At 50.7% G+C, this 461,373-nt stretch carries 360 protein-coding genes, 5 tRNA genes, 4 pseudogenes and 2 riboswitches (2 of these 371 cut by a window edge); of the genes and pseudogenes, 179 read left to right on the top strand and 190 right to left on the bottom strand.

The window, feature by feature from the left end; translation table 11 throughout:
- From K7P01_RS08575 to K7P01_RS08555, 5 genes are all read left to right on the top strand, one after another.
- On the top strand, positions 1-73 hold the final stretch of the coding sequence (locus tag K7P01_RS08575; RefSeq protein ID WP_267291858.1) for an SGNH/GDSL hydrolase family protein. 599 nt of this gene lie to the left of the window's left edge; 73 of the gene's 672 nt are visible here — the last part of the coding sequence; the start codon falls outside the window, past its left edge; the stop codon is at positions 71-73.
- A gap of 233 nt (positions 74-306) precedes the next feature.
- The gene (locus K7P01_RS08570) at positions 307-750 is read left to right on the top strand and encodes an Hsp20/alpha crystallin family protein (RefSeq protein WP_267291856.1); all 444 of its coding nucleotides are present in this window, start codon (positions 307-309) and stop codon (positions 748-750) included.
- 181 nt (positions 751-931) lie between these two features.
- On the top strand, positions 932-2,365 hold the full coding sequence (locus K7P01_RS08565; RefSeq protein WP_267291854.1) for a trypsin-like peptidase domain-containing protein: 1,434 nt from the start codon (positions 932-934) through the stop codon (positions 2,363-2,365).
- A 77-nt stretch (positions 2,366-2,442) separates the two neighbouring features.
- Complete coding sequence (gene amaB, locus K7P01_RS08560) at positions 2,443-3,987, top strand: L-piperidine-6-carboxylate dehydrogenase (protein ID WP_267291852.1); 1,545 nt, start codon at positions 2,443-2,445, stop codon at positions 3,985-3,987.
- A gap of 56 nt (positions 3,988-4,043) precedes the next feature.
- On the top strand, positions 4,044-4,451 hold the full coding sequence (locus tag K7P01_RS08555; RefSeq protein ID WP_254085941.1) for a response regulator: 408 nt from the start codon (positions 4,044-4,046) through the stop codon (positions 4,449-4,451).
- Positions 4,452-4,554: 103 nt separating this feature from the next.
- Here the strand turns inward: K7P01_RS08555 and K7P01_RS08550 are convergent, their stop codons facing one another.
- Positions 4,555-6,000 carry a hypothetical protein gene (locus tag K7P01_RS08550; protein ID WP_254085942.1) on the bottom strand — a complete coding sequence of 482 codons (1,446 nt, stop codon included), beginning with the start codon at positions 5,998-6,000 and terminating at the stop codon, positions 4,555-4,557.
- Positions 6,001-6,138: 138 nt separating this feature from the next.
- Here K7P01_RS08550 and K7P01_RS08545 point away from each other — a divergent pair, with 138 nt between their 5' ends.
- From K7P01_RS08545 to K7P01_RS08535, 3 genes are all read left to right on the top strand, one after another.
- Positions 6,139-8,733, top strand: coding sequence for a tetratricopeptide repeat protein (locus K7P01_RS08545; protein ID WP_267291847.1), 2,595 nt, complete (start codon positions 6,139-6,141; stop codon positions 8,731-8,733).
- Between the two features lie 156 nt (positions 8,734-8,889).
- Positions 8,890-9,450 carry an SMI1/KNR4 family protein gene (locus K7P01_RS08540; RefSeq protein WP_267291845.1) on the top strand — a complete coding sequence of 187 codons (561 nt, stop codon included), beginning with the start codon at positions 8,890-8,892 and terminating at the stop codon, positions 9,448-9,450.
- A gap of 18 nt (positions 9,451-9,468) precedes the next feature.
- Positions 9,469-10,704: a cation:dicarboxylate symporter family transporter gene (locus K7P01_RS08535; protein ID WP_267291843.1), complete on the top strand. Its 1,236-nt coding sequence runs from the start codon at positions 9,469-9,471 to the stop codon at positions 10,702-10,704.
- On the opposite strand, the gene K7P01_RS08530 is transcribed toward K7P01_RS08535, so the two are convergent.
- On the bottom strand, positions 10,698-11,105 hold the full coding sequence (locus K7P01_RS08530) for a DinB family protein (RefSeq protein ID WP_267291841.1): 408 nt from the start codon (positions 11,103-11,105) through the stop codon (positions 10,698-10,700). The genes K7P01_RS08535 and K7P01_RS08530 overlap by 7 nt on opposite strands.
- Positions 11,106-11,172: 67 nt before the next feature.
- Positions 11,173-12,036, bottom strand: coding sequence for a helix-turn-helix domain-containing protein (locus tag K7P01_RS08525; RefSeq protein WP_267291839.1), 864 nt, complete (start codon positions 12,034-12,036; stop codon positions 11,173-11,175).
- Between the two features lie 250 nt (positions 12,037-12,286).
- Between K7P01_RS08525 and K7P01_RS08520 the strand changes: the two genes are divergently transcribed.
- Together K7P01_RS08520 and K7P01_RS08515 are read left to right on the top strand one after the other, a co-directional pair.
- Entirely contained in the window at positions 12,287-12,859 is a 573-nt protein-coding gene (locus tag K7P01_RS08520; RefSeq protein ID WP_267291837.1) for a hypothetical protein, read from the top strand.
- A gap of 19 nt (positions 12,860-12,878) precedes the next feature.
- On the top strand, positions 12,879-13,427 hold the full coding sequence (locus K7P01_RS08515; protein ID WP_267291835.1) for an RNA 2'-phosphotransferase: 549 nt from the start codon (positions 12,879-12,881) through the stop codon (positions 13,425-13,427).
- Positions 13,428-13,433: 6 nt separating this feature from the next.
- Here K7P01_RS08515 and K7P01_RS08510 read toward each other — a convergent pair whose 3' ends face one another.
- From K7P01_RS08510 to K7P01_RS08490, 5 genes are read right to left on the bottom strand one after another with little or no spacing between them, the layout of a single operon-like run.
- Positions 13,434-16,187, bottom strand: a complete 2,754-nt coding sequence (locus K7P01_RS08510) for a hypothetical protein (RefSeq protein WP_267291833.1) — start codon at positions 16,185-16,187, stop codon at positions 13,434-13,436.
- The gene (locus tag K7P01_RS08505; RefSeq protein ID WP_267291831.1) at positions 16,153-18,567 is read right to left on the bottom strand and encodes a hypothetical protein; all 2,415 of its coding nucleotides are present in this window, start codon (positions 18,565-18,567) and stop codon (positions 16,153-16,155) included. The genes K7P01_RS08510 and K7P01_RS08505 overlap by 35 nt, the downstream gene beginning before the upstream one ends.
- The gene (locus K7P01_RS08500; RefSeq protein ID WP_267291829.1) at positions 18,560-19,270 is read right to left on the bottom strand and encodes a hypothetical protein; all 711 of its coding nucleotides are present in this window, start codon (positions 19,268-19,270) and stop codon (positions 18,560-18,562) included. The genes K7P01_RS08505 and K7P01_RS08500 overlap by 8 nt, the downstream gene beginning before the upstream one ends.
- Complete coding sequence (locus K7P01_RS08495) at positions 19,267-20,418, bottom strand: AAA family ATPase (RefSeq protein ID WP_267291827.1); 1,152 nt, start codon at positions 20,416-20,418, stop codon at positions 19,267-19,269. The genes K7P01_RS08500 and K7P01_RS08495 overlap by 4 nt, the downstream gene beginning before the upstream one ends.
- On the bottom strand, positions 20,402-21,052 hold the full coding sequence (locus K7P01_RS08490; RefSeq protein WP_267291825.1) for a hypothetical protein: 651 nt from the start codon (positions 21,050-21,052) through the stop codon (positions 20,402-20,404). The genes K7P01_RS08495 and K7P01_RS08490 overlap by 17 nt, the downstream gene beginning before the upstream one ends.
- 292 nt (positions 21,053-21,344) lie before the next feature.
- Between K7P01_RS08490 and K7P01_RS08485 the strand changes: the two genes are divergently transcribed.
- The 3 genes from K7P01_RS08485 to K7P01_RS08475 all read left to right on the top strand — a co-directional run bounded on the left by K7P01_RS08485 (position 21,345) and on the right by K7P01_RS08475 (position 24,881).
- Positions 21,345-22,670: an Ig-like domain-containing protein gene (locus K7P01_RS08485; RefSeq protein ID WP_267291823.1), complete on the top strand. Its 1,326-nt coding sequence runs from the start codon at positions 21,345-21,347 to the stop codon at positions 22,668-22,670.
- A gap of 83 nt (positions 22,671-22,753) precedes the next feature.
- Positions 22,754-23,305 (top strand): RNA polymerase sigma factor, encoded by a 552-nt coding sequence (locus tag K7P01_RS08480; protein ID WP_267291821.1) that lies wholly within the window; start codon positions 22,754-22,756, stop codon positions 23,303-23,305.
- A 1-nt stretch (position 23,306) separates the two neighbouring features.
- Positions 23,307-24,881: a hypothetical protein gene (locus tag K7P01_RS08475; protein ID WP_267291819.1), complete on the top strand. Its 1,575-nt coding sequence runs from the start codon at positions 23,307-23,309 to the stop codon at positions 24,879-24,881.
- A 61-nt stretch (positions 24,882-24,942) separates the two neighbouring features.
- Here the strand turns inward: K7P01_RS08475 and K7P01_RS08470 are convergent, their stop codons facing one another.
- Entirely contained in the window at positions 24,943-26,040 is a 1,098-nt protein-coding gene (locus K7P01_RS08470) for a zinc finger domain-containing protein (RefSeq protein ID WP_267291817.1), read from the bottom strand.
- A gap of 47 nt (positions 26,041-26,087) precedes the next feature.
- On the bottom strand, positions 26,088-27,209 hold the full coding sequence (locus K7P01_RS08465; protein ID WP_267291815.1) for an SPFH domain-containing protein: 1,122 nt from the start codon (positions 27,207-27,209) through the stop codon (positions 26,088-26,090).
- 158 nt (positions 27,210-27,367) lie between these two features.
- Here K7P01_RS08465 and K7P01_RS08460 point away from each other — a divergent pair, with 158 nt between their 5' ends.
- Positions 27,368-27,976: a hypothetical protein gene (locus tag K7P01_RS08460; RefSeq protein ID WP_267291813.1), complete on the top strand. Its 609-nt coding sequence runs from the start codon at positions 27,368-27,370 to the stop codon at positions 27,974-27,976.
- Positions 27,977-27,980: 4 nt separating this feature from the next.
- Here K7P01_RS08460 and K7P01_RS08455 read toward each other — a convergent pair whose 3' ends face one another.
- Positions 27,981-28,259 carry a hypothetical protein gene (locus K7P01_RS08455; protein WP_267291811.1) on the bottom strand — a complete coding sequence of 93 codons (279 nt, stop codon included), beginning with the start codon at positions 28,257-28,259 and terminating at the stop codon, positions 27,981-27,983.
- Between the two features lie 110 nt (positions 28,260-28,369).
- Here K7P01_RS08455 and K7P01_RS08450 point away from each other — a divergent pair, with 110 nt between their 5' ends.
- A complete protein-coding gene (locus tag K7P01_RS08450; protein ID WP_267291809.1) occupies positions 28,370-28,720 on the top strand; it encodes a hypothetical protein in 351 nt (116 codons plus the stop codon).
- A gap of 208 nt (positions 28,721-28,928) precedes the next feature.
- Here K7P01_RS08450 and K7P01_RS08445 read toward each other — a convergent pair whose 3' ends face one another.
- Positions 28,929-32,915 (bottom strand): two-component regulator propeller domain-containing protein, encoded by a 3,987-nt coding sequence (locus K7P01_RS08445; RefSeq protein WP_267291807.1) that lies wholly within the window; start codon positions 32,913-32,915, stop codon positions 28,929-28,931.
- Positions 32,916-33,128: 213 nt separating this feature from the next.
- Here K7P01_RS08445 and K7P01_RS08440 point away from each other — a divergent pair, with 213 nt between their 5' ends.
- From K7P01_RS08440 to K7P01_RS08425, 4 genes are all read left to right on the top strand, one after another.
- On the top strand, positions 33,129-36,263 hold the full coding sequence (locus K7P01_RS08440) for a SusC/RagA family TonB-linked outer membrane protein (protein ID WP_267291805.1): 3,135 nt from the start codon (positions 33,129-33,131) through the stop codon (positions 36,261-36,263).
- A gap of 12 nt (positions 36,264-36,275) precedes the next feature.
- Positions 36,276-37,760, top strand: a complete 1,485-nt coding sequence (locus K7P01_RS08435) for a RagB/SusD family nutrient uptake outer membrane protein (protein ID WP_267291803.1) — start codon at positions 36,276-36,278, stop codon at positions 37,758-37,760.
- Positions 37,761-37,839: 79 nt separating this feature from the next.
- Entirely contained in the window at positions 37,840-38,910 is a 1,071-nt protein-coding gene (locus K7P01_RS08430) for a glycoside hydrolase family 5 protein (RefSeq protein ID WP_267291801.1), read from the top strand.
- A gap of 107 nt (positions 38,911-39,017) precedes the next feature.
- Positions 39,018-40,718, top strand: coding sequence for an arylsulfatase (locus K7P01_RS08425; RefSeq protein ID WP_267291799.1), 1,701 nt, complete (start codon positions 39,018-39,020; stop codon positions 40,716-40,718).
- A 58-nt stretch (positions 40,719-40,776) separates the two neighbouring features.
- Here the strand turns inward: K7P01_RS08425 and K7P01_RS08420 are convergent, their stop codons facing one another.
- Positions 40,777-42,003: a site-2 protease family protein gene (locus K7P01_RS08420; protein WP_267291797.1), complete on the bottom strand. Its 1,227-nt coding sequence runs from the start codon at positions 42,001-42,003 to the stop codon at positions 40,777-40,779.
- A 158-nt stretch (positions 42,004-42,161) separates the two neighbouring features.
- On the opposite strand from K7P01_RS08420, the gene K7P01_RS08415 reads away from it, so the two are divergent.
- The 6 genes from K7P01_RS08415 (at position 42,162) to K7P01_RS08390 (ending at position 53,728) form a co-directional block, all read left to right on the top strand.
- Entirely contained in the window at positions 42,162-43,172 is a 1,011-nt protein-coding gene (locus tag K7P01_RS08415) for a bestrophin family protein (RefSeq protein WP_267291795.1), read from the top strand.
- Between the two features lie 164 nt (positions 43,173-43,336).
- A complete protein-coding gene (locus K7P01_RS08410; protein WP_267291793.1) occupies positions 43,337-44,392 on the top strand; it encodes a FecR family protein in 1,056 nt (351 codons plus the stop codon).
- A gap of 165 nt (positions 44,393-44,557) precedes the next feature.
- Complete coding sequence (locus K7P01_RS08405; protein WP_267291791.1) at positions 44,558-48,139, top strand: TonB-dependent receptor; 3,582 nt, start codon at positions 44,558-44,560, stop codon at positions 48,137-48,139.
- A gap of 12 nt (positions 48,140-48,151) precedes the next feature.
- Positions 48,152-50,023: a RagB/SusD family nutrient uptake outer membrane protein gene (locus K7P01_RS08400; RefSeq protein WP_267291789.1), complete on the top strand. Its 1,872-nt coding sequence runs from the start codon at positions 48,152-48,154 to the stop codon at positions 50,021-50,023.
- Between the two features lie 5 nt (positions 50,024-50,028).
- Positions 50,029-50,730 carry a DUF3823 domain-containing protein gene (locus K7P01_RS08395; RefSeq protein WP_267291787.1) on the top strand — a complete coding sequence of 234 codons (702 nt, stop codon included), beginning with the start codon at positions 50,029-50,031 and terminating at the stop codon, positions 50,728-50,730.
- A 1-nt stretch (position 50,731) separates the two neighbouring features.
- Positions 50,732-53,728: a PA14 domain-containing protein gene (locus tag K7P01_RS08390; RefSeq protein ID WP_267291785.1), complete on the top strand. Its 2,997-nt coding sequence runs from the start codon at positions 50,732-50,734 to the stop codon at positions 53,726-53,728.
- An 84-nt stretch (positions 53,729-53,812) separates the two neighbouring features.
- On the opposite strand, the gene K7P01_RS08385 is transcribed toward K7P01_RS08390, so the two are convergent.
- Complete coding sequence (locus tag K7P01_RS08385; RefSeq protein WP_267291783.1) at positions 53,813-54,436, bottom strand: RNA polymerase sigma factor; 624 nt, start codon at positions 54,434-54,436, stop codon at positions 53,813-53,815.
- Positions 54,437-54,615: 179 nt separating this feature from the next.
- Between K7P01_RS08385 and K7P01_RS08380 the strand changes: the two genes are divergently transcribed.
- From K7P01_RS08380 to K7P01_RS08355, 6 genes are all read left to right on the top strand, one after another.
- Complete coding sequence (locus K7P01_RS08380; RefSeq protein WP_267291781.1) at positions 54,616-55,182, top strand: sigma-70 family RNA polymerase sigma factor; 567 nt, start codon at positions 54,616-54,618, stop codon at positions 55,180-55,182.
- A gap of 14 nt (positions 55,183-55,196) precedes the next feature.
- Entirely contained in the window at positions 55,197-56,351 is a 1,155-nt protein-coding gene (locus K7P01_RS08375) for a FecR family protein (RefSeq protein ID WP_267291779.1), read from the top strand.
- Between the two features lie 83 nt (positions 56,352-56,434).
- Positions 56,435-60,181 (top strand): SusC/RagA family TonB-linked outer membrane protein, encoded by a 3,747-nt coding sequence (locus K7P01_RS08370; RefSeq protein ID WP_267291777.1) that lies wholly within the window; start codon positions 56,435-56,437, stop codon positions 60,179-60,181.
- A 21-nt stretch (positions 60,182-60,202) separates the two neighbouring features.
- The gene (locus K7P01_RS08365) at positions 60,203-61,693 is read left to right on the top strand and encodes a RagB/SusD family nutrient uptake outer membrane protein (RefSeq protein WP_267291775.1); all 1,491 of its coding nucleotides are present in this window, start codon (positions 60,203-60,205) and stop codon (positions 61,691-61,693) included.
- An 18-nt stretch (positions 61,694-61,711) separates the two neighbouring features.
- Positions 61,712-62,578, top strand: a complete 867-nt coding sequence (locus tag K7P01_RS08360) for a zinc-binding metallopeptidase (RefSeq protein ID WP_267291773.1) — start codon at positions 61,712-61,714, stop codon at positions 62,576-62,578.
- Between the two features lie 23 nt (positions 62,579-62,601).
- Positions 62,602-64,008, top strand: coding sequence for a DUF4302 domain-containing protein (locus K7P01_RS08355; RefSeq protein WP_267291771.1), 1,407 nt, complete (start codon positions 62,602-62,604; stop codon positions 64,006-64,008).
- Positions 64,009-64,076: 68 nt separating this feature from the next.
- On the opposite strand, the gene K7P01_RS08350 is transcribed toward K7P01_RS08355, so the two are convergent.
- Positions 64,077-64,652: a Crp/Fnr family transcriptional regulator gene (locus K7P01_RS08350; RefSeq protein ID WP_267291769.1), complete on the bottom strand. Its 576-nt coding sequence runs from the start codon at positions 64,650-64,652 to the stop codon at positions 64,077-64,079.
- Positions 64,653-64,838: 186 nt separating this feature from the next.
- On the opposite strand from K7P01_RS08350, the gene K7P01_RS08345 reads away from it, so the two are divergent.
- Entirely contained in the window at positions 64,839-65,264 is a 426-nt protein-coding gene (locus K7P01_RS08345; RefSeq protein ID WP_267291767.1) for a DUF4267 domain-containing protein, read from the top strand.
- Positions 65,265-65,364: 100 nt separating this feature from the next.
- Here the strand turns inward: K7P01_RS08345 and K7P01_RS08340 are convergent, their stop codons facing one another.
- Complete coding sequence (locus K7P01_RS08340) at positions 65,365-66,387, bottom strand: LLM class flavin-dependent oxidoreductase (protein ID WP_267291765.1); 1,023 nt, start codon at positions 66,385-66,387, stop codon at positions 65,365-65,367.
- A gap of 215 nt (positions 66,388-66,602) precedes the next feature.
- Here K7P01_RS08340 and K7P01_RS32095 point away from each other — a divergent pair, with 215 nt between their 5' ends.
- Both K7P01_RS32095 and K7P01_RS08330 read left to right on the top strand, forming a co-directional pair.
- Positions 66,603-66,953: an OstA-like protein gene (locus K7P01_RS32095; RefSeq protein ID WP_397311017.1), complete on the top strand. Its 351-nt coding sequence runs from the start codon at positions 66,603-66,605 to the stop codon at positions 66,951-66,953.
- Between the two features lie 118 nt (positions 66,954-67,071).
- A complete protein-coding gene (locus K7P01_RS08330; RefSeq protein WP_267291762.1) occupies positions 67,072-67,590 on the top strand; it encodes a GNAT family N-acetyltransferase in 519 nt (172 codons plus the stop codon).
- A gap of 65 nt (positions 67,591-67,655) precedes the next feature.
- Here the strand turns inward: K7P01_RS08330 and K7P01_RS08325 are convergent, their stop codons facing one another.
- Together K7P01_RS08325 and K7P01_RS08320 are read right to left on the bottom strand one after the other, a co-directional pair.
- Positions 67,656-70,442 carry a pectate lyase family protein gene (locus K7P01_RS08325; RefSeq protein WP_267291760.1) on the bottom strand — a complete coding sequence of 929 codons (2,787 nt, stop codon included), beginning with the start codon at positions 70,440-70,442 and terminating at the stop codon, positions 67,656-67,658.
- A 350-nt stretch (positions 70,443-70,792) separates the two neighbouring features.
- Positions 70,793-70,954, bottom strand: a complete 162-nt coding sequence (locus K7P01_RS08320) for a hypothetical protein (RefSeq protein ID WP_267291758.1) — start codon at positions 70,952-70,954, stop codon at positions 70,793-70,795.
- Between the two features lie 143 nt (positions 70,955-71,097).
- Here K7P01_RS08320 and K7P01_RS08315 point away from each other — a divergent pair, with 143 nt between their 5' ends.
- From K7P01_RS08315 to K7P01_RS08305, 3 genes are all read left to right on the top strand, one after another.
- Positions 71,098-71,955, top strand: a complete 858-nt coding sequence (locus K7P01_RS08315) for an AraC family transcriptional regulator (protein WP_267291756.1) — start codon at positions 71,098-71,100, stop codon at positions 71,953-71,955.
- Between the two features lie 105 nt (positions 71,956-72,060).
- Entirely contained in the window at positions 72,061-72,855 is a 795-nt protein-coding gene (locus tag K7P01_RS08310) for an inositol monophosphatase family protein (protein ID WP_267291754.1), read from the top strand.
- Positions 72,852-73,484, top strand: coding sequence for an NAD(P)-dependent oxidoreductase (locus K7P01_RS08305; RefSeq protein ID WP_267291752.1), 633 nt, complete (start codon positions 72,852-72,854; stop codon positions 73,482-73,484). The genes K7P01_RS08310 and K7P01_RS08305 overlap by 4 nt, the downstream gene beginning before the upstream one ends.
- A gap of 76 nt (positions 73,485-73,560) precedes the next feature.
- Here the strand turns inward: K7P01_RS08305 and K7P01_RS08300 are convergent, their stop codons facing one another.
- Positions 73,561-74,085 (bottom strand): pyridoxamine 5'-phosphate oxidase family protein, encoded by a 525-nt coding sequence (locus K7P01_RS08300; protein WP_267291750.1) that lies wholly within the window; start codon positions 74,083-74,085, stop codon positions 73,561-73,563.
- A 403-nt stretch (positions 74,086-74,488) separates the two neighbouring features.
- On the opposite strand from K7P01_RS08300, the gene K7P01_RS08295 reads away from it, so the two are divergent.
- Entirely contained in the window at positions 74,489-74,752 is a 264-nt protein-coding gene (locus K7P01_RS08295) for a hypothetical protein (RefSeq protein ID WP_267291748.1), read from the top strand.
- A gap of 284 nt (positions 74,753-75,036) precedes the next feature.
- Entirely contained in the window at positions 75,037-78,204 is a 3,168-nt protein-coding gene (locus K7P01_RS08290) for a carboxypeptidase regulatory-like domain-containing protein (protein WP_267291746.1), read from the top strand.
- 156 nt (positions 78,205-78,360) lie between these two features.
- Here K7P01_RS08290 and K7P01_RS08285 read toward each other — a convergent pair whose 3' ends face one another.
- From K7P01_RS08285 to K7P01_RS08275, 3 genes are all read right to left on the bottom strand, one after another.
- On the bottom strand, positions 78,361-79,488 hold the full coding sequence (locus K7P01_RS08285; RefSeq protein ID WP_267291743.1) for a YCF48-related protein: 1,128 nt from the start codon (positions 79,486-79,488) through the stop codon (positions 78,361-78,363).
- A 150-nt stretch (positions 79,489-79,638) separates the two neighbouring features.
- Positions 79,639-81,240, bottom strand: coding sequence for a hypothetical protein (locus K7P01_RS08280; RefSeq protein ID WP_267291741.1), 1,602 nt, complete (start codon positions 81,238-81,240; stop codon positions 79,639-79,641).
- A 165-nt stretch (positions 81,241-81,405) separates the two neighbouring features.
- A complete protein-coding gene (locus tag K7P01_RS08275; RefSeq protein WP_267291739.1) occupies positions 81,406-82,158 on the bottom strand; it encodes an SDR family oxidoreductase in 753 nt (250 codons plus the stop codon).
- Between the two features lie 180 nt (positions 82,159-82,338).
- Here K7P01_RS08275 and K7P01_RS08270 point away from each other — a divergent pair, with 180 nt between their 5' ends.
- Positions 82,339-83,424, top strand: coding sequence for an MORN repeat-containing protein (locus tag K7P01_RS08270; RefSeq protein ID WP_267291737.1), 1,086 nt, complete (start codon positions 82,339-82,341; stop codon positions 83,422-83,424).
- Here the strand turns inward: K7P01_RS08270 and K7P01_RS08265 are convergent.
- Positions 83,421-83,885: a DUF1570 domain-containing protein gene (locus K7P01_RS08265; protein ID WP_267291735.1), complete on the bottom strand. Its 465-nt coding sequence runs from the start codon at positions 83,883-83,885 to the stop codon at positions 83,421-83,423. The two genes, K7P01_RS08270 and K7P01_RS08265, sit on opposite strands and share 4 nt — an antisense overlap.
- Here K7P01_RS08265 and K7P01_RS08260 point away from each other — a divergent pair.
- The 3 genes from K7P01_RS08260 (at position 83,874) to K7P01_RS08250 (ending at position 85,720) form a co-directional block, all read left to right on the top strand.
- Positions 83,874-84,380, top strand: coding sequence for a hypothetical protein (locus tag K7P01_RS08260; RefSeq protein WP_267291733.1), 507 nt, complete (start codon positions 83,874-83,876; stop codon positions 84,378-84,380). The two genes, K7P01_RS08265 and K7P01_RS08260, sit on opposite strands and share 12 nt — an antisense overlap.
- 217 nt (positions 84,381-84,597) lie before the next feature.
- Positions 84,598-85,200, top strand: coding sequence for a tetratricopeptide repeat protein (locus tag K7P01_RS08255; RefSeq protein ID WP_267291731.1), 603 nt, complete (start codon positions 84,598-84,600; stop codon positions 85,198-85,200).
- A 154-nt stretch (positions 85,201-85,354) separates the two neighbouring features.
- Entirely contained in the window at positions 85,355-85,720 is a 366-nt protein-coding gene (locus K7P01_RS08250) for a hypothetical protein (RefSeq protein WP_267291729.1), read from the top strand.
- 171 nt (positions 85,721-85,891) lie between these two features.
- Here the strand turns inward: K7P01_RS08250 and K7P01_RS08245 are convergent, their stop codons facing one another.
- From K7P01_RS08245 to K7P01_RS08230, 4 genes are all read right to left on the bottom strand, one after another.
- Positions 85,892-86,644 carry an SDR family NAD(P)-dependent oxidoreductase gene (locus K7P01_RS08245; RefSeq protein WP_267291727.1) on the bottom strand — a complete coding sequence of 251 codons (753 nt, stop codon included), beginning with the start codon at positions 86,642-86,644 and terminating at the stop codon, positions 85,892-85,894.
- Between the two features lie 53 nt (positions 86,645-86,697).
- Positions 86,698-87,645, bottom strand: a complete 948-nt coding sequence (locus K7P01_RS08240; RefSeq protein WP_267291725.1) for a helix-turn-helix domain-containing protein — start codon at positions 87,643-87,645, stop codon at positions 86,698-86,700.
- Between the two features lie 61 nt (positions 87,646-87,706).
- Positions 87,707-88,216 (bottom strand): Crp/Fnr family transcriptional regulator, encoded by a 510-nt coding sequence (locus tag K7P01_RS08235; RefSeq protein ID WP_267291723.1) that lies wholly within the window; start codon positions 88,214-88,216, stop codon positions 87,707-87,709.
- An 82-nt stretch (positions 88,217-88,298) separates the two neighbouring features.
- A complete protein-coding gene (locus K7P01_RS08230) occupies positions 88,299-88,706 on the bottom strand; it encodes a DUF1330 domain-containing protein (RefSeq protein ID WP_267291721.1) in 408 nt (135 codons plus the stop codon).
- A gap of 508 nt (positions 88,707-89,214) precedes the next feature.
- On the opposite strand from K7P01_RS08230, the gene K7P01_RS08225 reads away from it, so the two are divergent.
- The 6 genes from K7P01_RS08225 to K7P01_RS08200 are packed head-to-tail and all read left to right on the top strand — an operon-like array spanning position 89,215 to position 102,393.
- Positions 89,215-92,412, top strand: a complete 3,198-nt coding sequence (locus tag K7P01_RS08225; RefSeq protein ID WP_267291719.1) for a SusC/RagA family TonB-linked outer membrane protein — start codon at positions 89,215-89,217, stop codon at positions 92,410-92,412.
- 10 nt (positions 92,413-92,422) lie between these two features.
- Positions 92,423-94,369: a RagB/SusD family nutrient uptake outer membrane protein gene (locus tag K7P01_RS08220; RefSeq protein WP_267291717.1), complete on the top strand. Its 1,947-nt coding sequence runs from the start codon at positions 92,423-92,425 to the stop codon at positions 94,367-94,369.
- A 36-nt stretch (positions 94,370-94,405) separates the two neighbouring features.
- A complete protein-coding gene (locus tag K7P01_RS08215; protein ID WP_267291715.1) occupies positions 94,406-97,279 on the top strand; it encodes a SusC/RagA family TonB-linked outer membrane protein in 2,874 nt (957 codons plus the stop codon).
- Between the two features lie 26 nt (positions 97,280-97,305).
- Complete coding sequence (locus tag K7P01_RS08210; protein ID WP_267291713.1) at positions 97,306-99,084, top strand: RagB/SusD family nutrient uptake outer membrane protein; 1,779 nt, start codon at positions 97,306-97,308, stop codon at positions 99,082-99,084.
- 34 nt (positions 99,085-99,118) lie between these two features.
- Entirely contained in the window at positions 99,119-100,228 is a 1,110-nt protein-coding gene (locus K7P01_RS08205; protein ID WP_267291711.1) for a DUF5627 domain-containing protein, read from the top strand.
- A 20-nt stretch (positions 100,229-100,248) separates the two neighbouring features.
- On the top strand, positions 100,249-102,393 hold the full coding sequence (locus tag K7P01_RS08200; protein WP_267291709.1) for an endo-1,4-beta-xylanase: 2,145 nt from the start codon (positions 100,249-100,251) through the stop codon (positions 102,391-102,393).
- A 53-nt stretch (positions 102,394-102,446) separates the two neighbouring features.
- Here the strand turns inward: K7P01_RS08200 and K7P01_RS08195 are convergent, their stop codons facing one another.
- Positions 102,447-106,574: a hybrid sensor histidine kinase/response regulator transcription factor gene (locus tag K7P01_RS08195; protein ID WP_267291707.1), complete on the bottom strand. Its 4,128-nt coding sequence runs from the start codon at positions 106,572-106,574 to the stop codon at positions 102,447-102,449.
- Positions 106,575-106,868: 294 nt separating this feature from the next.
- Between K7P01_RS08195 and K7P01_RS08190 the strand changes: the two genes are divergently transcribed.
- Positions 106,869-108,539 (top strand): glycoside hydrolase family 43 protein, encoded by a 1,671-nt coding sequence (locus K7P01_RS08190; protein WP_267291705.1) that lies wholly within the window; start codon positions 106,869-106,871, stop codon positions 108,537-108,539.
- An 18-nt stretch (positions 108,540-108,557) separates the two neighbouring features.
- On the opposite strand, the gene K7P01_RS08185 is transcribed toward K7P01_RS08190, so the two are convergent.
- The gene (locus tag K7P01_RS08185) at positions 108,558-108,908 is read right to left on the bottom strand and encodes a hypothetical protein (protein ID WP_267291703.1); all 351 of its coding nucleotides are present in this window, start codon (positions 108,906-108,908) and stop codon (positions 108,558-108,560) included.
- 13 nt (positions 108,909-108,921) lie between these two features.
- Positions 108,922-110,454 carry a SulP family inorganic anion transporter gene (locus tag K7P01_RS08180; RefSeq protein ID WP_267291701.1) on the bottom strand — a complete coding sequence of 511 codons (1,533 nt, stop codon included), beginning with the start codon at positions 110,452-110,454 and terminating at the stop codon, positions 108,922-108,924.
- Between the two features lie 167 nt (positions 110,455-110,621).
- On the opposite strand from K7P01_RS08180, the gene K7P01_RS08175 reads away from it, so the two are divergent.
- Positions 110,622-110,768: a nuclear transport factor 2-like protein gene (locus K7P01_RS08175; protein WP_267291699.1), complete on the top strand. Its 147-nt coding sequence runs from the start codon at positions 110,622-110,624 to the stop codon at positions 110,766-110,768.
- A 229-nt stretch (positions 110,769-110,997) separates the two neighbouring features.
- Positions 110,998-112,890 carry an ATP-binding protein gene (locus tag K7P01_RS08170; protein WP_267291697.1) on the top strand — a complete coding sequence of 631 codons (1,893 nt, stop codon included), beginning with the start codon at positions 110,998-111,000 and terminating at the stop codon, positions 112,888-112,890.
- Positions 112,891-112,913: 23 nt separating this feature from the next.
- Here the strand turns inward: K7P01_RS08170 and K7P01_RS08165 are convergent, their stop codons facing one another.
- From K7P01_RS08165 to K7P01_RS08140, 6 genes are all read right to left on the bottom strand, one after another.
- Positions 112,914-113,744, bottom strand: coding sequence for a hypothetical protein (locus tag K7P01_RS08165; RefSeq protein ID WP_267291695.1), 831 nt, complete (start codon positions 113,742-113,744; stop codon positions 112,914-112,916).
- A 63-nt stretch (positions 113,745-113,807) separates the two neighbouring features.
- Positions 113,808-114,353 carry a Pycsar system effector family protein gene (locus tag K7P01_RS08160; RefSeq protein ID WP_267291693.1) on the bottom strand — a complete coding sequence of 182 codons (546 nt, stop codon included), beginning with the start codon at positions 114,351-114,353 and terminating at the stop codon, positions 113,808-113,810.
- Positions 114,353-115,354 (bottom strand): adenylate/guanylate cyclase domain-containing protein, encoded by a 1,002-nt coding sequence (locus K7P01_RS08155; RefSeq protein ID WP_267291691.1) that lies wholly within the window; start codon positions 115,352-115,354, stop codon positions 114,353-114,355. Before K7P01_RS08155 ends, K7P01_RS08160 begins: the two co-directional genes overlap by 1 nt.
- A gap of 13 nt (positions 115,355-115,367) precedes the next feature.
- Positions 115,368-116,162 carry an adenylate/guanylate cyclase domain-containing protein gene (locus K7P01_RS08150; RefSeq protein WP_267291689.1) on the bottom strand — a complete coding sequence of 265 codons (795 nt, stop codon included), beginning with the start codon at positions 116,160-116,162 and terminating at the stop codon, positions 115,368-115,370.
- Positions 116,163-116,513: 351 nt separating this feature from the next.
- The gene (locus K7P01_RS08145; protein ID WP_267291687.1) at positions 116,514-117,407 is read right to left on the bottom strand and encodes a serine protease; all 894 of its coding nucleotides are present in this window, start codon (positions 117,405-117,407) and stop codon (positions 116,514-116,516) included.
- A 609-nt stretch (positions 117,408-118,016) separates the two neighbouring features.
- Positions 118,017-118,355, bottom strand: coding sequence for a hypothetical protein (locus tag K7P01_RS08140; RefSeq protein WP_267291685.1), 339 nt, complete (start codon positions 118,353-118,355; stop codon positions 118,017-118,019).
- A 520-nt stretch (positions 118,356-118,875) separates the two neighbouring features.
- On the opposite strand from K7P01_RS08140, the gene K7P01_RS08135 reads away from it, so the two are divergent.
- The 10 genes from K7P01_RS08135 (at position 118,876) to K7P01_RS08090 (ending at position 141,171) form a co-directional block, all read left to right on the top strand.
- Positions 118,876-119,505 carry a hypothetical protein gene (locus K7P01_RS08135; protein WP_267291683.1) on the top strand — a complete coding sequence of 210 codons (630 nt, stop codon included), beginning with the start codon at positions 118,876-118,878 and terminating at the stop codon, positions 119,503-119,505.
- A 17-nt stretch (positions 119,506-119,522) separates the two neighbouring features.
- Positions 119,523-120,149 carry a hypothetical protein gene (locus K7P01_RS08130; RefSeq protein WP_267291681.1) on the top strand — a complete coding sequence of 209 codons (627 nt, stop codon included), beginning with the start codon at positions 119,523-119,525 and terminating at the stop codon, positions 120,147-120,149.
- A 487-nt stretch (positions 120,150-120,636) separates the two neighbouring features.
- The gene (locus K7P01_RS08125) at positions 120,637-121,182 is read left to right on the top strand and encodes an OmpH family outer membrane protein (protein WP_267291679.1); all 546 of its coding nucleotides are present in this window, start codon (positions 120,637-120,639) and stop codon (positions 121,180-121,182) included.
- Entirely contained in the window at positions 121,179-121,805 is a 627-nt protein-coding gene (locus K7P01_RS08120) for a hypothetical protein (protein ID WP_267291677.1), read from the top strand. Before K7P01_RS08125 ends, K7P01_RS08120 begins: the two co-directional genes overlap by 4 nt.
- Positions 121,806-121,906: 101 nt before the next feature.
- The gene (locus K7P01_RS08115; RefSeq protein ID WP_267291675.1) at positions 121,907-127,960 is read left to right on the top strand and encodes a hypothetical protein; all 6,054 of its coding nucleotides are present in this window, start codon (positions 121,907-121,909) and stop codon (positions 127,958-127,960) included.
- Between the two features lie 22 nt (positions 127,961-127,982).
- Positions 127,983-137,966, top strand: coding sequence for a GDSL-type esterase/lipase family protein (locus tag K7P01_RS08110; protein WP_267291673.1), 9,984 nt, complete (start codon positions 127,983-127,985; stop codon positions 137,964-137,966).
- A gap of 5 nt (positions 137,967-137,971) precedes the next feature.
- Complete coding sequence (locus K7P01_RS08105; RefSeq protein ID WP_267291671.1) at positions 137,972-138,667, top strand: hypothetical protein; 696 nt, start codon at positions 137,972-137,974, stop codon at positions 138,665-138,667.
- 71 nt (positions 138,668-138,738) lie between these two features.
- On the top strand, positions 138,739-139,440 hold the full coding sequence (locus tag K7P01_RS08100; RefSeq protein WP_267291669.1) for a hypothetical protein: 702 nt from the start codon (positions 138,739-138,741) through the stop codon (positions 139,438-139,440).
- A gap of 186 nt (positions 139,441-139,626) precedes the next feature.
- Positions 139,627-139,926 (top strand): hypothetical protein, encoded by a 300-nt coding sequence (locus K7P01_RS08095; protein WP_267291667.1) that lies wholly within the window; start codon positions 139,627-139,629, stop codon positions 139,924-139,926.
- 456 nt (positions 139,927-140,382) lie between these two features.
- Positions 140,383-141,171 carry a hypothetical protein gene (locus K7P01_RS08090; protein WP_267291665.1) on the top strand — a complete coding sequence of 263 codons (789 nt, stop codon included), beginning with the start codon at positions 140,383-140,385 and terminating at the stop codon, positions 141,169-141,171.
- A 4-nt stretch (positions 141,172-141,175) separates the two neighbouring features.
- Here the strand turns inward: K7P01_RS08090 and K7P01_RS32090 are convergent.
- The 3 genes and pseudogenes from K7P01_RS32090 to K7P01_RS08080 form a co-directional block, all read right to left on the bottom strand.
- Positions 141,176-141,259, bottom strand: a pseudogene (locus K7P01_RS32090) (hypothetical protein); the annotation flags it as partial.
- A complete protein-coding gene (locus tag K7P01_RS08085; RefSeq protein ID WP_267291663.1) occupies positions 141,256-141,720 on the bottom strand; it encodes an Arm DNA-binding domain-containing protein in 465 nt (154 codons plus the stop codon). The gene K7P01_RS08085 and the pseudogene K7P01_RS32090, both read right to left, overlap by 4 nt.
- Positions 141,721-141,969: 249 nt before the next feature.
- Positions 141,970-142,043, bottom strand: a tRNA-Asp gene (locus K7P01_RS08080).
- A gap of 78 nt (positions 142,044-142,121) precedes the next feature.
- Here K7P01_RS08080 and K7P01_RS08075 point away from each other — a divergent pair.
- Together K7P01_RS08075 and K7P01_RS08070 are read left to right on the top strand one after the other, a co-directional pair.
- Complete coding sequence (locus K7P01_RS08075) at positions 142,122-143,033, top strand: glutamate--tRNA ligase family protein (protein WP_267291661.1); 912 nt, start codon at positions 142,122-142,124, stop codon at positions 143,031-143,033.
- Between the two features lie 111 nt (positions 143,034-143,144).
- A complete protein-coding gene (locus tag K7P01_RS08070; RefSeq protein WP_267291659.1) occupies positions 143,145-143,522 on the top strand; it encodes a hypothetical protein in 378 nt (125 codons plus the stop codon).
- A gap of 402 nt (positions 143,523-143,924) precedes the next feature.
- Here K7P01_RS08070 and K7P01_RS08065 read toward each other — a convergent pair whose 3' ends face one another.
- A complete protein-coding gene (locus tag K7P01_RS08065) occupies positions 143,925-144,368 on the bottom strand; it encodes a hypothetical protein (RefSeq protein ID WP_267291657.1) in 444 nt (147 codons plus the stop codon).
- A 380-nt stretch (positions 144,369-144,748) separates the two neighbouring features.
- Between K7P01_RS08065 and K7P01_RS08060 the strand changes: the two genes are divergently transcribed.
- On the top strand, positions 144,749-144,949 hold the full coding sequence (locus K7P01_RS08060; protein ID WP_267291655.1) for a hypothetical protein: 201 nt from the start codon (positions 144,749-144,751) through the stop codon (positions 144,947-144,949).
- Positions 144,950-145,737: 788 nt separating this feature from the next.
- On the opposite strand, the gene K7P01_RS08055 is transcribed toward K7P01_RS08060, so the two are convergent.
- The 4 genes from K7P01_RS08055 to K7P01_RS08040 all read right to left on the bottom strand — a co-directional run bounded on the left by K7P01_RS08055 (position 145,738) and on the right by K7P01_RS08040 (position 152,290).
- Positions 145,738-148,140 carry an outer membrane beta-barrel family protein gene (locus K7P01_RS08055; RefSeq protein ID WP_267291653.1) on the bottom strand — a complete coding sequence of 801 codons (2,403 nt, stop codon included), beginning with the start codon at positions 148,138-148,140 and terminating at the stop codon, positions 145,738-145,740.
- A gap of 23 nt (positions 148,141-148,163) precedes the next feature.
- Positions 148,164-148,940, bottom strand: a complete 777-nt coding sequence (gene mddA, locus K7P01_RS08050; protein WP_267291651.1) for a methanethiol S-methyltransferase — start codon at positions 148,938-148,940, stop codon at positions 148,164-148,166.
- Between the two features lie 208 nt (positions 148,941-149,148).
- A complete protein-coding gene (locus K7P01_RS08045) occupies positions 149,149-151,038 on the bottom strand; it encodes a helix-turn-helix domain-containing protein (protein WP_267291649.1) in 1,890 nt (629 codons plus the stop codon).
- Positions 151,039-151,420: 382 nt separating this feature from the next.
- Positions 151,421-152,290, bottom strand: coding sequence for an NAD(P)H-binding protein (locus tag K7P01_RS08040; RefSeq protein ID WP_267291647.1), 870 nt, complete (start codon positions 152,288-152,290; stop codon positions 151,421-151,423).
- A 209-nt stretch (positions 152,291-152,499) separates the two neighbouring features.
- Here K7P01_RS08040 and K7P01_RS08035 point away from each other — a divergent pair, with 209 nt between their 5' ends.
- Positions 152,500-152,928: a winged helix-turn-helix transcriptional regulator gene (locus tag K7P01_RS08035; protein ID WP_267291645.1), complete on the top strand. Its 429-nt coding sequence runs from the start codon at positions 152,500-152,502 to the stop codon at positions 152,926-152,928.
- A gap of 8 nt (positions 152,929-152,936) precedes the next feature.
- Here the strand turns inward: K7P01_RS08035 and K7P01_RS08030 are convergent, their stop codons facing one another.
- The 5 genes from K7P01_RS08030 to K7P01_RS08010 all read right to left on the bottom strand — a co-directional run bounded on the left by K7P01_RS08030 (position 152,937) and on the right by K7P01_RS08010 (position 156,444).
- The gene (locus K7P01_RS08030) at positions 152,937-153,551 is read right to left on the bottom strand and encodes a hypothetical protein (RefSeq protein ID WP_267291643.1); all 615 of its coding nucleotides are present in this window, start codon (positions 153,549-153,551) and stop codon (positions 152,937-152,939) included.
- A gap of 1 nt (position 153,552) precedes the next feature.
- The gene (locus K7P01_RS08025; protein ID WP_267291641.1) at positions 153,553-154,059 is read right to left on the bottom strand and encodes an RNA polymerase sigma factor; all 507 of its coding nucleotides are present in this window, start codon (positions 154,057-154,059) and stop codon (positions 153,553-153,555) included.
- Between the two features lie 119 nt (positions 154,060-154,178).
- Positions 154,179-154,688: a response regulator gene (locus tag K7P01_RS08020; protein WP_267291639.1), complete on the bottom strand. Its 510-nt coding sequence runs from the start codon at positions 154,686-154,688 to the stop codon at positions 154,179-154,181.
- 154 nt (positions 154,689-154,842) lie between these two features.
- Positions 154,843-155,499, bottom strand: coding sequence for a hypothetical protein (locus K7P01_RS08015; RefSeq protein ID WP_267291637.1), 657 nt, complete (start codon positions 155,497-155,499; stop codon positions 154,843-154,845).
- A gap of 111 nt (positions 155,500-155,610) precedes the next feature.
- Positions 155,611-156,444, bottom strand: a complete 834-nt coding sequence (locus K7P01_RS08010; RefSeq protein WP_267291635.1) for a sterol desaturase family protein — start codon at positions 156,442-156,444, stop codon at positions 155,611-155,613.
- Between the two features lie 104 nt (positions 156,445-156,548).
- Between K7P01_RS08010 and K7P01_RS08005 the strand changes: the two genes are divergently transcribed.
- Positions 156,549-157,769 (top strand): cation:proton antiporter, encoded by a 1,221-nt coding sequence (locus K7P01_RS08005; protein WP_267291633.1) that lies wholly within the window; start codon positions 156,549-156,551, stop codon positions 157,767-157,769.
- A gap of 140 nt (positions 157,770-157,909) precedes the next feature.
- Here the strand turns inward: K7P01_RS08005 and K7P01_RS08000 are convergent, their stop codons facing one another.
- A complete protein-coding gene (locus K7P01_RS08000; protein WP_267291631.1) occupies positions 157,910-158,926 on the bottom strand; it encodes an endo alpha-1,4 polygalactosaminidase in 1,017 nt (338 codons plus the stop codon).
- Positions 158,927-159,080: 154 nt separating this feature from the next.
- Here K7P01_RS08000 and K7P01_RS07995 point away from each other — a divergent pair, with 154 nt between their 5' ends.
- Positions 159,081-159,668 (top strand): chemotaxis protein CheB, encoded by a 588-nt coding sequence (locus K7P01_RS07995; RefSeq protein ID WP_267291629.1) that lies wholly within the window; start codon positions 159,081-159,083, stop codon positions 159,666-159,668.
- A 47-nt stretch (positions 159,669-159,715) separates the two neighbouring features.
- Here the strand turns inward: K7P01_RS07995 and K7P01_RS07990 are convergent, their stop codons facing one another.
- Complete coding sequence (locus K7P01_RS07990) at positions 159,716-159,946, bottom strand: hypothetical protein (protein ID WP_267291627.1); 231 nt, start codon at positions 159,944-159,946, stop codon at positions 159,716-159,718.
- A gap of 191 nt (positions 159,947-160,137) precedes the next feature.
- On the opposite strand from K7P01_RS07990, the gene K7P01_RS07985 reads away from it, so the two are divergent.
- From K7P01_RS07985 to K7P01_RS07970, 4 genes are all read left to right on the top strand, one after another.
- Complete coding sequence (locus K7P01_RS07985) at positions 160,138-160,356, top strand: hypothetical protein (protein ID WP_267291625.1); 219 nt, start codon at positions 160,138-160,140, stop codon at positions 160,354-160,356.
- Positions 160,357-160,986: 630 nt separating this feature from the next.
- The gene (locus K7P01_RS07980) at positions 160,987-164,349 is read left to right on the top strand and encodes a SusC/RagA family TonB-linked outer membrane protein (RefSeq protein WP_267291623.1); all 3,363 of its coding nucleotides are present in this window, start codon (positions 160,987-160,989) and stop codon (positions 164,347-164,349) included.
- Positions 164,350-164,450: 101 nt separating this feature from the next.
- Entirely contained in the window at positions 164,451-165,797 is a 1,347-nt protein-coding gene (locus tag K7P01_RS07975; RefSeq protein WP_267291621.1) for a RagB/SusD family nutrient uptake outer membrane protein, read from the top strand.
- Between the two features lie 64 nt (positions 165,798-165,861).
- Positions 165,862-168,720, top strand: coding sequence for an insulinase family protein (locus K7P01_RS07970; protein WP_267291619.1), 2,859 nt, complete (start codon positions 165,862-165,864; stop codon positions 168,718-168,720).
- A gap of 32 nt (positions 168,721-168,752) precedes the next feature.
- Here K7P01_RS07970 and K7P01_RS32085 read toward each other — a convergent pair whose 3' ends face one another.
- The 6 genes from K7P01_RS32085 to K7P01_RS07945 all read right to left on the bottom strand — a co-directional run bounded on the left by K7P01_RS32085 (position 168,753) and on the right by K7P01_RS07945 (position 174,773).
- A complete protein-coding gene (locus K7P01_RS32085; protein ID WP_397310987.1) occupies positions 168,753-169,058 on the bottom strand; it encodes a DUF6520 family protein in 306 nt (101 codons plus the stop codon).
- A 124-nt stretch (positions 169,059-169,182) separates the two neighbouring features.
- Positions 169,183-169,491, bottom strand: coding sequence for a DUF6520 family protein (locus K7P01_RS07965; RefSeq protein ID WP_267291617.1), 309 nt, complete (start codon positions 169,489-169,491; stop codon positions 169,183-169,185).
- A 147-nt stretch (positions 169,492-169,638) separates the two neighbouring features.
- The gene (locus K7P01_RS07960) at positions 169,639-170,778 is read right to left on the bottom strand and encodes a hypothetical protein (RefSeq protein WP_267291615.1); all 1,140 of its coding nucleotides are present in this window, start codon (positions 170,776-170,778) and stop codon (positions 169,639-169,641) included.
- A 3-nt stretch (positions 170,779-170,781) separates the two neighbouring features.
- Entirely contained in the window at positions 170,782-171,237 is a 456-nt protein-coding gene (locus K7P01_RS07955; protein WP_267291612.1) for a MauE/DoxX family redox-associated membrane protein, read from the bottom strand.
- The gene (locus K7P01_RS07950) at positions 171,234-173,726 is read right to left on the bottom strand and encodes a lanthionine synthetase LanC family protein (RefSeq protein WP_267291610.1); all 2,493 of its coding nucleotides are present in this window, start codon (positions 173,724-173,726) and stop codon (positions 171,234-171,236) included. Before K7P01_RS07950 ends, K7P01_RS07955 begins: the two co-directional genes overlap by 4 nt.
- A 702-nt stretch (positions 173,727-174,428) precedes the next feature.
- Positions 174,429-174,773, bottom strand: coding sequence for a S8 family peptidase (locus K7P01_RS07945; RefSeq protein WP_267292374.1), 345 nt, complete (start codon positions 174,771-174,773; stop codon positions 174,429-174,431).
- 167 nt (positions 174,774-174,940) lie between these two features.
- On the opposite strand from K7P01_RS07945, the gene K7P01_RS07940 reads away from it, so the two are divergent.
- Positions 174,941-175,402: a DinB family protein gene (locus tag K7P01_RS07940; protein WP_267291608.1), complete on the top strand. Its 462-nt coding sequence runs from the start codon at positions 174,941-174,943 to the stop codon at positions 175,400-175,402.
- Positions 175,403-175,506: 104 nt separating this feature from the next.
- Here K7P01_RS07940 and K7P01_RS07935 read toward each other — a convergent pair.
- Both K7P01_RS07935 and K7P01_RS07930 read right to left on the bottom strand, forming a co-directional pair.
- A pseudogene (locus tag K7P01_RS07935) lies at positions 175,507-175,665 on the bottom strand (molybdopterin-dependent oxidoreductase); the annotation flags it as partial.
- Between the two features lie 70 nt (positions 175,666-175,735).
- Complete coding sequence (locus K7P01_RS07930; RefSeq protein WP_267291606.1) at positions 175,736-176,992, bottom strand: S8 family serine peptidase; 1,257 nt, start codon at positions 176,990-176,992, stop codon at positions 175,736-175,738.
- A gap of 505 nt (positions 176,993-177,497) precedes the next feature.
- Between K7P01_RS07930 and K7P01_RS07925 the strand changes: the two genes are divergently transcribed.
- Entirely contained in the window at positions 177,498-177,905 is a 408-nt protein-coding gene (locus K7P01_RS07925; RefSeq protein ID WP_267291604.1) for a hypothetical protein, read from the top strand.
- Between the two features lie 711 nt (positions 177,906-178,616).
- On the opposite strand, the gene K7P01_RS07920 is transcribed toward K7P01_RS07925, so the two are convergent.
- The 3 genes from K7P01_RS07920 to K7P01_RS07910 form a co-directional block, all read right to left on the bottom strand.
- Positions 178,617-179,309, bottom strand: a complete 693-nt coding sequence (locus tag K7P01_RS07920) for a sulfite oxidase-like oxidoreductase (RefSeq protein WP_267291602.1) — start codon at positions 179,307-179,309, stop codon at positions 178,617-178,619.
- A gap of 41 nt (positions 179,310-179,350) precedes the next feature.
- Positions 179,351-180,127: a FecR family protein gene (locus K7P01_RS07915; protein ID WP_267291600.1), complete on the bottom strand. Its 777-nt coding sequence runs from the start codon at positions 180,125-180,127 to the stop codon at positions 179,351-179,353.
- A gap of 187 nt (positions 180,128-180,314) precedes the next feature.
- Positions 180,315-181,103 carry a hypothetical protein gene (locus K7P01_RS07910; protein WP_267291598.1) on the bottom strand — a complete coding sequence of 263 codons (789 nt, stop codon included), beginning with the start codon at positions 181,101-181,103 and terminating at the stop codon, positions 180,315-180,317.
- Positions 181,104-181,651: 548 nt separating this feature from the next.
- Here K7P01_RS07910 and K7P01_RS07905 point away from each other — a divergent pair.
- The 15 genes from K7P01_RS07905 to K7P01_RS07835 all read left to right on the top strand — a co-directional run bounded on the left by K7P01_RS07905 (position 181,652) and on the right by K7P01_RS07835 (position 193,149).
- Entirely contained in the window at positions 181,652-183,532 is a 1,881-nt protein-coding gene (locus K7P01_RS07905) for a tetratricopeptide repeat-containing sensor histidine kinase (RefSeq protein ID WP_267291596.1), read from the top strand.
- Positions 183,533-183,536: 4 nt separating this feature from the next.
- On the top strand, positions 183,537-184,253 hold the full coding sequence (locus K7P01_RS07900; protein WP_267291594.1) for a response regulator: 717 nt from the start codon (positions 183,537-183,539) through the stop codon (positions 184,251-184,253).
- A gap of 87 nt (positions 184,254-184,340) precedes the next feature.
- A complete protein-coding gene (locus K7P01_RS07895; protein WP_267291592.1) occupies positions 184,341-185,465 on the top strand; it encodes a toll/interleukin-1 receptor domain-containing protein in 1,125 nt (374 codons plus the stop codon).
- 111 nt (positions 185,466-185,576) lie between these two features.
- Positions 185,577-185,837 carry a hypothetical protein gene (locus tag K7P01_RS07890; protein WP_267291590.1) on the top strand — a complete coding sequence of 87 codons (261 nt, stop codon included), beginning with the start codon at positions 185,577-185,579 and terminating at the stop codon, positions 185,835-185,837.
- A complete protein-coding gene (locus K7P01_RS07885) occupies positions 185,834-186,253 on the top strand; it encodes a DUF5763 domain-containing protein (protein ID WP_267291588.1) in 420 nt (139 codons plus the stop codon). The genes K7P01_RS07890 and K7P01_RS07885 overlap by 4 nt, the downstream gene beginning before the upstream one ends.
- Before the next feature lie 112 nt (positions 186,254-186,365).
- Positions 186,366-186,686: a hypothetical protein gene (locus tag K7P01_RS07880; RefSeq protein WP_267291586.1), complete on the top strand. Its 321-nt coding sequence runs from the start codon at positions 186,366-186,368 to the stop codon at positions 186,684-186,686.
- 32 nt (positions 186,687-186,718) lie between these two features.
- A complete protein-coding gene (locus K7P01_RS07875) occupies positions 186,719-187,057 on the top strand; it encodes a YegP family protein (RefSeq protein WP_267291584.1) in 339 nt (112 codons plus the stop codon).
- 15 nt (positions 187,058-187,072) lie between these two features.
- Positions 187,073-188,404 (top strand): DUF4236 domain-containing protein, encoded by a 1,332-nt coding sequence (locus K7P01_RS07870; protein ID WP_267291582.1) that lies wholly within the window; start codon positions 187,073-187,075, stop codon positions 188,402-188,404.
- A gap of 1 nt (position 188,405) precedes the next feature.
- Positions 188,406-188,789 (top strand): hypothetical protein, encoded by a 384-nt coding sequence (locus K7P01_RS07865; RefSeq protein ID WP_267291580.1) that lies wholly within the window; start codon positions 188,406-188,408, stop codon positions 188,787-188,789.
- Position 188,790: 1 nt separating this feature from the next.
- Positions 188,791-189,414 (top strand): hypothetical protein, encoded by a 624-nt coding sequence (locus K7P01_RS07860; RefSeq protein ID WP_267291578.1) that lies wholly within the window; start codon positions 188,791-188,793, stop codon positions 189,412-189,414.
- 4 nt (positions 189,415-189,418) lie between these two features.
- Entirely contained in the window at positions 189,419-190,363 is a 945-nt protein-coding gene (locus K7P01_RS07855; RefSeq protein WP_267291576.1) for a DUF4407 domain-containing protein, read from the top strand.
- A 167-nt stretch (positions 190,364-190,530) separates the two neighbouring features.
- Complete coding sequence (locus tag K7P01_RS07850; RefSeq protein ID WP_267291574.1) at positions 190,531-191,145, top strand: hypothetical protein; 615 nt, start codon at positions 190,531-190,533, stop codon at positions 191,143-191,145.
- Between the two features lie 176 nt (positions 191,146-191,321).
- Positions 191,322-191,708, top strand: a complete 387-nt coding sequence (locus tag K7P01_RS07845) for a hypothetical protein (RefSeq protein WP_267291572.1) — start codon at positions 191,322-191,324, stop codon at positions 191,706-191,708.
- Between the two features lie 101 nt (positions 191,709-191,809).
- The gene (locus tag K7P01_RS07840) at positions 191,810-192,400 is read left to right on the top strand and encodes a dihydrofolate reductase family protein (protein ID WP_267291570.1); all 591 of its coding nucleotides are present in this window, start codon (positions 191,810-191,812) and stop codon (positions 192,398-192,400) included.
- 149 nt (positions 192,401-192,549) lie between these two features.
- Positions 192,550-193,149 carry a dihydrofolate reductase family protein gene (locus K7P01_RS07835; RefSeq protein WP_267291568.1) on the top strand — a complete coding sequence of 200 codons (600 nt, stop codon included), beginning with the start codon at positions 192,550-192,552 and terminating at the stop codon, positions 193,147-193,149.
- Here the strand turns inward: K7P01_RS07835 and K7P01_RS07830 are convergent.
- From K7P01_RS07830 to K7P01_RS07815, 4 genes are all read right to left on the bottom strand, one after another.
- Complete coding sequence (locus tag K7P01_RS07830) at positions 193,146-193,952, bottom strand: PorT family protein (RefSeq protein WP_267291566.1); 807 nt, start codon at positions 193,950-193,952, stop codon at positions 193,146-193,148. The genes K7P01_RS07835 and K7P01_RS07830 overlap by 4 nt on opposite strands.
- A 298-nt stretch (positions 193,953-194,250) precedes the next feature.
- Positions 194,251-195,921 carry a carboxylesterase family protein gene (locus K7P01_RS07825; protein ID WP_267291564.1) on the bottom strand — a complete coding sequence of 557 codons (1,671 nt, stop codon included), beginning with the start codon at positions 195,919-195,921 and terminating at the stop codon, positions 194,251-194,253.
- A 56-nt stretch (positions 195,922-195,977) separates the two neighbouring features.
- Positions 195,978-199,445 (bottom strand): ThuA domain-containing protein, encoded by a 3,468-nt coding sequence (locus K7P01_RS07820; protein WP_267291562.1) that lies wholly within the window; start codon positions 199,443-199,445, stop codon positions 195,978-195,980.
- A gap of 24 nt (positions 199,446-199,469) precedes the next feature.
- Positions 199,470-201,368: a glycoside hydrolase family 3 protein gene (locus K7P01_RS07815; RefSeq protein ID WP_267291560.1), complete on the bottom strand. Its 1,899-nt coding sequence runs from the start codon at positions 201,366-201,368 to the stop codon at positions 199,470-199,472.
- Positions 201,369-201,454: 86 nt separating this feature from the next.
- Between K7P01_RS07815 and K7P01_RS07810 the strand changes: the two genes are divergently transcribed.
- Entirely contained in the window at positions 201,455-202,204 is a 750-nt protein-coding gene (locus tag K7P01_RS07810) for an NUDIX hydrolase (protein WP_267291558.1), read from the top strand.
- A gap of 26 nt (positions 202,205-202,230) precedes the next feature.
- Here the strand turns inward: K7P01_RS07810 and K7P01_RS07805 are convergent, their stop codons facing one another.
- On the bottom strand, positions 202,231-202,557 hold the full coding sequence (locus tag K7P01_RS07805; RefSeq protein ID WP_267291556.1) for a hypothetical protein: 327 nt from the start codon (positions 202,555-202,557) through the stop codon (positions 202,231-202,233).
- Between the two features lie 473 nt (positions 202,558-203,030).
- Here K7P01_RS07805 and K7P01_RS07800 point away from each other — a divergent pair, with 473 nt between their 5' ends.
- Positions 203,031-204,038: an alpha/beta hydrolase gene (locus K7P01_RS07800; protein WP_267291554.1), complete on the top strand. Its 1,008-nt coding sequence runs from the start codon at positions 203,031-203,033 to the stop codon at positions 204,036-204,038.
- A gap of 347 nt (positions 204,039-204,385) precedes the next feature.
- Here the strand turns inward: K7P01_RS07800 and K7P01_RS07795 are convergent, their stop codons facing one another.
- The 7 genes from K7P01_RS07795 to K7P01_RS07765 form a co-directional block, all read right to left on the bottom strand.
- Entirely contained in the window at positions 204,386-205,135 is a 750-nt protein-coding gene (locus K7P01_RS07795) for a DUF2807 domain-containing protein (protein ID WP_267291552.1), read from the bottom strand.
- 282 nt (positions 205,136-205,417) lie between these two features.
- Positions 205,418-206,941 (bottom strand): hypothetical protein, encoded by a 1,524-nt coding sequence (locus K7P01_RS07790; protein ID WP_267291550.1) that lies wholly within the window; start codon positions 206,939-206,941, stop codon positions 205,418-205,420.
- 99 nt (positions 206,942-207,040) lie between these two features.
- Positions 207,041-209,401, bottom strand: coding sequence for an ABC transporter permease (locus K7P01_RS07785; RefSeq protein ID WP_267291548.1), 2,361 nt, complete (start codon positions 209,399-209,401; stop codon positions 207,041-207,043).
- A 56-nt stretch (positions 209,402-209,457) separates the two neighbouring features.
- A complete protein-coding gene (locus tag K7P01_RS07780; RefSeq protein ID WP_267291546.1) occupies positions 209,458-211,869 on the bottom strand; it encodes an ABC transporter permease in 2,412 nt (803 codons plus the stop codon).
- Positions 211,870-212,104: 235 nt separating this feature from the next.
- Positions 212,105-212,767 carry a uracil-DNA glycosylase family protein gene (locus tag K7P01_RS07775; RefSeq protein ID WP_267291544.1) on the bottom strand — a complete coding sequence of 221 codons (663 nt, stop codon included), beginning with the start codon at positions 212,765-212,767 and terminating at the stop codon, positions 212,105-212,107.
- A gap of 2 nt (positions 212,768-212,769) precedes the next feature.
- The gene (locus K7P01_RS07770) at positions 212,770-214,692 is read right to left on the bottom strand and encodes an AAA domain-containing protein (RefSeq protein WP_267291542.1); all 1,923 of its coding nucleotides are present in this window, start codon (positions 214,690-214,692) and stop codon (positions 212,770-212,772) included.
- Positions 214,689-217,034, bottom strand: coding sequence for a patatin-like phospholipase family protein (locus K7P01_RS07765; protein ID WP_267291540.1), 2,346 nt, complete (start codon positions 217,032-217,034; stop codon positions 214,689-214,691). Before K7P01_RS07765 ends, K7P01_RS07770 begins: the two co-directional genes overlap by 4 nt.
- Before the next feature lie 197 nt (positions 217,035-217,231).
- Here K7P01_RS07765 and K7P01_RS07760 point away from each other — a divergent pair, with 197 nt between their 5' ends.
- From K7P01_RS07760 to K7P01_RS07745, 4 genes are all read left to right on the top strand, one after another.
- Complete coding sequence (locus K7P01_RS07760; RefSeq protein ID WP_267291538.1) at positions 217,232-220,441, top strand: UvrD-helicase domain-containing protein; 3,210 nt, start codon at positions 217,232-217,234, stop codon at positions 220,439-220,441.
- A gap of 3 nt (positions 220,442-220,444) precedes the next feature.
- Positions 220,445-223,261 (top strand): PD-(D/E)XK nuclease family protein, encoded by a 2,817-nt coding sequence (locus K7P01_RS07755; RefSeq protein ID WP_267291536.1) that lies wholly within the window; start codon positions 220,445-220,447, stop codon positions 223,259-223,261.
- 63 nt (positions 223,262-223,324) lie between these two features.
- Positions 223,325-223,756: a VOC family protein gene (locus K7P01_RS07750; RefSeq protein ID WP_267291534.1), complete on the top strand. Its 432-nt coding sequence runs from the start codon at positions 223,325-223,327 to the stop codon at positions 223,754-223,756.
- Between the two features lie 228 nt (positions 223,757-223,984).
- Complete coding sequence (locus tag K7P01_RS07745; protein WP_267291532.1) at positions 223,985-224,500, top strand: YybH family protein; 516 nt, start codon at positions 223,985-223,987, stop codon at positions 224,498-224,500.
- An 84-nt stretch (positions 224,501-224,584) separates the two neighbouring features.
- On the opposite strand, the gene K7P01_RS07740 is transcribed toward K7P01_RS07745, so the two are convergent.
- Positions 224,585-226,243: a DEAD/DEAH box helicase gene (locus tag K7P01_RS07740; protein ID WP_267291530.1), complete on the bottom strand. Its 1,659-nt coding sequence runs from the start codon at positions 226,241-226,243 to the stop codon at positions 224,585-224,587.
- Positions 226,244-226,472: 229 nt separating this feature from the next.
- Here K7P01_RS07740 and K7P01_RS07735 point away from each other — a divergent pair, with 229 nt between their 5' ends.
- From K7P01_RS07735 to hutI, 12 genes are all read left to right on the top strand, one after another.
- A complete protein-coding gene (locus tag K7P01_RS07735; RefSeq protein WP_254086222.1) occupies positions 226,473-226,670 on the top strand; it encodes a cold-shock protein in 198 nt (65 codons plus the stop codon).
- 209 nt (positions 226,671-226,879) lie between these two features.
- Positions 226,880-227,380 (top strand): glutathione peroxidase, encoded by a 501-nt coding sequence (locus K7P01_RS07730; RefSeq protein WP_267291527.1) that lies wholly within the window; start codon positions 226,880-226,882, stop codon positions 227,378-227,380.
- Positions 227,367-227,927 (top strand): glutathione peroxidase, encoded by a 561-nt coding sequence (locus K7P01_RS07725; protein WP_267291525.1) that lies wholly within the window; start codon positions 227,367-227,369, stop codon positions 227,925-227,927. The genes K7P01_RS07730 and K7P01_RS07725 overlap by 14 nt, the downstream gene beginning before the upstream one ends.
- Before the next feature lie 20 nt (positions 227,928-227,947).
- On the top strand, positions 227,948-228,844 hold the full coding sequence (locus K7P01_RS07720) for a 1,4-dihydroxy-2-naphthoate polyprenyltransferase (RefSeq protein WP_267291523.1): 897 nt from the start codon (positions 227,948-227,950) through the stop codon (positions 228,842-228,844).
- 148 nt (positions 228,845-228,992) lie between these two features.
- Positions 228,993-229,601, top strand: coding sequence for a DUF4136 domain-containing protein (locus tag K7P01_RS07715; protein ID WP_267291521.1), 609 nt, complete (start codon positions 228,993-228,995; stop codon positions 229,599-229,601).
- Between the two features lie 12 nt (positions 229,602-229,613).
- Positions 229,614-230,225: an outer membrane beta-barrel protein gene (locus K7P01_RS07710; protein ID WP_267291519.1), complete on the top strand. Its 612-nt coding sequence runs from the start codon at positions 229,614-229,616 to the stop codon at positions 230,223-230,225.
- 71 nt (positions 230,226-230,296) lie between these two features.
- Entirely contained in the window at positions 230,297-231,826 is a 1,530-nt protein-coding gene (gene guaA, locus K7P01_RS07705; RefSeq protein WP_267291517.1) for a glutamine-hydrolyzing GMP synthase, read from the top strand.
- Positions 231,827-231,852: 26 nt separating this feature from the next.
- Positions 231,853-233,574 (top strand): type 1 periplasmic-binding domain-containing protein, encoded by a 1,722-nt coding sequence (locus K7P01_RS07700; RefSeq protein WP_267291515.1) that lies wholly within the window; start codon positions 231,853-231,855, stop codon positions 233,572-233,574.
- A gap of 11 nt (positions 233,575-233,585) precedes the next feature.
- Positions 233,586-234,878, top strand: a complete 1,293-nt coding sequence (hemL, locus tag K7P01_RS07695; protein WP_267291513.1) for a glutamate-1-semialdehyde 2,1-aminomutase — start codon at positions 233,586-233,588, stop codon at positions 234,876-234,878.
- 70 nt (positions 234,879-234,948) lie between these two features.
- Positions 234,949-237,444, top strand: a complete 2,496-nt coding sequence (locus K7P01_RS07690) for a GAF domain-containing protein (RefSeq protein WP_267291511.1) — start codon at positions 234,949-234,951, stop codon at positions 237,442-237,444.
- A gap of 113 nt (positions 237,445-237,557) precedes the next feature.
- Positions 237,558-238,631: a hypothetical protein gene (locus K7P01_RS07685; RefSeq protein ID WP_267291509.1), complete on the top strand. Its 1,074-nt coding sequence runs from the start codon at positions 237,558-237,560 to the stop codon at positions 238,629-238,631.
- A gap of 13 nt (positions 238,632-238,644) precedes the next feature.
- Positions 238,645-239,883 carry an imidazolonepropionase gene (gene hutI / locus K7P01_RS07680; protein WP_267291507.1) on the top strand — a complete coding sequence of 413 codons (1,239 nt, stop codon included), beginning with the start codon at positions 238,645-238,647 and terminating at the stop codon, positions 239,881-239,883.
- Between the two features lie 130 nt (positions 239,884-240,013).
- On the opposite strand, the gene K7P01_RS07675 is transcribed toward hutI, so the two are convergent.
- Both K7P01_RS07675 and K7P01_RS07670 read right to left on the bottom strand, forming a co-directional pair.
- Positions 240,014-241,120 carry a hypothetical protein gene (locus tag K7P01_RS07675; RefSeq protein WP_267291505.1) on the bottom strand — a complete coding sequence of 369 codons (1,107 nt, stop codon included), beginning with the start codon at positions 241,118-241,120 and terminating at the stop codon, positions 240,014-240,016.
- Complete coding sequence (locus K7P01_RS07670; RefSeq protein ID WP_267291503.1) at positions 241,117-241,749, bottom strand: ABC transporter ATP-binding protein; 633 nt, start codon at positions 241,747-241,749, stop codon at positions 241,117-241,119. Before K7P01_RS07670 ends, K7P01_RS07675 begins: the two co-directional genes overlap by 4 nt.
- A 142-nt stretch (positions 241,750-241,891) precedes the next feature.
- On the opposite strand from K7P01_RS07670, the gene K7P01_RS07665 reads away from it, so the two are divergent.
- Complete coding sequence (locus K7P01_RS07665) at positions 241,892-242,248, top strand: T9SS type A sorting domain-containing protein (protein ID WP_267291501.1); 357 nt, start codon at positions 241,892-241,894, stop codon at positions 242,246-242,248.
- Here K7P01_RS07665 and K7P01_RS07660 read toward each other — a convergent pair.
- Both K7P01_RS07660 and K7P01_RS07655 read right to left on the bottom strand, forming a co-directional pair.
- Positions 242,229-243,275, bottom strand: coding sequence for a threonine aldolase family protein (locus tag K7P01_RS07660; protein ID WP_267291499.1), 1,047 nt, complete (start codon positions 243,273-243,275; stop codon positions 242,229-242,231). The two genes, K7P01_RS07665 and K7P01_RS07660, sit on opposite strands and share 20 nt — an antisense overlap.
- A 5-nt stretch (positions 243,276-243,280) precedes the next feature.
- The gene (locus K7P01_RS07655) at positions 243,281-243,997 is read right to left on the bottom strand and encodes a DUF1003 domain-containing protein (protein WP_267291497.1); all 717 of its coding nucleotides are present in this window, start codon (positions 243,995-243,997) and stop codon (positions 243,281-243,283) included.
- Between the two features lie 74 nt (positions 243,998-244,071).
- Here K7P01_RS07655 and K7P01_RS07650 point away from each other — a divergent pair, with 74 nt between their 5' ends.
- On the top strand, positions 244,072-244,899 hold the full coding sequence (locus K7P01_RS07650) for a universal stress protein (RefSeq protein WP_267291495.1): 828 nt from the start codon (positions 244,072-244,074) through the stop codon (positions 244,897-244,899).
- Positions 244,900-245,245: 346 nt separating this feature from the next.
- On the opposite strand, the gene asnS is transcribed toward K7P01_RS07650, so the two are convergent.
- On the bottom strand, positions 245,246-246,679 hold the full coding sequence (gene asnS / locus K7P01_RS07645; protein WP_267291493.1) for an asparagine--tRNA ligase: 1,434 nt from the start codon (positions 246,677-246,679) through the stop codon (positions 245,246-245,248).
- 254 nt (positions 246,680-246,933) lie between these two features.
- Between asnS and rpoN the strand changes: the two genes are divergently transcribed.
- Genes rpoN through K7P01_RS07630 form a run of 3 tightly spaced genes read left to right on the top strand, consistent with a single transcriptional unit; the run spans position 246,934 to position 249,891 of the window.
- Positions 246,934-248,400: an RNA polymerase factor sigma-54 gene (gene rpoN / locus K7P01_RS07640; protein WP_267291491.1), complete on the top strand. Its 1,467-nt coding sequence runs from the start codon at positions 246,934-246,936 to the stop codon at positions 248,398-248,400.
- Between the two features lie 52 nt (positions 248,401-248,452).
- The gene (locus K7P01_RS07635) at positions 248,453-249,076 is read left to right on the top strand and encodes a hypothetical protein (protein WP_267291489.1); all 624 of its coding nucleotides are present in this window, start codon (positions 248,453-248,455) and stop codon (positions 249,074-249,076) included.
- Between the two features lie 32 nt (positions 249,077-249,108).
- Positions 249,109-249,891 (top strand): enoyl-CoA hydratase-related protein, encoded by a 783-nt coding sequence (locus K7P01_RS07630; RefSeq protein ID WP_267291487.1) that lies wholly within the window; start codon positions 249,109-249,111, stop codon positions 249,889-249,891.
- 60 nt (positions 249,892-249,951) lie between these two features.
- Here the strand turns inward: K7P01_RS07630 and K7P01_RS07625 are convergent, their stop codons facing one another.
- Complete coding sequence (locus tag K7P01_RS07625) at positions 249,952-250,644, bottom strand: SIMPL domain-containing protein (RefSeq protein WP_267291485.1); 693 nt, start codon at positions 250,642-250,644, stop codon at positions 249,952-249,954.
- A 149-nt stretch (positions 250,645-250,793) separates the two neighbouring features.
- Here K7P01_RS07625 and K7P01_RS07620 point away from each other — a divergent pair, with 149 nt between their 5' ends.
- Positions 250,794-251,654: a transglutaminase-like domain-containing protein gene (locus K7P01_RS07620; RefSeq protein WP_267291483.1), complete on the top strand. Its 861-nt coding sequence runs from the start codon at positions 250,794-250,796 to the stop codon at positions 251,652-251,654.
- Between the two features lie 21 nt (positions 251,655-251,675).
- On the opposite strand, the gene K7P01_RS07615 is transcribed toward K7P01_RS07620, so the two are convergent.
- The 4 genes from K7P01_RS07615 to K7P01_RS07600 all read right to left on the bottom strand — a co-directional run bounded on the left by K7P01_RS07615 (position 251,676) and on the right by K7P01_RS07600 (position 253,942).
- The gene (locus K7P01_RS07615) at positions 251,676-252,197 is read right to left on the bottom strand and encodes a GNAT family N-acetyltransferase (protein WP_267291481.1); all 522 of its coding nucleotides are present in this window, start codon (positions 252,195-252,197) and stop codon (positions 251,676-251,678) included.
- Positions 252,198-252,365: 168 nt separating this feature from the next.
- The gene (locus K7P01_RS07610; RefSeq protein WP_267291479.1) at positions 252,366-252,518 is read right to left on the bottom strand and encodes a hypothetical protein; all 153 of its coding nucleotides are present in this window, start codon (positions 252,516-252,518) and stop codon (positions 252,366-252,368) included.
- A gap of 265 nt (positions 252,519-252,783) precedes the next feature.
- Positions 252,784-253,416 carry a peroxiredoxin gene (locus K7P01_RS07605; protein WP_267291477.1) on the bottom strand — a complete coding sequence of 211 codons (633 nt, stop codon included), beginning with the start codon at positions 253,414-253,416 and terminating at the stop codon, positions 252,784-252,786.
- Positions 253,417-253,495: 79 nt separating this feature from the next.
- Positions 253,496-253,942 (bottom strand): RrF2 family transcriptional regulator, encoded by a 447-nt coding sequence (locus K7P01_RS07600; RefSeq protein ID WP_254086195.1) that lies wholly within the window; start codon positions 253,940-253,942, stop codon positions 253,496-253,498.
- A 76-nt stretch (positions 253,943-254,018) separates the two neighbouring features.
- Between K7P01_RS07600 and K7P01_RS07595 the strand changes: the two genes are divergently transcribed.
- Positions 254,019-254,090 (top strand) — tRNA-Thr (locus K7P01_RS07595).
- Positions 254,091-254,234: 144 nt separating this feature from the next.
- Here K7P01_RS07595 and K7P01_RS32080 read toward each other — a convergent pair.
- On the bottom strand, positions 254,235-254,348 hold the full coding sequence (locus K7P01_RS32080; RefSeq protein WP_397311097.1) for a hypothetical protein: 114 nt from the start codon (positions 254,346-254,348) through the stop codon (positions 254,235-254,237).
- Between the two features lie 931 nt (positions 254,349-255,279).
- Here K7P01_RS32080 and K7P01_RS07590 point away from each other — a divergent pair.
- Both K7P01_RS07590 and K7P01_RS07585 read left to right on the top strand, forming a co-directional pair.
- Entirely contained in the window at positions 255,280-256,473 is a 1,194-nt protein-coding gene (locus K7P01_RS07590; protein WP_267291473.1) for a 30S ribosomal protein S16, read from the top strand.
- Between the two features lie 21 nt (positions 256,474-256,494).
- A complete protein-coding gene (locus tag K7P01_RS07585; RefSeq protein WP_267291471.1) occupies positions 256,495-257,532 on the top strand; it encodes an MBL fold metallo-hydrolase in 1,038 nt (345 codons plus the stop codon).
- A gap of 85 nt (positions 257,533-257,617) precedes the next feature.
- Here the strand turns inward: K7P01_RS07585 and K7P01_RS07580 are convergent, their stop codons facing one another.
- The 3 genes from K7P01_RS07580 to K7P01_RS07570 all read right to left on the bottom strand — a co-directional run bounded on the left by K7P01_RS07580 (position 257,618) and on the right by K7P01_RS07570 (position 259,804).
- Positions 257,618-258,154: a redoxin domain-containing protein gene (locus tag K7P01_RS07580; RefSeq protein WP_267291469.1), complete on the bottom strand. Its 537-nt coding sequence runs from the start codon at positions 258,152-258,154 to the stop codon at positions 257,618-257,620.
- 42 nt (positions 258,155-258,196) lie between these two features.
- A complete protein-coding gene (locus tag K7P01_RS07575) occupies positions 258,197-258,748 on the bottom strand; it encodes an RNA polymerase sigma factor (RefSeq protein ID WP_267291467.1) in 552 nt (183 codons plus the stop codon).
- Between the two features lie 174 nt (positions 258,749-258,922).
- The gene (locus K7P01_RS07570; RefSeq protein ID WP_267291465.1) at positions 258,923-259,804 is read right to left on the bottom strand and encodes an alpha/beta fold hydrolase; all 882 of its coding nucleotides are present in this window, start codon (positions 259,802-259,804) and stop codon (positions 258,923-258,925) included.
- 244 nt (positions 259,805-260,048) lie between these two features.
- On the opposite strand from K7P01_RS07570, the gene K7P01_RS07565 reads away from it, so the two are divergent.
- The 6 genes from K7P01_RS07565 (at position 260,049) to K7P01_RS07540 (ending at position 262,945) form a co-directional block, all read left to right on the top strand.
- A complete protein-coding gene (locus tag K7P01_RS07565; protein ID WP_267291463.1) occupies positions 260,049-261,074 on the top strand; it encodes a sensor histidine kinase in 1,026 nt (341 codons plus the stop codon).
- Positions 261,071-261,781, top strand: a complete 711-nt coding sequence (locus K7P01_RS07560; protein ID WP_267291461.1) for a LytR/AlgR family response regulator transcription factor — start codon at positions 261,071-261,073, stop codon at positions 261,779-261,781. The genes K7P01_RS07565 and K7P01_RS07560 overlap by 4 nt, the downstream gene beginning before the upstream one ends.
- Before the next feature lie 142 nt (positions 261,782-261,923).
- Entirely contained in the window at positions 261,924-262,196 is a 273-nt protein-coding gene (locus K7P01_RS07555) for an XRE family transcriptional regulator (RefSeq protein ID WP_267291459.1), read from the top strand.
- A 37-nt stretch (positions 262,197-262,233) separates the two neighbouring features.
- The gene (crcB, locus tag K7P01_RS07550) at positions 262,234-262,617 is read left to right on the top strand and encodes a fluoride efflux transporter CrcB (RefSeq protein ID WP_267291457.1); all 384 of its coding nucleotides are present in this window, start codon (positions 262,234-262,236) and stop codon (positions 262,615-262,617) included.
- A gap of 81 nt (positions 262,618-262,698) precedes the next feature.
- Positions 262,699-262,782: transfer RNA gene (locus tag K7P01_RS07545), tRNA-Leu, on the top strand.
- A 78-nt stretch (positions 262,783-262,860) separates the two neighbouring features.
- Positions 262,861-262,945, top strand: a tRNA-Leu gene (locus K7P01_RS07540).
- Between the two features lie 52 nt (positions 262,946-262,997).
- Here the strand turns inward: K7P01_RS07540 and K7P01_RS07535 are convergent.
- Positions 262,998-263,351 (bottom strand): winged helix-turn-helix transcriptional regulator, encoded by a 354-nt coding sequence (locus K7P01_RS07535; RefSeq protein ID WP_267291455.1) that lies wholly within the window; start codon positions 263,349-263,351, stop codon positions 262,998-263,000.
- A gap of 109 nt (positions 263,352-263,460) precedes the next feature.
- Here K7P01_RS07535 and K7P01_RS07530 point away from each other — a divergent pair, with 109 nt between their 5' ends.
- Positions 263,461-264,060, top strand: coding sequence for a short chain dehydrogenase (locus tag K7P01_RS07530; protein WP_267291453.1), 600 nt, complete (start codon positions 263,461-263,463; stop codon positions 264,058-264,060).
- Positions 264,061-264,279: 219 nt separating this feature from the next.
- Here the strand turns inward: K7P01_RS07530 and K7P01_RS07525 are convergent, their stop codons facing one another.
- On the bottom strand, positions 264,280-264,945 hold the full coding sequence (locus K7P01_RS07525) for a class I SAM-dependent methyltransferase (protein WP_267291451.1): 666 nt from the start codon (positions 264,943-264,945) through the stop codon (positions 264,280-264,282).
- Positions 264,946-265,161: 216 nt separating this feature from the next.
- Positions 265,162-266,154, bottom strand: a complete 993-nt coding sequence (locus K7P01_RS07520) for a hypothetical protein (RefSeq protein WP_267291449.1) — start codon at positions 266,152-266,154, stop codon at positions 265,162-265,164.
- A 303-nt stretch (positions 266,155-266,457) separates the two neighbouring features.
- On the opposite strand from K7P01_RS07520, the gene K7P01_RS07515 reads away from it, so the two are divergent.
- The gene (locus tag K7P01_RS07515; protein ID WP_267291447.1) at positions 266,458-267,054 is read left to right on the top strand and encodes a hypothetical protein; all 597 of its coding nucleotides are present in this window, start codon (positions 266,458-266,460) and stop codon (positions 267,052-267,054) included.
- Between the two features lie 87 nt (positions 267,055-267,141).
- Here the strand turns inward: K7P01_RS07515 and K7P01_RS07510 are convergent, their stop codons facing one another.
- The 6 genes from K7P01_RS07510 to K7P01_RS07485 all read right to left on the bottom strand — a co-directional run bounded on the left by K7P01_RS07510 (position 267,142) and on the right by K7P01_RS07485 (position 274,221).
- Positions 267,142-267,978: a hypothetical protein gene (locus K7P01_RS07510; RefSeq protein WP_267291445.1), complete on the bottom strand. Its 837-nt coding sequence runs from the start codon at positions 267,976-267,978 to the stop codon at positions 267,142-267,144.
- Positions 267,979-268,066: 88 nt separating this feature from the next.
- Complete coding sequence (locus K7P01_RS07505; protein WP_267291443.1) at positions 268,067-270,049, bottom strand: type IV secretory system conjugative DNA transfer family protein; 1,983 nt, start codon at positions 270,047-270,049, stop codon at positions 268,067-268,069.
- Positions 270,050-270,061: 12 nt separating this feature from the next.
- Positions 270,062-270,937: a hypothetical protein gene (locus K7P01_RS07500; RefSeq protein ID WP_267291441.1), complete on the bottom strand. Its 876-nt coding sequence runs from the start codon at positions 270,935-270,937 to the stop codon at positions 270,062-270,064.
- Between the two features lie 6 nt (positions 270,938-270,943).
- The gene (locus K7P01_RS07495; protein WP_267291439.1) at positions 270,944-271,978 is read right to left on the bottom strand and encodes a hypothetical protein; all 1,035 of its coding nucleotides are present in this window, start codon (positions 271,976-271,978) and stop codon (positions 270,944-270,946) included.
- A 17-nt stretch (positions 271,979-271,995) separates the two neighbouring features.
- Positions 271,996-272,208, bottom strand: a complete 213-nt coding sequence (locus K7P01_RS07490) for a hypothetical protein (RefSeq protein WP_267291437.1) — start codon at positions 272,206-272,208, stop codon at positions 271,996-271,998.
- 114 nt (positions 272,209-272,322) lie between these two features.
- On the bottom strand, positions 272,323-274,221 hold the full coding sequence (locus K7P01_RS07485) for a T9SS type A sorting domain-containing protein (protein WP_267291435.1): 1,899 nt from the start codon (positions 274,219-274,221) through the stop codon (positions 272,323-272,325).
- 137 nt (positions 274,222-274,358) lie between these two features.
- On the opposite strand from K7P01_RS07485, the gene K7P01_RS07480 reads away from it, so the two are divergent.
- Positions 274,359-277,262: a CHAT domain-containing protein gene (locus tag K7P01_RS07480; protein WP_267291433.1), complete on the top strand. Its 2,904-nt coding sequence runs from the start codon at positions 274,359-274,361 to the stop codon at positions 277,260-277,262.
- 32 nt (positions 277,263-277,294) lie between these two features.
- Positions 277,295-278,908, top strand: coding sequence for a M48 family metalloprotease (locus tag K7P01_RS07475; RefSeq protein ID WP_267291431.1), 1,614 nt, complete (start codon positions 277,295-277,297; stop codon positions 278,906-278,908).
- Here the strand turns inward: K7P01_RS07475 and K7P01_RS07470 are convergent.
- The 3 genes from K7P01_RS07470 to K7P01_RS07460 all read right to left on the bottom strand — a co-directional run bounded on the left by K7P01_RS07470 (position 278,900) and on the right by K7P01_RS07460 (position 281,843).
- Complete coding sequence (locus K7P01_RS07470; RefSeq protein WP_267291429.1) at positions 278,900-279,514, bottom strand: hypothetical protein; 615 nt, start codon at positions 279,512-279,514, stop codon at positions 278,900-278,902. The genes K7P01_RS07475 and K7P01_RS07470 overlap by 9 nt on opposite strands.
- Before the next feature lie 32 nt (positions 279,515-279,546).
- On the bottom strand, positions 279,547-280,107 hold the full coding sequence (locus tag K7P01_RS07465; RefSeq protein WP_267291427.1) for an RNA polymerase sigma factor: 561 nt from the start codon (positions 280,105-280,107) through the stop codon (positions 279,547-279,549).
- A 119-nt stretch (positions 280,108-280,226) separates the two neighbouring features.
- On the bottom strand, positions 280,227-281,843 hold the full coding sequence (locus tag K7P01_RS07460) for a Na+/H+ antiporter (RefSeq protein ID WP_267291425.1): 1,617 nt from the start codon (positions 281,841-281,843) through the stop codon (positions 280,227-280,229).
- A gap of 155 nt (positions 281,844-281,998) precedes the next feature.
- Here K7P01_RS07460 and K7P01_RS07455 point away from each other — a divergent pair, with 155 nt between their 5' ends.
- Complete coding sequence (locus K7P01_RS07455; protein ID WP_267291423.1) at positions 281,999-282,439, top strand: DinB family protein; 441 nt, start codon at positions 281,999-282,001, stop codon at positions 282,437-282,439.
- A gap of 18 nt (positions 282,440-282,457) precedes the next feature.
- On the opposite strand, the gene K7P01_RS07450 is transcribed toward K7P01_RS07455, so the two are convergent.
- Both K7P01_RS07450 and K7P01_RS07445 read right to left on the bottom strand, forming a co-directional pair.
- The gene (locus K7P01_RS07450; protein WP_267291421.1) at positions 282,458-282,796 is read right to left on the bottom strand and encodes a winged helix-turn-helix domain-containing protein; all 339 of its coding nucleotides are present in this window, start codon (positions 282,794-282,796) and stop codon (positions 282,458-282,460) included.
- Positions 282,797-282,800: 4 nt separating this feature from the next.
- On the bottom strand, positions 282,801-283,706 hold the full coding sequence (locus tag K7P01_RS07445) for an MBL fold metallo-hydrolase (RefSeq protein WP_267291419.1): 906 nt from the start codon (positions 283,704-283,706) through the stop codon (positions 282,801-282,803).
- Positions 283,707-283,902: 196 nt separating this feature from the next.
- Here K7P01_RS07445 and K7P01_RS07440 point away from each other — a divergent pair, with 196 nt between their 5' ends.
- Complete coding sequence (locus K7P01_RS07440) at positions 283,903-284,355, top strand: hypothetical protein (RefSeq protein ID WP_267291417.1); 453 nt, start codon at positions 283,903-283,905, stop codon at positions 284,353-284,355.
- 2 nt (positions 284,356-284,357) lie between these two features.
- Here K7P01_RS07440 and K7P01_RS07435 read toward each other — a convergent pair whose 3' ends face one another.
- The 6 genes from K7P01_RS07435 to K7P01_RS07410 form a co-directional block, all read right to left on the bottom strand.
- Positions 284,358-284,906: a cob(I)yrinic acid a,c-diamide adenosyltransferase gene (locus tag K7P01_RS07435; protein ID WP_267291415.1), complete on the bottom strand. Its 549-nt coding sequence runs from the start codon at positions 284,904-284,906 to the stop codon at positions 284,358-284,360.
- Entirely contained in the window at positions 284,903-285,619 is a 717-nt protein-coding gene (locus K7P01_RS07430; RefSeq protein ID WP_317987605.1) for an ABC transporter ATP-binding protein, read from the bottom strand. Before K7P01_RS07430 ends, K7P01_RS07435 begins: the two co-directional genes overlap by 4 nt.
- 47 nt (positions 285,620-285,666) lie before the next feature.
- On the bottom strand, positions 285,667-286,533 hold the full coding sequence (locus tag K7P01_RS07425; RefSeq protein WP_267291413.1) for an alpha/beta hydrolase: 867 nt from the start codon (positions 286,531-286,533) through the stop codon (positions 285,667-285,669).
- 78 nt (positions 286,534-286,611) lie between these two features.
- On the bottom strand, positions 286,612-287,385 hold the full coding sequence (locus tag K7P01_RS07420) for an NRDE family protein (RefSeq protein ID WP_267291411.1): 774 nt from the start codon (positions 287,383-287,385) through the stop codon (positions 286,612-286,614).
- Positions 287,386-287,399: 14 nt separating this feature from the next.
- Entirely contained in the window at positions 287,400-288,815 is a 1,416-nt protein-coding gene (locus K7P01_RS07415; RefSeq protein ID WP_267291409.1) for a serine hydrolase domain-containing protein, read from the bottom strand.
- Positions 288,816-288,949: 134 nt separating this feature from the next.
- Positions 288,950-289,546, bottom strand: a complete 597-nt coding sequence (locus K7P01_RS07410) for a ribonuclease HII (protein ID WP_267291407.1) — start codon at positions 289,544-289,546, stop codon at positions 288,950-288,952.
- A gap of 68 nt (positions 289,547-289,614) precedes the next feature.
- On the opposite strand from K7P01_RS07410, the gene K7P01_RS07405 reads away from it, so the two are divergent.
- The 11 genes from K7P01_RS07405 (at position 289,615) to K7P01_RS07355 (ending at position 302,239) form a co-directional block, all read left to right on the top strand.
- The gene (locus K7P01_RS07405) at positions 289,615-290,172 is read left to right on the top strand and encodes an NUDIX domain-containing protein (protein ID WP_267291405.1); all 558 of its coding nucleotides are present in this window, start codon (positions 289,615-289,617) and stop codon (positions 290,170-290,172) included.
- Positions 290,169-291,497 (top strand): MATE family efflux transporter, encoded by a 1,329-nt coding sequence (locus K7P01_RS07400; RefSeq protein WP_267291403.1) that lies wholly within the window; start codon positions 290,169-290,171, stop codon positions 291,495-291,497. The genes K7P01_RS07405 and K7P01_RS07400 overlap by 4 nt, the downstream gene beginning before the upstream one ends.
- A 45-nt stretch (positions 291,498-291,542) precedes the next feature.
- Complete coding sequence (locus K7P01_RS07395; protein ID WP_267291401.1) at positions 291,543-292,091, top strand: acyl-CoA thioesterase; 549 nt, start codon at positions 291,543-291,545, stop codon at positions 292,089-292,091.
- Positions 292,092-292,114: 23 nt separating this feature from the next.
- Positions 292,115-292,906 (top strand): lysophospholipid acyltransferase family protein, encoded by a 792-nt coding sequence (locus tag K7P01_RS07390; protein WP_267291399.1) that lies wholly within the window; start codon positions 292,115-292,117, stop codon positions 292,904-292,906.
- On the top strand, positions 292,878-293,165 hold the full coding sequence (gene gatC, locus K7P01_RS07385) for an Asp-tRNA(Asn)/Glu-tRNA(Gln) amidotransferase subunit GatC (RefSeq protein WP_254086164.1): 288 nt from the start codon (positions 292,878-292,880) through the stop codon (positions 293,163-293,165). Before K7P01_RS07390 ends, gatC begins: the two co-directional genes overlap by 29 nt.
- Before the next feature lie 9 nt (positions 293,166-293,174).
- The gene (locus K7P01_RS07380) at positions 293,175-296,114 is read left to right on the top strand and encodes a hypothetical protein (protein ID WP_267291396.1); all 2,940 of its coding nucleotides are present in this window, start codon (positions 293,175-293,177) and stop codon (positions 296,112-296,114) included.
- Positions 296,115-296,345: 231 nt separating this feature from the next.
- Positions 296,346-296,858 (top strand): sigma-70 family RNA polymerase sigma factor, encoded by a 513-nt coding sequence (locus K7P01_RS07375; protein WP_267291394.1) that lies wholly within the window; start codon positions 296,346-296,348, stop codon positions 296,856-296,858.
- Positions 296,859-296,863: 5 nt separating this feature from the next.
- Positions 296,864-297,712 (top strand): FecR family protein, encoded by an 849-nt coding sequence (locus K7P01_RS07370; protein WP_267291392.1) that lies wholly within the window; start codon positions 296,864-296,866, stop codon positions 297,710-297,712.
- Positions 297,696-300,245: a TonB-dependent receptor gene (locus K7P01_RS07365; RefSeq protein WP_267291390.1), complete on the top strand. Its 2,550-nt coding sequence runs from the start codon at positions 297,696-297,698 to the stop codon at positions 300,243-300,245. Before K7P01_RS07370 ends, K7P01_RS07365 begins: the two co-directional genes overlap by 17 nt.
- A gap of 15 nt (positions 300,246-300,260) precedes the next feature.
- Positions 300,261-301,154, top strand: coding sequence for a DUF4249 domain-containing protein (locus tag K7P01_RS07360; RefSeq protein ID WP_267291388.1), 894 nt, complete (start codon positions 300,261-300,263; stop codon positions 301,152-301,154).
- A gap of 20 nt (positions 301,155-301,174) precedes the next feature.
- A complete protein-coding gene (locus K7P01_RS07355; protein WP_267291386.1) occupies positions 301,175-302,239 on the top strand; it encodes a serine hydrolase domain-containing protein in 1,065 nt (354 codons plus the stop codon).
- A gap of 18 nt (positions 302,240-302,257) precedes the next feature.
- On the opposite strand, the gene K7P01_RS07350 is transcribed toward K7P01_RS07355, so the two are convergent.
- The 4 genes from K7P01_RS07350 to K7P01_RS07335 form a co-directional block, all read right to left on the bottom strand.
- The gene (locus K7P01_RS07350; protein WP_267291384.1) at positions 302,258-302,875 is read right to left on the bottom strand and encodes a hypothetical protein; all 618 of its coding nucleotides are present in this window, start codon (positions 302,873-302,875) and stop codon (positions 302,258-302,260) included.
- 1 nt (position 302,876) lies between these two features.
- On the bottom strand, positions 302,877-303,371 hold the full coding sequence (locus K7P01_RS07345) for an RNA polymerase sigma factor (protein ID WP_267291382.1): 495 nt from the start codon (positions 303,369-303,371) through the stop codon (positions 302,877-302,879).
- Positions 303,372-303,498: 127 nt separating this feature from the next.
- Complete coding sequence (locus K7P01_RS07340; RefSeq protein ID WP_267291380.1) at positions 303,499-304,050, bottom strand: cupin domain-containing protein; 552 nt, start codon at positions 304,048-304,050, stop codon at positions 303,499-303,501.
- 8 nt (positions 304,051-304,058) lie between these two features.
- Positions 304,059-304,934 carry a cytochrome c gene (locus K7P01_RS07335; RefSeq protein ID WP_267291378.1) on the bottom strand — a complete coding sequence of 292 codons (876 nt, stop codon included), beginning with the start codon at positions 304,932-304,934 and terminating at the stop codon, positions 304,059-304,061.
- A gap of 233 nt (positions 304,935-305,167) precedes the next feature.
- On the opposite strand from K7P01_RS07335, the gene K7P01_RS07330 reads away from it, so the two are divergent.
- Positions 305,168-306,145 carry a helix-turn-helix transcriptional regulator gene (locus K7P01_RS07330; RefSeq protein ID WP_267291376.1) on the top strand — a complete coding sequence of 326 codons (978 nt, stop codon included), beginning with the start codon at positions 305,168-305,170 and terminating at the stop codon, positions 306,143-306,145.
- A 3-nt stretch (positions 306,146-306,148) separates the two neighbouring features.
- Here the strand turns inward: K7P01_RS07330 and paaC are convergent, their stop codons facing one another.
- Together paaC and K7P01_RS07320 are read right to left on the bottom strand one after the other, a co-directional pair.
- Positions 306,149-306,898: a 1,2-phenylacetyl-CoA epoxidase subunit PaaC gene (gene paaC / locus K7P01_RS07325; RefSeq protein ID WP_267291374.1), complete on the bottom strand. Its 750-nt coding sequence runs from the start codon at positions 306,896-306,898 to the stop codon at positions 306,149-306,151.
- Between the two features lie 14 nt (positions 306,899-306,912).
- Positions 306,913-307,506 carry a phenylacetic acid degradation b gene (locus K7P01_RS07320; protein WP_267291372.1) on the bottom strand — a complete coding sequence of 198 codons (594 nt, stop codon included), beginning with the start codon at positions 307,504-307,506 and terminating at the stop codon, positions 306,913-306,915.
- Between the two features lie 53 nt (positions 307,507-307,559).
- On the opposite strand from K7P01_RS07320, the gene K7P01_RS07315 reads away from it, so the two are divergent.
- Complete coding sequence (locus K7P01_RS07315; protein WP_267291370.1) at positions 307,560-307,805, top strand: hypothetical protein; 246 nt, start codon at positions 307,560-307,562, stop codon at positions 307,803-307,805.
- On the opposite strand, the gene paaA is transcribed toward K7P01_RS07315, so the two are convergent.
- From paaA to K7P01_RS07280, 7 genes are all read right to left on the bottom strand, one after another.
- A complete protein-coding gene (gene paaA / locus K7P01_RS07310) occupies positions 307,802-308,788 on the bottom strand; it encodes a 1,2-phenylacetyl-CoA epoxidase subunit PaaA (protein ID WP_267291368.1) in 987 nt (328 codons plus the stop codon). The two genes, K7P01_RS07315 and paaA, sit on opposite strands and share 4 nt — an antisense overlap.
- Before the next feature lie 89 nt (positions 308,789-308,877).
- Entirely contained in the window at positions 308,878-309,468 is a 591-nt protein-coding gene (locus tag K7P01_RS07305) for a TetR/AcrR family transcriptional regulator (RefSeq protein ID WP_254086148.1), read from the bottom strand.
- A gap of 174 nt (positions 309,469-309,642) precedes the next feature.
- Positions 309,643-310,695, bottom strand: coding sequence for a hypothetical protein (locus tag K7P01_RS07300; RefSeq protein ID WP_267291363.1), 1,053 nt, complete (start codon positions 310,693-310,695; stop codon positions 309,643-309,645).
- Positions 310,696-310,702: 7 nt separating this feature from the next.
- A complete protein-coding gene (locus K7P01_RS07295) occupies positions 310,703-311,470 on the bottom strand; it encodes a hypothetical protein (RefSeq protein WP_267291361.1) in 768 nt (255 codons plus the stop codon).
- Positions 311,454-312,041 carry an RNA polymerase sigma factor gene (locus K7P01_RS07290; RefSeq protein WP_267291359.1) on the bottom strand — a complete coding sequence of 196 codons (588 nt, stop codon included), beginning with the start codon at positions 312,039-312,041 and terminating at the stop codon, positions 311,454-311,456. Before K7P01_RS07290 ends, K7P01_RS07295 begins: the two co-directional genes overlap by 17 nt.
- A 61-nt stretch (positions 312,042-312,102) precedes the next feature.
- A complete protein-coding gene (locus K7P01_RS07285; RefSeq protein ID WP_267291357.1) occupies positions 312,103-314,457 on the bottom strand; it encodes a PspC domain-containing protein in 2,355 nt (784 codons plus the stop codon).
- The gene (locus tag K7P01_RS07280; RefSeq protein WP_267291355.1) at positions 314,454-314,810 is read right to left on the bottom strand and encodes a PadR family transcriptional regulator; all 357 of its coding nucleotides are present in this window, start codon (positions 314,808-314,810) and stop codon (positions 314,454-314,456) included. Before K7P01_RS07280 ends, K7P01_RS07285 begins: the two co-directional genes overlap by 4 nt.
- Positions 314,811-315,168: 358 nt before the next feature.
- On the opposite strand from K7P01_RS07280, the gene porU2 reads away from it, so the two are divergent.
- A complete protein-coding gene (gene porU2, locus K7P01_RS07275) occupies positions 315,169-320,085 on the top strand; it encodes a putative type IX secretion system sortase PorU2 (RefSeq protein ID WP_267291352.1) in 4,917 nt (1,638 codons plus the stop codon).
- Positions 320,086-320,093: 8 nt separating this feature from the next.
- On the opposite strand, the gene K7P01_RS07270 is transcribed toward porU2, so the two are convergent.
- The 4 genes from K7P01_RS07270 to hemA form a co-directional block, all read right to left on the bottom strand.
- Complete coding sequence (locus tag K7P01_RS07270; RefSeq protein ID WP_267291350.1) at positions 320,094-320,705, bottom strand: LemA family protein; 612 nt, start codon at positions 320,703-320,705, stop codon at positions 320,094-320,096.
- A 121-nt stretch (positions 320,706-320,826) separates the two neighbouring features.
- Positions 320,827-321,303, bottom strand: coding sequence for a 1,2-phenylacetyl-CoA epoxidase subunit PaaD (paaD, locus tag K7P01_RS07265; protein WP_267291348.1), 477 nt, complete (start codon positions 321,301-321,303; stop codon positions 320,827-320,829).
- A gap of 12 nt (positions 321,304-321,315) precedes the next feature.
- A complete protein-coding gene (locus K7P01_RS07260; protein ID WP_267291346.1) occupies positions 321,316-321,771 on the bottom strand; it encodes a DinB family protein in 456 nt (151 codons plus the stop codon).
- A 2-nt stretch (positions 321,772-321,773) separates the two neighbouring features.
- Positions 321,774-323,033 (bottom strand): glutamyl-tRNA reductase, encoded by a 1,260-nt coding sequence (gene hemA / locus K7P01_RS07255; RefSeq protein WP_267291344.1) that lies wholly within the window; start codon positions 323,031-323,033, stop codon positions 321,774-321,776.
- Positions 323,034-323,304: 271 nt separating this feature from the next.
- Between hemA and K7P01_RS07250 the strand changes: the two genes are divergently transcribed.
- A complete protein-coding gene (locus tag K7P01_RS07250) occupies positions 323,305-324,243 on the top strand; it encodes a helix-hairpin-helix domain-containing protein (RefSeq protein WP_267291342.1) in 939 nt (312 codons plus the stop codon).
- A 60-nt stretch (positions 324,244-324,303) separates the two neighbouring features.
- The gene (locus K7P01_RS07245) at positions 324,304-328,311 is read left to right on the top strand and encodes an AAA domain-containing protein (RefSeq protein ID WP_267291340.1); all 4,008 of its coding nucleotides are present in this window, start codon (positions 324,304-324,306) and stop codon (positions 328,309-328,311) included.
- Here the strand turns inward: K7P01_RS07245 and K7P01_RS07240 are convergent.
- From K7P01_RS07240 to K7P01_RS07225, 4 genes are all read right to left on the bottom strand, one after another.
- Entirely contained in the window at positions 328,305-329,177 is an 873-nt protein-coding gene (locus K7P01_RS07240) for an aldose 1-epimerase family protein (protein ID WP_267291338.1), read from the bottom strand. The two genes, K7P01_RS07245 and K7P01_RS07240, sit on opposite strands and share 7 nt — an antisense overlap.
- Before the next feature lie 10 nt (positions 329,178-329,187).
- Complete coding sequence (uxuA, locus tag K7P01_RS07235) at positions 329,188-330,357, bottom strand: mannonate dehydratase (protein ID WP_267291336.1); 1,170 nt, start codon at positions 330,355-330,357, stop codon at positions 329,188-329,190.
- Between the two features lie 33 nt (positions 330,358-330,390).
- Positions 330,391-331,392: an endo-1,4-beta-xylanase gene (locus tag K7P01_RS07230; RefSeq protein WP_267291334.1), complete on the bottom strand. Its 1,002-nt coding sequence runs from the start codon at positions 331,390-331,392 to the stop codon at positions 330,391-330,393.
- A gap of 104 nt (positions 331,393-331,496) precedes the next feature.
- A complete protein-coding gene (locus K7P01_RS07225; protein WP_267291332.1) occupies positions 331,497-334,379 on the bottom strand; it encodes a glycosyl hydrolase 115 family protein in 2,883 nt (960 codons plus the stop codon).
- Positions 334,380-334,607: 228 nt separating this feature from the next.
- Here K7P01_RS07225 and K7P01_RS07220 point away from each other — a divergent pair, with 228 nt between their 5' ends.
- Positions 334,608-335,639, top strand: a complete 1,032-nt coding sequence (locus tag K7P01_RS07220) for a LacI family DNA-binding transcriptional regulator (protein WP_267291330.1) — start codon at positions 334,608-334,610, stop codon at positions 335,637-335,639.
- On the opposite strand, the gene tamL is transcribed toward K7P01_RS07220, so the two are convergent.
- The 3 genes from tamL to K7P01_RS07205 all read right to left on the bottom strand — a co-directional run bounded on the left by tamL (position 335,640) and on the right by K7P01_RS07205 (position 344,460).
- Positions 335,640-338,090, bottom strand: a complete 2,451-nt coding sequence (gene tamL / locus K7P01_RS07215; protein ID WP_267291328.1) for a translocation and assembly module lipoprotein TamL — start codon at positions 338,088-338,090, stop codon at positions 335,640-335,642.
- A complete protein-coding gene (locus K7P01_RS07210; RefSeq protein WP_267291325.1) occupies positions 338,083-343,089 on the bottom strand; it encodes a translocation/assembly module TamB domain-containing protein in 5,007 nt (1,668 codons plus the stop codon). The genes tamL and K7P01_RS07210 overlap by 8 nt, the downstream gene beginning before the upstream one ends.
- Positions 343,090-343,254: 165 nt before the next feature.
- On the bottom strand, positions 343,255-344,460 hold the full coding sequence (locus K7P01_RS07205; protein WP_267291323.1) for a glycosyltransferase: 1,206 nt from the start codon (positions 344,458-344,460) through the stop codon (positions 343,255-343,257).
- 443 nt (positions 344,461-344,903) lie between these two features.
- Here K7P01_RS07205 and K7P01_RS07200 point away from each other — a divergent pair, with 443 nt between their 5' ends.
- The 15 genes from K7P01_RS07200 to K7P01_RS07130 all read left to right on the top strand — a co-directional run bounded on the left by K7P01_RS07200 (position 344,904) and on the right by K7P01_RS07130 (position 374,170).
- Positions 344,904-346,529 (top strand): DUF6377 domain-containing protein, encoded by a 1,626-nt coding sequence (locus K7P01_RS07200; protein ID WP_267291321.1) that lies wholly within the window; start codon positions 344,904-344,906, stop codon positions 346,527-346,529.
- A 76-nt stretch (positions 346,530-346,605) separates the two neighbouring features.
- A complete protein-coding gene (locus K7P01_RS07195; RefSeq protein ID WP_267291318.1) occupies positions 346,606-347,196 on the top strand; it encodes an RNA polymerase sigma-70 factor in 591 nt (196 codons plus the stop codon).
- A gap of 115 nt (positions 347,197-347,311) precedes the next feature.
- On the top strand, positions 347,312-348,241 hold the full coding sequence (locus K7P01_RS07190) for a FecR family protein (protein WP_267291316.1): 930 nt from the start codon (positions 347,312-347,314) through the stop codon (positions 348,239-348,241).
- 201 nt (positions 348,242-348,442) lie between these two features.
- Positions 348,443-351,796 (top strand): TonB-dependent receptor, encoded by a 3,354-nt coding sequence (locus K7P01_RS07185; protein WP_267291314.1) that lies wholly within the window; start codon positions 348,443-348,445, stop codon positions 351,794-351,796.
- A gap of 5 nt (positions 351,797-351,801) precedes the next feature.
- Entirely contained in the window at positions 351,802-353,352 is a 1,551-nt protein-coding gene (locus K7P01_RS07180) for a RagB/SusD family nutrient uptake outer membrane protein (RefSeq protein ID WP_267291312.1), read from the top strand.
- Between the two features lie 600 nt (positions 353,353-353,952).
- Positions 353,953-355,953: a glycoside hydrolase family 97 protein gene (locus K7P01_RS07175; protein WP_267291310.1), complete on the top strand. Its 2,001-nt coding sequence runs from the start codon at positions 353,953-353,955 to the stop codon at positions 355,951-355,953.
- 40 nt (positions 355,954-355,993) lie between these two features.
- Entirely contained in the window at positions 355,994-359,092 is a 3,099-nt protein-coding gene (locus tag K7P01_RS07170; protein WP_267291308.1) for a SusC/RagA family TonB-linked outer membrane protein, read from the top strand.
- A 13-nt stretch (positions 359,093-359,105) separates the two neighbouring features.
- Positions 359,106-360,650 (top strand): RagB/SusD family nutrient uptake outer membrane protein, encoded by a 1,545-nt coding sequence (locus tag K7P01_RS07165; RefSeq protein WP_267291306.1) that lies wholly within the window; start codon positions 359,106-359,108, stop codon positions 360,648-360,650.
- A 136-nt stretch (positions 360,651-360,786) separates the two neighbouring features.
- Entirely contained in the window at positions 360,787-362,013 is a 1,227-nt protein-coding gene (locus K7P01_RS07160) for a glycoside hydrolase family 71/99-like protein (protein ID WP_267291304.1), read from the top strand.
- A gap of 54 nt (positions 362,014-362,067) precedes the next feature.
- Complete coding sequence (locus tag K7P01_RS07155; protein ID WP_267291302.1) at positions 362,068-363,318, top strand: hypothetical protein; 1,251 nt, start codon at positions 362,068-362,070, stop codon at positions 363,316-363,318.
- A gap of 127 nt (positions 363,319-363,445) precedes the next feature.
- A complete protein-coding gene (locus K7P01_RS07150) occupies positions 363,446-363,901 on the top strand; it encodes a hypothetical protein (protein WP_267291300.1) in 456 nt (151 codons plus the stop codon).
- A gap of 269 nt (positions 363,902-364,170) precedes the next feature.
- Positions 364,171-368,637, top strand: coding sequence for a sugar-binding protein (locus K7P01_RS07145; protein ID WP_267291298.1), 4,467 nt, complete (start codon positions 364,171-364,173; stop codon positions 368,635-368,637).
- Between the two features lie 326 nt (positions 368,638-368,963).
- Entirely contained in the window at positions 368,964-373,118 is a 4,155-nt protein-coding gene (locus tag K7P01_RS07140) for a PKD domain-containing protein (RefSeq protein WP_267291296.1), read from the top strand.
- An 86-nt stretch (positions 373,119-373,204) separates the two neighbouring features.
- Entirely contained in the window at positions 373,205-373,819 is a 615-nt protein-coding gene (locus tag K7P01_RS07135; RefSeq protein ID WP_267291294.1) for a trimeric intracellular cation channel family protein, read from the top strand.
- 6 nt (positions 373,820-373,825) lie between these two features.
- A complete protein-coding gene (locus K7P01_RS07130; RefSeq protein WP_267291292.1) occupies positions 373,826-374,170 on the top strand; it encodes a hypothetical protein in 345 nt (114 codons plus the stop codon).
- 21 nt (positions 374,171-374,191) lie between these two features.
- Here K7P01_RS07130 and K7P01_RS07125 read toward each other — a convergent pair whose 3' ends face one another.
- The 23 genes from K7P01_RS07125 to K7P01_RS07015 form a co-directional block, all read right to left on the bottom strand.
- Positions 374,192-374,782, bottom strand: a complete 591-nt coding sequence (locus K7P01_RS07125) for an SET domain-containing protein (protein WP_267291291.1) — start codon at positions 374,780-374,782, stop codon at positions 374,192-374,194.
- Between the two features lie 247 nt (positions 374,783-375,029).
- Positions 375,030-377,969: a TonB-dependent receptor gene (locus K7P01_RS07120; protein WP_267291289.1), complete on the bottom strand. Its 2,940-nt coding sequence runs from the start codon at positions 377,967-377,969 to the stop codon at positions 375,030-375,032.
- Between the two features lie 279 nt (positions 377,970-378,248).
- Entirely contained in the window at positions 378,249-379,475 is a 1,227-nt protein-coding gene (locus tag K7P01_RS07115) for a sterol desaturase family protein (protein WP_267291287.1), read from the bottom strand.
- A 17-nt stretch (positions 379,476-379,492) separates the two neighbouring features.
- Positions 379,493-380,341: a formylglycine-generating enzyme family protein gene (locus tag K7P01_RS07110; protein WP_267291285.1), complete on the bottom strand. Its 849-nt coding sequence runs from the start codon at positions 380,339-380,341 to the stop codon at positions 379,493-379,495.
- 28 nt (positions 380,342-380,369) lie between these two features.
- Positions 380,370-381,314, bottom strand: coding sequence for a substrate-binding domain-containing protein (locus K7P01_RS07105; RefSeq protein WP_267291283.1), 945 nt, complete (start codon positions 381,312-381,314; stop codon positions 380,370-380,372).
- A 326-nt stretch (positions 381,315-381,640) separates the two neighbouring features.
- Positions 381,641-384,748 carry an efflux RND transporter permease subunit gene (locus K7P01_RS07100; protein ID WP_267291281.1) on the bottom strand — a complete coding sequence of 1,036 codons (3,108 nt, stop codon included), beginning with the start codon at positions 384,746-384,748 and terminating at the stop codon, positions 381,641-381,643.
- A gap of 143 nt (positions 384,749-384,891) precedes the next feature.
- Complete coding sequence (locus tag K7P01_RS07095; protein WP_267291279.1) at positions 384,892-385,794, bottom strand: SAM hydrolase/SAM-dependent halogenase family protein; 903 nt, start codon at positions 385,792-385,794, stop codon at positions 384,892-384,894.
- Positions 385,795-385,986: 192 nt separating this feature from the next.
- Positions 385,987-387,438, bottom strand: coding sequence for a sulfatase (locus K7P01_RS07090; RefSeq protein WP_267291278.1), 1,452 nt, complete (start codon positions 387,436-387,438; stop codon positions 385,987-385,989).
- 11 nt (positions 387,439-387,449) lie between these two features.
- Positions 387,450-387,932, bottom strand: a complete 483-nt coding sequence (locus K7P01_RS07085; protein WP_267291276.1) for a hypothetical protein — start codon at positions 387,930-387,932, stop codon at positions 387,450-387,452.
- A gap of 5 nt (positions 387,933-387,937) precedes the next feature.
- Positions 387,938-389,821 carry an arylsulfatase gene (locus tag K7P01_RS07080; RefSeq protein ID WP_267291274.1) on the bottom strand — a complete coding sequence of 628 codons (1,884 nt, stop codon included), beginning with the start codon at positions 389,819-389,821 and terminating at the stop codon, positions 387,938-387,940.
- Positions 389,822-389,918: 97 nt separating this feature from the next.
- Positions 389,919-390,860: a sterol desaturase family protein gene (locus tag K7P01_RS07075; RefSeq protein ID WP_267291273.1), complete on the bottom strand. Its 942-nt coding sequence runs from the start codon at positions 390,858-390,860 to the stop codon at positions 389,919-389,921.
- A 21-nt stretch (positions 390,861-390,881) separates the two neighbouring features.
- On the bottom strand, positions 390,882-391,043 hold the full coding sequence (locus K7P01_RS07070) for a hypothetical protein (RefSeq protein WP_267291271.1): 162 nt from the start codon (positions 391,041-391,043) through the stop codon (positions 390,882-390,884).
- 193 nt (positions 391,044-391,236) lie between these two features.
- Positions 391,237-393,564 carry an arylsulfatase gene (locus tag K7P01_RS07065; protein WP_267291269.1) on the bottom strand — a complete coding sequence of 776 codons (2,328 nt, stop codon included), beginning with the start codon at positions 393,562-393,564 and terminating at the stop codon, positions 391,237-391,239.
- A gap of 29 nt (positions 393,565-393,593) precedes the next feature.
- Positions 393,594-395,216, bottom strand: coding sequence for a RagB/SusD family nutrient uptake outer membrane protein (locus tag K7P01_RS07060; protein WP_267291267.1), 1,623 nt, complete (start codon positions 395,214-395,216; stop codon positions 393,594-393,596).
- A 27-nt stretch (positions 395,217-395,243) separates the two neighbouring features.
- Positions 395,244-398,345 carry a SusC/RagA family TonB-linked outer membrane protein gene (locus K7P01_RS07055; RefSeq protein WP_267291266.1) on the bottom strand — a complete coding sequence of 1,034 codons (3,102 nt, stop codon included), beginning with the start codon at positions 398,343-398,345 and terminating at the stop codon, positions 395,244-395,246.
- A 77-nt stretch (positions 398,346-398,422) separates the two neighbouring features.
- Positions 398,423-399,349 (bottom strand): hypothetical protein, encoded by a 927-nt coding sequence (locus K7P01_RS07050; RefSeq protein WP_267291264.1) that lies wholly within the window; start codon positions 399,347-399,349, stop codon positions 398,423-398,425.
- Between the two features lie 269 nt (positions 399,350-399,618).
- Positions 399,619-399,727, bottom strand: a riboswitch (SAM riboswitch).
- 163 nt (positions 399,728-399,890) lie between these two features.
- Positions 399,891-400,820, bottom strand: coding sequence for an ATP-grasp domain-containing protein (locus K7P01_RS07045; protein WP_267291263.1), 930 nt, complete (start codon positions 400,818-400,820; stop codon positions 399,891-399,893).
- A 60-nt stretch (positions 400,821-400,880) separates the two neighbouring features.
- A complete protein-coding gene (locus tag K7P01_RS07040; protein ID WP_267291261.1) occupies positions 400,881-401,726 on the bottom strand; it encodes a phytanoyl-CoA dioxygenase family protein in 846 nt (281 codons plus the stop codon).
- 247 nt (positions 401,727-401,973) lie between these two features.
- A riboswitch (SAM riboswitch) is annotated at positions 401,974-402,076 on the bottom strand.
- 186 nt (positions 402,077-402,262) lie between these two features.
- Positions 402,263-403,003, bottom strand: coding sequence for a hypothetical protein (locus K7P01_RS07035; protein WP_267291259.1), 741 nt, complete (start codon positions 403,001-403,003; stop codon positions 402,263-402,265).
- A gap of 26 nt (positions 403,004-403,029) precedes the next feature.
- Entirely contained in the window at positions 403,030-403,806 is a 777-nt protein-coding gene (locus tag K7P01_RS07030) for a DUF4097 domain-containing protein (protein ID WP_267291258.1), read from the bottom strand.
- Between the two features lie 80 nt (positions 403,807-403,886).
- Positions 403,887-404,660, bottom strand: a complete 774-nt coding sequence (locus K7P01_RS07025; RefSeq protein WP_267291256.1) for a HEAT repeat domain-containing protein — start codon at positions 404,658-404,660, stop codon at positions 403,887-403,889.
- Positions 404,661-404,689: 29 nt separating this feature from the next.
- Positions 404,690-405,229 carry an RNA polymerase sigma factor gene (locus K7P01_RS07020; protein WP_267291254.1) on the bottom strand — a complete coding sequence of 180 codons (540 nt, stop codon included), beginning with the start codon at positions 405,227-405,229 and terminating at the stop codon, positions 404,690-404,692.
- 184 nt (positions 405,230-405,413) lie between these two features.
- Positions 405,414-406,334, bottom strand: coding sequence for a hydrogen peroxide-inducible genes activator (locus K7P01_RS07015; RefSeq protein WP_267291252.1), 921 nt, complete (start codon positions 406,332-406,334; stop codon positions 405,414-405,416).
- Between the two features lie 130 nt (positions 406,335-406,464).
- Here K7P01_RS07015 and K7P01_RS07010 point away from each other — a divergent pair, with 130 nt between their 5' ends.
- The 3 genes and pseudogenes from K7P01_RS07010 to K7P01_RS32075 form a co-directional block, all read left to right on the top strand.
- Positions 406,465-407,022 carry a peroxiredoxin gene (locus K7P01_RS07010; RefSeq protein WP_267291250.1) on the top strand — a complete coding sequence of 186 codons (558 nt, stop codon included), beginning with the start codon at positions 406,465-406,467 and terminating at the stop codon, positions 407,020-407,022.
- 22 nt (positions 407,023-407,044) lie between these two features.
- On the top strand, positions 407,045-407,638 hold the full coding sequence (locus K7P01_RS07005; RefSeq protein ID WP_267291248.1) for a carboxymuconolactone decarboxylase family protein: 594 nt from the start codon (positions 407,045-407,047) through the stop codon (positions 407,636-407,638).
- Positions 407,639-407,782: 144 nt separating this feature from the next.
- Positions 407,783-408,715, top strand: a pseudogene (locus K7P01_RS32075) (GAF domain-containing protein); the annotation flags it as partial.
- Positions 408,716-410,128: 1,413 nt separating this feature from the next.
- On the opposite strand, the gene K7P01_RS06995 reads toward K7P01_RS32075, so the two are convergent.
- Positions 410,129-410,659: a lipocalin family protein gene (locus K7P01_RS06995; RefSeq protein ID WP_267291244.1), complete on the bottom strand. Its 531-nt coding sequence runs from the start codon at positions 410,657-410,659 to the stop codon at positions 410,129-410,131.
- A gap of 310 nt (positions 410,660-410,969) precedes the next feature.
- Here K7P01_RS06995 and K7P01_RS06990 point away from each other — a divergent pair.
- Positions 410,970-411,046, top strand: a tRNA-Pro gene (locus tag K7P01_RS06990).
- Between the two features lie 526 nt (positions 411,047-411,572).
- Here the strand turns inward: K7P01_RS06990 and K7P01_RS06985 are convergent.
- From K7P01_RS06985 to K7P01_RS06975, 3 genes and pseudogenes are all read right to left on the bottom strand, one after another.
- Positions 411,573-412,574: pseudogene (locus K7P01_RS06985) on the bottom strand (recombinase family protein); the annotation flags it as partial.
- Positions 412,575-412,580: 6 nt separating this feature from the next.
- On the bottom strand, positions 412,581-412,736 hold the full coding sequence (locus tag K7P01_RS06980; protein ID WP_267291242.1) for a hypothetical protein: 156 nt from the start codon (positions 412,734-412,736) through the stop codon (positions 412,581-412,583).
- A 169-nt stretch (positions 412,737-412,905) separates the two neighbouring features.
- Positions 412,906-413,199 (bottom strand): helix-turn-helix domain-containing protein, encoded by a 294-nt coding sequence (locus K7P01_RS06975; protein ID WP_267291241.1) that lies wholly within the window; start codon positions 413,197-413,199, stop codon positions 412,906-412,908.
- A gap of 158 nt (positions 413,200-413,357) precedes the next feature.
- Here K7P01_RS06975 and K7P01_RS06970 point away from each other — a divergent pair, with 158 nt between their 5' ends.
- Both K7P01_RS06970 and K7P01_RS06965 read left to right on the top strand, forming a co-directional pair.
- Positions 413,358-413,819 (top strand): hypothetical protein, encoded by a 462-nt coding sequence (locus K7P01_RS06970; RefSeq protein WP_267291239.1) that lies wholly within the window; start codon positions 413,358-413,360, stop codon positions 413,817-413,819.
- Positions 413,820-414,344: 525 nt separating this feature from the next.
- On the top strand, positions 414,345-415,217 hold the full coding sequence (locus K7P01_RS06965; protein ID WP_267291237.1) for a HEPN domain-containing protein: 873 nt from the start codon (positions 414,345-414,347) through the stop codon (positions 415,215-415,217).
- On the opposite strand, the gene K7P01_RS06960 is transcribed toward K7P01_RS06965, so the two are convergent.
- Positions 415,218-415,706, bottom strand: coding sequence for a helix-turn-helix domain-containing protein (locus tag K7P01_RS06960; RefSeq protein WP_267291235.1), 489 nt, complete (start codon positions 415,704-415,706; stop codon positions 415,218-415,220).
- A 583-nt stretch (positions 415,707-416,289) separates the two neighbouring features.
- On the opposite strand from K7P01_RS06960, the gene K7P01_RS06955 reads away from it, so the two are divergent.
- Genes K7P01_RS06955 through K7P01_RS06935 form a run of 5 tightly spaced genes read left to right on the top strand, consistent with a single transcriptional unit; the run spans position 416,290 to position 419,572 of the window.
- Positions 416,290-416,778: a hypothetical protein gene (locus tag K7P01_RS06955; protein ID WP_267291233.1), complete on the top strand. Its 489-nt coding sequence runs from the start codon at positions 416,290-416,292 to the stop codon at positions 416,776-416,778.
- Positions 416,779-416,790: 12 nt separating this feature from the next.
- Positions 416,791-417,066, top strand: coding sequence for a hypothetical protein (locus K7P01_RS06950; RefSeq protein ID WP_267291231.1), 276 nt, complete (start codon positions 416,791-416,793; stop codon positions 417,064-417,066).
- A complete protein-coding gene (locus K7P01_RS06945) occupies positions 417,060-418,001 on the top strand; it encodes a hypothetical protein (RefSeq protein WP_267291230.1) in 942 nt (313 codons plus the stop codon). Before K7P01_RS06950 ends, K7P01_RS06945 begins: the two co-directional genes overlap by 7 nt.
- A gap of 24 nt (positions 418,002-418,025) precedes the next feature.
- Entirely contained in the window at positions 418,026-418,577 is a 552-nt protein-coding gene (locus K7P01_RS06940) for an RNA polymerase sigma factor (protein WP_267291228.1), read from the top strand.
- A gap of 11 nt (positions 418,578-418,588) precedes the next feature.
- A complete protein-coding gene (locus K7P01_RS06935; RefSeq protein WP_267291226.1) occupies positions 418,589-419,572 on the top strand; it encodes an AAA family ATPase in 984 nt (327 codons plus the stop codon).
- A gap of 600 nt (positions 419,573-420,172) precedes the next feature.
- Here the strand turns inward: K7P01_RS06935 and ligD are convergent.
- Positions 420,173-422,941, bottom strand: coding sequence for a DNA ligase D (gene ligD / locus K7P01_RS06930; RefSeq protein WP_267291224.1), 2,769 nt, complete (start codon positions 422,939-422,941; stop codon positions 420,173-420,175).
- Between the two features lie 90 nt (positions 422,942-423,031).
- Here ligD and K7P01_RS06925 point away from each other — a divergent pair, with 90 nt between their 5' ends.
- From K7P01_RS06925 to K7P01_RS06915, 3 genes are all read left to right on the top strand, one after another.
- Positions 423,032-423,685 carry a hypothetical protein gene (locus tag K7P01_RS06925; RefSeq protein ID WP_267291222.1) on the top strand — a complete coding sequence of 218 codons (654 nt, stop codon included), beginning with the start codon at positions 423,032-423,034 and terminating at the stop codon, positions 423,683-423,685.
- A 60-nt stretch (positions 423,686-423,745) separates the two neighbouring features.
- Positions 423,746-423,958: a hypothetical protein gene (locus tag K7P01_RS06920; protein ID WP_267291220.1), complete on the top strand. Its 213-nt coding sequence runs from the start codon at positions 423,746-423,748 to the stop codon at positions 423,956-423,958.
- Between the two features lie 589 nt (positions 423,959-424,547).
- Complete coding sequence (locus K7P01_RS06915; RefSeq protein ID WP_267291218.1) at positions 424,548-424,973, top strand: hypothetical protein; 426 nt, start codon at positions 424,548-424,550, stop codon at positions 424,971-424,973.
- Between the two features lie 515 nt (positions 424,974-425,488).
- Here the strand turns inward: K7P01_RS06915 and K7P01_RS06910 are convergent.
- From K7P01_RS06910 to K7P01_RS06800, 23 genes are all read right to left on the bottom strand, one after another.
- On the bottom strand, positions 425,489-425,935 hold the full coding sequence (locus K7P01_RS06910) for a DUF6943 family protein (RefSeq protein ID WP_267291216.1): 447 nt from the start codon (positions 425,933-425,935) through the stop codon (positions 425,489-425,491).
- A 275-nt stretch (positions 425,936-426,210) separates the two neighbouring features.
- Positions 426,211-427,056, bottom strand: a complete 846-nt coding sequence (locus K7P01_RS06905) for a hypothetical protein (RefSeq protein ID WP_267291214.1) — start codon at positions 427,054-427,056, stop codon at positions 426,211-426,213.
- A gap of 98 nt (positions 427,057-427,154) precedes the next feature.
- Positions 427,155-427,946, bottom strand: coding sequence for a hypothetical protein (locus tag K7P01_RS06900; protein ID WP_267291213.1), 792 nt, complete (start codon positions 427,944-427,946; stop codon positions 427,155-427,157).
- 11 nt (positions 427,947-427,957) lie between these two features.
- Positions 427,958-428,806, bottom strand: coding sequence for a conjugative transposon protein TraN (gene traN, locus K7P01_RS06895; protein ID WP_267291211.1), 849 nt, complete (start codon positions 428,804-428,806; stop codon positions 427,958-427,960).
- A 217-nt stretch (positions 428,807-429,023) separates the two neighbouring features.
- Positions 429,024-430,355: a conjugative transposon protein TraM gene (gene traM, locus K7P01_RS06890; RefSeq protein WP_267291209.1), complete on the bottom strand. Its 1,332-nt coding sequence runs from the start codon at positions 430,353-430,355 to the stop codon at positions 429,024-429,026.
- Positions 430,356-430,391: 36 nt separating this feature from the next.
- Positions 430,392-430,811 (bottom strand): hypothetical protein, encoded by a 420-nt coding sequence (locus K7P01_RS06885; protein WP_267291208.1) that lies wholly within the window; start codon positions 430,809-430,811, stop codon positions 430,392-430,394.
- 2 nt (positions 430,812-430,813) lie between these two features.
- Entirely contained in the window at positions 430,814-431,431 is a 618-nt protein-coding gene (gene traK, locus K7P01_RS06880) for a conjugative transposon protein TraK (protein WP_267291206.1), read from the bottom strand.
- Between the two features lie 60 nt (positions 431,432-431,491).
- Entirely contained in the window at positions 431,492-432,706 is a 1,215-nt protein-coding gene (gene traJ / locus K7P01_RS06875; protein ID WP_267291204.1) for a conjugative transposon protein TraJ, read from the bottom strand.
- 13 nt (positions 432,707-432,719) lie between these two features.
- Entirely contained in the window at positions 432,720-433,355 is a 636-nt protein-coding gene (locus K7P01_RS06870) for a TerB family tellurite resistance protein (RefSeq protein WP_267291203.1), read from the bottom strand.
- 39 nt (positions 433,356-433,394) lie between these two features.
- Complete coding sequence (locus tag K7P01_RS06865) at positions 433,395-434,042, bottom strand: hypothetical protein (protein WP_267291201.1); 648 nt, start codon at positions 434,040-434,042, stop codon at positions 433,395-433,397.
- The gene (locus K7P01_RS06860) at positions 434,039-434,725 is read right to left on the bottom strand and encodes a conjugal transfer protein TraI (RefSeq protein ID WP_267291199.1); all 687 of its coding nucleotides are present in this window, start codon (positions 434,723-434,725) and stop codon (positions 434,039-434,041) included. Before K7P01_RS06860 ends, K7P01_RS06865 begins: the two co-directional genes overlap by 4 nt.
- A gap of 12 nt (positions 434,726-434,737) precedes the next feature.
- Positions 434,738-437,209: a TraG family conjugative transposon ATPase gene (locus tag K7P01_RS06855; protein ID WP_267291197.1), complete on the bottom strand. Its 2,472-nt coding sequence runs from the start codon at positions 437,207-437,209 to the stop codon at positions 434,738-434,740.
- Positions 437,210-437,212: 3 nt separating this feature from the next.
- Complete coding sequence (locus K7P01_RS06850) at positions 437,213-437,533, bottom strand: DUF4133 domain-containing protein (RefSeq protein WP_267291195.1); 321 nt, start codon at positions 437,531-437,533, stop codon at positions 437,213-437,215.
- A gap of 17 nt (positions 437,534-437,550) precedes the next feature.
- A complete protein-coding gene (locus tag K7P01_RS06845; RefSeq protein WP_267291194.1) occupies positions 437,551-438,228 on the bottom strand; it encodes a hypothetical protein in 678 nt (225 codons plus the stop codon).
- Positions 438,229-438,238: 10 nt separating this feature from the next.
- Complete coding sequence (locus K7P01_RS06840; protein WP_267291192.1) at positions 438,239-438,571, bottom strand: DUF4134 domain-containing protein; 333 nt, start codon at positions 438,569-438,571, stop codon at positions 438,239-438,241.
- 58 nt (positions 438,572-438,629) lie between these two features.
- A complete protein-coding gene (locus tag K7P01_RS06835; protein WP_267291190.1) occupies positions 438,630-439,241 on the bottom strand; it encodes a hypothetical protein in 612 nt (203 codons plus the stop codon).
- A gap of 905 nt (positions 439,242-440,146) precedes the next feature.
- Positions 440,147-443,881, bottom strand: coding sequence for a YCF48-related protein (locus tag K7P01_RS06830; RefSeq protein WP_267291188.1), 3,735 nt, complete (start codon positions 443,879-443,881; stop codon positions 440,147-440,149).
- Between the two features lie 591 nt (positions 443,882-444,472).
- Positions 444,473-445,264 (bottom strand): RteC domain-containing protein, encoded by a 792-nt coding sequence (locus K7P01_RS06825; protein ID WP_267291186.1) that lies wholly within the window; start codon positions 445,262-445,264, stop codon positions 444,473-444,475.
- A gap of 10 nt (positions 445,265-445,274) precedes the next feature.
- Positions 445,275-446,552 (bottom strand): type IV secretory system conjugative DNA transfer family protein, encoded by a 1,278-nt coding sequence (locus tag K7P01_RS06820; protein WP_267291185.1) that lies wholly within the window; start codon positions 446,550-446,552, stop codon positions 445,275-445,277.
- Between the two features lie 48 nt (positions 446,553-446,600).
- A complete protein-coding gene (locus K7P01_RS32245; protein WP_267291183.1) occupies positions 446,601-447,233 on the bottom strand; it encodes a YWFCY domain-containing protein in 633 nt (210 codons plus the stop codon).
- An 11-nt stretch (positions 447,234-447,244) separates the two neighbouring features.
- Complete coding sequence (locus K7P01_RS06810; protein ID WP_267291182.1) at positions 447,245-448,195, bottom strand: relaxase/mobilization nuclease domain-containing protein; 951 nt, start codon at positions 448,193-448,195, stop codon at positions 447,245-447,247.
- Entirely contained in the window at positions 448,180-448,584 is a 405-nt protein-coding gene (locus K7P01_RS06805) for an autophagy-related protein 17 (protein WP_267291180.1), read from the bottom strand. The genes K7P01_RS06810 and K7P01_RS06805 overlap by 16 nt, the downstream gene beginning before the upstream one ends.
- A gap of 151 nt (positions 448,585-448,735) precedes the next feature.
- Entirely contained in the window at positions 448,736-449,071 is a 336-nt protein-coding gene (locus K7P01_RS06800) for a helix-turn-helix domain-containing protein (RefSeq protein ID WP_267291178.1), read from the bottom strand.
- 823 nt (positions 449,072-449,894) lie between these two features.
- Here K7P01_RS06800 and K7P01_RS06795 point away from each other — a divergent pair.
- Together K7P01_RS06795 and K7P01_RS06790 are read left to right on the top strand one after the other, a co-directional pair.
- Positions 449,895-450,281 carry a hypothetical protein gene (locus K7P01_RS06795; RefSeq protein ID WP_267291176.1) on the top strand — a complete coding sequence of 129 codons (387 nt, stop codon included), beginning with the start codon at positions 449,895-449,897 and terminating at the stop codon, positions 450,279-450,281.
- Between the two features lie 151 nt (positions 450,282-450,432).
- A complete protein-coding gene (locus K7P01_RS06790) occupies positions 450,433-451,674 on the top strand; it encodes a hypothetical protein (RefSeq protein ID WP_267291174.1) in 1,242 nt (413 codons plus the stop codon).
- Positions 451,675-451,722: 48 nt separating this feature from the next.
- On the opposite strand, the gene K7P01_RS06785 is transcribed toward K7P01_RS06790, so the two are convergent.
- From K7P01_RS06785 to K7P01_RS06775, 3 genes are all read right to left on the bottom strand, one after another.
- Positions 451,723-452,520, bottom strand: a complete 798-nt coding sequence (locus K7P01_RS06785) for a DUF3560 domain-containing protein (protein WP_267291172.1) — start codon at positions 452,518-452,520, stop codon at positions 451,723-451,725.
- Between the two features lie 271 nt (positions 452,521-452,791).
- Positions 452,792-453,220: a hypothetical protein gene (locus K7P01_RS06780; RefSeq protein WP_267291171.1), complete on the bottom strand. Its 429-nt coding sequence runs from the start codon at positions 453,218-453,220 to the stop codon at positions 452,792-452,794.
- Between the two features lie 619 nt (positions 453,221-453,839).
- Positions 453,840-455,576 (bottom strand): ParB/RepB/Spo0J family partition protein, encoded by a 1,737-nt coding sequence (locus K7P01_RS06775; protein WP_267291169.1) that lies wholly within the window; start codon positions 455,574-455,576, stop codon positions 453,840-453,842.
- A 291-nt stretch (positions 455,577-455,867) separates the two neighbouring features.
- On the opposite strand from K7P01_RS06775, the gene K7P01_RS06770 reads away from it, so the two are divergent.
- A complete protein-coding gene (locus K7P01_RS06770) occupies positions 455,868-457,508 on the top strand; it encodes a hypothetical protein (RefSeq protein ID WP_267291167.1) in 1,641 nt (546 codons plus the stop codon).
- Here the strand turns inward: K7P01_RS06770 and K7P01_RS06765 are convergent.
- Both K7P01_RS06765 and K7P01_RS06760 read right to left on the bottom strand, forming a co-directional pair.
- Positions 457,483-458,109 (bottom strand): hypothetical protein, encoded by a 627-nt coding sequence (locus K7P01_RS06765; protein ID WP_267291166.1) that lies wholly within the window; start codon positions 458,107-458,109, stop codon positions 457,483-457,485. The two genes, K7P01_RS06770 and K7P01_RS06765, sit on opposite strands and share 26 nt — an antisense overlap.
- 156 nt (positions 458,110-458,265) lie before the next feature.
- Complete coding sequence (locus tag K7P01_RS06760) at positions 458,266-458,532, bottom strand: hypothetical protein (protein WP_267291164.1); 267 nt, start codon at positions 458,530-458,532, stop codon at positions 458,266-458,268.
- A gap of 246 nt (positions 458,533-458,778) precedes the next feature.
- On the opposite strand from K7P01_RS06760, the gene K7P01_RS06755 reads away from it, so the two are divergent.
- On the top strand, positions 458,779-459,189 hold the full coding sequence (locus K7P01_RS06755) for a hypothetical protein (protein ID WP_267291162.1): 411 nt from the start codon (positions 458,779-458,781) through the stop codon (positions 459,187-459,189).
- A 74-nt stretch (positions 459,190-459,263) separates the two neighbouring features.
- Positions 459,264-461,373: the 5' portion of an error-prone DNA polymerase gene (locus K7P01_RS06750; RefSeq protein WP_267291160.1), read on the top strand. Its footprint extends 1,124 nt past the window's final position; the window shows 2,110 of its 3,234 coding nt (coding positions 1-2,110); it begins with the start codon at positions 459,264-459,266; the stop codon falls past the right edge of the window.

Raw genomic sequence — 461,373 nt, 5'->3', positions numbered from 1 at the left:
TCGGGTGCATCTTAACGATAAAGGGAATCAGTTGGTGGCGGATGAGATGTGGAAAGTCATTAAGGGACTGTAATACCCGAACCAGCATACAGTGAGGGCTCCGACTTGTCGGGGCTCTTATTATTTCCACTCATTTCGTCAGGAAGATTCTTTGCCAATAAGACAATATGTCTGTATTTTAATGCTAAAAGCCGCTGAAAGCGACATAATGTCATTAAAATAACCTGATTTCCGTGTTGGTATACTTTTCACTTATAGGTCTGTCAAAAGCAAATAAAATTGACAACCCATAAATTAAACAACACTATGAGCATCGTTCGTTATAACTCCTCGCTGCTGAATGATTATGCACCTGTTGCGTTCAGCCATTTGATCGACCGGTTTTTTAATGAGTCTGTTAGCCGTGCGGGTGGTTCCGCGTACTCGTTTGTTCCGAAAGTAGATATCGTTGAAAACGAGACGGCTTTCGAGATCAGCGTAGCTGCCCCTGGTATGAACAAAGAGGACTTCAAACTGGACGTGAATGAAAAAGTTCTGACGATCAGCGGTGAGCGTAAATTCACCAAAGAGAAGAAGGATAATAACTTCCGTTCGATCGAAACGCAGTACGGTACTTTTGGCCGCTCGTTCACACTGCCTGAAAATGTCAACACGGCAAACATCAGCGCGAAGTATGAAAACGGCATTCTTGAAATCACCCTGCCGAAGGATGAGAAGAAAGCTCTTAAAGCTACTATCAAGGTTAACTAAGCGAAGTTGAGGTTAGAAGGTGGAAGGTCTTCCCGCAAGGGGAGGCCTTTTTTTATAGCCTGCCTGTCGTACGTCGAAAATACTGTTGTTGTCAGACGAGTCCGCGAGCGAAATCCAGAAAAGAAGCTGTACCTTTCTGTACAGCATTTTTTCCGGAAGTAGCAGACTAAAACGGGCGGGTATGAAGCGATCTATTTTTGTCCTGGTAGTAATTTTGGCTGCCTGCGTGGGTGGCATGTTCGGGTCGATTCTGACGATCCGTTTATTCGATTTTGGTGTGGTGCCCTATCAGTCCATTGACGAGCACCAACAGCTTGTGCTGGCCAATAACCACGCGGCCGACACCGCCTATCGTGTGCCCGCCAGTCTAAACTTTCTGGCTACGGCAAAGAAAGTCACGTCGGGTGTAGTGCATATTCAAACTTCGTACGGTCCCGGCGAGTTTAGTGTCAATCCGCTGCAACATTACTTTGACGCGCCGGCGCGATCATCCGGTTCGGGTGTTGTCATTTCCGACGACGGTTATATTGTTACCAACTACCATGTTATTGAAGATGCGAGCAGCATGGAGATTGTCATGAATAACAACCAGCGGTTTTATGCCAAGCTGATCGGTGCGGATCCGACGACGGACCTGGCCTTGCTGAAGATCCGCAGCCGCAATCTGCCTTTCATTAAGTACGGCGACTCTGATCGCATCGTGCCCGGTGAGTGGGTGTTGGCGGTGGGTAATCCTTTTGATCTCAACTCCACCGTAACGGCGGGTATTGTTAGTGCCAAGGCACGCAACATCGGCATTCTGCGCGACCGCAGTAATCTGCAGGTGGAATCTTTTATACAGACAGATGCCGCGGTGAATCCCGGTAACAGTGGTGGTGCGCTGGTAAACTTGCGCGGCGAGCTGATTGGTGTCAATACAGCGATTGCTACTTCGTCGGGTAGTTACCAGGGGTATTCTTTTGCGATCCCCGTGAGCCTGGTGCGCAAGGTGGTGGACGATCTGTTGGAGTTTGGTCAGGTACAGCGCGGGCTATTGGGTATTCAGATCACGGATGTGAATGCGACCATTGCCGAGGAAATGGGGCTTGCGGTCAATCAGGGTGTATTGGTGAATCGTGTGAATGATGGCAGCGCGGCAGAAACGGCGGGGCTGGAGCAGGGCGATGTGATTATCGGTATCGACGGCCATGGAATCCAGGCGGTGTCGGAGCTGCAGGAATGGGTGGCCCGCAATCGTCCGGGTAAGACCATCCAGGTGGAGTACCTGCGCGATGGCGAACGTAAACAAGTAAAGGTGCGGTTGACCAATAACCAGGGCACGGAGGCGATAGAGAAACGTATGATCAATTATGATCTTGCCGGCGTGACGGTGGAGGATGTGCCCTATAAAGAGTTGGCCGGGTTGCAGCTCGAAGGTGGTGTGCGGGTGGCCAATGCTACGGGTAAATGGAAAGAAGCCGGCCTTCGCACGGGGTTTATCATTACCTATATTGATAAAATACCGGTTGATGATGTAAAAGACCTCAACGGCATTCTCGACTTCAAAAAAGGCGGCATTCTGATCGAAGGTATCTATCCTGGTGGTGAGGAGGGTGTTTACGGTGTCGACTGGTAAAAAATCCCCGCAGGGCGTGCTGCCGCGTAAATGCCGGAAATCGTTTAGCTTTGTGCAGCTCATCAAAAAGACCCTGCATGAAGAATTTTGGTATTAAAGAATCCCTCGCGTCTCTAGGCCTGAAGAAATCTAACGCGGGTACCTCTACGGGTACCCAGTGGCTCCGCAGCGCGGGCGTCGCGATAGAATCATTTTCGCCGGTAGACGGTAAACTTATTGGCAGCGTAACGACCACGGACGAACGTGCTTATGAACGGGCGCTGTCCACCGCGCACGAGGCGTTTAAAGCCTGGCGTAAATGGCCGGCCCCCAAGCGGGGCGATGTGGTCCGCCAGATCGGCGAGGCTCTGCGCGAATACAAAGAGCCCCTCGGTAAGCTTGTGTCGTATGAAATGGGCAAGTCTTTGCAAGAGGGGCTGGGCGAGGTACAGGAGATGATCGACATCTGCGACTTTGCTGTGGGACTCTCGCGTCAATTGCATGGTCTCACCATGCACTCGGAGCGTCCGAACCACCGCATGTATGAACAGTGGCATCCGATTGGTGTCGTGGGCATTATTTCAGCGTTTAACTTTCCGGTGGCGGTGTGGTCGTGGAACAGTATGCTGGCGTGGGTGTGTGGCGATGTGTGTGTATGGAAACCCTCGGAGAAGACGCCGTTGTGCGGCGTGGCGTGTCAGCAGATTGTAGCGGAAGTATTTGAAAAGAATGGCGTGCCGGAAGGTGTGTCGGTGCTTGTCAACGGTAACTATACTATTGGACAGTTGCTGGCGAAAGACGAGCGTGTACCGCTGGTATCGGCCACGGGTTCTACCCGCATGGGGCGCGCAGTAGCCCGTACGGTAAGCGAGCGCTTTGGCCGGGCGTTGCTCGAGCTGGGCGGCAACAACGCGATCATTGTCACGGAAAATGCTAATCTCGACCTGGCCATCCGCGGCGCACTCTTTGGTGCCGTGGGTACGGCAGGGCAGCGGTGCACGACCACGCGCCGGCTGATCATTCAAGACAGTGTATACGAGCAAGTGAAGGAGCGGCTGGTAAAGGCGTACGCGCAATTGAGCATCGGCAACCCGCTGGATCCGGCATTTCATGTGGGACCGCTGATCGACAAACAAGCCGTGAAGTCGTATCGCGATGCCTTGAAAAAGATCAAGGATGAGGGCGGTACGTTTGTGGTACCGGGCGGTGTGCTGAAAGGTAAAGATTACGACGAATCGGGCTGCTATGTAAAGCCGGCGATTGCCGAAGTGGAGGCTTCGTTTGAGATTGTACAGCAGGAGACTTTCGCGCCGATTTTGTACCTGATGCGGTATACTACGCTGGAGGAAGCAATTGATATTCAGAACGGTGTCAAGCAAGGGCTTTCCTCTGCCATCATGACAACCAGCCTGCACGATATGGAGCGGTTCCTTTCGCACGAAGGCTCGGACTGCGGCATTGCCAACGTAAACATTGGCACCTCCGGCGCGGAAATCGGGGGCGCTTTTGGTGGTGAGAAAGAGACGGGCGGCGGCCGCGAGTCGGGTTCTGATGCGTGGCGCGTGTACATGCGCCGTCAGACGAATACCATTAATTTTGGAAATACGCTGCCGCTTGCGCAGGGAATCAAATTTGATATTTAGACTTTTGTTTGCAAATCAGCATCAATACATTATTTTTATAAAGCATTAAAAGACTTATGGCAGGAAAGAAATATCGTACCGTCATGCTCATCGACGATAATGAGATCGACAATCTTATTAATCAGAAAATGATCGAGGCCGCCTCCGTGACGGAAAATATCTATACGCATACGGGAGCAAAAAGCGCGATCGAGTTTTTGAAGAATATGGAAAAGCTGGACGTCGCCGACTCGGTTTTGCCCGATGTGATCTTCCTGGATATCGATATGCCGCTCATGGACGGTTTTCAATTTCTGGATGAATTCGAGAAGCTCTCGAATACCGCCAAGAAAAAATGTAAGATCGTTATGTTGACCTCGTCGATCAACCCGCAGGATTTTAACCGGTCTAAGAAGTACGAAAATGTTAAGCTGTACCTGAACAAGCCACTCTCGCATGAGAGTATTGTTAAGCTGGAGATATAAGAAACAGTGTGCGTGTGGACCCGATAGCCATCGGGTGTGAAAGCGAAAAAACAAAAAGGCGCCCCGATTTTGTCGGGGCGCCTTTTTTATGTTATTCCATTTGCTAGAACTCCGTCAGTAGGTTTACGAAGCGCTCGTCGAGCTTGATTAGCTTGGTGGGGGCGAAGTAGCCTACGTTGATGGCGCTGAGGCGCGGGATGACAGCGTTGATCTTTTTGGCTTTTTCCTTTTTGGCTTCACTGGTGGTGATCTTGAGGATCTTCAGGAAGAGCTGGATGTTTTCGCAGCTGTCTTTGCCGAACAAACGGATCTGGCGCTGGATGCTGTTCGAGAGCTGGTTGAAGAGCTCCACGTCGTGCATGAGTGTGTACTGCAGGGCAAGCAGCGACTTGATCTCGAGTTGTGCGTATGGATATTTCTTCAGGCTCACGTCGTTGAGCAGGCCGTTGATAAGCTTGGCGGCTTCTTCGAATTTGCCTATGTAGTACGACGACAGCGCGCGGTACACGATGTATACGATATGCTTCGGCACGTCCATCGTGTCGACTTCATAGTCGAGGAAGATGCTTTCGTTTTCGGAATACAGCTCGGCTTCCGTGCCGGTGCGCAGGTGGCGCTCCAGCTTTGAGAGGAGGAACTGCGCGGGGAAGGTGAAGGTGGCGTAGTTCACCATGAGGTTGGCGCAGGCGTCGTTTACTTCTTCGTAGTACTTCTCGGCCTGGCGGTATACCTTGTAGTGGTTGTAGTACTCCAGCTTCAGGAATTCGAATACCAGGTTGATGTGGTAGTAGATGGAGTCGAGGTGGTAGCTTTCGAAAATGCGCTGCACTTTGTCGAAAATGTCTTCGATCGACTCGCCTTCCTGGTGCATGTTGTCGTCTACCTCTACAAACAGGCGGTGGAAGATGTACATGCAGCTCTGGTACACGTAGAGACGGTGCGATTCGTACAGTTTCGCGACGTTCTGCATTTCTTTCATGAGCAGCACCAGTCCCAGCTTTTCTACTTCACCGCCGTTGAGCATGTAGTCGCCATACTTTTTGAAGTAGTCGGCCAGCAGGTCTTCGGCTTTGTCCACGGCCAACATATAGGCTACGTGCCGGTTGTAGAGCTGTGAATACTGGAAGTAGTCGGGTGAGTTGATGTTGAGCTTTTTGAGCGACTTGTAAATAACGGTCAGCTCGTTGGCCAGGTCATAGTCCAACAGCTCTTTTTCCAACTTCTTAAGGGTCGCAACGGAAATGGCCTTCTTTTTGGTGAAGAGGACCTCATTGATGTTGGCCACTTTGCGCAGCACATCTGTACGGGGGCTTTCCAGCTGGCCCATGAGGTATTCTTCAATCTTCAGGTTCAGGCGTGAGCGGAGGGTGTAATACGCGTTGGCGTTTACATCCAGCTCTGTCATAATTTTGTTGTCGGAAAGCTGCCGCTCCCGGAGAGACCGGAGCAGGTATGCCGACTTTTCGGCATTGCTTTCAATGAGTGAATCGTAGATAGCTTTGAAGTCCTTTTCCGAAAGTTGCTTAATGATATTCTTTAGTTTCGCCATGAAAGACAGTTAACATTCCCTGAAAATTTACAAAATTTATTACATCCCGCAATATACGCATATCGCGTTACGAAGAATTCTTGCTTTGCACTGAACTTTGTAGTTTTGACCTCTTACGCATTATGAAGCGTTCGGAGATTGATCAAACCGCTGACTATAGTATGCCTGGCCCTGCTGGCTCCTGTGTGCCTTTGGGCACAATTCGCGCCCGAACGTGCGGCCTGGAGCAACCTGTCGCGGCATAAATGGGAGCGTGCCTATGAGCAGGGGCGCAAGGCCCTGCACCGCGACAGTGTCAATGCCACGGCCAACTATGTGATGGCCAGCTACTTCTTCGCCCCCGAAAACCCCGCATTCCAGGTCGATTCCGCCTATCGCTACACCCTGGCGGCCCAGGCCGACTACCGGCATACAAGCCCGCGGCAACGCGACCGCCTGAAGCGTTTTCCGCTCGACAGCCTCATTCTGCTACGCCTGCGTGGGCAGATCGACAGTGCGGCCTTCGGCCGTGCGCGTAAGCTTCACACTGAAAAGGCTTATGTCGATTTTCTGCTTTCGTTCCCGGCGGCGCAGCAGCAGCAGGAGGCCCGCGACCTGCGTGATGAGGTCGCCTTCGAGCAGGCCGTAACGGACAATACCTACCAGGCTTTTGGCCACTACCTCGCGCGGTACCCCGACGCCCGCCAGGCGGCCGAGGCCCGGAGCCGCTATGAGCAGCTGCTCTACGAGGCCTCGACCCGCGACCAGCACCTGCGCAGTTACGAGCAGTTTGTACACGACCACCCCCTCTCGCCCTACCGCGCCGAAGCCGAGCGTAATATCTTTGAGATTGCCACGGCGGCGGGCACGGCCGAGCCTTTTATAGCTTTTATTGAAAAATACCCGCATAGCCGCGAGCGCATCGGCGCCCGTAACCTGCTATATCACCTGCTGCCCGAAGATCTGACAGCAGAGCAACTTCCCCGGGTATTGCAGCAGGACTCGCTCCACCGCGTGCGGATAGCCGACCAGGGATACCTCGTTCCCTTCCTGCATAAAGGTCATTTTGGTTTTATGGATGAGGACGGGAAAGAAGTACTGGACGCTGCAATAGACGAGCTGGAAAGTGAATATCTCTGTGGAAACATACATGAAGACATCCTTATTCTGCCTAACGGTATTATGGCACGAAATGGGGTAATGATCTATCGTGGCGCCGTCTCGGGCGTGGAAGATCTTGGGGCCGGATTTCTGCTGGTACAAGGCGACGCATGTACCCGTGTCGTGCACAAAACGGGATTTATACCACTCGACTCGTGCGTTCAGGATGCCCGTATGCTGAGCGGTCGTTTGCTGGCGATACGCACCGGCGACTACTGGTCGGTGCGCACCCTGGCGGGACGGTTGTTACTCGGCGCATCGTGGGACGACGTACAGGCAGCCGGTAATGTGGTGATCTTAAAAAAGAATGACAAGTACTGGCTTACGACGTTAGAACAAGTGGCGTGTATTGCCGACCAGCAGCCACTCGGCCTGCGCGATGTCTTTAATGATGTCAAGCCGTGGCCCAATGGATTAATTTGGTTTCGCGCCGGCTCACACGAAGGTGTGCTTGGTCAGCATCTCGATATTCAGGTGCCGGCGCGGCAACAACGGTTGGCCCCGGCGTTCTTTGGGGCGCTGGCAACTACGGCGGATACCCGGCATATACTCTACGATACGCGTCACAATACCGCCGACCCCTACGACTCGGTTGCTGTGAACGAGCCCTGGGTCGCGGCCAGGGCGGGGTATACCTGGCATTTGCTGCTGCCGATGCGCCAGGCTGCGGCGATCGCCCGCTATGATTCACTTTATATGGCGGGGCCTTTTGCTGTCGGCGTCAGGAACGATAGCCTCTTTGTGCACATCACGTCGGGCGTGGTGTTGCCGTTCGAAGCAGCGGCACGGGTTGAGTTTGTGCCGGGGCAAGATTCATCTGCTTTTTTGGCGGTAGATTTTAATAAGGCGCGCACAGTCTATAACCGCGATGGCCGTAAGCTTTTTAGCGGTGCGTACGATCGCATTCAATATGCGGGGCAAGGGTTATTTATCGTGTCGCGCAAAGAAAAGAAAGGTCTGGTGACGGACGACGGCAAGCCGGTGCTGCCGATCGAGTACGATGCGATCGGCTCGGCCAGCAACGGTACAGTGTCGCTGCTGCGGGCGATGAAGTTCGGGATGTTCGACATCGTGCGGAAGAAGCTGATCAAACCGCTTTACGCCAAGAACCTGCAGCCGTATAACGACCAGGCGCTCGTCGCCTATAGAGAAGGACATTATGGCTTTATCGGGTGGGACAACAACCCCCTGGGCGACTTCGAGTTTAAGGAGATCAATGTGTGGAACGACTCTGTCGCATTGGTGAAAAAAGAATCCTATTGGATGTTGTACAACATCGCTACGCACACGGTTGTGCTGCACAATATCAAGGGGTACGAATTGATTCGCGATACGCCTGCCGAGAAGCTCGCTATTGTTCGCCAGGATAATCGCTATGGCGTGTTTCATAGTCAGCGGGGAACGGTTATTCCCATCACGTATAGTGACATTGTTAATGTAGGCTCGGCGGAGATTCCGATGTATTTTACGGAGAAGCATGTGGAGGAGGCGTCACTTTTTGTGGTGATATATTATAGCCATGATGGCCAGCTTATCCGAAAGGAAGTGTACGATCAAGAGGCGTATGAGAAGATTTATTGTTCGGAGTTGTAGGCCTGATTTTTCCGGTGTGTGAGGTTGGGGTATTATTTGCCAGATGCGTGTGGGATTGCGTTATATGCCGTATATGGGCGAACCCTGGAGGAAAGAATGGCACTTTTTCGCATTGCACCGAGGGATTCCTTATTTTAGTCGCCTAGTCGTTTTATTATGCTTGCAATTTGGCAAAAACTCGAACGCTGGCTGGAGGAGCATGCTGCGCATTTGCTCGACGAGCTTAATCCTGGCGCGCTGCCAGGCGATTTTGCTAACCTGGAGAAGGCTATGGGGGTCACGCTGCCTGCCGCTTTTCGCGATTTTTATAAGGTGCACAATGGACAGGAGCCCGGCGAGGGGTTGATTGAAACAGAGGAGCTGCTGTCGACTGAGCGGATTTTGGAGGAGTGGCGCGTATGGCGAGACCTGCTGGACAATGGCAATTTTCATGGCACATACTCAGAGCCGGAGGAAGGTGTAAAGAGCGACTGGTGGAATCCGATGTGGATCCCCATTACGTACGACGGCAGTGGCAATCATTATTGTATTGATCTTGATCCTGCGCCCGGTGGACGCAAAGGGCAGATCATTCGCATGTGGCACGATGCGCCCGAGCGGCCCATCATTGCCGATTCGTTCCAAGCGTGGATTGAAGATTATGTCGGCCAGCTTGTAAAAGGCGAGTATATATATTCCGCGGAGTGGGGCGGTATCATTCACCGCGAAGACCTCTAACCAGCCATCGTTTGCATTGTGAAGAAAACAGTTCAGCACATTCTGAAGAACCTCACGTTCTGGGTATTGCTCGCCATTGCCGCGGGTATTGTGCTGGGCGTCGTTAACCCGGCGACCGCCATCGAGATGGGGGTGCTTGGCGAGAAGTTTATCGCGCTTGTCAAGCTCTTTATTTATCCCATCATCTTCCTCACCATTACGCTGGGGATTGCTGCCATGGGCGATCTGAAGAAGGTGGGCAAGACGGGGGGTAAAGCGTTGTTATACTTTGAAATCGTTACCAGTTTTGCGTTGTTGATCGGCGTTGCCGTGGCCTGGTTGATTCAACCGGGGGAAGGAGTAGACACCACGCGTGCCCGTGGGGTGTCTATCGATAAATATGTGGCCGGCGCGCAAGACTTTAGCTGGAAACATTTCTTTTCTGAAAACGTCACGCTGCAGGTATTGGTGGTGGCGATCATCTTTGGTTCATTGCTCGGTTTATTTGCTGGCAAGGATAGGATCCTGCGCCCGTTGAGTCTTGTGTCGAAGTATGTTTTCAAGGCGTTGCACCTGGTGATGTATGTGGCGCCGATCGGGGCCTTTGGGGGGATGGCGTATACCGTGGGGAAGTTCGGACCTTCTACACTGGTGTCGCTGGCCAAGCTTATGGGCGCGATATACCTGACGATGGCAATCTTTATCTTTGGGGTGTTGGGCGCGATCTTATGGATGTACCGTATTCACATCTGGCATTTTCTAAAATATATACGGCACGAGATTCTTATTGTGCTGGGCACATCGTCGAGTGAGGCTGCGTTGCCCTCGCTGATGGAAAAGCTTGAGCGCATGGGCTGCGCCAAGCCGGTTGTGGGGCTTACGATTCCGGCGGGTTATTCGTTTAACCTGGACGGCACGACGATCTACTTGTCGATGGCATGCATCTTTTTAGCACAGGCTTACCATGTGCACCTGTCGCTCGACCAGGTGCTGGTGTTGATCGGCATCCTGATGGTGACGTCAAAGGGCGCTGCCGGCGTAACCGGCAGCGGCTTTATCGTGTTAGCCTCTACGTTGCAGGCAATCAAGACTATACCCGTAGACGGACTTGCCTTGCTTATTGGTGTAGACCGCTTTATGTCAGAGGCACGCGCCATTACGAATCTGATTGGCAATGGTGTGGCCACCGTTTGGATCTCTAATAATGAGCGGGCATTTGACCACATTGCCATGGAGCAGGCCTTTGCCGAAAAAACTCCCGCAGCAGATCAATAAGTATACTCCGGTGGCACCTGGCCGGCACATCGTAAGTACGTAATGGCTTGTCCGCGATGGTGGGTGATGTGGTCCAGTGTGGCATAGAATCCTGCCAGGGCATCGTCGTTGAATTTTGTCTTTTCTACCGTATTGGCCAGATCGCTATACATCATTTCTATATAAGTTTTGATGTCGGCTTTTGCCACTGTTGCTGCCGGCGGATTCCACTCAGTCTTGACTCCTTTTATATAATTGTCTTCCCACCAGGCGATGCTATAGGCGATGTGATGCAACAGCTCGCCAAAATTCCACACGGTGCTGACCGGCCTAAACGCATATTCTTTTGCCGGCATGGCTTCTGCCACGGCCAGGGTATAATCACGTGAGTGATCCAGGAGATTTAAAAGATGTTTTTTCATAGCAGTAAGTGATTTTGTGATGACACAAAACTACCGGGTGGTGAGGAGGAGCATTTGAGGAATCTTGCTATTTCTGGATCGATGCGGCCGCAGCCGTGGCGCGGAATTTAGCCGGAGGCATGCCGTACCGTTCCTTAAACGAAATGGTGAAGTGTTCGAGGCTGTTGAAGCCAGAGCCAAAGGCAGCGTCGGCTACCGGCAGCGTTGTATTGCGCAACATCATTTCGGCATGTTTTAGCCGGGTGTGCAGCAGGTACTGGTGGGGCGCGTATGAGGTGAAGGTCTTGAAGATGCGGCTGAAGTGAAAGGGGCTCACGCAGCAATGCCGTGCGAGGATAGTGAGGGATATGTCTTCGGTAAAATGTGTACTCAGGTAGGCTTTGGCAGATTCGATCGTTTCCAGGTGGTTCTTTTTAAGTCGCGCGTCGATGCGGGTGTCGGGCGTAGAGCCGGCCACTTTGGGTAATACTTCGCGGACAATGTCCAACACACATTGATCGATCTCGAGCTTGCTTCCGGCGCCGGTTAATATCCGGCGAATGATGTGGTGATGTAAAAACTCAAGCGAGACATCGGTTTTAACCAACAGCGAATGTATGTCGTCGTCGGTGAAGAAGCGCAGGTTGCCATGATACTCCAGCAGCTCGCGAAAGAAATCGCCGGTGAATTGAAAGATGGTGCACTCGTCGGGTATACTGTGCGTGTGTGTGATGGTTCGTTCTGTGCCGGGTTTGGTGACGATCACACAGCCGGTGTAGGAGTCCATGGAGCGGCGGAAGACATTATACAGGAAATTCCCCTTGCGTACAAAACTGACACAAAAGGAATCGGCGTACTCGGGTTTCGTTGTGATGCACGAGGTGCATCGGCACCGGAAATCGACTACCTGATAGAAGTCCGAACAATATAGTGTGTGCAGGTCGGCGTCCATGGTTTCGTGAAAATACGCAGTTTCCTGTTGATCAATTCAAAAACTTAATTACCTTTGTCTTATGAAAATGAAACAACTCCAATTTAATCCCGCGGTGATCCGTGTTCGTGCCGATAAGCACGACCCGTCCCGGAGTTGTATACATGAATGATTAATAACGAAATCTTCATATAGAAAGCCCGGGCAGCATTGTCCGGGCTTTTTTATTGTGTAAGTGATTTTAAAACATAGATAGAACCACCCTTAAACCATGAAAAATATTGAAACGATACTTAGGACCATTGAACGGGAGCTGATCCGCACATATGCTGTGCTGGACGCCTGGTTCGATGAGGAGCCGGGTGTGCTGCAATATCTTCCGGCGGGCGGTGGCCGTTGTTGTAGTGAGGTGCTTGAACAGCTTATGCACACCAACGGTAACCTGTTGTCTTCCATCGAGATGGCTTGCCGTGAAGCGCGCCAGCGCGCCGCCGATGCAGCTGTTGACCATACAACCGATTGGAGCCACTATACCCTGCTCGAAGCCCTTGCGCTGGAACGCTGCATGCATACCTTGTATACCGCAGCAGCGGCTACACAGACCTTGTCGCACGACGATGTACGAAGCCGTATGCGCGGACAACTCGGTATATGCCTGGATCACCTTGATACCCTGTGCCATGGCGAAGGCACACTTTATAAAACAACGTTGCCCCTGCAGGAGCCCGTCACCGTAGACGTATACCAGCACTTGTACTTCCTGGCCCACTTTGGCCGGAGCCACGTCAAGAGGCTGGAAGAAAATAAAGCCGAGTTCGCGTTGCTGGGGCGCAACCTGAACTAGTACATGCTAATTTGACTTTATGATGACGGAGAAAGAAAATACCCGCATCAGTAAATACCTGAGTCTTGTGCTGCGCCATGCGCCCGAGGCCGCAGGCATTACTCTTGATGAACACGGTTGGACCGATGTTGGAATCTTGTTAAAACAACTGAGCCGGAACGGGTATGCCGTATCTCCGGCGGAGCTCGATCACGTTGTGACGACCAACAGTAAGCAGCGGTTTATTTACGATGAGAACCGGGCACGTATTCGCGCCAGCCAGGGGCACTCGGTAGCCGTCGACCTGGCCTATGCTGTAAGCGAACCGCCGACTGTACTCTATCATGGTACCGCTGAAGCGTTTCTGTCTTCTATAGAGAAGACGGGCCTGGACAAGCGCAGCCGCCATCATGTGCACTTGAGCGCGGATGATGAAACGGCGCGTCGTGTAGGACAACGACATGGTAAGCCCGTTGTATTGGTGGTCGATGCTGCCCGTATGCGTGTGGATGGCTATACATTCTTTTGCTCGGACAATAATGTATGGCTCACGGAGCATGTGCCGACGGCCTATCTGCAGCGGCAGTAATGCCGGCTATTGGTTGGTCGCGGTGTGCGGGCTCATGCTGCCGTCCTGGTAAACGAGGGCGAAGCGGTCTTTTTTATGGGTGGTTAACAGTGCGATGATCGGTTTTTGGGGCTCGATTGTATAAACTTCTTTGGGCTTTCCGTCCAGTACGTAGTATACCGTTGCCTGGTGGCGGCTCGCGAGTACAAAGTGATCAACGGAAATGAAGCAAGCATCGACAAGTGTCGCGGCAAAATAATCTTCGGCCGTGAGCAACGCTGCGCCGAGCTGTTCCTTAAATAACATGCTGCCGCTGGGTGTTGAAATAATGATGTAGGGGTTGGCGTATGCCGGCGCCAGGGTGATGCGGGTGATGGTGTCTGTCAGCCGATGGACATAGATGTCGCCGTCTTCGAAGATTTCGATCAATTGATTGCCAATACCGATATAGAATTTTCGGTCGCGGTAGGGCGCGTGTAGGATTGGATGGGCCGGCTGGGTCATGATAAACTCGTTCAGCTTATATTCCTTCGGGTATTTTAGTTCAAACGCCGGTGTATAATACATCAGGCTCACGCTGTCGTTGTTGTTTTTAACAGCGACAATCTCACCGTTGGGTTTAAAGGTGTAGCCGATAGCATCGGTGGGCAGCCTGGTAGGCGAGGTGATGACGAGCTCATCGTCGAAATGTGTTGACTTCGGTAACGTCAGGTCGTTGAAGGCGACGCCGTGCGTATTGTGTAAGATGACCTGGTGGCTGTTATAGGGCTCGGTGATGAGTGTGATCTGGCTGTCCCGCCGTATATATTCCGGCCAGCTGTGGTATTCGATGTGGCCATGCCAATTACCGCGGGCCAGCTGGAGGTACGCGCCCTTTATGCCCAGAATCAGAAACTGGTTACGGTGGCATACCGCTTTGAACCACCGGATTTGGGGATCGAGCTTCCATAGGGCTGCTTGTTCTTCGCGCAGGCGTTTTTGTTGCACGTTGATGTACCGGCGGGTATCCTGGGATAACAACCTGTCGTCGGGGTGGAAGTGTTCCAGCAGGGTCAGGTTGTTGGACTTGCCTTGCTGTACCTGTTGTCCTATGATGGTGTAAGCCAGCCGGCGTGATGTATCGTGCGCTTCGTCGCGCAGTTGTTTTTTACGTGCCAGGTTGGTGAGCACCTGCAGGAAAGTGTCGCGTTTGGCCTCGGGGGTCTCGGTATAGATGGCCTGCAATTGTCGTGGTACGGCGGCCTCGTCGGTTTGTGCCAGTAAGCCGAAATAGGATTGTAAGCACTCTTCTGCCTGTAGTGACTCGGTCCATCCGCGTAACAGAATGTTTTCTGCCTGCCTGGGCTGCTCTAACTTTTGCTGATGGATGCGCGCGGCATCGAGATAGTCGCCGCTGTTCAGGGCTTGTTGGGCGCTGTGCGTATATTGGTTGGCCGCGTGTTCCAGCAATTGCGCCTGCCGGTATAGATCGCCTGCCTTTTCGTGTTTCTTTAGCTCTTTGTACAATTCGACGGCATCCAACAATAGCCCGCCACGTTCCAGACATTCCGCTGCTGCGGGTATATTTTTGAGGTGATCCCGATAAAGCGTGGCGGCGTCGCGATAAAATCCACCTTGTTCCAGTACGTTGGCCGCGGCAGAAAAGTCGTGTAGCAGGTGGGCGTATATATAGGCAGCCTTTTTAAAGTCGCCGCGTTCAGTGGCCTGGCGTGCGGCGTTCAGGTATTTTTGACGGAGGGTATAGTAGTGGTTGTCCGTATTCCAGACGTCACCGCCTCTGCCCCCGCCGACGCTGCTGGCATCGAAGCTCATATTGTCTCGTCGATGCAGGCTTGCCGAGGGCGGCACGGTGCCGCGATGTGCGTAGGGATTGTTCAACGGTATGGCGTAGCGTAGTGCCTCGTCCATGTTTTCATCAAAGAGCAGCACCAATCGGTTTAGCTCGTTCCGGCGCTTGCGTTCGAGGTCTTCCAGGCTTTCGTGCATCCGCCGAAGGAGACGACTTAGTAAACCCGGTTTGTAGTCGGGATTTGCCAACTTCTCGTTGGCTTTTTGCATTGCATTCTTTTTTTCCTCTTCGGAGAGAAATTTGGACGTGCTCCGCTCCACCTTGTCCAGCATTTTTTCGATCGTCGATAATGCTGTCTTTAGCAGCTTTCGTTTGATACGGTCAGTCCACGACTCCGATGACTTTTCGCTTTTGGGAGGAGGAATGTCCTGGAGCGGTTGGCGATCGATGGTATCGTGAAAGGACTGGAGCAGATCGGTAGCCTTTGCCGGTACGATGCGGATGTTCACCAGCGGCGGCGGCGTGGCGTTGCCTTCGTGGGCCTGCGCCCAGGAGACAGGCTGCGCGGGTATAAAATCCAGCAGCGAGGCCAGGTCCAGCAGGTCGGTTGGCTCGAATCCGACAAGTCCTGTGCGGGGATGAAACACCTGCACATCCCATAACAAGATGCGCTGCAGCTCGTCGTTGGCCAGCGCCGGTGTAAGGGTAGCGTGTATGGGTAAATAAAGATGTTCGTCGCTGAGGCCATACAGGTCGGTCCGGGGGCCGGTTGCGGGTACAGTATCCGGAGGGAAAATGACAAACAATCCGCCGGGCGCAACGGAGTGGATGGATTCGGGCATGACATAACACGCCAGCAGGGCGGGATCGATGTTCCACGCGCTGATCTCTTGCAGCCACGCCAGGGGCTCGTGGCCGCGGAGCAATGCCGCACGGGGTGTATGGCGCGGTTGCTCGTTATAACGAAGGCCGATGGTGCTGGATGATATCATCGATAAAACGTTTTAGATACTTCTCATAAAACTCCCCGGCCGGTAGTTGTGTCAGGTTTTCGTCGCGGATAAAATAGGAAGATCCACAGACGTGACCATCGCTCGACCAGCACGTCACGGTTTCCCCGAGGTTGAGTACCAGGGTAATGGCAGGTATGTCGGTGTTTTCACTTTCGAGGTGGAGTAGCCCACGCGTGTCACCATAGGCGCGGGCACCTTGTGCCCAGCGGAAAGGAAAGAACCTCACTGCTGGATTGTCTGTCATGGTGCGAGACTTCCCGGAGGTTGCAGGGAAATGAGATCCCAGCGCTTCGTCTCCCCGCATGTGGATCAGTTCCAACGTTCCCAGACGCAACATCTTTCCATTGATCAAAAGATATCCCCCCGAGGTCACTACTACGCTTCTCACACGTTGCAGAATAGTAAAACTTACGTTGGTCATGTGGCGCATTTTCGGGAGTGAGAATGTGTCGTTTTTATACCGGAGATGATTCAGACGCCGGAACATTGTTTCGCGACCGAGGGCGTGTTCGATGTTCAGTCCTATTTCCGGAATGTCCAGCAGCTCTTTGTCGGAAACCAGCCGGGCCTGTCGACAATCGATGCCGGTGAGGCCGTGATTCCCTAAAAAGAACATGTAGGATGCAGCGATGAATACAGGGCCTGTCTCGAAGTGCGCAGTTAAGTCTATATGCACATGCGTTGCGTGCTTCAGATCAAACTTATAGTAATGCAGTTGTTTGTCTGTGGTGTCCAGTACGAGTAGACTCAGGAAGACTTCGTCGTTTGCCAGGGTGTGGAAAAAGTACTTATTACCCTGGATATGGTGTAATAGCTCGATAGCGCCGTGTTGGCGGTGGTGCCAGTAGAGCAGCCGTTTTGTTGACGTGACGCAGAACACGGCTGTGTCGGTTTGATATACCAGGTCGGATGTTGCGGGAAGCTTCACCGGCGGAAAGTATAGCGGTACCGGGTGTGTTTGTATAAAGGTGGCGGGTTTTTCCGCGTCGCCTGAATCTGACGCTTTTTGGTGTGTTAACAACAACCCGGCGAGGTCATAGGTGGCGCTGTTGAGCAATTTTCGTCGTCCGTTCCGCAGGGCATAAAATTGTAATGTGCCATGCCGGCTTACGGTGATCAGGAACTGCAGCTGTTCACGGACGGTGCGATATATAGTGTCGAAATCAGGATCTTGTAACACTTCTTCATCGGTAATCAATAAGTAGTCGGCCTGGTCGTCAAAGCCACCGCGCCGGATGACATTTTCCAGGGCGGCGCCGCAGTGTAACGCGCCATCCAGTTGTTCCAGTGCATGTACAATGCCCTCGCGCGTCGAGAGCGTGAGCGGTGTATGTGTTTCGCCTCCCAATGCCACGACGTGGGCGGTGGTGTGTGTCGGCAGGTTGCGGGTGCTGGCGAGCGCGGCCGATACGGCGAAGACGCGTGGCAAGCCCCAGAGCAGCAACGTGGTGTCGAGCAGGATGACGCGTTGGCGGTGCACGCTGTCGGGTGGTTCTTCGCGGCGCAGGTAGAGCGCTTCGTTGTTCACCAGCCGGGCGGTGAGCATGGCGTCGTCGTATGCGAGCTCGCTTAACAACAAGCGGTCAAAATCGCCCCGGGTGCTGATGTCGGCATAGCCGCCCAGGGGTAGGTCACCGGCGGCTTCGGTATGCATGGTTATATGCAGGGCGGCCACCAGGCGTTGGGTGAGTCGCGCTACGCCTTCTGTTTGGGGATCGCTTAGGAGTTGCAGCAGCAGATCCTCGGGCGGCAGTTCGGGTATGATGCCGGGTGCCTCCCCGGGGAGTATGTCGAGGCCGGTGCGCAAGCGGAGCAGCAGTGATTCCGTTGTAGGAAACCGCTTTGACGCGTCGTGCAGAACGCGAAGATTGATATCTTGATACTGCGCCGACAGGGGCTGTTCCAGGACACGGGCATTCAAACGGCCGCTGCGGAATTCATCCAGTATGGCCCGTGCATGTTCGGGAGGGACGAACGGCCTCGCATCGCGGAAGATCTCTTGCAACAGCAGCCCCTTGCGTGCGCCGGTGCGATATTCTGCCGGCAGTCCCTGAATTACCTGCATGAGTTTTACAATGGGCGGGCCGGCTACCACGGTCCATCCCTTCAGTATCTTACCCGTCTCCGTTTTTTCAATGCCGTCAGGCCTATCCAGGCAAGCGTAAAGTATAAGCAATAAAGGCTGTAGTGACGGTAGTCCCTGGTCTGTGAAGTATTGCAGCAGGAGTACGAGCTCTTCGCGATAGGCAATGGTATCACCCGTTTGGAGCTCCACCACTTCGCCGTCGGCACTCCATTGCCACAACGACTTTCTGGACGATTGAAAATAACCGAGAGTATTTTCTATGATATCATACATCCGCCAGTCGTGTTTGTGTGTGCCGCACCGCGCTGCGCGAGGCGGGTACAAATTGTGTATGGAGTATACGTTGCCAGTGACCGGCCGTGTCTATGTACAGGATTGCGTCGCCCTGCGGGTTGAGCCGGCGCGTGACCAGCTCGCCCAGGAATGGTGCCTCGAAATCCCACCCTGTCGGCAATATGAGATCATTTTGCCGCCAGCATGCCAGCCCCGGTAGCGGTGGGAGGGGTGTGCCCAGGATCAATACTTCACGACGTTCGGACACGGCAAAGCGTAGCCGCGCCAGGCGTGCCGCAGGGGCGGCCAGTACATAGTGTTGCCATGCATCGAATGTTACGAATAATGCTGCGCTGTCGTGATCCTTTGTGGATGGCACTAATTTCACCGTATACAGTGCCTGGGCGATGCCTGGCATGGCCGATACCGGTGGTTTTAGCGGCATAAAATCAGTGAGCTTCTTCCATTTCAATTTTGGCAACTTGCCGATAGGCGTCACGTGGCCGACCGGAAAAAGGACGCCGTCCGCATTCGCCAGATAGCGTTGCTGTGCCGGCAGTTGCCACACGGCTTTGTCGGCGGGACCGTCTATGCGGAGCCACACACATGCGTCATCGGTGGCCGCCTGTAGCTGGGGCAGGTGACGCACCGTGGCGAGCGCGGGGGCATCGGTCAGGCGAAGGGTGAAGACATATTCGTTCATGGGTGTTGCAGCACTTTTTTCCACAGGGCTTCGATCGGCTCCTGCACGTAGGCCCGTTGCGTGTCGTTAGCGATCCAGGCGCTGCGGCCGTTGAGGTACCGCAGGCGGTCTTTGATGATCGACCGCTCGCTGGCGGGCAGCTCGGGTAGATCCCAACGGGTGGACAAAGCGGCCACCTCGCGGTATAGGGCATCGGCGTCGGGGCCTGTGCGCGTGGTCGCGCGCGGGTGTTGCTCAGGTTCGTCGGCGCCTGCTTCCAGCGCGGTATCGACCATACCGGCAATCAATTCGATTTGCTCTTCTGTATCCCAGATATACCGCAGTACCCACAGGTCGGTGACGATCGCCGTTGTGCGCTTGCACAGCAGGGCGCTGGCGGCAATCAGCCGTTGCAGTTTTACCGCGCGGCGGTCAGATACCGGTACGCCTGCCTGCCGCAGCTGGCGGATCAGGTCGAGGTATACCGGTATAATGGGTTGCAGGTCTACCTCGCTGGTCAGGTTTTGCAAGGCGGCCAGCTCGTCGTAGGCAATCATCGGCGTGACGGGGGTGGCAGCGCGTTCCATTTGCCAGCCGGCCTGCAAGACCTGGTTCAACAAAGCCGGGTCGACGTAATCACACCGAACGCGCAACAGGAAGCGGTCGAAGAGTGCCTGCAGGGCTTCGTCTTCGGGCAGGTGGTTGCTGGCGCCGACGATCATGAGGGCGGGCAGTGCCCGCGTTTCGCGACCACGACGGAAGATGCGTTCGTTAAGAATCAACAGCAAGCTGTTCAGGATCGCGCTGTTGGCGTTCAGCAGCTCGTCGAGGAAGATGAGGTTTGCCTCGGGCAGCATGCCCTCGGTGTTGGTCACCAGTTCGCCCTCGCGCAGCTTGCGAATGTCAAACGGACCAAACAGCTCGTTCGGTTCGGTAAAGCGTGTTAACAAATACTCAAAGGTCTTGCCGTGCAGCAGGTTTGCAAGTCCCCGCACCATGGCGCTCTTGGCGGTGCCGGGCGGGCCCAGGAGGAAAAGGTTTTCCCGGCCAGCCAGGCAGATACCCATCAGATCGATGATATCGTCTTTCCCCACAAAGGTCGTTTTCAGGTGTGCGAGCACCGCGGTTAGTTTGTCGACCAGGTGGTTTTTATCAAAGGTTGTCTCCATACAAAGAAGAAATAGAAGAATTCAGTTCAGCGTCTGGCCACAGCGTGGCCGCATAGTCCCCTAACGAGGCGTGTACCGCCTCGCGTACGCGTGCGTGACCCAATGCGGTCTTGTCGCGGGTGCGGACTACCCGGTCTATATACACCTGCCGCAGGGAGGGGTGCTCCCATAACGTGTCGAGGTCGGTCGTACTGTCGACGGCCATGCCCACCGTGGAGAGGGGCCAGCGTTGGGCGATGCGTTGCAGGTAGGTTAGCAAGATATCGTCGGGCGCCAGTCCTTTGGCCAGCCACGCCAGGTCGCGCAGGTAACGCAGGCACAGGTCGGCGGAATACAGGGCAGCGTGGGTGCGTGGTCCGGTATAGTCGGCCAGGAGGTTGGTTAACAGGGCATCGTCCAGGTCGCGCAGGACGGCGGCTTGCACGGAGCGATATAAATAGAGGGCACCCCACCGGGCGGCGGCGCTGTCAAACGCCGGTGCTGTGTGGGGCATGTCGAGTATGTCGCGGGCGTATGATTGTCGTAACAGGGCCTCGGCGGCCTGCTCGTCCTCGTCACTGAGGGGCTGTATGCGGGGTTCGATTGCCACATCGCCATGTGTAAACAAATCTTGCAAAAACGTAGATAACTGCATAGCGCGCTGGTAAAGTTAACCGATGCCGGGGAAAGTCAGTTCCATTCGCGGCAGGAATGGTACATATGTCGGTAAATGGGTAAAAAGCATCGCGCAGACAAGGGCAAGGGGTGAGCGCTTCCGATTCATACAAATGCCCCTACATGGCGATGGGGTTTATTCTTAAAGTTCTAAAAAAAAGTAAAGATTCTGCCTATACTTCCAACCATTTTGCCACGCTTCAGGACAATGGTATTGTACGTACACATTTTGATTTATCGTATTCACTATAAACACTATAATACATATAACCATGTTATTTCCTGTTAAAAGTATAATCCGACGTAGCCTCCTCCTGGTGGGGCTGGCCCTGGCGGCGCAAGCGTGTGACGAAATGAGCGGTGATGTTATCCCCTCGGACGAGGAGATCGACCAGGCCGTTGACCTGGATGCCGCGATGGTGGTAAACGGTCCGGTACTGGTTGACCTGGTACAAGCTTCGAAACTTACCGGTGCCTCGACGATCTCGATTGTTCAGGAGCCCACCAAGGGTACCGTATCCATTCTCAGCAGTGCGCTGCTGATGTATACTCCGAACGAGGATTTCACCAGCGGAACCGATCAAATAGTTTATTCAGTGTGTGCCGGCGGTAAATGTGATGAAGGAACCATCGAATTTACCTATGTGTCGGACGAGACCAAATGTTACAGCATGGCCGTGCCCGACCAGGGATACGGTAAGCCTACCGATCCGCAGATCGTTGTCGACGTGCTGGCCAATGACATCCTGTGCGATGACCAGTTTGATGTCGCTACCCTGAAGGTGACTAATCAACCGGCACAAGGTGAGGCTAAGATCATTGACGGGCTACTCTTTTACTATTCTGTCACCGACTATGCGGGACCTGTTTATGTAGTCTATAGCGTTGCCGGTCGTGCGAACCCCAAGGTGTTGTATTACGGTGTGGCGTCGATCTCCGTGCATCCGGAAACCATTACGGTACAAGCTATCAACGACGTATTTAACTATACCGCTGCCGAGTATGCCGCGTTGCTGGAAGCCTGGCCGGGTAATCAGATTACGTATCCGTTGTCAGCGATCTTTGGCAATGACCAAATCGGCGGCGTGCAGTACATCGAGCTCGAGGTATCGATCGTGACACCGCCCCAGCACGGCACCGCTCGCTACGAGCAAAATGAAGTGTTCCGGTACAGCCCTGAAGATGGGTATAGCGGTTCTGACAGTTTCACGTACCAGATCTGCTACGATGGTTCCTGCTCACAAGCCACGGTCAGCATCAACGTAGGCGAGGCGGGCCCTATCCAGGCAGTTGGTGACGACATCGTCTATACGCACGCTCAATATCTCGAGATGATGGCCAACTATGACGCGCTGAACATCCCGTTCCAGGATATCATCGGCAACGACGTACTCAACGGTGTACCCACGAACCAGCTTCAGATCACTACACCCCAGCAACCGTATAGCGGCTCGATACAATATTTCTCGCTGGAGATGTTCAAGTTCATCCCGAACAATCACTTCGGGGGCCAGGAGAGCTTTATTTATATGATCTGTCACGACGGCCAATGCAGCGAAACGACGGTGACGATCACCATCACCGACTGGCCGCAATAAGGAGTATGCAAAATAGAAACCGTTAAACTCAAGTATTTATACAACGTCCACACGGTGCGAGCCGTGTGGACTTCCTGGTAGCTATGGAAGAACATTGGATCGCCGGTTGTAGACAAGGTCATCGCGGAGCACAGGAGCAGCTGTACCAACATTACGCCCCCAAGGTAATGGGTGTATGCCGGCGCTATGCTGCGACGCCCGAGGACGCGAAGGATATATTCCAGGAGGCCTTTATCAATATTTACAAATCGTTGCAACAGTCGCAAGCGATCGATTCGCTCGGAGCCTGGGTTCGCAAGGTGACGGCCAATACGGCCATTACCTACTATTACCGTCACAAAAAGCACCAAAAACAAATTTCGACCGATACCATTGTGCACTACGACGATAACAACTACGATCACATCTTAAGCGAGCTGCGCAAGGAGGATTTGCTGCAGCTCATCGATGCGTTGCCCGTGGGCTGTAAGCACATCTTCAACCTGTATGTGATAGAAGGGTACACCCATAAGGAGATTGCGGGGCTCATGAATATATCGGAAGGTACTTCCAAGTCGCAGCTTTCGCGTGCCAAGGATTTAATGAAGTCTAAACTTAACGGATCGGATCATGTCGCATACAAACGGGTTATCTGATATGAATGACTTTGAAAAACCATTCCGGGATGCGCTCACAGACCTGGAAGTTACGCCACCCGAGGGTGGGTGGCCCCCTATTGAAGCGGCGCTCGACCGTAGAGGATTTGACTACCGCATGTATGGTTTGCTGCTGTTACTGCTGCTATTGATCGGTCTCGGCTCGTTGGTATCCTACCATGTGGCGACGCATGCTGTCGGGCAGCAGCGTGCTGCTACGGTGGTGCAACACGCCGCGTCTTCAAAGGGGACCTTGCCGGCGCCGTCGGCTGTGGTTCATAATACGGTTGAAGTGCCTTGTGACAGTACCACGTCGGCGACTGGCGCGTCGGCGGATACTGACGATCATCGTGTACTCGCGGGGGATAACACGGGGTCTATACCGGGTTCTAACGTGGAGGTAGCCTGTACGCCTCGCGTTGATGCCGGCGAGGTATATGAGTACACCGTGAGGAGCAATGATCTTGCCCGGCAACGCCCTGTTGCTATTGGCGCCACACGCGACCACGCGCGACGCCGTAATCAAGATGATGAGCCGCTGCGTCACCGAGGGGGTACAGCGCGTGCCGCGCGTGAACAGAAAAATGACGATGGACAAGGGAACGATGAAGGCAGAGAGCTTCTTGCACGTCACACCAATCGCCCGGGCACAGCTATACACGTTGCGCGCGAAGAAACCGTTGGACGCGGTAAAGATGCTGGGCGTGGTAACGATACCGAAGGCGACAGTGTTACCCGTGCGCTCAATGGTCCGCCGATGCCATTCCGCAAACGCAATATACCCCAGGCCGAGCTGCTGGCCCTGACGCCGCTTGACGGGCTGGACCGCCTTCGTGCGGAAGAGACGAAGACAAAAGTTTTAAAAAGCGATTCTGTTGAGGAAAAGAAACGCGCGGAACGTGCACGGAGCAAATGGTCGATTCAATTTCAAGCGGGTGCGAACTATACCTTTAAGAAGATGGATCCCGCAAAGGATCTTTACTACGTTACGGGTCTCAATAATAAAAATCAGGCGTCGTGGCGTAATACAGGTTATCAGCTCAGCGTTACTGTGCGTTACCCCCTGGCGCGGCGTACGATGCTGACGACGGGCATTTCGTGGAACATGCTGCAAGAGCATACCGATTATAACTATTATAATATTATTGCCGATAGTGTGGAGGTGCAACATATTGCCGATAAATCGATTGAAGTCAATGCTTATTCCAGCGTTCGTCGCAATGATGTGACCAATACACTGCATTATCTTGGCGTGCAGGTGGGGGTGATTCAGCAGGTGATGTTTCTGCGGCATGAACGGAATATACTACTCGCACTTCATGTCAACCGGCAGGTGGCGGTGACGAATCGGACGCTCCATGCGGGGCATCGTTTTACGGTGAATGATATGCGGATCGCGTTGCGGGCCGGGCTCGAGAATCGGGTGATGTTATCGCAGCATCATGTGCTTACGTTGACGCCGTTCCTGGAGCAGTCGTTTGGGTCGGTGTATTCCGAAGAGAGCGTTTATACGCTGCGGCCTATTCAGGTGGGGCTGGATGTGGGGTTGGTGTTACCGTTTTATAGGCGCCGTTAGCTCTAAGCCTGGGCACAGGTCTCGCCCGAGACGGGCTAAGATCTGCGCCAGGCGCATTGCGTTATAGTGTGGTCAGGAATAAGATGAAGAGTATAATGGCTACGATGAATAGTGTAATCTTTATTGCACTGTAGGGGCGTTCGCCCTGCACTTCGCCGGTGCGGGCGTTGATGATGAATTGATATACTTTGTTGTTGTAGCGGTAGGCGCTGATCCATACCGGGAGGAGTACGTGTTTGAAGCTTGGGTCCAGGTAGCGTGTGTCGAGGGAGTGAAGTTGTTGCTCGTCGCCGCCGATATCCTGTTTGGCCGATGCCTGGATCTGGGGCTGCATGCGACCCTGGGCTTCAGTGTAGGCGTTCTTGATGTTTACGACGTTCACTTCTGTGCGGAAGCCTGCCAGGTATTGATCGTCGTACGGTAGGAGTTTTTGGGTGTCCCACGGCTCGAGGGCGCGTAATTTGTTCTTGGGCAACGAGCGGCTTCCTTCGATCAGCAGGTCGTCAAATGTATTGTTTACCTGGCCGTGTGCGGACGACCACCGTGTATGCCGTACCTGCCGGGTGCGGGTTTCCGATCTTCCGTTTTCGTGGTGCGTGTAGGATTCTGTGGTGTAGTAATAATCACCGCGTTCGCCCGAATAGATCGAGTCTGTCGTACAGTCGAAGGTCCAATAGGGCAGGTACATGCCGTTGAGCTTACCGTCGATGTCGGCATACTTTTTCAGGTCGCTGGGGGCAAACCACAGTTTCTTGAGCCAGCCGCGGAAGCGCTCCTGGGCTAACGGGGGTCCAAACGAGAATGGCAGTATATACTGCGGCTTATGGATGGCGGAGGTGGTGCCGTTCTTCACCACCAGGTTGGAGGCGCAGAACGGACAGGTGTCGGATACCACGTTGGGGGCAAGCGTCGAGGTGCCGCCGCAGCTGTTGCAACTCACGACGGTCACGGATACCGTTTCATCGTCTTCCCAGACTTTGGCCAGGTATTCTTCCAGGTCTGTTTCTACAATGCCTGTGGCTGCGTTGATCTCTGCTTTTGTGCCGCAGTAGGCACACTCTACGTGTGTCGTACCGGGTTGATAGGTCAGCGTGGCGCCGCAGTTCGAACATGCGAGGTCTTTGCTGACCTGGTCGGTAGGTTCATGAAAGTCACTCATGAAGTAGGTATAACTTCGTTAAAGAATGGTTCGATATATTGCTAATACTACTGTGGCGGCAGCGGTGGGGGCATAGCGCCAAGGATGTTTGTCAGGTCGCCTACTTCACCGGCTTTTATCCAGTTGGGCATGCCCTGCTTCCACACGAGCATGTCGCGTGTTAGCTGACCTTGCTTTACCATCTGGTCGATGGCTTGCAGGTTGAATGGACCTTGCTGCTGGCCGTTGACGGCGACAAAGTATTGTATGTTGGCATTCGGGATGGGCGGCGGTCCCTGGTTGAGGTTGGGCGCTTGTGCCTGGTGGGAGTTAGCGTTGTTAAGCGCCTGCGTCATTTGCTGGGCCATGGAAAGTCCTACACCGAGTCCCATCATGTCGCTGCCCACGCCACCGGGATTATTGGCGGCGGACTCCAACGCGTTGGCGGCCTGGAATTGCGTATACGCATTGAGGTTACCGAGTATACCCATGCTGCTGCGTTTGTCGAGCGCTTGCTCCACTTCTGGCGGCAGCGAGATATTTTCTATCAGGAATTTGGTTAGCTCCAGGCCATAGTCTGAAAACTCGGTGCCGATCTTGTCGGTCACGATCCTGGAGAGCTCGTCGTAGTTTGCGGCCAGGTCCAGGGCGGGAATTTTACTTTCGCCGACGGCGTCGGTAAAGCGTGTGAGGATGAGGTTGCGGAGCTGTTCGGCTACCTCTTCCGTTGTAAAGTGGCCCTGGGTGCCGGTGATCTCTTTAATAAATTTGCCGGCGTCTTTTACTTTTAGTGCGAACGAGCCGAAGGCGCGCAGGCGAATGGGGCCAAACTCCTGGTCGCGCATCATAATGGGATTTTTGGTGCCCCACTTCTGATCGGTAAAGTTTTTGGTGTTGACAAAGTATACTTCGGCCTTGAACGGGCTGTCGAATCCATATTTCCATCCCTTCAGTGTTGTCAGGATGGGCATGTTTTGTGTTTGCAGCGTATATCTTCCCGGCTGGAAAACATCGGCGATCTGTCCTTCGTTTACAAAGACTGCTACCTGGCTTTCCCGTACAGTGAGCTGCGCGCCATACTTGATCTCATTCTGGTAGCGCGGAAAACGCCACACCATGGTGTTCCGGCTCTCATCGGTCCATTCGATGATGTCAATGAGCTCTGCCTTAAGTTTGTCCCAGATAGACATAGTTCGTGGTTAGAAGGTGAAAGATCTAAAATTAGCAAAAACTTTATCGACTTTGCCGCACGCGGTGGAACACTGGTGGTTAATTTTGTGTTCTCCAACACCGCGCGGCACCGATTTACAACCGGGCGCGCTGTACGCGGGAAGCCCTATATTTTTACATGATTGCACTGATTGCCGGAAGCCTAGTCTTAAGCGTATTACACGCGCTCATTCCCAACCATTGGCTTCCCGTTCTGGCTATTAGCCGTCGCGAACAATGGTCGCTGAGTCAAACGACGTCGGTTACGCTGGCGGCGGGACTCGCCCATGCCTTGAGCACGGTGTTGCTGGGCGGCCTCATTGCCCTTGCCGGGCGCGCGCTGAGCGACAGCATCGAACCATTCACCCACTTCTTTGCGCCGGGCGTGCTGATCGCGCTGGGCCTCTTTTACATGTATCAGCACCACCGTCATAAACATTTTCACTTGCACAGCAAGCCGGTCATTTCACCACGGCAGGTGGTGATCAGCCTTGTCATTGCGATGTTCTTTTCGCCGTGCCTGGAAATAGAAGCCTATTTTCTCATGGCGGGCGCCACGGGCTGGTGGCTGGTGGCTGTGCTGGCGGTGTTATATACTATTGTGACGGTGAGCGGCATGGTGTTGTGGGTGCGGCTTACATATCGCGGGCTGGTAAAAATGAACTGGCATACGCTGGAGCACAATGCCGGCATCATTACGGGAGTCACCCTGGTGCTCACGGGCATAGCCTCTTTCTTTCTGCACTAATCGTTTATAACACAATCCGGTCCTTCTCGACGTAGAAGGCCATTTCCTCGCTGGCGGCGGTAAGTTTCAGAACGTCATCGGGGTTGATGGAGATGATCCAGGCGTCGGCGGCTTCTGCCGTAGGCACGGCGTCGTCCACGTCTTCCTCTTGCGGCAGCATGGGGCGGATGATCATGATACCGTTGCAGTTCAGGTATTGGATTCCCATGGCACCCGATAGCCGCCAGTTCGCGTACACTTCGCCATTAAATTCCAGCAAATCGTCAACATGCAAAACCCTCATTTTTGAACTGTTTAAGTGTTGCTACAACTTTCTAAAGAAGGAATAGCTAATAATGTTAGTTTATTAAAACTAATTTTATTAGTATTGAGGCGTCTTTACACTAGTAATGTATGAAAAGATTCATAACAAACCAGGGATTGCGGAGCATTCCTTCGCATGTAGGCGCAGGAATGCCGGCCATCGCAGAAGCCATTTTGACCGAGCACCGCAACAAGCTCGTGCTACAGGTGTATGCGGCATTGGAGAATTATGTCGAATGGACCTTTCACCGCATCCCAACCACCAACCAGGTGTTTTGGATTCGCGAGACGTTGGAGGGAATAAAGGATAAGAAGGTGAATCTGGAAGATTTGCCGGCGATATATGAGGAGGTGCAGCGGAGTGATTATGTTGTTGTCAGAGATGAGCCGTTTTTGAGTGAGATTAATGAGAAGATTGCAAAGGTTTTAGTGCAGAATTAACGAATGGCGCTCCAATGTAGTGGTTGTCGCGCGGATTCATTAAGACTGTAGTGGTTGTGTGCTATTGTTATCGTTGTTTGCAATTGCCGTTTCTGTTGTGAGTTACTGCCTTGTCTATTGTTTGGTGGCGGGGGACTAACGCAGGTGACGCACCTACGCCGACGCTTGGTGCTCACACCCGCTCCAGCAATTCATTCTTTTACTATTACTATATGCCCTTCGGTGCTCCTTGTCTTGAGCTCATGTATTCGGAGGGGCTGATGCCGAACTGTTTGGTGAAGTCGCGGCTGAAGTTGGCGGCGACGCTGTAGCCTACTTTTTCGGCTACTTCGTAGATCTTGTAGTCGCCTGTTACCAGGAGCTCGGCGGCTTTCTTCAGTTTTGTTACCATGATGAGCTCGTGGGGAGTGAGATTGGTCAGGCCGCGGACTTTGCGGTATAGTGTCTGGCGACTCATGTTTACTTCGGCGGCGATCATTTCTACGTTGATCTCCGCTTCGCCCATGTTGCGGGTGATGATGTCGGTTAGGCGTAACAGGAAGTTTTCGTCGGTCCGTGAATAGGCTACCGTTTTGATATTTACCAACGGAGATGCCGAGAAGTAGGATTTGACGTGATCGCGGTTTTTGAGCAGGCTGACAATCTGGGCGTTCAGGTGTTGTTGGGAGAATGGTTTTTCGATATAGGCATCGGCACCCATTTCCAGGCCTTCGATCTTTGATTGCAGCGTGTTTTTGGCGGTGAGCAAAATGATGGGAATGTGGCAGTGGTCCAGCCTGGATTTGATCTGCCGGCATAATTCAAAGCCGTCCATGACGGGCATCATCACATCGCTGATGATTAGCTGTACCGTTGTGTCGTTGAGCCTGGCCAGCGCTTCCACGCCGTTGCCGGCGGTGGCAATGTTGTATTCGGGGCTCAGCTCTTTTACCAGGAAGTCGCGTATTTCCTGGTTGTCTTCTACCAGCATGATGGTGCTCAGGCCACTCTTTTCTGCCGCGGCCGGTTTTTCAAGGGCAGCGGTGGCGCTGAGTTCTTCAAACGACTCGTCGAACAACTGGAATTCTTTTTCCTGGCGGATGGGCAACCTGAGCATGAAGGCGTTTACGCCGCTGTCCAGGCTTACCTCCAGGTGGCCCTTGTGCAGGCGGGTGAGCGACTGTGCCAACGCGAGGCCTATGCCTGTGCCTTCGGCTTGTGTGCCGGGCAGGCGGAAGAAGGGCTCAAAGATCTTTTCTTTTTGCGACTCGGGTATGAGCGGGCCGTCGTTGGTGACTTGTATGGTAAAGTGTTCATCGTAGCTGCTGAAAGGCAGGATGCTTACGCTGATCTGCTCGCGGCCGTATTTGATGGCGTTGCTGAATAAGTTGCTGAGGATCTTTTTGAGTGCCTCTGGGTCTACGTAGGCCTGGAAGTAGATGTTTGGCAGCCGGGTGTCCAGGATCATCTTGCGTTCTTCGGCGGCGGGGCGGAACTGCTGCAGCAGGTCGGAGAGAAGGCTGCAGATGTCGGTCTTGACAAAGGAAAGGCTAAAGACGTTCCCTTCGGTTTTCCTGAAGTCGAACAGCTGGTTCGAGAGGCTGATCAAACGGTTGGTATTTTTCTCCATAATTTTCAGGTTGGCTTTTGTCTCGTGATCGAGGCCGGGCTGTTGTAGGATCTTCTCCAGCGGCAGGCTGATCAGTGTTAACGGTGTTTTGATCTCGTGGGCAATGTTGGTAAAGAATTCAATCTTGGCATTGTACAGCTCTTTGTCTTTTTCATTCTGGAAAAAGCTCAGGCGGGCTTTGTTCTTTTCTTCGGTTCGTTTCTGATAGCGGATGATGAGGAAGACCAACGCGGAGGCTCCGAGTAGTACATAAACAATATACGCGCTCTGCGACGCCCACACGGGTGGCTTGATGACGATGTGCAGGGCAGTGCCGGCAGCGTTGTCGGGCGGAATGCCGTCGGCGATGGCCCGTACGCGGAAGGTATACTCGCCGGGCGAGAGGTCGGTGAAGTATACTTTTCGGTTATTAGTCAGGTGTATCCACTCTTTGTCGAGGCCTTCCATTTTATAGGCGTAGCGTGTCATCTGCGGTGCCTCGTATGACAAGGCCGAGAAGTCCACGCTAAAGGTCGACTGCGTGTGGTTCAGAATGATCTCGTCAGTGTAGGTGATGGATTTCTTGAGCGGCGACCGCGCTTTCCAGATCGGGAGCTCGGTGTTGTTTACTTGTATGCCGGTGATGTATACCGGTGGTCTGTAGGTGTTTTGTACAAAATCTTCCGGCCGGAAGGAGATGAGTCCGTGTACAGAACCAAAGTATAGCACTCCCTGATCGTCGCGGTATGCTGAGTTGTGGTTGAACTGGTTGCTGAGGAGGCCGTCGGCCTGCGTATAGACCTGGATCTTGCGGGTCACCGGGTCGATGCACGCCAGGCCTTTGGAGGTGCTGGCCCACAGGCGGCCGTTGTTGTCTTCCAGCACGCGAAAGACCATGTTGCCGGGCATGCCGTCGTGTTCGTTGTAGAGGGTCACGACGCGGTCTTCGGTGAGGTCGTAGTGCGCCAGGCCGGCGTCGGTGGCAACCCAGAACCGGCCGTGGCTATCTTCGAAGACACAGTTAATATGGCTGGTCGGGAGTGATGTCGCGGCACTGGTATGCCGAAGGACACGCATGTCGCCTGTGCGGCCGTAACCGGTTACACCGCGGTGAAAGGTGCTGATCCACACGGTGCCGCGGCTGTCTTCATAGAGGTTGCTGATGAGCGTGCCATAGGGGAACCACTCGGTAGCAACAAAGTCGCCTTTGTACGGTGGTTGTAATGCAAAAAGTCCGGAGCCGGTACCGGCGTATATAGTTCCGTTGCGTGTGCGCAGCAGGGAGTATATAAAGTCGCTGTTTGCTTTGCCCGGCCTGGCAGTACGGAAATAGCGTTTGACGACTTTGCGTGTGGTGAGGTCGAAGACGTCAAGGCCGTGTTTGAAGGTACCGATCCAGAGGTGGTTGCCTTCCAGGGCCAGGCCGTGGATGTTGTGATAGCCGATGCTGGCGGTGTCGCCGGGGGTGGGGGCGTAGTGTGTGAATTTGCCGGTAGCGGTGTCGAGCACGTTGAGGCCGGCGTCTTCGGTGCCGATCCACAGGTGGCCTTGTCCGTCGGGGCACAACTCGCGAATGGCGTCGCCCTGGATGGAGTTGGCGCCGGGGCGGGTATAATATTTCCGGAAGCGCGCGCTGGTCGCGGGTACGTAGCTGACGCCGCCAAAGAAGGTGCCCGCCCAGATGCCGTTCTCGCGATCTTTAAACAGCGAGTATACGGCGTTGTCGGAAAGCGAATAGGGGTCATTGTATTCTTTCTGCAGGTGGGTGACCCGCTGCAACGCATGGTCATAGATATAAATGCCGTTTTCGGTCGCTATCCAATACTCGCGTTCGGTTACGCGCAGGATGTCGCGTACAAATACCACTTTGCCCAGCAGAGACTGTAACGACGTGGTTTGGCCTGTGCGTGTATTAAACAGTAAAAGACCCTGGTTGGCGCTGCCCACGATAAAATCGTCGTCGTTGAGGGGCATGATCTTTTCGATCACGACGTCTTGTTTTGCGCGGCCGGGGTACGCACCGAGCGGGTGTACTTCGAAGCTGTTGGTGGCCGGTATATATTTCAGCAGGCCGTTGGTGGCTTCGGATACCCATAGGTCGCCGGTGGCGGTCACGACAATAGACGTGGCGCGAAACTGTTCGAAGCATGTAACGGACCCGTCGTGGCGCGACACCCGGTAGAGGTTTTGCGTGCAGATATACCATAGGTTGCCGTCGGCGTCGCTATTGATGCTCAAGACATCGCCGCCCAGGCATGTATGAAAGGGATAGAAGCGTTCGAGCATGGCGTCATAGCGGTACAGGCCTTTGCCGGTGCCTGCCCACAGGTTGCCCTGGTTGTCTTCGTGCAAGCACCGCACGGCATTGCTGCCGATGCTGTAGGGATCGCGGTCGTCGTAGTGGAAGGTCTTGAAGGTGTAACCGTCGAAACGGTTCAAGCCGTCGACGGTGCCAAACCACATAAAGCCCTTGCTATCCTGCAGGCAGGCGTAAACCGTATTGTTGGACAGTCCCTGTTCCACCTGGTAGCGGCGGAAATAGTAGAACTGCGCGTTCGTTTGCGTAAACGCGGCCAGGAAAATGACAAATGTGAAGAGTTTCTTCATGTGCGGCAGGTCAAAAATACAGGTAGAAAATTCTCCTGCAACGGGCTTGTTAACGATTGCAATCACGGAACCGCCAAATCAGATCAATTCGGGGGATGTGTTACAAATTGATACTTTATTGGCCTTGTGCGATACGAACGCAAACGATGACGCCTCCTAGCTTTGATACGTCGGCGAATCAGGCCTGAAGAATGTTGAATTAAACGTAAAGCTATGGAGAAAACACTACCTGTCTATTCTACTAAAATTTGCAGGAATCTGCTGTTGGGGCGCTTCGCGCTGCCGGGCAGTTTTTTATTATTGATCCTTCTTGCCGTCCTGGTCATGCCAGTGGCCGCACAGCAAGAAGTTATTATTAAAGGGAAAGTGACCGAACTGGTAGACGGCACGGCCCTGCCCGGCGTAAACGTCCTGATCAAAGGAACCGCCGCCGGTACGACCACCGACGTGAGTGGTGAATATACCTTGTCGGTGCCAACGGGCGCTACGCTCATTTTTTCGTTTGTCGGATATTTCCCCGAGGAGATTGTGGTATCCAATCAGACGCGGATAGATGTGCCGATGAGTCCTGATATCACAACGCTGCAAGAAATGGTTGTGGTGGGCTACGGTACGGTAAAACGTGAGGATCTTACGGGCTCTGTGGTTTCGATCAAAAACGATCAACTTAATCCCGGCGCCAATATGTCTGTGGCGCAGGCACTGCAAGGCCGGGCGCCGGGCGTACAGGTATACCAGAAGAGTGGTGAGCCGGGTAGTGCGATGAGCGTGAAGATCCGTGGGATCAGCTCCATTACGGCGGGTAACGATCCGCTCTATGTTATTGATGGTATGCCGGTGAACAACATATCGCCGGTGGGATCGCCTTCGGCTGCGGGTATTTCGAATAACCCCAACCCTCGGAATCCGCTGAACAGCTTGAATCCGGCGGATATCGAATCGATCGAGATCCTGAAGGACGCGTCGGCTACTGCCATCTATGGATCGCGTGGCACCAACGGTGTTGTGCTGATCACGACCAAGAAAGGTGCTGCCGGTGCATTAAAGATCAACTATAATGTGCAAGTGGGTACACAGCGCGTTTCCAACAGATTGGACCTGCTGAGTGGCACGGAGTATCGCGACGCGTTGAATGGCATTATCGATGCCGGTGGTGGCGCGGGTGCCGCGCGTGTAGACGACAACGTACTGAATACCGATTGGCAAAAGGAAGTATCCCGTTCGGCGCCTATTCAGAGTCACGATCTGAGTTTTTCGGGTGGCAAAGACAACACGAAGTTTTATGCGTCGCTCGGATATTTTGATCAGCAAGGTGTTCTCCTCAACTCGGGTACCAAGCGGTATAATGCGCGTCTGAACATTGAAAACGCAGTCGATAAGAAATATGCGTTTGGCATGGCGATGAATGCATCGTATCTGAAAGATGACTACAACTCCGTCGGATTGGGAATCAACGAGAACGGCAGCGGTATGTATTCGGCTGTATACTACGATCCTACGGTGCCGGTATACGACGGAAACGGCGACTACTTCCGCGCTCCTTCCATCGGCACGAACATGGATAACCCGGTGGCGTTGATGAGAGGTCAGTATGCTAAAAGCAATACGTACCGTGTATTCGGCTCGGTCTTCGGCGAATACTTTGTTCTTCCCGAATTGTCTGCCAAGGTTAAGGTGGCGGGTGATCTCAATACCAGCCGTCGCAACGGTTGGATCGATCCCAGCACCTTGATTGGCTTGCAGTCGAATGGTATTGCGTCCGTATGGACGGGTGAATCTAATTATTACCTGCTGGAGGGTACCTTGAATTACAATAAGAAATTCGGCGACGATCACTCCGTCAACGCGGTGGCGGGTGCTACATACGAGCATTTTGGTACAAACACGTTCAACGGTACGGGCCGTGGATACCTGACACCCGACCTGAGCTACAACGCTATCGGCACCGGCGCGAGCGATTTGAACCTGCTCGGCAGCGGCCGTCAAAGCGCTGTATTGGCTTCTTACCTGGGCCGGGTGAACTATTCGTTTAAGAATCGCTATCTGTTTACGGCATCGTTCCGTGCAGACGGCTCTTCGCGGTTCGGCAATAACAACCGCTTCGGTTATTACCCGTCGGCGGCTGTTGCCTGGAAAATCCAGGAGGAGCCGTTCCTGGCCAGTGTCGGCTTTATCGATGAGCTGAAGCTACGCGGCAGCTATGGTACTGTCGGTAACCAGGCTATCGGGAACTACCAGTTTATGCGGACCTATGGTGCCAGCAGCGGGGGCCCCGTGTTTGATAATACGCGCAATACTATATTTTTCCCGACCCGTCTGGCAAATCCGGACCTGCAGTGGGAATCTTCCCAGCAAGCCGATATCGGCGTGGACTTCCAGTTCTTCGATCATCGCATCACGGGTTCCATTGAATACTATAACCGCAAGACAACAAAGCTGCTCCTTCCGGTGCCGCAACCTTTGAGCACCGGGTACGGCGATCGTCTCGAGAACGTGGGCAGCATCCGGAACTCGGGTATTGAGCTTGCGCTGGCGGGCGACATCTTCCGCCGTGACGATTTCACCTGGAACCTGGGTGGAAACATCGCGACGGTGAAAAACGAAGTGTTAAACCTCGGACCGAACAAACAAATCCTGAACGGAGCGATCGGCTCGATTCCTGCGGGTTCTGTTATTACGAAGCCGGGCGAATCGCTTGGTTCATACTATGGTTATCGCGTAGTCGGCGTGTGGCAGACCAACGACGATTATACCGGATGGCCGGCTGCTGTAAAGCCCGGTGACCTGAAGTTTTACGACAAAGATGGCAGCAAGAGCATTACCGCAGATGATCGCGTGGTGTTGGGTTCGTCGATTCCCGACTACACCTATGGCATCACCAGTACCTGGACGTACAAAGCCATTTCATTGCAGGCATACTTCGAAGGTTCTCAGGGCGGTTACCTGTTGAACTCGACCGCCGCAGATACCTATTTCCCGACGGCCTTCCGCCGCAACAAACTCGCTGATCCCTATCTGAACCGTTGGACGCCGGAGAACCCGAGCAACGAATACCCGTCTTTCGTGAACCCGACATCGCAAGGCCAGCAGGTTGTTAACTCGCTGACGGTAGAAGATGCTTCGTACTTCCGCCTGCAGTCGGTGCGGTTGTCGTATAACCTATCGATCAAGACAGGTCCTATTAAGAACGTGCAGTTCTATGCCGTGGGGCAAAACCTGTTCGTGATCACAGACTACAACGGCATTGACCCGACATCGAACTCGTTGGGTGATGATGTTGCGAAAGTAGATTACAACTCGTACCCGATGGTACGCACATTCCTGCTGGGGGCAAACATTCAATTCTAACCGAGAACATTCATGAAAAAACATACTATACTTTTTGCCGTTGCGCTTTCTTCGATGCTCCAGTGGGGTTGTGAAGATATGCTGGAGGTAGAACCTTTCAGTGAGTTGACGCCGGCCGTTATTCAAACCGACAACGGTATGAAGTCGCTGTTGTTCGATGCCTACAAAAACGTGCAGCTTTCAACGCCGTCACGCTGGATCATCAATGCCGCAGAGGTGACCACGGACGTCGGGTTCAATACCGGGGGTGCCGAAAACCTCATGGCTACCCAACTTATCAATTTTACCTGGGATCCTTCCCTGGCTACGTTCCAGGATGACAACTGGGCTCCTTACTATCGCACTGTCCGCGACGTGAACCTGATGCTGGAGCAGATGGAAACGGCGGATATTACGGATGCCAATAAGACGTTGTATACGGCTGAAGCCCGTTTACTGCGTGCCCATGCGTATGCCCAATTGTATTACCTGTTTGGCAGCACACCGCTGCGTACCACGAGTACTTCTCCCGCGCAGTTGGCGCGCGCCTCAGACGAGGAAATGAGGACCTTCATTGAAGAGGAGCTACGTGCAGCCATTCCTGGCTTGCCTGATCCGGGTGCAGAGGCGGCTTATGGCCGTGCCAATAAAGGTCAGGCATGGGCGATCCTGGCGAAATTCTTTTTGAACACGAAGCAGTGGCAAAAGGCGGCAGATGCCAGTCAGGAAGTGATCGGCTTCCATTATTATGCGCTCTTCCCCGAGTTTGAGAATATGTTCCGGGTAGAGAATGAAGGGGACAAAAATTCCGACAACAAGGAAATGATCCTGGTGATTCCCTGCCTGAACATCGACGGATATGGTAACTGGTATACTGCCGGTGCCCTGCCGCAGAACTTTAAGACGACGCCGCAGATTCCCGACTATACGTGGACAAACAGCATGGCTAACTTTGCCACCCAGTATCGCCTGCGTTCCGGCTTTGTCAATACCTATGACTTTGACAATGATCGCCGTGCCATCCTCATTCTGCGCACGTATGTCAACACGTCTGGTGCCACCGTGGATTTGATGACGACACCGGACAACGCTCGTTGCATGAAGTATTGGGATAACGCTACCGTGGGCAATCATAGCGGTAACGATGTGCCGGTGATTCGCTACGCCGATATTTTGCTGACGCGCGCAGAAGCGCTGAACGAGCTGAATGGTCCCACGCAGGAAGCGCTGAATCTTATCAATGAGGTGCGTGGCCGTGCCGGGTTGGACGACCTCACGTTTGCCGAAGCTACCAGCAAGGCCGTGCTGAGCGACCTGATCCTGCGCGAGCGCGGTTGGGAGTTTGTCGGTGAAGGCAAGCGGCGTGAAGACCTGCTGCGTCACGACAAGTTTATATCGCTGGCACAAGCGCGCGGCGCGGCAGCGACAGACAAACACAAACTGTTCCCGTTCCCCCAGAGCGAGCGTGACACTAACCCGATCAGCGGTCAGAATCCTGATTATGAAGTAACGCAATAACTATACTCCGGTACTACCGATATATCGGGGCTCATCATTATATTGGTAGTACCAATTTTTCTAAACAACCATTAGCATCATGAAAACTCAAACAATCCTCGCTCTCGCCTTTGTATTTGCCGTGGTGGCTGCCACAGCCCAGGACAAAAAATGGCCTGCGCAAAAAGCCAATGACTGGTACGCCAAACAAGGCTGGATCAGTGGCTGTAATTATCAGCCGAACTCGGCCATTAACCAGCTCGAGATGTTTCAAAAAGAAACATTCGACAAAGTTGCCATCGACCGCGAGCTGAAGTGGGCCTCCGACCTGGGCTTCACGACCATGCGCGTGTTTCTGCACCACATTCTGTGGACAACTGATAAAGAAGGTTTTAAAAAACGCCTGAATGAATACCTGGCGATCTCGTCCCGGCATGGTATCAAGACTATGTTTGTGTTCTTTGACGATTGCTGGAACGATACGTACGCACCGGGTAAGCAACCCGACCCGAAGCCGGGTGTGCACAACTCCGGCTGGGTGCGCGACCCGGGTACGATGATCTATACGCACCCGGATACGCTCGTGGTGCTGGAGAAGTACGTAAAAGACATACTGACGACGTTCGCCAAAGACGACCGTATTTTGCTGTGGGACCTTTATAACGAGCCTGGCAACAATCAGCAGCATGAAAAGAGCCTTCCGCTATTGAAAAGCGTATTTGCATGGGCACGTGAGGTGAATCCGTCACAGCCGTTGTCAGTGGGTCTTTGGAACTGGGGCCCGAAGTTTGCAGCGCTGAATGAGTTTCAACTTCAGAACTCGGATGTGATTACGTATCACCAGTATGGTTATATCGAAAAACATGCTGCCCTGATTGACGACCTGAAGAAAAACGGCCGCCCGTTGATTTGCACCGAGTATATGGCGCGCCGCAATGGCAGCCTCTTTCAGGTGATCATGCCGATGTTGAAAGAGAAGAATGTCGGTGCTATTAACTGGGGGTTCATCATGGGTAAGACGAATACGATTTTTGCGTGGGATACGCCGATTCCTTCGGGCAATGAGCCGGAGCTGTGGTTCCATGATATTCTGCGGAAGGATGGTACACCGTTTAGCTCTTCGGAGATACAAGTGATTAAAGCGGTTAACGCTAAGAGCAAAAAGAAATAAGGTTTGGTTAAGATGCCCGGAGGCTAAGACAGAGTGAGTGTGAGAGCGAACACGAGTGCGCTGTTTTTCCTTCGGTCGGAAGGCTCGAACCAGAATTTAAATGACGAATGAAGTATAAAAAAATCACCTTTCTGACGTTGTCAGTGGCCCTTCTCAGTGGCTGCTCCAACGTACAGACTACTAACACCGCGGCCAATGAAACCGACGACCGGCCTAATATCATTCTTATTCTGGCTGATGATTTGGGGTACTCTGATCTCGGTTGTTATGGTGGTGAGATTCAAACCCCTAATCTTGACTATCTCGCGCAGCAGGGCGTGCGCTTTACTTCGTTTTATAATGCTTCGCGTTGTTGCCCCTCGCGGGCGGCGTTGCTTACCGGCATTTCTAATCACCAGGCTGGTATTGGTGAAATGACGACCGATCGTCATGAGCCGGGCTACCGTGGGTATATTACGGAGAATACGATTACGCTGGCGGAGGCACTCAAACGTGGAGGCTACCGTACGGCCATGTCGGGTAAGTGGCATGTGTCAAATACCATTGAGCAGCCTACGAAAGAAGCGCAGAACCGGTGGTTGAACCACCAGGAGAATCATCCGCTGTTTTCGCCGATCGAACAATATCCTACGAACCGGGGCTTTGAGAAATATTATGGCAACATCTTCGGTGTTGTGAATTTCTTCGATCCTTTTAGTTTGGTGCACGGCACGACACCCGTCGAGTCGGTGCCGAAGAATTATTATCATACCGACGCGCTCAACGATACAGTTGCGGGTTACATCCGCTCCTACGGAAAAGGAAAAGATCCTTTCTTTATATACCTGGCGCATACGGCTCCGCATTGGCCTTTGCACGCGCTGCCGGAGGATATTCGCAAGTATGAAAATACGTATACTGTCGGATGGGATGCGATTCGGGAAGCGCGGTATAAGCGCATGGTAGACCTCGGTTTGATCGATCCCAGGACGGCACCGTTGTCGCCGCGTATGACAAAGGACAAACAGCGGTGGGAAGATAATCCCAGTCAGCCGTGGGATGCGCACGCCATGGCGGTGCATGCTGCGATGGTGGATCGTATGGACCAGGGCATCGGGCGCATTTTGCAAGCGTTGCGTGAAACCAATCAACTGGATAATACTATCATTTTGTTCCTGAGCGATAATGGCGCCAGTCCCGAGATCTGCGAGCGTTATGGTCCGGGCTTTGACCGGCCTGGGCAGACACGTACGGGGGAGACCATTGTGTACCCGTTGAAGAAGGAAGTGTTGCCGGGGCCGGAGACGACCTTTGCATCGATAGGTCCCGTGTGGGCGAATGTGGCGAATACGCCGTACCAGTATGCGAAGGCTGAATCGTATGAAGGAGGTGTGCGCACGCCGATGATCGCTTTCTGGCCGAAGGGGATCGCCGCTGCGCAAAAAGGTAAGTTCAATAAAACGGTGGCTCACCTGACGGACTTTATGCCGACGTTTCTACAGTTGGCAAAAACAGACTATCCGGCGCAGTACGACAACCGTACGATCACACCGATGCAAGGCACCAGCTTGCTTGCGGCGCTGACACAGGGTACGGAGAAGACTGACCGCACGCTGTATAACGAGCACTTCCATGCGCGCTACGTGCGGAACGGTGATTGGAAACTGGTCTCGACTGCGCGGGACACCACGTGGCACTTGTATAAGATTAAAGAGGATCAAACGGAATTGAATGACCTGGCGGCACAACAGCCGGCGAAGGTACAAGAGCTTGCAGCCCAATGGCAACAATGGGCGCGAACACATCAGGTATATCCGAAACCGAAGTAGGAAGTAGAACCCTGGTAGGGTAAGGGGAGATGGATGTGCCAACGTCCGTCTCCTTTTTTTATAGAGCGGGTGTGGCTTGCAGCGTCAGCCCCGTGCGCGTCAGCATGCGGTCGAACAGGTGTTTTTCATCCAGGTCGAGGTTGGTATAATTGGCTTCGAGGAATGCGCGGTATTTGTCGCGTGTAATCAGGTCGCCTTTGCGGTGGCACGCCAGTAACATATAAATCGCAGCGGAAAGCGTGGCGCTGTTGACGAATTCAAAGTCCATCGATTGGAGGAGGTTGGGCACACCTTCGCCGATCTTACCTTTTTCTACCAGCACGGCGCCGCGCGTGCCGCGAAAGTTTACGTCGCCGGGAATGGCCTGTACCGCCAGGGCCGAGTGGATGTCCGCTTGTTCGATGTCATCCACGACGAGGTAGGTCCAGGCCAGGAGATTGTAGAGCAGGCCGGTATAGGGCTTGAAAGCTTTCTCGTGCAGGTGGTCGCGTAAGGTGAGTGATCGCTTCAGGCTTGCGTCGAACTGTCCTGTCTTCAGGAGCAAGTGCGCGTGCGTGAGTTGTTGCGTGTGTTCTGTAGGGTGTAGTTCCAGGTAGGTCTGGAGTAATGTAAGCGCCTGTGTATATTCTTTGGCTTCAGTAAGACGGTGGATATCGTAGAGTGCGTCGGCATCTGCATTGAATTTTACATCCTTTTGGGGAATGAATGGTAGCTTTAATAAATACAGACCATCGGTGGGGACGCGCCGTCCCTGTACGCTGGTCATAAACGGTACCAGGCTCCAGACGGCCAGGAATACGTTACTGATGATAATGATGGAAGAGAGGTCGACGTAAAAGTATGTTTCGTGTGGCCAAAGGGGTGGGCCGGATAGCATGCGGAATATTGCTGCTATGATCAGGTTGCCGAGTGCGCCACCGGCGATGTAGAGCGCATAGCGTAGTTTCAGGTGGTGGCCAGTGGTGAACGATGCGTGCGCATAACCACCGCGAAAATTCTTGTGTACGATGAACGCCACCCCGAAGAACTGACGGCGGTATACTTCGTGAATGCCCATACCCAGTACCAGCCGCATCGGCTTGCCACCCGCGATGCGGGCAAACACCAGGTGACCGGCTTCGTGTATGATCAGGGAGAGTCTGAGTGCCAGCACATAGATGCCAAAGTATACCAAAGCATTGGGTACCAGCGGGCTCTCGGTAACGAGAGGACCGGCGGCCAATCCCAGGGCCACACACGCCAGGGCGTAGGGGGGAAGGAGCGTAAAGAAAAGTCGCGCGCTCATGGCAGGTAGGGTTCCAACAAAGGTACGCCAATTCATCCGCCGACGGGCCCGGAGGTAAGCTTTCCCCTTTTTTTGCATGGTTTACACGTGGGGCAGGGAACGGGCTGTTGTGTGGTTGGTGGGATTATCGCTATTTTAAAACCTCAATCCCCGAACACATGCATATTGGCAAACGCTATAGTTTAAAAGAATTTGTGATGTGGAGTCGTCGCGACATCTACAAATGTCTTTTCATCGCCATCGTCCCCACGCTTTTTTATTGTTACGCGGGGTGGACATTCATTGGTATTTCGTGGATGCCGGTGGCGATGCTCGGTACTGCGGTAGCCTTCATCGTCGGTTTTAAGAACAACGCCAGCTACAATCGTCTCTGGGAGGGCCGGCAGATCTACGGCGCGATCATTAACGACAGCCGTGCCTTTGCTGTGAAGGCGCGCGACTTCGCGGGGGGTAAAACAAATCCGTCCGTCCGCCTGCTGTTCAACCGGCACTTTGCGTGGCTGACGTTCCTGCGCTACCAGCTGCGCGACCCGCGGCCGTGGGAGATCATGGACGAGGTGCGCTATAAAGAGTATATGAAAGGCGCCTATTCCATTCCTGAACGGAACGAGCCGCTGGAAGCTGCCGTGCAAGAGTTTTTAAGCCCGGAAGAGCTACAGTATTTGCTCGGTAAAAAGAATCGCGCCTCGCAGACGCTTGCCCTGCAGTCGGAGACAATTGCTGCCCTGCACCAGCAAGGTGTACTCAATGACTTTCAACAGCTGCAGTTGCAAACCAGCATTACAGCCTTGTACGAACAGCAGGGCAAGGCCGAGCGGATCAAGAATTTTCCTTATCCGCGCAACTTCTCGTCTATTACCACCTATCTGCTGCACTTGTTTGTGATCCTGCTGCCTTTCGGTTTGCTGAAAGAATTCGCGCACCTGGGCGACGGCACGTTACTGGAGGGCTATACCATTCATTTTATCATTCCTTTTACCACCATCGTGGGGTGGGCGTTTGTAACACTGGATGCCGTCGGCGATAGCTCCATCAATCCGTTTGAGGGCAGTCCCAATGATGTGCCGATCACCCAGATCAGCCGGATGATTGAGACGGATCTGAAAGAGATGCTCGATGACGTGGAGCTTCCCGCGCCGGTGGCGCCCGTCCATAATATTGTGTTGTAGCAGTGTTGGAGGAATTGTCTGAAAACGAAAAAAGCACGGATAGTCGGTGCTTTTTTCGTTTTAGACCCTGCCGGATGCCTTAAAAAGAAATTTCAGCAACGGAAGGGGTAAAATACGGAAACAGCGCTTTTACTGGTAGTTACAACGATTGAACGCTAGCTAAAATGAACTATTCCGCATTTTCTTCTGACGACTTTATTAAGTATGATTATTTCCAGCAATGGGTATTGTCGCCAGATGAGTCCAATAGTAGATTTTGGGAGGATTTCATCCGGCAGCATCCCTATAAGCAAGTCGAGGTGCAGGAAGCACGGCAGTTTTTGTTGCTATTTCATTTTCGTGAAAGCGACGTTTTTCAATCACGTATCTCCAGCCTGAAGAAAAGGATCGATGCTGAAATCGACCAAACGGAGCGCCATGCTATACAGGAAACACCCCTTGCCGGGGCGTTAAATCTTCCACGAAAGGGTGGCGTCGGGGTAAGCGCATTCCGCCGGTATTGGTATGCGGCGGCAGCGGTTGCGCTTGTGCTGCTTACGGCAGCGCTCTATTTTTTAAATCCTACCGTCAATGAGGTCACGGCCAGGGGCCACCGCACGTTCGTCACCCTGGAAGACGGAACAAAAATATGGTTGAATGCAGAGAGCAGGTTAACGTATCCTAAAAGTTTCCGCGGGAAAGAGACACGCGAAATTCACCTGGAAGGCGAAGCGTATTTCGACGTGGCTGAGAATAAACAAAAGCCCTTCATCGTTCACACCTCCGACATCCGCATCAAGGTGTTGGGTACATCGTTCAACGTAAAATCGTATGGAAAAGACAGGACGATTGAGACCACCCTCATCCAGGGAAAGGTCACGATAGAATCTTCCATCGATTCGACAAAACTTACCCTGATGCCGAATCAGCAAGCGGTTTTTGAGAAAGAATCTAAAACACTTTTCCTGGAACATAAAGACGAAGCCGCCGACTATACCTCCTGGCGGGATGGCCAGTTATTATTTGATGATCGACCGTTGTCCGATATCGTGAATGAGCTGGAGCGTTGGTTTAATGTTACCATCGAAGTGGAAGATCGCGCCTCGTTGAACTGCCACTTTTCTGCCAAAGTCGATAACAAAACGTTAGAACAAGTCCTCGAACTGTTTAAGGATGCTGAAGGCATTGACTATAGAATCGACGGCGCGAAAGTTTTTATACTCGGAAAGCTGTGTAACTGATACAAACCCTTTAAACCCGACCGGATGCTATAACGGAAGAAAGAAACATACCTAAAAAAAGAATCGGAAGGTGTTCGAGCACCCTCCGACCTTACGTGAGGTGCTACCAGGTGGCACCTCGCCAGATTAATAAAAATGGAATCTTACTAATCAACTTTCGAAGTTATGAAAAAAACTTTACGGAATGAAAGTCCCGAGCCCTATTGGCAATACACAGGCATTCAAGTAATTACACGTATGGTGGCCTTTTTAATTGCTTCTCTCAGTCTTTTCCAGCTACAGGCAGCCGACACTGTACATAAAAGCGAACGTATTACGGTATCCTTTGAGCAGACCACTTTAAAAGAGGCTATAGCCTTGTTGGAGAATAAAACACCCTATCGATTTTTCTATAACCATCGCCTGATTGATGATTCTAAAAAGATTACAGCAAAGCTTGTGAATGTGCCCATACGGGCCGCTGTATCCGCGTTACTGAAGGGCATCGAAGTCGATTTTAAAATTAAGGGTGATCAAATCATTCTGAAGAAAAAGCGAGCAGAGCTCGCGCTGCATACATCGACGGGTAGCCTGACGCTCGTGGCGGGCGGAGAGGCAGACAACATTGCTGAGACTACCCTGGAAGATTTCGTTCGATATGAATTGACCGTGTCGGGCAAAGTGTTCGCCGAGAATAATGACCCTCTTCCCGGTGTCAGTGTGATCATAAAAGGTACTACAGTGGGTACAGTCACCGACCAGGATGGTAACTATACCTTGCGTATTCCGGATGAATTTGCCGCAACGGGGATTTTGGTCTTTTCGTTTATCGGTTATACACGCCAGGAAGTAACGGTCAATAATAAAACGGTTATCGATATTATCATGGCTCCGGATGTAGCGTCCCTACAGGAAATTTTAGTGATTGGCTACGGCACGCAGAAGCGTGAAACTGTCACAGGGTCCGTATCCGCGGTGACGAGCAAAGATCTGGAAAGTGTACACGCCGTCACGACGAGCTCGATGCTGGCCGGTAAACTTCCCGGGTTGTCCTTCCGACAGGTGGATGGACGTCCCGGATCGAGTGCGTCGATTCAGATTCGTAACATGGGCAGTCCGTTGTTTGTCATCGATGGCATTCAGAAAGACGAGGGACAATTCAATAATATTTCCCCCAACGACATCGAGAGCCTGACGATCTTAAAAGACGCTTCGGCTTCGGTTTATGGATCGCGTGCCGCCAATGGCGTTGTTATTGTTACGACCAAGAAAGGAAAAACAGGCAGTGGAAATACCTTTAGTGTGGATGCCTATACCGGGTGGCAGAACTGGACGCGCTTTCCGGAGACGGTTAACGCGGGGGATTGGTACACGGCCAAAGTGGAAGCCGATGTGAATGATGGAAAGCCTGCTGCTGATATTATGTCCCGCGAGGAGCTAAGCAAATGGCAGGCTGGCACGGAAAAGGGATACCGGAGTTTTGATTGGTATAAGTATATTATTAAAGGCAACGCCCCCCAGTCTTCTGTTACCATGAGCGCCACGGGTGGCTCGGATAAAATCAACTATTACTTTTCACTCGGGCGGGTAAAACAATCTTCTGTATTAGGCAGACAATATACCTTTGAGCGCACGAATATTCAGACCAATATCGGTGCTCAAATTACGGACCGGTTCAAGGTCAGTACACAGATCAACGGACGTATTGAAACCCGCGACCAGCCGGGCATTCCCGGCACTGATGATTATTGGTTGCCGCGTTTTGCCTTGTTTCGCAATCGTCCGTTCGAACGCCCTTTTGCCAATGATAATCCCGACTATCCCAATCACATTCAGAATGACGAGACCAATTTTGCCTGGTTAAATAAGAAAGACGCCGGGTACTGGGCAGAAGATTGGCGTGTATTACAGCTCAACTTCACCGGCGAGTATGAAACACCGATCAAGGGGTTAAAAGCGAAGGGCGTTTACTCTTATTACTATGCCGATCGCCTGATGAATGGGCATGAATATACGTATGACACCTATACGTATGAGGAGGCAACGGATACATATACCCGCACCGGCGGGAGTACCAACCCCTGGCGGGAGCGGGGCACCCGCAAGGTACTGGAGACTGTTGTACAGGGCCAGCTGGATTATACGCACACCTTCAACGGTCGCCATACGCTTTCGGCAACTTTTGTAGCCGAGCGCATTAACCGACGCAATTTAGAAACATGGGTACATTCAGTACCCAAGACAAATGAATTGCCGATTCTGTTGTTTAACGATATGGATTCGTATAATGATATCGATTATGAAGAGGCCCGCATCGGTTACGTCGGACGCCTGTCGTATGATTATCAGGGTAAGTATCTTCTGGAGGTAGCCGGTCGGCGTGATGCGTCGTGGAAGTTTGCGCCAGGCAAACGCTGGGGTCTCTTTCCTTCTGTTTCTGCCGGATGGCGCATCAGCGAGGAACCCTTCTACCGGAACTTTACAGCGCTGTCTAATACACTGAGTGATGTGAAACTCCGCGCTTCGTTTGGACTATTGGGAGATGACAATATTGCCATCGGTCCGTTCGATTATCTTACGGGCTATCGTTACCCCGCGTCCACCGCTATTCTGGACATGATCAGAACCGGTGGTCAGGTTATCAACTCCACGACTGTTAAAACGGCTTACGATGTTCAAGGCGATGGGCGACCGATCACCAATATCTCCTGGCTGGAGAGTCGCATGACGGATGTCGGTATCGACTATGGACTTTTAAATGGAAAAATAACGGGTGCATTGGATTACTTCTATCGTAAACGGACGGGGCTGTTTCAACGGAAGGAAGATGTGTTGATGCCGCGTGAGCTGGGGTATGACCTGGCGCCCGAGAATTTACGAAGCGATGCGTATGTCGGCGGTGAGGCATCGTTGGCGTATTCGGGTATTGTTCGCGGTATTAACTTCTCCGTTGGAGCAAATGTTTCGTACTCGCGCTTAAAACAACTAACCGGGTATAAACCTGAATTAAACTGGGGTAATTCCTGGGATCAATATAGAAATACCGGCGCCGCAACCAATCGATGGGCTGACGCGCTCTGGGGCCTTGATGCTATCGGTCAGTTTACTTCACAAGAGCAGATCGCGAGTTATCCCGTCGATATTGACGGACAGGGTAATAAAACCTTGTTGCCGGGTGACCTGATCTACCAGGATATCAATGCCGACGGTGTGATCAATGGTTATGACGAGCGGCCAATCGGCTACTCCCGTACGAATAACCCCACGGTCAATTACGGTCTGTTTATCACACTCAACTGGAAGAGCTTTGATTTTCGTGCTGACTTCTCCGGTGGTTCGATGTTCTCGAACATCCGGCGTTGGGAAATGGCGGTGCCCTTTCAGAATGGCGGCAATTTGCTACAGGAACTGTATGAAGACCACTGGCGGCGTGAAGACCCCTATGATCCGAACAGCCGCTGGATTCCCGGTAAATATCCTACGATGCGGTATGCGAATGGAGACCACAGCAACTATCGGGTTTCCGATTTTTGGGTAACCAATGTCCGGTACCTACGTCTGCGCACCATGGAGGTGGGTTATTCCCTGCCCGTGACTTTGTTGGAGAAAGTAAAATTGAAAAGAGCCAGAGTATACGTCAATACATTCAATTTGTTCTCCATCGACAATGTGGGAAAATACGGCATGGAGCCTGAGGTGGCCGATGAAAACGGGCTTCAGTACCCACAACACAAACTGGTTAATATTGGTGTTAACGTATCATTCTAACGGCATCTGATTATGAAAAAAATATTTATACTGACTTCCATTTTAGTAGTAATGGTAAGTTGGTCGTGTAATGACGAGGCATTTCTCAACAAACAACCGAACGATCTGTTGAACGATGAGGAGGTTTGGAAGAATCGTGACCTGGTGGTACTGGCATTAGGGGATTTATACAATCGCTTTCCCGACTATCAAACCATCGAGAATTGGGGCGAGTTTGCCAATTTTGATGAGGCGTTTGCCACCCGCGATTATGGCCGGCATCAGAACAATGACTGGGGTTTTGGCGATTGGGGCTATTGGGATTATAGCTATATCCGTGCGCTAAATAGTTTTATTAAACGCTGTGCCGGCGCTGCAGCCCTTACGGAAGAAGACCGGCAAGCCTTTTTAGCAGAAGCTCGTGTGTTGCGTGCCGCAGTATATTTTGAAGAAGTGAAGCGTATGGGCGGTGTACCGTTGATTTTAGAGCCGCTCACCTATGACTATTCCGGCGACCCGACTTCGTTGCAATTTCCACGCGCGAAAGAGTCTGATGTGTATGATTTTGTCATCAGCGAGCTGGATGACGTGAAGGATAAATTGGTTGATCCGACTGTCGGCGGCGGTAGAATATACTCCCGCGCAACCAAGGGTCTTGTATTGGCTATGAAAGCCCGGGCCGCGTTATATGCTGCATCGATTGCCAAATATGGCGTGACGACACCGTCGGAAGCAACCGCCGGCGGTGAAGCGGGAATTCCCGCCGGCATGGCAAATGGGTATTATGAGAAGGCATTGGCGGCGGCGCAAGAGTTGATTGGCACCGGCTGGTATTCGCTCTATAAAAAGAACACTGATCTTCGCGAGAATTTTGTGAACCTCTTCCTGGATAAGTCCAATAATACGGAAGTGATTTTTGTCGAGGATTTTAAGCTGAAAGACAAAGCGCATGGCTTTACCACCAATAATCAACCCATCGATCAAACCGAGGAGCCAGGCGATTCAGGTTGGTTAAACCCGACGCTCAATCTTGTGCAGTCTTTTGAGAAACTGGACAATACCTTTGCTCCGCTGGCGATCGGTACACCCGGCAACTACGTCTACTATGATAACATCACCGATCTTTATGAAGATCGTGATGCTCGCCTGTGGGCGACCGTCATGCTGCCCGGCACACAGTTTAAAGGACGAGTGGTCGATATCTGGGCGGGGTATATCCTGGCCGATAATTCTATTATCACCTCCGGGGCGTTGGGTGGTCAGGCTACGTTGCCTGGACGGAGCGTGGCGGAACAGGTCGTTGGTAAAAACGGACCGATCGATCAGGTGGAGAAAAGCGCACAAACAGGCTACTACGTCCGTAAATTTTTGGATCCATCGATTGGATCAGGTCAACGCGGCATCGGCAGTGCCGTGTGGTGGGTTCGTTATCGGTATGCCGAGGTATTGCTGAATGCCGCCGAAGCGGCGTTTGAGCTGGGCCAGCCCGAGGTGGCCGCTGGGTATATGAACGAGGTCAGACAACGGGCCGGTTTTACGATCGATTTGGCGCCGGGCGAAATAACCTTCGACCGTATTGTGCACGAACGTAAAGTAGAGTTGGCCTTTGAAGGACATCAGTTGTGGGATATGAAGCGTTGGCGCCTGGCGCATAAAGTTTGGGATGGCCAAAACGTAGGGTTGACAACAAACCCCGGCAAGGCTGACGAATCCAGCACAAAGCCCTATGGCTTGTGGCCGTATAAAGTGTATGATCCCGGCAATGCCAACGACGGCAAGTGGATCTTTAAAGTTGTTGTTCCGGGCAAGGCCATTGGCGTAGATCGATTCCGGTTGCGGAATTATTACTCCGAGATCAATAGTGACATTTTAAGTCGTAATCCTAAACTTGTTCAAAATCCGTAGCGCCTATGAAAACGATACAACTATATATAGTACTATCCGTCATGATTGTAATGCTGGGGTCGTGTGAGTATGATAATTACGACGCCCCGGAATCGAAGTTAGAGGGTCAACTTGTCTATCAGGGCACCCCCCTGAACCTGGACGCACGCAATGTGTACATGGAGTTGTGGGAGCCCGGCTGGGAGAAGAAAAACAAAATTGACGTTCATGTTAATCAGAACGGCGCTTTTTCCGCGTTGCTTTTTAATGGCGATTATAAGCTGTTCATTCGTCGCAATTCGGTTCCCTTTATGGCACCGCACAATGATCAGACCAATTCCGATACCATCCTGGTCGAGATACGCGGTAATAAAAAAGTCGACATCGATGTGATTCCATATTACCTGGTTAAAAATGCTTCCATTACAAACTCGGGAAAAACAGTCAACGCTGCTTTTGGCATGGAGAAAGTCATCACGGACGCTAACCAAAAAGATGTTGAACGGGTGACGCTGTATATCAACAAAGGTAATTTAGTAAGCTCGGATATGAAGATTGCGGAAGCGTCGCTCAACGGTGGGGATATTGCAGATCCCAATGCTATTCTCCTGACTACGGAAATTCCGGATCTGACGCCGGCACAATCGTACGTGTATGCACGTGTTGGAATTAAGTTGGCAGGAGTAGATTATTTAATCTATTCAGAGATTCAAAAAATCGATTTCTAATATGATGATGAGTAAGAAAACCAACTCATTCCGTTGGGGTACGTTGATAGTATGCTTGCTGTTGCTTCAACTCCCGGGCGGGCAGGTAAAGGCACAGCTAACCTGGCCCGCCGATCAACTGTTACCCTCGTTTCCCGTACCCGCCCCGACACAGGATTTATTTTATCTGCAAAATAATCCGGCCGACGAGCGTTACCTGTTTTCTTCGTTGAAAGGCATCGTAAACCTGACGCAACCCCGCCTCTTTGTCTACGATGGCGATGCCTTTGCGGAAGGGCCGCATACCTGGCTGCAGTCCCTGGGACTAAACTGGGTTGAATACGCCGACCCCTGGGAGTTGATCACGAAGTATCGCACGGAAATATCCGGACTGATTGTCTATGACCCGGCACAAATCCATACCGTTAACCTGGCAACGATGTTGGCAAAAGACAGGAATGCAATCATCGCCTCACCGGCGTTGTTAGCAAGATTGTCTTCGGCTCCCTATAATTTGCCGGTGTTGCTGGATCTGCGCGGCCAGTTTACCAGTAAGGTAGACGTGTATCAAACCTTATTGGACGACTATTGGCCCACCCTCGGCCATCGCGTATTAATCGGATTAAATCCTGAAGTGCATCAAGGCTCTCTGCGGGAGTATGCCACGGCGCTGGGCGCTGCCGTCGTGTGGCTCGACCCGAACATTGCCGAGGAAAGTACGCTGCTGAATAGCTTCTTGTCTTCCATGGCGCCGGGTTCGTGCTATATGGGTTGGTGGCCGGAGGAAGGCCCTGGCATCGAACGGGCATCCGTCTATGGCATTTCCACCGTGGCGAGTGACTTCTGTGCCAATTTAACCGTGCACAGTGGCATGCCGCGCACCATCCAGGTGAAACCCATTCCCCCGAAACCCAGGCTTCAGAATAAAATTTACGTGGCGTTCATTCTCAGTGATGGCGACAACCTGCAGTATGTAGAACATCTCATGCGTAAGCTGTGGAATAATCCCGATCGGGGTGCCGTTCCCATAGGGTGGACGTTATCGCCCGCCATGGTGGATGCCATGCCTGGCGCCTTGAATTTCTACCATCAATCCGCTACGCCAAATGATAATCTTATTTCAGGGCCCTCCGGGTGGGGGTATACATATCCCAACGACTGGCCTGATCAAGGTATGCTCAACCAGTTTGTGGCTAAAACGGAAGAATATAATCAACGTGCGGGTTTCCGCGTCATCACTGTGTGGAATGGTATCAACGGGGGAATTGATCAAAGCGTGGGGGAGACGTATGCTGATTTTGCACCTTCTTTGCTGGGCGTAACCGCACAGAATACCGGCGGTCCGCTGAGTATCTATAACGACAGTTTGCCCGGTAAACCGCTTTCGTGTAATTATTGTACCGGCGAGCAAGCCATGAAAGATCACATTGCGTCCGCCTCCATTGGCTGGAACGGTACAACGCCCAGGTTCGTGATCATTCAGGCACAACCCTGGACCGATGTGAAGCCCAGTAATTTTAAGAATGTCATGAATTCGCTCAATTCAAATTACATTGTCGTCCGGCCCGATCACCTTTTTCAACTGCTGCGCGAATCAAACGGTCTTACCGTCGATCCTCAGGGTGATCCCGTGGCGACCGTGTACACCGACTGCGACTATGCGGGAAGTGAAGCGGCGTTGCCTGTCGGGAATTATACCGCGGCGCAATTACTGGAAAAGGGGATTTCGAATAATTCAATTTCTTCGTTGAAACTTTCTTCCCTGTATGAAGTAGAGTTGTTTGATGGTGATAATTTTACCGGCAATACGACCATTTTGAAGTCCGATTCAAGTTGTCTGATTCCAACCGGCTGGGACAATACAATAACATCCTTAAAACTCAGAGGCCTGACCGGAACGGGCGACGGACTTGTGGGCAACTACTTTAATGGGACAAATTTTGAAACACCCATCGGCATACGCGTAGATCCTGTTATTAACTTTAACTGGGGTGATGCTTCACCGATGAACGGTGTAAACAAGGACCAGAACTCCATTCGCTGGACAGGCTATATTCAACCACACTTTACCGGCACCTATACGTTCTATATAACGAGCGACAACGGCCGGCGGCTTTGGATTAATGATCAGCTGGTGATTGATAAATGGATCAATGACTGGGATGTTACGTACTCCGGCGAAATCACGTTGAACGCGGGTGAGAAATACAGTATCAAGATTGAGTATTTTGAAGAGAATGGCGGCGCGAATATCAAGTTCGAATGGTCAAGTGCTTTACAACCGCGTGAGATTGTTCCGACATCGCAACTTTTTTCAAGACAAGCCAGTATTGTAGAAGGCGATGGAACGGGCTTGACGGGAAATTATTTCAATGGCGTGAATTTTAATACGCCCGTCGGTACACGCGTGGACCCGATTGTTAGCTTCTACTGGGGCGAGGGTTCGCCTATGAACGGTGTTTCGAACGATTCGTATTCCATTCGCTGGGAAGGGTATGTTCAACCACACTTTACGGAAAAGTATACATTCTACGTCACGAGCGACAATGGTCGCAGGGTATGGATTAACGATCAGCTGGTCATTGACAAGTGGATCGATGATTGGGGTGTTACCTACTCCGGAGATATAGAATTGGAGGCCGAAGAAAAATACACGATTAAGGTCGAATATTTTGAAAACGGAGGCGGAGCGGAGTGTCACCTGGAGTGGTCGAGTCCTTCACAAGCCCGTCAGATTGTTCCACAATCCCAACTGTTCCCGCTGGAAGAGGAGGTCATCACAGGCGTCGGTTCGGAGCATGGCGCAGCGCTTTCCGTATATCCCAACCCTGCCCATAGCGCGCTTCATATAAAAGGAATTGATCGTCCCGTAACAATACACGTGCACAATGCCATGGGGCAAAAGATAATGACTTCGTATGCCCGCTCGATTGACACCGAGCGATTACACACCGGTGTCTATGTCATACGTTTCTTCTGGCACGGTGCGTATCGTTCGCTCAAGTTTATTAAACAATAAGTCACAACGGATTACAATTACACCATATTCACCCAACACTGGCCAGGATGCTGGTCGGTGTTGGCGTGGATGGTTTCGAAGCTTTTATGAAATGATGCGTACAGATTTACGCAAGGCATCCACCGCTTTGCCGATAAGTTTGTAGGTGGAGGTGAGGCTGATGTCCAGCACTTCCGCCAGTTGCTCATAGCTCATCTTTTCGTAGAACTTCAGGTAAATCGCTTCCCGCTGGCGGTCGCTGAGCTTCGCAATGCCACGGGTTAATTGTTCCTGTTGTGCAATAGACGTCTGCTGCTGAATGATGGTGGATTCCATCGAAAATTCTACTTCGTGGAAATAGTCCTCTTGCAGGGCATAGTCGCCCAGTTTACGTTGATCCACCGCCATTCTTCGGGTAATTCTTCGCCGCAGTGATTTGAGCAGGTAGAATTTGATGTTGTCCGTGGCACTCAGCACAGCATGCTTTTGCCAGAGCTCAACGAATAAGTCCTGGATGGCATCTTCTACAACGCCCTGGTCCTTCGTGATCTTTCCGCCGTAGGCGTACAGCAGCTTGACGTATTTTTCAAAAATATAATCCAGCGCCTTACGATTTCCTTCGCGCAACGCATTCCACACAATTTGCTCCCCTTCGCTTATAGTTGTACCCTGCTTGAATAAGAAGCTTGCAGCAGGGACTCCTTCTTCTTTGAGCGGTAATAAGTTCATGGGTTTAGGCCGTAATCGCTTTATGCAAACGATTACTAAGTACGTGATTTTAATCGACAAATTTGCCGGGATCAACGTTGTTTTTACATTTTCGGAAAAATGTGTTACTTGACTAACCAGACAACACCGCCAGCAGTCTTTTTTCCTATTCGTAACAAATCAAGAAGCAGCAATCGGGTATGGACGTTACGGGCACTACATGTGATGAAAATCGTCGGGGTGAAGAAGCCTTTAAAGCTATATTTGATGCGCACTACCAGCGCCTTGTTCTTTTCGCCGACTCCTTTGTACTGAACACATCCGCGGCGGAAGACATCGTACAAACGATTTTCACGGATCTCTGGCAGTCAGGCCGGTGGCAAAATCCTTCCCTTGCGACTCAGGCTTATCTGTATGCCGCTGTCAGGAACCGGTGCCTGAATGAAATCCGCCATCAGAACGTTCGCGATACCCACAACATTCGTTACGTGCAGGCTATGCTCAACGTCTGGGACGACGGCGAGGACGGCGAGGCATTGCTCGATGCGCTCAAGAAATCCATCAGCCGACTGCCTGAGCAAGTCAGGCGTACAATCGAGCTACGCTATTTCCACGGCAAGAGCATTGCCGAAACAGCTGCCATACTCCACGTGTCCGAGAATACCGTTAAAACGCATATCAAGAGAGGACGCGCCACCCTCAAGCTGTCGCTGGGCGACGTGCGCGTAAAAATATTTTTAACGCTTGTCACCCTTTTGGCGGACTGACGTGTTTTTAGGGGGTGAATAAACCCAAGATCAATTTTCTCCTGCTTTGGAAAAGATTTTCCGGTACGTTGGATGCCCGTGAAAAACAAACGCTGGACCATTGGCTGGAAGCCGACGAGCAGAATCAGGAGTTGATGGACAAGCTGGAAACATTCCAGAAAAAGCCTGTCAAAATTTCCGACGATCAGCGCGACCTGGCCTGGCAACGACTCAAATCAACCCTGGACGTAACACCCGTTCGTCCGCTGTACCCGGAGAAATCAGGTATACTTAGAATCCTGTATCGCGCCGCTGCGGTATTCCTCCTGGCCGCCACCGCCGCCCTGCTCTGGAATTATTATACCCGCACGCCGGTACAAACTGCCGAGGTGACCTTGTTGCCCGGCCGCGCCAAAGCCACGCTGGTGATCGCCGGTGGTCAGTCCATCGCGTTGGGCGACAGCGCCGTAAATCTTAGCCCCCGCGGTGTTGACGCGGCGGCGTCCGGCACGGCGTTGACATACTTTCATCACGCTGCCGCCGCTGTCGAGCAAATCAATACGCTCATCATACCGCGTGGCGGCGAGTTCCAGCTTACCCTGGCAGATGGCACACGCGTGTGGCTCAATGCCGAAAGCACCATTCGCTACCCCACCCAGTTTATCGGCGACGTGCGGCGCGTAGAGCTTACCGGCGAAGCATACTTTGAAGTAGCCAAAAACAAAGAGCGCCCTTTCGAGGTCGTAACGCCCGCGCAAACCATTGCCGTATTGGGCACATCGTTTAATGTCTCCGCCTACCCCGATGAAGCGCAGGTGCGTACCACGCTGGTGGAAGGCAAGGTTGCCGTGAGCCTTCCTTCGGGTAAATCCCTGCAGATAACACCGGGCATTCAGTCGGTGCTGGACGTGGCGTCGGGCGAGCTGTCGCTGCACGAAGTAGATACAGAGATCTATACCAGCTGGAAAGACGGCCTCTTCATTTTCGAAGATGAGCCCCTGGCGAACATCCTGGCCAAAATGGGCCGGTGGTACGACGTCCAAATTCACTACGCCAGCAGCCGGCAAAAAATCAGCCGGTTTACGGCGCACGTCGATAAATACCAATCGGCCGCCGAAGTGCTGAAGCTTATGCAGGCAACGGGCGCCGTAGCCTTTGAAGTAAACGAGAAAACGATCACTGTAAAATAAAAAGAATAGCAAGACACGGAAGAAGGTCCGGTAACAGCAGGCCTACCCTTCCGAAATCAAAACATTAACCCTAACCTAATCCTATGATGAAATGTTTACCTGAATTGCCCGGCCGGCGCCGGGCAAAGAAGAACCCCATTGTGATCAAATTGATCGCCCTACTCCTCCTGAGTGTACTTTCGGAAAGCCATGCCTTCGTGTACTCGCAGGATGTCCGGATCAATCTTCACGTGAAGGATGAAAACTTCCGCGATGTGTTGAAAGAGATCCGGAGTAAGACAAATCTAAAGTTTATCTATAAGACCGACTGGGTGGCCGAACGTGACCGCGTGAGCCTCGATCTCGACAGCTCTACGATTAGCGAAGTGCTCGATCGCATCACCGCGCGCTATGAGCTCGACTACGAAGTGCACGGCTCTACTGTCATTTTCAAGAAGCGGCGGGCCATCGCGGCGACTCCGCTGTTCGCCGCCAACGTCAGCCTACAGCAACTGGTGACGGGAAAAATTGTAGATGAGAGCGGCGCCGGCCTGCCGGGCGCATCAGTACTCATCAAGGGGAGCGCACGGGGTACCGCGGCCGATACAGACGGTTCGTTTTCCCTGGCCGCCAATCCCAGTGACGTTCTCGTCATCTCCTTTGTCGGTTTTGAGACGCAGGAAATCACCGTGGGCACACAAACCACGCTGAACATCACGATGCGCGGCACGACTGCCCTGGAGGAAGTGGTAGTAACCGGTTATGGCGACGTGTCGAAGCGGTCGTATACCGGCGCTGCGCAAAGCATTCAGATGGAAGATATTCATGTAAAGGGTGTAGGCGACGTTTCGCAGATGTTACAAGGCCGCGCCGCCGGCGTTTCGATCCAGAACGTATCGGGCACATTTGGCGCAGGTCCGAAGATCACGATCCGTGGTGCATCGTCCATTACCGGCGACGGCAAGCCGCTGTGGGTAATCGATGGTGTGGTACAGGAAGATCTGGTCAACCTTTCGCTGGCCGACCTCGTGTCGGGTAACACCGCCACCATCATTGGCTCGTCAGTAGCGGGCCTCAATCCCAACGATATCGAAAGCTTTGAGATCCTCAAAGATGCTTCGGCGACAGCCTTGTACGGGTCGCGTTCCCTGAACGGGGTCATCGTTATTAAAACCAAGCGTGGCCGTCGCGCGGCGCCGCTCACGGTGAGCTACTCCGGCGAGTTCACGACGCGTCATACGCCGACGTATGCGAATACAGACATTCTCGATTCCAAAGAAAACTTCAGCATCCTGAAAGAGCTTGAGAACAAGGGGCGGCTGGACATCACCACCATCAGCCAGGACCGGTATAGCGGTGTTTATGGCATCATGGCCAATCAGGTGAATACCTATAATTCCGAAACGGGTACGTTCGGTGTTGCCAACAACCCGTGGGCACGCAACCAGTTTTTGCAGTCATACGAGCAGGCCAATACCAATTGGTTTAAGACACTCTTTAAGTCGTCGATTACGCAGAACCATACCATCAGCCTCTCGGGTGGTGGTGACAACAGTCAGTTCTATTCATCCATCGGTTTGTATAAAGATCCGGGATGGACCATTGCGGATAACGTAGACCGTCTGGCGCTTAACCTGCGCAATACATTTTACCTGCCCCGCAAGGCGCAGCTTTCCATCTCCTTGCTGGGCTCGTACCGGCAACAGCTGGCGCCGGGTTCTTTTAACCGCAGTTCCGACGATGTGTATGGTTCACTTACCCGCGACTTCGACATCAATCCCTATAGCTATGGTCTGAATACCAGCCGCACGTTGCGCCCGTATGATAACAACGGTGACCTGGAGTATTATACCTTCAACTGGGCGCCGTTCAATATCCTGAACGAAACGGCCAACAACTATACGAAGGTTCGCGTACAAGATATCAAGCTCCAGAGCGACTTCCAGATACCGTTGTTCAAAGACAAGGTACAATATGCCTTCGTGGGCGCTGTGCGGTATGCCAACAGCGTGAGCGAGCATAACATTACGGAAGACAGTAACGTGGCAGGCGCTTATCGTGCCGACGGCACTACGGTCATCCGCAATGAGAATTTCTTTTTATGGAACGACCCCGACAACCCTACACGCCCGCCGGTAGTGGTGCTGCCCGAAGGCGGTTTGTATTTCCGCACGGAAAATTTCCTGCGCAACTATTATATACGCAACTCGCTTACCTTTAAAGAGACCTTCAATACCCGGCATGAATTCGATGCGTTCATCGGTCAGGAGGTTCGCTTTGTGGAGCGTGAAGAAACACAGTTTGAAGGATACGGCTTGAGCTACTCGGGTGGCCTCATTCCCAACACCGATCCGCGCATTATCTCGAAGGTGCTCGGCGAAACGGGTTCCTACTTCTCGTTGGGTAGTCCACGTGAACCCGGCGACCGCGCCGGTACGACCAGTGAGCGCACGGCCAGCTTCTTCTCCCGGTTCACCTACGGGTTCGACGGCAAATATTTCCTTTCGTTCACAGGCAACCTCACGGCCTCCAACACACAAGGTCTTCGCAACGGCAAAGTACGCTGGACACCCACATATACCTTTGGCGCCAAGTGGAACGTGCTCGAAGAAAATTTCCTGCAAGACTACGGTTGGCTGACGACCCTCAACCTGCGTGGCTCGTACGGCCTGACGGCCATTGCCGGTACGGCGACCAATACCCTGGCCGTATTCCGGAGTCTAATGACGCAAGGGCGCAGAAGCCCCGACGACCGCGAGCCGTCTATCATGCTGGAAGACCTGCGCAACAACGACCTGACGTACGAGAAACAATATGAAGCGAACATTGGCCTCGACCTCGGCGTCATGAATAACCGCATCAACATCACCGCCGATATATACCGTCGAAAGGGTTTTGATCTTTTCGACAACGTCCGCACATCGGGCCTGGGAGGTGAAGATATCAAGTTCATCAACAACGCGAACATGACGACGCGCGGCGTGGAAGTTTCCATCCGGACCCGGAACATCATTGCCGGTGATTTCCAGTGGACGTCGGTGATCAACCTGTCGGCGTTCAAACAGCGTGTCACGAAGCTTGAAAGCAAGGCCACGTTGCTCGACGCCGTCGACGATACGGGTGCCAGCTTCATTGGCTATCCGCGCAACTCACTGTTCTCGATTCGTTTCGCCGGCCTTACCAGCAGCGGTCTGCCGTCGTACGACATTCCCCAGGAGGACAAGACGTTCGACGTCGATTACCAGGATACGGGCATCAGCCTGACGACGCCCGAAGGCCAGGCTAAAGGACTGCTGTCATACCTGAAGTACGAAGGACCGACGGATGCCAACAAAGCGTTTAGCTTGCAGAACACGTTCCAGTATAAAAACTGGTCGTTTGGTTTCTTTATCACCGCCTCGGGCGGCAACAAAGTGCGCCTGCCCGCGCTTTACGGTCCGATTGCATTCACCGACCTGACGATGTACTCACGTGATTTTGTCAACCGCTGGACGCTTGCCGGCGACGAGAACTTTACCTCCGTCCCGGTTATTCCCGATTCACGTCTTGTGCAGGAGCATACCGATGACGAGATACGCCGTGCGTACAACGCCTATAATTTCTCCGACAAACGCGTGGCAGACGGTGCGTACGTCCGTCTGCGTACAGTAAACCTGAGTTACATGGTGCCCAAGGCCATGCTAAGCCGCTTCTATGTCAAGAACATGACGATCAACGCCATGGTGCAGAACCCGTGGCTGATTTACGCAGACGACGATCTGAATGGTGTCGATCCTGAATTTTATAGCTCCGGCGGCGTGGCACAGCCCATCACCCGGCAGTATACTTTGTCACTCAACCTTGGCTTTTAACGAACACGAAACGTCATTGTCATGAAATCAAAAATACTATATATACTGCCGGCGTTTTTTATGTTGGCCGCCTGCAATGAATTCCTGGACGAACCGCAGGATAAACGCACCGTCATCGATACCCGCGAGAAAGTTGCGCAGCTGCTGGTGAACGCGTATCCCGACGCGCAGTTCGCAGCGTTTGCCGAAGTCATGACCGACAATGCCGACGACAAAGGCAACGTCGGCGAACAGACGCAGGTAAATACCAACGCCTATCTGTGGAAAGATTATGAGTCGGTTACCGATGTCGACAGCCCCACCCGCTTTTGGGAGCAGAGCTATCAGGCCATCGCCCATGCCAACCACGCGCTGGCAGCGCTGGCAGTCATGGACGGCGACGATGCCGACCTTGCGCCGCTGCGCGGCGAAGCCCTCCTGGTCCGTGCCTATGTGCACTTTATGGTGTTGAACGTCTTTTCGCTGCGCTACGACCCTGCCACCGCTGACACGGAGCAAGGTATACCGTACGTCACCACTCCCGAAGAAAACGCTATGGTGCAATACAAGCGTGAGACGATTGCTGAAACCTATCGCCTGATTGAGGCCGACCTGCTCGAAGGGCTCGCGCTGGTGACCAACGACTACAAGGAAGCGAAGTTCCACTTTACACAAAAGGCAGCCCATGCATTTGCCGCACGGTTCTACCTGTATAAAGGGGAATGGGTGAACGTGATCGATCACGCCAATGTGGTATTGGGAACGGGTGCACCGGCGTTGCTGATTCGTGATTTTGTGTCTGCCACGTATACCACACTGACGTATGCGGAGCGCACAGCGCTGTACTCGGCCGCGACCGAACGCACCAACCTGTTGATCACCTGGCCTTATTCCTACCAGGGACGCAATTTCGCGTCGTATCGGTATGGACTCGCCGCGGACAAAACGGAAGAGTTGTTCAGCGACCGAAGAACTAACCCCTTCCGAAAGGCCTGGGCGTATCCCATTTATGGTATTGATAATTATAACAACATTCCCAAGTACGTGGAGTACTTCCGGGTCACCAATGTTACCGCCGGAACCGGTACGCCCTATGCGGGCCAGGTACATTTTACCAACGACGAGGCGTTGCTGAACCGCGCGGAAGCCTATGCCATGCTGGAGCAATTTACAGCCGCCGAGGCCGACCTGACGGCATTCCTTTCGCTCAAGACGGAAGACTTTGACGCCGCAACGGATGTGATCACGACGGACCTGATGAGGACCACGTACCCGGTAGTGGCTGGCGAGTATACACCTTTCTATACACTCACGGAAGACCAGGTGGCCTTTGTAAAGGGCATCGCCGAGTTTCGCCGGCGCGAGTTTTACCACGAAGGTTTCCGATGGTTCGATGTCAAACGGTTCAACCTCGTGGTGACACACCGCCGCAAAGGAGAGACACCCATTACGCTCGAGAAAGACGATGCGCGCCGCGCCATCCAGATTCCCGAGTCGGCCAAAGTATTCAACATTCCAGCCAACAGACGATAAAAAAATAGCTCAGAAATCATGAACAAGAAGATAACTATCACACGATACGGATTTTCGCTGATCGTCTTCAGCTTGCTGCTGGCCGCCTGCGGATCCGACGACGATCTCTCTGCGGGTAGCAACCTCGACACAACACCCGGCGAGTTCAATGCGCTCGATACCTGGATTGACGACAACTTTATTACTCCCTACAACATCGAGGTGATCTACCGCTGGTCGGAGTCGCTGGTGGAGCAGGATCGGTATCTCTACCCGCCGCTGGCCGACAGCGTACAGCCGGCGCTGAACGTAGTCCGCAAGTTGTGGATCGAGCCGTATACGGCAGTAGCCGGTGCGGGTTTTGTCGAACGTATCGCACCGCGTCAGATTGTGTTGGTCGGTGGACGCAACGTAAATCCCTCCGGTACAATTACCCTGGGCCTCGCAGAGGCCGGCAAGCGTATTACACTGTTTGAAATCGACCTGTTAGACAAAACAGACCGCGCGGCGGTGGTAGAGTTTATTCATACCATCCAGCACGAGTATGTACACATTCTCAACCAGATCAAGCCGTTCGACGAAGCGGCCTATGGTACGATCTCTCCCGAGGGCTATACGGCGCAATGGTTCAATGAAACGACCGCGGGCTCGCGTACCGAAGGCTTTATCACCGCCTATGCACGGGCCAGCGAGATCGAAGACTTTGCCGAAATGGCGTCTACCATGCTAAACATGAGCCGCGCCGAGTGGGATGCGCTGGTAGACGGCATCGGTAACACCGGCACCACGCGCATCCGTCAGAAAGAGCGCATCGTGGTGGACTACTATAAAAGCGCGTACGATATCGATCTGTACGTGTTACAAGACTCCGTCGATCAGGCCACCCGGCGATTAATTGGAGAGTGATAAGCATATCAACCATGTTTCCCATGAAAAAATTAACAGACTATATTTATCGCGCCGCGTCGGGGATCCTGACAGTGTGCGTACTACTGCTGGCGGTGGCCTGCGAAGACGAGAAAGTAGAGCAGGTGTTTGATAAATCATCCGCCGAACGCAGTGCCGAAAGCATCCGCGATGTGCGCGAGCAGCTGAAGGCCAGCGAGCATGGCTGGACGGTGTCGTACAAACCGTCGAAAGCAGAGACGGGCTACTATCAGTTTGTGTTCCGGTTCCTGGCCGACTCGGTGGTACAGGCGGCGTCCGATTTTTCGCAGGAGGACCTTACCCTGAAGCCGTCTACCTATGACGTTGTGCAGGGGTCTACTACAAAGCTTTCGTTTACGACGAACAGTGCGTTGCATAAATTGTCCGACTCCAACTTTTCGCCGATTCCCGGCGCGACGGGATCAGGCCTGAAAGGCGACTTTGAGTTTTTATACTATGGCACCACCGATGCAGGCGACATGATTTTCCGCACCAACCGTACACAAGACACAGTCATCTTCAAAAAGGCCACCGCCACGTCGCTGGCAGACCTGACCGCCGCGTACGATAATATCGGCCGCATCACGGCCGGTCGGTCGGTATACCGTGCGCTGGAAGAGACAAAAGGCTCTGATGTGACCCGTTCGGCGTTTGACTTTCCGTACGACGCTCGCGTCATCTCGATCCGCTCGGTGATTGAAACCGAGGAGGATGGCGAAGTCGTTACGTCGTTTGACGAGGGCTACACGATCGGTTACGGATTTACCCCGACCGGTATCTTTGTAGACTCGATCAAGCTCAGCAACGGCCGCATCGTGAAGCACCCCGAGTTTACGTACAACGAAGACGAGCAACGCTTTGTCACAACCCTTAGCGACGGCACCGTGCTCGCCATCGGCGACGTAGACGGCCCCATCGTGCCGGTAGACGGACAAAAGTATATACTCGACCCCACGCTAACCTATAACCTGGGATTCTACTTTGGCGATACCGACCTGGGCTCGCTCACGACGCCGGCGTTTGAAGATTTGTATCTCAGTGCCGCACCGCTCGGGCTCACGGCCAACTTTACGCTTTGGCCCAATCTGCCGTTCAATGGCACACCGATCAATTACTTCGCCTTCCCCGGTACCGGGAGTGTGGTCAATAGCACCATCCGGCAACTGATAATTTTTGAAGATAAGGGAGACAGGCTCGTACTGCACGACAACGGCTTCCGCGATGCGAACAGCGCCGTCAAGCCCGAGAATCAGGCGTACTACGACCTGCTGGCGGATGTACTGCTAGATCCCGAAGGCTTCTATGTCGAAAACCTGGGGCGGTATACCCGGTACACAAACCTCGTCTTTACGTTTACCAGCGTAAAAGACCCCGCTATACGTTTTGCCCTGTATCATTTTGCTCCCTAAGGCTAATGGGGTAGGATAAATATGCAGAGGTCGCCCGGTGTAAGGGCGACCTCTTTTTTTGGGATGAGCTACTGCCCGGAGGCCAGCCGCTTCCGGATCCGGCTTAGCGAAGGCGCCTTCACCCCGACATACGAGGCAATGTAGTACTGGGGAATCCGCTGCACCAACTCCGGATACGTGGAAAGAAATTTGAGGTATCGGTCCTCCGGCGTATCGGTGTAAAGCGAAACGATCTGGTTGATCACATTTACAAAAACATGTTCTAACGCCACGCGGCCGAACTTTTCTCCGTTGGCGACTTCGCGATAGAGTCGCTGAATTCCTTCCGCGCCAATCTGGTATACAGTCGTGTCTTCGAGTGCCTGAATATTGTTGTGGGATGGGCTTTGTGGCAAGAAGCTCGGATAATCGCATACAAATTCACCTGCTTGATTAAAGTAATGTGTCTGCTCCGTTCCATCGTTATGGATGTAATATCTCACCAAACCACGCTCGATAAATACAATGTAGCGGCAAACGTCCCCGGCTGACAATAGGTGTTCCCCTTTTTTGAAAAGCTTTCTGTGAAATAGTTTTTCAATGATGGCAACATCTTTTTCGGAAACGGCAATCAGTTTTTTAATCGTTTGAATCAAAAGCTCCATGGCAACAAAATTAACCGATTACGCCATTCATGCTGTTTCACCCGGGCGGTCTTTATTGAGCAGAGGGCCTTTCCTACGCCCAGCACGTCCGTGCGATAAAAAAAACGTCCCCCGCCACTTATTAACCCAGGTGAACGACCCGCGATTTTCAAAAGCGGACTTTTGCTTATCTAAAAAGCAAAAAACATGAAAACACAAATTGATCAGAGTTCCTGGGGTGTAAAATCAGTGTCATTTTGGAGTGTGCTGATAATAGCCATAGGCATTATATTTATTGGAGGTCGGTTTATCATCCACCCCGACGTCGGCGCGGTAGGCTATGGTATTCCGTTTGAGAGCTCAAATGATGCAGCGTACGGAAGGATTAAAGGTATCCGCGATATCTTCTCGGGAGTTGTACTTTTGCCATTGCTTTGGATGCGAATGCGCAAAGCCGTTGCCTGGGTGTTTACCGCCGCCATTCTCGTTCCGGCGTGTGATTTCCTCATCATCCTGTCGTACAATGGCGGGAGTGATCTTTCCCATTTGCTGATTCACGGCATAACCGCCGTTGTCATGTTAATAATCAGTGTCCTGCTATTTTCCCGGCAGAAAAACCCGCACGCGCAGTAAAGCGTGCGCGGGTTTTATTGGAATATTCTATTTCAGCAACTGGTCCACGGGATTATTACCGCTTTCATCCAGTCGCTGCGGACCGGGTGCATTGTTCTAGTCAACGCCACCCTAATCCGGGTGCAACATGTTTCAGAATAGAAGACAGCAGGTGTACATTGTACTCAACTCCCAGTGTATTGGGTATTGTCAACAGCAGTGTGTCGGCTTCCTGGATGGCTTCGTCCTGCGCCAACTCGGCGATGAGCTGATCCGGTTCGCCCACATAGCTTCTTCCAAAAATCGCACGTTTGTCATTTTCGATCATACCGATTTTATCGACCCGGCTGGTTCCCTGTCCAAAGAGATAATGATCTTGCTCTGTCATCAAGGCAAAAATAGACCGGCTTACCGACACTCTTGGCGCACGCGCATGTCCTGCTTTTTTCCAGGCTTCTTTGTACAGCCTGATCTGCTCCGCTTGTTGTATATGGAAAGGCTTATTGCTTTCGTCGAATTTCAAGGTCGAGCTTTGCAGGTGCATTCCTTTTTCGGCTGCCCAAATAGCGGTAGCGTTAGAGGCTGCTCCCCACCAGATCCGTTCCCGCAATCCCGCGGAGTGAGGCTCCAGGCGTAACAAGCCCGGTGGGTTCGGAAACATAGGGGAGGGGTTAGGCTGCGCAAATCCAACGCCGTTTAGTTTATCTAAAAACTGCAACGCTTTGTTGCGTCCCATCTCGGCGTCTGTTTCTCCTTCCGCCGGCGCGTACCCGAAGTAACGCCAACCCTCAATTACCTGCTCCGGCGAACCCCTGCTGATGCCCAGTTGCAATCGACCGCCCGAAATTAAATCTGCCGCGCCGGCATCTTCCACCATATAGAGCGGATTTTCATACCGCATGTCAATCACACCGGTTCCAATCTCGATCTTCGTTGTTTTGGCGCCAATCGCGGCAAGCAACGGAAAGGGAGAGGCCAGCTGCGCGGCAAAATGATGTACCCGAAAATACGCTCCATCCAAACCGATCTCTTCAGCCGCCACGGCCAGATCAATGGACTGCAGCAACGTATCGGCCGCGGTCTGGGTTTTATACGATGGATGCTCAGACCAGTGCCCGAACGACAAAAAACCTATTTTCTTCATACGCCCTTTCTCGATTATAAAGTGGTACTGGCAAAGATAGCGATTCTATCGTCTCAGCATGATACAATCCGGATAGCCTTTCCGGCACCAACTGATACCCCCATCAACATCACTCCTGCCATCAACGCTTTGTGGGATACGGGTGTGTCAACAGAATATGGTCCGAATATTGTTTCTATCGGGTAAGATATGTCTAACCTAATTATCTAGTTTTTATGAAGCCCCTATTACTATCTGTTATCCTGTTTGTAATGCTGGTACCCGCCACCACCATGGCTCAAATCAAAATCAACCTTCAGCAAGCCGACCACTATACCCACAAAAGGGCCAAAGATACCACTATAGATCGCTTCAAGGGCAATGTCATCTTCCATCACGGCAACACTACCATTCACTGCGACTCCGCTTATTTCAATAAAAAAGCCAACAGTTTGGAAGCTTTCGGCAATGTACGCTTGCAGATAGCCGACGATATACTGACCGGCCGACAATTGAAGTATGACGGCAATACCGGGCAAGCCGATCTCCAGCCGGTATCCGGTGAACATCGACGAAAAGACAATTGATGGCCCGGCATTTTTGAATAAGTTGCGTGACTTGTCATATTCTGCCACCGTGATTGTCACGTTTGCACCGCGCCAGCGCAATCGTTGTTAGCGAAATTTGAAAACACGACGTATAAGCATGATTTCAATTGTAAAGGCGACGGTGCAAGATTACCCTTCCATTGCCAGCATTGGCAAAGTGTCCGTAGTAGACTCCCACCGGGATAGCTGCTCAGCAGAAGACATGCATTCTTTTCTGGAACGGAATTATAGTAATGATGCGATTAAGGACGATCTCCAGGAGATACATAATATTTACTACCTCATCCGGTATCACGATCAGCCGGTCGGGTTTTCTAAGATTGTTTTAAATTCAAAGCATCCAACTATTAGGGCAGAAAATGTGGCGCTGTTGGATCGGATTTATATACTCAAAGAATTTTACGGCTTGAAACTAGGGCTCGAACTTTTAAATTTTAATATCTCGCTGGCAAAAGATAATAACCAATCGGGCATCTGGTTGTACGCCTGGATTGGCAATACCCGAGCCATTCATTTTTATCAAAAAGCAGGGTTTGCCATCATCGGAAGTCACCAGTATTACGTCACAGAAACGCACTATGACGAGAGCCATCACATGTTTCTTCCATTCTCTTGAGTTGATCGTGCGTGGAGTGCCCGGGGCAGCGGTAGACGAACGGAGCGCTTATCCCAAAATCGCAATCATTTCCTGGGAACAATATCAGATCCATAAATCTTGCCCGACTTCGCATTACTTTCCCGAGGCCCGGAGATATAGTAGTTATTGGTCAGCTCTGTAGAGACACTCGCCGCGTGCTGCTTTATATACACGTTATCCCCGGCAGCCTCCCCGGGCATTCTTTGCGCGAAGTATGAGGAGTACACATGTGTCGCGCCGCCTCTGTTGTCGATGCCGGGCGCACCCGACCGTTGGAAGTTTGCCTGTTGAAAACGCACGGTGCCGTTGTTGATGATAGCCCCTACGGTAGGGCTGCCCCAAAAGGCACTGTTGTACAGGATCAGTTGAGCATCCGGGTGAACGTTAGGGGTATTCGCTTCGCCTCCCATCAGCACGTATGACCTCACAGGCTCTGCTGTTCGCGTATTCACCAGTTCGGAGTTGATCGCGATTAGTTTTGTTTTTTTGTCGGCGTCTTCTACAAAGAGAGAATACGAGCATCCGTCTGAACCGTGACCGACTATTGTCATTTCCCCGGGATTTTTGCCGGTTATGGCATCTTTCAGAAAATGTATACCATTGAATGACCCGTAAACAAAATTGTTGAAAATTGTCTGATGTTTAATGTCGGCGAATTTAAGCGCGCTGCAATGTGATTGTACAAAGCGTGTCAGCGATATTTTCGGATATCCCTGTCCTCCCGCCGGAAGTCGTGACCCGTAATGCGGATTGAGCTGCATATTCCGGATAAATCCACCTTCCGCGCCGCCGCCTACCCATATACCTGCCCGTGCAAGCACGCCGGCAAAATAATCAACGTAGTGTCTGCTGGTATTGTAGGAGGCAAGGTCTATTCCTTTGTCTCCGCCGGCTACCGTCACATTCACAATATATACGTCCGGACCTTGTCCCTGTATCAGGAACGGCGTCACTCTGGGATTTTCAGTACTATTACCATCCGTGGCGAGATTCAGTTGCGAGAGGGTGAGTCCTCTGATCCCCGCACCTTCCGCCAGCTGTATCAGCGAAGCACCTTTTTCGCCGTCGGCGCCACCGGCATACGTTGTAAAGATACCAACACCACCACTTTGCGTATGGTGCTGTACATCCCACGTTCCCCGCAATTCAACACCTGAAGGAATTTTGATCGGACTGTTCACCAGATATCGTCCTCCCGGCAGGTACATGGTGCCGCCGCCGGCAGCCTTCACTTCGTTCAGGGCCTTCTGTAGTGGGACCGATATATCTTCCGTCGGTTGCTCGTTGTTCATACCGGTTGCTCTCGGCAGATCGACTTTCAGCACGTTGTTAGCCGGCGGTTTCGGGTGTACTTGAATGTCTGTTACTATATTTTTAGGGATCAGATCAACTAAATATTTCTTGCCGCTGTTGATCTCCACGTTGGCGGACTTGCTGTCGTTTTTTATTTCCAATTTGCCCTTGTAGCCGGAGTTCACCGATTTGAGCGTATTCACGTCTGTCCCCAGTAACACGTGCCCTGCCGGTTTTTTAAACTCACTTTGCGTCAGCAGTACATTGCCATTGTTTATGGTAAGCGCGTAGTCACCGTCGTGGCTAAACGTACAGCCTTCAAACGATATAACGCCGTCGCTGCCATCGCTCACCACCGGTCCGGTGAAATCGACACCGTTGAATTGCACGGAGGTTTTGAAGTCGTTTGAGAAATAAACAGCCTTACCATCTTTTTCCGCACCGAATGTAGCGTTTGAAATTAGCAAGCCATAGGGGTTGACGGCCTGCACATACATACCGGTTTCACAGTTCTTGATATGAATTTCATAAAACTGTGCATTCGGGGTATCGTCGTAGCCGGGTTCCCGGCCCACCCACATACCGGTTTTATAATCAGATACAGACAGATTCGATACGTATTCCCAATCCGAGCGGTGCATGTTGAATCCCGTGCCGTTCGCTTTCGTGTACCCGGCAACCTTCTCCAGCGAGGGTGCGCCCGGAAGACCCGAATGAGCCCAGTACTTCGGGTTTATGCTGACGTTCTCGATCCGTCCAATGTCGGTGCATACATGGACTTCGATTCCTGTATGGAGGGCGGTGATGTAGCTGTTTAGAACGTAATGAAGCTCGCTGGGCGCGGAGTAAAAACCGTTGTAGGCATTTACCAGCGTTACGTTTTCAACTGTCGCGCAGTCGCCGCTGGGCTGAAATAACGTCCAGGGATAGGGTTTTATATCGTTGATGTCCTGTTCAGGATACCAAACGGACAGGTTCGTCACGCCGGTACCCGAATTCATGTCTATAAATCTGTCGGCTATGCTGGTATAGGTCGTGCGGAGTGCGTTGCCGGCCTGCGCGTCGTTCCACCAGCTTTCAACCGTTCCGTTGTAATTCGGCGCGTCTTTACCAACACGTACTTCCAGAATACTTCCCAGAACTTTCCCATCATTTAATTCCGGATCCGCCCAATCGCCGCGGAGCTGCACGCCCGACGGGAGATTCAGTACATAGTGATACGCAAAGTCTTTCATGCGTTGCTCACTGCCCTGGCGTACCCTAACGGTCCGGGTGGCGGTCTGCGTGCTGCGGAACTCATAATTGCCCGCCGGAATGTATACCACGCCACCGCCGTTGGTATAGGCGGCATCAATCGCAGCCTGAAAGGCTGGTCGGTTGTCAAAGCCTGGCTCGGCCTTCGCGCCAAAGGTTGCATCGGTCACGATAAAGTCAGATACGACCCAATCTTTTGTAGGATAAACCGTTTTTATGCTGGTCCCTACCTGGGCGTTCGCCAGGGTTGCAAAGACCATTGCCACAACGGCAATCACCGCCATTTTACTGCGTGTTGATGCTGTTTTTGTAATACTGAAATTTACCCGGCTCATCTTATTTGGCTATAAGTTTCTGAGGGGTAAATGTACCGGCGGTGTATTAATAATCTCTTAAAAAGGAATTAATGGCGAGTGCGGTGGATTTTTCAGTTATAGTGCCCCGCACGACAGCTCACTTTACAGTTTTAGTTTCGTAAACGGTCAATGTTGACAAATTGCCGCTTGTCCCGTATGCATGCCGTTGACAAAGCCAGAAGTAGGCATTTGTAGGGTGCTAAAATAATTTAGCCACCCGGTACTCCCGGGCTGCCCACATGTGGGGCAATTATTGCACATTCAATAAAAAATATGTGTTATTTCCGGCTGCGCAAAACCAGAACCAGGATTGTTCCGACCACCAAAACGACAACAAAACCCCCGATATAAAACCCGGCAGAGAAGATGTCGCCTACGACCTCGCAGCTCGTCATCACGGCGGCAAGAAGTGCCATAGTAAGAATGCTTATGTTTTTCATGTTGTTACTGTTGTCCGCATCGATTAAAAGTTCGGGCCAAGGTATCCGATTTACTCGGCCAATAACCCCGGAAGAAGGAGTTAACCACAATCCGGCACAAAAAAAATGCGATTTTTAACGTTTGAAGAATAATCTTTGACCCCGTGCCGCGTAAGAAAGTAAACATCCCCAACCATCGGTTTCCCGATCAGACAACCTCCGGTGTGATTATCGCGCCGATTGAAAACACACGATGGGAAGATCTGGACATACACAAACCACACCGGGACAATCACTTCCATTTACTGCTCGTGACAAAAGGACAATGGACCATGCAGGTCGATTTTGAAACCCTGCAAATAAAAGGTCCAGGTTTCCTTCGCCTGCTCCCGGGCCAGGTGCATCAACTTATTGATGCGAAGTCGGCGCAAGGCTGGGCGATCGCGGCCGACCCTTCCACACTGCCGCTGGAGCTGTCAACTTTGCTCGAAACACGCGTGCCGCTAACCATACCGTTAAAGCAAAACGCGTTTTTTAAACAGATAACAGAACTGCTGGCGCTCATGTGTAATGTCTATTCATCGGGCACCGATATCTACAAAGGCAAGTCTGTGCATTTTATGTTCAGTGCTTTCCTGACGCTCCTCGCCGGAGAGATTACCTTTCTCTCGCCGGAAGACGCTCGTCAGGAGAAACGCGGATATATTATTTGGCAATCCTTTCAGGTCTCGCTGAAAGCCAATTTCAAAACAACGAAGTCCCCGGCAGCATACGCCGCAAAGCTTTCTATCACGACGTCGCATTTAAACGACACCATCAAAGACATTACGGGCAAATCCGTATCAGAGCACATTCAGGAGCAAATAATCTACGAGGCCAAGCGCCTGTTATACTTCACCGATAAAGAAGTGCGGGAGATAGCGTTCGATCTGGGCTATCCGGACTCGGCTCATTTCGGAAAGCTCTTTCGAAAAGCAACCGGACTTACACCGTTGCATTTCCGGCGGCAATTCAGAGACTAGCGCGCCGCAAACATTCCGTGATCCATACTATCATAACCGTGTTTCGCCCAGTCTTATCTGTGCCACAACATCCATTTTTGCGTCATCAAATTAAGGATGACACAAATGGAACAACATGTTAACACGGTGCTCGACGCAGTGAAGGTCACCGGAAATTTATTTTTAACCGATTTCCGCCGCACGCAAATCCCACAGACATTCGATGAGCTTATAGACGCCGTCCACACCCTGGAGGTGCGATGTCTGGATGTACTGCAGCGAAATTTGGCTAAAGTTTTCCCGGGCACGCCCTGGGTCGATGACAATGAATTTGATGGTGATTCGCAGAAACGACCGGCACAACACAATCAATACTGGTTGTGCGATACCATGGATGGGGCCATTCAGTATGTACAGCATATCGCGGGGTGGACGATCAATATTGTATTGATAAAAAATGGACAGCCACACCTGGCCGTTGTCTACGATCCACTGACCGATGAAATTTTCTGGGCCATGAACGGTAGTGGTGCATTTCTGAATGGTAAAAGGATGGCCGCCGGCGCAAGGCAGGATCCACGCCATATGGTCGTGGTGGCGGAATACGGACATCAGCTAAAACACAGTGTCGACTGGCAAGAGAAATCCGCGAAAGCATATGTCAGGTTGCTCGATCGTTTCGGCGTCGTAAGAAATTATGGCCCGCATGGACTACAGTTGGCGTACATCGGGGCAGGTCGCATCGATCTGTTTCATCAGGCAGACCTGGATACCCACAACTGGCTCGCCGGACTGTTGATTGCCAGGGAAGCCGGTGCCGAGATCCTCAACGTCGAAGGTGAACCGTGGACGTGGGGTGACGATAGTTTATTGGTCGGATCCCATACAGCCATCGAGATTTTTAACAAGTCTGCCCAATGAAAATAGCCATTATCGGAGCCGCCGCCGGCATAGGACTGGAGGCCGTTATTCAGGGACTCATCCGGGGACATTATATTTCAGCATTGTCGACCAGAACCGAAGCAATCCCCATTCATCCGCGTCTCAAGAAAGTAAAGGGCAGCGCGACAAGTGTCGCCGACCTCATCTCGGCTATCCGAGACACCGACGCCGTGCTGGTCACCGTGGGAACGAAGAAGAAAAAAGGCACCACGCTTTTTTCAGAAATCGCGGCTGCGCTCATCCAGGCGACGGAAGCCCTGGACTATAAAAAACCTGTCATCATCATCACCGGTTTTGGTGCAGGCGACAGTAAACCTTACCTGAATTTATTTCTGCGCACCGTCATCCGCTTGTTCCTGAAGGATCAATACGCTGACAAAACAAGAATGGAAGAACTGATAATCGCCAGCAAGATGACGTGGGAAATCGTGCGACCTACCATGTTAACCAATGGTCCCTTACACCAACAACACTACACTGTTGTAAATCAACTGGCAGACAATATGAAACGGACGAAAGTCAGTCGTGCCAATGTAGCGTACTATCTCTTGGAGGAAGCCGAATACCAGCGTCACCTTGGCACATGTGTCACGATAACCGGGGCGTAAGCTTAAAATACAAAAGCACCGGGTTCAGTGCTTTTGTATATAGATCGGTAAAATCAGCCCGTTTGGCGGAGGAATATTATCGGCCTACGGAGATAGTACCTTCTACACCTTCTTGCAACGTCTTACCCATCACAGCAGAGGCTGCAATTTTTAAGATCGATACCAGCTTCCCGTCTTTCGTGTCCCAGTAAAAGCCTTCTTCCGGCGTTACTTTGATAATCGTAATATTCGGATCGTCTTTTCCTTCGGGAAACCAGGCCTTGTGCATGGCGTTAAAAAATTCATCGATCTTTGCCTGATCGCGTGAAATGGTAGCATGGCCATAGACCGACAGAAATTCATAGTTCTTGGTATTGCTGATAAAGAGCTGAACGCGCGGATCGGCTTCGATCTCCCGGTTCTTGTCGCTATCGCCCGGACTCATAAACCAGAAGTTTCCCTGGTCGCAAACTTTTTGCACGCCCATGGGGCGCGTCGTGATCGGCACGGTGCCCAGGTTTGTGCTGAAGAGGCATGTCTCCTCATGCTTTACGATCTCTTTAAATTTATCAATCGCGGCCTGGCCGGTGAGGTCCTGAATGTCAGATGCATTATTTGTCATGGCGGATGTGTTTTTTGCTTCATGAGCTTTAAAATCGTACCCATGAACAGGGTGTGAAATACCCGTGCCCTCAACATCAGAAGAACCCTTTGTCAGCAACCGTGCAACCCTGTTTTGTTTAACAAGCGAAGCGAAAAAGCGCTCGTATAAGCTCCGTTGTTAGACATTTTGCGTTGTTCGATAGAATATAATTTCGAGAGAGGGGGGATTTCTACAACGGTATGTCCGCGAAGCAAAATAAGAAGTGTCCATTTTTTTCGCCAATGGTGGTCTCGTAGCTAAATCAACGTCGCCATGTTCAAAAATTTTGATATCTTAAAACGGTAACTATTGTTCCCGAAGAAGTATGATCGTCAGCGTCGAAAAAATACCTGTTTTATTTAGCAAAAAGCATCAATATCGCTTGTCCGATTTTGAATATGGCGCATGGATTATCTTTGAGAATGGCTACCCCAGGTATTACTTCAATATCCTCGACGATCGATATGCTGGTATGCGCAACGTTTTTGGAAATGACGTAGAACTATTTTTGACGGATACGTTCTCCAGAAAAGGATTGAACCTCAGCACTCGCCCGAAGGTATTTGGTTTTCCATTGAATGCAAAGGCAAAAATCGTAGACCTGGATCTGGAAGCGCTACCGGTTCACTTTTTGACAACTGATTGAGTCATCGTTCGGCGCTTCGGGTCGCGGCCACACGTTATCCCTACGTTAATCTTTAACCGAAGTATACTATCGTCCATACAGCCAAAACGGATGGCTTCGGTAGTAGCGAAATGAGGAATATTTTTTCCGACAGCGTTTGCGAAACATTTACACTAGCCACTCCGATGTGTACAAGAGAATAAACAGTTGTTCAGGCGTTGGCAGATTTCACTAATTCTTAATACAGAACTGACCGTGCTGTAATCTGATGATTCTACTTTCGGCCCTTCAAGCCCCCAAGGATCATGATGATACACCGTATTCTGTCTCTACTAGTTGCACTGGCAACATGCGCACTGGTATTACCACCGGCAAAAGCACAAACAACAAACGCCTCCATCACGGGTGTTATAACTGATGATGCCGGAGGTGCCCTGCCCGGAGCGACCATTCTGGTGAAAAATGAATCGACCGGTTTTTCTACCGGTACCGTCACCAACGTGAACGGTGAGTTTACGCTGAAACAGCTTCCCCTCGGCGGACCGTATTCCGTCAGCATTTCGTCCATCGGTTTCGGCACCGAAAAGCGCACCGGCTATATGCTGAACCAAAGCGACATCCTGCACATCGATATGAAGATGAATCCCGCAACGGAAGCATTGGCGACGGTAGAAGTAAACGCCTCTTCCCTGCAAAACCAAGTCGGCAATTTTGGGGCATCTACTTCTGTAACAGCCCGCGACATTGCCAAATTACCCGTAAACGGCAGAAACTTTACCACCTTAATAGACCTGTCTCCGCTCAGCCGGGGCGGAAATATTTCGGGGCAGCTGGCATCGTCCGTAAACTTTACCATCGATGGCATGACCGCCAAGAACCCAACCTCCGGCGGCACCACCAACCGCAACGGTGGACCGTACGCTATTTCCATGGAAGCGGTGCGCGAGTTCAACGTGGTCACCAATCAGTACGATGTTACCTATGGCCGCAGTGGGGGTGGTACTGTCAGTACGGTCACCAAGTCGGGAACCAATACGTTCTCCGGCAGCGCCTTTACCTACATGCGTACAAACGGACTCTCCAGCAAATACGATATCCGCGGCAATAAAAGAGATGTCGAGTTCTCCACCTATCAATATGGCTTTACCCTCGGAGGACCGATTGTAAAAGACAAAGCACATTTTTTTGTTGTATGGGACCACCAAGCTGATGCCCGGCCCCTGCAGATTGCCGACATCCAGTCGCCTGCTGACGAGGCGCGGTTGAACATCACACAGGCTACATTAGATCAGTTCCTGGGCATTGCACGGGAGCAATACGGCGTGGCCAACTCGCCGCAGTTCGGATCGTTCGATAAAAAGCGCGGTACCGATGCCGTCTTTGCACGCGTCGACTGGCAGATCAATAAAAACAACCTGCTCACCATACGCGACAACTTTGTGTACGACATGAACAACCTCGGCCTGGACGACAACAGTGCCATCAATATGTTTGAGGTATACGGCAATGTAAAGTCCATCGATAACAGCATCCTCGCCACTCTGCGCAGTGCGGTAACCCCGCGGTTCACCAACGAGCTGAAGCTGCAGCACCTGTACACCCTCGAAGAATCTTCGCCCGGCGATCAGCTGCCCGGCGCGAATATACCGCGTGCCATCGTGCAGAACGTGGGCTCTACCATCGGCGATAAGACTGTGTTCACCACCATTCAGCTGGGCGGACAACGTTTTTCCCCCGAGCATTTTTACAACCATGTGGTGCAGCTCGTGGACAACGTTTATTATACAACCGACAAGATCAACTTTACCTTCGGCGCCGACCTGATGTATAGCCACCTCAATTCGCTCTACGGCAGCGAGATGAACGGTCGCTTTTACTTTACCGGCATGGAGAATTTCGCAAACGCCACACCCTATCGCTATGCCCGCGAGATCGCCCTGTCCGACGACCACAGCGTGCAGCAAAATATTCTCAACACCGCGTTATACGCCCAGCTGCAGACAGGCCTGGCGCCCGGGCTCGACATGATGCTCGGCGTCCGTGCCGATTATTCCAGCTACATGGACAAGGCCAACTTTAACCCCGTGGTATACGAGGAACTGGGCCTGCGCACCGACAACGGACTGTCTACCTTCCAGGTACAGCCCCGCGTGCAATTCACCTGGGATGTCAACCAGCGGCAACGCGATTTTGTGCGGCTCGGAGCGGGCATCTTCGGCTCAGACATTAACAACTATGCCATGATCAACAACATGTTGTTTGATGGTACGAAGGTACTCTCCGTCGATGTGCAGGGAGCGCTCGTGCCGGCACCGAATTTCCCGGGCTACCGCGAGGATCCTTCCACCGCGCCCGGCCGCGAATTATTTGACGCCGGTGTACCCGCTCTCGCCACCATCAACACCAACGGCAAAGACGCCAGGGTGCCCGTCATCTATAAAGCGAATCTGTCGTACAACCGCATTTTCAACGATCGCTTGAAGATGGGCATCAGCGGCTTCATGAGCCTCGGGCGTAACAACTATATGTACGTCGACCGCAACATGGCCGACAACCCGTTCTTTACCCTCAGCAACGAAGGCGGACGTGCGGTGTATGTGCCGGCTGAGTCTATCACCACAACGAATGGCGCCACCAACTGGATGAATGGTCGTAAGACAACCCGCGTAGGGCGCGTGCTCGAGCTAACCAGCGAGGGTAAAGTAAACCACTTTGCGGCCGTAGCCGACGCCACCTTCCGCTATTTTAAAGATGGCGAGATAACCGTCAGCTATACCTGGTCCGATATCCGGGACAATACTTCCTACAATGGCAACGTGGCCAACTCCGCTACGCTGTCGCTCATGGTGAAGGACGATCCCCGCGACCTGAGCCGCATGACCTACTCCGACAACCAGTTCCGAAACAAGGTTGTATTCTACGGAACCCTGCCCACCTTCTACGGCGTCAGCGTCGGGGTTCGCTACTCGGGCATCGGCGGCACACGGTATTCGCTGGCAGTTTCCGGAAACCCCAACGGCGACTTCGTCGACTCCAACGACCTGGCCTATGTGTTCGATCCCAACGATCCTGCCGTAGCAGAAAAGTATCGCACCGCCATCAATGCCATCCTGGCCAATCCCAAAGCGGACGGAAGCCTGAAAGACTATATCCGCAACAGCGCGGGCAAGATCGCCGAGCGTAACGGTGGCGAAAATGGATTTTATGGTGTGTGGGACCTGCGCATCGGCAAACGCTTCAAACTTTTCCGCACGCAGGCGCTGGAACTGTCGGCCGATATCTTTAATGTCGCCAACATGCTGAAGAAAGATTGGGGCACCACCAAAACACTGGGCAAACAAAACCTCTATACTGTCACGGGATTCGATGCGGATACCCGCAATTTTAACTACAACGTCAATGCCAACGCCGGGGTAATAACGCCGTCGGGCAACCCGTTCCAGGTCCAGTTGGGCGCACGGTATACGTTTTAAGGAGAACCGCGATACGAAACTATCACGACCGAAGCAAATACACGAACAGCGTGGCCGTCTCAAAAGTCTCTTCTTGAAAAAACACCCCATAAACAAATTGTTTATGGGGTGTTTTGCTTAGTGACTGCTTCGATCCTTCAAAATTTCGTCACCCAGCTAATTCCTTTCATACTTTAAGAGAAGTCCATTTGGTCCCACAGCGAATCCCTTACCATCCGCGAAAAACCAATCGTTGATCTGAGTTTCACCGCGGTCTATAGTCATCGATGCATATTTCCCGCTCGAAACATTCGCAAAGGCTATTGGTGGATTGCCATGAGACAATACATAACACTCATTTTCATTGATGGCCTGAATTCGATCGCCTGAGGAAAAATCAATGCGTTCCCAATTTACTGCACCGTCTCTACTGATATAAGCAATACCCCCGCAAATCATAAAAGCTATATTTTCGTCCAAAAAAGAAAGGTCCTGAATATTAGAAAGAATATTTTGGTCCAGGAACGCTGGTAGTTTAAAATGCAGCGTATCCCAGCTCAGACCTCCATTCACGGTTTTAACAAGGTGAGAATTTCCTACACCGTAACCAGTAAGATTGTCGAACGGAAAAGTCATACTTTTTAACCCGCCTCCGTTCACATACTTTAAATCGAAAGATGAGACGACGGTCCAGCTCGCACCTCCGTCAATAGTTTTTACAACAATATTATTGTACTGCTTGAAAGCAAAACCTTCCATCTTGCTAAGGAAATAAACTTCGTTAAATGGATTTTCAACGATCCTTTGATTTCCTAAAAAACCAATGTTTGAAATAACGCTTTTCCAGGTCTTGCCACCATCCGTTGTCTTATGAACTCCTTCGTACTCGGTGGCCACATAGCCAACCAGCTCATCGAGGAAAAAAATATCGGTAATACTGGAGACAAAAGGGGTTGCTAAACTTGTCCAGCTGTTGCCCCCGTCTCTGGTAATAAACAACGTTGGTTCGGGATTATTGGCGGAGAATGTCTTGTATAAATATTTGACAGAGTCTGTATTGATGTGTACGGATTCCACATATTCAAAGTAGCCGCCATCAATGTTTTTATTGGTAAATGCTGACAACGTTGCCCGTTGGGTACCACCAATGAAACCAACGCTGCTATTTACGAAGAAGACTTTCTGAAGATCAGTGGTCGTTTTAAGATCAATTTTTTTCCAGTCAACGTCTTTCTGTGGCGTGGGATCATTGGCACAGCTGGATAAAGCGATTATACAAATTACAAGTTTAACGATGGATCTCATATTTTGGGGTAATGTAATCACTAAACTAATGGATCCTGTATTTTAAATCAATTTTTGATGATGATAATTTGATCTTCACTAGTAAATAATACACTATATCTATAGTGCGATCAGCTGATAGAGAAATGCCGTCGGACGCCCACCCAAGGTTTACTTCAGGTCGAGTTTATACCTTTCCTTCAGTACCAGCGCCTGGGGTGGCGTCAGATAAATAAAATGTGCCACTTGCCCATCACCGGGAAACGAGTAGAACCGGCCGGCAAGTTTAAGCTCGGCGGGCAAGCCGAACACATACGTCAGAAAACCAGGGTCTACCCAGTCTCCTTCGATGCCGAAACGGTGGCTGTATTTCTTTCCGGCGAGCTGGAACGTCACCTCGCCGTGCGTGTGATCCAGGTCGAAATCATCCTGGATATTCGTCGGATGAAAGACACCATGCGAAATGCGCGCGAAGGATTGTAAAATTTCTTCGTAAGGATGCTCCAGGTTATTCAGCTCCGCATCAAAGGCAAAGACCACACCGGGCAGGGAAAGCAAGAGTTCCCCGATCTTCATGGGACGATCGGCGACCGCGCTGTCTACTTGCGCCGACGTAAGATGCGAGAGCAGCCCAGTCTGTCGAAACGTGTGAATGGCCTGATTGATGTCATCCGCTGTAAGCGCATGCTCGAACGATTCCTCCTGGACGATTCCGAACAACGAGGTACCACCGGGGATCACAGAGGTTTGCGTCTGCGTCAGGGCGATAATCCCGAAATACTGATAGTTTCCGGGAAAGTATTGCATCAAGGCCGGTACCAGGTGGAGCCGGTATGGAGACCGGTGATCCGCGAGCACCTGGTTGAAGATCTGATAGAACGCGTGCTCATCGATATAACCGAGGTATCCATGGCGCTTACCGGTGTGTTCAGGCGCGATAAAGCTTTTGTGCCGGTAAGGTATACCATTCACGTTGAAACTCACCACGGCGTTGTAGGCGACGTAGTCTGGACTGGAATTTTGCTCGTCTTTAATAATTTCGTATTGAAAGTCGGTAAACCCCAGCTCGGGAAGTATGTCCGCCACGCGTCTGTAAATCACGGGAAGATATTTACTGGGGTCGCCGGACTGCTGCGCCAGGTCGAAGTGGACTCCGTGCTCCACATAGTCCAGCAGTTGGTAGTGTCGCGCAAGCTTGCCGGCGCGAATGTCGCCTTTCAATGCCGCGTACCGGTCGTCGGGTACGATCCCCGCGCGATGCAGGGAGTCGGCAAAGGCAAGCATGGGCGCCGGCGCTATATACGCTTTGTAAGCCGCCAGGAAGTTGAGCTTGGTCAGCACTTGGACGGGATGGTATAAGTGCTCCGGAACGATCTGCAATTGGACAATTCGGCGCTGCTGGTCATCGATTACCTGGCACTCCATTAGTCCGTCCAGCAGCTTCTCAACCCGGGCGATGGCTTCGGGAGAACCCACCGTGTCCCACAAAGTGTAGGTAGTCCAGTCGCTATAGTTGGCACCCATCCCCTTGTACTGCACCTGCAGCAGCGCAGCGATGATGGCCGAGGAAGAACTGTCGCTCCCCGTAAGCGCCGCTGTCAGAACCCCCTGTTGCCCGTCTTCCAGTACCTGGCACGCCACGAGCCTTTCGGCAATGGGCCCACTGGAAACGGATTTGCGGTCGGCGCAAGCCAGGGTCACGGCCAGGATGATGGATACAACCAGTGCGGAGCGCGCGAATCCGCGCAGGAGGGACAAAAAAGGTATAGCCACGGGTATAGTAGTTGTTGCAGCGGAAGATAGTATAAAATACTCAGATGACTTTCGTCAATCTTTTACCCTATAGTCATCCTGTCATTGATGTTTGGTATTCCGTATGTTCCTGAACTTATTGGCGGGCACAGCGCGAACCCTCTTCCTGCATTTAATCCGTTTTTATTATCTGATAATTGAAAGGCCTGCGTCTACCCTTAATTCTGTTCCGTGTATGTAAGAGGCTTCTTCCGAAGCAAGAAATAATACCGCGTTGGCAATTTCGGCTGGCTCGCCCAGCCTTTTGAATGGTATGGCAGGAACAATATGTTGAATAGCGCCGTCAATTTGTTCACGCGTTAACCCGGTATTATTGAAAATATTTGTTTTGATATGCCCTGGACTAATGCCGTTTACACGAATGCCTCTTTCGGTAAACTCTGCAGCGAAGGTTTTGATGAATGATTGCACCGCCGATTTTGCGGCAGAATACACGGAGAAATTCGGTGTTCCGATTTCGGTCACGAAAGAAGTGTTGAAGATAATCGAGCTGCCATTTTTCATGAGTGGAAGGATCTGTTGCACCGTAAAAAACACACCTTTTGCCAATAGATTAAACAATTCGTCAAAGTGCGCTTCGTCAACATGTTCAACCGACGCGAACTTTCCGTAACCCGCATTAACAAACAGTAAATCAATACTGCTTGCTCGTTGTTTTACTTGTTCCTGTAGCCGTAGTATGTCTCGCATAGTGCCTGCGTCAGACACAAGGCCGGCGGCATGTGTCCCTAATTTTTCAACGGCTTTATTGACGGTGTCAGCACTTCTTCCGGTGATGATGACGCTACCGCCTTCCTGGATGAATTGTTGCGCGGTGGCGAAGCCTATCCCATTCGTTCCGCCTGTTATGAGTGCGGATTTGTTTTTAAATCTTTGCATTTTTTTGTTTAATGTTCGGTGCAAAGATTGGGAGGAGAGAAGTGCAGGGAAACCCGAAACTTGCTTTAATGATCATCGGTGTGAGCTTAATAAATTGAGATAAGAAAAGATCGCTGACGTGACGGAAGAAATCTCTCAGAATTTACCATCAAAATTCCATTAATTTGCGCCCATATTGCTATGGTTATTTGGAATAAGCTCCTATTTATGGTGGTGTTCTCCCTGGTTTCAATTGGAAAAGCCAGCGCACAGGAGAAAAAAGACTCGGTCTGGATTCAGACAAATGACGGCTGCAAAGTATACAACCCCAGCCCGGCGAAGAATGAGAGCATTACCTGGACGGGCGCATGCGTGAATGGATACGCCACCGGTGAGGGAACGCTCATCTGGTACAAAAATGGAAAGCGGGGGCAGGAATATGTTGGCGCCCTGAAAAGAGGAATCACCCATGGCTATGGAAAGTATACGTACGAGGGGGGGAGCAGCTATGAAGGACACTATGTGAACGGTCAGGAAGAAGGGAAGGGGCGTTACAGGCGCCTGGAAAACAATGTTCTGACGTATACGTATGTCGGCGACTACAGCAATGGCGACCCTGAAGGGGTGGGCGTCGAGGTCCTTTATGAATATGGCGATACGGCCTCCTGTTATACTGGCAGCTTCGTGAAGGGAGTGAAGCACGGGCGAGGGACTGGAATGGCACGTGACGGCAGCTTCGATGTTGTGTATGCTGGTGTGTTTGTCGACGATAGACTGGAGGATGATCGCAGCGATATAAAAGAATATGCTGAGGGTAATTTGATACGCCACTACACCGGAGGCTTTCACGATCACGCCAGGACCGGATTTGGCATCGAAATAGCCGGGTTAAACAAGTATGAGGGGCAGTGGTCGCGCAATATGAAAAATGGTACTGGCAAGCTGTTTTACAACGGTGTGGTGATCTATGACGGCGAATGGCTAGATGATAAACTCGATGGCATCGGCACGCGGATATTTTTGGATGGAAGCCAATATCGTGGGCAGTTTAAAAAGAACGAGCGTCATGGCTATGGCATCGTGCGCTGGAAAGATGGCGCCCAGTATATCGGCGAGTTTAAAAAAGACCTTTTCGCCGGACAGGGGTACACGGTTTATCGGGATGACCGACTCAACACATCAGGAATCTGGGAAAAGGGATCGTTGACCGTGCCGCTGAATATCGTAACTGTCCGGAAGGAACTGGACAGCAGGTATAAGGAGGTTATCCAGCGGCTGAAGAATTAATCAGGACTGGGCTTGTTGTTAAAAAAAAACGATTTCACGTCGGGCATGAGAAGGGATAATCCTCCCGGGTAGGTCATGTCTATAAACTCATCAGGATTTTTGCAGCTGGCCGTAATCATGCTGAACAACAGCCTGGTATCTGTTTCATACAGGTAGGCCACTACTGCCCATGACAGCGTGTAGTTTCTGTGACTCGTCGTTTTGTTATAGAAATCTCCACTATCGATCACGTTTTGCAATGATGCGCCTTCCTGCAAAAGTTTCTTCGCCGATAATACCTTTTCGATCCGCCGGCTATCAAAGGTGTAGACGCTATCCGTCAGGATGACGTCTTCGAGCATATCGGCGATGCCTTCGTCCAGCCAGGTTTCTGTGTTTTTACAATAATAATGGAGAATGGCATGGCTCAGCTCGTGCGAGAAAGTCGACGCAAAGTTGTCAACCTCCGTGTGAAGGATCATTTCGTTAAGGCTAGGGCTGTAAAACGCGATGGCACTTGTTCGGAGTGGATTGAAATCGGCTTTGCTTTTACTGTATGTCAGGAATTCCCGCTTCGAGCCAAAGACACGCGCCCGAAAACTGTTTTTGGTCTTATCCTTGAAAATGCCCGCATAGAAATCGAGTTGAAACGTCAGGGAGCCTTTGATCTGCTTCAACACAGCTGGCTCCAACGTGCAATTCTCCAGTTTGATTCTGACCTCCTGTGCGGAGCTGATATAGTTCAGACACAGGCAACAGCAGAAAATAACGGTTTTTATCATGATTTCGCGACCGCCGGATTGGCGAAATCAAATTTATCATTTGCGCTTCATTCTAGTACTTATCTCACGGTTATTTCTCTCGCCGGGTTATTACGCCACCGCTGTATGTACTGGGCGGTGAGCTTAATTGGTCGATGCAATTCAAGTCCATGTCCCATGCTGCCGCAGCAAGCATTGTGGGGTATAACAATTTAAAAAAGGAAAATTTCCTTGCACCGTCAAATCCTGCCGTACATCCCGGATTAAAAATCATCGGGACATTTTGCAACGCGAATTTTTTTTAATGGCCAACCATACGAAATGTGCCACTTACCCATCCCCGGGAATTAAGTAAATAGCAAAAACCGGACAAAATACCGGATATTGCGGTGACTATTTACAAGTGATGAGTTATAAAAAAAAGGATGCTCAAATGAGTACTGCGCACGCTGGAAAGCTTTTTCAGGAGGGTTATGAGTTGGCCTTTGAGTCAAAAAAGAGGACGAAGCCTTGGGACAAAATTTTTGCGTTATGGCATACGGCAGCGGTCAGTGGAAATATACGCGCGCAATTCTATTTGGGTACTTGTTATGATTTTGGCAACGGCGTGAAGAGAGATATTTCGCAAGCCTTTAAGTGGTATTTAACTGCTGCGGAGAAGGGGAAAATGGAGGCACAATACAATATTGGGTTCTTTTATAGAGAAGGGGAGTTTGTGCCGCTGGATTACAAAAAAGCAGTTTACTGGTATTCGCTCGCCGCGAAGCAAGGTGACATTGAAGCTCAAAGAGATTTGGGTTTTTGTTATTTTTATGGTCAAGGTGTAAGACGGGACCATTCAAAAGCAATTCATTGGTATAAAAAGGCAGCTAAAAAAGGCGATGAAAAAGCGATGTATAATTTAGGCCTATGTTTCGAATTTGGCGACGGTGTACGGAAATCAATTCGTTGGGCTACGTACTATTATATGAAAGCAAGCAAACTCAAGCATAAAATGGCGGCGGATAAATTGAAACACTTTAAGTTCGCGGCATAAAGAGTCTTGTCTTTTTCTCTGCAAGATCTGTTTTGTAGATGGTCAAGCAAAAATTTAAATCTGTTGCCAACCTGGGCTGTTCGGAAAAGTCCGGGCCGTCGAAGATTCCCTCTATGTTCCTGGCGGTAAATGGAGGCTGCCTGACCTATTAAGTATGTATATAGACATAGAACAAGTACAAACACTTCTTAACCTTGGCAGAGCCATCGAACAATGGATCGGTGCCTACCGTGAGTATGATTACACTGCAATTAAATGGCTGATGATAAAAAGGAAAGGGGAAAACACTTACGATGTAATGTATTCTGATGTGATCGATGAGGGCGATGAAAATTTCAATGATGTTTATGAATTCACGGCCACCGACCCCGACTTCACGTATGGTAAAATTGATAGTTTCCAAACGGCAGAGGAAGCAATCAATTTTGCGTTGAAACAGTATGGATGCAAACCCGACAAGTTTGTAGGTTCGGGGATGATACAGGAAGAGTATGCTAAATATTTAAAAAAAGGAGAATGATGCGGATGATACTGGTTGATTCCACTATAAACCAAAACAAGTGATCAACCGTCCCCGGTTCGATGTTCATTCTTTTACTAACAGGAGAGAAAAAAGCAGGCGATAAAGAACTCAAATTCTTTATCGTCTGCTATCATTCCGCTTCTCATTCCACGGCGTCGGGAGTAACTGTTACAGCGCTACGCCGCCCGTGACTTCTATGCGCTGACCGTTGAGCCACTTCGCGTCGTCGCTGCATAGAAAAGCCACTACACCGCTGATGTCGTCAGGCTGACCGGTACGCCCCAGCGCCGTGATGCTCTGTACATACGCGCGGACTTCCGGGCTATCGGGCATGGTGCCGCCACCGAAGATGGCGCCGGGCGCTACTACGTTCGCCGAAATGCCCCGGGGCCCAAGCTCAAGGGCCAGTGCCCGGGTATATACATCAACGGCCCCTTTCATCGCAGCATATGCGGATACGCCTGGAAAAGATGTGCGCGATACGGCCGACGAGATATTCACAATGCGTCCACCATCGTTCAACTGGTGTAAAGACTTTTGCGTCAGGAAGTATACACCCTTCAGGTGTATGTTCATCATTTCGTCAAATTGTTCCTCGGTGGTTTCTGTTACAGGTGCCTGCAGGCTCGTTCCAGCGTTGTTGATAAGGAAGTCAAAGCGATCGGTGCCGAACGTGTCCTGCAGCGTGGTGGCTACCTGCTGGAAAAACAGATCAAAGCGGCTGACGTCGGCTGTGTTTAGCTGTAGCGCCGCTGCTTTACGCCCGAGGGCTTGTACGGCCGTTACCGTGGCGGCGGCTTCTGCCTGGTTGGTGTGGTAGGTGAGCAGTACGTCAATACCCTTCTTGGCCAGCGTTACTGCTATGTCTTTGCCGATACCCCGGCTCCCGCCGGTTACCAATGCGATTTTGTGATGTTTCATGTCACAAAGGTCTCACCGGCAACGAGGGGGTGGTTTGTTTCAATCAATCTGCTTTATGTACGATTCAAACTTTTTGTCTGCGCGCGAAAGGCTGCCGGCGGCGCCCCGGTATGACTTTTGAAAAACTTCGCGAAGTGAGCGAAATCTGAAAAGCCCAGGCTGTCTGCAATCTCGGCAATGGTCCAGTCGGTTTGCAGCAGCAGTGCCTTGGCCTCTTGCAGCAGCCGCCCCGCAATCAGCTCGGTGGTGGTCAGGCCGGTGGTTTCTTTCAGTACTTTGTTGAGGTGATTGACGTGCACGGCCAGGTGACTGGCGTATTCGTTCGCTGTGCGAAGGGCCACCTTTTGATGCCGGCTTTGCAGCGGGAACTGGAGCTCCAGCAGCTCGACAAACATCGCGGTTGTACGCGCAAACGCGTCATGGTGGGGATGCTGCATAGCGGCAGGCTGCAGTTTTTGCCCCAGGTGAATCAGCTCCAGTGCATACGCCCGCAGCAGATCATATTTATAGGCATAGGTAGACGTAAGCTCTTCCTCCATCTGCTCAAAAATGCGTTGTATGCGGGCCGCATCGGCCTCCCCAAGCATAAAGAAGGGTGGCTCGGGCGATTTAAAGATCGGCAGCTCGTCCAGGATCGCGCCGCTTTTCGTGGGGTGCAAAAACTCCGGCGTAAAGACACTACAGTAGCCTGTCTGCTGCCCGTAGGGCAGCCAGTGGGCAGCTGTCTTCGGCGTGGTGAACAGCAGGGTAGGCTGCCTGATTTTCACCGTCCGGCCGTTAAAGGAAAAGTCAGAGTGTGCCGTCAGAAAGCTGATCTTGTGAAACGTGCGGCAGGCAAATGGTTCGGACACGTTACTGGCCGCCGGCGCGATGTTGGCAAGGTTAAATACATTAAAATGTCCTACTTCCTGCTGTATACCCGGTGGCAGCAGCGCGCTCAGCACCTGTGAGCTGCCGGCGGCAAAGCGCACGGCCAGATCGTCCAAAGAGGTTGTCGGCATCGTTTTTGCGATTTGTAAAAATCAAATATAGCAAAAGGTGGGACAGCGCAGCGATGAAAGTTTATAACTGCTTTTCTTTTCGCATCATGCTCAGAAAAACGGGCGTAATGCCCAGGTAGGTAGCAATGTGTTTTTGGGCGATGCGGCTTTCCAGTCCCGGATAAATTTTCCGGAACTCGAGGTAGCGTTCTTCCGCCGTTTTAGATAGACTGGATGTGATGCGCTTCTGGTACAGGTCAAAGCCGTTTTGTACAAGGATACGGAAGAAGCGTTCAAATTTTGGTATTGCAACAAACAACTCTTCCAGCCGGGATAATGACATATAATATACTTCGCTGTCTTCCAGTGCTTGTATTGCGTTCACCGCGGGCTTCTCCTTAAAAAAACTCACGATATCACACGACCACCAGTTTTCGGGATAAAAGCAGATGTTATGCTCCAGGCCTTCCATGTCGGTATAAAACATGCGCAGGCAGCCCCGGGTTACAAAGTAAACATGCCGGTCAATTTCTCCCGGTTGCAGCAGGAACGTGCGTTTGGCCACCGTTTTCTGTTGGAAAAATTCTAGCACTTCCTTCTGTTCATCAGAAGAAAGTGCAATGTGCAGAGCAAGATTCGACAGGATCAACCGGTGCATTGACCAAGATAAGCATTTAGAGCACAAACGGCGTGGTCATATACAAATGCAGGTCCGCGGTTGCTGTCAGCCGGTGCTGATTGGCCATGTCGCGGTAGGCATCGCTTTCCGCAATAGTTTTAAATGCTTGGGCGCTGGGGTATTCTACCAGTAGAATAGCATCCCACGCTTCGTTTTCCGGGGCAATGATGTTGGCGGCCACGTTGCATGCCAATCTGAGCTTTACATCCTGAATGCCCAATGTCTCTGTGACCTTCCGAAACGCCGGCAGATAGGTATCGAAATAATACTTCCGGTCTCTAAATTTCAGCATGTTGAGCATCAGTACGGGACCCTGTACGTCTTCAAATTCAGGTAATTTTACGGTGTTGTTTTTGTTTTCCATGCGGCAAAGATTGCCGGTGCGCGTCACAGAAAAGTTCAACTGGTTGAAGGTTTTATAGCTCCTCAACCGCCTCAACGCTGATGGCTCCCCGGCCGTATTGCTCGCCGACAATTGGAGCAGGAAACCGGACCTTCTTACCCCGGGCATCGCTTATTGCGGCTTATCCATGCCTATCTGCCGGCAGGCCATCCGGCATGGTCGTTTTATTTTATTCTAATATTCTGATATTCAGTTACTTGTTTCGATGTTACCTGCTCGAAAAAACGTGTAACGTGGACGTAAAGATCATAGGCCTTTCTCGGTTCATATTTGGTTAGCAATCGTTTGCGGCAATCGATTGTTAAAACCGCCTAACCTATCATGAAAAGAGACCTCACGCAGTTCCCCCGCCTTTGTCGGCCTGCTGTTGCCCGGCAGACGGGTGCCCGCTATTCAAGAATCGTTACGGACCATCCAACGCTAACCCCCGATAAAATGAAAAAACGACGATAAGCGCATCCACCCGCGATCACCAAAATTTTACCCAAAACCTAAATAAGCATTCAGCATGAAAAAAGATTTACCAGAAACACTCCCTTTCCTCACAAAGTGTCTGGTCCTGGGCTTTTGCTTCCTATGTTGCTTTACTACAGGCGTCTATGCCGCCAATACGAAACATATTGCAGGCGAAACAGCCAGTAAAAATGCAGGGCCCGACGCCGTTCTGCAAGGCAGGATCCTGACAGGCACTGTGGTCGACGACGGCAGCAACGAAGGAATACCCGGCGTGAGCATTATCATAAAGGGCACCAATACCGGCACGGTCACAGACGCCGACGGTGCATTTTCACTGGAAATTCCGTCCTCGGAAACGGTGTTGATCATCACGTCCATTGGTTACGCCTCGCAGGAAGTGGAAGCCGGCCAGTTAGCGATCCTGCGTGTCAGGATGGTGGCCGACATCGGCACCTTGTCGGAGATTGTCGTAGTAGGATACGGCGAGCAAAAAAAGGAAAGTATAGTAGGTTCGATTACGCAAACCAGTGGCGCCGTATTGCGGCGCGCAGGAGGCGTTTCAAATGTGGGAGCTGCCCTCACCGGAAACCTGCCCGGCGTCGTCACGATGTCCAGCAGCGGGATGCCCGGCGAGGAAGACCCGATGATTTTAATCCGGGCTGCGAGTTCATGGAACAACCGGCAACCGCTGATTCTGGTCGATGGCGTCGAGCGTCCCATGCAGGGGCTGGACCTCAATGTCGTGGAGTCCATCTCGGTATTGAAAGACGCCTCTGCCACAGCGGTATTCGGTGTAAAAGGCGCGAACGGCGTCATCCTGATCACGACGAAACGCGGCAAGGAAGGACCCGCCCGGATCGAAGTAACCGGCAGCGCCACCGTGAAAGTGCCCTCCAAGCTTCCGAACAAGTATGATTCATATGACGCCCTGATGGCACGCAATGTTGCGATCGAACATGAACTCGGATTGTCGCCCAATCCCTGGTCATACATCAGACCCCAGCCCTTTATTGAGAAGTATCGCCATCCCGCCAATCTGGAAGAGGCAGAACGTTATCCCAATGTAGACTGGCAAAAGGAACTCTTCCGGGAGTACGCCATGGCGTACAACGCCAACCTGAATATATCCGGCGGTACCTCTTTTGTGAAGTACTTTACTTCTGCTGATTTTCAGCACGAGGGCGACCTTTTCAGAATGTGGGACAACGGCCGTAATTATGATGCCGGCTACGGCTATAATCGTCTGAACGTTCGCAGCAACCTCGATTTTCAATTAACGAAGACCACCGTTTTTAAGATAAACCTGGCCGGGTCGAACGGTGTTCGGAAAAGCCCCTGGAATCAATCCAATTCATCCGACTGGGCCGTGGCACAGCAATGGGCCGGCGCATACAACATCGCCCCCGATGTATTCCTGCCCAAGTATTCGGATGGTACCTGGGGCTATTATCCCGATATATCAAACGTAAGCAATTCTGCCGCGAACCTGGCGCTGGGCGGCGCCATGACGACGACCAACACCCGCATTAATACGGACTTTATACTTCAACAGGATCTGCATTTCATTACCAAGGGGTTGAACTTCCGGGGATCTATATCCTGGGACAATGCCTTTATAGAATGGAACCGGGGCGTCAACGACCTTTTTAATAATGCCCAGCAAAAATGGATCAACCCGCTCACCGGTGCCGCTACCTACAAGAGTGATTACGATCAGAATAACCATTTCGATTTTATGCAGGGCGTGCTGTGGACAACGTCCGGGGGCGAGGTGCGCAACAACGACACCCAACGCAACCTGAACTACCAGATTCAACCGAACTGGTCAAGAAGCTTCGACAAACACAACGTCTCCGCCATGGCGATGTTTATGCGTCAGGAACGAGCCACGGGAAGTGAAATGCCGCGCTATCGGGAAGACTGGGTTTTTCGGGCCACGTACGACTTCGATGGCAGATATTTTGCGGAATACAACGGCGCCTATAACGGTTCCGAACAATTCAGCAAAGATTATCGGTATGCCTTCTTCAACTCCGGCGCAATCGGGTGGATGATCTCGGAAGAAGCATTCCTGGAAAACCTGCGATTCCTGGATCTCCTGAAGTTCAGAGCGTCCTTCGGCGCAATCGGCGATGACAACGTACGCGACCGCTGGCTATACATGACGCAGTGGTCTTATGGCGGTAACTCGTCACTCGACGTAACGCAAGGAACCAGCCCCTACCCGTGGTACCGTGAAGCGGCCATCGGAAACCCCGATGTGCGATGGGAAACGGTCCAGAAGCTGAACGTGGGGGTGGACTATGCATTTTTCAACGGACTCTTTTCGGGCAGTGTAGATTTCTTTCGCGACAAGCGCATTGACATTCTCGTGAATGGTGTGGACAGAGCCGTTCCTTCCTATTTCGGCAGCACGCCGCCCACGGCCAACCTGGGCACCGTGAAGTCGCAAGGCTACGAGCTTGTGCTGAACATCAACAAGACGTTATCCAATGGCGTGCGTGTGTGGGCCAACCTGAACATGACACATGCCAAAAACAAGATCATCGATCGCGACGATCCGGAATTGTACCCGGCCTATCGGAAACAGGCTGGCTATGCCATCAACCAACATCGGTCCTGGGTAGATGCAGGCTACCTGAATTCGTACGACCAGATTTACGGAAGCCCGCAGCACAACACCAACGATGCGCAGAAACTACCCGGAAACTTCTATATCATCGACTTCAATGGCGACGGTATTGTCGACGACTCAGACCGGATCCCCTATGGCTATTCCGACGTTCCGCAGAACACCTACAGCGCAACGGTCGGCATGGACTGGAGAGGCTTCAGCGTTTTCGCGCAGTTCTATGGGGTGAACAATGTTACCCGTGAAGTTCCGCTGACAAGTTTTGCGAGCGGCCTTAACACTGTTTACGACAGGGGCACCTGGTGGTCGAAAGAAGCCCCCCATGCGGATGTTCCCGTACCACGCTGGTTGTCGACCCCCAGCTATTACAACGGCACCCAGTTTTTGTTTGACGGATCCTATGTGCGGTTAAAGAATGCCGAAGTTGCCTATACCCTGAATGAGAAACAGCTTCGCAAGACGGGCGTCAATTCCCTGCGCATATTCCTCAATGGCAACAACCTGTGGGTCTGGTCGCGCATGCCCGACGATCGGGAATCCAATTTCGCCGGTGCAGGTTCGCAAGGCGCGTATCCCACGGTGAAGCGTTACAACGTAGGTATCAGACTTACACTTTGATTGAAAACCCATGAAGAAGATCTATAAAACACTGCGGACGAGCACCCTGCTCTTCGCCACCGCCGTTGCGCTTTTGTCATGTCAGGATTTCCTGGACAAAGAGGCTGACGCGATCGTAGCCGAAGGTGAAGCGTTTAAAAACTTCAACAACTTCCAGGGGTATATAGAAGAAATATATAACTGCATTCCTGACAAGGAAAAAAACTATTGGACCACTTCCTGGAACTGGGGTGACGATGAGGTTTTTAACCTGGAGGGAAATTGGCACATGACCAACCAGGTCGATCTTGGCAATTTCTGGGCGTGGCAGGCGGGGCGACTGAGCCAGCCCGGCGCGTGGCTGGACAAGCCCACGACAGATCCCACGTCGACCGACAAATTTAATCACGCCTTATGGCCCCATGCATGGTATAGTATCCGCAAGGTAAACATTGGTCTTGCCAATCTGGATAAGCTTGTATCAGCCTCGCAGGAAGAGCAGGACCTCATCGCCGGACAGCTCTATTTCTTCCGGGCATGGTGGCATTTTGAAATGATGGAATACTTCGGCGGACTTCCCTACATCGACCAGGTCCTGCCCGCAGATCAGAGTCCCATGCTACCACGGCTCAGCTACCAGGAATGTGCTGATAAAGCCGGCGAGGATTTCGCGAAGGCTGCTGCATTGTTGCCTATCGATTGGGATAAAACTTCTGTGGGGGGTAACACCGCCGGAAAAAATCAGCTGCGGATCAATAAAATCATGGCGCTTGGGTATCTGGGCAAAAACTATCTGTGGGCGGCCAGTCCGCTCATGACCAACGGCGCTTCTGTCGGCGGGGGAAATACATATAATTATGACGCGGAGTACGGCAAAAAAGCCGCCGAGGCCTTCGGACAGTTGCTGGCGTTGGTGGAAAGTGGTCAAACCCAGTATTCGCTGGCGCAGTTCGATTACAAAAACATTTATGATCACGTAAAGGCCGACGGTGCCACGTCGCGTTTCAGCGACATATTCTATACAACCGGGCAAAACTGGCTCATGCCCGGTTCTACCGAGGCCATTTTCCGCGGCCCTTCCACGGATGTTAACGGCAGCAACTGGAATACAACAAAGACATTCGGCCCGAAAGTAGCGGGTATGATTGAGCATGATAATATTATTCATCAACCGACGGCAAATTATGTAAACTTTTACGGCATGGCGAATGGCTTGCCGCTGAATGACCCCGCGTCGGGATTTGATCCGGCCTATCCTTTCCGCGACCGTGACCCGCGATTTTATCACGACATCGTCTTTGACGGATTTAAATATGTCAACGCCGCGATGCCGTCCGACATGGAATATCTGCGCTATGCCGGCCTTCATACCAACGGCACCATGCGCGCGCCAACCAACGGTAGCCGTACCGGCTATTTCATTCAAAAGCTCGTTCCGCATACCGCGAACAAATACGATGGCGCCTACAATTGGAGTGGCAATCTTCACATCTACCTGCCCTATATGCGCCTGGCGGACATCTACCTGATGTATGCCGAAGCCTGTGCGGCGTTCGAAGGCGCCACGGGCAAATCGACAAATTTCACGAAGACGGCGGAAGGTGCTATAAACACCCTCCGGGACCGCGTGGGCGCCGGACACGTCCACGCGTCGTATACAGGCGACCGCGCCAGCTTTATCGATGAAGTGCGCCGGGAACGTGCCGTGGAATTGTCGTTCGAAGGATTTCGCTTCAATGACCTGCAGCGCTGGCTGCTGCTCACCGAACCCCCTTACAACGTAAAGACTTCGCAGGAATTCGACCGGCTCGAGGACGCCGACTTCTTTCAGACAAACGATCCCCGCGAAGCGCGGGTAGCCAACTTCCGGGAGGTTGCCATCCTGACGCGGCAGTTCGGCACGCGCCACTACTGGTTTCCGCTGAAAGTCTCGGACGTGTCGCTGTATCCGGAGTTTGCACAGAACCCCGGCTGGTAATCGCTATCATAGGCCCCTGGATAAAAAATATACCACATGAAATATTATATACGAATAAGTTTCATTTTATGCGCCGCGTGGTGCCTCCCCTCCATCATCGTCGCGCAGGACGTGGAGGGTGACAACGCCGACTCGACCCTGGTTGGCCCTCAACCGGACGCGTTTACACACCGCGGCTTCCGTCAGGTCGCGCAAAACGATATTCCCAACGGTGTGTCGACGGTGAACGTGGCAAGCCTCCTGGAGAAGAACTATACAACCTATAGCCTGGACAACATGGAAGGCCTCATCGGCGGTTGGACCGGCAATTCGATGTGGGGCATGGGTGAGTACCTGGTGTTGGTAGACGGCGTTCCCCGCGATGCAAACAACGTCATGCCTACCGAAATCGAGCAAATCACGTTTCTGAAAAGTGCATCTTCCGTATTGCTCTATGGCAGCCGCGCCGCGAAAGGGGTGGTGTACATCGCGACAAAGAGAGGCAAGGCAGAACCGTTAAGCGTGAATGTTCGTGCCAACACCGGCTTTCACGTGTCGAAACGCTACCCGAAATATCTTGGATCTGCCGAATACATGACACTCTACAACGAAGCGCGCACCAACGACGGTCAATCCATTCAATATACAGATGACGAGATTTACCACTATGCCTCCGGCGCGAATCCCTATCGTTATCCGGATGTCGATTATTATTCTTCGGATTACCTGAAAAAAGCATACAATCGCACCGACGTTACCACGGAACTAGCCGGCGGCAATGGTTGGTCCCGTTTCTACACCAACATCGGCTATCAACGCCAGGGCGATGTGTTTGATTTCGGAGAGGCTAAAAACAATTACACGGACCGTTTCAACGTCCGGGGCAATATTGATCTGAATATCACCTCGAAGATCACCGCATTTGTAAACGCAAACGCCACGTTCTACAATGCACGCAGTGGCAATGCCGCCGATAGCGATCCGAACAACGCCAACAACACCGATAACTACTGGACATACGCGGCGACCGCACGCCCCAACCGCGTGGCGCCGTTGATTCCGTTGGAATACATTGACCCCAATGCGTTAAACGCTCTCCGGACGATAGGCGGCGGCAGTACTATCATCGACGGTAAATACTTCCTGGGCGGTTCCCAAACAGATCTTCAAAATGTCGTTGCCGACTATTATGCCGCGGGCAGCAGCAAATGGACAAGCCGTCAGTTTCAGTTCGATGCTGGACTGAATTTCGATCTGTCGAACGTCGCCAGGGGACTCACGTTCCACACGCAATACGCGGTTGACTATGCCACCGCGTACACGTCGTCGTATAATAATTCCTATGCCGTATACGAACCGCTGTGGTCCGATTACAATGGCGACGATGTTATTGCCGAGCTCACCAAGTATAACAACGACCGGAAGTCGGGCATTCAGAATATTACCGGAAGCAGCAACCGGCAAACCATTGCTTTCACCGGTTATTTCAAGTATGTATCGCCGCTCAGGGACGGGCACCACCTGGAGGCCAAACTTTTGGCAACCGGCTTTCAGCAGACCCGCTCACAGGTATATCATCGCATCGGCAATGCCAACCTCGGGCTGGCCGTTGACTACCATTACCGCGAAAAGTATTATGCGAGCGCGGCCATGGCGTTAGTTCGTTCTGCAAAACTGGCGGCAGGCAACCGCAATGGCCTTTCCTCTTCCGTGACGGTGGGCTGGAATCTGAGCAAAGAAGGCTTCCTGGCGACGTCCTCCGTGGTGAATGATCTCACCGTGGGCATTTCCGGAACCGTTTTAAAAACCGACATGGACATCAACGAGTATAACCTTTCGGAAGCGAACTATACGCAGGCAAACGGCGCCTGGTGGGGGTGGTATGACGGGGCCGTCGAGCGCTCAACCAACTCCCTGCGAGGAAGCAACAGCGATTTGGATTTCGTCAACCGCAAAGAAATCGCCGCCAGCGTCAGGACATCGTTATGGCATGATTTGATTACGGCAAACGCTTCGTTCTTTATCAGCACGATGGAGGGCCTGATCATTCAGCCTGCAACGCGCTATCCAAGCTATTTTGCGACCGGCTTTCCCGACGCTTCCTTCATGCCCTTCGCGAATTATAACAATCACCAGCGCAAAGGCATTGACTTCGCGGTAAATGTTAACAAACAAATCGGAGACGTCGGGTTTTCGTGGGGATTGGTGGGGATGTATTATAAGAGCGAAGCAACCCGCGTCGATGAGAATTTTGAAGACGCCTATCGAAACCGTGCCGGCAAACCCCTGGATGGCCTCTGGGGATTACAGAGTGACGGATTGTTCCGGGATCAGGCGGAAATAGACAACAGTCCTCAACAGAAATTCGGAGGGACCATACGCCCCGGCGACATCCGGTATATAGATCAGAATAACGACAATAAAATAGATGAGCGCGACGAAATTTTTCTCGGACGCGCGGATTGGAACGGCGCCCCGTTTACCGGCGGTGTCAATGTCACGGCCCGCTGGAAAGGTTTTACCCTATTCGCCCTCGGCACAGTCCATGTTGGCGGATACGCCCTGAAAAATAGTTCGTACTTCTGGGTGTATGGCAATCGAAAGTATTCGGAGGAAGTTCGGAACCGATGGACGGAAGAAACAAAAGAAACGGCCACCTATCCGCGGCTGACGACAGAGAACGGCATAAACAACTTCCGCAATTCTGACTTCTGGCTGTACAAAACCAACCGCTTCAATCTTGCCCGGATTCAGATTACCTATGCCGTGCCGCATACCATCCTGGAGAAGTCTTTTGTAAAAGACATGTCGGTTTACATCAGCGGCGCAAACCTGTTGACGCTTTCCAAAGAACGCGCGATTCTCGAGATGAACACCACCAGCGCGCCTCAAACACGGTTCTACAACCTCGGTGTGCGAGCAGCATTTTAGACCCTTCACAAAACAGGAATTACACGATGAAAAATCCCATAAAACTACTGGCCCTCCTCCTGCTGGTTACCGCCTGTGAGGATGTCTTTTTTCCGGCCAAGGAAAATATACGTGGACTCGATGCCATGTATAAGGAGCCGGGCTACGCCCAGGGCATTCTGGCAAATGCCTACATTCTCCTTCCATACTCCGCCTCGCCCGATACCGATGTGGCGACCGATGATGCCGTCTCCAACAATATCGATAACGCCTTTTTGCAAATGGCCTCGGGCGCATGGTCGGCAAACAACGACCCCACGTCGCAATGGCAGGGACGAAAAAATGCCATACAATACCTCAACCTGTTCCTGGCCAACGCGGACCAGGTAGCCTGGGCAAACGACGAAACCATTCGCAGGTTGTTTAACGATCGTCTGAAGGGCGAAGCCTATGGACTGCGCGCGCTGCAGATGTATCATTTGCTGCTCGCCCACGGCGGCTGGACGCCCGAGGGACAATTGCTCGGCGTGCCCATTGTCAACGAACCCGAAACGCCGACCGCTGATTTCAACAAACCCCGAAACACCTTCCAGGAATGTGTTGATCAGATTTTAGAAGACGCCGACCAGGCACTGGCGCTGCTGCCCCATGACTATAAGAAATTCACCCAGGCAGAAATTCCGGAAAGATACGCGGGCATCGAAGGCCTCACGGCTTCCCAATATGAACGTGTCAACGGCGAGCATATGCGCGGCCGCCTATCCGGAAGGATTGTCGAAGCCATCCGCGCACAGGCGGCGCTGCTGGCGGCGAGTCCGGCATACCGTGCCGGAACCAATGTTACCTGGGAAGCCGCCGCGAACTATTCCGCCCAGGTGCTCAATGGCATTGGCGGCGTCGCCGGTCTGGCATCGAACGGTGGCACCTGGTATACCGCCGATTCCGGCGTGGAGCAACTGGCATCGGGACAAACGCCTGCCGAGATCATCTGGCGGAGCGATGTTACACAGAGCCTGGACCTGGAACGGGACAACTACCCGCCGTCCTTGTTTGGAAACGGCCGGGTCAACCCCAGTCAGAATTTGGTCGATGCGTTTCCCATGGCAAATGGTTATCCGATCACGCACGCATCCAGTGGCTATGACGCGAACAATCCCTATCAAAATCGCGATCCGCGCCTTACAAAATATATTGTTGTCAACGAAAGCCAGCAAGGCCCGGCGGCCGATGTCATCATTACCGGTACGTACGGCACGAACAACGATGCCCTGAACCAGGAGAAAGGGTTCTCGACCCGTACCGGCTATTATCTGAGAAAGCTGCTGCGGTCTGACGTCAACCCCAATCCGGCCTTTAACACCACGCAAAAGCACTACACCGCGCGCATCCGCTATACCGAGATTTTCCTGGCGTATGCAGAGGCCGCGAACGAGTCCTGGGGCCCTACCGGCACCGGCGCGAATACATACTCGGCCTATGATGTCATCCGGGCCATTCGTCAACGCGCCGGCATCACCGGTGGCGACGCCTATCTCGAATCGATAAAGAATGATCAGGAACAAATGAGAGCGCTGATCCGGAACGAACGTCGCCTGGAGCTGTGTTTTGAGAACCATCGCTTCCGGGATATTCGCCGGTGGAAAGTAGACATCGGCCAGTTGAACGAAACCATCCGTGGCGTCGAGATTTCCCAATCCGGCAATTCGCTGCACTACGCCCCCGTCAACGTAGAAACCCGAAACTACCAGGAGCATATGTATCACGGCCCTGTTCCGTATGGCGAAGTCAATAAATGGAGCTTGCTGCAACAAAATGCAGGCTGGTAACGAGTGGAGTCATAAAGATGATAAAGAACAAAATATGAAATGGTATACTATACAATCGATCGTGTGTGGCGGGCTTCTGTTGGCATTGACGATGTCGTGCGAAAATCAGGAGATTGAATTCGCAGACTATGACAAGAGTACCGTGTATTTCGCCTATCAATATCCGGTAAGAACCATCGTGCTCGGAGAAGATATCTATGACACATCCCTTGACAACGAACACCGGTGCGAGATTTATGCGACCATGGGCGGCGTGTATGAGAACAGAAAAAAGATCGACATCGAAATTACCGTGGATAACGCCCTGTCAAATAACCTGTTTTTCGACGACGCCCGTACCGCTCCCGTTCGGTCCATGCCCGCAAACTATTATACCCTGGCAGGAGACCAGATTTCGCTGGATCACAAACTGCAGGGCGCCGTCGGCGTGCAGCTTACCGACGCATTCTTTGCCGACCCGGATGCCCTGCGAAATACGTATGCCATTCCCCTGCGGATGGTAAATGTCACCAACGCCGATGCCATTCTTTCCGGCACAGCCAAGGTGGAAGGCCCCGACCGCGTGAATGCCGCACACTGGGACGTTCAACCGAAAGACTACGTCCTGTATTTCGTGAAATTCATTAACCCGTGGCATTCAAACTATCTGCGGCGCGGTAAAGATGAGATCACCGTCAACGGGGCAACGTCCACGGCGACGCGTCATCAACCTACGGTGGAAGCGGACGAAGTCCGTGCGCTGAGCACGTTGTCGCTGCAAGAGCTTGCCTATCCGCAGGACTACAAATCATACGCCGGGCTGAATCTCAATTTGTCGTTGAAGCTCCGTTTCGATGAAAGCGAAAAGTGCACCGTCGCACCCCTGACGGCAGCATACGATGTGAATGATTCCGTGCGCGTGTACAACATTACGGCGACCGGAAACGGCGCTTTTGTAAAGAAAGGGGAGAAGAAGAGCTGGGGCAACAAGGATCGGGATGCATTATACCTGGAATACAACGTCAGCTACCAGGTCGAAACCCGGTACCCGGGCCTGGGACTTCCCGACAGACTTGATGAGGTTCGTTACGTCACCCACGATACGTTGGTCGTTCGCGACCGGGGCGTCAAGCTGGAGGTGTTAACGCCTTTTTATAAAGAATAATACGGATAAACAGAGACGCTATGATACGCTCGAAAAAACTTTGGATAACCCTGATAGCTGTTTCGGCGCTGGCTTCCTGCGCCGATGAGAGTAAAGTATTCTTCAACGCAAAAAAGCCGGACAACCTGGCACAGCTGGAATACCTCCGCGAATACGATGTGCTGAAGTCATACGTGGACCGCGGGGCCAACCCCGACTTTAAACTGGGTGCCGGTATATCCGTCGGCGACTTCACAAAAAAAGGAGTAGACTATAGCATGATTGTGTCGAATTTCGATGAAGTCGTGGCCGGTTGGGAAATGAAACACGGCGCCGTTGTTCAGGATGACGGAAGCCTCAATCTGGCCAATGTCTCCGGTTTGCTTTCGACAGCGAAGGCCGCTAACGTGTCGGTGTACGGTCATACGTTGTGCTGGCATGCCAATCAGAATGCCGGCTATCTGAACGGTACGATCGCACCGACTGTCATCCCCGGCGGCGGCGGACCCTCGTGGGACGTCGTGACCAGCGCAACCTTTGAGACGGACGATGAATCCAACTTTACATCAAACGCCGAAGCCGTGCGAAGCTTTTCCACGCCCGGGGCGGATGGAACAGGCCGTGCCTTGAAAGTCACCAACGCCGAGGTGCGGCCCAACGATTGGAACAGTCAGTTTTTTGTCACGTTTTCCCAGCCGACGGCAGTAGGAGAGAAGTATATGCTCAGCATGGACGTTCGGGCGGACGCCGCGGCGGCATTCTCCACCCAGGCCCATGTTGTTCCCTATCAATATAAACACTGGGATTTCTTCGGTCAGGTTAACGCTACCGAAAGCTGGACAAACTTCACCCGGGAAATAACGATCACCGCAGAAACTTCGGGGGTAACGGCCATCGCCTTTAACCTCGGAACCACCGCGACAAGCTATTACTTTGATAATGTCACCGTGAAAAAGTTTAATGAAAGCGGCGGTGGCGGACCCACGTGGGATCTGATGTCCGGGAACGACTTCGAAACCGACAGCGAATCCAACTATACATCCAATGGCGAGGCAGCCAGGAGTTTCTCTTCACCCGGTGCAGCCGGCGCAGGTCGCGCGCTGAAAGTAACCAACGCGGCGGTACAGGCAAACGATTGGAACAGTCAATTCTTTTTTACGTTTCCCCAACCTACGGCAGTGGATGAAAAATATACCCTCAGCATGGACGTTCGCGCAGATGCCGCCGCCGCTTTTTCTACCCAGGCGCACGTGGTTCCCTATCAGTACAAGCACTGGGATTTCTTCGGTCAGATCAGCGCCACGACCACCTGGGCACCATACGTCCGGGAAATAACGATCACGGCAGAAACGGCCGGCGTCACGGCCATTGCCTTTAACCTGGGCAATACGGCTACGAGCTACTACTTCGATAACATCACGGTCACGAAATACAACCCCGACGGTGGCGGCGCGCAGATCATTGAAAAAACGCCGGAGCAGAAGCGGGAGATTATCCACCATGAACTCGATCGATGGATTGCCGGCATGATGGAAGTATCCAAAGAGTATGTAAAGGCATGGGACGTAGTGAACGAGCCCATGGATGATGGAAATCCCTATGAACTGAAAACCGGCGTGGGAAGGGACCTGAACGAAGACGAGTTTTACTGGCAGGACTATTTGGGTAAGGATTATGCTGTCGACGCGTTCAAGCTTGCCGCCCAGTATGGTAATGCCGCTGACAAGTTATTTATCAATGACTACAATCTCGAGTATAGCCTCGATAAGTGCAAAGGGTTGATCCAATACGCCGGGTATATCGAAAGTCAGGGCGGACGGGTGGATGGCATCGGCACACAAATGCACATCAGTACCGATGCAGACAAAGAAAAGATTGTGGCCATGTTCGAGCTGCTCGCGGAAACGGGCAAACTGATCAAGATTTCCGAACTGGATATCGGCGTTGGCGTTCAAACAGACAAGGCCACGGACGAACACTATAAAGCCCAGGCGGAGATGTATACATTCGTGGTAGAGAAGTATTTCGAGATCATTCCGGCGAAGCAACAATACGGAATCACCGTCTGGAGCCCGCGGGACAGCCCGACCGGCTCGTCCTGGAGAGCGGGCGAACCCATCGGATTATGGACAGAAGGATATGCACGCAAAAGGGCGTATGGCGCCTTCAGCGACGCATTAAAATAAATGGTTTTTTTACCGGGTTAGTATCGGGCGTCACGTTGTGACGCCCTTACTTTTTACGTGGGAACGCTTCGGTCCGCAAGCTTTTTCTCTTTGGCTGCATGGAGGTGATTTTCCATGTACTGCGAAGGCGGCACACCATAGAAATCCTTGAACGAATTCGAGAAATGTCCGATGTTGACAAAGCCCGTCGAAAAAGCAACCTCGGTAATGTTCATCTGTTTTTCCGAAAGCAATCTGGCGGCTTGCTGAAGACGAAGGTTCCGAATCAGGTCCCGCGTAGTCTGGCTTGTCAATTCTTTGAGCTTGCGGTGCAAATGTACCCGGCTGATGCCTACTTCCCGCGATAACATCGCTACGTTCAGTTCCGGGTTGGATATATTCTTGTTGATCGCGTCCATGATGCGCGTCAGCAACTTCTCATTCGCGGAAGCCAAGACGATATCCTGTACCTTATCTTTCTGATGCTGATTTCCGGTGAATTTGTTGCGCAGGATTTCGCGGGTACGGATGACATTCTGGACGGTCTTTCGAAGAATTTCCACATTGAACGGTTTCTGGATGTATGCATCCGCCCCGATTCCCAATCCTTCGATCGTATATTCTTCTTCCATTTTGGCGGTGAGCAGAATGACGGGAATGTGATTGATGTTTACATTTTGCTTGATCTTTTGGCAGAGCGTGATGCCATCCATTTCAGGCATCTTGATGTCGGAAATGACGACATCCGGTGCCTGTAGCAATACATAAGACAGTGCTTCTTTTCCATTCTTGCACGTTGCCATGTGGTAGTCGCCGGCCATTTCTGTTTGTATGTAGTGCCGGATATCGGCATCATCGTCCACCACCAGAACCCGATAGGTACTTTTTGACTTCACTTTTACCGCTGGAGCATCCACGACTGAAATCGCATGCGTCTCGCATGCATGCATCGGTTTTTGTCCCGTCTCCTGGAGCTTGATCTCGCCGTCATTCAAATGCGCCCTTCCCAACGGCACGCGGAAAACAAATCGACACCCCTGGCCGTTTTGATTATTTTCAGCCCAGATCCTGCCGTGGTGCAGCGCTACAATGGAACGCGTCAAATGAAGGCCGATCCCGGCGCCTGAGCTAACGCTGTGGTGACTGTCGCGTGCCTGATAAAAGCATTCGAATACCTTCTCCAGCTCTCCTTCTCTGATCCCGCTTCCCGTGTCGGCGATGTCAACCTGCAGATATTCCTGGGGTCCGGTAGCTGCGCGTTCTTCTGTACACGTGCTCAACGTAACATGGATCTTTCCGCCGATGGGCGTGAACTTGAGGGCATTGGCCAGAATGTTCAGGATCACTTTGTCAAAATTAAAAGGATCGACCCATGCGGTAAGACTTTTGGCATGATGTGTAAAGGAGAGGTCAATCTCCTTCATCCGTGTCTGTTCATCGAATGCGCGGCATAGCTCTGCGATAAACGCCACCATTTCTGTTTCCTGGAAGGTCAGCACCATCTGACCGCGGTCAACGCGTTGAACATCCATCAACTGATTTACAAGACGCAGAATGCGATCCGAATTTCTCTCCATAGCAGCGTACGAACGTTGACGGTCACGATCTTTGTCTTTGGTGATGAGTTTCTTCAGCGGACTGAGGATCAGTGTCATGGGCGTACGAAGCTCGTGGGCTATGTTAATAAAGAACTGGAGCTTTGCTTCGTTGAGCTGTTTGGCGTGGATATGTTCTTGAATCTTACGCTTCGTCTCTTTACGCTGCCTGATCTGGTGGGCGATAACACAGGCAATCGCCAACGCCAGAAATCCGTATAACAGTTTTGCCCAAAACGAGAAATACCAGAAGGGGTGGACGATAATGGAAATGACCTTCACTTCCGAATACGTGCCGTAGTCTTTTGCCCGCACCCGAAACGCGTAGGTACCCGGCGACATATCACTGAACGTAACGGTGTTTTTTCCTGGCGGGAGCTCGATCCACTCAGGGCTTCCCTGCAAGGAATACATGTACGCGATGCGGTTTGGATTGTTGAATTCCATGACGGAAAATTCAATGGTGAAAGAATTGTCTTTCTGCGAAAGCTCAAACACGCTGGCATCCATCACCGCCGCGTCTACAATGTCGCGTGTCCCGGACTTCATTCCTTTTTTCACGGCCTGGTTGTGAATGTAGAAGCCGGTCACGCGCACTTCCAGTTTCTTCGTCTCGTCCGTTAGTTGCGTCGGATTAAAAAGCGTGATGCCGTTGATTCCGCCGAAGAGCAACGCGTGCGCGTCGGCATACGCCGCGCCCGAAAATTCATTGCCTTGTAAGCCGTCGTCCTGGTAGTAATTAACGATGCTGTGCGTTTTTGTATGCACCCGCGATAGTCCGTAGTTGGTGCCGATCCAAAGGTGGTCCTGTGTGTCATGCAGCACGGCAGAAACCACGTTGCTGGGCAAGCCATCGTCCATCGTCAGTTTCATCAACTGACCATCCGTTGTGCGATAGGAGATGAGGCCCTCCGAGGTTCCCAGCCAAAGTGTGCCCTCCGCGGCCTCATACACGGTGTGTACAATCACGCCGGGAAGTATCTGGCTTGCGCCATGAAAAGCCGAGTTGAACTTTCCTGTTTTTAGGTCAAGACATCCCAGTCCGTCGGCCGTGCCGATGTATACGCGCTTGTCTTTCTTGCTCACAAAAACCGAATTGATCCAGTCATTGTGCAACACATCGAGATCGGGGCGATACCGGGCTCCTACCGCTCTATACTGCCGTACTTCGGATGTTTTTAAGTCGAGCGAATAAAGCCCCAGCCCCATCGTTGCAATCCAAAGATGTTTTTCATCATCTTCGGCCATCTCAAATACTTTGGGCAACTGGCCGTCGCCGCGTGTGAGCAGCTGGTTGATATACCGGCACCGCCCCGTGGCACGGTTTACGATACACAAGCCATTGTCGTACGATCCCAGCCAAAGGTTTTGGTCGGAATCTTCGTAGATGTCCAGGATCGTCGCCGGTACACTTCCGACCTCGCCGGAAGGTTTATAGTGTACTTTTCGGTTTCCGAGGCTGTCCAGGCCATACACACCGTCGCCGTCTGTACCCACCCACAGCATGCCCAGCCGGTCTCTGTGTAGCGCCGTGATGTTCGCGGAACCGATCACATCATTCTGAATGGAGCGGTGGCCATAGTATTGAAAACGTTTTGTCCTGGAGGGCAACAACGCGATGCCCTTTTGAAATACTCCGATCCACAGATTGCCGGCAGCGTCCTCGCACAACGCGTGAATTTTAGTTCGTGAAAGGTCGATGGTGCTGACGGTGAAATCGCCGTTCGAGAGTTCCTGTTTTTCGGGGTCAAACACTTTGAGGCCCCGTCCTTCCGTACCGATCAGAATTCTGCCGGCACGCGTCAGCGTTAGCTTTGTGATCGGTAATCGTGATGCGGTTGCCAGGGTGGGGGTGAACGTGTTGGTTTTTTTGTCGTACGTGTAGAGCCCCGTGGTGCCGCTTCCTGCGTACAGGTTTCCGTGCGCGTCTTCGCATAGCGTAAATATATTTCCATTGTCTCCGGCAATGTCGGGTTGCGTGAGCTGGTTGCGTGCATCGACCCGGAATAGACCTTTATCTTGTGTGCAGATCCATAAATTTTGATGCGTGTCTTCATAGAGCGTCTTGATCAGATAACTCGGCATCGGGTTCGCCAGTTGTTGCGCGACCAATTTTCCGCCATGCGCCCGGAGTGCAAAAATCCCATGACCGGTCGTCCCGATAAGAATGTCGCCATTTTTCCGCTCTATAAAGGATGTGATGTGCGCCGGAAACGGATTGCCGTTTAACAGCAGCAAAGGTATAGGCTGAAATCTGTCAAATGCATGGTCATAGACCTGCAGGCCGTTGACCAGCCCTATAAAAAGTCTGCCTTTCCGGTCTTCCAGCACCGACCTGACGAAATCGTGCAGCAACGAGGTGCTGTCATTCCGGTTGCTTCTGTACACGGTGAATTTTGATCCGTCATAGCGATTTAACCCGTTGTCTGTCGCCATCCAGATGACCTGGTGGTGATCCTGATAAATATCGTGCACCATGCTGCTCGAGAGCTCAGCGTCCACCGTAAATAACTTTCCGGGCTGTGCATAGCCCTGGAGAAATGTAAACACGAAGAGTATTAAAATGGGGCACTGGCGTTTCACGATCGTTACGGTGGCAGGGGACATTTGACTATACGTTAACAATGTTCTCGATAGTTTTTCAGACGGTGACTGGCCGCGCTCCAACCGTTACGTTATACATCGCCCGCGGAACATCACCGTACTGTTCTTATGAATTTAATGATCTGATAACCAATTTCATAACTTTATGTTACATACGGAAAAATTTCTGTAACAAGCGTGTAACGGTGCGGCGTCTGTTTAGGAATATATTTGATCATACCAGTCTGTTGCGGTGATGCGGCTGCGAAGTCAGGCCACGCATACTCCCGCGATGGGAATACCGTAATGAATGAACATATGAAGAGGATTCTTGTTTTTGCCATTATTTTTAGCGGGCTGCAATCTTTTTATGCCCACAGCCAGCCGACAACGCTGATAAACCCGATCCTGGCAGGATTTTACCCGGACCCCAGTGTGATAAAAGTGGGGACCGATTATTATTTGACGAATTCTACCTTTTCCTATTTTCCGGGACTTCCGGTTTTTCATAGTAAGGATTTGAAGAACTGGAAGCAGATCGGCAACGTCATTAGCAGGCCGTCCCAAATGAATTTTATGGGCCACCGCATGACGAGAGGTTTATTTGCTCCGTCGATCAGTTACCACGATGGGCTATACTATGTTGTTTGTACCCTCATCGACACGGGCGGCAATTTTGTTGTGACGGCAAAAGATCCCGCGGGACCGTGGAGTGATCCAACGTTTCTTCCGGAAGTGAAAGGAATTGATCCTTCTCTTTATTTTGATGATGCGAAGGCGTACATTCTGTACAACAGTGATGCTCCCGACTATAAACCCTTGTATTCCGGCCATCGGACAATCCGCATGTATGAATTCGACCCGGTTCATCGCAAGGTTGTCGGCGAAGAGAAAATGCTGGTGAATGGTGGTGTGGATATTTCCAAAAAGCCCGTTTGGATCGAAGCTCCGCACATACTCAAACGAAACGATTGGTATTACCTATACGCCGCAGAAGGCGGCACGTCGGTTAACCATTCCGAGGTAGTCTTGCGAAGCAGAGACGTCTGGGGGCCGTATCAACCCTATGAGCGAAATCCGATACTCACGCAACGCCACTTACCGGCCGATCGCAAGGATCCCATTACGTCGGCGGGCCACGCACAATTTGTGGAAGCACCCGATGGAAAAACCTATGCCATATTTCTGGCCGTAAGGCCCTATCGCGATAACTTTTACAATACAGGGCGGGAGACCTTTATTGCACCCGTGGAGTGGATAGACGACTGGCCGGTGGTTGATCCTGTCCACCCGGAGTTGCAATACCGTTATCCCGTCGCCTACGGTGAGACGAAACAGGCAGACGCACGTCCACAGAGTGGAAACTTCCAGTATACTGTCACGTTCGAAAGTCAACTCGACCCGTCGCTGTTGTTCTTGCGAACAGTGGACAGCACCTCCTTTAACCTGACGAAAGCCAACGGTCTCACCGTAACGCTGAAACCGGAAACATGTATGGAGACGGGCAACCCCTCGTTTATCGGAAAGCGCCAGCAACATCTGTATGGCAGTGCCGAAACGGCGCTGACGTTTACAGCGAAATCAGATCACGAAAAGGCAGGGTTGGTGATCTTTCAGGACGAGCGGCATTTCTACTACCTGTGTAAGTCGGTTGCCGATGGGAAGAACGTCGTTCAGCTTTACAAAAGCCCGGCAGAAGGGAGTGCGATGGAGTTGCTGGCCCAGGTCAATGTTCCTTCAGGCGCCGTGCTGCTTCGCATCAGTGCCGAAGGTGAGCGCTATAGTTTTCGTTACGCGCTCAGCCCCGGAAAATGGAGTGTGCTGAAAGACAATGTCGACGGTACTTTTTTGAGCACACAGGTTGCCGGAGGTTTTATTGGGTGCGTGTTCGGCATGTACGCGACGTCGTCGGGACAGGAGACGTCAAACAAAGCATCGTTCCGGTATTTAAAATATGAGGGGAAGGATCCGGTTTATGATCAGCGGTAAGAGGCGATGGCTTTTATGCTATTTATCTTCGTCATCTTCGATAACGTAATAATCAGTATCGTTTTCGTCAAAGTACTTGGATAGATCGGGAATCGGTTCATAGCCCTTGATGACACAGTGATCTATCAGGATGTCATAGTCTGGCGGATTGTCGTTTCCGCAACTTGGGCATTTAGTGTCTTCGACTATTCCGTAAGCCATTATTTTCTTTCGGCCGATGGAGTTCTTTCCAGGTGCATCGAGTATAACGTCATGAATGTTGTACCTGTGCTGCCAAACTTCTCCAGCTTTGAATTGCAGATTGGCGGGGTATGTATTGCTGCAACGCGAACATTTTGCGGTAATTGCCAGTGTATTAAACGCTCCCATATTTTAAATCATTTTAATCAGCCGCAACCCTATATTCCGGATCTTCGATCACATTCACATCGATGACCGACGCTGCATTTTTCAACAACGTTCGGCAGTCTTCGCTTAAGTGACGCAAGCGCAACGTTTTGCCCGCCTTGTGATAACGCTCTGTCAACTTATTCAACGCTTCGATGGCGCTCATATCGGCCACCCTGCTTTCCTTAAAATCCACCACGACTTCGTTGGGATCATTTTGAATATCAAATTTCTCCAGGAATGTACTCACCGAACCGAAGAATAGCGGTCCGAAAATCTCATAATGTTTCACGCCGTCGCTGTCGGTATACTTTCTGGCGCGGATGCGTTTCGCGCTCTCCCAGGCAAACACCAGCGCTGCCACGATGACGCCGATCAACACGGCCAATGCCAGGTTGTGTAGCCAGATCGTAATAAGCGCCACCAGCACGCCCACAACGATGTCGTGTTTCGGCATTTTGTTGACAATCCGTAAGCTGATCCATTCAAATGTACCGATGGCCACCATGATCATCACGCCGACTAACGCGGCCATGGGCACTCGTTCGATAATCGGTGCGCCAAACAGAATGATCAGCAGAATGGTGACCGCGGCGATTATACCCGACAGGCGTGCCCTCGACCCTGCGGAAAGATTGACGAACGACTGCGCTATCATCGCACAACCACCCATGCCGGTAAAAAATCCGTTTACTATGTTTGCCGTTCCCTGGGCTACTGCTTCTTTGTTGCCCCTGCCTTTAGTGCCCGTGATTTCGTCCACCACGTTCAGTGTCAGCAAGCTCTCGATCAATCCTACACCGGCCATGACCAGCGCATAGGGGAAAATGATTTGCAGGGTGGCTAACGTGAAGGGCACAGTCGGTATGTGGAAGGGTGGGAAGCCACCGCTGATGCGGGCGATGTCTTGCACGGTCTTCGTATCGATCCCCAGTCCCAGGACGATCAAGGAAACAACGACGATCGCCACCAGCGAAGCCGGCACGGCTTTGGTGATTTTCGGAAAATAGATCACGATCAGTATGGTCAGCGCGACCAGGCCCAGCATCGTCCAAAGGGCCGTGCCGGTAAGCCAGGTGGTTCCGCTTGCGGACGTGATTTTGAATTGCTCGATCTGCGCCATAAAGATGATCACCGCCAATCCATTCACGAACCCATACATCACGGGCTGCGGCACTAACCGAATAAATTTTCCAAGCCGGCATATCCCCACCGTGATCTGCAACACACCGGCCAGCGCGACCGCGGCAAATACATATTCCACACCATGCGCCGGCACCAGCGCGATCAGGGTTACGACCGTCGCGCCGGCACCACCCGATACCATCCCGGGGCGTCCACCTAAAACGGCTGTGACCAGCCCCATTAAAAACGCTGCGTACAATCCGGTTAACGGCGACAGACCCGCCAGGATGGCAAACGAAAGCGATTCAGGTATCATCGTCATGGCAACGGTCAGGCCGGACAAGACTTCTGTTTTGTAGTTTATTTTCTGACGGAAGTCGAATAGATTGACGAAAGGCTTCATGGACGGTGAATCGTGAGGCGGAAAGGGGCAAATATACGGGGGAGTAAGAATTATCATAAATCCGCCCATGTTTTGTCGTGATAACGTGCTTGTCAGAAAGTAAAAAGGTAGACCTTGGTCTGCGAAAAAAGCGCAAAAAATGGATACCGCCGCCAATAAGAAACTCAATGCAGCACCTGTTTGAAGAGTTTTCAAAAGGCAATGATACGCCCTTCGTAGAGACCATGGCCGACGATATTCAATGGATATGGATGGGATCGGGACTATGGTCGCGTACATTCGACGGGAAGCAGGCCGTGTTGGATGAACTATGAAGCGCCGTCCGGACGACCTTAAAACCGCCGTATAAAGTATTTGCGCACCGTTTTATAGCCGATGGCGATACGTTGTTCCGAGGCCTTGATACCGCAAATAGGCTACATCATAACCCGAATGCAAAGTAAATACGGCTAACTAAATCGCTGTAAAAAATTTCCAACATTGTTGTATGATATTATCTTCATGATTCAAGAAGGTATTTTTCCTGATCTCAAGACGACAAATATGGAATTGGTAATTAATAAACTGGAGGGGTATGCTGGGCTTCGGCTCAGGAACAATCAGCCGCTTGCTTTTAAAGAGGGTATCAATCTTCTCGTCGGACGAAATGGCTCCGGCAAGAGTAATATATTGAAGCTTATTCAAATGGCTGCCAGCAACCTTGGTGACTTAAAGCCGCGAATTGAATCCTCCTACTTCCAAGAGAAGTATAAACTGATCGCGGAAGAAGGACTCAATAAGATTGTTGATAGATTTGGGGTGATTGAACTTGTTCAATTTTCAATAGACGGCCGGGATGGAAATATTAGTATGTCTTTGAAGGATGTGCCAAATGATAATGTGGCAAAAAACCTGCTCAATGACGAAAGCTATTATCTCGGACATATAAATTTGCTATGCCGCTCGGTAGATGCGGTCTTTCGGCTGATATCTTCGAATGTCCAAGCGCCCAAATTCGAAATGTCGGGTTATCCCGCAAGTACTCGCCTTTTTTCAAACGATTCAAACAATGGCGCCCATCAAATGATGCAGACGTCGATTGAAAGCGTTACTCTTTATATAGGGAATGCACTAAAAGAATTCTATTCCAGTCAAGGATTTAAAGAACAGATCGAAAAACTCGAATCATCCATCAACGACACCTTCGAACGATTCCTTGGAAATGCCGACAAACGGATAAAGATCAACTTGTCAGAGATCACTACTTCTGGCCTAGTTTCATTGGTCCTTTGGGATCGTGACAACAGGATTCAGTCGGAGGCATTAAGTACGGGGGAGTCGACACTTTTTAATTTCATCTTTGCATTAAATGCCGCGAGCCTGGGCCGTTTTGATATTTTATGCTTCGATGAGCCAGATGTACATATGCACGATGATATGATTCAGGTGCTCGTAGACGAAATTTCAAGAATATCTTCAGCGCATAACAACTCCATTATACTTGTCGCTACGCATTCGACAGTCTTGATTGAAAAATTGGCCATATTGAGTGCGATTGATTTAAATATTATCACGATCGATAACGATCGCGAAATTAGCAGCTCTAATGATGATATTGAGCTCATCCGGGCACTCAATCGAAACGGAGTCTCGTTCTCTCCTCTGATGCTCTCAAGACGACTTAATATATTTATCGAAAATCACTTGGCGAATGGACGGGATCATCGGGATTTTTTTGCGAAATTTTTTCCTAAGGACGAACAGCCAAACATTATTCCTATTGGTACCTCTGGAAATGTAAATGATAGCGATTCTTTCACCGAAACATTTGAGGATATTTTGAAGACAACCGGTATGTGTTCCGTCGGAATTCAGGATGGCGATGTGTGGTTTAAAGTTCTGATGGGGAAATATTTTGAGGGAAAAGTTGAGCTCGCGAACCTGACCTCTGAACTCGCCAACATCGATACCGAAATATTTAACCCAGATCCAAAGAACAAGCGACGGTTTTGCCTCAATGCCTGGGAGGTCGAGAATCTTTACCTGAAAAATGAACTTTTGGAATGCTGGAGTAATCGGAACGGGGTTGTTTTTGGCGAGAAACAATATCAATCTTTTCTAAAGGACAACCGATCGATAATTCAGAAGGCGTACTATAAAACATATTTCAAAGATGTTTCGGGATCTAAATTGAGAAATGTTAGTTCTCCTGATGTCGCGTTGGAAAGTTTTGAGGAGAAGGTCGCAAGAGATAGAGAGCGTTTCGCGAACACGCAACTGCCAGAAAGAATGAATAAATTGATCGATGCTCTTTTTACGCATAATTTAACACAATGGCTGCCGGGAAAAGAACTAAAAAATTGCCTTAAAGACAATGGATACAACTTCGACTGCAGCAGCCTTGATTTACCGGAGACCAAGCTCGGTAGATCCATCCGGAAGAATGTATTTGCGTAGGCGTCATTGTTTTTTAGCAATAATTATTGCTTCCATTCGTCCGGCCATTCTCGCGGAGGACCCTTTGAAGTCTTGCCAGTACTATGTAGATATATGCCTTGTAAGTTCTCCTGGCTGTCGTTTGGCCAATAAATTTCTATTCTCCGTTTAAATCCGTTGTTAGCTGATTCGATTCCAGCAGGATGATACATCCCAAAGCTTGGACCACCAGGTGTTCCTAAGAGAAGATAAAACCGAACATTATTTAAGAGAAACTCCACTCCCAAAACATCGCCATTCTCCATGAGAGGCATGAAACCAAACGAATGATCTATTTGAGTTAATGGTAATGGACTAATGTATAAGCCCCAGTTGTGAGGAAATGGCATATTATTGAATAGAATGTCAACATAGAGATCTTTTACTGTACCCGAGAAATTTGCAATTTGATTCGATGCAATAAAGCCACAAAGTACTTTGAGCATCCATCGTTCCAAATCGTAACCGCAGAAGTGGGCGATATTGCTCTCTGGTTTTGCTGAAATTAGATTTTGGTCGTTGTCAATGAGCGTCTTAAAAAATCTACCCATCTCGGAGTCGAACTCCGACAGAATACTATTGTGAGTTGAACACAGGATATTCGACTTTAATGTGTTCGTCGGCAGCAGGCCAAAATGGCCCTTCTTTTGCCAAGGCAAGCCAATGATCTTTACCTTTCCGTTTTTCTCAAGACTGCGAAGAATTACATGTGAAATGACATGTTCTCCTGAGATTTTTGTTGAACAATTGCCGGTTCCTTTGGCGTAGCACTTCTCATGTTGATAGCGTGTGTTTCCAGGCTTCTGGATCTGAATGCATTTGATTTTATTTGCCATAGACGATGTTTCGATATAATTCTGTGACACCACCTCTCTAAAAATCGTATCAATCGACCACATTCATTGCTCGTTCCATTTGCTAAATGCACGGAATATCAAAATGGGGACAGGGAAAATCATTCCTATCAACGTTACGCAAAGGGAAATCTCAAAATATTTATATTTTCTCCAGGCCGTCCGAGAATTTAGAACTATTTGGTGTGCTAGATCGAGCTCAAAATCCGGAAATATTTCAGGCTGTTTTGCGGCCGTTCGGCAGTAAACATTCTTGAGGTAGTCAATGTGGTTAAACTGGCCGATGTGATGGAAATATACTAGACTATACTCGTTGACCTTGTCAGGAGCTTGAGGAGGTTGCTCTTTCTTGGGCAATGAAAGCGCCGGCATAAACGAAAACAACGAAATGATTATCGCAATGGTGCTGGCACAAATAAAAATCCATAATCCCACGTGGGCATTGGGATGAAGTTCACAAATGGCTCCGAAACTTTGAAAAGTCCCCCAGATGGCCGCTCCATTGAAGGCTACTAGCACTCCGTTCTTAGCCTCGGCGAAGCGAAGCCATTCATTCACGTTCGCGAATATATATTTTAAACGATCTTCCATTATTGTATTATTTTGTCAATATCATAACGCAAACTTGCTCCATACACTTTTACATCAACGTCCTTAATTGGATGAGTTATCCGATTATATTTTGAGTTCCACAAATGTATTTTAGACGAAGCATTTCTGAATATCATTTCTGGATGATCTTTTGCTAATACGTCATATACTCTTTCTGTCATTAATATGTTTGGTAGGGTTTCATGGGAGTCAGGTAATTTTTCTATTTTAGTTATCTTTCTTGTCAAAAGACCAAATCCCGTCCCTTCAAAGTTTATCGAAAGAGCTTCCATTACTTGTTCCTTTGTGAGAATCTCTTCTGTCGGAAACAGTGCATCAGCTAGCGGGCGGGCGCGGAATGGCGAGATTCTTACTAGGCCGTACCGTCGCTTCTCACTCTTCACTCGGTATCGTTCGACTGTAAACTCTTTGGTGGCTGCGTCGGTAAGCTTAGACGCAATGTTAGCGGCATCACCCACCCAAACAAGGTTTTTATACTCCGACCTTTCTTCGTGTCTCTTCTGTAGCCCGGTTTTTAGCACCAGCATTTCACCATAATCTATACCTATGCCGACTTTGAATTCGGGCATTGCGACGCGCTCGGCTAGTATCTTTGTGACAACGGTGTTCATTAGTATCGCACACTTCAATGCATTGATGTGACAATCCTTAGGTTCAAAAACTACCATGACTCGGTCGCCAATGATATTACGGACGTACCCGAATTCGTCAGCTGCCAGTGCCATGGCATGAATGAACGCGGAATAGATCTTTCCCAAACGTTTTTTATCTCCGCTGAGCTGCTTGGATATTTTTGTTGAGTTTCGCATGTCGGCCATAAGCACGCATGTCTTGAGAATCTTCCCTTTCTTATCCTCACCGACGGTGAACGTAAGCCCTGGATCGTCTCTGGAAGGAACGCTATAGGTATCCGATGTTTCAATCTTTCGGTCGAAAATATCTCTTACGTCACTATTGATTTGGGTTAAAATCGTTTTCATAACTGTAAATATCCTAGTCGAGAAATTTTAAAACTTTCATAGTATTATAGTCAACACCCTGTAGTTTAGGAAGGGTGACCGTTTCTATGGCCACATTTTTAGGGTCAAATCCGTTGAATATCCAAGTGATAACATCATAAGATGACCATGAGAAGTAGTTGATGGAATCTCCTTGTGATACGCTCTCCAGCCGGTATAACTGCGTAATCGTTGGACCGATCATGGTATATTCTTGGTAGTGTTCGCCAGGTACTTTATAGTACGCCACCGGTCCTTCGTGGATGGCCACTTTTACATTTTGTGAAGTGCCTCGGAACTTCTTAATGACGGATTCGGCGCAGCGCTCTGCCCTTGCTACATGGTTCGGATAAGGCACATCTAGAAATGGTTTGCCAAAAACACAAATAATTCCGTCGCCCATCAATTTTTCGATCTGACCGCCATGGGCGTAAATGAGCGGAATGATGTCTTTGTAGTAGTCGTCAAGGAAAACTTTAATTTTTTCAGTTGACCAACCTGCGATGGTTGTCGAGAACGCGGTAATATCGATAAACAATAGAATGACCTGTTCTTGCTTACCCTCCTCGAAGTATCTAATGATTTCCGGAGCGGATGGGTTAAAGCTTTCGAGAAGTGAAAAGGCCTTTGCTTCATTTATCACTCGAGGGCTCATTCGCTGCAAGTTGATTGCTTTTTTTATCGAATCACGCGCGCCCGTTTGAGACAGGAAGCTATGTACATCTTTATCGGATTCGGAAAGACAGTGGTATTTCTCTTTGAGGTAATAAACTTGGGTTAGGTTTGGCATCGTGATATCATTAACGGTTACTATTGAGCAAATCAGCGTTGTGTTACGGTTTCAATGAAGCTAGCTAGTTAACGATTTCCACAGTAAAGGTTTTTAGCCTTTTTGAGTGTGGTATATCTAAAATAAGAGTCGAAAAATCCACACTGGTATAAGAAAATTTCGAGCCTTTTTTCTCTTGGTTGGTATCCGCAGTGGAAATATCTAATGATTACGCGAAATTTCGCACTTAAATTGAGCCCGTAAATATGGAGTGTTCGTTAATGACGGACACCATCCAGTGCTTGCTGACCACTGGGTGATATTATTAGGGCAATTATTTCCTAAGCTTTCAGTCCAAGCATAGCGACATATTCAGAAAATATGGGGATGCTTTGCAACTTTTTTTGACTCACATATTTTTACAATTACATCTTCTCTCCAACATAATCCTAGTGCGGCCCCTTCCTCTGTTGCCCCGATCCGCCCACTATAGCAACCAATAAATTCCATTCTATTATCTCCCAATATGACGTCGTCACGATCCCAAAAGTCGGGTGCATCAGGGTTAATACCAGTATACGGATTGGAACTGTCCCAACTTCCAATATAGGAAGCAAAAACGGGAGAACCTGACATTCCCTCTCTTGTTTGCGTGTCTATAAAAAAAGCAGGAATGTTTCGGCCGTTCTGCAAACCGCCAACAGGGGAGATACTTCCTCCAATTGTAATATCATAGTGTGGCTCAGATGCTATATAGCCAGATTTCCAGAGCGGTAGGCCAAACCCCACGCTAATTGATTTCGGAAATCCTATAACAAAGACCGAGTTACCAGGTAAAACAGGTATTTTTATTCTCGCAATTTTATTTGCCGCATTATGCATGTTATCGGCGCAGTCTCCTGGTCGTTTAATTGGTAGTGCAACAACATCGCAATCGCTTCCCATCTCAGGATGCTCATACCAGCATGGAGAATAGTTTGTATATATTTCAATTCTATGTGCGATGGCTGTAAACTGCCGCCGTTCTTTGTCGATATATGTCGATAGCTTCGTTTGTATAAAGAGCGGAAAACGTTTTTGTGGACTCAGTGGATCTTTTGTCAAAAAATGCCGTCCGGAAAAGTTATGCCAATTTGTAATTAAAAACAGTTCGTCCCTAAGCTCATAAAAGAAGCCCGTACCGGTAGAAAGCATCCCCTGATCATCATACATTAGTATTTGAAAGGGTGATTGAGAATAGGTGCTACGTATTCCTTTTTCTGGCATGGTTAATACATCTGAATGTAACTATTAAATCCTATTCGGCGGATATGAGCCCGACGAGTTAGCAACTGCGCCACGATGGAAATGTATTAAAAAAAGGCAATCCTTCCGAATTGCCTTCTTCTGTGTAGGCCGGCTAGGAATCGAACCTGCATTAGTTCTGAGGAGTGGCAAAAAGCAAAAAAAGCACTGATCTCTCAGTGCTTTTTTATTCTGGATGCGGACCGGACGGGAGTAGAACTACTCCTGCAACCTTCTGATATTCAATACACTTATATCGAGGCCTGCTTCATACTCACCAGTTTTCAATAAGACTGGCAGTGCTGTAAGTATCTCAAATATAAGCTTATGGTGCAGATATTTAGCGTACAATCGGATTTAAAGCGGGCGCTCCACTTCGAAAATGACTACTTGGCTACCTCCCTTAGGGCCTCTTTTGTAGTCTTCAATTTCTGCTCTACTATTAGCGTTCCAAAGAAAATATCATTCTGTTAACTGAACGCCGTAAAACCTAAGCCTGCATATTTATTCAATTGCCGACTTATGACTGATTTGGTGTGAATTGACTGAGGCGAAGAGAATGAGCCTTATCATAGGTAAACGTGCGACATGTCACTCATCTTTTTTGGCTGTGAAGGACGTCGTTTTGTTCTGGTATCCAGTTCCAATCAATAACTTATCCTGAAAGACATTGTAAACGACCGGATCGTTACTGAGGTCTTCGGTTAACAAAACTCCGTTCCCGTATATGACACAGTTAAGCGGATCGAAGAATATACCAATATTAGACGAGATATCCGCTCTGGGGCCATTGTCAAATTCAAGGGTCACAGGCTCCGTCGTATTTTGCATGGTGCCGGTCCACGTCGTGTTACGAAGCTTGTCTAAGGAAAACTCCTCCGACTTACGAAGGTTGTCTATTTCGAATGCGTTATACGCGGGTGAAAACAAAACGGTACATTTTCCTATGCGATCAGGAGGATTCAAAATCGTCCTCTACAGGATCAAGAACCGCATATTTTGCCCGATAAGTAATCCGCAGGCTGGGAAAACGAAACGGTACAAAATGGTCTAAATTTCATTAATCAAATACCGCTTAAATTGAAATTTGAGGGGGCGAGCGTTCAATTTTCCACCGATAGGGATGAATTAGGGATGCATATACGACAGTGCCTGTCAACGCTACCTAGGTAATCTGGTAACGAATCGGCCACATTTTATAACTTATGAAGATGGCCTCGACGCCTAAAAAATGTACCGTTTCGTTTATATCAAAATGTACCATTTTGTTTTCACGTCCCTACCTGTTAGAACTTCCAAAACGCTCCTCCGGATGGTCGCAGAGATGTAGCTAGACTGAGAATAAAACTAGTCTTCCGTTTTTGCCTTGAGTATTTCAAATTCTGGAAGATGCAAGATCGCCACCAGTTAAAAGAGAAACTTTTGACGACGGATTAGACAATTATAGTTTATGCCACGCGCTGGCACCTCCGGAATTTCCGCTATATTCGAGTCACTCGAAAACACTATCTATGCTTTGGTCTTTCGCTTGCTGGCGTTTGATTTTGAATATGCCTGCTATAATAAATGCCGCGGTATGCTTTGCCGGCGGTTAACGATTGCATGCCTGGTTCTGCTGCCGGCAATTTCCCTCAATGCCCAAAACGTAAGCAAGTTAAAAGCGACTAAGCATGTCGGCGATTCCATCGCTCGCTCTATAACTCATCCAAGAGTTGCAGACTCAATTCCCGCTTCGATTCTTGGTGAGTCGTCCACAGGTAATGCCGTGATCAAAAAAGGCCAAAAGGTACAGAGTGGTTTGCGTAAGGGCCTGGACTCCTTGGGCGGTTCTGCGACGAGTACCGAGAATGTTGTCCAGGATCGAATCAGGAAAGAAAGAAACACGCTTGATTCGCTGGAAAGAATTGCAAAAAGTCCGTTGGATAGCTTGCAAGAGAGGGTCGGAAACCTCAAGGAGAAATGGGCTGGCAAGGTTGATGTAGATTCAATAGAAAGGGTATCCGAGCGGTTGCAACCACTCGCAATTCCAAGTCTTGACAATGTACGGCCCCGCTCAATATTCCTAACCGCGACGGTTTAGACATACCTCCTTTAACAGTGAACGAGCTACACAATGCGCCCCTGCCAGAAGGCATTCCCAAAGTTGACATTCCTGACCCGCCCTCGATTGAATCCAGCATTGACAAGATTTCAAGCCAAGCCAACATAATTGATGAGCATAAGGATATTCTTATCGATCCCCGCAGCCTGGATTCAGCGAGAATTGTTCATGAGGTCGAAAACCAGGCGCTAAAATCGGAGCCGGTCAAAGCGGTGAATCAAGAATTCGAGAAGGTTTCGTCCCAGCAGGCCAGCTATCAAGCATTGCTGCAACGTTATCGTGATGAAAAATTGAACAGGGAAGAGATCACACGGAAGGCCAAGGCCATAGTCAATTCACAGATAAACGAGCACTTCAGTCCATTGAAACCTGTGGAGACACAGCTATCAATGGTGAACAACAAACTATCATTCTTCAAAAAACTAAAGGGAGATCTATTTAGCGTATCGCCAGAGTTGTCGAGCCGGAAGTTTGGTCAACGTCTTACACCAGGCATTATGTGGCAACTTAATAAACGTGAATTCCTAATCGTGGACGCATCCGTGCAAATTGGTTATCAGCTTAACAGGAGATTCACCGCTGGATTCGGTGCAGTTTACCGTGTTGGCATAGTGACCAGTTAACAGGTTGGATTCGGGACCTCGATGTCTTCGGGGGACGCGTCTATGTCGAAGGAAATATCGGCAAAGGCGCCTTTTTGCAGGGAGAATTCGAAGCGCTACGCGTGCTGGCAACAAGTCCTTTGATCAAGCCTGGTGTAGAAACTGCTCCGAATCGTGTCTATGGTAGTTATTTTGGTTTAGGGAAGCGAATTAACATTGCGCGCCGAATTGCATTTGTAGCGCAGGCAAAATATCGTGTGGGCTATACTAATGAAATAAACAAGGTCAGCAAGGTGTCAGAGAGGTTTGGGTTAGAATATCTATTCAGGAGGCCTCGAAGAGATTTGACAGGGATGAAGAAGTAACAAAAAATAAATGTAGTAGGGGACTTCTTTTTACAACCGTCTGTCTATATATTTGGTTGAACGCACGATTGAAGTGATATTTCCGTATTTTAAGGCGTCGTTTTTGTTTTATTGTTAATCTATTTAAAGCCCCTGAGTTGAGTATGTTGCAGCGTATTCTGGTAATTTTTTGTCTTTTAAATTTCAGTGTTACCCTATATCTGATTTTCTCTCGGACAACTGCTGATGAGATCGTATATATCGATTCAGTCAAATTGCTTAACGGTTATCGGGGCATGATCGACGCCCGCACCGTATTTCAGCAGAAAACCGTTACCTGGAAAGCGAATATTGATAGTCTTAATTCAAATGTCCAAAAAAGTATTTTGTCCTACGAGAAAGAATCTCGTTCCATGACATCCACGGAACGTGAACTGACTCGTGAACTCATCCAGACAAAGCAGAATCAACTGTCACAGTATCAGGAAGTATTAAATTCCAAGGCTCAGGAAGAAGATAGCAAAATGACGGCTGACGTCATTTCCCAAGTTAATGCATATTTAAAGCGTTACGGTGCGGAGCATAATTATCAGATCATTTTTGCCGCTAATGAATCGGCTAATATAGCGTATGCCGACGATAGCAAGGACATTACAGGCGAGGTTCTGGACGGTATAAATAAAGAGTACTCAGGTACAATAAACAGATGAACCAGGCCCTCTTTCCGATCATGGGTTTTAAGATATTTGCATTCGCAGGACTATGCCTGCTGGTGTCGTGCTCTGGCGTTCCGGCAACGAAGGAGTCAATCCAGGAGTATATTTCAAACTCGGATAATGGATTGTTGGCCTCAACTCATATCGGTGCCATGAATATAGAGGTTCAATTTAAGCCCACGGATTTTTTGGTTGAAGAAGAGTTGTATGGTGAGCCGTTAACACCTTCAGCGATTGATTCATTGCGGAGCAAATATTCTGAATACTATTATTTTATTTTAAGATTATCCAGTGAGAATGGGGAGGCGTTGTATGCTAATAGCGAACCTGGTAAATACAGCGAGCTTGTACAGACGCTTTCTTTTAACATGGACCAGTTTGTTGCCCTGACAACTCCACTTGCAGATACTATTAAGGTAGCGGATTTCGCTTTGGATAGAACGCATGGCATGGGAGAGGCCACGACCCTAATATTTGTATTTGAGCGCCCGCGTAACGGAACTGGAGACTGGATTCAGTTTAACATAGGTGACTTTGGGCTCGGTGTTGGTAACCAAAACTTTCGGTTTAATAGAACAGCGTTGGAGGAAGCGCCTACGATAGATTTTGGTGTCTAGCACAGGATGTATTGAAAGTGTAGGTTATTCTCCTCCATTTGATTCGGACAACTACGGTCTATCAATCGTGTAATTAAAGCGGCCTTCCGCGACCATATTTTATGACTCTTTTTAGAAACTCCGCTGTATTGCGAGCATTCTCGGTATTTTGTTTAATCGAGTTGTTTGTCAATATCATCGCACCAAGTGTTTCTTGGGCATTAACGTCCGGGCCGACCGCTCCGGAGGCTACTAGTTTTGAGCCTGTCGATACAACGGACTTGGTAAGCCTGAACACAGGCGATTTCACCTATACACTGCCGCTGATCGATGTGCCTGGGCCGGCGGGTGGCTATCCGCTAGCCCTTGCCTATCATGCGGGAATAATGCCGGATGAGGACGCCACCTTCGTTGGTCTTGGTTTTTCGCTCAATCCGGGGGCCATCAACCGTTCGGTCAGCGGTTTTGCCGATGATGCTAATAACGTGTCTACCTCAACGCGCGAATTTTGGCAGGGAGGGTCGACGACTACAGTGACGGTTGGCGTATCGGTTTCGTCAGCGTCAGGTGTCGGCGTCAGCGCGGGTCTTATTTTTTCTGACGATACTTATAGGGGGCGTGGTGTCGGACACTATTATGGCGGCCGTTATGCGATAAAACAGTCTAATGACTACACCTCGAAATTAAGCAAATCGATCCATCATACGCAGGGTGTATCGCCCTATGGCGATAGATTTTCCAGCACGGGAGTGACCCTCGGAATTGGTAAAGTTGTTGGCGGTGGGACCATGATTGGACTGAGCGCGACCATCAGCCAGGATCAAAACGGTGACCTCAGTGGAAGTATGTCAGCCGGAATATCCGCTAACTCCAATACCCCCAAAGAAGGTAAGCAAGGCTATGGAGGAAGTTTGCTTGGCGCGTCTATATCAACGAGCCAGTCTTCTGTCTCCGTTAGTGCAGGAGGCGTGTCTGCCGGGGCAACAAGTACCAACAAAGGAAATGTGAGCACCAGTGGCTCCGATATAGACGTCGATATTCCGCTCCCCGGGTCATTAAGCCTCCGTTTAGGACGGTCATACCAGCGATATTGGATTGACAAGACGGAGTCTGTGGCGAGTAGCGGAGCGCTGTATTTCCCAGATAACCTTCCAACTTCTACGGAACTTAACACAAGGGCATATGACGTATATGACTTGACTGACCCGAATAAGTCGATAGCCGAAAGCGTTCCCGACGAAGGCCAGGTTGGTGCCTTTATTGATTACGATAACTTTAATGTTGTTGCCCAGGGCCTTGCAGGAACAATGCGCCCGTTCCATTACAAAGCTGCACTGTTGCGGAAGAATCGGAAGAGCGGCGAGACGGTCCGGGTCAAATCATATCCTTTAGCGGTAAACAAAAAGCCGCATTTCCGCTTCATCGGAGATTTTTCGAACCGGTATGAGCATGATCGAAGCCAGGACCAATTCGCTATTAACTCTAATTCGTCAAACCCGCTTTCATTCTCCTTTGATTCGAATCGTCAAACGGGCGAATCTGGTAGCGACGCGTATGACACTGCGGCCAACATTCTTCCAGGATCGAAAAACATTGAATGGTTTACAAACACTAGCATCAGATACAAGTGGCGCGACGAACAAGGCAATCCTTTGTCAGTTCCTCCAAGCGCGGCAATTAAAAAGGGTTTTGTTGACTGTAAAGCGTTAGGGTTTGTGAGAAACCAGAACGATAAAATAGGTGGTTTTAAGGTTACAAATGAGAGCGGTGTTTCCTACCATTACGCTCTGCCCGCCTATTCGCGCTTTGAGCAACAATACTCGGGCCAAATCGATGACGCCAACAAGCACCAATTCAGCCTTTTCAAAAACCCTGAGGAGTATGCTTACGCCTGGCTGCTAACGGCTGTCACCGGGCCGGACTACGTCGATACGAATACGAACGGTTTTGCCGATCAAGGTGATTTCGGCTACTGGGTAACTTTTAACTATGGCAAGTGGAGCGGTTCATACAAATGGAGAAATCCCGGAACAGGTTTTAATAAAGATATTGACCAGAATTTTGACAACGTTTCCAAGGGTCAAAAGGATGTTTACTACTTGAATTCCATCAGTACCCAAACCCATACGGCGTTATTCGTAAAAGGCTTTAGATCGGACGGAAAGGGCGTTGTGCCGAAAAACAACGATATTGTCATTACAGGATCTGGAACAACCGTCCGCGAGATAGACGATGGCGGATACGATCCACGCTACAACGAAAATACGCAGGCCACGGAGTATCCAGTGAGCACGTTAAAGCTCGATCGTATTTATCTCATGCTGAATAAGGACTTGGGTGGCGGCGCTGATAAAGTAAACGAAATGTGTGACGATGTGGGCAATTTAAATCCGGTTACCAATGCCGTAAACCGTAGCAATGTCCTTGATAGCCTTGATGTAAGAAATAGCCAGGCTCTCCTGGCTAAGGCGATTAAGAAAATTGTGTTCACAACAGACTATTCGCTCTGCCCAAACACTGAAAATAGTTACTATTCACTGGCCGATGCTTGGGATTCAGGTATCACAGCTTCAGCCGAGAGAAAAGGAAAACTTACGTTAAAAGCCATACGCGTTTACGGCCGGAACGGCGTGTCCCTACTACCGCCGACCAAATTTACATATGGCAAGGAGGAGCAGATGAGTGGGACGATGAACTATGTTGGTGCAGGGACTGTGACGATCGATTACCCAGAGCGGTTTAATATCAAAAAAGGCGATATTCTTCGGTTTCAATACCTCGACAAGTTCTATTTCTGTTATTTGAATGGCGTTGTCTATAGCGGCGGCACTTACGGTGTAACGCCCCTAAACTATAGTACATTCCCGGCCGAGAAATCAATTACGACGATTCTCACACGAACGAAAAATCCGCCGTATTCGCAGAACCATCAGGATCTATGGGGAAACTACAAAGTTGACTGGGCGCCAAACGAAATTGAGAACGTAGAACGAATGGTGACTACTACCTCGGCCACGCAGGTCGACGCGTGGTCTCTAACCGAAATCTCAACAGCATTGGGATCTAAGCTGCGTGTTGAGTATGAAAGTGATAAGTATAAAAATGCTTTAAAAAGCTTGTCCAATATTCCAATTAAAAGCGTAGAAGCACTGCCGAATGGCCGCACTCGAATTCACTTGTACGAAGACTTGGCGGAATACGGTCTTAAACAAGGCGACGCTATCCATCTGCGTACGGTGACTGCGGCCCGCTATGAGGTTGCCAATCCCTCTCAGGCGACTCAGAATCGTTTCGATTGCAATGGGGTAAAGCAAACCTATGTGATGCAATGGAAGTTCAACAACCGCTATGACGTAACCAATCCGAGTAATACACGAGGGGTACAAGCAGTGAACGCTAATACGTTTGAAATTGATTTTGATGTCACTGATGGTTTTCCGCGTGGCGATGATCTGGAGGGCGTTTGCTTCAACGAGGCCTATCCCTACAACGCCGAGGACGGGAATCACAGCGCAACGTGCATAGGTTATGGTTTTATCAACTTTAAGGAATGGCAGTTTATCGGCGGAGAAATTATATCGAAAAACTTTTTCTCACCCTACGGCGGCGGTATACGGGTGAAGAAAATAAGTCTTGTTCAAGAAGGTCGTACACGGTCGACGATTTATGAGTATCAGAACGGAGTGACCACGTATGAGCCGCTTGGATTTGCAGTGCCCTTGCGGAAAATCCCTAACTCCCAAATCTATCAATGCCTCGAGCAAAAACAACAGGAAATGTTTAATCTGTACAGAGATAGCTATCGTATGGATGTCTTCGAAAGGTTCAGGTTCCTGTTCGCGAACTCCCGCGAACTTCCGGGGCCAAATGTTTTGTATGGTAAGGTGACGATGAGGGAGCAGATTGAGCGTCGGGAAGGCATTACCGATCTGCCAGGCAGGACTGGGATGGAATTTGAAGTGTTTTCGCCAGAAACGATACTATCAAACCCTAGCCTGGCGGGCGCATTTCAAGGTCAGTTTGCGACCGGCTCCAGCTACGGGGGCCAGACGGGTTCCTGGTCCCCGACACCAGTTGGTAACGTGTTGGTTGAAAATATAGTAACTCGGAACACGACTTCAATCAGAGACTTCAGTTCCATCATGGGCAGTTTGAAGCGAACGACCCTGTATGACGCCGAGAATAATAAAATCAATGAAACTGTTAATCATTACCTGCACGATAACTTCTCTGACACTACTTTTATAAGAAAGCTCGGTACTTTCAAAAACCAAGGTGTCATAACCGAGACATTCGCGGATGCAAGGGCGATTATTCAGCCGAACACGGATGCAAATCCACGCTATAAGATCGTTGCATCGATCGCTCAAAAAATCAAGTACCCTTCTTTACAAACAGGGACAACAACCATAAATTATAAAACCGGCATCACGACGAAATCGATAAACAGAGCATTTGACTACTACTCAGGAAATGTGACCGAGGTTGTCACCAGCGATGGTTTTGGAAATGCGTACCTACAAAAGACTGTTCCAGCTTATAAAAGCTACGGCGGAATAACTGGTGAAATGGGCTTGGGTACATACGGTGGAAAAAACATGCTCGCTCAGGGCTCGGAGACTTGGGTATACAAAGTAGATACCGTCAACTACGAGACGCGACTCGGTCTAGTTTCCGGGTCGGTCCAAACCTGGAGTGATGAAATTCGGGTGATTGGTCCTGGGCAAGATCGAAGTAGCGCTACAACATATCCAGGCATCTGGCGAAAATATGCCGCGTATGTGTTTACAGGAAACGATGACCAAACTTTGCAGGCTGATGGGCTTTATCCTGTTAGTCAAGTAACGCCTTTTAATGCCTGGAACATCGATAGTGCATCGCCAGCTGGATGGGAGCGCATAGGAGCGCTTACATTGGCCGATGTATTCTCAGCAGGTCTTGAAGAAGTGGATATGGAAGGGCGTTTCGGTGCGGTTAAAATGTCGAAAGACCATTCCCAAGTATTTGCAGAAGCCTCGAATGCCAAGTATGAAGAGTTCGCCTTTTCGGGCGCTGAAGAAGACGTCAATAATGGTCAGAAATTCGGTGGTGACGTTCTGATGCGTGGGCTTATGCGCACTTCGACCTCTCATACGGGCAAATGGGGTGTTCAGGCAGACGCGAGTGGCTTAAAGGCCAAGGGATTCAGCTATTCATTTGCGCCGCAAAAAAAGCTGTACCATGTTGGCGTTTGGTGCAACAGATCGACATCCGTTATAAAATATAAGTTTGATAATTCGGCAACGGAGCTCAACGCAAAGGTGAAGGTAAGTGGCCAGGCAGGGGATTGGTATCTCCTAGAGGCAGATATCTCCGTTGGTTCGGGGCACACAAACCTTGAAGTGTGGTGCGAAGCGCTGCCTGTTCAGTCAGGACCTCAGACCGTCTTCGATGATTTTCGCATCCACCCGTCTGACGCGGTGATGTCAAGTTATGTGTACGATGACATGCGAAACGTTTCGTTCATTCTTGGCAACAACAACCTTTTCTCTGAATTCCGTTACGACGAAGCGGGGCGCTTAGTTTCCACGCTTAAAGAGAGCTTCCAGCGTTCTTTTGGTAATGACGGACGTGAAGGAATTGTAAAGGTTACTGATTTCAATTATCACTATGGCAGCACTTCTCCTAAAACTGTAACGTTCCAAGCCTCGGCGAACGGCCCAACTGCGTCAATTCTGCCCGCGGGAAGTACACAAGTGCCACAAGGGGGCGACATCATATTCGACGTTACTGGTGCGTGCCCCGCAAACAGTTACCTCCAATCTGTAGTAGTCGACGGGATGACAGTGAGCACCAGCAATCCTGAACTGATTTTGGGTGATGGAACCCGCCTTGAGATGTTGGGTCACATGCTAAAATTTGGCAACGTACAGACAGGCCATACGGTAGTTGCTAACTTTTTGGGTGAAGCTGCTTTGGGGACGGTCGAATGCGTCCAGGGGGTGCCGCTGAGCGATGGTACGACATGTTACAATGGCCAATATAGATACGGGTATTTCAACGCATGCGGCGAAGTAACACAATGGTCGTATGCGTGGCAAAAAATCGACATACCGCAAGACCTCCGCGGATTGGCGTTAGATAACTGCTGTACCCGTAATCCTCCTGGTTCAACTTGCACGTGCCCTGATTGGTAAAATGAATATACTTACTTCAGATATGGATAAGTTCAGATATCTCTTCTTTGGACCGATGGTCGTCGCAATTTTTATTTTGATTGCGCCCAACCGCGTTGTCGGCCAATGTCATGTCCAAATGGCGACTCCGGCGTGTACTGGCATGCCTGTGGCCCTCTCAGCCACATGCGACCTGAGCTGCTTTAATAGGTACACGTTCTATGTGGACAATGTGCGGGTAAATACGACTCCGATTGGTGGCCCCTATATTGAACACACATTTACAACTCCAGGCCAGCATACAATAACCCTGGAGTTTTGGAGTGAACCTGAGCAAGTCATGTGCGGAAGGGAATGGGATGCGATCGTAGTAAACGTTACGCAAGGCCTCTCGCCGACGACAATCACCGGACCATCGATCGTTTGTCCCGGTGGCACCGCCAGCTTCGTCGTAGACAACCCCCAAAATGGCGTAACATATGGGTGGGGTTCCGTCCCACACGTGTCTTCACCAACCGGGACATCAGTCTCTTTTTCGCCGGTCAATCAAACGACGACGTTCGGAGTTTCGGGAATCAACGCGGCTGGTTGTAGGACATCTGCAAGCAAGGAAGTTACAGTTCCGACGGCTACAAGAACGCCACAAATACGGGCGACGAATTACTATCACAAAGAAGTCCTTACCTCAACTGGAACCGACTTCGGCTACTATTGGCAGACATCGGCCACCGGACAGGTTATGGGTCTGCCGAATGCGATTTACGAGGATTATTTGGTCTACGAAACGGGCGACTACTGGTTACGGCGCAACGCCTCAAGTTGCTGGCTTCCTGCAGTGGGACCGCTGCATGTTGTTGTGGATTACGCGCCGCCTGCGGCCGTCCTATCACAAGCCGACCACCGCGGCTACAAGACGATCGGTTTCGGGAATGCTGATAGAACGCATATTTTTACATACGCCACCTACTACTGGGTGAACAACGCCAGCAGTGACCCCGAGATTATTGAGCCATTTAACGAAGGCCAGTCCGTTGTGGGCGATCGTAAATTTCTCGATGGGACCTATTATTTGAAGGGACGGGATAACGTTACGAATACATGGGGTCCAACTGTAGTTCTGAATGTTCAGATTTCATTGGATGACTCAGAAACGAATTTTATCCATACGCGGAATTATGACGGACGTATAGAAACAAATGGTGGGCAATCCGCGCCTGTCATTGTCGGTGAATCCCGGGTGTATGTTGATCAATCCGGTAACAAGATCCAGACACAAACGAAATCAATATCGAATGGACGGGTATTGGCAACTCAGGACATTTCGGACCGGTATGAAAGAGTGGTTGGCCAAACTCACGGCGCGCCCATAGGCTACCAATTTTCCTATAAGGAGAACTTTATGGCGTCGGCCAAGCAGGACATTTATGACTATAAAAAATTTGATCTGCCTCCCGATGGCGTGACGGCCGGCAATGTACTGAACCCGGAAGCTTTGAATGATCAAATTCCAGGTACACTCGGGTGGTATTACAGTGAGAATAACGATATTGAAACCAGTGTCCCGAAAAGCAAGTTTCCGTATGCTCGTAGCGACTTCTACGAGGATGGCTCTGGTGAGCCGCGTAAAACGGGCGGGTTGGGTGAAGCATTACGTTTTGGAGCTAGGCATGAATCCCTGTCCGGAACATTTCCTGTATTCAACGAGTTGAACGATTATCTGGTCAAGCGCCTGTTGGCATTGCCTGGAATCACACAAAGAAGTAGTCTGCTCCAGCGCGGCGTTCAAACTGTCATACGTGATCCTCATGGTAAGTATTTGATCACGATTACCGACAAAGAAGGGAAGGCGATCATGAGGGCGAAAAGCGCAACGGAAGCGAATGACGTGCTGGAAGTGCCGACCACCATCATATCGAGTGGCGATTCGACCTCGGCTAATTTCCGGAGGCTGACTTATTTTTACCTTTTAGAACCCCAGTCGGTAACCATCGCATCAGCCAATAGCAATTTCACTTTTGAGGATATAGTTTCCAATGAACGTAAGCCGGCTGGCCAAACCTTCGCTAAGTCGGACGGAAAATGGCCCGCGGGCTTCTACCGGCTCATCCTTCGCAAGAATTCAGGACAGGTTTCTCTGTCGTTTGTCAACAGATTTCGTGACATAGCTTATGACTTCTTTGATGATGCTGGAAAATTAAGGGCGGCGATTACGCCAAATGGCATTGAGGCACTTAAAGCGGGTGTCCCATATTCCAAAATTGACAAGCGAACAGTTCGATATAGCTTTAGAGGAACGCTGCTTGAATCGAACGAATCCGATGGGGGACGAGTTCATTACAAATCGCGCAGAGACGGTAAAATTCGGTTTTCCCAAACGAGCTTACAGAAGCTGAACGACTCATTGAATGTATCAGATAAGGGTAAGTTTTCCTACTCGGCATATGATCAAATCGGTCGGGTTATCCAGGTTGGAGAATATACCGGTTCGTTCAGTTTCTCCGATGTAAACGACCAGCTGGAGCTAGTGGACCAGGACACCTTTGACTTGGAGGATAAGACCGACTGGGTCACGACAGTTTATGACTCCCCGGATCCGTCAATATATAAGAGGACGAATCTGGACTCGATGGTTTATCGCCAGAATTTTGTTTTGGGAGCAGTGTCGTATAGACGTAACGCTAACATTCAAACGTGGTATAGTTATGACGAGTTGGGGCGAGTAGCGTGGGTAGCGCAGAAGCCTGCGGCATTGGATAAAGTCTTTGTACTCACGTATGTTTATGATTTTCTTGGGAACGTGCTTCGTTCTGCAAGTCTGGCATACGACAGATCTAGAGAGGTATTTTCAGAGTTTCATCATTTTTATAACTACGATAAAGATGGTCGCCTGATCGAGGTCCAAACGGCACGCACAGATTCTGGTCCGAGACAGCTGCGAGCACGGTATGAATATTACCTGCATGGCCCACTAAAACGCGTTGAACTGGGAGACGAGCTTCAAGGAATTGACTTTGTCTATAATATCCAGGGGTGGCTCACGCAGATCAACCACCCTGATGTTTCTCAAGACCCTGGAAACGATGGCGCTGCGGGTTCGCATAGCAAATTCAAAAAAGATGTTTTTGGATTGCTCCTGAGCTATTATGAGAGCGAGTTTTCCGATGTCTTCAAAGTGTCCTCAATCAATCCAAAACAGCAGGCGCCACAGGACCGGGATTTTCAATATCTGGGAATACCGGATGCGATTGCGTCGTTGATTAAGCCCGCTTATATGACCAGGGAAACTGTCGAACAGCAGAGTGCAGCGCCTGCTGAGCATAGTATATCGGGAGAACTGTTTCGGGAGGTGTTAAACCACTATATAGCAGACCGCAAAGGCGCGTCCAGTGATTATGAAGCTGACGCGGTCGGAAATGGAGAATTCATGAATGGCATTGTTGAACCTGATCGCCTCGTCGCTTCGGCTGATGCGGAACAGGTTATGCCGATGCTTGTGGATGATCGACAATTTAATGTTGATTTTGGAAATCCCGACACGCAAACCGAGGAAGCAGGATGGAACAATATGACCAACGGCCTTACCGGCGCAGTGTCAACGTCATTGGTCGACTCGGATGGAGACGCGTCGACCATTCAGATCGAAATCGTTAAAAACGCATCGAACGGCTACGGCAATGGGAATTTTTATAATCCGGATGGACCGCCGACCGGGACAGCGTATCCAGATGACGCTTCCAGCGACAGTTTCTTCGCGTATGGTCCAGGCGGCACGTATAAACTCAAAGGCCTCACCGCATCGAAATACTATACGCTCACCATTTTTGGCTCTCGAGCTTCCCAGACAATCCCCAGTCGCATAGGGGCCTACACCATTAACAACCAAGTGAAGACCTTGAGCGCAGCTGACAACTTGAACAGGACGGTGAGTTTCCATAACATCAAGCCTACACCCGGAGGCGAAATTATCATGGACTTTGGCGTGGCACCTGGCTCCCAGTTTGGTTATATCAACGTGCTGACGCTGATCGAGAAAGCTGCCTCAGGAATCCTAAAGCCGTCGGGGCTGTCTTCGGCGGTGGTCAACAGGCAAGGGGTGCTCAGTTGGACAGACAATTCCTTGAATGAAACTGGATTTTACATAGACCGCAGGAAAAATGGCGGTGCAGCATTTGAACGCCTGGATACCGTCGCAGCGAATATTGCGCAATACGTCGATTTGGCGGTGTCGGTTGGCAACAGCTATGAGTACCGCGTTCAAGCATTCAACCAAAACGAGGATTCAGAATTAAGCAATACGACATTGCTCGACGTACCAGGCACACCCGATCGCAGGTTTTTGGTTGATTTTGGCAACCCTGCATTTGAAACCAAAGAACCCGGCTGGAACAATATGCCCAGTGGCGCAACGGGGTCAGCGCTTAGCGATATGGTTGATTCCCAAGGTGGAGTAAGCGGTATTGGTCTTGAAGTCATTCAGGACGCTTCCGCCACTTTTTCCGGAGATGGTGTTTATTACAACACGATTGGGTACAATGGTTCGGCACTTGGCTATCCGGCAAGGGCATGCTTAGACAGTTACTTCGCTCATGGAAATGGAGGCTCCTACAAACTGACCGGATTGGATGTAAACAAATGGTATTCGATTACAATCTTTGGCTCTCGCGTCGCATCAAAAAATGACAGGACCGGTCAATTTACCATTAACGGAATCCGGAAGCTCCTTGACGCGATGAACAATTCGACACGGACGGTTACATTTCATCATGTGGCTCCTAATCAAAATGGAGAGATTGTCTTCGATTTCGGCGTAGATAAGAATTCTTATCTCGGTTACATGAACGTACTGGACTTCGTTGAAGTGACAGACCCGATCGTGGCGACTCCCGCGACGTTGCAGTCGTCTCTAGTAGCTAATGGTGTCAGTTTGTCGTGGGGTGATCTTGCGGTAAATGAGACCGGTTACCGTGTCGAGCGTAAGATGCCGGAGGAGACCCTGTTCAGTCAGATTGCCGAACTTCCTCCCAATACCGCGTCCTTCGCTGACGCAACGACACTGACAGGAACAGCTTATCAATATCGCGTGTGTGCTATATATGGCACGATCAATTCGGCGTATAGCAATCCGATATCCGTTACAACGGCAGGTAATCCTCCCGATCGGCGATATCTGATTGATTTTGGAAGCCCGCAGTACACGACAGATTCGCCTGGATGGAATAACGTCACTAGCCCACTAGAGGGCTATACATTGGCGAATCTTAAGGACTCCAACGGGAATTCTTCGCCGATCGGCGTGCAGATCGTGAAGGTTGCCTCGAATGGTTTCGGCAATCTCAATGTATACAATGCTGATGGCTATGTAGGGTCATTTAATGGATATCCAGAATCCGCGTGCAGGGATAGCTACTTTGCCTATGGCCCTGGCGGCACGTATAAGCTAAAAGGGCTAAATCCTAACCGCTTCTACTCGATCACCATTTTTGGATCGAGGGTGTCATCTGTTCATGACAAGACGGCAACCTTTACAATCAATGGCAAGCAATATCTTCTCGATGCAGCCGGCAATACAAACAGGACAATAACCTTTTACAACTTGACTCCGTCCGCACAAGGCGAGCTCGAACTCGCGTTCGGCGTAGCGGCCGGCTCTCAACTGGGCTACCTGGGGGTGATGGATATCAACGAGACCGGCGCGCCGGTTGTAGCGGCTCCTTCCAATCTTGTGGCAACGCTCTCTGGCCGTTTTGCCAACCTTTCCTGGACGGACAATTCATCAAATGAAAGCGGTTTTACGATTGAGCGCCGTGCCACCGGTGAATCGGTGTTTCAGGTTGTGAAAACCGTCGCGGCAAACAGCAACAATTATGTCGATGGACTCCTGGCTTCAGGGACATCGTATGAATACCGCCTCGTTTCGCGGCTGTCTGCCGCGTCGTCAGCGTACAGTAATGCTTCCGGAGTCTCTGTACCTGGTGAGTTGCCTCGAAGGTTCCTGATCGATTTTGGCGACCCTTTAACACCCACCAATGTCTTAGGTTGGAATAATATGACCGGTGGAAACACGGGCGCAATACTTTCCGACATGGTAGATTCAAAAGGGCAGGCGTCTCCAATCGACTTCGAGATTGTTAAGAATGCAAGTAACAACTACGCCAACGACCCGACGCCGTTTAACACGCAGGGATACACTGGTCAGAAACCTCCGCAAGGTTATCCTGTCTCCGCAACGCGCGATAGCTACTTTGCCTGGGCCGCCGGCGGTGTGTATAAGCTCAAGGGTTTGAACCCGGCTTACTACTATACCATCAATATTTTCGCATCAAGGCAGGCAGTCGATCAACGAACAGGTTCATACACCATAGATGGCGAAAAACGCACGGTCAATGCGGCGAACAACGACAGCACGCTTGTAACATTTAAAATGGTGCGCCCGAATCGGGCGGGAGAGCTCATGCTGGATTTCAACGTGGAGACCGGGTCCGTATTAGCATATCTCAATGTCATGGACTTTACTGAATTCAGCCTTCCCGAACTCGATGCTCCGATCCTTGAAAACTGTCAGCGGCTGGCGGGCAGTGCCGGTGTCAAGCTGAGTTGGGCAGATAACACACCGTACGAATCAGCCTATGAAATTTACCGGAGCACGACCCTGGGAGGCATTTTTACGCTTTTAGCCACAACGTCGGCCAATGTCACTTCTTATACCGATGCGACCGCAGGCGTCAATCAGATTTATTATTATCGCGTGCGAGGCACACGTGCAGATGGGGTGACCCCTTACTCAAATAAACTGATCTCCGAAAATAGCGGTGAGATTCCAATTCTGGCACAAGTAGCCAACCAGGTGATCAACGTCGGAGGTATAAAAGAGGTATCGCTACACGCCATCCCTGGCGGCAATTTGTCGCTGAACCGCAAAAATATCGTCATACTCGGATCATCAACAGCCGAAGGTTATGGAGCCAACCCTGCGGGCAATTCGTGGGCAAATCTCCTAGGGAAGGCCCTACAAGGCTACGAAGCAGGCTGGAACCTTATCAATCTAGCAAAGTTCGGTTACACGACCGACAGCATCGTTGTTACGGGGAACCCCCAACGAAATATCACGAAGGCGTTGAGCTATAATCCCTTACTTGTCATCATCAACCTGCCTTCCAATGATATTGCGGCTGGCATTACACCTCAGGAATTTATGTCCAGGCTGACGACACTCAAGCAGGCGGCAGAAAATGCCGGCGCCCGCGTGCTGATAACAACCACGCAGCCCCGGTCATCCCTGTCGCTCCCGCAACGAACAGTGCTCCAAACCCTCGCCAATACAATCAAATCGACATTTGGTGCGAGCGCAATCGACGTGTTTACCCCACTCGTAAATACATCTGATCTTACTATACTCTCGACTTACAACGTTGACGGAATTCACGTCAACAATGCCGGGCATGGCGTGATCTATCAGGTGGTCCGGCCTAAAGTCGAAGCGATTCTTAATAAAGCTGAGCTGCAAATTGTCACGACCAATGCACCAGCCTTCGTTAAGATTGTTAGCACCGGAACAGGTGAAGCAAAACTTGTTTTTGAGCCGTCGCTGCTTGCTCATGTAGGGACCTACAACAACATTGTTGTTTCCGCTGTCGATAAAAATGGCAACTATGCAGAACGGAAGTTCAATCTGCAGGTCGTCCCTGGCGACCAGGCGCCGGCGTCGAATTTCCAGCTTAACCCGCTATACAACGGACTTGTTAGTACCGCGGTTTGGCGAACGGAGTCTCCAGATTCTGACGAGCCATTGACGGGAATGTATCTTTACGAGTATGATCAGAATTACCAGATGTTGAATGCTAACTGGGGCGTCCCGGATTTCAGCGAAGGAAGTTTTCAGCTCAAGGGTAATCGGTACAGGTTGACGGGAATGAACTACGATCCAAATGGTAACATCAGAAGCCTCCGTCGTTACGATCAGAGCGCACTCACGTTAAATACATTTGGTTACGAATATGGATATGACAACGCTGTGCCAGGGAATCGTCGTTACGACAATCGCCTCAAACGGGTGAGCAGTTATGTGGATGAATATGACTATGACAACCTCGGTCGTTTGATTAAGGAAGACAGGCAAGACGGGCATAATCAATATATCGATTATGATGTGATGAGCAGGGTAGTGTTAGTTTACTCAGACTCGGCGAAGACGAAGCCAAAGATAAAAAACCTCTATGATGACCGGGGATTCCGCCTGGGGAAAGTAGTGTTCCCCGAAACTTACCCCGACGGTGATGTTCGCACCACCTGGTATATTCGAACGATTACCGGGGCTATCGTGAGTGTTTACGAGCAGAAAGGCGAGCCATTGGTCGGTGACATCGATACATTGTCTTTGACCGAGATTCCTATTTACGGTGCGAGCAAACTGGGAGTGTTTTATCCGCAGCAAGATGCTTCTACGGCATACGAAGTCGTAGATCAGCTTGGAAACGTCCGGGCAATAATTCGAGATAACATCAGTGTCTACGCGGCAACAATGGAGGACAGCGAAGTCCAAGAATTCGCCAATCCCAGGGTAGAGGAGATGCAGTACTTCGAGAATTTGTTTACGACTGAGGTCGTCGATTCGAGAATGAACCACACTCAGCCTATGCCAGGAAGGATTTCCTTCCCCGATAAATCGGCTTATCTATACTGGGTCGATGGAATGACCAATTTCGAAGCTGCTGACCGGGCTGTCGGGCCATCAATAGCCTTAAAGGTGCACGCAGGTGATAAGATAAGCTTGAAGACTTGGGTCAGATACCAAGAGAAAGTTAACTACACGAACGATCTCACAATGCCGCTGCTTGCAGAGTTTTTGGGGTCCGATCTGGCTACGGTTTTAGGCCGCGACGGTCTGTCGCTGTTGAATCCGCAGGGAACGCTTGAAAGTGCGTTGGCGGGAATGAACGGCGCGGGAGACAATAATTTGGTGCCGCGTGCGTTCTTGAATTATGTTGTTTTTGATGAAAGTTGGACATCAGTAGCTTCCCATAAGGTACAGGTAAGCTCGTCGGCAGGATTTGAGCCAGGCGAGGAGAACGCACCCGACGCCCACGAAATGCTGGCTGATTCAATCGTGATTCCGGCTTCTGGGTATGTATATATTTGGGTAAGCAATGGAAGCGAAGCAACGAAAGTTTGGTTCGATGATTTGACGGTGATTCACGAGGGAAGTATTGTGACGCAAGCTACAGACTACGGCGTCTGGGGCGACGTATTGCGCGAGAAGAAGTCTGACGAGGGTACCTACAGGTTCGGTTACCAAGGCCAATATGCGGAAAAAGACGGCGAGACGGGCTGGAACCACTTTGAATTGAGAGAATACGATCCAATAATCGGCCGCTGGACTTCCATCGACCCGAAGCGACAATTTTATTCCCCTTATGTTGGATTTGGAAATGCGCCCACTGTCTTCGGTGATCCTGACGGCGGAGAAGCGAACACTGATTTCGTTAACACGAAAACAGGCGAGAGAAAGCATGTTGAGGATGGGTCTAATAATGTTGTGACCATTGACGCGGAAAAATGGGGTGAATTTATGAAATGGTATGACAGATCCGCCGCAGTCATGACTAATCAGCAGTTTAGAACCAAACTGCTAAGTAATTTCGGACGTACATACGCAGTGGATGACTTTCTCCGGTTTTACAAAGAACAGAAAAATCCAGAGTCCAACGAGGCTGGTAGTATGTTATATATAAGAAATGGCGCCGTTGTTAGGGGACCAGAAGTTTTCAAGGGTACTGGTAGTTTCATTGTCTTTGATCCTACAGCCTTTGACGATTGGGTGGGCAAAATACATTTCCACTACTCAGATGGAATTGAAGAAGCACCTAGCCCCAGAGACGACCTACATCGAGGCAAAGATGTATACAATGTCGTGATCTCAAAGAATAATATCTATTTCTATAACAGATATCAAGAAGTAAGAGAACCATATCACATCCTTCCTATTTTGAAGGATACGGGCCTAAAAGATTTTACAATTCCTAGAAATTAGTTACAATGAAACGAGCAAGTGTTATTTTAATGTTTGTCGTATTGGCGTGTACTAGCCGCCACAAGCCGGCGGCTGTCATTTCAAATAACTTCTTTAACCCAGGTGAATTGTCAAAGGATCCGCACGCAGACACAATCATGGCAAAACATTTTGCCCAGACGATCCGGTCATTTGGTGATAGTTCGATCCGGCAAAGGTCTCAGACTGTTAGAAGACTAACAATCCTTTCGCCGGTTATAGGGGGCACCTGTATGATTTCCGTTGTTAAACATGCCGATTCAGCAGATGTATCTTTTTCGAGAAGGGGAGATCGCAATGGTACGGACAAATTGGGTCTTAGCGCGCTGTCATTCTCCTATTCAACGAAATCCGCAGCGTTTGATTCAATGTTTAAAAATCTTGAAGGTATCTTGATCAAAGCAAACCAAGAATTAGTAAATAATCCTGAAATACCAGAACAGGTGGGGGATGGTGAGGTCTATCTGTTTGAACAGGTGCAAGGAGGAAAATATCAAGTTTGGATGCGGCTTGCTCCAGGATATGGAATTGATGCTTACCCGGACATCGAGAGTTTCACAAGGCTTTGTGAGTCAATGACGGCGCTTATTCCAGATTGTATTCTGCCTCCACCGGAGAAGATGCTCGATAAGAAAGGTGTGCTCTTTCCAGTCTTCGAGAAAGCTCCGATAGTTGCCGAATAATAGGTGCTCACGGCGCGTTTTAAATGCCAAAACATAGTGTTATCTGATGACCTACTTGAAATACTACCTTGATGAATTCATTTATAAAATCTACTTTTTTACTTTTCCCTTTATTCACCCTCTGCACAATACAGGCCCAAGATTTGTCAGGCCCGCTGGCCAAAGGCTGTAGCCTTGGACTAGACATTGGGTACAATGAAAGCGAGTTATATGGCTCATTTAAAGATGAGATAAATGAAGGAAGCGCGACTGACTATGAGCCGTCAAGGTTTAAAGCTGTAGGTAAGAATGCAAAAGATTTTGATCTGACTGTTTATTTAAAACTATATAAATTCTTTTATGTTAAAACTGGTTTGGGTTATACCCAACACGGTGGCAAATTTCTGAACACCCGGCTTTCGTATCCCGTGGACGTCACCCTCGACTACCTTAATGTACCAGTCGGTGTAGGTGTCAATCCGGTAGTTTACGGCCCACTCTCCGTTGCACTTGACATAGGATTTCAGTTTAGCCAAGAGCTATCCTCTGAGCAGGAGTTCGTAAAAGGTATTGGGCCAAGGGTACACCAAAACAGATTCGTGTCTGGGTATTTTTGGAGTGGCTCGGTTATTGGTTCGATCAGCTCCCGCTGGGCAATCCGCGCGTCATACCGCTACACCAAAGCCTTGCGTCCATTTCACGAAAACGAAATTGCCTATGGCAAATGGGACGGCCTTGAATTGTCTTCAAAAGCTACGGCATTTTCGGGAGGGATCATTTTTGTGCTGAAATAGTCTCAAAAAAGCGAAAACGGCCGGCTTGCACCCGAATGGACTGAGCAATACTAACATCCTATATCAAATGCCAGGTACCCTTAATGGAACACGAGGAGTATTTGAAATTGGTGTTAGACCTTCGCTATCAGGGAACACAGAACTCATAATGCATAGATTCTTTAAACCTTATTAAAAAAGATTTTGATGAAGATCGATTTAGGCTTTTCACACGATTATGAAGTTGAAGTTTTAGACGAACTTCCTCCAGGAAGAAGAATATACTACTACCCAGGTTCAAGTACTCAAGGAGGTAAGGACGGAGTACTCGTTAAAATAACTCCTTTACATGGAGAATCTTGGGTTGGAGTTTTTTCTTTCGGCGAAATAACTCCGAAAGGAGTATCAGGGGTTTATACCTTACCCAATACAGATAAGCTCTGTGTCGTATCGAGAGGGCAGGATATTTTGTTTCAGCTAACAATCCAGCTGATTGGGCTGAAGTGAAATCGATTCCTGTAATTGATGTGTGTTCAGTATTATTTCAAGGCATTGTTTTATTTGTAAACTACACGGAATTAATAGCATACGATTCTTCGGGCGTGAAATGGAGAACAGAGCGGTTAGCTTTTGATGGTTTTAGAATCGTAGGGCTAACCGATAATCGGTTAAGAGGTGAATACTACGATATCCGAAGTGAGTCAGAGGAGACTTTTGAACTAGACCTCTTAACAGGGATTAGGTGTGTTTGAAATGATGTTGTCGTCGCGTGTTATGCATCGTATTTCTGATCTTACGAAATAGTGAGTAATAAGCTTTTTCTTTTGATGTCATTGCTTCTGTTGATTGTCAGCTTTGACGTGGACGCGCAGATACTGGAAGTGGGCGAAGAATGCCGTACACAATACGACAGCCTTACAAACAAGGCTAAAGGGCATCGTACTTTGCCAGTCAATCAGGATTATGAAAATAGATAGGACATTGTTTTTGTTTAGCGACGGTTCGGAGAGAATATCCGAACTTACGGTAGATTTTTTTGAAATAGCGAATTTGTGTAATCGCTTACTGAATGAGGTTTATGATGGTAAGAGAATTAAATTTCTAAATATTCATTTTCTTACGGAAAGGTCGTACGAGCTGGTGCCAGAGGTAAAACAAGATTCCCACCATTATTATGGTGGACATCTGGCGTATCATGGTTATTTTAATAGATCTGAGTTTATATCTCTTACCAGACGCGAGCAAATCGAATATGTTTGGAACAGTGCTTGTGATTATCTTAGTAGAACCGCACCGCTTATAAAAAATGAAGCGTTACTTCAAGCTTCCGAGCACGCCCGGCGGAGAGGACCCGAGATTGGATTTAATCCCGACTATCGTTTGATAGAATCAGAGCTTACTATTTCTGGACGAAAAATGAAAGGCGCTGTATGGGTCAATTTTAAAAAAGATGGTATGTATTCCAAATTCACCCTGGAAGAGGATGGGAATTTGATTTATGAACAGCCATTAGGTGCTGCAAAAAAAGGTAATGAATTTTTTCTGGACATGTACAGAACTATTGGTACGTATAACGGAAATATAGTGCTCGACGGATACCGGGAAGTTGGTTATCTCCCTTTGGAAATACCTTTTGAGAAGTTAGGTCGATTTCATTCTGCGTCAGCACGGCCCGCTCCACCTCCCGCTTGGTCATCTTGTACCCCAGAAAAGGATCACGCACAAGCCAGCCGTTTTTCAAACAGATGTTGACCACCTTCCGCAGGTTGCTGATATACTTAACCGCTGTATTGTGCGCACACTTACGAGACGACTTCAGCCAGAACTCGTACTCTGTCACAAACTCATAATCCAGTTTGTCGATACCAATGTCGTCCGTCTGATATCTTCATATCGAGCCAACGTTGCCTGTGCAAATTCCGCTCCGACCAACTTCGCCAGTTGTTCATTATGCCGCTGGAAGATCGGGATCAACGTCCGTCCGCTTTTCTTCACCCCACTCAGGCCGTCCTTTAGCGCCTCAGCTGTTACATCCTGATGGGCGTTCACCAATTGCAGGTATACATCGTACACGCGTGTCTGTAAGGCGCTGAGATACGCATTGAGCGTCCTCGCATCTTCCCGCGTGCCCATAGCCCTGCCCGTGGTAGCATCCCAACGGACCGGCTGCCAGGAACGACGCGTGGAAACTTCTGTGCGTTGCCCGCCGGCGCTGATGCGCAGGTAAATAGGGAGGACTGATCGTGTTGCACCCTTAGGTTTTCTGAAAACGAATTGTACGCCAAATCGACTGTTCTTCATAGCGATGGTGTTTAAGCATGGTTTAAATGTATGCTTACAGCCACCGCCAAATCAAGATGTTCATAGATTGAACAGGTTGATTGTCAATCCATTGCGAGAGAGTTGGTGAGTCTTTTTGCGGCTTTCAAATAACTCACCGATTTCACTCAAACAGGTTGAGTTTAGATGAATTACCTGAACGTACTAAAAACAAAAAGCCTGCAATTCAGTACGATTTGCAGGCTCTTGAATGAATTGATATCTGGTTTGCGGACCGGACGGGACTCGAACCCGCGACCTCCGCCGTGACAGGGCGGCATTCTAACCAGCTGAACTACCGGTCCGTTTGACTTCCAGGGCCGCAAATGTAAAAATTGTTTTTGATAAGTCAATCGCAGTCGGCTTTTTTTCGATCTTTAAATATGGATTTTTCTCTGGGCACGCCTGTAAGGCCTTTTTTGCGCACACGTATTGCTCCGACGCCCAGTGGCTATCTGCACCTGGGCAACATTTATTCCTTTGTTCTGACCGCTACGCTGGCCCAGCGCCACGGGGCGCGCATTCTGTTGCGTATTGATGACCTGGACCGGCAGCGGGCGCAGCGGGCGTACATCCAGGACATCTTTGATACGCTCAATTTCCTGGAAATCCCCTGGCACGAAGGGCCGCGGAATGCTGACGAGTTCGAGCGGGAGTATTCGCAGGTGCACCGGATGGAGTTGTACCACAAAGCACTGACGGAGCTACGGGAAAAGCAGGCGCTGTTCGCATGCGACTGCTCGCGGAGTAAGATTCAGCTGGCGGATGCTACCGGGGCCTATACGGGCCATTGTCGCACGCGTGGGGTGCCCTTTGATGCGCCGGAGGTTAGCTGGCGTCTGCGTACGGACAATGATGCGCCACTGACGGTGCATACGCTGGGAGAGCCTGTTGTAGAGGGGCTGCCCAGGGAGCAGAATGATTTTGTGGTCAGAAAGAAGGACGGCGATCCGGCCTATCAGTTGGCGTCGGTGATCGATGATGAGCATTTCGGTGTCGACCTGATTGTACGGGGGATGGATCTTTGGCCGTCTACACTTGCGCAGTTATACCTGGCCCGGGTGTTGGGCCGAGAAAAGTTTCTGGAGACGACGTTTTATCATCATCCGCTGATAACCGGACCAGGCGGCGACAAGCTTTCGAAGTCGGCAGGGGCGACGTCGATTCAGTACCTTCGTAAAGAGGGGAAAACACGAGCCGACATATACACGGCCATCGCCCAGAACGCAGGCATAACGGAAAAGGTAGAAAACTGGCTCGAACTAGGCACACACCTTCTAGCATTAACCCGGTAAATGGATGACAAGGATAAACGGGGTCGATGCTTCTGCGAAGCACGCATCGAAAAGTCCACAGTGACGCAAGATGCTACATGAGTTGCTCCGCCGATCATTTAAAATGAGAATATGAATAAATTTTTTCTGGTGGCTGGAATCGTATTATCAGTCGGTCCATTTTTTCTGATGGGTGACAAGTTAGATGCGTACCGGGTGCAGCAACACGGTCGGGTGGTCTGGATGGAAGTAATCGATATACCGTCATCCTTTCTCGCGAATGGAAAATTTATGAAGGTGGAGTATAACAAAAAGATCTTCTTAAAAAAGGTTGGTAGATCATTTTGCGAGGCGCACGCTGTGGGCGATGTAGTCGAGTTTAAGTATTTGGCAGGGGCAGAAAATATACTATTACCGAACGAAAGTGTAATCGGTCAATTTATATCCATGGCTTTAATTGTGCTCGTGGGTATGTATTGTGTTTTTAAGGGCCTGAAAAAGGACACCTAGTAACATACGTCGGCATTTCCATTCAGACAGAACACAGTACTGTCCACTATAAAGCATGCACCGGATCACATGATAACCACATGTTGCATCAGTATTGATCGATTGTTTTGAAAAAAAAGTCGTTCGTTTGAGACAGGATGTTTTGGGCGGGGGTAAGGATGTCGAAATGGCGCGAAGGTGGTGCCGGATGGGACGCCCGGGCGACGAAAATAAGCCGCTGCCCTGGCACGCAAAACCGGGGATACTTCAAGTCTGCCACTGCGTTCCTCCATAGATGTTCCACGGTTGAACCACGGATGATCTACTCTTTATATGGATTGGAACATCTCTGTGTAAGGCGTTGGATCAGGTTGGGGGGAGTGATGAAGAAACTGGAATTATGCGGTCACCGTTTGGCCAGCCCTAGTCATCATTCCAGTTGCTCACTTTATAATCCACGTACATCGGCATCACCATGCGCACGCAGACGGGTTTCCCTTTGTGGCTACCGGGCGTCCAGGCGGCCATCGACTCCAGGATGTGGATGTAGTCTTCCCGGCATTTGTCGTCTGCATCAGCAGCTGTCACTTCGATGTTTGACAGTTTTCCGTTTTTATCCACGATCCACTTGAATACGATCTTGTCCGGGCGGCACCCGTCCCGGAGCTTCATGGCTTTCCGGAATTCGATGGCAAAGTCTTGTATTCCCCTTTTGTAGACGGGCATGACGTCAGCAGCCATCCGCACGCTATCACACCCAGCCGGCAGCGAGGTTTGGGCCACTGTAACGTTGGAAACGAAACTCAGCATAGCAGCCAGGTAGCCGATGATGCCGTAAGGCTTTAAAAGTGCGAGGGATTTCTTCATGATCGTGTAAATTACTCGTAGGAGTTCAAAAAACAAAAGGCGGTTGCCCCGACCCGCACCAGCCCCGTGTAATGATCCCTTTCTGTTTAGCCATAAAATAAAATTGTTAAATGTATCCGGCCTGTTACAGGCTGGCCGGTTCACCTCTTGTGCTGCGGCGGTTCAAACATACCAGCAGCGCGAGGCAAACCATAACGACAGTTCCCAGAGTGTCCCAACGGTTCCCATATGTTCCTATATATTCCCAACGGTTCCCAGAAAAGGGTACCAAAGCCTTGCAAAAAATGTAGCCATCGCAGTACTTGGCGACAGGAAAAAACAGGGGCGGGATACGCCCTACTAAAGCCGTACTTAAGCCCTATCAAAGCCCTATCAGGATTATGCAAAAAAATATAGTGATACTTACCCCCAAAGACATCCAGCGCATCATGGGCTATTGCTACAAAACAGCCGGACGCATTCATCGTCAAATCCGACAGTTCGTCGGCAAACGCCCCGGTCAACTCATAACCATCGACGACTTCTGCACCTTCACCGGCCTCACCCGCGAAAATGTACAGTCGTTGTTAAATAATGATTAAACTCTGGCGTATATCTGGTTCAAGTCTTAGCCCGTCTCGGGCGGAGACTCGGACCCAGCATGGGGGCAGTCTCCCGACTGCCCAACGGTAACGTCGTAACCTGCATAACCATACACCCCGCCAGCCCACACCGACTATAAAAAAGCGCCCAACTAAAATTGCTGGCAATTTCTATGGTTTATGCAGGGTGTTTAGATGAGTCTAATCAGCCCTGTAAGGGCGTAATACAATAGCCCAGGCCGGAGCGGCAGCGAAGGCCTGGGTAAACAGACAACCGACGACACATAAGCCCTGAAGGGGCGTAACAATTCGCGGTACGCACCACCGTCCATCTAACCGACAACCAAAATTCCGGTTCGTGTTTATATATATCTAAACATGCCCCAAGCTAAGGGCATGCGGTCCGACAGGCGCAAGGGTCCGCTTCGCCTGCGCAAGAAAAAATCTCCACCTTCCGCACAGGCCTTCCCGCCGGCCCCCAGGTAGTATTTTTTCTTGGCAGCCCTTGCACCTGTCTCCCCGATCCCTTTACGCATAGGCATGTTTAAATATATATTTCGTGTCCGCGTCGGTGGCTGGTGGCTGTCGGCGGGCGTCTTCCTGCTGTGGCGTGTTGCGCCGTTTAAAGTGCTTGTGGTTCGTTCCTCCTTTCGGGAGGTTTCTATCCGGGTCTTGTGGCTCCGGTTGGCAGTTTCAGAGCTCCCGTTCTAACGGGGGCTTCTGGTGTAAGTTCTTGCCCCTGCCTCAGGCCTGCCTGCCGGCAGGGGCTAAGAACAAGAATCCGGCAACTAATTCACCCGCCCTCTTTCCTCTTCCGATCCTGATTTTAATGTTAGGCTGCGCAATCTGTTGTTGCCTAACTTCCGTGAATACGATAGCCTGATAAATTGATTGTGAAAATTATAGTTGAAACTAGTATCCAGGTTGTTCTGCTGCATGTTTGTTTTGATCCGCCAGTAGTTTGTATCAAGAATATCATCCACCGCTAATTGCCATGTTCCCTTCGCGCCCATTTTCTTTTGAATGCCGGCATTGAGAGAACCCTGTGGCAGGTATTCGGCTGTTCCCGCCAATAACCTGGATTGGTAAAATCCGGAGATTTCCAGCGCAAAATTTTTCGGAAGATGAAAGACGTTTGTCACATTCACATTCAGTCCATACAAATGAAACCCGGCATTTTCCGGAAGGTGTGAAGTCTGCGCGGTTTGATAGGTTGCCGTCACGTTACTTTGTACCTCCCACCACACGGCAACCGCAAAGGAATAGGAATTGGTAAGTCCGATCGTGTTGGCGTACCGCAGATTTTGCGATCGATAGATCAGGTTCTGTGACTGACTGTCGTTCTCCGGCTGATAGGCAATGATTTCCTTCCGGGAATGACTGTATTGTAACGAGATCATCCATTGTTTTACATGATAGCCTATTTTCCAGGCATCGGAGATGGCCGGCCACAGGGAAGTGTTTCCGGACGAAAATGTACTGGGTCCCCAGAAAAATACATAAGGTGCTATGTCATTATACGTAGGCCTCGTGATTCTCCGGGAATAAGAAAATTGAAGGTCCTTTTCACCGGCGAGTTCTTTTTTTATGGATAGGGCAGGGAAAAAATAGCCATACTTTCTGTTCACCAGATTTTTCACCGCTGGTGTGCCGAGGGTTGTATGCGTATATTCATACCGGATCCCGCTGTTCACCTGCCATTGGTGTCCTGCCTTCCATTTTGTGGAAGCATACGCTGCTCCTGTTTGCTCGCGGAGGGTCGAGTAAGAGGTAAAAAAGGGATCGACCGTCCACACATCGTCTATCAGCCGGTGAACCTGCACATGGTTATCCAGGTGTGACGTGACTCCCTTTACACCGGCTTCCACCATCAGCGAAGGAGAAGCCTCATATCGATAATCCGCTCCGGCAATCAGGATCCGGATAGGCGTCTTTTTTTGCAAATCGATTTGCGAAGTCTCGTGGAGGTTAGGTTGCTCATAAAACAATTTGTTATCGTAATCGGACGGATTGTTGTTATGGTAATAGAGATAATCCAAGGTAACATGGATTTCGCTTTTCGAATTGATCTTTCTCTGCAGCCCGAGTGCCCCGGTCGCACTCTGCCAGATATTGGATTCATGGATTTTCAGATCGGTGATAACAGTGGAGTCAGCCGCCGCGTGATGTATGTCGTGCGCGGTGGCATGTAAGTCCCAATTTCTCCGGTAGCCTGCCACCAGCAAGCTCAATGTCGTACGGGTATCGATTTTCCATTCGACACCCATAGTGAGGTTTTGCTGATTCGTTACATTTTCACGTGTACTCTCATCATATACCGTTTGAACAAATCCGTTGGTAAGGGTTTTTCGGCCAATGTGAGATCGGTGCAGGTTGTGGTTTCTTAATGCAGAGTAATCCAGAAACGCGGCAAATTTCCGGCGGCGATGGCTCAGGTTAAAACTCCCACCCAGTGTTTCCGCCCAATGCGCGCCCGCGATAAGGGTAAAGGAACCGCTTGTGCCAAGGTCCGCATGCTCTTTCGTAACAATGCGAATGATCCCTGCGCTTCCTTCAGCATCGTATCGCGCAGGAGGGGTGGTAAGGAGCTCGATCCGTTCAACGTTGGATGCATGCATACCATCCAGCATCTGAACCACAACATCCGGCGGCAGGTACATCAATTTGTCGTTGATCATCACGCGGACACCGGTTTTTCCGCTCATGCTGATGCTGTTATTTTGCCGGTTCACCACAACTCCCGGAGACTTTTGAAGCACCTCCAGGATGGTGTTACCCGATAAGGTAATGCTGCTCTGAACGTTCACGACCAGCCTGTCTGTCTGTTGCTCGAACAGCGGCTTCTCAGCCTGCACAACAATTTCACGCAACGCAGTGGCTGACTCCTCAAGAATGATATCCGGCAAGACAATATCTTTTTCAGCAACTGAAATTTCCGGTGAAATAAAGCGGGTGTATCCCACCATCGATGAAACGATCAGATAGTTGCCGGGCAAAACATGTTCAAAAATAAATCTTCCCGCAGGGTCTGTTACGACACCTTTCACGAGTGAAGAATCCGGTCCGAGAAAAAGTACAGTGGCAAACGGCAGATCGTGCTGCCTGTCTTTCACCCTTCCTGTAATGGATGCCTGGCCAAAAGAATATACCATCGGACAGGATAATGCCAGAATGAGCAGAATAGTTTTCATCTTCACATGGCGATCAGCGCACTTTATTTACTGATTTCTTCCAGTGATCCGGTAGTGACCTTCTTATTTTTGGCGCTCTTGGTAAAAGGGATCAGCATCGGAGCAGAACGTTTGTACTCCAGGTAGTGGGATCCAAAATGTTTGATCAAATCATGCTCTTCAAATTGAATGGCTGTCAGCATGTATCCCGTAGTCATGATGGCAAAGAATAAGTGTGCGGCCGTCATCGTAGGTGTTGCCCAGAAGGCAATCATGAACCCGAGATACAGCGGATGACGCACATATTTATAAAAGAAAGGCGTTCTGAAGTGAAGAACCTCATATTTTTTTCCGACGAAGTACATCCACACTTGTCGCAAACCAAACAGGTCGAAATGATTGATCAGGAATGTGCTGACTAAAACGATTCCAAAACCCAGCATGCTCAGGGATAAGAGCAGTATTTTACCTGTTTCGGAGTCTACCTGCCAGATCACTCCACCGATTGGCTCCCATTTCCAGAAGAGTAGTATCAGGCATAAGCTGGCCAGCAATACATAGGTACTCCGTTCAATGGGCTCCGGGATAATTTTTGTCCACCACTGTTTAAAAGCGGGACGTGCCATAACACTGTGTTGAAGGGCAAACAAAGAAAGAAGCCCGGCATCGACCAGGAGGGCGAACATCAGCGGCGACTGGGGCGCACTGTTAATGTGTTTGGGCACGATACCCGAGCTGACGAAACCGACTGAATAACAAAATGTCGCAAAGAAAATAACGTAGGCTAAAACGCCGTAGAGAAGGAAGAGTGTTTTTTTCATAGGGTGGTTGGTTTGGGGGTTGATAAAATGCCGACCGTCCATGGTCAACCATCGACCATGGATTCTGAATGGCTTATCGGTACGGCAAAGATGGAGGACTGAAAAAAATCCCGATTCAACTCATGTTGCAAAGACTTTAAACTTTTTTTTCAAGCTTAAAAGCATGTTGAATGGGATGGAAATCCCGCTTTTGAGAAGGATTTTTTAATTATTTAAATCCTACTTGTTTTGCGAGCTGCTGAAATTCGGGTTCTTCATGCAGGGTATAAAATTGCGGCTCTGTCAGGAGCCAGGGCATTTCCATGTCATGGGAATCATAGGCGGTCTTCAACCACAAAAGGGCCGGCCTTTTTTCGTTCAGGGCGGAATAAATGACCGCGATGAAAAAGGCAATGGAGCCCTTCTCGTTCCGGGCCAACCGTTGCTTTAATTCGTTTATAATTTCCACGGCTTTCTGTCGCTCGCCCGATTGGGCATAGGCAGCCCCCATCCACCCAAGCATACGCGGATACCGGATTCCTTCGAAGGCGATCGCCTTATTAAAGTAAACGATTGCTTCGTTGTAGCGCTTCAACCGGAGCAACAGGAACCCATGTGAATCCAGGGTAGAATAATTATTGAACATCTTTAACCTGCTTTCGGAAAACTCCAGCGCCTCGTCAAGCCGGTTATTGTATACATACGACAGGATAATCCTGCTATTGGGATAGTACGGATCTTTTACGTTTAAGTGTTCCGCGAACGCCATGGCCTCTTGGTGGCGTAATGTAAAGTTGAGGTAATCGATATACAGGGCCAGCGCATCAGGATGATCGGACGTTATCGCTTCTTTATAGGCCGCTTCGGCTCCCTCGAAATCCCAATCATGGTATAACTTGTAGAAGCCCATGAGCATCTGGGCTTCGTCAAGGTCAGGATCCAACGCCAGCGCTTTATCAATCAGCGGCTTCCCTTTTCGCAATCCCTCCAGGGCGCTTAACTCCGCGCCAAATATAGTAGCCAGTCCAATATAGCTGTTGGCCAGGAATGCATACGCCCGGGCATAATTTGAATCCAGGGCGATCGCCTGAGTAAATAATCCGATAGCATGGTGCGTGCCCTTATTCGTATACGTTCTGTATTCGTAAACGCCTTTCAGATACAGGTCATAGGCCTTCGGGTTATCGGTATCCGTCTTTGAAAGTTTCGATTTCTCTTCCGGAGAAAGTTTGGTATGCAGTTCATCCGCTACCTGTTGAGCAATTTCAGCCTGGATAGCAAAAACATCTTTTAATTCATGGTCGTAACTTTTGGCCCAAACCTGTTCCTGCGTAATGCCATCCACGAGACGAACATCGATCCGTATTTCATTTTCGCTTCGCTGAATGCTTCCCTCCAGCAACGCGGAGACACCCAGCTCTTGTGCAATTTCACGGGCAGATTTGGCGCTTTCCCGATACTGCTCGACAGACGTTCTTGAGATAACACGAAGTTCCCGTATCTGTGAAAGACTGGTGCGGATCGCCTCGATAACACCTTCGCTGAAATATTCATTGCGGCGATCTTCACTCAGGTTTTTAAACGGAAGTATGGCGATGGATTTATCGTTGCGATCTGCCGCAACGCCATTTCGGCCGGTATCATTAAAGTAGATCATTCCGATAACCAGCAATACAACACCGGCAAGAATGATTTTCAAAAGCAATGGCTTTCGTGTAGGCAAACGTGTACCGGATCTGTTAACCGTAGTAGCCCGATCGGATTCACTAGGAATTTTCCCCAGCTTGTTTTTGACTTCACCGGGTGGATACCCGTAATATTCATTAAAACATTTGCTGAAATAAGTAGGGCTTCCGAAACCGATGCGGTCGGCTACCTCTGCTGCCGTCAAAGTCCCCGCTTTTAACAACGTCATACCCAATTGAAGGCGGTATTCCCGGATAAACTGGCTCACGGATTGTCCGGTAGCCAGAATAAGTTTGCGATGAAGCTGTGAGCGACTCATGCCCATATTTTTAGCCAGCTCTTCCACGCTAAACTGATCGTTGGTCAGATTGTTATCTATTTCCCTCCGGAGTCTCTCCAGTAACGTATTGTCTACATCGTGTTCGGGTTCCATCTTTCACCAATTATATAATCGTACAATTGCCCTGTAAGCAGCGCGCTATTTTATTCCCTGCATCACCCACTGTACCGAATCGGTATCCCCAGGGTAGAATGGGTAATGGAATGACGAAGCGATTGATAAGGATCTGAGGAATCCTGTTCCTGTTAATAGCCCTCGTGCAGACAGGCTATTTTTTCGGGAAAATTATACACAATAATAACTAACTGCCTGACTTTTACCAATGTTACCATGACAAAGTAGTGCTACTGAGTCGCCACAAGTTGGTTCTGGGAAATTAAATAGATTAGGGAATTTAAATGGATGATCCACAATGAAAGCGAAGTGGCTGAGAAGATAAATCTTTGCCACTTCGCTTAGTCAGCTCGGCAGTATGCTACGCCAACGTTGATTGTATGTACGCTCTGAACGTTTTTGTCTTTCTACCCAATAACCGCTCGAGATCGCCTGACTGATATTCGAATTCGCCGCCTTCCATGGCAAGGACCCAGCTCGTTAGAAATTCAGCAGGCACACGACCGAACCCCTGGGCAACTTTCATATCAATATATTCTGCTGCCGGAATGGTGGTAAAGGGAACAGGTTGTCCTTTTATTTCGGCAAGAACGTTTGCCATGTCAGCAAACGAAATCGAATCGCTGCCGCCCAATGAATAGGTTTTATGTTCGTGCCCGGGCGTGGAAAGGATTACCGCGTGGGCTTCCGCCAATTCGCTTCTGGTGGCAGGTGCTATTTTTCCGTTGCTTGCCGGAACCTTTATTCCATTTTGATAGGGATTCGGATCATAGTAGAACGATAAAGCGTCCATAAAAGGTGGGTGGTATACAATGGTATACGCAAGCCCTGACGATTTAAGCACTTGCTCCGTAAAGCGGTCTGATTCCGTAACTTCCGCTATAATACGTCCCGAACCTTCTCTACGCATGATGGACATATACACGATGTGCCTGACACCCGCCTGGCGGGCAGCGGTAATCGCATTATAATGTTGTGTAAACCGGTCTGTAAAAGCGATTGCGCTTGTCAGCATTATTTTGTCAACACCTTGAAACGCCCGCAGCAACGAATCATAATCAAAATAGTCACCCAGGCGAATTTCGACGCCTTTTGCCGCGAGGTCTTCCGCGCCTTCTTTTTTCCGGGAAAGTCCGATAATCTGGTTTGCCGGAACTCCTTTTTTCAACAAATGTTCAACGGTGCTTTTTCCAACCGCACCGGTTACTCCGGTTACTAATATTTTTGTCATACTGTACTATTTATTTTTTGTTTTGTCATGAAATGTTGGGTGGTGTCGACTCCTTTTTCATTGAAATTCAGTCGATTAGACTGTCATAGTTTTTGTCTGAAGGATTAAAGTTGCTTTTGCCTTGCAAGCGAAGAGCGTAATTACTACTTTTAAAATGCAAGTACAAAAGTATGTTATTACTTTCGATTTGCAAGTAAAAAGGAATCTTTATGAAATCAGTTGAGAAGCGTTCCGATTGCCCGGTCAGTTCATCGTTGGATATTTTCGGAGACAGGTGGTCGCTGTTGATTGTGCGGGATTTGATGCTTTATAAAACCCGTACGTATGGGGATTTTACAAAGTCCGCAGAAAAAATAGCCACGAATATCTTGGCGAGCCGACTACAGGTACTGGAGGAAAATGGAATCATCATCAAATTGCCCTATCCTGATAATAAGGTAAAAGGGCTTTACAAGCTTAGCCCAAAAGGTGTTGATTTAGTACCGGCGTTGATTGAAATAGCCCTTTGGGGAGGAAAACATGTATCCAACGATGATCAATGTTCGCCGTTTCTGAACGAAGTGAAAAAGAACAAAACGAAATTTTTGAAAAACACGATGGCGAAATTGTCGGCGGAGGATGAGGCGACTATTGATTAGCCGTCCGCTCAACGGGCACCTTTCTCGAACTCTACAATGGTATTCAGCTGCGCTTCCGCCTCCCGTAACTTTTCATGATACTGTCCATACGCCCTGCGACTAAAGACTGCGATCAAAACGATGATAACGGCTGAAGTTCCCAAAAAAACTATGGTAGCGTGGGCATCGTCATACACCGCAATGCCCTGTGTTACGCGCAGCACGAGCGGCACCGTCGTCACCAACCAGCACGATACAATGGCGATATCATAGACGGCATTTGCCGCCGTATGAATTCGAAACGAGCAGACCAGTTTCTGTAGCGCCACGACCGATAGTTTGTCATACTCCGGCCGCGTGATGGCTAGATGGGAAATAAACGACCACAGCATCGCCCCGCCCGCCAGCAGTCCCGGCACACTATACGCCAAGTCGTCATAGGCCATGGCCGCTAAGACAACGGATATCAAACAATACACCAGCGCCAGGTTTCGCCCCATCAGCGAGCGTTTGACCAGAACATCGAACTCGCCGACAGCTTTGTCGAGATTCATTTTACGGATGATGCTTTCGTTGACGGCGATCCGCGCTTCGAGTCCCTTGCTTTCCTCTTGCCAGATTTCTCTCAGATTATCCAGTTCCATATTACGCATGATTAGATGTTGAGAATAATGATTTCAGTTTGGTTTTAATTCTATTCAGCCGGGTACTGACGTTCGTCTCGGTAATACCCAGGATCTCGGCGATCTCTTTATGACTGTTGGCCTCCAGGTACAGGATGATCAGCGCTTTGTCAAACGCGTTCAGTTGGTTGATGACGCTATACAACAGTTCTCGTCGTTCGGCATACGGCTCCTGGGCAGGGTCGGCGTCTACGTGAAAGAGTGCTTCCTCCAGCGGACCATCGTTTTTTCGTTTCAGGTCGCGGCGGTAATGGCTGATGGCCACATTCAGGGCAATGCGGTAGATCCACGTCGACATCTTGTACGTAGCGTCGTAATGTTTCAACGCACGCCATAATTGAATAATGATCTCTTGTTCCAGGTCCTTCCAGTCGTCCGGATTCTTACAGTACGAGCGAATTATTTTGGTCAGAATACCTCGATAGTCGCGAAGGATGCCGATAAACCTCTCTTTTTCGGATAAGCTCACGTTGCGCGGTTTGTTTGTTACATTATTCGCAGAAAATAGCAGAATGTCACAAGCATACTAAAAAAAATATCGTAGAGCATGTTGTTTGGTACCGCGCGAACCGGCGTGGCTGATGAAGCTTAGGAATGAGTAGACGGGGGCGCCGGTGTGGCACCGCCGGGGTCAGTCATCGTACGCGATATCTTGCTGACCGTAGTCTGTATCAGGAACTCAGCGCGATCCAACCGCATCGTCCAGTCACGTGTAAGGACGTTCTTAATGGTCGTAACAAACTCGCTAAATCTATTCGGCTTCACCAGGTATAGATTAGCGCCATGCCCGAAACAGTAGTCCACATGGTTCACATCGTCAAAGGATGAATACATGACAACAGGAAGCGCATCAAGCCTTTTATCCGACCTGATTTCCGAGAGGCACTGCTGCCCATTTTTACAAGGCATATCAATGTCCAAAAAGAGTATGTCAGGAGCGCTCTCGTGTAACATCGCCATCAGACGGTCACCGTTTTCCGCCCGCAGGACAGTCACTGGCAGACCCGTTTCTTGTAGCGCCAACAAGAAAATGTAAAAGTCGTCTTCATCATCTTCCGCAACCAGGATCGTCAGTCGCCGCATGTCCCCAGGATTCATTCGTCTGCTGATTTGTAAGTTTTAACGACAAAAGCGTGCCTGTTGTTCAACATGTTCGGACCGATTTTTAAACAAGGTTTTGACCTGACCGTAGAGATTTATGCACAACGGCTGTTCTCCGCAAGGTTGGTGGAACCATCCGGTGGGAACTGTGTCACTCGTCTTTTTGAGCTGTGAAGGAAGTCGTTTTGTTCTGGTTTCCGGTTCCAATCAATAACTCATCTTGGAAGACCATGTACACGACCGGATCGTTACTGAGGTCTTCTGTTAAGAGAATTCCGTTCCCGTATACGACACAATTGAGGGGATCGAGGAATATACCTATATTAAGAGATACGTCCGCACGGGGACCATTGTCAAATTCAAGGTTCACCTGCTGTGTCGTATTTTGCATCGTCCCGGTCCACGTGGTGTTACGAAGCTTGTCTAAGGAAACTTCCTCCGACGTACGAAGGTTGTCCATTTCAAATGCGTTGTCATTGGTAATAAAATTCTCAAATTCATCCGCTGTAACGGAGGCTTTAAACGAAGCCCCGTCCGCCAGTTTCACTTCGATCGCGTTTGACTCCAATGACCAGGTACCAGCAATCAGTTTGTTTAGTTCATACCATGTCAGCGAATCACCTTTTTTAAAGGAGACAGAAAAAGTTGTATTCACTTCGCTATTGTACCGATATTCTCCCGTCCACTTCGCGTCGATAATTTTATTCCTGAGGCTGCTTTCCGGATCCGGATCCGATTCTGAATCCGAATCTGAACAGGCTGGTATCAGCAGCAGCAAGAGCGCATAAAGTATCAAATGGGTTTTCATATATTTTAAGCTTCTTATGATGAGTTGATTACTTAAGCGATCAATATACCAATGATAAAGAAGCCAGCATAGTACCCAAAAGGGGTATTGACGACGCTAAACGAACCCCATTCAACGCTGTTCGATCTTTTTCGGTTTGTTGTTCTGACTGGACGTCTTCATGGCATTGTCCCACCAGGTCAGGTGGAGCCCGAAATTCGCTTTAAATTCCCGGTGATGTACATCGTGATGGGAAGAGCCAATGATGTGTTTTAAGATCCATCCATTTCTATATACTTCCACGCCCGCGTGGTTTATCATGGCGCTGACTGTCAGAATTGTAAATACAGTCGCCAGGGCGCCTAAATGCAGGGGCATTACTGCAATGATGATAGGGAAGAAGATGAATTGCAAAAAAGCCTCTAAAGGATGGAAAGAGAAAGCGCTAAATACGGTAGGTTCCATACTCTCATGGTGTACCCTGTGGACAATTTTAAATATTGATCGATGGTGCATGAGTCGGTGTAACCAGTAGTAATATGTTTCATAGGCAGCGAGCACCAGGATGGGGCTTAGGACAAGGTATAAAATGGAATGGTCATCCACGTCCGTGTAAATTTTCGTCCAGCCCCGGTGGTACAGGATCACAGAGAGGGCGCAAAGCACGGCGAATACGATGGACGACAAGGACGCCCATTTCAGCTCCCGCATGATTTGATATCTTTTTTTGTGAAATGAGTTTCTACTACCCGCGCCAGCGTTTGACATTGCCCATTTATAGAGGATGGACGCCAAAGCGTATCGGATGAAAATAACGACCGCAAGTGACACCACAAACAAAAGAATTAAAGGGGGATTTTTTGAAAAGGCTGGGTCTAAAAAATACCACATAGCTGGTGATTGAGGAACACATAATAACCAACCGTAGTAGCTGGCAACCGACCAGGCAGGGTTGCCTGATTTCACGAGGTTACCCGTTAAAAGATCGTTCCAGCAATGAATGTGTCGAAGTCAAAACAGCAAGTAAACGCGAACGGTTTCGTGGCATTATATTTTTAGGGTAGGCATCGATGGATAACTACATCGTTATTCTTGCCATCGTGGGTGCTGCGGCACTTGCTATGGCCTGGATGCCGGCAATCACCCAAAAATTAAAGATTTCGTATGCTGTGCTGTACGTTGTCCTGGGCTTTGTGCTTTATACTTTTGTCCGGTCGTTGCCCGAGCCCAATCCCACCAAGCAGGTCAATATCACGTTACGACTCACGGAATTGGTGGTGCTGGTTTCCTTGATGGGCACCGGCTTGAAGATTGATGAGCGATTTTCCTTTAAGGACTGGTCTATCCCACTACGACTGGTCAGTATAACGATGTTGTTGAGTATTTTGATTACGGCTTTGCTCGGCTACTTTTGGTTGGGCTTCAGCATTCCCTCGGCCATACTGCTGGGCGCTGCGCTGGCGCCGACAGACCCCGTGCTTGCGTCGGACGTTCAAGTTGGCCCGCCGTTAGAAAAAGCGAGAAGTAATGTGCGTTTTGCGCTGACGGCGGAGGGCGGCCTGAACGACAGTATGGCGTTTCCTTTCACCTGGTTGGCAATAGCCTTGACGGCCTCGACCTTTGATGCTTACACACTCACTCATTGGGTCGTGATGGACATCGTTGTTAAGTTAGGCGTCGGTCTTGTCAGTGGTTTTTTGATTGGAAAAGCGCTGGCGTACTTGTTATTCCATTTGCCGAAGAAGACAAGTCTTACTACACCGGCCGATGGTTTCGTGGCCCTTTCTGCGACGTTGCTTGTATATGGCGTTACGGAACTGCTCCATGGATATGGATTTTTAGCGGTGTTCGTTTGCGCCGTGACGCTTCGCAACTTTGAGATGCATCACCAGTATCATAAGAAGTTACACGCTTTTTCGGATCAGATCGAGCGGATCCTGGTGGCAATCGTGTTGATCTTATTTGGTGGCAGTATTGCGTATGGTATTTTATCCATTCTTAGTTGGCCGTTAGCGTTGTTCGGACTGGTGTCCATCCTTATCGTAAGACCCTTGTGCGCGTATTTTTCCGTCATGCGTACGAAGCTGCCCGGGACGGAGAAGGCAATGATAAGCTTCTTCGGAATTAAGGGCGTCGGCTCATTGTTTTATCTTTCATTCGCGTTAAACGAAGCGACTTTTGAAAATGCCGCAGAGTTGTGGTGTGTCGTGTCCTTTATTGTGTTATGCTCTATTCTAATACACGGATTCTCCGCTGCTAAGACCATCGCCCACGTGGAGAATAATCCCTAATATCAAGTTTCACTTTCAAGTGAGCGATTAGCAAAAGGATGTTATCGTCTGACGAAAATTCGGCAGGGTAGGATTGTGAATTTTTTCGATACGCGAACGGATAAACTCGACGCTGGGCCAGCCCAAGATTCGGGCTGACGCTATTCATAAAATTCAAAAGCATCGATTATATCCAAATACACCCCATCGAAACCCGCGTTCAGTATTTTCTTTAAATAGGACTCATCGTTCCCATAAATGATACTTTGCCATTCCGCATGCCAGTACTTTACTTTAAAATTTCCCGGCCAGTCCGGATTTTCAGCATCCATCCATGCTGGCTTCGCTGTGTTCCAGCTTGCTTGCCAGTAATACCGGTAATCTTCACTTTCACCAATGGACATATACGAGATCACCAATCTTTTTCCGCCGTTGGCCTTGTTCTTTAATTCATTTATTTCAGATGCCGTAAAGGTTGAGCCGTCGGTAAAAAACAAGTCCATGATCAGCAGATCATAGTTGGTAGCGGTTACTGCATTGATAAAATCAGTTTTCGTAGCGAATCCATCAGGATTAATCAGGTATAGGAAATTTTTCACGTTTGTTAAAGTGGTTACAACGGTATTGTTTTCCTGGTGGATCGGATTTGGGAATCCCGGGATGATATTCAGCTCACGCTGGCTGGCTGCAAACGATACGTAACCCGAATTTTTATTTTCGAGATACGAGTCTTCCATTTTTGAAGTCGTCGAGCAATAGTCGGTTACAAAGATCATATTGCCCGCATTTTTTGAAATATCCAGAAACTCCTTCAGGTAAGCCTGCACTTCAGTGGACGTCTTCTGATCATCATTATCATAACCATACAGCAGATCCTCCTGTCCGTTGGCATCAATAGCATTTAGGTAAGCAGTATGGGGTTGCCCCGATCCATCCGCATTGCTGCTGACCAGTTCAATTCCGTTCTGCGGGATAATAGCAAAGGTCGGATCTGTCGCTTTGGCGTATTCGCTTATTCCGATGACAAAGTCCCGCATCCGCTGCTTGAACTCGGTATCGCCGTCGGCACTTTCTCCTCCATCGTCGTTGCACGACGCAAAGAGCAATACTCCCGTGAACAGGCACAGGGAAGACCTTCGCGCGAAGCCGGGTAGTACATTTTTGATAGTTTTTAGCATAAGAACGTGTTAACGAACGGCAAAATCAACAATCGCAGGCTATTTTCATAAGTTCTCGTGAGCAGTTTCGATTTACAGCGTGAACAATCGCCGGCTATTTCAATGCCTCCTGGCCCGATTTTTTCGCGCAATGATCGCCATGACAGTGAACGATATGAAAAATTCCTTTTTCGTGGTTGGAATTGGCGCGTCTGCTGGCGGACAAGCTGCACTCAAGGAGTTTCTAAAGAATATGCCAGCGAATATAAATGCGGCGTTTGTAATCGTTACGCACCTAACCCGGGATTACAAAACGAACTTGCACACCATCTTGAGCGGGTATACGTCGATGCCGGTGTCGCTGGTAAAACATGGGGAACAGCTTCAGCCCGGGCGGATCTACGTGATGCCGGAAAATTCCGAGGTGACCGTTTGGGATGGTCGACTGTTTCTGGAGCCCCGGGCTAACACGCCGGTTAACAAGGCGGTGGACACTTTCTTCGAATCGCTGGCGCGGGATATGGGTGAAAGGGCGGTAGCAGTTGTCTTGTCCGGCGGCGGGAATGATGGCTCGGTCGGGGTTCAACATATTCATCGCCATGGTGGACGGGTATTTGTTCAGGCACCGCAGTCCAGTCCTGCGACGGGCATGCCAGACGCGTCTATCGCTGCGGATCATCCGGTGGCGGTGGAAGATCCGGCAATTCTCGCAAAATCAATTGCGGCATGCATCGAAAGCTTGGTGCGTAGTGAACGTATCTAGATGGACCGCATAGCTAGAACAGCCACCCGCTAGTAGGCAGCAGCTCGCTAGTATAAGCCACGCGAGTATATTCGCAACATTATCACCAGGTCATCCCGGACAGTCCGCTCGTTGTCTTCTTTCCATAGACCTTTCACAGGCGCGCGCTGATAGACAGTAACACCGTTGAATTTGTCCGTTAGCAAGGTCTGAAGACTTTTATAGTCGGTTTGTGGAAATGGATTTCCCTCATTGTCGTACAACGGCAAGAAGATCTGAATGAGGCTATGAGCTGCCATCGGTAGCGGTGTTTTTTTAATAGTTGGTCATGTTTACCCGGAGTCGTTGCGTGCCGCAGCGTTTCCCGTCATGACTGGATAAAATTACCCTGCCCGATTAACCGAAGTATCCAAATGGCCAAAGGATAGCCGATGAAGATGTCGGAGAGGCCACCCGGGCATATTTTTTTAGGCCCTTAAGTATGCCCAATTTGCAGCAGAAAATAGTGAAAGCCGAGCACCGTAGCGACGAGCTGCTCCAGCAGAAGCAAATCATTGTCTCCGACAACCAGGCGCAAACCCAACGGTTTGCCGCCCTGCAACAGGAGCACCAGGCATTGTTACGCCAACATGAAGCCCTGCAGCAAATATTCGCCCGGGAAAAAAGCCGCCTGGCTAACTTTCTGGGGAAGACGAACCCCGACCGGTAGCCCAGATTCCCAAGCATTCGGTCTTTTTTCTCTCAATAGCCTTACAGAGAGGCTTTCCTGTTGCCTGTTAGGTAGAACGATGTAGGTAGTCCAGCCGCGGCCCCTTAATCAAATTAGCTTTACTACGGGTTTTGTAAAATTTTGTTCAACAAAAACGTCATCAAATCCTTATACCCAAAAGGTCGATTTGACTCTTATAAGTAGTTTACCGCATTAAATTTCGTCAAAGTGACTAAATCGCACGGTAAGTTTGAGAATCATTCTAGATAAGCGTCAAAAATTCTGAACGTATGTGTAGTTGGAAAATGCCTCACGTGGTCGTCGTCTGCCTCTTTCCCGAAAGACAACATTTAACTCTGGCCGTCCAACGTGCTGGCCATACTCATAAAACCTTTACACACGCTCATGACCGGCAGTAGCCGGTCACTCCGTTGTGCCTACCTGTTTTAGCACCTAACACCTAATCCTATACCTATGGACAATTCTACCTTGTGTCCCGACTTTTCTTGCCTTGACATCCCACCGCCTGTTAGCTACGGTGGCTAATACGCATGGCCACTGAGTTGCGTCTTTTTTGAGAAAAGCGGTGTTGCAGCACTGCTCAAGAAATTAACAATCTATCCAACCTCTATGAAGCAGAACTTTACATATAAAGGGCTAGCAAGGCTTTATTTTATTATGCGTGTTTTAGCTGTATATCTAATACTACTCGCTTTCCTAGGCATGCCGATGCTGAAAGCAAATCCCGTTCACGGCCAGTCTACTGAAAACACATTTGTGAATATCAAAGCACAACATGTGCCCCTTCAATCTGTCTTTTCGATGTTGGAAAATGAGACAGGTTTTATGTTTGTTTTTCCTGTAGAATTAGTCGCCAAGTATGGGGATGTATCCGTGGATGGCGGGAGGCAAAGTGTAAGCGCATTACTCCATAGCGTGTTAGATGGTTCACAATTGGCCTACCGAGAATCCGGAAAGAATATAATTGTCTTTGAAGTTCCCGGTGTACAGCAGAGTCAAGTTGAACTTAAGACGCCATACTCATTTGTTCCCGTAGAAGGGCGGGTGATTGACAGTGAAGGCTCACCAATGCCTGGTGTGAACGTAGTTGTCAAGGGGACCACAATTGGTACGAGTACTGATGGACAAGGGGCATTTGCCATTGAAGTGCCTGAAGGCAAGGATGCCCTGATTTTTTCCTTTATAGGATTTAGGACAATAGAACTCGCGCTAAACGGAAAAACGGATCTGTCGGTGCAGATGGAATCTGATATAACGACGTTGGATGCTGTAGACGTTGTTGGATATTATTCAACCACAGAGCGATTGAAAACGGGCTCAATCGTCAAGGTTGGCTCAGAAGAAATAGAAAGGCAACCTGTAACTAGTCCGCTATTAGCACTTCAGGCAAAAGTTCCAGGGCTAGACATTACACCAACGACCGGGGTGCCCGGTAGTTCGGTCCGTATCCAGATTCGAGGAAGAAATAGCCTCAGGAATAACTCACAAGGAGAAGTTGCGAATAGTCCGCTTTATGTCATAGATGGCGTACCCATCGATCCTAGTCCGGTCCGGTCGGGCTCTCAAACAACGTCAACTGTATTTTTTGGATATGACCCATTAAGTTCAATTAGCCCTGCAAACATCGAAAGCATTCAAATTTTAAAAGATGCCGACGCGACGGCCATCTATGGTTCTCGCGGTGCGAACGGTGTAATTTTAATTACTACAAAGCAAGGGAAAATTGCCGATAAAGGTAGCGTGGATCTGGGCTACTATTCCGGTGTCGGTCAAATCGCAAATCGGATCGACGTGCTTAATACGAAGCAATATTTAGCCATGAGACGCGAAGCCCTCCGTAACGATGGTATACCAGAACCTGCATGGTATGAATATGACGTTAACGGTACATGGGATTCCACAAGAAATACGAATTGGCAAAAAGAATTGCTGGGGGGTACCGCCAAAATACATGACGTCCAAGTTGGCTTTTCCAGCGGGAGCGCAACCACGTCATTTCGTCTTGCAGGTAGCTTTCATAAAGAAACATCAGTTTACTCAGATGATTTTGGTTCAACATTGTTGAGTGGAAATCTAAGTTTAAATCATAGATCAGCAAACGGCCGTTTTCGTGGATCGGTGTCAATCAACTATGGGCTGAATAAAAATAAAACATTCGAAAGTAGTCAATTTATCACCCAGGCATTGACATTACCTCCAAATGCTCCTGAGTTATATAGGCCCGATGGATCGCTTAATTGGCAGATAATTGAAGCGTTTGGGGCGCCTCGAAGTTCTTTTGATAACCCTTTAGCGGCATTGCAAAACACGACAAAATTGGACCAAGGCAATTTCATATCAAATTTCAATTTGAGTTACGATATAGTGCGTGGGTTGTCATTTAAAACCAACTTAGGTTACACTGACCTAAACGCTTCTGAAATAATTCGTCAGCCTATCGCAGCTCAGCCACCAACAAATATTAATGGTGACGTAACCGGCGCGGCAACATTCGGAACCACAAGACGCCGGTCGTGGATTGTTGAGCCGCAATTTGACTACAACGCTGATTTTGACGGGCACCACATTAGCGTTTTACTTGGAGGGACATGGCAGGAGACTCTGAGTGATTACACATCTATTTATGCGTTTGGATATACATCCGATGTTCTATTGGATGGCCTCCAAGCCGCTCAGTATACCTCCGTTAATGCAGACAATAGTAATAGGGTGAAGTTTGGGTCTGGCTATTTTCGGTTAACATACAATTGGAAAGAAAGATATATTGCTACTTTCACCGGCCGCCGGGATGGATCATCAAGATTTGGTCCGGGCAGGAGGTGGGGCAATTTTGGTGCCGTTGGCCTTGCCTGGATTTTTAGCAATGAGTCCTTTATCAACGATAAATCGATTCTTAGTCTTGGCAAAATTCGGGCAAACTTTGGCACTACCGGAAATGACCAGATTGGTGATTATCGCTACCTCGATCTCTACAATATATCACAATATCGCTATCAAAATAGTGTGACACTTGTTCCCACTTCGTTGTTCAATCCTAATTTCTCGTGGGAGAAAACAAACAAATTTGAGGCTGCATTGGAACTCGGACTTTTCGATGATCGGATATTTTTCGAATTTGATTGGTACAGAAACCGGTCGTCCAGCCAGTTGATAGATTACAAGCTTCCTGCTATTACCGGTTTCTCATCAGTTTTTAAAAATTTTAATGCCGAAGTCGAAAATTCCGGGGTTGAGGCAATTATCCAAATACGACAGATAAGCACTGCGAAGTTTTCTTGGGCAACATCAATTAATATTTCTCGTAACTGGAACCGATTGTTGTCATTCCCGGGATTAAAGGAATCAAGTTACGCGAGACAATACCGTGTTGGTGAATCTTTGTCGCTGCAAGAACTATACAGCTATACAGGCGTTGACCCTGTTACCGGCCTTTACACGGTCAAAGATTTTAACGACGATGGGGAGTTTAACGACGAAGACTATAAACTTTCCAATCCTACTGATCGGATATTCTACGGAGGAATAACAAATGATCTAAGGTTTGGATCTCTTTCAATATCTTTTACATTTCAATTTTCACGGCAATTTCTTGCCGGATACGCGCCAGGAGGTCCTGCTGGTATCCGAAACTTAAATATGCCGGTAGAAGCATTGGATAGATGGGAGAAAGAAGGGAATGTATCGCCAAATCAGAAATTCTCGCAAAGCTTTGAAGCACAAATAGCAAGAGCTCTCTTTGTCGGTAGTGATGGCAATATAGAAAACGCAAGTTTTCTTAGGTTGAAAACAGCTTCTATTTCTTATGACTTGCCGGCAAGATGGTTTGATGATACATATTTCAGCCAGGCGAGGGTTTATCTTCAGGGGCAAAATCTTTTGACCTTCACAAAATATGGTGGATTGGATCCCGAAACACAGGTCGCACTTCCTCCGCTGAGGATAATTTCAATCGGTTTTAATGTTCGTTTTTAGATCTCAAACATATGCGCTTTTATATTCGTAGTATCGAAAATTATAATATATACCATCTAGTCGTTTTTATAATGGCGTACTCGTTACTTGGATGTGACAGTATGTTCGATGTTGAACCGACAAAGTCGCTAATTGGAAAGGATAAAGTTTTTTCCAACGACGTGACCGCTACGTCTGCGATTACCGGTATTTATGCGTCTATGTATTCGAATACAGCAAACTTCGCGAGTGGAAGTATAAATAGCGTTGCTTCACTAGCTGGCTTGTCAGCCGATGAGTTTCGATGCTATGCTGATTATAACGACCTGGATGTTTTTAACAGGTTTCAAATTGTTTCGACAAACCCGTTCGTTCTTTCTCTGTGGACCTCGATGTACAATGCAATATACTCTTCTAATAGTGCCCTGACAGGATTAGGAGCGTCCACTTCATTAACTACCGAGGTAAAGCAGCAGCTTACAGGCGAGGCGTACTTTATTCGCGCTTTTGCGCACTTCTATCTTGTTAATCTTTTTGGCGATGTGCCAATAGTCACAACGATCGACTCTGATGCAAATTCAGATCTCACGAAGCGTCCGGTCAGCGAGGTGTATGATCAAATTGTGAGTGATCTAATGGTTAGCAGGTCGTTGCTAAGTGACAGTTATGTGTCAGATGGCAGAGTTAGGCCCAATAGGGCAACTGCTGATGCGCTTTTGGCTCGCGTGTATTTGTACTTAGAGAATTGGTCGAAGGCGTCGGAATTTTCATCGGCGATCATTTCAGATCCGCAGTACGGCGTTGAGTCAATAGATCTCGTATTTACAAGTGAAAGCGATGAAGCGATTTGGCAACTGATGCCCGAAGGATTGACGATCAATACCAACGAGGGTAATCTCCTTGTTCTCCAAACTGCACCCATTTATAGTAATCAACCATTGGCGTTGAACCCTGAAATCATTCAAAAATTCGATGCGCAAGACGCTAGGTTGTCCAACTGGGTCGGTCAAATCGAGGAAGAAGGTGTATCATACTGGTATTCATTTAAATATAAGATTCCCTTCGGAGGAGTCGCTACTATGCCTCCTGTTCCGTTGTCTGAATACGGTATGGTTTTTAGACTTGCAGAGCAGTATCTTATCCGGTCTGAGGCCAGGCTTCATCTAAGCGAGCGCGATGGCGCCATCGAAGATTTAAATGTATTGAGAGGGCGCGCAGGACTCGCTTTGCTTGATTCATCCGACGGGTTGCTGACACTGGATTCGCTTACTATAGAGGTTGCCAATGAAAGAGTTCGGGAACTATTTACCGAGTGGGGCCATCGTTGGCTTGATGTCAAACGCACCGGCAAGGCGGATGAAGTTTTTTCGAATAGGCCCAACTATTTACCAGATTTTAAACGATACCCGATTCCTCAAGAGGAGTTGGATCGTAATCCCAAGTTAGGGAAACAGAACGACGGCTATTAAATCCCAACAGTTGAAGTCGGTTTCAATCTACCCAACTGGGTATTTAAATTAAATCCTCCGGGGTATGAAATTTCACCAATGTGTTCTTTTTATATTTTTACTTCTTCCGATTCTCGCTACCGCACAAGAGCGGGGTCCGGAAAATCAACATTTTCAGGTCGTTGATGATAATTTAGTGACTGGGAAACTTGATAATGGTCTGACATATGCCACTGAGTCTAATTCAAAAAAACCTGGAAAGGTTGAAGTAAGATGGATTGTTCGCGTCGGCAGAGCAGATGAGGCTTCCGATGAATTGGAGTATTCCCATTTGCTCGAACACCTGGCATTTGAAGGGTCAGTGCATTACCCGTTAGATAGCATCCGCGTTATGCTAGCAGGTCGTGGTTTGAGGTTTGGAATAGAGATGAATGCCCTTACAGGCATGGATTATACGTTGTTTGAGTATAGTGTGCCAACCGGGCGTGCAGATAATTTGGAGGTTTGTTTACGAGTCATCCGCGATCTCTGTGATGGCATGCAAATAGATTCTGGTCGCATGGTGGGACAGTCAAGAGCCGTCATTGGTGAATATATGCGGGGTGGTATGGATACCGAAGTTAGGCTCACACGGACGATCAATGAACTGGTTTATGGGACAGACGTAAATGGTGATGCGGAGTGGAACGGTCGTGTGGCAAGTATGAGAAACCCGGATATAAGCAAATTGCGCAGTTACTACAAGAAATGGTACCGGCCCGAAAATATGGGTTTAGTTGTCGTCGGTGATATCAAACCGAGTGATGTGGAGATACTAATTGCAAAGTTGTTTTCTGATTTTCAAGGTGCAAAGTTGCTTAAAACGAGCGCGCAAGAGGCGAGTCAGAGGCCGATTTCGCCAAAAATAAAAAAAAACAGAGTTCTAAACGTCTATGACGCAGGACTGAAAAAGTACCAGGCGAAGTTGTATTTTAAGCGCGCCTCGCAGAGCGTTGATAAAAATGACGTCGGGAAATGCCGAACATTAATACTTGATGAACTAACTCAAAGTCTCCTAAATGGTCGTTACGAAGAAATGCTTTCAGAGAAAATATCTGGTGTATCATGTGTATATCAGAATAACGTCAATGAAGGGGGAGTAGACGGGTTGAATAGCTTTTTTGAAGTAGAGAATCCTAATGATATAAAGCAGTATCTGACGAAGATCGTTAATGTATTTGTTGATATTCACGTCAATGGCATTTCAAAACAAGAGATGGAACGAGCCAAGACCGGTGTTCTTAGGTATTATCAGCCAGTGGAAAGGGACGATCTGAGTTATCGGGTTTCAGCATTGGTAAATCAAATGCTCCCGAGTTTTGAATTAGGTTCGATAAATGAATGCGATTCACTCCCGTATATATTAGACTCCATTACCTCTCGTGATCTGCAGGCACATCTGGACGAGTGGACAGGTAGACTTAATGTATGGGATTTTGTCGTTGCGGGCCCTTCTCATAGCAGAGGACCTGTTCCCGCAAGGAAATATATACGATTATTGTTAGCGAAAAAGGCAGTCTCACCTTACGTCGTTCCTTTAGATCCTCGGTTAAGAGTGGATTCAATTCTTAATTCAATTTATGCTTGTGACCTACGGAACGATATGCAACAAGGTCAATGGATACAAAATGGAGCATTCAATGAGCTTCGTCTTAGCAATGGCGTTCGAGTAGTCATGCAGCGTGATAGTGGTAGGAATGTGGTCACTCGTTCAGGTCTGGTCGAGCTGATCGCATTTAGTAAGGGAGGCGCCAGTCTTTATGATAAGCCAACAACAGCAGCTGTTGAATATGCGGTAGCAGCGGTGTCTGATTTAGGAATCGGAGTGCTTAAGGCATCAGATCTTGCAGATATTCATAATCAAAGAAATATTTCTGTCCGACCTTATATCAAAATGGATGAAGAGGGAGTAAACGGATTTGCACCAGAGGATGATTTGGAGGATTTGTTTAGAATTGTGGCTCAATGTTTTGCACCGGTTCGAAATGATACTACTTTTCTATATAATTGGATTGAGATGAGGCGACAGTTGAAGCCAGGTATTGGGTGGTATCTACCAACTGCTAGAATTCAGCCGTGCATCGATTTTGGGGGCAGATCTGAAGTTGAGGATAGTTTGCTTGAGCGGCTAACTGCGAAAAGGGTTATTAGTCTATACACTGACAGGTTTGCTGCCGCAAATGACTTTTGCTTCTTTATTGCCGGTTGTTCCGATATCAACAATGTAAGGAACCTGGCGACGCGTTATTTCTCTTGTCTTCCAAAGGCAATGAGCGATTCAAATAGAAATTTGCTCCGGTATAGACGTGATTGTTCCCAAACCCCCAATGACACGGTTATATTCGAGGAAGGACGTAATAGAGCTGTAGTGCATCTTATTTATCCCTTTATCGGTAGCAAACAATACAGTCTAAAGACTATTTTATGCTTACGGGTAATCCGCACTGTTCTTAAAGAGATGATATTTGAGCGGCTGCGTACAAAAGAGGGCGGCACCTACTCGCCCATAGTGCAGTTTGATTATGAGAGGTTTTTGGATAACTCGTTTGGAAGTGAAATGGAGGTGGTATTTGACGCCGATCCAATGGACTACCGCAAGATGATAAACAGCGCAAAAAGTGAGTTTGAACGGCTGTTAGCCTCGGAAATTCCTGCTGCTATCTTTGATCGGTCTGTTGCCGTGGTTAGGAAGGAAATTGATGAAGAATTTCGCGGCCCGCGTGGAGCGGCTGAATTGAAAGAGATGTATTTGTTTTCCGAAACATCGAATAAAACGATGGATTCTATTAGAATACTAAATTCTCTTAAGGCTCGAGATGTGGCTGAAATAGTGCGTACAGGTTTTAAGGTCAACAACGTGTTAGAAGTATCATTTCTTCCTATGACGGAGCGAGCAAACAACTAGTGGGGAGAAGAATTGTAGCGGTCGAAATATCTTTATCGGACGGCGTCTATGCTGGAAAAATTCGACAGTGTACCACCGTGAGTAGATAGAATTCGAGTGTTACATGTTGTGGCATTTTGCTTGATGTCGTATACCGGCGCATAGAATTCCTGAATTGTAACCGAGCAGGGTATAATACTTGTAACAGTACATTTTTCGACGGTTACGCATGACCATGTCTGCGTCGCGGCATACTTCACGTTTACGTAATGAGGTAGGGTAATGCTCATGGAAGCTAATGTGCTCCCTACGGCGCTGAAAAGTGCCGCGAATCCTAAGATGATATTTTTTGGTTTCATTACATATATTTTTGTGTTCGATGCGCTAAAAGCGAGGGCGGCGGAATACCGCCGCCCTGTTTTTTTATCAGGCTAGTGCCGCAATTTCGGAAACGAAATCGCTAACAACTGTACCTAAAGTTAACTAGCGAACAGCGTCAATCGTCGGCAATGTAGATGTGCCATCAAGTGCGCGGTTTGCGAGGATTCGAGTGTTGCAAGTAGTTGCATTTTGCTTGATGTCGTAAACCGGCGCAGTAAATGATTGGATTGTTACCGAGCAAGGAGTAGTGCCTGATACAGTACATTTCTGAACGGTTACGCATGACCAAATCTGCGTTGCAGCGTACTTAACATTCACATAGTGAGGTACGACAGCGCTAAGTGAAGCAAAAGTGCTACCAACTGCACAAAACAGAGCTGCTAAGCCTAAAAAAACATTTTTGGTTTTCATGGTATTTATTGTTTTAAATTGATTTAACCGGCAACCTTTATTAACAGGCGTTGCACACTTTCCTGAGCTAATTGTTTCGGGAGATACAGACCAGGATCCATGGTTTGTTTTTTGCCGAAACCCTAGTTATCGTTTAATAAAAATTATTTAGATATCACTTTTTGTTGTTTGAGAACTTAAGCTATCCACCTCGGTTTTAATCGTGGTTGATCGTTTTAAGGTCGTTGCTTGGTAAGTTTTGAACGTGATCAGGTGATTTTGATAAAGCGCAATTACTTTGTTTGGTAATATGATGAAGTCAGAGGCGCGTTCCTTTTTGTAGTTCGGGACATAGAAACTGCTCAGGTATTTTCCAGTACCAATATCGTATTTGTCTATTACCGACGAGCTCTCGTAAAGTTCTGGCTTCTCGTTGTTAGAAAGAAGGTTAGATTGAACGAAGACAACTCCATATGCAGTTCTTATCACTGAATTTATGGTCGTTGGTGGACTGGCAACTATACTTTCTCCTTTCGATTCGATCTTTTCGATTTTTATATGTGCCCGAGAAAAGGTGTCAATAGTATGCGGCCTTAAAAGAACGTTTAGATTCGAGTCCATCACTATAAACTGGTTTCTGTACGCATAAACATATGCAGCTCTGTGAGTTTTTTTATCATAGCTTATCGTTCCATGAACATCAACAACCCCATCGATTTGGCGTTCTAGAATGTCGTGTTTTACATCGAAATATGGAGTGTCTACTAAAGTGCGCTTGCCCAATGCGAACATTCTCGTTTTTGCGCTCAGTGATCGAAGGATCAATGAATTCGGGCTAATTGGCACTGCGTCCACAAAGAAATGCCCGCTGTCACGCAGAAAGTGGACGGCACGCCAGTCGTCGATCTTGCCCCTTAGTATATCTGGCATTGATCCGTTAGAAATGAAGAAGTAGGGTGAGTCTATTGCTACTTTAAAATTGGCTAGATCTCTGATGCTGTCCACACCCGAAAGACTAATGTTGATTTCATGTTTAATTTCGTTAGTGTTCTGATTGTATTCCAGGAGCATAAAGGGTCTCCTTCTTGTGCCGATGAAAAGTCTTTCGCCCGATTTGCCGGCTATGTAGTAGCCGTCATTTCCCAGCTCGATCTCACGGTCAATCGTAAGGTTTTGCAAGAGTTCAATATTCCTGTTAAAGCCCGCGGGTTTCACCTTACTGTTGGCGGGCGAGGTTGCATACATAAATATCATCGCGGCGGATATCGCCGATGCACACAGAGTAAGAATTCTTGTATTTGCGTTCACGGATCACTTAGTTAAATGTGTTTCGTATACTGCAGAGGTCTTTGTAATTAGAATTGATTCTACTACAGCCAGGCCGGTAAATATAATGTTGAATACCAGGTGCTCCGTCCATCCCAGGTGGTTCAAGATACCACCGCATGAGCAGGGAAGGTGTGGGCTAAAGATCATCATCATTGTAATATATAACGAAAAGGCAAACATGATCGAGAATGAAATGTATGTTCCGATCAGCCTTGTTCGCGGAATGAAAAGAAGGAGCGTGGCTGCAATTTCGATAGCTGGCACAAACCATGCGAGGATATTGGCGTAGTTGTATATGATTGGTGATTTACCAATTTCGCCGCGAAAGGTCTGATAGTCGGCGAGCTTTGTAAATGCAGCATATAAAAACAGAACCATGAATAAAAACGTGATTGTGGTTATTATCAGCGATCGATTGTTTTCAGTTAGTCTGCTCATATAGGTTTATTTAGTAGAAACGGAAACGGAATTTGGTCGGCATTCTGGATGCGAATCAGAAAGTGAATAACTCCGGTACAGCCTGTAAAGAAATCTCCAGTTATTGGACGCCGGGCATCCATTGGCCAATACGTCGCGCGCTTATTGTATGTATATTTGTTATATTCTAGAAGCATAGCCAGCCAATTCGCCCGTTGATGCCATTCATCTCTTTGTGATATGTGTGCCAATTCTAAATAAACCTCGGCAATTCCCGAGATGCCCGAGCCGAACGTAAGGTCATTAGTTGCAAGGTGTGCCGGGTGGTTTGCGAGTATGGATTCTGCCATTTTTAGATATCTTTCCGCTTTTAGGACTTTGTAGCCTTCGATGAACGCTAATGCTATTCCAGTGAACCCATTTTCAAACCACGGTTCTACGTTTCGAGTCCGTGATCCTACATACCATATGGGTAATCCACTTTTTCTTTTTGCTTGTTTTGTCAGCCATGATAAACCTCTCGCAGCGGCATCTGCTACTTCGGTTCGTGGATAGAACGAATGGTATTGTAGGAGGAATACAATGATGCCGGCGACCCCATTGGAAAACCCTGTAAATACTTCGTTGCCCGTTTTCCACTCGCCGGACCGCAATTGAGATTGTAACAGGTAATTAACAAGTTGATCTAACCATTTTGTCAGCGTGTCGTCTTGTATTGCTTGAATGCAATGCAATATTGCAAGTCCCTGCCCTGCTGCTCCGGTTGCAAGTGATGCGTCAGTGGGATTTGGCGCAAGGAATCGCTTAATTACATTCTTTGCCTCTCCAGGTTGTATTAAGCCACTTCTTATGGCAGTTGCAATAGATAGCGCTATTCCGTGTTTGCCGTAGTAAAGCCCGGACACGCCGTCATTTTGTTTGGCCATCGCGATGATGTGCTTAAGATTTTCAGCAATTTCAGACCGAAGATGACTTAGGGTTTTACCTGCGTCTTTGGCAGCCGATAAAAAATAGATGATGCCAGACACTCCTGTATGTAATCCGGGAAGCACATTTAAGCCAGCCTTCCTATAGCTGGCGTCCGGGGGAAGTGCTTCGGCTGAATGCCATAGGCCGCCGGCTTGAGCGAGTAATGGCGTTTTTAATGCGGCAATACCGAAGTCTATTGTGACGCTTAAATCCTGCATTCCATTACCGCCCTGGCGATAATCGTTTCCTTTATTTGCTTTGACCGAAAGTATGAAGTTTTCAAAATAGTCGACCAGGTGATCAATGGTTGGTCGGTTTTGGGCGTCGGCTATCAAACAACTTGAGATTAAGTCTGCTAATTCGCTATTTTGGATTTGACATCGTAGACTTTGCTTCGTTTGTTGATGACTTTCGCCGAAACCAACAATTGGGTAGAAGTTTGTGAACGCGGCGACTAGTACCGCTCCAATGCTGTAGATGTCTTCCGCAAACTCAGGTTTTTCGTCGCCTGCCCTTTCTGGTGCAGTGAACCCGTTTAATCCCGATTCAAACGGTGGACTTGGCTCATTGTTATAATAGTCGTACGCAAATTCTAGGTCGATCATCACAAGCTTCCCGTTGCGCATCAAAAAGTTGGCTGGGCTGATGTCACGGTGAATATAGCCAAGGCTGTGCATTTTTTTAACAATGCCAAGTACTTGTACTACACAGTCAAGAAGCGCCAGTTTATTCGCGTTTGATAGATTTGGCCAGCTTTGATTGCTTTGAATGCGGTCAAAAACTTCATGTAATGGCTCCCCGTCAATAAACTCCATGGCCATATAAATGTTACCATTAACCTCAAATCTCTCATAGAGTTTAGGTGTCGGTAATTTTTTCTCAAATCGTTCTAGTAGTGTGCATTGCCAGTCAATTCGGGTTTTGATATCTCTTCCAAACGCGTCAAAGTACATATCGTGAAGCCCCTCTTTAATAATGCAACGCTTAAGCGAAAGGCCCTTAGCTCTTATAGCCTTCATCACTCGGCCTTTGGTGTCGTGCTTTATTACTTTTTGAACAAAATATTTGTCTACAAGAAATCTGGATTCTGGCTGTTGTGGTTGCGCAAATTGATTAAATGGCCAGGTTGTACCAGCCGGAACCACGAATCGTGTTGCCGCTGTGTTTCCTGCATTTGACGTGTAGTGTGATGCGTAAACTGTTCCTCCAAGGTGCGAACCGGTAGGAATTGCTGGCGATCGAAAATCTGTGGTTAATTCGATAAGCCTACCCGCCAGCAGTTCGGCTTGTTCGTTTCCTTCGGGGTAAACTGTTAATATTTTGCCAGACCTTTCCACGCCGAATGATCCATTTAATATTTTCTCTGCAAGTGAGGCGTCACGGACAATTTCAAAGGAAACTTTATGCTTCAGGAGCTCAGGAATTATTGTCTTGAAGAGATTTTCGAGCTGATCTTTGATGGCCGAAACGTGTAACAACCAATCTTTTACGATCTTGGGTGCCCCCACAATGTAATAGTTGCCAATTTCTTTATACTTCACGTTCGTTGAACGAAGAAAGCGAGAGAAATCCGTTGACGTAGATTGGCGTGTGAGTGTCATCTGTTTTTCCGATATCTTTTCAGTTCGTTTTTTTTGCACGCAAAATGAAAACGTTTGGATAATCGAGTCCTGATTATTCAATAGCTACCAATGATTCATTAGTAGAACTATAAAAGCGTTTTGCATTTAACTAGCTGTTGCGGTATGAAGTTGAAGTCATCGCCTAGTTGTAATAGAATCACTTTGTTTCATTGATTATGGTGTAAAGGTAAATGCTAACGTTTCCTGAATGTTGACAAAAGTTTACGTTAAAAGGAGCATTTCGTATTCCGTCATTACGTTAGCATTTATTCTTTCATCGTCCCTAGTGAGTGGATATCAGTTTGATTTTTTGGGAAACAATGTTTTTCTGGATAGTTATTGGATTACAGATGGAAGCATTGCTCCAATAACCATGTTTCAGGAGGTATGTTGTTTTATCGATGAAAACGGCGGGCTCAAAAACAGGATTTTCGGATACTGAAAACCGTGAAATGTTTACTTACTGTCTTAATACGTGAAATAAATTAGTTATGGTCAAACTTATTAGGCAAGCATGGTCAATGAAGATATATTATATACGGTACCTGGACTTATGAACGAATTACGCCGAAGCCCTACGCCATGTGCAGGATCGATGGTGCCAATGTTGAAGCTCCGAAATCAAGAAAACGCAATCCCCGCCCCCGCGTCGCTCGTCCGCAGGTCCAGTGCGCGTGCGCCAGCGACCAGTTTCTTCCAGATAGCATCACCGGTCACGTTCGGATATTTCTCCCACAACAATGCAGCCATGCCCGCGACGAACGGCGTGGCCATGGAGTTGCCCGAGAGTACATCGTAGCCCTTCTTCGTACAGCTGATGATGTCAACTCCGGGGGCGGTGATGTTCACCTGGTTGCCTTTCTTGCGCGAGCCGCCACACGAGAAGTCGGCGACCCGGTACTGATGGTCCACGGCGCTGACCGATAAAATCGACGGACAGTTCGCCGGGTGACTGACAGGCTTGATGACACCGCGAGGGCGGCTTATCAGATCCGTACAGCCACAGACACCGATGCTTATTTCCTTTTATGATGGACGTCATTTGCAGCCGTGACCATCGTCATTTGTTATCAACGTGATGATGGCAACCTTGCCGTGGTGGGTTTGTATAATTCTTTAATCAATCCATGAGCATGAGCACGACACAATTGTACCTTGAGACCTGGAAAGAGGCGCGCACGCGCTTCACGAATTTATTAACGGATATTAAGACGGAAGACCTGAAAAAGAAATTAATCAATACCAAAAACAGCGCAGGATTTTTAATCCGCCATATTGGTGATGTGGAGTTACTCTTTGCCAGGAATGTATTCGGCGCCGCTGACCTGAATGTACATGCGAAGACTGTTATTGCACAGCATGATACCGGTGAATGGACAAACCTGGAAGAAGTGCTGAAATACCAGCAAGACGCCTTTGATAAATTAAAAGCCATTATCGAAAAGCAAACAGAGAGTGATTGGCAACAAACGGTAGAAACAAAAGAGTTTGGTGTCAAAACGAAAGCTGAAGCTATCGGCAGAATTATTTCACATACGGCTTATCACGCAGGACAGCTTTCACTTACATTAAAGTACGGAGCAAAACCTGATTAATACAGTAGCTGCGTGAGTTGGCGGTTCACAGCAAGTTTAACAATCGAGTCAGTTGTACGCGTTAGCTATACCGGTCGTTCCGCCACGGATAAGCCGTGTTAGAGTACCAACGCGGCCAGGTCCATCAGCCGGACGCCTTTCCAGTGCATATTGAGCTTGTACCAGGTGGTGACGCAATGGAAGTCGGAGGTGTCGTCGGTTTGCGGCAAGGCCAGGAAGTCGTCCCACGTAAAGCGTACCGGATTTTCAACCGCTCCATCAACGTCGTTGCTGGCAAATATTGGGTTGGCGGATTGTGAGCGGTCTTCTGTGTGCATCGTCGATGATTAGGGACTAGGACGTGAATATAATCCCCGCCCCCGCATCGCTAGTCCGCAGGTCCAGTGCACGCGCCCCCGCGACCAGCTTCTTCCAAATAGCATCACCGGTAACATTTGGATACTTTTCCCACAGCAACGCCGCCATACCTGCGACGAACGGTGTAGCCATGGAGGTACCCGAGAGTACATCGTAGCCCTTCTTCGTACAACTGATGATGTCAACACCGGGAGCGGTGATGTTCACCTGGTTGCCCTTCTTGCGCGAGCCGCCACACGAGAAGTCGGCAACTTGGTACTGATGGTCCACGGCGCTGACAGATAAAATCGACGGACAGTTCGCCGGGTGATTCACAGGCTTGATTACGCCACGCTTACGGCGGCTATCATTGCCGGCAGCCGCGATTAACAAGGTGCCGGACTTCAACGCGCGTCGCGCCACGGTCTCATAGCTTTCATAATACGTTTCCCCATTCTTCACAGCCGATCCCAGGGACATGGAGATCACCTTGCATTTATTCTCCAATGCCCACTCGATGCCGGCGAGCACAAAGTTGTCCTCGCCCTCGCCATTGTTCTTCAGCACCTTCGCCACAAATAGCTGCGCCTGCGGCGCGACACCATACCGGAATCCATGCGACTGACTCACATGTCCCGCCGCAATGCCGGCACAATGCGTGCCGTGACCGTCGAGGTCGTTGGTGGATTTGCCGACAAAGGAGACGGCGCGGATCTTGCGTCCCTCGAAGTCAGGATGCTCCGCATAAATGCCGGTGTCGAGGATGGCCATGCGGACGCCCTTGCCGGTATATTTCGACTTCAGCACGTTGATGGCGTGGATGCCCCAGGTGGCGTGCTCGTCGTCGAGGTAGGAGGTCAGGGGCTTTTTGACGGGGCGCTTGGCGAGCGCATAGACATAGCGCTCACGCTCCTGGCCGAGGAAGATGCGGTCGCCGCTGGGGGCAGCTGTCAGGCGATGTACTTGTTCGGTATGGGGAGCGTTGACAACGGCGACTTTCAATTGATCGAAGACGACCCCGTCGGCCTCGGCGAGGGCTTTGGAAACGGCGGTGAGGGGCGAGGTGGCGCTTTTGTAGTCGCGCAGGTTGGCCATGCGCAACGAGGCGCTTTGGGCTTTGCGTTCAATAGCAGTGCTGCCGGCAGTGTCGTTCAATACCACAATGTCGCGCCCGGTGAAGCGGTGCGCGCCGGCTTCTTTTTCGGCGGAAAGGACGGGTTCACGTTTGGAGGAGGAGGGGAGGTATTTGGCCATGCGGAAAGATAACACCTGGCGGGGAAAATCAGAAAATAGCGGTGGCGGTTTGCTATTTCTCAAAATAAATTCTCGTTTAGCCAACTGACTGATAGCGTTGAGGTTGTTTTTTACTAAACTTGTATACATCTCCCAAGCTCCCCAGCGCTTCAAGAATGAACGACCAATATAAAAATGCGAGGAAGTCTGTCGTGATCTTCGTCGTTTCTCGTCGGAAATTCTGGAATTAGGATAATATGGAAAAAAAGTATTGTTGCGACAAGTTCAAAGCTCTTGCTACAGGGCGAAAAGAGTATGGACTGAATATCAGAATTGTGAAACTTAGTCAAAGCTTTGTTGAAAGAGGCCAGTTGACTTTCGACAGAAGCTTCATGATAACGGAAGGTTACAGCGGCGGGATCAATGAATGTAAAAAAGTGTTAGCAATCGAATATTGTCCCTTTTGCGGGACACGCCTTAATAAGTTTTATAAGAGCGGCGATTATGTCCAGGAAGTAGTCTCCCTATGAAAGCGACTCACTATAAACTTACGACACCGCAGGACGTCGACGTAACAACCCTGGCGGACATTGAACGGCTGGTAGCGGCTTTGGACCCATCAAATAATGCCATCCTCATTTTGGAGAATCAGAACTCGGACTATATACAGTGCATGGCCGGGGACAAGGGATATGTGGCAGAAGCCCGATTTCAACTAGGTGATGGAAAATTTAAGCATTTCAGAATTGGATATCAGGAGACGAGCAAAGTGTGGGAGGAGGTAAATGGCATGGCGGGCCCAATTCGCCTACTTGGTCACGAAATCTTAAAGCGTCACGATGTCGAGAAATTATTTAAGTTCTTTTTCGAGAAAAGCGAAATTGAAAGCGGATATAATAAACGAAATATTACAAAAATATTCACGCAAGGTTAACTCCCTCCCGTCGGCGATTCCCCGATGGGTACCGAACAAGATGCAGGATACAACGGTATATCTAGTGTGTTTTTAGTTCACGGGGACGAAGGCGATATTTAAGTAAAAAATGGTATTCCGCAAATGAAGGATGTCGGGGATGTAGAATGAATTTAATAGACATTGTTTCTTAGGATGGTATCACATTTCGCTTAGGTCTAAAACTATCAGAGCAAATCAAAGTGAATTTGAAATAGATATGAGATATCTTATTTTTTTAGAGTTGGCTATCTGCTACAGGCTATATTCTTTTGGCTTTTTGTCTACTTTTCGGATGGGCTCTTCTTTTTTGGCGAGAGCATGCAGACATATAAAAGCGTAAAGTCATTATACAGTTCGGGAAGTGATGATGATGTAGCGATCTGGGTTCTTGCTTTTTTTGATTTTGTGATATTCCTTTTCTTTTTAAGAAGAGGGTCACTAAAGTATGTTAGTGTGTTGATGGTTTTAAGTTTGGTTTTTATGTTTTTCTCCCTATTCTTGATTGAAGTGGGATCAATCATTACCACAATATTCGTTAAGAAGAGTGTGTTTATTTCGTTAGGTTTTTTGGCCAAGTTACTCGTGTTTGCATACTGGTTACTGATTTTAGTTAGAGACAAGGACGTAAATAAGGCCAAATAGAATTGTTATCGGAATGTTGTATCGCTACGAATCGAGCCAGACGTCCTCCTAGCTATACCGGTCATTCCGCCACGGATAAGCCGTGTTCGAGTAACCACGTTCTTCCCAAAAGCCTGGCTGATCCGCAGTAAGGAACTGAATACGTTTGATCCACTTCGCGCCTTTCCAGGCGTAGAGCTGCGGCGTGATCATGCGCACCGGACCGCCGTGTTCCTGCGCCAGCGGTTTGTCTTCAAAGGTGTGGACTAGCAATACATCGGGCTTGAGGGCTTCTTCCAGCGACAGGTTGGTAGTATAAGTATCGTAGCCATAGCAGAGGATATGCGTAGCCTTGTCACGCGGGTGAACAAGCGCGGCCAGGTCCATCAGCCGGACGCCTTTCCAGTGCATATTGAGCTTGGACCAGGTGGTGACGCAATGGAAGTCGGAGGTATCGTCGGTTTGCGGCAAGGCCAGGAAGTCGTCCCACGTGAGGCGTACGGGATTTTCAACCGCGCCGTCGATGATCAGGCGCCAGCGCGTCAGGTCTACGTCGGGTTGATAGCCAAGATCGAGAACGGGCCACTTTTGGGTGATGGTTTGGCCGACCGGCACTTCGGGCATGCCATGGCGATTGAGGTTGCCGGTGCCCTGGGGCTGCGTGTCGGCGACCGAAGGGGTGTTTCGGATCTTTTCTTCAAAGCGCGCCTTCAGCTTCATGCGGGCGTCGACGATGCGGGCGAGCTTGTCGGGTTCTTCCATGTCCACGGTGTTTGTGGACGCGAAGATACACTGATGGGTGCTTAGTTAGAACATCGGTTGCCGCGGATGATCACGACCGACTCACGCCGGTCATATTTCATCGTGCCGAGCGCCAGCGACACGGTTTGGAGGATGTTGTCAAGGGTCACCTGCTCATTTTCAAATTCGGCGGTGATGGTGCATTTCTTCAGCTCGTCATTTTTAATGATGATGTTGGCGTGGAAGTGGTTGTCCAGGGTTCGGGCGATTTCTTCCAGCGTGGCGTTTTTGAAGCTCAGCCTCGGAAAAGGCCAGCTTACCCGGTTCGGGTCGAAGGATTCGAGGCGGGTGGTTTGGGTATGGGTGTTTAGCGTGAGCTGGTTTCCCGGGGTTATTTCGATGTCCTGGTCGTTGAAGTGCACGACCACCAGGCCGTGCGCGACGGAGATGCGCGCGATGCCTTGCTCGGGATCCGCCGATACATTAAAGCCTGTGCCTTTTACTTCGATGGTGGCGACGCCCAGGGTGTTTACCAGGAATGGCTTGGTCGGATCGGGTGCTATTTCAAAATACGCTGATCCGCGTTGGAGATTGACGACACGGTGGTGGTGTTTGTTGACCAGCGCGGGCGCGTAGCACAATTCTGTTGCGGCGGAGGTGATAATAGAGCTTGCGTCCGGGAGGTCCAGCAGGCGCTCCTGGCTGACGACGACCTTGTCGTCACACGTTTCTGCGCCGTCGCCTTTCAGCCAAACGAATAGGATGGCGAGCAACGCTGCAATGCCAAGGGCAGCAAGTGGCAGGCGTGAGACGGCAGGAGTGGGGTCTGCGTGTATCATGACAACTCAGGTTTTTGGGGGTTTGGGAAAAGAAAGCTAACGGTTCTGTATACTATTTCATACAGATCCTACACTAAAGACACCCGGGGTCTGTGGCGGTATTAGACAAGTACGATAAAAAACGTCAAAATTTGCAATAATACCTGATACAGGGTATCCAAAGATCAAATATACGGTAGGACTATGACTATTTCGCTTTGCCCAGGTCGTCAAGCGTGAAGGTTGTGACCGGCTTTATTTTTAAATTGTTGGCCTCATACGATAGAAAATACTCCGCCAATCGCCGCTGCTCTTTGTCCGCTGAGCGCTTCATATCCGCGATGTCCAGCTCGGAATTTTTGAGTTTCGTAAAATCTTCTTCGGTGCGGATCAGCACCGTTCTTCCCCCAATAGGTTCAAATACAGTAGATACACCAGAAAAGATGCCTTGTAGTACCAGCGGTTTTTCGCGCTTGCCAAGTTTGTAAACATGGTGAATTTCCTTGCCACCGGATGCCTGCATGAGTATAAACAGGCATCCATTTTTCAGGTGTGCACCACCTTCGTAGGTCCACCGGGGCCCGCGTAGCTTGAAGTAGATACTGTTGTCTTGTTCAAATATCTGCACGGGTGAGCGCATCAGCGTGCCTTCCTCGGCGTTGCGCCGGACATAGCAATAATAATTACCGATACAGCTCACTAACTCATTGGTAAGCGGTCGGTCTGCACGACTGCACCACTCCAGGAATGTAATACCCGGTATTAGGTAGCTGGCGAGCTTATCGAGTTTTAAAGTTTTTAACGAAAGGATTTTAGTATTTCTCTCCCGCGCTTCTTTTGCGCGCAAGTATAGATACCGATAGAGGTATCGACCGCTTATAGCATTGTCGTCAATAAGATCACTGATCTCATCAAATCCCTTTGTGTCTTGAGGCCGATTTGTCTTGCGTGACAAGGCCGCGAGGAGTTGTTCGATGTGGTGAATTTTTACATCCATACTACGGTAGTTATTGGTCTGTGTACAGGAACAAAACAGGAGATTACGGGATAGCAACGGTTATGCTATCGTACGGTGTTTGCTGACCTTTGATCTACGTTAACGCGATCGATCGATCAACGCTTGCGACGAGGACTTTACCGGTGTTGCCCGCCATGGGACAGCAACTGTAAAGACCTCCGGCAAGTCACACTCCATGGCTAAGTAAAGTTCCAGGCAACTGGCAAGAATCCGTACGGGATTAAAATGACAGGTCTATCCAGACCTGCCCCGGGACTTCCATGCCTTTTCTGCCGGCCTCCTGGAACACAGTCACCACAAAATCTAGTCATTAAAATGAAAACTTTTAAATATCTATTACTTGTCGTATTTATTTCGATCACTGCTGTAAGCTGCACGGAGGAACTCGTTCGTCCCAATAATGAGGACATTCCGATCGTGATTCCGCCGCCCAAACCTTAACCGGCTTTTAATACGGTGGAGTCCTTGAGGACTTCACCGTTTTTTTTACCTTTAGTAGTATCTAACCAACCTTGTGCTCTACCGCTATGCGTTTTATATCTATAGGATGTGTGGTATTTCTACTCACGCTCTCCATCGCCCGTGGTCAGGATACTAAGTTGAATAGTCTCCGGCATGCGTTGCAGACCGAAAAAACGGCGGGTAACCGGTATAGGACCTCTTTGTATTTGTCTCATATTGGTTACTATTATGATAGTATCAAGGAACGCGACAGTGCCTTTTATTACTACAAATTATCACTCTCTCCGTGTTATAAGTCCGATAACGACACATTGAATGCCTCGTCGCTCAATGCACTGGGAACATTCTTCCATCGCAAAGGCGTAGAAGATAGCGCGATCTATCATTATAGCGATGCGCTTCACTTATACAGAAAGCACGACAAACAGTACTACGCGATGGCCGTCGAGATGAATCTGGCGATGGCGTATAAAGAGATCGGTCTGTATGAAGAAGCGGATACGAACCTGCTCAGGGCGCTCGACTACCTCGAACGTCATCCCCCGGGCGCTTACCTGGTTATTTGCTACAATACGCTGGGCAGTGTTTATGGCAAAACCGGCGACTACCAGGATGCTCTCGAATGCTACAATAAGGCAATGAACGCTACAAAGGCCGCCCGCATCGATGCCTATATTTCCGTATTACTCAATAACAAAGGAGAGACCTTTCTCCGGCTACGGCAATACGATAGCGCATTAAGCTGCCTGATTCAGGCTGAAAATATAAAACGTAGCGCGGGTGATACCAAAGCGTTGGGAAAAACACTGAATCTACTCGGAGAAACATACATGGCATTGGGAAACGATGTGCGGGCAACATCATTTTTACAGGAGGGACTTGTCATTAATACGGCTGCCGGAGCCAGGACTGACCAGATCGTTGGGCTGCATAGTTTGATCCGGTTAAACCTGCGTCAGCAACGCTACGACGAAGCCCGCAAGCTGCTGGATCGTGCCGAAGCACTGGCACGCGAGGGCGGCATGCCGGACTACCTGCGCCAGCTATTGGAACAACGATTTGTATTATACCGCGCCACACACCGTCACGACCTTGCGGTACAGGTCGTGGAAGAATTGTTGATCGTTAAAGATAGCTTGCTGAACAAAGAGAAGGTTAAGAGCTTGCAAGCCTTGAACATTCAATACAAAACCGCCCGAAAGCAGGAACAAATACAAGCTCTTGAAAAAGACAAGGTCTACCAGAAGAACTGGATCAAAGGCCTCGTCGGATTGGCCATAGGGGTTACCATTATGGTGTTCGTGATATATCTGTTGTACCGGTCGAGTCAGCGGAACAAGAAAAAAGCAGAGACGCTGTTTAAGGAGCTGAACCACCGCGTAAAGAACAACCTGCAAATATTATCGAGCGTGCTGAGCCTGCAGTCACAGAATGTGAAAGATGAGGACGCGCTGCAGGCGATTAAGAGCAGCGAGAGTCGCGTGAACGCCATGGCGCTTATTCATAAGAAACTGTACCGTGACGATAACAACCGCACCATCGATATGCAGGAGTACGTCAAAGAGCTCGGCGACTTCCTGGTGCATACGTATGGCTTTACGAAGGACCGACTACAACTGCACATACAGTGTGACGCGGTGTCCATCGATGTTGACAAGGCGATACCCATCGGGTTGATCCTGAACGAGCTGGTGAGCAATGCGCTGAAGTATGCGTTTGACAAGCATCCGGCACCCGCGCTGGAAATCCGCTTACAGGAAACACGCGCAGGGGAGGTGCAGATTGATGTGCGCGACAACGGCGTGGGCATGGGTCCGCAGAAGACACGGGAGGGGGCGGGCTCGTTCGGACTGAAGATGGTGAACATGTTGATTAAAGAGTTGAAGGGAAAGGTCGATGTAGAAACACAGGCCGGAACCGCCTACCATATTGTATTACCCCTATAAAGTTATGAATGCTATAAACGTACTCATTGTGGAAGACAAGGTCCTGATTGCCGAGGACATTGCCGCCAGGCTTCGTAAGCACGGACTGGAAGTTGCCGGTATATATGATTCCGGTGAAGCTGCCCTGGAGGCCGTGAAGGCCGCCCGGCCCGACCTTGTGTTGATGGACATCGAGCTGGCCGGTGCCATGGATGGTATTTCGGCGGCGCACGTGCTGACGCAGGAGTACGACGTTCCCGTTATTTACCTGTCGGATTTTGCCGACCAGAAGACGCTGGAGCGCGCGAAGAAGACACAACCCGCCAACTACCTCACGAAGCCGTTTAACGAAGCCGACCTGGTACGGGCCATTGATATTGCGTTTACCAATGCCAATACGCAGGCGGCCAAACGCCCTGTTAAAAAAGATCACGTATTTCTACGCGAAGACAACCAGGTATTCCGCCGGCTGAAGCTCGACGATATTTTGTACCTCCAGGCGGATCGTGCCTATTGTAATATTGTGACGGAAACAAAGGAGTACACTTTTTCCACCAGTATGAACCACATTTGGGAGCAGCTGGGACAGGAGGATTTTGTGCGCGCGCATCGCTCGTATGTGGTGAATGTAAATCGGATCGCGTCGCTCGATGGCAATGTCATTCATTTGGGTAAGAAGCAGGTGCAAATGAGCGATGGCTTCCGGGAGGAAGTGCTGGGGAGACTGAAAATCATTCGATAGGTTTCGGAAAAGTACCCGTTGTACCCGGAAAATGGGTTTGTGAGTTATTCCTGTTTAGTAGAGTATTAACGCTAAATACGAAGGGGAATGGCTAAAGCTAAATACCGGTATGACGTCTTCATCTCGCATGCGGTGGAGGATAAGATTCCTATTGTAAATGCGTTAGACACAGCATTGCGGGCGAAGGGCCTGGAAGTGTGGTATTCTGGTAAGGAGCTGAGTATTGGCGACCAGCTTACGCAAACGATCTATCAGGGACTAAACGAAAGCCAGTATGGTGTAGTGATTTTAAGTCCGACGTATCTGCGCAAGGCCTGGGCTATGGATGAGTTTTTTCAGTTGATACGCCGTCAACAAGAGGGTGTGAAAGTAGTGCTCCCGGTTTTATACGACATCACTCCCGAAGAACTTGCTGCCCGTTATCCGCCGATGGCGGATCTGGTGAGTGTTTCTGCATCGGTAGGAGTCGAAATTGTCGTCAATAAAATATACGAGGTAATTCAAGGTGAGGCTCAGTTAAAGAAGCTCCCTGTCGTAGAAAACATCGTTAAATCCATGCGCCATCCGCGCATTCGTCTCTTGACGCTAATGGTGGCGTTTATTGTTTTAAGCGTAGCGGTTGCGTATGGTTTATTTTTAAAGATTGGCCAGCGTCCTCCGTCAGAATTTATCGATCACACAGTTGAACAACGTATTGCGTCTTTGCAACGTCGTGCGGATCAGCGCTTGCGTGACCTAACCTATCAACTGAAAACTGCACCTGCGACGACGGCCGAGGCTTCTGCTTTGTATGATCTTTTCTGGAATACAACATCGCATTATCGGAATGAATATATGCTGGTAATGCCCGAGAAAGAGATCAGCGGCCGTCGCGCCGTGGAGATGAGGCTACACCAGGCCATGAAAGAATTTACGCCGGCAAACAATTTCTTTATGCTTGCTCCCCAGGTGTATGTAGGCGAATCGTCCTATATTTTTTACAATACACATCCAATTCGCTATACGACTACTACCTCTGCTCAGCCGGATGGTCGTTATGAGATTACTGTGACGTACACGGAGGGCATACGAATGGTCTATACAAAGCTCGAATTCCCAACATCGGCAAGCGATACAAAACGCCACCAGGTAATGATTCAGGCGTTTCCTCCAACCGAGACGTATGCCTTTGTGCAAAAGGGAGAGGTGTGGGAATTACAAGAGATAAGGTGATGGGGAAATCATCCGCGACCGACTGGAAAAAATAACGCCTGGCCCGGAAAGCAAGGTGGCATGAATAACGGCTGTAAAGCAGTTTTAACGCATAGTTAACCCCTATGTGTTATGAACTTGAATAAAGTACTGGAAGACTGGTCGGATTACGACGACCGGAAACAAAAGCAGCAAGACGCGAACTTCTTTTCTTGCACCGAAAAATGGGAAGTAGAGTACCTTGTCGACAAGATTCACCAGGCCTTCGGCTACGTCGACCGGTTGGCCATTCGCGATGCGATCGCCCATTTCTGCAACCGCAGCAACGCCCCGCACCCCCGCAAGATCTTCGTCACAAGTGTATTGATACGGTTAGGAGTCATCACATCATGAAAAAGCTGGCGCTGTTTATCGGGTGTATCTGGTTATTGTCCTGCACCTCCCCACCGGTAGAAGCCCAGACGGTATATGTTACCCGGACGGGCAAGAAGTATCACGATGAATACTGTCAGTACCTGCGTACCAGTAAAATCGAGATCACGTTGTCGAAGGCGCTGGAGCTTGGCTACGATGCCTGCAGCGTCTGTAACCCCGCGACGGAAGTGGACGACACGTCCGAGGCTGACGAAGCCGCACCAGCGTCGGAGAAGTCTGACGATAGTAATACACCGGCCCCTTCATCAAAACCGGCTCACCCGGCGCCGGCGAAGAAAGAGACGACTTCATCGCGTTGTAGCGCGCTGACGAAGGCCGGTACGCGTTGCAAGCGCGCAGCCAGCGCCAACGGCCGCTGCTGGCAACATCAGTAACAATCGGAAAGCCCTCAGCCAGGGCAGGAAGACGAGCGAGAACCTTGGGAAAGTACGTTGTTCGAAAGCCCGCCGCCGTCGCGTACTTCATATCGTCAACGAACACAATCTCATGTATCGCTCCATCTTCCTGACCCTGCTGGTATTATTGGTCCGCTGCTCGTCGTCGGACACACCCCTCTGTCCCGATAAGACCTGTGACGACTATGCCACGCAAGCGGAAGCACAGGAGGCTTTCGATAACGACCCATCGTGCCTGGGTGAGCTTGACAACGACAGCGACGGCATAGCCTGCGAACACCTGGCAGGCGGAAATCCTCCTACAACCAATTGCCCTACTACTTCATCGTGTGGTTGCTCGGGAAAGAAAAAAGACAGCTGCAGCGGACCGTGCTGTAAATGGACAACTGGATCTGGCTGCGGGTGCAAATGATTTAACCTAATCACCTATCAAACACTACAACTATGAGCAATCCCAAATTCGAAATCTTTAAAGGTAAAGATGGTCAGTTCTACTTCCGCTTTCGGTCGAGTAACGGTAAGATCATTTTGGTGAGCGAAGCGTATCCCGCTAAGGCTTCTTGTATCAACGGCATTGACTCAGTAAAAAGAAATGCACCGAATGATGACCGTTATGAACGGATCGATAAGGTCGACGACTACCGCTTTACCCTGAAAGCCGCAAATCACGAGCCCATTGCACGTAGCAGCGAGGGATACACTACTAAAGTCAATCGTGAGAATGCTATAGACGTTGTCAAGACAGAAGCACCTAGCGCTCCTACCGAGGACCAGACTGTCTAACCAACCTCTGTCTATATGGCTTGGTCGTTCAGAAAATCAAAATCTTTTGGTCCGTTCCGGTTTACCTTCTCCAACCGTGGCCTGAGCATGTCGGCGGGAGTAAAGGGAGCACGGATCAGGTTCAACGGCCGTGGCACGTATGTCACGCTGGGCGCTGGCGGAATTTATTACCAGCAAAAGGTTGGCGGCAGGGCGCGTGCCCAGACGCAGGCTACGGCCGCGAATACTTGGTCTTTGAAGCAGGCGGAGTTTGAGGCAAACATGCGCGACCTGGAAGACGATATCGCCATGAATCGCCTGACGGATAGCAGTTCACAGGCATTTGTAGAGGAGCTGGAATCAAAAGCGCATACTGTAGCTTTTTTTAAGCCCGTGCTTATTGCAAGCCTGATCGCCATGGTATGCTACCTGGGTTATGCCAGCGAGCGATTTGTGGTGTCGGAGGAGTATAAGACGATCTTTTTGGTCGAAAAGCGCAGAGTACATATTCGCGAACATCCCGATAAGCATTCCCGCTCGCTGAACATGACGTATCAGGGTATACGCCTGGCGGTGACCGATACATCGTTTCAGGATTGGGTCAAGGTGGTCCATCGGCATGGCGCAGATTCGACAGGGTTTATACACGCCAGTATGGGAAGCCTTGACCGTGAACTGGTCAACCGCCGGTATGAGTCACGTGCCGATAAAATGCCGGTGCTATATCTACTGGGAGGCCTGCTGGCGATTTTGTTCGTAGCGTTGCTGGTGTGGATGCGGCGCCTGGACAACCGACGGAAAACGATGTTTGTCAATTATACGATGGACGACGGTTTGCGTGAGCTATACGATGAGTTTATCAAATGTTTCCAGGAGTTTGCGTCCACGGCCCGGGTATGGCATACGGAAAGCGCGGTAATCCACCGTACGCCCATACGGGAGATATCGGCCCACCGGCTGCCATCGCCACACCTGGTCATAAACGTATCGGTACCCTATATCCGGCTGCCCGATAAAGAACTCTATTTCTTTCCCGAGCGGATCATCTTTCGGCGCGGAAGGCAACTCGGCGCCGTGTTCTATAAAAATATTCAGATCACACGCGGTGAGGTACAGTTTCAGGAGAGTGGTATCGTACCGTCTGACGCCACCGTGGTAACGCAACGCTGGGAATACCTGAACAAAAATGGTGAACCCGACCGGCGCTTTCGGGACAATCGGCTGTTGTCGATTTGTGATTATACCAGGTATACCTTTACGTCCGGGCAAGGCTGGAACGACACGATCATGACCTCGCGCACCGGCGCCATGGATCGGTTTGCCGAGTTTATCAAATTGATTGGAGAATATCAGCAAAAAATTAAATGATATGGAAAGTCGGTTTCATGTCGGTAAGATCCGGAACAGCTCGCTGACCCGGTCGCGTTTTGGCGACTATGATTTCAAGGAGCAGATCATCGCACAGCTCGGAATTGCGTTGCCAGAGAAAGGGCATGGCACGTACGGTGCGCTGTTGTTTGACAAGCGCTGGTCTGCGCGCCGGGTGGAGATTCTGGCGCGCGACAATCATTGCTGTGTGGTTTGCGCCGCGGACGAAAAACTGCAGGTGCATCACCGCCAGTATCACTACATCGTTCAGCTGCGGCAGTATAAGGCGCCGTGGGACTATGCCGACAACCTGATGATCACGCTCTGTGAGCGCTGCCACCAGCATGGACATAAACAATATCATGTACCCATAATCTATCTATAGTATGAGCTTATTTAGTTTTGTGAGAAGTTCCAACGGTACGAGTACCGCTGACGAAGTAAAAACCGACAAGGTTTTGGCCCTGCACGGCATAGCGCCTCCGGAGCCGGTTACCAGGACGGCGTCGCCCGAGGTGCCGGAACATGTGTTTGTGGAGGCTTCTAAAAACAAGCCTTCGAAGGCCGCTGTCGAGCCGCCACTGGTGCGTGCGACAAACGACATTCACACCTTGTACCTGTACCTGGAGCAGAACCTGGAAAAGCGTGGCTATGAAGACGCATTGATTAATCCCGATACCAGTTATATGGAGGAGAATGTGTTGTACATCAATAACGATCTTCAACTGCTGATTGCCCGGGTTAAGTTGTACTACACGGGATACCTGCGTACGATTGACTTTCACATTGATTCGCGCAGCCGAAGTGGCATGCTGGAGACGGTCGATGAATTGGTGACGCACAAAAAGACTGTTGAGGAGGAAATGCGGGAAGTAGAGACGATCGGCAAGGATGCGGACACTGGCAAAGGATTGTGTCAGAACCTGGTGCTGGGATACAAAAAGGGATTCCGGAATGGATTTGCCGCCATTACGTACAACGCTGTTCTGGGACGGAAACCTAATCCTTAACACGATGAGAAACGGGTGGTTAAAGTTTGGATGTTTCCTGACGGGAATCAATTATGATATTCTCAGCACGTGCAGCGAGTTATCAAAGAAACGGCTGCTAAAGTATACGTCGGCATTGCTGATTATTTGTTTGTTATGGATGGTCATCGGCTATGCTTTTACGGAGCGCTATCTAAAAGGAACGTGGTATATGTGCCTGGTGGGCTCGGCCGCCATGATATTCCTGATTATTCAAATTGAGCGACAGGTGATTTTATCATCCAAAGACAACCGTGGCCTTCAGGTGTTCCGGGGGTTGATCGCCATGGCCATGGCGTTGATTGGTACGGTCATTATCGATCAGCATTTATTTAAGGATGATATCGATAAACGGAAGTTGTTCAGCATGGACGCGGAAGTCGAAAAAATCTTGCCGGGCAGAGCAAAGGAGTTGAAGCGTCAACTAAAGGAGATGGATTCTGTTATTCTGTCAAAAGAAAGCGAACGGAAATTTATAGCCGACGATGTTGTAAAAAATCCCTTTGTAGCCATCGTCGAACAGAAGATTTCCTATGATAGCTCCAAAAATAAGATTGTGACCATCTCGAAAACAAAGGTGCCGAATCCGAAGGCGGGTTTACTGGAACCGATGGACAAGATGATCGTCTCCTTACGGGGGGAGAAAGCAAAAAAGGATAGTTTATTACTGGGACTACGTCCACAGATCGAGGCTGATATAAAAGCTAATGTCGGATTCCTGGACGAGCTCGACGTAATGGTGGATCTACTGACGGAGTCGGGCGTGTCGGCCTGCGCCTGGTCCATTTGGTTTGCATTCTTATTGGGATTGGAGCTGTTTCTGTTAGTAAGCAAGTTGTACGAAACAGAAACCGACTACGACCGCCGCATGCAGCAACAAATGGAGCTCCACTACCGGCGCATCGACCTGTTAAAACAACAAGCTGAGTAGGACTAGCCCTGTACGCAACACAATAGCCCAGGCTGAAGGCCTGGGTTTTATCATACCAGAAGGAGTGGCCGTGAAAGGTTGAAATAAATTATATAGTGGTGCCGCTCTAAACGATATTTTGGTACAAATATTGTTATTTTTAATATACTCTATCTAACTTACTGCGTATGGGATTGTTTCTACGGATGTGCCGGTTGGGGGCATTGCTTACCGTTCTGTTCCTTTCGTTTGGCCTTTCGGCCGCATACGCCCAGCTTGAAAAGGTGGATACCACGGGTTTTACCCCTACACAGATGGAAACGTTCCATGCGCTTCGCCGAAGCGGTGCCACGCGGTCGCGGGGCGTTCGCTTGACGCGAAACCGCATCCGACCCATCGGCACGGAGCGTGGCGCGGACATTCACCTGAAACGTATCGTATTGGTACCCGCGATGGCGCTGCCTTCGCTGAACAATGGCGACGACGGTGGAACACACACGATGAGTTCTTCTTCGTATACCTTTAGTTTGATTGTTGGCGTGGGGGGTAATTTTCGGTGGGAGCGGTTGGGCTATGACGGCAACGAGGTAAAGGTTAAAAAGCCGATCGGTATACAGCCCATGATGTTGTTATATCACCGCAGCGGAGGCGCGGGCTTCGAAGGTGTGTGTGCGGTGACGGTAAATATTCTGGAAAATGCCACGGTAGGTTATGGCTACTCTACCAACAGCCGGCTTACCAACGATAGCCGCCACCTGATCCTGGCGGGGCTTTCGTTTTCGTTTGAGGATATACTCCGCTAATTACACAATGTTCACATCGTCTGTTTATCCGTCTTTGGTCAATCTTTCCCTTCGGTCGTAACGACCCAGAGACGGTTTCTATGCCTGTTTGTCCTAAACACCGCCCGTGGTTGTCACGAATGCCGCGCCCGGCGAATCGTGCAGAATCGTACGTTTGTGTATAAACTCCTACCCCTATGAAAACACTCAAAAGTATTGGCGCCGTGTTGGCCGGACTCGTCGCGGTCTTTGTCCTCTCGGGCGCGACGGACGCCCTCCTGGAAGGCACCGGCATCATGAAGCAGCCTTTCGCGGACAACGGCACGGGCTTTATTCTCCTCGTGGTGCTGTACCGGCAACTATACGTGGCCATCGGTGCGTATATCACGGCAGCGCTAGCGCCGGATAAACCGATGAAGCACGCCATGATCCTCGCAGGGATTGGATTTGTGCTGGGCATTGTGGGCGCTATTGTGATGTGGCATCTACCGCCGCACTGGTACCCAATTTCGCTTGTTGTACTGGGCTGGCCAAGTGCGTGGATTGGCGCACGATTACGGAGCAGGAAAGCAGTAGCGGTTTAGGTCTATGGTTGCAAACACACTTTTTCTTCGCTCCCGTTCTCATACCCACACTGGTTCAACTGGCATGATTAATTAGGTTTCAGGAAAAAACCAATACCACCATGCGGAAGCTAAAATTACAAATGCAGATCACAATCGACGGCTTCATCGCCGGTCCGGCGGGGGAGATGGATTGGATGACATCCGATTGGGACGATGGGCTAAAGCAACTCGTGCGCGACGTCACCGACCCGGTCGACTGCATCTTGCTGGGCCGCAAGCTTGCGGAAGGACTAATACCATACTGGGCATCGCACCCGCAGGAGGAGGGCGCCGAAAAAATCAATACAACGCCAAAAATAGTCTTTACCAAAACCCTCTCGACATCGCCTTGGGAAAATACCACGCTGGCAAAAGGCGAGTTGGTAGAAGAAGTCACCAAACTAAAAAAACAAGCAGGTAAAGACATGCTGGTATACGGCGGTGCAGAATTTGCATCCGCGTTGATCCGGTATGATCTGATCGACGATTATCATCTGCTGGTAGATTCCGTGGCCATCGGCAAAGGACTGCCGATCTTTCATAATCTCACAACAACGCAGAATTTTACGCTGGTAAAATCGGCGGCCTTTCCCTGCGGCATTGTCGCACAACATTATACAAGGCAGTATAAAAAACAACGGGCAGCCTATAACTTATGCCAGGGTGTTTAGACAGTCCAGCCAGCCCTAAAAGGGCGTAACACAAATAGCCCAGGCTAACGCGACAGCGGAGGCCTGGGTAGACAACAGACAATAAATACAAAGCCCTGAAAGGGCGTAACAATTCGATCAGCGATCGACCAAAACAACATACTACAAGAATGCGGAAATTGATATTATCGATGCAAATCTCCCTGGACGGTTTTGTTGTGGGAGAGAATAACGATATGCACTGGATCGCGACAGACACGCCCGAAATCTGGGATGATCTGTTCGACATGCTGGAAGATGTCGATCTCTTTTTGTTGGGCCGCGGCATGTACGCCGGGTATCGCGACTATTGGAAAAAGGCCCTGGGTGTAACGGACTTTTCAGAGAACGAAGTGAAATATGCCCGCCTGGCGGCAACCGCCCCGCACATTGTTTTCTCCAGCACACTGAAAGATCCGCAGTGGGAAAATACGCGCATCATGAACGGCAACGTGGTAGAGGAGGTGCGGAAGTTAAAACAACAGGAAGGTAAAAGTATCCAAATCGTCGGCGGTGCGCAGTTGGCGAGTACACTGCTTGAAGCCGGTCTGGTAGACGAGTATAAGCTCACCGTAAACCCGATTATTGTGGGGAAAGGGAAATCACTCTTTCAGAATATTACAAAGCAACGGGAGTTGGAGTTGTTAGAAATAAAGCAGATGCCCGGAGGAGTAGTGGTTTTGCGCTATAGGTCTACCTACCCCAATCGAATCCCGATTGGTGAACGTTAAAACGCAAACGGCGATAATGAAACGCCGGCCTGGAGCACAAAAGGACTAACCTTTTCTACGTCCAGGTCGTAGGCTTTGTCTTTATACAGAGAATTGAAATAGTACTGCGCCGATACTTTTATGGAAACAGGCGCTGCTACTTTCCAGGAAGCGCTGAGGTTGGCGCCCCAGATAAATTTCCGCATATCGCCAATGGTATCGAAAAATGCTTCGTCTGGCCTGTTTTCGGCATAGGCTTCCGACGTGTAGTAAACCACCACGGTGTTCACGGTTTCATCGTTCAGAAGAAAATCCAGTACCGGTCCGGCCTGTAAGGTCAGTTTGGTCCCCAAAAATTGCTTCGAAACGTTAATCGGCGTTACCTGCAAATACAGCAAATCCGTTTTCCCGAACCGGGCGTTGATGTCGTCCATATTTACCGTATAGGTTCCGGATTCCGTCGATTGTCCCACGCCGGTGGTATTATAATCGAAACGCATTTTTTTGACACCAGCGCCGACGGAAATGGCATAATTTCGGGGTAGCCTGTAATATACTTCTGCCCCGGCAAACCATCCCATACGCGATTTGCTGCTGGAAGATCCCTCGGAGACCGACAACGATCTTGCATTCGAGGGATGGATGTAGCCGGGAACAACCATGCCGTTTGCGGCGAATACATAGTTTCTGAATTCGGGGATAAAGGTAAACGTGGCGCCAACATTTACCTGTACATCGAAACGATCGGAGACATTACTTCCAGACTGGGCAAACAAAGGCGCCAGTGCAAAATAGACGGCAAGGGTTAGGACAAACTTTTTCATATAGCAACGAAATTAGGTTATCGGGTCTTCCCTCTAATATACAACATCCGCGATATTTCTGAAAACGTTCAGTCCGGCACTTTGCTGGCGCAAGTGTTTAGCGCCGAGCGTTAGCGTGGGTGCGGTTACTTGTGCCTGTGACGAATGCCAGTCTTCAGACTGGCGTAGAGGTACCGTCGTAGTGAAATAGTTCTTTATAAGCGTTCAAGTCAATTACAATGTTGGAATTCCATTTCAATAGTAAATAAAACGGGGAGCTTTTAAAAAACTCCCCGTTTCGTTTACATTTATTTCACGATTACTTCTTCACCGTCACCACCCCGCTCGCCTCGAGCTTCGCCCGTTCAGCTTCCGGTAGTTTCCAGGAGGCATCAAAGTACCCGTCAGAAACAATAGTACCCGGACTGCCTTTAAACAAAGCAAAGTCCTTAAACTCCCCAAGGGTAGCGACTGCCACAGGCGCGAAGGCAAATTGTGTCTGTTTGTTCATGGCCCACCACGGCAGTCCGGAGTTGACAACCACATAGTGCCCATCGATCGGCAGTACGTAGATCAATCCATAGTCGGTCGTACCCGCCTTCAGCGCTACCGGCAGCCGGTCGCTATACTTCTCTACTAACGTATTGGTTTCCCGCGTACCGAAGAGCACAAGGTTGCTGCTTTGGAAATCGCTGGGGCGTACTTCCTTGTCGGACATCACCCGGGGAAATACCATGATCCGGCCCAGGAAGGCATTGCGGTATACCGACCAGTTCGCCGCTTGTGTGGCGATGTCCATGCGGGCTTTCAGTTCAGCTTCGGATGGATTGCCCGCCGTGCCATATACATACACGTGGCGTTCACTAAAGGCAGCACTGATCGGACCTTCCGCACCGGACTTCTTCACACCGGCCGGAGCTTCATATTTTGTAGTCACCCATTTGCCCGCTTGCTGCTGGAACGAGAGGGCAGGGGCTGTGGCTACTTTTACCTTCTTGCCATCAAGCGTTACTTGCAAAGGCTTGGCAGCATCGAACTTCGGGTGGCCCGCCAGTTGTAAGGTGAAGGCGCCTAATGCGGTGGTTTTAATAATAAGTTGATTGGGAGCGGTGAACGCAGCATCGATCGTGGCCAGCGCGCCGGGCGTCAGTTGATCGAGCGTTACCCAATAGGCGTGGTTATACTTGTAGTTCCGTGAATTGTACAGTACACGGTCCGGGAATTTCTGACGGGTATATTTCCTGAACCAGTCGAAGGCAGCCTCCTCTTTATAGGCATTCTCCCAGCTGTTGTGGTTGACGCCGGGGTATTCCGTATACTCTACGTTGACGCCAAGCTCTTTCAGCTTTTTCGTCCACTCGCGTGATACCGCTACCGGCACGGCACTGTCCTGGTCGCCGTGGTGAAAATACATCGGTACGTTCAGCGCATTGCCGGCGAGGTCGTCGGTGCCTTTCGGGGGTGCCGGACAGACGGGGAACATCGCCGCCCAGATGTCGGGATGTGTCAGCCCGATCCACAGCGTGCCGCCGCCCCCCATGGAGAGGCCCGTGAGGTAGGTGCGGTCTTCGTCGATGCTAAAGCGTTTTTTTACATCCGCCAGCACGTCGTATACATCGTGCTCGGCTACGCCCTGGTAGCCCATGGTGCCGCGGGCGTAGGGGCTGGCAACAATGTAGTCGACGTCCTTCCATTGGGGAAAATAGAGCGTTGCTTCTACGTCGTTCTCGCCGTTGGCGTTGCTCTTGCCAAAGACGCGCCGCAGCGACAGGCGATGGTTGGAGCCGGCGCCGTGCAACATGATGACGAGCGGGTATTTTTTGGTTTCATCGTAGTTCGGTGGCAGGTACAGGCCATACGGCTGCTCGGTGTCATCGATGGACGAGAAGAAGGTCATTACCTGGGGACCGGGTGCCAGCTTTTGGGCACGGGCCGCCGGCAGCAGCAGCGCTGCCAGCGCAAGGGTTGTTAGGGTTGTGCGTAGGTTCATGCGTATCGGGTTGTAGTACTGCCTGCCCCGTCAGGGTGGGGCAGGCAGCGTTAAAGTTAATGGTAAATTATGTTTATCAGAATGAATCTTGCCTGCGTCGGATCGGCTTTTTCATTCTTATACATAAAATACAGATCGTGTTTGCCCTGCGTGGGCTTCAGGGGCGCGGTAACGATCGTCGGTTTAGGCGGCGTCTTGCCCATAAGCTCCATGACCACCGGCGTGATCATCGGCGATTCGCCTATCACTTCACCACCCGGGTAATCCAGGCGTACCTCTACGGTACCACCCGCAGCACCCAGCATATTTTCCGGCGCCATGGCCACAAAGGTAATGGCGCTGATGTCCGTCAGGTCTACTTGTTTGAAGATGAGGTGTGCGCCTTTGGACGTGCCGATCATCAGCTCGATCGGCGGGTCGGGCATTTTATACTTCTGTACTTTGTCCCATTGGTCGGCGTTGCCCGCCAGTACCGTGGCACTGCGCAGGGTCATGGTTTTCTCCGATGTGATCGGGGCAATGCCGTTCGCGCCGTGGTCGGTATAGGCGGCACGCAGGATGACAGCACCCTGACCGGGCGCGCCTTTCGGCAACGTAGGTGTATACGTGCCCTTGATCGGCAAGACTGGACCCGGCGCATTGCCCAGGCTGAGGATGTACTTCACGATCTCTTGTACATCGGGTTTTTTCAATTGCGGGTGCGCGGCCATGGCCGTCTCGCCCCATACCCCGCCACCCCCGGCGATGATTTTGTTCGTGAGGTAGTCGAGCGCTTTCGGATCATTTTTATACTTGGCAGCGACATCCAGGTAGCGTGGACCAATGGATTTTTTGTCGACGATGTGACACGATTTGCAATCGCTGTTGTCCATGAGCTGCTTGCCGACGGCAACAGAGGCCGCCTGATCCGCGGCCTGGTGACCTTGTGCCACCGCGATCTTATCATATCCTTCGAGGTAGTCGATCGACAGGGACACGTTATCCGCCGTGATCGTGCCCGCTTCGGTGCTGCCATCTTCTTTGTCCGTCACTTTTACTTCGTAGTCGAAGGGTTTGCCGGGGAAGAAGAAGCTGGTGTTGCCTTTGGTGATGTTGAACGACAACTGCGGCGGATCGTTTCCGGCTTCCAGGGTGATGGTCGCGGCAGACGTATCGCCTTTCGCATCGGTAACAGTCAGGGCCGCTTTATAGACGCCCGCTTTGTCCAGTGTAACAGATGAGGTTGCTCCTTCTTTCGCTGCGATCTCCTGGCCAGTGGCGGAGGTGATCTTCCAGCGATAGGTCAGGTCGTCGTGGTCATAGTCTTTGGTGCCTTCCGACGTGAGGTTGACAGTGAAAGGTACTGCGCCACGGGTATGGTCGGCCGCCATGCGGATGTGCGGCTTGCGGTTTCCACCGTTGTATTCAATCTTCACGAGACGGGCGTCATCGTTGCCCTGGAACCAGGCCGTGCCGTATTCGAGTATATACAGGTCACCACTGGGACTAAACGCCATGTCCATGGGATTGCTGAAGCGATGGCTCGGCATAAAACGCTCCATCGATACATAGTTGCCTTCTTTGTCCATGGTCACGGCCATGATCCAGCCGCGCATCCATTCGTAAATAAACAGCTTGCCGTTGTAGTATTCCGGAAAAGCGCGGGGTGCGTTGGTATAGTCTTCGGTATAGTATACCGGACCGGCCATGGCCGTGCGGCCGCCGGTGCCGAGCAGCGGGAATTCGGGTGAGGCATCGTACGGATACCAGATGAATGCTTTCTGCGCGGCGGGCAGGTCTTTCAAACCGGTATTGTTGGGCGATTCGTTGCGCGGCTTGGCCGGGTCGAATTTCGCGCCGGTTTTGTTGGCGGCAAAGTCATAGTCGAAGTAGGCTTTGTTGTCGCCTACAAAATAGGGCCAGCCATAGAAGCCGGGACCACGGGCCTGACCGATCTCGTCGTATGCGCGTGGCCCAAGCGTGGTGGAGTCTTTGCCGGCATCAGGACCGACATCACCCCAGTAGAGATAACCGGTCTTTTTGTCGACGTCTATGCGATAAGGGTTCCGGTTGCCCATGACGTAAATCTCCGGGCGCGTCTGTGCCGTGCCTTTCGGGAACAGGTTGCCGTCGGGTACCGTATAGGTGCCGTCAGCTTCCGGGTGGATGCGCAGGATCTTACCGCGCAGGTCGTTGGTATTGGCCGATGACTTCTGTGCATCCCACGGACTGCGATCGGGACGCTCGTCGATCGGCGCGTAAGCCGTGGCACGGGGACTGGTATTGTCACCGGTAGAGAGGAATAGATTTCCGTTTGCATCAAAGGCCATGGAGCCGCCGGTATGGCAACATTGCTCGCGTTGTACAGCGACTTCCAGGAGAACTTTTTTCGACTCTTCGATCAGTTTTTCGCCGCGCAGCTCATAGCGCACCAGCACGTTCTTGGGCGTAGATCCGGGATCGGAATAGTACAGGTATACCCAATGGTTAGTAGCAAAGGCCGGGTCGAGCACCACGCCCAGCAGGCCGTCTTCCGCTTCGCTTTCTTTGCCTTCTTTGTCTTTATACTTGGTGCTGACGGCAATGGTGGCGATGACCTTGGTCGTCTTTTCTTTTTGGCTGTAAAGTTTTACCGCGCCATGGCGCTCGACAAACAGGATGTCGTCGCCGGGCAGGATGGCGAGCTCCACGGGCTCGTTGAGTTTCTCATCCAGTACCACTTTGGTAAAACGGTTCTCTTCGGGCATGCGCAGGGTGTGGGCAACCTTGTAATTGAGCGGCTCGTCGCCGCCGAGTACAAATTGCAGTCCGCCCCACAGGTGGTGCAGGAACAAGGGATCGGAAAATGTTTCGTCGGTGTGGCCCAGGGCGGTATAGAACGCGCGACCGCCGTCGTAATTATGATACCAGGCCATGGGGTGGTTGTCGCCGTTGGTGCCGCCTTCGTACGATTTCTCGTCGATCGTCAGCAGTACTTTTATATCGGGGTTGATGTCTTTGAAGTTATAGAACTCGTCGTCGCGTTGCCACGGGTCGGGCAGTGAATCGGTGGCGGGGTTGTTCTTATCGACTACATGAAAGACGGCGTTGCGTACGTTCGGTGCGTTGGGGTGACTGGTGAAGTATGCACCGACCAGCTTGCCGTACCAGGGCCAGTCGTATTCAGTATCGGAGGCAGCATGGATCCCCAGGTAGCCGCCGCCGGCCTGGATGTAACGCTCGAAGTTGTTTTGCTGCTCGGCGTTGAGCACGTCGCCCGTGGTGCTGAGGAAGATGACGGCCTTGTAACGTTTCAGGTTTTCTTCGTGAAAGGCTGCGCTGTTCTCGGTGGTATCGACAACAAAGTTATGCTGCTTTCCGAGTTTGCGAATGGTTTCGATGCCGGCGCCGATCGACTCGTGCCGGAAGACCGTGGTCTTCGAAAATACGAGTACACGCGTGGGCTCGTCCGGCTGCCGTTTGCAGGCGCCGGTTACCGCCACGAGGCAGATAAAAGTAAGGAGGGCGGAAAATAGTTTCCGCGAAGACGCAAAGAGATTTCTCATGGGTACATGACTGGTTAACTTAGATTAATATTGGAGGCCGAAGCCAAAAGGATAAAGCGGCTTGGCCGAATCGTGTGGAAGGTCTTCTTTCTGTTGGCGCACGGCCTCCATGGATGAAGGCAGCTCGAAGGGAAGTTTTCCTTCCGGACGTGCTTTGCCAAAGAGTACATCCAGCAAGGCGGCATCGCTGGCGCCATAGTTCGCCACCAGCGCGCGGGCCGCGGCGTTGATTTCGGGAATGACCGCCGGCCGGTCGATGTATAGGTCGACTACCGTCGGCACGTGTTTGAGCAGTGCCAGGATGCTGTCTTTTTCGGCGCCTTTAAAGTCGAGGTCGCCATGGTGGAAGAGTTTGGCCATGGGGTTGTCTGTCTTTACGGCATACCACGGCGTACGCAGGCGGATGATCGCGATGTCTGCTTCTTCCGGGCGATTCACCACGGTACCATAGCGGGCCGCTGTTTCGCGATCCACGTTGCGTACATAGAGCTTCAGCTTGCCGATGGCTAAGGGTAATGTTTTGCGCCCTTTTACTTTATCGTTCTTGAGCAAGGTGATCGACCGGCGCTGGGCTACTGCGCCCGCTTGTTTAAATTCTTCTTTCCCCACAGTCTGCACGGCTTTCTCTACATCGACATACGGATTGTCGAATAATCCCAGGACAAACTTCTGGCGCAGCAGGCGTCGTGCCGAAACATCCACGCGCGCCATCGGCAGCTTGCCATGCATCACCAGGTTTACCACATGGTGTGTGCATTGCTCGCCGCCGAACTGGTCTACGCCCGCGTCGATAATTTTCAGTACACGTTCTTCTTCACTCAGCTGCTCGGCGCCCCAGGCGCGGGCGGGCCATACAACCGGCCCCATGTGGGCATCGGTCACCAGTCCCCAGTCGGTGCACACCACACCGTCGTATTTATACTTTTCGCGGAGCAGCCCGGTGATGATCTCTTTGTTATAGGCAAAGGCTACATCTTCTTTCGTCTGACCTTTGGGCACGCCGTAGTACGGCATGATGGCCGCCGTGTGTGCGGCGAACGCGCCTTCGAACGGAATGAGGTGATACTGAAAGTTGTTGCCGGGATATACTTGTCCTTTCTGGAATTCAAAGTGCGGGTCCAGTCCTTCTTTCTGCGGACCACCCCCCGTGAAGTGTTTCGTCATACAGGCAACGCCCTCCGGACCCAGCGTGGTGCCTTGAAAGCCGAGGATGTAAGCTTTTACCAGGCGCGACGATAACTGCGCATCTTCCCCGAACGTACCGCTGACCCGCGGCCAGCGCGGCTCGGTGGCCAGGTCGGCCATGGGGTGTAATGCTTCGCGGATGCCCACCGCCAGGTACTCTTGCCGCGCCATGTCGCCGTGTTGGCGCATGAGTGCCTCGTCGCCGATGGCGGCAAAGCCCAGTTGTTCTGGCCATTGTGAAAAGTCGTTGGCCGCGACCGCGAACAGCGCTTCGCTAAAGGCGTTACGGGGATCAGACGCCACCGTCACCGGAATGCCCAGGCGGGTCTTTTCTTCGGCGAGTTTTTGAATATTGTTGTACCACGTCGCCAGCGCACGTTTGCCCGGCACAGCCCAGACGTTGATGTGGTTCATGCGGTGTTCGAGGATCAGCCTGGCCGCTTGTGGTGCGAAGGCAAAAGGGCCCTGGCCGGGACGGTCGTCTAGGGAGCCGTCGTCGTTGATGCGTGCACCGTTGATAAAGAGCAGTCCGGCTTTTTCTTCCAGCGTCATCTGGCGCAGCAGGTCGTCTACGCGTTTCTCGACGGACTGGGAAGCGTCTTCGTAGACATCCATTTTACCGTTTTTATTGAGGTCGCGGTACGGCGGCGGATCGGGTAGGGTCCGCCAGGCAGAGGCACCTGCCAGCAACAGTGGCGGCAGGACGCACAAAAACAGTAGAGCGTGGGTACGTGTCATGATTGGGTTATTGTGTCGTAGTAACACAATGATACCTATTTCTTTGTTGCGTATGAAATACACATTGGAGTATTTATTTTAGCGGCATGGAGCTGAATGAGTTCGTGGAAAAGGGGCACGAGGTGTATTTGCGGCATCTCTCGATTGACTGTGTCATCATGGGTTTTCATGACGACCAGCTGAAGGTGTTGCTGTTAAAATGGAAGGAAAACGGCCAATGGTGCCTGCCGGGCGGCTTTGTGCGCAAGGAGGACTCACTCGATACAGCCGCCGCCCGTATTCTGCGGGAGCGCACCGGCCTGCAAGACATCTACCTGCAGCAGTTTCACACATTTGGCGATCCGGCGCGCGAACGCCATAAAGAGCAGTTTTTATGGCCCCGGTCTATGCCACCCGGCAGCTGGATGCACGACCGCTTCATCTCGGTGGGCTACTACGCCCTCGTGGAGTTTTCGCAGGTGACGCCCCAGCCCGATCTGCTGACCGACGAGTGTCACTGGTGCGACATCCACACCGTGCCGGACCTTATTTACGATCACAACGCTATTCTGGAAAAGGCTTTGGAGACGCTGCGCATGCGCCTGAACGACTACCCGGTCGGCTTGAACCTGTTGCCGGCGCGGTTTACCATGCCGGAGCTGCAGCGGTTGTATGAAACGATCCTGGACATGTCTTTGGACCGGCGGAATTTTCAGAAGAAGATGCTGGCGTTTGGGATCCTGGAACGTCTGAACGAACGAAAAACAGGCGGCGCCCATAAAGCGCCGTATCTATACAGATTTGATAGGAGGAAATATGAAAAGGCCCTGAAACAGGGCCTCAAGTTTGGTTTCTGATACAGCCCTGAAAGGGCGTAACAAATCTAGTGTGCGGCCTCCAGCTCCTGCATGGAGTGGATCAGGTCAAGCTCCTCGGGTGAAAACTCCGAAGCCGATTGGCGGGTCCGGCCTTCCATGAACGCTTCCAGGTTTGTATAGAAGCGCAAACGGTGTTTCCAGATCAGCTTGCCGCCGATCGCCTCTTTGACGTCGCGGATGTCTTCGCGCTCGTCGACCCAGTACATGTCATGTTTGCCATTGCCGGTGCCCATGTAACCCGTCATATATTTTATGCGGGCATGGTCCAGCCGCTTCCGGACTTCATGGCTGAAGTCGGACTTGCCGGTGATATATAATGTTGCCCATTCCATAGTTCGTTAGTATTTATGTGGTGCACAGCGCATGCGTTGTAAAGAAAGTTTGGCAGTTTAGGAGAAGGCCGTGCATTTCTTTGGAGGAAGGATCGCTTGTTCCTTCCGGTATAAAAAGTACGCACTACTAAGTACGGAACTATACTCGTGAAAGTTCTGTCGCAACCGAAAAATTATAGATAAATATTATAACAGTATAACGTTACACTACTCGCAACGTGTACTGTCTCCATCGGCAACGGCAGATAGACCGATCGTGAAGGGTTACAACCTGTATATACTTCTCTACACGTTACCGCTACCGGTCACACGCCGTGGACATAGGTGACGATGCCAACGAAGATGTCGGTCACCCATCGAAAGAAGATGACGTTTGTCGGGGTATATATTTCCCGATGGGATGGAGCGTGTACGCAAACGTGTGGCACGATGACGCATGTCAGGAAAAAGAATATCTTTAGACAAATATTCCTATGATCTCCAAACGTTTTATCAGGCTCACCGCGCCGGTGCTGATTATCGTGGCCCTGTATTTTCTCGGCCCGGCACCCGCCACCCCGGTGTATGACCCAACACTGCCGACCGTACCGGCCGAAGCCACGGCATTGGAGCACTATGTGACCGCAAACGAAGCCGCGCACAAACTGCGCCCGAACAACGAAGCGCGGATCATCTGGAACGACAGCACGCACAAAAAGACGCCCTATGCAGTCGTGTACCTGCACGGCTTCACCGCCAGCCAGATGGAAGGCGACCCGGTACACAAACGGTTTGCCAGCACAATGGGTTGTAACCTGTACCTGGCCCGCCTGGCCGACCACGGCCTGGACACCACAGAGGCCCTGATCAATATGACCGCCGACCGTCTCTGGACCAGCGCCAAACAGGCCCTGGCCATCGGTAAGCAACTGGGCGACAAGGTGATTCTCGTCGGCTGCTCCACCGGCAGCACACTGGCCCTGAAGCTGGCCGCGGAATTTCCAGCGGACGTACAGGCGCTGATCCACCTCTCACCCAACATCGCCATAAAGAATGATGCGGCGTTCTTGCTGAACAATCACTGGGGACTGTACATCGTCCGCGCCGTCATGGGCGGCAAATACGGCGAAACACCCCCGCCGATCGTACCGCCCGAACGTGCCCAATACTGGTACATGAAATACCGTCTGGAAGCAACCACCGAGCTGCAGGAGATGATCGAAACCACCATGACACAGGAAACATTTGAAAAAGTCCACCAACCCTCCCTCACGCTCTACTACTACAAAAACGAAGCGGAACAAGACCCCGAGGTAAAAGTGAGCGCCATGCTGGAAATGAACGCCCAGCTGGCAACCCCCGACAATTTAAAAGAAGCAGTACCCGTTCCCGAAGCCGGCGCCCACGTTATCGCCAGTGGCCTGCGATCAAAAGCCGTCGACAAAGTCTACGACATCATGGTAAGGTTCGCCCGCGAAAAGCTGGCCATGCCAACGAAGTAGCCAAGCCAGCCCTGAAAGGGCGTAATAGAATAGCCCAGGCCGGCGCGGCAGCGGAGGCCTGGGGCAGACAACAGATGACAAACAAGCCCTGAAGGGGCGTAACAATTCGACGCGCGGCAATAGTCCTGATGATTTGCTGGCGCAAGTCTTCCGACCGAAGGGCGTTCCGATAGCTATCGGAATGTGCCTAGTATGGCAGGGGGTCTCCCGACCCCCTAACGGCAACGTCGTAACCCGTGGCAACCACAAACACCCCAGCTCCCGTCACCCACAAAAAAAAACAGCGTAAGGATGTCCGCTCTCGCATTCACCCTCACACTGTTTTATAATCCCTCTCCAAAAAACTCTTAATACTTCAAATGATGGATCTCCGTATGCCCGAACATCAACCCCTTGCTTACTTCCGCGGTTCCATCATACGTCACGCGCGCTTCTCCAAACGAATTGATTCGTAGCTCATCCTGCGCGCTCACCTTCACTTTGCTTTCGCCGTAAATATTGGTAGTAGTGGAATAGCTGCGCAGCGGCTGCGTGTCGATCTTGTTGTCGCCAAAGAGCCGGTATTTCTGAAACTCGGCAATGCCGCCGCGGATCTTCAGATCATTCTCGCCATACAGGCTGGTACGCAGATCTTTTGTTTCAATCGATGCGAGCCGAATCTCATTCTGGCCGTACGCTTTCAGTACGAATTTGTCGGCATGCAGCGGACTCTTGCAGGTTAGCTCCTGTGCGCCGCGGATCTCGACGTGGCGAAGGGAACGGTACGTAACGTAGGCCGTAATGGTGGCGTCGCGGTAATAGCTGTGTTTGTTATGGCGACGCACGCGATCCATTTTTTCGGTGATCTTGGCATCGTCGAGGTAGATGTGCAGGGTTCTGCCATGTTCGCGAATGTTGATCTTGTCAGCCGATACACCCTGGTATACCAGGCGGATGCTTTCGTGGTCGCCTTCTTCCAGGATCAGGTTCACTTTCGGCGACGCGATGACCTTGTTAAAAGAATGCAGGTCTTTTTGTATTTCTTCCTGACCAGCAGCCGGCAGGACCAGCGCGCCCGCCAGGAGAAGGGGCAGGGAGAGACGTGTAAGGATTTTCATGCGGGTATTGTGTTGTTTCTCCTGAGACACCCAGCCCGCGCCATACCCCTATGGGTTCTGATAAAACTTTTTACTTTATCTATAGCTGGCACGAAGCGTCGCGTCAGATTCGATTGCTGGCGCAAGTATTAGCACCGAGCGTTAGCGCAGGTGCGGTACTTGTGCCCAGTATGGGGGCAGTCTCCGACTGCCAACGGTCACGTCGTAACCTACGCAACCATACACGCCCCCCACCTCCACCGACCTACGATATCCATCACAAGTCTCCAACGCCACTTCCCATCACAACAACGAAGCCAAATACCGCTTCAACGCCTCAAACAACTCCGACGACACTTTCTGAAATGTCTCATGATCCTCTTCAATGTACTGATCATTCCACGACCCCATGCCCCCAAACACATCGGCGAATTTCACCGCCAGCATGCCCCGCGAGCGGGCGGCGTCCCAGCTCAATTCCGTACAGAACGCTACGACCCACGCTGACAGGCGTACGCTCTCCACCACTTCCTGTGGAAATTCTGCCTGTGAAAGCTGCCCGGCCAGTTGCTCAACCTGCGCTACACCAAAGCTTCCCGCAGGCAACGGCATTTGCATCAGCCGCAGGTTGATGCGGAACAAATCCTGGAACGGCGAGTCGATGCGCGTGGCAAATTGATGGATCGCTTCAAGCGCTTGTACAAATGTCTTCTCCGTATCCGCAAGTGCTGCCGCCGTAAAAGCAGGCGCGTTTTCTACCGGACGGAAGGCATAGTGCTCCCACGGGTTTTGTGTGCTTTGCAAATTCCAGCGGTCTTTGTCGTTTGATCGCGCGGCCGCACGTTTCTGCTCCTCTTCATCAGGACCAAAGCTTTCAGACAATGCTTCGGGGATAACGGGCTTGACCCCACCGGCTTCGCACAAGGTGCAAATGGCGCGGCAGAGCGGAGTCACGATCTGCTCGAGGTCTTCGTCCGACATCGCGCGCAGTTTCTGCTCCCACCGTTCGGGTTCTACGATGGCAGCCGTCGGGTCGTATTCTTGTAAGGACGCGTTTAGTGTCTCCCAGGTCAGCAGGCCGAAGGGTTGGGCGTTGACCAGGTCAATAACCTCTTGCGCGGAAACGTCGCCCAGGGGATAGAGGTATACATATTCGCGGTCTTCGTCGAAGAAGGAGTAGTCGTATTTTACGAACAGCGATTGGAGATCATCGGGAATGATGAAGGGCTGCTGGCGCACGGTACATTCAATCTGTAGTTCTTTTACCAGGTCGGGCGCGAGCTGTTCAAAGACGTGGTGGCCTTCGGGTGATAGTAAATATTCAGCAGTTTCTTCGGGCTCGAACAGGCTGTGGTTATTCATGCCGTTGGATTCGAGGATAAGCTCGGCGGCACGGTCCCAGTGGTGTGCTTTGTCGGCTTGACTATCCAGCAGGGTGATGAATTGCTGCGGTGTGAGTTCGTATTGCGGACCGAAGTAGGTGGTGAGTGCGTACGCATGGATTTGCTGCGCGGTCTTTACGCGTAGCAGCAAGTCGGGGGTGCCCGCAAAGGCCGCGGCCATGTGGGCGGGCATGTCTTCGCGTTCGTCGAAGGCGTGATAGGACACGTGCACGCGTTGGATCTGCTCGCTGCGCAGGCGGCGGAGCCAGGTCGTGAAGGGTTCTTCGGTGTCACCTTGTTCGAAGCCGATCGACACGGCACCGGGTTTGCGTAGCGCTTGCAGCGAGTAGAGATTCTCCACGATAGCCAGGAGGCGATCGACGTCGGCTTCGGGTGCGCGTAGCAGGGTGGTGGTGAGGGCCAGGATGTGGTCGGTGCGTTTCATGGTGACAAAAATGAAAGCCCGAAGTAACGACATTCGCCGGATGACCACAAATCCGTGTGAGTGTGAGCGCGAGAGCGAACACACTCACACGGATTAATGCTATTCGTTGTTACGCAACGAGTTGGCAGGATTGCTCAACGCCGCGCGGAGTACCTGAACGCTCGTCGTCAGGAACGCCAACGCCAGCACGGCCACGCCCGTCACAGCAAAGGCTTGCCACGGCAAGTCGGTGTGATAGGCAAAGTTGGACAGCCAGCGGTCCATGGCATACCACGATATCGGCGCGGCCAGCACAAAGGCAATGACGATCAGGCGGATGAAGTCGCGCGAAAGCAATGTCACGATCTGCTGTACGGACGCGCCCAATACCTTGCGGATGCTGATCTCTTTGATGCGCTGCGACGCCGTGAAGGTTACCAGGCCAAACAACCCGAGACACGAAATGCAGATCGCGATGATCGAAAACGCATAGAATAATTTCTCCATGCGGGCTTCGCTGCGGTACATGTTGTCAAACTCCGCATCCATAAACTCGTAGTTAAAAGGATACTTGGAATTGTATTTCTTCCAAACCGTTGAGGCGCTGGCCACCGCGCGTGCGGGGTCGGTGGTTTTGACATAGACGAGCCACACCCAGCTTTTGGTGTGAAAGAATACCGTGGGTTCGATCTTTTTGCGGATGGAGGTGTGGTGAAAGTCTTTGACCACGCCAATGATGGTGGCCTTCTTCTCCCACAAGGTAAAGGTCTTGCCGATCGGATCGGTGATGCCGGCATTCTTTACCGTTGTCTCATTGAGGATGATGTGCGCGGAGTCTGCCGGTGCGCCGGTGAAGCCGCGGCCTTGTACAAGCTCGAGGTTGAGTGTGCCAAAGAAGTTTTCGTCCACGCCCACGGGGTGTACTATAAATCCTTCTTTAGGATCTTTCCCTTCCCAGTCGGTGTCGCCTGTGGACGCGCCGATCGACATGATGTTCTGGTTCGAGAAGGTGACGGCGGTGATGGCGGGGTCTTCTTTCAGTTCGTTGCGCACGCCCTCTTTGTTGTTGAACATGTCGCCGCCCAGGGCAAACGTCAGTACATTCTCTTTGTTGAAGCCGAGCGATTTTGTACGGATATAGTGCAGCTGGTTGCCGACGACCAGCGTGCCGGTAATGATGATCGCCGACAGGGCGAATTGCGTTACCACCAGTACTTTGCGGAAAGTGGAGTTGCCACCGCTGATAGCAAGTTTACCACGGATCACATCGATCGGCTTAAACGCCGACAATACCCAGGCGGGATAAAACCCCGATAACAGCCAGGTGATGACCAGTACACTCCCCGTGAGCATCATCACCTGCGGGTTGTCCAAGCGTACGGAAAGCTCTTTGCCCGAAAGCATATTGTAAAACGGAATGGTAAGCTGCATGATAAAGAATGCCAGGGCTACGGCCAGCATCGACAATACGGCGGATTCCGTCAGGAACTGGCGCACCAGGCGGCCGCGGTCTGCACCGGTCGTCTTGCGTACACCTACTTCCTTCGCCCGTTTCGTAGACCGGGCCGTGGCCAGGTTTACATAATTGATACACGCGATCAGCAGGATGGCGATGGCCGTCAGCGAAAAGATCTTGACCGTCTGCATGCCGGCCTCCTGGCCGTCGCGGGTGTAGAGGTGCAGTTGTGTCAGCGGCTGCAGCGTATAGTGCACGTTGGCGCCGTCTTGTGCCTTGGCGTGAATGGCGGTGAGTTGCTCGCCCACCTTTTCCGGCGCGGCAGCCGGGTTCAGAAGCAGGTAGGTATGGTAGCTATAGTTACCCCAGTCGGTCTCTAATGACTTCCAGTAGTCATTGGCCTCGTAGCGTTCCACCAGCCGTGCGAACGGGTAGAGCACCGACGCTTGAATGGTGGAGTTGGCCGGGAAGTCGGCTACAATACCACTCACCGTAAATTCATCTTTGTCATCCAGGCGTACCGTTTTGCCGAGCGGATCTTCGGCGCCAAATAGTTTCTTCGCCATGGATTCCGTCAGGACCATGGACTGGGTGGTGGGGAAGGGTTTCTGCGGATTGCCTTTGATCAGCGGGAAGTCGAACATGTCGAAAAAAAGCTCGTCCACATACGTGCCGCGCTCGTCGGTAAATTCACGACCCGCGCAGGTAAACAGGGTGGTGTTCCAATCCCGGTTCAGGCGCACCGTTTCGTAGATGGCGGGAATTTCTTGTTTGCCACGCGTACCAATCGGACCGGGTGTTGTTTCCCACGTCATCTTGTTACCACTGTTGACAAAGTTGGCGTTGACGTGGTAAATGTGGGGACCGTTTTTGTGAAAATTATCGAAGCTCAGTTCATCCTGAACCCACAGCAGCATCAGCACGGATGCCGCAATGCCGAGGGCCAATCCGCCGACGTTGATGCCGGCATATATCCTGTCACGAAAAAGGGTCCGGAAGGCAAGCCGGAAGTTGTGAAGAAACATAGCGATACAGATTAGGGTTGTATTATTAAGTATATTGTAGTATGAAGTATATACTTTCATTCGTGCCGCAGCGCGTCCACCGGATTTGACAGCGCCGCGCGAAGGGTTTGAAAGCTGATGGTGACGATGGTGATGCCAGCGACAATGATCAACGTGATCACGAAGACTGCCGGATGCAGCGGCACGCGCGTAGCAAAGCCCTCCAGCCAGCGTTGTCCGAGGAACCACACCAACGGTATAGCGATGACGTTGGCCAGCAAGACCAACGCGAGGAATTCGCGCGACAACAAGCGCGTAATGTTCCAGACACCGGCCCCCAGCACCTTGCGTACGCCGATCTCTTTCGTGCGCGAGACGACCATAAACGACACCAGGCCGAGTAATCCACTGACGGCAATCAGGACCGTGACACCCGAGAATAATCCAAACACCTGCGCCAGTTTTTGCTCGGACTCGTATTGGCGTTCGAAGCTTTCGTGCAGGAAGGAGTAGTGGAAGGTATAGCCGGGGAATTGCTCATCCCAGAGCGTCCGCAGGGTCGTTGTGAGTTGTGACGCGTCGTCCGACCGGAAGCGGATGGCGTATAGGTCGCTGGCGTGCGGGTTGTAATCCATGACGATCGGACCAATGGCCTGTTGAAGCCCGGCCTGGTGATAGTCACGCACCACACCCACTACTTCGCCCGCCGGGTAGCCCGAGGGGGAAGCAATACGTTTGCCAATAGCGTCTGCAGGCGATGCCCAGCCGAACTGGGCGACGGCGCGTTCATTTAGTATCAATCCGTCTTTCAAGGCGGCGGTACGCGCCAGGTCGAAATAATTTCCCGCGATGACCTGAAGTCCCAGCGCCGCGGCATAGTGCTCGTCCACGGCGATATACTCGACGGTCACCGCGTCTTCGCTGCGCCCTTCGGCAGCCCAGGCTACCTGGCCCGCCCAGCCGCGGCGTCCGGGCAGGGCGTTGGCAAAGCTCACCTCGCTCACCGCCGCCTGCGCGCGAAGTTTGTCACCAAAGGTTTGGAATACGTCACGGTTCGGCGTGCGCACCACGCTCGCGTCGATGATCAGCACCTCTTCGGTCGTAAAGCCCAGCGACTGTTCCTGCATGTAGCGAAGCTGGTCCATGACAATGAGCGTGCCCAAGACCAACGTAACAGAGATCACAAATTGGAATACCACCAATGACCGCCGCAGTTGCACGCCCCGCACGGAGTATTGCATTTTGCCTTTCAATACGTCTGCCGGACGCAACCCCGATAGCACGAGGGCCGGATAATAGCCTGACAGCGTCGCGACCACCAGTACCAGCAGGATAATGCAGAAGATGACGGCGGGGGATGCCAGGGCAGCAAGCGTATAATGTTTGTCGAGTAATACATTAAAGGCCGGCAGGATCGCGCTGGTAAGCAGCAGCGCGATCAGCAAGGCGCAGCACGTAAGCAATAAAGATTCACTCAAGAATTGAAAGATCAAATTGGAACGTGTGGAACCGACAACTTTGCGCAGCCCCGCTTCTTTGGCGCGGTATACCGACCGGGCGGTGGTCAGGTTGATGAAGTTGATGCAGGCCAGCAGGATGACAAAGGCGGCAATGCCCGATACAAGGTAAAGCCGGTCGAGGCTGCCCAGCGGACCCATGCTATTGCTGTGGGACGTGAGGTACAACGTGCGCAGCGGTTGGAAAAGTATGCTGGCCGTAATGCCCCAGTTTTTAAATTCTTCTCCCGCGTGTTCCTGATAAAGGCCGGCGGCCTTTCGCTGAAACGCTTCGGCATCAACCCCCGGCTTAAGTAACAGATAATTTTTAACGTTGATGTTGCCCCAGCCGTCTTCGTAGGAAAACTGGCTGTTCAGCAGCGGATAGGTCGCGAACGACAGCACCATGTCGGCTTGCAGGTGTGAATTGCCGGGGATGTCTTTCATCACCCCGGTCACCGCGAACGTCAGGGTGTCGGCGAGTGTCAGGGTTTTGTTGAGCGCATCGCCGCCCGGAAAGTATTTTTTTTCCATCGCCTCGCTGATCACGATCGAGTAGGGCGCTTCCAGGGCCCGTTTCGGATCGCCCTTCATCAGGGGAAAAGAAAAGATGTGGAAAAATTCGGGCGAGGCGAAGTATAGCTTTTGCTGGATCTGCTGGTTGTCGTGGACGATCAGCAGGCCCGATGCGTCTTTGGCATACACTACCGACTCCACCTCCGGATAATCTTTGCGCAAGATGGCCCCGATGGGCCAACCGTTGGCATCATAGGATTTTTTGCCGACGCTTTCGGTCGTCGCGAACAACGTCTCGACCCGGTAGAGGCGGTCGAGGTTTGCATGAAACTTGTCAAACGAAAGCTCATCCAGCACATAGAGCAAAATGAGTATACCCGCCGTCAGCCCCAACGCCAGGCCCAGCAGGTTAATGGCCGTATACCCCTTGAACTTAAGCAGGGAGCGGATCGCAATTTTGATATAGTTCTTCAGCATAACAGAATCTGCATTTCAAGATCAATGCCACGCCCCAAAGCAGCCTTTTTATGTGATTTTTACAGCATCGGGGTCTCCGGCGATGTCAAAACTGAACGGGGGTGTCCGGCAGCGGTCACCAGATAACCCTGAAAGGGCGAGACAGAATAGCCCAGGCTAAAGCCCTGGGTTCACCGTGTAAAGGAAGACGGAGCCCTGAAGGGGCGTAACAAATCGGACTCATTAGCGGGGGAGGCTATTTCAATTTTTTCAAATAGTCGGCCACGTACGCCGGGATGTGTTTTCGCTTGTATTGCATGATGAACCGCGGGTGCGACAGCGGCACAATTTCTTTAAAAAATCCATGCTGACCGTTGAGCTTTTCGAGGTACGCAAAGTTTTTACCCTCGCCCAGGCAGTAGGCCGCCTTGCGGTCGATGCCAAAGTCCAGTTGGCGTTTGATACTGTCGACAACAAAGGGCTCGATGGCGTCTTGTAATTCGCGTATATCGTAGTAGTTGAGGTTCTTGCCGTCCCGCATAAATCCCAGCGGGCACACCGAGTTGATGTAATAGCGGCTATAGAATTTTTTCGGGCCACCATAGGCATCGATCATGGTATAGATAAAGTCGGCCGAAAGCTCCACTTTCTTTTTCAGATCGTTCTGGATGCCAAACCGTTGCTCCAGTTTAAGGGGATCGGTAAACGGCACGCCCGTCAGCCCGCCGCCAAAGCGCCCGGGGTTGATGCCCATGATGATGCGGCGTGGTTTATCGTCGCTATAGAACCGACGATAGAACTGCTCGCTCAGGTCATAGGCGGTGGAATCCTGGTAGGGGTTCATGGCCTCGACACCGGCCGGCAGGGTAGGCAATGCCAGGGAACGATAGAAGGTAAGGATCTTATCAGCAAACGACATAATCAATACAGGATTTCAAATGCGCTTTTATAGTATTCTTTACCCTGCACATAGTCGATCAGCTCGGAGTAGAACGGGTGTGCACCCAGCGTAGCGGAGTCGCCGATCATGATCAGCTTGCGCCGCGCACGGGTCATGGCCACGTTGGTACGGCGAATGTCTCCCAGGAAACCTACTTCGCTTTTGTCGTTGCTCCGCACAAAGCTGATGGCGATCACATCGCGTTCCTGCCCCTGAAACGCGTCGACCGTGTTGATGGCGATTCGCCCGGACAATGGCTCTAATATAGCAGACGCCCCCGCCAGTTTTACGAGGTAATCTACTTGTGCCCGGTAAGGTGTGATGATCCCGAACGTGATGTTTTCTTGTAGCCACTCGTCAACCCCGACTTCTTCCACCAGCTGTTCTACCTGACGGATCAGGAGTTGTGCTTCTTCTTCGTTGGACCGGCTTAACGTCTCCGGGTCTTGTTTCTCGGTATAGCCGCAGCCTGCTGTATCAATGAAAAGTATGGGGGCCTGATTGGGGCGCAGCAGCGCATGGCGCACCGAGTCGTGTGCTATCAGCTCGTTCTTATAAAAGTACCGCGACGAAAACTGCATGATGTCTTCGTGCATGCGGTACTGTACCGTCAGCATGGAAACCTGTTTCGGATGACGGGCAATACCTTTTTCAAACAGCGTCTTGGCCAGCCCGCGTTTCGCGGCGTCGGCCGACTTGATCGTGGGCGGCAGTTGCAAATGGTCGCCGGCAAAGATGGCGCGCTGTGCGCGCAGCAGGGGGATCCAGCAGGCGGGCTCCAGCGACTGCCCTGCCTCGTCGATAAAGACCGTCTTGAATTTCTTGCCGCGGAGGGTGGGATGGGATGAGCCCACCAGTGTACAGCAGATCGCGTCGCTGTTTTGTAACAGGTCGTTGACGATGTAAAACTCCAACAGGTCGGCATCCGCTTTCAGCAGCTTGGCTTCCTGCAACAGCATGCGGCGCTCTTCGCGCTCGTGGTGACCGAAGTGGCGTTTAAACTTGAAGGCTTTGCCGCGCACTTGTTCCATACGCTTGCGCAGGTCGCGCAAGTCGCTGTACTGGGCGTGTGCCGCAATGCGCGCATCGAGTGTCTTGCTCATCGCCTGCTCGGTAACCCGCGCCGGGTGGCCGATGCGCAGGACGGTGAGGCCTTGTTGCCCCAGCTTGTCGGCCAGTAAGTCGACCGCCGCGTTGCTGGGGGCGCAGACCAGTACTTGTTTTTCTTCCTGAATGGTGGCGATGATGGCCTGTACCAGGGTCGTTGTTTTACCCGTGCCGGGCGGGCCGTGCACAAAGGCTACATCCGTGGAGGCCAGTACCGTGTGCAGGGCCTCGCGCTGGCTGTCGTTCAGCGGTGCTTCAATCGCGGCAACCGCCGGCAGCGCACGCGTGCCCGCAGGCTTTTCTCCCAACAGGACTTCGCGCAGCCAGGCCACGCGATTGTCTTCCGCCTTCATCACTTCCCGCAAGGCGAATTCCATTTCGCGATAGCTCATTTCGTCAAACATCACGTCGACGCCCAGCAGCCCGTCTTCGAGCCATTCGGGTGTGTCGTCACTGTTGAGCGTAATCGTCATGAGGTTGTCGCGCACAAAGTTCACCACGCCGTTCACGTGATTCTTTTCGGGCTTGCCGCCTACATTGGAGAAAACGCTGACTGACTTGCCGCTCTGGAAGGCATGGGGCTGGTCGAGGTGGTTAGTGCGCTCTACTTCTACAATGAGCCGCTCGCCGGTGCCGATGTAGTGGCGTTGAAAGCGGAGGGGGTACCACGTGGTGCCCTCTTTCGTGCGCTGGCTGATGGACCGGAGTAATACCTTCTGCCGGTAATATTCCAGGTCCGCCTGGCGCTCCAGTTGGATGAGTTCGAGGGTCTGTTGTAGTTGACTGTTCGCGGTCATGGGCGCGAAGATACAGATTCCTGCCGTGCCGCCGTAGACCGGGCGATGGCATGCAGGGGGGTGCCCACCAGTGCCGCCAGCTTGGCCAGCTGGTCCTGGTTGGACGGCGAGTTGATGGTATACTCGATCCCGAATTTCTCGCGCGTTGTCAACCGCCAGCTGAGCGATGCCCGCGAGTTGTTCTGGCGGATGCTGTCCATCTTTTGCAGAATGGGTGTATAGCTTTCCGACTGGTATTCAATGTCAATGCGGTCGATCGACCCCTGGAACCACGTGCGGGCATGACCGATCAGCATGTCGCTGGTAATGTCCTGGAAGTTTTCAAAGTTGTTGTACACCGAGCTGATGGGCTGCGTAAAGTCGTCCACCAGTGTCTGACCTGTCTTGGGCATGATCGTCGCCATTTTAGGAGAGTCACGAATGGAGACGAAGACGATGCCCGAGGTATTCTCGGCAATCCATTCTTTAAAGGCAAAGACAAACCGCACCGCGTCCGACACGCCAAAGTTATCGGAGATGCCCGCATCCATGATCTTGATGGACGGCTCGGTCGGCAGCGTGGTATTGGGGGTGATATACGGAAAGGTCGCGCTCATGCGCAACGCCGAGAGGAACCGCAGGTGCGAGCCGCCGTGTGCTTCAAAAAGTGTCTGGAAATCGACGCCACTGATCTTCGACGACGTATAGGCGGGGAAGTTGGCGATGTCGCTGTTCATAAACGATACGGGACGCGACGCAATGTATAGTTTGCGGCCATCGTTGACGATCGTCGGCGTCAGGATCATCATCGGGATGAGCGCCTGCTGCTCCACACTGTCGTAGGCGCTGATGGGTTTGTTCATCAGCCCTTCGGTGATTTGGTTCAGCTGCTCTTCAAAGGTATAGCCGCGGTCGCGGTAGTAGAGGTTGCCGTTGTATTCAAACTTGGTAAAGCCCACAAACAGGTCGTTGGCCAGCAGGCTAAAGATGAGTGGGTTGAGGTTGTCCGTAGAAATCTTCTGACGATGGCTGGCAGCGTTGGGGTTGATGTTCTCGCCCAGTTTACTGCGCAGCTTCAGCTCGCGGTAGTAGCTGGCGCCAATGAGACCGCCCGAGGCGCCCGTGATCAGCATGGCGTGGTCCATCACGCGCCCCTGTGTAATACTGTCGGCCGCCTGCAGCGCCGTCAGCGTCCACAACGCGGCACGCTTGCCACCACCACTGGCGCAGAGGAATATCATTTTGGGTTTGTGCCCTTCGGGAAATTTGTGCCGCCAGTTTTCGAGCATGCTATAGGTGGCGCGGCGGTCGCGCTCGATGTGGGTGGAGTCGTTCAGGGCGCGCAGCGCAGCCACGGTATAGGGAACCGGCGGCCGGTTATACTCGATGCCAAAGGCCTCGTAGCGTTTGCTGAAATAGTCTTCGCCCACCAGGTGGTTCACCACCAGAAAAATGGCCAGTGCCGCCGTGGCCGCCCACCCGCCGAACCAATACGAGAAGGCGCCCGCCATCATCACAAAGATGGTCAGCAGGATGATAAAGCTCGACGCTGCGGGAAGCTGAAACGCGGCGTAGTCCTTGAAGAGGCCCAGCACCAATACCAGCGCAAAGATGAGCAGCTCGATCACCACCAGGTTAAAATGATTCTGATCGAATACTTGCACGATCGTGGCCTTGTCGTAAAATACCGTGTTCTCGACCGGGCGCACCCGGAAGTTGCTGTCTATATAGTAGTCGACACGCTCTTGTTTCTTGCGGGCAATGTCGAGTTTCTTCATCGCGCTGGCGCGCGTAACCTTCACGTTTTGTTTGATCTTCTCGTCGATGCGGCAGATGACATATTTAAAAATGTCTTTGTTGGTGAATCGGAAGTACGCAAAGAAGATCAGGGTCATGACCACGTAGCCGATGAGAAGTCCCGCCAGGTTCCACGCCAGGCTACCGGGGGTAGAGTATTCGTTGTTGATCTGGAAGCCGACAATCTGGTAGATATAGGTGCCCAGGAAAATGGCGGGAATGATGCTGTTGTTGATGGCAAATTTGGTAAACGGCCGCGACAACGTGCCGACGAACGAGAACCGGTGGCCGTCGTTGATATAACAGGTGATATGGAACGCTGTGGTGAACCCCGCCGTGACGAGCCCCATAATAAAGAAGCTGGTGAAGTTTACACGATTGAGATATTCCGGATCGAGAAACAGGTAGGGAATGCCGAGGTATTTGCCAAAGTTGCCGGTGATCATCGCAAACAGCACGATCCAACAAAGTAGCAATACCAAATTGCGTTTGATATTGTTGAAGAGCAACTGCACGGGAAACGAGTAGAGGATCTTCGGCACCAGAAAATACAAACTTCGCAGCATAGACGTTTACCCGTAAGGGAATTTCGAACCGGTAAGATACACGTTTCGGGATTGCTTTGCGTATGTGGGGCGGGAGAACTATGAACCGAACGTGGTATTCGTACATACCGGAAACCCCGCCGGGGTGACTGGAAAAGAATGCTCTTGTGGGGGATATTTTTTATACGGGGTATTCAAATATTTCCTTACTTGGCACTGTGACCGATAAGACCTTTCACATTTACCGTTCCTCGGCGGGCTCGGGCAAGACCCGAACGCTGGCCAAGGAATACCTCAAGCTGGCGTTGCGTTTTCCCGAGTACTTCCGGTACATCCTGGCGATGACCTTTACCAATAAGAGTACCCAGGAAATGAAGGACCGGATCATCCGGTACCTCGATGATTTTGGGCACGACCGCAGCCTGGACCTGGCCGCCGAAATCCGCCAGGAGATTGCGCTGGATGGAAAGGCCTTTACAGACAGCGGGTTCCGCGACCGCAGCCGCGAGGTACTGTCTCTTATTCTGCATCAATATTCGCAATTTGCGGTGAGCACCATCGATGCGTTCTTCCAGCGCGTGATCCGATCGTTCACGCGCGAAACGGGGTTGCTGGGCAATTTCCGGCTGGAGGTTGACAACGACCTGGTGCTGGAGGAGGTGATTGACCGGGTACTGGACAAGCTGACCGACGATGAAGAGCTGCGGGGCTGGGTGCTGGAGTTCTCGCTCGAACGCCTCGAGGACGGGCGCGATTGGGACATCCGCTCCTCACTGTTGGATTTCTCGCGCGAGATTTTTCGCGAGGAGTTTAAGGCTATCGAAGAGGATGTGCTCCGGGCCACCGAAGACAAACGTTTCTTTAATAACCTGAAGCAATCTCTTCAAAAGGAGGTAAAACAATTTGAGCAGCACGTGCTGGGGGAAGCCCGCGCGCTGATGCAGGAGTTTCAAAGCCTGCAGCTCGTGGCGGCGGATTTTAAATGGGGTGCCGCCGGCAGTGTCTACACGTATATTGCCGGCCTGGAGGCGGAGATCAAACCGCCCGGCAGCCGCGTGCGCGATGCATTGCTCAGCAGCGCCGCCTGGCCCGGCGCCAAGTCACCCTCCAAAGACGTGATCATCGCCCGCGCCGAGCAGGCGTGGATCCCGCGGCTGCAGGCGCTGACCGATCACATCGAACAGGAGAGCGTGGCCTATTTTTCAGCGGAACAGGTTTTGCGCAACCTGTACGCCTTCGGACTGCTGTCCGACATTACCAAAACACTGCGCGAATACCTGCGCGAGAATAACGTCATGCTGCTGTCGGATGCCCCGCAGTTTTTGCAAGGCGTGATGCAAGGTCAGGATACGTCGTTTGTATACGAAAAGGTGGGCTCGTTCTTCCGCCATTTTTTAGTAGATGAGTTTCAGGACACTTCCGGGCTGCAATGGAGCAACGTGCTGCCACTGGTACGCAACGGTATCGCCCAAAATTATCGCAGCCTGCTGGTTGGAGATATCAAACAATCCATCTACCGCTGGCGCGGCGGCGACCTGAATATTTTACAGGAACGCGCCCGGGAAGATATTGGTATACTCATGACGGATATATACCATCTCGATACCAACTACCGCAGCGCCACCAACATCGTACAAATAAACAACGCCCTGTTCGAAGCCTCGGCGGCCATCGTAAGCCGCGAGACGGGCACAGCCTTTCCGCAGCAGGCCTACATCGACGCAGCGCAGAAGATCTTCCGGCAACACCCGGGCTATGTCAACATGCGCTTTTTCCGCCAGGAAGAAAAAGCCCCGGGGGAAGAAAATGGCGGTCGCTTTGATTTCCAGTCCGTGTCGCTGGAGCAGCTGCCGGGACTGGTGGAAGATCTGCAAGGCCGCGGCGTCGCGCTGCGCGATATCGCTTTTCTGGTACGCGACAACAGCGAGGGACAAGCCATTGCCCAGTATTTTATGCAGTACCGGGCATCGCCGCAGGCCAAAAGCACGTGCAAGTACGACGTGGTATCGAACGAATCGTTGCGCCTCGACCAGGCTACGTGCGTGCTGGTGTTGATCAACGCCCTGCGACTGCTCGACAACCCCAAGAACCAGATCGCCCGCGCGCAGCTGGCGTTTGAATACCAGAAGCTGTGGCCCACGCAGGCGTTTCCCAACTATCACCGCCTGTTCTCCGATAGTAAAACCAAAGCTTTTGCGACCCAGGTGCCGGCCGCCTTTGCGCAGCAACAGGATGTGCTGGCGGCCCTGCCGTTGGTGGAGCTGGTGGAAACACTCATTCATATTTTTAACCTGGGCAAGTTGCCGACGGAGATTGCCTACCTGCAAGGGTTTCAGGATGTGATCCTGGAGTTTGCCGAGCGCGAGAAGAACGACCTCGCGTCGTTCCTGGAGTGGTGGAATGAAAATAAATGGAAGAAGTCGATCCAGGTGGCCGGGGGCGTGGACGCCGCGCAGATCATTACCATCCACAAGTCGAAGGGCCTGCAATTTGCCTATGTCATTATACCCTTCCTGGACTGGGAGCTGAATCACCCGCCCATGAAGTCGCCTGTATTGTGGTGCCGTTCCGACGATGCTCCGTTTAACGGTGCCGGCTATTTTCCACTCAAGTATTCCAGCAAGCTCGAAAGCACTGTCTTTAAGGAGTATTATACCGAGGAGCGCAAGCGCATCTACCTCGACAACCTGAACTTGCTGTATGTTGCCTTTACGCGTGCGGAAGAAGGCCTGATCGTGCACGCGCCGCTGACCAAATCGGACAAGCTGACGAATGTCGGCCGCCTCACCAAGCTGGCGATCGAGCAAAGCGAGTACCTGTCCGGCCTCTGGACGGAAGATACCCTGTCGCTACAGGCCGGCACGATTACACCGCCACCACAAAAGAGCGTCACACCCGATGGGGGCGTGATGCTGCGGGGCTATTCCGTTTCCCCCTGGCGCGAGCGGCTGGCCGTACGGACCGATGGCAAAGAGTTTTTTGAAGAGACCGAGAAACGCCGGAAGATCAACTATGGTATATTTCTGCATACGCTTATGTCGCGCGTGCGCACCGCGGACGATATAACGGCTGTGGCAGGGCAAGCGTTGCGGGAGGGACTCCTGGCCGAAGACGAGCTGGAGCTTGTGGCGGACGCGATGCGGTGGATTGTATCCTCGCCGGTGTTGCAGCCTGCGTTTGCAGCCGATGCCACACTCAAGACCGAAGCAGCGTTGATCATGCCCGATGGCAGCGAGCGACGTATTGACCGGGTCACGTTGCACGATAATAAAGCGTTTGTTGTCGACTATAAAACGGGCAAGCCCAAGGAGGACGACCGGCGACAGGTACAAGAATATCTTCAAATACTGCAGGCGATGGGCGTGGAAGACACAACGGGCTTCCTGGTATATGTACACGAAAAACGCTGCGAGGAGGTACACGCATAATTCATGAAGACCTTTATCCAGGAACTGGCAGAAACGATTGTACGGGAATATCCCGATTGGAATAACCTCACCGTTGTATTCCCCAACCGCCGGGCGGCGCTCTATTTCCGCAGGGCGCTGGGCGAAGCACTGGACTCCCCACGCTGGGCACCCGACGTGGTGCACGTGGAAGCCTTCATTGGCTCCTTCTCTGAATTGGTGGAAGCCGATAAGCTTTCGCTCGTGGTGAAGCTGTACCGCACCTTCAAGCAGGTGACCGGCTCCGACGAGGACCTCGACTTTTTTTACTTCTGGGGCGAAATGCTGCTGCGCGACTTTGACGAGCTGGACAAATACCTCGTGCCCGCCGCCAGCCTGTTCCGCGACATGAGCAACCAAAAGGAGATCGATGAATATTTCGATTACCTGACGGAAGAACAAAAGAAATTCCTGACCGACTTCTGGCAGTCTGTCGAGTTCGGCACAGCCGACAGCAAACGGCGCTTTCTGGAGCTGTGGCGAAGCCTGTATACTATTTATACAGCGTTCCGGCAACAGCTCGAGACCGAAGGCATTGCCTATGGCGGCATGATCCACCGCGCCGTCGCCGAAAGTATAGGCAAGACGTTGACACCGCCCGCCGGACGACAGTATATCTTTGCCGGCTTTAACGCCTTGACCTCCGCGGAAGAAGCGATCATAGCCTGGTTTGTACTCCATCGCAAGGCACGCGTGTTTTGGGATGAAGATGCTTTTTATGTACAGCCGCGTCACCGCGAGGCAGGCGCCTTTTTCCGGCAGTATCGGGCGCACGCGGTACTGGGAGCCACCTTCCCCGAACAACCGGGCGCGTATCTCGGCACCGCCAAAGAGATCACCGTATTGGGCGTGCCGCAAAAGGCCGGTCAGCCGAAGCTGCTGGCACAACGCCTCGAAGCCGCGCTGAAGCAACCGGGCATGGATGCCGCGCGCACCGTGGTGGTATTGCCCGATGAAAGTTTGCTGTTGCCGGTGCTCTATGCCTTGCCGCCGTCGTTGCAGACCATCAACGTGACCATGGGTTTCCCGCTGGTCAGTACACCGTATTATACGCTGATCGACTTGCTGTTCGATTTGCACCTGCACCAACGCAAGGCTGAATTTTATTTCCGCTACGTCCTGGCGCTGCTGAATCACCCCTACCTGAAAGGGCGAGTGGGCGACGAGGGCAACGAATGGCGGGAGTATATATTAAAACACAACCAGGTATACCTGGCGCCGTCGTTCTTTGAAAAACATGCGCTGGCCCGGGTGATCTTTCAGCACGTAGACCTGGAAGACTTCCTGCCTTATCTGCTGAATGTCATCGAGGTGCTCGCTACTTCCGGTGGCCAGGAGGGGCTGATGGAGAAAGAGTTTGCATTCCATTTCCACCGCATCCTGGCGCGGGTTAAAGATCTGGCGGCAAGCGAGCCCATGAACCTGCGCATGCTGCAGCGGATGTTCCGGCAGATCGCCCGCGCGGAGAAGGTTCCCTTTACAGGAGAGCCCCTGCGCGGCCTGCAGATCATGGGCGTACTCGAAACACGTAATCTCGACTTTGATCGCGTGATCGTGTTGTCGTTAAACGAAGGCCTGTGGCCCGCCGCGGCCCGGCAGGGATCGTATATTCCGCATAACATCCGCAAGGCCTACCGGTTGCCCACGGCCGAGCATCAGGACGCCATGTACGCCTATTTGTTCTACCGGTTGCTGCAACGTGCGTCCATCGTGGATTTATACTACAACACCGAGCCCGACGTACTGGGTACACGCGAAATGAGCCGGTATCTCTACCAGCTCATATACGAAACCGGTTGGCCCTTCTCCCGGCAGGTGTTGTACAACCCTGTGCAAATTCACCCCGTACAGCCCATCACGATCGACAAGAAAGCTGACGTGTTGGCCAAGCTGGAGCGTTATTTCGGCAAGGCGCTGACACCCTCTACCCTGAATACATACATCGAGTGCCGCCTGCAGTTTTATTTCAGGCACCTGCAGGAGCTGCGCGAGCCCGATGAAGTAGAGGAGGAGGCCGATGCGCGGATCTTTGGAAATATATTGCACCGTGTGATGGAGCTGTTTTATACCGCGCTTCGCCCGCCGTCGGGACCCTGGCGCGTACAGGCCGGGGACTTCGTCAACCTGGACGACAAGCTGGAGTATTTTATCGAGCGGGCCTTCCGTGAGCACTTCTTCCTGCCCGACGAAAAACCTTTTGAATACGAAGGGCGTCAGCTGGTTGTAAAAGAAATGGTGAAGCGGTTTGCCAGCAAGGTGCTGCGCCACGACGCGCGCAGTGTGCCGTTTGTGATCGAGCTGATCGAAGCCAATAACTTCACGACCACCATCGCTGTGAAACAACGCGACAAGTCCCTGAGCATTGTCATGGGCGGCAAGATCGACCGTGTAGACCGCAAGGACGACACCGTGCGCATCATCGACTACAAAACCGGCAAGGATGAAAACCGCTTCGAAAGTATACCGGCGTTATTTCAGCGTAGCCCCAGGCGAAACAAAGCTGCCTTCCAGGCCATGCTCTACGCATGGGTATATGCGCAACGCCATCCCCGTCACGCAGGTGAGCCCCGGGCGCTCCAACCGGGCCTGATCAACCGCCGTGAGATTTTCAAAGACGATTTTGAATATGGCCTCTTCCTCGGTCGCCAACGCCTGGAAGATGTCACGAGCCTGCTGCCCGAATTTGAGGAACAACTCCTCATGTTGCTGGAAGAAATGTTCGATCCTGCCGTTCCCTTTGATCAGACCGAAGAGCTGAAGACATGTATGTATTGCGATTATAAGGAAATCTGCCAGCGGTAGCGTCTTCCACAGGCACTAGTTTTGAGTGAACATCGGCATGTTCCACTTAAACCGTAATGCATCATGAGTACGACAGCGAGATTACGCGGCTTTTCCAATATCAGCTTCTATGCCGATGACCACCACGCCGCGAAGAGATGGTACACGGCACTGTTCGGTGTTGAACCGTACTTTAACCGCCCGGGATATTCGGAGTGGCGTATCGGGGACTATCAGCACGAATTTGGGTTGATTGACGGCAAATACAGACCCAAGGCCGCACAGGCTGGTCCCGGTGGCGCAATCATGTCATGGCACGTGGATGATGTAAAAGGTACACTCGAGCATCTCTTGTCAAAAGGCGCCAAAGAATACGAGCCCATCATAGAGCGCGGCGAAGGTTTTGTGACCGCGTCGGTGATCGACCCATTTGGTAACATCCTGGGCATCATGTACAACCCCCACTACCTGGAGGTGCTGCAGGGCGCTGAAGCCAGCACCCCGGGTTTGCAATAACGAAGTGTATAATTCATTCGAACGGCAGCCCTGAAGGGGCGTAACACACCAGCCCAGGCTGCAGGCCTGGGTATATAATTCAGTGGAGAACGGACAGCCCTGAAAGGGCGTAACACATCAACTCGGGCTGCAGGCTGGGTGTAGTGTTTCGTTTTTTTACAATTTTAGGCGTATCCGCCGGGTGATCTTTGTATCAGATATAACACAGATACCATGAGATCACACAGTATGAAAACGAATCAGCTTGTAACCCTGCTGACGGGCATTGCCGTGGCAATGGGCATCGTCTTTATGTTGCAGGGCTGTAAAGAATCCTGGTCAAAAGAATCGCATGCGGGTTCCCTGACGCCGTTGGATGAGGCGCGTAAAGCCATCGCGGCCAGCAATGAGGTGTATTTTCAGGCCTTTGTGAAAGGCGACTCGTCGTTATTTATCGAGCGTTATGCCGATGACTGCTGCATCATGGCGCCCGGCTTGCCGGCACTTTGCGGCACGGACGCTGCCCGCCGGTTCTTCCGCACCGCATATCACGACATCGGTCTGCGAAACGGCAAGTTCATAACCACCGGGGTGTACGGCTTGGGAGACGGCTATGTAGTAGAGGAGGGCCTGTGGCAATCGTTTGGTGCAAACCAGATGATGTTTGACGACGGCAAGTTTCTGGTGCTTTGGAAAAAGACGGCAAAAGGCTGGAAGATGTTCCGCGATTCGTTCAGCAGCAATCACCCGGCACCGGCACAATAAAGGATGTCGCAGAAGCGATAAAGGAAGCAATAAATAAAAAGGCAACCCGAAGAGGCTGCCTTTTTATTTATGACTGTTGTCCTGCTAATCCAGGTCCATACGCTCGCTGCCCCATTTCAGGTCGTCTCCCCAATCCAGCTTTTCAAAGCCGTCCTCGCCGCGGGGGGCATCCTTGCGGGGAGCACTGCGTTGCTGCTCGGTACGGGGCGTACGTTGTTTCTCCGGGCGCGGCGCGCGGGGCTGACGCGGTTGGCTGTTTTGCTGTGACTGTCCTTCCGGACGGACTTGTGCCTGGTGTGCTTGCGGCTGGCCCTGTCCTTGTCCCTCGCCTTGCTTATTGCGACCACGGTTACGACGGTTTCCGCGGCGACGGCCATTGCGGCCATTGCCTTCTGCAGCCCCTGTTTCGCTGGTATTTTCGGCCACGTTGCCGGCTCCTTCCGACGGAACGGTAGTCGCAGTGACCTGTCGGGGTGAACGACTGCCGGAAGTGCTTTGGCCTCCGTTGCGGGAGTTCTGACGGCGGCCATCCGGACGCTGTTGTTTGTTGCCCTGGCGTTGTCTGCCGGGTTGCACCGACGGTACAATTTTCGGCATGCCGTCGCGCTGTAGCGGGTAGGGGTGATCCTCCACCACCGGAATGGTCTTGGCGATCAGCTTATGAATGTCTTGCAGGTATTCCTTTTCTTCTTCGTCGCAGAACGACAGCGAAATACCACTGGCGCCCGCGCGGCCGGTACGGCCAATGCGGTGTACGTAGGTCTCCGGTACGTTGGGCAACTCAAAGTTGATCACGTGTGTGAGCTCGTCGACGTCAATCCCGCGGGCAGCGATATCAGTCGCTACCAGGATGCGCGTCTTGCGGGCTTTGAAGTTGCTCAGCGCGCGCTGGCGTGAACCTTGTGATTTGTCTCCGTGGATGGCTTCCGCGCGAATGCCCGAATCATTCAGGTCACGCGCCACGCGGTCAGCGCCGTGTTTGGTGCGGGTAAACACCAGGGCCGTGCCGATGGTGTGGTCATCCAGGATATGCTTCAACAGCTTGCGCTTGTCTTTCTTGTCGACAAAGTACAGGGACTGCTGTATGGTGTTGGCCGTAGACGACACGGGTGTCACTTCGACCTTTACAGGGTTTGTCAGGATGGTGTTGGCCAGTTTGGCGATCTCCGCCGGCATGGTGGCCGAGAAGAACAGCGTCTGGCGCTTCGCCGGAATGCGGGCGATGATCTTTTTTACGTCGTGAATAAAGCCCATGTCCAACATGCGGTCAGCCTCGTCGAGAACAAACATCTTGATGTTGTCGAGCTTAACGAAGCGCTGGTTCATGAGATCCAGCAAACGGCCGGGTGTGGCGATCAGGATATCCACGCCATTGCGCAGGGCAGTGGTTTGGGAGTGTTGCGACACACCACCAAAGATAACCGTGTGGCGCAGGCGCAGGTGACGACCATAGGCGGTAAAGCTCTCGCCGATCTGGATGGCCAGCTCGCGCGTAGGCGTAAGGATCAGGGTTTTAATGCCCTCGGGGCCTTTTACATATAGTTCGTCTTCGTGCAGGTTCTGTAAAATGGGCAGCGCAAAGGCTGCTGTCTTACCGGTGCCGGTTTGGGCGCATCCCAGCAGGTCTTTTCGCTCCAGCAAGATGGGGATGGCCTGCGCTTGAATGGGCGTGGGAATGGTATAGCCTTCGGTCTTCAAAGCCCGTAACAGGGGCTCAATCAGCTTTAAATTTTCAAATGTCATAGATTTTCTTGTGCCTGTAAGAGGCGGGGTGACGGCGTCGGCAGACTGGCCTCTTTGTGTGAATTTGCGTTTAAATCGCGCTTTTTGTATAAAACTTGAGATAATGATCACAAAAATACGGAAATATTCTGACACTACCGTCTGGCGCCAAAACCGGCAAATCGGAGGGGGGGTCGCCCGCTTTAAATTTATTCTGCTACCTTTGTACTAGAATATTTTAACATTTTCAATGAAAGAAGGAGTAGTAAAATTTTTTAATGAAGCCAAAGGTTTCGGCTTCATCAAAGAAACAGCAACCGGCCAAGAGTATTTTGTGCACATTTCTGGCCTGCTGGTAGATTCAATCCGTGAGAAAGACGCGGTAACATTCGAGCTTCAGCAAGGTAAAAAAGGAATTAATGCGGTTAACGTTCGTTTAGCCAACTAATACATCTTTCACTCTTTGCAAAAGCCAGGCCTCACATGCCTGGCTTTTTTTCTTTATATATAGTATAGGCTCCGTCACCGTTTGTACCGGCCTTTCCTGTTGCCAGCTATACCTGCCGGCGTTAATTCATCACTATTTCCGGGAAAAAGTGGAATAAAACGGCTAGTTTTGCCGTTTCCTTACTTGGATACACTAACCAAACGATCGTTATGAAAACAATCATCCTGGCAATCCTCCTTCTGATTCAACCCATGGCGACTTCTATTTATGATTTTAAGATTAACTCGCTGGAAGGTGAGCTGGTCGATTTTGCCCAGTATAAAGGCAAAACCCTGCTGATTGTAAACGTGGCCTCCAAGTGTGGATATACCCCGCAGTATGGCGACCTGGAAAAACTGCACGAGCAATTCGGCAACAAGGTGACAATACTCGGTTTTCCTGCCAATAACTTTGGCGCGCAAGAACCCGGTAGCAATGCCGATATCGCTTCGTTCTGCCAAAAGAACTACGGTGTGAAATTCCAGATGTTTGAAAAGATATCGGTGAAAGGCGCCGACCAACACTCCCTCTATAAGTGGCTTAAGGAAAAGACCGGCAGCGAACCCGGCTGGAACTTTAGCAAATACCTGGTGAAGCCTGATGGCACCGTGAAGTTCTTTGCTTCGGGGGTCAACCCGTTGGACAAACAAATTATCGATGAGATTAATTAAAGTTACAGCCTGGATAGCTGTTACGATGGGCCTGGTGGCATTCTTTTCCTCGAAGCTGTTGTCGGCAAAAAAGCGTGAAGCTGTCGAAGGCTCGATCTATGACTTTAAGATGCGGGCCCTGGACGGCGAAGAGATCGACCTCGCCCGCTATAAAGGCAAGTACATGCTCATCGTCAATACCGCCTCTAAATGCGGATTTACGCCGCAGTATGGCGACCTGGAAAAACTACACGAACAGTTTGGCGACAAAGTAGCCGTGCTGGGTTTTCCCGCCAATAATTTCCTGTGGCAGGAGCCCGGCTCCAATGGCGACATCGCCACCTTCTGCCAGAAGAATTACGGCGTAAAATTCCAGATGTTTGAAAAGATCTCCGTCAAAGGCCGCGATCAGCACGCGCTATACAGATGGTTACAGGACCGGTCGGGCCATGCCCCGTCGTGGAATTTTTGCAAATACCTGATCGACCGCGAAGGAAACGTCGTTTCTTTCTACCCCTCGAAAGTCAATCCGCTCGACGAGCAGATCGTTAGCAAGATTTCGATCTAATCCCCTACTTTTACGCTGCTATGAATACAAAAGTCTGGTTACAGGCCTTTCGCCTGCGTACCCTGCCGCTGGCTTTATCGAGCATTGCCATGGGTGGTTTTCTGGCCTCTGCTGCGGGCGCCTTTCAATGGGGTATTTTTCTGCTGTGCGTACTCACAACCATCTTCTTACAGATTCTGTCCAACCTCGCCAATGACTATGGCGACTCTATACACGGCGCCGACGGCGCCGACCGCAAGGGTCCCGCGCGTGCCGTACAAAGCGGCCGCATCACGGCCGGCCAGATGCGCACCGCCGTCGTCATTTTTGTGCTGCTAAGCCTCACCAGCGGTGTTTCGCTTTTATTCTTTTCGTTTGGCCTGGCTTGGAGCGCCATCTTGTTTTTCCTGGGACTGGGACTGTTGAGCATTGGCGCCGCTATTGCCTACACGGTGGGCCGCAAGCCGTATGGCTACATCGGCCTGGGCGACCTGTCGGTATTGATCTTTTTTGGATTGGTGGGCGTGATGGGGTCGTACTACCTGTTTACAAAGGCCATCACGCCGTATGAAATTTTGCCGGCGCTCAGCTGCGGTTTGTTTTCCATTGCCGTGTTGAATGTCAATAATATCCGCGACATCGAGTCCGACCGCAAAGCAGGCAAATATTCCATTCCGGTGCGCATTGGCCGCGAGAAGGCCGTGGCCTATCATTGGTGCCTGTTGGTCGGCGGCGTGCTGTGTGCCGTGTTATACACGGTATTTCACTATCAGTCGCCCACGCAGTTTCTGTTCCTGGTCAGTGTGCCGCTGTTTGTGCGCAATGGCCTGGCCGTAACCCACAAGCCTTCTACCGCGCTGGATCCATTCCTGAAGCAGATGGCCATTTCCACACTCCTCTTTGTGCTGCTCTTCGGCGCCGGCCTGTTGTTGGCGTGATCTTTTAACGGGTTGGCTTTAAACCTAACGGCATCAGACGGTGTCTATAGGGTGTGCCCCTGTTATACTGCACCGGCGGCTGCGTACGTTTACTAAGTATAGCGGCCGGGGATAATAAACGGAGCGGCCGTCTAAGCCTATGAACATCATGAAACGATACCTCTTTTTCCTGGCCGTGATACCGACCCTCTGGAGTTGCGAGCCTGAGCCCGACAATTTGCGCCTGCTCGATCAGCTCGTGGTCTCGACCAATTATGATCCCGACGCAGCATTCGGAACCTATAAATATTATACTATTCCGAAAGACACCATCGGGTATGTTTCCAATACCTCCCGTGACACGATCTGGACCTTTACCACGGCGCAGCCGTACCCGCGCAGTGTGATCAATGCGGTACGCCATCAAATGGACTCCCTGGGTTTCGAGTACGTGGACCGCGATCAAGACCCGGACGTCGGTATGAACATCTACATCATCGAAAACCTCAACTTGTTCCAGCAGGTATATTACCCGAACTACTACTCGAATTATTACGGCTACGGCGGGTATTATTACTACCCGGTTGTGCAGACCTATGCGCAAAACACCGCTACGCTGGTGGTGGAGATGATCGACCTTAAAAACCGAAATGCCAACAACCAGGTAAAGATCGTTTGGAATGCCTACATGGGGGACGTCGTCAACTCGGTAAATTATGAGCAACAGTCCATCGATGCGATCAGGACCGCCGTCAGACAATCGCCCTACCTCCATTAATTATTTTGCCAGATGAAGAAGCTCCTGACCGTACTGTTTATACTTCTGCCCGCGTGTGCCCTGCTGGCGCAGGAAAACTATTTTTATTTGAACCTCGACGTCAATACCCCGCTGGCCAACACCGACTGGGTGAGTAAAACCAGCGGCCGTGGCGGCAAGGCCGGCTACCGGTTTATGATCGGCGAAAGCCGCTTTTCTGCAGGCGTCGATTTCGCCTGGGCATATTTCGAGGAATATGCGCCCACGGAAACCTTTCAGAATGGCAACGGCGCCATCACCACCGACTATTTCAAAAAGCTCAACCAATACAGCTTCGCCGCCAGTGGTCAGTACAATTGGGAGCTGGGCGGGCAGGGGCTGTTCTTTCCGTACGCCGGCATTGGCCTGGGTGCCCTGCACAACCAATACATCATGGCCTACAACATTTACGAAGATTCCGATAAAGGTTGGGGCTTTCTGGCACGGCCGGAGGCTGGTATCCTGGCGCGGTTTGGCAAGCGACGCTCCATGGGCGCGATGGCCGCCGTGCACTTCGATTATGCCACCAATAAAAGTGACGACTACAATTATTCCAGCTATTCGGCGGTGGGCTTTCAGATCGGCATATTTCTCATGAACCGCTAGTACAGACAAGAACTTGCGTTTATTCGGCGTCCGCACTTTTGGAGGCGAAAAGTCGGTTTATCTTTGCACCCATGTCGCAACAGATACTGATCCTCGATTTCGGCTCCCAGTACACCCAGCTCATTGCCCGCCGCGTGCGCGAACTGAATGTCTACTGCGAAATCCACCCCTTTAACAAAATTCCCACCTTAACGCCTGATATTAAGGGTGTTATTCTGTCCGGCAGCCCCTGCTCCGTGCGCGATGCCGGCAGCCCCGACATTGACATGAGCCTGTTTGAAGGCAAGGTGCCCGTGCTGGGGGTGTGTTATGGTGCCCAGTTGATCGCCCACAAAACAGGCGGCAACGTGCTGCCCTCGACCATCCGCGAATACGGCCGCGCCAAGCTGTCGACCGTGGATCACCACAACGCGCTGCTAAAAGAAATTTCACTCGACACCCAGGTGTGGATGTCACACGGCGACACGATCGCGTCGGTACCCGACTCGTTCGAGATCATCGCCAGCACGCCTTCGGTGAAGGTTGCCGCCTATCGTGTAAAAGGCACCGACACCTACGGCATCCAGTTCCACCCCGAAGTAACACACACCCTGCAAGGCAAAGAGCTGCTGCGCAATTTTGTGGTACACATCTGCGGCTGTGCACAGGATTGGACGTCTGATCAGTTCGTGGAAGCCACCGTGGCCGACCTGCAGAAAAAGCTCGGCAATGACCGGGTGGTCATGGCGCTCTCCGGGGGCGTCGACTCGACCGTCGCCGCCATTCTGGTCCACAAAGCCATCGGAAAAAATCTCCACTGTATTTTTGTGGACAACGGTCTGCTGCGCAAGGGTGAGTTCGAGCAGGTGCTCGATTCGTACAAGCACATGGGCCTGAACATTAAAGGCGTCGACGCCAAAGAGAAATTCTATACGGCCCTGGCGGGGTTAACCGACCCCGAAGCAAAACGCAAAGCCATTGGCAAGACTTTTATAGATGTATTTGACGAAGAGTCACACGCGCTGACCGATGTGAAATGGCTGGGGCAAGGTACCATCTACCCCGACATCATCGAATCGGTATCCGTGAAAGGTCCTTCGGTCACCATCAAGTCGCACCACAACGTGGGCGGCCTGCCGGCGAAGATGAAACTGAAGATCGTGGAGCCCCTCAATACCTTGTTCAAAGACGAGGTACGGCTGGTGGGCAAAACGCTCGGCATCGATCCGACCATTCTGGGGCGCCATCCGTTCCCCGGACCGGGACTGGGCATCCGCATCCTGGGCGATATCACGGCCGACAAAGTCCGCATTCTGCAAGAGGTGGACAGCGTCTTTATCGGCGGCCTGCGCGAGCACGGCCTGTACGACAAAGTATGGCAAGCCGGCGCCATGTTGCTGCCGGTACAGTCGGTGGGCGTGATGGGGGATGAACGTACCTACGAGCGTGTGGTGAGCCTGCGGGCCGTGACCAGCACCGATGGCATGACGGCCGACTGGGCCCACTTGCCGTACGAGTTCCTGGCCACCGTGTCGAGCGACATCATCAACAAGGTAAAAGGAGTGAACCGCGTGGTGTACGACATCAGCTCGAAGCCACCCGCGACCATCGAGTGGGAATAAGAACATAACAACCCGTATTCTAACGCATGAGAATAAGAGCCTATAGTTTCTGTCTGGTCCTTTTCGTTTTAACGACATCGGTATACGCGCAGCTGGATTACAATAAACAGTTCTTTAACGCCAAGCAGCTTTTCCGTGAAGGAAAATACAACCTGGCCATGGAGAGCTTCAAGCCGCTGATACCGTACGACCAACGTAACCCGTATGCTCAATATGCTTCTTTCTACTACGGCCTGGCCGCCTACAAGCAAGGCTTTCCGGCCGTAGCCAAAGACCAGTTCAACCAGCTCAAGACGCAACACGCTACCTGGGAGAAGATCGACGAGGTGAACTTCTGGCTTGCCAAAATATACTTCGACGGCAAAGACTACTTCCAGGGCATGAAGTTGCTGGCACAGATAAAGGATAAAAAGCTGCAACCCGATGTCGAGGCGCTAAAAACCAAAGCGCTGTCGGACCTTCAGGACGCAGAGACCCTGCGCATGATGCGCGAGGAGTATCCCAAAGACGAGACCATCGGCAAGTTGCTGGCCGCGGCGTTGGCAAAGGACCTGACCGATCCCGAAAGCCGCACGCAGCTGGAAGCGCTCGTGGACCAGTTGCACCTGAAGAAAACAGAGTATATTCCGGAAGCTCCCAAAAGCTATAAGAAGGATATCTATACGGTTTCGGTGTTGATGCCTTTTATGGTGCAGACACTCGAGCCGTCTCCAGGCCGCAAAAAGAATCAGATCGTACTCGACTTTTACGAAGGCATGAAGCAGGCCGTCGATACGCTGGCCAAACAGGGCGTGAAGATCAGTCTGCGCGCGTACGACACCGAGCGCAGCACGACCAAGCTGCGTACGGCACTGGCGTTGCCTGAGTTGAAAAGCACCGACTTGCTGGTCGGCCCCTTCTTTCACGAAGAGAACCCCCTCTTGAAAGAGTTTTCGCAACAACAAAAGATCAACCTGTTTAACCCGTTGGCCAACAGCAGCGACCTGATCAGCAACAACCCGTACGGCTACCTGTTTCAGCCCTCGGAAGAAACGCTGGGCCAAAAGGCCGGTGCCTTTGTGGCAGCTCATGCGCGCAAGAAAAACTGTATTGTATACTACGGCACGTCGCGCCGCGACTCGGTGCTGGCGGCCAACTTTATTCAGCAGGCACGGCAGGACGGCGTGAAGATTTTGTCGTCGCAGCGCATTGCCCGCGAGGGTGTCGCCAAGATCCTGACCACACTGGCCACGCCCACAGAATACGACGAGTTTAAATATCCCAAGCAGTTCACACTGAAGAAAGACAGCCTGGGCAGCATCTTTGTCGCAACCGACGAAGCCCTGATCTATACCAAGGTATTGAGCGGTGTCGAGACGCGCGGCGACTCGGTGCTGGTGATAGGATCGGAGTCATGGCTGGACCAACCTACGGTCGACCTCGAAAAATACAACATCCTGCCCATCGTGCTGGAAGCGCCGAACTATGCGCAACCCGACGCGGTGCACTACCGGGCTTTCTTTCACAAGTACGTTCATACGCACGGCCGCACGCCGTCGGCTTATGCGCGCATGGGCTATGAGTTCATGCTTTTCGCCGGTCTGCAGCTGCGCGACAACGGTGTATATTTTCAGGATGGCCTCAGCCGCCAGGCGTTTGTGCCGGGCAGCCTGACCACAGGCTATAATTACCAGTTCAGCCACGACAACCAGCTGGTGCCGTTCATCCGGTTCCGTCACGGTAAGGCTACTGTAGTAGACAAACGATAATCTTCGCAGCGATGCACGATATTTCCAAGAGCACATCCATTTTTGAACGCGCCAAACAAAGTATACCCGGCGGTGTAAACTCCCCTGTCCGTGCTTTTCGCGCGGTAGGCGGCAACCCGCTCTTTATGCAGCGAGCCAAAGGCGCTTATCTGTACGACGAAGATGGCCACGAATACGTAGACATGATCAACTCGTGGGGGCCGATGATCCTCGGGCATGCGCACCCCATCGTGGAGGAGGCCGTCAAGGCCGCACTGGCATACTCGCCGTCGTTTGGTGCGCCGACGCTGCGCGAGGTGGAGATGGCGGAGCTGATCTGTGCGCTGGTGCCGTCCGTGGAGAAAGTGCGCATGGTGAACTCGGGCACCGAGGCCACCATGTCGGCCGTGCGGGTAGCCCGCGGGTTTACCGGACGCGACAAGATCATTAAAATGGAAGGCTGCTACCACGGCCACGGCGACTCGTTCCTGATCGCTGCCGGCAGTGGCGCCCTGACCTTCGGCACACCCGATAGCCCCGGCGTTACCAAGGGCACCGCGCGCGATACGCTGCTCGCCCCCTTCAACGACCTGGAAGCCATCGAAGAACGCGTAGAAGAAAACAAAGGCCAGGTGGCCGCGATTATATTAGAGCCGGTAGTCGGCAATATGGGGTGCGTGGCACCGCAGGCAGGCTACCTGCAGGGACTGCGCGCCTTGTGCGACCGTCACAACATCGTGCTCATCTTTGACGAAGTCATGACAGGCTTCCGCCTGGCACCCGGCGGTGCGCAGGAGCTGTACGGCGTAACACCCGATATGACCACGCTGGGTAAGATCATCGGGGGTGGTTTGCCTGTAGGGGCGTATGGCGGCCGGAAAGAGATCATGGACTTTGTATCGCCGGTGGGTCCGGTATACCAGGCAGGCACCTTGTCGGGCAACCCCCTGGCCATGGCCGCGGGCCTGGCCATGTTGCGTTACCTGCAGGGGCACCCCGAAGTGTACCAGCACATCGAACGGATGACTACCGCGTTGGTACAAGGGTTGACACAACAGATAAAAGAAGCCGGTGTAAAAGCGACCATTAATCAGGTGGGTTCTATGTTTACACTTTTCTTTACCGACAAGCATGTGATCGACTTTGAAACGGCCAAGACCGTCGATACGCAAAAATTCGCCACGTATTTCCAGGCCATGTTGCAACAAGGGATCTACCTGGCGCCTTCGCAGTACGAAGCCATGTTCATTTCTGCAGCAATTGATGAAAAACTAATTTCCAGGATACTCGAAGCAAGCCGCCGGGCATTGGCCACATTGGGATGAGAGCAGAAATATTGCTAACTTTTCACTGATGAGGCCCTCACCTCTAACCGGAAATTTTTTAACCAACTTCATGAAAAACCGAGCCCTGAAGTACTCCGTCGGCTTTGCCGTCGCGGGGGTACTGATCACGTTGTTGATCGCCTACGTGGAGCGCGATACCATCAACACGTACGAACGTAACCTTCCCTACATCTCGCTGGGCGACAACCTCAAGAACCGTGTCACCAAGGCACACCTGTGGTTCGAAGAGCTGCTGGCCGGCGACGCTTCTGTAAACTATGAAAAAGACGTGCACAAGGCGTTTACGACGTCACGTGACATATTACAGGGCGCCTACGATGGCAAGGAAACCGAGCTGGGCCTGTTCGAAATTCACGACGACGAAGACACAAAAGCCATTCTGAAAGAAGGCATTATTATCCTCGAAAACCTGATGGCTTCGGCGCAGGAAAGGATCAACCATAAGCCCCAGGCGGCCGCTCCGGTCCAGACAGACAGCACCGGCGCGATCATCGCAACACCCCCCTCGGTAGACAATGTGGGCCCCGCGCTCGATGAAAAATTCGACCGCGAGTACGAGGCCTTTCAGTCAAAAATGGACCAACTTATTACACATGTCAACAAATCCGTAAAATCTGACGCTTCGTACATCAACACCCTGGCGTGGATCTCTATTCCGCTGGTCGGTTTGGGTGTTCTGGGCTTGTGCCTGCTGCTGTACAAACTGCAGCGCAGCTCGGACGCGTTGGTGGCGGTCAATACAGAACGCCTGTTGCAACAGAACGACGAGAAGGCAGCGGTGATGACCTTTATCGAAGCGATCTCGTCGGGTAATTATGGTGTCGAGCTGGGCCTGAAAGAGGCCGACAACCTCGGCACGACCATGATCTCCATGCGCGACAAATTGCGCCGCAACGCCGAAGAAGACCGCCGCCGAAACTGGTCGAATACCGGTATCGCACAGGTAGGAGAAATTCTGCGGACGACCAATATATCAACGACTGAGCTGTACGATAACATCATCCGGTTTGTGGTGAAGTATACCAAAAGCAACCAGGGCGGCATGTTCGTGCTCAACGAAGAAAACGAACAGGATAAATATCTGGAGCTGGTAGCCTGCTATGCGTTCGAACGCAAAAAATACCTGCATAAAAAAGTAGGAATAGGCGAAGGGCTCGTCGGACAGAGCTACCTGGAAGGACAGAAGATTTATTTGCTGGAAGTACCCGAAGAATATATCTCCATCACCTCGGGCCTCGGCGGCTCGAACCCCAATGCTTTGCTGCTGATGCCCCTCAAAGTAAACGAGCAAATCTACGGTGTGCTGGAGCTCGCGACCTTTGGCAAATATGAAGATTACGAGATCGGCCTGGTAGAAAAGCTGGCCGAGACGATTGCGTCGACGATCTCGACTGTACGCATCAATGAAAGCACGCGCGAGCTGTTGGAGAAGACCCAGCAGCAAGCGGAAGAGATGCGCGCCCAGGAGGAAGAGATGCGCCAGAACATGGAAGAGCTCGAAGCCACCCAGGAGGAGATGCGCCGCAAAGAAAAACACATCCAGAACATGCTGGACGGCGAAAAACATCGGAACGAGATCAGCCAAAAGAACCGCCGCGCACAAATGGAGCTGACCAAAAACAACGACGTGCAGTCGGGCAACTGGAATGCCGCCATCGAAAAGATTACGTCGACCATCGCCACGCAAATACACGTGTCACGCTGCGGCATCTGGTCGTTCAACAATACCCGTAACAAACTCACGTCCGACAAGCTCTATACACTTTCCAATCGCAGCTTCTCGACCGGCGCGGAATGGTTGGCCAAAGATTATCCCGGATTCTTTGAAGCCATTACAAGCGAAGAAGTGCTGGCAATAAAAGACGTCGCCAGCCACGCGGCTACACGCGAGCTTCACGCCGGCTACCTGCGCCCCAATGGTGTCGCATCGGTATTGAATGTGCCTTTCTTTAACGAAGGCCGTATTGCCGGTATCATTAGCTGCGAGCAGCAAGGCGAAGCGAAAGAGTGGACGGAAGAAGATATCGAGTTTCTGAAGTCGTGCTCGGACCTGGTGACGGTGGCATACAATACCATGAAGATAAATACCATGGTGGAAGAGATGCAGTCTACCCAGCAGACACTGCAAGCTGTCATTGACAATATACCCCGCGCTATCTTCTGGAAAGATAAAGACCTGCGCTTTCAGGGTGCCAACCGCATCTTTGCGCAAGTGGCCGGTGTTCGGTCGCCGCGCGAGCTGGTGGGCCTGACCGACTTTGACATGCCCTGGAAAGACCACGCCGACGCCTATCGCAAAGATGACCTGACCGTGATCGAAAGCCGCAAGTCGCGCATGGACCAGGAAGAACGGAACGTAAACAGCGCGGGCACGGAATCGTGGGTGCTGACCAGCAAGGTGGTTATTACCAACCAGCATGGCGAGGTAACGGGGGTGCTGGGCATGTTCGAAGATATTACCGACCGCAAGCACCGTGAAACGGATACCCAGATGAAGCTCCAGGAGCTGGAAGCCTTGAAAAAGACGCTCGGCGCCAAAGGATAATTGATTTTTTGGACCAAACTCTTACCTCTGTTGCCAGGGCGGTATTCAGGGGGAAGTATTTTTTTCCCTGGATTGACTATTTTTACTGAAAATTACCCTAATCTACCCGGTTTATGAACTATCGCTTTTTACTAATCATGACTGCGTTTGTGGCCTGCACAGGTCATCTTTTTGCGCAGGGTGAACGAAAGGATAAAACGGCCGTTACCTACGAAGAGCTGTATGACGAACCGTATTCGGTCAACAAGCTTTTTATAGGCATCCAACCCCTGTATGGCGAGCTCTTCGTAACCAACGTCAACGCCGGCTTTGGTATGGAGGCTGCGTACTACTATAAAGACAAAGCAGATTTCCACGCCCACTTTCGCAAGACCTATAGTCAGCAGTTCTTCGACTTTTCGCGCGACCTGGCCGCGAAACAAAGCAGCGTGGACAACCGCGCCGAGGTATACAACTACTTCGAGCTGGGCGGCACGTACCACGTAAAGGACTTTGAACAGAGCTCGAAGACCAAGATGTTCTTGTACAAAAAGAGCTACCGCGGCGACAAATGGGCCGCCCGTGTGCCCCTCAGCGCCGACGTACCGTGCAAGGTGCGTAAGATCTATGGTGTGCGCGTGGGCGCGATCATCTGGGATAGCTCCACCGACCTGGAACGTGTACTCGACAAACAAGGCCTGACAAACGCCGACCTGAAAACAGCCGAAGGCGTACCCCTGCCCGATACCGAATTTAACGACCGCGGCGAAGCCATTGAGGTACACCCCTTCACCAACATCGCGACGGTGGGTGGTTACGTGGGTGGCTCGATGAGCTGGATCAAAAACGTAGCCGTAAACTTTGACAAGTTTGAAGAAGGTATCGACGACCTGATCTTTACCGCCTATGCGGACATACTCCTGTCGCCCTCCATGCGCCTCGACGACCTGGTCTATACCAACAAAGGCCCCAACGGCGAACCGATCGGCCCGACCATGACATACCTGGTAGACCCGGTCAAGACAAAGATCTTTGGTTTCCGCATGGGCATCGATGGTCGCTTTAACCGCCAGTTCAGCTGGGCATATGGCATCGAGACCGGCTACCGCCCCAGCATTCAGGGCCGTTCGTACTATGCGTTGCTGAAGATCAGCTTCCCGGTATTCGGCACGAACCTCGACTACAAGGTAGAATCCTTCGGAAAATAAGCCCGGCCACAGCATGGCCGCCATCCTCATTACCCATATCAAAGGCCTGGTGCAGGTCCGCGAGCCTGGCATAGCGCCCGTAAAAGGCGCTGCCATGGATACGCTCCCCGTACTGGCCGACGCCTGGCTCTGGCTGGCCGACGGCAAGATTGCCGGCTTCGGCTCCATGGAACAGCTCCCCGCCGTGCCCGGCGCAGAAGTCATCAATGCCTCGGGTCGTTTTGTATTCCCCGCCTTTGTCGACTCGCATACACACCTGGTATTTGCCGCCAGCCGGGAGGAGGAGTTTGTGCTCAAAATCAAAGGTGCCACCTACGCCGACATCGCTGCGAAAGGTGGCGGTATCCTGAACTCCGCCCGCACCCTGCAGCAAACCAGCGAAGACGAATTGCTCGCCCGGGCATTACCCCGCGCGCACGAGATCATGCGTACCGGTACCGGCGCCGTGGAGATCAAGAGTGGCTATGGGCTCACCGTACAAGACGAGCTGAAGATGCTGCGCGTCGCCCGTCGCATCGGACAGGAGACACCGCTTACCGTGAAGACTACCTTCCTGGGAGCACACGCCGTGCCCGCCGGCATGACGAAAGAGGACTATGTGCGGCAGGTGATCGAGGAAATGATCCCCGCTGTCGCGGAAGCAAGACTGGCCGATTATATAGACGTGTTTTGCGAGCAGGGATTTTTTACACCCGACGATACCCTACGCATCTTTGAAGCCGGTAAACAAGTGGGACTCAAGCCGCGCGTACATGCCAACCAGCTACACCGCTCCGGCGGCGTACAGGCAGGCGTACAAGCCGGCGCATTGAGCGTCGACCACCTGGAAAATATAGGAGAAGAGGAAATCGCCGCCCTGCAGGGAAGTAACGTCATGCCTACCGCGCTGCCCGGCGCTGCTTTCTTTCTGAATCTTCCCTTTCCCCCCGCGCGCCAGCTGATCGGCGCCGGACTGCCCCTCGCCATTGCCTCCGACTACAATCCCGGCAGCGCCCCCAGCGGCAACATGCCCCTGATGCTTTCACTGGCGTGCATCAAAATGAAAATGACCCCCGGGGAGGCAATCAACGCCGCTACCATCAACACCGCACATGCCATAGAGCTTAGCGCAACGCACGGCAGCATCACCGTCGGCAAAGTAGCCAACGTCTTCATCACCCACCCAATCCCATCACTCGCCTTTATACCCTACGCCTTCGGCAGCAACCTCGTCGACACCGTCATCCTGAATGGAGTACGGTTAGACGTTTAGAGGCAGGTGACCGCAAGCTGGCGCAAGTATTAGCACCGAGCGTTAGCGGAGGTGCGGTACTTGTGCCTGAAACTGTTGCCAGTCTCCAGACTGGCGAGTGCCCCCGCAGGGGCATGTTAGTAGGGGCATGTTAGTTCCCCGCTCGCTGCTCAAACCGATAGAAGTACTTCATCCAACCGTATAACCCCAAAAACAAATTCACTGCCGCAAGCACCAACGCCGGCACATGAAACAACGTCAGCACCACCGACCCAATCACCCACGCAAAAGCTATCCCCCCAAGCTGCTCCGGCGCACGATCACGCCAATGCAGGAAGCCATAAAACAGTATAGCCCCCGCCAGCAGATATACCACACCCGCCATGGCCTCCGTCACCGCCAGGTTAGCCGGCAAGTAGGTGATAATAAGACCGACCTCCGGCAACAGCAGCGCGCATAACGTAACGGAAGTATACAGGATCCGTCGCCCAAACGGCAATGGCAATTGCCGCACAATAGAAAAGTGTACATGCTCGAATTGCAGCAGTTCCCAAACCAACTGCAAGTTGGCCGCTGCCACCGCCGTAATGCCCATGATCAGGAGACGGCTGTCGTATGTCTCGTCCGTATAGAGATAGGTGATGCCGAACAGCAGCAGACACCCCAAAGCCTTCGTGCCGAACAACAGCAGGGGCTGCCGACGAACAATCCATTCAATGAAGAATAGGGGATAAGGACGTACAAAGGTCTTATCCAACCAACGCCGCAGACCGCTGGGCGTATGTTGACGCTGGAAGTAGAGCCGTGCGCGGTATAATAACGCCACGGTGAAAAGGATCAACACCATCAGCGCCAGCACCACTACCACGAGGGACATCCACGCCTTTTGCCGGATAGCCATCGACCCCAGAAATATACCATACGCAATGACCGGCAGCAACTGTGCGGCGACGGCACTCAGCCAACCCAGCCACTGACTACGTATGGGCAGCAGACAGTAATGCTGCATAAACGTATTCTCCGCGCGCAGCAGCAAGGCCTGGTTAAAGCGTAAAACTTTTATGGTATAGAGCGCCCAGAGAGTGATCGGCACCAGCAGGCTGAGCGGTGTACTGACAAAGAATGACGCCAGTGCCACATGTTCCACCTTGCTCATGAAGCCTCCGGCCATCACGGCGATGAAAAGGATAAACGTGGCGTTCGCCTGATAGAAGGGGATCACAAACACCCGCGCCAGTATAGCGTGCACTACGTTCATATCGCCACTACCGTTTGGTTTGCTACCTGGCACACACCCTGTACGGGCAACAGCTCCGGCTCCCACAGCTGGTGAGACGAGATGAGGAATGTTACACCCTGGCGCTCGGCCGCGGTGCGAATGCGGTCGAACAACCTGCGGCGGGCTTGCTCGTCCAGCGTGATGAGCGGCTCGTCTAACAGGATCACCGTGGGCGTGCCGAGGAAAGCGAGCGCCAGCGAAAGTTTTTTCATCATGCCGCTGGAATACGTCTCGCAGGGCGTTTCGAAATATTGGTTCATGGCAAATGCCTCTACCAGCTCCTGTTGCTGGCTTTCCGGCGCCTGCCGGGCCTTGCCGACAAACCGCAAGAGGTCCTTGCCGGTCAAAAAGCCTGGATACAGGGGTTCTGCCTCTGCATAGTGCACCCGCCGCCGGTACGCTACCGGGTGAGCGTGCAGGGAAGTGCCGTCGTCGAATTGTACGGTACCCTGACAGGGCAACAGGCCCGCCAGCGCCTTAAAAAAGGTAGTTTTACCCGCGCCGTTCTCGCCTTTGACCCAATAGGCGCCGGGCTGGAACTGCAAGGAATCAATAGCCAATGCCAGGTGGTGGCCGTAGTGTTTCCTAAAATTTGACAGGCTTAACATGTTTAAGGAAAAATTATTGTGAAAAACTGTCAGAAATCTCAAACTTTTTAAGCTTTTGATGCGTCTAACTACTGAATCGATAAATAATCAACTCTGGTGTGATATTTGTCGTAAGGACAGGAGGACTAATTACATTATGTATTTGAAGAGAATTCTAACCGTCTGGATCATACTTCTGGCAGCCTCGTTGCAGGTGTTTGCCCAGGACGGTGACTCGCTTCGGGTACAATCCGAAACCCCCGACTTTTTCAAGTCGATCCATTTGTTCCCCAACCCGGCTGTTGAATACGTCAACGTAAAGATTGACCATGCCAATGCGCACGACATCCGTGTGACCCTGCATAACATTATCGGCAACGAAATGTCGATCGAGACCGAAGTGGTCGACGAGCACACCCTGCGGGTGCGCGTAAAAGATTTCCCGGTAGGATATTACCTCCTGGCCCTGCGCGACAAGAACTCGCGTCATACGGGTACTTTCAAATTCGTGAAGCGGTAACGGCGCCGATCAGCCGCCGTACACTGGCACCAAAGTGCCGTACATCTTCTTCTTGCGTATCGAACGAGCACATCAGGCGTATCTCCGACGTCTTTTCATTCCACACATAAAAATAGATCTCTTCCTGTAAAGCCGGAATAATGGCCGGAGGCAGCGTGGCAAAAATGCCGTTGGCTTGCACCGGTCGTGTAATGGTAACACCCGGTATGCTGCGCAGCTCCTGCTCCAGCAGTCGCGCCATCGCATTGGCATGCCCCGCGCTTTTTTTCCAAAGATCACCGCTCAACAAGGCTTCAAACTGGGCGCCGATAAAACGCATCTTCGAGTGAAGCTGCATGCTCTGCTTGCGGATGTATTTGAAGTGTTTGGCCAGCGCCGGCTGAAAGAACAATACAGCTTCGCCAAACATCAACCCATTCTTCGTACCGCCAAACGACAGTACGTCGACGCCCGCATCGACGGTAAATTCCCGAAAGGATTTACCCAGGCTCACGGCGGCGTTCGCCAGCCGCGAACCATCCATGTGCAGGTATAGATCGTGTTTGCGCGCGACAGCCGCGAGCGCCTGTATTTCTTCCACCGAATAGACCGTACCATACTCGGTCGACTGCGAGATCGAAATGACCCGCGCCTGCGGATGGTGTTGATCGTCCACCCGCTGAATGCGATGCTCCACATCGTGCGGGTAGATCTTGCCGTCTTCGGTGGGAATCGTCACCAGCTTACACCCCAGAAATTTTTCCGGTGCGGTCGATTCGTCTACGTTGATGTGTGCCAGGTCCGAGCAGATGATCGCTTCGAAGGAGCGGGTGATAGCGCTCAGGCCAATGACGTTTGCACCCGTACCGTTGTAGGCAAAGAACACTTCGGTGTCGGGTGTAAAGTGCTGGCGGAAAAGGGCTGTGGCCCGGGCGGTATATTCGTCGGCGCCATAGCTGGGCGTGTGCCCCTGGTTGGCCCGTTGTAAGGCTGTAAAGATGTCGGGGTGTACGCCGGAGTAATTATCGCTGGCAAAAGTTCGTTTCATACGTATCAGTTCTTGTCTCCACTGCCCCGGTGGTTGAGCTTGTCGAGAATATCGTCCATCAGGTCTACCTGTATCTGCTGAATCTCCAGCAGGCGTTGGTTTTGTTGTAAAATGAGGTGGTCTATCTTTTCGTGCAGCAGGCGTATTTCCAGCTCTGCCTTGAGGTTGATCTTATAGTCATGCTCCGACCGCAGGCGGTCTTTTGTCTCCTGGCGGTTCTGACTCATCATGATGATAGGCGCCTGAATAGCGGCCAGGCAGGAGAGGATCAAATTGAGCAGAATAAATGGATAAGGATCGAATGGCTTCCTGAAGAGTATAAATATATTCGTACCCATCCACACCGCGATAAAGGAGAAGAACAGAATGATGAACGTCCAGCTGCCGCCGAACTCGGCAATATGGTCGGCAATGCGCTCGCCGACAGAAGCTTCTTTCTCCAGTACGGGCTCGATATTGGACGAGAGCAATTCGTCCTGGTTGATGCTGTTGAGCACCGCCTGCTCGAGGTGTGACAGCTCGCCCACTTCGTCCTTCAGCATCTTCTCGAGGTAACGCTTGCGATAATGCAGCAGCTCGTCCAGCGACACATAGGCATCGTCGGTAAAGGTAGGATGGTCTTTTTTGATCAGGTCGCGGATGCCCGGGCGTACGTCGGTACCTTTGATTGCCTGGGAAGCGGGTATTTCGCGGTTCGAGAGGTGGCAGTGTACCTTTTTCATGATGCGCAGAAAATTAAGGTTTAATCAGGTGGGTAAAAAACATTATTTTAGGAGGCACGTAACCCTTTTTGCACATGGTCAATATCCTGGTTCCTACAGATCTGTCAGCACTATCGAAAGCCTCGGTACAGTATGCCGTAAAGATTGTCAATAAGTTGGGAGGAACCCTCACGCTGCTGCACGTTATGACCATGCTGTCGCCGACACGCACTGCCATGCGCCAGCGGGCGAAGGCGTTGGAAAAAGAGCTGGTGGAAACGGCACAGGAAGATCTGGAAGCATTCGCCCATAGCCTGTCGAAGCAGGTGAAGTTTCCCGACCCGATCCGCTGCAGGGTGGTGGTATCATCGTCGTCGTTTACCGATACCGTGCGGAAGGAAGCCCGTAAGCAACACACCGGACTGATCGTGATGGGCACACATGGTGCCAGCGGGTTGCAGAAGGTTGTATTGGGAAGCAATACCACCACGCTGATCAGCGCCAGCGCGGTGCCGGTGCTGGCCGTACCGGAGGCCGCGGCCTTTAAAGGCTTCCGGAATATGATCTACGCCACCGACATGCGTCACCTCGACAAGGAGCTGAAGATGCTGATCTCGTATGTCGAGAAGTTTAATACCACCATACACATGGTGCACATCGCGTCGTCGGGGCGCCAGGCGGTCGTGGCCGAGGAGAAGTTGGAGGAAGCGGCGGCACGGTCGGAGTATAAAAAGATCGTGACGATCGTGCTCGTGGATACAAACCTGGATACTGCGTTGGATCAATATATTGAAAACTCAAAAGCTGACGTGCTGGCGATGTTTACGCATGGGCTGAGCTTTTATGAAAAGCTCTTCAATCGCAGCCTGACCCGGCGCATGGCGTTTCATGTCAAAATTCCGTTGCTGGCCTTTAAGCATTAGTCAGCTGCCTTCGTAAGACGTTTCCCGTATTCCCAACCGTCCCCGGACAGCGCGCGGGCATCCCCATAAAAGGTGCTCTGCAATTGTTTTGCGTCCCCTCAAAAGCAAGGATAACCTAGAGATAAGCTAGTGATACGCTAGTGTTATGCTAGTGATAAGCTAGTCGTATAAAGGACTAGGTCATCTCCAGGTCATTTTTACGTCACCACGAAGACATTTGTACAGTGTACAGGCAGTTGACAGGCCTTGGGGGTATGTTGCGGGGAATTTGCCTGGCTAAAGAAATGAAAAGGGCTGCCAGCGGTGGAATCGCCGGCAGCCCATGGCCTGGTGGAGGCCTTGATGATTAAAACTCGGCGTTGCCGGGATAGCGGGGGTATGCAATGACGTCGCGGATGTTGGTCATGCCCGTCACGAACAGCATGAGGCGCTCGAAGCCGAGGCCAAAGCCGGCGTGGGGAGCCGAGCCAAATTTGCGCAGGTCGAGGTACCACCACAGGTCTTTTTCCGGCAGGTGCATTTCATGGACGCGGTTCAACAGGCGCTCATAACGCTCTTCGCGTTGCGAGCCACCGATGATCTCGCCAATGCCCGGGAAGAGCACGTCCATCGCGGCCACGGTCTTGCCGTCTTCGTTCTGGCGCATGTAAAATGCCTTGATGTCTTTCGGGTAGTTGTAGAGAATGACCGGTTTCTTAAAGTGTTTCTCTACAAGGAAGCGCTCGTGCTCCGACTGTAGATCTACGCCCCACTCTTCTACCAGGTATTGAAATTTCTTTTTCTTGTTCGGGGTGGAGTTTTTCAGGATGTCGATGGCCTCCGTGTATGACAGTCGTTGGAAGTCGTTGTCGGCTACAAAGCGCAGGCGGTCGAGCAAGCCCAGCTCGCTGCGTTGTTCCTGTGGTTTGGTGGCCTCTTCTTCCTGTGCGCGTTTGTGGAGGAACTCCAGGTCGTCGGCACAGTGCTGAAGGGCATAACGCACCAGGTACTGTAAAAACTCCTCGGCCAGCTGCATGTTGTCTTGCAGGTCGTAGAAGGCCATTTCAGGCTCGATCATCCAGAACTCCGCCAGGTGGCGTGTGGTATTGGAATTTTCGGCGCGGAAAGTCGGGCCGAAGGTATAGATGTCGCCCAGGGCCAGCGCATAGGTCTCGCCTTCGAGCTGACCGGATACGGTCAGGTTTGTCTCGCGACCGAAAAAGTCTTCTTTAAAATTTACATTGCCTTGCTCGTCGCGCGGCGGTTTGTTGGCGTCGAGGGTAGTGACGCGGAACATCGCGCCGGCACCTTCGGCGTCAGAGCCGGTAATGATCGGGGTATGGATATAAAAGAAGCCGCGTTCGTGAAAGAACTGGTGCACGGCAAAGGCCATGGCGTGGCGCATGCGCATAACGGCACCAAACGTATTGGTACGCGAACGCAAGTGCGCGATCTCGCGGAGGAACTCCAGTGAGTGCTTTTTAGGCTGCAGGGGGAATTTTTCCGCGTCGCTGTCGCCCAGTACTTCCAGGGCGGTGACCTTCAGCTCTACGCTTTGTCCCTTCGCCGGCGACGGTATCAGCTCGCCCGTGATGGAGAGGCAGGCACCCGTGGTAATGCGTTTCAGGGTGGTGTCGTCGAGGGAATTCAGCGCCACGACTGCCTGTATATTGTTGATGGTCGACCCGTCGTTGAGGGCGATGAATTGGTTGTTACGGAACGTCCGTACCCACCCTTGCACAAGTACTGTTTGGCCGGTGGGTTCGGTGGCGAGCAGCGCTTTGATCTTTGTTCTCTTCATAAATCTTGCAGAAGTGTGTAAACCGCGGACCAGTGCCGGGGGAAGAAGTATGCATGTTCTCCCGGTAACGTGTCACGGTACACAATGGCCGCAAAAAACGACAAAAACTTGCAGTTTTGAAAACTATGGTCATCTGAATGTCGAGGGAGTATAGCCCGTGGACGGGGGGCGCGTTCTACACGGTTTTTTTCGCGGTTACGGCATTTTTTATAATTTGCATGGTATTTGATCAGACGGTCAAAAAACTTCCATCGATGCAGAAACTGGGACTAAATCAATCGTTACAACAAAAGCTGTCGCCGCAGCAAATACAGTTTATCAAACTGCTGCAGGTGCCTACGGCTGAGCTGGAAACGCGCATTGAGGAAGAGTTGGAGATCAACCCCGCCCTGGAAGAGGGCGAGGACAACGAGCCTGAGCGGGCCGAAGAGCCTACCAACAATGAGGAGGATTACCCGGAGAGTGAGAATACAGCCAGCGCCGAGGACGATGTCGATATAAAAGACTACCTGCGCGACGACGATTACAGCGGGTATAAAATGCAGGGCGACGGCGATGACGACGAAGACCGCGAAATGCCGCTGCCCATGTCGACATCGTTGCACGAGCAGCTAATGGACCAGCTCGAGTTTCTGGGCCTGGATGAAAAACAATACGCCATTGGCAAACAGCTCGTGGGCAGCATCGAGGGCGACGGCTATATTCGCCGCGACCTGGAAGCGATCGCCAACGACCTCGCCTTCTCGCAGGCCATCGAGACAACAGTCGACGAGGTGGAGAACGTGCTGAAAAAGATTCAGACCTTCGACCCTCCCGGCATTGCCGCGCGCAACCTGCAGGAGTGCCTGTTGCTGCAATTGGATCGCATGGACAACGGTCACGATATTGACGTGGCAGTGGCCAAGAAGATTATCGAAGAGTGTTACGAGGAGTTTACCAAGAAGCACTACCAGAAGATCCAGCGCAAGCTCGATACTGAAGACGAAGAGTTTGTACGCGACGCGATCGACCTGATCGTAAAGCTCAACCCGAAGCCGGGAGGCAGCAGCGCGCCGTCGATGGTGAAGAATCAGTTTATTATTCCCGACTATATTCTGACGAATACCAACGGCAAGCTGGAGCTGGCCCTGAACTCGCGCAACGCCCCGGAGCTGCGCATCAGCCGGTCGTATACCGATATGTTCAAGGCTTACGACAAGAGCGATAAAAAGGACAAGAAGCTCAAGGAGGCCGTATCGTTTGTCAAGCAAAAGCTCGACGCTGCCAAATGGTTTATCGACGCCATCAAGCAACGCCAGCAAACGTTGCTGCGTACGATGCGGGCAATTATAGACTTTCAATACGACTTCTTCCTGGAAGGCGACGAGACGAAGCTCAAGCCGATGATCCTGAAAGACATCGCGAGCATGATCAACATGGACATCTCGACGGTGTCGCGGGTGGCCAGCAGCAAGGCTGTGCAGACCGACTTCGGAATCTTCCCGCTAAAATACTTCTTCTCTGAAGGTATCGCTACCGACTCGGGCGAGGAGGTGAGCAGCCGCGAGGTGAAGCAAATCATCAAAGATATTATCGAAAGCGAGGATAAGGACAAGCCTTATTCCGATGACAAACTCGAAAAGATTCTCAATGACAAAGGCTATAACATCGCGCGCCGCACGGTGGCTAAATATCGGGAACAGCTCAATATTCCAGTGGCCCGCCTGCGGAAGGAGCTGTAACGCCTCCGTTGCGCCGCAAGTCTTTTATTTTTTCATATAACCTTTCTCTTCAGTGAATACGGCTGCACGTGTAGTATCGTTTTTGTTCCATCCGTTGCTGATGGCGACGTATTTGTTTGCGCTCTTTGCCTGGACGCTGCCCTTGGCATTATCGCCCCTGCGCGAAGAGGGACATGGTAAATTTGTCCTGATCATTTTTAGCATTACGTTCGCCATGCCCGCATTGGCCATGGGCATCTTCCGGTCGATGGGTACGATCGACAGCGTGCTGATGCATACCCGGCGCGAGCGTGTTATACCGTTCTTGTTTACCACGGCACTGTACGGCACCCTTACCTATATGTTTTATACCCGCACGGGTATCCGGTTGGACGATAACCTGTTTCGGTTTATGCTCATCATCGATGCGCTGATAGTAGTCGGCACTTTGCTGACACTTTTCTGGAAGGTGAGCATGCACAGCCTGGCAGCGTGGGGCTTTACGGGCATCATGCTGGCGCTGAACCGGCTGACGGAAGACGGTTCGCTGTTCTATCCCCTCATCTGTTCGCTGGTCATTACCGGGCTGGTGATGTCGGCGCGACTGCAATTGCAGGCACATTCGATGCGCGAGGTGACTGTCGGAGGCATTGCAGGATTACTGACCAGCTTCGCTGGTATGGTGTTTCTGTTTTAGGTATCTTCGGCGTATACCAACGCTAACCCTGTATGGATTTTACGACTTTGCGCTATACCGTTGAGAACGGCGTAGCCACCATTACGTTGAATCGTCCCGACGTATACAATGCCCTGAACGACGAGATCACCTACGAGTTGCAAGATGCACTGAAGGCTGTCGCGAAAGATGCCGCGGCGCGTGTCGTGGTGCTGACCGGCGCCGGCAAGGCTTTTTGCTCGGGGCAGGATTTGAAGGCTTCGGCCGCTACCCCCAATCGCTCGTTTCAGGAATCACTACACAAACGCTATAATCCCATCATCCGGGCGATGCGTCAATTGCCGAAACCCATAGTCTGTCGGTTGAATGGTGTCGCCGCAGGCGCCGGCTGCTCGCTGGCGCTGGCGTGCGATGTGATTGTGGCGGCGGAGGATGCCGTGCTGACGGAAGTGTTTATCAATATCGGCTTGGTGCCTGATTCGGGCTCATCGTATTTTCTGCCCCGGCTGGTGGGAATGGCCAGGGCGTTTGAGCTGTGCACGCTCGGGTCGAAAGTGAGTGCGAAAGATGCCGCCGCCTGGGGACTGCTCAATCGCGCTGTGCCGGCGGATCAGTTGGATGCTGCTGTGAAGATTTATACAGATTATTATGCGACGGCGCCGACGAAGGCCATCGGGTTGATAAAAAAGATGTTGCAGAAGTCGGCAACGGCTACGCTAGACGATATGTTGGAGTATGAAGCGTATTGCCAGGAGATTGCCGGGGCTACGGCCGATCATAAAGAAGGGGTGCAGGCATTTTTGGAAAAACGCAAGCCTGCCTTTGCCGGTAAATAAAAAGTCCACGGCCTGAGTAGCATCTCGTGCCGTGGACTTTTTACGAACAATGTTGTGTGATTACTTGATCAGGAACTGTGCTGTTACCTGTGCCTGAATCGTAATCTTACGGAAGGCGGTAGGCTCTTGCGCGCCGCTGCCGTCGTAGGCTTGTGTACGCACCATGACGTTGGCAACTTCAGACATCGGGAACGGGTTGTTCTCGAATTCGCGGATCATGAGGGGTGCGCCAATGCTGGCGCCAATCGATTTTGCCAGCGCGTCGGCTTTATCGCGGGCCGCCTGCAGTGCTTTAATTTTCAGGTCGAGGCGCAGTTTCTCCAGTTCAGAGTGGCTCACTCTTGTCACCGCGATATCGTTCACTTTTACAGCGCCGAGTTTTTCAACAAGGGTTGTCAGCTCGGTGCCGCTGGTGAGCTTCAACTGGTACACTTTCTCGCGGAAAGAGTCTTTGTCTTTGCGGCCCAGCTTGCCAAGGTCAGCGCCGACGGTGGCGAGTTCGAGACGTTTCTTGTCGATGCCGGCATTTTTGAGGGCGTCGAGAAAATCTTTATCGAGTTTTTCAAGGGCTACTTTGGCGCGGTTTTCTTCAAATTCAAGGAGGCTGATGCGAACGTAAATTTCATTGGGCTCGATCTCCTGTTGGGCGTTGCCGGAAACTTCAATGAAATGCTCACCCCGGAAGAGCTCCTGTTGAGCAAAGGCAACTGTGCTGAACAACACAAGGGCAACAAACAAAATGCGTGACTTCATAGTCGTAATAATTAGTTTATGTGAATGTTTAATGAAATATTCATGCCAGAAATTCCAACGGCATAGACACCGTTGGCGGCAAAAAGGTGGGAACGCAGGTTGTTTAATATCCCACAAAAAGTTTTTACTTTAGCAAAGTATCATAGCGAATGGAATTAAAAGAAACAGAATTAAAGGCGTTGGTGTCGCTGCTGGACGATGAGGATACCCAAATCGTATCGCACGTAGAGGACAAAATACGTTCGCTCGGCACCAGTATCATACCCTTCCTGGAGCAGGAGTGGGAAAGCAACTTCAGTCCGCAGGTACAGCGGCGCATTGAGGAGCTGATACACACCTTGCAATACGAGCTCTTAAAAGAAAGGATCAGAGAATGGTACACCAGCCCCGAGCAAGATCTGCTGACAGGCATGTGGCTGGTCGCAACCTACCAATATCCCGACCTGGAGCTGATCAAGCTGAAGCAAGAGCTGGAGCAGCTGTATTATGAAACGTGGCTGGAGTTCAAACCCGACCTATACCCATTCGACCAGGTGAAGGTGGTGAACAGTGTGCTGTTTAATAAGATCAAGTTTGGCGCGAATACCAAGAACTTCCACTCGCCTGGCAACTCCCTGATCAATGTCGTGTTGGAATCCCGTAAAGGTAATCCCATCACCTTGTGTGTGATTTACCTGCTGGTGGCACAAAAGCTGAAGCTGCCGGTATACGGTGTCAATCTGCCTAACCTGTTTGTGCTTACCTACAAAGACGAGCGTCATACACAGTTCTACATCAATGCCTTTAACAAGGGGCTGATCTTTTCGCGGCAAGACATCGAGAACTATATCAGCGAGCTGCACCTCACACCGCAGACCTCGTTCTTCGAACCGTGCCCGAACCTGGAAATTATCCGCCGGGTGTTTCGTAACCTGATCATGTCGTTTGACAAGATGGGCGAGCATGCCAAAGCCGAAGAGGTAAAGGAACTGTTGCTCCTCATTGCCGACGGCAGCGACCTGGGTGTCTGATTCCTCCCGGAACGTCTTCTCTTAAAATTCAAAGTTTGGATTTTGCCAGCCCATGGGGATGTCGGCTTCGTATGCGCGGCCCGTGGTGCGAATACGCATTTCCAGGCGGCCTTCGATGCGGAAGCCAAGCGATTGGTAGAGGGCGATGGCTTTGTCATTGCTCTCGCGCGTAATGAGCTCGATGCGGCCAATATCGGGACGGTTGCGTCCGACCTCTTCCAGGAAAATGGTAAAAAGTGTGCGCCCGATCTTGCGTCCCTGGAACTGTGGGTGCACGACAAGGGTGAGCTCTGACAAGACGTGGTCGAACACGTGGATGCCCGGTTTGTAGGCGTGAATGGAACCTACCAGTTGCTCGGCATCTTCCGGATGTACGGCGACCAGGGCGAGGCCCGTGGCGAAGCTTTTGGTGAGGATGTTCTGAATATAGTCTTCGGTGATCTCGCTTTCCAGGCGAGCGATGCCGCCTTCGTGGCGGGCAACCTCTTTGTATAGAACCTTAAGCCGGTTCAGGTCGTCTATTTCTGCTGTGCGGATGTGCATGTCGTGTATACTTTGCCTTTCGGCCTGCCGGCGAAGATGGCAAATTTACGACAGGTGGCAAAGCCGCCATGACACTGCGTGTGTTCACGCCAGCGCGACGTTCTCGTAAACCTTCATGACTGGCGGGGCGGCAAAGCCGCCTACCGCGCCAAGGCAAACGTTGGCCGATCAGGCATACCGGTCGTCTGCGTGCCTTTTTCTTTTAAAGTGCCGTTTTTGTGTCCGTTCTTCTTGTGTCAGCTTAGCCAGATTATCCTGTGCCACTAAAAAGTGCTGCAGATACGAGTTACGGACCGGCGCCAGATTGATCTTATTTTCCATAGCTTCCTGTTTTGCTTCTCTAAGACAACCGTCGTGCCAAATACCCCCATGGCTCCAGACATTTCCGATTGTTTGCAAACCCTCGTATGTCTGCCGAAGGCAGTTTGCGGTTCGCCATCTCTGAATACGGGACAAGCGCCCAAAGTGTTGTAGGCGGCTTAAAAAAAGGATGGTTGAAGCAGGAGCCTTGATGTATGTTTTGGCATAAAAAAAGCTTCCGGAAGGGTATTCCGGAAGCTTGGGCGGTCAATAAAAACCATTAAGCTTAAATATTGGGTTGAGGCGTTGTTCTCAGGTAAGGCTTAATACGCTTGTGGCCCTTGGGGAATTTCGCTTCGATGTCTTCGTCTTTTACAGCCGCGGTAATGATCACGTCGTCGCCTTGTTTCCAGTTGGCGGGAGTCGCGACGCTGTAGCCGGCAGTGAGCTGGAGGCTGTCGACAACACGCAGGATCTCGTCGAAGTTGCGGCCGGTGGAGGCCGGATACGTCAGCATCAGCTTGATTTTTTTGTCGGGACCGATCACAAATACCGAGCGCACGGTAAACTTGTCGACGTTCGGATGTACCATGCCATACAGGTTGGCGACCTTAAACTCGGGGTCGGCAATGAGGGGATAGTTTACGGTCGTGTTTTGCGTTTCGTTGATATCATGGATCCATTTTTTGTGGGATTCCAGGGGGTCGGCGCTGATGGCCAGTACCTTAACGTTACGTTTAGAGAATTCGCCGGTCAACTTGGACATTGCGCCAAGCTCGGTCGTACACACGGGCGTGAAGTCGGCAGGGTGGGAGAACAGAATACCCCAGCTGTTGCCGAGCCATTCGTGGAAGTTGATTGTTCCTTCGGTCGTTTCGGCTGTGAAATCGGGAGCCAGGTCGCCTAATCGGAGTGACATAATGGGTTGTTATTTAAGTGAAACAATAATTTCGTTCGAGGGGCTAAAGTTACTTTTAATCCCTATTAAACAAATAGATTTAAACCAAACGTTTTTTCTTGGCTTTCAGTTTCGCTTCTTTTTTGGCCAGGGAGTCCAGGGTCTCTGATTTCAGCATTTCGACGGTAGCATTCCGGATTTGTTTGAAGGCATCGTGAATGCTGCAGGTCTCTTCGTCCTCACATTCGGCGCAGGGTTCATAGAACTTGTGCGTGGCACAGGACACGAGGGCAATAGCCCCGTCGAAGAGGCGCACGATCTCGGCCAGGTCTACCGTGGCAGGATCCTGCCGCAGGAAGTATCCGCCGCCTTTACCCTGTTTGCTGCCTAAAACGCCGGCGCGCTTGAGGTCGAGCAGGATGGCTTCGAGGAATTTCTTGGGAATATTGCACGCGTCAGAGATGTCTTTGATCAGAAACTTGGCTTCAGGCTCTTTCGCCATGTGCACAAGGGCGTGGATGGCGTATTTACATTTTTTGGATAGCATACCTGCGACAATTTAATGAATTAGGAATTTTGTAGTTGCCTTCGAACATTTAATTTTGAGGCCTGCCCTGACACTTGCCGAGGTAGCTCAGGGGTAGAGCAGCTGATTCGTAATCAGCAGGTCGTGGGTTCAATTCCCATTCTCGGCTCTCCAATAAAAAGACGATCGCACGACGGTCGTCTTTTTTATTTACCGGCGGGTCGGTACCGTATATGCGCAAGTTATTCAAGAGGATGAAGAGAGCAGGGTTTGGATACTGCTCAGCTTACAAAGCTAATCAACTATAACAATATTAATTTGGTCGACTTTCGTAGCGCAATTCGCGACCCGAGACGTTAAGAGTTTTTGCGATTTTATAGAGCATCGGAATAGAAGGCGGCCGTCCCTTTCGAACAAAACGATGTATGGTGCTATAGTCCTTTTTTTGCTGGATTTCTTATGCCTCCGGAATTCCCCGGACTCATAGGGATGGTTACGTTTACCTTACGAAATGAACCTGTGATCGTATGAATAAACTGCACTGTATTTTTCTGGTTAACGTATACCGCTTCGATTTTCGGGTGTCGTAGAGACGGTTAAGTACGCGTCATAAATTATATCATCACCGCCCAATAGAGTTAGGTGAATTAAATAGATATGCCTCGTGCACAAAGTCGGATTTATTGAAAGCTTCTGAGAAGTCTATATTAAGAACCCTTTGGGATAAAATTATCACCTTGGTTACTTTGGCTGAACCTGGATGGATTATATATATAATTATAATAGCGTATACAGATAGCGCTGTCGTGCGTTGCGTTTATTGCTTTAGGTTGGAGAATATCAAAGTCATTTGGCTCTTTTGATTTGTTGCTATATGTTCGGTGTCGTCAATAATATCAAGTAATGTTTTGGTGCAACTACAATTTTATCTGTACCAATCACCATGATCATGCGATAATAGGGACAAGTAATCGAGACGTTTCCTGTATTTTTAAAAGTTTTAGGGTAGTGAGGGATAGGTAATATTTTTAGCCTTTTTGTTCATTGCCATTGTAATGAACCCTCTATCTTTACTTGAGGCCATCAAATTACATAATATTCATTTGAGGTATAAATAGTTGTTGGGGGATTGCCCTCTTGCGGATTCGGCTGCATTGGTATGGTTTTATAGCCTTAAGATATTGCAAGCACTCGGGTCGCAAACGATTGACTAATAGATTGTTGCGGTTTTATATTATTCCGATAGAGTTTGAAATTAGGGTTTTTTTTTGTTATTTTAAAGAATTTTCATTAAGGATTTTTTGTTAACATGGGACGCCTACCGTAAAACCAGGGTAAAAGGCTTTTGATCTTCAATTATGGAACTATCAAGCATAGGGCGTGAACACTACGATTACACGATGCGCTTTCATCGATATCGTGATTATAAGTGGAATGGCAACGCTCCTAAACTTGTAATCCTTCTACTTGATACAAAGGCTCCCAAGTCGGCTAGGGTTGCTGACGAGATTGGTTTTTATGATCCAGAAGTACAAACTATTAGTTTATTTAAAAGCCGCGTTAATCATTGGCTTGACACAGGAGCTACGATAAATAGTGATTCCTCGAAAATAAGTGCCGCTTGGGAAGCGTCTAAAAAAATATTGGTAAACGAGCGCAATCTGCTTGTACACGATGAAAATCTAAATAAACAGATACAAATTGTAACGGAAGGCGGCCATGAGCAAGAATTTATATACAATTCTTTAAATAGGGCACTAGATAACTTTAAGGAAAGTCTTTCGACAAAACTTGTCAAAGATTATTTGTTGGCAACATGTGGTCCAGACTCGCAAAATGATGTTCCGTTTTGGATAGTCGAAGAGGCATTTGCACACCACAGGAAGCGTAAGTATTTCCATGATCTAAGTAGTGTAAATTTGGCATGGGAAGTGGTTAATCGAGATGCACCGAAAACGTATACATCTGATGAAACTATAACTGTAGCATTATTGCCTGACCGTGAATCAAAAAATATTGATAAAAATGAAACGAAGCTGATTGGAGAGGATGTTTCGACCGCGTATATATATACGTATTTCAGCTTACTCAAGAGTGATACCAGACAAGTTGACGAAACTCTTAGGAGATATTACGATCTTTTGATGCAGGGTGTCGTTGATGTTAAAGAAGATAGAGGCCTGGCACGTATGCTTAGGTTAGGTTTGCGTGGCTATTTAAGCGGGGAAATGAGAGGTGAGAAGAAGATGGCAACAATAGAAATGCGATTTATGGGTATCGTGGATACCGTAGGAGAGAATAAAGTTTTTGTTCGAGCCTTTAATCCCGATAATTTTGATGAAGAAGAGAAAAGGTTTGCTCTTAGTAAGGCTGAATTACTAAAAAAGCAGGTAGACCCAAGAGAAGGCGTATGGTTGGATTTAACTGTGGCGTTTGAGAATGGCAAGCCATTGGATATGAAGGTTGCCCCTTTATCAGAAAAAGATATTGCGTTTGCAGATTCAAAAACAAAAATTAGCGTTAAATTGAGTGATCTATTAAAAAATGGTTGATAGATCCTCTCCCGTTAAAGAATGAATTATATCACGTTTAATGATGTCTCCCAAGGAGATTGTATTTTTATAGAACTAGGATCCGATGGCGGTGAAAATATTGGGTTGGTTGATTTTGGGCTGAAATATATCTATTCTAACGACCCTGAAAGTGTTATTGAATACTATACCTGTCATAATCATGCTGTAGATTTTTTGCGGCGAAACTCTATAAAACAAATCGATTTCATTACTGTTTCTCACCCCCATTGGGATCATTGTGTGGGATTAATGGAAGTGTTGAATTATTGCGATGAACATGGAGTAAGCATTAAAAGTCTTGTATGCCCATTTCTTTTGTTGGACGAATATAGGCATCTTAATAATAAGCACGTTAAGAGCGTCGAAGGGTCTGATGAAAAATACCTGAGTTCAAAATTGTATAAGCTTCTTTTACGTATAAATGATTTGCGTAGAAGGAACGTAATTGAAAACTTAAATTGGTTGGGGACCGATTTTTCTGCGATATTCGATGGCGGGGTTTCCATTCGGGCTGTTGCTCCTAAGTCGGAAGAACTTTCTGCTTTTGCTAATAAAACAAAAAATCACCCGAGTTTGCAAAGGAAGTATGATGACGGAGATTTAATAAATATACTTTCAATAGCGCTAGTTATAAGATTTAAAGACACTCTTATTATTCTCACTGCGGATACGCACATTGATATTATAGATAGGATTTGGAAGGAAGAAATTTTGACGAATATTTTAGAGACAACAAATTTGCTTATCCAGATACCTCACCACGGCAGCGGTGATGAGAACTATTTCAGTGACGATGTTTGGAATGCTATAAGCAAAGTTTCAAATAAAGTGATGGTGGTGGTTTCAAATGGGCTACATGAAGGTTATGGCCATCCTCCAATCGAGGTGGTTAATTGCATGATAGATACGTGTTCCTTTGATTTTTATGCTACTAATTACGGGTTTGGAGTCAAAGAGAAATTTGCTGCCGTACCAACCGCGAAGATCATCGGGCCGCATCGATTTTTGTTTGATGGCATTTCAATTTCAAAGGTATAGATCTGTCCTCTCTAGGATGACGTTATCAGATTGACCTCCGAGTTAGGAAGGATCGTCACGATGTCTCGGTGACGAGTTTTGTAGATTACACCAACTGTGTCTGGAGCGTAGGAAGTGGCAAATGGTCACCTAAAAAACGGCCGTAATGCGCCGTGACCAGCGTACCGTTTTCGCGAATAACAAACTCCGCCGGCACGCGGTCCGTGTGGCCGTCTTGCTTCATGGGGGTGTCGAACAGTCTGGTGCCTTCGCGTACTTTACGGAGCAGACCGTGGAAGAGGCCGCGCATGATTTTGAGCATGGAGCGCTCGACGCCGTATTGGTTATATAAAAGGTTGTCGGGATCGGCTACGAAGTAAAAGGGGTAGGTGTTGGGGCCGAGGTATTCTTTCATCTTGGCGGCGGTTGACTCGTAAACCAGTATGACGATGGTGTTGTTGGCGGCGAAGTGGTCGGCTTGTTTAAGGAGAGTGTGGGTGCGGAGGTTGCAGACGGGGCAGCCGGCGTTTCGTTCGAAGGCGAGGTATACTTTTTTGCCGGCGAATTTTTTGGAGTCGAGTACACGGCCGAAGACATCCGTTACGCGGAAGTTCGGGGCCAGTTGGTTTTGCTGAAGTTTCATGGTATAATGTTCAATGTGTTTGATCCATTATACCCGCCGAGGTTACTCCATCACCCGGTCGGCTGGTATTTTTTTGCGCGCCTGTTCCAGGCATTTATACTTTTGGTTGTCAAACGTGTGCGGGTTTTTATAGCCCATCTCGTCGATGAGCTTTTCGCGGGAGGCCCCGCTAAGGAATGTCTTCGTGAGGAAGATCACGCAGTGGCGGGTCATGCGTTCGAAAATACGTTGGATGATATTGCCCGAGGCCTTGCCGGCTTCTTTTTCTTCCCACTCGGCCAGGCTCATGTCGTGCAGCTCGTAGTCCAGTTGGAGTTTGGCCGCACGTTTGGCCTGGCGCAAGCGTTTGAGCCACAGGTTGGAGGCGACGGCGTGGATATAGGTCTTTATGGATGAGGTGAGGATAAAATCTTCTTTGGGGACTTTATCCAGCAGCACGATAATGGTTTCCTGGAAAACGTCTTCGGCGTCGGCCGCCGTACCGCTGTTGCGGATGACGAATTTTTCGATCGTGGGGTAATAGAACGTGTACAGCAGGTTGTAGGCTGCATTGTTGCGTTCCTTTAGGCCAGTGACTGTTTTTTGTTCATCCATGGTAAGGCTTAATACTCGGTTTTGGGGCGGATCACCCAGGTGATCGGAATATTTTTTTCAGATAGCTGCAAAACGTTTGATAAGAGCGGTCCGTTCGACGTATGCCCAAAAAAGAAATCCTTCCGCCCGGTAAAGGATCAGAAGGATTTGAATTTCTCCGATGGGGTAATAAGACTATTTCTTATTTAGGAACGCATCCGCTTTCTCAAAGAACCACGCTGGGTCATCATAGAAGATAAAATGTTTGGCCTTGTCGTTTATCTCCAGGGTGGAATTGGGAATCTTAGCGATTTGTTCCTGGTATGCCTTCAATGCGCTTTCCCGCGTTGTGCCGTAGTTCTGGTAGGCTATCCAGGTACCCAATAATAGTACAGGACAATCAATCGCAGCGACGGTTTCACGCAGGTCGGTGGTCATGAGCTCATACCAAACCTGGGCTTGCGTGGGAATATCGGACTGGGATGATATGGCGCTGACCTGTTCGAGTCGTTCGGGGCTGGTGATCATGGCTTGAAGGGCACTATGACTGTAAGTCTTGTATTGTTCGCGAGTCTGTATGGCCATGGCTTTTTGAGCGCCTTCGGCGTAGGGCTTCGCGGTGGCTGCCGTCGCGCCGGGGTATTGCAGCGCAGGAAGGAAAGGAACACCATCAACGGCAATGACCTTGCTGAAGGTACCGGGCGCGCTGGCCGCGGCCCAAAATGAAAGTACGCCCCCCATACTGTGTCCCATAATGACCGACGACTTTAGTTTCTTTGTTTTGATATAGGCCAGTAAATCATTCTTAACGCCCTCCAGAAAACCTGGTTGTAAAGCCGGGGGCGTACTGCCGAAGCCGGCAAGTGTTATGATATGACATTCGTAACGGTCCTGGTAGTGTGCTACGGTTTCTTTCCAGACGTCGCCGGTGCACGAAAATCCGTGTATAAGAATAAGCGGAGTGCCAGTTCCTTTTACTTCGACGACAAATGTAGGGTGTTCAGCATACGCCATACAGTGGGCAAACAAGAGTCCGGCGAGCAGGGCAATGAGAGGTAAGGAGAAAATATGTTTCATATCGGTATTGTTTTTTGTTGATGAGACAAAGAAACTGCGGTGCTGAACGATTTGAAATTTTTCTTGACCAACCGTACCGCCCTGCTGACCATCTGCAGGGCGGTGCCTATCCTGCCCTTTAAGAGCTGGTCGTCGATAAAAATGACGACCGGGAAGGGATGAGGCCGCAGTTGGTCAATGACTTTGCCCACTTTGTCAAGGAAACTTGCTGAAAACCCGTAGGGTTGTGTTACTTTATCAGTGCATGAATACCGAACGCTTCTGGTTTTGGCTTGATCGGCTAAAATTCCACCACCTCCTGTTTTGGACTGTCTATTACATCTTTTGGGTATCGATGTACCAATCCATGTACCAGAACCTCTTTAGCGTGGGCCTGGTGACAGCCGTGTACTTATTGTTCAATGCGGCTTGCTTTTATAGTATTTCATACTGGGTAGGGCCACGGTTCTATAATCGCCGACGGTACGTGCCAGCCCTGCTACTTTTCGTCATGATCGTAATCGCCGCGTCGGTCGGGCTTGCGTTCTCACTCATTCAGACGATGCACGTATTGGGCACAACGTATCCCCTTCAGCTTTCGATGGTCATGGGCTATGCCATCATCTCCAACATCACCGTGTTGGTAATCGCCACGGGCCTACGGCAATTGCTAGGACGCTTCCGCGCCGATCGCAACACAGCGACAGTGCGCCGCAAGCAGGTGGAAGCCGAGTTACAATACCTGAAGGCGCAAGTCAATCCACACTTTCTATTTAATGCCATTAACAGCGTATACTTCCTGATCAAGAAAAATCCCGACCTGGCGTCGGAAACGCTCATCAAGCTCAGCGACCTGCTACGCTTTCAGCTATACGACTGCTCGGAAGATACCATTCCGATCGAGCAGGAACGTGAGTACCTGGAAAACTATATGGCGCTGGAGAAGCTGCGCAAAGGAGACCGGGTGACGCTGGACTATCGCACCGAGGGCGACTTGCACGGCTTTCATATCGCGCCGTTGGTGCTTATCGCATTCCTGGAAAATGCCTTTAAGTTTGTATCCAACTATACCGATCGCGAGAATATAATTCGTGTCATCTTGTGGCGGGAGGATACACGGTTTCGTGCATCATTTTACAATACGTATGAGCCCCTTCCACCCGCGGAGGTCGGCGGTATCGGGATCCGAAATGTGAAGCGGCGATTGGAGTTGTTGTATCCCGATCATACATTCGTGGTGAGCCGCGAGCACGATAGTTATACCGTGACGTTAACGATTCCGCTGGCATGAGCAAAATAAAAACCATCGTCGTAGAAGATGAGCCGCTGGCGCGGGAAGGACTGTTGAGCTATATCCGGGAGGTCGACTTCCTGGAAGTTGTTGCCGCCTGTGAAAACGCATTGGATGCAAATCGGGTGTTGTCGTCGGCACAGGTCGACCTGATGTTTCTCGATATCCAGATGCCGCGACTTACCGGTATTGATTTTTTAAAGTCGCTCACCAGGCGTCCGATGGTCATTATGACCACGGCCTATCCTAACTTCGCGCTACAAGGATATGAGCTGGATGTCATGGATTATCTGGTAAAGCCGTTTCCGTTCGATCGTTTTCTAAAAGCCGCCAACAAGGCCCGTGATTTTTTTACACTGCGCGCGCAAGCGCCGCAAAACACAACGCCTGTCCGTGAGGATTACTTCTTTGTGAAGTGCGACTATCGCTATGAGAAAATTCATTTCGATTCGATTCTATATGTCGAGGGCATGGAGAATTATATCGTGATTCATACGGCAGAAAAATCGTTTATGACGTTGCTTCGTATGAAGAATATCGAAGAGATTCTGCCGACGCCGGCGTTTATGCGTATTCATAAATCCTATATAGCATCGGTGAAAGCCATCGCTGCCATCGACGGGAATGAAGTTATTATCGGCTCGAAGCGACTGCCGTTGAGCCGTGAACGAAAGGCGGAGATCTTAGAACGATTGTTGAAGCATTAGCGCGATTAGAGACTATTCATCGGGATAGTATATGATGTTTCGGAAACGATGGTCCTGAAAAGATGTTCCGGCAATGAAGGTCTTTAAATGAAGGACTTTTAAAGATGTAATTTTTACGGTGTAAAGGCCTGAATTTGGCCCTGTGACCGAAGAAATACTACTACGACAGTTTGCCGAAAGTGTGGCCCGCGTGTTTGTTGGCCTGCGAAAAGAAAAAGGATATACAAGCTATGAAAGCTTTGCGTTCGATCATGAGTTCCCACGGGCGCAGTATTGGCGCGTGGAGACCGGCAGACACAACCTTACACTGCGAACGCTGACCAAGTTATTGATCATTCACAACCTCACGTTGGAGGAGTTCCTGCAACGCGTGATTGTCGAGGCTGTGTCCGGCGGCCATAAAGTGCCCGAATAAAAATGCTATCTTTCCGGCAGCATTTTTCAACACGGATATGGACCTGTACAAAATTCTGACGGTGGCGCTAGGCGGCGCGATGGGCAGTGTGGCCCGGTACGTTACGGTGCGGTCGGTCGACGCGCGGCTGAACGCCGTGTTCCCGTATGGCACCCTGGTGGTGAATGTGATCGGCTCGTTTGCCATTGGCTTGTTGTATGGGCTGGCGATGCGGAAGACCGGATTCTCCGAACCCTGGCGACTGTTTTTGGGTGTCGGTTTCTGTGGAGGCTTTACAACCTTTTCGGCCTTTGCCTGGGAAAATTTTAGCCTGTGGGAGCAGAAAATGGCGCCAACGGCCCTGGTGTATGTGGCGGCGACCCTGGTTTTGGGAATTTTTTCAGTTTTTGCCGGAAGTTTTGTGAGTCGTTTTTTAGAATAGCTTTGATAATCTGCGAAGCTTTGCTACTTTTGTCGCCCCAACACGCACACACACTGTAAATTCGTACTATCCACACAAAATGCCCAGGTGGTGAAATTGGTAGACACGCTACTTTGAGGGGGTAGTGCCTTAACCGGTGTGCTGGTTCGAGTCCAGTCCTGGGCACCCGGCTAGTCCGCTGGATCACATAGGGAAACAGGTAGGACTGCACGTTGTAAAAACATAGACGCACATAACGATTATACCGAAGTGGTGGAATTGGTAGACACGCACGTTTCAGGGGCGTGTGTCGCAAGACATGGGGGTTCGAGTCCCCCCTTCGGTACCAAAAGGCTTGTCGTTTGACAAGCCTTTTTTGTTTTGCCATACTATATCTTCTATCAAGCTACCTCATCCAGCTTCATAATATGCTCGCGGCTCCATTGTGACAGAAGGTGCATAATTTCACGTAGCGATTCGCCTTTATCACTTAAGGAATACACTACCCTGGGTGGAATTTCCGGAAATGCTGTGCGAATAATTATTCCGTCGGCTTCCAGTTCCTTGAGACTTCTTGACAATACTTTCAATGCCATGCCCGGCATTGTTTTATGAATGTCGCCAAACCGCATGGGTCCTTTCAATAAAAGCCAGATAATAGGAGGCTTCCATTTGCCGCCAATCACATCAATGGTGGCTGTGATCGGGCAGTCATCTGCATGGTGAATTTCTTTTTGACTTTTTTCCTGTTCCATTTCCACGAATTCGAAATTACTACCTTTTTGTCATTACTAGACAGAAAGGTAACTACTTGCCAAAAGTACACTATTGGGATAGTTTTGCTAAACAAAAAAGAGAGTAAGTATGAAAATTATCATCATTGGCGCTTCTGGGACTATCGGTAAGCATGTTGTAAAAGCATTGGAACAAGGTCATGAAATTTTAAAAGCAGGATCAAAAAGTGGCGATCTGCAGGTCAACCTGAATGATCCTGATTCCATAAAGCAGATGTATGAAAAGGCAGGTTCTTTTGACGCGGTCGTGTGTGTAGCGGGGGATGGTCACTTTGGGCCGTTAAACAAAATGACCGATGCCGACTTCAGAGTAAGTGTGAACAGCAAATTAATGGGCCAGGTGAATTTGGTGTTAATAGGTCAGCACTATATTAATCCAAAAGGGTCGTTCACGTTGACTTCGGGGAGTTTGGGCGATGACCCCGTGGTGCTGGGAACTTCACTGAGTGCCGTGAATGCTGCTATCGATGGCTTTGTGCGGGGAGCATCGATCGAATTAGAGAACGGCGTGCGGATCAATTCTGTGGGGCCGGATGTAGTAGAAGAATCCCCGGGCTACTTTCCTTATTTTCAAGGAAGAATCCCCGTGTCCATGCATCGTGTGGCTCAATCCTATGTGAAAAGCGTGGCCGGTGCACAAACAGGAAAAGCGTATAAGGTTTATAACTAGCTTCCTGAAATAGTATTCAGCAGTATAGGGAATGGAGATCGGGTAATCTTAAAAATATGACTATCCTGCTTTGACTTTCTGACCGTCGCGGTATAAAATCGAATGCCTGCAGAGGATGCTGCAGGCATTCGATATATGAGTTTCTGCCGGTGGAAGAAAATAACTACCTGATCCGCATGAGAGCAGTATCCAAACGATGTAGCCCGTTACTGATGTTTCTTATTTATACGCTGCTTGCAAGTCTTTGCGCAGGGTCGTGATGGAGTACTTGTTATAATAATCGCCTGTAGCGTCGTAGTTCTTGCTTATATGGCTCAGACTACGCTTGTCCAGCAACTGATACATCTGCGTGGCCGTGAAAATCTCGTCGTAGTTTTGCTTATATGCATACGCCTCCATCTCCTGAATGTGCTGGTAGGCGTTACGGACCGGTCGTTCGGTAAAGAAGTCGATGATCATCAGCGAGCCGCCATCTTTCAGCACCCGGTCTGTTTCGGCAATGGACTTCAGCAGCATCTCACGGTCTACCACATAGAGCACAAACCCGATCACAATGAGGTCGAAGGCTGCGTTGGAAAAGGTCGACAGGTCATCGGCGGTACCTCTTACAAATTGTACCTCCGGATATTGTTGCTTACCCTTGTCAATGGCTTCTTGCGAAGGCTCGATGCCGGCCACAAATGAACCAAACTGGCTGCGGATAGCGTCAAGGCGATAGCCGGTGTTGCAGCCGATTTCCAGTACACGCTGCGGTGTATAATTATATTCTTTTAGCAGGTTGATTACCACATCCTTTTCCGGTACATAAGAAACGCCTCTGTTCCGGTTAAAATAGTTGTCTGCTTCGTAGTGCAGGAATGCTTCTTTTTGTGTTTTACTTGTCATGGGTCTTAACAGGTTTTTCCATTGGCCACATTCAGGTTGTCCTATAGCAGCCGGAGCTCGAACGCAGGTACACTGTGGCCGATCTGTACAATTTAAGGATTTTTGCGTTTCCGTTAGAGAAGCATTAGCTTTTTTTACGGATTATTTGGGGAATTAACTTCCGATGAGATAGCCGGACCGTAGGGGAGGCAGGCAAAAAGAGGCTGATACTGCGTATTAGCCGACATTAGTAGATTCAGTTATCGAAAACACATCAATCTGATTCCCAGAGGTCCCCATCGCCACCAGATTCAATTCGCGGTTATATACAATTGGAGGAACGTACTTTAAATAACGGATGATAGAGGACACCTGTTCCCCTGTTGCCACATCCTCCATTGTATCCAGCACCACTCCGGTCTGGATGTCAATAATCTTGGGGTATTTATAAAAATCCCAGGCAATGCCATTCTGAACGCCAACAATATTGCCAAACTCTCCCGAGACCTTAACGGGGTTCTTTACTGTTTGCGCTATAAAATCCCACGTGGCGATGTGATGCAAAGGTAAATCATCATCAGATTCTAATGCTCCTAACAACACCTCGTGCTCGTTGACAAACGCGCCGATACTTTTCTCCAGAGGTCCTTCTGCTGTCGATATACCACCCTTGTCCAACATGTTCGGGTCCGCCAAACAGGCATCAATATCATACAGACAGCACACATCCAGCGGATGCCAAACCCAACCTCTTACCATGAGAAACTTATTGTCAGGACTTACTTCCAGGCGTGAGTGAAATATATCGACCGGCGTTCTTCCAGGAATATTGGTTACGATCTCTCCCGATTCGACGTCTTCGAAGTCAAGTTGATCGTAGCGTATCGGGCAATGGATGAGGTAGGTTTTTCCTGTCGGCGATGTATAAAATGCTGCGGGATATTCATACGTGGCCGCATGGTAATAAGGGCGATTTATCTCCCGAAGAAATTCGCCAAGTTTCAAGAGTACACCTTTGGTGCTGAGGTTCCCGTATACAAATACATATTGACCATCCTGCGAGGTAATACAACGGTCAAAGGCATGGGAGAGTGTGAAGCCTGTTCGACTGACGCTACCGTCAAGCCCATAAAGCGTCCAGTTGGTACCATCGAGAATGGTATTATCCAACCAGCTAATAGAGCCACCCCACCACTCCGTGGTAATGGTCTGTCGTTTAATCGTAAACATTGTTTTTTGAATTGAAAAATCTCTAGCCTTGAAATAATAATTGACAATAACTTGTAAAGGCTGTGCAAGAAAATGCCATGTCTGGTAATTAAATGCCTGAAAAAAAGAAGAATTCTAAATGACCGTTAACACACGAAGCCTGATGCGGGGGATCTACTTTAGACAAATGCTTCTGGTTACAAAGATATAAACGTTAAATCGAAAAATGCAAATAGCGATAGTATTCATGACTATTCCGAAAACCAATAGTACTTGAGGCCAGAGCAATAAATTAGGGTTTTGAAGCGTTAAAACGATATTCCCATGAGAGCGACTTCTATTTTCTTGTTTTTAGTTTATGTCTTGTTAATGATGGCAGTTGGTTTTGCCTACTGGTGGCAGCGGAAGGAAACAATGCGGACGCGTGAAGTCGCTGCGTTTCTCAGCAGTTTGGCTGAAGACGCTATGGATGTAAAAAAGGAGAGGGTGCAGCGATATCGATATCAGATCGAAAATTGCCAGTCATTCTTCGAGCGAACGCAACATGCAGAGATGCGGGAGGCATATCAGTATGCCAAACAGTTGTTGGCAGTACTGGACAGCGGAGTAGCTATACTTGATCGAATGAGCAAAGAACACGAAGACCGCGCACTGTGTGAGCACCTCTTTCAGGATTATCGGCAATTGATCCAAGTCAATCGCTCAATCTTGAGAGACCAGTCCTCTCAATTCAAATTTTTACTTTTCCCGTACGTCGGACTCGATACGGCGTTGCTTCCGGAACGTATGGACGTGAAAGAACGCGACGCGGTAGAAATAAGCGTTGTGATCCTCGAAGATGGCTTATACCATGTTGTTCAATGGAATTTATACCAGGCTCTCAGCGATCCCTGGGGGGCAGAGCGATGCCCAGACTACTGACGCCCATCTTTCCTGATACCAGCGAACATCTCGATCGATGTCAGTCGTGGGAAGGACGGGGATGGTAGCAAGGAATGTGTTATCCATTTATTTCGGTATTCCGGCTTTCTGTTTTTCAGTAGCCATTATTTTATCCCAGGCTTCTTTTTTCATGATGATTAAGTCCTTGTCTTTGCAGTCCCATATGGAAACATGCTGGGAGCCTATAACAAAATGTTGCCCCCAGGGTATGTGTGGTGCATAAAGCAGTAGGGTGCAGACGTCGGTGGGGGTGATCAGATCGCCTGTTTCAGGCAGATGGGTATGCATCGTGGCCAGGACTAATTTACCGTCTTGCTGATCGTATTTTATCGGGATCAGGTTCTTGTGTAGCGGTCGTTTCTGTTTTAGGGTATTGGTATTGTCAAACGTCAGCAGGTAATCATTGCCGAAGACGATGATGCCCTGTTCCTGAGGAGCTGTTAAAACATATACCCTTTTTCCTTGCTTGTCACTTATCGGGATGAAATTAGGGTTCATGTTTTTATACGAATGGAACATAGTATCAGACGTATACGCACGAATCGCGATCTGACGGATCGTCACCAGATCGTGCTCATGCCTGGTTAATGCCCGCTCCTGACCATCGACAACGGCTGTCTGGGCGTTGTAGGAACTGTCGAATGTAAATGTAGCGATCGCTTTGGGCGTCGCGTCTTTCGAGAAGAATATACAGACGGCCTTTTCGCCGGCCAGGTAGGAAAGATAGCCGCCGGTATTTTCCTTTTGTTCGCCATACTTTGCTAAGAAAAGATCGGTTCCAACCCAGGAAGCCATTTCAGATCTGTACAGTTGCGTTCCTTCCAACAGAATTTCGGCCTGGGATTGTGCAAAGGCTTGGATTCCCCAGAGGGTCATGGCACATAGCGCAAGAAGCTTCTTCATAAAGTGTGATATGGTTCCCAAGGTAAGCTTTTTGTGCGTACCGATCATGCCCAAATCCATTCGTCGCTCATGGCAGGCGGGGCCGGGATTAGAAAAACGACTTCAATTCTTCACGCATGGGAAACGGCAAATGTTCTCCGGGTTGAAATAACCCGTCGGAGAAGAATTTGATCTTACGGGCTTTGATGGGAAAAAGTCCTTCGACAAATAAAAATTGTAAATTGGTTCGGTATAGCTTGTCTGGATATAACAGTCTTCTTTCCTGTGCTGCGTAGGAATGCGATGTGCCATTACCCCCCAATCCACCACCATCGGAATTTATGCTTTCAGTTCGTGTGATCACCGTGGTCATGCCGGAAAGCCTGGAAATGTATTCGGCCGTGTCGGCGTCGGAAATGCCAAAGAACTGTTGCACACGGGCGTTGGAAGAGAAGGTCTTCCATTGGTTGTTGCCATAGATGCTGGTGAGCTGGGATATGTCCTGAAAGAACATCCACAGATTAAGTCCATACCCGCGGAGTAGGCTTACGGCTTGCAGCAACGGTTCCATTTTTCCGAGTTGTGCCATTTCATCGACGATCATCAGAATCCGTTCTACCGGCGGTTCCGGGCTAATCGATATTGCGTTAATAAGAGAAGACACCCACAGCCTCATTAAGCGGCTGTAGGCATCGAGTTTGTTCGCAGGTAGAACGAGGTAGATAGACTGTTTATTTTTTTTAATCGCCGTCAGGTCTACATCGGCTCTGCTCACATTGTCATAAACCAGGGGGGAGTCCAGAAATTCCAGGTGACGCAATGTAGTCGATAGAACAGACATGCGCTCCTCGCCCGCCATGAGGGAGATCTCCGAGCCAATTTTGCTCAGGTATTTCGATGACTCTCCTGTAAGACAGGCATTCTTGAAACCCGCCATGCTTTCGTCATCTTCAAATATTTCAAAGATTAAATCTCGTACAGTAACCAATGTTTTGGGTTCGTGGTGGCAGCGCTCGTGCAAGCAGAGAAAAACGATGACATTTTTTATGATCATCTTGGCTTTTTCATCCCAGTGAGGATCTCGTTCGCCTGCTTTCATGACAAGCATGTTGGCAATCACATTAGCCTGGTCAAATACTTCCGCGTAGTTGTTGGTGGCAACAAGATTCTCGATCAGTTGCAGTGGATTTAATCCCTTATTATACACCCCTGGCGCAGCTTTTCCTTCTATGGGTGGATTAACTTTGTCCTGCAGGTTGGTATAAAATGTTTTTATATCCTGCAGGTTTTTAGTCATGTTTCCATCTTTTTCGATCCGCTCGATTCTCTTCAGCTGCCGTTGAATTTGCTTATATACTTCTCCGAAAGGATCGATCAGGCAAACTTCCTGACCGAATCGGTTCACGCGTGCGTACACCGATCGGATAAAATTCTCACCCTTGGGGTCGACCACGATCACGCTGCCACTGTACTGCAACAAGTTCGGTACGATGACACCCACTCCTTTTCCGGCACCCGTTTTCGCTACGGTCAGAATATGACCTTCACCTTTGAATCCTATCACCTCTCCGGTTTCTGGATCGCGCCCCAGTATAAGACCATCTTCCTGGACAAGCGCAGCGTCCCGTAACTCACTCGGCCTGCTCCAGCGGGCGTCACCAAATGGCGTGCTCGAAAAATCATAGACAAAGTCTCCTCCGGTAATGAGATATTTATAGGTCAATAGAATTACGCCGATGCCGACAAAAATGTAAAAAGCGGTAGCCGATGTCGAGAATAAAAAATATAAAAGCGTAACAAACGACAACCAATTGAAAAACGTATTGTTTGCAAAGCGGAGAAAACTTTTTGAGAAGGCAACGTGTAACAACGTGAATATGGAAAGAAATGATGCGATTCGGAAAAGTACCACAACGGGGTCGTGTAGTTTAGAGATATAGTCGGTTGTCAGCGAAAGGAAATCTTTCGCGGGAATCTGGTAATAATAGCCATATAACGTTGCACTTAATAGCAGTGCCAGGAGGGTTGCCAAGCTGCCTTCCTGTAGTAAAAATAGGTAGGGTCTGGCGATATTTCGTAGTATTTCCTTCATGGTTTTTGTAGGTCAATAATTTCTTAAAACATGGAGTAGCTCATCCATCGAGCTGCTATTTTGATATTTCATGGAATGAGCATATGCATTGACCGTGGTGTCAGCAAAGTAGCATTCCCAGAATTCGCGAATTCTTATTTTGGCCATGGCGTTCTGAGACACGTTGGAGTGGCCATCGTACACCAGTATCTTTGCCCCTTGCAGATTACAGAGGAGGTTATTTGTCCTGAGCTTTTGGAGTATGGCATTGTAGTCACTTTTTTCCAACATGCGTTTGCTGTTGAAATTGACCATGTCGCTTTCCTGGACGAGGTCGGAAAAAATGACCAGGTAATTGATTGTCCGCTCTCCGGGCATCCAGGATTCCTCTTGTTCTTTGACGAAATCGTCTTTTACGCTGTAGATCGCCGACAGGAGATCAGATTCGCGATTGTATTTTCTTCTGACCCTCCGCAAAGAGTCCAGCCTGTTTTCAATAAGCGGTGAGATAACCTTTAAATATCCCTTCACTCGCCTGGGCATGGTGGCCGTTGCCGTGATACCATCTTCTCCCTTCTTTTTGAATGGTGGACGTACGGAATCTGGGATCTGTAAATTTTTGAAGGTCATTCCATATTCGCCGTCTGCGTTCTGAAAATCCTCAAACATGATGGTGACGCGGTCCGTCAATGAGCCGGCGTCGATGGGGTATACCATGAGTTTGTCGTTCGGGCCCATCGATGACAGGATCATTTTGATGCCGTCTGCGTATGCTAATACACGTTCTCTATTGATGCTGCTCGAGAAATCGATCAGACAAACAATATTCTTTTTTTCAGGTTGAAGCTTTGGGCAGCCGCTGAGCGTTAAGAGTAAGAGTATGTTCAGCGCAAGGTGTTTTATTTTCATACTGAATCAGGTATTTGAGGAATGTGCCTCACCATTCAATCGTAGCGTCTCGGGCTCTAATCTTTTTAGAATGAAGATCTTTAATATGTTCTGATCCTCCGTGTGCGCTAGTCCGTGGACCTGGTAAGGATGCTCCTTATTATTCTTTCGTTGCAGGGTGTGGTTAATGGCCTCCAGGTAATTTTTGAATCTGTTCACTCTTCGGAATGTCAGGGCAATCTCTTCATTCAAAGTTTTGGCCCGCCGTATGGAGAAAATATCGATCAAATGATTTTTCCGTTTTTTGTCTAGGTCCAGTCTGATCCGATACCGCGTCATGGCGTTATAGGCAGCTACAATGTTGTGGTTTCGTTTGATGACAAACATCGTCATGCCGCCGATGAACGGAAGTATCAGTGACACCAGTGTTAGTGGTGATACGCCTGTAGTGTTAGTACGGCTCAGGGAGATAGCCTCGATGACGGCGGCCCTTTTTTCGGCGAAGATGTAAATTGTCCACAGGCAACCCAGCATGACGGCTGTGCAGATAATCAGAAAAGCAATCCGGCTGCTGTCGTGATGGGTGACCTTCGAGCTCACGGAAATCTCCAGGGTATCCGGAAAGTTGTATTTGATCTTGTCGCTTTCGAGCCAGTGGTGAAAGGCATTTTCAAATACCATGTGCATCGAAACGATGCTGACCACTGTCAGTATAAAGGCAGTGACCGTTCGCATGAGCAGGGCCCGAAGTCCAATTTCTCCGGGCATAATGAATATTTCCATGTTCTCGTAGTTGATGAACGATTCCGCCAGCACGAGAAGCACGAACAGAATTGAGAGGATGCATCGTAGCAATACGGCGTTCTTATATACATTTCGTTTGATCGTCGTATTGACCACATCACTGTCAGTCAGAAATGAATCGTGACTCTTGTTTAAGAATGTGAGCTTTTTGTTTATTCTTTTTACAGCTTTCGTTACCTCGTGAAGCGTGTAATTCGATAGCCCTTTCTCCCGGTTCTTCAACCATTGCCGGCGGGTGATTGGATATAGAAGCGTCATACAGTGATTTGTTAGGGTTAAGGTGTTAACGTAGGACCTCTTTTTTGCTTTTTGGGATTATTGGGATCTCCTCCCAGCATGTCCTGTTTGTTCACCGCAAACTTTTTGGCCGTATTGACAGCTTTTGATGTGCCCATGCTCGTACTGTTTTGCTTAAAGCGATTTTTGGTGACGGCAGCCTTGGAAGTAATGTCCTGGGCATTTTGTTTGAAATCATTCTTTTTTTTCATGGTGTATTTGTTAGGGGCCATGCTGCCGCCGGAGCTCCGCGGAGCAAGCAAGAGGTCCTTGCTGCCGCGGAGGATTACCGGCGATCGCTACCAGTAGCAGAAAGCACAGCGTTATCAGCGTTTGATCATTCTTAGTGTTTGTTGTTTTCCTTCGTTCTGAATAACAACTGTATATATACCAGGAGGTAGATGAGATACCGGGTAACGTGTCGGCTGATTCTCTCCACTGGAATCCAGCGCAGAATGCTCGAATACTTTTCGCCCGTGGTCGTTATAAATCCGGATGATATTTTTCTGTTTGGAAGCGCTGCTTCTCCATTGAATCGTGAAGGATTCATCCACCGGGTTGGGATAAAGCGATAGGTTCGGTATAGCGTGGGTGGCGTTTATGCGGGAGCGATTTCCGGTGCGACCGAGGCTGTCCGTGTCGGGTTGTACCTCCAATATATAGGCTGTAGTGTCGGTACAGGCAAGAGAATCGGTCACTATAAATACCAGGGGGTAGCTTGCCGCACTATCGGGTACACCGGTTAGTATGCCCGTGACGGCGTCCCAGGAAATACCCGGAGGCAATGTGCCTGTAAGCAGCGAGTAAGCATAAGGGGTATGTCCACCGGTGGCGGCAAGCGCCTGTGAATAGGTCGCCAATACCTGGGCCGTCGACAGCGAGTCCGGACCGAGGACTAAGGCTGAGCAGGTATCTTCTTGGATCTGGATGATCCAGAAATCGGCCAGCCCCTTGCTGTTCACGGACTTTGTGGCCGATATAGTGGATGCAGACCAGCCTCCCAGTAGAAATGCATTGTCGGTGGTTTGTATGCCCACCTGAGCGTTGTCGTCGCTGGTGCCACCCAGCGTCTTGTCCCATTCCAGGTTGCCGTTTGCATCGGTCTTTACCGCCCAATAATCGTTACCTCCCAGATTGGGCTCTGTTTTATTACCCGAAGCGCCTGAGCTGGACGTGCCGGCCAATAGAAATCCGCCATCCTGGGTGTTAGAAATCGAGCGGCACTCATCCGACCCGGTGCCACCAAATGATTTATCCCAAACTTTGGTGCCCGAGGTATTGAGCTTGACAATCCAGAAGTCGCTACCACCAATAGCAGTGGTACGGTCACTTGAGACAGGTGACATCGACATACCACCGATAATGAGCTCGTCTGCCGGGGTGATGCAAGCCGCCCGTAAAAACTCGAGGCCACTGCCGCCGATCGTCCGATCCCACATTTTGGTACCCGTAGACATGATGCGGACAACCCAGTAGTCGAAGCTGCCTTTTCTGTTCTGGCTTTTCTCGCCAGAGATATTGGAATCCGAATAGCCGGAGATCAAAAAGCCTCCTGTGGATGTAAGGTGTACAGCCGAAGGAATATCAATACCATTGCCGCCATATGTTCTGGACCATACCGTGGTACCCAACGCATTCAATTTGATAGCCAGATAATCCGTAGATCGAACGGAGCCGGCATCGGTCTCCCCGACCAGCAAGAAGCCACCGTCGGCAGTGATCGTGGCGGCGTAGAGTATATCACTGCCGCTACTACCCAACGTTTTGTCCCAGAGCTTGTTTCCATTGGCGTCTACTTTGACGACCCAGAAATCCCGTCCACCCAGGTTCGCATGGGTTTTGTCCCAACCGGCGCCCGACGTGGAATAGCCGCACAACAAATACCCACCGTCCGGTGCAGCAACCAGTGCGCGTAAGATATCCATGTTGCCGCCGCCATATGTTTTATCCCATAGTTTCGTGCCGCTACCGTCTGTTTTTACCAGCCAATAATCTTCAGCACCCCGACCAAATTCTGATTTGTCGCCCGGCGGATTCGACCGCGATTCACCGGCCAGCAAATACCCGCCATCGGGCGTAGCAACTTGACAGAATAGCCGGTCATCGGCAGTTCCGCCCAGGGTTTGGTCCCATACCCTGGCAATGGACACTTGTGCTTGACTCTCCAGGCAGACGCAGGTCAACAGCAGGACCAGCCCGACATACTTCATAAAATTCACATGCATAACTTTGTGGGTTTAATTACAGGTGTATATGATCTCCCGGGCGGGATATCACCATTTTGAGGAATTTTTTTTTCTGCGTGCTGATGGATGAGGAAAACGTTATATTTTGATACTGATTCGTCTCCTTTATCTGTACCATGAAAATATATGCTGTTGCGGTTCGCATACTGGTAATAAGCGCCTTGTTCGAAAATGTCACGGCCGCTTTGGCGCAGGCGCAGCCAGATATTATTAATAAAAACAAAACATACACTTTTTCTCAGTTTGATAGTGTATATAATGCTGGCGGTTACGATAAGGCGAAAACTATAGCAGAACATCTGGTGGCCAGGGCACATGAACGCCCGTCCGACACATTATATACACAAGCTCTCCGGCTCCTGGCCCTTTCGAACCGGGCACTGGGCCACCTGCAGGCGGCGGAAGAGATCTTCGAGCAGATTGCGACAACAACGGAACCGCGCAAACAGCAGACTGCCTTTTATCGGAATATATTGCTGGAGTGGGGGAATATCAGCCGCGAAATAGGGAACTATGCAAAAGCAGAAAATATCCTTCAGGGAGCTATCGCGTTGCACCGCGAGCAGCTTTCTGCGATGGACAGCCTGGAGTATGCCAACTGCATGGATGCGCTGGGATCGGTATATATGAAAGGTGGTGAGTATGAGAAGGCGGAAAGATCCATTCAGGCTGCCCTCCAAATTTCGGAGCGATACCGGGATACCAACACGAGTTTATACCTGATTCACCTGACGGACCTTGCTGCATCCTATAATGCCGCCGGTAAACATACAGAGGCCGAACCAGTGTACCTGAAGATTCTCGCGCTCAAAAAAGAGGTGTTTGGAGAAAATCACGCGTCCTATGGCCTTGCCCTCAGCAACACAGCTACATTCTACGCCAATACAGGGCGTTATGCACAAGCCGAGAAAATGCTTCTGCGGGCACTGGAAATCCGGGCAGAAAAGCTCGGGCGGCGGCATCCGGACTATATCATATCGCTTGCAAACCTGGCAGTGTTGTACGATATGATGAAAAAACCACAGGAAGCCTATGAGCTCTATGGTGGGCTTATCGAGCTGACCCGTGAGCAATTCGGAGAGAACACTCCCGACTACGTCTATACCCTGCGGGATGCCGCCAATAATTATCAAAGCCTCGAAAAATATAGCGAAGCAGAGGCGTTGTATCTTCAGGCGGTGGAGGGTATGAAGCGGGTGTTGGGAGAAAGCCACCCACAGTACGCGTTAACCCTGAATTCCCTGGGATACAATTATTTTTTGCAGGGCCAATATGCAGAAGCGGATCCGCTTTTTGAACAAGCGCAAAAAATATACCGTGAGAAAGTGAGTGAGTTACACCCCTACATAGCCATTACACACGATAACCAGGGCAGGTTGCGGGCGGCGCAAGGTGCAACGGAAGACGCCCGTAATCATTTTCGACTGGCACGTGAGATTCGATACAAGCGCATTCGCGAAATGTTTCCGATTATGTCGGAAAAAGAGAAAAATAGCATGTACGCTTCTCTTCGGCGAAACTTTGATCTGTCGCGTAATTTTGCCGTGCAGTATGGGGACTATGCAGATGCACTCGAGATCCAACTGTTTACAAAGTCGCTGTTGCTCTTTGATCTTCACCGCATACAACGGCAAGTTCAGAGAGACCCGGCCTTCTCTGGTTTTTACCATCGTTGGCAGGATGCGCGCAAAGCTATTGCAAATGCTTATAATCAATCACCGGAACAACGTTTGAAATCGGGAGTAGTGCTGGCGACACTCGAGTCAAAAGCAGATTCCTTGGAAAAATACATTGCGTTGCGATCGGGGGCCTTTACCCGCGTCACAAGATCGTTAAAAACCGACTGGCGTCAGATCGGGCAAGCGTTGCGGCCGGGAGAAGCGGCAGTCGAGATAATTCGTTTTTTGAAATATGACTTTACAGCCAATCGCGATTTTTCGGATACAGTTGCTTACGCAATCCTAATCATTCTACCCGGTGCAAACGATCCCGCGCTCGTACTCCTGGAAAATGGTAATGATATGGAAGCGAAATACCTTCCGGCGTACCATGATGACATTCGGAATCAAACCTACGAAGCCGATCCCTATACATGGTTCTGGAAGCCTGTTGCAGACAAACTAGCCGGGGTTAAGACGGTCTATGTGTCGGCAGACGGGATCTATCATTTGGTAAGCCTTGAGGCATTGCTCAACAGGCAAACCGGCATGTATGCAGGGCAGGAGAAAAGCATTCGGATGGTGCCCAGTTTAAGAAGTTTGTTACCGGCTCCAGTCGAAGTAAATTCGCAGGAGTACGTTCTCTTCGGCTATCCAACGTTTGATAAAAAATCGGAGCAACAAAATCGGGTCGCTGCCGTGACAGACGCTGCGTTGCCGAGAGAACTGGTAGCAGACACAGGCGAGCGCGACTATAATTGTTCGCCCTTGCCGGCCACTAAAGCGGAAGTGGAAAGTATTGCCCGTCTGCTGAAAAAGAAGCGGAAAAAGTCAACAGTATTCATGGAGACTGCTGCCAGTGAGGAAGCATTAAAGACGATCTCTTCACCGCAGGTATTGCACATCGCTACCCACGGATATTTTGAGAAAAATCCTGACAATAACCCTATGCTCCGGGCGGGACTGTTGTTTGCCGGTGCCAGGCAAACACTTGAAAAGAAGGGTAGCCTGCCGTTATCCGGCGACGATGGTGTTGTAACGGCCTACGAGGCAGTCGGGTTGGATTTGACAGGAACAGAATTGGTAGTGCTCAGTGCCTGCGAGACGGGACTGGGAGAAATCAGATCCGGCGAGGGAGTATATGGCTTGCAACGTGCCCTTACCATTGCCGGGGCAGATGCAGTCTTAATGAGTTTATGGAAAGTAAACGACCAGGTTACAGGCGAGCTGATGACGTACTTCTACGAATATTGGCTAAAAGGGTTGGAAAAACATCATGCACTGCAGAAAGCGCAGCAAAGGATACGCAGCCGCTATCCGCATCCGGCGTTGTGGGGTGGCTTTGTTATGATCGGGAAGTGATCAATAATGTATGGTGTAAACACAGAAGCAAAATGTCAGCGCGGTGGGTGGGAATAATATTGCTACTGATGGGTGGCCAGGCTGCCGGTCAGGGACTTTCGGAGTCGCATTTTAAATTTGTTACAGCCCGAAATGTCTATACCGCCGTGGCTGCTTCCTTTGGGGGAAGTATGCCGAAACCACCGCTTGTCATGGTTCCCACACAAAGTAAAAAGCGCGTGATCGCCCGGTATGTAGGCGGAGTAGTTGAGATCGACGAGACTGTGTACGACCTATGTCGTGGCTTTGGTGCGGACTCGCTCGCAGCGCTTGCCTGCGTGCTGGGCCACGAGCTGGCGCACTACTATCTTCGGCATACATCTTCCGAGAGCTTCTCGCAGCTTCTGATCAAACCCCTCGCCGAGGTGTCCACAGACCGGCAAAAGGAGACCGCGATGATAGAGTCACAGGCCGACTATCACGGCGCCTTTCAGGGATTTTTAGCAGGCTATCCTACCTACCGGGTTATTGCGGCGCTTTATGAAAAGATATACCAGGCGTATCACCTGCCTGAGAAGGTTCCGGGCTATCCGTCGCGGCAAGATCGTATAGCGATCGCTGGCGAAAAAGCAACGGCGATTGCCCGCATGGCACCCCTTGTCGAGACAGCGCGTTTTTTAGTTGTAAAGGGTGACTATACCTCAGCCGCGCGATGCTATAAATATCTGCTGACCCAATTCCCTTCGCAGCAAATGTATAATAACCTCGGTGTCTGTTATCTTCAACAGGCAGCAACGCATTTCGTTGACGAACAGGCCGCCTTTGCCTACCCGTTTGAGCTGGATCCTGTGAACCGACTTTTAAATATCCATACACGTGGAGATAGGGTGGATGCCACTGCGCGCGAAGCACTTTTGAGCCATGCACAGGAAAATTTTCAGCAGGCAATCCACCTGGATAACACATATGCTTCCGCCCATATAAACTTAGCGACGGTGCAGTCCCTGCAAAATGTTCCCTCCGCATCGATCGGTACGATCGATCTATTGCAGCGGTACACTGAAGGAGAGTTGCCGGCCAATGCTTACCTGGTTCGGGGTATTGCCTACGTGCGTAATGAACAGCTCGATGCCGCCGGCCTGGATTTTGAGAAAGCAAGGCAGGGCAGTGCATTTCAGTCAGACTATAATTATGCCTTGTTTCAACAACTCAAGCGTTCCTGGTGGGAGGGACTGGAGGAATGGATTCAGGATTATTTTTCGTCAGCGCCGCAGCCATCAAAAGCCAGGCCGCTTCCTCCGGCCACTGCATTTGGCAATCATCGGCCGGTAAGCCCGGCTGCGTTTAAGCCTGTCGTTACATTGCCTTTTCCGGATCCTGTCAGCGTGCATCACTACCAGGAATTGGGATTCTCGTATGTGAAAATTGAAACGGCCAGTCAGCAACTGGAGCTCGTGGCATCGGGTTCCATGGTTTCGGCAGACCGGTGGAAGGGAAAGACCGTTCGCGAATGGCTAAAGAAATACAGGCCGGCAGATGTAACGTTTGTCTTTTCGCAAGGGTATGAAATGCATTTGTACCGGCAGAATAGGATTATCCTGGAAAGCAAGGACAATATCATAACCGGCTGGATGATCTGGCAGTCCGCACCCCTCAACTCAAAATGAGGCCTTTATAAGCTCACGGGGACGATTGAATCCCTTCTCAAGTTGATATACGACCGTATCGGCCTTTAGAAAATATCGTTGGTCTGCGGGGCGGTAATATACTGTCCATTGTGTCGGGCTCCCGGATGGCTGGGGTAAATAAAGTATTAACGTATCCGAGAAGGTGTAGCTTGCGGTGCTGGCGGGTGCTATGATCACCTGCATGACCAGCGAGTCCAGTATAACGGCGTTTTTGCCGAAGCCCAACGCTGTGCTATCAATTTCTTGTACTGGCACAATATAGGTTGTTGCTGCAAGCGGCTGTTTCGGTTGATTGTCCAACAAGTATTTACCGGCGCCATAGGCCGCGATCAGAATCAGCACAGAAGCGGCCGCCCACCAGATCCACCGGTAATTTCCCTCGTCGGAAATCGCCGCTAGTCTTTTCTTCATTTCCAGGCGATTGTGCAGCCGTATTTGTTCGTTTAGCGACTGTTGTAAGGCCACCTTTTCTCGGAAACCTTCTTCCTCTTCCATGCGTTGCTTCACCATACGGATCGAGGCTTCGTCTAACGTTCCCGACAGGAAACGGTCTATCCACTCGGTCTCATTTTCTTCGGTGATCATACAATCTTTACGGTAAGGTTAGGTACATTATTTTACCCAGTGGCGAGTTTTTTTAATTCTTTTAAACACCGATATTTCTGATTGCTCGCTACATGGGCGTCTTTATATCCAAGGCGCTGCGCAACCTCCGTCATATTCACGTCGGCATACACGACAAGCTCCAGGAGCTGGCGACACTTGTTACCAAGCTTTTTGATGGCCAGTTGTAAGTGTTTCTCATAGTTGATGGTCGGAAGGCTGTCTACATCTGTAAGTTCGTCTGCAAGCTCGTCTATGTCGAACTGACTGTTTAAATCAGTTCCGTTTTTTCTGCAATGCGCCAGCCAGTGGTTGCGAAAAACGGAATATAGATAGGATGTTGGTTTGCAGGTAAGCTGTTTCAACTTTCCGTCCATGATATTCTCGTAGAAGGCAATCGTACTATCTTGCATGATGTCCTTTACTAACTCGCTGGGAACTTTATTCCGCTTTGCAAAGTCTTTGATCATGGATTTTGAATCCCGGTACAAGTCGTTCCAAACGGTTTCATCTCCATTTTTTGCTTTTTTAAGCCAGGAATCAAATGCGCCGGAACCGCTGATATACATCGACATACAAAGGTTGCGTACAGAGACTTTAGTATTGAACTTTTTTTCAACGAAAAGGTAAGCTTTTTACGCTTACAGATTGCTATGATGTTGAATATAGGTAGTAGGCGTCTATGTGCCCGATGTTAGTTTCGGATCTCCAGGCCAAACCGCTGCCGTAATTTCTCTTCTTCCAGATCCAGCTGTGTCAGATACTTTCGCACCAGCTCTTCATCAAACTCCTCCTTCCGATTGATCTTGTGTAATAGCTCGCGCTTATGCTGGATCAGCTCGGTAACAATGGTATGATACCGATGCCCGCTTTCCGGTAACGCATCAATTTCCGGTGTCACCTGCGTTGTCAACAAACGCAGCTCATTCTCGATATTTATCCGCAGATTTTGCAGCGGTATATTCCGCGTAAGATCCGAAGTATATTGTTCGTTCAGTAGTGCGAGGGTCTTTTCGTTCAGCTTCCGTTGGATGATAGCTTCTTGTTCCGACGCTGTAATAACGGTGTCCCGGTCGGGGATATGCAGGAAACGGATGACGGCGGGTAATGTTAATCCTTGGACCACCAACGTGATGAGGATCACCATGAAGGTGATGAAGAGGATCATGTTGCGTTGGGGAAAAGCCTGACCGTTGTTGAGCAATAACGGTATAGACAAGGCCGATGCGAGCGACACCACACCACGCATCCCGGCCCAACCAAAAACCAGCGGCATACGCCAACCCGGGCTGCTGTCGGCGGTGGTAATAAACCGGCTGATGAACACGGTAAAGACAGAGGCGCCGAGGCAGGAGAGGATGCGGGTGATGATGATCACAGCCGAAATGATGAGTCCGTATAGAATGGCGCTGGGCAGTGCGTCGGGGCCGAGACCTTCGACGATGACGGGCAACTCCAATCCGATGAACATAAAGACCAGGCCGTTGAGTACAAACCCAAGTGTACTCCACACATTGACTCCCTGCAGGCGACTGATGTGGTTCATGATCTCGTACCGGCGGCTCGAGAGGAATAAACCACCGCTGACCACGGCCAGGACACCGGACACATGGAAATGTTCCGCTGTTATGTACATGGTGTACGGCGCAATCAGCGTTAGCACTGTGTCCATGCTGGGCGTGGTGGGCAGCCAGCGGATGATGGCGTAGAAGATGAGCGCAATGAGCAGGCCGGTAATGGTGCCCATGACAATGACTACGACAAAACTGACGGCCGCCTGTTGCCAGACAAACGTACCGGACGCTACTGCCGCGAGGGCAAATCGAAAGACTACCAAGCTGGAGGCGTCGTTCAGCAGACTTTCACCTTCAATGATGGAGACCAGCCTTTTGGGCACCTGCACACCACGCATGATAGTGGTGGCCGACACGGCATCGGGTGGCGAGATGATGCCGCCCAGGAGGAAGCCCAGCGCGAGGGTAAAGCCAGGGATGATGTTAGCCGAAACAACGGCGACTACACCCGCGGTGAGGATCACAATGCCGAAAGCGAACGAGCCGATTACGCGCCGCCATTTCCAGAAGTCCTTCCAGGAGGTTTGCCAGGCAGCTTCGAAGAGCAGCGGCGGCAGGAAGATGAGGAAGATGATTTCAGGATCAATGGAGATCTCGGGCAGGGCGGGAACAAAGCTGATGGCCAGTCCGCCGAGCACCAGGACGATGGGGTACGAAATCTTCAGGCGCTGGGCCAGCATGACCAACGCCAGGATGATAAATAATAAGACAATGTAAAGTGTGATGATCTGAGGCATGAGGAGACCGATGTACCGACAAAGATAATAAAGTTTATGCCCGGTGGCAGTTGCGATGCGGCGACCAATTCTTGCAATTTTCCGACTTTTTTGAGGAGGGAAGGGCTGCGGTTGGTATATTTCAAGTCGGTAGACCAATTATTGATCGTATCGCTATGCTCGAAAACCTGATTAATTTATACGACCGCGACCTGCGGCGACTTGAAACAGAGCTCTCCACGTTTCGCCAGGAAGAAAACCTGTGGCGGGTTACCGGACAGATTGCAAACCCCGCCGGCAACCTCGGGCTGCACCTGGTCGGAAACCTCACTACCTATATCGGCAAAAACCTCGGCGGCATAGACTATATCCGCGATCGGCCCAGGGAGTTCTCTCGTCGTAACCTGCCGCTTCCGGAACTACTGGGCATGGTACGTACGACACATGGACATGTAACCAGTACGTTGCAAAAGCTAAAAAGCGACGATTTGGAGGCGCGATATCCGGAGGATGTTTTAGGTTTTGAGATGACGACGGGATATTTCCTGTTACACTTATTGGCACACCTGGCGTATCATACAGGTCAGATCAACTATATACGGCGCGTGCTGGAGTAGATAACCGTGGGGCAATGCCTATAGAAGTTTAAGTAGGTCCTTGTTTTTGTCAACGACGGCTTGCACTTGTTTGTTCATTTTCTGGTAGGCCGCCACCACTTTGCGGCCAGTTTCCGTCACCTCGGCATAGCCGCCTTGCTGGCCGCCTTTTTGCGTCACCACAAACGGCTTGCGTCCACGGGTATTCATCTCATCCACCATGACCCAGGCCTTCTTGTAAGACATGCCCATTTGCCGGGCCGCCTGCGCAATCGAGCCGGACTCCTGAATAAGCTCTAACAACTCGGCCCGCCCGGGGCCAAAGAATTTTTCACCATCGAGATCAATCCAGCAACGTACGCGTATTTCTTTTTTCATATAGTCATACTGTATAATTCTCTCCCAGATCCAGAACTTTCAACGTCCCCTGTATTTCCCCTTCCTTCTCCAACTCCCTCAACACCCGCACAGGTTCCCCAATTGGCTCATCACTCAGATTAAACGTTCCATAGTGCATCGGCACCAACACCTTCGCCCCCAAATCATGAAACGCCCGCACCGCATCGCCTGGCGAAATATGCACCGGGTGCATAAACCATTCCGGCTTGTACGCCCCTACACCGATGATCGCAATATCAATGCCCGGAAAAACCGCCCGCGCATCGGCAAAGTGACTGCCATAGCCCGTATCGCCGCTAAAGTATATTGTATGATGCTCGCTTTGTAATACATACGCACCCCAGAGCCTTTTGTTCGTGTCGCGGATGCCGCGCTTTGCCCAATGGCGCGCCGGCAGAAAGTATATATGCACGGTGGGACTTGTCAGATACTGTTGATACCACCCTGCCATCTGGATAGGGCCTCGCCCGGCCCAGGGCCGCAACAGCTTTTCCATCTGCAAGCCTGTGAGAATGGCGGCTGACGGATGCAAGGCCCGGATGCGCCGGATAGACTCTTCCTGACAATGGTCGCGGTGGTCATGCGAGATGAGCAGGTAGTCCAGGGGCGGTAACATTTCGGGCACAACCGGAGCGGGCGTATAGCGGTGCGTGAGGGGTATATCGTAAAATATCGGGTCGATCAGGATGTTTATACCGCCCAGTCGTATAAAAAAAGAGGCATGTCCAAGCCATACGATGCAGTCAGTTGTATCATGTATGAAATGGGTGTCGTGGTGAGTCTTAAGCCGGAACGTGTCAGCTTGCTTCTCCTGCTGTTGCGGTTTAGGACCAAACTTCCATTTTAATACATTCGATAAGGCTGGTATATAGGGGTATTCATGGTTCATGAACCGGCCTGTCCCGTCGATGGGGGTACCGGGCCAACCTTGTTTACAGGTATATAGGGCTGGGTTATACGTGTATTGTGTTGCTTGATCCAAGGCTTGTAAAATAGCAATTGTAGAGGTAAACATAACATTTCCCCAAAAATGATTTGGGATTTGCGTTTCTTTGTCCCTTACCATTACCCCACACTATACCGGCATGGACCTTTTTTTAATGATTGTTCTGGCCCTCAATACCGTTTGGTTTGCTATTGCGTTTTGGTTTTTCAGCATCCGGCCGCAGCGTGCAGCGCGGCTGTTGGTGCCCTGGCGAGACCGGTATGAAGCTTCTTTTGCGGTGTTAATTCACTCCCTGCGGTTTCTCGGCGGCATGAATCTGGCGCTGGCGTTGTATTCGCTGTTATTAGTGCTGCATCCCGAGCTGTGGGATGTTCCCCTGCAGGTGGTGATACCGCTGATGATCTTTGGTGTGGCGCACGGCAGCCAGTTTTATTTTAACCTGCAGCTGGCCATTCGTCAGGCGCGGGGGGAACGCTACCTGTGGCCGGTATGGAAGGGGCCCATGTTGGGGATCTTTCTGATTGACGCCATCCTCAGCGTGCTGAACTTTACGTGCGGTATATTGCTGTTTCCGCCGTCTATTCCGCATTGATCTTACATGCGGGGTTTCCAGGGTGTTTCGGGCGCGTTCAGGTTCTGCGTCATCTGACGTGACAATACGAAGAGATAGTCCGAAAGCCTGTTCAGGTACTTTATTACTTCCGAAGGTACACCTTCTGTGTGGTGCAAACTGATGGCCAGGCGCTCGGCGCGACGGCATACCGTACGGGCCAGGTGGCAAAACGAAACGGCCTGATGCCCACCGGGCAGTACAAAAAAACGCAGTGGCGGAAGTCCCGCCTCCATCGTGTCGATTTCTTTTTCCAGTTGCTGTGTGTCAGCTTCCGACAGTGCGGGGATCTTTACTTTGGTGTTGCCGGGCTCGGTGGCCAGAATGGAGCCGATGGTAAAAAGGCGGTCTTGTATTTCGACGAGTGTGGCGTGGCGTGGCTGGTTTACTTCCTGGTCGCGGACGAGGCCGATCCACGAATTCAGCTCGTCGATGGTGCCATAGGTATCAATGCGGAGGTCGTCTTTGGAAACGCGCTTTCCACCGAACAGGGCGGTAGTGCCCTGGTCGCCCGTTTTGGTATAGATTTTCATGCGTGGGCGACGGCCGGCCGGCGGTTGATGGCATCGTTCTTTTTATCCCATTCAATGAGCCCGTCGCGCAGGCGTATGATGCGGTGGGCATAGTGGGCAATGTCGTCTTCGTGTGTTACCATGATGATGGTGTTGCCCTGGTCGTGTAGCTCCTGGAACAGGTCCATGATGTCGTACGACGTTTTGGTATCGAGGTTACCCGTGGGCTCGTCGGCGAGAATGATAGACGGGTTGTTGACAAGGGCCCGGGCGATGGCGACGCGCTGACGCTGACCGCCGGAGAGCTCATTAGGTTTGTGATGGTAGCGGTCGGCCAGGTTTACGCTTTCGAGGGTGGCCATGGCGCGTTCTTCGCGTTCGGCTTTGCCATAGCCCGCATAGATCAGCGGCAGGGCCACGTTTTCCAGTGCCGACGCGCGCGGCAGCAGGTTGAAGGTTTGAAACACAAAGCCGATCTCTTTATTGCGAACCTCGGCCAGCTGGTTTTCGGTCATTTCGCTTACCAGGTGGTTGTTGAGGCGATAGGTGCCGCTGGAGGGGGTATCGAGACATCCCACAATGTTCATCAGGGTTGACTTCCCGGAACCAGATGGCCCCATAAACGCCACATATTCGCCTTTGTCGATGGAAATGGTCACATCCTGTAGAGCGTTTACGATGTTACTGCCCATTTTATACATCCTGGACAGGTGGCTGGTTTCAATGATCTTCATGCTGGATATTAGTTGACGATTTAACGGCAGAATTACAAGTCATATTTTTAGTGAGACGACGGAGTGGTGATAAAAGTTTCACAGGCATGGATCACTTCGTTGTCTTTTAGAATGCGGGTGTGGCCGAGGCCCTCCGTGCGCAACAGTTTGGCCGACGGGTATTCCCGTATGAGCGCCTCCGCATGTGCCAGCGATACCTCCCGGTCGTTGGCGTCATGCACCAACATCAGCGACAGCGGTGTAGGCAGGTGGCGGATAAAATGCAGTGCGGTGAATTCGTCGAAGGGCTTGCCATAGGCACGCAGCACATATTCCTTAAAGAAAGTACCGGTAGCAGGCGAGCCCTGGATGGCGCGCAGATACGTGTTGATGATCTCGTCGCCGATGGTGGGGCTGGAGATGTTAATAAGCTTTTTGATGGGCAACCCGTGCATGGCGGCCATCAGCACCGCACCGCCGCCAAAGGAGTGGGCGATGACGGTGTCAGGTACGCCTTTCAACGCAACGATCTTTTGAAGCGTTTCCTCAAATTCGACGATGTGGGTTTTTGATCCTTGAGAGCGGCCGTGTGCGGGCCCGTCAAAGCCAATGACGCAATACCCTTTGGCCAGCAAGGGTTTTACAAAACGCCGGAATTGTGTGGCGCGGCCGGACCACCCGTGCACCAGCAACACATACGGACTATTCGCCGGTCCCCAGGCATATGCCTGAATACGTTTGTGAGCGGCTTCAAACGAGAATGGCTGCGCAAACGACTCGGCCTTCTTTTCTTTTTCCGGCAAGGGATACCGCACGGGCTGGAAGAACAATCGCACAAAGTAGCGGTGGGCAAGGCCGGGCGCAATTTTCTCAACACGCGGGTATGCCCAACGCACAAATTTCAACAGGGCCGGGGTCTTATCCTTTTTTTTCATCTATTGACATTGCAAAGTGGTAACTGCCCGGCAGTTAGCGGCATTAATGTACGCAGGATATGGTTACAAAATTGTAAATTATTCCCTCGGATCGATCGTAAATGTAAAATCGTTTTGCCGGTAGGCGAACGTCCTCAGGTCATATACACGTTCGGTATATCGCACGTGGTTGTGGTGGTCGACTAATACCACCGTCGAGCACCGGGTGCCATAACTACCGGTCTTGATGAACATCGATGACAGGGCTTCCTCGCGGTCGAGCGTAAGGCCTGTATCGGGCAATGCGTCTTTCGGCGCGCGGTGTTCGTCATAGAGTGCCGTGAACAGCTCGTCGGGGTGGAGGGTCTGCTGGAGCAATAAAGACTTGATCTTTTCTTTGCCGCGTACGACTTTTGGCCACGGTGTTTCCAGTAGGTGGTTGCTGAGGCCGTAGAATCCCGGAGGCAATTTGTCCACGCCTTCTTTATAGTTTGAGTAATACCAAAGCTGATCGGGGTGGCCCATCACCAGATTAAAGCCATTATACCGTTTGCCGTTCTGCGCGATGTGTTGCAGGTAGGCGTCGGGTGATTCGGTGCCGATGAGGTAGTCGGACACCAATGCGCCACGCGTGGGCGCTTGCGGGTCGATGTGCAGCGGGTCGCGGTAGTTGGTCAGCAGACTGATGCGCCCGCTGCGTGTCATGCCCATCCACGTGCCACCCCCCTCCAGGTCGCGGCCGCCGACAAGCGTGGGATGATCTGCCCAGAAGTGGGCGTCTTCCGTTTTGCGTTGATAGAACTCGTCGCGGTTGGTGGCGACAACAAGTTTATAGGTTGGGTGGATGCCCACCGCAAAGAATGCCAGACACATGGTGCAAAGATAGCTTACTTGAGCCGATACCGGTAATTGCTATTCCACCACAGCTTTTGGATCCGTCCGTCTTTATCGCGTTCAAAATATAATTCCTCGCCCAGCTCGCCGTCGTCGCGAATGCGGCGGAATGTATTGTCCTGTGTACGTTTCCATAAGATCAGCGATTGCTTCGGATTATCTGACGGCAGGAACATGGTGGCAAGCTTATCACCCCAGGTCGATACCGCAACCTCCGAGCCCCACGGCTGGCCGCCGTAAAGTCCGCAGAACGGCACCAACGTAGTATCCACTTTGTCGGTGGGTTTGTCTTCGCATGCTTTGGTCAGCATGGCACGCATACCTTCAAAGTATTTATTCGGATCGGTGCCGATGGCATTGATCAATACAATAAACGCAAGCTTGTCTTGCGGACTGAGGATGATGAGACTTTGGTAGCCTGGACAATAACCGCTGTGGCTTACAAAGGTTTTGTTGTCGGTGTGGGTGATCTTGAAACCAAGACCCCAGCTTGTTTTCCAATTGGGATCCATGTATTGCACCTGCTGCATTTCCTTGAGGGTGGAAGCGCGCAATATCTCGGTGCCGTCATTTTTTTCCAACAGCCGGAACTGCCACGACGCAAAGCGTGCCAGGTCTTCTACGGTAGAAGTATACCCCGCCGCAGGCGTAATGCCTTTGGTGTCAAACCGCGGTATCGGCCGGCGCTCCCCCTTGCGGCTTAATTCACTATAACCACTCGCGATCTTTTCTGTTTCCCCTGTAGGAAATGTTGTATGTGTATGAAGCAACTTGAGCGGCCGCAGAATATGTTCTTCCACGTATTGTGTATACGACATACCACTTACCTGTTCAACAATATAGCCCAGCAACGAAATGCCGAGGTTACTATATTGAAAATATGTCGACGCCGGATAAAGTGTTTGCTGTTGTTTTATCTTCTCGACGATCTGTTCTTTCGAAGGAAAGTTGTTTTCGGTCCAATACGGAAAATCAATCTCGCGGGGTAAGCCTGAAGAGTGGGTAAGCAAGGTGCGTACGGTGATGGGCGCGCTGCCGGGATGTGCTTGTTTAATGGAGAACCACGGCAGGAGCGACGCCACTTCGTCATCGAGGCGCAGCTTGCCGGCGTCGCGCAATTGCAACACCGCCACAGAGGTAAACAACTTGGAAATAGAACAGATGCTATAAAGTGTATTGGGGTCGGCAGGGGTCTTTTTGGCTATATCCGCTTTGCCATAGCCTTTGCTCCAAAGCAGCTCCTGATCTTTTACAATGCCTACTGAAATGCCGGGCAGCCTGTCGTAATCGGTCTGCGCATCAAACCAAAAGTCAAGTAGTTTGATGGCTTCGGCATACGCCGGTGGAACCGTTTGTGCGTGTGTGTGCACAGCGGGAAGCATCAGCAGTATCAGTAAAATTCTTTTCATGACGAGGGTTGTTGGCATTCAATATAGAAGTATCCGGGTGGGCAGAGAAATTGTTTTCAGGATGAAAGGTTGATCAAGGGCCTCCACGGTTCAGACTGGTCCTCACCGGAAAGTGGTGACCGGCGCGGATGGCCTTAAAACAACTCGAGCTGCTCGGGAAGAAGTGTAAAGGATTTGCGGTGGTAGGGTGTGATGCCCTGCGCGCGAATGCCATTGCGATGTGCATCGGTGGGATAGCCGGCATTGGTCTCCCAGCTATAACCGGGATAGTGCGCAGCCAGGGATGTCATGAGGTCGTCGCGATAAGTTTTAGCCAGAATCGAGGCCGCCGCGATGGCCAAATATTTGCCGTCGCCTTTAATAATGCATTCGTGACGGATGTCCAGGTACGGCACAAACCGGTTGCCGTCAATGAGCAGTAACGTAGGCGTAACCGTGAGCCGTGCGATGGCGTGGTGCATGGCTTTGAACGACGCATTCAGAATGTTGATGGTGTCGATTTCTTCGTTGCTGATTTCTGCGACAGCCCACGCCAGAGCATCGCGTTGCACATCGATGCGCAATAGTTCGCGTTCGGCTTTGCTAAGCTGTTTGGAATCGTTTAGCAGCGGATGTTTGTATTTTTTTGGGAGCACGACGGCGGCCGCCACGACCGGCCCTGCCAGGCAGCCGCGTCCGGCTTCATCGCAGCCAGCTTCAATATGGTCGTCGGAAAAGGAGGCAAGTAACATGAGCGGGGTAAAAATAAGGAAAGTCGGGCGCAGAAAAAATGTGATATATTGCCGGCTACGAGTTTTTTATGGCAGAGAAGCGTGCAAACCCCTGGACAACGTTGTCGGGCGCAGAAAAATATGACAACCCGTGGATTAACGTAACCGAGTACCAGGTCATAAACCCCGGCGGTGGTCGCGGCATTTATGGCAAGGTACATTTTAAGAATATTGCCATTGGCGTTGTGGCGTTGGACGCCGAGGGTTACACGTGGCTGGTTGGACAGTTCCGTTACACGCTGGAAGAATTTCATTGGGAGATTCCCGAAGGGGGCGCTCCAGCCGGTGAAGACCCGCTCGTCGCCGCGCAACGCGAGCTACGGGAAGAAACGGGGCTCATCGCCCGCAAGTGGTCGTTGTTGGTGAAAGTACACACGTCGAATTCCGTGACCGACGAAGGAGGATTTATTTTCCTGGCCGAAGAGCTGGAGACCGGTCCCCGGGCATTGGAAGAAAGTGAAGCCGATTTGCAAGTGCGCCGGTTGCCGCTAAAAGAAGCTGTTGATATGGTTATGCGCAGTGAGATAACCGACAGTATGAGCATGGTCGGTCTGCTGGCACTGGCCCGCACAAAGGGACTGGCATGACCTTACGCACGCATTTCCGGGAAAACCTTATCCTGGCGTTGCCAGTGATGCTGAGTAACCTCGGGCACGTACTCATGGGCGTAACCGACACCATGATGGTCGGTCACCTGGGCGCAGCGTCACTTGCCGCCGCCGGACTCGCGCTGGTTGTCTTTAACGTCTTTATGTTGTTTGGCATTGGCGTGTCGTTTGCCATGACGCCACTCGTAGCCGCCGCGCACGGTGCCGGCGACAAGACTACCATCGTGGCGGTACTGCGACACGGCCTGGTGGTGAATGTGCTGAATGCGCTCGTACTGGTGGGCGTGGTGTCCATTGGTAAAAATGTCTTGTATTATATGGGGCAATCCAATGTCGTAGTAGCGCAAGCGTTGCCTTTCCTCGACATTGTGGCCTGGTCGCTGGTGCCCATCATGATTTTCCAGACTTTCAAACAATTTGCGGAAGGCATGTCCAACACACGTGTGGCCCTCATCGTCATGGTGGCGGCCAACGCGCTGAATGTGTTGCTCAATTATGTTTTTATTTATGGGCACTTCGGTATGCCGGCGCTGGGCCTTACCGGTGCGGCGTGGGCTACGTTCACGTCGCGGGCATTTATGGCGTTGGCCATGGCGGCACTGGTATATGCGCTGCCTTTCTTTCGCAGCTTTCGCGCCGGCTTTGGCACAGGCGGGTATTCACAGCCGCTATTCCGCCGGCTGCTGGGCATTGGCATACCCAGCGGTGTGCAGTTTATTTTCGAGGCGGCTGCGTTTGACTTTTCGCTGGTCATGATGGGGTGGTTCGGTGCCCGTGTGCAAGCCGCACACCAAATCGCCCTCAACCTGGCATCGCTCAGCTATATGACTACTGCCGGATTGGGCGCCGCGGCCACCGTGCGCGTGGGCTATTACCTCGGGCGCCGGGACGGCATCAATATGCGCCGGGCGACGTACACGCTGATTGCCATGGCGATGGCGTTTATGAGTATCTGCGCGGTGATCTTTGTGGTGTTCCACGAGGTCCTGCCCACCTGGTATGTACACGACGCCGACGTCGTGCCACTGGCGGCTACGTTGCTGATCATCGCGGGCGTATTTCAACTTTCCGATGGCATGCAAGTCGTGTGCGCTTCGGCATTGCGGGGTTTGCAAGATGTAAAGATCCCGTCGCTGTTTATCTTCCTGTCGTACTGGGCCATCGGGTTACCGTTAGGGTACTGGCTGGGCTTTCGCGCCGGCGTCGGACCGGTCGGCATCTGGTGGGGGCTGGTGGTAGGCCTTACGCTCACCGCGACGGCCCTGTTCATCCGGCTGCGTTGGGCAATGCGCCGTATACCATAAGAATTTAATAACTTCATTGCTATACTTACCGAATCATTTGTGACTATGACAGGCAAAGCTGTACGGGTTTCTCAAACTACGATTACCGAACTGATGATCCCCGCGTACGCCAACTTTGGCGGCAAGATTCACGGCGGAATTTTACTTTCACTCATGGACAAGGCGGCCTACGCCTGCGCCAGCCGCCACGCGGGCACGTATTGTGTGACCGTTACCGTCGACAAGGTGGAGTTCTTACAACCCGTAGAGGTAGGCGAGCTTGTATCCCTGCACGCGTCGGTAAACTATGTGGGCAACTCGTCGATGATCGTGGGTATACGCGTAGAATCGCAGAATGTCAAACAGGGTACGGTCAAGCATACCAACTCGTCGTACTTCACCATGGTGGCCAAAGGTGACAACGACAAGCCCGTAACGGTACCACCGCTGATCCTGGAGGATGGCGAACAGGTGCGTCGGTTTATCGAGGCGATGCGCATGAAAGAGATCCGCCAGAAGATGAAAGAGGAAATGGACGATGCCAAGTCCACCGTCGACCTCAGTCAGGCGACAGAGATGCTGCGGACGGAGCGATGTATCATTCAAATGGCCTGAATGTGTTATCTTCGTAAGTACGTATGAAAGTAGTCCGGTGGGCACATACCGTATATGGTGTACTGATTTTTTCAGTGCTGTTCGCGCTCGTTTGCCCATTGCTGGCAATTCCGATATTATTTCCCCGTACGTTCCGGCTGGTGGGTGTCTTTAACCGCTGGTGGGCGCGGCTGATGTTTCTTTTTATTGGCATGCCCTACCGGGTGGTGTACCGGCAGCCACTGGACCCGAAACGCCAGTATGTTTTCTGTCCCAACCATTTTTCGTACATCGACATTCCCGCCATGGGCCTCAACCACCTGAATGCAATTTTTGTGGGCAAGAGTGGTATTACCAAAATACCCGTGTTTGGCTACATGTACGAGCGCCTGCACATCACGGTAGACCGCCAGAGCATGCGCAGCCGGTATACCTCCGTAAAACGGTCGCTGGAGGCAATAGACGAAGGTAAAAGCTTGGTAATCTTTCCGGAAGGCGGGATTATCACGCTCAAGGAGCCTGTTCTGGCGCGTTTTAAGGATGGCGCGTTCCGGGTGGCCATCGAGAAACAAATTCCCATCGTGCCTGTCACGATTCCATACAATTGGATAATTTTGCCGCCGGATCAATTCCTGCTGCGGTGGCATCCGCTGCACGTGATCTTTCACGAGCCGATCGAAACAACCGGTCTGACGGTAGAAGACATCGGCACGCTTCGTGAACGAACATTTGCCGTTATTGCCGCCGAATTGCGACAGCAGCTACAGGGAAAGACCACGGCTCAGCAGCCCACAAACGTTCACAACTATGAAGATCGACCGCGCACTATTGGATAAAATCGCTCACCTGTCCCGTCTCGAATTTGATGAGAAAGACGCTGCCAAGATGATGCAGGATATGACGGCCATCGTTGACTGGGTAGAGAAACTGAAAGAAGTCGATACGGAAGGCGTCGAACCGCTCACCACCATGAGCCATGAGATTAACGTATTGCGCGAGGACGAAGTAAAAGAACACCTCAGCCACGAGCGTGCCTTGCGCAACGCACCCAAGAAAGACTCCGATTACTTCCGCGTACCGAAGGTACTGGAATAACCCCGCTACATGCAATCCCGCTTTTTCTGGAAACTATGGCCCCAGGGCGAACGTCGCTTCTGGTATGGAGCCGCCTTGCTTTTCTTTGCCTCGCTGATCTTTTTGTGGTTCTCCTACTTTCAGGGCCTGGACGGCATACTGACGTGGGACAATGTACAAGAGCAAAAGGTCGTCGAGACTAATGTCCATATTTTCCGCCTGGGACCGTTTCAACTGCAGGTGCCCGCCGAGAGCTACGTTGTCTTTGACTACTTCAACGGCAGCGTGCTGACCCCTAACACGACGGCGTCGTACATTTTCCTGGCCGTGCTGGCCATGGGCCTGACTGTGTTGATCACCGTTATCAGTACAATGGAACGTTTCTGGTTCCTGGTGGCCATGGGTATTTTTATTTTACTGCTGGTCGCGCTGCGACTGGAAGTACTGGGACTAGTGGGGCAGTATAATCGCATCCCCATCGTTGTTGTGCTGATAGTATATACCGTGCCGGCATTTTACTTTGCACGGTTTGCTGCCCATGTCTCGCCAGGCCTGCGATTGCTGGTGTTTGCCACCATCACGGCAGTACTGGGTGGTTTGGTTGCTATGCTGTCGTCGGTGGAGCAACCGTTTCATCACCTGGCGGTAACGGCCTATGCACCCGCGCTGGTGCTGTCGGTGTTATTTATTATACTCGTAGCCCACGAAATCTTTGCAGGGTTCCTGTTCATCACCAGCCGCGGCTCTTCCAAAAGCCTGCGCCATTTCTGTATCATCAGCCTGATCTATTTTGCCAACCTGGTCATCACGTGTATGTACCGGTTGGAGCTGATCGATTGGAATTTTGTATACATCAACCTGTACCTGCTATTGACCGTGTCGGCGGTGCTGGGGATCTGGGGCTTTCGCCACCGCGAGCCGATCTATGCGGGCATCATCGCGTTCCGGCCTGCCGGTGCGTATTTCTATCTCGCGCTGGGCGCGATCTGTTTTGCTACCGTGGGTCAGCTGCTGGGCAATACCAACGGCCCGGCACTGGAGATCGTATGCGATGCAATCATTTTTAGCCACACTGCGTATGGGGTCATTTTTGTGACCTATATCTTCTCGAACTTTATTCTGATGATGGCCCGCAGCATGCAGGTGTACAAGGTACTGTACATGCCTAACCGCATGCCGTATTTCACCTACCGGCTGGCCGGAACCATCGCCATGCTCGGATTTGTCTTTGTGTCCGACTGGCATGCGTATATATACAATGGCATGGCGGGTTTTTACAATGCCACGGGTGACTTGTACGCACAGCTGGGCAACGAGCAGTATGCCCAGTCGTTTTACGAGCAGTCCAGCCACTATGCTCCGTACAGCAACCGTGCCCACTATGCGCTGGGCACAATGAAGGCAGCACAGCTGGACTTTGAAGGCGCGCAGCAGCACTACGCTGCTGCCAATCTGGTGAATCCCACGCCGTACTCGCTGGCAAATGCCGCCAACTTGCTTTCGTGGCAAGGCGATACATTTGGGGCCATTGAGTCCTTACGGCTCGCACGCCGGCAGCTTCCCAACTCCGGACCGATCTTAAACAACCTGGGGCGTGCGTATACCGCCACACACAACATCGATTCGTCGCTGGTATACCTGAGCCGGGCGAAAGAAAAAACCGTGTCCAAAGATGCCGCGGAGACCAACTTCTTTGCCCTGGTCGCTGCCGAGCGCATTCCATTCTTTAAAACCGATTCTACGCTTAGCGCGTTTGGTGCCGGGGCGCCCAGCACGCTGGCCAATGCGCTGGCGCTCGCATCACTCTACCGCGACACCCTGCGGCAAGACATTCGCCCCCTGGCGAATACGATGCTGAATCTTCAAACGGCGACGCTGTTGAATAACTATATATTATACCACGTGCGGTCGCTGGACACTACGTTCCTGAACGACGCCTATCGCCTCGCGGCCGATTCGGTAAATGCTTCGTATAGTGAAGCGTTAAAGGCAACACTGTCGTATGGGTTTTACCACCAGGGCAATGTGGCGCGGGCGCTGCAGTTGTTGGCCGAGCAGGTTTACCTCAGCCAGGCTCATCAGGGCAAGTTTAACTACATTATGGGCCTGTGGGCACTGGATCAAGGCGACCCGGAGCGTGCTTCCAGCTATTTTACGTATGCCGATACCTACGATTACAAGGACGCCAAGTTTTACAATGCCATTGCATTGACCGAAGCGCGCAGTCCCGAAGCGTTAGCCGCGTGGTACGTGGTGTCAACCGGCCCGGACGAGAACCAGCGCGCCATTGCCGCCAGCATCCAGAAGATCCTGATGTTGCCGGTACAATACGCCCTGGAACTAAACGACGCTGAGAAGTACCAGTTCTGCCGGTACCGCTTAGACCTGCCAGACTCCGCCCTGTTCGACAGGCTGGCCAATACGTTTGAGAATGCAAACTATAAGGCGCAAGCCCTGTTGGACAGGAGCCGCCGTTATTACCAGGCGGAGGAATTTATACCCGCTATAAAACTCTTTCAACGCATTGCCGGATTGGAGCTGACCGACGCACTGTTATATGACGACGTGCAGCATTTTGAGCTTCGCATGCTCGCCGCCCGCCGCGAGCTGCGTGCGCTGGCCGGCCAGATCAATAAAGGCGTTACGTTCGACTACCGACGCCCGCTGGAAAAGATATTCTATACTGCGCTGCTAAGCGAATCAAACGGCGACACTACCAAGGCACGCCAGCACTATGCCGTACTGGCCCGGTATAACCCGTACTATGAGGAGGGGATTCTGGCGGCAGCGGATTATTACCGTCGCCATAATCCGAAGGATACGCGCCCCTATACCATTCTGTCGGAAGCGATCCAGGTGAATACAAACTCGTACCGGTTGTTGAAGGCGTACGCCGAGGAAGCGTGGCGGCAGGGGCTTGATGAATATGCTGCCAATGCGGAGGAGCGGTTGCGGGCAATCCGGCGGTGAGACCTGGTATTCCGAAATACAAGTTAAGATTTTAGAGGGAATTTAGGCCTGTGCTGCAAAGCACAGGCCTTTTCGTTGGTGTGGTCGTCGTGTTAAATATCATTGATTCACCACTTTTTGGGCTTCAGTTCATCACAAATAGGCAATTTTGGTGAGTTTGAGCGTAATCGAAATTTTTTCGACAAAAAGAGTAGGGAGAAGCGATCTTCATGGGTCTTATGTCTGAATTGTATGGAAAGAATAGCAGATTTCAGGAGATTGTTTGAGTGTCATTTTATCCCTTTGGTAAAATATTCTTATACCATTACCAAAGATAAGGAGCAGTCAAAAGACATTGTCCAAAATTTCTTTGCAGATATATGGAAGGAAAGGATTGGTCATATCGATTCATTTGAAGTCTTTGCATTTCATGCGATAAAAAACAAATCGATTACTTATTTACGAGATACCAAGAAATTTGTGAGAGCCGTGCCGGAAATCCCCGTTAACCAGAATGATCCCATACATGATCAGCATTTCCCCAAGTATTTATTAGAATCTGCTATCCTTGGTTTACCGGATAAATGCCGGGAAGTATTTATACTCAGTAAGCAAGATGGTCTCACGTATGATGAAATAGCGGAAACGCTTAACGTTTCGGTAAAAACGGTTGAGAAACATATCAGTGCCGGCTTGCAAAAGCTCAAGGAAAAACTGGCTCCTCATAAAGTGTTGTTTTTAGAATCTCTGAACAAAAACTCCTAACGGTTATGGCTGAAGATAAGGACGATATCGACTTTGAAAGAAAAATACTTGAAATGGAAATGCCGCTGAAAAAATTCATTTCCGAGGAGGAGAAAGAAACATCCTGGAAAGAAATACTCCTGACGGTGGATGGCGATACTCGTAAAAAACGCATCAGGCAAAACGTTTACTGGTTGGCGGCAGCATCCGTGTTGATCATCATGGGGATAGTAGCGTGGCTGAACACCAATAGCGGGTTTAGGACGAGTGATCATGAAAAACTTGCTATAGGTTTAACGGACGGATCATCCGTAACATTAAATTACACGAGCCGGTTGGAAGTAGCAGATGATTTTGGTGGAAAAAACAGGCGCGTGTCGCTGCAAGGAGAAGCATTCTTCAATATACAAAAGGACGAAGGGAAGCCTTTTATCATAACCCTGCGACACCATGAGGTGATCGTCGTGGGCACTTCCTTCAATGTGCGCTATAGAGACGAGCTTGCTGAAATTACAGTGCGTTCCGGAAATGTGCAGCTTCACGCGAATAACAAATTTCTGACTTTAGCGGCCGGGGAAAAAGGGACTATTTCTCCAACCGGCGGGCTGTCACGGGTAGAATGGAATGCCAATGACTTTGCATGGTATTCAAAGACGTTGATCTTAAGAATGAAATCGCTTAAAGAAGTTGCTGAGATACTTTCGAAGCTCTTTACTAAAAAGGTGGAGGTTTCCCCCGCTATCGCCTCCATGACCCTGACTGCAGAAATTCAATACGAAACAATCGATGATATTCTCGTGATCATCGAGGAAACGTTTGACGTTGAATGGAAACGCGACGCAAATAAAATATACATCTATGGTAAGGGCGACTAGATATTTATTTTTTGTTTCCTTCTCGGTCGTAACGTCGTTCGTGTATTCGCAAAGTAAAGAGGTAAGAATAGAGCGTTTCAGTGACCTGATCTCTTATCTCGAAACACATACGCAATTTAAATTCTCTTATTCGGGGAGACTGGTCAATATTGCACTAACGGTACGTGAAAATGTCAACCTAAGCGACCCGATGCAACTGGAAAAGCTTCTTGCCCAGTATGGAATTGAGGTCGTACGCAGAGGTGATCTATTGATCTTTAGAAAGCGTAGTAACACAACGAAAAATGTAAGCGGATTTGTGCGTGATGCCGAGTCCGGAGAAAGCCTGGTGGGTGCTAATGTCGTGGACGTTACGAGCGGTAAAGGTGTTGCTACCAATACGTTTGGTTTTTTTAGTCTGGACACATCAGGTGATTCGATTGCTGTCAGTTTTGTTGGATATGCCTATCAGAAACTGGCTGTAAGTCAGGCAGAGGACGGATTTGTAATTACGCTTTCCAGGGAAAACAATATATTGACTGAAGTGCTCATATCCGGAGCGGATGCCCGCGAGCTGGCTGAAATGAGTACCGTTAGACTCTCGCCAGATCAGGTTAAGAAGCTGCCCGTATTCATGGGAGAGACAGACATGTTGAAAACATTGCAGCTGCTGCCGGGTGTGCAGGCCGGCACAGAAGGTACTGCAGGCTTCCACGTGCGTGGCGGCGGTCCGGATCAAAACCTGATCCTGCTGGATGGAGTACCTGTTTACAATGCAAATCATCTTTTTGGATTTTTCTCTGTCTTCAATGCAGATGCTATTAATAGCGTAGAGTTAATTAAAGGCGGCTTCCCCGCCAGGTACGGAGGCCGTCTCTCGTCAATCGTGGACATTCAGATGAAGGAAGGGAATCTTCACGAATTGGAAGGCGAAGGTGCGATCGGACTGGTAGCTTCGAAGATCACGGTGAGCGGCCCCATCAACAAAGGAAAAACTTCGTTCATGCTGTCAGCCAGGCGGACGTACATCGATGCCTTTGCTGTTCCACTCGCGAAACTATCAGGCAGCGACAGGGTTGTTGGTGGCAGTTTCTGGGATGTAAATGCAAAAGTGAATCACATCATGTCACCTAAGGACAGGGTCTACGCAAGCTTTTATTCGGGACGGGACAAGTTATATGATGAATACAGTTACGATAACGAAGGGGTGAAGGAGGATGAGCATGCGGAAATACAGTGGGGAAACATAACATCGGCCTTACGGTGGAACCATCAATACACCGATCGGCTTTTTAGCAACCTGACGGCTACCTATACCCGGTATCAGTTTGAGCTTGGTACGAGGGTCAACTACCAATACGCGGACGATCTGAATACGCCTGATATTTACAGGGACAACGAATACTACTCAAACATCCGTGATGTCGGGTTGAAGATGGATTTCGACTATTTTCTGAATAACGATCACCTGATAAAATTCGGAGCCAATCTTGTTCATCACGCCTTGCGACCCGGTGTCTCAAACTTCCGGTCTCATATCCAGGCGGATACAACGTTCGGGTCTACAAAAATTGGCCTCGATGAGATGTATGTATATGCTGAGGACGAAGTGTCGCTGTCGAATGCTACACGGGCAAATATCGGCGTTCACTATTCTGCCGCACGTGCGGGGTCAAAGACCTATACTTCCTGGCAACCCCGTGTAACACTCAGCCAGAGGCTCGGCTCCGCGCTTTCGGTAAAAGCGTCTTACTCCCGGATGGCGCAATACATTCATCTCCTCGTGAATTCAGGAATAGGGCTGCCCACTGACCTGTGGGTGCCTTCTACGGAGCGGGTTAAGCCTCAGTTGTCAGACCAGGTAGCGTTAGGATTGTCATCCGGTTACAGGTACATCGAAATCTCTGTGGAAGGGTATTACAAGTGGATGAACAATCTGATCGAATATAAGGATGGCGCGGGCTTTCTGGATATCGATAGTAGATGGGAGAATAAGGTTGAGTTCGGATCGGGTAAAAGTTATGGTGCGGAGTTTTTTGTTCAAAAGAAATCCGGGCGTTTTACCGGGTGGCTTTCGTATACATGGTCTAAGTCCATCAGAGAATTTGATAATCTGAATTTTGGGAAGCCCTTTCCTTATCGCTATGACAGAAGGCATAATGTGTCTGTTGTATACAATGTTGCCGTGAATAGTAGAATAGACATTGGCGCAGTGTGGGTGTACAGCACCGGCAATGCCGTTACGCTGCCAACCTCCACGTACCCGAAGGCTATCTGGGATTCGAATCAGGCAGGTTATGAAGATTATATAAAACATTATCCTGGTCGGAACTCGTCGAGGATGAAAGATTATCATAGACTCGATCTCAGTATCAGCTTTAAGAAAGCAACACGCTGGGGCGAAAGAAAGTGGGTAGTTGGTTTGTATAATTCGTACAATCGACTCAACCCGATCTATATTGAACTTAATGATGAGAATCGGTTGAATAAGAAATTCCGGCAACTTTCGATTTTTCCTTTAATTCCAAATGTTAGTTACCAGTTTAAATTCTAGAAAATGCGTAGCCTGATGTTTTTACTTCTTGTCATTTTGCTTTCATGCGAAACGACGGTTGATCCCCGGCTCCCCGATAACGGGTCTGGACTCGTAATATACTCCTTCTTTCGGCCAGGAAGCCCGTTAAAAATCGATGTCTTCAATACCATCCCGGTGCTGCAGACAGAAACGATTCAGCGAAATAGGGACCTTGCAATACGAATTCTGAAGAACGGTGAGTTTGTTGAGGAAATTACAGCCGATCAGCAAGGAGCCTACAGGAGCAATACCATACCCGTAGAACAGAATAGTTATAGTTTTGAAACAACGAAGGGCGAGCAAAGCTTTTCAGCCACAAGTCGCATTCCGGAGCCTGTGAGCATATCCAGTGCCCGCATGTCAGAAACGATTCAATACGTCAACTCCGGCGAATATGGATATCCTGCGGAGATATCGCTGGCCGATCCACACGAAACGGCAAACTTCTATTCGCTTGAGATTCTCGTACAGAACTGCAGCAGTGGCTGCACCGATGACGACCTTCAGGGAAGCCTGAATGAGGTGTTGGTGGAAGAACTCAAAGTGAACACAAGCGGTAATACGGATGTTGATATTGTTGGCGGCCCGCAGCAGATCGATGGATTAAAATACATTTACTTCAGCGATGAAGGGTTTAATGGAGAATTGGTTACACTGAAGTTTTTCATAATACCTATGCTGATCGATCTGAAAAAAGATCAGAATATAAAATTTGTGTTAAAGTCCATTGCCCGGGAGTATTACGAGTATTTACGAACATCCGATTTTCAACACGAGCTGGAAGAAGAGGGCAACTTGTCGGAGCCTGTCCAGATCGCCACGAACATCGAGAACGGTCTTGGTACTTTTGCCGGCTATAGTTTCTCCGTTTACACATTGAAACATTAGTATAACGAACATAGTTGAAGATGAAAAAACTGATTATTCTGGCTTTCGGTATCTGTGCCATGAGCTGCCGGGACGACGAACCCCGCTCGCTTCGTCAGAAGCTCGAGGATCAAATGGAGCATTACGAGCAACAAGGTTTTTCGGGAAGTATACTGGTAGCGCATAAAGGTGATCTGTTGTTGCGTGATGGATATGGCTTTTCTGATAAGGAGAAGCAAATTGCCAATACTCCCGAAACCATTTTCGATTTCGGATCGCTCACGAAGCAATTTACGGGTGCTGCCATAGTGAAAGCCGAAACACTCGGGCTTCTAACGGTAGAGCAGAAGCTGTCAGATTTTTTTACAAACGTCCCGGAAGGTAAAGCCAATATCACGCTACATCAGCTGCTGACGCATTCCGCGGGTTTTGAAGATTTCCTGGGAGACGACTACGATCTCATCGGTAGAAATGAATTTCTGGATCTGGCGTTAGCGTCTAAACTAAAATTCGCGCCAGGGTCCGGCTATTCTTATTCGAATGTGGGCTACAGCCTGCTGGGAATCGTCCTCGAAGATGTTAGCGGGCAAACATATGAATCGTTCTTGAGAGCTCATTTATTTAACCAGGCAGGCCTGGAGGCAACCGGGTACATCCTGCTCAAGAATAATTCTTTCCAGGACCAACTAGCAGTGGGTTACCGGAACGGGGACCTTGATGGAAAACCCACCGAAAAGCCCTGGATGAACGATGGGCCTGGCTGGCATCTGAGGGCAAATGGAGGCATCCTCACGACAGTGGAAGAAATGTATCATTGGATAAGAGCACTAAACGAAAAGAAGGTCCTGGATGAAAGCGCATTAACGAAGTATCTGACTCCATACGTGAAGGAAGATGAAGGATCAGGCTATTATAGCTATGGATGGGTCGTCGACAGCGGCACATTGGGCCAGCTATACTGGCACGATGGGGGTAACGGAATCTTTTCAGCGGTAACGTGTAGCTTTCCCGAAACTGAAACTATTATTATCATTGCCTCGAACGATTCCACGATCGATGCTTCTGATCTCGTCGAAGATCTGATTGCTATTATTGGCGCACCCTGAACGGCCGCCCTGTCTTGCTTATTTCTCTTGCAGATCGTGTAGCAGGCCTTTTAGTTTTTCGAGGTGGTTGCCGTATAGTTTTTTGAGGTACCAGTTGGCCAGCCACGTGCTGCAAAAGAAAAAGACGCCTGCCAGGATGGCCAGGTATACCAACGTGCGGGGTTGTACCAGCAGCTCAATGAATTTATCCATGCCGCGTTCCAGGGCGCCAAACAGCAATCCCAGGCCGAAGTACATCGGATACAAGATCGTATAGCTGCTTTTATATACTTTTAGATAGCTCGACAGGTTGTCGGTGAGGCGTTCGAGTGTTTCACGCAGGTTTTCGGTAGCCGGGTTGAAACGGTTGAGCATGGTGATCTTTTTGATGTAGTAGATCGTGTATACCGTAAAGACAGCCAGGATGGCTACCGATGTCCACTTCAGTGCGCCGCTTGACAGCGTGAGGGCGTATGACAGCAATACGACGCCCGTTACCAGCGTGACGATCAGCTCAAACCATACGCTGCGTTTAAGCTTGTCGACGATGGAGCGGCTACTTCCCGTGAGCATGCGCGCAATTTCCGCTTCGTTCTTCGGTTGGAAGGACGCGTCGTTGTGGCGCCATAGACTTTTTAGTTCATCCAGTTCTTCCATGTTACGGGAGCATAAATTTTCGGAGTTTTTCGCGGATGCGGTTCATGCGTACCCGCACGTTGTTTTGGGTGATGCCGATGGTTTCTGCGATCTCATCGTAGGGTATTTCTTCCAGGGCCATCATAATCATGGCGCGCTCTATCTCTGAGAGCTGCCGGATGGCCCATTGCAGCTTTTGAAAGTCTTCTTCACGGTCGTCGCCAGTCCAGGCGTCGGAGATGTTCATATGTACCTCCTGCATGGTCTCGGTGCGGGGCAAACGCGTTTGCTTGCGGAAGCCGGAGATGGCAGTGTTCAGGGCGATGCGATACATCCAGGTGGTGATCTTGGCTTCGCCGCGGAACGACGGGAACGACCGCCAGAGCTGCAACACAATTTCCTGGAACAGGTCATTGCGAACCTCAGGGTCGTGCTCATACATAAAACAAATCTTATGAATGAGCCCCTGGTGCTGGTTGATCAGGTCGATGAATTTTTTTTCGTCGTCGCTTGCCAAGGGTGTTCGGTCGTTGGGTAAAGATAACACACCGGAGGCAAAAAAAAGAACCCGCTCCGGGGCCAGGCGTAGGGGCCCTTGGGAGCAGGTTCAACCGCTGTAAAACACGTCCTATCAGGCGGCTTACTCAGTCGAGGTAGTGTGTGTAAAAAGGGCGAAGGCCGCGCAGGCGGGCGATACTGCCTATTATTTTAAATACGATCCACTGTACGGCATAGGGTGGCTTTGTGAGCCGGAGCTCACGGGAGAAATGCCCGAGCATCAATGCAGTCTGGAGCAATGAAGGCATGCCGGTGGCATTGGTCTTTCCGTCGCGCGCCAGACCGGTGATGGTCTCCAGCATATACTCGGTTTGCATGGCCGGCAGTACTTTCCAGTTGACAATCGTTTCGATGGTTCCGGCATTCCACATGGCGTGTGGTACGTTCGCGGAAATGTGCAGACTGTCGCCTGCGCGCAATACTTTTTCGACGCCGTGTACCCGTACCGTAAGCTCACCGGCCTGTATTTGAAAATATTCTTGCTGCGCGGGGTGATAATGCGAAGGAGGCTCGTGTGACCCTGGTGCGTAGGTTGCTTCCATTTCCAGCAGGGTGCCGTTGGTATCGCGTCGCGTTTGCAAGAACGTTATGCTTTGGCCGGTCACCGGGTTATCAATGGTTTTGTACCGGAATGCCATAGACGTTCTTACAAGCTGTTGAGATACAGGTGCAAGGCTTTGAGCTCGAGATCTGTAAACTCCTTAGCCATCGTCCACGGCATTTCCGCCGGGTTCAGCGTATGGCCTTCGGGTGTTGTACCGCTGCGCAGTGTGGCGATGAACTGCTCGTCATTCCATTTACCCGGACGTCCGCTCGAGGAGATGTCCATCACCGGCGGGAACCCAGGCGCAATCGGATCCCCACCTTTCATATTTTCGCGGTGGCATCCCTGGCAGGAAGTCGACAGGTATTTACCATATGCCAGTGATACTTCCGCTTTTACTTCTTTTACCAGTGGGCGGTTGTGGTCGATCTTCTCGACCGGGAACAGGGAGAGCTTACCCAGATCGGTCAGCAGATAGCCGAGCGGTCCCAGGCTGCTGCTTTCTGGGAACTCACGGTCCACCGGCGCCACTTGTGCGCAGTAAGAAATAATAGCGCCCATGTCTTGCTCGGTCAGTAACGTAAATTCTTCCGAGGGCATAATGAGCAGTGGTTTGCCTTCGCGGTTTACACCGTGCTTTAAGGCGCGTATCCAGTCCGTCTTTGTATAACCGGATAAGCCGCCTTTGCCCTTGGTCAGGTTCACGGCAACGATGCGGCCGAGTGCGGGATCGTCTATAAAAACTTTGCCCCCCAGGTCGACACCGTGGCACTCGGTGCAACCTTTGGCTTTGGCCAGTCGTGCGCCATGCGCGAGAATGGCGGAGTCGGTCGAGATCGGTACTTGCTGCACGTCCAGGGTGTACTGTGCGTTACGGCGCCCTTCTACGCTGATATAGGCCTTTGTGAAAAAACCTGCGATGACAACAACGATGACGCCGAGGATGATGCCGGCAATCTTGATGATCTTGCGAAACATAATGTCTGTATGTGTTTTTTAATGGGTTGCAAGATATACGGGGCGAGGGGCTCGCTGTTGTACGACAGCGGGAGCGATCCCTCCGCGAAACGGAATATCCTGGTTAAATGCTTTTACAATGTTGCTATACAGGTTCTTACGGCTCCTACATAATGATGGAGTTTGCCCAACCTTGCCTGTGATGCTCCGTTATACGGAGCATTTCCTACGTTGACAGACTACACGAAACACCCATGATCACCGCACAACAGACCCTTTCGTATAATGATGTTCTTTCCTGCCTGCGCACAGCACCGCAGACGGATGAATTTGGTTTTATCCGTCGCGTCGCGAGCGACCATACATGGGGCCGCTGGGAAGAGCGTCTGCTGGTGGGCGATCATTACCGCCTGACCAACATTCAGGCGGACCTGACAAGCACCGTGGGTTTTCAATTTGAAGACGAGCACATGCTCCACAGCCTGAACGTCTGTGCCGCGCTGGACGGTAATATTGGGCTATACCTGCCGGGTAGCGGTTTCTCTACAGGCCTGCAAACACGCCGCCACCACGTCGTACATTCGTGTGAGACCGCCTATACCTTGACGATACCAGGCAAAGTAAACGTCTTACACCTCTCGATTGATCGCGCCTATTATACCGGCTTGCTCTGCGACCAGGAGCGTTGGATGGCCCAGCTGAAAGAACGGCTGCTAAAGAAAGAACAGGTGGTACAAGGCGACGCCGAGTTGAAACTGGAAATGTCGCAGGTGATCCAACATATTTGCAACAACCCGCTGCGTGGCACCCTGGGAAAACTAATGATCGAAGCGAAGATCCTGGAACTGGTGGCCTTGCAGCTGACACAATTCGCCGGCAGCGTTATGCGTAACACTCCGCGCACACCTACTTTGCGCCCCGCAGACCGCGACACGTTTTATGCGTTGCGCGAACATCTCGATATACACTTTGCCAGCGACCTGTCGCTACGCTCCCTTTCGCGTACGTTCGGACTGAATGAATTCAAATTGAAGAAGGGCTTTAAAGAGTTGTTTCAAACAACGGTCTTTGACCATATCCACACGCGCCGAATGGAGCATGCGCGGTACTTGCTGGCCGATCAGAAAATGTATGTACACCAGGTGGCCAACCTCGTAGGGTATAAAAATGCCAATCACTTCTCGACCGCTTTTAAACGCACGTTTGGCGTGAAGCCAACCAGTCTGGGGTAAGACCTACCACTCCGCTGCCGGGTCAATGCGAAACACCTCTGACATCTCATCCAGTAGGGAGGTCAGGTGCTCGGTGTGCTGACCTTGCCGGCCGCCCAGGCGCGGCGTTATACTTCCCCAGGCGGGAAGCGATAGCTGCGTGGGCCGAAGTACATCTTCCACTACTTCCTGCCAGCGTGTATACAGCGCTTGCTCGCCGGCAAAGATGCGTTGATCGATAAGCGCATCTTCGTAAGGCGAAGGTTCAAAGATTCCCAGGGCATAGGGGAGGGCAAATTCCAGCGACTGTTGCAGCCGTGTAATACTTTCTTCGGTGGCTGAGCCCAACTGGCGGATCCACGTGTTGGCGTGCAGGGTGTGGTACCGCAGCTCGCCACGGATCTTTCGCGCTAAGTCCGCCAGGGGGATATGCGAAGACTGTATGAGCATCTCGAAGCGCAGCGCTTCCGCCGTATCAAATAAGAAGTGGCGAACGAGGCTGAAGTCATATTCACCGTTCGGCAATTCGACCAACTGGCAATTACGAAACAACGACGCCTCGCGCATAAAGGCCACGGTATCGGGCGGCGGCTCACCCAGCGTGTTCAGCAGCTGATAGAGTGCATAGCTTTGGCCCACTTTGTCCTGGGCCATCGAGGAGAATGCAATGTCTTCTTCCAACAAAGGACCGAATCCGGTCCATTCTGAATTGCGGTGACCGATGATGAGCTGGTCGTCGGCGATCTTATACAGAAGTTCTTTCAGGGCAGTCATGGTATGCGGATGGGTTAGCGCGAGGCGTCGAGAAAACGTTGTAGTTTCTCACCACCTTTATAAGCGGCGGCATCGCGGAATTTTTTATCGGGCAAGGTTTGCCAGAAATCTTGCTCTTCTGAAGCGGTAAAGCGAATGGCGCGACGGTCAATTGCCCAGAAGGCATAGGGCATGGCCGTGCATTGCTGATGCGCGAGGGCAAGTGCTTGTTGCGGCGATGCGGCTTCGATCGCACCGGTCTGCACCGATTGTTTGCCACGTTTGGTGAGTTGAAATATCTCGAAGGTGGATGGCGTCATGGCTTTGCTGGCAGCGTCATCGGTGGGGAGCGCCTGCTCGTCGGGTGCGAAGACATGGACGTCGTGCGTGTCGGCAACAAAGAGTGATGAACACGTGAAGCGGCGGGTGAAAGCTTCTTTGGCAAGTACGTAGGCCATTTCAAGACCGGGTGCATGTACAGGGCCTTCATGGCGGAATGGTTTGCCGGGCGCCGGCTGCACAAAGACTTCAAAGGTGCTGAATTGATCCAACGGTTGCTTGGTTGGGTTGTCGGTTTGGGGAAGCCGACCGACGCGTGGGTCGAGTGATTTTATCGGGTCTGATTTCATGGCACTTTTCTGAAACTTTCAGTAACTTGAATACGTGTTTGTGAAACACAGCTATGAAATATCTGGACTTTCTTTGGGCGTTGGATATGATGTATCGGTATTATCCGAAATATCATTCGAATGAATTGCTGTTGCTGGCCGACGACATTCTGAAGTGGTTCAACAACGAGCTGCCCGAAGACAGTAGCACCCTGATATACCTCAAGAGCTGTTACAACTCTCCCTACGATGCCCTGATGGCGGTCTGGAAAGAGATCCTCCTCATCAGCGACACCTTTCTGCCCTTCCGACGAAATTAAGCAAGCGGCATGCTATATACCGCGCGTGGTGAGCGCAGTGCTTCGCGTACCCAGCGACCACGTGCTTCAGCTATTCGTCGTACGTCCAATCGCTCGCGGTTGCAAGGCCCATCGCCCTGAATCACGCGCTTAAATTCTTCCCAGTCCGGTTCGGTATAGTCCCACACACCCGTCTCGGGGTTCTTGGCCAGCATAGGGTCGGGTATGGTAAATCCGAGCTCGCGGATCTTCGGCACATACATGTCCAGAAACTGGTTGCGCATGGCGTCGTTGGTGGCCATTTTTACTTTCCACTTCATGAGAATGCGGGTATGATCGGAGATCTTATCGGCCGGACCAAAGAAATGCATCATGGGTGGCCACCAGCGATTCAGGGCCTCCTGGAACATGGCGCGCTGTTGTTGTGTGCCGGCCGCCAGGTAGATGACACAGTGGTGACCATATTTCAAGTGAAATGATTCCTCTGCACAGATGCGCTCCAGCGCCCGGCAGTAGGGGCCGTAGCTGCCTTTGGCATTGGCCAGCTGGTTCACAATGGCGCCCGCATCGACGAGCCATGAAATAAAGCAAGCGTCGGCCCAGGTGTAAGCCGGGTAATTAAAGATGTTCGAATACTTGGACTTGCCGCTGATCAGGTCGGTAATCATCTCCTCGCGGGTCTTGCCGAGGGTCTCGGCGGCGCTGTACAGCAACTGGGCATGGCCCACTTCATCCTGAACCTTGGCCATGAGCGACAGCTTGCGCTTAAAGCCGGGTGCACGCGTAATCCAGGTGCCTTCAGGCAGGGCGCCGATAATCTCGCTGTGCGCATGTTGTTCGATCATGCGTATCAGCTGGCGCCGGTACAAGGCCGGCATCCAGTCTGTAGGCTCGATCTTTTCACCGCGTTCAATACGGGCCTCAAAAGCCTGCAACCGCACGGGGTCTTCCGACGCCAGCGTGTCGGCACCGGCGCCATCAAAAGTGATTCCTCCTCCGTACATAAAGCTGTAATTTCTTACTATTTACAACTTTAAAACGATTGCGGCAAACGGTTGTTAGTGAAAGAAGGCCTTGCCTGCCGGCAGGCAGGTTAGTTCTTTTTGAGGCCGTTGATGAGCATGTCGGCTAGTTGATAGCCGAGTTGCGAAGGGTCGATGGCTGATCCCGGGTCGTACCACATGGGCATCCAGTTCAACGACGAGAACAGGGTCATGACTGCCAGCTTTTTGTCAATAGAGTCTTTGAACTCGCCCGTTTGCACACCTTGTTCAATTATGCTTTTGAAGCGATTAATGTAATTGATACGCATCAGCAAGAAGTCGCGCAGATACGGCTGGCTCAAGTGGCGGTGCTCGTTCATAAAGACAGCCGACGCCGTCAGGTCTTTGGCCATCACCTGAATGTGACCAATAATACCGTTGCGAAGCTTTTCGCTGGCAGATGCCTTTTGCTTTTCAACTTCGTCCAATGATTTCCTGAATTCAGATGCCATGTCGAAGCACAGGCTGCGCAGGATCTCTTCTTTTGATTTGATGTGTGAGTAGAGGCTGGCCGCTTCAATGCCCAGCAGCTGCGCGAGGTCGCGCATCGAGGCTGCGGCGTAGCCTTTATCTTTGAAAAGCTCGGCAGCTTTCCGAATCACTTGCTCTTTCCTGGATAAGTTTGTGGTAGCGTCACTCATGTCATGTCAAAGATATACAATATCAACTCTTAAAAGTAGGGATTTGCGGGGTTGCATAGAAAGAAACAACCGAAAAAATAGAATACGAGCAGGTAACGACTGTTAGTTAAAAACGCAACGCCCCGGCACAGGGTGTATGGCCGGGGCGTTTGTACACGTATGGGTATAAGGATTTTAAAAGATCACACCGAAGCTGAACGCGTTCAGGTCGGGACCTTTACGATCGGTAAAGAGCTTGTTGATGTCGTAGTTGAAGAACAGGTCTGTTGAATGAAAGCCGAGCTGTAACCGCGCGCCATAACGCAGATTGTTGAGGTAAAAGTTATTGCGTTCTTTTTCCTTCTCACGATCGCCATCCACCGAGTACACCAGTTTGGAGTGGCTGCCGATGCGATAGCCAATATAGGGGCCGATACCGATGCGAAAGGCGCTGCCACCCTCCCAGACACGTCTACGCTGATCGTTGTCGTCGAAGTCAAACATGGGTATGAGCGATGCCATAACATACGATGCGGATAGTTTACTTTTCTTGTAGTTGGCATCGGGTATATCGGCGGCCGTAAACGTCACGCCTTGATCCGTTTCCGTAATGAGTACGTCGTCGTCCTGGAATTTAAAGTTATACCAGCTTAGGCCAAGAGCCCATTCGAGAAAGAAATTACGGGCCATGCGCGATCGCTGTGTAGACCACACACCGACGTACCACGAGCCCCACGGACGAACCCCATACTTTTCGTTGCTCGCGTCCGAGAAGCTTCCGTTAGCGATATAGTTGTTAATGCCTATATCGAAGTTTGTCGACTGCCAGGTGCGGCCCCAGCGGCGGCCATGCATATCGATGTGAATGTCGACGTGCTCATGCTCGCCGTCGTTGTAGGTTTCACCGTCGCTATACGTGCCACCGTCGCGCGGATTGCCATCCTCGTCGTAGCGGCCGTCGCCTTTGCGTGTCCAGTATACTTCTTCACTGTCGGTCGATTTTACCGTATCGTTCCGCACCAGCGCGGAGGTATCGTTCGCTTCGAGCTTGGTGAGGACATCGTGAAAGAGCTGATTGAAATTGTAGTGCTTCAGCTGTTGGATGTCGCTGCGGTCGCGGATGGTGAAGATCACGCGGCTGGTTTTGGCAAGCTCTACAATAATGGTGTCGTTCTTTTGTTCGGGCTGCTGGGCCTGTGCTACGATAGAAAGCACGCAGGCCAGTACGCATAGGGCTGTTGTTTTCATACACTCGTTACTTGTTTTGTCCACGTTTATCATTCTTGAAATTCAGCGCCAGAATCTCATTCTTTTTCAGCCGCAGATCGCCGATCGGGTCCTGGTTGGTTTTCAGGTCGCGTGCTTTCTGTAACAGCTTCTTAAACGTAGATGCATCTTTACCGTCTTCGGTTGCTTCATCTAAACTATTTTTATCGAGGTATGCTTCTGTCTCACGTGCGTTAAATACTAATGTCATGCTGCGTTCCGATACTACAGCCGTATTGGGCGGTGTAGTGACAGCAGATGTTTTATCAACCGTCGTTGCGGGTGTCTGTACATCGGCGATCAGGGGTGCTTCGGTTTGTGCGGGTATCGCTTTATCCGGTGCCGGTACAGATACCGAAGTCTCCCCCGTGGGGTGCGTCGGCGTCACGATGCGCTTGGGTGTTGTTGCGGTATTAGCCGTATAGGTATCGCGTTGTGCAGGAGCCGGCGCGGGAATTTCCACGTGCGCTATTGTCTTCGTGGAGGCCGTGTCAACCGCAGTCGGTACAGGTGTTTGTACGTACGGCGTGTGACCCTGATCGGCCACCGGGCCGATGGTGGTGTCATGGTGCCAGTATAAATAGATCGCCGCGCCGGCTGCCAGCGGCAGCAGGATCGATGCGGCCATCTTCCAGGGAGCTACCCGCCGTGCGGGAGGCTGCAGCCCCTGGCTGATACGGTCCCAGGCAGCCGGGGGCACCGGCCGTGAAAGACCGGACAGCTTATCGCGAAATAATTTGTCAGGTTGTTGATTCATGATTGCTGGCTTTTTGGTCAGACGGCCACGCGTGCTCCGTCAATCTCTTTTGCAAGTATACCCGTGCGCGGCTTAATTGTGACTTCGAGGTGTTCTCGGCAATGCCGAGCTGTTCGGCAATCTCTTTATGTGAATATCCATCCACCGCATACAGGTTAAATACGATGCGGTACCCCGTGGGCAGCTCGTGGATGAGGTTTAGCAGATCTTCGGTTTCGAGGTGGTCGGACAGATTGTGATAATCGGGTTCGTGCGAGGCATGCTCCAGGTCGGTTTCAAGGTACATCGACCGGTTGCGACGCAGGTGGGTGAGGGCTTCATTCACGACAATGCGGCGAATCCATCCTTCAAAGCTACCTTCTTGTTTGAATTGCCCGATTTTATCAAAAACCTTCATAAAAGCCGTTACCAGTACGTCTTCGGCCTCCATGGAGTCCTTGACGTACCGGTAGCAGAGCGCGTACATTTTCGGCGCAAAGGTTTCGTACAGGTGTTTTTGCGCGCTGGCATCACGCTTTAAACACCCCCGGATAAGCTCATCTTCTTTTGCGCGGTAGATCTTGAGTTCCATTTAAGTGGTACACAACGAAGATGCAACTTTACTGCCGGGGGTTGCACGGCCTGTTTATTTTTTATTCATCCTGCGTCACATGCGGGTTGCCGCGGTATTCCACCTTACTGACAAAATCTTTCTCTATTTGCAGATTCTCGGTCACGTTCACCTTGGCAGACGACGCCCCGCTAACCTCCACGGAGGCATCTTTCGTCGTAAAGCGGTACGCTTCCAGCGACGACAGTCCGCTGAGGTCGGCGTGCATGGTATCGCCGTTGCCTTTCAGGTCCAGGTCGCAGGCGCCGGAAAGATCCAGCGTCAGATCCAGTGCCTCCATTTCGCCGTGGCCGCTGATCTTACCGCTGAACTCAATATTCAGATGCTCCGAGCGGAAGCCGGTAAAGCGTACTTCGCCTTTGCCTTGTGCACTCAAGCTTTCCAGGGCGGGCAGCGTCAGGCGTATCTTCACTTCTTTCAATAGATCTTCGGCCCTAAACTCGTGGTTGTTGTCGTAATCGATCACGACGGTGCTGCCGTGATGCTCGACACGGTATTTCGCTTTTTCACTTTCCGAGCCGTCGATTTCCAGTGTGTATTTGTCACCCCGGGTGATTTCCAGGTCAAATAGACCATCGATTTCCACCTGGTTGATCTCGTCATCAAACTCGGTATCGGTGGCATCTGCTGCGGGGGCTGCTACCGGCGCCGGGCAGCTCAGGCATGAGAGGCCGTCGGGCGTCATGCGCCAGGTCTCATTGTCAAGCGCTTCGCTTTCGATGAATTGCGTGATAAAACGTGCTACGTCCTCTGTCATCGTGAACGGATAGTCGTATGGAATGAACAAGGTCATCTTGAGGCGCTGTGCACGGAAGATAGCATCGTCCCGAAAGGTGATATTCGAGTCGAATGTGAAGATCGAATCTTCCACCACCACGTTGTAGTCAACCATCTGTGCGTTTTCAATCGCCGCTTTGCGGCTGCTGCCTTGTGCCTCAAATTCCTGCACCAGTTTGATCTCTTTACCATTGTAGCCTTGCAGCGACAACCAGATCTCGTCGTAATCGTCCATGCCCGTTTCGTTCATACGGAACACTGCACGTTTCGCCGTGATGGGATATACCGTCTCCACACGGTGTGTGCCTTCTTCCTTGAAGTCGAAGATCAGCTTCGGTACACCCAGCGTCAGCGCAACTATGCTGACAAAGAACAATACGAACAAGGTCCAGCCAGCGGCGCCACCAAAGGTGATGCGTTTAGAGACGGCCGAGGCACCCAGCAAGATGATAAAGATGCAGGGAATGAAGCAGGCCACAAACCCGGCGATCACAATCCAACCTGGGAAGGCTCGCGTCATGGCCTCTACCGGCAGCGTAAAGTGCTCGCTGGCAAATGTCGCGGTAGACAGGTAGCCCAGCGTAATGCCAGCGGTGAGTAGTGTTGCGAAAGCCAGGGCTACGCCCAACAGGATAATAACGATGCCGACGGCTACACGCAACACTTCTACCAGTGGGCCAATTACTTTTGCCAATGCCAGCAACAGCATGGCCAGCAAGCGGAAGGGCAACAGCAGTATTTTGGCCGCGGCGCTTTCTTCCTTATCAGGATCTTCCTTTAGATTTTTTTTTATGGTCGACTCAATGTTCGAGAGCGTTACCGGCTCGCCCTGCATCTGCATACGTTCCGTCAGGCTTTTTGCCTCGGGCACGGCAATCCACAAGACAATATAGACCACGAACCCCAGGCCGCCGGTAATCGTGAATACTATAAAGAGAACACGAACGATCAGGATGTCGATACCCAGGTATGACGCGATCCCGCCCGATACGCCGGCCAGCACTTTGCTATCGGGATCGCGGAACATCTTTTTATCCACCTGTGGTTCCTCAAGCGTATAGGAGCCCGGCAGGATGATCCACAACACGAGATAGATCACCACACTCAAGCCATAGGCAAAGGTCACCACGGCAAACAACAACCGGATCCAGAGGGGGTCAATATTAAAGTAGTTTCCCAACCCGGTACACACCCCGCCCAGTATCTTGCGGCGCTGATCGCGCATGAGCGGTCGCGGTGCGGAAGTTGCTCGCGGGCCGGTGCCAGCGTAGCTATCGTCTGTCGCAGGGCCGGTTGACGCCGACGTATTTTTAGCCTGCGGGGCATCTTGTTCTTCGGCGGCTTTGAAGTCGCTCACGCTACCCATGGTAGTCATCAGGAACGTTACATCTTCTGCCGTAATCACCTGCTTGCCTTCGTTCAACTTGGAGAGAAATATCTCGGCAATGCGCCCTTCAATATCGGCCATGATTTCGCTGCTGTCTTCGAACGAAGAGAAATACTTGGTAATCGAGTCCAGGTATTTGCGCAGGTTGTCGTAACCATCTTCTTCGATGTGGAAAATGATGCCGCTGATGTTTATGCTGATGTTCTTTTTCATATGGTCTCGGGGCGTGAGATATTAGTAGATTTGTTGGTGATGGTTTGCGTAGAGTGGACAAGGTCGTCCCAGGTTTCTGTCAGCTTTTCCAGGAACTTGCTGCCTCGGTCCGTCAGCGTATAATACTTGCGCGGCGGCCCCGACTTCGACTCGATCCATTTGTACTCCAGTAGTCCGGCATTTTTGAGCCGGGTGAGGAGGGGATAAAGTGTTCCCTCTACAACTATGATCCGCGCGGCTGTAAGCTCATCGAGCATGTCTGACGCATACACTTCGCCGCGCGAAATGATGTGAAGGATGCAGTACTCCAGTATTCCTTTTCTCATTTGTACTTGCGTGTTTTCAAGGTTCATACATCCTGTTGTTTACTATGGTATTATTAACGCAAGGGTACTATGTATGGCCAAGTACTTGCAACGAAAACTTAAAAAAGCTCATTTTTGAGCTAATTTCGAATAAATTTTTTTTTGATGCCCTTCGAGAGGCTTCATAATTCAATAAAAATTGTCCAGAAGCGTACAGGAATTCTGATAAAACCGTACAGAATTTCAGCCCCGGCAGCCCTGTTTCGGCAGTCGCAATGCCAGCGTCGGCGTGCTCCCCAGGCCTGTAAAGCGGAGTTACGCTGCGGGCAGCGTTTTTTACTTACGTTTTGGCTTTACAACGTATTCATTTTCGTTTACGCCAGCACATGGCTATTTTAGGAGTTGCATGAGAAAGAGTATTGCGGTATTGGGTGTGCTTTTGACTTTTATAGTAGTGTCGGCGTCTGGTCAGATCGGCAACGAGTGGATCAATTTTAGTCGACCTTATTACCGGATTTTGGTCGGCAAAGACGGGATCTATCGCATGGACTACACCGCCTTGCAGGCTGCAGGCATCCCTGTAGGCGCCATTGACCCGCGCACGCTCCAACTTTTCCACCGCGGCATGGAGCAATCCCTGTACGTCGCCGGCGAAGCCGACGGCCAGTTCAATGCATCCGACTACGTCGAGTTTTACGGTCAGCGCAACGATGGTAAGCTCGATGCCAGCTTGTATAAGCCTGCCACCCTGCAGCCTCACGCGTACTACAATATTTTCAGTGACACATCCGCATACTTCCTGACCTATGGTACGTTGGTGGGCAAGCGCATGCGCCAACTCACTCCTGCCGATCCTGGACTGCCGCCCGACGAGCATCACATCGATGAAAAGCTGTTGGTGAATACCAACTTCTATTCGACGGGCACCAATTTCGACTCCGATTTGCAGAATTCCTATTTTGATCAGGGGGAGGGCTGGACCGGCTCGCAAATAAACATGGGACAGTCGGCAGACTATACCCTGACGGGCATTCAAAACATGGCAACTGCCTCCGGGCTGCCGCAGCTCGAAGTATTGCTGGTCGGACGAGGTATGATGGACCACCGGGCCGAGATTTATGCTGGTGGACGCTTGCTAACGACGGTGACCTTCTCGGCCTTTAATGCCTATAAGTTTACAACAGATATCGATTGGAATGATATCGTGTCAAACGCCCTTACGGTGCGGGTGCGGGTTATTGGCGTCACCGCGTCAGACCGCATGTGCGTATCGTATGTCCGACTGCGTTACCCACAATCCATGGACGCCGGCAATGCTACGGAGAAGATTTTTCGATTGGCAAGCAAAAGTTCAGGTGTCTCTAATATAGAGGTACAAAGCGCTGTTGCCGGCACGCGGCTATTCGATATTACCGATCCGGATAATGTTAATATCATCAGTACAACGACAGCGGGCACTACCGTAAAAGCCGCTGTGCCGGGTACGATCCAATCGCGTCAGCTACTGGCGACGACGCTTACGTCTACCGCGTCGCTGCGGGCGGTGTCGTTTCGGGAGATCATACCGACCTCGAATAATTTTGTCATCATCAGCCATCCTTTGCTCCGCACACCGGCCGGTGGTTATGCCGACCCGGTAAAAGCCTATGGTGGCTATCGCGCGTCGTCGGAAGGCGGCGGATACGACACGATAGTGGTCAACGTCGAGCAACTATATAACCAGTTCAATTACGGTGAGAAGTCGCCGCGGGCCATCTTTCAGTTTATGAAGTACCTCGCGCTACGCCACCTGCCCCGGTATCTGTTTCTCATCGGCAAGGGGTTGGATGCAAGCTACCGGTACAATCGGGGTCCTACCCCCTTTATTCTCTTTAAAGACCTGGTACCCTCCGCCGGTATGCCAGGTTCAGACGCGTATTATACCGTGGGACTTGGCGGGACCACGCACAGTAACGCTGTTGCCACGGGACGCCTGACGGCCATGAAACCCGACGATGTCGCGGCGTATCTCAACAAAGTGATAGAGACCGAAGCGCGCCCCTTCGATGACCTGACACGCAAACACCTTTTGCACCTCAGCGGGGGCATTGAAGAAGGCGAGCCCGCGCTCTTTCGCGCGTTCATGCAGGATTTTGCCAAGATCGCCGAGAAGTATTATCTCGGTGGGCGCGTATCCTCCATTGCCAAGCGTTCGGTCGATATTGAGCTGATTAACATTGCCAACGAAGTAAACAAGGGCTTGGGGCTGGTGACTTTCTTCGGACACTCGTCGCCGAGCACACTCGACTTTGACATCGGTTTTGTGACCGATCCCATCATGGGCTATAACAACGCCGGTAAGTATCCCATGTTGCTCATGAACGGCTGTAACGCTGGTGCCTTCTTTTTATATTCAAAATTGTTTGGCGAAGACTGGGTCATGGCTCCCAATAAGGGCGCTACTGGTTTTATCGCACACAGCTCGTATGGCTTTGTATCGAACCTGCGGTTTTACACTCAGAAAATCTACGAGGTAGGCTTTGGCGACTCGACGTATATTCACAAAGGCATCGGCGACATCCAGCGCGAAGCCTGCCGTCGGTATATCGAGTACGCCGGTGATTATATAGGCAATACCACCCAGGTGCAGCAGATGGTATTACTGGGGGATCCGGCAGTGCCGCTGTTCGGTGCGCCGAAGCCCGATCTGGAGATCAACAATAATAACTTCTTCGTCTCGTCTTTTGACGGAGGTCCGGTCACCGCGCAGACAGATTCTTTTGCCGTGCGTATGATTGTGCGCAACTTTGGCCGTGCGCAACAAGACACGATCCGCATGGAAGTAAAACGCTACCTGCAAGACAATTCCGTTATTGTCTATGATTCCTTATACCCGTCCACGTTATACAGCGACACCCTCACGTTGGTGGTGCGCAAGGGCCGTGAGTCGGGTGGTGGCAACAACCGCTTTGAAGTCACCATAGACCCGGAGAATGTGCTGCCGGAGCTGAATGAAAACAACAACACAGCATCGATCGAGTGGCTGATCCCGTTAAATGGAACACACAATCTTTTTCCCGGCAACTTTTCGATTGTGCATACTGCCGCGGTCGACCTGTCGTGGCAGGCAACGGACCTGCTCTCGGGCAAGCGGTCCTTTGTTGTAGAAGTAGACACTGCCTACACATTTAACAGCCCCTATAAAAAACAATTTACGATAGAAGGCACGGTGTTGGCGCGACAGGTCTTACCGATGCTGGCCGCCGACACGCTGGTATATTATTGGCGTACAAAACTGGCCGAGCCGCTGGCCGGCGAGAACGATACGTGGACCACTTCCTCCTTTACGTATATTAAAAACGGCCCGGAAGGATGGGCACAGGTAGATTTTCCCCAGTACCTGGAAAACGCGGCGGAAGGTCTTGTGCCGGATGCCGTAGCGCGCCGGTTGGGCTTCCGTAAAACGATTACGCCTTTTACAGTGCGGAACATGGGTGGCAATTACCCCGGCGGCACGGCACAAACCGTTAGTGTAAAGATCGGTGGCGCGGAGTATAATCTTTTTACACAAGGGTTTTACTGCCGGATGAATACACTCAACCTCATAGCGTTCGATCGGCGCTCTACCGTGCCGTACCTCGGCGTGCCCTTTACCTGGCGCAACCGTGCCGGTCGTGCATGTGGCCGGGAGCCCTGGGTGATCAACAGTTTTGTGTATTACGATATGGTCACCGACAACAAAGGCGACCTGATCAGATACATCGACAATATTCCCGCGGGCGATTCCGTGCTGTTATATACCATGGGCGATCCGTTGTACCAGCTGTGGCCCGCGGCGGCGAAGGCCAAGCTCGGCGAGCTCGGGTTGTCACTGGCACAGGTGGAGGCCTATCAGTTGGGAGAGCCGATGATCGCTATCGGGCGCAAAGGCCTGGCGCCGGGTACGGCCAAAGTATACCGGGTAACGGGATCACCCGCCAACCAGCAAGCATTGGAAGTAAACGGTACCATCACCGGCGGCTATACATCGGGCAATATGCAAACGGCGCTCATTGGCCCCGCGGTTGCCTGGAACTCCTTTGTGTTCGATCCTGCTGCGCTGGACGCAGGCGATGCCGCAGTGGCCGACATTCTTGGGGTGAAGGTCAATGGAGAAGCAGTCTCGCTGTGGACTGACCTGACGGCCAACCAGGACCTCTCCGGCATAGACGCCCACGAATACCCGTACCTGCGCATTGTATACCGCACGCGCGACGATGTAGACCTGACGCCCGTACAATTGCAACAGTGGCTGGTGCTCTATACGCCCGCCCCCGAAGGGCTGTTGGTATACCACGGCGACGCTATTCCGCACGCGGTAAAGGAGGGCGACGCCTGGCCCGGTTCGTATAGCTTTGTCAACATCAGCGACAAAACCTTTGGCGACTCGCTCACGGTGCAATACGAGCTGTTCAACCAGGACCAGCGATTCTCACAAAAGGCGACGATGAAGATTGCTCCGCCCGCGCCGGGTGACACGACACATTTTATCGTTAGCATCCCCACGGCCAATCGCCAGGGCCTGAACGACGTCAACGTGTTTGTAAACCCGCGTATTCTGCCGGAGCAGTATTACGAGAACAACCTGCTGGCGCTGCCCCGTTACCTCGACGTACTGCAGGATCAATTTAACCCGGTGCTGGCCGTGACCATCGATGGCCGCTATGTCGAGAACGGCGACTTTGTCTCGGCCAATCCCCTGATCGCGGTGCGGATATGGGACGAGAACCACACCATTCTAAAAACCAACACCGATGGAATCCGCATGTTCCTGACGTATCCGTGCAGCAATGAGCCTTGCACGCCGGTGCAAGTCACCCTGCAAAGCGATTCGGTCACGTGGCAACCCGCTACGGCAACAACAGATTTCACGCTACAGGTAACACCCCGCAATCTGCCCGACGGTAATTATACCTTGCAGGTAGAGGGCACAGATGCGCGCGGCAATAGCAGTGGCGCTGACCCTTATTTGCTGAGCTTTACCGTCACCAGCGACGAGGCGCTAACGGTTTCCGAGCCTTATCCTAACCCGTCTTATGGCGATGTATACTTCCGCGTGGTACTGTCAGGGCAGAGGTTGCCCGGCGATATTTCATTGGAAATCATCGACGTCAACGGCAAACAGGTAGCGCTCTTTCCACGCGAGGCATTTGCCGATTTCCACATCGGTGTTAATCGCCTGCGGTGGGACGGTCGTGATTTAGTGGGCAACGTGCTACCGGCAGGGGTTTACGTATACAGGTTACGGATGGCAACAGAAAAGACTGGCGTAAGCCGGAATGGTAAAATCTTATTGCGTCGTTAAACGGGAGATTATTCTTTTTCGTCGGCTACCATCTGAAAGAGGGGTTTCTTTTCGATGGTGGGCTGGATGTCTATGGCGCGAATGTCTTCGCGATTTTCTTCCAGGAATCTGTTGTAGGCAGCCACAATGGCGTCGTATTCATCGCGATAAATGTATACGCGTTGGTCGGCCATGCGGATTTCGTCGGCTAGTTTTTGCAGCGTGGAATTATACTGAAATTGTGGTTGCGACTCGGCCGTGGTAATAAGCTCGGTGACGAGCGAGTTAGAGGCGAAGTCGTATTCTTCCACCACATCGGCGTTGGCCATGGTTTTTTGCGTATAGCGCAGGCGCAGCAACTGCTCCAGGCGTTGCTCGTAGCCTTCGAGTTGCTCGGGATCGGCCGATGCGGACACTGTCAGCTCGTGGAGTAGGTTGTGCATGGCCTTTACCTTCTGATTGTCATCATGGATCATGATATTCCACGCCAGTAACATGCTATCTTGAAGCCCCAGGTAATAATCCGTCAGCGAATCCAACCGGGTAAAGGTGGTTTGCTGGCGCGGTGCGTTCCGGTCACCGCAATTCAGCAGTGTCAGCACGCAGCCGGTAATCATGATACCAGAAAAGAGAGATCTCATAACTCGTTATAGTGGGCTCAGGGTGAGATACGATGCAAAGAAAGAAAATGTTGTTGAGGATGAGTGCGTTTTGGTAGATAAGTATGATTTCGTGCTTTTTTGAACGATTCAGGGCCCTGATTTATAAGGTTTTAAACTGTTCAAATGCCTCTCTGCAATCGTAACAGTAATGAATGGAACGACAACGTGTAGCACCAAACAAATTTCGGAGCTCGGTATTGCTACCCTGGCAGCGCGGGCAGGTAGATTTTTCCAGTATATCGAGGTCGGTGACCACCCCCGACACCGGCGGGGCCAGGCCAAACGCTTGTAATGCGCGTCTGCCCTTTTCGGTAATGCGATCGGACGACCACGGTGCATGATATTGTATCACAATGTGTACATCGTGTACGTTGTGGTGCGCCAGGGCTTCGGTAATTTCCTGCTGCATTAAATCGAGCGCAGGACACCCCACAAACGTAGGCGTCATTTCGATTTGCACCTTCCCGTCGTGTATGGCGACGGACGTGATCACCCCCAGGTCGACCAGCGATAAGACGGGGATCTCGGGGTCTTTTACCTCCTCCAACCAATGGTATATTTCCGGGACGGTGGGCATCTGCATATCCTGTTATAACGCACCGGGGAAGATCTGGTTCAAATGGTGTTTGAGATGGCGTATATAATCGCTCGCCAGCCATTCGAGTGTATGAAGGGTAGGTGTATTTTTGCCCGTATTGCAGGTCAGTGCGTAGCGTGTTGGGGACATGGTGCTGATGAGATGCGCCATGCGGTCGTTCAGCAACTTCCATAGCAGGATCAGCTCTTCTTGTGGCACTTCCTGGTAGCCCTGCAAGGCCACCCACTGGTCCTGATCATAGACAATGTTAGGGGGAATGTTTTCGTATTGGGCGCAAATAAAACGGCGCAGGTTGTTGTGTGCCGAGTCACAGAGATGACCGAGTGTTTCTTTTTTACTCCACTTCGTCGGGAGGGGTTTGTGCGTAAAGTCGTGTTCGGGAACCTCGCGGAGGCGATCCGCGAAGACATGAACCAGCTGGAGCAGTTCTGTTGCTACAGCGTCCAAGGTTATTTCTTTTCGGTTACGCGTTCCAGGTTAAAGAGCTCGTGCAGCATTTCGGTCAGCGATTCGGCATCGCCACGTTTGCAGGCAGCCTTCAGTTGAAGCACAGGATACTTCAGTATCTTCTGCATCAGCGAGCGGCTCATCTCTTCCAGTTTTTCGGCTTCTTCCGGCTTCGCATTTTTCATGTAGCGAACCAGTTCTTCCTGGCGGATTTTTTCGAGCGTGTTCTTCAGCTTCTGAATCGTCGGAGAGACGATCATTTCCTTGGACCAATCTTCGAACTCGGCAATGGTCCCGCGGATCATTTCGCGAATGCGGGGGATAGAAGCTTTCCGTTTTTCAACGGCTTCGTTTGTTTTCTCCTGGATATCGTCCAGGTTGTATACAATCGCACCGGGTATTTCTTCGATCGAAGGCTCTATGCTGCGGGGCATGGACAGGTCGATAAAGAATTTATGCGACAGAATTTTGATGTCTTTCAAAAGCTCGCGGGTTACGAGCGGCTCGTTGCCTGAGACAGAGCTTATAATCACGTCGGCCTTGGTCAGCTCCTCCTGCAGGAGATCGATCGGGCCCGCGCGGAAACCACATTTTTGCGCCAGCTTTTCAGCTTTGTCCGTCGTGCGGTTCAGGATCATGACGTTTTGCAGGCGCGAGTTGACCAGGTTCAGGCAGAAGTCCTGACCGATCTCGCCGACGCCCAGTACCAGCACTTTGGGCTCGCGCAGGGACATCGTTACATCTTCGGCCAGCTCTTTGGCAGCGTAAGAAATAGAAGCGGCTCCGTCGCGGAAAGATGTTTCCTGTACAACGCGCTTGTTCAGGAAGAAGATGGTGTGCATGAGGCGGTGCAGAAAAGGCCCCGCCATGTTTTCGTCGGCGCTCCACTGATAGGCATTTTTCACCTGACCAGAAATTTGTAAGTCGCCTACCACCTGGGCATCCAGGCCGATCGCTACTTCAAACAGGTGGCTCACCGCATTCAACCCTTCCAGTTGGCTGAAGTGTTGCTCAAAACCAGCGTCTATTTGTTTAATAAGGGCAAGTCCTCTGAAAATTTCCGTGGAATAGTCCTTTTCGGACACGTAATAGATTTCTGTGCGGTTGCAGGTGGAAACCACCAGCACGTCCGTCGTTACCGCATAGTCACGAATGAAATTCAAAAACTGCTTGACCCCTGCCTCATTCAACGAAACCTGCTCGCGCACGGCAACCGGAGCGGTTTTGTAGGTCAGCACTAAAGCTTTAAAATTCTGTGTCATTTCGAAGTACAAAAGTAAAACCTGATTGAAGATCAAGCATGATAATTGTCACCCGTTATTTAATTTAGAATGTGTATAAATAGAGTGAACTATCATCAGATCAGTCTTTTACGGGGCCAGCACGCTTTCGGTTTTGACGTTGGTGGATTATATTTCCGTCAGGTGTCCGTGTACGCTTCTGGCGCCGGTCAGGCAGTGTTCACAAGACGAGATTTTTTGTGTCCGGGCTGCCTGCCAATTTAAAAACACTGTCCTTTCACCGTTAGTTGCCATGAAACATCTGAAACACGGCTTCCGTTCCGCTCTTGGTTTCTCCCGCGCGCAGGCTAGTGGCTTTGTTCTGTTGGCAGCAGTGATACTGGGGTTTATATTTTCAGGGGTACTGTATGCACCATCCCATCCGGCCGCGGAAGATCAGGATGCTACGCATGTTCTTGACAGCTTGCTAGCCTGTTGGGATGAGGTAGTAATGGATACGCTCGCGACGACCGCCCCGGCAACCAGCGAAATAAATGGGGAACCGTTTCGTTTTGATCCCAACAAACTTTCAGTGCAAGAACTGCAAAGCGTAGGGTTTTCACCGCAGCTGGCAAAACGCGTGGTACGGTATCGCGAGGCGGGAGGAATTTTTCGTAGCCGCAAAGACCTGTTGCGGATTTACGGCATGGATACGGCGCTGTACCGCCGGCTGGAACCCTTCATCCAGCTTCCGGTCGAACGTGCGTTGCCCCGGAAGACCTGGCAACCCTACCCGTCTGTGGCAACCCGGAAGGCCGAGCCTTTCGACCTGAACCTGGCGGATACAGCGCAGTTGAAAAAGATCTTTGGCATCGGCGACAAGCGGGCGCTGCGGATTGTGGCGTACCGTGAAAAACTGGGCGGCTTCGTGTCTATTACGCAAGTTGGGGAAATTTATACCCTCGATTCGGCCGTTGCGGGACGCCTGGTACAGGCATCGTTTGTGTCAGAAAATTTCCGGCCGCGGCGGATCGATATCAACAGCGCGGACGAAAATGAGCTTGCCGCTCATCCGTATTTATCGAAGTCTGCCGCCCACGCCCTTGTGGCTTATCGATTTCAGCATGGAGAACTCATGGCCCTTTCAGATCTTGCTAAGATACAGGTCCTTGACACCAAGACCATTCAGAAAATCGCACCATATTTGGAGTTCCAAATATACCATCACCCGACACCGGACACGGAACGATAAACGATAGTATTTAGTTACTTATAGCTTACAGCGCAGGGGGCTGCCCCGATGACACGACACATGCCAGAGAACACGAAGCATATTCTTCAAACCTACTTACGCAGGCTTACCAACCTGTCGGGAAATAGCCGTTCATTATTGCTCCTGCGGCTGCATGCCGAGCAGCTGATGGACCTTCATACCCTCAGCTTCCTGGCCGGAGACCGCTCGTTCGAGATCATCCGTTCGCTCATGAGCGGACGTGGCCGTAAGATCGCCCAGGTGCTCGACAGCCGGATGGAGGCTAACAACGAGGCCAGTAAAAAGCTCAAGAAGCTACAGCGCATCGACCAGTTCCTGTACGAAGAGCGCGGCTCGAACGACCTGCACGTTGGCTGGCCCTTTGTGCACGGTAAATTTTCCGATGGCACCAACGTGCGCTGTCCTTTGCTATATTTCCCGGTGTCCCTGGTGCAGCAAGGTGCACATTGGGTATTAGAGCCCCGCGCCGATGCCGGTATAACCTTTAACAAATCTTTCCTGCTGGCGTATGCCTACTATAATAAAGTAACCCTCGACGAGAACCTGGTGGAGGCCACTTTCGATGATTTTGATACCGACAGTACCGTGTTCCGCACGCAGCTATACCAGTTGCTGCGCGACAAGATCGAACTCAACTTTAACTCCGATAACTTCCGCGACGAGCTGATTACATTCCAGGAATTTAAGAAGGAAGAATTCGAAGCGACGCACGGCAACGGCGAGCTCAAACTATATCCTGAAGCGGTGCTCGGGATATTTCCACAAGCAGGATCACAGCTTGTGCCCGACTACCTTACCCTATTGGAGAAGGACAGCATTGCCGACCTGGAAGATTTCTTTGCCGGCAAGTCTTCAGTGGCAGAAGCGCCGCGTGTACGCGAAGAGAATTTATACACGCCTTTTGTACTCGATGCGTACCAGGAGGCGGCGATCAAAGCCGTGAAGCATGGCCGCTCGATTGTGGTACAGGGCCCTCCGGGTACTGGCAAGTCGCAGATGATCTGCAACCTGCTGGCCGATGCCATGGCCGCGGGCAAACGTGCTTTGCTGGTCTGCCAAAAGCGTGCGGCATTGGATGTGGTCTATAAGCGCATGGCGGATGCCGAGCTCGGCGACTTCCTCGGGTTGATTCACGATTTTCGCAACGATCGCCAGGATTTGTATTCGAAGGTTGCTCGGCAGATCGATCACATCGATACCTATAAAACGTTAAACCGGGGTGTCGATGTTATTCAGCAGGAGCGCCGGTTTTATCAGGCCAGCCGCCGCATCGATCAGATTACGGAGGAGCTGGACGACTTTAAAGCAGCCTTGTTTAGCGACACCGAGTGTGGTCTTTCGGTGAAGTCGCTGTATTTGTTGTCTGACCCGCATGCGCCGTCTGTCACCCTGCGACGGGAGTATCCAAACTTCCGCTTTGAAGACCTCGATGTCTTTGTGCGCAAGCTGAAGCTTTATACAAACTACGCCGCGTGGTTTGAAGGCGACGATTACCTGTGGCGTGAACGCAAGTCGTTTGCCGGCTACAGACCCGGTGACGAGCGCACGATCGAGCAAACCGTCTACGACGTCGTCGCCTACCAGAAACAACTTTCACAAGAGCTGTACCGCTTGCTGGGCATCGCCATGAACCTCGAAGACTGCGCGTCGCTGCGCGTGCGCGAAGACGATATCATGGGTATGATCACCGTGCTGAAAGATGACGAAGTATACCAGTACTTCCAGTCCATGATGCCCGAAAGCGACGACGAGACCAGCATGTTATGGCTGTCGAACATGGAGCGTGTGAGCATGAACTGCTACCACGACGAAGCTCCCGAGACGACCGTGCCCAGTGATCAATTGGGCATCTTCCAGGAAGCATTGCAACAGCGCATGGATGCCCGTGGCAACCTGATACGACTGGCGCGTTGGGAGCTTTTTTCGGAAAACAAGTTCCTGGTAAAACGGGTGCTGGTAGCCAATGGCCTGGCCTACAATGCGACGGGGCTGAACGTGCTGGAGAAACGAATCGATAGCCGGCTGAACCTGGAGCATCACTTAACGTCGCTGAAAACCAAAACGTGGCTGATCAATCTGCCGGTGGGATACGACCGGGTTGCTCTCAAGAAGTGGTTTGAGAAAAAGAAATTGGCCATTCGCGCCAAGCTGGTCTTTAACAGCTTGCGCGAACTGCGCGAGGTAGTAAACGTCCACAAGTATACCCGTGCGGAGTTTGTCGACCTGATGCGGCAATTGCTGCGGGTGGTAAGTGATGTGCCGAAGAAACGGGCAGCCTGGCTGGAGTACCTTTCGCCGTACCAGCTGCGGCAGTTGGTCCTGGACCCGTCGCTCGCGGCGCCGATGACCAGCGCACTGCGCAACGACTTTGATAACCTCTGCGACTACGATAAGCTCAAAGATGAATTGGTATCGCACGAGCGCGAGGTGGTCAATAAACTGTTTGAAGCCACCCAGGAGTGGGACGCCCCGCGCCTGGAAGCGCTCTTCCGCAATAGCCTGGGCCTGGCCTGGATCGATCACATTGAAACGAAATTCCCGGTGCTGCGCGCCGTGTCGTCGTTGCAGATGTACCAGTTGGAAACAGAGCTGCAAGCCCTGGTCGCCGAGAAACAAAAACTGAGTGAGCAGATATTGGTGGTCCGTGCGCGCGAGCGGGTATACGAAGGTATTGTAACGAACCGGTTGAACAATCGCGTGACGTATCGCGACCTGCACCACCAGGTCTCCAAGAAGAAAAAGATCTGGCCCATGCGGAAGGTGATCTCCACCTACGAGGATGAGCTATTTCAATTGATACCCTGCTGGATGGCGTCACCAGAATCGGTGTCCGCCATCTTCCCCATGCAGGAACTGTTTGATGTGGTGATCTTTGATGAAGCGTCGCAGTGTTTTGCTGAGCGCAGCATTCCAGCGATGTACCGGGGCAAGCAAATAGTAGTAGCCGGCGATGACCAGCAGCTTCGCCCCAACGAGCTTTACCAGGTGCGATGGGAAGACGACCGTGAGACCCCTGATCTGGAAGTAGACTCTGTGTTGGAGCTGGCCGGACGTTACATGCACACCGTACACCTGCAGGGCCACTACCGCAGCCGTTCGTTGGAGCTGATCGACTTCTCCAACCGTCATTTTTATGGCAACCGTCTGCAGCTCTTGCCCGATAGAAACTATATCAATCGCAACCAGCCTGCTATAGCGTATGTAAAAGTAGACGGCGTGTGGGAGAACCAGGTAAATCCGGTGGAGGCCAACGCCGTCGTGGAGCAGGTCATGGCGCTGCTACAGCAACAGGCCAACAAAGAGATTGGCGTGGTGACGTTTAATGCGCCGCAGCAAACGCTGATCCTCGACTTGCTGGAAGCCGCCCTGCAACGGGAAGGCCGGGCAATGCCAGCATCGGTGTTTGTAAAGAACATCGAGAACGTACAGGGAGACGAGAAAGACATTATTATTTTCTCGGTAGGCTATGCGCCGGATAAGAAAGGCAAGATGATGATGCAGTTTGGTAGCCTGACGCAAGCCGGCGGCGAGAACCGACTGAATGTAGCGGTCACGCGTGCACGCGAGCGAATCATACTGGTGACCAGCATTTGGCCGGAGCAGCTCAAGACCGAGGAGGCCAGGAACGAAGGCCCCAAATTGCTGCAACAATACCTGGTATTCGCCCGCGAGGTGGACCAGGGCCGCTTTGTGCCGCAGAACCATTACCCAGTATCGGAAGAGGCAAGCCCTTGGTATCTCAAAGATCGGCTGCGCCAGTGGAGTGCCGAGCGCCTGAATGATATCGCTTTCCAGATCAATGCTTTACCCTTCTCGGATGTCAGCATCCGCCAGCAGGATCAATATACCGGCATCGTGCTGACAGACGACGTTCGGTACCAGCAGAGCTTGTCGGCGAAAGATGCGCACGTCTATACGCCTGCGCTGTTACAACAGAAAAACTGGAGCTATAAAACGGTCTATAGCCGCAATTTCTGGAAGGATCGCGAACGCGTGGAGCATGAGCTGATGTTATTGGCGGGCAGCCAGCAACCGGCCGCTCAATAAAAGCGTGCCGTCCAACGGCGTGACCACTCCCTGCCGGCTTCGAGTTGTTCGATGCCTTCTTTGACGGTAAGCTGCTGATTGTGGTCCACGCTGTCGGCAATGCCGCACCACGGCTCGATGCAGACAAAGTCCGCGCCGGGCGCAGCCCAGAGCCCCATATAGGGAAATTCGGTATAGGTAAAATCCAATCCATGTGCATGTTTGTCGGATCGCAGCGAGATGACATCCGACCGTAGATCTTTCAACACAATTGCATCGTTTTCAAACAGTTTATGCTGCAACGTAATACGGTTTGTGTTTTGTAGAAATGGCTGTGGTGTGGTTTCCAGTAAGCCCTGTGTGCTGATAGGCCAGCGGGGGGCGTCTTCCGTCAAGGTAAAAGCAAGGTAATGATCCTCGTACTGCGTGCCTGCCACCAGCGGTACCCGGAAGGCCGGGTGTGCGCCCAGCGAAAAATACATCGTAGTTGGACCCGCGTTTGTTACCGTATAGGCTACCTGTAATGCATCTTCCAGTAACATATACCGTATGCGCAGCTCGAACGGAAACGGATAGCGGGTGAGCATGTCTTCCCGGCTGCGCAACAAGAATACGGCGCTGTCGCCGGTTTGTTCCTCCACCTCAAAGACATGGTCCCGGGCAAAGCCGTGGCGCGAGAGCGTATAGGCCTTGTCGTTATAATAATAGGTGTTGTTTTTTAACGTTCCGACAATCGGAAATAACACGGGTGACGTCTTGCCCCAAAAGGCCGGGTCGCCGTTCCACATATACTCCATGTCATGCTGGCGATGGCGAATACTGTATAATTCGGCGCCTTTCTCGTGGATGCTGACGGTGAGGTGTGTGTTCTGAATCGTGATGCTCATGGAAATAAGGTCATTTATGAATAAGGAGCCGGATGCCGGCTTCCAGGCCGCGCAGCTCGGCCAGGCCACGTAAGCGGCCAATGGCTGAGTAGCCGGGATATGTTTTTTTCTTCAGGTCGTCCAGCATTTGGTGGCCATGATCGGGACGCATCGGCAGTGATACTCCGCGGCGTTGTTGTAGCAATACGATCTCACGCATGACTTCGGGCATGTTGGCGTCACCCTCCAGGTGGTTGGCTTCGTAGAAGTCGCCTTTGTAGTCGCGCTGTGTGCTGCGCAGGTGTAGGAAGTGAATACGGTCGCCCAGACGGCGCACCATGCCCGGCAGATCGTTGTCGGCGCGTGCGCCGTACGACCCTGTGCAGAAACACAAGCCGTTGGCAGTCGAGGGGACAGCCGCCAATAACGTCGCAGCGTCTTGCTCGGTACTCATGATACGCGGCAGGCCTAAGATGGGATACGGCGGGTCGTCGGGGTGTATGGCCAACTGTACCCCTGCGCGCTCGGCAACCGGTGTCACTTCTTTTAGGAAATGAAGGAGGTGCTCACGTAGCCTGGTCGCATCGATTCCTTTGTATTTTTCGAGGGCCGCCAGGATCTCCGGTGCGGTGAACGGATCGTCGCTGCCGGGTAGTCCAAGCGTGGCATTGTGGAAAAGCTTTTCACGCTCCGCTTCGGTCATGCTTTCAAAACGCTGACGAGCGGTTGCATGCTCGGCATCGGTATAATCTTTCTCCGCTCCGGCACGCTTGAGGAGGAATAGGTCGAAGGCAATAAAGGCTGCACGCTCGAAGTATAGGGCTTTGCTGCCGTCGGGCATGGGGTAGGCAATGTCCGTCCGCATCCAGTCGAGCACAGGCATAAAGTTATAGGTCACAACGCGCAGGCCGCAGCGGCCGACGTTTTGCAAGCTTTCTTTGTATTGATCGATGTATTGTTGATACGGACCGGTCTGGCGTTTGATGTCCTCGTGCACCGGCAGGCTTTCAATAACCGTCCAGGTCATGCCGGCCTGTTCGATCTCGGCCTTGCGTTTTTCAATCTCGGCAACGGTCCATACGTCGCCAACGGGAATGTGGTGCAATGCCGTGACCACGCCGGTACAACCGGCCTGGCGTATGTCGGCAAGGCTGACAGGGTCCTTCGGACCATACCAGCGCATCGTCTGTTCAAGCATCATGTGATAAAGGTAATTGTTATTCGTGAATTGTTCTTATCGTGCGACGGTACCGATCACGTCGTAGTACACGTTCTTGGGTTGAAGTTGTTGATCAAATAAGAGTGGATAGTTCTTGCGTCCTTTTACCGGGTACTCGTCCAGCCAGGTGCGTCGGTCAGACACATTCCAGAAGGTAACGCCGGTGATGGCGTTTTTATACTGCCGGAAAATGTTAAACACGCGGGTGTATTGTTGCCGTTGCTGCGCCTCCAGTGCCGGCGTGAACGCTTCCGACTCGTCAGCACGACGCGCCCGGGGGAATTTCTCCCACCGGTAAATGGATACATCCAATTCCGTAAACTGGATGGCCAGCGAGAGCGAGGAGAATCGGTCGAGGGCGGAGCGCAGCTCTTTTTCGGATGGCTCGAAAATAGACCAATGCCCCTGCAACCCTACACCGTGTATCGGTACGCCGGCGTCTTTCAGTTTTTTAAGCAAGCGGTACACGCGTTCCCGTTTCTCGGGGCGCTCGGTGTTGTAGTCGTTGTAAAAGAGTAGCGCCTCGGGGTCGGCGGCGTGGGCATATTCGAAAGCTTTGGCAATAAAGTCTTCACCGCAGAGGGTGTACCAGGGAGACTCGCGCAGGAACTTGGTGCTGTCGTCCGCAATGGCTTCGTTTACAACGTCCCAGGCATAAATCTTGCCGCGGTACCGGCTCACCACGGCAGTGATATGCTCGCGCAAGCGTTGCAACAATACTTCGCGCGTTACCGTCTTGCCGTCGGCGCCTGTAAATAGCCACGCCGGAGTTTGTTCGTGCCAGCAAAGCGCATGCCCTCGCACTTTCAATCCATGTTCCTGGGCAAAGCGCACGATGGCGTCGGCACCCGTCCAATCATAGCGGTTCTCCTCAGGATGGATCGGCCCCATCTTCATTGCATTCTCCGGCGTGAGGCTGTTGAAGTGTTTCAGGATCATCGCAGCCTCGGGACCCTGCAGGCTGCGGGGTGACACCGCCACCCCGATAGGATAATAATCACGGAAGTGATCTTTCAAACCCCTGTCATCGGTTGGAGGTGTTTGCGCGTGTGCGAAAGATAAACTGCCCGCTAAAAGCGCAAGGGGTAGGAATGTGGAGGGTATAGTCATATCGATTAGGGTTACTTGTTGGTGACATTGGGAAAACGAAAGCTCTCGGGTGGACCGAGATAGGAACCGGGTACATGGTTGCCGATCACGATCTTTTGTAATACGACGCCAGCATCGACACGCCAGAATTTCAATGCGTGCTGGCCGGGTGTAAGCGTATGGGTGGAAGTGCGGATCAGGATGTTATCGCGTACAGCTTGCTCCCACGAGGCTTGCGTGAAGTTTGCATGTAGGTTGACCAACTGTGGAGGTTCGTTGTCAAGGGATATTGCGTAGCGAAGCCCATCGGTGTTAAGAAAGTTGAGGGTGGGGGATAAGTAGGTCGATACCGTCACGGCGCCGCGCTGTGTGGTGTGAAACGTATACTCTAAATAGGGCGTATCGGATTGGCCGGGGATGGAGGCCAATGCTGTCACCGGCAGGGTAATGACGCCGGCATCGGTTCGGCCGAGATTGTTGATAACCTGCCAGTGTACACCTTTGCCCGCCACCGCGCGGGTGAAGTGGGCAGCTTCCATCGAAATATACCCCTGGCGCTCGACAAAGCCCTCGGCCTTCTCGCCTTTGGGCAGGGATTGTTTTTGTACGATTGCCTGTACGACGACCGTAGTGTGCTCCGTCCCTTTAATAGTAATCGGAATGCGGTGTAGACCTTTCGGCGCATGTTGCCAGTCGATGCTGATCCAAATGCGTTTTTCCTTGTCAATCGTGCCGAGCGGTTCCGACACCCGAATATACTTCGCGCCGGGTTCGACGGTATAGTCAAACGGCGCGCCACCGCGGTTAAAGATGTCGATGGCGTAGGCCGGTTGTTGGTACGAATCAAATATGGGTAACACGGCCTGGCGTTTTTCCTGTGGCCACCAGGCAGAGTCGCCTTCTATCGCAATGCCCAGTGCCGCGCTCGGCGGCAAGGTGATGCGTTTTAAGAAAGGCAGCACGTCGCGATCGGGTTGTTGCCAGTCGGTATAACTGATGTGTGTCTGATCCATCATGTGATTCCACTTGCCACCGGCGAGTACACGGTTGTAGTAATACGAACAAGCAGAGTCGTCAGCAAATAAGGTCTTCACGCGATCAGCCAGATCGTTGGTGGCGGCGCGACCTTGTGCAGCGTAGCGATGATTGCGGGCCGTGGTAATGTGCAGCGCGTTTAGAATAGAGCTCGCCTGAATGGGATGGAGCACGAGTTGATAATACGCATCCTGATGCATAGCGGGTAGTTGCCCGGCCAGTGCTTTGGCACGCTGCGTAAGTGCGCTATAGTCTGCCTCGATGCGTTCGGCCTCGCGATAGTTTACCAGACTGTACGTTTCAGGTGAGAGGAGCTCGGGTTTGCGGCGGGCATTGTATTTCGTATAGGTATCCAGTAAGCTGGCAATTTCCGCGGCGTAGGTTGAACCGAATTGGCGGGCTGCCCATTGACGGGTGTAGTCGCCCAGTGTAGTGTTATTCCAGGCTTCAGGATTCCACGCGTAGTCGAGGAAGAATTCCGTGGGAAGCTCCATCGGTTTCAGATCGCCGACGTTTACGATCCAAAGCTTGGTGGCGCCAAAGCGATAGGCCAGGTGCATTTGCTCCCAGGTGCGTTCGAGTTGATTGGTATTAAGCCACTTGTAGTTGCGTGGTCCGCCGACGTAGTCGAAGTGATAATAGATACCATATCCGCCGGCCCGCAGGCTATCGCCAACGGGGGGTAGCTTGCGCAAATTCCCCCAGTTGTCGTCGCATAGCAACAGTGTGATGTCGTCGGGTACACGCATGCCCTTGTCGTAATAGTCTTGTACTTCTTTATAGAGTGCCCACAGTTGGGGTGTTTGGGCTGCATCCTTGCCCGTTACGCTTTGTATGATGTGCCGCTGGTCGCGTACGATCTTTTCCAGCAGAGCAATGTTGGTGGACGCACTCATGGCCATGTCGCCGTCACCGCGCATGCCCATGGACACGATGCTTTCGCGGGCGCCCATGCGCGTAATCCCGTCGGTCCAGAATTGCCGGAGGGTGGGAGCATTTGTTTCGTAGTTCCAGGGCCCCTGGCCGCCTTTTCTCCATTCGGCGTGCGCCCGCATCATGGGCTCGTGGTGGGTCGTGCCCATCACAATGCCGTAGCGATCGGCGAGCGTAGGATTGAGCGGATCGTCGCTGTTAAAGCTGGCCCACCACATGGCCGGCCACAGGTAGTTGCCCTTCATGCGCAGGATCAACTCAAAGAGGCGCTCGTAGAACGCATGCGTAAAACCACCATATTTTTCTACGGCCCAGCGGCCCAGCGCAGGTTCTTCGTCGTTCAGAAATATACCACGGTATTGTACGGCCGGCGGTCCTTGTATATGCCTGCCGGGGGTGATGTAAAGCGCAGTGCGTTTGACAATGGGTACGTCAGCCCACCAATACCAGGGTGATACGCCCATCTGTTTGGAGAGGTCGTAAATGCCGAAAATCGTACCGCGTTTGTCGCTCCCGGCAATCACCAACGCCTGGTCTACACCGTGAAAAGGTTTCTCGATTACCTGTACGACAAACGACTCCCATTGCCCCGCGATGCCAGTAACATCAAGTTTACCACGTTGCACCAGGTCGTCGATCCAGGGGCTTTTTCCAATCGTGCCGGCAACCACGATATATTTCCCGGTAGGTGTGGTACCGGTTGTCAGCGAAGGCCGCATGCCTGTTACCTGGTATAAATCCTGTACCCATGCTTCGGCCGCCAGCAATACACCGGCATGATCGGCATCGTGGACGTAAAGCGAAGCAGCAGTTCCTGAAGCAAATAGCGGAAAGCCACCGGATACACTTTCCGATTGAACATAGTTGTCCTGCGCCCCCAATGGCAAGCACAGGATCATGCAAAATAGGGTAATGCCTTTCTGAAGAATAGCGTAGGTGAGCTTCATGCAAACGAATTTGCCAGATTGAAAAAGATAATGCAACCGATTGCATGAATTATTTTAAGGAAGGTTTGCAGAAGCTATTTAGTGGCAGTTTTATGGTATGAAACCGATTTAACAGATCCAGCCCTGTACAAGTCATTGGGGTGGCTTTTTTGGCTTTTCAGGCTAAGTTGATCGCCCGGCCTTTTTTCCTTCATGACTTCTCGTTAACTACGCAGTGCGACATTACCCATGAGCGGACCCCATAAAGAAATCACGATATACGACATTGCGGCAGCGCTAAGCCTTTCGCCGGCCACCGTCAGCCGTGGTCTGAAAGACCATCCTGCCATTCGCAAGGATACACGTAAGCGTATTCTCGACAAGGCACGTGAGATGGGCTATCAACAAAACATGTTTGCGAGTAACCTGCGCCGCTCCCGCACCAATACCATTGGTGTGATTGTGCCGCGTTTGAATAGCTACTTCATGTCGGTGGTCATTGCGGGTATGGAAAAGGTAGCCAATGCCGCAGGGTATAACCTGATCATCAGCCAGTCGGCCGAGTCGGTGAAAAAAGAAGAGACCAACGTGCGCACACTATACAACAGCCGTGTCGACGGCCTGCTTGTATCGGTGGCCTATGACAGTGAAAGTCTCTCGCATTTCAATTTATTCCTCGATAAAAATATACCGCTCATCTTTTTCGATCGTGTGCTCGACCATCCGCAGTGTACCAGCCTTGTCATTGATAATTACAAGGCAGCGTACGAAGTTACGACACACCTGATACGCCAGGGCGGTACACGGATTGTACACCTGACGGCACGATCGAAAGGCGCAGTGTATGCCGACCGGTTGCGCGGCTACCAGCAGGCACTGCGTGATAATAACCTTGCTTTTGACGAAAGCCTGGTGCTGGCAGGCAATCTGAGTGAACTAGCCGGTGCCGAAGCCGCGCGGGCCATTCTGGCAATGAACCCGTTACCCGACGGTGTCTTCTCGGCCAACGACTCGTCTGCCGTAAGCTGTCTGCAAGCCTTAAAGCAAGCAGGTATAAAGATACCGGAGCAAATTATTGTCGCCGGGTTTAACAACGATCCGATATCAAAAGTCGTCGAGCCCAATTTAACGACGGTGAATTACCCGGGAGAGGAGATGGGTGAGCTGGCAGCCTCCACGTTGATACGCCGCCTCGACCGACTGGAAGGTGCAAGTCTGAATACCATTGTACTGCGCCACGAATTGATCGTACGCGACTCGACCTTGCGCAAAAAGCCCTGATCAGAACGGATACCCGATCGCGATATTAAAGATCAGGTTGTCGCTTCGCCAGCCCGGTCGGGTAAAATCAATATCGTTAATCACCCACTTCCACCGCTGACGGGCGCGGTCTTCGTCATCGATCCGTACGCCTTCGATCTCTTCAGGTAATTGAATAGCCTTGCGAAGCGGGAACGCTATATCCAGACGCAATACAAAAAAGCTAAAGTCCATGCGGAAGCCGAGGCCGGTACCGACGGCGATCTCGTTTATAAACGATTTGCGCTGAAACTCTCCGCCTACGCGTCGTGTCGTATCGTCTTTGGGATCTGGCCGCATCAGCCAGATGTTACCCGCATCGACAAACACCGCACCTTTGAAAGACTTGATGATATCAAAGCGGTACTCGGCATTTGCTTCCAGTTTAATGTCGCCGCGCTGGTCGATAAAGAATGCCTTGTCGAGATCTAACATGTACGAGCCGGGGCCGATCGAGCGTGCGGGAAATGCCCGGATACTGTTCGAGCCGCCAATCGCAAATTGTTTGATATAGGGCATGGTTCGCGAGTTCCCATAGGCATAGCCAACGCCTGCAACTGCACGGGTGGCCAGCTTACTATGACGGGCCCACTGCCAGTAATAACGAAAGTCGATGTCACCACGCACATACTGAGAGTAGGGAGAATTAAACAGGGTGTGAACTTTCCTACCACCTTGTTCCAGTCCAGGATCTATCCCGGCGGTGCGTTGCACGGTGTTGAGCAGGTTACCCGCTACGTCAATGTTGCCATTGAAATAGAAGTTATGTTCGCGGAACCTACGGCGCTCGTACTTTTGAGACACCTCCTGGGAAAGCTGCGTATTGAGTGTATAGGAATAACGTGTGCCGACAATGAACTGATTCACGAACGAACTGGCAAGCACGGTATTTAATGTTAACAATGAATCGAATTCATCAGTCTTATGGGTTTGCACATACGCGATGTCGACGGGGAACAACTCGTGGCTTTTGGAGGCTGACTCCCGCCAGTTATACCCATATCCCAGGTTAATGGAGCTTAATCGATAGTAACGTACCCGGTTCTGTATGTTAAACGCCGCCTTAATTTGTGTCTTCGGCAGGTACCGGCTGGATTTATAATCGATCTTGATAGGCGAGATAAAACGAGGTATCGTTAGCGTGGACTCCAGTCCCAACTCCAGTGAGTTCACGGGCTCCGATACTTGTTTGCTGATCTGCACTTCATAGGCTGAGGTGAGCTTAAGCTGAAACAACTCAGCGCCGCGCAGGAAGTTCCGGTCTGTAAACGTAAAGGCTACGCCCGGCCCCACAAAATTGTTGGATTTTGATGTTGCCTGTATTTCCGCCCGCAAGGATTTTTTCTTCAGCGGCGTCATAAGAATTTGCGCATCCAGCATGGCAGAGTCCGTTCGGGGCGATTCGGAAAATTTAATATTTACAAACTTAAAAGTACCCAGCCCCATCAAGTGGCTAAGCGAAAACTCGCGCGCTTCGCGGCTGTATAGCTCCCCTTTCTTTAGATTGATAACGTCGGTAATAATGCGTGGACGGAAAGCATGCTTGTTGTCGATGTAGTGGTAATTGTTCACCATCGTCGTGTCGAACCCCTTGCCCGGCAGCGTATCGGTGGAGAGCACATAGTTGGGAAAAACATTGATCTTATCCAGCCGATATATCTTTCGCGCGCGCTGCGGTATATCTTTTTCCAAACGCAATGTCAGATCTACTTTTTTCTCGCCCACGGTACTGTCGGCTTCAAAAATCAGATAGCGGTCGTCAAAATAAAAGAAACCAACGTTCTCTACTTCCTCTTCTATACGTTCCTGCTCCGCTTGCAGGCGTTCCAGGTCGTAGCGGATGTTGGGGCGAAGAATGGATTTCTCACGCAATGTGCGCAGCACGGCAGCATAGGTACTATCCCTACCTTTTGGGTAAACGATGGTTCGCAACCGATACGCCCTGTGCAGCTCGGTGTGATAGATGACAGTACTTTGCGTTTTGCCCTTTTTTACTTCTGGGACAACCTTTGATTCAAAGTAGCCTTCGTTATTCAGATAACTTGCCAGTAGCTTGGCCGTGCGGTCGGGGGTGGCGTCTTTTAATAATACCGGTGCCTGGCCAATCTTCTTTTTTAGAAAGTTTCGGATGCCTTTTTCCTTTTTTGGTGTGCCTGCCACATAATAAAGCCATACCCAGGGCCGGGCACCTAAAATCTTATCGTTGGGTTTGGGTACAATATACTCCTGCATTTCCGTTTCCAGCATACCGCGTCGGCGCACGGGGCCCTGTGGCATTTGGAAGTCTATCTCAGCGCCATTGTAAAATGTCTCTCCTGGTGGTAGATACCGGGTGGCTGTGCAACCGGGTAGTAATATCGCAATGAACAACAGAAAGGGGATATACAATCCCGACGATACACACGGAAAGACGGTGAGAAGACGCTTACTCATTTTCCGTGGCATTTGATTTAAAGAGCTCGCGGAAGGCATCATAGTCTTTTATATAAATAAAGCCGGCGCCGGTCTCGATCAGCTCGCCGTCGATCATATCGTAGTTGCTGTTGCGGAAACCCGTCACACGCAGGCGACCATCGGCTGTCAGTTTATATTCCAGCGCCAGGTCTCCAATATAGTCGGCTGCGGAGTTTTGGTTAGCCGTCTGCCCCTCCACGTCCACGTTACCCGAAACTTTCACTACTAAACGCTCGTCGAACAGTGTTTTCGAAAGCCCCAATTGTAACTGTGTCTGGCCCTGTGCCTGGCCACTGGAGTAATCTTCGTATGATTTTAAATCAACGGTTAGTTGTACTCCTTTTACATTGTCGGAAAGGCGGTTAAGTTGCTCCGTCAGCAGCTTACTCACACTACGGCGTGCGGAGGAAGCCACGTCCGAGCCTCCTTGTGTTTCGAGGGGATTCTCTGAAATAAATCGTTTTAATACCAGCAATGCAAAGACTTGTTTGTTGAGGTCAGATTCGCGGGTATTGATGTCTTTGATGCGCGCATAAATGTCACCGCCAAGTGCATCCTGGTCTTCCTGGGGCATATCCAGCTCAAAGCTGATATCGGGCGTCAACAGATCCCCTTTGATGTTGAGATATACCAGAAACGGCAAGCGCTGACGGTACCGCAGGTCCTGCTGTACGCCTTCCACTTGCGCCGCTACCAGGTCGATCGGAGACGTCTCCACTTCATAGATTGCGCGTAGGTTCAGGTCCGCCTCCATGACATCGCCCGTCCACATGATATAGCTGCCTTTTTCAATTTTGAACTCACGCTTTACAAGTTTGTAGAAGGAAAGATTATAGCTCCCTTCCGTTACTTCATACCGACCCGAAAGCTGCATATCACCTGAGGGATTGATATCGAGCGTTAACGTAGCGTTCCCCTTCACGCTCAACTTATCACCCGTGATCGGGTCGATCACGATATTAAAGGTCTCCGTATCTTTCAACTCGATATTAGCCGTCAGGTCAATGCCCTGGAAGGTAGTCTTGACGGTGTCCTCCAGTTTGAGCGAGCTTAAGAAAGGATCTTTTACCGCATCACGGTCCACAAACCTAACAATACCTTCTTGCTCCAACACGCCTTTTTCGGACTGCGGCACGACATAGGTAAACTCGCTATCTTTCGCCAGGCTGGCCTCCATTTGAATTTTGGGTAAGTTGGATGTGCCGGTAATAATGGCCTTGGTATTGATCCGGACGTTGCCATAAAACAGGTCATTGTCGATGGCCTTCGTATTGAGCAACTGGAAGTTTTGTGCATTCACACGCAGGTTGAGGTCGAACTCTGCGAAACCGGCTGTCTTTATCGTACCGTCAAAACGCGCTGTGTTGTTTTGTACGTCGCGAATGGTGAAGTCGTTTAGCGTAAGCCCCGTGCCGGTAAGTTTGATGGCTTCATCCTTCAATAAGAATTTGCTGCCACCTACGGTGGGGATAAATTCCGCCTCGCGGAAACGAAGCTCGCCGTCGATCTTAGGCGCTGCCGCCGCGCCATCGATCTTGACCGCCCCGGTGAGTTGCCCTTTTAAGTTTCTAACGTGCCCGAATGTAAACGGCTCAACCGATGCGAGGTCGAGCTTGTTGAGTGTCGTCGTAAAATGTATCTCCGGCTTCGGGATGTTTGAAACGAAGTATCCCGCGGCAACCACATCGATGTCCTTACCTTCCATGCGCAGGTCCAGATTCAAAGGACCGTTCGCGGCCTTGCCCAATTGCAGTGCCAGATCGCCCCACCCGCGTTCCAAAATTTTCAGATCGTGTATATACGCAGTCGAGTTAAAAGAACCACCCGCCGCTGCGCTGAGCGTCACGTCGCCATCAATGACGCCTGCTATAGGCGTTGTGCCTTCGATAATACTCGTGATGTTGCTGAGGTCTACCTGGTTAAACACTACAGAGAGCGTCGAGTCACGGTCATCTTGCTTGACCAGCAGAATGCGTTCCTCACCATGGGCAATGTAAAAGTTGTTGGGCATAACGCCGGCGCCCGTGAAGCGCAAGGTATTATACATTGGTGTCTTCCATTCCTGGTAGTTCAGCATGACCTGCCCGGGCAAAAACCGGAACTGAAAAGCATCCTCAAAACTATTAAAAACACCGCCCAGGAGATACTTCTCTTTTTGCAGCGAATCGAGGATGATCAGCCGTGTACGGATGGAGTCGTGCTGCACGTTGCCGGCCAGTTTGATCTCTTCCACCCGCAGCGTGTCCATGCTGATTTTTTTAAGACGGAAGGTATAGTCCAGGGATTGTTTATTGGATTTGACCACCAGACCGATGGAGTCGAGTGCCAAACCGCTATATTTTATTTTTGATAAGTGTACCCGTAAGTCCAGCTTGTCGTTGCGACTATCAAACTCGCCGGCAATTTCACCCGGTACGAATGGTTCCAGTTCCGGAAAAATGATCTCCGTCAGCAGGTCCGTGTTTTTGATCACCAGCGAAAATTCAAAGTCCTGCGGTGCAACAGGTTTTTTATAGGTTGTATCGCGCAACGAAAAGTATTGATTGATGTGTCGCGTTACTACTTCGGGCATGCTGACCAGGTTAATGGTACCCTTGAAATCTCCAGAAATTATATCCGAGCGAAGCGTAATCTCACTTTGACCCTTTTGATCGATCGAGGCAAACAAGAGTGAATCGACGGCATAGAGTTTACTGCCGTTAAAAACGGCAAACTTGCGGATGCCGATATCACCGTTTATTACTTTAAAATCGGCCGTGGCTACATCCACCGTCAGGGTGCCGCGTGTGCGGAGCGGCCGCTGCGATAGGTGTATGGCCTGGAGGTCGGCATTCTTGAGCTCGAGGTTGAGCTTATAACGGGGTATATTGCCCTGGTAGTCCAGGTCACCTTTAAGGCTAACGTCTAGGTTAGGATCGTGTAGCAAAGCGGTGCCAGAGAAAAAGTATTTCCTCAACGTGCCGTCCAGGCGAAAATCTTTATAGGTATAGTCGCTATATTCGAACTCGTGTATCGTGAGCTTGAGCGCAGCATCGAGGTCTTCCAGCGTTAAGCCACGGCCCTGGGCACTGGCGTCCAGATCGAGTATACCCATCGTCGAGTCCTGCTGCAGCAGCTTGCCCAGGTTGAATTTATTCAGGCTGACGCTACCACGGTAATTCTCTTTGGCCATCGAGTCAAGGTTCAGCTTGACATCGGTATCCAGTGAGCCCATATCCGTCTTGAGTGTGGCTTTCGCTATGGGCGCCATGAGCGAGCCGCTGAAGTTGCCCGTCAGATCCAGCCACTCCGGTAAGGTGATGGACTTCGGGAGCACCGAGTCGGCTACCACGGTATTAATATCTGCCCGCGTCGTATGTAGTTTGGTAAGCTTTAATGCAAGCTGTGTTTGCTGCACGTCGGGTAGACCCTTGACAGTGCCGTTGGCCACAAGAATAGTGTTGGATAAGGCGCGTATCGTAAGCTGTTGAACATTTAAATCGTTGACTTTGCCCGAGCAGACCAAATCGGTGCGTATGATCGCGCGCGGATCGATGTTGATGGGCAGGCTATCGAGCACCGCGGGCAGTAAAAAACGAATGTCTTCCAACGCGATCGATGTGTTTGTAAGCGCGACCTTCAGGGAAGCATCGGGATACGTGGTGGAGAGTGTCTCGAAGGAAGTAAAAGCAGCTTGTGCTTCCAGGTTGATGTTCGTGCGGGGAGAGGTCAGGTGAAAGTTTTCGACGCGTACGGTGTGGTCGGTCATGGCGAAGCGACTTTCAAATCCGGTCAACGCAAACCCACTTTTGTCGCGGAAGGAAAGTGCTTCGATGGTACCGGAGAGGGCCGCGCCTTTCATCGTCAGGTCTTCCCCCTCCAGGTTGAATTGGGTTAGCCAGAAGTGGTTGAAGTCCACGCCCTGCGGCTGCAGCGGTTGGTTGAAGTTGTCGTATTGGAGAATGTTGTTGGCAAGCTGAAGATTCTCAATGCCGAACTGCCAGGGCTTAGTCTGGGTCGTATCCGTGGAGGCAACAGATACAATATCCCGAGACACCAAACGCGATGAGTCGATCGTAAGCTGATGATACGAGATGAACGATTGACGCAGCGTAAATTCATCCAGCAGGATGATTTGATTGTCGAGGTCGAAGGTGTTTACCGCCACGGCTGCGTCGGCGATGTCTGCTTGCAGGGCCTGACCGGCGTTGAGGTCTTCGTAGCGGGCATGGATACCTTTGAGAGAGATCGATTCAAATCCGAGCGTAACCGACTTTTGCGTTGTATCCGTCGGCGCGGACATCGTTGCAGTAGCAGGCGACGGTGCCCGTTCATGTTGGATAAAATGTCCGCGGGTGTCTTCGATCGCAATGGAGGCTGCCCGAAAGATCATCTGCTCGAGGTCAAACTCGTCCATGCTTACCTCCAACGAGGCGGTTTTTAACGCCAGGTCCATACCCGACACGGCGTCTGCATACGTCGCCCGGGTGTTGGTGAGGGCCACATCTTCCACCGCAAAGACCCACGGCGCGGCGGTCGTGTCCGTTTCGACCGTGGTCGTGGTATCGGGAGAAGTAAAGGCGGCAATGATGTAGTCGAAGTTAAAGGCGCTGTCGGGCAGGGTACGCCGGATGTTGGCAACGATGCCATCGAGTTGTACCTGGTGGAGCTCGATCGTCTTTTGGGTAAGACCCCACAGATCGGTATCGACTCCCAGCTTGCCGGCATATAATAAGGTGTCGCGTTGCTGGTCTTCCACATAGAGTCCTTCCAGCACGATCTTCTTGGGAAATTGCAGGCTGATATAGTCCAGGCGGACTTCCGTGCCGATCTTATCATGCAGAAAACCGACGGCAGCTTGCACGATCCGGTTTTGCACGGCGGGCACGCGCAGCAGCAGGGCGACGGCAATAAGCAGCACCACGATGGAAAGTGTAATCCATCCGACTACCTTCAACAGCTTGACCAGGTATTTTTTGAGCTTCCAAGGCTGATACATTGTTGCCACGTCGCAAGCACGGGAAATAAAACTGTGCCATTGCCAATTTACATTCTGGCGACAAATTTCTACAGCACTCTCGCTGATAAATCGGGCATCCTGGGTAGTGAATTCCTCAATACGAGGTGGTTAACCGTCTCTTAAACGGCTAACCACGAGAGAGCACTATAGACTTCGGGAACGAATAAATTTCTTTTCTGTGTGCAGAAACTCCTTCCGCCCCAGTCGCACCCGGAACAAATTCACCACCATAGAGGTAATAATGCCGGGCAGGCGGGACAGGGACATGAGCGTGTCTTTAGTCATATACCTGGCCGGTACGAAAGAGAATGTGGCAATGGCATACAGGCCGATGACAGCCGTCCACCACTTCATGCCCGGAGTCCACAAGGCCGGGCCAACGTTCGGACCTGCCAATCCCATGACCACGACCAACAGGATCAGCGCTATAAAGAAGGAGCGCGGCAAGATCAGGTAGTGCATGATCTTGTTCAGCAGGTGGCGGTCGATGGGCAATGCCCGCATGTCGCGGTCCAGGAAGCGCCCCATGTGCTTTAGATGAACTTCTATCCAGCGTAGCCGTTGTTTTTTTAATGTCTGCACGTCCGAAGCCTTTTCATCATAGATATAGGCCTCGGCGATGTACTCTACCGGCACGTGCATTTTGAGCAATTGCAGGTCGATCTCTTTGTCTTCGCCGGTGTCGTGCAGGATAACCTCCTGATTGAAGATGGCTTTCAGCAGGCCGAACTCGAATGCCATGCCGGATCCGGCACAGGTGGCGGAGAGTCCGAGCGACCGTTGGCCCTGCCGGAAGATGACGTTATTCAGCTCCTCGTTAATACACTCCAGCAAGGCCACCGGCGTGTTCAGGTTCTTGGCAATGCGCCGGCATTGCACCGCGCGTGCACCCCGGGCAAAGGCGTGATTTACTTTCTCCAGCGTGCCGGGCGACATGATGTTGTCGGCGTCCAGCACAAAAGCAATGTCGTAACGTGCGTCGTCCACACAATTTAGTGCGGCATGGAGCGACCTGGACTTCGAGCTCACGTCGAACCTTACCTCGATCACATGTACGGGTAAGGCACGCAGACGCTCGATGGTTTCCGGTCGCATGGAGTCGGCAATCACGAATACATCGAAGTCGGCGGTGGGATAGGGATGGCTGATCGCTGCCCGCGCGGTGTCCAGGATGATCGTGTCTTCTTTATAACAGGGAATGAATACAGCCACCTTTCGTTTGGACGAAATAGTAGTGTAATCAGGCTCCTTCTGTACGCCATTGGCAATCGCAATGACGACGAAGTACAAAGTGCAAACGCTCAGGTATAAAAATATACCCAGTACGGCATAGGACAGTACGGTTAACATATACGCAAGATTAAAGTCAAAATTCCCCCTCACAATACCTGCCCGCTCTTTCGGTAAAAGCTAATGTTCGCTACCGGCAACGTTGTAAAGACGCAGTGAAGTATTGTATAAGAAATATACTGATTGGTTAGGTATATATAAAATATATTGGAGTAAATATTTTTATGTACCGGATTAATCGGGAGCCCATTGCTGGCGCAAGAGTAAGCGCGCAGCGCGGCTCTTGTGCCTGAACCTGTACGCAGTCTCCAGACTGCCGGGGCACAAAGGTATATACGTTGGCAACGGCGACGTTTGCAAACACGATTAGCAACGCACAAACCTTATCATTTTATACGCGCACACTTCCATGATCTCTCCGTTTTATATCCATTTCAATAACCAGAAATCGTTATCGGTAACGATAAAATTATTATTTTAATGGCTTGGACGTATAAGATCGAATGGAGATGATCCGCTGGCTGTTGCTCTTGCTTTTTTTGGTATTCGGAATGTCTGTGACGCAGGCGGAAACGCCCGTTTCGGAAGCGTTAAACGACCTGGATCAGGTGCTGGCCGACCGGGATCGGTACATTCAGCAAAAGAAGGCTCGCATTGACGCCCTCATGATCGAAAAACGGCGCACTCGTCCGGAAAACCTCTTTTTCTTATATGACCGCATTTATAATGAGTACAAAACATTTATTTATGACTCGGCCTTTACCTATGCCCGCAACATGCAGCATGAGGCCTACCGGCTAAAAGATCCCACCCGCATTGCCTATGGCCGGATCAAACTGGCGTTTATCCTGTTGTCGTCGGGTATGTTTAACGAGGCGCTCGACACCCTGCACGCCATACGCGAACGGCAGCTGCCCGACACCATCCGCACCGAGTTGTATTCTGTCCTCGCGCGAACGTACTACGACCTGGTAGATTTCAACCGCGATCAATACTTCACCGAACGCTACACGCAACTCGGAAACCAATACGTCGACTCTGCCTTGCACTACCTCGGCACCCGCTCCAGCGAGTATCTCCATTTGCGTTCTATGAAGCATCTGCGCATGAATAACTTCCCGGCAGCGTCGGCCGACCTCGAACGGATGCTCTCCGCCTTCACCCTCACCGACGCTTCCCTGGCCATCGCCGCCAGCACGCTGGGCTACATTTATCAACAGCAAGGCCGCATTGAAGATGCCAAGCTTATGTTGATTCGTGCTTCGATGGCCGATAACCGGTCGTCTACAAAAGAAACCCTGGCCATTCTCAACCTGGCCGAGCTCTTATATAAAGATGGCGACGTCGTGCGCGCCTACGCCTACGTAAAGCACGCCATGGACGACGCGAACTTTTACGGCGCACGCCACCGCAAGATCCAGGTGGCGGCGATCTTCCCAATCATTGAAGGCAACAAACTGGATACGGTGGATCGTCAACGCAAACTTTTGTTTGCATACGCCCTGGTCATCACCGTGCTTTCGATTATTACAGTGGTCTTTGCCGTGATCATCTACAAACAGTTTAAAAAGATTCAGGAGGCGGACAAGAGCATTAAAGAAGCAAACGCCAGCCTCCAGGAATCAAACAAACTTTTGCAGGAGGTTAACAACCACCTGATGGAGGCCAACAAGATCAAAGAGGAATACATCGGATTCTATTTTAATATCAACTCGGAGTATCTCGTCAAGATCGAAGCGTTCAAACAAGCGATTGATAACAAACTGATGGCGAAGAAGTACGACGACATCCGGTTTGTGGTGAACAATATCAATTTGAAGAAAGAACGCGAGGACCTTTACTTCAGCTTTGATAAAATCTTCTTAAAACTCTTCCCGGATTTTGTGACGACGTTCAATTCTTTCTTTAAAGAAGAAGATCGCATCGTATTGAAAGAAGGCCAGTTGTTGAATACCGAGCTGCGGATCTTTGCCTTGATCCGCATGGGCATTCACGATACGGAAAAGATTGCCAAGATCCTGGATTACTCTATTAACACGATCTACAACTACAAGGCACGGGTGAAAAGCAAGTCGTTGGTGCCGAATGAAGAGTTCGAGCGGAGGATTATGCAGATTGAGGCGATTTGATGTAATTAACAAAAGGTTAACAGCCCGTTAGTCTCCTATATACGTTGCCGCCATAACTTACCTCCCAAATCAGTGTATGGCCCTTTATCAGGATTACGGGGAATTGACCGACGAGGATCTTTTGGATTTGCTGAAGCAAGGTCAGGAGGGTGCATTCGATTGCCTGTACATACGCTATCGAAATAAGCTGATCGCCGCGGCGTACAATCGGATACAATCCCGCGCGGTGGCGGAAGAGCTGGTACAGGAGGTATTTACAGACCTTTGGCACAAACGCACTAGCCTTGTTATTACCCGGAGCGTCTCCTCGTATTTATTTATCGCTGTCAAGTACGAAGTGCTGGACCACATCCGGTCTTTAAAAGTCAAGCACGGCTACCTGCAGCAACTTGCCCGCTTTGAGGACCGAATCACCGACATGACCCGCGAGCAACTGGACGCCGAAGAGCTTGACTATCATCTGAATAAAAGCATCAACGCGTTGCCGGATAAATGCCGCGAAGTTTTTAAGCTCAGCCGGTTTGAACACTATACTATTCAGGAGATTGCTGACAAACTCAACATCTCACCCGACACTGCTAAGTATCATATCTCACATGCCCTCAAAGAGCTGCGAATCAGCCTGAAAGATCTGTACATCTTCGTGGCCGTGCTATTCCTGGAGTAAACTTCCCTTGCATAAGTCTTCCTGACTTCATTTCGATAACATAAAGATAATGTCGTAACGACCTACCCGTCGCGCTGCATTAAACGGCTTTCTGGTATAACGGCATTTACGCTACATGTCAAGTATACGAAAGAAGCTCAAAGATTTTTTGTCCGGCAAAGATTCGCCGGAAGGTCACATGATTTACCACGCGTGGTACAAATCCCTGGATGATGCGCGGGAAGTACCGGACGATGCGTCGCCGGCAGACATCGACCGCGAGCTTGCTGAAATAAAGAATGGTATTTCGAAACAAACGACTGTTCCGTTGTGGTCGCCGTACTGGAAAGTTGCAGCGGCCGTGCTCCTGATAGCCGTAGCCGGTGTCGTGCTGTATACCCAGAAGACGTTTGATACGGAAGTACATTATGTCGAGTACGTTACGGCGCATGGTGAGCACACCGATGTGATGCTGGCTGACGGCTCACACATATGGTTAAATGCAGGCACGAAATTCCGCGCCCCACAGGCATTCAAAGGGGATACCCGCGAAGTATACCTGGAAGGCGAAGCTTTCTTCGAAGTAGCACACAATCCGAAGCAACCCTTCATCGTGCACGCCGGCGAGCTGACGACAACCGTATTGGGCACTTCTTTTAATGTGCGGCATTATACCGGTCAACCGACGGAGGTGGCCGTTGTTACCGGCAAGGTAGCCGTGCAGTATCAGCAGAACGCGGATACATTGACGCGCGGGCAAATCGCCATGGCAAAGAAGGATAATTTGGGGTCGTGGACCTTTACGGATTTCGATCGCTATACCGGCTGGAGACGGAGTAAGCTTGTTTTTGAGGATCAACCCGTTCAGGATGTGTTGCAGACGGTTAGCCGTTTCTATGGCGTCGATATTCGGGTAAAGGATCCGGCGTCGGGCGCATGTCGTATTTCCACGACGCTGGAGTCGATGACAGAAAAAGAAGTGGTGGATCTGCTCTGCCTGTTGTTAAACGCCACCGCCACGCGGGACGGCCATGTCTATTGGATTTCCGGAAGCGGGTGTAACTGAGGAAACTTAAACGAACGGTTCTATATGAAAACAATCCTACAGCAACGACACGACTACGGGTAGTATGCGCACTACATAGAACGCTGTGCGCCGGACGTGCAGCGCGAAGCATAAGTAGGGAAATAACGGAAGAAACCTTGCAAATCCCATTCCGCCATTCCCCTTTAATTATCCTGTTGAACAGAATAACCTTCTAAAAATATGAAATTAACATTTCTACAACATGATCATTGGTTAAAAATAATGAGAGTGACCAGCGGAGTTTTTATCCTTGCCACTGTCCTGCTTTCAGCAGCACAAGCGCATAGTGTCTCCGGCCAGAATGTATTGGATCAACGTCTTTCGCTGAATGTGAAAGACGAATCGTTGCAACAAGTGCTGAAAAAGATCCAGCTGCTCGCAAAAGTCAATTTTACCTATAAAAGCGTCGACGTTACCAGCCCGGATAAAGTCACACTTTCCGTTCGCGACCGCGAGCTTAAATACATCCTCAATAGTTTATTGGCACCGGCCGGATTGGAGTATGCCGTAGCCAATAAGAATATTGTGATCCGGAAAAAAGTACACGTAGCCCAGGACGTTGACATTCGGGGGAAAGTAACGTCGGATGCCGGCGAGGCACTGCCCGGCGCCAGCGTGATGGTGAAAGGTACCTCGATTGGTACCACCACCGACGCGGATGGCTCGTTCGCGCTTAGGGTGCCCGATGACGGCGTACTGGTGGTGTCGTTTATTGGTTTTACTGTATATGAAGAGGCCGTTGGCAGCAAGGTGATTTTTGAAATCAAGCTGACCTCGGATGCCACGCAACTGCAGGATATCGTGGTGGTGGGCTATGGCTCAGCAAGAAGATCAGAAGTGTTGGGCGCCGTGTCTACGGTCAGCACGCGCGAAGTATCCAGCCGTAACTATAATACTGCTGCGGAATTAATGCAAGGCACTGTACCCGGGGTGACGGTCATGAATAACGGTGGTGACCCGACGTCGACGCCTGACATCAAAATTCGCGGCATTGGTTCCTTAAACGCTGAAAACCCGCTGCTCATTCTGGACGGCGTAATCTATTCGGGAAGCATCAACATGATCAACCCTAACGAAATAGAATCTATCAGCGTACTCAAAGATGCGGCCTCGGCAGCGATCTATGGCGCACGGGCAGCGGCCGGCGTCATTTTGATTACAACGAAGAAAGGCAAATCGGGCAGCCACGTAGAAGTCAACTACCAGCAGGGTTTTCAGCAGGTAGCCAAAAAGCTGGAAGCGCTCAATGCAGCCGAACGTGCCGACGCCGCCAACCTGGCAACAGACAATGCCGGCCAGGATCGGATCCCGGCGTTTGACGCCACGCTCAATCCCGGATCGCGCATTACCAAAACAAACTGGATGGATGAGATCTTCCAAACGGGTGTCATCAACAACCTGGATGTCTCTGTCGACGGCGGCAATCAGAAGTCAAACTATTTCATAGCTGGCAGCTACCGTCGTAACGAGGGGATCCTACTCAACACCGAGGCACAACGTTATACGGGTCGGATCAATTCGTCGTATGAGATTCTGAAAGGCGTACGTATCGGCGAGAACCTGTCGTATTCATTTCGGAATGGCCAGACGGGCAATACGTCGAGTGCGTATACCGGTGCTATTATGGCCGCGCTGTACTATCCGGCAAATGCCACTGTATACCGCGAAGATGGTTCCGGTAAATTTGGCGGTGTACCGGACGAGTATGCCAATGCTTATGGCGACCTGATCAACCCGGTAGCATACCTCAAACGCCTGGATGTCGACAACCCTACATCTTCGCTGCTCATTAATCCTTACCTGGAAATAGACATTATCAAGGGATTAAAGTTTAGAAGCAACTGGGCGCTGACACAGAACCGCCAGGATACCAAACAATTTAATGTAAAGGTACTCGAGACGGGCAAGATTTTTGACTTCAACGAGCTTTACCAGACATCCAATAACGATGACATTTTCCTGTCGGAGCAAACCCTGTCATATGAAAAGACGGTGCGCGAAGAGCACCGCTTTTCCATCCTGGCGGGTATTACCTATCAGCATGACAAGAACGAATCCTTCAGTGTGAAGGGAACAGGTTTTGATAAAGAAGATAACCAGTATCGCTATCTGCTCAACGCCAAGGATATTCAGGTGATGAGCTCGGGAGGAACGGAGCAAATTCTCTTCTCCTACCTGGCACGCGCGAATTATAACTATAAAGGCAAGTACCTGCTGACCGCCGTGATTCGTCGCGACGGCACATCGAAACTGATTTCAGCCAATCGTTGGGAGACCTATCCATCGGTATCTGTCGGCTGGAATGTTATGGAAGAGTCTTTCCTGCAAGATGTGAATGTTCTCAGCGACCTGAAGCTGCGTGCCAGCTGGGGAGTAAACGGAAACCTGGGCAGCCTGGATGCATACCCGTTTGCCATCGGTCTGACGCGCACCCGTGCATGGCTTGGTCAGGACCCGCAGCTTACGTATGGCTACGCCGAGACGGCTATATCAAACCCCGACCTGGTGTGGGAAAGCTCGGAACAACAAAACGTTGGGCTTGATTTCGGTCTCCTGGAAGGACAGCTCTCGGGATCGTTGGACTTTTTCAAGAAGACGAACTCCGATATGTTGTTTAAAAAGGTACTGCCCGGCGCCGCCGGTGCACCCGATGGCCAATGGATCAATGGCGGTGAAGTGGTAAACAGAGGTTTCGAACTGGGCATCACTTACCGTAAGAACCAGGGTGCGCTGACCTATGACGTCACGGCGAATGTTTCGCACGTCAGGAACAAGATCGAGTTTATTACCGATGATAATAAATTTCTGAATATAGGTACCGCTGTGCGGACCATGCCGCAAGCCAACATCAACCAGGTTGGTAGTGCTTACGGATCTTTTTACGGCTATAAAACCGCCGGCATTTTTAAGTCTAACGAGGAAGCGGTCAACTATGTGAACGCCGATGGCAAGCGGTATCAGCCTTCGGCCGTAGCCGGTGACTTTAAATTTATGGACAGTAACACCGACGGCGTCATCGACAATGCCGATCGTGTGGTGTTGGGTAATCCCATGCCGAGCCTAACCTATAGTCTGAATGCCAACGTGGGGTACAAAGGTTTTGACCTGAACCTGTTCTTCCAGGGTGTACACGGCAACAGCATTTTCAACTCGGCTCGCGCGCTGGGTCTGAATGCAGGCTATGGTTACAACTTGCTGTCAGAGTCGAGAAACGCCTGGAGCCCGGAGAATCCTGACGCCACCATCCCCCGACTGTCAATGAAGGATCCGAATAACAACTGGACACGTATCTCTGACTTCTTTATCGAAGACGGATCGTTCCTGCGGTTGAAGAACGTAACCCTGGGCTACACGCTGCAAAACGAGGTGCTCGATAAAATCAAGGTGCGACTGTACGTAACGGCACAGAACGTGTTTACCATTACCGACTACTCGGGCATGGACCCGGAGGTAGGCATTACCAACCTGGGTGTCGATACAGGTATGTATCCGCTTTCGAGAGTTTTTCTGGCAGGTATCAATCTTAAATTCTAATTCGTATGAAAAAAATATTCTACCTATCGCTTCTGGCGGGTGTGCTGGGCGTTACGTCATGCGACGACATGCTGGATGTTACACCGCAAGGGTCGCCTGTGGCTGGCAGCTTTTGGGCGAACGAGACCGACGCCATTTCTGGTATCAACGCTGTGTACGCCGAGTACTCCAATGACGATATGTACGGCCGTGGGTTTTTCTGGCTGAGCAATGGCAGTGACGATATCGGCACTAAGCCACGCGCCTTTTCAGAAAACGTGAAGGCGTTTAAAGTCACCGGTAACGAAAGCGAGACCAAAAACATCTGGGGACTTCACTATCGCACCATGAAGCGTTGCAACGACGTTCTGCGCAACGTGCCGGCTATTAACATGGACGAAAAGCTGAAAAACCGTATTCTGGGTGAAGCACATTTTCACCATGCCGTTATGCACCTCGAGCTCGCCTATCACTATGGTGACCACCGAGCCGGTGTTCCGATCATTGATCGCGAAAATCCGAGTGATCCATACGTTCGCCGTCCGGCCAATGTAAACGTAAACTACGATTACATCGCCGGAGACCTGAAGGCCGCGGCCGAGCTGTTGCCCTATTTTGATGAGTACAAGCCTTCCGACTATGGCCGTCCGCACAAGACCGCTGCCTGGGCATACCTGGTGCGTACCTACCTGTATGCCGGCGACTGGGCCAATGCCGAGCTGTATGCCGACATGGTGATTAAGAGTGGCAAGCACGACCTGCTGGAGAAATTCTCGGATGTGTTTAGCATCGCCAACAACTTTTCGCCGGAATATATCTGGTCCGTTACGTCCAGTGCAAAAGATACCGGGCTGGGTTCAATCTTTCCGGGGGTATTGTTGGAAGACAAAGGCTGGGGTGCATACAACGGTTGGGGTGTATTCTATCCTACACAGGACCTGTATGAAGAATATGAGTCCGGCGACGAGCGTCGCGAAGCGACCATTCTCAAAACCGGCGACAAGTTCGCATACTTCGGCGATACGGTTGTTTTCAACCAGGGCAAATACGTCGTGAGCTCGAGCAACCGTACGGGATTGCAATTCCGTAAATTCATGGAGCCTTTCGGCTACCCGAAAGCCGGAGGCTCAGTCGACACGCGCTATGTAAACACCAATGCCGACAAACCTACTACGGCGCTGAATGTGCCGCTCATACGGTACGCAGATGTGTTGCTGATGAGCGCCGAAGCCAAGATCAAACAAGGTAAGAGCGGCGACGCCGAAATCAATGAAGTACGCGACCGCGCCGATCTGGACCCTATCAACGGCGCCACCCTGGACGACCTGAAGCACGAGCGCCGCTGCGAGCTGGCCGGTGAATGGACCGACCGTCACTTCGACCTCGTACGCTGGGGCGATGCCCAGAGCAAATACGCACAACCGCTGTATCATGCCTTTGCCAAAGACGATAAAGGCAACCCCAAAGTGATCTACGAAGGACGAACCTTCAATCCGACCATCCACCACGTGTGGCCCATTCCGCCGGATGAAATTGCGGTGAGCAAAGAAACCTTGTGGCAGAATCAGGGCTGGTAAGAAAGTTTGAGTTTCAGTTGCAATAGAAAGGTCGACCGCAAACGGTCGGCCTTTTTTCATGAAGTGCCCGTCGCACGGCGCTTCATTTGAACCCAATAGAACCAGCCGCCTATCCGAAAATGGCACCCGTGCTTAAGCCCTACTTAAGCCCTACTAAAGCCCTACTTAAGCCGTCCCCTTTGCTGGCGCAAGTTTAAGTGCCAAGCGTAAGCGTAGGCGCGGAACTTGTGCCTGAGACTGCCGCCAGTCTCCAGACTGGCGTAGAGGTAACGTCATAGTGAGATGGTTCTTTTATTACCCTTTAGGTCAATTAAAATGCTATTTCAATAGCATGTCGTATTATATATAGACACCCGCTTAAGTCGCGCCTCCCAGGAAAACAGGTAATATTCACTTATAATCCGTTTATATTTTTCCGACGTCCAGCATTTCCCAACATACTGGCAGCGAGTTCCTTACCGCCACATCCACCAAAATATAATTTACATTTTCACTGGGAGAATTCTACCTGCGCCAGGAGACACCGTGCTTTGTTACGCAATCGATAGCAACCCGTTTTGCATCGTTTGCGAAAACAAAACTCTTTCTACCCTAACCGCTATGAAGCTCTTTTTTGCTCCGCTCGCAGCCCTGCTGCTCGTCGCCGGCCTCGCAACCGGCAAAGGCAAGGACCAGCCTGCCGAAGTCACATCGCCCAACCGCAACTTGCAGGTGCAAGTTCAGGTCAAAGACGGCATCGCAACCTACACGGTCCACCGCAACAAACAAGTAGTCGTAGCACCCTCGCGGCTCGGGTTTGTGCTGAAAGACCAACCGGCACTGAGCGGCGACTTTACCATTACCGATGTAAAAAAGAGCTCCTTTGATCAGACCTGGACCCAGCCCTGGGGCGAAGTCAAAAACATTCGCAATCACTACAACGCACTAACCGTAACCCTGCAAGAAAAAGGTGGCTTGAAGCGTACGGTACGGGTAGAGTTTCGTGTGTATGACGATGGCCTTGGCTTTCGCTATGATATTCCCAGACAAGAGAAGCTCACGGACTTTGTGATCACGGACGAACTCACCGAATTCGCGCTGGTACAAGACCTGGACGCCTGGTGGATTCCGGCCAATCATACCGACATCGATTCGGAATGCCTGTTCAAAAAGAATAAGATCAGCGAGCTGCGCGAGACAGTGCATACGCCGCTGACAATGGAAGGCCCCGCGCTGGCCATCAGCATTCACGAGGCCGCGTTGATCGACTATGCTTCCATGACGTTGACGCGTCAAGCCAATAATGTATTGAAAGCCGACTTAGTCGCATGGGCTGACGGCGACCGCGTAAAGATACGCGCGCCAATGACCACACCGTGGCGCACGCTGCAAATTGTTCAGAAGCCCGGCGATTTGGTCACATCGTATCTCATTCTCAACCTGAACGAGCCGAATAAGCTCGGCGACGTATCGTGGATCAAGCCCGGCAAATACAACGGCATGTGGTGGGGCATGCACATGAAGAAATATACCTGGGAGGGAGGCCCCAACCACGGCGCTACTACCGAAAACATGAAGGCGCTCATCGACTTCGCGGCGAAGCATAAACTGTCGGCCGTGTTAGCCGAAGGCTGGAACGAAGGGTGGGAGGGCGACTGGACGGTGGAAGGCAAATTCAACTTCACCAAGCCTTACCCGGATTATGATATCGATGCGATCAGTGCCTATGCCAAAGCGCACAACATCGGATTGATCGCACATCACGAAACGGGTGGCAACATTCGGAATTATGAAGATCAGCTCGAAGATGCCTTTAAGTTTTGCGGCCAGTATGACATCCACCGGCTCAAGACCGGCTATGTAAACAAACGCCCCGGCGGCGAACGTCACCAGAGTCAATTTATGGTGCGTCACTACCACAAGGTCATGGAAACCGCCGCACGCTATAAAGTAATGATAGATGTACACGAGCCCGTAAAAGATACCGGCTTGCGCCGCACCTATCCGAACATGATGACGCGCGAAGGTGCACGGGGTACAGAGTACGAAGCGTGGAGCGATGGCAACCCGCCGTCACATCCTACGATCTTACCCTTCACCCGTTGCCTGGGCGGACCGTTAGATTATACACCCGGCATTTTTGACATTCACTTTAAGACGACGGGTACATTCCGGGTACACACCACGTTAGCCAAACAGCTCGCACTTTACGTCGTGATTTATAGCCCGATGCAGATGGCCGCTGATCTGCCGGAGAACTATGAAGGCAATCCCGCATTCAAATTCATTGAAGACGTGCCCGCCGATTGGGAAGAGACCCGCGTGCCGCAGGCTGTCATTGGTGAATACGTGACTACCGCGCGCAAAGATCGCAACAGCAACGATTGGTACGTTGGCTCCATCACCAATGAGCAGGCTCGTACCCTGGACGTACCGTTAAACTTCCTCACGCCCGGCAAGAAATACGAGGCCGAGATTTACCAGGACGGCGCGAATGCCGACTGGAACACCAACCCGCTGCCGCTCGACATCGTGCGCCAAACGGTGGATGCCGGCACGGTGCTGAAGCTCAAGCTCGCCGCGGGCGGTGGCGCAGCCGTCCGCCTGCACGAGCTACCCTGACCGGACCCCAACTGTATCCGCCCAACCTAAACCTAACCCAATGAAAAGAATTTTACAGTATACGATAAACATCGCCGTCGTCCCCTGGATGCTCTTCGCAATGCTGTTGTTGTGGCAGCCGGCCACGGCGCAGCAGCGCAGCCTCTCCGGCCAGGTAATCAATGCCCAACATGAGCCGATACCCGGAGTCAGTATCTACCAGCGCGGTACAACCAATGGCACCATGAGCGATGCAGAAGGGCGCTACACGCTCGACGTTGCCGACTCGGCCATAGTGGTCTTTAGTACTATTGGTTATTTGCGTGAGGAGATCGCCATCAAGGCGCAAGGTGTCATCAATGTTACGCTGACCGAAGACATCATCGGGTTGGAAGAAGTCGTCGTCGTGGGATATGGCGAGCAGAAACGTTCCAATGTGTCAGGCGCAGTAGCATCGGTGGAAGTGGCCGCGATGCAAAATAAAACCCAGCTGCGTCTTGACCAGGCGTTGCAAGGCATGGTGGCCGGTGTGACCGTGGCGCGCAATGGCGGCGCTCCTGGCGACAAGCCGAGCATTCACATTCGTGGCGTGGGGTCAATCTCCAACACCGATCCGTTGTGGATTGTCGACGGCGTACGCATGGATCCCGGCAATCAGTTCGATGTGGACGACATAGAGTCTATCGAAATCCTGAAAGATGCTGCTGCTTCGGCCATCTACGGTGCGAAGGCCGCACACGGTGTGATACTGGTCACGACGAAACGTGGTAAAGGCGCCTTACAAGTTGTCGCGAAGAGCTCCATCAGCAAACGCCAGGCGATTAACCTGCCCACGTTGCTCGGTAGCGCCGACTTTGTGAAGTATGCTAAAGTAGCGCGTATGAATGCTGGCCGCACACCCGATGAGTCGTGGGACAACTACAACGCGGACACCGATTGGATCAAAGAATTTTATAACGGCAGCGGCGTATTACAATCGTACGACCTGGCCATCTCGAAAGGTGACGAAAACTCCAGTTTTTACCTGTCGTTTGGCCATGACAACGAAAAGGGTATCCTGATCGATAACTCCTTTAAGCGTTACAGCATCCGCCTCAATTCTGATCTGAAGCTGATGCCCTGGCTTACGTTGGGAGAAAGTATGTTGTTATCACGCGTGGAAGAGAATCCAATCAGCAACTTCGATGAGAACTACAACGGAGGTATTCCATATCGTTCGATCCCCATCATGCCGGTGCGTGATCCTGAAAATCAGTGGGGTGGCTGGGGACGTGCACCGGTATACTTCCAGGGGCCGAACCCCGTGGCGACACAATATCAGCAACATGAGCAACGCAAGTCGAATCGTGTCGACGGCAATTTGTACCTCGACGCACGGCCGCTGAAAGGTTTGCAGATACGCGCTGCGTTGGGAATAAACTACTTGGGTTATCTGGCCGAGAAATTTGACGAAGCCTTTAGCTATGGCTCCTTTAGCAATACGCTGGCTTCGCTCACCTACGGCACCGCGAGCGATCTGACGTTGACAGGCAACGTGGTAGCGACCTATGATAAAAGCTTTGGCCGGCACAACATAAAGCTCATGGGCGGCTATGAAGCCTATAAATATGACGGGCAACATTTTAACGCACTGGGAACTAACTTTCCCGTGGATGTCGCAAGAAGTCTTAACCTGACCGGCGGCGCCATTAACATCACGGATCGGCAGACGATCGCACGCGCCCGGCAGCTCTCTCAGTTCGGACGTGTCAGCTATAACTATGACGATCGCTACTTATTGGAAGTAAACGTACGCCGCGATGCTTCGGCGCCGAAGTTCGGCCCGACAAATATCTGGGGCGTATTTCCGTCGGTCTCGGCGGGTTGGCGCATTTCGCAAGAGCCCTTTTTCCAGAACGTTCCTTTCATCACCAACCTGAAGCTGCGCGGCAGTGTGGGCAAGCTGGGCTCCGACAATATTGACAGTTTTATTTACCTGAAAACCTATACGTCTCAATTTTCGAGCTACGCATTTGACAAAGAAGGAAAGAACAAAGTAGTGGGGTACTACATCAGCCGGCTGCCAAACAAGGATGTGAAGTGGGAAGAAGTGAATATGAAAAATATCGCGATCGACCTGAAGGCTTTATCCAATCGCTTTTCGCTAAGTCTGGACTATTACATTAAAGATACAAAGGACTTGCTGTATGGCGTGCCGGTTCCGCCATCCGTAGGCATTGCCACGCACAACTTCGATCCCGTGAATCCCGCAATCAATATTGGCACCATGCGCAATACCGGTGTCGACATCGACCTGGGTTATACACATCCCATCCGGAAGTTTGAGCTGAGCCTGAATGGTAATGTATCCTTCATGAAAAACGAAATGAAGAGCCTGCGCGGTGACGAATACATCACAGGCGGTAGCGCGGGCTTACAGATGGGAGGCATGACGCGTACACAAGCGGGACATCCGATCTCAAGCTTCTACGGTTATGTCGTGCGGCAGATGCTGAACTCCGCGGCGGACGTATATGCCATCAATACCTACGCCGATGACGGACTGTATCAGGAGGCCGGCACAGGCCCCGGTGACTTTATGTATAAAGACATCAGCGGTCCCAACGGTAAGCCCGATGGCGAAGTGACCGCGGAGTACGACCGCGTGTTTATCGGCAATCCCTGGCCAAAGATGACGTATGCCTTTAACATCGGTGTTTCCTACAACCGGCTGGTCGACTTGTCACTGCAGTTCCAGGGGGTGCAAGGGGTCGACATCTTCAATGCCAGCAAAGCCTATACGCGCAACTTCTTTGGCGACAGCAACACCACCACCGACATCTACGAAGCCTGGACCCCCGAACATCACACGGGCAACCCCCGCAACATCGCCAGCGATCCCAACGGTAACTTTAGCCGTCCGTCGTCCTACTTCGTGGAAGATGGTTCTTATCTCAAGCTGCGCAATGTTCAACTGGGCTTCAACGTGCCGGCACAACTGCTCACGCGCTTGAAACTGCGAAAGGTACGCGCGTACATCAACGCCAACAATATTTTAACCTTTACCCGCTATAGTGGCATGGACCCTGAGGTGGCCGGCTCCAACCTGGGCCGCGGTGTAGACTATGGACGCTATCCCATGGTGCGCACGTATGGCGGTGGACTCGAAGTACAATTCTAACCCGCGGACAACGATGAAAACACGATTTTATATCCTGATCCTCACGCTGACCATCGCTCTGTTGGGCAGCTGCTCCGACGACTTCCTCGATGTTAAGAACGAGAACGAGTTGAGCGCCGATAACTTCTACAGCCGCGTGTCGAACTTCGACCTCGCCCTGAATTCAACGTACGATGCCGTCAAGAATCTCGATTTGTTCGGCCAGACATTTTATATCCAGACACTGTTGGCGTTGCCGCACGAGTCCGATTATTGGAATGCCCAGAACCGGAACGAAGTAACTTCGCCCGACGGCAATGTATACATCGCGTGGCGTGGCTTCTATCGCATCGTGGCCCGCGCGAATGACATCCTCGAAAATGCTCCCGTCTTTGCCGCCAAAGGTCTTACGACCGATCAAACCAAACGGCTGAACGAGATCGTCGCCGAGACGCACTTTCTGCGCGCCTTCGCGTACTTCCACATGGTCCGCCTCTGGGGCGAAGCCTCCTACAGCGACGACAGCGCACGGCTGGCCGTACCGTTGATCCTCAAGGTGGCTGAGTCGCGCGACGACGTCATGAACCCGCGGGCTACGGTAGGGAAGGTGTATCAACAGATCCTGGCCGACATGAAGGCCGCCGAAGCCGGCCTGCCGGATACCTGGGATGACAACAATATTGCGCGTGTCTCTAAGTACGCCGTCAAAGCATTCCTCGGACAGGTATATCTCTACAGGGAAGACTATCCCAATGCCCGGACCTACTTTGAAGAGGTGCTAGCCAACCCACGGTATGCGCTGGTGCGCTTTAAACGATACGATGGTCTCTTTCAGGGAAAAGAAGAGTTTAGTGAAGAGTCGCTATGGGAGATAAACTATACCGTCGACATGCAGCAGAATATCTGGGAGAATGGTCTTGGTTCAGGTATTGCACTGGTGATAGCCCCTCCCGGTCGCGGTTGGAGCAACTGCACACCGCATGGTGTAAACATTGCGCGCTTCGGCAGCGACCCACGGTTGAAGATCTGTACCTATGCCCCCACGGATTCGGCAGCCGACCTGGAAGGCAAGGTGAAGCCCGTCGGCGCGAGCGAATTTAACTATACCGGCCACAGCTTCAGGAAGTACTCCCCGAAAGACTACTCCGTCATCAATACCAACCGTAACAGCGGCATCAACTACCACATGATGCGCCTGGCCGATGTATACCTGATGTACGCAGAGGTCATGAACCACGAAAGCCAAAATGCGGTTGCCGCGGAGTACATGAACAAAGTGCGCCGCCGCGCCTACAACTTCGACCCCAATACGCCGGAACCCTCCGTCGACTATACCGGCCTGGCCGGCACCCAGCTTCGCGATTCCATCCGCGAAGAACGCTTCCGCGAGCTCTTCGCCGAAGGCCACCGCTGGTACGACATCGTCCGCTGGAAGATCGTAAAAGAAGAAGTACTAAAATACAACGACAAACGCATAACAGGAGGAGAGATCGTCTACCAGGAAAAAGACTACTACTACCCGGTACCACTATCCGAAGTAGACAACAACAAAGCCGTAGAACCCAGCACTGGCTATTAGGCGGGACTAAGGAAATGAATAAGACAAATCTGGTTCGAGTCTTAGCCCGCCCCGGGCGGAGACTCGGACCCAGCATGGTGCCAGTCTTCAGACTGGCGTGGCAGAAAGGTAAAAAGAATAACACAGGTCAAATAGGATGAAAAAGAAGATCAGATATATAATCCCTATCCTCATTGTCGCATTCTCATGGGCGACTATGTTTTCCTGTGCCTCCGAAAACTCAACCCCCAACACCGACCCTAAACCCGTCACTAAAACCAATCCCACAAAAGTATACATGCACTACATGCCCTGGTACCAAAGCAAAGACATCTCCGGTTACTGGGGCAGCCACTGGCGCATGACCAATCGCAATCCCGACATTGTCGACGAAACCGGCAAGCGCCAAATTGCCTCACACTACTATCCACTCATCGGTCCGTACGATTCCAAAGACCCTGACGTGATCGACTATCACTTATTATTGATGAAGTACACCGGCATAGACGGCATCCTCATCGACTGGTATGGCTCACATTCGGTCTATGACTATCGCCCCAACCTGCTAGGCTCCAACGCTGTAATCGACCGTCTCGACGATGCCGGCCTGCAATTCGCGATCGTCTATGAAGAATATACGGCTGAAAACGTCGCGTCTCAAATGGGCAAACCGGCCGTTACGGCGGCCCAGGAAGACATGGAATACATGCAAACCAACTATTTCCAGAAGAAAGAATATATCTCCATCGACGATGCTCCGCTGCTGCTCACGTTTGGCCCACGCTACTTCCGCCAGCCTACACAGTGGACGGAAATCTTCCAGGGACTGCCGACAGCACCGGCCTTCTTACCGCTGTGGGACCACGGAGCCTATACCGGCGACACCGACAGGGGTGAGTTCGGCTGGGTGGATTTTACTACCGACCTGCGTGTCATGGAGACTTTTTACCGTAAGTCACCCTTCCTGGACGTGCTCATCGGCTCGGCGTACCCACGCTTTAATGACTATTACGAAGAAGGTGGAACAGGAACGAGTTACGGCAACATACCCTTCAACGATGGCGCTACGCTACGTGCCACCTTGGCGAAGGCTACCGAGTTCGAAGCAAAACACCTCCAACTCGTTACATGGAACGACTACGGCGAAGGCACTGTGATAGAGCCCACGCGGGAAGACGGCCTCCGCTGTCTGACAATGATCCAGGAATTTACGGGTGTGCCGTACGGCGAAGAAGAGCTGGAGCTGATCTACGATTATTATCAGAAGAAAATAGCCGCCCATAAGAACGACACGGACGCGCTGCAAAAGCTGGAACGGGTATATGGTTTCCTGGTATCGCTTCAACCCGAGGCAGCGAAAGACCTGCTGAAACAATTACCCTAACCGGTACAAACGACCAATACATAACCTAAAGAATAACACTAAAACAGACTACCTATGAAAAGATTTATTACCCTGCAGTGGATGCTGCTGTTGATCCTGCCTGTATTCCTTTTCTCTTGCGGCAGCGACGATTCGGAAGAAGAGCCCGAACCACTGGAACCGAAGAAGGACGGATTTTATATATATGGTACGAATACTGTTGCCGCCAGCGATGCAGATCTCAACGCCCGTATGGCGCGCGCGGTGCTCGATCCTGCCCAGGGTGCCAAGGTGGATAATATGGAAGGGATCTACGGCAAGTTCCTGTACATCGGTGCCAACAGCACGATCTCTTTCATGGAGGTGATCGATGAAGTAGCGACAACGTTCGGAGCACCCGGCGGCGGCACGCTCGACAGTGGCAAAGTAGCCGGTAACGTATTGATCAAAGACAAAGTGATCTTCGGCACACTGACGGCCGATGCGCCGGCTATCAAGGTTGCTGAAGAAGGGTTGTACTACGCCTTTGCCAACGTCACCACCGACTTGTTTGTGCTGATGAAGGTTAAGGCCGATATGATTGGCGACGCCACGCCCCTGAACTGGGCTGCCGGCACAGGACTGCCCTTGAAATCGATCTCAAAGGATTCGACCGTTTTTGAAGGTAAGAATATCGCGCTGCGCGACGCCGCGGGCTATCGCTACAGGTTCAATAATGGCTGGCATGTATACAACGACTTGAGTGTTGTTACGCTCTCCAGTCTCGGTGTACCGGATTATGCGGAGGCCTGGGCGACAGGTATCAACAACGTCGGCCTGTTGGTATCCAACATTCCGAACAAAGGCGAAGGCCTCTATACGGTGCGCCTGAAATACAACGCTGCGACTAACACCTGGACCGAGAAGAAGATCAAGACGGGCTTCGTGCTGAAAGATTATTCAGAAACCCAGATGGGTCTCTTCGGCAATGCTTACCTGACGGCACCGAAAGACACGGCCGCCTGGGAAGTGGGCGTTGACGGGTACGACCTGCACACCCCGGAAAAAGACGGTACGGTGTATACATGGGAGTGGACGGTCGACCTGCTGGAAGGCCGGGAGTTCATTTTCCTGCAAGATGCTACCTGGGGAGGTCTGCAGATCGATTATCTCGGAGCAACGGCTGAAGGCGTAGCCATCGATAACGGAGATATCGTTAACGCAAAAGAGGTGGGAGGCGAGCATCCTAACTACCGGGTAATAAATCCGGGAACGTATATCATAACATTGGCGGTAGATGCCGCGACAGACGCCAGGACAGTCACGATCGTACCGGCACCGAATTAGTGGTTATTTGTTGATAGGATAGTAAGACCGCTGGCCAACGGAATGCCTGCTCTACGGAGCAGCATTCCCAACCAGTGGCGGATAGGGACAGCGTGCTTGTAATTTGATACTTTAAAGGATGTAGTGGATGAGAAACCCAAAACAATCGCTCAGGCAAATGCAGACTCGCCGGTACGAGTTTGATGGTCACCACAAAAACGACTCGTTAATGATCGGTAATTTTGGTGATGTAGAGTTTACCGTCAAGGGAATATTTGATCTCTCCGGTATGATCTACTCGAAGAAGACTGTCGAGTTTACCGTAATGGGATCGGGCATGCTCCGGTTTCACGGCGTTTGCAAGAAGATTGTTATACACCTGGTGAAAGGTGATTGCCTGCTTGACTTCAGCAGGCTTACGAGCAAGGAGGTTTGTTGTGTTTCCCTGCGCGACAATTCGCGAACCATGATAGGCCCTACGAAAGTGATCAGTCGTGCAAACCTGCAAGACCAGGCGGTTTTTCAATATAGTGGCACACCCCGTTTGCAGAGCTATAGTGTAGCAGGCCGATCGCGCATTGAGTTCGTGCAGGATTTTGTATAACTCTGTAGTGTTAATAAGATTTAACCCCTGTATGCTAATGAAAGAAGTTCTACTTGTTGTTCTGTGGAAGTGTTGACGGTATGATCCGCATCGCTTGATGTCAACCACCCGACATCGTGTACCGTGCCATTTTTTTGGCGCATAGGGTTCACGTAGTGTTGCACACGTTTTCTAGTAAGCTACGCTGATTAGGATTGCTACGGAATACCCGGAACATCAGGGGTATGTCCTGAAAAATATGCACGTTTTGTAACGACAACCGACGACACATGAACAAATTACGACAGCACATTATCCGCAACACCGTTGCCGGATACCTCATGGTCCTTTTAGTTTTCCTGACCTTGTACGCCACCGCTCAGAGCGACGGCATCCCGCGCGGAGCGCAGCTCCCGTATACCCGCTACGAGTCCGAAGACGCCACCCGCGGCGGCAGCGCCACCCTACAGCAGACGACAAACTACGACTATACACAGATCGCTTCCGAAGCCTCTAACCAGAAGTACGTAAGCCTGGCCAGCAATGGCGCCTACGTAGAGTGGACCACCACCGGCATTACGCAAGGTGTAAACCTGCGGTTCACGATGCCCGACAACGCTGCCGGCACGGGCCAGAACGGCGCCTTGTCCCTGTATGTTAACGGCTCCTTTGTACGCACGATTAACCTAACCTCTCGCTGGGCCTATCAATACTTCCATGGCAGCGAGACGGAACCCGTGCAGGAACCCGGCGGCAAGACCTTTATGCGCTTTGATGAAATACACTTCCGCCTACCGTCGAAGATTCAGGCCGGCAGCACGGTGCGCATCGTCAAAGAGAATGGCGACGCGCTTACCTACGGTGTGGACTTTCTGGAGTTGGAAGATGTTCCCACAGCACTCGCTGCGCCGATGAACTCATTGTCTGTGACGGCTTACGGCGCTACTCCCGACGATCAGACGGATGACCTTCCCGCTTTCTATGCGTGTATCAACGCTGCCAAAGCACAGGGCAAGTCCGTCTATATACCGCAAGGCCGGTTTATGCTCGCCGACCGCCTCGACCTGAATGTAACCAATATGAAGATCCAGGGTGCGGGCGTTTGGTATACGGAAGTATTTTTCTCCACGGACCTGCAATTCACCGGTGGCATCCTGGCGCGGTCCAGTGGCGTGGAGATTTCCGACTTCTCGCTCAATACAGCGAACAATGACCGCTTTCACTACGGTGAGGTCAACCCTAAATACTCCAACGTACACGGGGAGCCTTATAAAATTTATAAAGGCTTTATGGGAACCTATGGCACGGGATCACGGATTCACGACGTATGGATAGAACACTTCGAATGCGGGTTTTGGGTTGCCGGCTATGACCCGCCGTATCCGATCGACATCACGACCGACCTGATTATTTCACGCGCGCGCATTCGCAACAACTACGCCGACGGCGTAAACTTCTGTCAGGGTACTAACAACTCGGTAGTGGAATATAGCAGCGTCCGCAACAGTGGCGACGATGGCCTCGCCATGTGGCCAAACAACGCGTTGGGTGCTCCTCAGGAACGCAATAACATCTTCCGGTATAATACCATCGAGAACGTCTGGCGTGCCGGTGGCATCGCTATCTTTGGCGGCACAGGCCACCAGATCTACCGGTGTATTATTAAGGACGGTGTCGGCGGCTCTGCCATTCGTTTTACCAACGACTTCGGCGGCCACACCTTTGAACAGAATGGCGTGCCGATCGTAGCTACCGACAACTACATCGTAAGCTGTGGTACCAGCTACGATCTCTGGAATCAGAAACGCGGCGCCATCGAGTTGTTCACCCAGCAGGGCATCTATGACGTCGAGTTCTACAATACCCAGATCATCAATTCACAGCGCCATGCCATTCAGCTTTACGGCAACATCCGCAACATGAAGTTCTTCAGCACGAAGATCGACGGTACAGGTCTCGATGCCTTTGTGGATCAGCCTGCACAGGATGCGTGGGGTGGCTATGGTATTCTGGCGCAGGCATCGGGCGATGTAACCTTCAACAATATCACCTTTAACCGACTGGAGTCAGGTGAAGTGAAGAACCACAACACGGCATTCATCATTAACCTGATACCCGGTAACGTCGCGCTGACCGGCATCGACCTGGCGCCGACGACGGTATCGGTACCGCAAGGCAAGACGGCAAACCTGAACGTGACCTATACACCATCGAACGCAACGCAAAAGGGTATTACGTGGACATCGTCTAACACTGCCGTGGCAACCGTGGTGGAAGCGGGCACCGGCATTGGTACCGTGACGGGAGTTGGCGTAGGAACTGCCGTGATCACGGCCCGATCGGTTGATGGTAACTTTACCAAAACGTCTACCGTCACGGTAACGCCTGCCATCAACATCACCTCGGCGGACGCGGCTGCCGGCGAGGGCGGTAATACCGGTACGTTTACGATCGGTACATCGGGTATATCGTCAACTATAACCGTTGCGTATACTATCAGCGGCACAGCTTCCAGTGGTGACTATATAGCAAATCCATCACTGACAGGCACGGTAACCCTGACGGCTGCTTCACCGTCGCAAACGATCACTATTACACCGACCGACGACAGCAGCTTCGAAGGTCCGGAAACGCTGACGCTTACCCTGCAGCCGGGCACAGGCTATAACCTGGGTGGAAGTACCACGGCCACGATCACCATCGCCGACAACGAGAATCCGCCGTGTACCTCCCCGGTGGTGGCACTGGTAACAGGCACAGCTCCTACCATTAATCAGACGATCGAGGCCGCCTGGTCGGCTGCCCCGATTAGAAACATCGCGAATACCATTCTCGGTGGCACTCCTGGCGATTACTCAGGCCGTTGGCGCGCGCTGTATAACAGCACCAACCTCTACTTTCTCGTAGAAGTAAACGATGCTACCCGTCTGAACGACTCCGGGAGCAACTGGTGGGAAGACGATGTGGTCGAGATCTTTATCGATGGTAACAACAGCAAGGGAACATCCTACGACGGCGCCAATGACTTTCAACTGGGCTTCCGGTGGAACGACACCGCTGTAAAGGTAGGGGGTAACTCGGTCACCAACACGACGGGGATAAACTTTACCATGTATGCCGCAGGAGCGGGGTATATCCTGGAAGTGGCCATTCCGTGGTCTACCATTGGTGTAACTCCTGCGTTGGGCAATACCATCGGACTCGATATACAGATCGACGATGACGACAACGGCGGGACACGCGATTCACAAATGGCCTCCTTTGCCACCACCACCACCGCGTGGCAAAACCCAGGCGTTTTCGGAACGGTATTCCTGACCAGCTGCGGTGGTCCTGTAAACCAACCGCCTGTAGCCAACGCCGGTACGGATAAATCACTCGCTGCCGGTACGACCACCACTACGTTGCCCGGTACAGGCTCCGACCCGGAGGGCGGAGCAATCACCTATAGCTGGACACAGGTCAGTGGCGCGGCGACGACACTGACGAATGCTACATCAGCCACCGCAACGGTGTCTGGTCTTGTCAATGGCGGTACGTATGTATTTCAACTCACAGTGAGTGACGGTGTACTCACCGGATCTGACCAGGTGCAAGTGACCGTATCGACCGGCAATGTACCCGTAACAAGTGTGACGGTATCGCCAACAACGGCCAGCATCGCCGTAGGTGCGACACAACAACTGACGGCCACGGTGGCGCCGGCGAATGCTACCAACAAGACTGTAACCTGGAGCTCTTCCAACACCGCCGTGGCGACTGTCAATACCACGGGATTGGTAACGGCGGTTACGGCCGGCAGTGCCGTCATTACGGTAACGACCCAGGACGGTAACCGAACGGCTACCAGCACCATTACGATAACGAATACGACTACCGATCCGCCGGGCGTCATTACTGCGCGTCGCGCCCCGGGTGCGATCACGGTAGATGGCAATCTGAGTGAATCCGGTTGGAACGTAACGCGCGCGGTAACCAAGAACGTGATTGGCACGGGTAACAACACCGTAGCGTTTGGCGTGCTGTGGGACAATAACAATCTCTACGTCGGCGTGCGTGTACAAGATGCCGCGCTGTTCAACGATAGCAGCGATCCGTGGGAAAACGATGCCGTAGAGGTATACATCGATGCCAACAACAATAAATTGACCACGTACGACGGTCGCGACAACCAATTCATCAAAGGCTACAACGCGTCGTCACTGTTGACAAAAATCAGTGTCACCGGCGTGCAACACGCCTGGGCCGCCAGCAGCGGCGGTTATAGCGTCGAGCTCAGCATTCCCTGGTCTCAGTTAAACGTAACGCCGGCAGCCGGGGTAACCCTTGGTTTTGATATCGGCAATGATGACGATGACAACGGTGGCACCCGCGAGACACAAACCGTCTGGAACGGCACAATCGACAACTATCAGAATACCTCGGCCTTTGGTAGCCTGGTACTGAATAACGCCGTGTCTACCGGACCTACGGGGCGTCAGGGAGCGCCGGAGATTCAATTAGAAGATGCTGATGCTGATGATTGGGTGTCGATCTACCCGAATCCTGCGGCTAACGGTCTGACTACGGTGTCCGTGCCGGAAACTTCTGCTCCTGGATATATTCAGGTTTTTAATCTTCATGGCTTGATACTTCAAGATATGAAGATGAAAATACATCGTGAAGTGGTTGACCTTTCGCGAGCTTCCAAGGGTGTGTATTTGATGAAGGTCCAGGTGAATAACCGTATTGTTATGAAGAAAGTACTGGTAGAGTAAGCGCTGCCAACAGCATGTTGTTTGTAAATCTTTTAGAAGGGCTTCGGTAATCGAAGCCCTTTCTCTTTACGGTGGTCCACGGCAGTCAATAGACTGCCGTAGTCCCCGGTGAAATAAAAACAAATTGTCTTCAGTTTAGAGAATGGCCTAAAGTAGCATAAAGTATAGACCGATAAGTCTATTATATAATACACTTACACAACACGGCTTCGCCCGAGCGTATTGATGTTGACTTCATCTCTTGTTCCCGTCGACTGCCCGATGGAAAAATGATTGGCGAACAAGAGGACTGTACTTTTACGCCACGCCCTGGTAAACAAAACCCTATGAAAACTCGATCATTACTAAACGTCATGGTCATGCTGTTGCTTTCGTGGACAGCATCCAGCCAGAACCTCGCCTTTATGAAACCGGCCAAAGCGCTCTCCGAGCAAGCGGTCGGTACACCCGCTTTCGCGGTAAACGATGGTAACGCCACTTCGCGTTGGGCCAGTGCACAAGGCATTGACCCGCAATGGGTCTCCATTGACCTTGGCGCTACCTATGACATTCGTCGCGTGAAGATCACCTGGGAAGCAGCCTACGGGAAAGACTTCAAAATTCAGACCAGCCCCGATGAAAATCAATGGTCGGATATAAAATCCATTACCGGCAACACTGCGTTGTTTAACGACATCACAGGTCTCACTGGCCGTGGCCGTTATATCCGGATCCTGGGCACTGCCCGCGGTACAGTGTGGGGTTATTCAATCTATGAACTGGAAGTATATAGTACCGACAGCGGCGGCAACGCCGCACCGGTCGCCAATGCCGGCGAAGATAAAACGATCGCACTGCCGGTAAACCGCATTGTACTGAATGGCTCCGGCTCCGACGCCGATGGCACCGTAGCAACATACGCCTGGACACAAGTAAGCGGCCCCAATACAGCGGCACTGGCAGGCGCCGCAACCGCTACACTGACAGCCACAAATCTTGTGGCGGGTACGTATGTGTTTCGCTTAACCGTAACCGACAATGGCGGTCAAACCGGTTCTGATACGGTAACCGTAATCGTAAGCCCGGGCACTACTTCTTCCAACCTTGCCTGGAATAAAGGCGTAGTCGCTACCTCCATCGAGAACGGTGCCACGCTTCCGGAATACGCAGTCGATGGTGATCCCGTCACACGGTGGTCCAGCCAGGCCGCAGACCCGACCTCGATCACCGTCGACCTCGGCGCAATATATACTTTCAGCCGCGTCCGGATCGTCTGGGAAACCGCGTTGGGGAAGGATTACCTGATCCAAACAGCAACCGCTTCGGGTGGACCCTGGGAAACTGTACGTACCGTAGCCGGTAACACAGACCTGACGAACGACCACATGGGCCTCGCCGCCAGCGGCCGCTATGTACGCATCTACGGTACTGCCCGTGGTACGGGCTATGGGTACTCCATCTATGAGCTGGAAGTATACGCGCAGTCTCCGAACAATCCTGTAACGGTGCCCCTGCACATTCCGTACGTTCAGTACCTCGATCTTGGCTTTACCCCTTCCGACCTGAACGGCGTCGGCCAGCTCATCACGCAGAACAATCCGCGTGAAGCGACACTTTCCTATCATTCGGGTACAATTATCACGGTAAAACCGAATGACTACCGCGGCGAAGATCAATTACAGCTGTGGACGGTCAACCAGCGCAACGACACGATTCGTGTAGTGAATGGTTCGCTTACTGCCATGGTATACCCCGGCATGCAAATCGGCGTCCGCCTGGTGAAAGTAAATAACCCTGGTGGTGGCAACCGCCCGGAAGCCGACGCCGGCTATACGCAACGCATCACTTTGCCGGTGGCGTGCGCATTGTTGAATGGCTCCGGCAGCACTTCGCCCAATGGGCCCATCGCATCCTATGCCTGGTCGCAAGTGAGCGGCCCGTCGACCGCTACGTTGACCAACGCTACCAGCGCGGTTGTTACAGCGTGTGGCCTGGTAGCCGGTACCTATACGTTCCGCCTGTTGATAACCGACAATACACAAGCCACAGCCACGGATGATGTGCAGGTCATCGTACGCCCAGCCGAAACGTTTGATTTTTCGCTGATGGCTCCCGCGGATCGGGCCATGATCACCACAACACGCCGTCCTACTTTTACCTGGCAGGCCGTGAGCGGCGCCACCCGCTATGACGTTTACGTGAATATATCCCGCACCGATTACGATTGGTATGCCTCGGGCAATTTCCTCGACCGCTACACCCGCGTGGCACAGATAACGACAACATCGCTGGCGATGCCCACGCCCCTGACAGATCGCTGGACGTACAAGTGGTATGTCGTCGCGACGACGCCCCAGGGTGAGAAGCGATCGAACACACGCTCCTTCAGTGTATACCTGCCGCAGCTCGAACAAGCGCCCGATGGTATAAATATTGTCAATGGCGCGCGCGATGCCAACAAGAACGGTACGATCGAACCGTACGAAGATTGGCGCTTAACCATCGACCAGCGCCTGAACGATCTGATGGGACGCCTTACCCTGGAAGAGAAATACAAACAATGCTTCTACAGCGACCAGCAACCACTGGACGGTTTCTCCTTCTCCTACGGTGTAGAAGATGGCATGCGTACCTTACAATACCGTGCATCCGCCACCCGGTTGGGTATACCCATTGCCTTTGCCGGTGATAAGATCCACGGCTGGAAGACTATTTTCCCGACACAGCTTGGCATGGCCGCCACCCGCGATATGAACCTGGTATACCAGGTAGGCAACCTGCAGCGCGTGGAGCACAAGTCGAAAGGCTTCACAGGCACATTGGCCCCGCTGGCGGAAGTCAATACCAAAGTATTATACCCCCGCTTCCAGGAAGGCGCCGGCGAGAATGCCGACGAAGCTGCCGCCCTGGCGCGCGCCCTGGTGGTAGGTATGCAGGGAGGCCCGGAGATTAACCCGCATTCGATGCTGATCACGGTGAAACACTGGCCCGGGCAAGGTGCCGGCGGGGAGAATGCTTTGCAGTATGACGCCGTGACGATCAAGTATCACATGAAACCCTGGCACGCGATCGTGGAAGCAAACGCTGCTTCGGTCATGCCGGGATATAACACAGCACCGTTTCTTGATCCCTCGGGCAAAGGTGCCAATTCGAGCAAACGCATTATTAAATACCTGCGCAACGAGATCAACTTCCAGGGGTTTATCGTAACGGACTGGCTGGCAGCAAACACCGCGCAGTCCGTTGAAAGTATGGGCGCCGGCATCGACGTACTGGGCGGCGCTCCTTCGGAATTCACCGACGTGAATCAGCTGGTTGCCGCCATTGGCCTGCCGCGCCTGGATGCCGCCGTACGCCACGTACTCGACATGAAGTTCCGCCTGGGCCTGTTTGAGAATCCCTACGGCGACAGCACGGCCACGTGGACAAATGCAAAACACCATGCTATTGCGTTGAATGCTGCCCGCAAGTCGATCACATTACTAAAAAACAACGGTGTATTGCCGTTGCAGGTACGTGCCGGAGAAAATATCATCGTGGGGGGCCCGCATGCCACCTGGGTGAACAACGATGTAGACCCGAACGTGATCTGGCAGTCGATCTATTACGACAACCCGCAAGCGAAGAACTATTACAAGGCATTCCAGGACCGCGCTGCCAGCACCGGCGCCAACGTCGTGTTGAACAATGCTTCGGCGGGTAAAGTGGCCGTTGTGGTGATCGGCGAAGGCAACTATACGCACGGCACCGTGTGGGCGGACAAGAACCCGGTGGTGCCCGAGGAGCAGCTGGCGGTGATCCGTGGCTTTAAGAATCGCGGCATTCCGGTTGTGGCGGTGGTGATCTCACCGCGTCCCTACGTACTGACCGACGTACTGCAGTTGTCCGACGCCGTGATGATGGTATACCGGGGTGGCAACGGCATCGGGCAAGCCACGGCCGAGCTTTGCTTTGGTGACTATAACCCTTCGGGCAAGTTGCCTTTCCAATTACCCCGCGCCACGACACAGATCGGCACCGATAACATCAACGATCAGCGCGAACGCTGGGAGCTGCCGTACGACCTGGGGGCTACCGACGCCGAACGTGCACAGATCCGCAGTATAATAGATAGCGGCGCACCGGTTCCGACAACGTACGGCAACCCGCTACTGCCGTATGGTTACGGCCTGCAAAACTTTAACGCCGCCGGCCTGGCTGCACAGGAAGAAGCTGCTGTTGCCCGTCAGGAGGAAAATCAAGCGTCGCTGTCAGATCTCCGGGTGTACCCGAATAGCGCCGTGGATGAGGTAACAATACAATTTGGGGTCGAGATACCTGGCATGGTAAACCTGGTGATCGTACAGGCGCTGGGCGCCAAACAAACCGTATTGAAAGGCGAGTCCAGGGCTAAAGGTGTATATACGACACAGGTCGATGTACGCAGTCTGCCCAAAGGAGTACACATCATCCGCCTCGAGTCGGCGGATGGTGTCAAAACCTGTAAGCTACTAAAGCAATAATATAACAGTCCCCTTACACCAAGCCCGGGATCCGTACACGATTCCGGGCTTTTTATTGCCCCCTGGAAAGCCGTATCTTCGCGTGTATGACCGCCCTACAATATTCGCTGGAGTTGATTGGTACTTTCTTTTTTGCCATCTCCGGCTCCCTGGCCATCCGCGACAACCACGACGACCTCTTTGGGGCAGGCTTTACCGGCTTTATTACTGCCATCGGGGGCGGTACGCTGCGTGATATCATGTTGGGGGCATACCCGCTGGTGTGGATTGGCGACATTAATTTTCTGTATGCGATATTCGCCGGCGTGCTGGTCGGATACTTTTTCTTTAGCTTCCTCATTCAACTGCGTCGTACGTTCCTGTTCTTTGATAGTGTTGGGATATCATTCTTTACAATCCTGGGCGTAGAAAAGGCCTTGAGCCTGGGCGTGCGGCCAGAGATCGCCGCCATCATGGGCATGTTCAGCGCTGTGATGGGGGGTGTCATGCGCGACACGCTGATCAACCAAATACCCGTGCTTTTCCGGAAGGAGATCTACGCCACGGCCTGCCTGGCGGGCGCCGTATTATACCTGGCCCTTTACCGGTTTGGAGTAGAACGCAATACCAATCTGATCATTTCCAGTATCTTTATCCTGGCTTTCCGGCTGTTGGCGGTAAAATACAAGCTTGCACTGCCGAGCCTGAAGCGTTCATCTTAAACGTCTATGCGTACCAAACTGGCCGCCGAAGCCGGCAACCGGAAAAAATTTCAGGGCACCTTCAGCCGCCTGGGTAAAAAAATAAGCTATACTGGCTACAGCGAAGATACCATTTTGTTGGTACAGATCACCGACATGGCGACCGGCCTGGTAGTGGCCGATCACGTGTGGTTTAGTTATACAAAGGGATTTGAGCAGGTACGGCTATCGGAGGGGGTACGGGTAGAATTTGAGGCCCGTGTGAAAGAGTACAAAAAAGGATACGTCAACCCGGCGCTGGGCCGGAAACGCAAAACAAGCGACTTCAAGCTAAGCCACCCCACCCGCATCCGGCTCGTGAGCGAGCAGTAGGGGAAGCGTGGAAGCGCGGTTTTACGCGCGCTTCTTTGCAGCCTGTTTCTTTTTGGCCGGGGCAGCCTTTTTGGTTGTCGATTTCTTAGTAGCTGACTTTTTGGTAGCAGCTTTTCCAGTGTTGGCAGCTTTCTTGGCTTTGGCTTCTTCTTTTGCTTTTTGTCGCTCAAGTTTTTCAGCGGCACGCTTTGCCTCGCGTTCCCACATCTTGATGTTTGCGCGGATTACCTTCCAATAGTCGTTGCCGTAGTCGACAAAGATTTCGGACTTCGCCGGAATTTCGCGCTTCGCGAGGATATAGGCCTTTGTGCCTTCGGTCTCGTATTCGGCGTTGTTGGTAAGGCCTTTCACTCTGGTCAGTCCGTTGGCATCGTTCGCATAGCGGGCCAGGGCCTTCAGGGTGGGCAGGGCGTTGATGACGTGTTTCCGGTTTACAAAGAATATATAGCCGTTCTTTCCGTCTTCGTCCTTTACGTCTTTCCAGCTGGAGATGACGCCTTTGTATTCCACGATACGGGCTCCTTTGGGAATCGTTTTTTTGGTAAAAAGGCCTTTGCCCGCGTTGGGTATAGAGGATTTCTTAACGTAGAGATGCTTATCGAATAGTGCCATGCAGGAATTAGGTAAGGAAAAAATCGCGGCAAGATAAAATAATTTACCGATCGGCAAAAGATCAGGAAGGAATTGCGGTAACAGACGTATCCCCGCGAAACAAATACAGGCAACGGTTGGCGTCTTCCGGGGTCCGGTTGCCTCATCCGGTCCGCAAAAAAAAACGGCTTGCCGCACCTGGGATATGCAGCAAGCCGTGACCGCTTGCGGACGGTGAAGACGTTCGATCCTTCCGCGCGGTTCTTTGTTATTTCAGTAGCCCATCCAACGTAATGGATACGTAGTACAATGCACCGATCGTCGGACCTGCCGCGTATTGGATGTAGCGGTTGTTGAAAATGTTGGTACCGCCAAGTTTCACCGATGTAAACAGGTCGGGTAACTTATACGTTACCTGCGCATCGAACGTGTTATAGGCAGCGATCTCGCCGTTGGCCAGCGGGCTTTCCCACTGGAAAGACTCCTGCCAGCGCCACACCACATTAAAGCCCAGGTTTTTGACCACCTCGCGGTTGCCCAGCGAGATATTGGTAGCCCAGTTCGGTGTGTTAAAGCCGGTCACAAACACGTCTTTCTCTTTGTTTTTCGAAATGTTGTTGTAGCTCACATTGCTTCCCACCGTAAATTTCTGGAAGAAGTTGTAGGTAATGCCCAGCGACGAACCATAATTATTATACTTCTGCCTGGCGTTGGTGTATACGCGATAGCGCGTCTGACGGGCACCCCGGTTGGCCTGGATCATGGCGATCACGGCGTCGTCCGACCCAACCGTTACCTGTTGGCCAGGATAGCTGGGATTTTCCGGATTGGGTAGGTAGGGCACTGCCACTTCTACCTGCCCGAGAAATCCGTCGTACTGATTCGTGTAAGCATCGATGTCGACCACAAGCTTGTTGTTAAACAACAGGCTCTTGTAGCCAACCTCAAACGAATTGATACGCTCCGGCCGCGTGGCTGACAGGTTGGTCACTTCCAGTACGCCGCGGTTTTTCAGCGCCGCGTCGTTGGTGCTCAAACCACTCTTGACGTCCGCGTTCACGGCTGCGTTAAAGGCATTGATCGACGCCAGCGTGTACGAGTTGTCGAGGTAGTTCAGACCTTCGTTGATATAGGGCAATCCGCCCACGCGGCGTACGTTGCCGTTGTTCACAAACGATAGCGCTTCGAACAGTGAAGGGAACCGGAATCCGTTCTGGAACGAAGCACGGAAGTTGTGTTTTTCCGCCAGGGTATATACCACCGCGACGCGCGGGTTGATCTTCGGATCGAACTCCAGGTTGTGGTCTACACGAAGGGCACCAAACAGCTTCAGCTTTTCGTTAAAGAGCTTTTTGGTCACCTGTGTAAAGAAGCCATACTTGGTATAGTGTACATTGTTACCAAACTTCTGGTCGTCTTGCGCCGCGTCGGGATTGGTTGGCGTATTACGCTCGGCTATCGGGCGGTCAAAGTCTACGAAGTTGTTTCCATCGGGAATGATCTCATACAGGCGGAAGTCAGCGCCTACCAACAAGTCAAAGATTTGAATCTTATTCGAAAGATCCCACTGCAGGTCTGTATGGTACGTGCGGCTCATCTGGTACAGCTTGGCACCACCGGTTGCCGTTCCGGTGGGAGCGGAGCTGATGTGGTCCCAATTGTTACTACCAATGATCTGTGCTTTCAGTGCATTGAACTCCGCTGTGCCCGGCTCTGCGCGACCCGCATCGGCGGCGGCCCGTGCGCGACGCATGGCCTCCGCCAGCCCCACTTCGGCGGTCAGCGCTGCCTGCAGCTCAGACTTGAATTTGGCCGACCAGTCTTTGTTCGACAGGTGATTCAGATCGAGGTTATCGGACAGCGGCTTCAGGTTGTAAGAGTCGCCTGTATTTTCGATGGATACATACGAACGCACCAAATAGTTAGCACCTTTGAGTTCCAATTTGTGGTTTTGCACGCGGGTGTTGTCCAGCTGGATCTTGTTACCGCGCTGAAACAATCCGTCCATTACACCAAACCGATAGGTATAGGAAAGCTCGGCGTTGCTTCCGATGCGATAGTGAAGGGCGGCGTCAAGTTTAAAGTTGTCAACTTTTCCGGGGACCAGGTCCTTTTCCCAGTAGCCGGTACGACGTACGACAAACGACTGGTTAGGGGCTCCATTATAGTTAATACCCGTAACAGTCACGCTGTTGCTGCCGCTGTCGTCACCGTATTTATTCCAGGCATCGTAGGCCGGATGATCGGCTATGTTCAGTTCCGGATAGGCAGGGTTGCCTGTGCTCGGTGTAGTGTTCGGGTTCTGATCGGTTTGGGTATTGCCGCGCCAGTCAGTTGCACGCAAGTAGCTACCGTTGATCTTAAAGGCAAATTTGTTGTTGAACGCATGTGCGTACCGAACCGCCGTTTCGGTCAGCAGGCTCGGGTCGTAGTCGATGCCGTCTACGTGGTTGACACCCGTCTTTTGGTATACACTCAGTCCCTGGTATAAAAAGGGGCTTTTGGTAATGAGGTTAGCCATACCGTTAATAGCGTTCATGCCGTACAGGGCCGAAGCAGCACCCGGTGTGATCTCTACACTTTCGATGTCGAGCTCCGTGGGACCGATGGCATTGCCCAGCGGCACGCCCAGCGTTGCGGCCTGCATGTCGATACCGTCCGCCAGCTGGACAAAACGAAAGTTGTTGGGAATATTGAACCCGCGGGTATTGGGTACCTTAAAGGTGATACTCGATGTCGTCATCTGAACGCCCTTGACGTTTTCCAGGGCATCATAAAAGCTGGGTGCGGGTGATTCGCGAATGGCACGGATGTCCATCTTTTCAATCGCCACAGGCGACTTCAGTTGAGACTCTTCCACGCGTGATGCCGTGATCACGACTTCTTCCCCCAACAGGGCGCTGGGTGCCAGGGTGATGTTAATGGCTTCGGCGGTATTATTGACGGCGATCTCTTGTGTTCTGTAGCCGACGAAGGAAGCGACCAGGGTGAAGGGAGGCTGAGCTTTAGCGGTAAGGGTGAACTTGCCGTTGGCATCGGACACGGTTCCGAGGACAGTGCCTTTGATCAGAATATTCACGCCGGCAAGGCCTTCCTGCGTTTCTTCATCCGTGATTTTGCCCTGAATAACAGTGTTTTGCGCGTGCAGCGAGGCACTTGCTAAAACAAAGGCCAACAACATGAAAAGGTGGTGGAGTGGTGGTTTCATGTAAAGTACTGTAATGTCTATAGTATTGGTATTTTTTACCAAAAGTAGAGGTATTCCCTATTAAGTCAATAGAGATTGAATATTTTATTTGAAATTGGCCATAATGCACCCATAGACCCGGATTTGGGGGCCTGGAAAGGCAGGTGGAGGAAGCATACGAAGGATACGTAACGGCTGTTTCCGGGAGATAAGTCAGTCCTTTTGCACTGACTTATCTCTGAGAATACACTGACTCATGTCTGACTATACTCTGAGACATCCTGGCAGTTGTTCCCACTTTTACCCATAAATAAACTCCAAAAACCACTTCCGCGCGGGCCAGGCCGGCCAGAGCGTAAGGGTACTGACGATGACCCCTGCTGCCAGCCATCCCGGCTGATCAAACGCATAGGCCAGGTAGCCCGCCAGCAATACCAGACGTACCTGCTCCAAATAATAGATCCAGTGCCGCTGCTCTAAAAGTGCTCCGCAGTTGATCAATGTGATCGCAACAAACAATACCCCGGTCAATACATCGGGTGTATCCAGGTGCCAATAAAACAATGTCAGTATAAAGGCCATGATGATGACCAGCACCACCTGGATCAGTACATACGCTTTATGCCGTATGCGCGGTGTGGTTTCTTCTTTATGCGGCAGGAATTTTTGCTCGAGCTCAGTCCGCAGGTTCTGGTCCAGCAGCTCCGGATTACCAAAGATGATCTTCAGTTTACGGAGAAGACCCGGTGTGCGGCGCACAGCCAACCCCAGTTCCAGGAAGTAATGCACATGCTGCCATATAAAGCTATAGCTCTTCAGCGGGTGTGTAAGTCCATAGGTCGGTTCCTCTTCCTCCCGTTGAAATGTGCCGAACAGCTTGTCCCAGAAAACAAACAGGTCGCCATAGTTCTTGTTGAGATACTTTTCGTTCGATGCGTGGTGCACGCGGTGGTGCGAAGGCGTGATCAGGATGTACTCCAACCAACCGAGCTTGCCGATGATCTGGGTGTGCGTGAAGAAAGAATACGTGCCGTGGATGATGAGGGTGGCAATGACCATGTCCGGATGAAAGCCGGCCAGGGGCAACACACACCAGAAGAGATTGCGGATCAGCGCCTGCAGGGTTGTGATGCGCGCGGATACGGTATAATTAAACTCTTCGCTCTGATGGTGCACGATGTGCGCCGCCCAGAAAAGATTGATCTCATGTCCGAAGCGATGGTACCAGTACCACACCAGGTCCGTGGCCAGCAGCATGATCACCCATACCCACCACGTGTTGGGGATGGACCACACGGCAAAGTGCGTATATACATACTGGAAGAGCCCGTAGAAGCTGGCGGTGAGAAACAGGTTGAGAAGCCGCTCGGCCACGCCGATGCTGATGTTGGCCACGGAGCTATCGAACTTAAAAAGGTGCGGCTTCTTTTGGCGAAGCGCCGCTGCATATTCCAGGCCCGTAAAAATAAAAAATGCCGGGATGGCGAGGGCCGCAAAGTTCAACGTAGTCCAAAGATCTGCTGACATGAATAGGTGTTTAATTACTAAATATCTTTCGCACAACGGAAGCCGATGTGCACCATGGACGATTCAGGCGTAGAAGAGGAACGCCCCAGCACCCGGAAGCCGTGGCATACCATCGGGTCGCAGAGAAAAGAGCCGCCGCGCGTTACGCGGCGCAGGGCCGGATCTGTCGCGGCCTCTTCCGGTGTTGGCTCGATGCTATCCTGGCACCATTGCCAGACATTGCCACCCATGTCGCCCAGGCCGAGCTTGTTGCGGCCAAATATACTCACGGGCGATGTGCCGGTGTAGCCGTCTTCGCCAGTGTTATAGCTGGGGAAGCTGCCTTGCCACGTGTTGGCCTTATAGATACCGTTTACCACCAGGTCGTTGCCCCAGGTATATTCCTGTTGGCTCTGTTCGCCATTGCGGGCGGCGTGCTCCCATTCCCACTGTGTAGGCAGTCGCTTGCCTTTCCAGCGGGCGTAGGCATGGGCGTCGTTCCAGGATACCTGTGTCACGGGATGGTTACCCGCCGCGCGCGGTTGGTTACGGCCAAACGGATAGCGGAAATTAGCCCCGTCTATCAGCACCCAGCCTTTCTCCTGAAAATCAAAGACACCGGCATTGCCGAATTTCTCGGCTTCGGTAACATACTGTGTCGCTTTTACAAAAGCCTCGAATTGATCGACCGTGACCAGGTCTTTATCCAGCTGGAAAGGCTTGAGTGTTACCTGGCGCGCGGTATGCGTCACAGGATCCGTTGTATTCAACAGGCCGCCTTTTACGACAATCATGTCACTGCCCGGAGGCGTGATGGGGGAGAGCGAGAAGAAGCATGCGGTCGTCAGCGAGAGAATGACTGTGCGGAACATCGTACGGGGTTTCATGTGCGTGGCGTTGATGGTAAAAAGTATATTAGGGCGCTACGCTTTTTGCTTTGCGTTGTTTCATCAGGGCATCGGCGCCCTCGCAGGCCGGAATGGATGCTGTGCTCAATCCGAGGAATCCGAGTTCGTGATTGTATTGCTGACCTTTGGTGAGTACCCAGGTCAGAAAGGTGCTGGCGGCCGTATTCTTGCTGTTTTTAGCATACAGGAAATTGATGTTCTCGTTAACAAACCGCGGATGGCTGGTGCGCTCTACATAGGCGATGACATCATCTACGGTAGCATATATATTTTCGTCGGCATCGACGTGGCCATTCTCATTGAGATCGAGGGGAATGACGGCGAGTCCGGGCGTTACACGGCGTGTTTGAACATCGTATACAAAGCCGAGGTTGTTAAACGAGACGCCGTAGACATCCTCTTGAACAGCTTTGGCCAGGTCGCGGTCGTCTCCTTTTACACCTTTACCCTGAATGTTTTTGGGATCATTGTCATAGTGTTTGGCAAAAGTCACCGCGGCGCAGGCGGGCTTATCGCGGGTATAGAGTGTAATGGGATTGACAGGTTGTGATGCAGACGCCGAGGCAAAAAAATTAGGCGCTTGCGGCGTGAAGTATAGATTCTTAAAGTCGGCTTCGGTAAAGCCCCGCGCCTGCCAGGCAGCCAGGTCCGGGCGTTTGCTGTTGGCTACGGGCAGCTGTACGTAGCGGGCTACGGCTACTCCCGTGCGCTCGCCCAGGTCCTTTCCCACGATGCTATAGGCGGCGATGGTAAAGTCCAGGCTGTCGGCAGCAATATCCGGTGTGATCGCGACGTGAATGCCCGGGTATTCCTTCTGGAAGGCGTCGATCCACCGTTGTACAAGCGGATAGGTCAGGCGTGTACCGCGAAGTGTTACGGTGCCGGTTTCTTGTTGGGCGTAAGCGGTTGTAAGGCTTAGCGCCAGTATAAGGATGAATGGGAATAGTTTCATATGCTATAGATTACAGAGGGGTGAGAAATAAATAGAATGTGAAGGCAAGGTCGCCGGAAGGCAACAGCAAAAGCTTCGGAAATAATGGTCGGTATAGCAGTAGGGCAGAAGTATCCCGACAGGATCGGTATGGCGTAACGCCGTAAAAGGACGCAGGTGTTGTTCCATCACTTGACTTCTTTTAAGTATAGGCCGCCACTGCCGGGAAAGACAGCGTGCAGCATATAGAAGATCAACTGGTGGAATTGATTATCTACTAATTATGTAGACAAATGTAATACGACTTTGGTAAAAAGCAAAACATGCCTTTGAAATTGTGATTTCAATTAGGAATGAACGGCGGCGGGTTCGGCCGGAACGTCTTCCAGCTCGTCCAATGCAGGATTGTGCTTGCGCCTACGCGAAAAGAAAGTATATACCGCGGGGATCACGAACAGGGTAAGAACCAGTGAAAAGATCACACCACTGACGATCACAAGCCCGAGGGGCACGCGACTGCTGGACGCAGCACCCAGCGACAACGCCAGCGGCAATGATCCCAAGGCCATCGCGAGACTGGTCATGAGGATGGGACGTAAGCGAAGCTTGGAGGCTTCGACCACGGCTTCGATCTTTTCCATGCCCTCTTCGCGTTTCTGGTTGGCAAACTCCACGATGAGGATGCCGTTTTTGGTCACCAGGCCGATCAGCATGATGATGCCGATTTGGGAGAATATGTTGAGGGTTTGCCCGAAGAGGAACAGCGCGAGGAACGCACCGGTTACCGCCAGCGGCACCGTGAGCATGATAACAAACGGATCAATGAAGCTTTCGAACTGCGCGGCCAATACGAGGTATATCAGGCCCAGGGCCAGCACAAAGGCAAAAGCTGTATTGCTGGAGCTTTCGGCATAGTCACGTGAGTTGCCACTGAGGGACGTCGTGAAGCTGTCGTCCAATGTCCCGGCGGCGATTTCTTCCATGGCGTCTACACCGTCGCCGATGGTTTTGCCAGGGGCAAGGCCTGCAGAGATCGTGGCGGATTTATACCGGTTGAAGTGGTAGAGTGACGGTGGGGTGCTGGATTCTTCCATCGTCACGACGTTGTCGAGGGATACCAGCTGACCGGCCAGGGTGCGCACGTATAGGGCTTTGAGGTCGTTGGGATCGTCGCGGTTGATGCGGTCTACCTGGCCGATGACCTGGTATTGTTTGCCTTCGCGTGTGAAGTATCCGAAGCGCAGATTGCTGTAGGCCAGCCGTAGTGTTTCGGAAATGTCTTCGACGCTGATACCCATTTCGGTTGCTTTGAGCCGGTTGATGACAATGCGCAGCTCGGGTTTGTTAAATTTCAGATCGGTGTCGGCGCCTTGCAGCACAGGGTGGTCGTTGGCGGCGTCGAGAAAACGGGGCAGCGCTGCCTTGAGCTTTTCAAAGTCGTTGTTCTGAATCACGAACTGTACAGGTTGTCCGGCACGCCGGTTGGTGGAAATGGTTTGTTCTTGCAGCACGGCGATCTTGCCTTCCGGAAAGCGGCGCACGTTGCGATTGACCATATCGACGATCTCTTGTTGGGAGCGTGTGCGCTCGCCGGGATCGTCGAGGAACACCCGTACAAAGCCGCTGTTGACGCCACCACCACCGGAAGGCGAGCCTCCGGCCAAAGAATACATGACCCGTGCTTCGGGAACGGAGTCCATGAGAAATGTTGCAACTTCATCGATATACGTTTCCATAAAGTCGAACGACGCTCCTTCGGGAGCAGAGATTTGCAACCGGAACTGGCTCCGGTCTTCCATCGGTGCAAGCTCCGAGGAAAGTCCCTGACCGATCAGGATAGACGCTCCCACGCACAACGCGATGATCAGGAACGAGACCCAACGCGCGCGCATAAACCTCGCCAGGGTATCGCGATAGCCATCCTCCATCCAGACGAAGAACTTCTCGGTGACATGATAGAATTTGGACTTCTTCCGGTGGTCGCGCGTCAGTTTTACGCTGAGTACCGGTGTAAGCGTCAGCGATACAAAGCAAGAGACCAATACCGCTCCTGCCACGACAAAGCCAAACTCCCGGAATAACCGGCCGACAAAGCCCTGTAAGAATACAATGGGCAAGAACACGACGGCCAGGGTAATGGAGGTCGAAATAACAGCGAAGTAGATCTCACGTGATCCTTCCAGCGCGGCTTTGTATTTATTCATGCCGCCTTCCAATTTCTTATAGATGTTCTCTGTCACAACAATGCCGTCGTCCACGACCAGCCCGGTAGCCAGTACGATGCCGAGCATGGTGAGGACGTTGATCGAGAACCCGCAGACGTACATGATAAAGAACGTGGCAATAAGCGACACGGGAATGTCGATCAGCGGGCGAATGGCAATGATGAAGTCGCGGAAGAAGAGGTATACAATGAGCACCACCAGAATGAAGGAGAGAATAAGCGTCTCTTGTACTTCCAGGATAGAGCGTGTGATAAAAACGGTCTGGTCGGTGGAGACGTTCAGCTTAATGTCGTCGGGGACTTCCTTCTGGATTTTCTCCATGCGTTTATAGAACTCATCGGCGATCTCAACATAGTTGGCGCCCGGAAGCGGGATCAACGCTACGTTCACCATGGGAATGAGCTTGCCTTTAAGAATGGTCTCTTCATTCTCCGGGCCGAGCACAGCCTCACCAACATCTTTGAGTCGGATGGAACGGTTGGCTTCGGAGCGGATGCGTACATTGTTAAAGTCTTCTTCCGTGAATAAACGACCAAAGGTGCGTACGGTCAGCTCGGTGCTGCTGCCATAGATCTTGCCCGAAGGCAGCTCGACGTTCTCGCGGTTCAGGGCTTGCTGCACGTCCAGCGGAGTGAGTCCATAGGCGCTGAGCTTGTTTGGATCGAGCCAGATGCGCATGGCATATTTCTTTTCGCCCAGGATGCGTGTGCTACTGACACCGGGTATGGTTTGGAGACGTTCAACAAGCACGTTGGTGGCATATTCCGTCAGCTCGAGCTGATTGCGGGTGCCACTTTGCACAGCCAGCGAAATGATATAGTCCGAGCTGGCGTCGGCTTTCGATACTTCCGGGGGAGCGTCGAGGTCCTGCGGTAGTTGCCGTGTGGCTTGCGATACTTTGTCGCGGACGTCGTTGGCGGCGGCTTCCAGGTCGACGTCGAGGTTAAACTCGATGTTGATGCTGCTGGTACCCTGACTGGAGCTTGACGAAATGTTTTTAATGCCGGCAATGCCGTTGATCGATTTCTCGAGCGGCTCGGTGATCTGCGACTCGATGATATCGGCATTGGCGCCCGAGTACGAGGTGCGCACGCTGATGTTGGGCGGATCGATCGCGGGATAGTCGCGTACACCCAGGAAACTAAAGCCAATCGCGCCAAAGACCACGATCGCAATGTTCATGACAATGGCCAAAACGGGGCGCTTCAAGCTTAGTTCAGAAATGTTCATAGTACTGCAAATTCGTGCGCAAAATCGTCGTTCGTGGTGCGGCCGGGTTAAATCTACGTTAGCCCGCCGACTGTGCACGCCGTAAATCTTTGTGCGGTCGTTTTTCTGTGACGCAGGGTGATATAAAAATGCCGTGCCTGCCGCTACTGCGCTTTTTTAATGGCAATACTCCAATCGGCGCCACTGTAAACTTTGTAATGGTCCGAAAAGTTGCCCTGATTGATTCCCAGGGAGAAGTTTAAAAGACTGTTGAAATATGCGATCGGCTTGCTCACGGGCACGTCGGAAAAGGTGTTGCCCAGGACGACCGTTTCCGTGATGACGGTCTGCTGTCCGTGACGGATGGTAACGACGAGCTTGTCGCCGGATGCCGCGCCTAATTTTTGAAAGGTGGCCTGGTCGACGTTGGTCCAGACGTTGCCGTATTGAATGTCGAGTACGGGGATGTTGCCGCGCACCTCACGATCGGCGAACACCGGTTTTTGGTAATCGAGGCGTGTGACCTGCGCAGGCAATGCCGATCCCGTTTGTTCGAAGGTGATGACGCCTGCCGCGAGTCGGGCGCCGGTATAGGCATAGACATCCCTGCCGTGGAATGTATAGGACTTGCCGGAGTCTTTCAGGCGGTTGCGGGTCTCGTCGATTTGACGGACTTCCTGAATGCCCAACTGCTCGGCCACCAGCGTAAGGGTACCATTGTCGGGTGTAACAAAGTAGTGTCCGGATTTTGTTTTTAGGACGACGGATTTGCGCTCGGAGCCCACGCCCGGGTCGACGATCGATACAAAGACGGTGCCGGCGGGCCAATAGGGCGCGGCCTGGTATAGGCGGTACGCGCCTTCCCAGATATTATAGGCGGGTATCTCGTGCGTAATGTCAAACATCTTGAGGTTGGGAGAGACGCTGAAGGCGACGCCTTTCATTTCGGCTACAGCGGCGTCTTTTAAACCGAAGTCGGATTGGAAGACGAGGGCTTGTTGTTGGGCGCGTGCACGAACGGTTAGTGCAAGGAATAGAAAGATATAGCAGAGTTTTATGCGATCCATAGTAATCATGCGAAATCTGTTTGCTAAAGATGCATAAGAAAATACTTATTTGCCAGTGTCCGGGCCGGGCGGTCACGCGGTCCGGTCTTGCCGTCTACCGCGGGTATGCGGAGGACAGCAAGAGCGCGAGACCGGTTACAAACAACAACATGACCAAAAGTATCTTTAGTAGGAAATGATAGCGTGCCGTCATTAATGTGTGCCTGATGGGGCATTTTTATCCAGTAGACGTGTCAGCTCCTGGCGGGTGTCGGTGTAACGTTCGTCGTTGGCCAGGTTTGTAAATTCATTGGGATCGTCCTCGTGATCGTACAGTTCCGCGCCGGCACGGCCTTCGTCCCACTCCGTGTAGCGCCAGCGTTCGGTACGCACGCTGCGGCCCATGATGTCGTTGCGTCGCACCTGGGTATAGGCGGGTTTTGTCCAGGTAGCGTCGGGCTTCTTCAGTAGTGGTGTGAGGGATTGGCCTTGCAGTCCTGTGGGCGGTGTAAGACCTGTCAACTCGGCCAATGTGGGGTAGAGGTCCACCAATTCTACGGTGCGCGGCGATGCTTGTCCTTTTACGCCGCCGGGCACGGAGATGATCAGCGGTACGCGGGCGGAGTTTTCGAAGAGGCTTTGTTTCATCCATTGGCCGTGCTGACCCAGGTTATAGCCGTGGTCGCTCCACAGTACCACGATCGTGTTGTCCGACAGCTTGAGGCGATCCAGTGCGTCCAGCAGCTTGCCGACCTGGGCATCCATAAACGATACGGCCGCGTAGTAGGCACATTGCGCATTCCGGCGGTTTGCTTCGTCAACGCCCCAATGCGGCGGTTTCGTGAATAGCGCGGCTTCGGGTATATCATCGAGGTCGTTCGGTTCTTCTTTCGCCAGTGGCACGTCGGCCGGATGGTACAAGTCAAAGTATTTCTTTGGCGCTACATACGGTGTATGCGGACGGAAGAATCCGACCGCCAGAAAGAAGGGCTCGTTCTTTTTTGTCTCCAGTACCTTGACCGCTTCCTGCGCAATCAGTCCGTCGGTCTGCTCTTCGTCTGTGCCCGGATCGATGCGCCACGATAGCGCACTACCCAAATGGCGATCAGCGGTTACGTTCGTGATCGTCTCTTCGGCCACTTTGTCCCGACCCTTTGGGTTGATACGGTTGCTCCAGGAGATCGAATCGTCTAACCCGTTTGTACCGATTTGTCCGGGTACACCATAGTGAAAGATCTTGCCGATGCGGATGCTGGTGTACTTGTTGTCCTTAAACAATTGCGGCAGTGTGACCACGTCGGGTATATTCTTCCGAAAGTGTGTTTGTAATTCGTAGATGCCGGTAACATCCGGCCGTCTGCCGGTCAACAGCGATGAGCGGCTGGGACTACACAACGGAAACTGGGTATAGGCGCGATCAAACCGCACACCGCGTTTGGCCAGTCGGTCGATATTCGGCGATTTGACGTAGGTGTTACCATAGCAGCCCAGGTCGTTGTTGAGATCGTCAACGGCGATGAACAATACATTATACTTCTTTTTGCTCTTGTCCTGTGCACCGGCGTGGCTGGTCAGGAGCAGCAGGCCCGCGGCAAACAGGTAGGTAAAAAGTTGGAGCCAGTGGTTTCGGGTTGCTCGATGTTGAGCATTAACGTTCTTTTTCATGCGTGCAATATTTATTCGGCATAGCTGGAGCGTAGCTTTACTCCCCAGCGGCCATCTTCTTTGGTTAATACATAGAGTGATTCGTACACACCCAATTTCGATCCGTCCTTGCGGAGGCGGGTGAATTGTGTGTCGATATGTACTTTTGTATCCGACGCCTGTATAATGTTACGGTGTTCCCATACGCTGTGGTGCCAGCCCTCTTTCTCCAGCGCTGCAAATACTTTGGTAGGATCGCGAAGACCGGCCTTGTCGAGCACGTTCATGGTACCGCTTGCCAGCCGGTAGTGCGGAAAGTGATAGGTAGCTTCCCATCCCTTCAGGTCGCGTGCGTTGAAGGTGGCCAGATAGGTGTCGAGTACCCGGTATACTTCCGCTTTTACCGCGGGGTCTACTTCGTGTGTTCCGCTTTTCTGTTGCGCGGGGATTAACGTGAACGCCGTCAGGGAGAGACCGATGACGATGAGCTCGAAGAGTAAGATGCGTAGTTTCATGCCCGTTATTTGTTTGTAGAGGTAGTCGTTTTCGGCGGATTTGCCTGGCGGTAACGTGTGGCGGCGTGCTCGATGTCGATGAGCGGGTAGATGTTATACCGGGTCGCTTCTGCATCAAACAAGGCTTTAAGCTCCTGTAATTTTTCCGGATGTTTTTTGGCCAGGTTGTTTTGTTCGTTGAAGTCCTCGGTAATGTTGAACAGTTCCCATACTTCCGCGTCCGGATTATTTTCGATTGTGGTCTTGGGCTCGCCGGCATACGTAAACAGGTCGAGTGAATTTGGACGGTGGGCCGCGGCTGCTTTCCATCCATCTTTATAGATGGCGCGGTTGCCGAAGATGCAATAGTATTGCTGCGTGTGACGGGCGGGAGCTTTGGCATCGTTGAACGAATACGCCAGGCTGGTACCATGGATCGGGTCTTGCTTATAGCCCTTCAGTACTTCCGGTTGCGAAAGTGCCGTCAGCTCCAATGCCGTCGGGAACAAATCAATTAAGTGTGCATATTGATTGCGAATGCCACCTTTTTCCTGAATACCCTTCGGATAGTATACAATCAGCGGATTGTGTGTGCCGCCTTCGGCATTGGCATCGCTCTTCCAAAGACGGAAGGGAGTATTGGTGGCCTGCGCCCAGCCCAGTGGATAGTTCGCCACTGTTGCCACGTCCTTGCCACCGATCTTGTCGTATTCGCTGAGTACAAATTTGCGATATTCTTCCCGCGTGGTGGCGTCGGCACCGAACCGGATCGACTTCGTCGTGACGCCATATTCCAGCCCTTCTTTGCTGCCACCGTTGTCGCCAATCATGACAAAGACTGCGGTATTCTGCAGTTGTCCTGATTGCCGCAGGTGTCGCAGCAGGCGGCCGATCTCATAATCGGTATATTCCAGGAAGCCGGCATAGACTTCCATAAATCGGGCGTATAGCCTCTTTTCATCAGCCGGCAGGTCTTTCCATGCTTTCAGGTAGGAGTCGCGTGGCGGCAGTTTCGCGTTGGCGGGGATAACGCCCAGCTTCTTTTGATTGGCGATTACTTTTTCGCGGTATACATCCCAGCCTTCGTCGAACTGTCCTTTGTATTTGTCAGACCATTCTTTATCTACCTGGTGCGGCGCGTGGCCGGCACCGGTGGCAAAGTAGAGGAAGAAGGGTTTGGTGGGCGCGAGCTTTTGCTGCCGTGTGAGGTAGCTGATAGCTTTGTCTGCCAACAGGGCATTGAGGTGGCGACCGTCGGGGGCGATGTGTTGGTTGTCTTCTACCAGGTCGGGTTTATACTGGTCGGTGGCGCCGCCCAGAAAGCCAAAGTTGTGGTCGAAGCCTTTACCGGAAGGCCAACGGTCGAAGGGGCCCAGGTCGGTGGCTTCGTCATCGGGTGTGAGATGCCATTTTCCAAGCTGGTAGGTGTTATAGCCGTTCTCGCGAAGCACTTCGGCAACCGTGCCCTTGGTAGGAAGTATGTGGCCGTTGTAGCCGGGGTAGTCGGCAGAAAGATAGAAGTGCGGGAACAGCCCCATGCCTACGGAGTGGTGATTGCGGCCCGTCAACAATGCGGCGCGTGTAGGCGAGCAAATGCCCGCGGTGTGGAAGTTTGTATACCGTAAGCCCTGGCTGGCGAGTGAGTCGAGGTTGGGTGTACGGATGAGTCCACCGAAGGCGCTGGTCGCGCCATAACCGACGTCATCCAGAATGATCCAGACAATGTTCGGCGATCCCGTAGGAGCTTTTTTGATATAGTCGATTTTATAGGGCTGTGAGTCTCGCGTGGACTTGCTGATTTTGCCTTTCCATTCCGCGGGTGTTTGTTGGCCTGTGGCGGGCAGCGATGCCAGTAGGAGCGCTGCCAATGCGAACGGCTTCGCTGCATGTGTATAGGAGAATGTTTTCATGTTGAGGGTTGGGGGTTACGGTCGTGTGTGATAAAAGAGAGCAGGTATTTCCTCGCCCGGAAATACCTGCCTTGCTCGCGTGTGGGTGTGCTACAGTTTAGGTTAACTCCAGAGATGTTTTTACGGAGATGGGCTCAGGCCTTGTCGTGGTCGCAGCGGCTACAGGTTCCACGGGATCTTGCTGTACCATGGGGCCATTGTGAGAAAGCTCGCTGCCTTCTTTCTTCGATTTGAAAATTGGCCACATGAACTGCGCATACCATTCTTCTTCCTGGTAATGCTGGATGCCATAGGAGTTGGGATACTTACGGGTAATGAGTCCTGTACCGAAAATGACATCCCACAAAAAGAACATATTGCCAAAGTTGCCTTTGTAGTGACCAATACCGTCGTCGTTGCTGTCGGCGTGGTGCGCATGGTGCGTGGCGGGTGTAGAGATAAGCCGCTCCAACACCCAGGCGATGGGGTGCAGCCACTTCTTTTCGTAGAAAGGTTTGTCCCAGGGAATGCTCGAGTGGGCCAACGTGGTAATGATGGACTTGATGCCTTTGACAAACAATGCCGGATATCCTAATCCAATATAGACCAATGCGGTTGTGAGGTATGTTTGCGAAAAGAAGATGGTGTAGATGATATTCTGACGGCTGGCCATGGCCATACCCATATACGGTGCCGAGTGATGCGTGCGGTGAAAGCGCCACAGGAATGGCACTTCGTGGTGCAGCCGGTGATACCAGTATTGCGTCAGATCGTCGGCTATACAAAGAATAAAAAATCCCCACCAGAACGGTACCCACTCAAAGGCCGCCTTGAAACCGGGAAGAAGTACGGGTAGGAATTTCAGGCCGAAGTAGGCCACCAGTGGGCGCACTACAAGCTTGGGTACCGTAAAGCACACAATGTCGAGGATACGTTCGTTCTTGTTCCATTTCCGTTTATAGAGGCCGAGCGAAAATTCGACCACACCGAGTAGCAGCACCAGCACGGGTAGGCCCCAGGTGCTGAGGTTTTGAAAGATAGCTTCTATGAATTTGATCATAATGCAGGATTATAGTATGATTTATTTAACAGTAGCTGCCGGGTGGTGAGTCCGATTTTCCCAGGGCCGCTGACCCGTGATGTAAAAGGTCAGGAACATGAGTACGATGGGCAATACATAAATGAATAAGCTTAATAGCACGTTCCGGAAAATCCGGTTGGCGATATAGGGTTCCATTTTCATAACGCGTTGGGATTAGGGTGAAGAATGTGATACTGTCTTCGGTTCTGGGTCAGACGGTTGCTGGAGTAATTTTTGCGTAAACCAAAGGCCGCCGAAAAGGATCAGGAAAGGAATCATGGTTACGATGATTCCAATCAAGATCTTTTTTCCCAACAGAATGATGTCATTCAGTGTCATGACTGTTGTGTTAAGGTTAGTGGCTGCCGCGGGACAAGGATTGGTCGGTATAAGTCTCCAGTACGATGCTGCCGATCTTGCCGGTAAAGGCAAAGGGACCTTTGTAGCGGTCGGATACCTGCGTGATGAGGTCTTCGCCTACATTGATCTCGTCCTGGCTGCGAATGGACGCAGGTAACTTCGTAATGCTGGCTTCTGCTACTTTTACATCGTTGATGTACAGTGTCTGCGTGCCGGTGGCCTCGGTGGGCGTTTTACCCGGGTGAAAATCAAAGACATATTTAAGCGACGCCTTGCCGGCCGGTACGGGCTTGCTCGAGACCAGATGCACAATGTTGTCGCCGCTGTTGTTGGCAGCCTGCAGCTTGCCGTCTTTGATGAACAGGCTCACGCCGCCAAAGCGACCACCCTGCGCGAATAGCACGCCTTCGGTGCCTTTGCCGATCTCGGCGTTAGCCGTAATGCTATAAGGTTTGTTGGCGTTCAACGCACTGGCCACACCAAACACCTGTGGTGCTTCGGGGTAGAGGGTGATCTGCTGGCGGTCGTTGCCACGATACAAATGCGTGTAGTCGAGTTGCTTCTCCGTACCGTCTTTGAGTGGATAGATGTTGAATTTAGCCGCTTCGCTTTCGAACAGCTCCTTCAATTCCTGTAGCTTCTCCGGATTTTTGCTGGCAAGGTTGGAAAGCTCGTTGAAGTCTTCGTTCAGGTTGTACAGTTCCCAAACGTCGTTGTTGAAGTCGTCTCCCTTTTTATGCAAGGTACCGGCCTTCCATCCATCTTTGTAGAGTGAGCGTGAGCCCATGATCTCATAATGTTGCGTCGTGTGCCGTGACGGTGCGTTGGCATTGTTGATGCTATAGGCCAGGCTTGTACCTTCTACAGGCTCCTGGCGGTAGCCGTTGATGATGCCGGGCACTTGCGCGCCGATCAGCTCCACGGTGGTCGGCAGAATGTCGATTACGTGGCCATACTGATTGCGAATGCCGCCCTTCTCTTTAATTCCCTTCGGATAGAATACAATGAGCGGGTTGCGTGTGCCGCCTTCTGTGTTGGCGTCTTGTTTCCACTGACGGAATGGCGTGTTGCCGGCCATGGCCCATCCCAGCGGGTAGTTAGGGCGTGAGGCCTCTGTGCCGATCAGGTTGATGTCGGCCAGGTTTTGCTGCAGGCGTTGCGCTTCGGTTTGTGCAGGGTCGTTGGTATTGATGACGCCGACAAACGTACCTTCTTTGCTGGCACCGTTGTCGCCGACAGAAACGATGATGATGGTATTGTCCAGTTGACCAGTCTTCCGGATGAAGTCCACTACACGACCGATCTCATAGTCGGTTTGTGTCAGTAAGCCTGCGTATACTTCCATGAAGCGGGCGTATAGTTTCTGCTCGGCCGGCGGCAATGTGCTCCAATCTTTTATACCCGGGTTGCGGGGTGGTAGTACGGTGCCTTTCGGTACGACACCCAGCTTGATCTGGCGGGCCAATACGTCCTCGCGATACTTATCCCAGCCCGCATCGAACTTGCCCTTGTACAGATCCGACCATTGTTTCGCCACCTGGTGTGGTGCGTGGCCGGCGCCGGGCGCATAGTATAAAAAGAATGGCTTGTCGGGCGCGATGGACTTTTGTTCGGCGATATAGCCGATAGCCTTGTCGGCGATGCGGGTGTTGAAGTGTTTTCCGTCGAGCGGCGGTTCTACTTTACGGGTATCGTCCCACGTGGTGGGATGCCATTGGTCGGTAGACCCTCCCAGGAAGCCGTAGTAGTGATCGAAGCCGCGTCCGGTAGGCCAGCGGTTGAATGGGCCTACCGCCGTCGCGTCGGTCTGTGGCGTGAGGTGCCACTTGCCAACGGCGTAGGTATTGTAGCCGTTCTCGCGCAGAATCTCGGCGATGGTAGCTTTCTCAAACGGCATATAGCCGTCGTAACCCGGTGTGCCGATGGCGGTCTGCGGGAAGAGGCCCATGTGCACGGAATGAGAGTTACGTCCTGTCAGCAGTGCGGCGCGTGTAGGTGAGCAAATGGCCGTGGTGTGGAAGTTCGTATAACGCAGACCATGGTTGGCAAGACTGTCGAGCGTAGGGGTTTTGATCAGGCCTCCAAACGTGCTGATGGCGCCGTAGCCTACGTCGTCGAGTAAGATCCACACGACGTTGGGTGCGTTGGCGGGAGCCTGTACGCGCGCTGGCCACCAGGGCTGTGTTTCGGTAATATTGCGACCGGCTTTACCCTGGTAGGCCGGCGTGGGGCTTGACTGTGCACTGGCCTGACCGATCGCGCCTCCGGAGAGGAGCAGTGTGACCGCGGCAAGTCTGGCGTGTTGAAAGAATGTAGTATACATGGAAATCGGGGTTTAAGGGTTGGGAGTAATTATTCAAATCCTGGGTTTTGGTGTCCTTGTATGAGGTAGTTGATGTCAACTTCTGCTTGCGGTATGGGGAACAGCCGGTGATAGTCGGCGGCATTCGTTTTCTGTACGGCATGCAGGTTTGTCACAAATGTCGATTGGCCGGCGGCATCTTTTTGCCGGATCAGGTCGAACCACCGTTGGTATTCGAATACAAATTCCAGTCGGCGATCGAGGTATACAGCCTCGCGGAATTCGTCTTTGGTCAGGCTTCCCTCTACGAGCGGGTCGAGGCCCGCGCGGACGCGTACACGGTTGAGCGATTTATAGGCTTTCGCGGTCGGGCCGTTCAGCTCGTTCTCGGCCTCGGCGTGTATCAGCAGGACATCGGAATAGCGTATGATCGCGACGTTGGCAGCAGACTGGTTGGTGGGTGCAAGCGAACCTGGGTCCCAGGTTTTGTTAAAGAACGGCGTGGAATCGTTCGCGACGTTGGGGTTGGCAATCGGGAGCGAATAAATGGCACCGGTTTGAGGGCTCTTATATTTGCGCACGAAGGTTACGTCGCGGCGTTTGTCGCCAGGCGTATAGAGCTTGTAGATGCTAAAGAAATTATCGTCACCTTTTTTGTAGAATCGTACCATGTCTGCGTATGAGCCGACCAAACCCGGTATGTTTGTGAGGATGGAGCGCGGGTTCTGGTTGTTGCCCTGTTCCTGGGAATTTGATTTGAACTGCGCAGAGAAGATGTGCTCGACGCCATTTTTAAACGCGGGTAAGAATACCTGTGCGTAGTTTGTAAAAAGGTTATACGTCGCTGTAGCCTCGCCTTGGTATGTGCCGGTGCCGCCGTCGGCTGCCGACAATACATATTCTGCTGTCTGCACCGCGTCGGCATAGTGTCCGGCGATGTTCAGGGGCAATGACGCTTTGGTAAGGTATACTTTTGCGAGTAGTGCCAGTGCTGCTCCACGTGTTGCCCGGCCTACGTTTGGTGAGGTATACGAGATCGGCAATACGTCGGCGGCTTCCTGCAGATCCTTTTCGATCTGCGCATATACTTCCGTGGAGGGCGTACGGGCGATAGCAAAATCGGCCGCGGTTATGCCGTCCTTTTGGTATGCAGTAACGAGCGGCACATCGCCATACAGTCGCACCAGATTGAAGTAATACAATGCACGCAGAAATTTAGTTTCTGCCAGCAGCCGGGCCCTGAGGGCTTCGTCAAAGTCGGCGTCAACGATGCGCGGTACCCTGTCCAGTACAATATTGGCTTTGCGTATGGCCGCATAATGCTGTTGCCAAATTTCAAAAATGCGCAGGTTGCTGGCGGAGTGGCCCAGTACCGAAAGCGACCGTACGTCGGCATTGGTGGCACCCGGTCCTGGATCTTCGTCGTCGCCGGCGAAGTTCATGCCGGTATTGAACAAAGTATTGTAAGGGGTTTGTACGGTGCTGCCCCCTGAGTTCAGCAGTTGATAGACGGCCGTTACCGCGTTGACGGCATCTTTTTGTTTTTTGTAGAAGTCATCTTCAATGATATTCGATTTGGGATCTTCCTCCAGAAAGTCGCTGCAGGAGGATAGGACCACAAACAGTGTAAGCGCGGACAGGAAGGTGAATATTTTCAGGATAAATGGTTTCATATCACAAGTATGTTATCGTGCCGGATGTTAGAAGGTTAATGATATACCTCCGAGGGCAGTTTTGCTGTTGGGGTACACGCCGAAGTCAATGCCCTTGTTGATCAGGGCCTGGCCTGACATACTTACTTCCGGATCGTAGCCCGAGTAATTTGTCCAGGTCTTGTAGTTCTGCAGCGAGAAGTAGATGCGTACGTTCCGCGCCTTGATGCGGTCGGTCCACGCCGAAGGCAGCGTATAGCCCAGGCTGACGTTCTTCAGCCGCAGGTAGGTGGCACTTTCAATAAATCGATCGGAAATGGTAATGGCGGGGTCCTGAAAGGCAGCTTTTACATCGGTGTTGGTGTTTGTTTCGGTGTAACGGTTCAACACGACAGTGGAAGCGTTGATATACCCCGTGCCCAATTCAAGCTGGCCCTGGTTCTGATTATAGATCTTGCCACCGACCTGTCCCTGGAACAATACCGTGAGATCAAACGCACCAAACGGTGTCTGGTAGTTGAATGTATTGGTCAGCGCGGCTGTAAAATCGATTTGGTTGTCGACGACGACGCGGTCGTCTGCTTGTGTGATCTTACCATCTTTGATGCCTTGATCTTTATATTTCTGGCCGCCCACACTTTTTTGCTGTTGGGGTGTGAGTGCATTTGGTCCGTCTTCGCCCGGTTGTATCAGACCGTCGGTTTCATAGACAATAAAAGAGCCGATAGCATATCCTTTTTTAACAATAGAGGGTTGGCTGATGACGGGAATAAACTGGTCGAGGCCCGGGCCGAGGGACAGTACTTCGTTGTGATTGGTGGCATAGACGAGTGTTGTATTCCACTGGAAGCTCCGTTGTGCTACTGTCTGAATGTTTAGCGCGAGCTCAAAACCTTTGTTCTGGACTTCGCCTATGTTTTGGTAGACTGTCGAGGCCTGACCTCCTGATTGCACCGCTAAACCCGACGTACCGGATACCGGCGCGCTGAGCAGTAGATCGGACGTGCGCTTGAGGTATACATCGGCCGCCAGCGTGATGCGGTTTTTGAGAAAACCGATATCTGTACCAATGTCGATTTGTACTGTTTTCTCCCAGCCTAGTTCGGGATTATTGGCGGAGATGGGTGCATAGCCGATGCCCGTAGTATTGGAAAAATTATAACGGAAAGGGCCGAGCTTGGCTATTGACGAGTAGGGGGGGATGGACTGGTTACCCGTAATGCCTGCGCTGGCGCGCAGCTTGAGGGTATTGATGGCGTCTATATGGAAAAAGCTTTCTTCCGATATATTCCATCCCAGGGCTACAGATGGAAATATACCCCACTTGTTGTTGGCGCCGAACCGTGAAGAGCCGTCCGAGCGCACGGTTACAGTCGCCAGGTATTTGTCGCGATAACCGTAGTTGACGCGTCCAAGGAAGGAGGCCAGTTTCCATTCTGTTGTCAGTGACCTCGGCTGGCGAAACAGTGAGGCGTCGCCGAGGCTGTTGGTGGCAAGGTCGTCAAACTCGAATCCGGACGATTCTGTCACGGTGAGCTCTGACTTGGATGCCTGTGCCGTGGCGCCGATGATCGCGCTCAGGCTATGTTCGTTGTTAAATGTTCGGGTATAGGAAAGCGTATTTTCGTTTAGCCAGTTTGTGGTAAAGACAGAACCGACCGTTGCGATGCCGTTGGCAGCTTGTCCTTCGGAAGTAGTGCTGGGCTGATAGCGATCTTGCTTATTGTCGACGATGTCAGCACCGAACAACACTTTTGCCGTAAGGCCATCCGCGAGTTTATACTCGGCTGCGATGTTGGCCAGTACGCGATTGGTTTTCGTTTGGTTCAACTGGTTTTCGAGCGAGTTGATAGGGTTTGCCAGGCTGGACTCAAAAACGCTTTTGACGATATAGTTGCCTTTATTGTTGAAGATGGGCAACGATGGCGGCGTTTGCAGCAAAGCGGGTACCACGGCCTCCGGCGCCACATCGGCTTTTACCGCGCTGCCCGTGATGTAGGTAATGAGCTTCAGCCGGTCATTATATTCGTGATCGATATTTATCCGCGCGGATACACGCTGGAAGGCCGTATTGATTAAAACACCGTCTTGTTTAAAGTAGTTACCCGAAATGGAGACGCTGGTTTTGTCGTTGCCGGTGAGGATCGACAGGCTGTGATTCTGTATGGGAGCATCGCGGAAAGCCGCGGCTTGCCAGTCGGTGCCTTCGCCCAGTGTGTCGAGTACATAGCCATTGGTGATGGCATCTTTCACGGCGTTTGCGTTGTTGGTCTTCAAGGTGCCGAGCTTGCCGCTGTTGGCTGCCGCTTCGCGGCGAAGCTCCCACCATTGTGCGCCGTTTAATAAGGGCAGCGTCCGAATGACTTTTTGCACGCCATAGTAGTTGCTGTACGTCACCAGCGACTCGTTTTTATTGGCCCGCTTGGTCGTAATGATGACCACACCGTTCGCGCCACGTGAACCATAGATGGCAGTGGCGGAAGCATCTTTCAGTACATCGATCGTTTCAATGTCGGCTGTATTGATGGAGGAGAGCGGGTTGATCTTCGATCCGTTCGTTACTCCGGCATCGTTGAGATCGTAGTCATTGTTGATTGGAAATCCGTCGATTACATACAAGGGCTCGCTGCCGGCAGTGATGGAGTTGTTCCCACGGATCTGCACACTTACACCACCTCCAGGCTGCCCGGAAGTTTGGGTGACCACGGCACCGGCCACCGAGCCTTGCAACAGGCGCTCCACGGATGCTACCGGTTGTGCTTTCAGCTCCGTGGGGACAGAAGCCACGGAGCCTGTAATATCTTTACGTTTCTGTTCGCCGTATCCGACGACGACGACTTCGTCCAATATGCCATCGATCTGCAGCGTGATGTCGAGCGGCTCTTCCGGCGCTTCGTATACCTCGATGTCCTGCGCTTTATAGCCGACCATGTTCACCACCAATGTAACCGGATAGTCTTTGGGTAGTGCCAGGGTGAATTTTCCGTCTACATCCGACACGGCGTGATTGGATGTACCTTTTTGCAAGATGGTGGCACCGGGCAGTGTGCCCCCGGCGTCATCGTGCACCGCGCCGGTCAGGCGGTCCTGCGCGAAAGCATGGGCAATAAGAAACACTGTGACGGCGACCGTCAGTAAAATTTTTTTCATAAGTAGGCAAAAGGATAGTGTGTCAGCTCATGTGCATGAGCCTATGGTTTGTTTTGGATGGGCGTATGGTGAAAGGGTTATCTGGCCGCGGCGCGTTGTTCGAATTTTTCCTTTTCGGTGTCGAAGCGTTTAGGTTCTGGCTTGAGGTAGCCGTATTCATGCAAATCCTCCTGACCGTGCTCGATCACCCACAGCAGGAATTTTAGCGCCTCGGCATTGGTGTTTACCTTGCTGAGCGACAGGTGCAGGTATTCCACCGGCACGTTGCGTGTGTCGCCTTCTTCCAGGCGTGTGAGCACGGCATCCAGATTGCCGAAGATCTTTTCACTGTCCTGAACCTTTCCGTTATCGTCGAGGTCCACCGGCAGCACGGCAAGGCCGGTTACGGGCTGACGGGTCTGCCGGTCGTAGAGCAATCCCGGTACACTATAGGATAATCCTGTGCTGTCTTTGAGCAGGGCTTTGAGCAAGTGTTCGTCGGCACCGGCGATGGCCTTGCCGGTGATGTTCGACTGCTCAAAGCCAAAGTACCGTGCGAAGGTTACTGGTGCGCCGGCCTTTTGCAGGCGGGTATACACCGTGTAGGGTGCCTTGATGTCCTGCTGTTTGTCTTTGTCGGCCAGGATATCATTAAAGTATAATTGCTTGATGAGGGGTTTTGTAAGGCCTTTGTCTTTATATGCCTGGGTGAATGCCGACGTGGCGTTGGCTACGGGCAGCAAGGCATAGCGGCCGATGTAGAGATAGTCGCGGCTTTCCTTCACGGCTTTTTCAGGTTCGTACGCTTCGATCAGCAGGTCGTATTTGCTGGGGTCTGTCGTGGTACGGGTCTCGATCACAACATTGGCGCCGGGATGATCGGCTGTATAGCCCTTGATCCAATGCTCGACCAGGGGGTATGTGAAGCGTACGCCGGTGATGATCACTTTATTTTTAGGCGCCTCTTGTGCGGAAACAGAAGCCGCCACGAGAAGCGCTAGCGATATGATAATGGAAGATTTCATGTTGCAAAGTTTAGTGGTGTTGGGATTGGAATTGGTGGCTACGGTGTGCACCATGTCTTAAGGAAATTCCACCAAAAAATCATTAAGACCGGTGCACCCGGAAGCCATATATAGTCAGAAGCTTATCAAAGGATAAGACGTAACCCTCGCAGAACGCCGGGTTAACACATGCAGCAACAACAACAGACAGGAGGCCGCCTGGACGCGACTTGTAGAGGGTCTGTGGAAATCGTAAAAAAGGAAGTGTTCAGTGTTTTCATCACACGCTGATTTTATAGGTCCAATGTTTTATGTTGGCAGGCTTGAGCACCTGGTCCTGGTGGAGACTGGTTGCCAGAAGTTCATAGAGCCTGTTCTCTCCCTTCTTCGCTATAAAATCAATCTGGTGGGAATTGATTTACTTTATATCTACTAATTCTATAGACAAATGTATGTACATCTGTCCGTAACAAGCAAGTCTTTTCGAAAAAAAATAAAAATAAAAAACCTGCCCCATGACGGGACAGGTTTTGCCGGCGGAGCTACGCCGGCCACAGGGAGGTTAAAGAGCCAACTCGATTTCTTTTACTTTCGACAGTCGTCCTTCCAGGTAATCGGCGATTTGCTCGAATGGTTTCGTGTGCAGCGCCGTCGGCGGTGTGCTGAAACTGGTCGTGTGTGGACGGATACTGAAGAAGAGTATATCGTTCGTACGCCGATCGGTGAGGTACTCTACTGCGCCAAAGTCAATCAGTGCCGTGCGGGCCAACGTTTCAGCGGCAGCAATCAATTCGGGGTCCGGCGTGAACACTTCTACCTTTGCTTGCAGCGGCCACCCCGACTGGTCATTGCCTGTGATGTATAGTTTGACAGCGTATAAAAACCGTCCATTCAGCGTTTCGACACGAACAATGTGATTTCCTTTTAATGGAATACATTCTTGTATCAGCCATGTATGTTCGCCCGTGCCCAGCAGTTTGTCTTCCAGGTAGGCATGAATCAGTGCTTCCTCGCTTTTAAAACGCAGTACCGGTGTGTGCGGCCGGTTGCCCTTTACTAAAATGGGGAACGACAAATGGCTGGAAACCTTCAGTAGCTGCCCGATGCTGCTGACAACATGGGTGCGGGGAAACGGCAGACCCGCAGCGGCGATTGCACCCAGCTGGCGTGTACGCGATGAAAAGATCTCCGCGGCACGTGATCCATTCACAATACGACTGCTATTCAACGAAGCGTAAGGCTTCTCAATGTGTCGCAGGTATTCGATCGTTTGCGCGATCCCGGAATTATCCGACAAGTGATAGGGCGGAGCGCTCATATCATTTACGAGCAGGCTATACGACACTTCCGGTTGTGCCAGCTCATACACGTGGTCGGACGGATCGATCCGGGTAAAAGGTAATCCGCGTCGCCGAATCTCTTGTAATAAAGGATTATAGTGATCTTCGTGTCCGTACAAAATGCCCAGGGGCTTTTCTGAAAGTTGATACATAAAATACGTTTGGTTGTGTGTATACTGGTTTTAAAACTGGGTGTGGTGGTGTGGTATCGTTTATGCTCGGGTAAAGGCCGGTATAAGATTTTTATGCTTTTTACTGCCGACCAGGGGTAACAGGTGCAAGTACAAGGGCGTGGAGCTTTGCGCGTGCTTCGGTTGGTATTTGCCGACGATCATCGGTATATACATTACCCGGCGGCGGCTGGCGGCGCCGATGTTAGGAGAGGGCGCTACCCGGTGCCAGATGCGGCCGTCGTGGATGACGAGGTCGCCGGCCTTCGCTTCTACCAGCACCTCTTTATGATCCTCGTTATTGTTGAGGTAATACTTTTTGCGGAAGAACAGGTCCCACAACCCTTGTTTGTGTGTGCCGGGCAAGATCCGGAGGCCGCCTTGCGCTTCGGTAGAGTCGTCGAGGTAGAAGCCGATATTCAGCATGGGCGCTACCTTCTTGCCATAGAAAATGTCGCGGGCACTGTCGGTGTGCCAGCCCATGTGGAAGAAGTTGCTGCCTTCGGTGTTGACGTAATGATTAAAAACAACGCCATCTTTTTCTTCCAGTCCCAAACGCGCACCGGCAGGCATCAATACTTTGAGTGCATCCAGGTTGGGATGTGAGGCAAACTGGTTTACGGCGTCGCTGTGTTGGTTGGTGAAGGCAAAGCGTTGTACAATGGTATTGCCATGTTCGTCTTTCCCATATTTAATAGGAACGCCGTTTATTTTTTGCACGTTGTCGCGTACCCATTGCTCTTGAACCCGTTCGGTGGAAGTGATGATGTCATCAACCGTTTCGCGTGAAGCGTATTGTTCAAAATGAATAAATCCATTCTCCTGAAAGAACGTGATTTGTTCGGCTGTTAATGATCCCTGGAAAGTGAATTTTTTATAGGTTGACATAATTTGTTCGATGTTAGCGTGTTGATTTTTGGACAATATTTATCCGTTTACCTATGTTTACAGGTAGTGGCAAAAGCGTATACATACCGCCATCCCGACGGGTGTACCGGATAAATTTTCTTACGTATAAAAGGGAGTTATCGCACTAGCAACAACAGCGATCTGCTGCGTGCGTGCTGTGAAGATGTGGCCGCTGGAGCGGCATTCGCCTGCTGGAGGCTCGTTGTAACGTTTTCATGTTGGCGTTCATTTATAGTACCGATATTCTTTTCGGGCAGGTTAGCACTTATTCCTTTCGGAAAGTTGCTAGAGGATCGTCGAGCCTGTCTCTTCCCCCTTCTGTATAAATTCTTGCTCAAATGTAGCGACTAATCTGAGATAAACAATAAAGTCTATCGAATTAGTAGGATTTATTTTAATCTTCTACGGAATGTTGTGTTTCAGGGTTTCAAAAAAAGAAAAAGCCGGTGCAAAAAAGCGCCGGCTCCATACAAGCGGAAATGTATGTATGTAAAGAGAATGTCGTGTAAGTCGTCCTAATTAGCCTTGCGCAGGTAGACATTGCCATACCGCGAATGAAAGCTGTAGGTCGGGCCGGAGCCCGCGTTGCCTGCCACCAACAAGTGGAATGCTTCGGGGTCGTTGGGGTTGCCGGTTAATTTTGTATCGAGGTTGGAGAAAATCTCGCCGTAGTTTGTTTCGGCTTTGATTTGCCCTGTTGTTTTCTCGGTCAACGCAGCGTCCACGCCGCCATACGTCGATGAGACGCTAATCGGTCCCTGGAATGAACGCACTTCCACCATGCCGTATACGGATGTTACTTGCGTCGGAATTCCCCGGGGTACTTTGATCTCCAGTACAATCTCGATGTCTACCCCCTCTGACATGCGTTCAAATTTGCCTGGGTGCTCGGCCTGGTATTTCCGCAGGTCGTCTTTGGTGTTGAAAGTTGTTGTCTTACCTGCCTGTACGATGGTATAAAATCTCGGCAGTTTGTTCAGGTCACGTATTTCATTGCGGATGGTCACAGTATTGCCATTCGTTTTTTGGTCGAGTACGAAGGCGTCGTCGTGCTCGCCGTGGTTGATGCTGACAGTGCCCTGTATGGAGACTTCGTTCTTTTCCCACGTGCTTACTTTGATTAGTCTGGGATGGTCAAATTCCAGTGCAATCGTCTGGCCGGCTTGTATGGGGAAGGAACGCTGCAACGTTGTTTGGGCGTAGCTTCCCAGGGGCAGGAGCAAAGCTCCTGCCAGGAAGATGATGATATGTTTCATGTCGTTGGCGGTTGAGGTATCGTGGCTTAGCGCTTCCGCAGGTATACGTTGTTGTGGGTAGAGGACAAGGTAATATCTATACCTCCTCCATTGATCTTGCCGTTCACATCGTTGCTGCTATAGGCCACCATGTCGCTGTTGGTACGTTCTACTTCCATCTTAAAGGCAGGGTCGACAAAGATTTCGCCGTAGACGGTTTTCATTTTCAAGGAAGCTTTGGTAGCCAACGGCAAGTTGACGTCGACATGGCCGTGCACAGAGACAATCGAGACAGGGCTTTTCATCGTCTGCCCCATCGTACATTCGATGTCGCCGTGTACTGTCTTCACGGTCATCGGGCCGCTGACGTTCTCGAGGACCACGCCGGAGTGTACGGTGGATACTTCGATCTCACTCTCAATAGACTTGAAAGTGACCTCTTTTCCATAGGGCGACGTGTGGGCATAGGATATCACAACGCCCTTGGGCACCTTGATCACGACAGCCGGTCCTTCGGTTTTGCGAAGCTGGCGTACTTCGATGATGTTGCCTTTTTCGACCACTGACAGGCCGATACCCGTATTGTCTTCCAGGCCCGAGGCACTGATCGAACGCAGCCCCTTGGCTCGTTCATCAACATCGTCGTTGTCCTTGGCGCTCGTGAAGATGATCTCATTGCCGTTGGTTGACTCGAAGAGTACATTGTTCAATTCTTTGATCTCCAGCTTGCCGGTGCTTTTGGCAAGTTTGTATTCCGGGCCCTGCGCCAAAAGAACGTGTGCGAAAAGTATACTGAGTAAAAATGTTAGATGTATTTTTTTCATGGTGATATGATTCTTATTAGCTATAGTTTGTTGTGTCGTGTGGGGTGCGTGTGTGGTGAGCATGCATGCTGGTATTAAGGTTACGAGAGCCGCAGAATGCCTGCATGGGCTTCGTCTTTTACTTCGTTTAAGAGTTGTTCATCGGTACTAATGCGGTGTAGTTCTTTCAGGATGGTTTTTTCCTTCATATCGACCAGCATCCGGATCAATTCAATCTGTACAAGTGGGTCTGTCTGTGTGGAAAGGGCTTTGATCAGCGCCTGGCGTACGGGTCTTTCGTCACTGAATTTGCCAAGTGCGTCCAGGGCGGCGAGGCGCACGTTGGTGTTCGGGTCGTCAGTCAATGTGCGAACCAGTACGGTGACGAGCTCGTTGTCGGCGCGGTCCATGCGCAGCGCTACCGTGGCACCCTGCAGACGCTGGCTGGCAGAGAGGTCGTTGCCCAACATGCTCAGGAGCATTTCCTGGGTGGCCTTCATTTCGCGTTGCATGGCTTCCAGCTCGGCCTGCTGCTGTTGGTGACGGCTGATCCAGAAGCCGACACCACCCCCTACCAGCAAGAGCGCTACGGCCGCGGCGACACGGTACAGTGCAGGCGTGAGGGAAATGGTGCGCGGTTGTCGCGCGGCGCGGATTTCTTCCTGCAGCAATGTGTTAAACGATGTCGTCATCCGGGCCGGTGGTTCTTGTTCTCCGGCATGGTCCATGGTTTGCAGCACCTCGCGCAGTTGTTCGTATTGCAGGCGTACGGTCGCGTCGGTGCGCAGCGCCGCTTCTACTTTCTCGCGATCCTGCGCCGAAAGATTCTGGTCGATATAGTCGATCAGCAAGCTATCCCAGTCGTTCGTTTTCATAGTCATTCCGTTGCGTCGATTATCGTATGCTAGATCTTTTCCAATGTAAAATAGTGCTCACGCAGTTGACCGATGGCGCGGTGTACCTTCACCTTGATGTTGGCCACCGTCGTGTTCATGATCTGCGCCACCTCTTCGTACTTACGGTGTTGAAACCGTGTCAGTACCAGGAGCTGCCGCTGCTCTTCCGTGAGGCGGGTCATGGCCCGTTGCAGCAGATGCTCTTTGTCATCCTGCTCGGCAGCGTCGGTGTTATCGGATAGCGTGTCGCTCATATTCTCCACGTCGATGAACTGACTGCGTTGGCGCTTTTGTCCCTGGTAGTGGTCTGCCAGCACGTTGCGCGAGATCTGGAAGATCCAGCCCTCGAACCGGGCGCCGTCGCGATAGCTGTTTCGGTACCGGATCACGCGCAGAAATACGTTCTGTGTCAGGTCTTCCGCCAGCACGCGGTCGCCGGCCATGTAGGCCAGGAAATTGAATATGCGTTTATTGTACCGCTCAAAGAGTAGCGACGCCTGTTGGAGATCGCCGTCTTTGACGGCCTTCATGAGCATTTCATCCGTCATCCGGTGCGCTTTTGTCAGTTTTCGTGGTAGTTACCGGAAGGGTAACGAAAGGTTACAACGAGATTAACAGATTCCGGAGAATTAAAAAAGACGATGAAGCCAGTGTCTTGGGAATAGCGTAGGAATGGCTCTGGGATAGCTGTATGGTCACTAAAAGGTCGCGATAAGGGTACCTTTCTGAATGTCATTTCCAGCGGACGCGGACGAATTTTTCGTTTTTCTTGAAGTGCGCGGGAATGGCTTTCAGGATTGCTTCCCGTAATTTTTCCAGCAGGCGCTCTTTGACGAACCCGTTGTGCACGGCGAGGCTCACCTCGCGTACCGGCTCGGGCGACGTGAAGTGCTTGACGTGTTTGTTTCCACGGCCGACAGCCAGCTCGGGAATCAGCGTGTAGCCATAGTTGTTGTCGACCATGTTCTTCAACGTTTCGAACGAACCGCTCTGGTAGTTCAGCTGGTTGTGCGCCTTTTTGCTTTTGGCGGAGCAGAGGTTTTCCACTTGTCCGCGGAAACAATGTCCCTCTTCCAGCATCAGCAGGTTGTCGTAGGTGAGTGTCTTGAGGTTCACTTTTTCTTGCTGGAAGTAGGCAAGGCTCTCCGAGGTATACAGCAAGATCGGCTCGTAAAAGACGGGCACCTCCCGAATTTCTTTGTCGTCCAGCGGGGTGACCAGGATGGCCACGTCCAGCCGGTTGGTTTTCAGCATGCGAATGATTTCTTCGGTCTGCATCTCCATGACGGTGAACGATGTGCCCGGATGTTTTTGCAGAAACTCGTTGAGGAAACGGGGCAGGAGGTAAGGAGCCAACGTAGGGATTACCCCCAACCGGAATTCGCCTTCGATCGAATCCTTTTCATTACTGATAAATTCCTTCAGGTTTTTAATTTCTTGTAAGATGAGACGTGCGCGTGTAATGATGATCTCACCCGACGATGTTGGCTTCAACGGCTGACTTTTGTCAAAGATTTTTACCCCCAGCTCGTCTTCGAGTTTTTTGACCATCATACTAAGCGTTGGTTGCGTGACATGACAATGCTCAGCAGCCTTCACGTGGTTACGATGAATATCCAACGCCAGAATATATTCTAATTGCTGTAGGTTCATTCGTTTGCGTGTGGGATTAAAACGTTGTAATAGACAAAACTAATAATTAAATAGGGAATATCGATATTGTTTATAATAGAGTTTGATATATTTTTGCGGCCAGTAAGAAATTAAAACTTTAAACCACAATATGACAAAAGGAATCTTATCAGTAGGTCAGCCTTTCCCCGCATTCAAGAAGGCTGCGGTTGTATCGATCGAAAAAGGAAAAGAGTTTTTCGACATCACGTCGGAAGACTTCGTGAATGAAGAAGGACGGTGGACTGTTATGTTCTGGTGGCCGAAAGATTTCACATTCGTGTGTCCGACGGAGATTGCCGAGTTCAACAAGAACTTTGGTGAATTTCGCGACCGTAATGCAAGCCTGATCGGCGCTTCTACCGACTCTGAATTCGTGCACCTGGCGTGGAGAAAAAACCACGACGATCTGCGTGACCTGAAATTCCCAATGCTGGCCGATACCTCGAAGTCACTGGCGGAAGAGCTGGGCATCCTCGATACCAACGAGAAGATCGCTTACCGCGCTACGTTCATCATCGACCCTCAAGGTATCATTCGCTGGGTAAGCGTATACGACCTCAACGTAGGCCGTAACGTAAAAGAAGTTGTTCGTGTGCTGGACGCTCTGCAAACTGACGAGCTGTGTCCTTGCAACTGGGAAAAAGGTGCTGAGACCATTAAAGCATAATTTCCAATAAGGATCATCGATCATGGAAACTACGCTGACATACTCAGAATCAACCCAGGAGTTCCTGGACTTCTTAAAGCTGGAGAAGGACTACACTACCGATACACTTGATCTGCTCGAAGGCGCCAAGTCACGGTATCTGGCCGATCTCAAGATCAACTTTAAGAATTCTTTCGAAAGCGAATATCTCTCCAAAAAAGAAGTGGCACTGCTGGGCGTAGCCCTGGCGGTCAATGCTAACAACGCTGTGCTGCGTACATTCTTCGACGGTAATGCCCGTCAGGAAGGTGCCAAACCGGAAGAGGTTGCCGAAGCGGTAGCATGTGCCTCGTTGCTGAGCGCGAACAACGTGTTCTACCGCTTCCGTCACTTCATGAACAAGGAGAAGTACAACGAAATACCGGCGCGTATCAAGATGAACATCATGGCACGTCCGGTGGTGGGCAAAGAGTTCTTTGAGCTCATCAGCCTGGCCGTAAGCGCGGTGAATGGTTGCGAAATGTGCGTAACATCGCACGAAGCGTCGCTCATCGAGCTCGGCAGCAAGGAGGAACGCATCTTTGAATCCGTTCGCCTGGCGGCTGTCATTACCAGCCTGAGCAAGGTGGTATATTAAGGTGCTATAAAAACAACGTAAAAGCCCGGCCTCACCGCCGGGCTTTTTTTATGGGGTGCAGTAACCGAAATAGTTATAGCAGGTATAGGCTGGTATTGCTGGAAATTTCATATTTTGTAAAAACTCGTACTATACCTAAACATCATGGAACCCTCCAGCAGACAGACGCTTCTACGTCCGTTTCTTTCTCGTTTTATTTTACCGTTGCTGCTAGCGTTTATGGGTACGGCATACGCCGTGTGGTCGTTCCGTGTGTCGCTTTCTGCCACCGCTATCGTGTGCTGGCTGCTTTTTCTCACGGTATTGCTGGCAGCTATGATTGCCGGCGTAGTATATATCCAGCGGGTTGCGCGGGACCTCGCATCCGTACACGCGGCAATTCGCCGTCTCGCGACAGGCGAGGTGACCCCCTTGGCATCGCTTCAAACGCCGCTCTTCCAACCGTTGATTACCTCCTTGCAAGCCGTCGACGGCAACCTGGCGCAGCACACGGCCTTCGCCGGCGAGTTGAGTGCCGGAAAGATCGAAGCCCATACCGGACAACAGCAGGCAACCGATGCGCTGGGGCTTGCCTTGCTGGCCATACGTGACAACCTGGTTGCTAACCGCCAGGAAGAAGAGCAACGTCACTGGGCTACGGAGGGACTGAGCCGCTTTGTGGAGGTGCTGCGTGCCGGCAAGGATTTGCCGGCGTTGTGCCAGGATGTTGTCGTGAACCTTGTGCGCACGGTGCATGCTACGCAAGGCGCCATTTTTGTCGTCGATTCCGACGCCATGGGACAGGAGTCACTCGTGCTGCAGGCTTGCTATGCCTATAATCGCACCAAGCATCTGACCCAACAGATCGCACCGGGAGAGGGCATCATCGGGCAGGCGTACCTGGAAGGGAACACCATTCACCTCACCGACGTGCCGGACAGATTTGTGCGTATCACCTCCGGGCTGGGCGAGGCTAACCCGCGGCATATCCTCATGGTGCCGCTGAAGATGAATGAAACGGTGGTGGGCATTGTAGAGCTGGCGTCGTTCACACCGTTTCGGCCGCATGAAATTGCCTTTGCGGAAAAGATCGGCGAGAACGTGGCCCATACGGTGTCGTCATTTCGCACCGCCGAGACCACACGCCGGTTGTTGGGCGAGTCGCAGCAGCAGGCCGAGCACATGCGCTCGCAGGAAGAAGAGCTGCGTCAGAATCAGGAAGAGCTACAGGCTACGCAAGAGGAGATCAGCCGCAAGTATAACCTGTTGTTCCAACAGCTCACGGAGCTCAACCATGGCTCAAAGTTCGAGCAGCTCCGCTCGATCAACGCGACCAAAAAGCGCAACATTGAATACTATTTTGACATCATCCGGAATCAGATCCTGACATTTGCGGAAGACAAGATGATGGTCGAGGCCGTCAAAGCTTTTCGTCAGGCGTTTGATCAGTTGGGATCTGCGGTGGGTGAGGAGCAGCGTGCCGCATGCCGGGAATCCGTACAGGCTTACTACGACCAGGAATTCATTCCGCGTATAAGCGACGTGGGGCAACAAGCCGATGTACGCGACTTCCTTCCCGAAGACTCCGCCGCGCTGGCATTGCAGCAGGTATACATCGCTGCCAACCCGCATCCTACGGGTCAAAAGTCCCGTCTGCACAACGCCGGCGATGGCAGCGATTATGGTCGGGTGCATGCCACCTATCATGCTGTTATTCTGAACTACCTGGAGAAATTTGGGTATTATGACATTTTTCTGATTGATCCAGTCACAGGCAACATTGTCTATAGCGTGTTCAAAGAAGTTGACTTTGGCACCAGCTTGCTCACAGGACCGTATAGCAAGACCAACTTTGCCCGCGTGGTGCAGCAGGCGATTGCCAGCTCCAACCGCGAGTTTGTGCGGTTGATCGACTTTGAAGCGTATGCGCCATCCTACAATGCACCCGCCTCGTTCATAGCCTGCCCGTTGTACGACGGCGTTACGAAAGTCGGGATCTTGGTATTCCAGATGCCGATCAACAAGATCAACCAGATTTTGACCGGCGACAACAAATGGCGTGACGATGGTCTGGGCCAAACCGGCGAGACATTCATTATAGGGGAGGATTTTAAAGCCCGGTCTATCGCCCGGGGCCTGATCGAACATCCGGATGATTACCTGAGTAGCTTGCGTAAGGCCGGCTATGGCGAAGCCGTTGTTCGCCAGGTGCAACGTACGGGCACCAATATTCTGTTGGAACAGTTAAAACTGGAAGCCGTGCGGCAGTCACTGCAGGGCGTTACCGGTACGCATCGTGGTCTGGATACGCGGGGAGCCGATACGTTGTTTGCCTATGCACCGTTGCACATTCCGGATGTGCATTGGGTTATTGTATCGGCGATGCAGGAGGCCGAGGCGTCGGAACGGATCAATAGTCTGCGATAAATAATCGGGGGCAGTAAGAAATAAAAAGCCCCGGAAAACATATTTGCTTTCCGGGGCCGAATATATGTTGCGCCTATGCGCTAATTACTTTCTCGTAAAGGTATAGGTGCCTTTAATGACCATAGAGCTCACAACTTCTATTCCACTCTCGGTGGTAGTTGTCGTTTGAGTATGGTCCCATTTCATCTTCAGGGTTGAAGCAGTCTGCTCTATGATCGTAGCTTCTTGCTTACCACCATCACCCTCGACAATCAATGTTTTGCCACTTACTGACCATGTGCCATCGGTCATAAAACCTGTGACAGGATAGTCTGTATTTATAGTTTGACCCTGGACGGTCGTTTTCAATGCGATTACGTAGTCGCCCTCGCTGGTAAATTTGTTGGGGTCTTCCGTGAATGTAACTGTCAGATTCATGTCTTTTCCTGTGCCGGTGAAGGTAGCCTTCGATTCGATGCCCATAACAACCGTGGAGGACGTTCCGGCATAGTCAATAGCAGTAACATTCCAGCTGCCGGCCAGATCGCCGGTAGGAACGGGATCTTCGTCTTTGTCGTCGCCACAGGATAAAAAGAATACGGCAACAGCCAAGAAGAGGAGTTTTGTGATTTTCATGTATTTGTTTGGTTAAATGAAACGTTGGGGGAGATGCTAAATCCTTTTATAAACGTATTGTGGCTACAAACCTAGCAGTTTGCGGCGTAGTGGCTTTTGGCATTTTGGGGCAAATCTTACAATGGTAATAATGTCGTGGCGGGCGAGGGTTTCGTTTAACGGGCCGAAATGGAGGTTCGGGGGCTATAGGGATGTGCCGGTTGAGAGAGATGCTCTGGGGGTGTTGGAACAACTTTTTTTCGGAAGAAAATCGTATTTTGTGGTTGATTTGGGCAGAATTTCTATTTTTGCATCCCATTCCAAATATCATCGGGGCGTAGCGCAGCCCGGTAGCGCGCCACGTTCGGGACGTGGAGGTCGTAGGTTCGAATCCTGTCGCCCCGACCATACAGGACAAGTCCGATTTGCTCGGGCTTGTCCTTATTTTTTTTGCTCCTAACTCGTTATTAATGTGATAGATATGAGACGCAATTTCGTTGACTCGTGCGGTTCGAACTATGCTTCCGTCGAAACTTAGTTTTTCCGGATACATCGAACCAATTATCTCACGCTTCCTTTCAATCCCAGCCCGACGATAAAGTTCGCGCAGGCCAAGAAGCATCTGTATGCTTTCTGTAAGTAGTTCATCAATGTCCAAGTTGTCATTCTCTACTAGCGAAAGCCTCGTCTCCAAACGTTCCATTTGTGCAGTGTAGTCGGCCTTCATAGCCTTAAAGTCATCCACACCAATTTTCTGTGATGCTAGTAACTCGCGGGTATATGAAAGCTTGACTTCCAAATCCTTGATCTGAGTGCTGATTAATTTGCGCTCTGTGTGCGCATTACCATTTTGTTCATGCCACGCTTCGAGTATTAGGATCTTAAAAATATCTGTATACTCAGGTCGTGGTGAAAATTTATCCAACTCAGCTTCGAATGCTTCATTGACTACCTCAGCTTTGAATCTGCAAGTGCAGCCGCCATAGCAATGATAGTAAGCATAGTGTTTACTTCTTCCTTTGGAAGAACTGCCCGTTAATAACTTATTACAGACAGGACAAAGTACGAAACCACGCAATGGAAGTGATGTATCCGAGACAACTTTCAACGCATATTGCCCGCGCTTGCGGCCATCTAGGACATCCTGAACTTTATAAAATAATGTGTCAGTTATTATTGGCTCATGTTTCCCCGTGACTAAAAATGCTTCTTCATCCTGATACTTTGGTACTAGAATCTTACCGCAGTAAACTGGATTTCTCAAGACAAACCAAAACAGGCTTTTTGCACCAGTAAAGCCAAGCTTGCGAGCTTCGCGATAGACCTGCTCAGTATTCAATATGCCCTCTGATAATTTTGTAAATGCCCACCTAACGATTTTAGCTTCACTTTCAAGCGGCGCTATAAATTTCATTTTGCCCGATTCATCTGCCTTGTTGGCGTATCCATACGGGGCAGTGGATACGTACCGACCTTCTTTTCTTGCACGGCGCATTCCATAAAAGACATTTAGTGCTCGCCGATCATTTTCAACCTCTGGAGCCGCCAGATAGAAAGCGAGCATCATCTTATTCTCCGGGATTGAAAGGTCAAGCGGTTGCTCAATGGCTTGTGGCTCGACACCCAACTTCCGCAGTGTATTGATCATCTGATAAGCATCGCCTGCATTACGGCTGAACCTATCCCATTTGAGGAAGAGCACAGCATCAACTTGGTTCTTGCTTCTCTTCAGTTCAACCAAGTATTTTTTCCACTCAGGTCTGTTGAACGTCTTGGCCGAGTGGTCTTCCTTCATAACCCGGCGGATAGTGATATTATTCAGTGTACAATATTTGCGCAGCAATTCCTCCTGTGCCGCTGGCGAGTAACCTCTCGCCTGGTCATCTGTGCTGACACGGACGTATAGATCAGCGATTTTAATTGATAACTTATTCAAGTGTTTTTATTTACGTGGTTTGTCTTTGTTCATAAATTCCACAACAACGATGTTGGCTAGCTTCCGAAGATACTCCAATACGGAGGTTGCCTCTTCAACGGACATATCGATACCCTTCGATTTCAGCATTTCTATCAACTTCTCCGGCTTCAATTTTTCCATAGTCTCCACCCGAAAATTGAATTGGGTGTTACAAAGACTACGCTAACTTAAAGCTCAGCGTTCGGGCTTATCAATACCGATGGGTAATTTGCCGTCGATTAACGCTATCTACTTCCACTTACTGATCACCAAAGAATAACGGCTTTGTTACAGATTCAAATCCTGTCATTTACTGCCTTTTGTCGACCTTTGACCGCTTTCGATCCAGCGAAGTATCTTTAAAGAAATCTTCTACTTCTGCATCTAATGCTTCCGCCAATGCAAACAAAGTCCCGATACTAGGATTCAGTTTTCCGTTTTCAATCAACGATAGAGAGTTGACGCTTATGAGGGCTTCATCGGCCACTGGCTTTTGATAAAGCTCTTTCTTCTCACGGATAGTTCTAATCCGCGCACCGACAATTCGAATCTTTTCTTCAAACCTATGTTTGACGTTAAGTATCCTATTATTCTTTGTACTCACAGATCGAATATACAAAAAAGTAAAATAATTCCAATTACTAAATTTAGTATATATAAATTCTTATACCCGGTATTCAGCATCGTATCATTTATGTGTTATATCCGCACGATGTAAAAGAAAATATTCAGGCGACACGTTAAATAATAAATGATAGCAATATGAACGAAATACAAAAGGAGACATTTGGCAGGGAATTATCGGCAACAGCAGGTAAGGTTTTTAAGTACCTCAGAATTCTCGCTGGCTTCACCAGTTACGAGAGCTTCGCATTCACAACTAATTTTCCTCGCGCTCAATACTGGCGTGTTGAAACTGGTAAACACAATCTAACCTTAAAAACGCTCGCCAAGCTATTGAAAATTCATGGATTGACTATGTTTGATTTTTTTGTTTTAATGGTAACGATAGAAACGATTGAAAACGAAGCAGCGTGTCAAACAATAGTCATTGCTGCCGTAACACGTATACACAAAGCTGTGATGCCTTCGATAAAAAAACTAGGCCAAAAGAATTTAGCTCTGAATTACGACCAGCGAACAATAAAAGGAGCGCGGCTCAGAAAAAAGACGAAGCGGGTCGGCCCGCTAAAACATTTGGGTTTGGTTTCGTGGCCGGAATAGTGGTAAGTCTGATGCGCCTTTCTGCTGAGACTTCGGCGGGCGATTTACAACCATCGTCGGCGTATCGTTGTACATTTTGACAATCGCTTTGTGAGCTTCTGTCATTACCTTTTTTCTTTTTCTCTTGGAGACTTTTTTCACCTCGAACATCTCCGATTGTTTACTATTCGTTTCCATACGCTTTATGAGTTAGTTGAACATCTTTCGATGCCCGGCCGGGTTATGTACTGACCAGCCACGGGCGATGGCATGAGCGTGAGGAAAAAGCTTCCGGAATAAATGGGAAGGTAGGCCGTAGGCAGGTGCCCGTTTATGCCGGAAGCTTTTCCCGAAGGTCAGTACATAACAAGACCTTTGCGCCGAATGATGAATCAGACGCCACGGGTTCGATGGGGCATTTGTAATAGTTGAGGCTGACAGATGCTTGTGTTCCCAGGTTTGTGTATGAGTTACCGGTATCAAAAAGCGCTACGTAAGAGATTTTTTCTGGTTATTTTCGCTATTTTGGGGCGTTTATAACATTGAATGAAGACATCGTTAGACCATTTGCCAGAAGGAAAAAAGCAGGAAATTCTTGCCATCGCCGAAATAATAAAAGAAGCGTTTAATCCAGAAAAGATTATACTGTTCGGTAGTTATGCGACAGATAAATGGGTCGAAGAACGATACGTTGAAAACAACATCGTTTATGAATATCTGAGTGATTACGATTTTTTAGTCGTGACAAGTGAACGGCCGCTAGCGGAATATATTTTAACTAATAAAGTAGAACAGCTATGCCGGGGGTTTCGTACACCTGTAAATTCTATAATTCACGACATAAAATACGTAAATGATGGCTTGGCGTATGGTCAATACTTCTTTGTCGATATTCTCAGGGAGGGTGTATTACTATATGATACTGGTAAAAGCGAATTTGTCGAACCCAAAGAGTTGACGCCTGCTGAGAAGCGGGCAGTTGCTCAAGAGCATTATGACGAATGGTTTCAAAGCGGGGCCCGATTCCTGCGATTTGCTGAATTCGGATTCCGTGATGCTTTGTCGCGCAACGAGAAGCTTAACGATACAGCTTTTCAATTACACCAAGCGGCAGAACGGTTTTATGCAACAATTCTTCTGGTGTTTACCGGCTATAAGCCCAAACTCCATCACATAAAAACTCTCAGAAAGCTATCGAAACCACTGTCAAGATCTCTTTATCGCCTGTTTTGCAATCCACCAGACGACAAACAGGAATCACGCATTTTTGACTTACTGGTTAGGGGCTATGTAGAAGCTCGGTACAAGCGTGATTACTTTATAACAGAGGAAGAGGCGAAGACGCTCATTGAACGAATTCGGCAGATGGAAGATATCGTTCAAACCGCTAGTCTCAAGAAAATTGAGTCTTATCGATAATCATTTTGCCTTCTTTTTATACAGAAAGCTACGGCTTGTACCGTCCTGAGTCCTTGCAAGCTTTTTCTTATCTACCAATTCTTTGAGGATGGCGGATACTGCTGGATTCAAAAGTTTTATATGGAACTGCTTACCACAATATTTAACAGTTTCTCCGACTGAGCGCGGCGATAGAAAGAAGTCTGTATCCATCAACTTCAATATAAGCTCCTTAGTTTTTGGTTTTGCCTTCTTTTTCCTTGACTGAAAATCATTATTTAATTGAAGGCGGACTCCCACATTAAGTGACTCATGCGGATACTTTCCAAGTGCTGTCGAAAGGTCCAAAATCGTATCTAACGTTGGTGATTGCTTTGCATTCTCTACTCTGGAAACCTGAGTGGTTTCGATATTCGCTGCGGCCGCAAGGTCTTCTTGAGCCCATCCACGCTCCTCCCTTAATTTCTTAATGTTTCTTCCGAATGCGACTGCAAATTCTTTGTTCTTCATTCTCACGAGGTGAATGTCGACCTCGCCGATCATAAGTATTATGTCATATTTGTGTTGTATAATTATTTGACTATATTTGTTCAAAGACAAATGATTTTTACAGTCTTGGCTACTGAGGATTGAAGACCCACGGTAACACAAGACAATGCAATACAAGACGCTTATAATCAAGTTATTAAGTGCGGGTACTCTATTGACCGACTCAGGAATGTCTTCAATCCTCAAAGCGGTTAAATGGAGTCCCGCATTTGTTAGTTTTAATTTTTCTCCGCCGCCGATCTGCCTCGCGCACGGCGGTCCAATGTGCCATTCCCCTCCTTTTAGATACCCGGCGATCTGCCGGACAGAAAGCATATTGTTGTTTCTAAATCAATCCACTACATCACATTATCCATGAATTATCAATTATTAATGTCTGTAGCTGCAATGTTGGCTACAGTTATATATAGTTCGAATTATAAATACCCAGCAAATCGAATTTCGTCACAGGCTAACCATCTTTTCGCGAGGGTGGCTCTTGTTATTTGCGCAGCACTCATCCAGATGCTGCTGGAACGTCAGACAATGTTACCCACTATGAAACATGAAATTCGCTATGCAGCAGAACGAGCCTAAGTTAGCAATAGACATAGATGACGCCTTAGTGAGGGCCGCCGCCGGCGGTGACACGGGTGCTTACAGAACTATTTTTAATACATATTGGGAACCGGTTTACCTTTTTCTTCTCGACAAGACGCGTTCTCCAATCCTGTCTGAGGAAGCGGCTGAATTAATATTCCGAGGTTTGCGGGATAATGCTGGCAAATTCCGGACAGTGCGGGACGTAAAGCACTTCCTCGCCAGTGGCAGCCGAAACGCAGCCTTGTTCATCCTCAAAAAGGTGGCTGTTGCCAGCAGACTTATGGGCCTGCCCAGTGACCTTCGAAGCTACGATGAACCACTTCATCATCTTAACCTATTAAAGTTCAACCCCACGGAACAAGGTTTCATTCGCCGGGGTACGAATCCCTCATCATGGTCGGCGCGCTTCACGATGGCATTGAAACGTCTAATCTCTTTTGGCAAACAATAAATACAAGCGCCCATGAAACAGGATTTAAAAAATAAAAGAGATAAGGAAATATCGCCGGAAATAAAGATGCGCGAGGAGTGGGTAGAATCTGTCGAAAGTTTCGTTCGAACCGGCCCACTGCGGAGAAAGCTTTATTCGTTGATGGAAATATACCACATATATATTCTAAACCAACACGGCCACCTGCCGAATGAATTCGATGATATGGCAATTGATGTACTCGACTTGTGCCGCTTTCTGCGAGACCTTCATGAGTGTGGAAAAAATATGAGCGAAGAGGAATGGTAAAGGAATATTCACAAGTTTTGCCCATTGATTTGCTAGACGCGCTAAGGGGCGGTCAGCGCTCGATAGAGACAGCAGTCGGAACGTTCATACTTGCCAGCTTCCCAGACGTTCGGGTCGTGACAGTGGTAATCCCTCCGCGGTCCGAAATATTGCCGGGCACCGGGGCTTACTGCACGGTGGGTATTTGCCCGATCTTATCTTGGCCCGCAGCGCTTGGGATGTACGGTGTCGTGGCATGGTTCCCACTATTGGGCTGCTACGGATATTATGACGAGGATGATACGCAAGGTTTAGTACTGTTTCCTTTTGGGCTACTGTGGCCGGAAATTGAAGGAAATCTGCCATACTATTGCTCACCTGATGTTCGAGCAAGTGGTGTGTTTCGAGATGTCTGGGATGAAGTGCCGGTGAAGCTGTTCTTTGACTATATTCCTACCCAGCTACAACGTACCGCCGACTTAATCACGTCACTCGACGGTGAAGAAAAAGAGAAAGCTGCTGAGCAGTTCGTCTTGAAATACGAACGGCCATTGACAGCCTATCCGTTATCACCAGATTTGGCTGAAGCCTATCCGGCGTTGATAACAGTATATAAAGTCCTTGCTGAAATATGCACTCAGCGAACGGATGTACCTAAGAATGTATCTACTCGGGAGGTGATCAGTTTATACGAACGATGTGCTCTACTTGTGGGAAGATTCAAGGAGGCAGATCTGGCTCTCGCAAGCGCCTATGCACACGTCTTACTTAGACTCACGTTCTGGTATTCCGACATAGGAGACTTTGAGCAAGCCGAGAGTTGTGCGCAACTATGGACAGAATATGATCCGTCCGCTCGCGCTGCCTACCCGGAGCTACGCGGCCTACTGAAACTCAAAAGAGAGTTAGGTGCTAAATACTTCCAGGGAAAGATCGAAGACTTCGAAGCCAGCTAGGCTGTCTGAACACTTGTTGCCTGTATGGAGACCGACTTCGAACTTGTCGAGCGGCTTTGTCGTGACGATAACGCCGCTTTTACTACGATCTATTCCCGGTATTTTGCTCGTATGCTCAAGTATGTATACAGACGCTTGCCCGAACGTGCCGCAGCTAAAGATATTGTCCAGGAAATATTTGTTTCGATCTGGACCCGGCGCTATCGCCTTGAAATTGACGCACCCCTAGAGGCGTACCTTTACGGAGCATGTAAGCTTAAGCTCATGACGCATAGCAGAGCGGTGGCTATCAGGCAGCGGTATGCACTTGAACTTATCAAGTACGCTGTCAAACATGCGAACAATGTTCAAACCGCCACTAACATCCATGACATGGAATTAGTGATAGAACTAACAATTCGCACGTTGCCCCCAAAGTGCCAGGCAATTTTTCGCCTGAGCCGCCACGACTACTTGACCATTAAAGAAATCGGCGAGCGAATGACCATTTCCACTCGCGCGGTAGAAAACTATTTGAGCCAGGCGCTACGCGCGCTGCGCCTTACACTAAAACCGCCCGACTGGCTAAACGATTAAAACAGTTATTTATGGACTCATTTCTAGATCATATCGTCATTGATAATTTCAAATCCATCCGGAATTGTCAACTGACTAATTTGAAACGGATAAACCTTTTTATAGGCACACCCGGCAGCGGAAAGTCCAATCTCTTGGAGGCCTTGTTGCTGTCGGCATTGCCTTTTTTGAGGCAATTCAATAATGAATATCTTAACCAGGTCGTGAGAACGGAGTACATTTACGATCTTTTTCATTACGGCGAGAGCGAATCTGGAATCTGCATAGTTAGCAACCTGTTCGATTGTCTGGTTGAAGTTGGTGACGATCAACTCTTGGCGAGGGTGCGTCTTGAAAAGGCCGGTAAGTCAGATTTCATCTATTCGGTTGGTCAACGGCTAAAAATAGAACTTCGGGACACGGCAGCCTTTATGAAGCCTCCCGTGGTGCCATACACCTATCCGTATGAATTCAAACATCGCAACAGTTCAGGGAAAAGGTTAGCCGCACCGTTTGGTTGCAACCTGTTAAGCATCGTCGAAACGAATGAAGACTTCCGGCGGCTTGTAAATCGCCTGGTGGGCAATGTCGACCTTGAATTAACGCTTCGCGGACCGCTTGAATTTTATCGAAGAGAGAAAAGCGTGGGCGAGAGAGTATCCTTCAATTCGCTCGGAACTACCCTTCAGCGGATGATCTTCTACCAGGCCGCCATCGAGTCGAACGAAAATACGGTTCTGCTTTTCGATTGCCCCGAAACCCGAATCTTCCCAAGTATGCTCGGTGATTTGACGTCGCAAATACGACTCTCTACAACCAACCAGTTTTTGATCAGCACGCATAGCCCTACTATACTCGACGACCTGCTGGAAAATTGCCGGGCCGAGCTGGCCGTGTTCATCGTATGCAACGAGGCAGGTCAGTCAAGATTTCGGCGGTTAACGGACACGGAGCTTCATGATGTTTTTCAATACCGTGTAGACGCGTTTACCAATCACCAGGCGTTTGTGCCGTAGAGGCTTGCTGTTAACGCAAACAGTCCTACGAGGTTGCCTACACTCCAAAGCGGAAAACACACGCGAAGAAATTCGATAAGCGAAAAACTACACGCGGGGATTGGAGGTTTAATCTGACATCTGTTTGCTCGATAGAGATCGGAACTATTTAAAAGAGACAGAGGCGATGGTTTATTAACCCTACCAAAAAATGAGCAAAATGAAAAAAGTATACAATATTCAGAATAACTATGACAATACCAGCAATCCTGGTCAGCATAACCAATCGGATATCAATCTGATAGATAAGTTAATTGAAATCTCGAGAAAAAAGATGCCCTGGCGGCGGAAAATCGAAGGTTGTATGAAGCACTTCTGCAAGCGGAACGCGACAAGATCGCACTGATTACACAAATTTATGTCGCCAGATATGGAGACATACGAAGTTAAGCACGCCCTTAAACTGGACATACCCACGGAAAAATTCGCTTACAACGAGGTAGGTACGTTAAGATTTCGGCTATTGACCGACGCGGAGCTTCATGATGTTTTTCAATACCGTGTAGACGTGTTTACAAATCACTAGGCGTTTGTGTCATAGGCGCTTGCTGAAGACCGACGCTATTTGACACCTGAAAGATCGATCCCTTTCTTTCCCATGACCGGCTTAAATATATCGCCCACCTCCTTGATACGGGCCATGGCGTTATGAATGGTGAAGTCTTTCATCTTCAGGCCCTTTTTAACTTCGTCCCAATGAAGCGGCATGGACACCGTTGCGCCGGGTTTTGGTCTTAACGAATATGGTGCGGCGAGCGTTGCCTTTGGACGATTTTGCAGAAAGTCCAAATATAACTTGCCCTTCCTTCGGCTGGTGGGCCGCTCAATGCTGGTAAACTTCGGGAGCTGCTGATGGACGTGGGTAACGATCACCCGCGCAAATTCCTTCGACTGCTCGTAGGTGTATACTGCACCAAGGGGGATATAGATATGCAAGCCCGTGGAGCCGCTCGTTTTGCAATACGACACAATTCCGGCGCCATCCAATACCTGCTTTGTTACCTGTGCTGCCTGGATAACTTGCTCGAACGTGTTACCGGTGTCCGGGTCAAGATCAATGATGCACCAATCCGGATGATCCGGTTTCTGAATGCGGCTGCTCCATGGATTGAGCTCGATACAACCCATCGCGGCCATCAAGAGTACATCGGCCTCGGATTTGGGGATCATAAAATGTTTGTCTACGTCTGCCTCTTCGCTGCTGTGATACAAATACGTTTCCACCCAATCCGGCACCTTGCCGGTGACATCCTTTTGATAGAAGCTCTTTCCGTGAATGCCATTCGGAAACCGGTTCAGACTTTGCGGACGGTCGATCAAATAAGGAAGAATATAAGGCGCTACCTGGTAGTAATAGTTCAGCATATCGCGCTTGGTGACTTTGTCCTCCGGCCAGTAAAGTTTGCTTAGGTTGGTGAACTTGATTTCGTGCTCAGCGACGGGCCGGACCTGGGTTTCATCGGTAGGATTTAGTAACGTCTTTCGCTCACCTTTCTTCGAGGGCTTTACCAGGGCCTTCGATGCTACCGTCTCCTTCTCTACGACGTGCTTTGTATTGGAAGCAATTTCCCGTACTACGTCTTTTGCTTTCTTATCCGTACGCAGACCTTCAAAGGATGGATGCCTCATAACGCCATCCGAGGTCATTTCAGCATAGCTAACCTCGCAGACTAACTTGGGCTTAAGCCAAACGGCCGATGCCTTTGCGGGGCGCGGATTGAAGCGAGAGGGCTTATTATAGTCAGGCTCTTCATCAAAGGGCGCTTTGTCGGTGATCAATGGCTCGAAGGCCTTGACCATTTCGCGTTGCTGTTTATCGTTGAACCCTGTACCAACCTTGCCGGTATACACCAAGCGCTTTCCCTGGTAGACTCCGACCAGCAACGAGGAGAAAAGCTTGCTCGACCCTTCATTCCGTGTATATCCACCAATGACCATTTCCTGGCGCTCGTCTGCCTTGATTTTAAGCCAATGGTAAGTTCGTTCGCCGCTGACATAGGGACTGTCTGCCTTCTTGGCAATCATTCCTTCAAGGCCCATTTCCTTGGCTGCGTTGTAGAACTCGGTCCCGCTAACCTCGAAGGCATCACTGATCTGAATATGCCCTTCCTTGGGTGAAAGCGCCTTGAGCACTTCCCGCCTGGTCGTGAGCGGCAGATGACGCAAATCTTTTCCTTCCAGCCAGAGCAAGTCGAATACATAATACAGAAGTTGGCCATCGGCCTCGCTTCTCCAGTTCTGAAGTGAGCCAAAATCCGAAGCACCGCTATCTTTAACCACAACCACCTCGCCATCTACAATAGCGTTGATCCCCCAATCTTGCAGGGCCTGGTAAATGGGATAGAACTTTTCGTTGAATGACTTATCGTTTCGGGATTTGAGCTCTACTTGTTTATCGTTCATGAATGCCACCGCACGGTAGCCATCCCACTTGACCTCATAGATCCATCCAGGCTCATCGAACGGCTTATCGACACGTGTGGCGAGCATGGGACTTAACTCCTTGAAAAAAGGTGCGTAGGAAGCGTCATCGAGCGCTTTATGCGTTGTTGCCTTTTGCTTGCGCGAAGCTTTCGGGGTACGCGCCGCCACCTTCATAGGGTGCGTTGCTTTAGCAATCACCTTTTTTTCTTTTGTGGTTGATGCGGCCGCCTTATGCGGCTTATTTGTCTTGCGTGGCGCAGTGACCTTCGCCGCGCTCAACGTCTTTTGCGCTTTTTCCTTCTTTTCAACCTGGCCATACACATTAGTCGGTTTTGCTTGCATCTGTTCAACAGTCTTACGCGACAATACTGACTTGTCCTTCTTCAGTATGTCTTCGTTCGTAGCATATTTATCATCCATCTTCATGAGCAGCCAACCATTTTCCCCACGTCCCTTTGCCTTCACAACCGCGAAAAGCCCTTTGAGTTTCTTGCCATGCAGAACGATCTTTAACTTGCCGGAATACAGCTGGTGGCGAAGGTTCTTATCGGCATCAGCTTTCATTGAATAGTCACCCTCTGCCGGCTCATAGTAACCCTCGTCCCAAACGATTACCGTGCCGGCACCATAGTTCCTTTCGGGTATGACACCCTCAAAGGTCCGATAGTCGTACGGATGATCTTCAACCATCATCGCCAGACGTTTTACTGCCGGGTCCATGCTTGGCCCTTTCGGCACGGCCCAACTCTTAAGGACGCCTTCCATTTCCAGGCGGAAATCATAGTGAAGGTGCGATGCTGCGTGTTTCTGTATAACAAACCGAAGTCTTTCGCTGGCGGCTTTGCCACCGGTTGGCTCCGGTGTAGCGTCAAAAGAGCGTTTTTGTTTATATTTTAATAGGCTCATGTCAGGTCTTTTCTGAACATAACAAATTTCCATGCCGGCCGTTTACAGCATTTAGTCCGGATAAACCCGGAGCTACCTAACTATATCGATATGGAATTTTTCGTCTGCCTGGAGTGCGCAACAGTAAATGACACAAAAGGAGAAACATTGACGTGCGCTAAATGTAAAACAGAGTTTGACGCGGACAACTACAAGAAGGTGCTTCTCCACGCCGCTGATGCATGCCGCTACGGATATGACTATCGTAAATATTACGAGGAACAGCTTTTGGAGCGTGGCCAAATAAACAGGATGCCTTCCCTGGTAGAACCGACAAATATTTTCGAATTTTTAGCTGCCGCTGCGATCGGCGGATTCGCCTGGGATGCCGTAAAGACATGTGGGACATATCTAGTTGAATTCGTTTTGCGGAAAGCGACTATGTCTAAAAGAGACATTGAGTTTCTTGAATTAATGTCCGACGACAAAAAACTAAAGAAATTCGTGAAGTATGTTCGAGCGTATTCGAAAGATTTTACCACAGCATCTGAGGATGTAAAAAAAGCGATTGCTGAAGAAATGCATGCTGATGTCGCCGGCCAATATGGAGCTCGGATGACGGATGCAGCAAGATCCAGAAACAGACAAGCTATTCATGACGTCTTCCAGCAAATCAATAAAAGCTTGAAGGAAAAGAAAGCGGAGCAATCAAACTATCCCGCGCTGAAGAAAGCCGCAAAGAAGCTTAGGAGGGAACTGAAGTAGTAGCTATGCTCAATCTCTGTGGCACGCTATTTTACCCATATTCCGAAAAACACAATAGCTATGGCAAAAACAGCTAAGAAAACTGCAAAGAAGGCGGCCAAGAAAACTGCGAAAAAAGCAGTCAAGAAGGTGGCCAAGAAAACTGCGAAGAAGGCATCCAAACCTGGACCGAAAGATCGCAACTACGTCAACAGCAAAGAGCCGTACGAGGTTGCCTACGCTCCCAAGCGAAAAACACCCGCGAAGAAATTCGCTAAGCGAAAAGCCTCCTGAGGCAATAAAGATCGCACGTAGCCATTTTCTTCCCATAGGCCGCCCCCAGCACGTTTCGATCCCGTTTGCAAGGGTGGCGGTCCTCCGCTGAAAATATTGGCACAGAGGACCGCCACTTGTATACCCTTGCAAACGGGATCGGAACGGGACTATCTTTGGCCTATGGGAGTGAGAATGGTTGCGCGTTCTTCCTATTTTATGTTACCCCTGATATAGTCTCACGGATATATTCGTTACCTTCGACTTGTTGCTTACAAGCAATTACACCAAATGTTTAGAAAGCTATTGCAGATACTAAAATCCCGCAAACAAATGCCGATTGACATGCTTGCCTGGAATTTGGCAATTTCACGATCAACTTTGATTTAATGTCTTCGGACACTGGAGAAAGTCCAACTTGTTAGAATCGAGGGAAACGATGTTTTAATAGCGCAACCCACAGCGGTACCTTCGATGCATGAAATCTATTCGATAGTCGGAAAATAGCATTGACTGCTATAAAAACGTTCATTCCATTTACTTTGAAAAATATTTTCATTTTTTTCTGCTAAAATTTGAGCAAAACGCCCCCGTTGCAGTAAGTATAAGTATGGAAATATTATTTAACATTTTGACCGGAATCTTTGGTACGTCCAAAAAAGATCTCCGCATCAACCAAAACCAACCTGCACAGCAGATAACCTTAAATTCACGAGACGTAGCGCGATTACGCAGGGCGTTGCTTGCATTCTACCCAGATACAGACCAACGGTGGACGCTGCAACAGTACAGAGACCATTTTGATGAAATCGCCTTAACGTTAATAGACCTAGATGTTCCCGACTTGTTCAGGACACGAGTCACATGCGCACTTGATCAGGCCAATGCCTACTTCGGTCTTTTGATACCAGAAGATTTTATCCGCTTTGACAGCGACCAACGCGACAGGAACGAGGTCTTAAGTGTGCTTAACGCAATGGCAATGCAGTTGAATACTATTCTCGTCGAACTGCAACAACAAATGAAAACGCAATAACATTACCGTGCGAGCATCGCCTGGAGTAAATGCGATGTTTCATAGATTTATCGCGCTAAGAAAATCGATGATGGTATATAATGAAGTCATTATGTACCATCACGCTTCTTCTTTCGTCGGCGCCCATTCCGTTCAATGGTAATATGGTCAATCGCATCCGCCCACCGGTATATGCCGTAGAGCGTTGCTAAGCCGATTATGATCGGCGCTGGATAATACATTACAAACTCCGCAAGTTCTTTCATTACGCATATGTTAAAATTTGCCAAATAGTGCAAATCACACCAGTTGGTAGCGTCGTTTTTCTTTCAGTCTCTTGCGGGGAGTCACTTATTGGATAAACAAGACGCGACCTCCTGGAATGGAGTGCAACGTTGGGAAGTCGAAACCTGTATACCTTTTAAGCGATACGAAATACGTAAATAGGAAGGATTTTTAAAAGTGTTGGTCGTAAAAAATCTTTGAATGAGATATGATACAAATGCAGCATATCCCTATTTATTTTGTAGGCATTATTACTGGGAAGGCGTGTTTTGGTGGGAACCTGCCAACATTCGACTTACGAGTAACTTCTTCATCTGGGCGATGGTCGCCAGTTGTTGATGTATGACCAGTTCTGTATGCTCGATCTTCTTCAGTGCAGCAACTACCGCAGGCAATGAGTCTTCCTTGCCGTTCAGATTATCCATTGCGAGTTGCACAACACGCTTAAACTCGCGAATGCGTATAAATTGAACAACGGAACCGCAGAGGTGCGGGTGAAAGTATTTCCCCTTCCAAAGTGCGTAACATAAGCTGTAGAAGTGGTCACAATGAGCTTGTGACTGGCAACTTACGACGAAGGAATTCACGTTGGGCTTATGTGCTGGTCTTCCGGCGTTATACCCCTTGCTCAGTACATAAAATTGGTAGCCTTCTTTTTTTACTTTTGGTGTGTAGGTCTTGACTGTAGGTAGTTGCATGGCAATTCGGCTTTTTTTAAGCCTGCCTGCTTTTACTCCGGAATAGTGCACATACAGTTCAGCCCCGGGACCCGCGCAAGGGTGCCCGACACAACGTAAAGTCGAACACCCTGTCGGGCACTTGCATTGCCCTTGCGCGGGTCCCGGGGTTGAACTACCTTTCTATTCCCGGATGAAAGCCGAATTGCCATGCAACCTTCCTCCAGTCGTTAACAGCAAAAGTGGACAGACAACGTATGTTGAGTTGCCTGTCCTTTCATAAACGTTATACGCTGCTACACACTTCGGCCGGCCTTTCGTTTTGTGTTAGCAGTACCTTCTGAGGCTTCCGTTTTATCAACAGCCGTTCCTTTTGTTTTTTCCTTGCTGGCGGACGCTTCAACACGACTTTCATTGAACATGATCCCTGCGCTTCGGTCAGGCTTCGATTCCTGCACCTCTTTAGCCTCCTTCTGTTTGGTTAACAGTTGAAAGTTCTCATCATACACCAGTATATTTCGCCCGGCGGGATTCGCAGCGATATGCCGTTTGACGTCCTGGCTATTAATTACAAAATTGACTTCCGCCAAGTCGCCTTTATTCATTTTCCGCATGAGTTCGTCCTTCTGTGCGCTATCTTGTAATTCTTTAATGGGATGTTTATGGAGCTGGTGACTCAGGTCGTAGTTCCAACCTTTGGTAAACGGTTGTAGCTTATTGTTTCCGTATTTATCCTGGGTGTTAAAGTCAATTTTTACCCATGCTTCATACGATTCCCCTTTCTTGTTTTTTAGCGTCTTATGTACCGAACGCCCTTCGAGCAGATTGAATGCTTCGCGCGACGAGAGACCGGAACCATAGTTCAAAAAGACCTTTTGCTTTGCTTCGACCTCTTTGTTCTCGTTTTTCAGTGTAGCGGTATAGTTATTAAGGAAGTATCGGTCTTGTTTGCTGGACTTCGCAAAATCAAGCACGTAGTCAATCGTTTTCTTCTTGCCCATCGTTTCTACCCCGCCGTCTATACCAAGCTTAAATTCCGTGGCACCCGATTTCATCTTATCCTCTAATCCTTTATTGAGCCGCTCGCCGAACCCCAAGAAATACAGGCGTTCTTTCAAAAACTCCAAATTTTCCTTTTCCATAGTGTGTGTTGTTTTGAGTGTGCGTTTGTTTTTTCGATCGTTAACCTTTTGACCGGACCGGCGCTTTAACGCTCTCCCCATCGGAGGATATGGCCTTTTTACCGTGATCGACCCTTGCTGTGTCGGTGTTGCTCGCCTTGCTCAGGTATAACTGACAGCTCGCGCAGGTCTGGGCTGACCTTAAGAAGCTTTCCAGCCTTAGAAATCAGCAGATCGAGCTTATCAGGACGCTCGCCAAACTGCATATACGCACTCAATACCGATCCGTTTTTGAGTACTGTCACCGGAGCCGCATCACCTTGAGCAATTTCACGTGCAAGTCTTAACCGCTGATCGACCAGAAGATTTTCCCGGAGCGGAAACTTCTGTATCGTATCGATTACCGCTCCGTCCTTATTCCATTTCTTGCCATGCTGGCGATTGAAAAACTCCGAAGCCGACATTTCCAGTAACGGATACTCGTTCTTGCGTCCACGCATGCTAAAGTCAAGCTTGTACCAGTAGGCGTCGACCGTTCGAGCCAGCGCATTGAAACGATGCTTCTCAACTTGGCGCCCGTTCAGCAGGTTTTGGATATTCTCGATTCGCAGCGGCACCTCTGATAAATCGAAGCGTCGGGTCCTTGTAGGCTGTCCAGCAATGGAAGCATCGATCGCGTAAGGATGATAGAAATTTGGCTCATCGTATTTTTTCAGTAACACCGTATAATTCATCTGCTGTGGTGAACCATACTCGCTTGCCTGGCGAACACCCTGAAATTGAATATCCCGCTCGCCTTTCTGTACGGCTTCCCGCAGTTGATCTTTGGGAAATCGCTCGATGCCGATAAAAGACAAGTTCATGGCCATCGATTCAAAAAAAACGTCTTTTTTGGTGTGTGCGAGTGCCATAACAATTTGGGTTACAATGTTGGCGCTTCAATGACCTTTGCCCGAATGATCGATTTGTTTTTAACGCGAACCTCCAAATGCCTGCCGCCCCGACTTTCCATAAGCTGGATTACCAGATCTTTAGCGTCCGGAATAGTGAACTTGGGAAGCGCATACACGAGGTCAAGAGTTGCCTTTCCTGCTACCACGGCTGGATCGCCATACACAAATACAGGTCGCTCTATTGCCTCTTGGGAAGCCATACGTTTGACATTCTGCTTGTCCTTGATTATGAATTGTAATAAATCAATATCGTAGGGGATATTCGACTTGTTCACGATCTGCAAGTGATAGAACATAGTTTGGCCTTCGATGTAAATACCCTTCAATGCCAGGCGCATTTGATTCTTGCGGGTCGAGGTTACGTTACGACCATTATTCGAGGCTACAATCGATTTGCTTATCTCTTCCACGACATGCAGATTTGCCTCAGTCAAATGAACCAGCGGGTGTACAACAGCACGCTGTTCCAGGCTATCGGAAAAAAAGACATATTTCCTGGGTTGGTCCGAGAACCGAACCAGATAATGATGCAATGAACCGTCATCCGTGATAACGGTTAGATTGGTTTCCTGGAAGTTTTTTCTTCCGGCTTTCACCTTCAGCACATTTCGTGCGCCCTTGGCCTTCTGAACCAGAATATCATTGCTCCCCCGATCACCGGACTTGATACCGACCGGAAAGACAATACTTGTCGTTTTCCGCATCGTTACATCAATCGACGAATATGCGATTGATTGGGCATGGCTTGCCCCTGCTAACACAGAGCAGAGGCTTACCATAAGAATTGCTATAATCGATCTGTTACTTTTCGATGCCATGAGTTTAGTTGTTATGGTTAAAGAAAATCGCTCGCAGTTCGCCCTTCGGTTAATAGAATAAGTCACCCAGGTCAGTGAACCACAAAAGGAATCGTACATAGAGTCCCGCCAGGAAACAGAGCATCGTGAACATCATTGTTGTTTTCATAATGTTTAATTGTTAAAATGTTTAGAGAATATGTTGATAGTTACAGCACACTCGGATAGAGTGACGTCGTTACATTGTTTGAGTGCTAGCGTCCTTCAGGAAGATTTTATAGCCAGCCTTAACGGTGACTTTTATAAGTTTTGCCTTTTTGCTGAAAAGACCTTTTGCCGCTTCCACGCCTGCGACAGCCGCCTGAGCACCCAATGAGGAATTCATCGTGAATAAGTCTACGTCCTGCACGGACTGGCTGGCCGCTTGTTTGGCTGCATCCCGACTAATCGCGCCCGGAATATAAATTCCCTCCATACCGTCCATGTCGTAAACCGACAGTGCAGTAGGATGGATCGAGTTGTCAATGGAAACGGATTTAATATTGACGACAAGCCGCTCGCCTTGTATTGCACAAATGCCGTAGACAAAGGCGTTCTTTTTCAGAAGCCGCCCCCCAATCGTTATATCGGCCATCAAACGCATTTTTAATGTCGAGCCTGCTACGAGCGTCTTTGTTTCATGGACTACTGCCTCTATCGCATTCGATGCAAGAGGATCGACAAGCACCTCGTCATCGAGTCCGTAAAAAGCATTTGAGGGATATACCGACTCAACAAAGCTTTCGATGGACCTTGTAGAGTCATCGCCCTGTCCGACCTGCTGCCAAGCGCCAGCCTCGAAATGTTCGACTTGCTCATCCTCTTGCGCTCGCGATACATTGCTGGCGGTTGGATTGCCAGCGGCATGCGCTTGTGCACCACTCATCCCGCCAATGGCTGCTTCCGGATGCTGTATCTTAATAATCTTGTCGAGCATCTGGTCGATCTGTGTCATCTCTGTATCCTCAGTGTTGCTGCTCGACATGATAGTCATCATTTTTTCCAATCGATCTATGGCCACCTGATCTGGCCCGGATACGGATGTTTCCTCCCGTACGACCGGCTGCATTGTCTTTTGTTGCACCTCTGCTGAAGTTGGATTGTTAACATACTGGGTAAGCTGTTCAATTTTTTTATTGATCAGCGCTTCCTGCTCTTGCATGGCTTTGAGGTGATCTTTTTTGCCAAGCGAGGTCATGAGCTTTCCATCAGCCTTCGGCACTGAATCGTTCGGCACTAATGATTGGATCGCGTAATACGGATCAGCCCTGCGTGCCTCTTCATATTTGATAGAATCACGTTTAGCCTGTTCGTATAGGGAGAACTTGTCCCAGAGGTCGGTTTCATTTTTGCCAAAGTGTGCGCCGGGAAGTTCCAGATTAAGGCCGGAGGTTTCCTGGGCGACTTGCGCGGTAGCCCCTTGGCCGCCGCCTAACGCCCAGAAAAGCAACAGCAGGAAGGGTGTCACCAGCAGTGGCAGTGCCATTATAAAGCGACGTTGTCTTAAAAATCTTTCAGTTGGGTGTGTCATAATTGGTAGTGAGTGTGTGAGTGTTGTTGATGTTACCTAGCGTATGTTCCTTAATGAATCCTGTTTGGCCAGTCGCTGCTCGATGATCTGGATAAAGCGCTTGGGGTCACGGGCGTATAGACTGTCCAGTGCACGAAGCGCAGGGGATCGAGCGGTAGAGGCCTCAGTTTGATCTGGCACGGGCGGAAGCTCAACGAGCGGAGTAGTCACGCTATTCGACTGGATATGCCAGGCACCTTCATCTGAGGAAGCCCGAAATACAGGCGAAACCACGAGTGCCGTTGATGCCGCCGCGGCGAGTAGCCCGAACACTACCAGCATGACTTTTTTCTCTCTTCTGGTCAGTCGCTCGCTTTGCCTCGTAAGCAAGGTTGCTATCTGCCGGGGCCATCGATCAATCGGTGATTTCGGTAGCAGGGGGCCTTGTTGTTTCTTTTTAACTTCTTGCTCTTTCATAGTTATCGGTTAATAGTTTTGATGTCCCTGTTTTCAGTCGTATTCCAGCGCTCAATCAAAAAGCCGTGGGAGTTGTGCTCAGTCCTGCTGACATTTCGCAGGTACCCTTCCGTGACAAGGGTGCGCATGACAATGGAGGTCGCCCTGATAATTTTCAAGGTGCCGTGATAGACAAAACGGTATGGATACTGATTGACATCGATACGGATGCTATCGGTTTGTAGCTCCTGGCTGATATTGCCGCTGATAATGTTCGAGTAGTAGCGGTTCTCCTTTAGGTTGTCATATTGCTGTTTGGCACTGGCGTCGGCCAAATAGAGCGCCTTGGTAACACCCTGCTGGATCATCTTTTCGTCCGGATCAAGGGTGAAAAACGAATAGTGAAAAGTATGGATATGGTCCTTTGCTTCGACTGGAATGTTATCCTTGCGCTCGGCACCCCATGCCTCCAGGACCTTTCCGTTTGAGAGAATGTAAATTGTCTCGCGTGCCTCTGCCGCGAAGCGATAGCTTTGATAGACAACGTAGCCGCAAAGGCAAGCAAGTGCCTGAATAACTACGATGGTTATAATCCGACTCAGCTTAAAAGCCGTGTCAATGTTCGTGAGTTGCCTGAACATGAGTGTGGGTGTGAAGTTTGAGTGTGTGTGATTTTATGTCTTCGTAGTTTGCCTGCTACATCAGCCTGACAACCGATCACGTTTCCAGTTGGTATTCGCGCTATCGCTGCGCTCTGCACCATTTGAATGAGATTCACTGCTGCCAGACCTTGCCGCTGGTCCGGAATGATGCGCTTCTGTGCCCCCGGGCACCAGCCCACCAGTTACACCAGAGCTGCCCGACCCGCTACCGCGTTCGCGATTTTTATCGTCGGAACCGCTACTGAATAGCGACTTTGCTGCTCCGTACGCAAAACTTGTGGTCCTTGCTACATGTTTGTTGTCACCGGCGTGAACGATATAGTTAGCAATAGAAGGAACGAACAGGTAGCCGATAATTCCGATGATGAGGAAAATCAGGTACGCGGTGTCGTAGAGACCAAAAACCGTATCGCCATGCTGCTCTATTTGATCAATGTCGAGTTTGATCATGCTCTCTTGTAGCCGACCCAAGATGCTTGAAAAAATATTGGCCACTGGCAGCCAAAGAAACACGTTGATATAGCGTCCGAACCAGGCAATGAGCGAATTTTGAAATCCATCAAATACCGCCAGTCCAAACACGATCGGTCCGATAATGGCAAGCACTATCAAATAGAATATACGCACTGTATTGATGCAAAGTGCGGCCGCTTCGTATAGCACTTGCAGCACCTCAGCCATCCACTGCTTGATCGCGTTCTTCATGTTGTAGGCTGCCTTGTTGAGAACAAATGTCAAACCAGTATTGATAGGGTCGAAATAATCCTCATCGCCTTCGGCATAAGCATACTCATACCATTCTCCCTCGTGTCCATAAATAGAATACAAGTGAGTTTTCTTAATGGCATCTTCTTTCCGCTGCAAGAGCACTTCAATGGTCTTGTTTGAGTTTTCAATCATAAGCTCTGTTCCGCGAACGGTCGGCTGCAATACAGCATTCATCATCTGGATGACTTGCGGAAACATGGCGATCGCTATACCAATAACGAATGGTCGCAACAGGGGGTAAAAGTCAATCGGCTCGGCATTGGCAATTTGGCGCCAGACCCGGGAACCGATGTACCAAATCGCAGCGAACGCCGCCAGGCCACGGCCCACATCAATGAGTTGAGAACACAGCGGCATTGTCTGACTGTAGACGTCATCCATAATTGCTTGAATACTGTGTATTCCTTCTGCTGGACCCTGGGCGAACATGGACGTAGGTGTAAACAGCGCAAGTGCCAGAACCAATTTCTTTTTTATCGGTTTCATAACGTGGATCAGTTTACTTAGTGACTCCATACAGTTTTCGCAACGTTGAAATATCGCCAGCGTCTTTGGCCCGCCCGATCGCAATCGCTTGTGTATTTCCGTTGAAGACTTTAAGAAATACCAGCTTGTTTTCCATTTGGCTATAAATTCGGTCGATTGCCTGAAAACGTTCTTCGTCATTCATCCTAAGCCTGCTGGCCGTGACGACCATCACAAGCTCCTCCAGATTATTGAGGCTTTCTTTAACCAGATGTTCAAAGACCCGCTGGATATATTGCAGTTCTTTTGCTGTAAGGTTAGGATCGTTACTAAATCGCTCGTATGCCTTTTTGTATTCCTTGACAAGGCGCTGCTGGTACTCGACGATGTAGGCTACTTTTCGGTAGTTCTTAATGGAAGGGTTAACAGCAAATAATCCATCCAAAAAGACCTTGTGTAGATTGAAGTTTCCTTCCGCGATATCCTTAATGGTATTGTATCCGGCAGACAAAATTTTGTAGCCTTTGTACATTTTGTCCAGTATTTCTTCCAGTTGAAGAAGCTTCTCATAGTTGAGGATAAGCTGGGTCGCCTCCTGCGTTTGAGCTCTCAGTGGTTTTGGGAGACAAAGGACTGCCGCCAGGCATATATAGAAAAACAGACGTTTCATAATGTGTGTATGTGTGGTGTGTGAGTGTGGAGTGACAGGCTAAAGGGAAACACCGTGAAGCTTTCGCAAAACTTCGATAGTGCCTCTTTCTTTGGCCCGTTGCCTGGCAAGCAGTCTTGTACTCTGGATCAAATCACCCGCGAACAAAAAGCTGCGCTTACACTGCGCATGTATTTGCTCCAGGTGCCCCAAACGCTCGTCGTCGGTCATTTCGGATTGGCCAGGTGTTATAAGCCATTCGAGCTCATCAAGCCGCGCCTTGCTTTGCGTGATTGATCGCTTACGGATACCCGACACATAGTCCCGCTCGCTTTCCGAAAAATTCTCATCCTCGATGATCTCTTCTTCCAAATCACGTAAGCCGGAAAGCGTCTTCGAGTTGAAGTATACGATTTGGTCGAGAAGCGGGGAATTGGCAATGACCGGGCTTACCGCCTTGAGCGAATTCAAATAATCCTTATCCATGGAAAACTTTCCATCCTTAATACTACCGATGGTATTGAGCCCTTTATCTACAATTTCATATCCTTTTTTTAACTTCTCCAGGTATACCTGCAATGCAGCGATCTGCGCAACCAAGTACCGTATCTGTGTTTTCTTTTGCTTAAACATCTCATTGAAATTCGGTGTCTGCGCAAACGCGCCCAGCGATTGCATGACAAACAGCGCGGTGATCACACGTTTCATATTCCGTATAGTTTCTTTATCCTACTGATTTCTGCCTGACTTCTTTCCCGGCTGATACTTAGCTGGCCGGTTTGCATGTTAAATTCCAGCAGGTCAATGAAGTTTTTTTCAATTCGATCCGCTGTTTCGGTTATGATCCGCAATCGCTGGGCATCCGTCATTTGAACCTTGTAAGAATCGACCAGCAGCAAAAGCTGATCGACGTTCCGAACGCTTTCACGCAGCATTCCTGTAAGAACCCGATACATATAGTCGATTTCAGCCTCGGTGAAATTCTTATCCTTGCTTACACGTTCCCAGGATACGCGGTAGAGCTCAACCATCTTAACCTGTCGCTCGATGATTTGCTTAATGCGCTGATACGTGGCAAGCGTATTCTTTATCGTCCATAACTCGTCGTAATACTTCCGATATAACTCCCGATGCTTATCAGACCACTCAGCGATTTCTTTCAGCTTCAATTTTGATAGGGCATTCTCTAGTTCGCGTTGCGCATTCTGCAGCCAGATCGTTTTGTTCTGCAAGCGTTGAATCATGAGATCAACGGCTTTAATGACCTTCTTGATAGCCTCCTTGATAATCTTAGCAATCGGAATAATGGCTTTAACCTCCTGAGCGGGAGCAGTTGCCATAACCAACGAGATGGCAAGTAAGAGGGAAACGAAAATATTACGTATTCTCATGTTGATTCCAGTTTAAGCTGCCGCACGCATATCGTTTGCCAGAGCGCGAATACCCTTGGTGATATCGCCTCCCATTCGCTCGGTGTACAAGCGCACCTTCATCTTTTCAGATTCCTCCGTGGTGTATGCCAGGTATTCTTCCAGGGATACCTCCGTTGCATAGACCTTTGACAATACGCCGCCGAGGCTTATAAAGACTTCCTTATACTTTCGTCGGGTGTCGTTCGCTTTGTTCATGGAGAGCACCAGTGTTTTTTCTTTCTCTGTAAGCCCTAAAAGTTCCTGGATCTGGTCGAATTTGTTCGTGTATTTGCTTTGGTCAAGCAAAATCTTGCAGTCCGAGTTATTAATGATGGCCTGTTTGACAACGGGCGAACTAATAATGTCCTCGACTTCTTGTGTAACCACAATGGCTTCACCATAGAACTTGCGGACCGTTTTGAAAAGGTACTTGATGTATTCAGCCATGCCCTCGCGCGCGATTGCTTTCCACGCCTCTTCGATGAGGATCATTTTTCGGATGCCCGATAGTTTCCGCATCTTGCTGATGAAGACCTCCATTATTATGATGGTCACCACTGGAAAGAGTATGGGATGATCCTTGATATTATCTAACTCGAATACAATGAATCGCTGCTGAAGCAAGTCCAGATTCTCGGTTGCATTAAGCAGGTAGCTGAACTCGCCACCTTTGTAGTACGGGCGTAATACGTAGAGAAAGTTTTCAATGTCGAAGTTCTTCTCTTTCACCTTGTCCGCTGTCAATATGTGTACATACTCGTCTCGCAGGAATTCATAATAGGTATTAAAGCATGGAAAGATTGCTGAGTCTTTTTCAAGCCGCTCGAAGTAGAGCTGGAGTGAAATCGACAAAGCGACATACTCCGACCGATTGAACGTTTCATCGTCCTTTTTCCAAAGTGCCAGTAGTAAGGTTTTGATCGACTCCTTCTTCTCAGTATCCAGCCCGCCACTGTCAATGTAAAAGGGATTGAACTTGATCGGATTAGTCTCGCTATAGGTGAAGTAATACCCACCTACCAGATCACATTGGCCCCGATAAGAATGTCCAACGTCGACAATTACGATGTGGCTACCCTGCTCATAATATCCACGAACCATGTGATTTGTGAAGAAGCTCTTGCCGCTCCCACTGGGCCCAAGGATAAATTTGTTTCGATTGGTCGTAATGCCGCGTTTGACAGGTTCGTCGGAAATATCAACCTGCAAAGGCCGGCCCGTTACCCGGTCACCTAAACGAATACCGACGGGACTTAATGAAGTGCGGTAACTCGTTTCCAGATTCAGAAAGCAACTTGCTTGTTCCACAAACGTGTCGAAGGCATCATTCATTGGGAAGTCGCCTGCATTGCCCGGGATGCCCGCCCAGAATATCTGCGGGGCACCGTCCGATTCGATCTTGCTGGATGCGTCCATCTGCGCAAGCGCGGACGAGACCATCGTTTTTATATCTTTCAATTCCGAGCGGTTCTCCGTCCAAACCAAGACGTTGAAGTGTGCTTTCACGGGTTGGCGTTGCTCACCAATAGCCTCGTTCAAAAAGTCATTGGTGGCATCCCGGCTGATGGCGTTCTCCCGGGAATAGGCAGACAGCGACTGCAACCGAAGACGCTTACTCTCCAGGTCTTTGATCGTCTTGGCTGTATCCTCGATGAATATGTATTGGTTATAGATATGGTTGCAAGGCAACAGTTGGCCCAAGGGAGAACTGAACCCGACACTAAACTTGGTCTTATCGCTGGAATACTTGTCGTAGGTTGTTCTTGGTCCACAGAACGTTGGTAGGTCTTCCGTGTCGGCCAGTGTGTAAAGCTGGCATAGCTGATCACCTACCCGAATTTCATCCTGGAGATGTACGTCTTTGATTGTAGGCGTTTCGTTTTCCCCTGCCAGGGTACAATACCGCTCCAGCAGCCCGGCACGCTGGGCATCTCCAACCAAGTCAGCTGCGGTGAGCCGTTTAAAGCTGACAAAACCGCTGTCGGATAGGATACGAATAAATTGTCCGGCGACTTCTAAAAAGTCAGCCGTTCGGGCCGGGTTTAGCGTTTCCGGAGGTACGACATTCCGCTTAAACAGACTCGAATACGCCGATGAAGCTATTTTGCGCCCACTGGCCTTGAGGGTCAGCATAATGTAGCAGCTATGTCCCAGGAACTGCCTTTCGTTAAAGAAGCGCTCACTGGCCAGTGACAGGAAAGACAAATCGCGTTGCTCAAACTCTCCAACAAACTTGTCGACCATAAACCAATCTTGTTTATGAAATACAGTGTTCTTTGGCAGCACCTTCAACGCTTTGATTAAGGTCTGATGGAAAGCTTCGTAGTCTGCATTGGATAAGGTGAAGATCTCTGGCAGAAAGGCCTGGAACGCGACTGTAATGTCCCCTTGCTTGGAAAGTAGGCAATCCTTCTCGACTTTATATATGGGAAATACATCCTGAAGTGCTATTGGCTTTGACATGACTTATTTCTTAAGCGTTAAAAAAGACTGGCGCGAACGGTTTACCAATCGCTGCGGAATGCTGGAACGAGCGAACCTTTTTGTAAGACCATGCTCGCCATACGTGTTACTTAATCGGTAGATGGTCATAAAAAGAATAACTCCGAGAATGGCGATAAGTCCTACGCATACGAACATGTTTACGCCGGCGATGTAGAGAACGGCAAACACGATGAGCAGACCCAGGACGCCACCGCCTAGGTACCAGATGTATTGCGCTTTCAGTCCCTTGAACTCGATAGGCTTATTGATGCCCTTGTTGATTCGATATACGCTGTTAGCCATAAATAAAAAAGTAATCGTTATATGCCGCGACGTTTGCGTTTCCTGTGTTCCGCTTCCGCTGTCTTTTCAACGGCATCCGCTTTTGAACCTGGTACTGAGTTCTCCTTTAGAGACCGGGCGATTTCCATCAGCGTTTGCATGTTATCCTCCTTGATCGGCGTAAGATTTACAACCCGGTAAAAGGGCTGAATCTGTACCTTGATGATGTCAGGATTGTTTCCAAGCTCCAGCACCGACCCTTTGAAGATTGTCTTTTTGCCCTGATCGTACCAAAATGAAAGCTGGTCACTGCGCACCAAAAGCATATCATCAAACGACATAATGTTCTCTGGCCTTCCTACTTCTTCTAGCCTGCGAGCATTGTAATCAAGCTTGAATACGGTCCCGTAAATATTAATCATCGGGTCTCGTGGCCAGCCGACCTCCGTGCTTTGCTCATCATTCGGAAATACCAATCGCTGTGGAACGACTTCAATTTTTAACGCAGGGTCTTTAAAGCTCTCTCTGGTTACTGTACCCGAGTATGGCTTGCCCGTTGCACGCTCGAAGGCAATATAGACTTCGTGATTGGCAACGAACGTACGGTCAAAAGGAATAATTACTTTCGGATCGTCGACGCTTCGGAATAACTGGCGCCTGTCATCCACTTGGTAGGGCCTATTCTGAATTTGGATAGTCTGGAATTGGCGTGCCATATACAAAACGTTAAATGCCGAAGAAGCTTTTTAAAACCGTAGCGACCACTACCAGGAATATGCAGGAGCCGAACCAACTGGCCGCCACGCGGCTGGTATCCTGATCCCCCGAGTTCCATTTTTGATAGACCTTCACCGCGCCGATCAGTCCGACGACCGCGCCGATGGCATACATGAGAGTACAGCCCGTGTCGAAGTAACCGCGCACAAGTGTGTTTGCCTGGTTGATACCCGAATTTCCGTCCTGCGCGTAGGTGTACAGATACGTGCTTGTGTAGACAATGAGGGCAGCAGTAAAAGCCTTTGCCTTCTGCCAGGTGGGTTTGAAATTGAGCTTTTTCATAAAAAAGTGTGGGTGTGAGTGTGTGTGTGATTTTAATTCGAATGTGTATGGCTAGTTGTTATGCGGAATCCTCAACTGTTCGATACTGCCATAGTGCTGTAACGTCCTGGTACTGTAATTCAAAGGACAGATCTTTTCGCGATACGTCACAGATGTACTCGGTAATCGAATCCTTAAAACTTGACTCGGCCAGGTGTGGATATTTCGTCAATAGCGACTGTACCAGGCTGCAACCCTCTTCTTTCGAGGAGTTGTACTCCTGGAGCATTTTGAATAACGTTTTCAGTTCCTGCAATAAGTCAGCGACGCTTCCAATCAAAAGGTTGTCGGAAGGCGATGCCTTTTGCAGTAACGGTAAGAAGGTTTCGGGAAGCTCGTTTTCATCTGTTTCGAACAATAGGTCCTCCGAATCGATAGACTCAGGGACTTCCTCGCGAGCGACTTCAATCTGGATGTCACCCATAAGAGCAGGAAGCGATGGCGTCGAGGATACTACCGCAAGACTGTTTGTTTGGGATAACTTTGATTTGCCGGAGGGCAGGGAAAGTCGGCCCTTTACCAGCGCCACAAGGTCACCCCGATAAAATACGATCACTGATATCAAGTAGTATCCCGCCATCAGCGCCAGCAGGATAAGGGCAAAAGTTTGCCACGTTATTGAGTTTAGCATAAGCCTTTCTGTTTGTTGCTGATGCTAAATTCTAAAAGTCTAAGCCCGTTTGTTCACAAGGTGGAACCACATTACGAACGAAAAATATCAAACGTTGTATTTATAAATGAAATCGAACAATCAGATAAGTGGTAAAGATCCCATCTGTCCAAAAAATCATCATTTGGATTGATAAACATTTGCATTAAGTTGCTGTTATGCTGTTGGTCTTTTCTCCAAGGAGTCTTTAACCATCCCCCGTGTCCTTCCCGAATTGTTCTCGCGACATGTATACTAAGGACGATATGTAACTTTGGAAGGGTATTAATATTGATCAGATTCACAAAAAACATAAAACAGATTATCCGCGTGGAATCCTTCTGCTTTCGCAGTTAAGGCTCAAGAGATGGAAGCAGTTAACACTGTTTACCACCGATGGTCTCCTGAAAAGGGATCACAACAGGGTCGAGAATGGGTCAGCCCGATAGCACTGAGCGGGAAGTACTTCTTGTTCGCGGCTCGCATGAATCGGCAAAACGCATAGCGATGGTCTACAAGTCGCTGTACCATTAAGGTCAATGGCATGGAGCCCATACAGTGGCCTGCACACGTGCTCGAAGAGCTGCCAAAACGGCAATCAACAATATTGAAGACTTATTACCTTACAACGCTATTCCCACGTAGTTGGGTGGGTGATATACCGACGCGCAGTTTTGGACGTGTTTTTGAGGCTAGAGAGGTTCTTTAGGGGGATCAGGGAACTGTAGGGCACTCACTCACTCACTCACTCTGTTGATCCATGTTTTTTAGAAGCAAAAGGACTAATACGTCGCTCCTAACAAAACATGCGAGTATCTTTTTGCCAATGCATTCAAAAACTCAGGCAATCAATATCTCTCCGCTAGATAGTACAACATATCAAGACTTTAATCATCTACCACCGCATTCCCAAGTGATCCGGTTTGCTCCATCGGTCTATGCTTAAGAAAGTCTTTGAGCAAAATAAGGTTTTCATACATGTTAAGATTTGCCATTTCCATAGCTTTCATTATCTTTTGGAAGTCATCATTTGGCAACTCTCCATCCCTGTATTTGATAAACAACTCTTTTATAGCCAGATATTCTGCGATAGGATCATAGCTGAATTTCAATGACCTGTCATCACGAGACCCAGACACGATCATTAAGCCGCCTGTTAAAAACTTAAGGAGTGCTGTTTTTGAAAGTTTATTCAGATACCAACTTTCGGGAACCCATAATGGTCGAAACGCGACTGTGCCCAATTGCGGCAAGGAGTCTGCAATGCTGGTTCTAAATCCTATTGACGTACAGGCGGCGCGACGTAAATCTTTTAGCAAATCAGTAAGGTCATCCTCATTTCTGAATATCTCTTCGATATAATCGTCGATGAGCATACTGAATGATGTGGGAAAGTGTTCGTCGATTGATTTTTGATCATCGATCAATCGTTCAGCCTTTTTTACGGCAAGTCGAAGTAAGAGCAATGGAACGGTAGTTTCCTTTCCCGCCGAACTCATATCAAGAATAATATTCTTTATTCTGGTCCGCAAAACCTCGCGCTCGTTCGCGAAATGGAATGCTCCAACATATTGAGTTATAAATCCATCGAGAAGAGTATCTAAAAAATCAAGTTTCAAACCAACAGGAACAACTCTATAGATGGATGGCAGGTTCAGCGCTTTTCTTGACGTAACTACAACCAGATGGCTATTTCTTCCACCAGCCTCAGGATCAATATACGTTTTCTTATAATCGCTCATTTCCGAGAGCCCGTCTATGACAACGATGATAAATCTTTGTCTTAACAGTTCATGAACGAAGGCTTCTGACACCTGCTTTCTATCAGTGATAAATTCAACTCTCGCCCGACAAAGCTCGTCTACGTTTCTATCCACTCTATTTAGAAACACAGGAATTGATCGATTGGTTAACAATCGCTTTTTTGTATTCACTTCAGATGCCCATCGAGCGATTTGGAATGCCAGCGATGATTTACCCACTCCTCCCTGTCCTTCGATTGAAATAATAATTCGATTGTCCAAGTTCTCAGATTTCAACTCTGAAAGACCAGGAATGTAGTTCGCATCAGTTGAAAGGGGATTAAATGTATAGTAGGGACGTCCGTTGACCTCAAAAGGTGCAGGAATCCAAAACGGTCGACTTGATACATCAGTAGCACTTTCAAACATCTGTATTGCCTTCTGTCCGTACTTATCGACGAACGCCGCTAGCACTTTCTTATTGGCAGCCAAGGAAAATACGAGCCATGGTGCAAGTTGATCACTATACGGCAACCTTGATGAAGCGAGAAACTCACTCCAGTGAAATATCTGGATTGGAGCAAAGAAAAAAATTGCCAGGATACCAACCGTGTATAGGACTAGCAAAACGGCGACGTTCACTTTCATAAAATCCATAAATTCATCGAACGTTCGGGGAATCTGATCCCAGCGCATGAAATGCCCAATCTCCGCGAGAACGGATTCACCTACAAATATTGTAGTGTCCTTGCGTACGATATTCCATCCGTCAGAAACGATCAATTTAAATGTGCAGTAAGAATCTGGCTTAAAGATTGCCTTTGGCCAGTATTTTAGAGAGTCAATTCCTGTATACGCTATATCCACCGATCGATAACTCTTGTCGGTACCTGCTGCAAATTCACCGTCTAGTCTGATCTTAATGGCAATATTTTCAGTGCTAGACTCTTTATCTCCAACCATGACAATCGCTCGATACCCGTCATTGAAAGGAATCACTTCGAATTTCTTTATAACAGGAGTATCATCTCTTTTTTCTGTCTTGAAATATATTCCATTATGACCAACGGCATGCAGTGCTCCATTAGCGTCAATTGCAAGCCCACACAAATTGTCATTTGCAACCGAAGGGAGATTCTTGAACCACGTTCCTCCGGCATCATTCGACCTGAAGATATCGCCCTCTGTGGACCCCAAAAATATTGTGCTATCATTTGCAAAAATGATCCTACTAATATTATCAATAAAGCCAAGAGAATTATCTACAAACCAGTGCGCTCCAGAATCCGTTGACTTTAAAAGCTGTGGTTCTGATAATTTTGAAGTAGTTGTTATGTAACCGATCGTTCCTTTGGAACTAAATGCAATTGAATTCAGATCCCTATCTGCAGCAATACTTTCATCCCTGCGCCATGTCGTTCCTAAATTATCACTCAAATAAAGACGACCCTTATCACCTAATATCCAACACCGATTTTCTAAACAAAGAACCTTGTTTAAGGTCAATAAAGATTGCTTTGTAGATTCCAATTCCATCTGTTTCCATGTATTCTTTCCTTTCTGCTTTACTAATACTTTAGATTTCGCACCGACTGCTATCCCAACATCATGCTTATCGTCATAATATATTGAATATAGATCAGTACCTCTTTCTTCAGAATGTTCAGTTTTCCATTGGGCCCCATCATAGCGACAGGAAAAAACTGCCGATTTTTCGCCGCATGACCATATTTTGTTCTTTGTCACCTTTATTCCGTAGATTTTATGTTTCAAGCCCGCTGGAGAAATAATTTTCGGATCTTTGTTTCCTGGATTTATAGATGACATTCCATCATTCTCGGTAAAAAAAATATTGCCGGACGGATCGCTTGCAGCTTCATGAAAAGACCTAAACGGATTGATCTCTTTCCAAGTCTTGCCACCGTCCTTCGTCGCCAGAAGTGAATTGTATTGTCCGCAAACAAAACCGTGCTTTTCATCATCAAAAAAGTACGTTGAGTTTAAATGACTTTTTGTTTTTGTTTTGTGGCTCAACGTCCAGCTATTACCTCGGTCTGCAGTATAAAATATTTCACCTATACTATTAGTAGCTACGGCTGTTCGAGATCCAGCATCGCACCACATGCTTGTTATGCTGCTTTCTCCAACCTTCACTACAGTATAATCGCCCGTGGACAAGTTTACCCTAACAATGTTTCCGTCTGCAGAACCGGCCCAAATATTTTCGCTGTTTGCAAGCATACACGAATAAAAGGTTTTACTCGTGAGGTATTTCGGGGCACCTGCCGGCAGAACATTCTTCCACTTTTTCAGTAATGTATCGCTGGACATTAACAAAGTTCCCATTTCACCACAGATAACAACTTTGTTCTCATTTCTATCGAAATTGATACCATAAAGAGAATTATCTGATGACGTTCCTGAATCGACCCACTCACCTCTATCGTAATCGTATCTCAAAAGAGCGCCAGACCCTGTAATAGCAGCACCCATTCTATGTAAGTCAGAAAATCTGACCATCCACAATGTAGTCTCAGAAGCTACACCATCCATTTTAATCCATTTATGTGCATCTTCGCTAAACTTCAAAATGGCACCATCTTCACCTGTTGCCCACCATTGATTTGTGTGATGGTCGAACGTAACGCTTTTTAAAGCAATTTCGTCCACATTGTATCTCTTCCAAGATCTTCCGCCGTCAGTGGTATGCATAGTCTTTCCATAGCTGCCAACGATCCATCCATTTAATGAATCTTTAAAAAAGCAATCTAGGTTAAAAAGGCCGTCATTAACGGGCACTGGCTTGTAGTTGTATTCTTGCGCGTGCAAGCGCATGAAGCTTAACAATACAATTACTGTAAGGAGTTTATTTTTACTCATTGGTTCTGATGTAGTAGTGATACCAGTCTATAGAAAAAAAATCGAAGAAGGCCACATTTTTAAATTATGCCACCAATAAGACCAAAACTTTGACGAGTATACCAGCCGGTAACTCAGCTGCCGGGGTTATAAAAACTTAATGTGAAAAGTTTTCGAAAACAATAAATTAGAAAAGCCATTCCTCGATTAATACCTTGAAAGCTTGATTAGTATCGTCGTCAAATTTCACATTTGCATCCTTGACTGCTACATCATCAACTGAGAAGATGTAGTCAAGAGAAATCTTACTTAATCCGAAAATTTCAAACGTCACGGTTGGTATGATTCGTTGCAGAATTTAGGTACATGGACCTGATAAAAGAAAAAAGCCCATCATACTGTCTCAGGTAAGACAGTCATGATGGGCTCATACCTCAATATAGATAAAGAAATTCAGTATTCCAATTGGTCCAAGTCAGAACGGTTGGGTGTTAGATTATTCGATTCCAAGTTGCGTTCATTCGATGAAAAGAAAACAGCGGGATGATGTAAGTTTGATTCGGGTTGTTAGCCTCAACTTCTGGAAACTCTGATTGTCATATTATATTACTTCTAATCTAGCTCCTCGATATGCCGCATGAATCCATTGGACATCCGGTCAAGAAATGGTTTAACATTCGTTTTACGCAGACGTATGTCTGAAAAAATTCGCGCATAGTTAGAAAGGTCTAACCCGGTAATCTTTTCCAGTCCGGTTACGACTTGTTTTATGGTAACATCCCCAAAAGCTCCAGAGGCATGTAGTCCATAGGCCAATTCTATCGCGGAAACCTTCGACTCGTTCCAGGCTAATAGCGGAGAGTCAGGGGCAGTTGTTTTAACCTTTTTAAGGATTGCGGAATGTAAATATTCTCGAACTAGCTGGTAGGCCAATAACCGAGCAAGCTTTGCATCGAAGCCAGTAGTAAATGTTTCGTCCTTGTCTAAGTTTGACATGGTGCCGATCGTTCTTGTGAAATAGAGACGGTCGTGGCTTGTATGTCCACTCATGCAGTATTGCATAAATGGCTCGTTTTTACGAACGAATCGTTCAAAGCGCTTTAAATATCCCTCATAGAAGCAGGTTTCTGCGTCGCCTTGATAGCTGCGATGAAGCTGAACCTTAAAAACAATTTTGTGGTATATTAATTGGCTATGAAAGAGCGGCTTGATCTCCTTGAAAAAATCGATTTCTTCGGTGGTGGATTTAAATTTGTACGACCGAACGAAGGCTTTAAGGTTAGCAAGCGCGTCACGCAACGCCATTACCGTTTTGCTTAACGCGACCAGATCTGTCGCTTCCGGCGTCAGTCCTTCGTTCTTAAGTCCTTCTTGAAGTTGTTGAGAATATTCTTTGACTGTCATAGTATTAATGTTATGCAGCGTTTCGAAGTTCTTCCGACACAATCCGTCGAATGTCTTCTTTCACACGCATGTAGTTCTTTTGAATTTCTTCTGTAGAGACATTTCGCACCTCAGGGAGAGGCACGTACTGGTCCATTTCGTTTTTCAAAGCGACATGATCATTTTGAATTTCAGCATGAAAAACTTTGAGCTCAATCTTCTGATCAGGGTTATCCGCAACCATTCCAACAAACTCTCCTGAGCTTAGTGAACTTATCCTTGCCGGTGGTATTGCAGCATCCAGCTGAGTCGATCTGCTGATTGATGTATCCGTTCTATTGATAGAAATGCTTTCGCGTTTCTGTACGATCTTTCCAAAGCGTTCTGAAAGGAGCTTTGCCGTATCGCCCGTTGCTTGTCCTGATATGATATTGCCAACGATGTTAAAAACTACTTCGGCGGATTCCTTTCCATAGTCTCGCTTAAGCTGCGAGTAATCCTGAATACCCAAGGTCGTCGCACACAAATTTCCACGTGCAGTTGCAATCGTATTGTCGATATTTGCAAATATGGTGGGATACTCATCGAAGATCAGGCTACTTTTCAACTTGCCCTTGGCGTTAACCAAGCGAAGCATACGGGACACGAATAGCGATAGCACCGCCCCAAATATTTGTTGTTTTTGCGGGTTATTGCCAGCGCAGACGATCTTGGGCGCGTCGGGGTTGTTTATGTCCAGTGTAAAATCGTTGCCGCTCAGGACATAGTACAACTGTGGCGAAGACAGTCTGGCCATCCCGATCTTAGCGCTCGCGATCTGGCCCTCCAACTGTTCCCAGGCTTCGTGCCGATAGGCGCTTTCGAATGGATTCATTAGTACTTGTATTTCCGGTTCCGTACTCAATAATGGAAACATGACTTTATATTCGAGTTGCATGAGTTCTATTACATGCGGCAGCGTACAGTAAATGCCGTTGTTGTATTTGCGCAAAAACCAGATCACAGCCGTTAGAAAGTTAATCGGACTTTCCACAAAGAAGTCTCCTTGTTTTTTTATCCAGTCGCGGTTCAAGCCGAGCAAGATTGTTCGACTTGATTCAGACGCGTCTGTAATGTCGTGCATAGTCATCGGGTCGAGCGGATTGCACCGATGATAGATATGCTCAAAGTCGATGACATAGAATTTGGGCGGTTTTGCATAACATCCAGCGTTTCTAATGAGCGTGTTGTAGGCAATTAACGTCAGGTCCGGGAACTTGAAATCGTACACGAACATGGTAAAGCCTTTCGCGATGTGCTGTGTAATCACATGGCGTATAACAAAATATGATTTGCCGGTTCACCTCCGTATTGGGCGTCAGCCGGAACCTGGTCCGCCCATTACAATGAGGCCCCGGAAGGGATTGATGATCGATATGTAAGAGTTACGTGTCGATCCTTTTAATGTGTAGCGTGCAGGCAAATTGATTGAAAACTCATTCTCGATCTTGCGTTCTTCCTGCGGAAATGTCTCATTTTCTCTATTGAACACATCCTTTCCAAGCTTGACTTTGATCAACCGTGAAAGCCAGGTTCCACCTGTCAGAATTAGAATATATCCAAGGGCAGTGGTACCGAACGACAGGATTGCTCCCTGCGTCATATCCGAAAGCAAAAGCCAATAGTGCGCAGTCAAGTAAAGCGATAAGCCGAAAACAATGTAAAATACCGTGGAGCGGGCATTGATTTCTTCGTCTTTTTTTCCCTTCGCGCCGATCAGCGATACCACCAAAAGGCCCAAAGCAAAAAGCTTCCCGTTCCAGATTGAGTTGAATATGCCCGTACCATGGAGGTTCAGCATAATCTTATCGAAAAACTCCATTGTGTATCCCCAAGCCGCAAGTGTTTGGTGACAATAGACGTAAAAGTGGACGCCAAGTATCAGCATGCTACTCATACGGATCATATCAATGATCTTCCGCAGAGCCTGTTCATTTTCTCCAGTTCCCATAATGATGTGTTTTAAATTCTCCGTCTTTTCTTCTTCCTTTTCTTCCGCTTTGAGACGCTTAACGTTACCTCTGGCGATTTCCCGCCATAGCCGTCGCCAACGAGATTTTCGAACAGCGAACCGCTTTGTTGTGTATTGGATGTGCCCTCGCTATTTCTCCACTCGCGGTCACCAAACACGATCGAAGATGGCAGCTGTTTGTCGCCAACCCGATGGTTTTCTTTATTGCCGATACGCGTCAGTATCGCATTAACGCTGTAGGCTTTTCCCAGCTCACTGCCTTTGAAAAGCGCACTGGTCTTTGGATCTTGGAATGTAATTCCGAATGTCCTGCCCTCAGCGTTCGTATGTAACCGTACGTCGATCTTCTTCTGTTTGAGCGTCCTTACAAAATCGTCCAGCGTCCTAACGCTGGGCAAAACAATAACCTGGTCCACCAGCTTTTTTATAGCGTGCTTCCGAGGCTCTCTAAGCATTCGCTTTAGCCTGCCGCGTGCGTCCGCCTTAACCAAGCTGTATTCCACTTCAAGCTCACGGCGTGCACGAGCCGACTGATTGCGACCAATGTTGTGCACGGGAATGCGTCTGCCGTCCTCTTGGATCAGCGTCGAAACGATGTGCAAATGTTGGATGTTTGTGTCTCGATGTAGGTAAACCAAAAACGGCTGCTCACCAAATCCAATTTTATCCATATACGCTGAAGCAATGCTAGACAGCGTTTCTTTGCTCAATTTTTCCTCTGGGCTAAACGAAATTGGTATATGCAACGCATTGGTTTTTGTCCGCCTATTTCGTTCATGTAGGCGTGTGAAACGGGCGACCTTTTCGGATCGCGTCAGCCTGTTTTCATCTTTGAGGAACCCACTGGCCAGTAGGCACTCGGCAACACCTCGTTTTACCTTTTGCTCGTTATAGCCAATGAGTTCAGCTATGTGCTTACCCGTTATCACCTTGGCGACCATTGATCCGAGAAATTCGAAATAGCGGTCAATAAGGCGTCGACCTTGGTGCTTATTACCTTAAATTCATCCAGTATTTTCAAGGCATCGTGTACCTTCTGTGATGGTATTCGAGTGCTGTGGAAGTACTTTGTGACCTGGTTGATATTCACGCCGATCGCACGCAATTCCCGACGGATTCCGGCAAGTTCGGCTGCCGTTGCATCCATTTGCGAATCCCTCGTATACCAAACAATTCGCTCTTCATATAGGATCTTTCTAGCCATCTCACTCACTGTTCTGCAGTTGGAATGTTTTGTCCAACCTTCGAGTTTCTCGAAGAAATCCTGCGATACGCGCAATCCTATCTTACAGGTTAGTTGTTCCGTTTTTTGGTTTGTTCTTATGCTCATACACGCTGAATTGTTAAAGTCTAGGGGCGCCGAGTTCCGAGGCAGCCCCCCGAGCCGCCGCAGGCGAGCGAGCAAGATGACACTTGCGCTAGCAAGTGTACATCTTGCTTTGGCCGCTTACGCGGCCAAAGGGGGGTGCGGACGGTGCCTATCATACATTCTGCTTTTTTTGAGGTCGTTTCTTTGGAGCTGAACTTCTACTATTAATCAGTTCCCTTCTTCGAATTTTTCTCGCCTCAATCATCCTCTCAATATCTTTAGCATCGTAGAAGATGATTGCACCAACGCGCGAAAACGGTAGTGTGCCGTTGCGTCTGAGCGTTTGTAACGTACTGGCTGAAAGTTCCAGGAGTTTCATTACTTCCTCCGTCTTAAGCCATCGCCGATAGAGCCCGCCATATCCCAGTCCTAAAAGCGTCCTTATTTCCCCGACAAGCTCTTTTTTCAAAGCTTGCAGATCATCAGTAGTTGCTATACTAACTTCCATAAACGATTTGTGTGAGTGTGTCTGTCTGTCGTAGGACAAAGGACAACAATGCAATGGGACCAATAAAGTGGCACGGGGGTGACACTAAATCTTGTCCCCCCTTATGCCACCCCTAAAAATGCGGTCGAATGGGTCAATAGCGCCAAAAAGATTTTGCAAAATAATCCCTGGAATCTTAAGACTTTGTGGGTTACGCCCTACCGTTGCAGCTTATGTCAAGGGTCATGACAGTGCCCGCACACGGTGAAATGAGGTAGGTTTCTCGAAAGGCCTTTTGGCGACAACCCCGAGGAGAGGGTCGCCCTTGATGCCGCCCCAGGATCGGCCAGTCCGAATGAATTTCGTCAGATTAGCGATCAAAAGGGACTACTTTTAAATAGGTATTCCTGGCGGACAACGATACCTATATCCAGTTCAGTATACCCGGTAGCCGCAGCCGTTGTGGTCGCTTCGCCGACCGTTTACATCAGACTCGCTTGCTTTTTTCGAAAGAATCTGGCATTTTTTTATGTGGATTTCTTCCTAAAATAACATCTTGTACAATATTTTATCCGTTAAGCGTTCTTATACTATTATTAGGCCATTTTGTTGGGATAAATAGAAGCGATGCAAAAATATTGTGCTTTGCACAACCTTTTAACCGCTAGGCAGACTGTTGAAGCAAAGCAAGTTTTCTGGTATTTATTAGATATATAAAAAAGAGAAATGGCGCCACGGACGGCAGCATAGGGCTGTTATTTTGCGTGTCTAAATAGTCGATCGTTACTTCTATTAGGTATGTCTACGGTGGCATTTTGTTATCGGACCTGTTAAGGTTGAATGTATGGAGCTCCTATCTACGAATGATCATTTAACGATCAGTTATGAACGCGACACAAAGATTCTTATTTGCAAATGGCATAATCACCAGTCAGTAGAGTCAATTAGATACAACGGAGCCCTTATTTTGGAGGCGTTTAAGCACCATGGAGCCAGTAAGGTGTTGAATGATAACCTCGACGTTGAAGGACAATGGGAAGGTGCCATAGATTGGACCATTCACCACTGGTTCCCGGCTATGACGAACGCCGGCCTGAAGCACTTTGCCTGGGTTCTTTCCAAGGACATATTTGCCCGTGTTTCCGCCAAACGGGCCGGAGAACAATTTGATTCTGTACGTTTTTTTCGGTCTTACCGTTATGCGCATGACTGGCTTAGCCAGATTCATTAGTTCATTTACCTGTTGTTAGTCTAACGGTTTTTCAGGACATGTCTCCATGACTATGTCTTGAACTTGGTTTGTTTACACCCTGCTACTTGCGTTTAAACTATTCCAAAAACAAAAGGACAAAATTATGCCAACCCCCGGCTTCAAAAACGAAATGCTTGAACTTGACGGCATCATTCGAAAGGATGTTATCCGCTTTCTGCATGACAGCTATCCGCTTACCGAAATCCTTTATAAGGGATTTAACAATGAACTCGCGCAGTCAGTGAAGGACGCCAAGAAACGGATTTTTGCAGGTGCGCTACGTTACCCAGACATGGCCAACCAGCGAGAATACATTGTGTATCACCAACAAAAACTTGTAGAGTTAGCAGGTAGGCTTGCCGATCATGCGACAAATAATCGATTACCTATGCGCACGAAGCGCACTGACAGCAAGGCGCTTTTGCACTCACTTTATGAAGCGCTTGACGATTTGTTGGACTTCATGAATACGTTCTTTGCAGATGCTTTACCGCCCGACCATTGGCTATCGGTAGATTACTATTACTTGGTGGCACACGAAGTGAACGAAGGCTTCGATGAGCTTCAAGTCAATTTTCGAGCGCTCTCGATTTCAAAGGAACTCGTTGACATCACGCTTGCGCCACTTATTAAGTTCATCAACAAACCCACCGATAACGATCTAACATATCGTCGGAAGACATTTATCAAAAAGCTAAAGTTCGAACTCATTCGCCTCTACGAGTTACGCCGGAACACTATTGTAGACAAGGATGTCCACCATATCTTGTTTACGCTAAATTTTAATTCCATAGCATACCTTAACTATGTTGGTGTAGCGATTCGCCGTCGCATAGAACATCTATCTACGGCGGCAAAGAAGATTGATGTGTTGCGTGAAATTCTTCGGGATGTTTCGCAGACCGTTCAATTTCCTGACGTTATCTTTGATACGCAGAACCCGCAGCTTAAGGCCTACACAATGGATTGGCTGCGTCAGGAAATCCAATTCTGGGAGTCTGTGCATGAGCTACCGACGCCTTCTGCACCAGCAGCGGATGCGCCGAGCGCGCAACAAAACCCACATCTTGTTTATAAAGGCGTGCGTCAGCAAAAGCCGGGAAGGCTTAAAACAAAGTTCAATCTCTCTGTCAAACAGATTTCTTTTTTGCTCCGTGTCTTTGATGAAACTGAAGTTATGGAAGATGTTGACATGAAAGAGTTGATTCGTGATTTGGCTGCCATCTTCCGAAGCAAGCAGCGAGAATTTGTTTCAGCGACCAGCCTCTACAAAAAAATGTCTGAAGTCGACACCGCCACAGCAGTATCGATTTATAAACTATTTCTCAAGCTAGCCAAGCACGTTGAGACTGTATATGGCGTTCGGGGATAGAAAGCGATAATGAGAAACGAACAAAAAAAGGGGCGTATGCCCCTTTTGCTACTCCTTCTTTATCGCATCAAGAAGCAACCGTGCAGAGAAAAATGCGTTCGACGAAAGCTTGCGCTGCCACGCCTGTTGGCTTGGGCTCCATACAAATCCATGCCGTTTTAGCCGTTTACGTACGTCTTCTTCTGGCTTCCCTGGGAAGAAAATCTGCAGCCTGTTCTCAGCGGTATTGGTAAATATTCGAATATCACCGAACCATTGTTCTTTCGCTTCCAGCGAAGCCGTCGCTTCCAGGGCCTTAATTCGCTTGCGTACTGTCGTCATATTTGCGTTATTATTGGTTAGCTTGTAAGTAGGAAAACCGAGCCTCCCGCAGAAGTCACCGTTTAACAGTTGCTGCGCAAGGCCGTCTTGAATATTGTGCTCTCTGAGCTTACCCAGCTTATCTTCATGACTGAGTTTCTTATTTCGAATAATCGCGTTACACGCCTTCATTACAGCCTGATAGCTTTCCATTGCTTCCAATTTTGCTTTTAGCTTTTCAATCGCCTGTGGATCATCCGAACTTATCGCTGTATTTGCCTCGGCAGCTGCCGCCTTCTCCGTGTACCACTGCGCCTTCTGCTCCAGGGCGAGTCCCTTACGATGCACGTTGTCAATCTTAGCCCGATAGCGACGGTCCCCCTTTTCCGAATGATGCCCTATCAGTATTGGTTGTCCTGGTGGAATTACCTTGGCCATTTTGAAAGCCTTCTCTACATGTTCTTGGCTGGCCTGCTCATTTTTTCCTGCCAAAGCCTTGTAGCGTTCGATACGTGCTTGCTTCTTTTCTTCATAATTGCTTTTCATAATTGATGTTGTTTAAGTGAAACATATTTTTTGTTTCACTTCATCCCGGGCTTTTGGTCGACCGGGATGTGCGGCTGGCTGGCAGCGTGAAGCCAGGGGCCGGGTGTATAAATGGAGGGGACCCTAAGGGGAGGTTGCCGTTTATGCACCTTCGGTCCCCTGGAAGAGGTCGACCAACAAGCCCGACCTTAAGCACAAAAAATAGTGAAGTTTATACGCCTATTCCGATCGCTCGCGTTTGCGAATAAAAAAAGGGGCGTTTGCCCCATTCTTACAATCCCGGATCAGCGTCGCTGTAACAATCATCGCCGTGGCCGGTTGGTCCATCATTGTTCGAGTGCTCGAAATCTCTTCGCCCTTTTACCTTGACGATCTGTAGTAATGAGTACCCATCGTGCTTAAGTTCATGTATGGCCTTGTCATCCCAATAAAGGCATCCTTCGTCTAATGCTGCCATGTAGGAAACATGTCGCTGATTTTCGTCGTCGTAATGAAACTCAAGATCCAAATATGTTCCAAAGTCGTGCGCACAACGCGTAATCCGAAACGCTGTTCCGGCGGGGTTCATACCATAGAAACGTATCAGTTGCCGCTGATAGGTACGGGCTTCAAGTCGCGCGTTGTCCATGTAGTCTTCGTCACTAAGCGCTGCGCAATCTTCCATACCAGGTGTTGTCGATAATGAAATGTGATCTTTCATGATAGTATCGTTTTAGTTGAACATTTTTTATGTCCAACTCACCGGCCTTTACCGGACCCGGGACGTGCGTGGGGATGGCGGGTGAAGCCGGCGTTGGCGCGGTATAAATGGAGGGCCCCGCTTGACAAAGCGGGAGGCGCCAGTTTATGCCGCTTGCCAAGGCCGGCGAGGCGCCGGGAAAGGCCGAGCTTTGAGGGAAAAAATGATGCATTATCTCCTAATCGATGTCGCGCAACAGTTAAGATTTTTGCTATCTTAATACTTCTTAATTATATCCGATGGCTACAATGTACATGGCTCTTGCGATCATCACGTTCACAACGGGGTTTGCAATTCGATATTGGATTAATCGCCGCCGGTTTAACCGCCGAACGATGACAGGTATTGAAGTTTTCTCCAGCTATGAAAAGTCATGGATGACGCAGTTCGGTGAAGGCCTTTTAAGGCTTGTTTCGATTGCACTTATCTTAATAGCGTGTTTCTTTTTCTTGGGATACTGCGCACAAAGCCGCCACGAGGAGAAGGCGGTTGTAAGCAGTCCAATCAAACCTCTATAAATCACAGCCCAGAGTAAGAGCTATAAATACGCGAATAAAAAAAGGGGCAAAGCCCCTTCTCGTCACCTAACTTTTGCCTTGTCGTTTTGTTTTGCGTTTTTCGCCCCTTTACGTGTTTTCATGGCTTTGGCTTGTTTAACCTTCTTCTCTGTTTCTGTTTTTTCCGATAGCTGCATCCTTAAGACCTTGATCTTCTCCAACTGCCGCGCCTCCCTCTTGTTTTGAATTTCCAACTGTTCCCGGTTGAAAGCCGCCAGGTCAATGTCGCCATAGTCGCTAGCGATATGCTGGATGATGTGGGCATGGACGCTCCGTGGATAATTTCCTCCAAACTGGTCGAGCATCACTCCGCGAAGCATAAAAGCTTTTTGCTCTGATGATAACGCGATTAACGTCTGGATGAACGTTTCTGGATCTTCGGGATCAAGCTTTAACACCTCGTCAAGCTTTCGGGTGAGTGAATATCCGGCCTTGTTGTAAATCACATACCAAAGTAGTGCTTCTTCGCTACGCATTAGCGGAAGGTCGACAACGTTCTGCTGCGTCTTATGGCCTTCTAGGCTTTTCAGAACTCGCGCGTACACCTTCTCCTGATCGAGTTCTTTACCGCGTGCTATCCGGGCTGTGATCTTCGCGATCTGTGTCGCCGGATCGTTCTCGTCGGCTTTATCCGGTCGCTTCAGAACAACGGACTGTATCTTGCCAGCGCTATCCCCTGATACCCATAATCCTTTGAGCTTCTTTCCCTGGCCGCTGGTACTGAAGTCATCATATTCACATAAGACCTTTATTTTATGCCCAGCAAGGATGCTGGCGATATTCTCAGCTGGCTCTTGTCGATAGGCTTGCAGGAAGATAGTATCTGGCTCCGACTCAATGGCCTGGGTGACTGTTGTCGCCAAGTAATTTTCCGTCTTAATCTTGAAACAAGCCCGGTCGAAACAACGATCTTTTTCGCTTATATCGCCGAATAACTGCGGCGACGCGCCTGATCGCAACGGACAAGTTATGCACGATCCTGCTTTTGCGTATAACAACGGGTCGTTTATATCAAACGCCGCCTTTGAAATGCAATTCATAACGTTTCGTTCAATGAAGTTCGCAAGGTCGTTAACCCGTCCATATCCGCCTTCGTAATCGCTATATCGTTCGACAATCTGCCTCTGGCCCTCAGGTGTTAGCCTTGCTATCATTAACGCGTGCGCGATGTTCATTTTTTCTTCGTAGAAATCCTTTCGTGCCTCATCTATCAAATCGTTTAGTTTGATCCGTTGCGCGATGTAAGATTGAGTTTTTCCGAAGGTGCTGGCAAGCGCTTTTGTATTTAATGTCGTATCCTTTTCAAGCAGTGTTTTGTATCCTACCGCTTCATCAAGTGAGTGAACGTCCTTTCGTTGTATGTTTTCTGTAATCTGCATTTGAAGCGCTTCGTCTTCGGACACGTTTCGGATATATGCAGGTATGGTGTCGAGACCCAGCAAAACGCTTGCTTGAAAACGCCGCTCTCCTGAAATTAACTTATAGTACCCTTCTTTATCTGGGTCTGGTCGCAATAGAACTGGTTGAATAATGCCAAACTTCCTAACCGAAGCAACGAGCTCTGCTAGCGATACCTTCGTAAGCTCTTTCGCCTTACGGAACATGTAATTTGTCGTGCTCTTAGAAATTCTGTCAAGGTCAACTTTGGATAGTGTTTCCTCCGTGACAAGTTCTTGCTTTGATCCATTACGAAGATTGTTCTGACGATCGGCTTTACGGTCTAAACCATTAGCAGCCTTCACTTTTGATAGCGTTCTCATGATTTTTGATTTTAGTTGAACATTAGTTTTAATGTCCAACTCCCCGGGCTTTGCGGCGCCCGGGCAGTGCGGCGGGATAAGCGCGTGAAGCAATGGGAATGAGTATAAATTGGAGGGGACCCTTTGGGGAGGCGGCCGTTTTATGCCTCATTCCCATTGCAGAGGCCGCCGGACAGCCCGACCTTTGAGCATTAAAACTGATGAGAGATTCTCTGCATGCGTACATATACCGAGATGATCTATCTAAGTGAAATAAAATACCAAGAATGATTATCTTTAAGTATCCTAAGTATGAAAGACTATATAATGAGAGCATATATTGACGGGCACGTAGTTGTTAGATATTCGGAGGCGCCCCATGAACGCTATTGGCCTCAGATCTCTCGAATTATTTCTGAAAAGTATGGTACGAATGAAATCGTAAATCATGATGTGGTAAATGCTGTACTTCGCGACGCATTTTCTCTCGTTGCGGATAAATTCAAAAGTTTAGTGTATGAGGAAACATCATTTACTTTTTTTAGATATATATTATTTCTACATGAAGAATCACTGAAGCTCAACTCAAAAATACAAGACGGGATCACAGAACTGCATACGGTTAGTCGTAATGAGTTTGCCATGTATAGAAGAATACTCAAGAATATCCTGGAGCAAGGATGCGAGATTAATTTGGCTTGGGGTGAATTTCCGACCCCTACGGAAATCTATCGAATGGACGCTAAGTTGCAAGATTTGCTCTATTTGGGTCGTTGGCTGTATGATCTCGCCGATTCGATTGCTCTGCATGAAATGATTGGAAGCTTCCACACGATATGGTTTGACGAAGGAGAATTGGCCTTTGATATTCAACGGCATTATGGTGAATTGTACAAAGCGCTATTCCCACAGTTAGAGCAGGACTATGAAAATGCAACGTTTGACGAACGAGGTGTTCACAAGCTTCGAGCAGCGATAGAAAGCTGCTTCGGAATTGATTATGACTACGCGTTAGGCCAAATTGAGTTGATCAAAGGGCATTTCAGTGCCGACGGCTCGCAGCCGATACAGCCTGATGTATTACCTCAGAATTTAGCAACAGAATTTAGAATTTCGATTGGGCAGGCCAGCCAGTTTTATGATGGTCTTACACTTTCGAGAGCTAATAAGATGTCCTTGGAAGACCTTGTTTGTAAACCTTATAACTTAAATCGGTATATGTTTAGACCGATCTTGATTTACAACATCGGTGGTGCGGATTGGGCATTGATAGGAAAGGAAAAGTTAATTGAGTCCATGGTTGTGTTGGGTACAAATGTTGTTCACTGGAACGCGTTACCCCAAGAATGGCGGCAAAACCGATGCATGGAGCAGTTCATGAGTAGAATGAGTAACGAACACGATAAAATATTGGAAGATGTAATTGAGTCAAAGATAAAGGTTGAAGGTCTCCTGTACGTACGAAATATAAAATCCTTTAAGCGACCCGGCGCCAACAATATTAATATAAACAATGCAGTTGCCGGTGAAATGGATTTTATAATCGTGAACGAACGATTGAAGAAGATTTTTGCAGCCGACTCAAAATACAATCGTGCTCGTTTTGAGGCGGTCGGATACCGGGCTGATAACTCTAAATTTATCAATGACTATGAAGCGAAGATTCGAAAGAAGGCCGATTGGGTAGCAAACAATCTGGAAGTCGTCACGGGGCATTTTCGGATCATTTACAACCGTCCTCATTTGGATTTTACAGGATATGAAGTGGAACCGGTCTTTTTCATTAATACGCCTACCTTTTACATGTTCAACGGAGACTACAAAGCGATTACATTAAATAGGGTTTCCGAATACCTGAGTGGCCGGTTTAGGTTTCAGAATTTCACATTTAAAAATATCGACCCCGAAGCCGATAACCAGTACGATATTATTGGTCACCCATATTTTCGTTGAGAGTCAGGTAGTCTGTTTTTAGCACTCCGACAACAACGGTATATTCAGGTGATTCTTTGAACATGGAAAAGAGTCTGATTCTAACAGTAACCTCCAAAGATTGTTCGAAAACTCCGGCCGTGTGAATAGCATTCAATTCTACAGGCAGCTTCACCAGTTCATCCGTACCTACCCATCTGCCGCTATCATCCGCTTTGCCAAGGATTATATCGCGTATATAGATTTTTGCAAAGGCAGGGAGGCCATATTTGGCCACTGAGAAGCCTAAGGCAATTTTTGCCAACATCCGCTCAAAATGGGTGTTAATCTGTACCTGATGCTTGTTATCGATAGATGCTCCGGACCTACTAAGCGCAACGAACTGAATCGAGCCAATATTCACGCCACTTGTATAGCTCTCATTTTTAGTAATATGCGCCGGCGGTTCCTGGATAGGAAATGCCAAAAAAGCGAATGTTTCATTGATATTGCTCCATTTCTGTTTCCTCGAACGGAACTTGAAAAATTTCCGCATCATCAGAAAACTCTTTCGCAGCACCTCCAGTTCACTGCGCGAGGTAACAGCGGAGCAAGATTTACATGAGGCGCTTCGTAGCTTCATTGTACCGTTTAAGGCATGAGGGAATACGTGCTCAGTAGTTAAGCCTATGGAGGTCTCACAGTAAATACACTTGTCAGCGACGCCAATGACTTCCCCTTTGGCCGGATTGTTTTGATAGATGTGGCCGTCTTGTATCATTATCAGTCAAAGACGCCGCTAGTCCTTCTCGTACAAAGTATTTTCAATCAACTCAACTGTAGACTCGAACGCATTGCGATTAAATTCATTCATATTCTCCAGCGCATCAATTTCTGTTATCAGATCAAAAACGCGGTCCTGATCGTCGCCGCTTATACCATCTAACGCGCCCCTAAGAACGGCTTCGCTTGCTTCACCGATAAAGCGGTGAGCGTCATTGGTATTTCCATTTTTAATGATGGCATCTCGAAATGCAATAAGTCTTTTGATCAGTTCTTCTTTCATTGTATTACTAAGTTTTGAGTTAAGATTTTTTCCTAAGTTCTGAATTTTCACGACGTCTCGGTAGTCCGTTCTTCAGACACTTGCATAGTCGTTTCGATATTTTCTACGGTGTGCGAGAAAACACCGCCTCGCCATTGATTGAATTTAATTCAAAAACGAAGGTATAAGAAAAAAGCTAAAAATTTTAGTTTGTTAAACTAATTAAATTAGTCTTTCCTTTTACTTTTGATCCGAACGACTTTGAACATGGGGGCACAAACGCGAACAATTACAGGCACACGGTATGTGCCGCCGGACACCGAATCGGAGGAAATCCGGCATATTAAATCGCTATTGAAAGAGGAACGCAAATCCTTTCTCGATAGCTTAAAAAGTGATTTGCCTTCCTATCTGAACTACAAATTTGAGGTGGTGGCTACCGAAAAGCAACTTGAACAAATACGGGCAGCGCTCCTGGAGTTTGGAAAGGCACCGATTCCTGAGCGCATTTTTGAACCGGCTATGCGCGACGGACACTACGGGTACAACTGGTTCTTTAATGAAGTCATTGAGCTCATTCGTCGTATCCTGTACCCGGCGCGGGTGGAGCACGGCACAGGTAGCGGCCAGGCGAAAGATGGTATCGACACAACGGATTTGAATGCACTACAGGATTAGATGTAACATATAGTCTCACGCCTGGAATCGTCCGTAGCGTGTGGACTGAATAAAGTGGGGAAGGGAGGCGGCCTATGAGACCTGATTGTTATTGCGCGTTGCAGGTGACGACTAATTTCAGTTTCCTGCGTGGTGCGTCACACCCGGAAGAAATGGTGCAACAAGCTGTAGCGCTTGGCTATTCCGCCATTGCCATGACTGACCGCAATACGCTGGCCGGTATTGTGCGTGGACATGCTGCGGCAAAGAAAGCGGGAATAAAATTTATCCCCGCTTGCAGGCTCGACTTGCAGGACGGGCCGAGCTTGCTCGCGTTTCCGACAAACATTCATGCATATAACCGGCTCTCTGGTTTGCTCTCGCTCGGGAACTTGCGAACGGAGAAAGGAAAATGTCACCTGTATAGGTCGGATGTATACGCGCATGCTGAGGGCATGAAGTTTATCATCGTGCCGCCGTCCACTAAAGTCAATGAGGCGTTGGACCTGGAAGCCGATTTCAAGGCCGCTGTACAGGAGTACCGTGCGCAGTTCGGCCAGCACGTGTACCTGTCTGCGGTTCGGGCCTACGATGGACACGATTCCATATTTCTCTACCGCATTTTTCAACTCTCCGCATCCACCAAAACCCCGGTAGTAGCCACCAACGATGTACACTACCACGAGAAAACGCGTCGTGAACTCCACGACATGCTGACGTGCATCCGTGAGAAATGTACCATCCAGACCGCCGGATTCCGGCTGCATCCAAATGCAGAAAAATACATGAAGCCGGTGGACGAAATGATCAGGCTTTTCCTCCGATACCCAGCCGCCATCTGGCGCGCTCAGGAAGTAGCCGATGCCTGCACCTTCTCACTGGATGAAATAAAATACCGCTATCCGAAAGAAGTCAATACAAGCGGCCGTACATCAATCGAACAACTACGGCACCTGGCTTGGGAAGGAGCCAAAAGAATGTACGGTGAGAATATCCCGGATAGAATCCGGAGCAATATCGAGCATGAAATGACCTTCATTGAGGAAATGAACTATGCGGAATATTTTCTTACTGTCGAGGATATCGTACGCTTTGCGCGGTCGAAAGAAATTCTCTGCCAGGGCCGTGGATCAGCGGCAAACTCAACCGTATGCTATTGCCTGGGGATTACATCAGTCGACCCGACTAAGTTCGATTTGCTTTTCGAACGCTTTATATCTTCTGCCCGCAACGAGCCACCGGACATCGATGTAGATTTCGAGCACGAACGGCGCGAGGAAGTGATGCAGTACATCTATAGCAAATATGGTCGTGACCGCGCGGGTATCGTGGCCACCGTTACGCAGGTACATCAAAAGGGTGCCATCCGTGATGTCGGCAAAGCCATGGGGCTTTCTGTTGATACAATCGAACGTCTTTCGAAAATGATCTGGGGCCATAGTAATGAGTGGTTCGATGTAAAAAGAATTAAAGATGCTGGACTCAATCCAGACGACTTCATCTTACGAAAAACCTTGGAGCTCACCGCGCAGTACATGGGGTTTCCTCGGCAACTCGGACAGCACACCGGTGGTTTCGTTATTACCGACGGTAAACTCACAGATTTGTGCCCTATCCTCAATGCCCGTATGGAAAACCGTACGAACATCGAATGGAACAAAGACGACATCGACGCGCTGGGCTTTCTTAAAATCGATGTACTCGCCTTGGGTATGCTTACGTGCATTCGAAAAGCGTTCGACCTCACCAAGCGTCACTATAATCGCGAGCTGACGCTGGCGAATGTTCCACAGGATGATCCCGCTGTCTATGAAATGATTAGCAACGCTGACACCATTGGCGTGTTTCAGATTGAGAGTCGTGCCCAACAATCGATGTTGCCGCGCCTTCGTCCAAAGGAGTTTTATGACCTGGTGATCGAAGTAGCCATTGTTCGGCCGGGGCCGATACAGGGAGACATGGTTCACCCGTACTTAAGGCGCCGGAATGGTGAAGAGCCTGTAGAATTCCCATCGGAAGAAATACGCGGCATTCTCGGCCGTACGCTTGGGGTGCCCCTCTTCCAGGAGCAAGCCATGAAGATTGCCATCGTGGCGGCAGGCTTTACGCCGGCCGAAGCCGACCAGCTCCGCCGTAGCATGGCAACTTTCAAGGTACATGGCATGGTCAAGCATTTCGAGCAAAAACTCATCACCGGTATGACGG

Source organism: Parachryseolinea silvisoli (genome assembly GCF_021190955.1).
Lineage (GTDB): Bacteria > Bacteroidota > Bacteroidia > Cytophagales > Cyclobacteriaceae > Ohtaekwangia > Ohtaekwangia silvisoli.
Note: the sequence above shows the minus strand (reverse complement) of the source record. Positions and strands in the feature narration are given on the sequence as shown.

Excerpts from the sequence above, each read along its gene's own strand:
- K7P01_RS08570 (WP_267291856.1), top strand. The coding sequence starts at position 307 with ATGAGCATCGTTCGTTATAACTCCTCGCTGCTGAATGATTATGCACCT.
- K7P01_RS08565 (WP_267291854.1), top strand. The coding sequence starts at position 932 with ATGAAGCGATCTATTTTTGTCCTGGTAGTAATTTTGGCTGCCTGCGTG.
- amaB (WP_267291852.1), top strand. The coding sequence starts at position 2,443 with ATGAAGAATTTTGGTATTAAAGAATCCCTCGCGTCTCTAGGCCTGAAG.
- K7P01_RS08555 (WP_254085941.1), top strand. The coding sequence starts at position 4,044 with ATGGCAGGAAAGAAATATCGTACCGTCATGCTCATCGACGATAATGAG.
- K7P01_RS08550 (WP_254085942.1), bottom strand. The coding sequence starts at position 6,000 with ATGGCGAAACTAAAGAATATCATTAAGCAACTTTCGGAAAAGGACTTC.
- K7P01_RS08540 (WP_267291845.1), top strand. The coding sequence starts at position 8,890 with ATGCTTGCAATTTGGCAAAAACTCGAACGCTGGCTGGAGGAGCATGCT.
- K7P01_RS08530 (WP_267291841.1), bottom strand. The coding sequence starts at position 11,105 with ATGAAAAAACATCTTTTAAATCTCCTGGATCACTCACGTGATTATACC.
- K7P01_RS08525 (WP_267291839.1), bottom strand. The coding sequence starts at position 12,036 with ATGGACGCCGACCTGCACACACTATATTGTTCGGACTTCTATCAGGTA.
- K7P01_RS08520 (WP_267291837.1), top strand. The coding sequence starts at position 12,287 with ATGAAAAATATTGAAACGATACTTAGGACCATTGAACGGGAGCTGATC.
- K7P01_RS08515 (WP_267291835.1), top strand. The coding sequence starts at position 12,879 with ATGATGACGGAGAAAGAAAATACCCGCATCAGTAAATACCTGAGTCTT.
- K7P01_RS08510 (WP_267291833.1), bottom strand. The coding sequence starts at position 16,187 with ATGATATCATCCAGCACCATCGGCCTTCGTTATAACGAGCAACCGCGC.
- K7P01_RS08505 (WP_267291831.1), bottom strand. The coding sequence starts at position 18,567 with ATGTATGATATCATAGAAAATACTCTCGGTTATTTTCAATCGTCCAGA.
- K7P01_RS08500 (WP_267291829.1), bottom strand. The coding sequence starts at position 19,270 with ATGAACGAATATGTCTTCACCCTTCGCCTGACCGATGCCCCCGCGCTC.
- K7P01_RS08495 (WP_267291827.1), bottom strand. The coding sequence starts at position 20,418 with ATGGAGACAACCTTTGATAAAAACCACCTGGTCGACAAACTAACCGCG.
- K7P01_RS08490 (WP_267291825.1), bottom strand. The coding sequence starts at position 21,052 with ATGCAGTTATCTACGTTTTTGCAAGATTTGTTTACACATGGCGATGTG.
- K7P01_RS08485 (WP_267291823.1), top strand. The coding sequence starts at position 21,345 with ATGTTATTTCCTGTTAAAAGTATAATCCGACGTAGCCTCCTCCTGGTG.
- K7P01_RS08480 (WP_267291821.1), top strand. The coding sequence starts at position 22,754 with ATGGAAGAACATTGGATCGCCGGTTGTAGACAAGGTCATCGCGGAGCA.
- K7P01_RS08475 (WP_267291819.1), top strand. The coding sequence starts at position 23,307 with ATGAATGACTTTGAAAAACCATTCCGGGATGCGCTCACAGACCTGGAA.
- K7P01_RS08470 (WP_267291817.1), bottom strand. The coding sequence starts at position 26,040 with ATGAGTGACTTTCATGAACCTACCGACCAGGTCAGCAAAGACCTCGCA.
- K7P01_RS08465 (WP_267291815.1), bottom strand. The coding sequence starts at position 27,209 with ATGTCTATCTGGGACAAACTTAAGGCAGAGCTCATTGACATCATCGAA.
- K7P01_RS08460 (WP_267291813.1), top strand. The coding sequence starts at position 27,368 with ATGATTGCACTGATTGCCGGAAGCCTAGTCTTAAGCGTATTACACGCG.
- K7P01_RS08455 (WP_267291811.1), bottom strand. The coding sequence starts at position 28,259 with ATGAGGGTTTTGCATGTTGACGATTTGCTGGAATTTAATGGCGAAGTG.
- K7P01_RS08450 (WP_267291809.1), top strand. The coding sequence starts at position 28,370 with ATGAAAAGATTCATAACAAACCAGGGATTGCGGAGCATTCCTTCGCAT.
- K7P01_RS08445 (WP_267291807.1), bottom strand. The coding sequence starts at position 32,915 with ATGAAGAAACTCTTCACATTTGTCATTTTCCTGGCCGCGTTTACGCAA.
- K7P01_RS08440 (WP_267291805.1), top strand. The coding sequence starts at position 33,129 with ATGGAGAAAACACTACCTGTCTATTCTACTAAAATTTGCAGGAATCTG.
- K7P01_RS08435 (WP_267291803.1), top strand. The coding sequence starts at position 36,276 with ATGAAAAAACATACTATACTTTTTGCCGTTGCGCTTTCTTCGATGCTC.
- K7P01_RS08430 (WP_267291801.1), top strand. The coding sequence starts at position 37,840 with ATGAAAACTCAAACAATCCTCGCTCTCGCCTTTGTATTTGCCGTGGTG.
- K7P01_RS08425 (WP_267291799.1), top strand. The coding sequence starts at position 39,018 with ATGAAGTATAAAAAAATCACCTTTCTGACGTTGTCAGTGGCCCTTCTC.
- K7P01_RS08420 (WP_267291797.1), bottom strand. The coding sequence starts at position 42,003 with ATGAGCGCGCGACTTTTCTTTACGCTCCTTCCCCCCTACGCCCTGGCG.
- K7P01_RS08415 (WP_267291795.1), top strand. The coding sequence starts at position 42,162 with ATGCATATTGGCAAACGCTATAGTTTAAAAGAATTTGTGATGTGGAGT.
- K7P01_RS08410 (WP_267291793.1), top strand. The coding sequence starts at position 43,337 with ATGAACTATTCCGCATTTTCTTCTGACGACTTTATTAAGTATGATTAT.
- K7P01_RS08405 (WP_267291791.1), top strand. The coding sequence starts at position 44,558 with ATGAAAAAAACTTTACGGAATGAAAGTCCCGAGCCCTATTGGCAATAC.
- K7P01_RS08400 (WP_267291789.1), top strand. The coding sequence starts at position 48,152 with ATGAAAAAAATATTTATACTGACTTCCATTTTAGTAGTAATGGTAAGT.
- K7P01_RS08395 (WP_267291787.1), top strand. The coding sequence starts at position 50,029 with ATGAAAACGATACAACTATATATAGTACTATCCGTCATGATTGTAATG.
- K7P01_RS08390 (WP_267291785.1), top strand. The coding sequence starts at position 50,732 with ATGATGATGAGTAAGAAAACCAACTCATTCCGTTGGGGTACGTTGATA.
- K7P01_RS08385 (WP_267291783.1), bottom strand. The coding sequence starts at position 54,436 with ATGAACTTATTACCGCTCAAAGAAGAAGGAGTCCCTGCTGCAAGCTTC.
- K7P01_RS08380 (WP_267291781.1), top strand. The coding sequence starts at position 54,616 with ATGGACGTTACGGGCACTACATGTGATGAAAATCGTCGGGGTGAAGAA.
- K7P01_RS08370 (WP_267291777.1), top strand. The coding sequence starts at position 56,435 with ATGATGAAATGTTTACCTGAATTGCCCGGCCGGCGCCGGGCAAAGAAG.
- K7P01_RS08365 (WP_267291775.1), top strand. The coding sequence starts at position 60,203 with ATGAAATCAAAAATACTATATATACTGCCGGCGTTTTTTATGTTGGCC.
- K7P01_RS08360 (WP_267291773.1), top strand. The coding sequence starts at position 61,712 with ATGAACAAGAAGATAACTATCACACGATACGGATTTTCGCTGATCGTC.
- K7P01_RS08355 (WP_267291771.1), top strand. The coding sequence starts at position 62,602 with ATGAAAAAATTAACAGACTATATTTATCGCGCCGCGTCGGGGATCCTG.
- K7P01_RS08350 (WP_267291769.1), bottom strand. The coding sequence starts at position 64,652 with ATGGAGCTTTTGATTCAAACGATTAAAAAACTGATTGCCGTTTCCGAA.
- K7P01_RS08345 (WP_267291767.1), top strand. The coding sequence starts at position 64,839 with ATGAAAACACAAATTGATCAGAGTTCCTGGGGTGTAAAATCAGTGTCA.
- K7P01_RS08340 (WP_267291765.1), bottom strand. The coding sequence starts at position 66,387 with ATGAAGAAAATAGGTTTTTTGTCGTTCGGGCACTGGTCTGAGCATCCA.
- K7P01_RS32095 (WP_397311017.1), top strand. The coding sequence starts at position 66,603 with ATGAAGCCCCTATTACTATCTGTTATCCTGTTTGTAATGCTGGTACCC.
- K7P01_RS08330 (WP_267291762.1), top strand. The coding sequence starts at position 67,072 with ATGATTTCAATTGTAAAGGCGACGGTGCAAGATTACCCTTCCATTGCC.
- K7P01_RS08325 (WP_267291760.1), bottom strand. The coding sequence starts at position 70,442 with ATGGCGGTGATTGCCGTTGTGGCAATGGTCTTTGCAACCCTGGCGAAC.
- K7P01_RS08320 (WP_267291758.1), bottom strand. The coding sequence starts at position 70,954 with ATGAAAAACATAAGCATTCTTACTATGGCACTTCTTGCCGCCGTGATG.
- K7P01_RS08310 (WP_267291754.1), top strand. The coding sequence starts at position 72,061 with ATGGAACAACATGTTAACACGGTGCTCGACGCAGTGAAGGTCACCGGA.
- K7P01_RS08305 (WP_267291752.1), top strand. The coding sequence starts at position 72,852 with ATGAAAATAGCCATTATCGGAGCCGCCGCCGGCATAGGACTGGAGGCC.
- K7P01_RS08300 (WP_267291750.1), bottom strand. The coding sequence starts at position 74,085 with ATGACAAATAATGCATCTGACATTCAGGACCTCACCGGCCAGGCCGCG.
- K7P01_RS08290 (WP_267291746.1), top strand. The coding sequence starts at position 75,037 with ATGATGATACACCGTATTCTGTCTCTACTAGTTGCACTGGCAACATGC.
- K7P01_RS08285 (WP_267291743.1), bottom strand. The coding sequence starts at position 79,488 with ATGAGATCCATCGTTAAACTTGTAATTTGTATAATCGCTTTATCCAGC.
- K7P01_RS08275 (WP_267291739.1), bottom strand. The coding sequence starts at position 82,158 with ATGCAAAGATTTAAAAACAAATCCGCACTCATAACAGGCGGAACGAAT.
- K7P01_RS08270 (WP_267291737.1), top strand. The coding sequence starts at position 82,339 with ATGGTTATTTGGAATAAGCTCCTATTTATGGTGGTGTTCTCCCTGGTT.
- K7P01_RS08265 (WP_267291735.1), bottom strand. The coding sequence starts at position 83,885 with ATGATCCTTCACACGGAGGTTGACAACTTTGCGTCGACTTTCTCGCAC.
- K7P01_RS08255 (WP_267291731.1), top strand. The coding sequence starts at position 84,598 with ATGAGTACTGCGCACGCTGGAAAGCTTTTTCAGGAGGGTTATGAGTTG.
- K7P01_RS08250 (WP_267291729.1), top strand. The coding sequence starts at position 85,355 with ATGTATATAGACATAGAACAAGTACAAACACTTCTTAACCTTGGCAGA.
- K7P01_RS08245 (WP_267291727.1), bottom strand. The coding sequence starts at position 86,644 with ATGAAACATCACAAAATCGCATTGGTAACCGGCGGGAGCCGGGGTATC.
- K7P01_RS08240 (WP_267291725.1), bottom strand. The coding sequence starts at position 87,645 with ATGCCGACAACCTCTTTGGACGATCTGGCCGTGCGCTTTGCCGCCGGC.
- K7P01_RS08225 (WP_267291719.1), top strand. The coding sequence starts at position 89,215 with ATGAAAAAAGATTTACCAGAAACACTCCCTTTCCTCACAAAGTGTCTG.
- K7P01_RS08220 (WP_267291717.1), top strand. The coding sequence starts at position 92,423 with ATGAAGAAGATCTATAAAACACTGCGGACGAGCACCCTGCTCTTCGCC.
- K7P01_RS08215 (WP_267291715.1), top strand. The coding sequence starts at position 94,406 with ATGAAATATTATATACGAATAAGTTTCATTTTATGCGCCGCGTGGTGC.
- K7P01_RS08210 (WP_267291713.1), top strand. The coding sequence starts at position 97,306 with ATGAAAAATCCCATAAAACTACTGGCCCTCCTCCTGCTGGTTACCGCC.
- K7P01_RS08205 (WP_267291711.1), top strand. The coding sequence starts at position 99,119 with ATGAAATGGTATACTATACAATCGATCGTGTGTGGCGGGCTTCTGTTG.
- K7P01_RS08200 (WP_267291709.1), top strand. The coding sequence starts at position 100,249 with ATGATACGCTCGAAAAAACTTTGGATAACCCTGATAGCTGTTTCGGCG.
- K7P01_RS08195 (WP_267291707.1), bottom strand. The coding sequence starts at position 106,574 with ATGTCCCCTGCCACCGTAACGATCGTGAAACGCCAGTGCCCCATTTTA.
- K7P01_RS08190 (WP_267291705.1), top strand. The coding sequence starts at position 106,869 with ATGAAGAGGATTCTTGTTTTTGCCATTATTTTTAGCGGGCTGCAATCT.
- K7P01_RS08185 (WP_267291703.1), bottom strand. The coding sequence starts at position 108,908 with ATGGGAGCGTTTAATACACTGGCAATTACCGCAAAATGTTCGCGTTGC.
- K7P01_RS08180 (WP_267291701.1), bottom strand. The coding sequence starts at position 110,454 with ATGAAGCCTTTCGTCAATCTATTCGACTTCCGTCAGAAAATAAACTAC.
- K7P01_RS08175 (WP_267291699.1), top strand. The coding sequence starts at position 110,622 with ATGCAGCACCTGTTTGAAGAGTTTTCAAAAGGCAATGATACGCCCTTC.
- K7P01_RS08170 (WP_267291697.1), top strand. The coding sequence starts at position 110,998 with ATGGAATTGGTAATTAATAAACTGGAGGGGTATGCTGGGCTTCGGCTC.
- K7P01_RS08165 (WP_267291695.1), bottom strand. The coding sequence starts at position 113,744 with ATGGCAAATAAAATCAAATGCATTCAGATCCAGAAGCCTGGAAACACA.
- K7P01_RS08160 (WP_267291693.1), bottom strand. The coding sequence starts at position 114,353 with ATGGAAGATCGTTTAAAATATATATTCGCGAACGTGAATGAATGGCTT.
- K7P01_RS08155 (WP_267291691.1), bottom strand. The coding sequence starts at position 115,354 with ATGAAAACGATTTTAACCCAAATCAATAGTGACGTAAGAGATATTTTC.
- K7P01_RS08150 (WP_267291689.1), bottom strand. The coding sequence starts at position 116,162 with ATGCCAAACCTAACCCAAGTTTATTACCTCAAAGAGAAATACCACTGT.
- K7P01_RS08145 (WP_267291687.1), bottom strand. The coding sequence starts at position 117,407 with ATGCCAGAAAAAGGAATACGTAGCACCTATTCTCAATCACCCTTTCAA.
- K7P01_RS08135 (WP_267291683.1), top strand. The coding sequence starts at position 118,876 with ATGCCACGCGCTGGCACCTCCGGAATTTCCGCTATATTCGAGTCACTC.
- K7P01_RS08125 (WP_267291679.1), top strand. The coding sequence starts at position 120,637 with ATGTTGCAGCGTATTCTGGTAATTTTTTGTCTTTTAAATTTCAGTGTT.
- K7P01_RS08120 (WP_267291677.1), top strand. The coding sequence starts at position 121,179 with ATGAACCAGGCCCTCTTTCCGATCATGGGTTTTAAGATATTTGCATTC.
- K7P01_RS08115 (WP_267291675.1), top strand. The coding sequence starts at position 121,907 with ATGACTCTTTTTAGAAACTCCGCTGTATTGCGAGCATTCTCGGTATTT.
- K7P01_RS08110 (WP_267291673.1), top strand. The coding sequence starts at position 127,983 with ATGGATAAGTTCAGATATCTCTTCTTTGGACCGATGGTCGTCGCAATT.
- K7P01_RS08105 (WP_267291671.1), top strand. The coding sequence starts at position 137,972 with ATGAAACGAGCAAGTGTTATTTTAATGTTTGTCGTATTGGCGTGTACT.
- K7P01_RS08100 (WP_267291669.1), top strand. The coding sequence starts at position 138,739 with ATGAATTCATTTATAAAATCTACTTTTTTACTTTTCCCTTTATTCACC.
- K7P01_RS08095 (WP_267291667.1), top strand. The coding sequence starts at position 139,627 with ATGAAGATCGATTTAGGCTTTTCACACGATTATGAAGTTGAAGTTTTA.
- K7P01_RS08090 (WP_267291665.1), top strand. The coding sequence starts at position 140,383 with ATGAAAATAGATAGGACATTGTTTTTGTTTAGCGACGGTTCGGAGAGA.
- K7P01_RS08085 (WP_267291663.1), bottom strand. The coding sequence starts at position 141,720 with ATGAAGAACAGTCGATTTGGCGTACAATTCGTTTTCAGAAAACCTAAG.
- K7P01_RS08075 (WP_267291661.1), top strand. The coding sequence starts at position 142,122 with ATGGATTTTTCTCTGGGCACGCCTGTAAGGCCTTTTTTGCGCACACGT.
- K7P01_RS08070 (WP_267291659.1), top strand. The coding sequence starts at position 143,145 with ATGAATAAATTTTTTCTGGTGGCTGGAATCGTATTATCAGTCGGTCCA.
- K7P01_RS08065 (WP_267291657.1), bottom strand. The coding sequence starts at position 144,368 with ATGAAGAAATCCCTCGCACTTTTAAAGCCTTACGGCATCATCGGCTAC.
- K7P01_RS08060 (WP_267291655.1), top strand. The coding sequence starts at position 144,749 with ATGCAAAAAAATATAGTGATACTTACCCCCAAAGACATCCAGCGCATC.
- K7P01_RS08055 (WP_267291653.1), bottom strand. The coding sequence starts at position 148,140 with ATGAAAACTATTCTGCTCATTCTGGCATTATCCTGTCCGATGGTATAT.
- mddA (WP_267291651.1), bottom strand. The coding sequence starts at position 148,940 with ATGAAAAAAACACTCTTCCTTCTCTACGGCGTTTTAGCCTACGTTATT.
- K7P01_RS08045 (WP_267291649.1), bottom strand. The coding sequence starts at position 151,038 with ATGGAACCCGAACACGATGTAGACAATACGTTACTGGAGAGACTCCGG.
- K7P01_RS08040 (WP_267291647.1), bottom strand. The coding sequence starts at position 152,290 with ATGACAAAAATATTAGTAACCGGAGTAACCGGTGCGGTTGGAAAAAGC.
- K7P01_RS08035 (WP_267291645.1), top strand. The coding sequence starts at position 152,500 with ATGAAATCAGTTGAGAAGCGTTCCGATTGCCCGGTCAGTTCATCGTTG.
- K7P01_RS08030 (WP_267291643.1), bottom strand. The coding sequence starts at position 153,551 with ATGGAACTGGATAATCTGAGAGAAATCTGGCAAGAGGAAAGCAAGGGA.
- K7P01_RS08020 (WP_267291639.1), bottom strand. The coding sequence starts at position 154,688 with ATGAATCCTGGGGACATGCGGCGACTGACGATCCTGGTTGCGGAAGAT.
- K7P01_RS08015 (WP_267291637.1), bottom strand. The coding sequence starts at position 155,499 with ATGAAAACCCATTTGATACTTTATGCGCTCTTGCTGCTGCTGATACCA.
- K7P01_RS08005 (WP_267291633.1), top strand. The coding sequence starts at position 156,549 with ATGGATAACTACATCGTTATTCTTGCCATCGTGGGTGCTGCGGCACTT.
- K7P01_RS08000 (WP_267291631.1), bottom strand. The coding sequence starts at position 158,926 with ATGCTAAAAACTATCAAAAATGTACTACCCGGCTTCGCGCGAAGGTCT.
- K7P01_RS07995 (WP_267291629.1), top strand. The coding sequence starts at position 159,081 with ATGAAAAATTCCTTTTTCGTGGTTGGAATTGGCGCGTCTGCTGGCGGA.
- K7P01_RS07990 (WP_267291627.1), bottom strand. The coding sequence starts at position 159,946 with ATGGCAGCTCATAGCCTCATTCAGATCTTCTTGCCGTTGTACGACAAT.
- K7P01_RS07980 (WP_267291623.1), top strand. The coding sequence starts at position 160,987 with ATGAAGCAGAACTTTACATATAAAGGGCTAGCAAGGCTTTATTTTATT.
- K7P01_RS07975 (WP_267291621.1), top strand. The coding sequence starts at position 164,451 with ATGTTCGATGTTGAACCGACAAAGTCGCTAATTGGAAAGGATAAAGTT.
- K7P01_RS07970 (WP_267291619.1), top strand. The coding sequence starts at position 165,862 with ATGAAATTTCACCAATGTGTTCTTTTTATATTTTTACTTCTTCCGATT.
- K7P01_RS32085 (WP_397310987.1), bottom strand. The coding sequence starts at position 169,058 with ATGAAACCAAAAAATATCATCTTAGGATTCGCGGCACTTTTCAGCGCC.
- K7P01_RS07965 (WP_267291617.1), bottom strand. The coding sequence starts at position 169,491 with ATGAAAACCAAAAATGTTTTTTTAGGCTTAGCAGCTCTGTTTTGTGCA.
- K7P01_RS07955 (WP_267291612.1), bottom strand. The coding sequence starts at position 171,237 with ATGAGCAGACTAACTGAAAACAATCGATCGCTGATAATAACCACAATC.
- K7P01_RS07940 (WP_267291608.1), top strand. The coding sequence starts at position 174,941 with ATGAGCACGACACAATTGTACCTTGAGACCTGGAAAGAGGCGCGCACG.
- K7P01_RS07930 (WP_267291606.1), bottom strand. The coding sequence starts at position 176,992 with ATGGCCAAATACCTCCCCTCCTCCTCCAAACGTGAACCCGTCCTTTCC.
- K7P01_RS07925 (WP_267291604.1), top strand. The coding sequence starts at position 177,498 with ATGAAAGCGACTCACTATAAACTTACGACACCGCAGGACGTCGACGTA.
- K7P01_RS07920 (WP_267291602.1), bottom strand. The coding sequence starts at position 179,309 with ATGGAAGAACCCGACAAGCTCGCCCGCATCGTCGACGCCCGCATGAAG.
- K7P01_RS07915 (WP_267291600.1), bottom strand. The coding sequence starts at position 180,127 with ATGATACACGCAGACCCCACTCCTGCCGTCTCACGCCTGCCACTTGCT.
- K7P01_RS07910 (WP_267291598.1), bottom strand. The coding sequence starts at position 181,103 with ATGGATGTAAAAATTCACCACATCGAACAACTCCTCGCGGCCTTGTCA.
- K7P01_RS07905 (WP_267291596.1), top strand. The coding sequence starts at position 181,652 with ATGCGTTTTATATCTATAGGATGTGTGGTATTTCTACTCACGCTCTCC.
- K7P01_RS07900 (WP_267291594.1), top strand. The coding sequence starts at position 183,537 with ATGAATGCTATAAACGTACTCATTGTGGAAGACAAGGTCCTGATTGCC.
- K7P01_RS07895 (WP_267291592.1), top strand. The coding sequence starts at position 184,341 with ATGGCTAAAGCTAAATACCGGTATGACGTCTTCATCTCGCATGCGGTG.
- K7P01_RS07890 (WP_267291590.1), top strand. The coding sequence starts at position 185,577 with ATGAACTTGAATAAAGTACTGGAAGACTGGTCGGATTACGACGACCGG.
- K7P01_RS07885 (WP_267291588.1), top strand. The coding sequence starts at position 185,834 with ATGAAAAAGCTGGCGCTGTTTATCGGGTGTATCTGGTTATTGTCCTGC.
- K7P01_RS07880 (WP_267291586.1), top strand. The coding sequence starts at position 186,366 with ATGTATCGCTCCATCTTCCTGACCCTGCTGGTATTATTGGTCCGCTGC.
- K7P01_RS07875 (WP_267291584.1), top strand. The coding sequence starts at position 186,719 with ATGAGCAATCCCAAATTCGAAATCTTTAAAGGTAAAGATGGTCAGTTC.
- K7P01_RS07870 (WP_267291582.1), top strand. The coding sequence starts at position 187,073 with ATGGCTTGGTCGTTCAGAAAATCAAAATCTTTTGGTCCGTTCCGGTTT.
- K7P01_RS07865 (WP_267291580.1), top strand. The coding sequence starts at position 188,406 with ATGGAAAGTCGGTTTCATGTCGGTAAGATCCGGAACAGCTCGCTGACC.
- K7P01_RS07860 (WP_267291578.1), top strand. The coding sequence starts at position 188,791 with ATGAGCTTATTTAGTTTTGTGAGAAGTTCCAACGGTACGAGTACCGCT.
- K7P01_RS07855 (WP_267291576.1), top strand. The coding sequence starts at position 189,419 with ATGAGAAACGGGTGGTTAAAGTTTGGATGTTTCCTGACGGGAATCAAT.
- K7P01_RS07850 (WP_267291574.1), top strand. The coding sequence starts at position 190,531 with ATGGGATTGTTTCTACGGATGTGCCGGTTGGGGGCATTGCTTACCGTT.
- K7P01_RS07845 (WP_267291572.1), top strand. The coding sequence starts at position 191,322 with ATGAAAACACTCAAAAGTATTGGCGCCGTGTTGGCCGGACTCGTCGCG.
- K7P01_RS07840 (WP_267291570.1), top strand. The coding sequence starts at position 191,810 with ATGCGGAAGCTAAAATTACAAATGCAGATCACAATCGACGGCTTCATC.
- K7P01_RS07835 (WP_267291568.1), top strand. The coding sequence starts at position 192,550 with ATGCGGAAATTGATATTATCGATGCAAATCTCCCTGGACGGTTTTGTT.
- K7P01_RS07830 (WP_267291566.1), bottom strand. The coding sequence starts at position 193,952 with ATGAAAAAGTTTGTCCTAACCCTTGCCGTCTATTTTGCACTGGCGCCT.
- K7P01_RS07825 (WP_267291564.1), bottom strand. The coding sequence starts at position 195,921 with ATGAACCTACGCACAACCCTAACAACCCTTGCGCTGGCAGCGCTGCTG.
- K7P01_RS07820 (WP_267291562.1), bottom strand. The coding sequence starts at position 199,445 with ATGAGAAATCTCTTTGCGTCTTCGCGGAAACTATTTTCCGCCCTCCTT.
- K7P01_RS07815 (WP_267291560.1), bottom strand. The coding sequence starts at position 201,368 with ATGACACGTACCCACGCTCTACTGTTTTTGTGCGTCCTGCCGCCACTG.
- K7P01_RS07810 (WP_267291558.1), top strand. The coding sequence starts at position 201,455 with ATGGAGCTGAATGAGTTCGTGGAAAAGGGGCACGAGGTGTATTTGCGG.
- K7P01_RS07805 (WP_267291556.1), bottom strand. The coding sequence starts at position 202,557 with ATGGAATGGGCAACATTATATATCACCGGCAAGTCCGACTTCAGCCAT.
- K7P01_RS07800 (WP_267291554.1), top strand. The coding sequence starts at position 203,031 with ATGATCTCCAAACGTTTTATCAGGCTCACCGCGCCGGTGCTGATTATC.
- K7P01_RS07795 (WP_267291552.1), bottom strand. The coding sequence starts at position 205,135 with ATGAAAATCCTTACACGTCTCTCCCTGCCCCTTCTCCTGGCGGGCGCG.
- K7P01_RS07790 (WP_267291550.1), bottom strand. The coding sequence starts at position 206,941 with ATGAAACGCACCGACCACATCCTGGCCCTCACCACCACCCTGCTACGC.
- K7P01_RS07785 (WP_267291548.1), bottom strand. The coding sequence starts at position 209,401 with ATGTTTCTTCACAACTTCCGGCTTGCCTTCCGGACCCTTTTTCGTGAC.
- K7P01_RS07780 (WP_267291546.1), bottom strand. The coding sequence starts at position 211,869 with ATGCTGAAGAACTATATCAAAATTGCGATCCGCTCCCTGCTTAAGTTC.
- K7P01_RS07775 (WP_267291544.1), bottom strand. The coding sequence starts at position 212,767 with ATGTCGTTTGCTGATAAGATCCTTACCTTCTATCGTTCCCTGGCATTG.
- K7P01_RS07770 (WP_267291542.1), bottom strand. The coding sequence starts at position 214,692 with ATGACCGCGAACAGTCAACTACAACAGACCCTCGAACTCATCCAACTG.
- K7P01_RS07765 (WP_267291540.1), bottom strand. The coding sequence starts at position 217,034 with ATGCTGCGAAGTTTGTATTTTCTGGTGCCGAAGATCCTCTACTCGTTT.
- K7P01_RS07755 (WP_267291536.1), top strand. The coding sequence starts at position 220,445 with ATGAAGACCTTTATCCAGGAACTGGCAGAAACGATTGTACGGGAATAT.
- K7P01_RS07750 (WP_267291534.1), top strand. The coding sequence starts at position 223,325 with ATGAGTACGACAGCGAGATTACGCGGCTTTTCCAATATCAGCTTCTAT.
- K7P01_RS07745 (WP_267291532.1), top strand. The coding sequence starts at position 223,985 with ATGAAAACGAATCAGCTTGTAACCCTGCTGACGGGCATTGCCGTGGCA.
- K7P01_RS07740 (WP_267291530.1), bottom strand. The coding sequence starts at position 226,243 with ATGACATTTGAAAATTTAAAGCTGATTGAGCCCCTGTTACGGGCTTTG.
- K7P01_RS07735 (WP_254086222.1), top strand. The coding sequence starts at position 226,473 with ATGAAAGAAGGAGTAGTAAAATTTTTTAATGAAGCCAAAGGTTTCGGC.
- K7P01_RS07730 (WP_267291527.1), top strand. The coding sequence starts at position 226,880 with ATGAAAACAATCATCCTGGCAATCCTCCTTCTGATTCAACCCATGGCG.
- K7P01_RS07725 (WP_267291525.1), top strand. The coding sequence starts at position 227,367 with ATGAGATTAATTAAAGTTACAGCCTGGATAGCTGTTACGATGGGCCTG.
- K7P01_RS07720 (WP_267291523.1), top strand. The coding sequence starts at position 227,948 with ATGAATACAAAAGTCTGGTTACAGGCCTTTCGCCTGCGTACCCTGCCG.
- K7P01_RS07715 (WP_267291521.1), top strand. The coding sequence starts at position 228,993 with ATGAAACGATACCTCTTTTTCCTGGCCGTGATACCGACCCTCTGGAGT.
- K7P01_RS07710 (WP_267291519.1), top strand. The coding sequence starts at position 229,614 with ATGAAGAAGCTCCTGACCGTACTGTTTATACTTCTGCCCGCGTGTGCC.
- guaA (WP_267291517.1), top strand. The coding sequence starts at position 230,297 with ATGTCGCAACAGATACTGATCCTCGATTTCGGCTCCCAGTACACCCAG.
- K7P01_RS07700 (WP_267291515.1), top strand. The coding sequence starts at position 231,853 with ATGAGAATAAGAGCCTATAGTTTCTGTCTGGTCCTTTTCGTTTTAACG.
- hemL (WP_267291513.1), top strand. The coding sequence starts at position 233,586 with ATGCACGATATTTCCAAGAGCACATCCATTTTTGAACGCGCCAAACAA.
- K7P01_RS07690 (WP_267291511.1), top strand. The coding sequence starts at position 234,949 with ATGAAAAACCGAGCCCTGAAGTACTCCGTCGGCTTTGCCGTCGCGGGG.
- K7P01_RS07685 (WP_267291509.1), top strand. The coding sequence starts at position 237,558 with ATGAACTATCGCTTTTTACTAATCATGACTGCGTTTGTGGCCTGCACA.
- hutI (WP_267291507.1), top strand. The coding sequence starts at position 238,645 with ATGGCCGCCATCCTCATTACCCATATCAAAGGCCTGGTGCAGGTCCGC.
- K7P01_RS07675 (WP_267291505.1), bottom strand. The coding sequence starts at position 241,120 with ATGAACGTAGTGCACGCTATACTGGCGCGGGTGTTTGTGATCCCCTTC.
- K7P01_RS07670 (WP_267291503.1), bottom strand. The coding sequence starts at position 241,749 with ATGTTAAGCCTGTCAAATTTTAGGAAACACTACGGCCACCACCTGGCA.
- K7P01_RS07660 (WP_267291499.1), bottom strand. The coding sequence starts at position 243,275 with ATGAAACGAACTTTTGCCAGCGATAATTACTCCGGCGTACACCCCGAC.
- K7P01_RS07655 (WP_267291497.1), bottom strand. The coding sequence starts at position 243,997 with ATGAAAAAGGTACACTGCCACCTCTCGAACCGCGAAATACCCGCTTCC.
- K7P01_RS07650 (WP_267291495.1), top strand. The coding sequence starts at position 244,072 with ATGGTCAATATCCTGGTTCCTACAGATCTGTCAGCACTATCGAAAGCC.
- asnS (WP_267291493.1), bottom strand. The coding sequence starts at position 246,679 with ATGAAGAGAACAAAGATCAAAGCGCTGCTCGCCACCGAACCCACCGGC.
- rpoN (WP_267291491.1), top strand. The coding sequence starts at position 246,934 with ATGCAGAAACTGGGACTAAATCAATCGTTACAACAAAAGCTGTCGCCG.
- K7P01_RS07630 (WP_267291487.1), top strand. The coding sequence starts at position 249,109 with ATGGATTTTACGACTTTGCGCTATACCGTTGAGAACGGCGTAGCCACC.
- K7P01_RS07625 (WP_267291485.1), bottom strand. The coding sequence starts at position 250,644 with ATGAAGTCACGCATTTTGTTTGTTGCCCTTGTGTTGTTCAGCACAGTT.
- K7P01_RS07620 (WP_267291483.1), top strand. The coding sequence starts at position 250,794 with ATGGAATTAAAAGAAACAGAATTAAAGGCGTTGGTGTCGCTGCTGGAC.
- K7P01_RS07615 (WP_267291481.1), bottom strand. The coding sequence starts at position 252,197 with ATGCACATCCGCACAGCAGAAATAGACGACCTGAACCGGCTTAAGGTT.
- K7P01_RS07610 (WP_267291479.1), bottom strand. The coding sequence starts at position 252,518 with ATGGAAAATAAGATCAATCTGGCGCCGGTCCGTAACTCGTATCTGCAG.
- K7P01_RS07605 (WP_267291477.1), bottom strand. The coding sequence starts at position 253,416 with ATGTCACTCCGATTAGGCGACCTGGCTCCCGATTTCACAGCCGAAACG.
- K7P01_RS07600 (WP_254086195.1), bottom strand. The coding sequence starts at position 253,942 with ATGCTATCCAAAAAATGTAAATACGCCATCCACGCCCTTGTGCACATG.
- K7P01_RS07590 (WP_267291473.1), top strand. The coding sequence starts at position 255,280 with ATGGAACTATCAAGCATAGGGCGTGAACACTACGATTACACGATGCGC.
- K7P01_RS07585 (WP_267291471.1), top strand. The coding sequence starts at position 256,495 with ATGAATTATATCACGTTTAATGATGTCTCCCAAGGAGATTGTATTTTT.
- K7P01_RS07580 (WP_267291469.1), bottom strand. The coding sequence starts at position 258,154 with ATGAAACTTCAGCAAAACCAACTGGCCCCGAACTTCCGCGTAACGGAT.
- K7P01_RS07575 (WP_267291467.1), bottom strand. The coding sequence starts at position 258,748 with ATGGATGAACAAAAAACAGTCACTGGCCTAAAGGAACGCAACAATGCA.
- K7P01_RS07570 (WP_267291465.1), bottom strand. The coding sequence starts at position 259,804 with ATGAAACATATTTTCTCCTTACCTCTCATTGCCCTGCTCGCCGGACTC.
- K7P01_RS07565 (WP_267291463.1), top strand. The coding sequence starts at position 260,049 with ATGAATACCGAACGCTTCTGGTTTTGGCTTGATCGGCTAAAATTCCAC.
- K7P01_RS07560 (WP_267291461.1), top strand. The coding sequence starts at position 261,071 with ATGAGCAAAATAAAAACCATCGTCGTAGAAGATGAGCCGCTGGCGCGG.
- crcB (WP_267291457.1), top strand. The coding sequence starts at position 262,234 with ATGGACCTGTACAAAATTCTGACGGTGGCGCTAGGCGGCGCGATGGGC.
- K7P01_RS07535 (WP_267291455.1), bottom strand. The coding sequence starts at position 263,351 with ATGGAACAGGAAAAAAGTCAAAAAGAAATTCACCATGCAGATGACTGC.
- K7P01_RS07530 (WP_267291453.1), top strand. The coding sequence starts at position 263,461 with ATGAAAATTATCATCATTGGCGCTTCTGGGACTATCGGTAAGCATGTT.
- K7P01_RS07525 (WP_267291451.1), bottom strand. The coding sequence starts at position 264,945 with ATGACAAGTAAAACACAAAAAGAAGCATTCCTGCACTACGAAGCAGAC.
- K7P01_RS07520 (WP_267291449.1), bottom strand. The coding sequence starts at position 266,154 with ATGTTTACGATTAAACGACAGACCATTACCACGGAGTGGTGGGGTGGC.
- K7P01_RS07515 (WP_267291447.1), top strand. The coding sequence starts at position 266,458 with ATGAGAGCGACTTCTATTTTCTTGTTTTTAGTTTATGTCTTGTTAATG.
- K7P01_RS07510 (WP_267291445.1), bottom strand. The coding sequence starts at position 267,978 with ATGAAGAAGCTTCTTGCGCTATGTGCCATGACCCTCTGGGGAATCCAA.
- K7P01_RS07505 (WP_267291443.1), bottom strand. The coding sequence starts at position 270,049 with ATGAAGGAAATACTACGAAATATCGCCAGACCCTACCTATTTTTACTA.
- K7P01_RS07500 (WP_267291441.1), bottom strand. The coding sequence starts at position 270,937 with ATGAAAATAAAACACCTTGCGCTGAACATACTCTTACTCTTAACGCTC.
- K7P01_RS07495 (WP_267291439.1), bottom strand. The coding sequence starts at position 271,978 with ATGACGCTTCTATATCCAATCACCCGCCGGCAATGGTTGAAGAACCGG.
- K7P01_RS07490 (WP_267291437.1), bottom strand. The coding sequence starts at position 272,208 with ATGAAAAAAAAGAATGATTTCAAACAAAATGCCCAGGACATTACTTCC.
- K7P01_RS07485 (WP_267291435.1), bottom strand. The coding sequence starts at position 274,221 with ATGCATGTGAATTTTATGAAGTATGTCGGGCTGGTCCTGCTGTTGACC.
- K7P01_RS07480 (WP_267291433.1), top strand. The coding sequence starts at position 274,359 with ATGAAAATATATGCTGTTGCGGTTCGCATACTGGTAATAAGCGCCTTG.
- K7P01_RS07475 (WP_267291431.1), top strand. The coding sequence starts at position 277,295 with ATGTCAGCGCGGTGGGTGGGAATAATATTGCTACTGATGGGTGGCCAG.
- K7P01_RS07470 (WP_267291429.1), bottom strand. The coding sequence starts at position 279,514 with ATGATCACCGAAGAAAATGAGACCGAGTGGATAGACCGTTTCCTGTCG.
- K7P01_RS07465 (WP_267291427.1), bottom strand. The coding sequence starts at position 280,107 with ATGTCGATGTATATCAGCGGTTCCGGCGCATTTGATTCCTGGCTTAAA.
- K7P01_RS07460 (WP_267291425.1), bottom strand. The coding sequence starts at position 281,843 with ATGCCTCAGATCATCACACTTTACATTGTCTTATTATTTATCATCCTG.
- K7P01_RS07455 (WP_267291423.1), top strand. The coding sequence starts at position 281,999 with ATGCTCGAAAACCTGATTAATTTATACGACCGCGACCTGCGGCGACTT.
- K7P01_RS07450 (WP_267291421.1), bottom strand. The coding sequence starts at position 282,796 with ATGAAAAAAGAAATACGCGTACGTTGCTGGATTGATCTCGATGGTGAA.
- K7P01_RS07445 (WP_267291419.1), bottom strand. The coding sequence starts at position 283,706 with ATGAACCATGAATACCCCTATATACCAGCCTTATCGAATGTATTAAAA.
- K7P01_RS07440 (WP_267291417.1), top strand. The coding sequence starts at position 283,903 with ATGGACCTTTTTTTAATGATTGTTCTGGCCCTCAATACCGTTTGGTTT.
- K7P01_RS07435 (WP_267291415.1), bottom strand. The coding sequence starts at position 284,906 with ATGAAAATCTATACCAAAACGGGCGACCAGGGCACTACCGCCCTGTTC.
- K7P01_RS07430 (WP_317987605.1), bottom strand. The coding sequence starts at position 285,619 with ATGAAGATCATTGAAACCAGCCACCTGTCCAGGATGTATAAAATGGGC.
- K7P01_RS07425 (WP_267291413.1), bottom strand. The coding sequence starts at position 286,533 with ATGAAAAAAAAGGATAAGACCCCGGCCCTGTTGAAATTTGTGCGTTGG.
- K7P01_RS07420 (WP_267291411.1), bottom strand. The coding sequence starts at position 287,385 with ATGTGTCTGGCATTCTTTGCGGTGGGCATCCACCCAACCTATAAACTT.
- K7P01_RS07415 (WP_267291409.1), bottom strand. The coding sequence starts at position 288,815 with ATGAAAAGAATTTTACTGATACTGCTGATGCTTCCCGCTGTGCACACA.
- K7P01_RS07410 (WP_267291407.1), bottom strand. The coding sequence starts at position 289,546 with ATGTTACTTGCCTCCTTTTCCGACGACCATATTGAAGCTGGCTGCGAT.
- K7P01_RS07405 (WP_267291405.1), top strand. The coding sequence starts at position 289,615 with ATGGCAGAGAAGCGTGCAAACCCCTGGACAACGTTGTCGGGCGCAGAA.
- K7P01_RS07400 (WP_267291403.1), top strand. The coding sequence starts at position 290,169 with ATGACCTTACGCACGCATTTCCGGGAAAACCTTATCCTGGCGTTGCCA.
- K7P01_RS07395 (WP_267291401.1), top strand. The coding sequence starts at position 291,543 with ATGACAGGCAAAGCTGTACGGGTTTCTCAAACTACGATTACCGAACTG.
- K7P01_RS07390 (WP_267291399.1), top strand. The coding sequence starts at position 292,115 with ATGAAAGTAGTCCGGTGGGCACATACCGTATATGGTGTACTGATTTTT.
- gatC (WP_254086164.1), top strand. The coding sequence starts at position 292,878 with ATGAAGATCGACCGCGCACTATTGGATAAAATCGCTCACCTGTCCCGT.
- K7P01_RS07380 (WP_267291396.1), top strand. The coding sequence starts at position 293,175 with ATGCAATCCCGCTTTTTCTGGAAACTATGGCCCCAGGGCGAACGTCGC.
- K7P01_RS07375 (WP_267291394.1), top strand. The coding sequence starts at position 296,346 with ATGGAAAGAATAGCAGATTTCAGGAGATTGTTTGAGTGTCATTTTATC.
- K7P01_RS07370 (WP_267291392.1), top strand. The coding sequence starts at position 296,864 with ATGGCTGAAGATAAGGACGATATCGACTTTGAAAGAAAAATACTTGAA.
- K7P01_RS07365 (WP_267291390.1), top strand. The coding sequence starts at position 297,696 with ATGGTAAGGGCGACTAGATATTTATTTTTTGTTTCCTTCTCGGTCGTA.
- K7P01_RS07360 (WP_267291388.1), top strand. The coding sequence starts at position 300,261 with ATGTTTTTACTTCTTGTCATTTTGCTTTCATGCGAAACGACGGTTGAT.
- K7P01_RS07355 (WP_267291386.1), top strand. The coding sequence starts at position 301,175 with ATGAAAAAACTGATTATTCTGGCTTTCGGTATCTGTGCCATGAGCTGC.
- K7P01_RS07350 (WP_267291384.1), bottom strand. The coding sequence starts at position 302,875 with ATGGAAGAACTGGATGAACTAAAAAGTCTATGGCGCCACAACGACGCG.
- K7P01_RS07340 (WP_267291380.1), bottom strand. The coding sequence starts at position 304,050 with ATGGCATTCCGGTACAAAACCATTGATAACCCGGTGACCGGCCAAAGC.
- K7P01_RS07335 (WP_267291378.1), bottom strand. The coding sequence starts at position 304,934 with ATGTTTCGCAAGATCATCAAGATTGCCGGCATCATCCTCGGCGTCATC.
- K7P01_RS07330 (WP_267291376.1), top strand. The coding sequence starts at position 305,168 with ATGATCACCGCACAACAGACCCTTTCGTATAATGATGTTCTTTCCTGC.
- paaC (WP_267291374.1), bottom strand. The coding sequence starts at position 306,898 with ATGACTGCCCTGAAAGAACTTCTGTATAAGATCGCCGACGACCAGCTC.
- K7P01_RS07320 (WP_267291372.1), bottom strand. The coding sequence starts at position 307,506 with ATGAAATCAGACCCGATAAAATCACTCGACCCACGCGTCGGTCGGCTT.
- K7P01_RS07315 (WP_267291370.1), top strand. The coding sequence starts at position 307,560 with ATGAAATATCTGGACTTTCTTTGGGCGTTGGATATGATGTATCGGTAT.
- paaA (WP_267291368.1), bottom strand. The coding sequence starts at position 308,788 with ATGTACGGAGGAGGAATCACTTTTGATGGCGCCGGTGCCGACACGCTG.
- K7P01_RS07305 (WP_254086148.1), bottom strand. The coding sequence starts at position 309,468 with ATGAGTGACGCTACCACAAACTTATCCAGGAAAGAGCAAGTGATTCGG.
- K7P01_RS07300 (WP_267291363.1), bottom strand. The coding sequence starts at position 310,695 with ATGAAAACAACAGCCCTATGCGTACTGGCCTGCGTGCTTTCTATCGTA.
- K7P01_RS07295 (WP_267291361.1), bottom strand. The coding sequence starts at position 311,470 with ATGAATCAACAACCTGACAAATTATTTCGCGATAAGCTGTCCGGTCTT.
- K7P01_RS07290 (WP_267291359.1), bottom strand. The coding sequence starts at position 312,041 with ATGGAACTCAAGATCTACCGCGCAAAAGAAGATGAGCTTATCCGGGGG.
- K7P01_RS07285 (WP_267291357.1), bottom strand. The coding sequence starts at position 314,457 with ATGAAAAAGAACATCAGCATAAACATCAGCGGCATCATTTTCCACATC.
- K7P01_RS07280 (WP_267291355.1), bottom strand. The coding sequence starts at position 314,810 with ATGAACCTTGAAAACACGCAAGTACAAATGAGAAAAGGAATACTGGAG.
- porU2 (WP_267291352.1), top strand. The coding sequence starts at position 315,169 with ATGAGAAAGAGTATTGCGGTATTGGGTGTGCTTTTGACTTTTATAGTA.
- K7P01_RS07270 (WP_267291350.1), bottom strand. The coding sequence starts at position 320,705 with ATGAGATCTCTCTTTTCTGGTATCATGATTACCGGCTGCGTGCTGACA.
- paaD (WP_267291348.1), bottom strand. The coding sequence starts at position 321,303 with ATGCCCACCGTCCCGGAAATATACCATTGGTTGGAGGAGGTAAAAGAC.
- hemA (WP_267291344.1), bottom strand. The coding sequence starts at position 323,033 with ATGACACAGAATTTTAAAGCTTTAGTGCTGACCTACAAAACCGCTCCG.
- K7P01_RS07250 (WP_267291342.1), top strand. The coding sequence starts at position 323,305 with ATGAAACATCTGAAACACGGCTTCCGTTCCGCTCTTGGTTTCTCCCGC.
- K7P01_RS07245 (WP_267291340.1), top strand. The coding sequence starts at position 324,304 with ATGCCAGAGAACACGAAGCATATTCTTCAAACCTACTTACGCAGGCTT.
- K7P01_RS07240 (WP_267291338.1), bottom strand. The coding sequence starts at position 329,177 with ATGAGCATCACGATTCAGAACACACACCTCACCGTCAGCATCCACGAG.
- uxuA (WP_267291336.1), bottom strand. The coding sequence starts at position 330,357 with ATGATGCTTGAACAGACGATGCGCTGGTATGGTCCGAAGGACCCTGTC.
- K7P01_RS07225 (WP_267291332.1), bottom strand. The coding sequence starts at position 334,379 with ATGAAGCTCACCTACGCTATTCTTCAGAAAGGCATTACCCTATTTTGC.
- K7P01_RS07220 (WP_267291330.1), top strand. The coding sequence starts at position 334,608 with ATGAGCGGACCCCATAAAGAAATCACGATATACGACATTGCGGCAGCG.
- tamL (WP_267291328.1), bottom strand. The coding sequence starts at position 338,090 with ATGAGTAAGCGTCTTCTCACCGTCTTTCCGTGTGTATCGTCGGGATTG.
- K7P01_RS07210 (WP_267291325.1), bottom strand. The coding sequence starts at position 343,089 with ATGTATCAGCCTTGGAAGCTCAAAAAATACCTGGTCAAGCTGTTGAAG.
- K7P01_RS07205 (WP_267291323.1), bottom strand. The coding sequence starts at position 344,460 with ATGTTAACCGTACTGTCCTATGCCGTACTGGGTATATTTTTATACCTG.
- K7P01_RS07200 (WP_267291321.1), top strand. The coding sequence starts at position 344,904 with ATGGAGATGATCCGCTGGCTGTTGCTCTTGCTTTTTTTGGTATTCGGA.
- K7P01_RS07195 (WP_267291318.1), top strand. The coding sequence starts at position 346,606 with ATGGCCCTTTATCAGGATTACGGGGAATTGACCGACGAGGATCTTTTG.
- K7P01_RS07190 (WP_267291316.1), top strand. The coding sequence starts at position 347,312 with ATGTCAAGTATACGAAAGAAGCTCAAAGATTTTTTGTCCGGCAAAGAT.
- K7P01_RS07185 (WP_267291314.1), top strand. The coding sequence starts at position 348,443 with ATGAAATTAACATTTCTACAACATGATCATTGGTTAAAAATAATGAGA.
- K7P01_RS07180 (WP_267291312.1), top strand. The coding sequence starts at position 351,802 with ATGAAAAAAATATTCTACCTATCGCTTCTGGCGGGTGTGCTGGGCGTT.
- K7P01_RS07175 (WP_267291310.1), top strand. The coding sequence starts at position 353,953 with ATGAAGCTCTTTTTTGCTCCGCTCGCAGCCCTGCTGCTCGTCGCCGGC.
- K7P01_RS07170 (WP_267291308.1), top strand. The coding sequence starts at position 355,994 with ATGAAAAGAATTTTACAGTATACGATAAACATCGCCGTCGTCCCCTGG.
- K7P01_RS07165 (WP_267291306.1), top strand. The coding sequence starts at position 359,106 with ATGAAAACACGATTTTATATCCTGATCCTCACGCTGACCATCGCTCTG.
- K7P01_RS07160 (WP_267291304.1), top strand. The coding sequence starts at position 360,787 with ATGAAAAAGAAGATCAGATATATAATCCCTATCCTCATTGTCGCATTC.
- K7P01_RS07155 (WP_267291302.1), top strand. The coding sequence starts at position 362,068 with ATGAAAAGATTTATTACCCTGCAGTGGATGCTGCTGTTGATCCTGCCT.
- K7P01_RS07150 (WP_267291300.1), top strand. The coding sequence starts at position 363,446 with ATGAGAAACCCAAAACAATCGCTCAGGCAAATGCAGACTCGCCGGTAC.
- K7P01_RS07145 (WP_267291298.1), top strand. The coding sequence starts at position 364,171 with ATGAACAAATTACGACAGCACATTATCCGCAACACCGTTGCCGGATAC.
- K7P01_RS07140 (WP_267291296.1), top strand. The coding sequence starts at position 368,964 with ATGAAAACTCGATCATTACTAAACGTCATGGTCATGCTGTTGCTTTCG.
- K7P01_RS07135 (WP_267291294.1), top strand. The coding sequence starts at position 373,205 with ATGACCGCCCTACAATATTCGCTGGAGTTGATTGGTACTTTCTTTTTT.
- K7P01_RS07130 (WP_267291292.1), top strand. The coding sequence starts at position 373,826 with ATGCGTACCAAACTGGCCGCCGAAGCCGGCAACCGGAAAAAATTTCAG.
- K7P01_RS07125 (WP_267291291.1), bottom strand. The coding sequence starts at position 374,782 with ATGGCACTATTCGATAAGCATCTCTACGTTAAGAAATCCTCTATACCC.
- K7P01_RS07120 (WP_267291289.1), bottom strand. The coding sequence starts at position 377,969 with ATGAAACCACCACTCCACCACCTTTTCATGTTGTTGGCCTTTGTTTTA.
- K7P01_RS07115 (WP_267291287.1), bottom strand. The coding sequence starts at position 379,475 with ATGTCAGCAGATCTTTGGACTACGTTGAACTTTGCGGCCCTCGCCATC.
- K7P01_RS07110 (WP_267291285.1), bottom strand. The coding sequence starts at position 380,341 with ATGAAACCCCGTACGATGTTCCGCACAGTCATTCTCTCGCTGACGACC.
- K7P01_RS07105 (WP_267291283.1), bottom strand. The coding sequence starts at position 381,314 with ATGAAACTATTCCCATTCATCCTTATACTGGCGCTAAGCCTTACAACC.
- K7P01_RS07100 (WP_267291281.1), bottom strand. The coding sequence starts at position 384,748 with ATGAACATTTCTGAACTAAGCTTGAAGCGCCCCGTTTTGGCCATTGTC.
- K7P01_RS07095 (WP_267291279.1), bottom strand. The coding sequence starts at position 385,794 with ATGGATCGCATAAAACTCTGCTATATCTTTCTATTCCTTGCACTAACC.
- K7P01_RS07090 (WP_267291278.1), bottom strand. The coding sequence starts at position 387,438 with ATGAAAAAGAACGTTAATGCTCAACATCGAGCAACCCGAAACCACTGG.
- K7P01_RS07085 (WP_267291276.1), bottom strand. The coding sequence starts at position 387,932 with ATGAAACTACGCATCTTACTCTTCGAGCTCATCGTCATCGGTCTCTCC.
- K7P01_RS07080 (WP_267291274.1), bottom strand. The coding sequence starts at position 389,821 with ATGAAAACATTCTCCTATACACATGCAGCGAAGCCGTTCGCATTGGCA.
- K7P01_RS07075 (WP_267291273.1), bottom strand. The coding sequence starts at position 390,860 with ATGATCAAATTCATAGAAGCTATCTTTCAAAACCTCAGCACCTGGGGC.
- K7P01_RS07070 (WP_267291271.1), bottom strand. The coding sequence starts at position 391,043 with ATGAAAATGGAACCCTATATCGCCAACCGGATTTTCCGGAACGTGCTA.
- K7P01_RS07065 (WP_267291269.1), bottom strand. The coding sequence starts at position 393,564 with ATGTATACTACATTCTTTCAACACGCCAGACTTGCCGCGGTCACACTG.
- K7P01_RS07060 (WP_267291267.1), bottom strand. The coding sequence starts at position 395,216 with ATGAAACCATTTATCCTGAAAATATTCACCTTCCTGTCCGCGCTTACA.
- K7P01_RS07055 (WP_267291266.1), bottom strand. The coding sequence starts at position 398,345 with ATGAAAAAAATTTTACTGACGGTCGCCGTCACAGTGTTTCTTATTGCC.
- K7P01_RS07050 (WP_267291264.1), bottom strand. The coding sequence starts at position 399,349 with ATGAAATCTTCCATTATCATATCGCTAGCGCTTCTCGTGGCGGCTTCT.
- K7P01_RS07045 (WP_267291263.1), bottom strand. The coding sequence starts at position 400,820 with ATGTATCAACTTTCAGAAAAGCCCCTGGGCATTTTGTACGGACACGAA.
- K7P01_RS07040 (WP_267291261.1), bottom strand. The coding sequence starts at position 401,726 with ATGTCAACCTATAAAAAATTCACTTTCCAGGGATCATTAACAGCCGAA.
- K7P01_RS07035 (WP_267291259.1), bottom strand. The coding sequence starts at position 403,003 with ATGAAACATATCATCATCTTCCTGGCAGGAGCTTTGCTCCTGCCCCTG.
- K7P01_RS07030 (WP_267291258.1), bottom strand. The coding sequence starts at position 403,806 with ATGAAAAAAATACATCTAACATTTTTACTCAGTATACTTTTCGCACAC.
- K7P01_RS07025 (WP_267291256.1), bottom strand. The coding sequence starts at position 404,660 with ATGAAAACGAACGACTGGGATAGCTTGCTGATCGACTATATCGACCAG.
- K7P01_RS07020 (WP_267291254.1), bottom strand. The coding sequence starts at position 405,229 with ATGACGGATGAAATGCTCATGAAGGCCGTCAAAGACGGCGATCTCCAA.
- K7P01_RS07015 (WP_267291252.1), bottom strand. The coding sequence starts at position 406,334 with ATGAACCTACAGCAATTAGAATATATTCTGGCGTTGGATATTCATCGT.
- K7P01_RS07010 (WP_267291250.1), top strand. The coding sequence starts at position 406,465 with ATGACAAAAGGAATCTTATCAGTAGGTCAGCCTTTCCCCGCATTCAAG.
- K7P01_RS07005 (WP_267291248.1), top strand. The coding sequence starts at position 407,045 with ATGGAAACTACGCTGACATACTCAGAATCAACCCAGGAGTTCCTGGAC.
- K7P01_RS06995 (WP_267291244.1), bottom strand. The coding sequence starts at position 410,659 with ATGAAAATCACAAAACTCCTCTTCTTGGCTGTTGCCGTATTCTTTTTA.
- K7P01_RS06980 (WP_267291242.1), bottom strand. The coding sequence starts at position 412,736 with ATGGAAAAATTGAAGCCGGAGAAGTTGATAGAAATGCTGAAATCGAAG.
- K7P01_RS06970 (WP_267291239.1), top strand. The coding sequence starts at position 413,358 with ATGAACGAAATACAAAAGGAGACATTTGGCAGGGAATTATCGGCAACA.
- K7P01_RS06965 (WP_267291237.1), top strand. The coding sequence starts at position 414,345 with ATGAAGACATCGTTAGACCATTTGCCAGAAGGAAAAAAGCAGGAAATT.
- K7P01_RS06960 (WP_267291235.1), bottom strand. The coding sequence starts at position 415,706 with ATGAAGAACAAAGAATTTGCAGTCGCATTCGGAAGAAACATTAAGAAA.
- K7P01_RS06955 (WP_267291233.1), top strand. The coding sequence starts at position 416,290 with ATGAAATTCGCTATGCAGCAGAACGAGCCTAAGTTAGCAATAGACATA.
- K7P01_RS06950 (WP_267291231.1), top strand. The coding sequence starts at position 416,791 with ATGAAACAGGATTTAAAAAATAAAAGAGATAAGGAAATATCGCCGGAA.
- K7P01_RS06945 (WP_267291230.1), top strand. The coding sequence starts at position 417,060 with ATGGTAAAGGAATATTCACAAGTTTTGCCCATTGATTTGCTAGACGCG.
- K7P01_RS06940 (WP_267291228.1), top strand. The coding sequence starts at position 418,026 with ATGGAGACCGACTTCGAACTTGTCGAGCGGCTTTGTCGTGACGATAAC.
- K7P01_RS06935 (WP_267291226.1), top strand. The coding sequence starts at position 418,589 with ATGGACTCATTTCTAGATCATATCGTCATTGATAATTTCAAATCCATC.
- ligD (WP_267291224.1), bottom strand. The coding sequence starts at position 422,941 with ATGAGCCTATTAAAATATAAACAAAAACGCTCTTTTGACGCTACACCG.
- K7P01_RS06925 (WP_267291222.1), top strand. The coding sequence starts at position 423,032 with ATGGAATTTTTCGTCTGCCTGGAGTGCGCAACAGTAAATGACACAAAA.
- K7P01_RS06920 (WP_267291220.1), top strand. The coding sequence starts at position 423,746 with ATGGCAAAAACAGCTAAGAAAACTGCAAAGAAGGCGGCCAAGAAAACT.
- K7P01_RS06915 (WP_267291218.1), top strand. The coding sequence starts at position 424,548 with ATGGAAATATTATTTAACATTTTGACCGGAATCTTTGGTACGTCCAAA.
- K7P01_RS06910 (WP_267291216.1), bottom strand. The coding sequence starts at position 425,935 with ATGCAACTACCTACAGTCAAGACCTACACACCAAAAGTAAAAAAAGAA.
- K7P01_RS06905 (WP_267291214.1), bottom strand. The coding sequence starts at position 427,056 with ATGGAAAAGGAAAATTTGGAGTTTTTGAAAGAACGCCTGTATTTCTTG.
- K7P01_RS06900 (WP_267291213.1), bottom strand. The coding sequence starts at position 427,946 with ATGGCACTCGCACACACCAAAAAAGACGTTTTTTTTGAATCGATGGCC.
- traN (WP_267291211.1), bottom strand. The coding sequence starts at position 428,806 with ATGGCATCGAAAAGTAACAGATCGATTATAGCAATTCTTATGGTAAGC.
- traM (WP_267291209.1), bottom strand. The coding sequence starts at position 430,355 with ATGACACACCCAACTGAAAGATTTTTAAGACAACGTCGCTTTATAATG.
- K7P01_RS06885 (WP_267291208.1), bottom strand. The coding sequence starts at position 430,811 with ATGAAAGAGCAAGAAGTTAAAAAGAAACAACAAGGCCCCCTGCTACCG.
- traK (WP_267291206.1), bottom strand. The coding sequence starts at position 431,431 with ATGTTCAGGCAACTCACGAACATTGACACGGCTTTTAAGCTGAGTCGG.
- traJ (WP_267291204.1), bottom strand. The coding sequence starts at position 432,706 with ATGAAACCGATAAAAAAGAAATTGGTTCTGGCACTTGCGCTGTTTACA.
- K7P01_RS06870 (WP_267291203.1), bottom strand. The coding sequence starts at position 433,355 with ATGAAACGTCTGTTTTTCTATATATGCCTGGCGGCAGTCCTTTGTCTC.
- K7P01_RS06865 (WP_267291201.1), bottom strand. The coding sequence starts at position 434,042 with ATGAAACGTGTGATCACCGCGCTGTTTGTCATGCAATCGCTGGGCGCG.
- K7P01_RS06860 (WP_267291199.1), bottom strand. The coding sequence starts at position 434,725 with ATGAGAATACGTAATATTTTCGTTTCCCTCTTACTTGCCATCTCGTTG.
- K7P01_RS06855 (WP_267291197.1), bottom strand. The coding sequence starts at position 437,209 with ATGTCAAAGCCAATAGCACTTCAGGATGTATTTCCCATATATAAAGTC.
- K7P01_RS06850 (WP_267291195.1), bottom strand. The coding sequence starts at position 437,533 with ATGGCTAACAGCGTATATCGAATCAACAAGGGCATCAATAAGCCTATC.
- K7P01_RS06845 (WP_267291194.1), bottom strand. The coding sequence starts at position 438,228 with ATGGCACGCCAATTCCAGACTATCCAAATTCAGAATAGGCCCTACCAA.
- K7P01_RS06840 (WP_267291192.1), bottom strand. The coding sequence starts at position 438,571 with ATGAAAAAGCTCAATTTCAAACCCACCTGGCAGAAGGCAAAGGCTTTT.
- K7P01_RS06835 (WP_267291190.1), bottom strand. The coding sequence starts at position 439,241 with ATGCTAAACTCAATAACGTGGCAAACTTTTGCCCTTATCCTGCTGGCG.
- K7P01_RS06830 (WP_267291188.1), bottom strand. The coding sequence starts at position 443,881 with ATGAGTAAAAATAAACTCCTTACAGTAATTGTATTGTTAAGCTTCATG.
- K7P01_RS06825 (WP_267291186.1), bottom strand. The coding sequence starts at position 445,264 with ATGACAGTCAAAGAATATTCTCAACAACTTCAAGAAGGACTTAAGAAC.
- K7P01_RS32245 (WP_267291183.1), bottom strand. The coding sequence starts at position 447,233 with ATGGGAACTGGAGAAAATGAACAGGCTCTGCGGAAGATCATTGATATG.
- K7P01_RS06810 (WP_267291182.1), bottom strand. The coding sequence starts at position 448,195 with ATGGTCGCCAAGGTGATAACGGGTAAGCACATAGCTGAACTCATTGGC.
- K7P01_RS06805 (WP_267291180.1), bottom strand. The coding sequence starts at position 448,584 with ATGAGCATAAGAACAAACCAAAAAACGGAACAACTAACCTGTAAGATA.
- K7P01_RS06800 (WP_267291178.1), bottom strand. The coding sequence starts at position 449,071 with ATGGAAGTTAGTATAGCAACTACTGATGATCTGCAAGCTTTGAAAAAA.
- K7P01_RS06795 (WP_267291176.1), top strand. The coding sequence starts at position 449,895 with ATGGAGCTCCTATCTACGAATGATCATTTAACGATCAGTTATGAACGC.
- K7P01_RS06790 (WP_267291174.1), top strand. The coding sequence starts at position 450,433 with ATGCTTGAACTTGACGGCATCATTCGAAAGGATGTTATCCGCTTTCTG.
- K7P01_RS06785 (WP_267291172.1), bottom strand. The coding sequence starts at position 452,520 with ATGAAAAGCAATTATGAAGAAAAGAAGCAAGCACGTATCGAACGCTAC.
- K7P01_RS06780 (WP_267291171.1), bottom strand. The coding sequence starts at position 453,220 with ATGAAAGATCACATTTCATTATCGACAACACCTGGTATGGAAGATTGC.
- K7P01_RS06775 (WP_267291169.1), bottom strand. The coding sequence starts at position 455,576 with ATGAGAACGCTATCAAAAGTGAAGGCTGCTAATGGTTTAGACCGTAAA.
- K7P01_RS06770 (WP_267291167.1), top strand. The coding sequence starts at position 455,868 with ATGAAAGACTATATAATGAGAGCATATATTGACGGGCACGTAGTTGTT.
- K7P01_RS06765 (WP_267291166.1), bottom strand. The coding sequence starts at position 458,109 with ATGAAGCTACGAAGCGCCTCATGTAAATCTTGCTCCGCTGTTACCTCG.
- K7P01_RS06760 (WP_267291164.1), bottom strand. The coding sequence starts at position 458,532 with ATGAAAGAAGAACTGATCAAAAGACTTATTGCATTTCGAGATGCCATC.
- K7P01_RS06755 (WP_267291162.1), top strand. The coding sequence starts at position 458,779 with ATGGGGGCACAAACGCGAACAATTACAGGCACACGGTATGTGCCGCCG.